Here is a 449844-nt window from a genome sequence, read left to right as displayed (position 1 = left end):
CGCTGCCGCTGGCGGGTGCTGTCGCCCGACATGGCACCGGTGCAGTCCTCGTGCGGCATGCGCATCGAACCTGATGAGCGGTTGGGCGATCCGGCCCGCTTTGACTATATCGTCACCGTGGGCGGGCTTATCGACGGAGGCCCCGGCCTGTCGCCTGAACAGGTCACCTTCCTGCGCCGCGCCGCTGCGGCACGGGTCGCGCTTGGCGGGCTTTGCACAGGCGTCTTTGCCTTGGCCCGCATCGGACTGATGGACGGCTATCGCTGCTGCGTCAGCTGGTTCCATCATCAGGACTTTCTGGCCGAATTCGAAAAAATGCGCCCGGTCTCGGATCAGATCTTTGTCGTGGACCGCGACCGGCTGTCCTGCTCGGGCGGGGTCAGCGCCGCGCATCTGGCGGCCTTTCTGGTCGACCGTCACCTTGGCCGCGCGGCAGCACGCAAGGCACTGTCGATCCTGATGATCGACGAACCGATGGAGGGCGACCGCCCTCAGCCCGGCCTGCCACTGGAGCTGAACGCCCACGACCCCCTTGTTCGCCGTGCTCTGCTGGCGATGCAGCAAAACCTGCATGCCCCACTGCCCATTGCCCGCATTGCCCGCGATCTGGGCGTCGGGCGGCGAAAGCTGGAACGGCATTTCAACGCCGATCTAGGCATCCCGCCCGCCGATGCCTCGATCCGCATCCGGCTCGCACAGGCGCGGATGCTGCTGGCGCGCACCGACCGCACCGTTACCCGGATCGCCGAAGAAACCGGCTTCTGCGACGCGTCGCACCTGATCCGCGTCTTTCGTGAGGCCGAGGGCACGACCCCCGATCTGTGGCGCCAGAACCGCAGCATGACCGCCGAAGAGGGTGCCTGACCGCTCTCTGTCGGGGCGTCAGCAAAACGCATCACCTTGCGCCAAACCGCCCGCGCAAGGGCGTTTTTCTATGGACATCGCGGCCCATGTCGCAACACTTTCCCATCGAAAATAGCGGAGGCCGGTCATGAACCTGACCCTTGACGAAGCTCTGAGCCAGGGCGGCGCGGGCCGTTTTCAACAACGCCTGCTGGGGATTTTTGGGCTGGTCTGGGCAGCTGACGCTATGCAGGTCATCGCCATCGGCTTTACCGTCGCCTCGATCGCGGCAAGCTTTGGCCTGACCGTGCCGCAGGCGCTGCAAACGGGTACGCTGTTCTTTCTGGGCATGTTCGCGGGTGCGACGCTGTTTGGGCGCATCGCGGACCGTATCGGGCGGCGCAACGTGCTTTTGCTGACCGTCGGATGCGACGCGGTCTTTGGCCTCGCCTCGGTCTTTGCCCCCGATTTCTGGTCGCTGATGCTGCTGCGCTTTCTGACCGGCATGGCGGTCGGGGGAACCCTGCCCGTCGATTACGCGATGATGGCCGAGTTCCTGCCGCCCCGGAACCGGGGGCGTTGGCTGGTCTGGCTGGAAGGATTCTGGGCCGTGGGTACCATCATCATCGCGCTGGCGGCATGGGTCGCACATCTGGCGGGCGCAGCCGAACCCTGGCGCTGGATATTTGCCGTCGCTGCCCTGCCGGCGCTGATCGGCATCTGGCTGCGTCTCTGGGTGCCGGAATCACCTATGTATCTGCTGCGCAAAGGTGACGAAATCGCGGCGCGTGATGTCGTAAACCGGGTCCTGAGCGCGAATGGCGCGCGCGCCCTGCCCTCTGACACCCGCCTTGTCGTACCAGCCGCCGCCCCTGTCGAGGCCCGGCTCTTTGGGCCCGAATTGCGCAACCGCAGCCTTGGGATCTTTGCGGCGTGGTTTCTGGTGTCGCTCTCCTATTACGGGGTGTTTGTCTGGCTGCCGGCAGAGCTTGCCAAGGGCGGCTTTGGCTTTGTGCGTGGCTACGGCTTTCTGGTGCTGATGGCGCTGGCGCAGCTGCCGGGTTACGCGCTGGCGGCGCACGGCGTCGAAAGCTGGGGCAGAAAGCCGACCTTGCAGATATTCCTGCTGCTCAGCGCGGCGGGCTGCCTGCTGTTCACCGTTGCGGGGAACCCGTGGCTGGTCGCGGTGTCGCTGCTGCTGATGAGCTTTGCGCTGCTTGGCACATGGGGTGCGCTTTACGCCTATACCCCCGAGCTTTATCCGACCGGCCTGCGCGGCACCGGCATGGGCACTGCCAGCGCGGTGGCCCGGGTGGGCGGGCTCCTGGCGCCGTCGCTCATGAGTTATGTTGCAGTGCGCGACTTTGGCACCGCCATCGGCATCTTTGCTGCGCTGCTGCTGCTTGCGGCCATCGGCACGCTTTTTATCCGGGCCGAGACACGCAACCAGTCCATCGTCTAAGAAAGACTACACTGACTGCCAGGCAGGGTGCGCAGGACCCCTTTCCGAGTCATGCAGGAATCGCTTGCGTACTGGAAATACAGGATTATCCTTGACGAAGGCCGTGGAATAATTTCCCCGGCCAAAGGGCGGCGCAAGCGGTGCCCTTTGTGGGAGGCGCTTTTCTGATCCGTACTGATTGTATGATCAGGGTCATGCCAAAGGGCCTTGACGCAATGTCTGGAGGCTGGCGCATGCGACCCGCGATTCATCAATCACGTCTCAATGAGGATCACCCATGTTGAAACCCGCCATTCTGGCGCTGGGTCTGGCGTTCGGCCTTGCCGGTTGCGCCACCACCTGGGAAACCGCCTATGAACAGCTAGATCCGGCTCAGACCGCGAACTGGCGTGTGGCCTCGGTCGAGGTCGCCGTGCCCGAGACCCTGACCACCAGCGAGCAGAACACCTATGTCCCCGATTTCGATATCGTCTGGCATGGGGAACCGGCCGGAGACCGTCGCGCGCAGGTCGCGGCCATCGTCAAGGAAGGTATCGAAAAGGGTGCGTCAGGCCTGCGCGGCAAGAACCGGGTCCGCATCGTCGCAACGCTAAGCCAGTTCCACGCCATCACTCCGGTGGTGCGCGAGAACCTGCAAAGCTCGGGCGTGCATAACATCCACTACACCGTTCAGGTCTTTGACGCCCGCACCGGGGCCGCTTTGACCGAGCCTCAGCCGATCAAGGCCGAACTGCCCGCGCTTGTCGGACAGGCAGGCGATGCAGCAGACGCCAGGGGCCAGACACAGCGCGTGCAGATCGTGAACCACATCGCATTGGTCACGCAGAACTGGCTGGGCCGCGGTGGACCCGATCCGCGCGGCGCCTTCCAGCGCCGCGGTCGCTGAACCTTAGAAAAATTCACAGGAAATCCGGAACCGGCCCTTGCGGGCCGGTCCTTTCTTTGGCAGGGGGCGGATATGGTAAGCGTATCCGAACTTTACGAGGCCCGCGTTACAGCGGGGCAACTGGAACCGGACTCTGCCCAGCGTGGCGTTCTGCCGATGCTGGACCGCGTCGTGCGTGAACTGGGCCAGTCGCCACAACCCATCACCCACAAGACCGGCTGGTTTGCCCGGTTGCGCAGCGCGCCCCCCGCGCCTGCCCGCCAGGTCAAAGGGGTTTACCTTTGGGGTGGGGTTGGGCGCGGCAAGTCCATGCTGATGGATCTGGTTATGGAAGCCGCGCCCCTGACGGCCAAACGCCGGGTGCACTTTCACGAATTCATGCAAGAGATCCAGGCAGCACTGGAAGAGGTGCGAAAAACCGGACAGCAGGACACCGTTCGCCCGGTAGCCGAGAAAGTCGCGAAAAGCGCGCAGCTGCTTTGTTTTGATGAGATGCAGATCACCGATATCGCGGATGCGATGATCGTCGGGCGGCTGTTTCAGGTGCTTTTTGACAAAGGGGTCACGGTCGTCACAACATCGAACCGGGTGCCCGAGGATCTGTACAAGAACGGGCTGAACCGTCAGCTTTTCCTGCCCTTCATCGGGCTGATCCGCGATCGGCTTGACGTAGTCGAGCTGGCCAGCGCCACCGATCACCGCCAGAACCGTGATGAGGGCGGGCAGGTCTGGTTCATCCCCGCCGATGCCGAAGCCCACGAACAGATGGACGCGCTGTGGCAGGCCGAGATCGGTGGCGCGGCAAGCTCTCCGCTGATCCTTGAAGTCAAGGGACGCAAAGTCGAACTGCCCGAGCATACCGGCCGCATGGCGCGCGCAAGTTTCTGGGATCTTTGCGGCAAGCCGCTGGGTCCGGGCGATTACCTTGCCATCGCCGAGGCGCTGGATCTGCTTTTCATCGACGCGATCCCGCGCCTGTCGCAGTCGAACTATAACGAGGCCAAGCGCTTTGTCACATTGATCGACGCGCTGTACGAAGCCCGGGTGCGGCTGATTGCCAGCGCAGCCGACGAACCCGAACGGCTTTACGCCGAGGGAGAAGGTGCCTTTGAGTTCGAGCGTACTGCAAGCCGCCTGCGCGAGATGCGCGACGCCGATTGGGGGCGGCGCGCCTAGCCGTTCTCGCGCAGCACCTGCCCCGCAAGGTAAAGCGAGCCGCAGATCAGGATACGCGCACCCGGCTGGTCCACCGCCAGCCGCTGTACCGCCGTCAGCGTATCCGCTGCGGTCGCGGCCGAAAGACCGACCGAGGCAGCGGCCACGGCGGTTTCTTCTGCGGACAGCGTGTTCGGCTCACCCGGGATAGTCACGGCGGTCAGGCTTTGCGCCACACCAGCAAGCGGGCGCATATAGCCTGCGACATCCTTGGTGTTCAGCATCCCGCAGATCAGATGCGTCGGCTTGCGCGACATTGCGGCAAGGGTCGCGGCCACGGCCTCTCCGCCCGCCGGGTTATGGCCACCGTCAAGCCAAAGCTCGCACGAGCCCGCCGCCTCGATCAACGGGCCGTACTGCAGGCGCTGCATGCGGGCCGGCCATTCGGCCTCGGTCACGGCGGCGCGGGCTTCGATACGGCCAAAACCAAGCTCGCGCAGCGCAGCAATCGCCGTGCCAGCGTTCACGATCTGATGCGGCCCGGGCAGGTTCGGCAAGGGCAGATCCATCAGCCCATGATCGTCCTGATAGATCAGGCTCGTCCCCTCGCGCCGGCTTTCCCAGTCCTGACGGCCGATGCGCAGGGGGGCGGACAGGCGCTCGGCTTTTTGCTCGATCACCTCGCGGGCAGCCGGGTCCTGCGGCGCAACGATGCAAGGCACGCGGCGCTTGAGAATACCAGCCTTTTCGCCGGTGATATCGGCCAGCGTCTCGCCCAGATACTGGGTGTGGTCGATACTGACCGGAGTAATCACCGTCAGCGCCGGGTTCTCGATCACATTGGTTGCATCCAGCCGACCGCCAAGCCCGACCTCCAGCAGCGAATAATCAGCAGGCACGCGCGAAAAGGCAAGAAAGGCAGCCGCTGTGGTGATTTCGAAAAAGGTGATCGGCTCACCGCCGTTCGCGGCCTCGCATTCCTCAAGCGTCGCGGCCAGATCCGCCTCAGAGATCAGCGAACCGGCAAGGCGGATGCGCTCATGAAACTGCGCCAGATGCGGCGAGGTATAGGCATGTACACGCTTGCCAGCGGACTCCAGCCCGGCGCGGATCATTGCCTGAGTCGAGCCTTTACCATTGGTCCCGGCAATATGGATCGCGGGCGGGATGCGGCGCTCGGGGTTGCCCAAAGCGCCAAGGATGCGGTGCATCCGGTCCAGCGACAGGTCGATGACCTTGGGATGCAGCTGCATAAGCCGCGCGAGGATAGCGTCGGACGAGATCATCGCGATCTGGCCATCGCTTAAGCGGACTGCTCGTCAGCCCCGGCGGGCTGGTCCTGATCAGCCGAAAGATTGCCCGGCGCAGGCAGATCCGCCGCGACAGGAGCGGGCAACCCGCCCAGCATGCGCAGGATCGAGATCAGCTCTTCGCGCAGCTTCTTGCGGTGGGTGACGCGGTCCAGCATCCCGTGCTCAAGCAGATATTCGGCGCGCTGAAAGCCTTCGGGCAACTTTTCGCGGATGGTCTGCTCGATCACGCGCGGGCCGGCAAAACAGATCAGGGCGTTCGGCTCGGCAATCTGGATATCACCCAGCATCGCATAAGATGCAGTGACGCCGCCGGTCGTCGGATGGGTCAGGACGACGATATAGGGCAACCCCGCCTCTTTCAGCATCTGCACTGCAACCGTGGTGCGCGGCATCTGCATCAGGCTAAGAATTCCCTCTTGCATCCGCGCGCCACCAGCGGCCGAGAAAAGAACCAGGGGACGTTTGAGCTTTACCGCGCGCTCGGCCGCCGCAATGATCGCGTTGCCGACATACATGCCCATTGAGCCGCCCATAAAGGAAAAGTCCTGTGCGGCGGCGACAATGGGGGTGCGGCCCATCTCGCCCTCGGCGACCAGCATCGCCTCTTTCTCGCCCGTGCTTTTCTGGGCAGCCTTCATGCGGTCGGGATATTTCTTCTGGTCGCGAAACCCCAGCGGATCGGTGATCGGCTCGGGCACCTTGACCTCATTAAAGACACCGCCGTCAAACAGCGCGGCAAAGCGCCGGCGCGGACTGATCGCCAGGTGGTGATCGCAATTGGTGCAGACATTCAGGTTGTCCGCCAATTCACGGTGGAACAGCATGGTTCCGCATTCCGGGCATTTCGTCCACAAATTCTCGGGCACCTCGCGCCGCGAGAACAGCGAATTGATGCGCGGACGGACATAATTGGTAATCCAGTTCATCGGCGGGCCCCCTGCGCTGCGTTCAAGGCCGTCAGATAGGCAAAGCGGTGCCGAATTGCAATTCCGGCCTGTCCGGGCTTTGATGCAGTCATGTGGACTGAAGCCCTTGTGTTCATGCATTACGTAGCTGCGCTGACCGTCTCGGTCCGCGTGCTGCTGCGACCCCAGCTTGAGCCGACAGTCCGTCTGTCATGGCTTTTGGTGATCGAACTGGTGCCGCTGATCGGCATTCTGGCCTATCTGCTTTTTGGCGAGATTCGCATTCGCGGCGCCGAGGCCGAGACGATGGCGAACGTCCGCTCGCATCTTTCCGGCCTGTGGCAGCCAAGCCCCGAAGAGCTGAAAACCCTGCCCGATTTTGCCGCGCCGGTCATCAAGGCGAATCGGGCCACGACCGGTTTTGCCGCCGTCGCCGGCAACCGCGCCGCCCTTTTGCCCGAGGATGACAGCGCCATCTCGGCCCTTGTCGAGGCGATCGACGGGGCAAACGATCACGTCCACATGCTGTTCTATATCTGGCTTGACGATCCTTCGGGCCGTCAGGTGGCCGAGGCCGCGATCCGTGCCGCCCAGCGTGGCGTCAAGGTACGCGCGATCATCGACGCTTTCGGCTCGCGCGCCTTCAGCCGCTCAGAGGCATGGGCACGAATGAAAGAGGCGGGTGTTGAATGCGTTATCGCCCTGCCGCTGAGGATCCCGGTAATCGGGATGCTGTTTCAGCGCATGGATCTGCGTAATCACCGCAAGATCGTGGTGATCGACCACATCCTTGGCTTTACCGGCAGCCGGAACTGCGCCGACCGCGCCTTTGCCATCAAGCCGCGTTACGCACCCTGGATCGACGTCTTTCTGGCCATCGAAGGTCCAGTGGTGCGCCAGATGCAGGCGGTCTTCTTACAGGACTGGATGAGCTATACGGGCGAGGATCTGGGCGAGATGTTACGCATGACCCGTCCGGTCACCGCCCCGGGCGAGGTGGCGCAGGTCGTCGCCACCGGTCCTGATGAGCGGCGCGGTTCGCTATCGGATTGCATGGTGACGATGATCCATGCCGCGCGTGAACGGCTGGTCATCACCACCCCCTATTATGTGCCCGACAGCTCGCTTGATTCGGCGATCCGCATGGCGGCACGGCGGGGCGTCGACGTGACGGTGATCCTGCCCGAGCGTAATGATTCGCTGGTCGTGCAGGCAACTTCCGAGGGCTTTTACTATGGGCTCGTCTCAGCCGGGGTAAAGCTGCGGTTGTTTCAGGGCGGTCTTTTGCATTCCAAGATCATCACCGCCGATGGTCGCATGGTGATGCTTGGCAGTGCCAATATGGACCGCCGCAGCTTTGAGCTGAATTACGAGATGAACATGCTGTTTCTGGGCGGCGACATCACCGAACGGCTGGACGAGCGTCAGGACGGCTATATTGACCGTTCGCGTCCGCTGGAACTTGACGAGATTCGCAGCTGGTCGGTCTGGAGACGACTGCGCAACAACCTTCTCGCGCTGGCCGCGCCGATCCTGTGACGGAGGCTTTGATGACCGGACTGGACAAGGGCAGGATCGTAGATGGCGCCCCGGCGCTAACCCCCGATGAGCTGGACAAGGCGATAGCCGCCCTGCCCGATTGGCAACTGGCCCAAGACGGCAAGGCCATCCACCGGGAATGGCGCTTCAGGAACTTCAAACAAGCCGCACAGCTCGCCAATCTGGCCGCATGGCAGGCCGAGGCGGCCGGGCACCATCCCGATATCGCCTTTGGCTGGGGCTTTGCCCGGATCACCTATTCGACCCATTCAGCAGGGGGCGTGACCCGGAATGACCTGATCATGGCCGCCCGACTGGACGCTGCGACGCGCTAAACCCTGAAAGGCCCCTTGCCGCAGCGGCTCACCGGCCCTATCCAGAGCCAAGCCTAGGGACAACGCCATTGAAAATCCTCCGCATCAACAAGCCGTTCACGTCGAGCTGTCTTACCCTGGGCAATGCCGCATGTGCAGGTACTGCGCGATGGAAGGATGGCAGAGCACGACGTGATTGCGCAGTCACCGCCCCTAAGGGCATGGCGGCTGAAACCCATGTAAAAATGGATCAGTGACAGGAACCAGTATGGCAATACGTCCAGACAAATGGTTGGAACGCAGGGTCCGCGAGCGGGCACTTCAACAATGGACCCGTCTGGGTAACGGGGTAGGCACGCTCAGCTCAGCCAGTTTGCGGCATCTGCGCGACGATGCGATAGCCTTGCGAAGCCGCCTCGACCGTTTTCTGATCCGGGCTGATGAACGCGCGGCAAGGTCGCGCGCGGCACTTGACGCGCTGCACCTGCCCGGCGGCACCGACTGGCGCTGGCGGCCTGAATTCATGGCTGCCCCGGTTTCGCCCCATGGTGTGGCCGAGCCCGAAAACGGCGCCCAGCTGGGCGAAGGCGTGGCGGTATGGCACGATTGCCCGGAAAAAGCACTGATCATTGAACAGATAGCCAACACCGGTGCCAGCGACCTGTCGCCCTTTGGCGTCCGGCTGGAGGTGTTTGGCTTTGCGGGCAGTTTCCTGTCGATGTCTGTCGACCTGCCGACCGCGGCCTTGCTGGGCCTGACCCGCGGCCATGTCGTGCGGCTTGAAACCAGCATCCGGGTCGAGCGTCCGCTGAACATCTATGCCCGCCTCAACATCGGCCATGGGCCGAACACCGATGACATGACGCTGCATGTTGGCGGTTTGCAGCCCGGTCAGTTCGGTCAGCAGGTGATCGAATTCGACCTTGCCTACACGCCCATGAACGAAAAGCGGCTGGAAAAGATCTGGCTGGATCTGATCTTTGAATCCCCCCGTATGAATGCAGTAGATATCCGTGAATTGTTCCTTTCCCGCCACCTGCGGGCCGAGTTCTGAGTAAAGGCATCTCTATGAGCGACTTTGAATCCCATGAGTTGAAGGGCGGCATCTGGCAAGGCGTGATCCGCCGTGACGAACGGCCGGGACGGCTGGTGCTTGTCCATATGGGCTGCCGGGTGGCAGAGGCGCAGATCAAGCCCGAGGCCAAGGGGCACTGGCATGTCGCGGTCGGCATCCCGACCGGCCGGCTGTCGGACGGGGTGCAAAGTTTTCTGCTGGTCGAGGATCAGGGTGCCGAGGGCGAACCGCCCCGGCCCGACGCCCGGCAGCTTGGCAGCCTGACGCTGGTTGCAGGCGAGCTGCTGCAAAACGACCTGCGCGCCGAACTGAGCCTGCTGCGCAGCGAGCTGGAGCTTGTCAAGAAAGAGCTGCGCCGCCTTGCAGCCGACGGCTGACGGCTGACGGCTGACGGCTGACGGGGTGGGCCCAGGCCCTTCAGTCTTTGCTCCAATAACCGTAGCCACCCAGTTCAGCAAAGCCAAGCCGATCATAGGCCGCCCTCGCGGCCGTATTGGCGCGGCTGACTGCCAGCGCCAGCCGGTGGGCGCCGCCTTCCTGCGCCCATTCCGCCGCAGCACGGATCAACCAGCCTGCCATGCCCTGCCGGCGCAGTGCAGGGACCACCTCGATTGCGTGTATCATCGCAACCGGCCCGTCCAGCGCCACAAAAGCCGCGCCCGCCGCACGGTCCTGCATCCGGCCCAAAAGCGCGGTCTTGGGCAGGTCAACGCGCTGCATCACCTCCTGCCGCGCCGCAGAGATATTGCCCGCACTCCAGATATCGCGTTGCATGGCAAGCGGCGGCCATAGCGGAAAGGCCAGCATCGGCGGAATCGGCTCGGCAAGCAGCGTTGCACAATCGGCGGCAAGGATCGCGGTAGGTGTACCGTGTCGATACCCCTGCCCTGCCAAAACCTCGGCCAAAGCGGTATCGTCATCGGCAACGCGAAACATCGGTCGTTCGCCCCAACCACGCTGCACAGCCTCGGTGCGGGCAATGTCGCCCGCGTCCCAGTCATGTTCGACCGCACGGACAGAGCTGACCCGTCCGCCGCCGCCCTTGCCGCGTCCGACCTCAAAACCGCCAACACGCATATATTCGGCGGCGGGCCATGTCGTCTCAAAGGCGCGGGCGATATCGGGGTCAGCGATCACAGAGCCAGCCTTTCGCGCAGCGCCGTCATGGCATCGGTCACGCGCCGTTCATCTATTCCACGAATGACAAGATTGGTTCCATAACGTTGCCCCCTCTGGAAAGGATAAGAGCCAAGGGACAGATCCGGGAATACCTCGGCCACTTCGCGCAGATCGTCGGCGACATCGGATTCGGGACGCAGAACCTCCAGCGCCTCACTGATCGAGGGGCGCCCGGTCGGCAATCCGGGCACGATCGCCTCGACCATGGCGCGAAAAACCTCGGGTACACCGGCCATGACATAGGTGTTGCCGATATGGAAACCCGGTGCTGCTGACCACGAGTTCGGAATCAGCTCGGCCCCCAGCGGAATGCGCGCCATGCGCAGCCGGTTGCCGGTGACCTCGACGCCGCGCGCTTCCCAGCGCTCGACCATGACGCGGCGCGCTTCTTCGTTGATTTCGATCCCGACGCCAAAGGCCGCAGCCACGGCATCGGCGGTGATGTCGTCATGGGTCGGGCCAATACCGCCGCTGGTGAACAGCATGTCCCAGGCACCGCCCAGCGACTTGTCCAGGGACCTGATCGCCGCGACGATATGATCGTGGTCATCGCCGACGATACGGACTTCGCGCAGGTCGATTCCGATGCTGTTAAGAACCTGCGACAGGTAATGGGCATTGCCCTCACGCGTGCGGCCGGACAGGATTTCATCCCCGATGACGAGGATTGCGGCAGTTGGGTTGTCGGATTGCATCGCTGCGCTTCTCCTCGCGAACGGGTCCTTTCGCAAATGTATAGGTCCGCGCGCGGGGCTGGAACAAGTGCCGCCATGGGACTATCTGTGGGAGCAGACGAATATGAGGACGCCATGAACGACGCACGCCAGACCCGCGAGGGAATCCGTATCCACGACCCGCAGGATTTTGCTGGCATGCATGCAGCCGGCCGGATCGCGGCCCAGATCCTTGATGAGGCCGGCCCGCTGGTCCAGCCCGGCGCCACCACCGGCGCGCTTGATGATTTCATTCGCAACCGGGTCGAGGAACTGGGCGCGACCAGCGCCACCATCGGCTATCGTGGCTATCAGCATGCCAGCTGCATCAGCGTGAACCATGTCGTCTGCCACGGCATTCCTGGCGACAAGGTTCTGGCCGACGGTGATATTCTGAACATCGACGTCACTGTGATCGTGGACGGCTGGTATGGCGACAGTTCGCGGATGTATGTCGCCGGCAGGCCCAGCGTCAAAGCGCGCCGGCTGATCCAGGTCACCCATGATGCGCTGATGAAGGGGATCGAGGCCGTCCGGCCCGGCGCAACCTTTGGCGATATCGGCTGGGCGATCCAGTCCTATGTGGAATCGAACCGCATGTCGGTGGTGCGCGATTTCTGTGGCCACGGCCTTGGCCGTACCTTCCACGCCCCGCCTAATGTGCTGCATTTCGGCCGTCCCGGCAAAGGTCCGGTGCTTGAGGAAGGCATGTTCTTCACCATCGAGCCGATGGTGAACCTTGGCCGCCCCGAGACCAAGATCCTTGCCGATGACTGGACTGCCGTCACCCGCGACAAATCGCTTTCCGCCCAGTTCGAACATTCGATCGGTGTCACCGCGACGGGCTACGAGATATTTACCCTCTCGCCCGGCGGGCTGTTTTTCCCCAAACTTGGTTAAGTTTTCAGGGTAGCCCCGGAAACGAGGCTGCCGTTCCCCACCGGCCCTACGGATTTTCCCGGATCGTATCGCCGTGCAGAATGGTCGGAGCCAGCACGATCTGGCCATTTTCAGGGCGCGGCTCTTTGCCTGCAACGATCCGCGCCGCGCGTCGGCCGACATCAATACGCCGTGCATCGGTGGTGGTCAGCCGTATCGGCAGCCCGTCCAACAGCTCGACACCATTGAACCCGGCGAGCCCCAGCTTGCCGGGAATGTCATAGCCGCGCTCCATGCACCAAAGCAGCCCCCCGGCCCCGATCATGTCGTTCGAGAAATAGAGGAAATCCAGATCCGGCTCGCGGGTCAGGATCCGCTCGGTCAGTTCGCGCCCCTTCAATAGCGACGAACCACCCTGATAGTATTCGCGCGCCGCAAGCTGCACGCCATGCTCGCCCAGCCGCTCTTCAAATCCGGCCAGCCTTTTGCGGGCGCGGTGATCTTCGGGCATATGGGTCCCGATAAAGCCGATGCGACGATAACCGGCAGCAAGGATCTCATCCGCCATCTCGGCCCCGGCGCGGCGGTGCGAGATGCCGACGGCGGTGTCGATCGGATCTCCGTCGACATCCATGATCTCAACCACCGGCAGGCCGGCGTTATCGAGCATTGCCCGCGCCGCCTTGCTATGCTCAAGCCCTGCAAGGATCACCCCCGAAGGGCGCCAGCTCAGCATGTCGTACAGCACTGCATCCTCACGCGAGGGGCTGTAATTCGTCACCCCGACCACCGGCTGCAACCCGGTATCGTCAAGCTCGGCCGAGATCCCGCCAAGCACGTCGGGAAACACCATATTGGAAAGTGAGGGGATGACCACGGCAACCAGGTTGACACGCTGGCTGGCCAACCCCCCGGCAATCTTGTTGGGGACATAGCCCAGTGTACGGGCGGCGGTCAGCACCTTTTCACGCGTGGCAGCCGAGACATCGCCACGGTTGCGCAGCACGCGGCTGACGGTCATTTCCGACACGCCCGAGGCTTCGGACACATCACGCAATGTCAGGGGACGGCGGGGTCTTTTCGTGTTCATCGCAACTACCAGGACGCAATCATGTTACCGTTATCTTCTCCATCCGTTCGCGGCAAGCTTGCCATTTCGCCCCTTGCAAGGCAAAAGGGCGCTTAAGCGGCCCCGTGGCTCAACTGGATAGAGCAGCCCCCTCCTAAGGGGCAGGTTACAGGTTCAAGTCCTGTCGGGGTCACCATTTTATTCATATATAACAGTGATTTACCATGGTTCTCCGGCCGAATCGCGTAGTTTCCTGCGCGATCTTGCGCTGGTTTGCACGGAACTTACCGGGAACGCCGGTACAAATCCCGTACAGTACCCGCTGACGACTCTCATGTGGCGAAGAAAGGAAAACCCCGGCTCGGCGGCAACCGAAACCGGGGTTCAAGCTCATGTGAAAGCACTCAACTTTCCCGGACAGACTACCCCGGACACCGCCTACCGATCAATCGCAAAAAATAATGCGTATAGAAAAGCGGAGGTGCGGGCATGACGCAGCACCTCACGCATGCGGGTTTGCCAGCCGATCTGACCCGCTGGCAGTTGTTGCGCCTGGTCGAAACCGCGCGCCGGCCGCTCGGGCTTAGCAAGGGCGCCGTGGGCTACCTGCGCCATGCTATCGGGCTCACCACGGATGGCGACTTTGCCAAGGGCCGAATCTGCGCCTTCTGGGCTTCGGTCACGGAAATCGCGGCCTCGCTGAGCATGGAGCGCCGGCAGATCACCCGGATCGAAGCCGAGCTGATCGAGCGGGGGCTGATCCACAAATCCAGCACCAATCGCAGCCGCCGCAGCGGTCATCGGCTTCACGGCGTGATCCGGCACGAATTCGGCATCAACCTTGCCCCGCTGATCGAGCGCGCACAGGAAATCCAGGCGCTGGCGCAGAGGGCCATGCGGGAGCAGATCGAGGCCAAGGCACTGCGCAAGCAGATCAACAAGTTGTTCGAGCGCATCCGTGGGCTTGGCTGTGATGCGGCAGAGCTTGCCGCCGATGCCGTCCTGCCCAACCACCGTCCGTCCACGATCCAGAGCTTTCAGCGCCTCAAGCAGGTTGCAGCCGCTCTGGAGGCGGTTCTGGCCGATTTTTCGGCCAACGTCGGTGGGGGTGAAATGTCCCACCAGTGCGACATTTCCACCCTACCCAATACCAATCCTGATCAGATCGATAAAACCTGTAGGGCTGAGAACAGGGCTGCGCGGCGGCCGATCCGCACCACGCCTGCGCAGGTCTGGCTGCTGGCATCGGAGCGTTTCCGGGAATATCTCGCGTTCTACGCTGCTAGCCTCGGGTGCGGCCGTGCCCCTGATGAGCGATGTTTCGTGATGGCGGCGCGCGACCTTGCGATGAATATCGGGATCTCCACGCGGGCATGGCGGCAGAGCTGCGAGATTCTCGGCGAGGCCCGGACGGCGCTCTGCCTGCTGATCGCGGATCGGAATGCCTGCCGCCACGATGATTTCCGGGTCAGGGATGCTGCCGCGGCTTTTGTCGGCATGGTGCGGAAAGAGGCGCGGCAGGGTGCCGTGGTCGATACGCTGGTGGGCGAGCTGACGGCCTTCAGCCGGGGGTGCGGGTATGTCTGAGCGTAGCGGCAAATCGATCTTCGCGCACAAGCAGACCTATTCGCGCAAGGGCAACAGCAAGAGCCGGTCGGTCAGCGACATCGCGGATGAGGCCGAGCGGCTGGACGGGGCCTGCCCGCATGTCGAAAATCCGCAGCCGCCCACCATCCTCGAAGGCATCCGGCCCTCGGAGGTGGTCGCCCTGATCGAACAGCGCATCGCCGAGCAGAACAAGCTGCTGCGTCAGCTGCGCAAGGAGCAGCCGGATCGAAAGGACGCCTTGCGGACCATCCGCTCGGACACGCATGTTATGATCGCCAGCGTCTTCAGCTTTCCCGACCCGGTCGAGGACATGGACCAAGCCGAGTATCTGCGCTGGCGCAGGGACGTGATCGCCTTCGCCAGAGACGATGCCGCGCGTAACGGCGCCGAGGTGCTGAGCATCGTCGAGCATCTCGATGAAGCCCACCCGCATGTGCATGTGCTGGCGGTGCCCATATGTGCAGATGACAATATGCGCATGGATGCCAAGCGCTGCCACGAGGGCCATCGCGAGCAGGACCGGCACAAAGATAGCGGCTGGTCCGGCTCGCCGTCTCGCAGCTACAAGCAGGCGATGCGCGGCTGGCAGGACCGCTATCACGCCGCGGTCGGCGCGAAGCATGGGCAGGCCCGGACGGGGCCGCGCCGCCGCCGTCTGGATCGGGCAGCGTGGAAGGCCGAACAGGAACGGCTGAAGGCGCAGAAGGACGCCGAGATTGCCGTCGAACGTGCCGCAGAAGCCCGTCGCCTTGCCGACGAGGAGGAGCGCCATCGCGACGCGGTCATGCAGGATACGGTCGCCAGACGGCTTCGGGAGGCCGAGGTGGTGCATGCCATCGCGACCGGCGGGCTGATCGCCGCCATCCGACAGGTCGATGCTGATCCGGTGCTGCTGGAACGGCTGGAGACGCCGGGGCAGATGGGCGCCTGGACGCATCACGATGCAGATCGCAACCGCGAAATGCACAACGCGCTGGCGCCGGTTCTCAGCGACGGGCTGGAAGCCCTGCGCCAGCCGCTGACAGGTCGGGGGCTGCTCGGCGGTCTGTCCGGCTTCCTGCGCAGGGTTGCGGGTTGGGTCAATCGCCTCGCCGATGCCAGTCCGCGCTGGCTGAAATGGCCGGAAACCGTGGCCTATGTAGCCCATGGGGCGAAGCAGGCGTTCGGCACGACCTACACAGCCTCGACCCTGGCCGGAGTCATCGAGGCCTCGCCAGTATGGCAATCCTTCACCGGCGAGGCAAAGACGCGGCTGGATCAGGCGCGGGCGGTGCAGGCGCTGACGAATTCGCGCGGCTCTCGACCAGACGCTTCATCGCAGAGGGGCATATGACAGCATGCGCTTATGCCAATATGCACATCAGGCGGAAGAGAGCCGGCAATTGCGGCTGATACGATTTCTTGGTAATATCCGGTATCGACGCACAGGAGGCCCGTATGTCCCGCAACACTTCGGTTTCGCTCGGCGATCACTTCGTCAGCTTCATCGACACGCAGGTGAAGGGGGGCCGCTATGGCTCGGCCAGCGACGTGGTGCGGGCGGGGCTGCGGCTGCTGGAGGAGCACGAGACCAAGGTAAAGGCCCTTCAGGACGCCCTGATCGCCGGAGAGGAATCCGGCCGGGCGGAGGGTTTCGACCTCGACCGGTTCATTGCCCGCAAGATGGCCGGTCGCAACGCATGAAGGCGTTGGCCTTCACCGTCGCGGCAACGGTCGATCTGGAGGCAATCTGGGACTATACGGAGGGCGAATGGGGCCTCGCGCAAGCCCGGCGCTATGTGCAGGAACTGCGCGACACCTGCCACGCGCTGGCATCTGGGCAAGGGCGCGGCAGGCCGGTTGACGTTCGGCCTGGCTATCTGAAATGCCTGAGCGGATCGCATGTCATCTTCTTCCGGGATCTGGGCGACACGCTGGAAATCGTCCGCATCCTGCACGGTGCACAGGACGTCGAGCGGCATTTGTGACCAGCATGGGTCTGTGCGATGGCACGATGCTCGAAGGGTAAAATTGCAATATTGGCATATGCGCCCCTTGGGCGTGGAGAGCTTGGTGATGACTTATCTGCTCAGCGATTATCCGGTCCTGGCGCGGCTCGCGGCCGGCAGAACCAAGGCAACGCGGCTTGACGTCAGCGCCTGCCGCCGGCTCTACGCACTGGCGACGGACGACGATCTGGGCGCGATGGGGCCGGAAGAGCGCGGGTTTTACGACAGCTTGGCCGCGAGCGAACCGGTGCCGGGTTCCGGCGGGCCGATTGCAGCGCTTCAGGCGCAGGTCAGGGCTGCCGGCTTCCGCCGTATGCCTGACGAACAGGCCTTCCTGGACGATCTGTCCGGGGGCATCTGATCGACGCAGAAGCGCACAGCAGGGCGGGTTAATCTGTAGGCTAGGATGGGCTACTTTTGGGGATTTCGCCAAATATTAGTGACCGACTATTATTTTGCGGGGCCCGGTACTTTCGTACCACCCGCAAAATGTCGGACCGGGCGCTGCGCCCCGGTACCCAGCTTCCTCCGCCCAGGAAGAAGATCGATCCCCCAATACTGCCCGCTGGGCGGACGCATCGCTTACGGATGAAGCGCCAGCAGATCCTGCCCGAACTGGTGCAGCGACATCACCTCGATGCCGTTCGGCAGCGGGAAAGCCTCGCCCCCCGGATAGACCACGATCCGCCGCACAGGTTGCAGGTCTTCGCAGGCCGAGTGAAAGCCGCGCTCGACCTTCGGCGCCAGATTGCGCTTGACCTCGACGGCCCAGACCGCGCCGCCGGGCAGGGTCAGTACCAGATCGACCTCGGCCCCCGCCCCGCTGCGGTAGAACTGGGCCTGCGTCCCTTCCGGCATCAGGGCATGGGCAGTCTCGATGATCAGTCCTTCCCAACTGGCGCCCGCGACGGGGTGGCCGAGAACGTCGTCCAGCGTCGTCAGTCCCAGCAGGGCATGCAGGATGCCGGTGTCGCGCACATAGATGCGCGGGGACTTGACCAGCCGCTTGCCGATATTCGCATGCCAGGGCTCCAGGCGGCGCACCAGCATCAGATCGACCAGCAGATCGAGATAGGAGGCGACGGTCTTGGCATCGACCCCAAGCGCGCGGGCAAGTTCGGCGGCGTTCGACAGGCCGGATTGCCGATGCGCCAGCATGGTCCAGAAGCGCCGCAGCGTCTCGGCCGCGATGCGGGGGCCGAGTGCGGGAATGTCGCGCTCCAGATAGGTGCGGATGAAGTCGCGCCGCCAGCGCAGGCTGGCCTGATCGCCCTTGGCGAGGAAGCTGTCGGGAAAGCCGCCGCGCAGCCAGAGCCGGTCCAGATCGGCAGCGGGAACCTCCAGCGCATCGAGGGGGGCGAGTTCGGCATATGCGATCCGGCCCGCCAGCGTCTCGCCGGATTGCCGCAGCAGGTCGATGGAAGCGGAGCCGAGCAGCAGGAACCGGCCCGCCCTCAGCCCCTTGCGCCGCCCCCGGTCGATCAGGCCGCGCAGGTTCTGGAACAGGTCCGGCACCCGCTGGACCTCGTCAAGGATGACCAGCTTATCCTCATGCGCCAAAAGGTAGAGTTCGGGGTCCGAGAGCCTGGCCCGGTCGGCGCTGGATTCGAGATCGAGATAGAGCGAGGGGCGCGCATCCCCCAGCTCCTGGGCCAGCGTGGTCTTGCCTACCTGGCGCGGCCCCAGCAGGGCAACGGCGGGACTGTCGTCCAGAAGGGACTTCACGGTTGCGGTGATACGGCGCTCGATCAACATCCTTGCATTTATGGAGTTTAATTCCCGATTTGCAAGGTTATTTTGAGGGCTGCTATTTCTATCCGCTGCCGAGTTGACTTCAAGGAGCCCAACTGAGGCCCGCTACATACCTCCGGGTTTGTGCATGGCAACCAACAGTGCAGCGCAAGCACGGTCAAAGCGCGATGGAGATGTAGGGTATCTTGACCGGCGACAGCGTTAAGGAGTGCCGCCCGATGGGCGGCCGCAAACCCCATTCCGCCCCAGCCTCGTGGGGGCGGTCGGAATGTGGTTTGCGCGCAGCCTGACCCCGGCCCGCTCGCATCACGACGGGCCGTAGGGACGGGGTCAGGCGAATTCGTTTTCCCAGCAGGCCATCATCCAGCGCTCATCGCTGTCGGGCAGGTCGATGCCGTAGAATTCCAGCACTTGGGTCAGGTCGTGGATGCGCTCTTCCTGTTTCGGCTCGGTCAGCGCGGCCCACCAGTTGCGTGCCTTGACCTCATCCGGCTGGAAGATCGATGCGGGCAGTTCGCCTTTGAACGGTTGCGGGGGCATCACTTGTCTCCTGTCATCTGTCGCTGGGTCGTATCCAGCGCTGCCGCTGATCTGGGCGAGGCTGAGGCTGAGGCGGTGGCTCATGCCGCGCCTGAGCAATTCCTGGGCGGGAACCCCGTTCAGCGCACCAGGTTCCCGCCCTCAGCCCTTGCAACGGGAAGCGCCCGGAGGTTCTGGAAGATATCGCAGGGCCGCCAATGCCATCTCCGCATTCACGCCGGCAGGCAGATCGACGATATCTCCCTCAGCGATACGCATCAGCCGCGCCCGCAGCGTATTCCAGCTGAGGGGGCGGCCGGTCGTCATCTTGGCCATCACGACCCGACCGATGGTGAACGCAACCATGTCCGGGTTGTTCAAATAGTCAGGCCCTTTACGCCGATATCCGTTGGTTGCGTGCATGGTCCCGTGGGAGGTCACCGCTTGCCTCCCGTCATCCACGGCCGGATCGCGTCCAGAGCCGCCGCCGATCCGGCGAGGCTGAAGCGGTGGCGCTTGCCGCCGAAGCCGATCTCGACCCATTCCGCCTGCCGCACGTTGTGGACGAAGAGGTTGGTCGCGCCCATGCCGGCCGTGTCGAAATTGCTCAGCAGGATGTCGCCACCGGCTGCCACGAAATCCAGCTTCTCGCCATTCGAGAACCGGATGCTGACGCGATCACCTGCTTCGGCGCCGCGGCCGTCCAGCGTCACGCTGACGCGGCAGTTGTTGAAGTCGCAGGTGCCGTTGGCGTCGAGTTCGTTCATCTGGTCGGTGCGGGTGATCCAGATTTCGTTGCCGCGCACCCGGCGCGGGCTGACATCGCCGGTCTCGTTGGTGAAGGTCCAGTATTCGGCGCCGCCTTCGACGGAGGCCTCGAAATACCAGCCGGCGGCGAAGGCGGGGCTGGCAAGGGCGATCAGCGCGGCGGTGAACAGGTGTTTCATGCTTCCAGATCCTCTGGGGGAATGTCGATGCCGGCGTCCGCCAGCGCCCGCGCGATCAGCTGGCTCATGGTGATGTCGCGCCGCAGCGCCTCGATTCGCAGGGATTTGTGCGCCTCGGCGCTGAGGCAGATCGAGGTGCGCTTCGGGCCGACGGTCGGTTTCCGCTTCGCGGCTCTCATCGGTACCAGCCCTCCTGCATGCGGGGGATCACGTAGCGCAGGAACAGGCCGACACCGCCGGCGAACAGCATGAAAGGCGACAGGAACAGGAAGGCGATCAAGCCGTCGAATGCCGTCGTTCGGTCATCGACCGATGCAACCCAGGTGCCAAAGACTATGCCGGCAAGAACGAAGAATGCGGCCACGCCGAGCATGAAGGTCGATGCCTGGCGCCAGCTTTCAACCGGGCGGCCCCACACGCCCCGGAAGGCCCCACAGGCGGGGCAGGTGGTGGCATCTGCGTGAATCTCGGTCATGCAATGTGGACATTGTTGGGGCATGGCGGGGGCTCCTGGATGCTTAGAATGCTGGAATGGGCCGAGTCTGATCTCGGTGGATGGAGGACGGGATAACCGGGTGTTCGGACTGACTGGCCGTCATTTGTTCGTGGTCGTGGACCAGAGCAACAGCGCTATATCTGCCATTCCCAGCCGGCGATGGAGCCAGATCTAACAAAAGTTGAACTATGATCGGTTCTTCGAACATGCAGTGCGCCTTGATCATCGAAGTGCTGGAAGAGTGCTAAAGGTTCAAAGGAAACTGACGACCGCCAGAATGATACGATTAGTCCGTGGACGATTAAACCCCTTTCTTGTGCTACAGGGACATGGAGCGCAAGTTTACGGTCGAGGACTTCGGGAGGCGGGTACGGGAGCTGCGCAAGGCGCAGGGCCACTCGCAGGAAGGCTTTGCGCTGACCGTGGAACTTGACCGGACTTACATCGGAGGCATTGAGCGCGGAGAACGCAATCCAGGCCTCAAGACGATCCTCAGGATCGCCGATGCACTCGGGGTGTCAGCTGCGGAACTATTTCAAGAGAAATAAAGCCTTCTTCATTCACGCCGTTCACGCATAGAGCAGGCCGGCGCGCAGCGCTTCCGATGTTACCATACAGGCGCAGTACATGCCGGCAACGGGAGGCGCACAGGGCTGAGGAAGGGTTCCTGTCGATGGTACTTTGCGTGACGATGCTTAGGGTCAGGACCCATTGATTTCAGGTCTGTTGCGTGATTCACGGCTCGAAAACGAGCGGTGAACATGTCTGATCTCTTCTGGCTGACCGACGCGCAGATGGCGCGGTTGGAGCCCTATTTCCCGAAGCCCCACGGCAAGCCTCGTGTCGATGATAGGCGCGTCTTGAGTGGGATTATCTTCATCAATCGCAATGGCTTACGGTGGCGCGATGCGCCGAAAGAGTATGGTCCGCACAAGACGCTTTATAATCGTTGGAAGCGGTGGAGCGACAAGGGCATCTTTGCGCAGATGATGGCTGGCCTGGCCGCTCAGCACGGCGAGAAAAAGACAGTGATGATCGACGCCACCTATCTGAAAGCCCATCGCACCGCGTCCAGCCTGGGCGCGAAAAAAGGGGGCGTGGCCGCCTGATTGGCCGCACCAAGGGCGGCATGAATACCAAGTTACATGCCATCTGCGACAGCAAGGGCCGCCCGATCAACTTCTTTGTCTCTGCCGGTCAGATCAGCGATTACATCGGAGCGCGGGCACTGCTCAGCAGCCTGCCGGATGTCGACTGGCTGCTCGGGGACCGTGGCTACGACGCCGATTGGTTCCGGGAAGCGTTGCAAGACAAGGGCATACGCGCCTGCATCCCCGGCCGGAAACAGCGGAAAACTCCGGCAAAATATGACAAGCGCCGCTACAAACGCCGCAACCGCATCGAGATCATGTTCGGCCGGCTCAAGGATTGGCGACGTGTCGCAACCAGATACGACCGGTGCCCCAAGGCCTTCTTCTCCGCCATCGCTCTCGCCGCCATCGTCATCTTTTGGCTATGAGTCCGGAGCCTAGTCAGCACCGAGCAGCCGGATTGTCCAGCCGGGCGGCAAGTCCTGCCTTTCAGCCCCGAGCTGAGCGCGTCGTCATGGAGCGAAGGGAAGCAGGGGGCTGTGGGCAACCCGGCCCAGGTGGCTTGGAAATCAACGGCCACGCCCCCCGCCAGACCGCCCGCATGGGCGTGGGGCCGATGCCAAGGGGGCAGGTGTTCCGACCCCGTGGTGGGGGTCTGGTCGTGATCTCAAGCCTCTCCGCAAGTTGAGGATCGGCACGATGTCATCCGCAAGACCGAACAGGTCCCGAGCGGCGGTTCCGCCTGGCTGGCGCAGCCGGACGGTGATCGTCGAGGAGGGCCTTCAGGGGCGTCAATGGAACTTGGTGACAGCCCGCCGCGGGGGAGTGTCGTCGGGAAACGCCTGGTCCTTGCCCGGCTGCCCCGGTGCCGAGCCCCTTTTTGCACCACATCGCTTGTCGGTGACAACCGACCCCGCCTGGTTGCGCAAAAGCTCGGCAGTCTTGCGAGCGCCATGGCTGCCGTAGCGGCGGGCCACCAGCCGACCGGCTGTTGCGTGCCAGCGCTGCAGATGCATAGCTGGGCCGCAATTCGTTTGACTTAAAGGAAGGTGCGATGCAGGGATTTCTGCTGGTGCTCGGTGGCTTGGCGGCTGTCTTCTCCGTTTACGTGGTGCTGGCCTATAACGGGCTGGTCAGCGCCCGGCAGCGCGTCGACGAGGGGTGGAGCGGCATCGACGTGCAGTTGAAACGGCGCAGCGACCTCGTGCCCAACCTGGTCGAAACCGTCAAGGCCTATGCCGCCCATGAAAGCGATCTGTTCGACCGGGTCAGCCGCGCGCGGATGCAGGCGGGCAATGCCGACCCGGCCCGGCGCGCCGCAAGCGAACAGGCCCTGGGCCGGGCGCTTGGCGGGCTTCTGGCGCTGTCGGAAAGCTATCCGGACCTCAAGGCCAGCAGAAACTTCCAGGATCTACACAAGGCGCTGGAGGGGATCGAGGCCGACATCCAGCACGCCCGACGCTATTTCAACGGCGCGGTGCGGATCATGAATACCAAGGTGCAGAGTTTTCCCTCGAATCTGGTGGCGCGGCGTTTCGGCTTTGGCCCGGCGCGGTTCTTCGAACTGGATGCCCCGGCCGGGGGCGACCTGCCCAAGGTGCGCTTCTGATGCTGCGGCTGGCGCGCCTGCTGCTGCTGCTCGTCTTCCTGACCCCGGCGGTCGCGCTGGCGGATGAGCGGATTCTGTCCTTCGACAGTGACCTGACCGTCGAGCCGGACGGCGATTTCCTTGTGACCGAGACCATCCGCCTGCGCAGCGAGGGTGATCTGATCCGGCGCGGCATCTTCCGCGATTTCCCGCTGCTGGTCGAAACCGGCGGCGTCAATCGGCGCGTCGGATTCGAGCTCGTCTCGGTGCAGCGCGACGGACGGGACGAACCCTTTGAACTGGTCGAGGGGGCGCGGGCGCTGCGCATCCGGATCGGTGCGCCGGACGATTTTCTGCCGGCGGGCGAACATCAGTATCGCATCCGCTACCGCACCGACCGGCAGCTGCGTTACTTTGCCGATCATGACGAGGTCTACTGGAACGCGACCGGCACCGAATGGCTGTTTCCGATCGACCATGCCACCGCAACCATCCGCCTGCCTGCCGGGGTGGCCGCAGGGGATACGGCCTTCTACACCGGCCCGTTCGGGGCGCGGGGACAGGATGCGCGCCTCGTGCAGAACAGCGACGGCATCATCCGCTTCGAGACGACGGTCCCGCTGGCCCCGCGCGAAGGCATGACGGTGGCGGTCTGGCTGCCCAAGGGCGCGCTGCCGGCACCGAGCGCCGGGCAGGAAAGGCAATGGTTCCTGCGCGATCATGGCCCCGCGCTCAAGGCGCTTGCGGCACTTGCCGTGGTTCTTGCCGCCTATCTGCTGCTATGGCTCTGGCGCGGCCGCGATCCGGCGCGCGGCGTCGTCGTCTATCGCTGGGAGCCGCCCGAGGGGCTGAGCGCGGCGATGACGCAGGCGGCATGGCGGGGCTCGGTGCCCGACCCCTCGCAGGCCCTGGCGCTGGCGCTGGTCGAACTGGCCTCTCTGGGGCTGGTCGACGTGGCGCGCAACGGCCGTTCGACCCGGTTCACCCGCAGCGATGCCGCGCCGCCCGCCGATCTGGCGCCGGATCTGCGGCTGGTTCTGGAGCACCTGGCCAAGGCGGGGGGCGAGCTGCGCCTGCGCAAGGCCGATGGCGCGGCCATCAAGGCCCTGCAGGACGCCCTGAACGACGATCTGCGCCGGCGGCTTCGGCAAGCCAAGCTGCGGCAGGGCAGCGGCTGGTGGATTCTCCTGGCCCTGGCGGTCAATGCCGGGCTGCTGGTTGGCCTGCCTTTCCTGCTGCCCTATCCGCTGCATGCCTCGCTGATCGCGTGGAACGTCGTCGCCATGCTGCTGCTGCTCATCCTGCGCGCTGTCATTGCCGCCTATTTCCGCGGCCGGGGCGCCGGGGCGCTGATCGGCGGGCTGGTCGGCGTGACCGTCCTGGCGGCGCTGGCGATGCTGCTGACCCGGCTGCATCTGGATCAGGGCGGGACGGCGGACATGCTTGCGGCGATGGCCGGCCTGTTGCTGGTGAACACGATCTTTCTGCCCATTCTCGGGCGCGTCACCACCGTCGGCCGGGCGCTGCTGGACCAGATCGAGGGGCTACGCGACTATATCAAGGTGGCCGAGCAGGACCGGCTGAAGATCGCGGGCGCGCCGGAAATGTCGGTTCCGCATTTCGAGCGCATCCTGCCCTATGCCATGGCGCTGGAGATGGAGGAGCATTGGGTCGCGCTGTTCCGGGAATGGCTGGCCCGCACGGGCGATGCCTCGGTTTCGGGAATGCCGGGCCGCGACGATCTCTCGCGTGAACGCGAGCGGCTTGCCGCGTTCTACCGGCGCGAGTCGACCTATTCCCCGCACGGACCGGGCTTGCAACGCCAGCTCGCTTCCGGGCTGACCGCCGCCCTGCCGGTCAGCAGCTCCTCGGCTTCGGGGTTTTCCTCATCGGGCTCGTCCTCTGGCGGCTCGTCGGGCGGTTCGTCCGGTGGTGGCGGTGGCGGCGGCGGCGGTGGTGGCTGGTAAGGTTTCCGCTACGTCAGGAAGCCGATTCCCTGTCCACCGCGGTTGAGGTTCTGCATTCGTTTGTCTATGAACCGGGCAATACTGCCGGTATGGTAGCGATTTTTTGCAAGTGATTTATTTCGGAGGAGACGGATGAACGTGCCCTTCAGGCAGGCGGAGCGGCTTGGCCGCCTGACGACCGAACTCGGGGACGATGTTCTTGTTCTGCTGAGACTGGACGGCTCTGAATTCCTGAACGATCTGTTCGAATACCGGGTCGAGGCGCTGGCGGCGCGCAACGACCTGGATTTCGACGCGCTGATCGGCACCCATGCCACGGTCGAGATCGGCACCCATGCGGGCACGCGCCTGTTCGACGGCATCGTCACCTCGGCCCGCTGGGCGGGCGTGGGCGAAAGCGGCCACCGCTACGACCTGACCCTGCGGCCATGGCTATGGCTGGCGGGGCTGCGCCGCAACCAGCGCATCTTTCACAACCGCACCGTGGTCGAGATCGCCCGCGAGTTGCTGGAGGATTACAGCGGCTTGGGCGATCCGGCGCTGAAGATCGAGCTGTCGCAGGACTATCCGGTCCTGGAATACACCGTGCAATATCGCGAAAGCGACCTGGACTTCCTGCGCCGCCAGCTGGAGCGGCACGGCATCAGCTTTCATTTCCGGCATCAGGCCGGCAGCCACACCCTGGTCCTGACCGACGATGTGCTGGCGCATGAGCTGATCGGCGAACGGCCCTACAAATCCTATTCCGGCCATCACCAGTATGATTACGAGCATCTCTGGGACTGGGCGCCCGAGCGGCACTTGACCACCGGCGCCATCCGCCTGACCGACTACAACTTCAAGGCGCCGCTGCAGGCCATGGAAACCGGCCATGCCGGCGATGCCGGCCATGCGCAGGGGCAGATCGAAAGCTTCGACTATCCGGGCGACTATCCGGACCAGGGCCGGGGGACCGAGCTGGCCCGGCTGCGCACCCGGCAGGAACGCGGCGGCGCCCGCCGCAACCGCGCCGTGGGCGATTGCGCCAGCCTTGCTGCGGGCCTGCGCGTCACGCTGGGCGGCGATGAGGTGCCGGGCCGGGGCGAGACCTATCTGTGCCTTTCGGCCACGCATCGCTTCGTCTCGCAATCTTATGGCTCGGGTGGGTCCGGCAGCGACGAATTCGCCTATAGCGGCAGCTATGTGCTGACGCCCGACACCGCACCCATGGCGCCGCCGCGCCGGAGCCCCGCCGCCGTGATCCTGGGCCCGCAGACCGCCGAGGTGGTCGGCGAGGGCGAGATCGACTGCGACGAGTTCGGCCGCATCCTCGTGCGCTTCCCCTGGGACCTCGAGGCGGCGCATTCGATGCGCTGCCGCGTGTCGCAAAGCTGGGCCGGCAACGGCTGGGGCGGCATGGTGATCCCGCGCGTCGGCATGGAGGTGGTGGTCGAATTCCTCGAGGGTGATCCCGACAAGCCGCTGGTGACCGGCTGCGTCTACAACGGCCGCAACGGCACGCCCATGCCCCTGCCGGCCAACAAGACGCGCTCCAGTTTCAAGACCAATTCCGTCGCGGGGCAGGGCTTCAACGAACTGACCTTCGAGGACAAGGCGGGTGAGGAATTCGTCTATCTGCACGCGCAGAAGAACCTGGATGTGAAGGTGCTGAACTCGGCGCAGCGCCGGGTGGAATTCGACGACACGGTCAGCATCGGCCACAATTCCGCGCTGGTGGTGGCTGCCGACCGGACCGAGACCATCGACGGCCGCATGGACCTGACGGTCAAGGGACCGCTGGCGGAAAAGGCCGAGGGCGACCGCAGCCTGACCGTGGGCGGCGCCTTCGCCACCCGCGCCGGCGGCGACCTGACCCTGAAGGCCGAGGGCGAGATCGTCATCGACGCCGCCAAGATCACTCTGGTCGCGGGCGGCGCGGCGCTGGTGCTGGAAGGCGGCGCGGTCAACGTGGCGCCGGTGCTGAACGTGGGCTCGGCCTCGCCCGGGGCGGTGGCCCTGCCGGCGATCCCGGCGATCCTGCAGGCGGCGGCGGGCGAGGGCTCGCCCTTCGTCAGCCATTGCCCGAAAGCGGGTCAGGCCGCCTGATGACCGATATCGTGACCGTGACGCCGTCGCTTTGGGACGCCGGGCAGCAGCCCGGCTGGCACGAGACGGGATGGGACCGGATCCGCGCCCTGGGCCATGCGGTCTGGGCGGTGGTGGACGGGGTGAACTGGCCCGAGATCTCGCGCGTGCTGGGACAGTCCCAGGCCGAGCATTGCTGCCTTTACGCGACGCTGGACCCCGAAAGCCGCGCCGCCGCGCCCTGGCTTGTCCGGGTCGTGCCGGGCAGCGGCTTCGCCGCCGCGCTTGCCGCCCGTGCGCATGACAGCCACGCTTATGTCCTGCTTCTGAGCGACGCGCCGATGGCGGCGCTGCGCGCGCATTTGCGGCGCTTCACCATGCTGCGGATCCCCGAGGCCGAGGCCCCGGTCTATTTCCGCTTCTACGATCCGCGCGTGATGATCGACGCGGTCGAGGTGATGCCGGAAAGTTTCCTCAACAGTTTCGCGCAGCCGCTGGCGGGCATCGCCGTGCCGCTGTCGCAGCAATGCCTGCTGCCCGACGATTGCCGGCTGGCCGGCCCCGAGATCGACCCCTTCGACGAGGCCGCCGACTGCCAGGGCCGCCTGCTGTGCTGGACCTGTCAGCCCGTAGCAGCCAGCGACCGGCGCGGGCCGGGCCAGTTGTCCCAAACCGAGATGAATGCCATGGCCGCGCGGATGCAGACCCGCTCGATCCGCAAGCTGGCCATGCGGCTGCATCGGGAATTCGGTCAGTTGACCAGCCCCGCGCGCTGTCTGAAAATGGCGCAAAGCGCGCCGGACTATGCGGCGGGGTTCGGGATGACCTCGCAGGCGCAGGTAACGGCCGTGGCACAGGCACAACTGCTGTTTGGCCGCGATTTCGCCGACCGCTACTCCGCCATCGGCCATGTGCTGAACGACGTCGGGATACTGCCCTGGCAAAAGGCCGACCGGCTGGAGGAATGGATCGCCGGGATGTTCGCCGCCCACGGCACCGCACGGCAAGGAGAACCCAAATGACGCCGCTAGCCCGCCTGGGGGACAGGCACCAATGCACGTTGCATGGCGAGAAGGCGATTACATCCGTTGCCGGCGGATCGAGTTGCGATGCCCGCCCCATCGCCACGGTCGGCGACCTGACCGGCTGCGGCGCGGTCATCGTGACCGGCAGCGATTCCTTTATCCTCAATGGCCGGCGTGCAGCGGTGGTGGGCTCGCGCACCAGCCATGGTGGCGTTGTGGTCGCGGGCTCCGCCTCGGCCAAAGCTTGAACGGAATGTTTTCGAAACAGCAGATTTCGCGGAGATCCTTTCGTGTCGTCCTATAATCCGACCGCCAATGATTATGCGCATATCCTGGCCAACAACCCGCGCGCCTTTGCCGATGCCGGCGCGGCGCGCACGGTGCTGACCCAGCTGCGGCAAAACCCGAATGCCTTTGACGACGCGTTTCGGCTGCAAGCCCTGCGCACGAATTACGTTCGGGGTGGAAACCCCCCGCTCACTCGCAGCCCGATTCCGGCCAGCGCCGATGCAGGTTTCGGCAATGTCTGCGTGGTCTGCGCCGCGAATGCGCCCTGTTGCCTGAAATCCGGCGTTCTTGCTGATTTCTCGGACCCGACGCGCAAGCTGGAATGGCCGGTCAGCGGCGATAAGCCCAAGACGCGCATCCTCGTCGTCGCCAAGGAACCCGATCGGGGGCTGATCTACGGCAAGCTGCAACTGGTGGGTGAAGGCAGCGACTGCCGAACTGGCAGGCAGGAGTTTCCGGGTTTCGTCATCGACAGTGCGACCAACGGCCGCGTCAATGTCGCCCGCCGGACCTCGACCGTCAGGGTGGGCTATGCCGCCGTCCCCAACTGGGCCATGGCGCTGAAGGAATTCGTGCCCGAGAAATTCCTGCTGGCGCTGATGATCGCCGATACCGTCTGCACGGGCGCGGCCATGCTTCAGGCGCGCCGCGGCAGCACGATCTCGCCCATGCAATGCGTCAGCGACGGTGCGATGCAGCGTACCCTGCACGCGATCCCGGTCGCCTATTTCGAACTGACGGGCGAAGCAACGGCAACGGTCGGGCTGCATTTCCTGACCACGGGGATCGGTGGCTCGGCCTCGATCGCCGGCAATCTGACCGGGAAATACGGCGCCCTGGACATCGCGGCGGCGGCCAGCGTAACGGCCATCGGTAGCAGCGGCCGGGCGGCTCCGTCGCAGGGCCGGGCGCCGGGCATGGTCGGCAATATCGCTTCGATCATCTCGAATTTCTCGCAATATGTCTCGCAGAGTTCACCTTCACCGCGTGGCCATGTGGACCGGACCGCCTTTGGCTCGGGCGTCCGCTTCGAGCAAAAGATCAAGCTGGCCGGCACCGGGATCAAGCTGGAGGCCAAGAAGGCGACCCCCGATCTGGAAGCCAAGATCGGTGAGCTTGAGAGCGAGCTTTCCATGACCGCGACCGGCACGCTGGATTTTGTCGATCTGGCTGCCAATATCATGTTGTCGCCCGCCGGCGCGCGGCTGGTGCAAGAGGCGCGCGCCGCTATCGCGAACGAGGACAACGCCGTCCGGGGCGAGGTGCGCTGCGAGGTGCGGGTCTCGGCCGAGGGCAAGCTGACGCATAAGGTCGAATCCGGGCTGTCCATCCCGATTCCGGCCGAGGGGACCGTCAGCATGCCCGACGCGGCATTGAACAAGGAATTCGGCGGCCGGCTACGAGTGCGCGGCATGGCCCAGATCCTGATCCATGTCGAGGGCGAGGTCTGGATCGCCTCGGCCGAGGCCGGCGCGGCGGGAACGTTGCACACCGGCTGGAACTGGGAAATGAAGGTCGACAACGAAAAGAAGCGCAAGAAGCGCTACTATTTCGAGGGGTTGATCGCCCGTGCGACCGGCTATGCCCGCGTCGGGGTGAAATCAAGGGTCAGCCGCGGCCCGGCTTCGACCCGCAACGAACATGGCAGTTCGTCGCGCAAGGTGACCGCCACCCAGCAGGGGCCGCAGGTCGCGGCCGGCGATCCGAACTGGCGCGACCCGAACGCCGAACGCTCGCCGCTTGATGATGGAGGCACGAAATATGTTCTTTTGGAACCGACTGTCCCACGCGTTACCGGGACGGCTCCTGCCTGGCAGGACTATTGAGCGGACGCTGGCCGCAACCCTGTCTCTTTGCCTTTTCACGTTCTGGGGAGCACCCGTCTTGGCGCAGCAGAAAACCGATCCTGCGAATTACTACCTCTCGGCTGCCGGCGCGGCAGCGTTCTGGTCGCTGCGCATCAACGACGTGACGGTCTGGCGCGACTTCAACGGGCAGGACACGAATTTTACCCTGCCGGTGAACGCCTATCTGCAAAGCGGCCGGAACGAGATCACCGTCACCTTCGTCTCGGTCGCGGGCGATCCCTACGAGTTCAACGTGGCGACGCCGGATTTCTATTTCCTGACCGAGATCGAGCGCCTGGATCTGAAGACGCGCGACACGCGCCGGGCCACGCTGCTGAACCTGACGCTGGACGAAAAGAACGACATCCAGTCGCCCGCCGAAACCCGCTTCGGCCTGCCTGTGCAGATCGCGACGCAGCCTCCGATGCTGGTCGCCGGCGGCGGCTACGACCGGCAGGAGCTGGCTGACGGCTGGGGCAGCACATGGACCGCGCGCCGCGCCATGGCGGTGTTCGAGCTGGCCGATGAATTGCCCGAGTTGCCCTGGGCCAAGGCCCCCGTCCTGTCTGACACGCCCGAACTGCGGGCCAGCCTGCTGGATGCCTATCGCGAGCTGCATGCCGCGCTGTCCTCGGGCGACCGTGACCGCATCCGTCAGCTCTACGAGCCGGCCTGGCGCCAGATCGCCGCCAGCATGAACTACGCCTCGGTCGATGAATTCATCGAGAAGACCTCGGCGCTGGAGCAGCTCGGCCCGGTCGATCCGCAGGGCATGCGCCTGCAGCCCTTGGACCTGGTGCTGGGCGAGCGGGATTTCGTGATCGAATTCATGGCCGGCAAACGGCTGATCCGCATCGTGCCCGATCCCATCCTTTGGGCGGCGGCGGACGATCCCGACAATGTCCAAAGCAGCAATGTCGCCTTCTTCATGGGCAGCGACAAGCGGCTGCATGTGGGGGCGGTGCTTTACTAGGGTCAGGCTTCATAACCATTAGATGACGGTTGCGGCGCGCGCGATGGCCGGGAGGAAGACCTTGGGGCATCTGTCATAGCGGGTCGCGACGCGTCTCCGGTCCTTCAGCCTGCCGAACATGATCTCGATGCGGTTGCGGCGCTTATACCGGCGCTTATCGTATTTGACCGGGGTCTTGCGCTGCTTCCGACCGGGGATGCAGGCGCGTATCCCTTTGTCTTGCAACGCTTCTCGCATCGCTTCTCGGAACCAATCGGCGTCATGGCCGCGATCCCCGAGCAGCCAATCGACTTTCGGGAGGCTGCTGAGGAACGCCCGTGCGCCGATGTAGCCGCTGACCTGACCGGCGGTGACGAACAGGCCCAGCGGACGCCCCTGGCTGTCCGAATGGCCGCTCCGGCTAACTTGCTGAGGTGGCCATGCTGCACGGCTCTGTTCTCGACAATGAGGGTCAGCATGGATCGCGTTGGCAGGCAGTCATGTCGATTTCCGCGAAGATCGGCTGTGCGCCGCAGACCCTGAACGAGTGGGTCAAGAAGGCCGAGGTCGACAGCGGCAAGCGTGCTGGCATCCCGACCGACATGGCAGAGAAGATGAAGGCGCTGGAGCGGGAGAACCGGGAACTGCGCCAGGCCAACGAGATCCTGCGCAAGGCGAGCGCATATTTTGCGATGGCGGAGCTCGACCGCCGGTCGAAGTGATGGTCGGGTTCATAGACGATCAGCGCGGGAAGCACGGGGTCGAGCCGATCTGCAGAGTTCTGCCGATCGCCCCGTCCACCTACTACGATCACCTGGCGAAGCGGGCCGATCCGGCCCGATTGTCGGATCGCACCCGGCGTGACGCAGCCCTGCGGCCCGAGATCGAGCGTGTCTTCGAAGAGAACTGGCGCGTCTACGGCGTGCGCAAGGTCTGGCGTCAGCTGGATCGGGAAGGCTTCGATGTCGCCCGTTGCACAGTCGCCAGGCTGATGAAGGACATGGGTATTCAAGGCATCATCCGGGGCAAGCCGCACAAGACCACGATCCCCGACAAGAAGGCCTCGTGCCCGCTGGACAAGGTGAACCGGCAGTTCCGCGTGCCTGCGCCGAACATGCTCTGGGTCAGCGATTTCACTTACGTCGCCACTTGGAGGGGGTTCGTCTATGTTGCTTTCGTCATCGACGCCTAGCCTGCCAGGTCGAGAATGAAATCGACGACCTCACGCTTGGTGTAGATTGCGCCGCGCTCCTCGATCCCGCCTTCAGTCGCCAACTTTTCCACAGCTTCGGTCACGGGACAGAAACCAGGGAAGGCAGTTTGGCGGGCGAGCGTTGCGGTCACGGGCGTTTCCTTGTTGAACATTCGGGGAACATAGTGCTTTTATAGCACCAATTGTGCAAGCCATTCTAGGGTGCGCAAGATGTGGCAATGTCGTATCTTCAAGGTATACAGTTGCAGTCCCTGGAGGAGAGGCACTTGGGGCGCAATTCGGCGGCTTCTCCGGCGGCAGCAGGGGGCCTTGATGCAGTCCGTCAGGTGGAAGAAGCATCAGCGTCGTCGTCGTCAAGTGCCGCCCAATAGCGCTTGCCGTACTTGGTGTGCTTACGAGCAGCCTGCACAATGTCGGCCTTCGTGTACTGGATCGTCGGATCGCCGCGCCACCAGCGATCCTGCTCGCGATCCGACAGCACCTCATAGACGACTGTACGCAAGTCCTCGTAGGAGATCTGATCCTCTCCGTTCCGAAAATGGGCAACGATATATGTCTGAAGCTCGAAGATTTCCTCCAGGATCGGACCATAATCGCAATGGCGCATCCGCCCGGTCAGAATGAACTCGGCATCGATATCGCTTATCGCGGCAAGCCTGCGCAGCACCTCGGCGGGCACCTTGGGCACTTCCTGCGACTCGTAGGCGATGTAGGTTCGTTTGGGGATGCCAAGCCGCCGCGCCATCTCCTCCTGTGAGATGCCCTTTTCTTCAATCTTCCGCCGCGCCTGCTTCAGGATCGCACCCACAGGTGCAACCGGGGCACGCTTACTCTCAGGCTCATACGAATCAAAATCGTCCTGCAGCCATGCATCCCAGTCCAGATCGTCGTCATCAAAGCTGATATCGAGGTCCGTTTGGGGCGTTTTCCCGTTCATTTCGCGACGTCTCCATGCAAAAGATGCAAGTTCTTGCACTAAAAATGACGATATTTTTCAATCCATTGACCGATCTGTCCATGCATGTTTTCCAATATATAGGAAAGGAGAACAGACATGTCGAAGATTTTCGATCTGGGGCGCACCCCTGAAGAATGGTCGGCGAAGCTTCGCCCGCGTGGAGTCGAGTTGTCACCGCGTACACTACGCTCCAAGGCCCGCACGCACGGTCAATACTTCGCCATCGGACGGGCGATTTTCATCACCCCCGACCAGATGGATGAGATCTTGCTGCGTGAAGCGGACCTCATTTCGCAGGCTGACCGAGCGCGGCGTCCCTCACAGCGGCCTTCCGCGTAAGTATTTCACGAAGCTTTCAGCGAATGAGCGTTTCCAAGATGACCGTAAATCGCGAACCGACAGGGTCCGAAATTCTTGATACGGGCATGACACCGGCAGAATGGGTCATGCGGCTTTGCGAACGGGGTCTGGAAATCAGCGAACGGAGCCTGAGGGAAAAGGCGAACCGGATTGGAGCCTGCTACCGTCTGGGAAATGCGATGATCATTACGCCTGCTCATCTTGATGAGATTTTAATGGAGGGACAGAAATGCCGCTCGAACCATATCTCCGGGGCCGCATCTGGTGGGTCAGGGGTCGTGTCGAAATCAACGGCCGCGCCATCACAGGTCCATACCGCAAAAGCACGGGCGCGACTGATGAAGCTGGCGCGCATGACTGGATAGCCGAGGAAACGGATATACAGCGTCGCCGCCATTATAGTGGCGCGAAGGAAACCTACTATTTTAGAGATGCGGTATATCTTTATCAGGCAAAGGAGCGAGAGGCGCGAAAACTCTTGCCGATTCTAGATGAAATCGGCGATATGCTTATCTCTGATATTACCGGAAAACTTCTCAAGAACCTTGGGGCTAAGCTTCGGCCGAATGTCTCGACGGACACCTGGTGGCGGGAAATTGTCACGCCCGCTCGCGCCGCTATCAACAACGCGCATGAGTTGGTTGGCACCCCGCTCTTGCGTGTTAAGCCATACGATCAATTCGAGCGGATTGCCCAAGACCGAAAACGCAATCGTCAGAGCCGAATAAAGCGAAAGCCGTCGAATCGGAAATGGATTGACGCCTTCTGCATCGCCGCCGATCCCTATAACGCTGCCCTGGTTCGCTTCATGTTCGAGACCGCAGCGCGGATCGATCAGGCCGTATCAATTCGGCCCAATGACCTGCGACCGGATGAGTGCAAGGTGCGTTTGAAGGCGCAGAAGGGGCACCCGGAAGCCTGGGTCACCGTGTCGCCGGAAATGATGGTGGAAATCGAGGCACTGGAGCCGAAGCGGCCGCGTAACCGCCGCACAGGGGCTCTGCTGGACCCGCGTGTTTTCGGCTATGGTAGCTCGACAGGCTACAACAATCGCTGGCGCACCATCTGCAAGCGTGCCGGAATCCCCTATCTGTCAGCTCATGCCGCGGGTCGTCACGGCTTTTACACCGAACTGGTCGTGCGCCAGCAGGTTGATCCGGTCACTGCGGCCGAGGCAGGGCGATGGGCTGATGCAAATCTGCCGATGCGCATTTATGCTCACGCCGAGGTTGACGAAGGGCAGATTCGTGCGCGGTTTCGTACAAAGCCGGTACATACCACGACTTCTGAATGCGCTAAAGGAATGTAAAGAAAAGGAGAATTCGGATATGGGACTATCCCTCCTAAGGGGCAGGTTACAGGTTCAAGTCCTGTCGGGGTCACCATCCTCCTGATACAGAACATGAGCTGGCCTAGCGATGATGCACGGAGGCACGGCTTTGGCCCCTTTAGGATAAGCGGCGCCGTGGAACCCGCGACGCCCTCTATTCTTTGGCCAAACGGCCGGACGAGACTCTGCCTCAGAGAAAGCCCCGAGGCGAAGGTCACATGCCCTGCCCTTCTTTCAGGCTTTACGGCGCCGCGTAACGACAAAGGTCGCAGCTGCGCCGATCAGGCCAAAGAACACCCACGTATAGGGCAGAATGTCGGCCGTTTCACTGCGGATCGGCAGCACAGCCACCGTTCCTGGCCGGGTTTCGTAACCGGGTTTTCCCTGCGCCTGAGCCTCGGCGATCTGCTGGGGAGAGACGACCCATTCCGCATTTCTTTTCTTGTCCCTGATCATCGCGCCCGCGCTGATGACGATGCCGACAATCAGGGCGATGATCAGGCGTTTCGTAAGGGTCATCCCGTAATCCTTTGAATTATTGCGTTTCGCCTGCGATCCATAAATCAGCGCAGCAGGCGGCAGTCTTACGAGGTGCTGCGTAATCACCCCGGCAAGGGACCGCAATACGATTACGCCCACCGGTATGGAAACGCAGGAGGTGCATTCAGCGACACGCAAGCAAGCCGGGCGATTAAAAAGAGAAAACCCACGCAACCGATTGACGGCGCGTGGGTTTTCTCTGGTTCATGGTGCCGCTGAAGGGACTCGAACCCCCGACCCCATCATTACGAATGACGTGCTCTACCAGCTGAGCTACAGCGGCATCTTGTACGCCGCGCCAGATAGCAGGTTCCCGCGCGGACGAAAAGGGGGGATCAGAGTTTTTTCCCCGTATTCGTCAAGTCATCCTCTTCTGGCGGCTCGACATCAGGACGCACCGGCAGAACGTCGCCCCCGACCGCAGGCACAGGCTTGCGCGCAACTTCGGGGGCGGCGGGGGCTGGCTCGGGCTCCGGGTCCGGATCGGTAACGGTCATCGCGGGCTCAGCCCCGCCAACACCGGAGGAAACGCGGCGATAATCCGATTCGCGCGGCACCATCCCCGGCGAAACATCCGGTATCTCGACTGGCGCGGCAGCCACCTTGGCCACGGCCGGGTCAGAGCCGATCTGCCCCGGCTCTGCCGGGTGCGGTGCAGGATCGAGGGCGGGAACATCGACAGAAACAGGCGCCGCCCCAGCCCCTTCAGGCTTGCTTCCGACCAGCAGCGGCAGCATCTCAACCCCGTTCGGGACAGGTGCGCTCCAGGCCGGTGTCTCGGGCTCGCGCCAGGTCAGCGTATCGAACCCGCCACAGCTGTCGCAAGTCGGAGACCAGTCGGCCATGACGTTGTGGCACTTGTCGCAGACCCATTGCGGCCCACGGCTTGCAACCAGCGCCCGGGCCAGAATGCCACGCACCACCGCATCATCAGAACCCTCGCCCCGTTCGACCGCGGCAAGGATCGACAGCGAACGCACCGTCGGATGCTTCTCGGCCAGATCGCCCAAGGCGCGCCGTGCGCCGGGAAAGTCCTCGACAGCAAGCAGCAGCTCTGCCCGCAGAAGTTTGGTTTCCTCGTGATCGGGGTTCTGGCGCATAAGATCTTCGAAGCGGCGCAGCCGGGCGGCCGGCTTTTCGTCGGGGGCGATCTCGGCATAGGTCGCCGCAACCGAGGGATGAGGCCGGACGCTCCAGGTTTTCTGCAGCACCCGGCTGGCGTTGCGCGCGTCGTTTTGTGCGATATAGCTGCGCGCGGCCAGAACCGCCGCCGGAATCAGGTCCGGGCTGGCGCGGTTAGCCGAAATCGCCGCCTCGCGGGCGCTGATCGAATTGCCCTGAGCCAGCACCTCGGATGCCTCTTTCAGCGCCAGAACCGCATCGCGGCGGATATGAACATCCTTGGGCAACAGGCCCTGCTGGCGCTTGTCCTTCAGAACCGCGCGCGCGCCTTTCCAGTCGCCTTCACGCGTCTGCAGCTGCAACAGCGTATCCTGCAACTCGGGATGCTTCGGTTTCAGCGCGTAGGCTTTTTCGGCCAATTTCAAGGCAGTTGTGGTATCACCTTCATCCAGTTTCTGCCGCATCAGACCACGAATACCGACAAAGCGGGTACGCTGGTCAGACAGCAGACGACGGTAGATCTCGCCCGCCTTGCGGCTATCGCCGGCAACCTCAGCGGCCTGCGCGGCCAACAGGTCGGTGACATGGGGCTTGTCAAGGAACTTGGCCGCTTTGGCTGCCTTGTCCTGCGCAAGCTTGCCCTCGCCCGAGGCGACGGCAAGCATCCCTTCGGACAGAGCCTCATAACCCTTACGCTCACGCGAGCGGGCAAAATAGCGATTGATCGCGGTCTCATCGCCCAAAAGAAAGCGCATGAATGCCAGCAGTATGCCAAGGATGCGCACCAGCGCCCAGCCCAGCAACACCACGATCAGCGCCGCGATGATCAGCTGTACCGGACCCAGGGTGTATTCGGTGCCGCCATAGACCATGCTAAGGCCGCCGCCGGTTTCCGATAGCTGCATAGCCCCCAGCGCCAAGACCAGAACTATGGCAAAAAAGATCAGTATTTTCAATGCCGAAAGCAGCATGGCGCGCCCCTTACATGCTGCCCGCGGCCAAAGCGGCCAGCGCGGCATTAGCTTCGATCCACAGCCCGGCCGAGGCGGTCCAGTCCGCCATCGCCTGCTGCCCCGATTGGGGCAGGCTGGCGATTTCTTCCAGCGCACCCTTGATATCGCCGGCTTTCACAGCAGCATCGGCACGTGACAGGATGGCGTCGGGATCGTTGCCTTCGCGCGGCTCGACCGAACGCGCGCCAGTCTGCACCCGCAAGAAATCACCGATCATCCCCAGCGCGCCATTGCTGCCTTGCACCTCTTGCAGCGCAGCGGCCAGCCCCTCACGCGCGGCGGCGGGAAAGTTTGCGCGCAATTGGTCAAGAGTCGGCACATCCCCGGTCAGCACTGCCGGAGGCTCGACCCCAGCCGCGCGCAGACCGGCAAGCGCCTGATCGCGTTGACCACCAGTCTCGATCGCGACGCGCAATGCAGCGGCAGCCGTAGCGGCCTGAGCGCGACGGTTCGCGGCCTCGGCATTGCTTTGAAGATCGGCGGCCTGGGCCTCAGCCGCAGCGATGCGCCGCTCCGCCTCTTCGGCGGTGGCAGCGATCTGGTTGCGCAGCGCCTCGGCTTGCGCGGCAAAGCTCTGCATCTGCTCGGCGGTCGCGCCGCCGCCAGCCCCGCGTGAGGCAAGCTCATCAATGCGTTGCTGCTGCGCCGTCAGCTTAGCGGTCAGTTCATTCAGAAGCTGCTGCAACTCGTCACTGTTTTCGCCAGACACCACCGGGGCGACAACAGGTCGGGCATTCAGATCAGCCAGCGATTTTTCCAGCACTGCCAGCTTTTGCTCCAGCGCCGACAGGGCCTCGGCATCGCCACCCTGCTGCTGCGGAGCGTCGGCCAAAGCCTGCCGTGCCGCATCCGCGCCCGCATCGGCAGCGCGGGTGGCAAAAGCTTCGGCCTGAGTTTGGATTTCTGCCCGGGCGGCCTCAATACCAGCCTCGCGGGCGGCGGCAATCTGTGCCTCGGTCGGGGCGGATTCGCTTGCGCCGGGCTGCCACGCCGGGGGCAGATGCGGGATCGCCCACCATGCCGCCGCAGCGCCAAGACCGGCAGCGACGACACCGCCGACAAAGGTAGGCACGAAACCGCCCTTGCGCACCTCAACCACGCGGGTTTCGACCTTTGCTGGTCCAGAGGGGGCGGTTGATTTTGCCGGAACTGGCTCAAAGGTGGTGGGCGAAGGCGCTTCGGCAGGCTTGGGGGCGGCCGGTTTCGATTCGGCTGCCGTCTTTCCCGCATCGGGTTTGAGCGCCGCAGCAGCCAAAGAACCGCCTTTACCAACCAGCACTGATTCGACCGGCGGCTTGGATTCAACCGCTGCTGCCGAGGCCCCCTCGCCCGAGCTGACCGGGCGGCTGTCGATAGCCGCGCCCGAAACTGCCTTTTTCTTTCCGTCTTTTCCGGGGCTTGCCTTGTTTTCGCTGGAATTGATCTCTGGCTTTTTCACAACTCTTCCCCGTTCCCTTTCACATCGCGGCCCGCTGCGGGGGGCTATGGTCCCGCCGTCCTGCACCTGCGATCATGCCTGGCTCCGGCAGGCAGTCTAGTCGCCGGGACGTGGGGCCTCAACCCGCCCTCGCGCGGATTGTTCCGTCGCAAGCAGACGCGAGAGGGCATAGCAGATCCCGTCGGCATCGGGGGTCGGGGCAAGTTCGATGCGACTCGCCGGCCCCAGCCACGCACCCCGCGCCGCCGCGCTGATCGGGGCCAGCCACAACGGGGCCTGCGCATCCTCAGCCTGCGGCGATAAAAGCCGCGCCGAACGTGGCGAAAATAGCGGCAAAAGCACCGGCGCTGACCCGGCAAGCACCTCTTTTGCCTCGGCGTTCAGCCGCTCGGGCGCCTGATCATAGACGACCATGCCCGGCACCGGCAATCTGCGGGCGACATGGGTGCCGTGGGGATGCAGCCAGCCGTCATCCAGACCTTTCAGCAGCGGCATCATCCGCTCGGCGTCCCCAGGCCCGACGGTTACTTCATAGCCCGCTGCCTGCGCGGCCTCGGCCGTGGCAGGCCCGACGCAGATCGCGGGCCGCCCGCGTCCCGGCCCTGCCGCGGGGACCGCGTTGACCGAGGTAAAGACCAGTCCCCGCGCAGCACTTAACCGCACCGCATCATGCGCGACCGGTATGATGCGCAGCACGGGTGAGATCACCAACCTGACACCCGGCAGATCAAACTCTGCGGCAAATCGCCGCGAAGCAGGCTCGGGCCGGGTCAAAAGCAGGATAGGCTGGGGGTTGGACGGCATGGCAATCGCTCGGGCAAGATGCTACTTCCCCTCTGCCTAGGCCCTGGGCGGCGCGCAAACAAGGATGAGCATGGGACTGACCTTTCTGGGCATCGAGAGCAGCTGCGACGACACTGCGGCGGCGGTGGTGCGCGAGGATCGCACGATCCTTGCCTCGGTCGTGGCCGGGCAGACATCGCTGCATGCCGATTTCGGCGGCGTGGTGCCGGAAATCGCCGCCCGCGCCCATGCCGAGAAACTGGATATCTGCGTCGAAGAGGCCCTGCGCAAGGCGGGCCTGCGCCTGTCCGACCTGGACGGGATCGCCGTTACCGCCGGGCCCGGGCTGATTGGCGGCGTGCTTTCGGGCGTCATGCTTGCCAAAGGGCTGGCGGCGGGGAGTGGCCTGCCGCTGATCGGGGTCAATCATCTGGCCGGCCACGCGCTGACCCCACGCCTGACCGACGGCATCGGTTATCCTTATCTGATGCTGCTGGTTTCGGGCGGGCATTGCCAGTTCCTCTCGGTCGCGGGGCCAGAACAGTTTACCCGGCTGGGTGGAACCATCGACGACGCCCCCGGCGAGGCCTTTGACAAGGTTGCCAAGCTTTTGGGCCTGCCCCAACCGGGCGGCCCCGCAGTCGAGGCAGCGGCGCGCGCGGGTGATCCGCGCCGCTTTGCCCTGCCGCGACCGCTGCTTGACCGGCCGGGGTGCGATCTTAGCTTTTCGGGGCTAAAGACGGCGGTGCTGCGCCAACGTGACGCGCTGGCAGCGGCGCAAGGCGGGCTGCACGAACAGGACCGCGCCGATCTTTGCGCCAGCTTTGAGGCGGTCGTGGCCGATGTGCTGGCCGAAAAGACCCGTCGCGCCCTGGCCCTGGCACCAGCACCTGCGCTGGCCGTGGCCGGAGGTGTCGCGGCTAACCAAAGCCTGCGCACCGCGCTGCAAACCGTCGCGGCCGAAGCCGGCGCGACCTTTCTTGCGCCGCCCCTGCAGCTTTGCACAGACAATGCCGCAATGATCGCCTGGGCCGGGATCGAGAGCTACCTTGCTGGCCGGCGTGACGGCATGGATCTGGCCGCCCGCCCGCGATGGCCGCTGGACCAGCGCGCCGCCCCGATGCTTGGTGCTGGCAAGCGCGGAGCCAAGGCATGAGCGTCGCAGTCATCGGATCAGGCGCATTCGGCACCGCGCTGGCAGTATCCCTGGCGGCCAAAGGACCCGTTACGCTTTGGGGGCGCGAAACCGGCTGGGCCGCTGCTGGTGAAAACCCGCGCCTGCCGGGCGTGCCCCTTCCCGCCAGCCTGATCGTCACAAAAGAGCTTAAGGATATCACTGCCCCCACCGTCCTGCTTGCCCTGCCCGCGCAATCGCTGGGTGGTTTTCTGACGGACCATGGCGCGCGGCTTGATCGCCGTAATCTGGTCAGCTGCGCCAAGGGGATCGACCTGACTACGCTGACCGGTCCTTCGGCACTGATCGCTTCCGCCTGCCCGCATGCGACCGTAGCGGTGTTGACCGGACCAAGCTTTGCCGCCGATATCGCCCGTGGTTTACCGACCGCGCTGACACTCGCCTGTGCCGATGCTGCCGCCGCCGAGATTTTACAGCGCCAGCTTTCGACCGCCTCGCTGCGGCTTTACCGCACGACCGATGTAACCGGGGCCGAACTGGGCGGGGCGCTGAAAAACGTCATCGCCATCGCCGCAGGGGCTGCGATCGGCGCCGGCTACGGCGACAGCGCAAGGGCAAGCATTGTCACGCGCGGCTTTGCCGAGATGACGCGGCTGGCCGTAACGCTGGGCGCAAGGCCCGAAACGCTGGGCGGGCTTTCAGGGCTTGGCGATCTGGTGCTGACCTGCACCTCGGAGCAGTCGCGCAACTTTCGCTATGGGTTGGCCCTTGGCGCGGGCAGCGAGTTCGCGCCCGGCACCACTGTCGAAGGTGCTGCCACCGCCCGTGCCGTTTCGCGTCTGGCCGAGGGGTTGGGGATCGAGATGCCGATCTCGAATCTGGTCGCCGGTCTTGCCCAGGGCAGTATCGTCATGGAACATGCGCTGGATTTTCTGCTCAAACGCCCCCTGAAGGAGGAATGATGCCCCTTTTCGCCGTGATCTGCCGCGACCATCCCGGCAAGCTGCAAACCCGTCTCGATACCCGCGAAAATCATCTGGCATTCCTGAAGGAACAGCCCGGCCTGCAAATGGCCGGCCCGCTGATCGAAAATGGTGAGATGCGCGGCTCGCTGCTGGTGGTTGAGGCTGACGAGTTGACGCAGGTCAAGGAATGGGCCGCCCGGGATCCCTACAAAGCGGCAGACCTGTTTGCCTCGGTCGAGGTGATCGAGTGGAAGAAGGTGATCGGCTGATGGCATACTGGCTGTTCAAATCCGAGCCGGACGTGTTCAGCTTTGACGACCTGATCGCCCGGGGCGAAAAGGGCGAAGAGTGGGACGGCGTGCGCAACTATCAGGCCCGCAACAACATGCGCACCATGAAAAAGGGCGAACGCGGCTTTTTCTATCACTCGAACGTCGGCAAAGAAATCGTCGGCATCTGCGAGGTGGTGACCGAGGCCCATCCCGACTCGACCGCAGACGATCCGAAATGGGAATGTGTGGATGTCCGCGCCGTCGCCTGGCTTGAGCGGCCCATCTCGCTGGACATGGCCAAGACCGAGCCGAGGCTCAAGGATATGGTGCTGGTCAACAACTCGCGCCTCTCTGTGCAGCCTGTTTCGGACGCGGAATGGCAGGTCATTCTGGAACTCGCGGGCGGCACCCGGACACTCTGAACATCACGCAAGGCACCATCGGGGCGCCCGAGGGGAGAAGACATGGCACGCGGACCCAAACCCATCGCGGACCGTCCGACGACGAAACGCATCAGCGCACTCAGGGCGCTTGGCCCTTTCCTGTGCCCCTATCGCGGGCTGGTCGCGGCCGCCCTTGGCGCGCTGACGCTGACGGCGACGATCAGCCTGATCCTGCCGCTGGCCGTGCGCCGGGTGGTCGATGGGTTTGACGGCGGCGCAGGCATGCTCGACCAGTATTTCGGCGCCGCGATGATCATCGTCGTGCTGCTCGCTATCGGGACGGGGATGCGCTACTTTCTTGTCACCCGGCTGGGTGAACGGGTCGTCGCCGATATCCGCAAGGCAGTTTTTCAGCGCGTCATCGGGCTGAGCCCCGCGTTCTACGAACGGGTCCTGACCGGCGAGATTATCAGCCGCATCACCACCGACACGACGCTGATTCAATCGGTCATCGGCTCATCGGTGCCAATCGCGCTGCGCAACATCCTGCTGCTGATCGGTGGCGTGGCGATGCTGGTCTGGACCTCGGCCAAACTGTCGGGTCTCGTATTGCTGTTGGTGCCGCTGGTGGTCGTGCCCATCGTCGTGCTGGGCCGGCGGCTGCGCAAACTGTCGCGCGAAAATCAGGACTGGATCGCCCAATCATCAGGCGCGGCCTCCGAGGTTCTGCTTTCGGCACAGACCGTGCAGGCCTTTACCCATGAAGGCCCGACCCGCGCACGTTTCAACGAGGTGACCGAGCGCGCCTATGACTCGGCCATGAACCGGGTGCGGACGCGCACGGCGATGACAATGATCGTGATCTTCCTCGCCTTCTCGGGCGTGCTTGGCGTTCTGTGGATCGGCGCCCGCGATGTGCGGCTAGAGGTGATGACCGTTGGCCAACTGGTGCAATTCGTCATCTACGCCGTTCTGGTCGCCGGGGCCGTAGGCGCTCTTTCCGAGATCTGGGGTGAGCTGCAACGTGCTGCCGGCGCGACCGAGCGGCTGAGCGAACTGCTGACCGCCGAAGACACGCTGAGCGATCCTGCCGATCCGGTCACCCTGCCCCAGCCAGTCAAGGGCGCGATCCGGTTCGATGACGTCACCTTCCATTACCCCTCGCGCCCCGACCGCTCGGCTTTGGACGGCGTGACGCTGGACATCCGCCCGGGTGAGACGGTTGCGCTGGTAGGCCCCTCTGGGGCGGGCAAGACCACCGTGATCCAGCTGCTTTTACGGTTCTGGGACCCTGATGCGGGACGGGTGCTGATCGACGGCATTGATCTGCGCGATATGGCCCGTGCCGATTTCCGTCAGTCCATCGCGCTGGTGCCACAAGACCCGGTGATCTTTGCCGCTACCGCCCGCGAGAACATTCGTTTTGGCCGCCCCGATGCCTCGGATGCCGAGGTCGAGGCTGCGGCCCGCGCAGCCCATGCCGACGATTTTCTGCGCGTGCTGCCCGAAGGCTATGACAGCTATGTCGGCGAACGCGGCGTGATGCTGTCAGGCGGGCAAAAGCAGCGCATTGCCATTGCCCGCGCCATCCTGCGCGATGCGCCGATCCTGCTGCTGGATGAGGCGACCTCGGCCCTGGACGCCGAATCAGAACTGCTGGTCCAACATGCGGTCGATGAACTGTCCCGTTCGCGCACCACGATCATCGTGGCCCACCGTCTGGCAACAGTGAAAAAGGCCGACCGTATCGTTGTCTTTGACGGCGGCCGGGTGGTGGCACAGGGCCGACATGATGAACTGGTCGCCGAGGGAGGGTTATACGCCCGACTGGCGCGGCTGCAGTTCACCGCAGGTCCAGCGGACGAAGAGACACCCGCAGAAGCCGAAACAGGGGCCGGTTAAACCCGCCACCCAAAGCAAATCGCAACTGACGCCCGCGACGCCTTCAGGGTATGCGGGCGTCCATCATTGCGACCGGCCAGCGTAGCGCGCTGCTCAACGTGGTGCGCTAAAAACCGCCGCCCAATACACGGTCTTGCCATCCGGCCCGACCGCCCGGCCGATACCGTAATGCCTAACCTGCGGCAGCAGGATATTGGCGAGGTGCCCTGGCGATTGTGACCATGCTGCCAAAACCTGCTCTTGCCCCCAGGGGCCGGCAGCGATGTTTTCGGCGGCAATGCGGGGCCTGTACCCTTCTTTCTTCAACCGCTGCATCGGCCCCGAGGTCGCACTGCCGCGATGCGTCATCTGACCGCGCCGGGCCATGTCGCAGGCGTGGCGGGCGGCAGCGACGGCCAGATCGCGGTTGGGCTGCAGCGAGGACAACCCGCGGGCTTTGCGCAATGCGTTGGTCGCACTGGCAGCTGCCTGATTTTCCTGCACCGACGTTTCATAGCAGGTGACCTGCCCGGCCCTGGCCTCTGCAGGTTTGGCGGGTACGGGCCCAGCCTCCCCCGCAACGGCAGGAGCCGTCATGGCGGGTAGAAAAACAAGCAAAGACATAATCTTACGTGAAATTTTCAACATCTGGCACCCTTTGAACTGCTGCAATTTACGAAACGCAGCCGGGACGTTCAACCTGAGGTTGCCTAAATTTCTCTGGAACCGTGGCTTCGGCAAAACGTTGCCGCTAGAATGCAGTTGGAAAGGAATATCTCATGGCGATCTGGGATTTCGTGAAGGATGCCGGCAAGTCGCTGTTCGGGTCAGAGGCAGAGGCACAAGAGGCCCCCTCGCAGCCCGCGCAAAGCGACACCGACCGCAAAGTGGCGGCGCTCAAGGCTGAGCTTGCCTCACTGGGGCTGACGGCCAAGGACGTGCACCTGACGCTGCGGGGCGATACGGTTGTGATCTCGGGCAAGGCGCGCGATCAAGAGACGCTGGAAAAGCTGATTCTCGCGGTCGGCAACATCAAAGGCATCGCACGTGTCGAGCTTGCCGAAGGCGCGGGTACCGAGACCCCGGCACCACAGGCCGCCAAACCCGTGTTCCACACCGTACAAAAGGGCGAAACCCTGTCGGCCATCGCACAGAAATATCTGGGCAAGGCAAACCGCTATAATGAGATCTTTGAGGCGAACCGCCCCATGCTAAGCCATCCCGACAAGATCTATCCCGGCCAGACGCTGCGTATCCCCCAGAACTAAGGGGTCCCGACACCGCCAGCGCGGTTGCGACGCTGCGTTTCCCCCCGGATTAGCGCTGCGGAATGCTTGCCAGCATACTGATAGTTGGACCATTCTGCCTGTAAGTGGGGCACTGCCCCGGGGGGAAAACTGGGAGGTCTGAGAAATGGTGGTCAGGTTTGCAGGCGTCGCAGACCGCGATGCGGTCGAGACGGAGATGCCCTATGCGCAACGCATCCTGCCGGGCACACTGTATCAGGCGCTGACCGAAACCCGGGACCGTCATCCTGAACGCCCCGCGCTTAGCTTTCAGCTTTTTTCGGACCCGACAGCCCCGGCGCGCACCCTGAGCTGGACTGAACTGCACGAGCGTGTGACCGAAACCGCGAACCTGTTTCGCGAACTAGGGGTCGGGCCCACGGACGTCGTGGCATATCTGCTGCCAAACTGTCTTGAAGCGCCGATCGTGCTTTTGGCCGGTGCAACTGCGGGTATCGTGAACCCGATCAACCCACTGCTGGAGCCCGACCACATCGCCTCAATCCTGCGGGAAACCGGCGCCAAGGTCCTGGTGACGCTGAAAAGCTTTCCCAAATCCGACATTGCGCAAAAAGCAGCCGCGGCCGTTGCGCAAGCGCCCAATGTGCAAACGGTGCTTGAGGTCGATCTGCGCGGCTATCTGACCGGGTTAAAGCGCCTGCTGGTGCCTTTGATGCGTCCCAAGGTCACCACGCGCCACCACGCCAAAGTGCTGGATTTCGAGGCTGCCGCCAGCGCGCGTAAACACAACCGCCTGACCTTTGACGAACCTGCCGGAGACCGGGTCGCCGCCTATTTCCACACCGGCGGGACCACCGGTATGCCCAAGGTCGCGCAGCACAAGCAATCGGGGATGATCTACAACGGCTGGCTGGGCGGCACGCTGCTGTTCACCGAAACCGATGTGCTGATGTGCCCGCTGCCGATGTTCCACGTCTTTGCGGCCTATCCGGTGCTGATGTCCTGTCTGATGTCAGGCGCTCAGCTTGTGATGCCGACACCGGCTGGCTATCGCGGCGAAGGTGTCTTTGACAATTTCTGGAAGCTGATCGAGCGCTGGCAGGCAACCTTCCTGATCACCGTTCCGACTGCCATCGCGGCACTGATGCAGCGCCCGGTAAACGCGGATGTTTCGTCGCTTCGCACCGCGATCTCGGGCTCGGCACCCCTGCCGATCGAGCTGTACAACCGTTTCAAATCCGCCACCGGCGTCGAAATCGCCGAAGGTTACGGCCTGACCGAGGCGACCTGCCTTGTCTCATGCAACCCCATTGACGGGCTCAAGAAGGTCGGCTCGGTCGGCATCCCCCTGCCCTATACCCACATCCGCATCCTGCAGCGTCAGAATGGCGGCTTTCGGGAATGCGGCATCGAAGAGGTCGGCGAAATCTGCATCGCCAACCCGGGCGTTTATGAGGGCTCGACCTATACCGAGGCCGACAAGAACCGCGACCTGTTTGCCGAAGGGCGCTTTCTGCGCACGGGCGATCTGGGGCGGATGGACGCCGACGGCTATCTGTGGATCACTGGCCGGGCCAAGGACCTGATCATTCGCGGCGGCCACAATATCGACCCGGCAGAGATCGAAGATGCGCTGCTCTCTCATCCCAAGGTCGCTGCCGCCGCAGCCATCGGCCAGCCCGACAGCTTTGCTGGCGAACTGCCCTGCGCCTATGTCGAGCTGGTCGCCGGGGCCGAGGTCGCAGAGGACGAGCTGATGCAGCACGCGCGCAGCCACATCCACGAACGTGCTGCGGTGCCCAAACATATCGAGATCCTGCCCGAACTGCCCAAGACTGCGGTCGGCAAGATTTTCAAGCCTGACCTGCGCAAGCTCGCAATCGGGCGCGTCTACAACGAGATGCTGAAAAGCGCGGGCCTTGCCGCCGAAGTGGCCGAGGTGATTGATGACAAAAGACGGGGTCTCGTCGCGCGGATCAAAACGACGGGCGAAGTGGACCGCGATGCTATGGCCAAGCTGCTTGGCCAGATGGCGCTGCCATGGGAATGGGCCTGAAGCTGCGTTGCAATTAAACCCTGTGGCGCGCGGCCTTTCGCCATGCGCCAATTTGGGTTGCACAGCCAGGTATATATTGCCAAACAAGGGCAAAGTCGGGGGAGACCTGTCTCTCACCGACGAATCGATGTGTTATAATTTGAGAGAGTAAACGTGAGCGAGCCTTGTCCTCCGCTGCCTGATCAGGGTTGGTCCAGAGAAACAATCACTCTCGCAGATGCGATTGTGGCCCCTCCCAAGGAATCCCGCCCCCGAACCCCTAGCGGCGTGTGGAAGGACGGTGACATCCCCGAGGCAGCCCAATGGCGCGGAGCCGGGCGCATGTCCCTTGCCCTTGAAGAAGCGCCCGAACCGACCGCAAAGCTTGAGGGGCATTATCTTTTTGCCGGGATGTATTATGGCCATTTCGGCCATTTCATCTCTGAGACGATCAGCAGGCTTTGGGCGGCCAACAACGATTATGACGGGATAATCTTTACCCCAAAACACGCCACCCTGACGCATTTCAAAAAACCCCACCGCGAGCTTTTCGATATTTTCGACATCAAATGTCCGACCCTGGTGGTCGGTGAGCCGACACTTGTCGAAAAGCTGACCATTCCCGGTCAGGGGTTCGGTCTGGGCGACATCGCCTTCGGGACCGAAGAATACCGCAACTTCCTGCGCAATACCGTAGGCAAGGTTGCTCCGAACGGACCGGAAAAAATCTATATCTCGCGTACCAAGTATATCGCGAACGGCGGGCTTTTGGCCGAAGCTGTGCTTGAGGAAAACCTCAGCCGTGCCGGCTATGTTCCGGTTTTCCCCGAACAGTTGTCCTGGAAAGATCAGTTCGCGCTTTACCGCGCGGCGCAAAAGATCATCAGCCTTGACACTTCGGCCCTGCACATGGCCGGCATGGCAGCTGATCCCGGCAAGGAGATCGCCGTCATCCTGCGCAGAAACAACGCTGAACATCACAGCATGCGCCTGCAACTCAGCGGTATGATGGGCAAGGATCCGCTGCTGATCAACAGCCTCGTGGCAGAATATCTCGAACCCGGCAAGAAACCCAACCATAACAGCTGGGGTCATGCGGATTTTGGCGAGATCCGTACCGCTCTGATCGAGCATGGCTTCCTGACTGCTGACGATCCGTGGGATATTCCCACTGATGAGACCATCCAGGCCGACGTCGCCGAGGCCGAACGCCGCGCCGGGAAAAACCTTGTACATTCACCGATTAAAGCACGGTTCGCGGTATGACTAGAAAGATGACGATTGTCGGCATATGCCGATTTTCCATGATTGGCCGGGGCGACTGGAAAGCCTATCGCAACGTCGAGGACAAGGACCTCGAACCGATCTTCAAGGAAAAAGAGAAAGAGCTCTTTAGCGAAGAGCGCATGGCCGCCCGCTTTGAGACCTTTGAGCAGCTGACTCTTGCCTCTCTGGACGCTCAGACCGACCCGGATTTCAAACTCCTGGTGATCTCTTCGGACCGGATGCCCAAGACCTACCGCCAAAAGCTGCAGACCCTTTGCGACGCGCGACCCTATGTCGAACTGCGCTTTGTCCCGCCGATGCATGTTGCGGACGCGCAGATCAAGACACTCGAAGAGATGGGCCTTGAGCTCAAGGATTGCTTGCAGTTCCGTCTGGACGACGACGATTGCGTCTCAAAGGATTATATCCGCAAGCTGCACAAGCACGGCGACACCCTTTGGAAAGCCCATGGTGCCTTTGCCGTCAGCTTCCCCACCGTGATCTATTCGGTCATTGATGGGCCGACGCAGGGGCTTTACCGCTGGTTCAATCCCTTCCTCGGCGTGGGTGTGGCGGTACGCCACCCGCAACGCACCGTCTTTGGTTTTGCCCATTACCGCATTCCGACGGTAATGGTTGCCCTGACCGACCCCTCGGTTCCAAGCATCGTGACCCATTACGGGATGAACGATACCCCGCGCCACGCCAAGGAAATTCTGGCGAAACGTGGCATGAAAAAAGCCTCACGCGAAGAGCTGGACCGCATAATCGAGCGGCACTTCGACTTTCTCCAGGGCCAGGGGGCGAAAACCGCAGGTCTTTGACCCGGTCACAATACCGCAAAAAAGAAAAGGGGGCGTTTCCGCCCCCTTTTTTTCTACCGGGTGAACTTCTTGTACTTCACCCGCTTTGGCTCGACTGAATCCGGGCCAAGGCGGCGGATCTTGTCAGCCTCGTAATCCTCAAAGTTGCCCTCGAACCACTCGACATGGGCATCGCCCTCGAACGCGAGGATATGGGTGCACAACCGGTCAAGGAAGAAGCGGTCGTGCGAGATGATGACGGCGCAACCAGCGAAATCTTCAAGCGCCGCTTCCAGCGCCTGCAACGTCTCGACGTCAAGGTCGTTGGTCGGTTCGTCCAGCAGCAGCACGTTGCCGCCCGATTTCAGCAGCTTGGCCATATGCACGCGGTTGCGTTCGCCGCCCGAGAGCAGGCCAACCTTTTTCTGTTGGTCACCGCCCTTGAAGTTAAAGGCCGAGCAATAGGCGCGGCTGTTCATCGAGGCGTCACCCAGCTCGATATGTTCGGCCCCACCCGAGATTTCTTCCCACACGGTCTTGTTGGGATCAAGCGCGTCGCGCGACTGATCGACATAGCTCAGCTTGACGGTGTCGCCGTAGGTGATCTCACCAGCATCAGGCTGTTCCTGTCCGGTCAGCATCCGGAAAAGGGTGGACTTACCGGCACCGTTCGGGCCGATCACGCCAACAATACCGCCCGGCGGCAGGCTGAAGGACAGGTCCTCGATCAACAGCTTGTCGCCCATGGCTTTGCGCAGCCCGTTGACCTCGATCACCTTGTTGCCCAGCCGTTCGCCGTTCGGAATGATGATCTGGGCGCGGGTCAGTTTTTCACGCTCGGACTGGCTGGCCAGTTCGTTATAGGCGTTGATCCGGGCCTTTTGCTTGGCTTGACGTGCCTTGGCGCCGGCACGGATCCACTCCAACTCGCGCTCAAGGGTCTTGTGACGCGCCTTGTCCTCACGGGCTTCCTGCTCAAGCCGCTTGGCCTTTTGTTCCAGCCAGCTTGAATAATTCCCTTCGTAGGGAATGCCGCGGCCGCGGTCGAGCTCAAGGATCCAGCCGGTGATATCGTCCAGGAAGTACCGGTCGTGAGTCACGATCAGGATGGTGCCGGGATATTCGATCAGGTGCTTTTGCAGCCAGGCAATCGTTTCGGCGTCCAGGTGGTTGGTCGGTTCGTCAAGCAGCAGCATGTCCGGCTGTTCAAGCAGCAGCTTGCACAGCGCCACGCGCCGCCGCTCACCCCCTGAAAGGCTTTCGACATCCGCGTCATCGGGCGGGCAGCGCAGGGCCTCCATCGCCACGTCGATCTGGCTGTCGAGATCCCACAGGTTCTCGGCGTCAATTTCATCCTGCAGGCGCGCCATTTCCTCGGCCGTCTCGTCCGAGTAGTTCATCGCCAGCTCGTTATAGCGGTCCAGTTTGGCCTGCTTGGCCTTGACGCCCTCCATGACGTTGCCACGCACGTTCAGGCTGGGGTCCAGTTGCGGCTCTTGCGGCAGATAGCCGACGGTTGCGCCTTTGGCGGCCCAGGCCTCGCCGGTAAAGTCCTTGTCGATCCCGGCCATGATGCGCAGCAGCGTCGACTTACCGGCACCGTTGACGCCGACAACGCCGATCTTGACGCCGGGCAGAAAGTTCAGGCGGATGTTTTCAAAGGTCTTCTTTCCGCCCGGATAGGTCTTGGACACCCCGTCCATGTGATAGACATACTGGTAGGAGGCCATGATCGTTCCCCGTCTCTGAAATTCGTGAAGTTGGCCGCTATGTAGTCGAGCCGGCAGGAAAGGGAAAGTCTCACCGGAATTGGCTGACGAATTCCGGGCCAAACTGACGTTCAAGGAATTCGAACTGCGGCTCAAGCTTTTCGCGCAGCCGGGCGCGGGCCTTGTCGGGCACCACCAGCGCATGACCCGAGGCAAAGACTTTCTTGCCCATATCGCGATAGTCATGAGGGTTAAGGCCGAAGAAATCTTCGATCTGGCGCAGCACGCCCAAGGGGTCACGGGCAATCCGGCCAAAGGGCAGATAAAGCAACTGGTCGGGACCGAAATGCCCGCTCCAGCGCGGGACATAGCTCAGGTAGTCACCGCGCTGCATCAGGACCGGATCCTCGACCTCTTGCAGCCACTCCTCGACCGTCGCGGGTTTGCGGCCCTTGCGGGTAAGGTTCATCTTAAGCTGCGAAATCGCGCGGTCCACCGGATGGCGGATGATATAGACGAACTTGGCGCGCGGCAGGAACTTGGCCACGAAATCAACGCCCTCCTGCGGAAGGGTCGAATATTCGGGCGTCACATCAATCGCCTTGGTTCCCGCAGGCGCAGGGGCAAAGACCAGCTTGTACCAATGGTTCGTAAACATGGGCTGGCGCGTCACGCGATCCATGTAACTCACCACCTCGGCCGGGACTTCCTGCCCGCGCGAGGTCCAGCGTTTCTCGATGTTCTGACGGCTGCGGCGGAAATGCCAGGGCAACCATTTGCGATGTTCTTCGATAAAGCGGTGGTTAAAGAACTGCGCTTCCTTGAAGGGTGGCGTCCACACACCGGGATGCTGCGACAGCATCTGCGACAACCACGTCGTGCCGGCTTTTTGGGCGCCAATGCACAGGAAATCAGGTTTGCGAGGCTTGCCTTCAGGATCCCAGTTCATCTGTTCCGCCGTACTGCGCCTTTTTCACCCCTGATAAGCCAGCGCGCCCAAAGTCACAACCTGCGCGAGTATTGCTGGCTATATCCTGCCCCAGAGATCGTATTCGCTTGCCTCATCCACGGTGACAGTGACGATATCGCCGGGTGAGAGCTCTGCAAAGCCTTCGTCTATAAAGAGGTTGCCGTCAATCTCGGGCGCATCGGCCTTGGTGCGACAGGTCGCGCCTTCTTCGTCGATGCTGTCGACAATGACATCAAGCCGCTGGCCGACTTTGGCCGCAAGCCGCGCCTGCGAGATCGCCTGCGCCTTTTGCATAAAGCGGTCCCAGCGTTCCTGTTTGACCTCATCTGGCACGTGATCGGGCAGATCGTTCGCCCGCGCACCCCTGACGTTTTCGTATTGGAAACAGCCAACCCGATCTAGCTGTGCCTCGTCGAGCCAATCCAGCAGTGTCTGGAACTCTTCCTCGGTCTCGCCGGGATAGCCAACGATAAAGGTCGAACGCAGGGTGATATCGGGGCAGATGGCGCGCCATGCCGCAATCTCGTCCAGCGTCTTTGCAGCCGCGGCAGGCCGGGCCATGCGGCGCAGCGTCTCGGGGTGGGCGTGCTGGAAGGGAATGTCGAGATAGGGCAGCACCAGCCCCTCGGCCATCAGGGGGATCAGGTCGCGCACATGCGGATAGGGATAAACATAGTGCAGCCGAACCCAGACACCAAGCTGACCCAGATCGCGGGCCAGGTCGGTGATATGGGCGCGATGGCCGCGTTCGGTCGCGAATTTACGGTCCAGCCCATAGGCCGAGGTGTCCTGCGAGATGACCAGTAACTCGCGCACCCCTGCCTCGACCAGCTTTTCGGCCTCGCGGATCACGGCATGGGCCGGGCGACTGACCAGACGGCCGCGCATATCGGGAATGATGCAGAACTTGCAGGCGTGGTTGCAGCCCTCGGATATCTTCAGATAGCTGTAATGGCGCGGCGTCAGCCTGACGCCCGAGGCCGGAAGCAGGTCGATGAAAGGGTCGGGGCTGGGCGGTACCGCCTGATGAACGGCATCCAGCACCTGCTCATATTGCTGCGGTCCGGTCACCGCCAGCACGCTGGGATGTGCGCCAGTGATATATTCCGGTTCGGCGCCAAGGCAGCCGGTGACGATGACCTTGCCATTCTCGGCCAGAGCCTCACCGATCGCTTGCAACGATTCCGCCTTGGCGCTGTCCAGAAACCCGCAGGTATTCACGATCACCGCACCCGCGCCCTTATAGTCGGGGCTGATGGCATAACCCTCGGCGCGCAGGCGGGTCAGGATGCGCTCACTATCCACCAGCGCCTTGGGGCAGCCAAGGCTGACCATGCCAATGGTGGGCTGGCCCTCTCTTCGACTGGTGTCAAAGATGGGCGCAGGGGCTAGATCGGGGCGCAACAGGGGCGGGTTCTGGCTCATGCGCGGCATATAATGCGGGTCGCGGCGCTTGTTAAGCGCCAAGCGTTGCTCGCCGGAACGTCATTTGGTCCTGGGCGTTCGGCAGGGCATAGCAAAGGACATGAAGATGCGCCTTCTTACCAACCGCCTTGCTGCCGCGCTGGCCCTGATGCTGGGGCTTGGCGCCACGATCACCGCCCTGCCCGGGATGTCCGAGGCTCAGGCCCGTGGCCGGGGTCAGCCTATCGTGATCATGAACGACAAGGGCGGCAATGTCGTAAAGACGATCCGCCACCGCAACCGTCTGGTTGCCAGCGGCCGCCCGGTCGAAATCCGGGGCTATTGCCGCTCGGCCTGCACCATCTACATCACCATGCCCAATGCCTGCCTCAGCCCCAGGGCGACGGTCGGCTTTCACGCCCCGCGCCTGCCCGGCACCACCATTATCCCGCCGGTGGTCGATGAGTTGATGGCCCAGTTCTATCGCAACGGCATCCTGCGCAAATGGAACAGCGAGTGGAAATATTCGCTCAAAATGCACAAGATCTCGGCCCGGGAATATGTGCGGCTGGACCCGCAGACCCGCCTGTGCCGCAAATAAAAAAGGGGCGGCCTGCGCGGCTGCCCCGATCGTTAACCCCCTGCCCGCTGGCGGTCATTCCCGCAGGCGCCATCCTGTCAGAAAGATCCAGCGGATGATTGCCATGCAGATCAGGATCATCAGCCCCACTGCGATAAGCGACAGCCCGACCGGCACATCGGCAAGACCGAAAAAACTCCAGCGAAAGCCCGAGATCAGGTAAAGCACCGGGTTCAGCTTAGCGACCCCTTCCCAGAAAGGCGGCAGCATCGAGGCCGAATAGAAAGCGCCGCCAAGGAACACCAGCGGCGTGATGACCATCATCGGCACGATCTGCAGCTGTTCAAAGTTCTTGGCCCAAAGCCCGATGATAAAGCCCAAAAGCGAAAACCCAAGCGCGGTCAGGAACAGAAAGGCCAGCATCCAGAACGGATGCGCAATATGGACGCCGTTGAACCAAAAGCTGGTCAACAGGATCACCAGCGCGATCATCACCGCCTTGGTGGCAGCCGCACCGACAAAGCCCAGCGTCACCTCGATCCAACCGGTCGGAGCAACAAGGATCTCATAGATCGTTCCCGAAAATTTCGGGAAATAGATGCCGAAACTGGCATTGGCCACCGATTGCTGCAGGACGGTCAGCATCATCAGCCCCGGCACGATAAATGCGCCATAGGGCACGCCCTCAATCGCCTGGATCCGGCCACCGATAGCCGCACCGAAGACGACGAAATACAGCACCGTGGACAGCACCGGCGAGGCGAGCGATTGCCAGACCGTGCGGAAAAAGCGCGCCATTTCATGGCCAAAGATAGCGCGGGCGGAACGCCAGTTCATGCGGTTTCCTCCTCGAGCAAGGACATGAAGATTTCTTCGAGGCTGCTTTGCTTGGTCGATACATCGCGCACGGCGATGTCACGTTCAGCCAGATCGGCCAGCAGGCGGGCGATGCCGGTACGCTCGGCGCGGGTGTCATAATCATAGCCCATCTCACGCCCATCCGCCGAAAGCGTCAGACCCCGCGCCGCAAGTTCGGCCGGCAGGGTCGCAAGCGGCACGTCCAGCGCGATGGTCAGATGTTTTTTACCGAATTCTCCCATCAGCTCATCCTTGGGCTTGACCAGCAACAGCTCGCCCCGGTTGATGACGCCGATACGGTCAGCCATATCCTCGGCCTCTTCCAGATAATGCGTGGTCAGGATGATGGTCACGCCGTCGTTGCGCAGTTCCTGCACCACCTGCCACATTTCGCGCCGCAGGGTGACGTCGACCCCGGCAGTGGGTTCATCCAGAAACAGCACCTTGGGCCTGTGTGACAACGCTTTTGCAATCAGCACCCGGCGCTTCATCCCGCCCGACAGTTCGCGTGTGCGGGCATCGCGCTTGTCCCAAAGCGCAAGGCTGCGCAACAGCTTTTCAATATAGGCCTCGTCCGGCGGCGCACCGTAAAGGCCGCGGGTAAAGCGCACGCAGTCGATAACCTTTTCAAAGGGCTCGAGTGCGATTTCCTGCGGCACCAGCCCGATAAGCTTGCGCGCCGCGCGCCAGTCCCTGCGAATGTCATGCCCGCCGACGCGCACCGTGCCACCGCTTGGCACGACAAGCCCGCAGATGATCGAGATCATCGTTGTCTTGCCCGCTCCGTTCGGGCCAAGCAGAGCAAGGATCTCGCCCTCGCTGATCTGCAACGAGACATCGTTCAGCGCCACCGTGCCGCTGTCGTAGCGCTTGGACAAATGATCAATGTCGATGATCGGACGCATTCCGTCCTCCTGTTTCGGCCCAAAGACCCGCGAATCCGCCGGGCAGGTTGGACCGCAACCGCCGGTCGGTGCAATGGTAAAACGTTTTGGCCTGACCCTGCGTCAGCCAGCCGGGCGAACGCCGCCCGCCTCGGCCAGCAGGCGATCGCTGGCGCTTTCAATACTGGCCTCAAGCGCCTCCATCACCTCGTCGGCACGGGGACCAGCAGGCAGCGGGGGCAGGAATTCGATCACCGTGGTACCGCCACGGACCGGAATACCGCGCTTGGGCCAGAACAGGCCACAGTTCACCGCAACCGGATGGACAGGCAGGCCGGTGGCCCGCTGAATCAGCGCCGCGCCATGCTTGTAGGGCAGCTTATGTCCCGGACGGGTCCGGGTGCCCTCGGGATAGATGATCAGCTGACCCAGCCCCTCGGGGCGGGCGCGGGCGATCTCGATCCCAGAGATGATCTGCTTCATCGCCTCTTTGCCGCGGGCGCGGTCGATGGGAATGCAACCGACCTTACGGGCAAACCAGCCCATGATCGGCACGCGCAGCACCTCGCGCTTCATCACGAAAGCGCGGCGGGGACAGGCGCGGGCCAACGCAAGAATGTCGAGAAAGCTTTGATGCTTTGAGGCGACGATACAATCGCCCACCGGAGGCGTGCCGCGATATTCGACCCGCACCCCAAGGATCAGCCGCGCAGCACCCAGCATCTGGCCCAGCCAGACGCTTGCGACACGCTGGGCGCGTTCCGGGCGGACCAGCACCTGCGGCAGGCCCCAAAGGCCCAGCACCAACGTCACCAGCGCCGCGTAAAGGTAGTAGATCACCGTCAGCGGCCAGTCGAGAACCGGGGCTTTCCGCGGGTGATAAAGGCTCATCAGCGCACCTCGCGCAGCATCTTCAGCGCCGCCCAACGCGTGGCGACAAATCCGATCCCGGCAGCGCAAAGCGGGATCAGCAACGGCCAAAGCCAGCCCCAGCCATGAAAGCCAAGCCCGGTCAGGAACCCACCCGCCTGATCGACCGAGGGCAGCGCCCAGATCGCCGCCATGCCCAGCACCATACCTGCGACGGACCCCATGGCGGCGCGACGGGTAAAGCGGCGCACAAAGGCCGTGGCGATGGTGATGTCGCGCGCACCGATCAGCCGCAACACCCGGATCACCTGCCCGTTCGCCGCCAGCGCCGCCTTGGCGGCCAGTGTGATCATCGCCCCCGAAGCCGCCGCGATCAGCAGCAGTGAAAAAAGCCCAAGCACGCGCAACCGCGTCGCGGCCGAGACCAAAGGCTGGCGCCAGCGGGTATGATCGTCCAGCACCGCGCCCGGCGCCTCACCCTGCAGACGCAGGCGCAGCGCCTCGGCGTCAAAGCCGTCGCGGTCCTCGGTCACTTCGATCAGCCGGGGCACGGGCAGCGCCTCGACCGGGACGTCAGGACCAAACCAGGGCTCAAGCAGCTGTTCGACCTCGCTGTCGGGCAAAAGCCGGGCTTCGGCGATACCGGGCGTGGTCTTGAGCACCTCCATCACCGTGGCGGTCTGCTCATCAAGCTGATTTTCGGGGGCTGCGATTCGTACAGTCACGGTCTGCGCAAGTTCGGTCGACCACCGCTCGGCCAGACGTCCTGTCGCCAGCGCCAGCGCCAGCGCAAAGACCGCCAGAAAGGCCATGGCTGCAGCCGAGAACACCGTCAGCTGCGCGGTGAACCCGGTCGGAGGCACGACGCGATCGGTTCCCGCCGGGTCAGGGCGGGTCAGCCCGCGCCACAAGGTCGCCAGATCCAGCGATTTCAGGTCGGGTTTCTTCACAGGTCCGCTCCTGCCAGTTGCAGCCTTTTGCCCGCGATACGCAGCACCCGCGCCTGCACCTGCTGTTTGGCAGCACGGATCAGGTTCAGGTCATGGGTGGCAATCAGCACCGCCTTGCCCGAACGGTTCAGCTCGATCAAGAGCTGCAAGAGCCGCATCGACATATCCCAATCAAGGTTGCCGGTCGGTTCATCCGCCAGAATCAGGTCGGGCGACATGATGACGGCACGGGCAAGCGCCGCGCGCTGCCTCTCACCCCCCGACAGTTCGGGCGGCCGGGCGCGAGCGTGGCCCGAAAGCTGAACCCAGGCAAGCAGATCCCCCAGCGCAGCCATATCGACCTGCTGACCCGAAACGATCAGCGGCAGAGCGATGTTTTCAGCCACCGGCAGGTGGTCCAGAAACTGGGTATCCTGGTGCACCACCCCGACCCGGCGACGCAGCGCCGCAATGCCATCGCGCGACAGGCCGCGCACATCCTGACCAAAGGCGGTCATCCGCCCGGCGGTCGGCAAAAGATCGGCATAACAAAGCCGCAGGAATGTCGTCTTGCCCGCCCCCGACGGGCCGGTCAGGAAATGGAACGAGCCCGGCTGTAGTGTCAGCGACATATCGGCCAACAGCGGATCGTTGCCGCTGTAACCGAAGGACAGGTTCTGCATCTCGATCACTGGTGGTCCCTTTCCGTGCGGGCTGCTTGGCGCGCGGTTCCTGGCTTGATAGAACAGTCCCGCGGCGAATGCGAGACGCCCGCATCATCGAAACAGCCCCGTCCGGAGCCGAAAGACCCGCCCATGCGCCTTACCTGCCCCCGCTGCGCGGCTCAGTACGAGATCGCGGAATCTGCCATTCCCCCTGCGGGACGCGAGGTCGAATGTTCGGCCTGCGGACATGTCTGGCGTCAGGCAAGGGCGGAAAAATCTGTGGTGAACCCTGTCCGCCCGCTGTCGGCCACGGCATCAGCGGGGGGCGATTCCGCCACCTCTGCGGTATTGAGCAGGCCGCTGGACGAATCGGTTCTGTCAATCCTGCGCGAAGAGGCTGAGCGTGAAATGCGTGCCCGCGCCACCGAACAGCGTGCCGCTGCAGCCGATCACAATCCCGCGACAGCCGAGCCTGAACCCCATCAGAAACCGCCCGCGACCGCCCCCGAGATCCCGGAAGCGGTCGAGCCAGCCAGTGACTGGCCCGCAACCACGGTGACCGGAACCGAATCTGCACCACCCGTCGACAAGCCGACGAGCCATCCAGCCGGGCAACCAGATACCCCCGCTCCCACCGAACCCGCGGAAACCATGCAGGCCGGGCCCGAACCCGACTGGCCCGACTCGATAGCCCCGGCTTTGCCCGATGCCGAAGAGCTGGCGGCGACGCTGACCCGTCCGCTTATCCAGCCCTCAGCAGCACCGGACAACGCCGAGGCCAGTTACCCGGCAAAAGATGAGGATGAGGCGCCCGTATCTCTGGGCAGCCCCCTGCTTCGCCCTGCGGCAGAGATTGAGCCAGCGGCTGTAGAATCGGCACCCTCACCGCCGCGTCCTGCGCCTGTACCAGCACTGATCCCGCAGCCGCGCCGCTCTTCGGGCTATGGCGCGGGCTTTGGTCTTGCGGTGCTTCTGGCATTGGGACTTGTTGCGCTTTACGCGCTGACGCCCCGGCTGACGGCGGGCACCGAAGGCGGCATTCTGACCGAATGGCGTGAACAGGTCGATCGCGGCCGACTTTGGCTGCACGACCGCATTCTTGGCGAATAGCCCTTAAAAATTCTCCAGCAGACGGCCCAGATAATCACGCTCATCCCGCGGACGCTCTCGTTCGCCGCTGCGGCGGCGGATCTCGTCCTGCAGCTCGCGCGCCTTGCGTGAGGGGTCCGTCCCCTCGGCCAGAGGATCGCCGGTTGTGATTGAGCCACCATCGCCCGACAACGACCGGCCCAGAGGATCGGTCTGCGGACGGCGGTCATAGGGCTGCGCCAGCCCGCGCTGACCGCGCGGATCGCCCGACGGCCCCTCGGGTCCATCCTGCTGGCCGCCCTGCTGTGGCGCGCCCTCCTGCCCCTGCTGCTGATCACGCGCCATCATGTCGCCAAGCGCGCGCATACCCTCACGCATGGATTGCAGGGCCTGCGCCTGCCCCTCCATCGCACCCCCTGCATCACCGCGACGCAAGGCATCCTCGGCCTCTTCCATCGCGCGCCCGGCCTCGTCGAGCTGACGCCGTGCCTCTTCGCCCTGAGGCGTGCCGCGACCGGGCAAAAGACCGCGCTGCCGGCCCAGGTCCTCGCGCAGCGCACGCTGACGGTCGGCAAGCGACTGGTTTTCCTGATCGCCTTGCTGGCTCTGCTGGTCCTCACCCTGCATCCATTGACCGAACTGGTTCTGCATCTGGCGCATCGCCTCGTCGGCCAGCTTCTGCTGGTCTCGCAGCGTCTCGGCCAACCGGTCCGAGGGCCGCTGACGACCACCCGAGCCGCCCTCGGACTCGGTCACGCGCATGTTCTGCATCATGCGGTTGAACTGTTCGAGCAGCTCTTGCGCCTCGGCCATACGGCCTTCGTTCATCAGGCGCTGGATCTCATCCATCATCTGCTGGATCTGGTCGCCGGTGATGGTCTGATTGTTCTGGGGTGAGCGGTCGAACCGTTCGGAAGGATCCGTGCCCTGCTGCTGCGCCAGCATATCCAGATATTCATCGGTCGCCTGTTTCAGCTCATTCATCAGGCGCTGGACCTCATCGGGGCTGGCGCCATTGCGAATCGCCTCCGATAGCCGCTCTTGCGCCTGCTGCATCCGCTCAAGCGCATCGGCAAGCCCGCCATCCTCAAGCGCCACCGCCGCATCCCACAGGACCTGCGCCAGCTTGTTGCGTGCTTCTTCGGTCAGTTCACCGGATTCGAGCGTACCGATAACGCCGTGCAGACCCTGATAAAGCTCCTGATCCATAAAGCCGTCGGGCTGCCAGCTTGCCGCACGCAGGATCTGTGCACTACGGCGCATATTCTCGCGCGACCACAGCAGATCACGCCGCACTTCGATCAACGCGGCCGCAAGCGGATCAAAAAAGCGCCGCCCGGGCAGGATCATCTGCATCGGGGCCGAGACGCCCTCTTGCGCGATCCCGTCCTCGACCTTCAGCGAGATGATAACAGGCAGGTTCGCCCAAGGGTGGCGCGACAGGTCGCTGACCAGCCGCCCCCGGATCTCATTGCGATTGCCGCTTGCAGGCAGAGGCAGATCAAGCGCCACCGCGTCGCGCGGCTCAGGCTCAACCGCAAGGCCAAAGCGGCGATCAACCGCGGCAAGGTTCAGCGTGATCACAGCCTGCCCCGCCGCTATGCCATTGTCGTCACTGGCAGTAAAATCCTGCACCAGACGCCCGTCAGCGCGCCGTTCGGGTGCCTTGCCGGGCTGCACCTCGGGCGCAGCATCGGGCAGAACGGTCACATCGAAACGGCGGCCCGAAACCTCGATCACGCCGTCACGTTCAGCCATGAATTCTGGTGCGGCAGGGTCGCCATCCGGCACCGCAGCACCAATGTCCTGCGTGATCTCGCCCCCCTCGCCATAAAGCCGGAAGCTCAGCTTTGAACCTTTGGGCAGTTCCAGCAACTGCCCCTCGGGCAATGCGTTCAGGTAAAGCGTCGGGCGGCGGGTATAGGCTGGCGGCTCGGCCCAGCCCTCCCATGAAGGCGCGGATTCAGTCTCTGGTCGTTCGGCAAGCTGGGGGCGAAACGTCGCGCCAAGGGCAGCAAGCCCCTGTCCCAGCTGACCTGCCGGGGCAAAGACCAGCGCCATGACCAGCGCCACCATCCCGGCAAGCCGCAACCCGGCGGGATCGCGCCAGCGCAGCCGCGCATCAGGTGCGACTGGCCGCGCGGCAAGGGCAGTGGCCCGCATCCGCGCAAGATGGGCGCGCCACAGCGCATCCGCCCCCTCATCCCCGGCACCGACTGCAACGCGGTCACGCAGGGCGGACAAGGGACGTCCGGGCAGGGTAAGATCAACGCGCAGCCGCGCTGCCTCGGCCGAAGGGCGGCGAAAGCGCCAGATGCCCCAGCCCGCCGCCGCGACAACAGCCAGTGCGACAAAGCCAATAAGCCACAAAAGCGCGCGTGATGAGAAAAGATCGGTCACGCCAAAGGCCAGCGCCGCAAGCGTCAGCGCAACGATCAGCGCCAACGGCCAGAAGGCGGCGGCCAAAGCCTCCCACCACATGCCGGCGCGGGTCAAAGCGACCGCGCGCGCGATCCGGCGCTGTTCAGCTGGCGTCATTGCCCTGCCCCCTCATTCTTTCGTGGACAAATATCCCACGAAGGCCCGGGAGAGTGGACCCCCTGGCCAGAGCGGCACGGGATTGAGCGATCAGAGCCATTCCGGGATGGTATCGCGTCCCAGCATTTCCTCAAGCGTCGGTCGCGCACGGATGACGGCGAATTGATCGCCATTGACCAACACCTCGGGCACCAGCGGGCGCGAGTTGTACTCCGAGGCCATCACCGCTCCATAGGCCCCGGCCGAGCGCAGCGCCACCAGATCTGCGGGCGCCAGTGTGGGAAGCTGGGTCCCCTTCTGGAAGGTGTCGCCGGTTTCGCAGACCGGACCGACCACGTCGTAGGGCGCAACCTCGGTTCCCGGCGCAGCCTCGCGCACCGGAACGATGTCGTGATGGGCCGAATACATCGCCGGACGGATCAGATCGTTCATGGCGGCATCCAGAATCAGGAAATCCCGCCCCTCACCCTCTTTCAGATAGATGACCGAGGACAAAAGTATACCGGCATTGCCCGCGATATTGCGACCGGGCTCAATCTCGATCTCGCAGCCCAGATCGCCAACCGCATCGCGGATCACCTGTCCGTATTCGATGGGCAGAGGCGGCGCGTTATTGTCGCGGCGATAGGGAATCCCCAGCCCCCCGCCCATATCGAGCCGGGTGATCTGATGTCCGTCGGCGCGCAGCGCGCGGGTCAGGTCGGCCATTTTGGCATAGGCCTGCCGGTAAGGTTCAAGATCGGTCAGCTGGCTGCCGATATGCATGTCGAGGCCGACCACCTTTATCCCGGGCAGACGCGCGGCATTGGCATAGACTTCGCGCGCGCGGGCGATTGGAATGCCGAACTTGTTTTCCGATTTGCCGGTGGCAATCTTTTCATGCGTCCTGGCATCCACGTCGGGGTTGACACGCACGGCGATCGGCACCTCGACCCCCATCGAAACTGCAACGCGGGACAAAACCTCAAGCTCGGGCTCGGATTCGACGTTGAACTGGCGGATGCCGCCTTCCAGCGCCATGCGCATCTCGGCCTCGGTCTTGCCGACGCCTGAAAAGACGATCCGTTCGCCCGGCACGCCCGCCGCCCGCGCCCGGGCGTATTCCCCGGCCGAGACGATATCCATGCCCGCGCCCAGGTCACCCAGAAGCTTGAGCACAGCGATATTCGAGTTCGCCTTGACCGCGAAACAGACCAGATGATCGGTCCAGTTCAGCGCCTGCTGGAACAGCCGGAAATGGCGGGTCAGCGTCGCGGTCGAATAGACATAGACCGGGGTTCCGACCTCGGCCGCGATACGGCTCAGCGACACCTCTTCGGCATGAAGCCAGCCATCGACGTAGTTAAAGTGATCCATCAGGCGATCCTGCGAGAGCGGATGAATAAATAAAGCGGCAGCGCGCAACCAAGTCCCAGCGCCAGCGCCGGCAGCGTCAGAAGCGCGATCCAGTTGCGGCGTTGCATTGTCTCGATCACACACCAGAAGGCCAGCGTAGCATGAGCGACAAGATCCGACCCCCCGGCCCCACGCCACAGCACTTCGCCCCGCCATAACGCCAGGGCCGCGCCAAAAAGCGTAAGCCCCGCCCAGACCAGCCGGACCGGTGTCAGCTCAGAGCTTCGAGACGACACCGATCTGCGCCTCTCCGCTGATATGCAGCCCCGGTTCGGGGGTGGATTCGGGCCGGGTCGGCGGGCCATCCACACCGCAGGCGGCCAGCGTGGCCAAAATCAGCGCGAACAGCGCAAACAGCAGGGGTTGCGTCATGCGATCTCTCCCAGTTTCTGCTTCCAGCGCGCGATCTGGGCGCGAACCTGCGCCGGAGCGGTGCCGCCATAGCTGGTGCGCGAGGCGACGGAATTATGCACGCCAAGCACGCCATAGATATCCGCGGTGATTGCGGGATGGACCGACTGCATCTGCTCAAGCGACAGATCGGGCAGGTCGATCCCCTGTTTCTCGGCCATGGCAACCAATGCACCCGTGACGTGATGGGCATCGCGGAAGGGCAAGCCGGCCTCGCGCACCAGCCAGTCAGCAAGATCGGTCGCGGTCGAGAAACCCGCCCCGGCAGCCGCTTCGAGCCGCTCGCGGTTCGCGGTCAGGTCCGACAGCATCCCTGTCATCGCCGCCAGCGCCAGCATCAGGTTGTCGGCGGCGTCAAAGACCTGTTCCTTATCCTCTTGCATGTCCTTGGAATAGGCCAGGGGCAGGCCCTTCATCACCACGAACAATGCCACCGCTGCGCCAAGAATGCGGCCGATCTTGGCCCGGATCAGCTCGGCCGCGTCGGGGTTCTTTTTCTGCGGCATGATCGACGAGCCAGTCGAGAAACGATCCGACAGCGTGACAAAGCGGAACTGGGCCGAGGACCAGATCACCAGCTCTTCGGCCAGCCGCGACAGATGGACCGCGCAGATCGCCGAGGCCGAAAGGAACTCCAGCCCGAAATCCCGGTCGCTGACCGCATCGAGGCTGTTCGCCATCGGCCGGTCAAAGCCCAGCGCCCGCGCCGTCGCCTCGCGGTCGATGGGAAAGCTCGTCCCGGCAAGCGCCGCCGCACCAAGGGGCGATTCATTCATCCGCCGCCGCGCATCCTCAAAGCGTGACAGGTCGCGGCCGAACATCTCGACATAGGCCATCATGTGATGACCCCAGGTAACGGGCTGGGCGGTCTGCAGGTGGGTAAAGCCCGGCATCACCCAATCCGCGCCCCGCTCGGCCTGCGACAAAGCAGCGCGGATCAGCGCGCCAAGCCCCTCGATTGCCGCATCGCATTGCCCGCGCACCCACAGGCGAAAATCGGTCGCCACCTGATCATTACGCGAACGGGCCGTGTGCAGGCGGCCCGCCGGCTCTCCGATCAGCTCTTTCAGGCGTGATTCCACGTTCATGTGGATATCTTCCAGCGCGGTCGAAAAGGGAAAATCGCCCTTCTCGATCTCTGACAAGACCGTGAGCAGCCCTTCCCCGATCGCCTCGGCATCGCTAGTGCTGATGATGCCTTGCGCGGCAAGCATCGCAGCATGGGCGCGGCTGCCCCGGATGTCCTGGGCATAAAGCCGCTGGTCGAAGCCGATCGAGGCGTTGATTGCCTCCATGATCGCGTCCGGGCCTGCGGCGAAACGTCCGCCCCACATCTGGTTAGCGGTGCTGCTGGGCTGCTCGGTCATGACTTGTCCTTCGGGGGGTGAAATGCGTTGGCTGGTTCTTTATACGGCGCTGCTCTTTGGTGCAAATGCCGCTTTCGCGGGGGAAATCGACTGGCAGGCCGCCAGTGATGGCGGGCTGACCAAGCTGACCCGGACCGAGCCGGTGGCCGTGCCCGAAACCACCTTTACCGACCCCGAGGGCGGCACCCACAGCCTTGCCGACTGGAAAGGCAAAGTGGTGCTGTTGAATTTTTGGGCGACCTGGTGCGCGCCCTGCCGCGAAGAGATGCCTTCGCTGGACGCGTTGCAGGCCGAAATGGGCGGCGAGGATTTCGAGGTCGTCGCCATCGCCGCGGGCCACAACCCACCGCCAGCCGTGCGCAAGTTTCTGGATGAGGAAAACATCACCAACCTGCCCGTGCGCCTGGACCCGCGCCAACAGCTTGCGCGCCAAATGGGTGTGATGGGTATGCCGGTAACGGTACTGATCGACCGCGACGGCAATGAAATAGCGCGACTGATCGGCGGGGCGGACTGGTCGTCCGACACCGCCAAAGAGCTGATCAGGCAGGCGATAGCGCCTTGATCCGGGCGTGGCAGGGACAGCCTGTCATGTGATCGTTGACCAGCCCGCAGGCCTGCATGAAGGCATAGGTGATCACCGGTCCGCAAAAGTTGAAACCACGCTTTTTCAACGCCTTGGACATCGCCTCTGATTCCGCGGTCTTGACGGGCACATCGCTCATGGCGGCGAAATGGTTCTGGATCGGCCGCCCGCCGACAAAGGACCAGATAAAGGGCGAAAACCCCTCGCCTTCCTCAATCTCAAGAAACAGCCGCGCGCTTTTGACCGCCGCCTCGATCTTGCCGCGATGGCGGATGATGCCGGGGTTTTGCAGAGCGCGGGCGATCTCGGCCTCTTCCCAGACGGCGACACGCTCAGGGTCAAATCCCTCGAAAACCTCGCGAAAAGTCTCGCGCTTGCGCAGGATGGTGATCCAGCTCAGCCCGGCCTGAAAACCGTCCAGCACCAGCTTTTCCCACAATGCCCGCGAATCATATTCGGGCACGCCCCATTCGTGGTCGTGATAGGCGACATATAGCGGGTCTGACCCGCACCAGGCACAGCGTTTGATCACATCAGGCAAGGAAACGTTAACCTCGAATTGAGAAAGCAGACAGAGTTTACGCGATGTTAGGACATCATCGCCAGAGTTCCGACAATGACAGGAGCTTGGCATGACCGACAATACCGATTCACTTCAGAAGGCGGACTCTCCGCTGGATTTCATTGTCAATGAACAATCGCGGGTGACGATGGCCTCCGTACGGCGGGCGGTATCGCGCGGGGATGGGGTTCTGGCCTTTCAGCCGGTGGTGCGGGCCGACAGTCCCGACCGCGCTGCCTTTCACGAAGGGCTGATCCGAATCATCGACGAAACCGGTCGGATCGTGCCGCTAAGGGATTTCATGCCACTGGCGGAAACCACTGAACTGGGACGTCAGATCGACTGCCTGTCCCTGTCTTTGGGGCTAAAATCGCTTGCACAGGAACCCTCTTTGCGGCTGTCGATCAACATGTCGGCGCGCTCGATCGGCTATTCTCCATGGCTGCGCATCCTGCAACAGGGCCTTGCCGGTAACGACAGCATCGGTGAACGGCTGATCCTTGAGATCACCGAAAGCTCGGCCATGGGCCTGCCTGAACCGGTCGATCGCTTCATGCACGAACTTCAATCGCACGGTGTCAGTTTTGCCCTGGACGATTTTGGCGCGGGCTATACCTCGTTCCGCTACCTGCGGGATTTCTGTTTCGACATGATCAAGATCGACGGGCAGTTTATCCGCGACATCGCCCAGACACGTGACAATCAGGTGCTGGCACGGGCGCTGCAATCCATCGCGCGCCATTTTGACATGTTCACCGTCGCAGAATCGGTCGAGACAGCCGAGGATGCGGCTTTCCTGATCGAAATGGGGGTCGATTGCCTGCAAGGGTATTATTTCGGCGCGCCAACCATCGTGCCGCCGTGGAAATCCCCCGGCACACAGGCGCATCGCAAATAGGGCAGCGCCAGTCAGTCGAAAGGGCCGCACAATAATCGCGCCCTGCTCTCGTCCGCGTTTCGCCCTGCCAGCACCCCACGCCTTCCCGGTCGCAGCCCGAAACCCGCCCCTGCGTGATCCGCCAAGCAGCGCTGCCCGGTCGGCAAGACACCGAACCATCTGACAATGCGCCGGGCCGTTGCTGCAGCGCGGAGTTCGCTTGACCTTGAGTAACGAAACAGGAAACAGTTTGGCTGTAACCGATTGTCCCGGCCATCAGCGAAGGAGCCTGTCATGACCAAAGCCGTAATTGTTTCCGCAGCCCGCACACCCGTCGGAAGCTTTCTGGGATCCTTTGCGAACATCCCCGCGCATGAGCTGGGTGCCATTGTGCTGAAAGCCGTGGTCGAACGCGCAGGCGTCGATCCGGCCGAAATTTCGGAAACCATTTTCGGCCAGGTGCTGACCGCCGGTCAGGGTCAGAACCCCGCCCGTCAGGCGCATATCAAGGCTGGCTTCCCGCAAGAATCCGCCGCCTGGACGATCAACCAGGTCTGCGGTTCTGGCCTGCGCTCGGTCGCGCTGGCGGCACAGCAGGTGATCCTTGGCGATGCCACCGTCGTTGCAGCAGGCGGGCAAGAGTCGATGTCGCTTGCCCCCCATGCCGCCTTTATCCGCGCCGGGCAGAAAATGGGCGACATGAAAATGCTCGACACGATGATCAAGGATGGGCTCTGGGACGCTTTCCACGATTATCACATGGGCACCACGGCCGAGAATGTGGCTGCGAAATGGGGCATCACGCGCGAAGCGCAGGACGAATTCGCGGTCAATTCGCAAAACAAGGCCGAAGCCGCGCAAAAAGCCGGAAAGTTCGCCGATGAAATCGTGCCGGTGACGATCAAGACCCGGAAAGGCGACACGGTAACTGATGCCGATGAATACATCCGCCACGGCGCAACACTGGATGCGATGCAAAAGCTTCGCCCCGCCTTTAGCAAAGAGGGCACGGTTACCGCAGGCAATGCCTCGGGTCTGAATGACGGCGCGGCCGCTGTGCTGATGATGACCGAGGAAGAGGCCGCGCGCCGTGGTCTGACGCCGCTCGCCCGCATCGCCTCTTATGCGACAGCCGGCGTCGATCCGCAGATCATGGGCACCGGTCCGATCCCCGCCAGCCGCAAGGCTTTGGAAAAGGCCGGCTGGTCGGTTGGCGATCTGGATCTGGTCGAGGCGAACGAAGCCTTTGCCGCTCAGGCACTTGCCGTGAACCGCGACATGGGCTGGGATCCGGCCATCGTCAACGTGAACGGCGGCGCCATCGCCATCGGCCACCCGATCGGTGCTTCGGGCTGCCGCATCCTGAACACGCTGCTTTTCGAAATGAAGCGCCGCGATGCAAAGAAAGGCCTTGCCACGCTGTGCATAGGCGGCGGCATGGGCGTTGCCCTGTGTCTTGAGCGTCCCTGACCGTCAGGAAGTCACGCAAAAGGTGTGCGCAACTATCTTGCGCACACCAGCCTTGTTCGGTAACACAATTTCAAGACCATTTTCAGAGGGGGACGAAAAATGGCAAAAGTGGCCCTTGTTACCGGTGGTTCGCGCGGTATTGGCGCGGCAATTTCAAAGGCGCTGAAGGAGGCGGGCTATATTGTTGCGGCAAACTATGCTGGCAATGACGACGCCGCCCGCACCTTTACTGAAAAAACCGGTATCAAGACCTACAAATGGTCGGTGGCGGATTACGACGCCTGCGCCGCAGGCATCAAACAGGTCGAGGAGGAGCTTGGCCCCATCGCGGTACTGGTCAATAACGCCGGGATCACGCGTGACGCGATGTTTCACAAAATGACCCAGCAGCAGTGGAAAGAGGTAATCGACACCAACTTGACCGGTCTTTTCAACATGACCCATCCGGTCTGGTCCGGGATGCGTGACCGCAAGTTCGGCCGCATCGTCAACATCAGCTCGATCAATGGTCAGAAAGGGCAGGCAGGGCAGGCGAATTATTCCGCCGCCAAAGCGGGCGACATCGGCTTTACCAAGGCACTGGCGCAAGAGGGCGCGCGTGCCGGGATCACCGTAAATGCGATCTGCCCGGGCTATATCGGCACAGAGATGGTCCGCGCCATCGACGAAAAAGTCCTGAATGAGCGCATCATCCCCCAGATCCCGGTCGGTCGTCTGGGCGAACCGGAAGAGATCGCCCGCTGCGTTGTCTTCCTAGCCTCGGATGACGCGGGATTTATCACCGGCGCGACCATCAGCGCCAATGGCGGACAGTATTTCTCCTGATACGCGGCCCTGAAAAGGTTACGGCCCACGAAATCTCGTGGGCCGTTTCTTATTTCGCTGGTTATGCCGGGGGCAGGTTCCCCCGTCCCGTGTCGCTGAATCAATGCGACAGGCGAGAAATCTCTTCCTTGAGGCGAAGTTTTTCCTTCTTCATCCGGGCGATGATGAGGTCATCCATGCCGGGGCTGCGATGCGCGGCCTCGATAGCGTCCGACAGCGACTGATGTTTGCGGCGAAGCTCCTGCACATGGGATTCAACCGACATTTCGTCCTCCTCTTGGATTGATCGAACCAGAGGATTGCAACACAGAATCGTCACATTGTCACCGAAAATTCGGCGCCCCGAGCGAAAGTGCCGCACCCCCGCGTAAAACCGCCTGTGCGGCCTCGGTCAGGTCCTCTTCATCGGCGGAATGTAACGGTTTTGCATGCATGACAAAGGGTGGCAGCAGGCGCAGCGGCGCCCGCGCGCCCTTACGGGCCAGAACAATAACACGCCCCGCCTCGCGCCCCTCACGCGCCGCGACCGGCAGCACAGTGATCGCCCCCGCCGCCGCTCCCAGCGCCGAGAGAATCACCGCCAGCCGATCCGCCCGCTGGATCAGGGTGATCCACCCCCCCGGCTGCAGCCGGCGCAGTCCGGCCGCAATCCACAGCCCAAGCGGCGTTTCTTCGTGCCGGGCGCGGCTGCGGCCCGCATCAGGCGCCAAGGTGCCATCGGTGAAATAGGGCGGGTTGGCGATGACGTGATCAAAACTCTGGCTGCGCAGGGCGGTTGGCATCTGCGCCAGATCGCCCTGATGCACCTCAAGCGCAAAGCCGTTTGCTGTGGCATTCTGCGCTGCAAGCTCGGCATAGGCAGGTTGCAGCTCTAACCCGGCAAGCCGCAAACCTGGCACCCGCGCGCCAAGACACAGGATCGCCGCCCCTGCCCCACAGCCCAGTTCAAGCACCGATTCGCCCGCACGCGCCGGACAGGCAGCGGCCAGCATCACCGCATCCGCCCCGGCGCGATAACCGCGCGTGGGCTGACGGATGCGCAGCCGCCCACCAAGAAAGCCGTCCTCTCGCAGTTCAGTCATGATGGATGCGATTGTCCCGCAGGATCGCCCGAGCCATGAACAGGTCGCGGTCCGCCACCATCAGCCGCCGGGGCAGGATGCCGAGCGATCCTTCAAGCACGCTCATGTGCTGGTCCAGCGGAAAGGACTGGATCCCCTCGGCCGCCAAAAGGTCGGCGGCGCGGGTGATCAGCAGCGGATCGGTGGTGCGCAGAAGCTCTTTCATGACCCCGGAAAGCTACGCCCCTGTTGCGAATGTGTCCATGGCGTGGCAATGGCTTGCGACGAAAGGGGATCGCTGATGGGCATGAACGAAAACGTTTCCAAGCCGCTGGACCGGCTTTCGGCCGAACTCGCCGGGGATATGGAACGGGTCAATGCGTTGATCCGGACGCGCATGGCAAGCCGTCACGCCCCCCGCATCCCCGAGGTCACCGCCCATCTGGTCGAGGCGGGCGGCAAGCGGCTGCGGCCGATGCTGGTGCTCGCAGCTTCACGGCTGTGCGGATACGAGGGTGAGGCGCATGTGCTGCTGGCCGCCGCCGTCGAATTCATCCACACCGCCACGCTTTTGCATGACGATGTGGTCGACGAAAGCGAGCAGCGCCGCGGTCGCCCGACTGCGAACCTTTTGTGGGACAACAAGTCCAGCGTTCTGGTCGGGGATTACCTTTTCGCCCGCAGCTTTCAGTTGATGGCCGAAACCGGCAGCATGGAGGTCATGCATATCCTGTCGAACGCCAGCGCCACCATCGCCGAGGGCGAGGTGTTGCAGCTGACGGCCGCGCAGGACATCACGACCACCGAGGACACCTATATCCAGATCGTGCGCGGCAAGACTGCGGCGCTGTTCTCGGCCGCGACCGAGGCAGGCGCGGTGGTCGCCCACGCCGATAAGACGGTGCAGCAGGCGCTGTTCGGCTATGGCGACGCGCTGGGGATCGCCTTTCAGATCGTCGATGACCTGCTGGACTACAGCGGCTCCTCGACCACCATCGGCAAGAACGTCGGCGACGACTTCCGCGAACGCAAGCTGACCCTGCCGGTGATCAAGGCCATTGCCCGCGCCGATGCGACTGAGCGCGCCTTTTGGGAACGCACGATCGGCAAGGGCCAGCAGGACGAGGCCGATCTGACCACCGCGCTGGAGATCCTGCACCGGCGCGAGGCGCTGGATGCATCGCGCGCCGACGCCATCGCCTGGGCGGAACGGGCCAAAACAGCGCTGCTGGCCACACCGGATCAGCCACTGCGCCAGATCCTTTCCGACCTTGCGGATTTCGTGGTCTCGCGACTGTCCTGAGCGCCCGCCATCCACACATGAAAAAGCCCGGCTTTATGCCGGGCTTTTCCTTTGCCTGATGATGCTGCCTTAGCTGTTGTAGGCGCTTTCGCCGTGGGTGGTGACGTCCAGACCCTGACGTTCGTCGCTGTCCGAGACGCGCAGGCCGATCAGCGCCTTGACGATCATCAGCGCGATGAACGAAGCAACCGCCGACCAGATCACCGCCACGATCACACCCAGCGTCTGGGTGGTAACCTGACCGAACATGTCATAGCTCGCCGCGACCGACTCCGTGGCATAATCGTAGATGCCCGACCCACCCAGCGACGGGGCAGCAAAGACCCCCGTCAGGATCGCGCCGACAATGCCGCCGACCCCGTGGATGCCAAAGACATCAAGGCTTTCGTCGATGCCCAGCCTGGCTTTCAGGCTGATGACGAACCACATGCAGATAAAGCCCGCAGCCAGACCGATGACAATGGCGCCCATGGGGCCGACGAAACCAGCCGCCGGAGTGATGCCAACCAGACCGGCAATCGCCCCCGAAACGCCGCCCAGCAGCGAGGGATGACCGCGGAACAGCCACTCACCAAAGGCCCAGGCCAGCGCAGCGGCGGCGGTCGCGACCGTGGTGTTCAGGATCGCCATGGCAGCGGTGCCGGTGGCCTCCATGTTCGAGCCAGCGTTGAAGCCGAACCAGCCGATCCACAGCAGGCAGCCGCCAAGGAAGGTAAAGGGCAGGTTATGCGGGGCCATCAGCTCGCGGCCATAACCAAGGCGGGGACCGACGACCAGCGCAGCGACCAGACCAGCGACGCCAGCGTTGATGTGGATGACGGTGCCGCCGGCAAAGTCCAGATCGCCATGGCCGAACAGATAGCCGCCGGGCGCGTCATAGGCCGAGGGGCCGCCCCACCACCAGACCATATGGGCCATAGGCAGGTAAGAGATAAAGAACCAGATCACCACAAAGGCCAGCACCGCCTGAAACTTCATCCGCTCGACCGTGGCGCCGACGATCAGCGCCGGGGCGATACAGGCAAAGGCCATCTGGAAGATGATGAAGACATATTCCGGCACATAGACATTGGTGGTGAAGGTCTCGGCCAGCGATGAGGTATCAACCCCGGCAAGGAACGCCTTCGAAAGACCGCCGATAAAGGGGGTCAGCCAGGTCGCCTCTTCGGCCGAGCCTGCACCGGTGAAGGCCAGCGAATAGCCAAAGCAGACCCACAGGATCGACATGATGCAGAAGATCGTAAAGACCTGCATCAGCACCGACAGCATGTTCCGCGCCCGGACCAGACCGCCATAGAACAGCGCCAGCCCCGGAATGGACATGGCCATGACCAGAATGGCCGAAACCATCATCCAGGTCGTGTCACCCTTGTCGACGATGGGCGCGACGGTCTCGACCACGGCTTCTACAGTGCCGGCGGGGGCCGCAGCCTCTTGCGCAAGGGCCGGCACCGCCAGCCCGATAAGCGGGAGGGCAAGCGCCGGGATCATGGGTTTGATCGCGGTAGGTCTCATCATGTTTCCTGCACCTTCTTTCTGCGTTGCAGCAGTTCCATGTCCCGGTCAGAAAACCCGCCCCTGCCCCGCTGGCACAAGGTTTGTGCAGCTTTCGGCCGAGCCCGCGCCTCGACTGCCCGAATTTAGGGCATCAACGCCGGGTTCTGCGCCATGTCGCGGCAGTTCACTGATAGGTCATCGCGGTTCTCAAGGCGCGGGCTTTCATGTATCTTGCGCAGCTACAGGCCGGACTACTCGGCTGGGCAGGAAAGCAGGCATGAAGACACCGACCGGCAGGGGCCGCATTGTCGCGGACAAGCGCAATTTCGACCAAGCCCCTCAGAAAACGCAGAAACAGCCCCCACGTCGTTCCGGAAAGCCGCCCAAAAGGCCGCGCCGGGGCAATGTGGTGACGCGCGGAATCGCCGGATTCGTTTTGCTGATCTGGCGGGTAATCTGGGGCTCGTTCTGGCGGCTTGGCCTGACGGTGGCGCTGATTCTCTTTGCCGCAAGCTTTTACTACTACACGACGCTGCCCGAACCTGCGGCGCTTTTCGACGGTCGTGCCCGCGGCTCGGTCACCATGCAGGACAGCGAAGGCCGGGTGTTCGCCTGGCGTGGTGAAACTTTTGGCATGGTCAGCGCCGACAAGATCGCCCCGGTCCTGAAGGACGCGGTGGTTGCGACCGAGGACAAGCGATTCTACCGCCACCTTGGCGTCGATCCGCGCGGTATTGCCAGCGCAATCAAGATCAACATGTCCGAAGGACGCGGCCCGCTTGAAGGCAACGGCGGCTCGACCATCACGCAGCAGGTCGCCAAGCTTTTGTGCCTTGGCGAGACCTTTGACCCGATCCGCTGGAAATCCGAAGCCGACTTCGAGGCCGAATGCCGCAAATCCTCGATCTGGCGCAAGATCAAGGAAGTGCCCTACGCGCTGGCGATGGAGGCGAAATACTCGAAAGAGGATATCCTCAACATCTATATGAACCGCTCATACCTCGGGGCGGGCGCGCGCGGTTTCGAGGCGGCAGCACAGCGCTATTTCGACAAATCAGCAGCTCAGGTTAACGCCGCCGAGGCAGCAATGCTTGCCGGCCTGCTCAAGGCACCAAGCTATTTCGCGCCGACCTCGAACCTGCAAAGGGCGCAGGACAGGGCAACGGTCATCCTTGGGCTGATGCATGAACAGGGCTATCTGGACGACAAATCCTATGCCGAGGCCAAGGCCAGTCCGGCTGCGCTTTCCAAGGCGGCTGCGGCGCGGGCGGGCGGTTACTTTGCCGACTGGGTGATGGAATCCGGCCCCGGCTTCCTGACCAGCGAAACGACCGAGGATGTCACTATCAAGACCACCTTCGACCAGCGTGTGCAACGCGCGGCCGAACGGGCGCTGAAGCGCATCTTTGACGAAAAGGTGGCACCGGGGTCGAAGGCACAGGCGGCGGTGGTCGTGATGTCGCCCGACGGCGCGGTGCGTGCCATGATCGGCGGGCGCGACAATACCGCGACCGGCACCTTTAACCGGGCAACGCAGGCCAAGCGCCAGACCGGCTCCAGCTTCAAACCCTTTGTCTATGCCGCCGCGCTGGATCAGGGGTATAGCCCGAACGACACCGTTCTGGACGCGCCGCTTACCATCAACGTGCGCGGCTCGGGCCCGTGGTCGCCTCAGAACTATACGCGCCGCTATCTCGGCGAAGTGACGCTGACCCGCGCCCTGTCGCAGTCGCTGAACACCGCGACGATCCGCCTTCAGGAAATCGTCGGCCGTGATGCGGTACGCCGCGTAGCGCAGGACTTTGGCTTCTCGAACGATCTGGCCAGCGGCCCGTCGCTGGGCCTTGGGGTGTCAGAATCGACCCTGCTGGCCATGACCGGCGCCTATGCCGGCATCCGCAATGGAGGTACTGCCGTCAGCCCCTACGGTCTGGTTGAACTGCGCATCAAGGGTGACGATCAGGCGCTGATCGGTCAGGTCGGCGGCATGGGCCAGCGCGTGATCTCACAAAAGGCAGCGCGCGAGCTGATCGGCATGATGCAGCAGGTGATCGAAAACGGCACCGGCGGCAGGGCGCGGCTTGCAGGACGACCGGCTGCAGGCAAGACCGGCACGACCTCAAGCTATCGCGACGCATGGTTCATCGGCTTTACCGGCCAATATGTGACCGGCGTCTGGATGGGTTATGACGACAACACTCCGCTCAAGGGCGTGACGGGTGGCGGGCTGCCGGCCGAGGTCTGGCAGGCCGTCATGAACGAGATCCACGAGGGCTTGCCCGTCGAGCCGCTGGGTAACTTCGCCTTTGACCCGGATAGCGCAGTGCCGCAGGTGGTCAGCACCACGGGCGACGGCGCAGCCGATCCGCTTGCCGCCGCGCTGTCCGAGGCGCTTGGCCAACCCTCGCCGCAAGCTCAGACAGCACCTGTCGAGGGCGGCCAGGCCCTGCCCGACCCTGCGGCGGGTGGTGGTGTGCCGACCTTCCCGGCTCAGACCGTGACTTCGAACCCCGAAGCCGCGCCACCTGCGCCCGCCGATGGCGGCGCAGATGATCCGCTGACCCAGGCGCTGCGAAATATCGAGGGCGTCTATCAGGAGTAACGACAAAGGCCGGCCCCAAGGGACCGGCCTTTAACTTGCGATGGGCCTACCTGCCTTATCCCGCCTGCTGCAGATCGGCGGTCAGCGCCGCGATATCGCCCTTGCGCCGCGCAAGCATCGCCCCGATCTCGGCCCGTTCCGAGGCGAGCATGTTCACCCCCTCGATGATGATGTTGAAATAGCGGCTCTGCCCGGACTTGTCCGAAACGTGCCATTCAACCTCCATCGGGCTGCGTCCCTTAAGATAAGCGACCGAGGTCACGGCATAGAATGACTTTACCGGCCGTGCGCCCGTCACCTCGATCTCTGAGCCGATGAATTCGCGGAAGCGCTTGCCGTATTTACGGCCGATATAACCCTGAAACGCCTGTTTATAGGCGGCAAACCCGGCCGCACCCGCCTGCCGCGCCGCCGGACCCAACGCGGAACGCGCAATGATGTCCACATCGGCATAGCGGGCAAAGATCGCCTCAAACGCCTTGAACATCTGCGCCGGAGGCTGGCCCGAGTTGATGACCGTATAGACCTCGTTCAAAGATTTCTCGATCAGCGCCCGCGCCTCGTCGGTATCCAGCGCCCAAGCCGGCTGAGCGACAAGTGCCAGCCCCGCGCCGATCAGGCCCAGAAAACCGCGCCGGTTATGGCGCCGGAACTCATTCGGCATAAGGGTCAATATTCTCTCCTTCTTCGCCCAGTTCATGGCGGCGATGCTGCAACCAGATCAGCCGCGTCTGGGCATAACTATCCGCGCTTTCATACAGGATGGAATCGACGGAATCGCTAAAACGCCCTCGTTCACCGGCTTTTGAGGCCGCGCGCGCGCCCATCCCGATCAGATACTGGTCCCGGTTCAGCCATCCGCGCATCGGATCAATCACCAGATCGACGACGCGGCCCACCGCATCACGTTCAGTCGAGGGGCCAATCAGTGGCAGTTCAAGATAAGCACCCTCACCCACGCCCCAGGCAGCCAGTGTCTGGCCGAAATCGGTATCCTCTTCCGGCAGGGCGAAATCTTTGCCGGCTGGGTCAAGCAGCCCCGCAAATCCCAACGTCGAGTTCACCAAAAACCGAAAGGTCGTGCGCACCGCTGGCGCAGGCTTGCCCTGTAAAAGATGGTTCACCGCCGTGCCCGGCAATGCAAGGTTCGAGCCGAAATTTCCTGCGGCCTCAACTACATGGCTGCCGATACCCTTGCCATCTTTGCCCGACACGCCAGAACTCAGCGGCTTGACGACGCGCGAGTCGACCGCCCGGTTAAAGGCGTGAACCTTGCGGTTCATCGGCTCGTAAGGATCATGGATGCCGTCGCCGTCCCGATCCGCTGAACAGCCCCCCGCCAGAGCGGCTGCAAAAAAAGCGATCAGATGATACCTGGCAATCAATTGCTAACCTGCTGCTGATAGGTTCTGGTGAACAGTGGCGATTCGAACGGTGATGGTTTAGGGCCATGTATTGCCGTTGCGCTTTGGGATATGCGCTGGAACAATTCCGGGCAAGCCCGGTCAGGTTAACGAGGAAAGGACGAGCATGGCCTTGCCGCCGATGCGACATGATGGCGGGCGCGAGCTAAAGACTGCCCGGGCGATGGCATGGCAGCTTTATGGCGCCGTCGGCCTGTTTTCTTTTGCAGTGAACATGCTGATGCTGACCGGACCGCTCTTCATGATGCAGGTCTATGACCGGGTACTTGCCAGTCGTTCGGTCGAAACGCTGACAGCGCTGTTTCTGCTGGTGACCTTTCTGTTCACCCTTATGGGGGTGCTGGACCTCGCCCGGAACCGGATCATGGCCCGTATCGCTGCCCGTTTTCAGGAACGGATGGAGGGGCGCGTCTTTACCGCCGCCTTGCAGGACGGTCAGGCCGTCGGTTCTGATGTCGTCGTGCGCGGCGGGATGCGTGATCTTGAGGCCGTACAGAAACTGATCGCCTCGCCGGTTCTGATGGCGCTGTTCGACCTGCCTTGGGCCCCGTTCTTTCTGGCGGCGGTATTTCTGTTTCACCCGCTGCTTGGGGCTGTCGCGACTGCGGGTATGGTAATTCTGATCGCATCAACCCTGCTGAACCAATGGCTTAGCCGCGATTCCCTGCAGCAAGCCGCCATCGCCAGCCATTCGGCCGAACGCATGTCTGACCTTTATCGCGATGAGGGTGAGGTCATCAGCTCACTCGGCATGCGCGGCGCGGCTTTCCGGCGCTGGCAGGCCGCACGCGACAAGGCGACCGAGGCGACGATGCGCTCCAGCGACCGCGCTTCGGGCTTTACGGTATTTTCGCGCACCTTCCGGCTGTTTCTGCAAAGTGCCCTTTTGGCGGCCGGCGCATGGCTGGTCCTGCAACAAGAGGTAACACCCGGCGCGATGATCGCCTCATCTATCCTGATGGGCCGGGCGCTGGCCCCGATCGAGCAGGTGGTTGGCAGCTGGTCGATCGTCCAGCGCGCCCAAGATGGATGGAGGCGGCTGAGCGAACTGCTTTCGCGCCGCCCACCGCCTGCGCAACGCACCCCCCTGCCCAAACCAGAGGCGCGGCTTGAGGTTCGCAATCTCACTGTTGTGCCCCCCGGCCAAGGCATGGCGACCCTGCGTGGTGTCAGTTTCGACCTTGGACCCGGTCAGGCACTTGGCGTGATCGGCCCTTCGGGTGCTGGCAAGTCCACACTGGCGCGCGCACTTATCAGCGCATGGCCCATTGCCTCTGGCTCGATCCGGCTGGGTGGCGCGACCCTCGATCAATATGACCCGGATGTGCTGGGGGGGCTGATCGGCTATCTGCCCCAACAGGTGACCTTGTTTGATGGCACGATTGCGGAAAATATCGCCCGCCTTTCGCCCGAGCCTGACCCCGAGCGCATTGTTGCCGCCGCTATGGCCGCTGCCGCGCATCAGATGATCCTTGATTTGCCGCAGGGTTATGACACACGGGTCAGTCAGACCGGCGGGCGCCTGTCCGGAGGACAGATCCAGCGCATCGGGCTGGCGCGCGCGCTCTATGCCGATCCGGTGATCTTTGTGTTGGACGAACCTAACTCCAACCTCGACAACGAAGGCTCAACCGCACTGAACATTGCAATCCGCAATATCAAGGCGCGCGGAGGCTCAGTGATCATCATGGCCCACCGCCCAGCCGCGATCACGGAATGTGAACTGCTGCTGGTAATGGATCAGGGCCTGCGCCGTGGTTTTGGCCCGCGCGATGAGGTCCTGAAATCGCTGGTCAAGAATGCGGAACAAATCGCCCGCGCCCAGGGCCATGGCGGAGGCGTGACATGACGAACCCAGATCAATTGGACCAGGCCCCGGCAGAGCGCCCAGCCGCAACCCCGGCGGCACCACAACCCGAGCCGCTCCAGTCGAAATTCCACGCTCGTCCGACGCCAACACCGTCGCCACAGCCCCTTGCTGCGCGGTCCCGACCGGAATGGTCAGCGCGCGGGCCGGTAGTCCTGGGGTTGGTCGCCATGCTGGTTCTGGTCGGCGGCTTTGGTCTTTGGGCCTGGGGGGCTCGTATAGCCGGCGCCGTCGTCGCCCCCGGACAGGTCGAAGTTGAACAGCGCCGGCAGGTTGTCCAACATCCTGATGGTGGTGTGGTCACGGAAATCCTGATCCATGACGGCGAAAACGTGACTGCCGGCCAACCGCTGATCCGGCTTGACGGCACATTGCTCGACACCGAACTCGCCATCGTCGAAGGTCAGTATTTCGAGATCCTCGCCCGCCGCGGCCGGCTTGAGGCCGAGCGTGCCGACCGCGAGAATATCGAGTTTCCACAGGAACTGATCGAGACAGCTGCGAAACATCCCCAACTGAAAACCATGATGGAGGGGCAGACCAGCCTGTTCCGTGCCCGGCTTGACACTCTTCGGCAGTCCATTGGCCAGTTGGCCAAGCAGGCAGAACAGGTGCAGTCGCAGATCGGCGGCGTCGATGCGCAGATGGAGGCATTGAAGCAGCAGCGAAGCTTTATCGAACAGGAATTGCGCGACCAGCGGTCTCTGCTGGAAAAGGGTCTGGCCCAGGCCCCCCGGGTTCTGGCACTGGAACGCGAGGCGGCCCGTCTGGATGGCATGTTGGGTGAGACGACGGCCGCCCGGGCCCGCGCTGTCACCCAGCTGGCCGAAATCGACCTGTCACGGCTGGAGAAAAGTGCCTCCCGTCGCGAAGAGGCCGAAACCGAGCTGCGCGAACTTGGCTATCGTGAGCTGGAGTTGGCTGAGCGGAGAAGATCGCTGATCGAACGCATCTCGCGACTGGAAATCCGCGCCCCGGTATCGGGGGTGGTGCAGGAACTGCAGGTTACCACACCGCGCTCGGTCATCCGTCCGGCTGATCCGATCTTGTTCATTATCCCTCAGGACCGGCCGTTGGTGGTCGCCGCGCGTATCGCCACCATCAACATCGACGAGGTCCACCCCGGACAAAAGGTGGTGCTGCGCTTTTCGTCCTTTTCGTCGCGCACCACGCCCGAGATTGATGGTACGCTAAGCCGCGTCTCACCCGATACGCTGGTCGATCAGGCAACCCATATCCCCTATTACCGGGCCGAGGTGACTATCCCGGCAAGCGAGGTCGAAAAACTTGGGGAGCTGGCGCTAATCCCCGGCATGCCGGTCGAGGTCTATGTCCAGACCGGCGAGCGCAGCCCGCTGGCCTATCTGATCAAACCACTGTCGGATTATTTCACCCGCGCGTTCCGCGAGAACTGATCTTTCAGAATAACAAACTGTTGCGCGCCCCGATGCCCGGCAAACGCAACAGCAGGCACCGGACATAACAGACCCTGCGTTACGCGGGCTTTGCTTTCTTCGCCTTAAAGTCGCAAACCTGAGAAAGTGCTGGAAATGCACAGCAGACAGAGAGGCTGACGGCGCCTGCAAGCAGGTCGATGACCAGAAGGAACCCGGAGAGGCCAATAAGAAAAAGCGGTTGGCGCTCAGCCACTCACGCAGGCGCTTACGATAAAAAATTAAGCTGGCACGAAGCAACGTGCCGGCGATGTTTTCAAAGCGAAGACGGCTTAGGTCATGTTGACAAGAGGGATTCTCATATCGGGCTGCGCATGATTCAATCTGATATCTGCAGTGGAGGTGAGCTTGGCACGAGACCTGATGTCGGACGAGGAATGGGCGTTTCATGAACGCTTCATCTTGGCGGTCCGCGCGCCGAATGGCCGGAAGTCAGCCAACCATCGTCTTGTTTTGGATGGAATATTCTGGATAGCCCGGACGGGATCGCCGTGGCGGGACCTGCCGGAAGAGTTCGGAAAGTGGTCCAGTGTTTACCGTCAGTTCAGACGTTGGACCCTGGCAGGGCTCTGGGAGCGGATCATGGAGGCCCTGAACGACAACGGGCTGGTTCCAGACGCTCTGCAAATGATCGACAGCACCGTGATCCGTACCCACCATCAGGCAGCGGGCGCAAAAGGGGGACTCCGAGACAAGGTTTTGGCCGTTCGAGAGGTGGTTTCACGACCAAGATCCACCTCCGCGTCAATGGCGCAGGCCTGCCCATAAGGTCGGAAATAACACCGGGGCAGACATCAGACTATCTCGGCTTTGATCTGGTGATAGCGCACAATCTGCCAGAACCTGCTGTCCTGCTTGCGGATCTCGGCTATGACCCTGATAATATTCGCAAAACCATGGAAACGCGAAACGTGGTCCCGGTCATCCCAATGCGAAAGACCCGGAAGGTGCGCCTTGCGGTGGATCGCAGGCTCTACCGGCTACGAAACCTCATCGAGCGCTGCTTCAATAAGCTCAAAAATGCCCGGCGCGTTGCCACCCGTTACGATAAGACCGCCGAAAGCTTCCTGGGCTTCATCGACATCACGTCTATCCGAATCTGGCTACGCCATTTGTCACCATGACCTAGACACCGAGACACCAGCGCATGACGGCTTTTTGTGCGTGCAGGCGGTTCTCGGCCTCATCGAAGATGACCGAGTTCGGCCCGTCCATCACCGCGCTGGTTACCTCATCGTCACGATGGGCAGGCAGGCAATGCATGAACAGAGCACCGGGCTTGGCAAGCCCCATCAGCGCTTCGTTGACCTGATAAGGGCGCAGCTGATTGTGCCGCCGCTCGCGGGCCGATTGCGGATCGTGCATGGACACCCACGTATCTGTCACCACCAGATCGGCCCCCTCGACCGCCTTGGCGGGATCACGTTCGATTGCGACCTGCACACCTTGGGCGCGGGCAAAATCCACGGCCTCACGCTCGGGGTCAAGCGTGGGAGGACCAGTAAAGACAAAATCATAGCCAAACTGTCCGGCGGCATGGATCATCGAGCAGCAGACATTGTTGCCATCGCCCGACCAGACCACCTTGCGGCCCGCGATCGGGCCGCGATGTTCTTCGAAGGTCATCACATCGGCCATGATCTGGCAGGGATGGGTGCGGTTCGTCAGCCCGTTGATGACCGGCACGCTGGCATGTTCGGCCATCTCAAGCAGGGTCGCCTCTTCAAATGTACGGATCATGATCAGATCGACATAACGCGACAGCACACGGGCGGTATCGGCGATGGTCTCGCCATGGCCAAGCTGCATTTCTTTGCCCGACAGCACCATGGTCTGGCCGCCCATCTGGCGCACACCAAGATCAAAGCTGACCCGGGTGCGGGTCGATGGCTTTTCAAAGATCAGCGCGACCATACGGTTTTTGAGCGGCTGTTCGGCATCGGGCGCCCCTTTGGGCAGGCCGTTGCGCGCGTCCTTCATCCGGCGCGCATTGTCGATCATGCCGCGCAACTCTGCCTTATCGGTGGTGTGGATGTCGAGGAAACTATTCATCTGAGTGTCTTTCGGATTGATCCGGCAAGCAAGCCGCTTTGCCAAAGCGAGGTCAAGGGTCAAGGTCCGCTGCCGCTGCGAAAATCCGGCGCGAAACGTAACACCGCCTCATCGGTGCCGGGTCATGACACGGGCAAGCGTACCGTCTGCCCGCGGGCGCAACGTCGGCGCCAGACCGCCCAGCAGGGACCGGCCGTCAGCACCGCCCCCAGCGGCAGGCGCATCAGCGCAAGGTCCGAAAGAAAGAATATGGTTCACCAATGCCCCATATGCCCCGGGATGCGGGGCGGGACAGCGACGGGCCGACAGGCTGGGAATGGGGCGGGCCGGGGCCGCCCGGGATTTATGCACGTCACAAGGGTGCGACCGATCCGCCCACAGGGGCAGATCGGCAAATCTCAGCGGCTGAGGGCCGAGCCTATCCATCAAGCCGCCCGGCAGCACGATCCAGCCGTGCAACCGCCTCGGCGATCTCTTCGTCCGAGATGTTCAGCGGCGGCAAGAGGCGCACGGTATTATCGGCCGCGCCAACGGTCAAAAGATGTTCAGCGTAGCCTGCGTTGACCAGATCAGCGGGGGCAACCTTGCATTTCAGCCCCAGCATCAGACCCTGACCGCGCACAGCCTCAAAAACTCCGGGATGGGCGGCGATCAGCCCTTCGAGCTTTTGCCGCAGCAGCGCGCCCTTGCGGTTTACCCCGGCCAGAAACTCGGGCTGGGCAATGATCTGCATGACGCGCACCCCGACCGCACAGGCCAGCGGGTTGCCGCCATAGGTCGAGCCATGGGTGCCCGCCGCCATACCCGAGGCCGCCTTTTCAGTCGCAACCACCGCGCCCAGCGGAAAGCCACCACCGATACCCTTGGCAACCATCATGATGTCGGGGGTGATGCCCGCCCATTCATGGGCGAACAACCGGCCGGTCCGGCCCATGCCCGACTGGACCTCATCCAGCACCAAAAGTGCACCGGTCTGACCGCAAAGCTCGCGAATCAGGCGCAGATCGGCATCGGGCAGCGGCCGGATGCCACCTTCGCCCTGAACCGGCTCCAGCATGACGGCGGCAGTGCGGTCAGAGATGGCGGCCTTCAGCGCCTCCATGTCCCCCCAGGGCAACTGGCGGAAACCGGGCATCAGCGGACCGAACCCCTTAACCATCTTTTCCGATCCCGCAGCGGCGATGGCACCGGTCGAACGGCCGTGAAAGGCGCCCTCAAAGGTCAGGATCTCATACCGGTCGGGATCGCCTTGCTCGGACCAGTATTTGCGCACCATCTTGATTGCCAGCTCCGCCGCCTCGGTGCCCGAATTGGTGATGAAGGCGGTGTCGGCAAAGGTGTGCTCGACCAGCAGATCGGCCAGCTGTTCCTGCTGGGGAATGTTGTAAAGGTTCGAGACATGCCAGATGCGCCCGGCCTGCTCGGTCAGGGCAGAAACCAGATCAGGGTTGGCATGGCCGAGCGAGTTCACGGCGATGCCCGCGCCAAGATCCAGATATCGGGTCCCGTCCGTCGCAATGGCCCATGTGCCCTCGCCTCTTTCAAAGGCGATTGGCGCGCGGTTATAGGTCGGCAGGACGTGCGAAATCATGGAGTTACCCTCTCTGGGAACGGCCGCGTGGCGGCACCATGGCTGACGAAAATGCAGAAAGGCAGGCGTGATCGTGCGTTGACAGCGTCAACGTCGGGGACGGGCAATATGAGCGGTCCATGCGATCATGCCCGTCGCATAGCGCGGAAGCGCGCGCCGTGCAACGAAGATTTCAAGGCTTCATCCGATAGCCTGTCGCAAGCCAGCGCCATGCGGTGAACAGAACCGCCGCCACGGTCAGCCCACAGATCAGCAGCCCGCGCAGCACCGGCGCATCCGACACACCGGCGATGCCGTAACGCGCCCCGTCGATCAGGTAAAAGATCGGGTTCCAATGGGCCAGCACCCGGAAAGGCTGGGGCAGCACCTGCACCGAATAAAATGTGCCCGACAGAAACGACAGCGGCGTCACGATGAAATTGGTGATCGCAGCCATATGGTCGAACTTCTGCGCGACGATCCCGCCCAGCAGGCCAAGCCCCCCCATGAGCAAGGCGCCAAGGATCACAAAGACCAGCGCCCAAACCGGATGGGCAATCCCCTGCCCGATTACCAGCGCCATGCCTATTGCGATGGCTGTGGCGACGATCAGGGCACGCATCACCGCCCCGATCAGATAACCGGCCAGGATCTCACCCGCCGAGAGGGGCGGCATAAGCGTATCGACGATATTTCCCTGCATCTTGGCCGAGATGATGCTCGACGAAGTGTTGGCGAATGCGTTCTGGATCACCGTCATCATCAGGATCCCGGGTCCCAGAAAGGCAAGATAGGGCAACCCCATCACCTCGCCCCGGTTGCGCCCCAGCGCCAGCGCAAAGACGATCACGAACAGGGCCGATGTCATCAGCGGCGCAAATATGGTCTGCTGCCAGACGCTCATGAAGCGCATGACTTCGCGTCGGCTTAGTGTATAAAGGCCCAGCCAGTTCACCCGGCCAAAGCGCCGCACACCCATCTGGCGAAATTCCGGGGGCGTTCCGGAGGATGTCGGGATCGTTTGCATCGGCGCTCCTTGAATTCGCGGGCTTGTGTGGGTAAATCTGGCTATCCCCGGATTTAAGGCCGGGTCTTGCGGAATTGAAGCCACTAGCACGAAGGGCACCGGAAAGCACCCGGTGCAGGAAAGGCAAGCCATGTCCTGGACCGACGAGCGCGTCGAGACGTTGAAACGCATGTGGGCCGAGGGCCAGTCGGCCAGCCAGATCGCCAAGGAGCTGGGCGGCGTGACCCGTAACGCGGTGATTGGCAAGGTGCACCGCCTTGGCCTGTCGAACCGTAATGAAGAAAGCCCCGAGCCCGCACCCGAAGCTGCGGCCAAGCCTGCCGCCCCCACTGCCGCCGCACCCGAGCCGAAACCGGCGCCTGCACCCGCAGCAGCCCCGGCGCCGAAACCCGCGGCTGCTGCGCCTGCCGCTGAGCCCGCGCCCGCACCTGCGCAGCCGGCAAGCTTTAACCGCCGGCCTATCGTGCCGGCTGGGCAGCCGCTGCCGCCCCAGCCCTCGGCCAATGAAATCAGCCCCGAAACGCTGGCCAGCGTGCGCGAGGTTGAAAAGCGTGCCCGCAAGCTGAGCTTGATGGAGCTGACCGAGCGGACCTGCAAATGGCCGATCGGCGACCCGGCGACCGACAAGTTCTGGTTCTGCGGCCTGCCGACCGTGGCCGGAAAACCCTATTGCGAGGCGCATGTCAGCGTCGCATTCCAGCCGATGAGCGCGCGGCGCGACCGCAGGCGCTAAGTGGCCCATTTCCCCAGACTTGCCGCATTGGCGGTAACGCTGGACGGCGTCGGCGATACGGCGCGGGCGCTGCTGGTTCAGCGGCGTAACCCGCCTGACGCCGGGTTGTGGGGCTTTCCGGGTGGCCATGTCGAGCCGGGCGAAACCGCGCTTGAGGCCGCCGCCCGCGAACTGGCCGAGGAAACAGGGGTGATCGGCCGCCCGCTTTCCTATCTCGAAAATATCGACGTGATCGAGCGTAACGGCGACGGTTCGTTGCGCTTTCACTTTCTGCTGACAGCAGTGCTATGCGACTATATTTCGGGTGAGCCGCTGGCAGCGGATGACGCGGCGGACGCACGCTGGGTGCCGGTTGCCGATATCCTCGCCGCGCAGCTGCCGCTAAGCGCAAGCGTGCCCGAGGTGGTCCGCAAGGCGCTTGCCCTATGGTCGGAAAGAACGCGTTGATCCGGGGATTGCCGAGGCTCTGGCCTTCGCGCCCACTGCTGGATAAAGAAACCCGAGGAACCTAACAGGACCCGATCATGGCGCGGCATCTCATTACTTCGGCGATCCCCTACATCAACGGGATCAAGCACCTCGGCAACCTCGTCGGCTCGCAGCTTCCCGCGGACCTCTATGCCCGTTACCTGCGGGGACGTGGGCATGAGGTGATGTTCATCTGCGCCACGGACGAGCATGGGACGCCTGCCGAACTGGCAGCCGCCAAGGCCGGGAAGCCGATCGCCGAATATTGCGCCGAAATGCACGAGATTCAGGCCGAGATCGCCCGTAACTTTGGCCTGTCTCTTGACCATTTTGGCCGCTCTTCCAGCCAGCGCAACCATGTGCTGACCCAGCATTTCGCCGGCAAGCTGGACGAAAACGGATATATCTCGGAGGTCGAGGAACGTCAGGTCTATTCGATTGACGACGGTCGTTTTCTGCCCGACCGCTATATCGAAGGCACCTGCCCCAACTGCGGCTATGACAAGGCCCGCGGCGACCAGTGCGAGAACTGCACCAAGCAGCTTGACCCGACCGACCTGATCAACCCGCGCTCGGCCATTTCGGGCTCAACCAATCTGGAAGTGCGGGCAACCAAGCATCTTTATCTGCGCCAGCGTTCACTCCGGGATCAGATTTCGGCCTGGATCGACAGCAAGACTGACTGGCCGATTCTGACCACCTCGATTGCCCGGAAATGGCTGAACGACGGCGACGGCTTGCAGGACCGTGGGATCACCCGCGACCTGGACTGGGGCATCCCGGTCAAGAAAGGCGACAAGCCCTGGCCAGGGATGGAGGGTAAGGTCTTCTACGTCTGGTTCGACGCGCCGATCGAATATATCGCCGCGACAGCCGAAGGCACGGATAAGCGGGGCGAACCTGACAGCGCATGGCGCCGCTGGTGGCGTCTGGACGAGGGCGCCGATGACGTGACCTATACCCAGTTCATGGGAAAGGATAACGTGCCCTTCCACACCCTCTCCTTCCCGGCGACGATCATCGGTTCGGGCGAGCCGTGGAAGCTTGTCGATTATATCAAGAGCTTCAACTATCTGACCTATGACGGCGGCCAGTTCTCGACCAGTCAGGGACGCGGCGTGTTCATGGATCAGGCGCTGTCGATCCTGCCCGCCGATTACTGGCGCTGGTGGCTGTTGTCCCATGCGCCCGAATCGGGGGACAGCGAATTCACCTGGGACAATTTCCAGCAGTCGGTGAACAAGGACCTGGCCGATGTGCTGGGCAATTTCGTCAGCCGCATCACCAAGTTCTGTCGCAGCAAATTCGGCGAAGCCATCCCCGAAGGCGGCAGCTACGGCCCCGAGGAAGAGGCGCTGATCGAGGCGCTGACCACCCGGATCCGCGCCTATGAAGGGTTCATGGATCATATCGAGATCCGCAAATCGGCAGCCGAGCTGCGCGCGATCTGGGTCCTTGGCAACGAATATCTGCAATCGGCGGCCCCTTGGTCCACCTTCAAGACCGACCCCGGAAAAGCCGCAATGCAGGTGCGTCTGGGGCTGAACCTGATCCGGCTTTACGCGGTCCTTTCGGCGCCCTTCATTCCCTTCGCCTCGGAGGCGATGCTGGAGGCGATGCACACCGACAACCGCAACTGGCCCGATAACGTCCGTGCCGCGCTTGAGGCCCTGCCCGCAGGCCATGCGTTTACCGTGCCAGAGGTGCTTTTTGCCAAGATCAGCGACGAAAACCGCGATGAATGGCAAGAGCGGTTCAAGGGCATCCGCGACTGATCAAAGAGGCACGCTACGGTGATCGGGACAAGGTTGCGGCAAATAACCTAGTAAATTTGTCGCATTTCTGCCACAGACATTTTGCAGACAGAACTATACCCTTGTCCCGCTTGCCCGGGACTGATTAACCGCCCGTCAGCGACCCAGGCATCGGCGCTCCCTCTCGTCCGGTCGACCAAGGCAGAAATCCATCTTTTCTGTTGTCGAGAGGTGACCATGCCTTCCCCATCCTTGCCCCATCCAGCCCGCACTCGCGGGCACCGCAGCCTGCGCACGGCGCTGCTGTCACTTTCGGCGCTATGCGCCCCGGCGCTTGCGCTGGCCCAGGAACAAAATGCCGATGTCGTCGTTCTGGACAGCATCGTCATCACTGCTGCGGGCTTTGAACAGAACATCAAAGAGGCCCCGGCCAGCATTTCGGTCATCACCTCCGAAGAACTGAAAAAGGGCAGTTTCACCAGCCTGACCGATGCTCTGAAAGAGGTGCAGGGGGTTGTCACCACCGGGGTCGCCAACGAAACCGATATCTATATCCGCGGCCTGCCGGGCCAGTACACCCTGATCCTCGTGGACGGAAAGCGCCAGACCACCCGCGATGCGCGCGTGAACGGCAACTCGGGCTTTGAGCAGAGCTTTATCCCCCCGATCGCAGCCATTGAGCGGATCGAGATCGTGCGCGGCCCGATGTCCTCGCTTTACGGTTCGGACGCCATGGGTGGGGTGATCAACATCATCACCAAGCCGGTCGCCGATACCTGGACCGGCTCGATCACGGCCGAGACCGTCATTCAGGACGAAAAGGGCTTTGAAAACAGCCAGCAAACCTCGTTCTACGCCTCTGGTCCGCTGATCGCGAATACGCTGGGCCTGCAGGTCTGGGGCCGCAAGTTCGATCAGGACGCCTCGTCGATCTCGGGCGGACCCGGCGGCTCGGACGACTATGACCTGGGCGCCCGTCTGACCTGGCATGTGAACGACCAGAACCAGGTCCTGCTTGAAGCCGGGCGGACCCGGATCAGTGCCGAGGATTACGGCGATCTGGGCTATCGCGACCATGATCGGGATCACTGGTCGCTGACCCATAAAGGTGATTACGGGGATCTGAGCACCGAGTTCAGCTTTTCACAGGAGGTGGGTGAACGCACAACTTACAGCCGCGCGACCCCCGACGCCGCATTCACGCGCAACCTGCGGTCCCCCGAGGTGCGCAACACGGTTCTTGACGCCAAGGCGACCCGCAGCCTGTCCTGGAATGGCGAGCATCGGCTGACCTTTGGCGGCCAGTTCCTGCGCACCGATATTACCGACCAGAACCCCGGAGCGACGGCGCCCGGCGCCACGCCACGGGATGAAAAGTTCCGCGGCGATGAATGGTCATTGTATGTCGAGGATGAATGGCGCATGCGCGATGATTTCGCGCTGACGCTGGGCCTGCGTTATACCAATAACGAATTCTACGGCGGTCATATTGCCCCGCGGATCTATGGCGTCTGGAATGCGACCGAAAACCTGACCGTCAAAGGCGGTATCTCGACAGGCTACAAGACGCCTGAACTGCGTTCGATTATTCCGGGCTATGCCTATACCAGTGGTGGCGCGGGCTGTGCCAGCAATACCCCGCCCTCTTGCGCGGTTATCCTTGGCAACCCGGATCTGAAGCCGGAAAAAACACTGAACTTTGAATTGGCTGCCGTTTATGAGGCGGATACATTCACGGTCAGCGCCACGGCCTTCCACACGAAGTTCGAAGACAAGCTGCAACAAAGAAGCCTTGGCCGCGACACCAATGGCGATGGCATCCTTGACGAATACGATTACTGGACGGACGGTCCGCAATATGTCGGCTCGGACGGACAGCTATATTACCGGCGCATTATCCAGAACTTCAACGTCGACGAGGCCGAAATCTCGGGCGTGGAATTGGCTGGCGACTGGAACATCACCCCGGACCTGTCGGCGCGCGCCTCATATACCTATACCAAATCCGAGCAAAAGACCGGCGACTTTGCGGGCTTCCCGCTGGCGCGCACGCCTGAACATATGGCCAGCCTGCGCTTTGACTGGGTAACCCCGGTCGAGGGGCTGGATACCTGGCTGTCGGCCAATTACCACGGCTCGGAAATCGCCTCGGGCCTGCGTATCGGCAGCAATGGCCGCGAGGTGGAAATCAACGGTCAAAAAGGGCGCAAATATTCGCCTTATACCACCGTCGATATTGGCGCGAACTACCAGCTGACCGAGACGGCAGCCCTGAATGCCGCCGTCTATAATGTTTTCAACGAAGAGGTCCGCGAAAGCGACTTCAACACGGTGCTGGAAGGCCGTCGTCTGTGGTTGGGTCTGACCGCGAGCTTCTGATCCATCTTTCCTGACAAGTCTTGTGCCCGGCTGTGGACTTTCCACCGCCGGGCATGTTCTTTTCAGAGGGTACAAGACAGGAGAAGAAGCGCGCATGACCCATTGCATCCTGATCGGCGCCCCGGTGGACGAAGGGCAACGGCGACCCGGCTGCCTGATGGGACCGGCGGCCTATCGCGTGGCCGGTCTGGCCGCGACGCTTGAGGATCTGGGCCATACTGTCGAGGATCGTGGCGACCTGGCACCGGCCCCCGGCCGACACCAGACCTGCACCAACCCCGCCGTCCATCACCTGCCCGAGGTCATCGCCTGGACCGAGGCCCTGCAGGCCGCAGGCGCTGCCGCAATGAACGAGGGGATGCCGATCTTTCTGGGCGGCGACCATGCGCTGGCGCTTGGCACGCTGGCCGGGGTTGCGTCACATGCGCAGGCAAAGGGGCGGCCGCAATTCGTACTATGGCTGGACGCGCATAGCGATTTTCACACGCCCGAGACGACCTCTTCGGGGAACCTTCACGGCACGCCTCTGGCCTATGCCTCGGGACGGGCTGGGTTCGATCCATTTCCACCATTCCCTGTGCCGATTCCCGGTCACAACATCTGCATGTTTGGCATCCGCAGCGTGGACGGCGCCGAATCCGCCGCCTTGCGTGAAACGGATATCATCGTCAACGACATGCGCGTGCTGGACGAGCGTGGCATCATCGCCCCCTTGCGCGAATTCCTTGACCGCGTCCGGGCCGAGAACGGGCTTTTGCATGTCAGCCTGGACGTCGATTTCCTTGACCCGTCGATCGCGCCCGCAGTCGGCACCACGGTTCCCGGCGGCACCACCTTCCGCGAGGCGCATCTGGTGTGTGAGCTATTGCATGAAAGCGGGCTGATGACCTCGCTGGACCTTGTCGAGCTGAATCCGTTTCTGGACGAACGTGGCCGCACCGCCAAGCTGATGGTCGATCTGGTTGGCTCGCTGATGGGGCGCAAGGTTTTCGACCGCCCGACCCGCAGTTATTGAGAGCGCAAGCAGCTACTCTTGCCAATTCCCGCCGCGCCCGGTAGCCAGCGTTCTGGCGCGGGCGTGGCGGAATGGTAGACGCATGGGACTTAAACTCCCTGGGGCGTAGCCCGTGCGGGTTCAAGTCCCGCCGCCCGCACCATCTTCAGTAAAAATCAGCCGAAAACGAACCGCTTGAGGCGCTGTCGCCTGACCCAAGCCCCGTGCCGACAGCGAATCAACCCCTAAGCGGGAGCAAAAGCGCATGCCATCAGCCCCGGCGCTTTATGTTTGCTCAGAATCATTTTCAAAGCCTGTCGGAAAAAGTGATGATGGTCGGGGTGACACGCTTACTCGAAGCCGGCGCCGAACTGAAGGAAATCGCGACCCATATGGGCTGGTCGATCAAACACGTGGCCGAAGTGATTAAGCGCCATGTGGCGCTAGTACCCAGCATGACGGATGGGCTGGCTGAGAAGTTGCAGCGAGCCGAATCCAGAACAAAACTGCAAATCGCAGTGCAAACCAGCCATGGTGAAATATAGCTAAGTGATGGTCGGGGCGAGAGGATTCGAACCTCCGGCCTACGGTACCCAAAACCGTCGCGCTACCAGGCTGCGCTACGCCCCGGACCTCAGCCAGCTGTCTAGCCGCTGACTGCGCCGGGGGAAAGGGGGAAAACGACCGCGAGACCGGCAACCAGCCTAGTCACAGGGCGATAGCGCCGCCTCTTGCGGCAGACGAGGGTGGGACAGCGCCATGCCGGGGCGAATACCCAGCCGGGCCGCGTCCCCGCCCGGTACCTCAAGTACCATCAGCCGTTCTGGCGCGACATCTCCGGGTGCAGCGCCTGGAATCGATGTCTCGTCCAATGGCCGCGCCATCGTGTGGACATGGCGGACCTCTCCACGCGCATCAATAAAGATCATGTCGAGAGGGATAAGGGTATTACGCATCCAGAAACTGACCGGTTGCGGTGTTTCATAGATAAACAGCATACCCTTGCCGCGCTGCAACTCGCGGCGAAACATCAGACCTTGCGCCCGCGTTTCGGGGGTGTCGGCGATTTCAACCGACACCTCGACCACCCCATCCTGACCCTGAAACAGGGCCCGGTCGGGGTTGCATGAGGCCGCGAGGACCGGAGACTGATTTGTAACAAGAAAAGCTAGAACAACCGTTACGGCCCGTAACTTCATACCGCGCTCGCGACCAGCCGCAATTTAGCGAGCGCGGCCGCTCCCCCCGGTTGCGACTGCCGGGCTTCGATTGCTGCTCTTTCCCAGGAAAGGATTTGCGCGGCCATCATCCCCCTACGTCCATCTACAACACGCAGAGCGATTGCCTCACCCACCGCCAGGTCGGAAAAACCCGAATGGCGCAAGACCTCGATGTGCAAAAAGACATCGGCCTTTTCAGCGAAAATATTGGCAAAGCCAAAACCTTTGGCTTTATCGAACCATTTCACCCGTGCAGGCAAAAGCGGTAGGCATGCGATCTCGTCGGGCGTGGCCGAGCACAGATCGGCAATAGCGGGCATTGGTTCGCTGGCAGGCGGCGTGATCTCCAGCACCTCGATTGCCTGCATGCCGCGCGGCGTCTTCTGGACTACGGCCACGACATGAGCACCTTCAGCAACCGAGCTCTGACCGAAGTTCCTCAACACATTGGCATGAAGAAGAATGTCGGAGCCACCTTCAGGGTCGGTCAGAAAACCAAAGCCCTTACTGCCATCAAACCATTTCACGACGCCCGCGATCTTGCGCTGTTGTTCGTCGTTTTCTTCCATGTCGTCCTGTCACCTGTTTGAAAACCAGAAACAACCCGAACTCCGGTCCTGCTTCCTTCGACCAGAACTAGGCGAAGGTGAATCCAGATTGGTCAGGTTTTCCATACCATGGATAAATCCTGCCCGCTCATCAAGGGCTAAGACGGCAAACTTGCCAGAAACTTTGCGTAATATCCTGCCCGGCTGCATTCAATTCCCTGTTTTCGCCGTCAGAATCGCATCTTATCCATCGAAATCGGTCATGCAGACGAAACGCGCCGTCTGCCCAGAATTCGATCTCAACCGGCCTGATACGGTATCCACCCCAATGCGGAGGGCGTGAAGGATTAAGGCCAAGGCTGATTCCCAGCCGTGCGACCTCGGCCATCAAAGTGGCCCGGCTGGCAAGCGGACGGCTTTGATGCGATGCCCAGGCGCCAATCCGCGATTGCAGGGGACGCGAAGCATAATAGGCGTCTGCCACCTCGCCTTCGACCCGGGTGACATGACCACGAACCCGGATCTGGCGGCGCAGGGATTTCCAGTGCAAAACCAGCGCAGCAACGCCCGTCGCCTCGATCTGGCTGCCCTTGGCGCTTTCGTAATTGGTATAAAATACGAAAGAGCCATCCGCCGCCGCACCTTCGATATCTTTTAACAGGACCATGCGCACATCGGGCAAACCCGCGTCATCGACAGTGGCCAAAGCCATGGCATTAGGGTCGTTCGGCTCGGTTTTCCCGGCCTCGGCCAGCCAGCGGCGGGCTATGGCAAAAGGGTCGTCTCCGGCGAAAATTCCATTGCGATCGCTCATGGCTGCCTGCTTACCAACACTTGATGCCTCTCGGTAGTTGTCCTAATCCTGCCCGGAATCGAAGAAGCGCGAGGGACAGCATCATGTCAAGTGACGGCGGTATGGGGCTGATGAAAGGTCGCCGCGGCCTTATCATGGGCTTGGCAAACGACAAATCCATCGCGTGGGGCATAGCCAAGACGCTGGCGGATCACGGGGCCGAGCTGGCCTTTTCATATCAGGGCGAGGCGCTCAGGCGCCGGGTCGAGCCGCTGGCCGCACAGGTCGGGTCCGATTTTCTGGCCGAATGCGATGTGTCGAACGAAGATTCGATTGACGCATTGTTCACCACCCTGCAGCAGCGCTGGGACAGCATCGACTTTATCGTTCATGCCATCGGATTTTCCGACAAGGAACAGCTGCGCGGCCGCTATGCGGATACTACCCGCGACAATTTCCTGATGACGATGGACATTTCGGTCTATTCCTTCACCGCTGTGGCGCGCCGCGCCGCCGCGATGATGCCGAATGGCGGCTCGATGCTGACGCTGACCTATTACGGAGCCGAGCGTGTGATGCCGCATTACAATGTCATGGGCGTCGCCAAGGCCGCGCTTGAGGCATCGGTGCGTTATCTGGCCGAGGATTTCGGCAAGGATGGCATCCGCGTCAACTCGATCTCGGCAGGTCCGATCAAAACCCTCGCCGCCTCGGGTATCGGTGATTTCCGCTATATCCTTAAATGGAATGAGCTGAACTCGCCCCTGCGCCGCAATGTCAGCCAGGAAGAGGTCGGTCGTTCGGCACTTTACCTGCTGTCCGATCTTGGCTCGGGCGTGACCGGCGAAACCCATCACGTCGATGCAGGCTATCACATCGTCGGCATGAAGGCGGTGGACGCGCCCGATATCGCAACGGCGAAAAAGGACTGATTTTCGCTGATGAGCGCCGAACAGTTCCTTGCTCTGATCTCGGCGCTGTCACTGGCGATTCTGACACCCGGCCCGGCGATCATCGCCACCGTGCAGACTGCTTTTGCCCATGGCCGTAGCCGCGCCCTGCCATATGCGCTGGGGCTGGCTACGGGCGCTTCGCTGTGGTGTCTGTTCGCCTTGGCGGGGCTGGCAGTGCTGTTCAGACTGCACCCGGCACTGTTTTCGGCACTCAAGATCTTTGGCGGGCTGTATCTGCTCTGGTTCGCCTGGGGGCTGTGGCGTGCCTCGACCGGGCCGCTGCCCGATGCGGCCGGTGGGGCGACGAAAGGTTTCTGGGGCGGGATCGCGCTTAATCTTTCGAATCCCAAACCAGCACTGTTTTACGCCTCGCTGATTCTGTCGGTCTTTCCCGAGCCGATGCAGATCAGCCGTCAGGCGCTGATTTACCTTGTCTGTCTGGCAACCGAGCTGTTCTGGTACGCGCTGGTTGCGGTTCTGATGTCGACAGGGGGTATGCGGTCGCGCTATTTTGCAGCGAAATTCTGGATCGACCGGACGGCCGGTGTCGCCATGGCGCTGCTGGGTCTGTTATTGATCGTCAATCTTTAAGGAGCTTGCATGACCGATCGCCTGCCCCATGAACGCGGCTTTCACATCAGCTGGGACCAGATCCACCGTGACGCGCGCGCGCTGGCCTGGCGGCTTGAGGACCGGAACTGGCGCGCCATCCTTGCCATCACCCGTGGCGGGCTGGTGCCTGCGATGATCGTCGCGCGGGAACTTGATGTCCGGGTCATCGACACGATCTCGGTCAAGTCCTATCGCGGCAAGGGCGGGCAAGAGCGGGGCGAGGTTCAGGTTCTCAAGGCCCCTGATCCTGCGGTCATGCAGGACGGCGACGGTATTCTGGTCGTGGACGATCTGGTCGATTCCGGCCGCACGCTGGAACATGTGCGCACCATGTATCCCAAGGCGCATTTCGCCACGGTCTATGCCAAGCCCAAAGGCCGGCCGATGGTTCAGACCTATGTGACCGAGGTCAGCCAGGACACCTGGATCTTCTTCCCCTGGGACATGGCGCTGCAATACGTCCAGCCTTATCGCGGCGAAGATTAATCAGACGCTTCGTGGCCGCGCATAGCTTATAGCCTGATGTGCGGCCACAGCGCGGATCAGCACCCCCGCGCTTAACCCGGCATCGTGACGACGATAGCACCCCGGTCGGTTGCGACCACAGTATGTTCGTATTGCACAACCGCTGCGCGGGGCTCGCTGTAAAGCGTCCAGCCATCTTCGCCTTCGGTTGCCCACATCCCTCCCATCGACAGAAACGGCTCGACAGTCAGCACAAGACCCTTGTCGATGTGACGGCGGTCACCACGCGTCGGCCAGGTCGCAATCTCGCCCGGTTCTTCGTGCAGCGCCCGGCCAATGCCGTGACTGGCCAGGTTGCGGATCAGTGTATAGCCCCGGCTTGATGCGAACCGCCCGACCGCCTTGCCGATCCCGGCCAGCGGCTTGCCACTGCCGACTTGCTCAATGCCGATCTCCATCGCGCGCTTGCCATCCCGGCAAAGCCGCTCAAGCGAAGGGGATTTGGGCGCCACCAGAAACGAAGCACCGGTATCGGCGAAATAGCCATCCTTCGAGGCTGAGACATCAATATTGACCAGATCGCCCCGGCTGATTTCGCGGTCCCCGGGGATACCGTGAGCGATTTCCTCGTTCACGCTGATACAGGTCGTTCCGGGAAAGCCGTAGGTCGAGCGAGGGGCGGAAACCGCGCCCTCGGCCTCCAGCAACTGGCGGCCGATCTCATCCAGTTCGCGGGTGGTCATGCCGGGCTCGATCGCCCTGGCCATGGCATGCATGGTATTCGCGACGATCCTGCCGATGGCTTTCAGGCCATCCAGCTCTTCTGCCTTGGTGATCGTCATGCCCGCATACTCCTGTCATGGCACGGGACCCGTGCCCCGCGCGCCCTTAACCGTTGCCGCGCACGAAACGCGCCGCTTCCTCGGCGGCGCGGCGCAGGGCCCGGCTTTTGTTCACGGTCTCCATGAACTCGGCCTCGGGGTCGCTGTCATAGACGACACCGCCACCCGCCTGAATGTAAAGCTGGCCGTCCTTGATCACCCCGGTACGCAGGGCAATACACATGTCCATCTCGCCATTGGCAGCGAAATACCCCACGCCCCCGGCATAGACTCCGCGCTTTTCCGGCTCAAGCTCGTCGATGATCTCCATCGCGCGGACCTTTGGCGCGCCCGAGACGGTGCCTGCCGGCATCCCCGCCAGCAGCGCCGACAACGCATCCTCACCTTCGCGCAATTCACCAACTACATTCGAGACAATATGCATCACATGCGAATAACGCTCGACGATGAACTGTTCCGTCGGGGTGACGGTACCCATCTTGGCCACCCGGCCAACGTCGTTGCGGCCAAGGTCCAGCAGCATCAGATGCTCGGCCAGCTCTTTCTGATCGGCAAGCAGATCAGCCTCAAGCGCGCGATCCTCGTCAGCGGTCGTGCCGCGCGGGCGGGTGCCGGCGATGGGGCGGATCGTGACCTGCCCCTCGCGCAGCCGCACGAGGATCTCGGGCGAGGCGCCGACGATCTGGAACCCGCCAAAGTTCAGATAGAACATAAAGGGCGACGGGTTGGTGCGCCGCAACGCGCGGTACAGCGCAAAGGGCGGCAGCGGGAAATCCATCGCCCAGCGTTGCGAGGGCACGACCTGAAAGATGTCGCCCGCGCGGATATATTCCCTGGCCTTTTCGACCGCTGCCAGATAACCCTCGCGCGTGAAGTTCGAGCGCAGCTCGCCCACCTGCAGGTCCTGTCCCAGCGCGCGAGACTCGTTTGGCTGACGGTCAAGGGCGCGCAGCGCCTCCATCACCCGTTCGGCGGCCTGCGCATAGGCGGCACGGGCGGGTGTCTCGGGGTCATGCCAGGCCGGAGCGCAAAGCAGCACCTCGCCCTTGACCCCATCAAGCACCGCTACGACCGAAGGCCGCATCATCATCGCATCGGGCAGCCCCAGCGGGTCGGGGTTCACATCCGGCAACCGCTCGACCAGCCGGATCATGTCATAGCCGAGATAGCCGAAAAGCCCGGCCGCGCCCGCAGGTACACCCTCGGGCATCTTCATGCGGCTGTCCGCGATCAGGGCCCGCAGACTGTCAAGCGCCGGGCGGTCGTCAGTGACGAATTCATCCGAATAGCGGGCATTGCGGTTGATACGTGCCTTGCCGTCGCGGCATTCCCAGATCAGGTCGGGCTTCATCCCTACAAAGGAATAACGCCCCCGCACCTCGCCGCCGGTGACGCTTTCCAGCATAAAGGAATTGGGCGCCGCCTCGGCCAGCTTCAGCATCAGGCTGACCGGCGTATCCAGATCAGCGGCAAGCCGGATGGTCAGAAGCTGGTTGCGGCCCTCGGCCCAGCCGCGTTCAAACGCCGCGAAATCAGGAGAGATATCCATTACTGGACCTGTGCGTTCACCGCTTCGACGGCGGTCTGGTTCACGGTCGCCCCGCCCTGGGCCTGCAGGGCGCGGGTGAAGTAGTCAAAGACATCCTGGCGCAGCGAATCCGTCAGCCGGGCGTCAATGGTGTCGCGGATCTGGGCCGCCTCGTCACCTTCGGTCGCGGCAGGATGGATCTTGTCAAGCGTGACAAGGAACACCCGGTTTTCGGCATCCGCGACCTCGGTCGATCCTTCTGCAGCGATCTCAAAGGCCTGGGTGACCACCTCTTGCGGCACGCCGCTGATAAAGCCGCCACGGGCAAGGCCGGTCACGGGCGCACCGGGATCGGGCGTGGGTTTTGGCTCGGCGGTCGCGCCATTGCTGGCAACCGCCTCGGTTCCGGTCCCGGCCGCGCCGCCGCCGGTCGCAGCCGCGCCGATGGCCTGTGCGACCGGAGCGGTCGCCGCTGCCGGAGCCGGCTCAATGCCGGGTTCGGCAGCCGCCTCGGCTGCGACACGCTGCTCTTCGGCCAGTGCCAGAAGCTGCCGGTGAATCTCGTTCCGGGTCCAGTCCTCGGCCACCCGCTCACGCACCTCATCAAAGGGGATCAGCGCCGGAGGCTCGATCTTGTCCAGCCGCAGGGCAAAGACGCCGCCATCCTCGGTCTCAAAGAGTTCGGGGAAGTCTTTTTCGGTCAACTCTGCCGCGCGCTGGCGGAACTCGGGATAGGCATCAATGCCGTTTGGATCGGCCTCCGCCCCAGTGCTCCAATCGATCTGGCCAAGCTTCATCGGGGTTTCCTTGGCCATATCCTCAAGCGTGGCCCCGCCCGCCAGAAGGTCCGCGAACTCGCCCGAACGCTCCTCGATCTGACGGCGGGCGCGGTCAATGGCTGCCTCAAGGCGCAGATCGGTCCTGGCCTGTTCAAATGGGATATTCAGCGGCTCAAGAATCGCGTTCATCGAGAACAGCGCCGGCCCCAGATCCGAGCTTGCCGGGCCCGCGACACCAGGCTGATCAAGTGCAAATACCGCAGGGCCAGCCGCGCCCAGCTCAGCCTCGCTGACCTCGCCCAGATCAATATCGCCGAGCGTCAGGCCGCGCTCACCGGCCAGTTGCTCAAAGGTGATCTCGCCCCGGTCAATCCGGGCCTTCGCCTCTTCGGCAGCGGCCATGGTCGGAAAGACCAGACGTTCGACCATGCGGCGTTCGGGCTGCTGGAATTCTTCGATCCGTTCTTGATAGAGGTCGCGCAGCGCCTGTTCATCAACCTCGACCTCGCCTTCCAGCATTTCGGGAACCAGCCAGACATAGGTGATCTTGCGGATCTCGGGCGAGGTGAATTTCTCGGCATTGGCCTGATGCCAGGCTTGCAGCGTCGCATCATCCGGCGTCGCCACAGGCGCTGGCAGATCCTCGGCGGTCAGCTCGCGCCAGTGGATGTCGCGGGTCTCAAGCAGCCAGCCCTGGGTCTGGGCCACGACCGGTTGCGGGGCGCTGACCCCGGCCAAAGCAGCGTCCTGCAGGATCAGCCCGGCCATATCCATGCGCAGATCCTGTTCAAACTCGGCCTCGCGCAGTCCTTCGCTGCGCAGCCGGTCGGCGTAAAGATTGCGATCAAACCGCCCGTTCAGCCCACGAAAGGTCGAGATATTGGCGATCTGATCGGCCACCGCCTTGTCACCGACCGAAACGCCCACCCGGTTTGCCTCGGCCTCAAGCGCAGCGGCGGTGTAAAGCCGGCCAAGTGCCGCGCGATCAAGGCCGATGGCCTTGGCCTCGACCGCCGTGATCTGGCGGCCGGCGCGGGCGGAAAAGTCCTGCATCTCGCTGCGCAGCGCACGGGCATAATCCTGGGCCGAGATCGAGACCTTGCCCACCGCGCCAATATCCGCGGTCCCGCCCGAGAAATTGGTGACGCCAAAGCCACCAAGCCCCAGAACCAGCATACCCATCAGCAACCAGACGATGGTCGATTTGCCCTTGCCACGCATCTTGTCGTCCTGCCTCGCCGATTGCCAATTCAGTCAGCGAAAGTCTTTAGGGTGACAAGGCTGCGGCGGCAAGTGCCGCGACGCCCTGCCCGGCCTCCTGGCGGTCACATTCGGGTCGGAAGGTGATCAGGGGCGAAAGCTCTCAAGCCGCCCGATCAGTGCTGCGATGCCTTCACGGTCAGCATTGGCAAATGCGATGCGGACATGGCGCGCGGCATCAGGATCGCCCTCGGGCATGAACATCGTGCCGGGCAAAAGCAGCACCCCCACCTTGTACAGCAGGCGTTGCGCCAGTTCCGGCGACGACAGGTCGTAGGGATGCTCGGTCCAGGCGAAATAGGCGCCGCAGCCCTTGATGCGCCAGCCTGACAGCTGTGCCATCCCCTCGGCCATGGCGGCGCGCCGGGCAAGAATCTCGGCCCGCTCACCCGCCAGCCAGTCGCGCAGATGGGCCATGCCCCAGGCCGCGCCGATCTGACCAATCTGGCTGGCGCAGATCGCCAGCGTATCCAGCACCTTTTCCACCTCGATCATACGGGTGGCGCTGGCGATCAACGCCCCGATGCGATGACCTGTCAGGCGATATGCTTTGGAAAAGCTGTAAAGGTGGATCAGCGTATCGCCCCAGTCGGGATCAGAGAAAAGATCATGCGGTGCGCCCTCACGCGCATCGAAATCGCGGTAGGTCTCATCCAGGATCAGCGCGAGGCCGCGCGAACGGGCCAGCTCGCAAAAGGCGCGCAAGGTCTCGGCCGGGTATTCGGCACCCGAGGGGTTGTTGGGGCTGACCAGCACAATGGCCCGGCTGCGGTCCGAAATCAGCCGCGCGGCCGCGCTGGCCTCGGGGATCATATCCGGGCCGCAATGCAGCGGCACCGCGCGGATGCCCTGCATGTCCAGCCACATCTTGTGGTTGAAGTACCAGGGCGTGGGCAGAATCACCTCATCCCCCGCGGCGGCCAGCGTCAGGATCGCTGCACAAAACGCCTGATTGCAGCCCTGGGTGATTGCAACCTGACCGGGCTGGATCGTGGCATGATAAGCACGCGACCATTCGCCCGCCACCGCCTCGCGCAGCTCGGCCCGGCCAAGGACGGGACCGTAAAGATGCGCGTCTGGCTGCTCCAGCGCCGCCTGAGCCATCGCCCGGCGCAGGGGCTCGGGCGGGGGTTCGACCGGGGCGGCCTGACTTAGATTGATCAAAGGCAGCCCGGCAGGCAGGCTAAGCCCCTCAAGCCAGCGCCGCGCCTCCATCACGGGCGGACGAAAGGTAGCGGCAAGGGCTGGGTTCAGGGGCAGCATGGGCTTATTCAGTCAGGTGCAGGGCATCGAAATCGGGCGGAAGGGACAGATCGAAACCCGATCCGGGCGCAGGCGCGGCGCGGTGTTGAGGCTCGGGATCTGAAATGGGTGGCTGCGAATCGGGATTGGCAGCAGCCTCAACCGTCGGCGGTTCGTCGGCGGGCTGGCCCGGGGCGGCAGGCGTATCGCTTGCCGGTAACGCATCGGTCGGGGGCGCGGGGGCAAACAATGCCCTTTCGGGCGCACGGTCGAGGCCCGGCACCACAACCTGACCGGGCGGCGGCACGGGAATCGGCGCCTCGCCCGCCGGTTCAGGCAGGTCGATCGGATCGGGCTCGGGCAATGCGATCTCGGGCGCGGCGGGTGCCTCGGCCGGGGTATCGGGGCGCAGGCTGACCGGATCGGCAGCCGCAGGCACGGTCTCGTCCGCCGGACGCCCGACCTGCGGCACGGCGGGCCGTGCAGCCTCGGCGGTCAGGGGCGCCGGGGCCTCGGGTTCCATATCGCTGGCGCGTGAAAATTCCGATCCAGCCGGGACGGACAACGCCTCGACTGCGGGGCCGGGATCGGCGGCTGCCTTGGGGCGCGGAGGTTGCGGCAAGGTCAGGGACAGCGCCGCCAGCCCCGCTGCGCAGACCAGCACGCCATGAACCAGACCTGACGCAAACCCTTTTGCCATGCCCCCGCCCAGTCCTTGCCCTACGCCGCCTTAATGCCAAGCTGCATATGCCCGGCAAGGTTTTTCTTGCCCCGCGGTCTTGACCGGCCGCAAGGCTTTGGACCATCTATAGCCGCAGATTTTCCGGGGTTCACCCCCCAATGCAAGGCGCCCGCCATGATCCTGCTCATCGACAATTACGACAGCTTTACCTGGAACCTTGTCCATTACATGGGCGAGGCCGGGGCCGAGGTCGTCGTCCGCCGCAACGACGTGCTGAGCGTGGACGAGGCGCTGACCATGGGGGCACAGGGAATCGTGATCTCGCCCGGGCCCTGCACCCCGTCGCAAGCAGGGATCATCGTACCGCTGATCCAGGCAGCAGCGGAAAAGGGCGTACCGCTTTTGGGTGTCTGCCTTGGTCATCAGGCCATCGGTGAGGCATTCGGCGGCAAAGTCGTGCGCGCCTGCCGCATCGTTCATGGCAAAACCGACGCCATCACGCATCAGGGCATCGGCGTCTTTGCCGGGCTGCCTTCGCCACTGACCGCGACGCGCTATCACTCGCTCGCGGTCGAACCGGAAAGCCTGCCCGACTGCCTGAGCGTCACCGCCACCGCAGCGGATGGCACCATCATGGGACTGATGCACAAGACCCTGCCGGTCGAGGGCGTGCAGTTCCACCCCGAAAGCATCGCCTCGGAATACGGTCACGACATGATCCGCAATTTCCTGCGCCGCTGCCAGAATGTGGACGCCGCCGCATGAAGGCCGCACGCACCGACATCCGCCCGCTGATCGGCCTTGCCGCCACCCGCCCGCTGACCGGGGCCGAGGCCGAGGCCGCCTTTTCCGCGCTGTTCGAAGGTGCCGCCACCCCCGCCCAGATCGGCGGGCTGCTGATGGCGATGCGCGTGCGCGGCGAAACGGTCGAGGAAATGGCCGCCGCGACCCGCGCCATGCGCGCCCGCATGAACCGCATCGACGCCCCCGAAGGGGCTGTCGACATCGTCGGGACCGGCGGCGACGGTAAGGGCACGCTGAACATCTCGACCGCCACGGCCTTTGTCGTCGCAGGCGCAGGCGTACCGGTTGCCAAGCACGGTAATCGCAACCTGTCCTCAAAATCCGGCTCGGCGGACGCGCTGACCCATCTGGGACTGAATGTGATGTCCACCCCCGAGATTGCCGAGCATGCTTTGGCGACAACGGGGATCTGCTTCATGATGGCCCCGGTGCATCACCCGGCCATGCGCCATGTTGGTCCCGCACGGGCCGAACTGGGGACGCGGACGATCTTTAACCTGCTGGGGCCGATGACGAACCCCGGCCTTGTCAAACGTCAGCTTACCGGGACGTTCGATAAGGTCTGGAACCGTCCGATGGCTGAGACGCTGCGCACGCTTGGCTCGGAATGCGCATGGCTGGTGCATGGCGGCGACGGCACGGATGAAATCTCGATTGCTGCGCCGACCTGGGTTGCGCAGCTCAAGGACGGCGAGATCACCGAATTCGAGATCACGCCCGAGGACGCAGGCCTGCCGATCCACCCCTTTGAGGCGATTCTAGGCGGAGAGCCTGCCGAGAATGCCGCCGCACTGAGGGCGCTGCTTGATGGCGCTGCGGGGGCCTACCGCGATGCGGTATTGCTGAACGCCTCGGCTGCGCTGCTGATCGCGGGCAAGGCCGCCGATCTGCGGGAAGGGGTCGAGATCGCCCGCGACTCGATCGACAGCGGCAAGGCCAAGGCCAAGCTTGCCGCGCTGGCAGCCGAGGTCGGCGCCCCGCCCGAACCGCATGACTGAGGATATCGCCTCCCCCCGCGCATGGGCCGATCTGCCATTCTTTCGACAGGACTGGCCGGGTATCGCCGCCCGGCTGCGCGGCCATGACTGGCTGCCGGGTCCCGCGCGGGTCTTTGCGGCGCTTGAGCTGACGCCGCCTGAAAATGTGCGGGTGGTCATCCTGGGGCAAGACCCCTACCCCACGCCCGGCCATGCGAACGGGCTGGCCTTTTCGGTAACGCCGGAAACCGCGCTGCCACGCTCACTGAAAAACATCTATGCCGAGATGCGCGAGGATATCGGCGCAGCACCTGCAAACGGCGATCTGAGCCATTGGGCAAGAGCCGGGGTGCTGCTGCTCAACACCTCGCTTTCCGTGCCGCCCGGTCAGGCCGGGGCACATGCAAAATGGGGCTGGGACAGGCTGGCGCGTCAGGCCGTCGCCCGCGCGCAACAGGTCCGTCCCTTGGCCTTTATCCTTTGGGGCGGACATGCACAAAAGGCACTGGCCGGGCTGCCGCGCCCACAGGATCTGGTGATCGAAAGCGCCCATCCCTCGCCCCTGTCGGCGCGGCGGGGCTTTTTCGGCTCGCGCCCCTTCAGCCAGGTGAACGACTGGCTGCAAGCCCAAGGCCAGCCCGGCATCGACTGGGCCCTTTCCGAAACCGCCGCTGCGGGGTAAAGCTGAACCATGGATATTCTTGACCGCATCAAGTCCTATAAGCTTGAAGAAATCGCAGCCGCCAAGGCCGCCCGGCCGCTGGCAGGGATTGAGGCCGCCGCCCGCGCCGCCGGCACCCCCCGGGGGTTTGCCCGTGCGCTGAGTGAAAAGGCCGAGACCGGCCATGCGCTGATCGCCGAGATCAAGAAGGCCAGCCCCTCAAAGGGTCTGATCCGACCCGATTTCGACCCGCCAGCCCTGGCCCGCGCCTATCAGCAAGGTGGCGCGGCCTGCCTTTCGGTTCTGACCGACGCCCCCAGCTTTCAGGGCGCGCCGGAGTTTCTGACCGCCGCGCGCGCGGCCTGTGATCTGCCTGTGCTGCGCAAGGATTTCCTGTACGATACCTATCAGGTGGCCGAAGCCCGCGCCTGGGGGGCGGATTGTATCCTGATCATCATGGCCTCGGTCGATGATGCGCTGGCCGCTGAATTGCAGGACGCGGCCTTTCACTGGGGTATGGACGCGCTGATCGAGGTGCATGACCGCGCCGAACTCGACCGCGCGCTAAGGCTGAAATCCCCGCTGATCGGGGTGAACAACCGCAATCTCAAGACCTTTGAGGTCAGCCTGAACACGACGCTGGATCTGGCGCCGCATGTGCCCGCCGACCGTGATTTAGTGTGCGAAAGCGGGCTGTTCACGCCCGCCGACCTTGACCGTATGGCCGAGGCCGGGGTGCGCCGTTTCCTCATCGGCGAAAGCCTGATGCGGCAAGAGGACGTCACCGGCGCCACCCGCAACATCCTGGGCCTCGCGGCATGAGCCTGACCCATTTCGACGCTCAGGGACAGGCCCATATGGTCGATGTCTCGCAAAAGCCCGAAACAACGCGCGAGGCGGTGGCCGAGGGGGTGGTGCTGATGTCAGCCGGAACGCTGGCGCTGGCTCAGGGTGGCGCGGCCAAGGGCGATGTGATGGGCGTTGCGCGGCTTGCCGGGATCATGGGGGCCAAGCGCACCTCGGATCTGATCCCGCTTTGCCATCCGCTGCCGATTACCAAGGTCTCGGTCGATCTTGTGGCCGAACCCGCGCTGCCCGGCATCCGGGTCACCGCCACCGTCCGCACCACCGGCAAGACCGGCGTCGAGATGGAGGCGCTGACCGCTGTCTCGACCGCCTGTCTGACGGTTTATGACATGCTCAAGGCCGCGCAAAAGGACATGCGTATCGAAAGCATCCGCCTGCTCTCGAAAACAGGTGGCAAGTCCGGCGATTTTCGCGCGCCCTGAAAGGGGGAAACCATGATCAGCGTCGAAGAAGCCCGCGCCCGCGTTCTGGCCCTTGCCCGCCCGCCCGAACCTGAGCAGATTGCGCTGGAACATGCGCTTGGCCGCGCCATGATCGCGCCCGCCGTTGCGCGGCTGACGCAGCCCCCTTTTGATGCCGCAGCCATGGATGGATATGCGCTGCGTTCGGCCGACCTTCCCGGCCCGCTATCCGTGATCGGAACCGCCGCCGCTGGTCAGCCTTGGCAGGGTGAACCCGCGCCTGGGACCGCCATTCGCATCTTTACCGGCGCCCCGGTCCCGGCGGGTTATGACCGTGTTGTCATGCAGGAAATCGTTACCCGTGATGAGGACCAGATCACCGTCGCGGATGCCGGCCAGAACCTGAATATCCGCGCACGCGGAAACGACTTTGCCGAAGGTCACGAGTTCCAGCCCGCCCGCCCGCTGCGCCCGGCAGATCTGGCGTTGCTCGCTGCAATGAACGTGCCTCGTCTGACGGTCGCACGCCGCCCCCGCATCGCCGTATTGGCAGGTGGGGATGAGCTTGTGCGCCCCGGTTCTGACCCCGCGCCTGGCCAGATCATCAGTTCGAACGACATCGCCATCGCTGCATTGGCGCGCGAGGCGGGGGCCGAGCCAATCGTCCTGCCTCTTGCCCGCGACACCGAGGAAAGCCTGCGCGATCGCTTTGCCGAGGCCGAGGGCTGCGACCTGATCGTCACCATTGGCGGAGCCTCGGTCGGCGATCACGACCTGATCGCCAAGGTCGCAGCCGATCTTGGCATGGAACGCGCTTTTTATAAGCTTGCCATGCGGCCCGGCAAACCGCTGATGGCCGGGCGGATCGCCAATGCGGCCATGCTGGGTCTGCCCGGAAACCCCATCTCTGCCGTGGTTTGCGCAAAACTCTTCATGCAGCCGCTGATCCGCGCCATGCAGGGCCTGCCACCGGGCCCCGAGCCGCTGCAGGCGGTGCTGGGGCGCGATCTGCCCCCCGAAGGAAATCGTCAACACTACCTGCGGGCGCGGCTGTCGGCGGGCGACGGTATACCCGTGATCGAACCCTTTGCCGACCAGGATTCCGCGCGGCTGTGGGTACTCGCCCAGGCTGATGCGCTGCTGATCCGCCCCGCAGATGATCCCGCACGCAAGGCCGGAGAGCGGGTAAATTACCTGCCGCTCCAGCAGCGTTAACCGGCCATTTACCCGAATCGCCATAAAGATTGACGCAACACAGGACCTGCGCTAGAACATTCAATGAACATGGTGGCGCCGCAGCAGATCGGGGGCAAGGCATGCTGACAAAGAAACAGATCCAGCTTCTTGAGTTCATTCAGGCGCGCATGGCCCGCGACGGGGTTCCACCCTCTTTTGACGAGATGAAGCTGGCGCTGGACCTGCGCTCCAAATCGGGGATCCACAGGCTTGTGACCGCGCTGGAAGAGCGTGGTTTCATCCGCCGCCTGCCCCATCGCGCGCGGGCACTGGAAATCGTCCGCCTGCCTGACAGCCTTAGCAAAGGCACGGGTTTTCAACCCCGTGTGATCGACGGATCGGCCCCCGGTCGGCCCGGCCCCCTGCCGCGCGGCGCGATGGATGTTGCGGCCTCGGCTGTTGAGCTGCCGGTGATGGGCCGCATCGCCGCCGGTGTTCCGATCGAGGCGATCTCGGAAATCTCACATCACATCGCCGTGCCGGGCTCAATGCTCGCAGGTCAGGATCGTCACTATGCGCTTGAAGTGCGCGGCGACTCGATGATCGAGGCCGGGATTAACGATGGCGATGTGGTGGTGATCCGTGAACAGGACATTGCCGATAATGGCGATATCGTGGTGGCGCTGATCGAAAGCCAGGAAGTGACGCTGAAGCGTTTCCGCCGCAAGGGCGGCATGATCGCGCTTGAGGCCGCGAACTCTGCTTATGAAACCCGCGTCCTGCCCGAAGACAAGGTACGCATCCAGGGCCGCCTCGTCGGGTTGATCCGCAGCTACTAGGCTCAGGGCCAAAGGGCTCTGTTTCCTGTTCAATTGCGCGGCACGAATGGCCGGGTGGCGTTGCGGGTTTCGACCGGCTGGGGTAACCATGGCCCAAAGGCGACAGGTCAAGGACAATCCATGCGCGCTCTGACACTTCACATCCTCGCTCTGGTCATGATGCTAGCTCTGCCGGCGCGGGCTTTCGACACCAATGCCCGCGCGGCCTGGGTCTATGATGTGGCGACCGGCACCGTGTTGATGGAAAAGAATGCCGATGAGGCCCTGCCCCCGGCCTCGATGTCCAAGCTGATGACCATCTATATGCTGTTCGAGGCCCTGCATGAGGGTCGGGTACAGCTTGATACCCGCCTGCCCGTCTCGACCAAGGCCCGGCAGATGCAGGGTTCGACCATGTTCCTGAACGAACAGGACCGCCCCACGGTCGAAGAGCTGATCAAGGGCATCATCGTGCTTTCCGGCAATGATGCCTGCGTTGTGGTGGCCGAGGGGCTTGCCGGCACCGAAGAAGCTTTTGCCCGTCAGATGACCGAACGCGGCCGGCAGTTGGGGCTGACCCAATCGACCTTTGCCAATGCCTCGGGCTGGCCCGATCCCCGTCACCGCATGTCCGCACATGATCTGGGTATTCTGGCACAGCACCTGATCAGCGACTTCCCCGAGCTTTACAGGAATTTTGCCATCGAGGAATTCCGCTTTGACAATCGCGCCCCGGCAAACCGCTTTAACCGCAACCCGCTGCTCAAGCTAGGCATCGGCGCGGACGGGCTGAAAACCGGCCATACCCAAGAGGCGGGCTATGGCCTTGTCGGCTCGGCGGTTCAGGGTGACCGCCGCGTGATTTTTGTGATCACGGGCCTTCCCAGCGAAAAGGCCCGCGCCGAAGAGGCCGAGCGTATCGTCAACTGGGCCTATCGCCAGTTCACCATGAAAACCATCGTCCCCAAGGGTGAGATTGTTGCCCAAGCTCCGGTCTGGCTTGGCAGCAAAAGCAGGGTTGGCCTGACCACCGCCGATGGCGTCAAGGTGCTGATCCCGGCCGGCTCGCAATCCGGCGTCACCGCCGAGGCAGTGTTTCGTGGCCCCATCGAGGCACCGATCACCCAGGGTGACCGCTTGGGTGAACTGGTCGTGACCATCCCCGGCGCCGGGCAGTCGCGTTTGCCGCTTTTGGCCGCAAGCGATGTCGCCCGCACCGGGGTCCTGGGTCGGATGCAGGGCGCCGCCATGCGTCTGGGCGAAAAAGCTTATAAAGCCGTGCGGAACTGAGGCCGCTCCCCAAGCATGTTCATCAGTTTCGAGGGCATAGACGGATCAGGGAAATCGACGCAGGCGCGGCGGCTTGCCCAGACTTTGGCGGCGCGCGCCACCGAGGTGGTGTTGACCCGCGAACCCGGCGGCAGTGAGGGCGCCGAGGAAATCCGCCGTCTGCTGGTCGAGGGCCGCGGCGAACGCTGGTCCCCTGAAACCGAGCTTTTGCTCTTTACCGCCGCACGCCGAGACCATGTGGAACGGCTGATCCGCCCGGCGCGCGCCCGCGGCGCTTGGGTTATTACCGACCGCTTTGCCGATTCCACCCGTGTCTATCAGGGACTCGTGCGGGCCGATCTGCGCCAACTTGTCGAAGAGCTGCACCGGCTGACCATCGGCATCGAGCCGGACCTGACTTTTATCATCGACATCGACCCCGAGGTTTCCTTGACACGTGGGCAAGCGCGCGGCGGCCCCGAGGACCGGTTTGAAACCTTTGGCCTGACCTTTCAGAAAAAGCTGCGAGAGGGTTTCCTGACCCTTGCCGCCGAGGCGCCCGAACGTATCCGCGTCATAGATGGCAGCGGCAGCGAGGATGAGGTTGCCACCCGCGTTCTTGCGGCACTGACATGAGCAGACCCGCCGCCAGCGACGAAGCGCTTCCCGAACCGGATCGCGTACCCGGCGCACCCCACCCGCGTGAGGCCACCCGCGTCATTGGGCAGGATGCTGCGATTGCCGACTTCATCGCCGCTGCCCGGGCCCAACGGCTGCATCATGCCTGGCTGATCTCAGGCCCCAGGGGAACGGGCAAAGCCACCCTTGCCTGGAATGTCGCCAAATGGTTGCTGAGCGGCGCTGACACCCCGGACCTGTCCACCCACCCCGAGGACCCGATTATCCGGCGCATCCGCGCCCTGTCCGAGCCGCGCCTGCTTCTTGTCCGCCGCCCGGTTGATGAGAAAACCCAGCGCCTGCGGGCAGAAATCACCGTGGATGAGATCCGCCGTTTGCAGAGCTTTTTCCACCTGAGCGCGGCCGAGGGCGGCCATCGCGTCGCCATCATCGATGCGGCGGATGAGATGAATCAGGCCGCAGCCAATGCGCTGTTAAAGCTGCTGGAAGAGCCGCCGCAGGATTCGACCCTGCTGCTTATCGCGCATCAGCCGGCGCGGCTTTTGCCGACCATCCGCTCACGTTGCCGCGAACTGCGGCTGCATCCGCTCAGCCCCGAGGATATGGGGCAGGTTTTGCAGGATCTGGGCCTTGACCACGACGCGGCACAGCTGTCGGCCCTGTCAGGCGGTTCGATTGGCGAGGCGCTGCGGCTGGCAGGTCAGGATGGGCTAGAGGTCTATCAGCGCATCGTCGGGCTTTTTGCTGATTACCCGCGCATGGACCGCCGCGCTGCCGCAGCGCTTGCCGAACTGGCAGCAGGCCGCGCGGGGGCCGAGGGCGATCCCTTTGATCTGGTGGTCACCCTGCTTGACCGTTTCCTGACCCGGGCGGCACGAGCTGGCCTGCTGGGCGCACCTCTGCCCGAGGCAGCCAAGGGTGAGACCGAGGTCCTGCGCCGCATCTCGCCCGATCCTGTGGCGGCCCGGCTTTGGGCGGGCGCGCAGGCCGAACTCTCTGCCCGCGCCCGGGCCGGCAGGTCGGTCAACCTTGACCCTTCCGCGCTGGTGTTGGATATGCTGATCGGGCTTGCCAACCAGCCCGCCGTCTGACGGAATCTGCCATGTCCGAACCTGACCTTCCCCTCCTGGTGGACAGCCATTGCCACCTGGATTTCCCCGACTTTGACGGCGAACAGGCCGATCTGATTGCACGCGCCCAGGCCGCTGGCGTGATCCGCATGGTCACGATCTGCACCCGGATGTACAAAGAGCCGGCCGTGCGCGCCATCGCCGAGGCCTATCCCGGCGTATTTTACGCAGCCGGCATCCACCCGATGTATGCCGCCGAAGAGCCGCTGGTCACGGTTGATGAACTGGTGGCGCTTTCCGCACATCCGAAATTCGTCGGCATTGGCGAGACTGGACTGGATTATCACTATACCGCCGACAGCGCCGCCGTTCAGGCTGAAAGCCTGCGCATCCACATCGAGGCTGCACGCCGCACCGGCCTGCCACTGATCATCCACTCGCGTGATGCCGATGAAGATATGGCACGCATCCTGACCGAAGAGTACCGTACCGGCGCGTTTACCGGCGTCATGCATTGCTATACCAGCGGGCCGGAACTGGCCCGTGCGGCGCTGGAGATCGGCTTTTACCTGTCCATGTCAGGGATCGCGGCTTTTCCGCGCTCGACCGGGATCCGCGAGATTTTCGCCGCCGCGCCTCAGGACCGTATCCTGGTTGAGACTGACGCGCCTTACCTCGCCCCCCCACCCTATCGCGGCAAGCGCAATGAGCCGGCCTATGTCGTCCACACCGCAAAGGTCGGGGCCGACCTTCTGGGAATGACCGAGGCAGAGTTCGCACGCCTTACCTCACAGAACTTCGAGCGGCTGTTCAGCAAGGCCGTGGCATGATCCGGGCCACGATCCTTGGCTGCGGTTCCTCGGGCGGGGTGCCGCGGCTGGGCAATCGCTGGGGCGAGTGCAACCCGGATAATCCGCGCAACCGGCGGCGCCGCTGCTCGCTGCTGGTCGAGCGTGTTGGCCAGGAAGGCGCCACCCGGCTGTTGATCGACACGGGCCCCGATCTGGTGCCGCAACTGCTTGATGCCGGCGTGGCCGAGCTTGACGCCGTCGCCTATACCCACGCCCATGCCGATCATACCCATGGGATCGACGACCTGCGTCAGATCGTATTCAACATCGGCAGTCGCTTGCCGGTCTGGGCGGATGCACAGACGACCGAGGCTTTGAAAACCCGGTTTGGTTATGCGTTCGAGACGCCTTTGGGATCCTCTTATCCGCCGATCTGCGACCTTTACCCGATCCGCGGCCCCTTTGCCGTCCAAGGCGCTGGCGGCCCGATTGAGGTCACGCCTTTTACGGTCAATCACGGTGATATCGACGCGCTTGGCTTTCGTATCGGCGGCAACGGACAAAGCCTTATCTATCTGCCCGATGTGCTGTCGATCCCCGAAGAGGCCTGGTCGGTCATCAAGGGGTGCGAGGTCTTTATCTGCGATGCGCTGCGCCGCACGCCGCATCCAAGCCATGCCCATCTGGCGCTGACGCTGGAATGGCTGGCCCGTTCGGGCTGTGTGCAAGGTGTGGTGACCAATATGCACATCGACCTGGATTATGACGCCGTGATGGCCGAGACCCCTGATAACGTGGTCCCGGCATATGATGGGATGCAGATCGAACTGACATGACCGCGCTTTTCGACGTCATCCTGCCGGTCTTTCTGGTCGTCGGCTTTGGCTATCTGGTCTGCTGGCGCAAATGGCTGACCGAGGTGGCGGTCGATGGCGTGATGCGCTTTGCCCAGAACTTTGCCCTGCCGGTGCTGCTGTTTTCAGCCATCGCCAGGCTGGATCTGGGGGCGAATTACAACCCGCTGCTGCTTTTGGCTTTTTACTGTGGCGCGATCCTGTCCTTTCTGCTGGGCGTTGCACTGGCGCGCTATTGGCTGAAGCGCCCGATCGAGGACGCCATCGCCATCGGCTTTGTCTGCCTGTTTTCAAACTCGCTGCTGCTTGGCGTGCCGATCACCGAGCGCGCCTATGGGGCCGAGGCGCTGGTGGGCAACTTTACCATCATCTCGATCCATTCGCCGCTGCTTTACACGTTTGGCATCACGGCGATGGAGTTCGCCCGCGCACAGGGCCAGAACCTGCCTCTGGGCCGGGTGGCGCTACGCGCACTGTCGGGGGTTTTGCACACGCCTTTGGTGATCGGCATTCTGTGCGGCTTTGCCATGAACCTGATGGGCCTTGCCGGACTGGTCATGCCCGACGGTTTCTGGGCCGCGGTCACGATGATGTCCAGCGCCGCCCTGCCCGCCGCCCTCTTTGGACTGGGGGGTATTCTTTACCGCTACCGCCCCGAAGGCGAGATGCGGGCGATTGCGCTGTGCTGCTTTGGCTCACTCCTGTTGCACCCGGCAGTGACTTTCGGGCTGGGCAAGCTCTTTGCCCTCAGCATCGCCGAGATGCGTTCGGCCGTCGTTACCGCAGCAATGCCGCCCGGGGTCAACGCCTATCTTTTTGCTGCGCTTTACGGGGTGGCGAAACGCGTGTCAGCCTCGGCGGTGCTGGTAGCGACGGGGTTGTCGATCCTGACTGTGTGGTTCTGGCTGGGCGCCCTGCCCTGATATGAAAACGCCGCCCCTTGGGGCGGCGCTTATCTTTACCGCGGGGTCAGGCCGCGCAGCCGCTCGGACCGGCGTCGCAACAGCTCGACCGTGGTCAATAGCGCAATCGAAAAAATCACCAGCAGCGTTGCTACCGCAAGGATCGCAGGCGAAATCTGTTCGCGAATACCGTTCCACATCTGGCGCGGGATGGTCTGCTGATCCGGACCAGCGATGAACAGGACCGCCACAACCTCGTCAAACGAGGTGACAAAGGCAAATAGTGCCCCCGAGATCACGCCCGGCAGGATAAGCGGCATGGTGATGCGAAAGAACGTCGTACGCGGGTTGGCGCCAAGACTTGCCGCCGCACGGTTCAGCGACTGGTCAAAACCGATCAGCGTCGCGGTCACGGTAATGATGACAAAGGGAATCCCCAGCGTCGCATGGGCCAGGATCACGCCCAGATATGTCCCGGCCAGCCGTCCGCATTCCGGGTTCAGTCCAAGCCAGCTCAGAGGTTCGCAGGGGTTCGAGTAAAAGAAGAACATCCCCGTCGCGGTAATGATGATCGGCACGATCATGGGCGAGATCAGGATCGCCATGATCGCACGCCGCCAGGGCATCTCGGGCCGTGACAGACCCAGCGCGGCCAGCGTCCCCAGGACAGTGGCGATCAGTGTCGAGAATACGCCGATGATGATCGAGCTTTTCGCCGCATTCACCCATTTGGCATTGTGCCAGGCATCCGCCCACCAGCTGAGGTCGCGCGGCGCATCGGGTCGCGCCATGCCAAAGGTCAAGAGGCTGTCATACCAGCGCAGCGAATAGCCGTCGGGGTCAAAGGACAACATCTTGTCAGTAAAGGTGAAATAGGGTTCGGCGTTGAACGATAGTGGGATCACCACCACGATCGGCGCGATCAGAAAGAAAAAGATCGCCGCGCAGATCACCAGATATGCGTAATGCCAGATTTTTTCCAGCGGAGAGGCATAGGTAGGAAGAGCCATGGCGATCACCCAAGCTTCAGATTGTCGATGCCGACAAGACGGTCATAGACCCAGTAAAGCACCAGCACTCCGGCCAGCAGCAGCGCGGCAAGGGCCGCAGCCATCGACCAGTTCAGCGTCTGCGTCATATGCATGGCGATCATGTTCGAGATCAGCTGACCCGACGATCCGCCAACCAGCGCCGGCGTGATGTAATAGCCGACCGCAAGGATAAAGACGAGCAACGCCCCCGCCCCCAGCCCCGGCAGGGTCTGCGGGAAATAGATCCGGCGGAATGCAGTCCAGCTGGTTGCACCAAGGCTGCGGGCCGCGCGGACGTAAGAGGGGTTGATGGTCCGCATCACCGAATAAAGCGGCAGGATCATGAAGGGCAGCAGGATATGCGTCATCGCAATAATGGTGCCCGTCTGGTTAAAGATCATCTGTAGCCGCTGGTTGTTGCCGATCACCCCCAGCCAGACAAGGACATCATTGACCACGCCTTGCTGCTGCAACAGCACCATCCACGCGGTCGTCCGGACCAGCAGCGAGGTCCAGAAGGGCAAAAGCACCAGGATCATCAGCAGGTTTGATCTGCGCATCGGCAGGGTGGCCAGCAGATGCGCGATCGGAAAGCCCAGCAGGAAGGTCATGAAGGTGATGACCAGCGACAGCCAAAAGGTGCGCATGAACAGTTTGACATAGATCTGCTGTTGCGCCGGAGCCGAGACGATATCGCCCTGTTCGTCACGGGTGCGGTCTACCGCCGCCAGATAGAAATTCGAGGTATAGGGCGAGGATGCCTCGCGCATCACTGACCATAGTTTCGGATCGCCCCATTTCTGGTCCATCTCAAGGATGGCCTCTTTGTAGGGCGGCTCGACACCCGAACGGGCCTTGCGCCCTGCCGAGGTGAACAGCGAACGCGTGCCGGGCATATCATAGTTGATACGGGTGCCGACCACGCCGATGGTACGCGCCTTGGCCGCCGCCTGCAGATCCTCGGCCAGCGCCGCCCAAGCCGCATCGTCAGGCTCGGTGCCGCGCGGGTTTTCGTGAAACCACGCGCTGAGACTGGGCATATTGGCCGAAAAGCCGTCATTCTTGACCGAACGTTGCAGCATCTGCCCAATCGGCACCACAAAGGTGATCAGAATGAACAGCAAAAGCGGCAGAACAAGCAGAAAGGCCCGCCGGCGTGCGCGCCGTGAACTGCGCACAAGCGCCTGTTTCAGCGGTCGACCGTCTGCGGTCCTTAAGGTGCCGCCTTCGTCAGGGCCGGCGGCCTCGGTCACGATGGCGGCATGGGGGTCAAGGGCTTTGGCCATCTCAATCCTTCGTCAGGCGTTCCTTGGTCTTGGACTGCGGCCCGGACCAGCCGGGCCGCAGAAAGCGATGCGATCAGTTGGCGGCAAGCCAGCTGTTGAACCTTTCGGTCAGTTCGGCACCATGATCGGCCCAGAACTCCGGGTCATCCATGACGGCGGTCTTCATATGCTCTTCGTTGGTCGGCATATGCGGACCCATCTCGGTCTTGCCATCCTCATACAGACCGACCAGTGCCGCCGAGCTTTTGCGCGACGGCCCATAGGCAATGTATTTCGCCTGATTGGCGAGCTGTTCGGTCGAGGTGGCGAATTTCAGATATTCCAGCGCCGCCTCGGGGTTGGGTGAGCCCTTGGGAATGGCGAACATGTCCATATCCATGTATTGCCCGTCCCAGATGATCTCGAAGGGCTTGCCCTCGCCCACCATGGCGTCAAAGAAGCGGCCGTTATAGCCAGTGGTCATCACCACCTCGCCATCGGCCAAAAGCTGGACCGGCTGGGCGCCTGCCTCCCACCAGACCACGTCTTTTTTGATGGTGTCGAGCTTGGCAAAGGCACGATCCACGCCCTCGGGCGTGCCAAGCGCCTCATATATCTGGTCGGGGGCGACGCCGTCAGCGATCAGCGCCAGATAAAGCGTGCGCTTGGGGTTCTTGGGCAGGCCGCGTTTGCCGGGGAATTTCGCAGTGTCAAAGAAATCCGCTGCCGTCGAGGGCTTTTCACCGCTGAACTTGGTAGTGTCAAAGGCGATAGGCGTGCCCCAAAAGATGTTGGCCACCGCACATTCGCGCAACGCGCCGGGGATAAAGTCCTGTTCGGCCGGGGTGCCATCGGGCGCGGGCGGCAGCGTGGCGGGGTCAATCTCGACCAGCGCGCCTTCGTCGCACAGGCGGATCGCGTCCGAAACCTCGATGTCAAAGACGTCGCCGGTGACATTTCCGGCCTCGACCTGGGCCTTGAGCGGCGTCGCAGGGTTGTCGGCAGCCATCATGTTTACCTTGATGCCGGTCTTTTCGGCAAAGGGCATGTTATAGGCCTGGACCTGCGACTTTTCATAAGCTCCGCCCCAGGACACGACGTTGACTTCCTGGTTCTGAGCCTGAGCCGCAAGACCCAGGCCACAAAGGGCCGTGGTCAGGATCAATCTGGTTCTCATGTTCTACTCCCGTTGGTTTTGCGGCTCTTGTGGCCGTTCTTGCGCCCGTTTCGGGCTTTTGGATGACCACGGCGAGAAACCCGCCGCGGCCGGCGATCAAAGGGGCGTCAGTTCGCCGCAAGCCAGGCGTTGAAACGCTCTTGCAGTTCGGCGTCGTGATCGACCCAGAAATCAAGATTCGAGGCCAGCGCCTCGGTCATGTTGTCAGCAAAGGTCGGCAGGTTCGGCCCCATCGGAACGTCGGTACCTTCGATATTGCCGACCAGCGCAGCGGCCGATTTGCGCGGCGGACCGTAGCTGATGAACTCGGCCGCACGGGCCTGCTGTTCAGGCGCGGTCGAGAAGGCGATGAATTCCTTGGCCGCCTCGATATTCGGGGCGCCTTTCGGCACGACCCAGCCCTCCATCTCATAGATCTGGCCGTTCCAGACGATCTTGAAGGGTTTGCCCTCTTTCTGTGCAGCGTCAAAGATCCGGCCGTTGAAAGCAAAGGCCATCGTCACCTCGCCATCCGCCAAAAGCTGCGGAGGCTGGGCGCCGGCTTCCCACCAGATCACGTCGTTCTTGATGGTTTCCAGCTTGGCAAAGGCACGGTCCACGCCTTCGGGGGTGCCAAGCACCTCATAGACCTGATCGGGGGCGACGCCATCGGCCATCAGCGCAAGCTCAAGGTTGAACTTGGCACCCTTGCGCATGGTGCGCTTGCCGGGGAACTTGGCCGTGTCAAAGAAATCGGCAGGGCCTGCCGGTTTCGCGTCCGAGAACTTGCTGTCGTCATAGGCCAGGATCATCGAATAGACGTCCGTGCCGACGAAACAGTCGGTGATCGCGCCTTCGATAAAGTCATCGGCAGCGGCAGTGCCATCGCCCGCCGCGGTCAGGATCGATGAATCGATCTCTTCCAGCAGGCCCTCGTCGCACAGGCGCACGGCATCGGCATATTCGACCGAGGCGACGTCGATGGTGACGTTACCAGCCTCGACCTGGCCCTTGATGGGCGTGGCAGGGTTGTCCGCGTCCGAAACCGCGACCTTGATGCCGGTCTTGGCCTCGAAGGGCTTCACGTAAGCCTGGACATGGCTGTTGCCATAAGCCCCACCCCAGGACAGCAGGTTCAGCTGCTTGTCCTGCGCCTGAGCAGAGGCAGCGACGGCGATCAGCGCAGAAGTCAGTATCAACGTGCGTTTCATCATAACTCCGTGGTTCCTTGCTGGATGCACACTCAGACCGGATCGAGGGCGCGGGCGTCTTCGGGATGCCAGCCGATCCGGATCGTCTGGCCGGGTGTCAGCTTCACCTGGCCAAGGGTATTGCGGTATTTCATGACGAAATCGTCCTGCCCCGCCACCTTGAGGCGCGCGCGCAGGATGTCGCCCATATAGATCACGTCCACGACATGCGCCTCAAGCGTATGGGCACCGGCGGGCATCAGCTCGGGCTTGAATTCGACCCGTTCCGGGCGGATCGAAACGGTGGTCTCTTGCCCGGTCTCGCGGATGTTGACGGCGGTGGCGTCGATCAGGTCGCCATTGCCCAGCCGCACCAGCGCCTTATCGTCCTGAAGCTGCTCAATCTTGCCGCGCAGCGCATTGTTTTCGCCGATAAAACCGGCGACAAAGCTGTTTTCGGGCTGCTCATAAAGCACGGCGGGCGGGGCAAGCTGCTGGATACGGCCGTCGTTAAAGACCGCGATACGGTCCGACATGGTCAGCGCCTCGCCCTGATCATGGGTGACATAGACCACCGTAATGCCCAGACGGTCATGCAGTGCCTTGATCTCGAACTGCATATGCTCGCGCAGCTGCTTGTCGAGCGCACCGAGCGGTTCGTCCATAAGCACCAGCTTGGGGTCAAAGACCAGCGCCCGCGCCAGGGCGATACGCTGCTGCTGCCCGCCTGAAAGCTGGGCCGGGCGACGGTTCTTGAACTGGCCCATCTGAACCATGTCGAGGGCGCGGGCGATGCGCGATTCGCGCTCGCTCTTGGTCATGCCGCGCACTTCCAGCGGAAAGGACAGATTCTCTCCCACCGTCATGTGGGGGAAAAGCGCGTAGTTCTGAAACACCATGCCGATGCCACGCTTATGCGGGGGCACATCGTTGATATTTTTGCCATCAAGCCGGATTTCGCCATGCGTCGCCGTCTCAAAGCCAGCCAGCATCATCAGACAGGTGGTCTTGCCCGAACCCGAGGGGCCGAGCATCGTCAGGAACTCGCCCTTGCCGATGGTCAGGTTCAGATCCTTTACGACAAGTGTTTGACCATCATAGCTTTTTTGGACGTGGTCAAAAACGACGAATGCGTCGTTGCCGGGCTGCGCAGTCACCATGCGGGCTCCCTGTTCCCTTGCTTGTTCGTTCTGTTTCCTGACACTAATCGGCGGCCCTCGCAGAATGCAACCGACTTGTAGATAAGGGATGGGGGCGGCATACCCCGTCCGGGCCGCGCCCCGCGCCGCTGCCCGTTTGCCTGGCATGTGCCTCTTTTCAGCAAAACCGCAGCTTCGCTATGGCAACCGGCGTGGGCATATCTTGACTGTCCAAGCCGTTACGGGGCGAAGAAAATCCCCCGCCAGCAGCCATCGAAAACAAAAAAGGCGCATCCCCGTCATGCCCTGCCTGGCATGCGCTTGGGATGCGCCGACACTCGTTTATCACTCGGCAGCCACCCGCGGGAATCGGGAAAATGCTGATGGCGCAAGCCGGTACCAACCCGCCTTGCCGCGCGATTTTTCAGACCGCCAGAAAGCCGCCATCCACGGACAGCACCGCGCCCGACACCATGCTGCTGTCCGAGGACAGCAGCAGCGCGATGGCCTGCGCGACCTCTTCGGCCTCGGCAAAGCGGTTCAGCGGGTGACGCACCATCATCGGCTGGCTTTTCGCCGGGTCCGACCAGGCCTCAGCCGCCAGTTCGGTCAGGGTGATGGTCGGCGCAACCGCATTCACGCGGATGCCATGCGGTCCCAGTTCCTTGGCCAGCACACGGGTCGCCCCCTCAAGCCCGGCCTTCGAGGCTGCATAACACAAGTGGTCCTGAAAACCGCGATGACCAGCGATCGAGGTGATATTGACGATTGCGCCACCTCCACCCGCAGCAACCCGGGCGCGGGCGAATTCCTGACAGCAGATCAGCGCCGCGCGCAGGTTGATGCCCAAAACCGCCTCATATCCGGCCTCGGTCATGTCGAGCACGCTTTCCAGCACGTTGATACCGGCGCTGTTGATCAGATAGTCGGCGGTCCCGGCCTCGGCCATCGCGGCACGTGCAGCGGCCGGATCGGCCAGATCGACGCGGATGCCATGCGCACCGAATTCATCGCGCAGGCTGTCGAGATCGGATTGGGTCCGGCTTAACGCCACGACCTTGGCCCCACGCTGGGCCATGAGCTGGGCGCAGGCGCGGCCGATGCCCTTGCCCGCACCGGTGATGATGACGGTCTTGCCCGAGAATTGCATGTTTCCTCACATATTCAGTTGGATGGCAGGGCCGCCATCGACGAGCGGATCTGCCGCGCCACGGATTGCAGCGCCAGAAAGGCGGCATAGCGCGCCTCTTGCCGCGCGCGGGTGGCCGGGTCAGGAACGCAGCGCGTGGCGACACGCGACATGGCAGGCATTGCGGTATGCAGATCGGGGTAGACACCCGCCGCCACCGCCCCAAGCATGGCCGAGCCAAGCAGCACCGGCTCGGCGCATTCGGTCACCTCGACCGGCAGCATGGTCGCATCAGCCAGAAGCTGCCGCGTCAATGGATGCGCACCCGCACCACCGCTGACGCTGATCGTTTCGACCGGCGCGCCATGGGCGGCCTGGGTCTCGATGATCTGGCGCAATCCGTAGCCAAGGCCGCAAATGCCGGCGACGTAAAGCGCGGCCAGCGAATCCGGGCCGGTCTCCATCCCCTGCCCCATAATGACGGCGCGGGCATGGGGGTCAGCAAAGGGCGCACGGTTGCCCAGGAACTCGGGCACAACATGCAGCTCATCGGCAAGGCGCACCGCGTCGGCGGCCGAGCCCGCAAGTTCAAGCGCCCGGTCCGCCAGCCACTGCGGCAAGGACTTGCCCGCCGCCTCGGCCAGCGCAGACGCCTCACCCGTGGCCGGATGCAATTGCACCAGCTGGTCGATGGCGGCACCGGCGGCAGATTGCCCACCTTCGTTCAGCCACATGCCGGGCACCATGGCCGAGTAATAGGGTCCCCAGACCCCCGGCACAAAGGCCGGCTCTCGCGTCGTCGTCATGGTGCAGGATGAGGTACCAAAGACATAGCCAAGGCATGTCGTCGCATCCCCCCTGGCGGCAACCGTGCCGACCCCTCCGGCATGGGCGTCGATAAGCCCTGCCGCCACCGCGGTCCCCGGGCGCAGCCCCATGGCGCTTGCAGCGGCCTTGGTCAGACCGTGACCAAGCGGGGTGCCCGGGTCGACGACACGCGCCCCGATACGGGCAAATCCCTGTTCCGCCAGATCCTCAAGTCCGATCTGGCGGAAATAATCCGCGTCCCAGCGACCCTCGTGGGCAAGATAGGTCCATTTGCAGGTCACCGTGCAGGCCGAGCGCTCAAGCGCGCCGGTCGCTTTCCAGGTCAGAAAATCGGTAAGATCAAAGAAATGCGCCGCAGCGGCATATACCTCGGGGCGGTTCTCGCGCAGCCACAAAAGCTTGGGCGTCTCCATCTCGGGCGAGATGCGGGTGCCGACATATTTCAGCACCTCATGGCCCTGGGCGTTGATACGCTCGGCCTGTTCGACGGCGCGATGGTCCATCCAGACGATAATGTCACGCTCAGGGTGGGCGGGATCGCCGACGGGCAGCGTCGCCTCACCCTCACCCCGCACGACCAGAGAGCAGGTGGCATCGAAACCGATGCCCGTGACCTGCGCCGGGTCGATCCCGGCACGGGTCACGCTTTCCCGGACAGAGTCGCAGACCGCGCGCCAGACCTGCTCGCTGGACTGTTCGGCGATGATACCGCGTTCGCGGTGCATCTCGATCTGGCGGCGGGCTGTGGCGATCAGATTGCCCTTGCGGTCAAACACACCAGCCCGCGCCGATCCTGTGCCGACGTCGATACCGATCAGATACTGGTCCATGATGCCTCCCCTGTTCCGGGTCCTGCGGGTCAGACGCGATCAAAGTTGGTGGGCAGCACCAGCATGTCGCGGATAGTCACGGTGCGTTTGCGGGTCAGCATGTATTCGACCGCATCGGCGACCTCTTCGGGGTCGATCAGACTGCCCGTCTCTTTGGCCTTGCGCAGGTTTTCCTCGGGCCAGTCGGCAAGCAGCGCCGAAACCACCGGCCCGGGCGAGACCTGCATGACCCGCACACCATGCGGGATCATCTGGCGCCGCATGCCCTGCACAAAGCTGGTGATCGCCCATTTCGAGCCGGAATAGACCGGCTCCCACCAGGTCGGGAAATGGCCGGCGATCGAGCAGGTGACGACGATATCGCCGGTCTTGCGCTGGGTCATATGCGGCACCACGGCGTGGACGTTCTTCATCACCGCATTGACGTTGAGGTTCAGCATGCGGTCGATCGCCTCGGGCGTCGTCTCGGTCAGATCGCCGCCGATATAGGTCCCGGCGTTGCAGTAAAGGATGTCGATGTGTCCGACCTTTGCCAGAATCTCGGGGATCATGGCATTGCAGCTTTTCTCATCAATCAGGTTCGTGACCTGAGTGATGACCCGGTCGCCCAGTTTGGAGGCGAGCTCGTTCAGCGCCGCCTCGTTCCAGTCCACCATGACCACGGTGGCGCCCCGGTCCAGCAGGCGCTGAGTGGTGGCAAGGCCGATCCCCGAAGCCGCGCCAGTGATGACGGCAATTTTCCCGTCCAGAGATTCAGACATTCCGTTCTCCTGTCTTATCAATTCGTTGGGCGTGGCTCAGCGCCATTCGCGCCCGATATAGATGGCCAGCAGGATGATCGCGCCCTTGATGACATCCTGCAGATAGGGGTTGATGCCCATAAGGTTCAGACCGTTGTTCAGGATGCCAAGCAGCACCGCCCCGATCAGCGTGCCAAGGATCAGCCCGCGCCCGCCCGCAATCGCGGTGCCGCCCAGAACCACGGCAGCGATGGCGTCCAGTTCGAACCCCACGCCTGCGTTGGGCTGGCCGCTCATCAGACGGCCGGTCAGGATCACCGCGGCCAGCGCCGAAGTCAGGCCCGAGATGCCATAGACCGCCAGCTTGACGCGCTGGGTCTTGACGCCCGAAAGCCGCGCCGCGTTCTCGTTCCCGCCAAGGGCATAGACGTGGCGGCCAAAGGCGGTCCGCTGCAAAAGCACCCAAGCGACGGCATAAATCGCCACCATGATCACGACCGGCACCGGGATGATGCCGATGCGGCCAACGCCGAACCACGAAATCCAGCTGGGGATACCGCTGATCGGATAGCCGCCCGAGTAGATCAGGCCAAGGCCGCGCGCCATGCCCATGGTGGCAAGGGTCACGATGATCGCCGGCATCCGGCCCCATGCGACCAGCACCCCGTTGGCCAGCCCGATGCCAAGGCCGATCAGCAGCCCCAGCGCCAGCGCCGCAGCGGCGGGGACACCCATGTTCACCATCATCCCCGCGCTCAGCGTGCCGACCAGCGCCATGACCGCGCCGACCGACAGGTCGATCCCGCCGGTCAGGATCACAAAGGTCATGCCGACGGCAAGGATGCCGACCACCGACACCTGCCGCAGCACGTTGAGGATGTTGTTGAGGGTAAAGAAGTTGTCGCTGGCCAGCCCCATCAGGATCGAGACGACGATCAGCCCGATCAGCGGCAGCGCCAGAGGCGATTGCAGCAGGCGGCCAAGCGTCAGGCCGCCGGTTTTGCCGGCCGCGCCGGTGCTTGCGTCATGCGACATGTTCAACTCTCCCGGTCGTAGCATGGGTCATGATGGTTTCGGATTCGATCTGGTCGCCCTCGACCGTGGCGACGAGCCCGCCCGAGCGGAACACGCAGACCCGGTCGGACATGCCGATCACTTCGGGCAGTTCGGATGAGATCATGATGATCGAGCCGCCCTTTTGGGTGAATTCGCGCATCAGGGCATAGATCTCGGCCTTGGCGCCGACGTCGATACCGCGCGTCGGCTCGTCAAAGATCAAAACCTGCATGTCGTGGTTCAGCCAGCGGGCAATGACGACCTTTTGCTGGTTCCCGCCCGACAGCGTGTCAACGCGGGCATGCGGACCCTGCGCCTTGACACGCACCTGCGCCATGGCGGTCCTGGTCGCAGCCAGCTCTTTCTTCAGGTCGATGAACCAGTGGTTCTTGCGATATTTGCCGTAATTGTTCAGCGAAACGTTTTGCAGGATGGAAAAGCTGGTGATCAGCCCCTGTTCTTTGCGGCTTTCGGGCAACAGGCCGATGCCAGCTGCCAGCGCCTCATCAGGGCCGCGAAAGCGTTTCTGCGTCCCGTTCAGGCGCAGCCGGCAACGCTGCACTGGCCCGGCGCCCAGCATGGCAAGCACGGTTTCCGTACGACCCGAACCGACCAGCCCGGCAAACCCCAGTATCTCGCCCTTGCGAAGCTGAAAGCGCGAGACGGGCCCGCCTTTTTTCAGTTGCAGCTCCTCAACGTCGATAACCACGGGGGCCGGGGACGGCACCGGCACCTTGGCCGGGAAATTATTCTCGATCCGGCGGCCGACCATCATTTCGACCAGCCGGTCGTTATCGACCTCGGACACTGCACATGAGCCGACGAATTCGCCGTCGCGCAAGACGGTGATACGGTCACAAATCTCGAAGATTTCTTCGAGGTGATGCGAGATAAAGATGATCGCCACGCCCTGTTTGCGCAGTTCGCGCATCACCTTGAAAAGGTGCTCGACCTCAGAGGGTGTCAGGGTCGCGGTCGGCTCGTCCAGCACCAGAATCCGGGCATTGAGCGACAGCGCCTTGGCGATTTCTACAAATTGCTGCTCGGCCACCGACAGGCGATGCACCGGCACATCCAGCGGCACATCAACCGCAAGCTGGCGCATGATCTCGGCCGCGCGCCTGTGCATGGCCTTGCGGTTCAACATGCCAAAGCGGTTGCGGATCTCGCGCGCCAGAAACATGTTTTCGACCGCGTCCAGCCACGGGATCAGACTGAATTCCTGAAACACGATACCGATCCCGGCAGCGATGGCCTGATCGTAATCGGCAAAATGGCGTTCAGCCCCGTTGATGAGAATCTTGCCCTCGCTGGGCTGGATGATGCCGCAAAGGATCTTCATCAGCGTGGACTTGCCCGCGCCGTTCTCGCCCAGAAGGGCATGAACTTCGCCCGCGCGGACATCCAGATCGACGCCGTGAAGGACCTCGATCTTGCCAAAGCTTTTGCGGATTCCCTTCAGTTCCAGCATGATGCCCTCCTGAATGGCTGGGAAAACTCCCGCCCCCGCATGATGCGAGGGCGGGCGCGGGGAGGAACCCTTACCAGCTGAAGTCAGCCGCGTTTTCCTTGTCCACGACCATAACATCAATCGGGACTTCTTTCGGCACGACACGAGCGCCCCATTTCTGGGCCAGTGCCAAGGCCAGGCCGACGCGCACCTGATCGCGCGGGAACTGGGCAGTGGTTTCGATGAACGGGCCGCCTTCGGTGATTGCCTTGATCGCTTCGGGCGCGCCATCGACCGACACCAGCTTGATATCCTTGCCCGAACCCTGGATCGCAGCCAGAGCACCCATCGCGCCGCCGTCGTTCACCGAAAAGATACCGGCCAGGTTCGGATGCGACTGGATCATGTTCTCGACCACACCCAGTGCGACCGAGCGGTCCTGACGGCCGTTCTGCGTATCGACCAGCTTGATTTCCGGGAACTCTTCCAGCGCGGCCTTGCAGCCCTCGACGCGCTGCAGGATCGGCACGACCGGGATACCGTCAAGGATCGCGACCTCACCTTTGCCTTCAAGGGTTTCGCCCAGGTATTTGCAGGACATGTAGCCCGCATCACGGTTTTTCGAGCCGACAAAGGTGTCGACCGGGCCGTTCGCATTCGCATCGACCGCAACGACGGTCACACCGGCAGCCTTGGCGGCATGCACCGCGGCCTCGATCCCGGCGCTGTCCGTGGGATTCAGCAGCAGGATGTCGATATTTTGCTGCAGCATGTCCTCGACATCCGAGATCTGCTTGGCGACGTCATGGCCCGCGTCGGTCACGACCACCTCGGCGCCCAGGCTGGCGGCCGCCTCTTTCAGCGCCTCTTGCATCGAGACGAAGTAGGGGTTGTTCAGCTCCTGGAAGGTCATGCCGATTTTCAGCTTGTCCTGAGCCAGCGCCGGGGCTGCCAGCAGCGCAAGCGCAGCCGAAGCGGTAAGAAGTTTGGATCTCATCAGGGTTCCCTCCCATCTGAATGAAAGCAGGCAAAGCCTGCGCGTCTCCGGACGGCGCCGCGCCGCCCGAATTGGTGAATTCCGCGATATCGGTTTGTGTCAGTCCGCCATGACCATTGCCTTCTGGGCCGCAAAAGTCGCGCGGAACTGCGAGGGCGACATTCCCTTCAGCTTAAGGAAATGCCGGTTAAAGTTCGACAGGTTCGAAAACCCGACCTCATAGCAAATCTCGGCCACCTTGATTTCGGGGACGGTCAGCAGCATCTGGCAAGCCAGATCGATACGCAGCTGATTGCGATAGCGCACCAGCGTCGTGCCGGTATGGCGCTTGAACGCACGGGAAAAGGCGCTCTGGCTTTGGCCGACCATCTCGGCCAGCCCGGCCTCTTCGATCTGCTCGGTCAGATGTTCGCGCAGATAGGACAGCGCCCGATTGATGCCGCCGTCACTGATGCGCGTCAGATCCAGCTCAAAGCTGAGGCTTGCCAGCACCTCATATTCCGGCGCGTTGGCAAGGTGATCAAGGATTTCCCAGAACAGCGCCAGACGGCGCAGCCCCTGTGCCTCGACCAGCCGTTCCATCAGCGGACGGACACGGGCGCTGGTCTCGTCATCAAACAGCAGGCCACGACGCGAGCGATCCAGCAGCGGACGCAGCGCCTCCATCTCGGCCATAGAGGCGCTTGCCCCCTCGATAAAAGCCTCGGGGAACTGGATGACCAGCGAGCGCAGCGGCACAGCCTCGCCCGGCGCGATGTCGCTGATCCAGTTCTGCGGCAGGTTCGGCCCCGTCATGATCAGCTGGCCGGGCTGAAAACTGCCCACATGGTCGCCGATATAAAACGTACCCGACGTGGCGACGACGAGGTGAATTTCATATTCGGGGTGGTAGTGCCAGCGCACCGTGCGGAACGGATAGCCATGCATCCACGCGGCGAAGGATTCGCCTTTGCGGATATGGACCAGTTCCAGATCGGGTTGCATTCACCTTCCCCCCCTTGCGAGCTGCGATTCCCCTGACCGGCAGCCGCGAACGTTCAGCAAACATAGGCTTCACAACCCGCGCATCTCCACATCAGAGGCAAGAAAATACCGATACTTTTTTGCCAGTATCTGCGTAGAAATTGAATAATCCTTCAAGTTCCATCACGTCACGCTGTTCCCACGACGCAAAAGACCCATGCCGCAATGCAGCGACATGGGCCTGCTTTCCTGAAAACTACCCCCGCCCGGTGGTCAGGAAGCGGGCGCGGTCAGATCCCGCAAACACGGCCAAGCAGTATGATACATCTCATACTTTTTCGCATAGGCCTGCGCCAATCCGGCATCGGGTCTGATTTCAGCACGCACAGCAGGTTTGGCAAAGATACGTTCGGAGGTGTCGCCAGTCGCGCATGACGCCGCCAGTTTTGCCGCACCAAAGGCAGCACCAAAATCGCCGTCCTCCGGCTCAAGCAGCGTCAGCCCGGTCGCCGAGGCCATGATCCTCAGCCAGGCCTGCGAACGCGCGCCGCCGCCAACCGCATAGGCCGCCTCGATCGAAGTGCCGGCCTTGCGCAAAGCATGGACGCAATCGGCAAAGGCCATGGCCACGCCCTCCATCGCCGCTTGCGCCAGATCGGCAAGGCCCGTAGCGCGGCGCAGACCAAGGAAGGCGCCGGTCGCGTCGGGATCGTTCAGGGGCGTACGCTCACCCGAAAGGTAAGGCAGGAACGTGACGGGCGACGGCTCTTTCACCTCGGTCACCAGCGCGGCAAGTCCGGGGACAGTCTTGCCCGTGATCTCGGACAGCCAGGTCATGCTGTCGGTCGCGGACAGGATCACCCCCATCTGATGCCAGGTCTGCGGCACGGCGTGACAGAAGGTATGCACGGCGTCGGCAGTGTTCGGCGCATAAGCCTCGGTCGCAGCGAAAAGCACACCCGAGGTTCCCAGCGACAGAAAGCCCGTACCCGGCGTCATCACCCCCATACCGCAGGCCGTGGCCGCGTTGTCGCCACCACCACCCGCCACAGGGACACGCGCGATGCCCCAGCGCTCGGCCAGGTCGGCGCGCAGGTGGCCCGAGACATCGCTGCCCTCGACAAGCGCAGGCATATGCGCGCGCGTAAGCCCGGTGGCCGTCAGCAAAGCATCCGACCAGTCGCGCTTGCCGACATCCAGCCACAGCGTGCCTGCGGCATCCGACATTTCGGCCACATGTTCGCCCGTCAGCCACAGCCGCAGGTAATCCTTGGGCAGCAGAACCTTGGCCGTGCGCTCGAACACCTCGGGTTCATTTTGCGCGACCCACAGCAGTTTCGGCGCAGTAAAGCCCGCCATCACCAGATTGCCGGCGATGCCGTGGAAATCTGCGCGCCCGGTCAGTTCGGCGCATTGTCGGCCCGAGCGGCCATCGTTCCACAGGATACAGGGCCGCAGCACCTGATCCGCAGCATCAAGCAGCACAGCCCCATGCATATGGCCCGACAGGCCAATGGCCTGCAGGCGGGCCATTTCCTGCGGATGATCCCGCAACAGCGTGGCAATCGCCGCCTCTGCCCCGGCGATCCAGTCGGCTGGGGCCTGTTCGGACCAGCCCGCATGGGGACGGCTGACGGTCAGTGCGGCATGGGCGACACCCACAGGGGCAAAGGTCTCATCGACCAGCATCGCCTTGATGCCCGAAGTGCCGAGGTCCAGTCCAAGATACATGGCCTTACTCCGGCATCACGATCTGTAGCTTAACATCGGTCTCGCGCGCCTCAACCGCACGATCAAAGGCGGCAATGCTGTCTTCGAACGGCAGCGTGGCCGAGATCAGCGGCTTGAGATCCACCTTGCCCGAGGCGATCAGCGCAATCGCCCGATCATAGACATTGGCATAGCGGAAAACGGTCTCGATCCGCAGCTCTTTCGCCTGCAGACCGACGATATCTACCGGGACCGGATCGACGGGCATGCCCACCAGCACGATCGCCCCACCCGGCCGCGCCAGCGCAGGCAGGCCAAGGATCGCCGGAGCCGCGCCAGAGCATTCAAAGACGATGTCAGCGCCCCAGCCATCAGTCACCTCGGCCACCGCCTCGACCAGGGGACGATTGCGGATGTTGACGCATTCGATACCGTCATAGGCACCGATAATGTCCAGCTTGGGCTGCGCGAGATCGGCGACAACCACCCGTGCGCACCCCCCAGCCAGCGCCGCCAGCGCCACCATCATCCCGATGGGACCGGCGCCAGTGACCACCGCCACGTCGCCCGGCTGGATGCGCGCCCGCAGGGCCGCCTGCATGCCGATAGCAAAAGGTTCGACCATCGCACCCTCGGCAAAACTGACCGAGTCGGGCAGCTTGTAGGTAAAGGCAGCAGGATGGATCACCTCGGGCGTCAGGCAGCCATGGATCGGCGGCGTCGCCCAGAAGGTCACGGCCGGATCAACGTTATAGATCCCAAGCTTTGATGCCCGCGAGGTCGGATCGGGGATCCCCGGCTCCATGCAGACGCGGTCGCCGGCCTTAAGATGGGTGACCTCGGCCCCGACCCCAATCACCGTGCCCGAGGCTTCATGCCCCAGAACCATGGGCGCATTGACGACGAAATGGCCGATCTTGCCATGGGTATAGTAATGCACGTCCGAGCCGCAGATCCCGACCGTATGCGTCTTGATCCGCACATCCCTGGGCCCGAGCGTACCGGGGATGTCAAAATCCCGCAGCGACAGCTTGCCCTTTTCCTCTAGCACCAATGCTTTCATCGCCCGTCCTCCTGATGGCAGCGCCTCACCGGGCGCTTTCAACTCGCGTCTTTGGCGGCGAGTCGGGGCGCATGTAAACAGAAACCCGCATCCCACACGAGCTTTTGCCCGTTGCGGGAATAATTGTATCAGTTCCGAATCCGGAAAAGCATGTTTTCAGAATCGCAGCGGGCGCAACGCGGCCCCTGACCCGAGAATCAGGGGCGGGTTGTCACTTCATCAGCCGGTCTTTGATCATCGGGCCGACAGCGCCAAAATCCATCTGCCCGGCATAGCGGCTGCGCAGCTCAGCCATGACACGGCCCATGTCACGGATCGACTCGGCCCCCAAATCGGCAATGGCTTTTTCGATGGCGGCGCGGGTCTCTTCCTCGTCAAGCTGGCGCGGCAGATAGGATTGGATCACGCGGATCTCTTCCAGTTCGCGCTCGGCCAGCTCCAGCCGGCCGCCCTCTTCATAGGCTTTGGCTGATTCCTGGCGCTGCTTGACCATCTTGGACAGGATGGCGGTCAGATCGGCCTCGCTCAGTCCCGCCTCGTCCCCGCCCCCGGTCCGGGCGGCAATCTCACGATCCTTGATCGCGGCCGAGATCAGCCGCAGCGTCGACAGCCGCGCCGAGTCCTTGGCCTTCATCGCTTCTTTGGTGTCAGCCAGAATACGCTCGCGCAATCCCATATGGTCCTCGCTGGATGAATTCCGCCGGGTGGTGCCCGGCTTCGTCCTTGCCGTCAAGCCATGCCTCAACCCCGACCACACGTCAAAGTTCCGTATCAAGGTGCCAGTCCTGCCTTGACGCCCGTCCGCCCTTTACCTAGGTTCCCGCCGATTTACCCGGAGATCGACGATGCCCCAGAAACCGACCGCATGTCTTGCGCTTGCCGACGGCACCGTGTTCCACGGCCAGGGCTTCGGCGCGGTCGGGGAGGTGGTGGCCGAACTGGTCTTCAACACCGCGATGACCGGCTATCAGGAGATCATGACTGATCCCTCTTATGCCAGCCAGATCGTGACCTTTACCTTCCCCCATATCGGCAACACCGGTGTGACCGAGCAGGATGATGAGGCGCCCGAGCCTGTCGCCTCGGGGATCGTGGTGAAATGGGACCCGACCGAACCGTCGAACTGGCGGGCTTCCTCGGATCTCGTCCAGTGGATGGAGCGGCGTGGCCGTATCGGGATCGGCGGCATCGACACCCGCCGCCTGACCCGCGCGATCCGCCAGCAGGGCTCGCCCCACGTGGTGCTGGCCCATGACCCGCAGGGTAACTTCGACATCGCCGCTATGGTCGCCAAGGCGCGCGAATGGAAAGGTCTCGTCGGGCTGGATCTCGCCAAAGAGGTCAGCTGCCGGCAAAGCTATCGCTGGGACGAAGGGCTGTGGTCCTGGCCCGACACCTTCGGCAAAACCAACGAGAGCAGACCCTTCCGCGTGGTTGCCGTCGATTATGGCGCGAAACGCAACATCCTGCGCTCGCTGGCACAAAGCGGGGCCGATGTGACGGTCCTGCCTGCCACCGCCACGGCCGAGGAAGTGCTGGCCCATGATCCCGAGGGCATTTTTCTGTCAAACGGCCCGGGTGACCCGGCAGCGACCGGCGAATATGCCGTGCCGATGATTCAGGAACTGTTGCGCAGGGATATGCCGATCTTTGGCATCTGCCTTGGCCATCAGATGCTGGCGCTGGCGCTTGGCGCCAGGACCATCAAGATGAACCACGGCCACCACGGTGCGAACCACCCCGTCAAGGATGTCGAGACCGGCAAGGTCGAAATCACCTCGATGAACCACGGTTTCGCCGTCGATGCCCAAACCCTGCCCAAAGGCGTGATCGAGACCCATGTCAGCCTGTTCGACGGGTCGAACTGCGGGCTGCGCGTGGCCGACAAGCCCGTGTTCTCGGTACAGTATCACCCCGAGGCCAGCCCCGGCCCGCAGGACAGTGCCTATCTGTTCGAGCGTTTTACCGAGGCGATGCGGGCCCGTCGCGGCTGATTTTCGGACCGGGCGGGGCTGACCCGGCCCGGTTAACCTCATCTTAACCTTCTCCGTGGCAGAGAGGGGCCATCGTGACCCAGCAAGGGAATACGCATTGGCCCGCATTGCTCCATTCAGGCCCGACCGGGACATTCTGCCCGCTGCTGTCCCAGCTCAGGGGGCGCTTGTTTCTGCCCGCGACCTGCGGCCACTGGGCCAGATCCTGATCGAGGATGGCGCAGTCGAGCCGGCAAATCTGCTCAAGGCGCTGATGATACGCCAGCGGCAGCAGGCGCGGCTGGGGGAAATTCTGCTTGCCCATGGCTGGGTCAAGGAAGAGGCGCTGATCCGCGCCCTCTCGCGGCAATGGCGCACGAATGTGCTGGATCTCAAGGCGCTGCCGCCCGATCCGAGGTTGATCGACACAATGGGCGCGCAGCTTTGCCTTACCGCAGGCGTGGTGCCATGGCGGCGGATCGGCGGTGTGACCTTCATCGCCACCGCCCGGCCCGAAGAGTTCGAGGCACTGCAAACCCGCCTGCCACCCGGTTTTGGCACCGTGCGCATGCTGCTGTGTTCGGAAAATGCGGCACGTGAGGCGATTCTGGCCCTGCGCCGCACATCGCTTGTGCGTAAGGCCGAAACCTGTGTGCCACCCCGGGAAAGCTGCCGCACCCGTAACGAAGGCCGAACCGCCTGGATCGCTGGCTTGCTGATTCTCGCCGCAGTTCTTGGCCTCACGCTGGCTCCGATCGGCTTCATTGCGGTGCTGACCGGTTGGGCGGTTCTGGCGCTGATCGCCTCGACTGCGCTGAAGATTTGCTCCTTTGCCGCGATTCTGCGCCAAACCCGCAAGATGCGGCGTGAGGCGCGCGCCATGGCCCAAGGCGCGACCAGCCCGCCCGAAATGAAAGCGCCTTTGCCAGTGATTTCGGTCATGGTGCCCCTGTTTGCCGAGGCCGATATCGCCGACAAGCTGATCGGGCGGCTGTCGAGGCTGAACTATCCGCGTGAGCTGATGGATATCCTGATCGTGGTCGAAGAAAGCGATCGCATCACCTGCGAGGCGCTTGACGACAGCCGGCTGCCGCATTGGCTGCGCGTGGTGAAAGTGCCTGATGGTCCGGTCCGCACCAAACCACGGGCGCTGAATTATGCGCTGAACTTTTGCCGTGGCTCGATCATTGGCGTCTGGGATGCCGAGGACCGCCCCGAGCCTGAACAGCTTCATAAGGTCGCGCGCGGTTTTCACTTTGCCCCGCCCGAGGTCGCCTGCCTGCAAGGCGTTCTCGACTATTACAACCCGCGCACCAACTGGCTCGCGCGCGCATTTACCATCGAATATGCCTCATGGTTTCGCGGCACGCTGGCCGGGGCGGCAGCGCTTGACCTGGTGGTGCCGCTTGGCGGGACGACACTGTTTTTCCGCCGCGACGCACTTGAGGCGGTCGGCGCGTGGGACGCCTGGAACGTCACCGAGGACGCCGATCTGGGCGTGCGGCTGACCCGGCGCGGCTACCGCACCCAAATGCTCGACACCGTCACGCATGAAGAGGCGAACTGCCGCCTTATCCCCTGGGTCAAGCAGCGCTCGCGCTGGCTCAAGGGCTTTGCCATGACTTGGGGCGTGCATATGCGCGACCCGGTTGGTCTGTGGCGCGATCTTGGGTCACGGCGCTTTATCGGGTTGCAGGCACAGCTTTTCGCTGCAGTCTCTCAATATCTGTTCGCGCCAGTACTGTGGAGCTTTTGGCTGCTCAGCCTTGGCCTGCCCCATCCGATGCGCAATGTGCTGGCAGGGCTGTGGGGCGGCAATGCCATCCCTGTGCTTTTCAGCCTGTTCGTCGCATCCGAGCTTTTGAACGTCGCCATTGGCCTGTGGGCGGTCCGGGGACGTGAGCACCGCCACCTGACCCCTTGGGTACCGACGATGCACCTGTACTTTCCCCTTGGCTGTCTGGCAGCGTGGAAGGCGGTTTATGAACTGGTGGCCAAGCCCTTTTACTGGGACAAGACCCAGCACGGCATCTTTGACGCCAACCACGACGAAGCGGCTGAAACAGTAATCTCTCGCGAACCTATTCCCCTTAGCAGCTCTGCCAATGCGAATGGTCAGGTGGCGGCTGGACAGCAGACCACGGGCCGGGTGCGGGCACTGCACGCTATCAGCAGGGTCGGATAAGGTGCGGCTATTGCGTCTGAACCTTGGCCTCGGCCAGCACATCATCAATGATCGCGCCCGCCGTTTCGACCGTTTCAGCCAGCCGCGCGGCCAGATCCTCAAGCGAGGCGGTGCCGGTCTCGCGCAGCAGAAATGCCTGCCCGCCCTTGCCAAGATTATCCATGTCGATTGGCCGGTCAGTCAGCAACCGCCCCGAACATTGCAGCCCCCAAAGAAAACGCCGGGCCGAAGCCAGTTTTTCCGCCTGATCACGCCCGATCAGCCCGGTTCGCGGCCCGATACGCAACTGTCCCTGTGCCGCCCGTACCGGAGAGCCGGCCTGCAATGCAAAACATTGCGCAAGCAATTCAATGTCCTGCAATCGACCGCGACCAATCTTGGCCTCCCACGCGCCATCGGGGGCTTTGGCGGCAAAGATCCGGGCTCGCATCTCGGCCAGGTCGGGCATCACGCGGGGGTCGGTGCCGCGGCTGCGCAAAACCTCGACCCGCAATGCTTCTACCTCATCGGCCAGTTCGTCAGCCTCTGCCCCGCAGCCGCCGATCACCCGGGCGCGGGTCAGGGCCAGATGTTCCCATGTCCATGCCTCGGTCATCTGGTAGTCGCGGAAGCTCTGCACCGAGGTCGCAACCGGTCCCTGCCGTCCCGAGGGACGCAGGCGCATATCGACCTCGAACAGCCGCCCGGCAGAGGTTGGCGCAGAAAGCGCCGTGATGACCGCCTGTGTAAGCCGGGCGTAATAGGCGCGCGCTGCCAAAGGCTTCGACCCATCGGAGGCATCCTGCCCGGCGGCATCATAGATAACGATCAGGTCAAGGTCGGACGAGGCGTTAAGCTGCCGCGCCCCAAGCGAGCCCATGCCCAGAACCACCGCCCCCCGACCCGGAGGGGGACCATGGCGGCGCGCGAACTCGGCCGCGACCACCGGGAACAACGCCGCGACCGCAGCATCGGCGATATCTGCATATTGCCCACCCGCCTCTTCGGCGCCGATCAGGCTGCGCAGATGGTGGACACCGATGCGGAACTGCCATTCATGCGCCCAGCGACGCGCTGCGTCGAGCGCCTGTTCATAGCCGCCACCCGGCGCGCCAAGCGCACTTGCCAGCATCTGCTCAAGCTGGCTGCGCAGCCCCACAACACCCGGCCATGCAACAAAAAAGCTGCCGCCAAGCACGGCGTCCAGAACCTCGGGATGCTGGGCAAGGTAATGCGCAAGCCCGGGCGAGGTCGCGCAAATATCGACGATAAGGTCGATCAGCTGGGGATTGGCCTGAAACAACGAAAATATCTGCACGCCCGCCGGCAACCGCGCCAGAAAGGCATCAAACCGCGCCAGGGCCTCTTCGGCATGGGCAGCGGCGGTCAGCCGGGTCAGGAGCTCGGGTTCGATCCGGGCAAATATCTCGCGTCCCCGAACCGAGCGCAGGGCAGGATAGCTGCGCCAGCGGCCAACCATCGCCTCGGCCTCGGGCGAAAGCTCGGGTCGGGCTCGCTGTTCGCCGGGGGCAAAGAAATCACCGGTCAGCGCCTCGACCCGCTTCAGCCGGTCGGCGAGGCGGGTGCTCCAGGCCGAAGTGTCCCCGGCCCCCATCATCCGGGCGATGATGTCCAGCCCTTCGGCGGAATTCGGCAGTGAATGCGTCTGAGCGTCGTTCACCATCTGGATACGATGCTCGATCTCGCGGTGCTCGCGGTAATGGGCGGTCAGCTCTTTGGCCACTTCAGACGGGACCCAGCCTTTTTCGGCAAGCCGCGCCAGCCCCTCGACCGTGCCGCGCACCCGCAGGTCGGGATCGCGCCCACCGGCGATAAGCTGGCGGGTCTGGGTAAAGAATTCGATCTCGCGGATGCCGCCCTGCCCCAGCTTCATATTATGGCCGGGCACCTCGATGCGGCCATGCAGGCCCTTGTGATCGCGGATGCGCAGCCGCATGTCATGCGCGTCCTGAATGGTGGCAAAGTCGAGATGGCGCCGCCAGACAAAGGGACGCAGCTCACGCAGGAAACGTTCACCCGCGGCCAGATCCCCGGCGCAGGGCCGCGCCTTGATATAGGCGCTGCGTTCCCACGTCCGGCCCTCGGCCTCGTAATAGGCAAGCGCCGCAGAAACCGAGATGCAGACCGGGGTAACCGCCGCATCGGGCCGCAGTCGCAGATCGGTGCGAAAGACATAACCCTGATCGGTGTTGTCCGAAATCGTCGCCCCGGCCTTGCGGGTCGCGCGGATCAGGCTGGCGCGCGCCTCGTGCTGATCATCGGGGGAATAGACACTGTCATCATAAAGAACGATCAGGTCGATATCCGAGGAGTAATTCAGCTCTCCCGCGCCCATTTTGCCCATGGCAAGTGCCACGATCCCGCCCGCATCGGCATCGGTCGGGGGCAGTTTGCCGCGTGCCTGTTCGGCTGCGACATGGGCGCGCAACGCCAGATCAACAGCGCGGTCGGCCAGATCGGTCAGCGCGCCCGTCACCTGCTCCAGCCGCCAGACGCCGCCCAGATCGGCCAGCGCAGTCCACAGCGCCACCCTGCGCTTGGCGCGGCGCAGCGCCGGGCCAAGGGCGTCGGCGGTCAGCTCTTCGAACCCCGCCGTTTCGCGGGCAACGACATCCTCATGCGAAAGCGCATCGGCGAGCCAGTCCGCCTCGCGTTCGATCAGCCCGGCCAGATAGGGGCTGCAACCGGCGGCACCCTGGATCAGGTCGCCAAGCTGGGGATCGGCGATCCCGGTCGCCTGCAATGCGGACTGACCGCGAGCAGGATCGGCGGGAATGGGCAGGCGGGTGATGCGGGCAGCGAAATCCATATTCCGAACCTATCCGCCGCCCGCGCCGCGTCAATGCCGCCGGGTCACACTGGCCTGTTCAGTTCTTGAAGTTTTCCCTGCTTGGCGTGCCCGGCAACTGTTGTTAGGCTCAGTCGAGGAGCAACCGACAGCAGAGTTCATGCCGCAGCCGATGCGCGCCGACCCGAAATTGACCCTTTCGCATGTGTCCGCAGGCGTGCCGTGCCCGGAGCGGCGGGGACGCGTCTGATGCGGCATAGTCTTCCACATGCGCCACAATTCTATGTGACGGCTCCGCAGCCCTGCCCCTATCTGCACGGCCGGGCCGAACGCAAGCTGTTCACGGCGCTGGCAGGCGATTCGGCCAATGAACTGAACAATGCCCTGTCGCGTCAGGGCTTTCGCCGTTCGCAGAACGTGCTGTACCGGCCCAGCTGCGAAAGCTGCGTAGCCTGCATGTCGGCCCGCATCCGGGTCGCGGATTTCGAACCTTCGCGCACCCAGCGTCGGGTGGCGCGCAAAAATGCCCATCTGCGCAGGCTGGCAACCAGTGCCTGGGCGACAGAGGAACAGTATGATCTGTTCCGCTCATATCTTGATGCGCGTCATGCCGATGGCGGCATGGCCGATATGGATATCTTTGAATTCGCTGCAATGATCGAGGAAACGCCGGTGCGCACCCGCGTCATCGAATATCGCGGCAATCAGGGCGACAAGGCCGGGGACGCTCCTTCTCAGGACACAGACCGGTTGGTGGCCGTCTGCCTGACCGACGTCCTGGATGACGGGCTGAGCCTCGTCTACAGCTTCTATGATCCGACGCTGGAAAACCTCAGCCTGGGCACGCATATCATCCTTGATCATATCGAACTGGCGCGCAGCTCGGGCCTCCCCTTTGTCTATCTGGGCTATTGGGTGCCGGGCAGCCGCAAGATGGATTACAAGGCCAAATTCGCGGCGCTTGAGATTTACAAGGGCGGCGTCTGGCAGCCCATCGGCGACCCGGCGCAGCACAGTTCGGACATTCACCCCCTGTCCATCGACCCGATAGTCGAACAGGTGGCCCGCATCAGCCTGCCCCCCAGCCGGCGGTGATTGCCGAAACTGCGGCTTATTCGCAAGAATATTTCAATATTCCGCATCCAGGGGTCATTTTCTTGGATAATCGCCATTGACCCTGTCGCGCTGCGCCCATAGTTTCCCGCGACGCGGCGGGGGAAAATCCCTGTCGTGCTGTAATTCAGAAATGGAGAATGGGCATGTCCCGACAGATGACGGGTGCGAGGATGGTTATCGAAGCTCTGCGCGATCAGGGCGTCGATACGGTATTCGGCTATCCGGGCGGGGCAGTACTACCCATTTATGACGAGCTTTTCCAACAGAACGACATCAAGCACATTCTGGTCCGCCACGAACAGGGCGCGGTTCATATGGCCGAAGGCTATGCCCGCTCGACCGGCAAGCCGGGGGTTGTTCTGGTCACCTCAGGTCCCGGGGCGACAAATGCTGTCACCGGCCTGACCGATGCGCTGATGGATTCGATCCCGATCGTCGTTCTGTCCGGGCAGGTTCCGACCTTTCTGATCGGCACCGACGGCTTTCAAGAGGCCGATACCATCGGCATCACCCGCCCCTGCACCAAGCATAACTGGCTGGTGAAAGAGACGGACGAGCTGTCGGCGACGATTCACAAGGCTTTCCATATCGCGACTTCGGGACGTCCGGGGCCGGTTCTGGTCGATATCCCCAAGGACGTGCAATTCGCCACCGGCGAATATGTCGGGCCAAAGCAGATCGAGACGCCCAGCTATCAGCCGGCGAAAAAAGGTGATCTCGCCACCATCACCCGGCTGGTTGAGCTGATGGAAACAGCCGAGCGCCCGATTTTTTACACTGGCGGCGGCGTCATCAACTCGGGCACCGGGGCCAGCCAACTGCTGCGCGAACTGGTGGATGCGACGGGCTTTCCGATTACGTCGACGCTGATGGGACTCGGCGCCTATCCGGCCTCGGGCAAGGGCTGGATCGGCATGTTGGGGATGCACGGTCTTTATGAGGCCAACATGGCCATGCATGACTGCGACCTGATGATCGCGGTGGGGGCGCGTTTCGACGACCGCATCACTGGTCGGGTCGCTGATTTCAGCCCCGGCTCGGTCAAGGCGCAGATAGATATCGACCCCAGTTCGATCAACAAGGTCATCCATGTCGACCTGCCCATCGTCGGCGATGTCGGCCATGTGCTCGAAGATCTGCTGAAGGTCTGGAAGGCACGCGGGCGCAAGTCGAACGCCCCGGGCCTGCAAGCCTGGTGGGCGCAGATCGAGCAGTGGAAGGCACGCGACTGCCTTGCCTATCGCAACTCGGACCAGGTCATCAAACCGCAATACGCGTTGCAAAGGCTGCAGGCGCTGACGGCGAGCCGCAACCCCTATATCACGACCGAGGTCGGCCAGCATCAGATGTGGGCCGCGCAGTTCCTGCATTTCGAAGATCCGAATCACTGGATGACCTCGGGCGGGCTGGGGACCATGGGCTATGGGTTGCCCGCCTCGATCGGGGTGCAGGTCGCCCATCCGGATGCGCTGGTGATCAACGTCGCCGGCGAGGCAAGCTGGCTGATGAACATGCAGGAAATGGCGACGGCAGTGCAGTTCCGCGCCCCGGTCAAGCAGTTCATCCTGAACAACGAACGTCTGGGCATGGTCCGCCAATGGCAGCAACTGCTGCATGGCGAGCGCTATAGCCAAAGCTGGTCGGAAAGCCTGCCCGATTTCGTCAAGCTGGCCGAGGCCTTTGGCTGTGCAGGCCGCACGGTTTCGGACCCGGCCGAGCTGGACGCAGCCATTCAGGAAATGCTCGATTACGATGGCCCCTTCATCCTGGATGTGCTGGTTGAAAAACACGAGAACTGCTTCCCGATGATCCCTTCGGGCAAGCCGCATAACGAAATGCTCTTGGGCGAAGCTTCAACCGAAGGCGCCATCACCGGCGCCGGCGCGGCGCTGGTCTGAGGTTTGGGAGAAGAAAATGGCGGCACTAAACATCCAGAAGGGCGCATCGAGCCATTCGGCCTATGACCTGCGCGACCCGAACACTCAGGTGATCGAAAGCCACACCCTTGCCGTGTTGGTCGAGAACGAACCGGGCGTCCTGGCACGTGTTATCGGCCTGTTCTCGGGCCGTGGCTACAACATCGACAGCCTGACCGTGGCCGAGGTTGATCACCTTGGCCACCGCTCGCGCATCACCATTGTAACGCGCGGCACCCCGGCAGTGATCGAACAGATCAAGGCGCAACTGGGCCGCATCGTCCCTGTCCACGAAGTCCACGACCTGACCGTCGAAGGCCCCAGCGTCGAACGTGAGCTGGGCCTTTTCAAGGTCACGAGCAAGGGCGACAAGCGCGTCGAGGCGCTGCGCATCGCCGAAATCTTTCGCGCCAGCGTCGTTGATTCGACGCTGGAGAGCTTTGTTTTCGAGATCACCGGCACGCCTGAAAAGCTGGATGCCTTTGCCGAGTTGATGCGCCCTCTGGGCCTGTCAGATCAGGCCCGCACCGGGGTGGCCGCGCTTGCGCGCGGCGCCTGATCCCCGATCCTGTCAGTGAGCGGCTGCAACCTTTAGCGGCCGCTCTTTCAGCCCTTCTCCATCTGTCCCGGCAATCACCCGCAGAACAGGACGGGCAGGAACCGTCTTTTCGCTCATCTCACGCAAAAGAGCAGGCAACTCGCAGCGGCGATTGCCAGCGACCAGGCTGACCGCACGGGCGTGGCGCAGATCGGCCACCTCATCAACCTCAAGCTCGACCAGATCGCCTGCTTCGGGCCATTCGGCCGGAATGACCAGATTCTCTTTGCCCTGCAAATAGGCCAAGGCACCGTGGTCCTCGCACCAGATCACGGCCTTTTCTCTCGTCGGGCTGCTCCACAGAATAACACCAATCATGAAAACTCCTCAACGAACCCTGCCCGACAGAAAGGAGGGGACTCAACTGCGCAGGAGCCTATGGGCAATTTCTCGCTCACGAAAGCAAATTCTCGCAGAACCACCAGTTTAGGGGCTCTTTTGCCAAGGGCTTGTGTCTTTTCAGCAGATCACCTGCGCAATAATGACGACAGCCCTTCATATCTCTGAGCAAATCGTCAATTTTCCAATACAAAATTACATGAGATCATAGTTGCGGCGCCGGCCGGTCAACGCACCCGGCCAGCGCGATGATCGGCCACGGCCCGGGCAACTTGCGACATTCGGGCCGCGCGCGACGGGTGGGTGCCTAAAATCTTGTCCCCCGGATCGGGAATGCGGGCAAAGAACTGGGCACCATGTTCAGGGTCAAAGCCTGCATTCAGTGCGATGATCGCACCAAGGTAGTCAGCCTCTAATTCCCATTCCTTGGAATAGTAGCGGGCGCCGAATTGCGCGCCGAAATCCTGCGCCGTGCGGATAACGTTGTCATCGCCACCATAGGCGCTGGCAAGCCCACCAAGAATTACCGCCCCCACCGTCGCCGCACTGGTCTTGCGGTTGATATGACCAAGGATGTGGTGGCTGGCCTCATGTCCGATGACAAAGGCCAGTTCATCCGCGTTCCGCGCCTCACCGATCAGCGACAGGGTAAAGCCTATGATCGGCCGTCCGGTCGAATCGACGGTCTGGAAGGCGTTCGGCTCTAGCCCCGAACGGTCATCGACGACAAACTGAAAATCGCAGTTGATCGGCTGGGTGCGGCGCTGGACGCATTCACGTTCGACCGCAGGCTCCATACGGCTGATGACCGAAACAAAGGCGCGGGCCGAGGCCGAGGCATTGGGTGCCGTCGCTGGCGCGGGCGTGATCGCGGGCTGTGATCCCGAAGCGCCCGGCGCACCGGGCGGCACCACAGGTGCGGCGACGCAACCAGCCAGCACCAGTACGATTGCCGCGACCCCCTGCCACGCCTTTATCATCCGTCTGCCCTGCCTCATAATCACATTTCGCACCACTCTAGCCGTGCCAATCGCCGGTAGCCAAGCCCCGGGGTTGCCTGGGCATAAATATCACGCGATTGTTGAGAAACGCTGAACGAGAAGGGTACCCTATGTTCACCATCGAACATGATTTCGACGCCACCGTCATCACCCTGATCGACGAGCTGCCAGAGGAAGAGGCAGGCTCTCGCCCCCTTAACGAAGATGTGGTCATCCAGAGTTTCGAAGACCGGGTGGTGATCGAGCAGTTCGACCCCGACACCGGAGAGCTTGCCCAGATCGTCATGACCATCGAGCAGCTTGAGGAATTGCGCGCCGCGCTGAACCTGCCCGAGGGGAATTACCGGCTGCAGCGCGGCTAATCGAGGCGAAATATCTTGTCGCGGCCGGTTGCCCCACGCACCAGCACCAGCCGCGATTTAGCCACGCCCAACGCCTTGGCCAGCAGCTTGACCACAGCGGCATTGGCCTTGCCGTCCTCGGGCACGGTGGTGACGGTGATGCGGATCGCCTCTCCGTCCAGGATCACCGCATTGCGCGAGGCACGCGGCGTGACGCGCACCGCGATTTGGGTCCCCGGTTGGGCAAGGTGGCTCAGATCGGTCATGGTCCCGTTGAACCCGCAGACGAGGAAAAAGGCAATGCCGTCTGGCATCGGCCCATCGCTGTGGCTATCTCAGGATCTGACCCGCGCGAAACAGACGAGAGCCCGATGCAATATTCTGACCCTGCCACCCTCGCCTTCCTGCGCAGCCGCCGCTCGCATCCGCCCAAGCTGCTGACCGGCCCTGCGCCCGCGCGTGATGAGCTGTTGGCGCTGTTGGAGATCGCAGCACGCGTGCCCGACCATGGCAAGCTTGAGCCCTGGCGCTTTATCGTCCTTGGGCGCGAGACGCTGGATCGCCTGGCCCCTCTGGTGGCCGAGCATGTGCTGGCCAAAGGCGGCGATGAGGCTGCGGCGGAAAAGGCGCGCTCGGCCTTTGGCTCTCCGCTGATCGTGGCGGTGGTTTCGGCCCCGGTCGAAAGCCCAAAAATCCCGGAATGGGAGCAGTTTCTTTCAGCCGGGGCGGTCTGCCTGCAACTGCTGAACGCAAGCCTTGCGGCGGGCTATGGCGCTGCATGGCTGACCGGGCCGGCGACTGATCCCGACTTTGCCCGCGAGCATCTGGGCCTTGCCGAGAATGAGCGTGTGGCCGGCCTGATCCACATCGGCCGGCGCGGGTCCGCCCCGCCTGACCGCCCGCGCCCGGATGTGGCTGCCAGGACGAGCTTTCTTTGATGGTGCTGCGCGCACTTTTCCTCGCCTGGAGCGACCTGATGCGGCCGCGCATCTTTGGCGTTGTGCTGCTGGGGGTTGGATTGACGCTTGCGCTGTTTGTGGCGCTGCAGGCCGGAACCTTTTGGGCGATCCGCATCTTTGCGCCCGAACAGATCAGCCTGCCCTGGATCGGGGCGGTACCGCTGGCTCCTGCCTTGTCATGGAGCTCCCTGCTGCTTTTCCCGATCATGAGCATATTCCTGATGGCCCCGGTGGCAGCAGGCTTTTCGGGCCTTTTCGCTGAGCGGGTCTCAGAAGCGGTCGAGGAAACCCATTACCCTGCCGCCCGCGGTCTGCCGGTCGATTTCTGGGACGGGCTGTTGGAATCGCTTGCGGTTATGGGGGCGGTGATCCTCGTCACGCTTGTGACGCTGGTGCTCACGCCATTCCTCGGGCCACTGGCTTCGGTGCTGTATTATGGCGGCAACGGCTGGCTTCTGGGCCGTGAGTTCTTTCAGATGGCGGCGCGCCGTCATCTGCACGAGCCGCAGGCAACGGCACTGCGTCGCAGACTGACCCCGCAGGCAACGGCGCTGGGGGTACTGATTGCGGCGCTGTTAACCGTGCCACTGCTGAATATCGTTGTTCCAGTGCTGGCGGCGGCGGGTTTTACCCACCTCTATCATCTCAGCGCGTCCAGGCGTCCAGATCTGCGCGGGTGATCACCCCGGCGATGATGACATAAGCGATCGCAGCCCAGATCAGCGTCGCGATTATCGTCGCCCACAGCGCCTTTTTCTTCAGCTTGGGTTCATGGGGGGCGCCGGCGGGGGTGCCGGGCGTTACCTGCCCGACATCAGCCTGACTCTGCTGGCCAAAGGGCAAGAGCACGAACAGCACCAAAAACCACAATACGGCATAAAGAACGATGCCCCCGGTCAGACTCATCAGACTTGCTCCAGTTCGATCAGGCAGCCGTTGAAATCCTTGGGATGCAGGAACAGCACCGGCTTGCCATGGGCGCCGGTCTTGGGCTCTCCGTCACCCAGAACGCGCGCGCCTTCGGCCCTGAGCCGATCACGCGCGGCAAGGATATCCTCGACCTCAAAGCACATATGATGGATGCCGCCCGAAGGGTTCTTTTCCAAAAACCCCCTGATCGGACTGTTCCCGCCCAAAGGGTAAAGCAGCTCGATCTTGGTATTCGGCAATTCGATGAAAACGACGGTCACGCCATGATCCGGCTCGTCCTGCGGTGCGCCGACCTTGGCACCCAGAGTGTTGGCGTATTGCGCGGCTGCGGCCTGCAGGTCAGGCACGGCGATGGCGACATGGTTCAGGCGTCCGATCATCACTTCCTCCGTCATTTGCGCCCTTCTAGGCCCATGAGGCGGCGGGGGAAAGGAAAACAAGGCGTCGTTAACTGCATCTTAAGCGAATCGGCCCATCTTCGGACCAGAAGGAGCTTTCCAGTCAGGATTTTTGCGATGATCGAACAGGAACTGATTGGCGTGCACGAAATCTCTCCCTGGCGCGCCGCCACGCCCAACCGACCGTTGAACGGTCTCACCGTACTGGTGGTCGAGGATTCGCGTGTCGCCTGCGAAGCGATGCGCTTGCTCTGCCTGCGCTCCGGCGCTCGTATTCGTCGGGCCGACAGCATCCGTTCGGCCCTGCGACATCTGCAAACCTATCGCCCCGATGTAGTCATCATTGACATGGGTCTGCCCGATGGTGACGGCGCAGACATGATCGCCACCATCAGCCACAGCACACAAAAGGTACCAGTGGTCCTCGGCATTTCGGGCGACCCTCAGAACCGCGAAGCTGCGCTCCGCGCCGGTGCCGACGGCTTTCTGGCGAAGCCGATCGAGAATCTCGCGGTGTTCCAGCAGGCGATTCTTGCTGCCCTGCCGCCCGAGGCACAGCCGCAGGAGCTGCGCTCACTCCCAAACGAAGTGATTGCAGCCGATGCACAGGCGCTGCGCGAGGATCTGACCCATGTCGCCGATGTGCTGGCCCGCGCCGGTGACACCGCCGCCATCGACTATATCGCACGGTTTCTGGCGGGGGTGGCGCGTTCCGCCCATGACCGGATGCTCGAGGATGCGGCGACCGCACTCGCGCGCGGCCACGCGCAGGGACAGGCACTCGCCACCGATCTGGCACGTATCAGCGGCCTTGTGCAGGACCGGCTGGCCGAGGCGCGGATATCCTGACCGTCTACGGCCCGGTCAGCACGGCAAGGCTTTGACGCTGCCTGCCTTGGGCGTCAAAATTCCCGGGGTGCAGCCATGCCTGATGCGCGCGGGCCAATCGTGGCCAGTCATGATTGATAATGGCGAACCAGGCGGTGTCACGATTGCGGCCTTTGGTAACCATATGCTGGCGAAAGACCCCTTCATAGGTAAAGCCATAGCGCAGAGCCGCGCGGCGGGAAGGAGCATTCAGCGCATCACATTTCCACTCAACCCGACGATAGCCGGCGTCAAAGGCCCATCCAATCATCAACGAGATCGCCTCGGTCACCGCGGGGGTGCGCTGCATCGCAGGAGAGATCTGGATATGGCCGATTTCGATCACGCCATTGGCCCTGTCGATACGCAGAAACGCGGCAAGGCCGCCGATACCGTTCCCCGACCGCTCACGCAGGGCATATAGGAACGGGTCCTGCCTGACAGCCATTTCGGCCTGCCAGCCGCGATAGGCGTCAAGATCGGCAAACGGGCCATAGCCCATATAGTCCCATACCCAGTCATGCCCCTGGTTGGCAGCAAACAACCCGTCAGCGTGGCGGTCGGGATCAAGACGCTCAAGCTGGACATAGCGCCCCTCGATCATTGCGGGTCCGGGTGCAGGCGGCGGGGTAAAGTCGGGAACGGCTGGTCCGACCGGGCGCGGTGCCTGACGCTGGCCGGCTTTGGTGCCGGGATCAGCAACAACCGCCGCATGAGAGCCGGGCGGTGCCAAAGAGGCGGAAACGTCAGACCGTCCATCGACCGGCTGGCGCGGATTGCTCGGGGAATCATCAGGCATGGGCTAAGCTCCCTCACAGGCTCAGGCCAGCATCCCCGGATCGCTGCCCAGTTCAAGCCCGGGAAAGATGGTGCGTTCCAGCTTGTCACGCTCGATCCCGAAAAGCCCGTGCATTGCCCAAGCGGCATAGGCGCGAATGTCCCGGGTCGGCATGAGGTCACGCCCGGCGTAAAGCTGACCCTCGCCCAGCCCCGGCCAGTCGCCAAAGGCGTGACCGCCCCGGATGGCTCCACCGGCCATCAGCAGCGCGCCGCCCGTGCCATGATCGGTGCCACCCGACCCGTTCTCGCGCGCGGTGCGGCCAAACTCGGTCATAGCCAGAACGGCGGTGCTCTGCCAGTTCGGCCCCAGCCCCTCGCGCAGTTTCAGGATCGCAGCCGCCAGCCGGTCAAGTGCCCGGCCCAGAACAGCGGACTGGCTGGCGTGACTGTCCCAGCCCGGGATCGAAAAAGCGGCGATCCGGCTTTCAGCGTTCAGCCGGCTGGCGGTAAAGGCGGCCAGCGCCTGAGCATCCGCCGTCGGGCCGCGCATCTTGCCGATATCCGAAACCTCGCCGCTGATCTGCATCGCCCCCTGGGCCGCATCCCGGAACAGCGGATCATCGTGATAGACATGCTCAAGCAGCATCTGCGCCTGCGGCGAAAGCGTCAGCGATGCTTGAGGTGCCCAGCTAAGATGTGCGGCCTTGCCGGTCAGGATCTTCATCTGCTCGACACCCACGGAATAGGCCGTCTCGGCACTGGTTCCGGGCATCACCTGCAGCATCCGGTTCAGCCATCCGCCCACCTGACGATCCACCGGCAGGTCATTGCCGGTCCCGGCCTCCAGCACGTCCTGACCGTCAAAATGGCTGCGTTTGTCGCGATAGGGGGTCGAAACCGCATGAGCAAAGGCAAGCTCCCCTTTTTGCCAAAGAGGCAGCAGCGGTTCTAGCCGCGGGTGCAGCGCATAGAACCCGTCCAGGTCCAGCGCGCCATTATCTGGGCCAACCGAAAGATTGCGGCGCAGCTTGCGCAGCATCGGATCACCATAAGGCTGGATCGCATCCAGCCCGTCCATGGCGCCGCGCAGGATAATAACCACCAGCCGGTTATCGCCGGGCAGCGCCGCGAAGGTGATCGAGTTCATCAGCGGATGCGCCGCAGCCGAGCAGCCAAGCAGCGCCGTTCCCTTCAGAAACAGGCGTCGATCCATTTTCAGCATCCGCCCCCTCCTATCGCCGGTTGAAATCGCCCGAGGCGAGGATCAGCGCCACACCCTCGGCTGCGGATTCGGCCTTGGGCACCGCCCAGGCAAGCTCTGCCGACTGGGTCCCGCCAAAGGCCGAAACCAGCATTTCGCGCGGATCCGGCAGCTCTTTCAGCAGCATGCGCGGAACCTGCAACGACCAGTTGATGCGGGCGGCCAGCGTCTGCGGCGCGATCCATGCCTCGACCTCTTCAGGCCAGCCGTCCGGCCCTTTGGCCTGCCACCATGGTTGCCCCATGGAACGGATCGGCTCCCAGACTGCGCGGTTGAAGACCTTTCGATCAAGGGCGGCCAGATCTTTGCCCCGCACCCCAAGCGCCCGCAGCCCTGCCACGCAATAGTCAAAAGGCTGACGCACCTTCTTGCGCAGATTCGAGGCCAGATCCGGGTGGGTGACGAGCACGCGATAGACCTGCGGCAGATCGCCCCCGGTCGCGCGCCAGGTTGCCGCCATCGCCTCGACCAGATCTTCGGAGGGGTCGTCCGAAACGAAATGCACCGCCAGCTTGCGCGACAGATATTGCGCGGTCTCAGGCCGGCGGGCGATATCGCGAAAGGCGGCGCGGATATCGTCCAGCCCGCCGCGCCGGCCGCCGCCATAGCTTTTGCCCAGCACCGTTTCGGCCCCAGGCTCGACCCAGGCCTGCTGAAAAGCAAAGCCGCCTTTGTGCGAAAAGCTAAGCCCGGTCAACAGCTCGGCCAGTTCACGCACGTCCTTTTGCTCATAGCCGGCGCTGACCCCCATCGAGTGCAGCTCAAGCGCCTCGCGTGCAAGGTTCTCGTTCAGGCCAAGGTGACGCTCGGGCCGGCGCTTGGCCAGAACCGAGTTCGGCCCCCGGCTGGAGATCTGATCCAGATAGACCAGCATCATCGGATGGGTGTCGGCGGCAAAGAACATGTCCTCGAACCGGCCGTTCACATAAGGACGGATCGCCTCGTCCTGAAAGGTCATGGAAAGACCGTAATGCACCCGATTGATGGCGCGTACAGTAAAATGGTCACTCCAGAACTGTACCAGCCTTTCGCCAAAGCCGACCGGATCATCGACCGCGCGGACCACCCGCCGCCGCAAATCCTCGATCGGCATGGAGGCAAGTTGCTGTTCAGCTTCCTTAGAACCGGGCGGTTCAGGCTTGCCGCTGCGCCGGGCGACAACACCGGCGCGAAAGCTCAGCGCGATCTGGCTTGCTTCGGCAGTAGTCATCGCCGCGGGGTCGGGACCGGAGCGCGCAACGCTGGCCAGCACCGTCTCGGCGTCAGCGGGCGGAGGGGTCAGCGGCGACAGACCAAAGCCCAGACGGATCGCCGCCAGCTCGGGAAAACCAAAGCTCATGCACACATCCTTGCCAGGGAAACACCCCCTGCGCGGATGTATCGCATGATCGCGGGCTAAGGTCAGTTCACGCTTTCTTCAGCATGCGGCATCGCGGCAAAGGCCCGCCGATGCCGCATGGCAAGGGATCATTCGCGAGGCAGGACACGCAGGCGCAGTTCGCGCAATTGCTCGTTCGCAGGCTCGCTTGGTGCGCCCATCATCAGGTCTTCGGCCCGCTGGTTCATCGGGAACATGATGACCTCACGGATGTTCACCTCATCCGCCAGCAGCATCACGATCCGGTCGATGCCCGCCGCGCAGCCACCGTGCGGAGGAGCGCCATAACGGAACGCCTTGACCATGCCGCCAAAGCGCCGCTCGACCTCATCCCGGCCATAGCCGGCCAGCTCAAAGGCGCGGAACATGATTTCAGGACGATGGTTACGGATCGCGCCCGAGATCAGCTCATAGCCGTTGCAGGCAAGGTCATATTGATAACCCTTGACCTCCAGCGGATCGCCATCAAGCGCATCAAGCCCGCCCTGCGGCATCGAGAAGGGGTTGTGGCTGAAGTCGATCTTGCCGTCCTCGCCCTTCTCATACATCGGAAAGTCGACGATCCAGGCGAATTTGAACTGGTTCTCATCAATCAGGCCCAGTTCGCGGCCAATCTCGTTGCGGGCGCGGCCTGCGACAGCTTCAAAGGTCTCGGGTCGGCCGCCCAGGAAAAAGACGGCATCGCCTTCGCCCAGCCCCAGCTGCTCGCGGATCGCCTCGGTCCGCTCATGACCCAGCGCCTTGGCGATGGGGCCAGCCGCCTCGGTCGAGCCGTCATCGGCCTTGCGCCAGAAAATGTAACCCATGCCGGGCAGGCCCTGCTGCTGGGCATAGGCGTTCATGCGGTCGGCAAATTTACGCGACCCGCCGCCGGGTGCGGGAATGGCGCGGACCTCGGTGCCGTCCTGTTCAAGCAGTTTGGCAAAGATACCAAAGCCCGAGCCGCGGAAATGTTCGCTGACCACCTGCATCTCGATGGGGTTGCGCAGGTCAGGCTTGTCGGAGCCATATTTCAGCATCGCCTCGGCATAAGGAATGCGCGGCCAGTCAGAATCGACACGACGACCGCCGCCAAAGGTCTCGAACAGCCCCTGAATGACCGGCTGAACGGCGTTAAAGACGTCCTCCTGCTCGACAAAGGACATCTCGACGTCCAGCTGATAGAAATCGGTGGGCGAGCGGTCAGCACGCGGGTCTTCGTCGCGGAAGCAGGGCGCGATCTGGAAGTATCTGTCAAAGCCTGCGACCATAATCAGCTGTTTGAACTGCTGCGGGGCCTGCGGCAGGGCGTAGAACTTGCCCGGATGCAGACGCGAGGGCACGAGGAAGTCGCGCGCGCCCTCGGGCGACGATGCGGTGATGATCGGCGTCTGGAACTCGGTGAACCCTGCATCCCACATCGCATCGCGCAGCCATTTGATGACGCGCGAACGCAGCATGATGTTATTGTGCAGGCTGTCGCGGCGCAGATCGAGAAAGCGATACGCCAGGCGCGTTTCCTCGGGGTATTCCTGATCGCCGAACACCGGCAGCGGCAGATCCTCGGCCGGGCCCAGAACCTCCATCGCGGTGGCATAGACCTCGACCTCGCCGGTGGGAAGCCTGGGGTTGACGAGCGAGGGATCGCGCAGCTTGACCTTGCCGTCGATGCGGATGACCGTCTCGGCCCGCAGCCGCTCAAGCGCCGCAAAAGCGGGCGAGTCGCTGTCGGCAATCACCTGGGTGATGCCGTAATGGTCGCGCAGGTCGATGAACAGGACGCCCCCGTGGTCGCGGACCCGGTGGACCCAACCGGACAAACGAACCTCGTTTCCGGCGGCAGCGGCGGTCAGCTCGCCGCAGGTATGGCTGCGATAGACGCTCATCATTCTTCCCCTTGCGTGTCGGCGATGCATCAACCGCGCCACGCGGGGGAAGTCAAGCAATCAGAATGGCCGCACCACGTTGCCAGAGTAGAAATATACCCCCATTCCGACCGCAAAGAGCACATTCCCGGCCACCGCATGCAGCACCCAGGCCGCCGGAAAGCCGCGTCGGACATAGGCATAGGCAAAGACCCAGCCCCCCAGAAAGGTCAGGATCGCCACCACCCACGACCAGTACATCAGATGGGCAAAGGAAAAGACCGCCGCGTTCAGAATGATCGCCGCCTGCCCCGACGGCAAAAGCGCGCCGTAGCGGTGAAAGAACAGCGGGCGAAAGATCAGCTCTTGCGGCAAAGCCGACACCAGCGGGTAAAGGCACCAGATCATCAGCAGAACATGGGGACGCAACCATATGAGGCGAAAGATCGACTCGGGGCTGGTCACCCACAATATCGCCACGCTGACGATCAGCGTGACCAGCGCAACAAGGCCGATCCCGCCCCATGGCAGGCTGCCCCATCCATGGACAAGGCCGCGCCAGTGAAAGCCGCCGGTCCGCCACAGCAGCAAAAGCCCCGCAATGCTGAACACCGCGAGCGCCTGAAACAGCAGGCGCCCGGGCATGAACAACGCGATAACCAGCGGCGCCCCGAAATAGAGCGCCAGAAACTCGGCCCAAAGCAGGCCTCGGTTTACTGCAGCCGCAGGTTCAGCCATTTCCGCCACTGCGCGGGCGAACCCGCAAAGACGTTCAGATCGACATTCCCGCGAATGCCCGGCACAACCCCGGTCCCGGTATATTGCCAGAAGGTGTAGCGCTGGCCGGGATAGACCAGACGCGGATGTCCCGCGACCGAGCGCAGCCAGAACTCTTCGGACCATGAGGCCAGGTTGTTGTCACGATAGAAATCGACCGTCGTGTAGATGATCGGCCGCTGGCCGTAATGGCGGTGCAGGATATCCTTGAAAATCCGGGCCTCGCGCAGAACCTCATCGCTTGGCGGGCGGCGCGGGCAGGTTTTCGAGGGGGTCCACTCCAGATCCACCACCGGCGGCATGGCGCCACGCTCTCTCGGCACGTTGGCGATGAACCACGCCGCCTGTTCCGCACCCGAGCGGCAGAAGTAGAAGTAGTGGTAGGCGCCGCGCGGAATCCGGGCCTGCGCGGCCTCATACCAATAGCGGCGGAAATTCGGGTCGGCATGATCGCCGCCTTCGGTCGCCTTGATAAAGGCAAAGCTGACGCCCGAGCCACGGACGCGGCCCCAGTCGATATCGCCCTGATAGCGGGAAATATCGATGCCATGCACCAGATGGTCATAGGGATGCCCACCCACCCAGGGATGCGGTGCGGTATCACCGAATTGCGGTCCGCGCCCCTGTCCTGCCATCACGGCCGGGCCGCTGGACGGACCACGTCCACAGGACGCCAGCGCCACCAGCATCAGAACCGTCAACAACTTGCTCAAAAGCTTCATTTCTGCCCTCGCGCCCCGCGCGCTGTCGCGCGCCATGTCTTTGCGCCTGTGACCGGCGCTTCCCTGCCCTTATCGCAAAGGCGCGAGGCTCTGTCACGATGGCGTGACGGTCACGAGTTTGTCAGGCACATTGTGGCCGATCTGCATCGCTGCACGCACACAAGCCCCGCGCATCAAAAGATCCTCGGCCGGGCCCCTTCGGGGTCATCAACATGCCAGAACCCTGCCGCACCCGGCGGCAACTGGTCCAGAGCCCGCTGAAAATCGGCCGCATTCACATAACGGCGCAGGGTCCATGCCACCGCCTCGATGGCGCTATCGGGCGTCAGGTTGTGATGCGGCCGGACCTGCTGCGCCTCGCGCGTCATCGTCGCACGGTCGGCAAAGGGGAGCGGTTCCGCCTCTGGCCGCCAGCCCGCGACAAAGATCGCGCGGGGAATCGCTGGCAGGACCGAGGCAAAATCCAGACCCTGCTGCGCAGTGAGTCGCCGACGAAAGACCTGCAGGACCCCATCCAGCGCCGTATAGGCGCTGTTATCCGAGACGAGGTCCATCCGATCCTTCAGATCGTCCAGAATCGCCCGCCACTCTTTCGAGGCATGGCGATAGGTCCATGGCATGGGCATCAGCGCCTCCCTTGCAGCTGGCTTGGGGCAGCGCCCTTAACCCATCTGCGGAACCAGCTTGCCGGGGTTCAGCACGCCCTCGGGGTCAAGCGCCTGCTTGATTGCCGCCATGACAGCGATGGCCGGGCCGTGCTGGGCGGGCATCAGGGGCTTTTTGCCGATACCGACACCATGCTCGCCGGTGATGGTCCCACCGACCCCGATCGCGCGCTCGGCCATGCGGGTAGCAACGCGTTTCGCGGCCGCCAGTTCGGCCTCATCACCCGGCATCACAAGGATCTGGGCGTGGAAATTGCCGTCGCCGACATGGCCGACGATGGGACCAAGCAGACCCTCGGCGCGGATATCCTCGGCCGCCGCAGCCACGGCAGCAGGCAGATGCGACATTGGCACGCAAACGTCGGTCACAACCGCAGTTGCCCCCGGACGCAAGGCAAGACAGGAACGATAGGTGTTATGCCGCATCTTCCACAGCGCGGCGCGTGCCTCGGGCGTGGTTGCCCAGTCAAAGCCGGTACCGCCGAATTCGGCCGCCAGCGCGCCAAAAGCCTCGGCATCGCCCTTGACCGAGGCCGGAGAGCCGTGAAACTCGACCATCAAATGCGGCCCTTCGTGCATCTGCGCGCCGGAAACATTGTTGAAGGCACGTACGACATCGGCATCAACGAACTCGATCCGCGCCATCGGGATGCCGGACTGGATCGTTGCAGTGACGCATTCCACCGCCTGTTCCAGCGTCGGGAAACCACAGACCGCCGCGGCGACCTCTTCGGGCTGGCCATGCAGGCGCAGCGTCAGTTCAGTGATGATCCCCAACGTACCTTCCGAGCCGACAAACAGCGCCGTCAGATCATAACCCGCGCTGGATTTCGCCGCCCGGGTGCCGGTGCGGATCACCTGCCCGTCGGCCAGCACCACCTCAAGCCCCAGCACGTTGTCGCGCATGGTGCCATAGCGCACCGCCGTGGTGCCCGAGGCCCGCGTCGCGGCCATCCCGCCCAGCGAGGCGTTGGCGCCGGGATCGACCGGAAAGAACAGCCCCGTCGCGCGCAGTTCGGTGTTCAGCGCCTCACGCGTGCAGCCGGGCTGAACCGAAACCTGCATGTCCTCGGCCCGGATTTCCAGCACCCGATCCATCTTGGACAGGTCGATCACCAGTCCCCCTTGCGGAGCCAGCGCCTGCCCCTCAAGCGAGGTTCCGGTGCCCCAGCCGATCATCGGCACGTGATGGGCACGGCAGATCGCAGCGATGCGCGAGACCTCGCCGGTCGACAGCGGCCATGCTACGGCATCAGGGGGCGGCGCGCGGTGAAAAGTCTCGGACTGGGCATGCAGATCGCGGTCGGCACCGCTGGTGGACAGACGCGCGCCCAAAAGCGCGGAAAGCGCCTCAAGCGCCGGGGCGGGAATCGGCATGGCAGTCCTCCTGAATTGGCATTGCACGGAAATAGACCCGTGACCCAGACAAGAGCAAGCCAGAGAGGTCAGGCGCCAAGCGCGCGCCTGACCGCCTCGATCACCGGGGTAACGAGGTAATGCGCGACGGGAATAAGGATCAGCCCCAGAATGACGCCGAAGACGCCATCGAAAAAGGCCGTGGTGACCCAGCCGACAAGGCCCGGCGCGGCTGGGGCGGCATGGGCAGCGGCCTCGGCCATGCGATGGATCCATTCATAGGGCTGGTGCTGGCCCAGCTCATGCAGCCCGTGAATGACGATCTGGCCGCCGACCCAGATCATCGCGGCAGTGCCGACGATGGTCAGAGCCTTCATGAAACCCGGCATGACATGGACGATGCCGCGCCCCAGCGCACCCAAGGCACCACCCCGCTCATTCAGGTGCAGGCCGAAATCATCCGCCTTAACGATCAGCGCGACGAAACCATAGACAGCCAGCGTGATGCCCACGGCAACCATGGCAAGAATCAGCGCCTTCATCCAGATCGGGTCTCCGTTCGGGATGGCGGCAAGGGCAATGGTCATGATCTCGGCCGACAGGATGAAATCAGTCTTGATCGCGCCGCGCACCCGCTCTTCTTCCAGACCGGCGCCGCCGCCCTCGGTGACGGCAAGATGCGCGTCCCCGGCCCCGTGACGGCCAAGGGCGTGAACGATCTTTTCAGCCCCCTCAAAGCACAGATACGCGCCGCCGATCATCAGCAGGGGCGAGATTGCCCATGGCGCAAAGGCCGACAACAACAGCGCAATCGGCAGCAGGATCACCAGCTTGTTGAACAGTGATCCGCGCGCAATCTTCATCACGATCGGCACTTCGCGCGCGGCGGAAAAGCCGTGCACGTATTTCGGTGTCACCGCCGCGTCGTCGATCACCGCTCCGGCGGCCTTGCTGCCCGCCTTGACCGCCTGACCGGCCACATCGTCGATCGAGGCAGCGGCGATCTTGGCGATCCCCGCGACGTCATCCAGCAGCGCCAGCAATCCGCTCATGCAACCCGTCCTGTTCCAGCTTTCCGGAGGGACAGCTTACGGGGCGCCGCACTTGTGCGCAATTCACCCTTAAGCCCTTGTCCGGCTTGCACCTGCGCGGGGAATCATTCATCAAGCACAGAAGAATCGAAAGGGCCGCCCAATGCTTGATCAGAACGCGAAACCGACCGAGGACATCGACCTGCGCGAGGTCTTCGGCCTAGACAGCGACATGAAGATCAAGGGCTTTGCCGAACGATCCGACCGCGTGCCCGATGTCGACCCGACCTACAAGTTCGACCCCGACACGACCCTGGCGATCCTGGCCGGCTTTGCCTACAACCGCCGGGTCATGATCCAAGGCTATCACGGCACCGGCAAATCGACCCATATCGAGCAGGTGGCGGCACGGCTGAACTGGCCTTGCGTGCGCGTGAACCTTGACAGCCACGTCAGCCGGATCGACCTGATCGGCAAGGACGCGATCAAGCTGGTCGATGGCAAGCAGGTCACCGTTTTTCACGAAGGCATTCTGCCCTGGGCGCTGCGCAACCCGACCGCCATCGTCTTTGACGAATACGACGCAGGCCGCGCCGATGTGATGTTCGTTATCCAGCGCGTGCTGGAGGCGGATGGCAAGCTGACGCTGCTTGACCAGAACGAGGTCATCACACCGAACCCCTATTTCCGCCTGTTTGCCACGGCAAACACGGTGGGTCTGGGCGACACGACCGGCCTTTATCACGGCACCCAGCAGATCAACCAGGGCCAGATGGACCGCTGGAACCTCGTGACGACGCTGAACTATCTCAGCCACGACGCCGAGGCCGCGATCGTTCTGGCCAAGAACCCGACATACAACACCGAAAAGGGCCGCAAGCAGATCAGCCAGATGGTCGCGCTGGCCGACCTGACGCGGACGGCCTTCATGCAGGGCGACCTGTCGACGGTGATGAGCCCGCGCACGGTGATTTCCTGGGCGCAGAACGCGCGCATCTTTGGCGACAATGTGGGCTATGCTTTCCGGCTGACCTTCCTCAACAAATGCGACGAACTCGAGCGCCAGACGGTGGCCGAGTTCTACCAGCGCCTGTTCGACGAGGAACTGCCGGAAAGCGCGGCAGTCAAGGCCGGGTGATGCGGCGGGCGACAGGCTTTTCCGCCACGGCCCTGCTCCGGGAAACGCCGGGCAGGAACGTAGCGGGAATGTCCGGCCATCCTGCCCGAACCCAAACGGCCCCTTTGCAACCCCCCGCCCAAGGACCGCTTGCGGACCACAGGACCAGTGCCGCACGGGCCCCTGGGCCCTGCGGCCAAGGGCCTGCGTGAAATGAAAGCTGTCCCTTCCCGCCTTTCATTGCTGGCGGCAGGGGATATGCTGTGATGGCGGCCAAAGCAGGTTTCTGGAACATCCGATGAAAAAATCCGACAACCCCGCCGATCCGTTCAAGAAGGCCCTGACCGAGGCCACCCGCGCCCTTGCCGAAGAGCGCGAGCTGAACGTGACCTTCACCGCCGATCCTGCGGGGGTGGCAGGCGACACGATGCGCCTGCCTCAGGTCAGCCGCCGCATGACCCGGGACGAGGTATTGCTGGCGCGTGGTACCGCCGATGCACTGGCGATGAAACTGCGTCACCACGATCCCGCAACCCACGCGAAATACGCCCCCGCCGGACCGATGGCGCGCGACCTCTATGAGGCGATGGAAACGGTGCGCTGCGAGGCATTGGGCGCGCGCGACATGCCGGGCGCGCTGTCCAATATCGACGCCAAGCTGGGGCAAGAGGCCGAGCGCAAGGGCTATGGCCAGATCAAGGCCCCGGCCGATGCGCCTTTGGCCGTCGCGGCGGGCTATATCCTGCGCCAGATCGCAACCGGTCGCCCCCTGCCCCCGGCCGCGCAGCATGTCGCGGACCTGTGGCGCCCCTTTATCGAGGAACAGGCCGGCAGCGAATTGGGGCACGTCGGCGAGGTACTGCCCGATCAGGCCGCCTTTGCGCGTCTTTCCCGCAAGCTCATCGCCGACTTGGGCTATGGCGACCAGCTGGGTGAGGACCCTGACGAACCGGAAGAGGATGAGGCCGACGAGAACGCCGAACAGGACGAGGAAGCAGGCAACGACCAGTCCCGCGACCAGAACCAGGACGACGAGGCCGAAGCCAGCCCCGAGCGCACCCAGGACCAGACGCAGGATGAGCGTCAGGCTCAGGTCAGTATGGACGACCAGTCCGATGAAGAGCTGGTAGACGACGCCGAAATCTCGGAATCCGAAACCCCGCCCGACCTGCCGCCTCAGGTCAGCGAGGCCAGCCCGGATTACAAAGTCTATACTCAGGAATACGACGAAGAGATCCGCGCCGAGGATCTGGCCGACCCGGCCGAGCTTGAGCGGCTGCGCGCCTATCTCGACAAACAGCTTGAACCCTTGCGCGGCGCGGTCTCGCGGCTGGCCAACAAGTTGCAGCGCCGCCTGCAGGCGCAGCAGAACCGCAGCTGGGAGTTTGATAAGGAAGAGGGCGTGCTTGACGCCGGACGCCTTGCCCGGGTGGTGGCGAACCCGACGACGCCCCTGTCCTTTAAGATCGAAAAGGACACCGAATTCCGCGACACCGTTGTGACGCTGCTTTTGGACAACTCGGGCTCGATGCGGGGCCGGCCGATCAGCATTGCCGCGATCTGCGCCGACGTCCTTGCCCGCACGCTTGAGCGCACTCAGGTCAAGGTCGAGATCCTTGGCTTTACCACCCGTGCATGGAAAGGTGGGCAAAGCCGTGAAAAATGGCTGGCAGCCGGTCGCCCCGCCCAACCCGGACGGCTGAACGACCTGCGCCACATCATCTACAAGGGCGCCGATGCGCCATGGCGGCGCGTGCGTCCGAACCTTGGTCTGATGATGAAAGAGGGACTGCTGAAGGAAAACATCGACGGCGAGGCGCTGGAGTGGGCGCATCGTCGCCTGTCCCGCCGGTCCGAGGCACGCAAGATCCTGATGGTGATTTCGGATGGTGCGCCGGTCGATGACTCGACCCTGTCGGTCAACCCGGCGAACTTTCTTGAAAAGCACCTGCGCGACGTGATCTCGATGATCGAACGCAAGAAGCTGGTTGAGCTTTTGGCCATCGGTATCGGCCACGACGTGACCCGTTATTACGAACGCGCGGTCACGATCACCGATGCCGAACAACTGGCCGGGGCAATGACCGAACAGCTTGCCGCTCTGTTCGAATCCGATCCCAGAAAGCGCGCGCGCGCGATGAACCTGCGCCGGGTGGGGTAATCCTGTCCTTTCCGGCTGCTTGATCTGCCCCGGTCTCCCATGCGACCAGTTCGGTCAGGCCGGGGCCGCTTTCGCCTCGCAGGCCAAGAGGCTTCGACGTGTTGAAGATCGGATTTTTCATACCCGAGTTCCCGGGCCAGACCCATATCTTTCTGTGGCGCGAACGGCAGGCGCTGGCAGCGCTGGGGGTCGAGGCCGACCTTGTCTCGACCCGACCGCCGCCGCGCGCCGTCGCCTCGCACAGCTGGGCGGCCGAAGCGCAGGCGCGTACCCGCTATCTGATGCCGCTTGGGGCCGAAGGTCTTGGCATGATCGCGGAATTCCTGCGCTCGGGCCCCTCGGGCTGGGCACGTGGCCTTGGCGCGGCCTTTACGGCCGAGGCGCACGGCCTGAAGGCACGGCTGCGGATGCTCGCACTGCTTGGCATGGGGGCGCGGCTCAAGCGCATTGCCCGCGAACAGGGCTGGAGCCATATCCATGTCCATAGCTGCGCCGACAGCGCCAATATCGCCATGTTCGCCGAACGGCTGGGGGGGCCGGGTTACAGCCTGACCCTGCACGGCCCGACGCTAGAGGGCTACGGCCCGAACCAGCGCCAGAAATGGCGGCATGCACGGTTCGTCACCATCATTTCACAACTGCTCGCCCGCGTGGCCGAACACGATATCGGGGCGGACCGTCCCTCGACCATCCTGATTGCGCCGATGGGGGTCAATCTGGACCAGATCAAGCGCCGCAGACCATGGCAGCCCCCTGCTCCGGGTGGGCCAGTGCGCATCTTCAGCTGCGGACGACTTAACGCAATCAAGGGGCATGACCACCTGATCGAGACGGTCGCCCTGCTACGCGCCCGCGGTATCGACGCCCGGCTTGAAATCGCGGGCGAGGACGAACAGGGTGGTTCGGGCTATCACCGCCAGCTTGATGCGCTGATCGCCGCCAAGGGGTTGGGCGATGCAGTCACCCTGCTGGGCGCGGTCAGTGAGGATCGCGTGCGCGAAGGGCTTGAGAACGCCCATATCTTTGCGCTGGCCAGCCTGAACGAAGGGATTTCCGTAGCGATCATGGAGGCGATGGCAATGGAAATGCCGGTCGTCGTCACCGATGTCGGCGGCAATCATGAGCTGATCACATCGGGCCGCGACGCTATCCTTGTCCCACCCGAGCACCCCGAGGCCATGGCTGACGAGATCGCGCGGCTCTGCGCGGATCCTGCCAGGGCCTTGCGGTTGACACAGGCTTCGCGCGCGCGGGTCGCCACCGATTTTCACCATCGCCGCAGTGCCGAGGCGGTGGCCGACGGGTTGGCCCGCACCCTGCCCGGCGCGAAAGAGGCGCTGACCCGCGCCTGATATCCCAAGCACAAGAAAGCCAGAGGCGAGCATGTTCCAGACCTATGACAGCTATTCCAACCCCGCCGCGCATCCGCCCCGGCTGGCAGCCTTGCGCCGCGAACTTGCGGCGCGTGACCTCGACGGCTTTCTGGTGCCGCGTGCGGATGCGCATCAGGGGGAATATGTCGCAGCCCGCGATGCGCGGCTGGCCTGGCTGACCGGCTTTACCGGTAGTGCCGGCTTTTGCATCGTCACCCCCGACCGGGCGGGCGTGTTCATCGACGGCCGCTATCGGGTGCAGGTCAAGGCCGAGGTGGATCCCGCACATTTCACCCCGGTCCCCTGGCCGGAAACCCGCCCCTCGGATTGGCTGCATCAGGCCCTGCCCGAAGGCGGCCGCATCGGCTATGACCCCTGGCTGCACACCCGGCGCGAGATCCGCGAGATGGAAAAGGGTCTTGTCGGGACCGGCATTGCCCTGATCGCGCTGGAAACGAACCCGGTCGATGCGATCTGGACTGACCAGCCCGAACCTCCGGTCGGGGTGGTGCGCCTATGGCCCGACGCGGTCGCAGGCGAAACCGCGGCGGAAAAGCGCGCCCGCATCGCCGACGCCCTGCGCAAGGCCGGGCAGCAGGCGGCAGTGCTGACCCTGCCCGACTCGGTCTCGTGGTTGCTTAATATCCGCGGCGCGGACGTGCCCAAGAACCCGGTGGTACAGTGCTTTGCCATCATCGAGGAAAACGGCCATGTTGCCGTCTTTACCGACCCCGCCAAATTCGGCCCCGAGGTGCGGGCCGCCCTTGGCAATGAGGTCTCGGTCCTGCCTCTGGTCGCGCTGACGCCGGCGCTGACCAACCTTGCCGGGCCGGTGCGGGTCGATCCCGCCAGCGCGCCCGACCGGGTGTTTGCGCTGATCGAAAGCATGAAGACCCCGATCGTCGAGGCACCCGATCCGGTGATCCTGCCAAAGGCCTGCAAAAACCCGGCCGAAGTTGCCGGCATGCGCGCCGCCCATCTGCAGGACGGTGCAGCAATAACCGAACTGCTATGCTGGCTTGACAGCCGTGCTCCGCTGCTTGGGGCCGAGCCGCTGACCGAAATCGACGTCGCGCAAAAGCTTGAGGCACTGCGCACCGCGCGCGGCATCCTCGACATCAGCTTTGACACCATCTCGGCGACCGGCCCCCATGCTGCGATCCCGCATTACCACGTCAGTCAGGACAGCAACCTGCGGATCGAGCCTGGCCATGTACTGCTGGTCGATTCCGGCGGACAATATGAAAACGGCACCACCGACATCACCCGCACCCTGCCGATGGGCCCGGTCGATCCGGCAGTGCGGCGCCCCTATACACGGGTGCTGCAAGGCATGATCGCCGTTTCGCAGGTCCAGTTCCCGAAAGGCGTCGCCGGATGCCACATCGACGCGCTCGCCCGCGCGCCCCTATGGTCCGAGGGCATGGATTACGACCACGGCACCGGCCATGGCGTCGGCGCGGGCCTGTCGGTGCATGAGGGGCCGGTGCGGATCTCGCGCATCTCGGACATTCCGCTGCAACCCGGCATGATCCTGTCGAACGAGCCGGGCTATTACCGCGAAGGGGCCTTTGGCATCCGCATCGAAAACCTGATCGTGATCGAGAACCGCCAAAGCCCCGATGGGCGTGAGATGCTAGGGTTCGAAACGCTGACCTTTGCCCCGATCGACCGCCGCCTGATTGAACCGGGGCTGCTGTCACCTGCCGAGGTGGCCTGGCTTGACGCCTATCATGCCGAGGTCTGGGACAAGATCTCGCCCCTGGTCGAAGGCGGGGTCCGCGATTGGCTCTTTCTGGCGACCCGCCCCCTTGGGGGCAGCGTCTGAGTCATGCGCGAAAGGGGGCCGGGCCACAAAGGCCCACCCCATTTGCCGCCGCCCGGTCAGTCTTGCGGGTGACGGCGGCGCCAGGCAACCGAGCTTAGAAAAGCCATGCCGATGAAGCCTGCACCCAAAAGCCCGGTGACCACCTCGGGGATGGGGCGCAACGTCTGAACGAACATCAGCACCGACAGGACAAGGATCGACCAGAACGCCCCGTGTTCAAGGTAACGAAAGGCGGATAGCGTACCGCGCTCGACCATCATGACCGTCATGGCCCGGACGTAAAAGGCCCCGATGCCCAGCCCGATAGCGATAAGAAACAGGTTCTGGGTCAGCGCAAAGGCCCCGATCACACCGTCAAAGCTGAACGAGGCGTCCAGCACCTCAAGGTAAAGGAACGCGCCAAAGCCACCACGCGCCATATCGGCATGGCTGCGCGATGCCCCCCAACTGTCAAGCACATGGCCCAGCATATCGACCAGCAGATAGGTAATTATCCCCCAGATCGCGGCGATGATAAAGGTATGCTCACTTTCCGCCGGCATCTGGCTGACGATCACCAACATGCAGATCAGCACGAAACCGACCTCCATGCCGCGGATCTCGCCCAGTTTGCGCAAGGCGGCCTCGACCCCTTTGATCCAGTCCACATCCTTGGCCTGATCAAAGAAATAGTTCAGCGCCACCAACATCAGGAAAGCCCCGCCAAAGGCTGCGATGGGCAAATGCGCCTCATGGATGATGCGCGAATATTCCTGCGGCTGGGTGGCGGCAAGGCGCAGCGCCTCCCACGGGGCAAGGCGGGCGGCGATGACCACCACCAACAGCGGAAAGATCACCCGCATACCAAACACCGCGATGACAATGCCCCAGGTCAGAAACCGGTGCTGCCACTTCGGCGTCATCTCGCGCAGCTTGTTGGCGTTGACGATGGCATTGTCGAAAGACAGCGAGATTTCCAGCACCGCCAGGATCCCTGCGATCAGCAGAAAGGCCAGCGCGCCTGCGCCTGTGCCGTGATACTCCCATCCCAGAAATGCGGCGAGGGCTAGTCCGACCCCTGTCAGGATGAAGGGCCAGGTCATGTAGCTGAGCGTCGATCTCATCCGCGGTTCCCCTTCATTTGGCCTATGCCCCGGTCTTAGGCGCAGGTGCGAAGGCAGGCAAGGCAACCCTGCCGGGCATCGCCAATCTGCCTCAAAGCCAGTTGCGCCATTTCAGCACCAGAAAGGTAATGACAGCCGAGGCAACCATCATCCCCAGCGCCATCGGAAAGCCCCATTCCAGTTCAAGCTGTGACATATGGGTAAAGTTCATCCCATACACACTGGCGATCAGCGTCGGAGGCAGAAACAGCGCCGTCACCACCGACAGGATGCGTACCCGGTCGTTTTGCATCAGCCCGATCATGCCCATGGCCGCGTCCATCACCATGCCGATGCGCGAACCCAGGAAATCGGCATGAACCTCGAGCGCCTGAATGTCGCGCTGAATGGCGCTATGCAGGGGGCGCATGCGGGTGCTGTCGGGCCGATGGGCGGTGTTGCTGGCGTGATAGACCAGAATGCGGTCCATCGACAAAAGACCCATGCGCACCCGGCTCATCAGTTCAGCCTGTTGGCCAAGCGTGACCAGCGCGGCCTGCAACCGCCCGGCCGCCTTGGCAGAGTTCATCGTCAGCACCTGCGATGTCGTTTTGTCGAGCACTTTCGTCACCCCTTCCGAGATATCGGCCAGCCTGCCGACGATCTCTTCTATCAGGCCCAACAGGACGCGCTCGGCGCTGGCACAGCCGCTGCTGGAACGCTCGGCCCGGGCCGGAAAGGTCTCAAAGGGGCGCGGCGCGTGGTGACGCACGGTGACAAGACGCTGATCGTCCACGATAAAGGTGACCGGCATCGCGACGGGGGTTGCATCAGGCAACTGCCCCGGCAGTACCCCGGTCATGTAAAGCCGCCCGCCCTCGATATACAGCCGGTTCGAGATCTCGATCTCTTCCATATCGGCAAGTGTCGGGATCTCGTACCCCAGGTCAGAAACCGCCCGGACCTGTGCATCCAGCGGGCGGTAAAGATCAATCCAGATCGCGTCCGCGAGCGGGCGCCCCTCGGGCAGCGGCAAAAGGCCGGTCCCGTGACTGATATAGCTGTAAAGCATGCGGTTCCGCCTTGGCCTGTGGCGTCAGCCTGAGCAGGGCCCGCGCGCCGGGTCAAGCCCCCGCTGCGCGCACCAGCGCCGCCAGATCCGCGACATTGGTGCCCGTCGCGCCGGTTGTCACCAACGCATCGCCTGCCGCCAAGGCCGGGGTAGAATCGTTGCGCGCCAAGGCCGCAACCGGATCGATGCCGCCCGCCCGGATCGCCCGCGGCGTGCCGGGGACGACCAGACCTCCGGCCGCCTCGCCCGGGCCGTCGCGCCCGTCGCTGCCGACCGAGGCAAAGGCCCAGTCAAAAGGCACAGGCCGCGCCTCGGCCAGAAGAGCAACACGCAGGGCCAGTTCCTGATTGCGCCCGCCCATGCCGTCGCCGATCAGCCGCACCGTCGTCTCGCCGCCAAAGGCCAGCGCCTGACCGGGGCACAGATCCGCCGCCAGCGCCCAGATCGCCTCGGCGCAGTCCTGCACATCGCCTTTCAGCGGGATGGGCGCGGGATCGGCCCCCGCCCCGACCATAGCCGCGACCGACAGCGCGTTTGAGCCGACAAGGATGTTACGCGCCTGCGGCAGGGCGCGCCTGTCCTCGGGTCGCCGCAGCGCATCTTGCGCCGCTTTGGGCATCTGATCCCAAATGCCCAGGTCCTGCGCCAGCGTGACCGCCTGTCCACGGCTGCCGACCGGGGCGACCGTCGGCCCCGAGGCAATGACCCGCAGATCATCCCCCGGCACGTCCGAAAGGATCAGCGCCGTCACCGGCGCACGCGACAGCCGCAGCCAGCCACCGCCCTTAAGCCGCGAAAGCCCCTGCCGGATCAGGTTGACCTGTGAGATATCCGCGCCCGAGGCAAGCAGCAGCCGGTTCACCGCCTGTTTATCAGCAAGGCTCATCCCTTCGGCCGGCGCGGGCAACATCGCCGAGCCACCGCCCGAGATCAGCGCCAGCACCCGGTCCTGTGACCCGGCATCAGACAGCCTGCGGATCACCTCATCCGCCGCGGCCGCCCCCCCGGCATCAGGCTGGGGGTGACCGGCCCGCAGCACCACCGCCCCGTCCAGCGGCGCGTCATTGCCTGCATTGGTCACGACCAGAGCCGTGGCATCCGGCAGCGCCTGCAAAGCGGCCGCTGCCATGGCACGGGCAGCCTTGCCAACCGCGATCACCTGCCAGCGCCCACCCTGCCCCGGCGGATCGGCCAGAACCTCGGCCATGGCGCGGGCCACAGCCGCACCCGGCTCTGCTGCGGCGATCCCCTCGCGGATCAGTGCCATGGCCCGGTCCGATGGCGTCATCAGTTCACCCGGTCGGGCAGCGCATTACCCTCATCAAAGGCGACAAGGTTGTTCATGGCGCGCATCGCCATTGCTGTGCGCACCTCTTCGGCAGCGGTGCCAAGATGGGGCAGCAATGTCACGTTCTCCATCCCGATCAGTTCGGGGGCGACCTTCGGCTCGAACTCATAGACGTCCAGCCCCGCACCGGCGATGCGGCCCCGGCTAAGCGCGTCGATAAGCGCCGCCTCTTCGACAACGTCACCACGGGCGATGTTGATCAGGAATGAACGCGGGCCAAGCCGCTCAAGCTCGGGCGTGGTGATCAGGTGGCGGGTCTCTGCCCCGCCGGGCACGGCAACGACGGCGAAATCTGCCTGAGTCAGCAATTCATCCAGAGAGTCGACCTGCCGGGCCGGAAAGTCCAGAGATGAGACCACCGAGCGGTTGTAGAACAGCACCTCCATGCCAAAACCGAAATGGCAGCGCCGGGCGATGGCCTTGCCGATACGGCCCATGCCGATGATGCCAACGGTACAGCCGGTGACATGACGGCCAAGCAGCTGTGTCGGTTCCCACCCGCCCCATTCACCACGGCGCAATAGCCGCTCACCTTCGCCCGCGCGGCGCGCAGTCATCAGGATCAGGGTCAGGGCGATATCTGCGGTCGCCTCGGTTACGGCATCGGGGGTGTTCGTGACCGCCACGCCCGCGTCGGCCGCTGCCTTAACATCAATATGATTGTAGCCCGCGCCGAAATTCGCCAGCAGCCGACAGCGCGGCTGACCCTGAAAAGCCTCGGCCGTAAAGCGGTCGCCCAGCGTCGGCATGATCGCGTCATAATCGGCAAGGGCCTGCGCAGCCTCCTGAACGCTCAGCCCGTCCTTGCGGTCAAGGATCTTGGTCTCGAACCGGGCCGAAAGCGCGCGTTCCGCCGCCTGCGTCATGCGACGCGTCACCAGAAGCCTCATCAATACATCCTCCCCCCGACCGGCACTTCCTGATCCGGGCCGATCAGCACGACTTCGCCCGCATCATCGGGCAGCCCCAGAACCAGAACTTCGGACATAAAGGGGCCGATCTGGCGCGGCGGGAAGTTCACGACCGCCAGAACCTGCCGCCCGATCAGCGCCTCGGGCGTGTAATGCCGGGTAATCTGGGCCGAGCTTTTGCGGGTTCCGATCTCGGGGCCGAAATCGACCCATAGCTTGATCGCCGGACGCCGCGCCTCGGGGAACGGCTCGGCGCGGGTGATGCGACCGACGCGGATATCAACGGCAGCGAAATCATCCCAGCTGATCTGTGCGGTTCCGGTCATTTGCCCAGCTCCCGCCCGCGTTCGGCAGCCGCCGCGATGGTGCGGCGCATCAGGGGTGGCAGACCGGTTTCAGGGTCCATAAGCTCTTTCAGCCCCGCCGCCGTGGTCCCGCCGGGCGAGGTCACGGCCTCGCGCAGCCGCGCCGGGTCCTCATCCTCATGAACGGCCAGTGCGCCTGCGCCGGCCACGGTTGCCCGCGCCAGCTCCAGCGCCAGCGCCGGGGGCAGCCCCTCTGCCTCGCCCGCCGCGGCCATCGCCTCGATCATATGAAAGACATAGGCAGGACCAGAACCCGACAGCGCAGTGACCGCATCCATCTGCCCCTCGGATTCCAGGCGCACGACGCGGCCAACGGCACTCATCAGTGCCTCTGCCAGCTCAAGCTCGGCCGCACCGGCCTTGGCATTGCCGATGATGGCGCTGACGCCCTGACCGATGGCGGCCGGAGTGTTCGGCATGGCGCGCACGATCGGCGCAGCAGGAAAGGCGCGCTCATAAGCCGCAAGTGTCACCCCCGCCGCGACCGAGACCACCAGCGTCGATTCCCCGACTGCCAGCCGGGGCAGGACGTCGGCCATCATCTGCGGCTTGACGGCGATCACGAGAACAGCCGGATCAGCCGGCAGCGCGCCGTTGACGGAAATGCCCAACGCCGACAGTTCGGGCCGGGGGTTGGGGTCAATCACATGCACCGCCGAGGCTGCAAGCCCCTGTTTCAGCCAGCCTTGCAGCAGCGCGCTGCCCATCCGGCCGCAGCCGACCAGCACCAGACCGCGCCCGTTCAACGCCGATAGTTCCGTCATTGCCTATGCCTGCCCTCTTACATGTCCTTGCATCAGCGCGCCGGGATCTCCGACGCCGATGCCCTCGCACCCTTGCACACAGATTTACCCACGGAAAGGCGGAAGCGAAAGGCCGCGATCTTTGCCGCGCAAGGAAGGTCGGGCCAGAGGCAGGCAGCCCGACCGATCAGATCCCATGGGGATCAGGCGTGGCCGTAAGCCTCGGAAATGGCGATGCCCATTGCAGCTTCGGGCGAGGCGTCGCCCCAGCAGGCAAGCTGGAAGCAGGGATAGAATCGCTCGCAGGCCAGAATGGCATTGCCGATCATCTGGTCGATCTGCGAGGGGGCGGCAATCGCCTCTCCTGACAGGACCAGACCATAACGCCAGACCATCAGTTTTTGCTGCGCCCAAAAGGTAAAGCCGCCATCCCAAACCTGATCATTGGCGAGGTTCAGCACCTCGTAAAGCGCCGGCAGCTTGCCCGCCGGAGGGTCCATGTCAAAGGTGCAGATCAGCCGCAGCACCTCTTCGCGCGGCGACCATGCCAGTGTGATCGAGTAGGTACGCCATTGCCCCTCGACCGCCATGGCGATCTGATCCTCGGCCAGACGGTCAAAATCCCACTCATGATGCGCCGCAACGGTTTCCACGATGTCGATGGGATGGATGTCATCGCTATGGATGAAGTCCAGCTGTGCCATATCCTGTCCCCCTGCCTGTCTGAGATCGGGGCAAGGTCAAACCCCAACCCTTGGTGGCCCAGACTACACCCGGCATAATCGCCGCAGTGTGCCTACAACATATCGTGTGATGGTTCCATGAGGCTGTAAAGCGAAAATTCCGTTACTGGTTGACGACAGTTGCCCTGCCCGCGCTTGACCAGCCGCCTTTGCCCGGCTTCAAGGACGCTGACAGGAGGATTTGCCCAATGCGCGATCACGGCGGCGATATCGACAAGGCGGCATACCATTCCGGACGGGCGGATCTGATCGACCTGTCCACAGGAATCAACCGCCGCCCATGGCAGCCCGCGCCGCTGTCCCCGCATGCCCTGACAGCACTGCCGACACGCGCCGATAACGCCCGGCTGACCCGGGTCGCAGCGCAGCGATTCGGCTGCGATCCGGGTCAGGTTCTGCCACTGGCCGGGGCCTCGGCCGCGATCCAGCTATTGCCGCATGTGCTGACTGGGCGGCGGGCCTCAGTGCTGTCCCCGACCTATAACGAACATGCCGCAAGCCTGCGCGCCGCAGGCTGGGAGGTCACCGAGCCCAATGACCCCGCCGCCCTGACCGGGGCCGATCTGGCGGTGATCGTGAACCCAAACAACCCCGATGGCCGCGAGTTCACCCCCGCCCGGATCGCCGACATCGCCGCAACGGTTGGTCATCTGGTCGTCGATGAAAGCTTTGCCGATCCGCGCCCTGATCTGTCGGTGGCGGGACAGCGGCCCGAAAACGTCACCGTGCTGCGCAGTTTTGGCAAGTTCTGGGGGCTGGCCGGTCTGCGCCTTGGCTTTGCGCTGGCCACGCCCGATCTGCTTGCCAGGCTGGCCGAGCGGGCCGGTCCATGGTCAGTCGGCGGTCCGGCGATCGAGATCGGCACCCAGGCACTCGCAGATGTGGCATGGGCCGATGATACGGTAGTCTGGCTGGCCGAGGCCGCGCTGTATCTTGACCGGATCGTCACGCCGCACTGGTCTCTGGCCGGCGGCACGCATCTTTTCCGGCTATATGAAACGCCCGATGCAGAAACGGCACGCGACCTTCTGGCCCGCGCCGGGATCTGGAGCCGCATCTTTCCCTGGCATCCGCACTGGCTGCGTCTGGGCGTACCCGGTAACCGGCAGGAATTCGACCGCCTGGCCGAAGCCCTTAAATCAGCCGGTTGACATGACCCATCTTGCGGCCGGGGCGAGCCTCGCCCTTGCCGTAAAGATGGACCTGCGTGCGCGGCTGTTTCAACAGTTCGGGGATACGCAGGACATCGTCGCCGATCAGGTTCTCCATCTCGACATCCGCATAACGCTGACCATCGCCCAAAGGCAGGCCAGCAACAGCGCGGATGTGCTGTTCGAACTGATCGACGGCGCAACCAGCCTGGGTCCAGTGGCCCGAGTTATGGACGCGCGGCGCAATCTCGTTCACGATCAGTCCGGTCCTGGTGACGAACAGCTCGACCCCCATGACGCCGATATAGTCCAGCGCATTGACGATACGACCGGCGATCAGCACCGCGTCGGTCAAAAGACCGGCTGGTAAACCGCAAGGCACGGTGGTCGTGCGCAGGATGCCTTCACGATGCACGTTCAGCCCCGGATCATAGGCCGACACCTGGCCATCCGCGCCCCGCGCCACGATGACGCTGATCTCGGCCGAAAAATCGACAAAACCTTCAAGCACCGAGGGCGCGCCGGTCCAGTCCCGCTGTCCGGCATCCGAAAAGCGGATCTGCCCCTTGCCGTCATAACCCAGCCGCCGGGTCTTGAGGATCGAGGGCGCGCCAAGGGCGGCAAGCGCCTCGGGCAGATCGGCCTCGGTCTCGACATTGCGATAGGGCGCGGTGCGCAGGCCGATGCCGGTCAGAAAGTCTTTTTCGCCAAGCCGGTCCTGCGAGATGGCAAGCGCGCGGCGATTGGGCCGGATCGGGCGCAAGGCCTCAAGCAGATCCAGCGCCGCTGTCGGCACATTCTCAAACTCATAGGTGATCACGTCGACCGATTCGGCAAAGGCGCGCAGGGCCTCGTGATCCTCGTAAGGGGCGGTCGTCAGCTGATGGGCGACATCCCCGGCCGGAGCGGCGCCCGGCTCATAGACATGGCAGCGGTAACCAAGACGACTTGCCGCGACCGACAGCATGCGGCCCAACTGCCCGCCGCCAAGAATACCGATGGTGGCGCCGGGTTTCAGTTCACTCATCCTTGGGCTCCTCGGGGATGGAATCGGACAGGGCCTGCCGCCATGCGTCGAGCCGCGCCGCCAGATCGGGGTCAGAGATCGCCAGAATCCCCGCCGCCATCAGCCCGGCATTAGCTGCGCCCGCCGCGCCGATAGCCATAGTGGCGACCGGATAGCCCTTGGGCATCTGCAGGATCGAATAAAGCGAATCGACACCCGACAGCGCCCGGGTCTGGACCGGCACGCCGATCACCGGCACCCGCGTCTTGCTGGCCATCATGCCCGGCAAATGCGCAGCACCGCCCGCCCCGGCGATGATGACCTTAAGCCCGCGCGCAACGGCGGTCTTACCATAGTCCCACAGCCGGTCCGGCGTGCGATGGGCGCTGACGATGCGCGTCTCGTAACTGATGCCCAGTTCGTCCAGAATCGTGGCGGCCTCGCGCATGGTCGGCCAGTCGGACTGGCTGCCCATGATGATCCCGACCGGTTTTGCGGCGGCTTTATCCATGGCTCGATCCCCTTTTGCGCCCCGCCCTAACGCGACGGGCTGCATCATGCAATCAGGCGATAATGTCAGGGGTCAGTTCGTCCTCAAGCCGGGCAATGCGGTCCTTGAGCGCGAGCTTTTGCTTTTTCAGCCGCTGCAGGGTCAGCGAATGGGTCAGGCTCTGGCTGGCCAGCGCCGCGATCGCCTCGTCCAGATCCCGATGTTCGCGCCGCAGCACTTCCAGCCTGGCGCGGGTGATCTCTTCGGGGGACATCTCGTATTGGGCGTTCATGTCGTGCCTCGGGCTGGACTGATGCGGTTATAACCCAGTGCGAACGCAGTGTTAATGGGCCTTGCCGTTCCAGCGCAACACGCCACCTGCATCTTGCGCAGCGTCGCGCGCGTTCACATATTGATCTTGTCGGATCGCCACTTCCGGGGTCCGGCCGACAGTCGCTTTGATGCAAAGGGCTTGGGGATGACCAAGATCAGTCTGGCCGCTCATCCGTTCCTGCTGGGGTTTGACCAGCTGGAGCGTCTGGCGGAAAGGGCAGCCAAGGGCGCCGAGGGCTATCCGCCCTACAATATTGAACATCAGGGGCCGAACGGCTTCCGTATCACGCTGGCCGTGGCGGGCTTTTCCGATGACGATCTGTCGATCACGCTGGAGGACCGCCAGCTGGTGATTCGCGGCCGTCAGGCAGAGACCGAAGAGGGCCGCGTGTTCCTGCACCGGGGCATTGCCGCCCGCGCCTTCCAGCGCAGCTTTGTGCTGGCCGATGGGGTCGAGGTGGTCTCGGCGGGGTTGGAAAACGGGCTTCTGAACATCGACCTGCGCCGCTCTGTCCCGGACAGCATCGTGCAGACGATACCGATCAGCCGCAAATGAAAGGGGATCGCAAATGAACGAGAAATTCGATTTCGGCTCAGAGAACGCGGGCAACATCGTCTATATCCGCCGTGTCGCCATGGACACGCTGCCGGATGAGGTTCGCCGTCAGGTGCCCGGCGCCGATGCGCTTTACGCCGTACATGGCGCGGACGGAGAACGGCTGGCACTGGTCAAGGATCGCAGCCTCGCCTTTCTTCTGGCCCGCCAGAATGAACTGACCCCGGTCAGCGTGCACTGACCCCGGGCCATCAGAACCGGCGCCGTCGCATTGCTTCGGGCGGCGGCGCCGGGCGAAAGCCAGCCCACAGCCAGCCAGACCCGCGCCATTCAAGCCGCATGGCCCGATCCGGGCAGGAAATTCAGCCAGGAAAGCCGTAATGCTCGACAAGGGCGCGGACGGCACGATCATTGCCGTCCCCCGTCAGATTGCCCTGCCGCAGGTTCTGCTGCTGCGTGCCGGGCCATTCCGTGATGCGAAAACGCCCGCCGATCTTTTCCGGTCTGCTGCCTGCCAGCCGATGCATCCAGTACAGCCAGACATCATCGGCCGAGGGGGCCAGTTCCTGAAACAACGCCGCGTCGGTGACATCCGGGTGAAACACGCCCGGCGCATAAAGGACGCCCCCCACCCCGGTCGGAAAGACAAGCGGCCCGGTCTCGGGCACCGAGATATTGCGTTGCCAGTCGCCGTAAGGCAGCGGATCGCCTGCGGCCAGCACAACCCGGTGGGCGCGGTGGCAAACCACGCGGCTTTCGGCACGGCGCACCAGCGCCTCGAGCCAGTCAGGACCGTAATACACATCGTCATCCGCCGTCACGACATAAGCGTCAGGCGTTTCCAGCAGCACCGGAACGATCTTTTTATAGCTGCGCCAGTTCGGGCAAATGCGTGTTTCGACACCCAGCGCGCGGACCTCAGCGGGCAGCCTGTCCTGATCCCCCTCATCCAGCCACAGGATCACCCGGTCAGCCCGCACCGTCTGCTGTAAAACTGAGCGCAGCACCAGATGCAGGCTGGCAAAGCGCGCGGGATAGCTGGTCAGGCTGACGATCAGCGGCGCGCGCAAGCCATGCGGCGCGGGCGATAGCTGCCGGGCCAATATCTCGGCCTCGGCGCGGGCAATCCGGCGCGCCTGTTTCAGACGCCGCAGCACATCCCCGATCATCCCTGCCAGGCCGCCCGCAGCCAGTCGATATTGCCGATACGGCGATACCATTTATGTCCGCGCCCGGCGAAGACATCTTCCATCTTTGGGGCACCTGCAAAAAGAACGATCCTGGCGCCGGCTGGCAGGCTCGGGTCGCGAAGATAGCTGCGCAGACCGCGCGGGACGCAATCATTTTTAAAACTGACGCACCAGCCTTTGGGCCAGTATTGCAGATGGCCATGGGCGGCAAGCTGGGCGCTTTGGAACTGCTGGCTGATCTCATAGCCCGCAGTCGCGGCGCCCGGATCGGCCAGATAGGCGTCAAGGATATAGGAATGCGCCCCGACCTCGTAACGAAAGACCGACGAGTTGCCGACCGAATGCAGAAACCGATCGCGCGCAGGGTTGATCTTGCGCAGCGGCTTGGCGCGGAACAGATCGTCGTCGCGGATGATCAGGAACTTGCCCGGCAGGTCAAAGAACGGCGACAGATCGTTCACGACCACCAGATCGAGATCCAGAAACAGCGCCGTCATCCCGGTGAACCCGCCCAGATCGCGCCGGAACAGCGCAAGCTTGCGCCAGCGCGTGTCGCCATGACCGGGCGGCAGGCCAAGTTCGGGCAGCGGCAACGCCTCGACGTCGGGGTCGATACCCCTGGCATCATCGGTAAAGCAGATAAAGCGATGGGGCCGGGACAGGTGGCGGGCGACCTGGCGGTAAAGCCTGTTCACATCCTCGGCCCCGTAAACGGTGCCCCATTTCATGGTCAGGATCAGGACCGGTTCGGTCATCCGCTTTCCTTTGCTGCTTTGCGCTGGTTTCCGCGATAGGCGAAGGCACCTGTCCGGTCAACGTTGCCAGTTTTCAGCCGGAAAGCACGTCGGCGGAGTCGCGCCGTGCAAGCGTCACGCCAATCTCGTCCTGATGGGCGCGCAGCAGATCTTGCGCGGCCTCATCCGCAGGCAGCAGCAGATCCGTCGCCCCATAATTGCGCGCAAGAATTGCAAGGCGCAGCGCCTCGCGCGGACCATAGTGGCGTGGGGCAGGCAGCGTCAGCAGCGTAGCGTCCAGCGCCTGCGCAACCGGCCGGGCCAATGCCTCATCGCCAGGGTCACAGGCAAGCACCCGCGCCCGTCCCTGCTCGCGCCAGTCAGAGCGCATCGCATTCGGCCCGCCCGCGACAGCATCCGGCACCGGCAACCCCTTGACCGGCCCGCCCAGACAGACCCGCCCGGCAAGCGCCGCCATCCGCACCACCCCGGGATGAGAGGGGTCACAGCCTCCAAACAGCTCTTCAGCCTCGGCCCGCCAGTCAGGGGCCCACTTGTCGGTGATGGACATGATGGCAAGGATCGTGCCATCCGGCGCACGCAAGGCAATATCTTCGCCCGCATCAATCTCAGCGGCGAACTCCGCGCTGATATCCAGAGGCACCGGCACGGGCCACAGCGCGCCCGAGGCCAGCCGCATCTGCTCCAGCACCGCCTGATGGTCCGCCTGGGGCAGAAACCCCCGCAGCGGCGCATAGCCGCCGTTTACCAACAGTCGCAGATCGGCAAGCTGGTCCCCGGTCAGATCCCAGATCGCAAGGCGTGCTGTCTCATCCAGCAGTTTGCGCCCTGCCTCGGCGCTGACCAAAAGCTCGCGGATCGGTTGATGATGCGGCAGGGTCACGGTCAGGCTCCGAAGCGAAGAATAGGGGGCGATCAGGCCGGGATCTCTGCCGCCTCGGGGACGGGCTCGCCAGCCATGTCATGTTCGGCCAGCCACCGCTCTGCATCAAGTGCGGCCATGCAGCCCATGCCCGCACTGGTCACGGCCTGACGATAGACATGGTCGGTCAGGTCACCTGCTGCAAAAACGCCGGGGATCGAGGTCCGGGTCGAACCCGGTTCGACCTTTACATAGCCGCCCTTGTGCAGCTCCAACTGGTCCTTGACCAGCTCTGAGGCCGGGGCATGGCCGATAGCGATGAAAACCCCGTCCGCTGGTACCACCTGTTCGGCCCCTTCCCGGACGTGGCGCACGCGAACGCCGGTCACGCCCAGAGGACCGTCGGTTCCGGCGACCTCGACCAGTTCATGATCCCACAGGACCGAGACCTTGGGATTGCGGAACAGCCGCTCTTGCAGGATTTTTTCGGCGCGCAGGCTGTCCCGGCGATGGATCAGCGTCACCTTGCTGGCAAAATTGGTCAAAAACAGCGCCTCTTCGACAGCAGTATTGCCGCCGCCGACCACCACGACCTCGCGGCCCCGATAGAAGAAGCCGTCGCAGGTGGCGCAGGCCGAAACGCCAAAGCCCTTGAATTTCTCTTCGCTCGGCAGCCCCAGCCAACGCGCCTGCGCGCCGGTGGCAAGGATCACCGCATCCGCCGTGATACGCGCACCCGAATCAAGCTCGGCGACAAAAGGCCGCTGCTGAAGGTCAAGCCGGGTCACGGTATCGACAAAAATGCGCGCGCCCATGGCCCGGGCATGGGCCTCCATCCTGACCATCAGGTCGGGGCCCTGAATCTCGGTCTCGCCCGGCCAGTTCTCGACCTCGGTCGTAATGGTCAGCTGACCGCCCGGCTGCATCCCCTGAATCAGCACCGGCTTCAGCATCGCCCGCGCGGCATAGACGGCAGCGGTATAACCCGCCGGCCCCGAACCCACGATCAGCACACGGGTATGGGCAGGCAGGCTGGTGTCGGCAGCAATCTCGGCAGGGACTTGGGACATGGAACGGACCTCTTGCTTGGCGCTGCATTAGCTAATCACCGCCGAGCCTCCATGCAATCCATAAGGCCCTTTTCCACAATGTTGGAAAGAATGTTGCGCAACCCGGCCTTGCAAGATAGTTTCCGGCATGTTTTTTGCCCGCAAGGCAAATCAGGGGACCAGATGACCGCCGCCAGACTTGACGAAATCGACCGCAAAATTCTGGCAGAACTGCAAGCCGATGGCCGGATGACCAACGTCGAGCTGGCCCGGCGCGTGGGCATTTCCGCGCCGCCCTGCCTGCGCCGCGTCCGCGCGCTGGAAGAGATGGGCTATATCCGCGGTTATCACGCCGATATTGATGCCCGTGAACTGGGCTTTGAGGTGCAGGTCTTTGCCATGGTCCGTCTGGTCAGCCAGTCCGAGCGCGACCTGTCCGCATTTGAGGCGCTGGCCTGCGAATGGCCGCTTGTGCGCGAATGCCACATGCTGAACGGCGAGATCGACTTTATCCTGAAATGCGTCTCGCCCGATCTGACCAGCTTCCAGCGCTTTTTGACCGAGCAGCTGACTGCCGCGCCAAACGTCGCTTCGGTCAAGACCTCGCTGGTGATCCGCTGTGCCAAGGATGAGCCCGGCGTTCCCTTCAGCGTGGTCGAGGAACGCGCAGCGGCAGCACTGGGGTAAGAGCGTGCTGTCACCCGGCCATAAACCGGGTAACAGGATTGTCAAGCGACGCTCAGGACCGCTGCGAAAGGCGTTCGATCGCCTCGGCCGTGCGCTTGGTATTGTTGTAGATGCCCAGGCCCAGGTAGACCATGCCACCGATCAGAATCAGGTAGATAGTGCCGGCGATCCAGACCATCAGGCCTGGAAGAAGCCCCCCCTGAGGCGCGGTCATCACGCCCAGCCCGCCGAGCAGGACCGCGACAGCCCCAAGAACCATGACCACACTGATGATCCGTTCCATCCACACAATAAAGAAGTCCCGCAAAACACCATCTCCTGTCAAAATCAATGTCCGGGATACTGGCATATGGCAGCAGATGAGACAACCGATATGACCAGAAAATACCCGCGTTACAGTGCGATGGCCGAGATCAGCCGGCCGTAATCGGCCTCATTCCGATGGGTGCTGCGGCGGTAGGAATAGAACCGCTCGGGATCGGAATAGGTGCAATGGCCCGTCCATTCAGCCTCAACCCCGGCCTCGCGCAGTCGCATCAGACCAAAGGACGGCAGATCAAACATCGGCCGTCCGTTTGCCCCCCCAGCGAAAAAGCGGTGGTATCCCGGATCTTCGGCAAGGAATTCATCCATGAAATCCTCACCCACCTCATAGGCGCGCTGACTGATCGATGGACCGACCACCGCGCGGATATGGCGCGCGCCAAGGTCGTTCATTGCCCCCACTGTCGATTCGATCACCCCTGACAGCGCCCCGCGCCAGCCGGCGTGCACCGCGCCGATCACCCCGGCCTCGGGATCCGCCAGCAGGATCGGCTGGCAATCGGCGGTCAGCACCGCCAGCGCCACGCCGGGCTGGTTGGTCACGATACCGTCGGCTCGGATCTTGGCGATCTCTGCCGGATCGTCGCCGTCACGCAGCACCACGACATCGGGGGAATGGACCTGATGCACGGTCGCCAGCCTGCCCGCAGGGACACCCATCGCCTCGGCAACCCGGCCGCGGTTGATGGTCACGATCTCGGCCTGATCGCCCGAGCCGTAACCACAGTTCAGCCCCGAAAACACCCCCGAAGAGGCGCCGCCGCGCCGGGTGAAAAAGCCGTGCCGCGCCGAAGTCAGCAGCGGATGGGTCAGTATTTCAAGCGTCGTGTGCATCTTTGTCCAGGGGCTCGAATCCAGGAGGCACGGGCGCATGGCGAGCCCAGATGGCCAGCACCTTGAACAGGTGACCCATTTCGCCGGGCGCGGTCAAGCGATGAAGCGCGGCCATCGCGCCTGCGTCCCCGGCCTGGGCCAGACGCTGCGCGCGCGCCTCGATCCCCAGATGCCGCAGCCACGCACCCTGTGCCCCCATGCGAGAGACCCGTGCCCCCGCACCATGCGCAGCGGCAGCAAGGGGTGCGAAATCGACATGCGCGGTCAGATCGGCATCGCCGGGACTGGCCAGCGGGTCCTCGGGCTGATGGCGGCGCAAAGCCTGCAGGGTGTCGCCCTGCCCCCGCCAGTTGCCGTAGTCGATAAAAATCGCGCAGCCACCATGCCCGGCGATACGTCCGGCGATCTGCGCAGCAATCGGCGCGGCCTCGGGGCAACGCTCGATCACCGTGCCCTCGGGAACCAGAGGCAGCGTCGCAGCAATAGCCTCATCCGCCGGGGCAAGGGCGAAATGCAGATCGCCCTCGGGCGTCAAGGCAACCATACGTTCAGCCCAATCCTGCGCGCGACGCTGAAACTGGCGGATCGGCAGGGCGTCGAAAAACTCGTTGGCGATCAGAAACAGCGGCCCCTCGGGCAGTTGCGCGACCTGATCAAGATGCGTGGCCTCGCCCAGACGTTCGCGCTGGACCCGCCGCAGATGGGGAGACGCCTCAACCAGCGTGACCCGCGCCGCCTCGGCCATGCCGGGTACGATGCGGATGGCGCGCAGGATATCGGCCATCAGCGTACCCCGGCCCGGCCCGATCTCGGCCAGCGTAAATGGCGCAGGACTGCCCTGATCAAGCCAGGTTTGCGCCAGCGCAAGGCCGATCATCTCGCCAAACATCTGGCTGATCTCGGGTGCGGTGATGAAATCGCCCGCGCTGCCAAAGGGATCGCGGGTGGCGTAATAGCCATGTTCAGGATGCAGCAGGCAAAGCTGCATATATTCGTCCAGCCGCATTGGCCCCGACAGCCGGATGCGCCCAGCGATCAGGCGGGCCAACGCCGTCATGCGACGGTCTGGGCCACAGGCGGTCTCATGCGCGCCCGGATCAGGAAAGCAAGGCCGATCAGCACCATCGGCAACGACAGAAGCTGGCCCATGGTCACGCCCCAGACCGGCCCGCCCAGCACATGGCCCAACGGATTGTCCGGGGTGATGAAATGGGCATCAGCCTGACGAAAGAACTCGACCACGAAACGCGACAGGCCATAGCCGGCCAGAAACAGTCCCAGCGCCTGCCCCGGCCGGCGCAGCCCACCGGCACGGACAAGCAAAAACAGCGCGATAGCCAAAAGCACGCCCTCAAGACCCGCCTCATACAGCTGGCTGGGGTGACGGGCACAGGGGCCGGTGATGCCGGGGCAGGTCTGCGCCTCGACCCCGGGGAAAATCACCCCCCACGGCGCGTCGGTCGGACGCCCCCAAAGCTCGGCGTTGATGAAGTTCGCCACCCGCCCAAGGCCCAGCCCAATGGGCGTCGCAACCGACAACGCATCCGCAAGCCGCATCGGCGCTATGCCGTGGCGGCGGCAGAACCACCACGCCGCGATAACCACACCCAGAAAACCGCCGTGAAAGGACATACCGCCCTGCCAGATCACCGGAATCTGCGAAGGATTGGCCAGGTAATAGGCCGGCTGGTAGAACAGCACAAAGCCCAGCCGCCCGCCCAGGACCACGCCGACGATCACCCATGTCAGCAACTCTTCGACCTGTTCGGGGCGCATGGGCGCACCACCGCCCCAAAGACGCGGGCGGCGCATCAGTGCAACGATAATGCGCCAGCCGATCAGCAGCCCGACCAGATAGGCCAGCGCATACCAGCGCAACGAGAGCTCCCACCCGAAAATGTCGACGGTAAAGATCTCGGGCGAAATGCGGGGAAAGGGGATCATGGGCTCCTCATCTGGCGCGGGCGCAGGCTACGCGGGGGGACCGCGGTGTCAACCGGCCATCTGGAACTCGCCGGCGCAGGAAGGGGCGCGGGCAATTGAACAGGCCGGCAAGCGGGGCCATATAGAAGGTCTCGCTGAACCGAAAGGCCCGCCATGACTGCAAACAACCGCTTTCTCGACGATCTCTCGAAATTGATGACCAACGCCATGGGCGTGGCCCAGGGCGCCAAGGACGAGGCCCAGACTGCCTTTAACGGCTGGATTGATCGCTGGCTGGCCGATCGCGATTTCGTCACCCGCGAAGAATTCGAAGCGGTGCGCGAAATGGCGATCAAGGCCCGGACCGAGAATGCCGAACTGCGTGCCCGCCTTGACGCGCTGGAGGGCAAGGGTGTGACCTCGGTCAATCCGGCCGGCCCGCTGAACACGGGCAGCGATCAGGGCTGAACCTGTCCGCGCAGCCTGCCCTGCTTGTCATAAAGCAGCACCTCGCCCGCTTGGGTCACCACCACCAGCCAATCGCGGGCAAAGGTGACAGCGGCGGGTTGCGCGCCTGCAGGCAGGGTAATCTGTTCGGGCAGTTCAGGCAGCAGCGGTTGCGACAGACGCAGCCACAGCAGCGCGGCGATCACCAGCACGCCCACCCCCATCACCACCGCCAGCGCAGTCACCAGAAGGCGCAGCCAGCGCAGCATCGGCAACGCTTCCTCTGGCCCCGCATCCGGCCTATCATCCCGTGTCATGGCAGAAATCCTCATCACCATTCCCGAAGGGCTGTCCGAACGCCTTGATAAGGCGCTTGCGCTGGCCGCACCAGAGCAGGCGGCTCTGTCGCGCTCGCGCCTGGCAAAGCTGATCGCCGATGGCGCAGTCACCGGACCATCTGGCCCGGTGGCGGATGGCAAGGCGCGGGCGGAAACCGGGGATTATCTTATCCGCATCAACGAGCCCGAGCCGCTGGACGCCCAGCCCGAGGCGATCCCCCTGTCCGTCGCCCATGAGGATGAGGACCTGATCGTCGTCGACAAACCCGCCGGCATGGTGGTCCACCCCGCGCCCGGTGCGCCTTCGGGCACGCTGGTCAATGCGCTGCTTGCCCATTGCGCAGGCAGCCTGTCGGGTATCGGAGGGACCGCCCGTCCAGGCATCGTGCACCGCATCGACAAAGAGACCTCGGGCCTTCTGGTCGTGGCAAAAACCGACCGCGCGCATCAGGGGCTTGCCCGGCAATTTGCCGATCACACCGCACGGCGACGTTATATCGCCATCGCCCATGGCATGATCGACCCGGCCGATCCGCGACTCCGTGGCCTGCCTAGCGTCAGCTTTGAAGCGGGCGGCGTGCTGCGGATTGCGACCATGATCGGCCGCCACCCGACCGACCGGCAGCGTCAGGCCGTCAGCTTTCACAGCGGCCGTCATGCTGTGACCCGCGCAAAGGTGCTTGAAACATTCGGCACGCCCCCCACCGCCATGCTGGTCGAATGCTGGCTGGAAACGGGCCGGACCCATCAAATCCGCGTGCATATGGCCCATGCGGGATTGGGCCTTGTCGGCGACCCGGTCTATGGTGGGAACAGGCGGGCCTCGGCCCGGGCTCTGGGAACAGATGCCGCAGCGGCGGTCGCCGCCTTTTCCCGCCAGGCGCTGCACGCCGCCGAGCTGGGCTTTGAACATCCGGTCAGCGGCGAGACGCTGACCTTTACCAGCCCGCTGCCGCCCGACATGGCCGGATTGCTGGCAAAACTGCGCGAAGCGTCCGGATAATGGAACCCGGCCCGCGCTGATAGCGTTCACAATTACCCGCCGGTGGGCGGGACAGGGAATTCTCAGATGGCGAACTATCAGAACCTTCCGGCACCCAGCCCTGAACAGGGCCTGAACCGCTACTTGCAGGAGATCCGCAAGTTTCCGCTTCTGCATCCGGACGAAGAATACATGCTCGCCAAGGCATGGGTCGATCATCAGGACGCCGAGGCGGCGCAAAAGCTGGTGACCAGCCACCTGCGCCTCGCCGCCAAGATCGCCATGGGCTATCGCGGTTATGGCCTGCCGCAGGCCGAGGTCATATCCGAGGCGAACGTCGGGCTGATGCAGGCGGTCAAGCGGTTCGACCCTGAAAAGGGTTTCCGTCTGGCAACCTATGCGATGTGGTGGATCCGCGCCTCGATTCAGGAATACATCCTGCGCTCGTGGTCGCTGGTCAAAATGGGCACCACCTCGGCGCAAAAGAAGCTGTTTTTCAACCTGCGCAAAGCCAAATCCCGGCTTGGCGCGTTGGAAGAGGGCGATCTGCGCCCCGAAAACGTCGCCCAGATCGCGCATGATCTGAACGTGACCGAGCAGGACGTCATCGACATGAACCGCCGCATGTCGGGCAGCGATGCGTCGCTGAACGCTACGGTCGGGTCGGGTGACGGCGATTCTACTGCTCAGTGGCAGGACTGGCTTGAAGATGAGGATGCAGATCAGGCCGAAGCCTTCGCCGAGGCGGATGAGCTTTCGGCGCGTCGCGAGATCCTTGTCGCGGCCATGGACGTGCTGAACGACCGCGAAAAAGACATCCTTATCGAGCGGCGCCTGCGCGACGATCCGATGACGCTTGAGGATCTGTCCACTCGCTACGATGTCTCGCGCGAGCGTATCCGCCAGATCGAGGTCCGAGCCTTTGAAAAGCTGCAAAAGCGCATCCGCGAACTGGCACGCGAACGTGGCATGACGGTGCCCGAAACGGTCTGATCCGGGATTGCCGCCCCTGTTCGCCCGCACCCTGCTGCAGCAGGGCCGATATGGGACCATTTTTCCCTTGCCAAGCAATCCCTTGCCGCTGAGGTGGGCTTCGCGCGGCAAGGGCTCTTGCGAGCGGATGCCGGGTCGTGCGAACAGGGGCGCAATATTGCGGTTATCCCTGCCGCGCCGGCCGTCTTCCAGCGCCCCGGCAGCGCGAAATATCGTGATGGCGGGCAGAGTTGACCGGCACCCGGCTTGGCTTATGGTCGGGACAGGACAGCAGGAGCCGATGGCGCGGAAATGACGGCGCTGAACCAATATCAGCGGCTGGAAGCCGCAGGACTCTGGCGTGAGACGCCCCGCTCGCAGGCGCGGGATGTGATCGTGTCTTTCGGCGACGCCACGCTGATCCTGTCCGATCCGCGCTCTGAAATGCCGCTTGCGCATTGGTCGCTGCCTGCCGTCACCCGGCTTAACCCCGGCAAGCTGCCCGCGTGTTATGGGCCGGGCGGGGCCGAACCCTATGAAGAGCTTGAGATCGACGACGAGCTGATGATCTCGGCTATCTCCAAGGTCCATCATGTGATCGAGGCAAACAAGCCCCACCCCGGCCGTCTGCGTGGCGGGCTGATGCTGGGGGCGGCTGCGATCATGGCGCTGCTCGCGGCCTTTTGGGTGCCGCCGGCGCTGGTGCGCCACGCCGCGGACATCGCCCCGCCTGCGCAGCGGGCCGAGATCGGACGTATGGTGCTGGCCGAGATCGCCAAGACCACCGGCAGCGCCTGTTCGCGCCCGGCGGGCGATATGGTGCGCCAAAAACTGGCCATGCGGCTGATCGGGCCGGATGCGCAGATCGTCGTACTGCCGACGACCCTGAAGGGCGTGATCCGTCTGCCCGGAGAGATCATCGTCATCGGCGAAGATCTGATCGAAGATCAGGTTACCCCCGAGGTCGCGGCCGGTCATATTCTTGCGGCCCAGGCGATGGCGGTGCAGAACGACCCGATGCTGGCAGCCCTGCGCTATGCCGGGCCCCGCGCAACCTTTCATCTGCTGACTGCTGGCAATCTGTCGGCAAAATCCCTGGCGGGCTATGGTGAAAAGCTGTTGGCCGACCCCGTTCCGCGCCCCGAAGATGAGCCACTGCTGGCCTATTTCACCCGTGCCGGAATTTCGAGCGAACCCTATGCCCGCTCGTTGGATCCAACCGGCGAAGCAGTTCTCGGCCTGATCGAGGCCGACCCCTTCCGCACCGCCGAGCCCCGCCCGGTTCTGAGCGACCGGGAATGGATCGCACTGCAGGAAATCTGCGATCAGTAGCCGTTGCGCAACAGGAAACAGGCTGGTGACACTGCGAACCTGATGGTGGCCCAGGCCACGCCTTGATTGCGTGATGGTATTTCGCCTACCCACCACCCTATCAGCGCGGGAAGGCATCGCGGAACCCTGCCTTGCGAATCCGGTCAAGCGCACGGACGATACCTTCGCGATCAGGAAAAGGACCAGCGATCAGGTATTCGACCTCGCGCCTGCCCATTTGATCCCTGCCGCGCAGGACCGGATAACCCATTCCGGCAACACGTCTGATCGCACGTTCGGCATTTTCGGGCCGGGCAAAGGTACCGACCTGCACATAACGCGCACCTGCGGGGATCAGACCAACCTTGGGCGACATCGGCGGCGGGGTCGCTTGAATCCTGGACGGCCGCACGGGTGTCTTGGCCGCAGGCAACGGGCTTCTGGCGGTTGGCCTCGCCCCGGAAACCTTGGGGCCGTGCCCGACCCGCGCAACCTGCGGAGGCGAGGCGTCGGATTTGGGGCTGCTGGCGGCAGAAGCCGTTTGCGCACCGCTGCCAATTGGGCGGGTCAAGCTGAGCCGCGACAGCTCCACTTCGGACAGGCCGGGGCAATAGCCACGGGTAGGGTCGTCAAGCTGCGCCTCGCCCGGTTTGCCATCATAGCCCAGCAACTCGCACAGTCTGAGGTTCGGGCGCAGAGCGCCGGCCATGCTTTGACGCACACCCGGAGCCGCCACCAACGCAGCACGCAGTGCATCGACCGGGACAGATGAGGCAGGCTCAGGTCCACGGTCGGGCAACGGCTCAAGCGGCCTTGGGTCGCCGGCCAGCTCACCGGGTTGCAGATTGGGAATGACCTGCCGGGTCAGCGCCTCTGCCACCAGCTCCGCGCGGCTGCGGCCGGCATTCGGATCAAGCGCCCGCAACCTGGGCGCGCCGTCCAGCCCCCGGGCAGAAAGCGTCGGGGGATAGCCGCAGATCGGCGAGCCGTCGCGCGCAAGACGCGCCTGCCATCCGCCTGTTTCGGCGTGGACAAAGACGCAGCCCCGGCTGTCGATATATTGCTGGGCCGGGAAGCCCGGCGGCGGCTCTTCCGCCGGATAAAGGGCCCGTGCCCACGCCAGCCCCGGCAACAGCACCAGCAAGAGCCACAGGATCACCCGCATCATCCCATCCCCGAATCGTTCATCCGATCCGGGAATAGGCCAGAACCCCTGAAGAACCCGTTAATCCGGATTTATTTCGTGCCGAACATCCGGTCTCCGGCATCCCCCAGACCCGGGACGATATAACCGTGATCATCCAGCCGCTCATCAAGGGCTGCCGTCACAATCGGCACGTCGGGATGGGCCTCGCGCATCCGTGCGACCCCTTCGGGAGAGGCAAGCAGGCACAGAAAGCGCAGGTTACGCGCACCCGCCGCCTTAAGCAGATCAATAGCCGCAACCGATGAGTTGCCGGTGGCCAGCATCGGATCGACCACGATGGTCATACGTGCGTCCAGTTCATTCGGGATTTTCGAATAGTATTGCACCGGTTGCAGCGTCTCGGGATCGCGGTAAAGCCCGATGAAACCGACGCGGGCGGCCGGGATCAGCTCAAGGATACCGTCAAGCAGCCCGTTCCCGGCCCGCAGGATCGAAATCAGCGCCAGCTTTTTGCCCTCAAGCGTCGGGGCCTCCATCTCGCACAGCGGGGTCTGGATGCGCACCGTGGTCATCTCAAGCTCACGCGTGATCTCATAGGCGAGCAACAGGCTGATTTCGCGCAGAAGACGGCGGAAACCGGCTGTCGAGGTGCCTTTGTCCCGCATAAGCGTCAGCTTGTGCTGCACCAGCGGGTGATCGACGATGGTCAGATGCGCTTGGGTCATGTGAGGTCCTTTCGCAGGCGGGTTCGGGTGGTCTCGTCACAGAAGGCCGCCTCGACGGCCCAAAGGTTCATCTGGCCAAACTCGGCCTCGGCCCAACCGAAAGCATCGGCAAGCCGCTGATATTCCTGCGACAATGTGGTATGGAAAAAGGGCGGATCGTCGGTCGAGACGGTGACGCGCACGCCAGCATCGGCCAGCCGCGCGATAGGATGGGCGGGCCAGCCGGGCACTATCCCCAGCGCAATATTCGAGCCGGGGCAGACCTCCAGCGTCACACCGCGCGCGGCAATATCGCTAAGCAGCGCGGCATCCTCAATGGCGCGGATACCATGGCCAATGCGGGTGACACCAAGGGCAAGCGCGTCGCGGACGGACCCGGGTCCCCGCCATTCGCCAGCATGTGCGGTCAGGCCCAGCCCCGCCTCGCGCGCGCAATCGAAGGCCCAGGCGAAGTCGCTTAGCTCACCCGCGCTCTCGGCCCCGCCGATGCCAAATCCTGTGACCCAGCTACCCGAAGTCTCGGCCGCGCAGATCGCGGTTTTCCTGGCGCGCTCGGGGCCGAAATGGCGGATGCAGGTCAGGATGGCGCGACTGGTGATGCCGCTGCGCTCCGCCTCGGCGGCTGCCTCTTCCATGGCGGCGAGGTAGTCGCGCCATGCCGTCAGATCCGCCCCACCGCAGAACTCGGGCGAGACGAAAACTTCGGCATAGATCGCGCCCTCTTCGGCGCAATTGCCAAGCACTTCGGTCACGAGCCGGGCATAGTCGCGCGGCGCAGTCAAAACCGAGGTCGCAGCCTCATATACACGAAGAAACTCATTGAATCCGTTATAGGAATAGGCACCCCGCTCATCAAAGATGTGACCGATATCCTGATGTTTTTCAGCGGCTAGCGCGCGGATAAAGGCTGGAGGTGCCGCGCCTTCCAGATGCAGATGCAGTTCGACCTTTTTCAGCGATTTCATAGAAACGATCTCCCCGGACCGGCGGGCGGCAGGCCGAGATGGGCGGCAACCGAGGCGGCAATATCGGCAAAACCCACCTGCCCGATCGCGCGCGCACCATAGCCCCAGCCCAAGACCGGCACACGCTCGCGGGTGTGGTCGGTGCCGTGCCAGGTCGGGTCATTGCCGTGGTCGGCAGTAAAAATCGCCAGATCCCCCGGACGCAGCCGGGCCATCAGCGCCCCGGCAACGCCATCAAACCATTCCAGCGCCTCTGCATAGCCCTCGACATCGCGACGGTGGCCATAAAGGCTGTCAAACTCGACGAAATTGGCAAAGATCAGGCTGCCCGGCGCGGCCTCATCAGCAAGCCGCAGCAGATGATCGGCAAGGTCGGCGTCCGAGCGCCCCTTGTGCAGATGCGAGATGCCGCGATGCGAGAAGATATCGCCGATCTTGCCGATGGCATGGGTAATGCGACCGGCCTCGTGCGCGAGGTCAAGCAGTGTCGGCGCCGGCGGAGCGATGGCATAATCGCGGCGGTTCGGAGTGCGGGTAAAACTGCCCTCAGCCCCAAGAAACGGCCGGGCGATGACCCGCCCGACGCGCATCGGATGGACCATGGCCGCCACCGCTTCGCAGAGCCGATAAAGTCGGTCGAGGCCAAAGTGCTCTTCATGCGCAGCGATCTGCAACACACTATCGGCCGAGGTATAGCAGATTGGCCGGCCTGTGCGCAGATGCTCGGCGCCAAGGCGGGCGATGATCTCGGTCCCCGAGGCGTGTTCGTTGCCAAGAATGCCATCGGTGCCGGCGGCACGGGCGATATTCGCGGTCAGATCGGCTGGAAAGGACGGGTGGGTATCCGGGAAATAGTGCCAGTCCCAAGGCACGGGAACGCCCGCAATCTCCCAATGACCCGAGGGGGTGTCCTTGCCGCGCGAAACCTCGGTTGCGGCCCCCCAAAGCCCCTGCGGGACCGCGTCAAGACCGGGGGCCTCGGCCCCGCTTGCCAGGCGGATCGCGGCACCAAGCCCCAGCGCGTCCAGATGAGGCAGATGCAGCGGCCGCGTCTGGGCGATATGGGCCAGCGTATTCGCGCCGGTATCGGGCAGCCCGTCATTGAAATAGGCAGCCGCATCCGGGGCACCGCCGATGCCCACCGAATCCATCACGATCAGGACAGCGCGTCTGTCGGTCATGTCACCTCGCTGCGGATCAGGGGACCCGGTTCCGGCCCATCGCCCAGCAGATAGGCAGCCGCGACTGAGGCAACCGCCGCCTCGGCCGCCGCCTCTGTTGCGGCATGGACCAGCGCCAGCGGGCGCCCCTCATCCGCCATCTCGCCGATGCGGAGCAGTTCTGCAAGCCCTACCCGCGGGTCAATCCGGTCACCGGCACGCAGCCGCCCGCCGCCCAAAGCGACAACGGCATGGCCAAGCGCCTCGGTATCTATGGCGGCAACCCGACCGCGACCGGGCACGGCACGCACCACCGGCGCAGGTGGCAGATAGCGGTCGGGATGTTCCAGCAGGTCGGTCGGGCCACCCTGCGCGGCAACCATGCGGGCGAAACGTTCAGCCGCAGCGCCACTTTCCAGCGCCTGCAATGTGCCATCGGATAGCCCTGCCAGATCAAGGCAGGCCGAGGACAGCGCCAGCGACAGATCCCGCAACGCACCTTGCCCACCGGTCAGGGCTACGATCGCCTCGCGCAGTTCCAACGCATTGCCGGCGGCGCGGGCCAGCGGCTGATCCATGTCGGTGACATAGGCGCGGGCGCGGCAACCTGCGCCCTTGGCCGTATCGACCAGCGCACGCGCCAGGTCCTGCGCCGCCTCGGGGTTGCGCAGAAAGGCACCACTGCCCTGTTTGACATCCAAGATCAGCGCATCAAGCCCCGCCGCCAGTTTCTTTGACAGGATCGACGCGGTGATCAGATCCACCGAACCGACCGTCGCGCTTTCATCGCGGATCGCGTAAAGCCGCGCATCGGCGGGGGCAAGTTCAGGCCCCGCGGCAACAATTGCGCAGCCGGCCCCGGCGGTGACGCGGCGAAACTCTTTCTCAGACAGCGCGGTGCGGAAACCCGGTATGGCCTCAAGCTTATCCAGCGTGCCGCCGGTATGGCCAAGCCCGCGCCCCGAGATCATCGGCACATAGCCCCCGCAGCTGGCAACCAAAGGGGCAAGGATCAGGCTGACCGTATCGCCAATCCCTCCGGTCGAATGCTTGTCCACCACCGGCCCCGGCAGATCCCATCGCATGACATGACCGGAATCACGCATCGCCCGGGTCAGCGCCACGCGACCGCCCTTATCCAGCCCGCGCAGCAGCACCGCCATGGCAAACGCGGCCGCCTGGGCGTCACTGACCGAGCCATCGGCCAGCCCGCGCGCGATCAGCCCCGCACCCGCCGCATCCAGCCCATGCCCATCGCGGACGGCAGCAATCACCGGACGCGGATCATGGCGCGAGGCCTCGGGGGTCATTCCGTACCCGACATATGACTGATACCAAAGCGACCGGGCAGCAGCTCGCCGATCGTGGTGGCAAGCTCGGTCCCTCGGATGGTCGCCAGCAGCACCGGGGTTTCGGGACGCCCGAATTCGGCAAGCTTCTGTCGGCAGCCGCCACAAGGCGGCACCGGCCCCTGCGAGTCGGCGATAACCGCAACCTCGACAATCTCGGTCTCGCCCGCTGCGATCATCGCAGCGATAGCCCCGGCCTCGGCGCAGGTGCCCTCGGGGTAAGCGACATTCTCAACATTACAGCCGGCATAGACCCTGCCCGAGGCACCGCGAACCGCCGCGCCGACCTTGAAATTGGAATAGGGCGCATAGGCCCTTTCGCGCACATCACGAGCCGCATCCAAAAGCGCCATGGTCCACCTTTCCCTGCCCTTTTCCCGGATAATGAGTTTGCGCGCCCGCCCCCCACGATGCAAGAGCGGCGCAGTCCCGCCCCCGGCTCGCAATGCCCCCTGTTCCCCGGCGAAGAAATAGTTTAACGCTGAACCATCTTGAGAGGAGAGGGTCTGGCCATGGAAGAACGCAGGCAGGACAACGCCAGGCAGGCGGCATTGGATTATCACGAATTTCCGCGCCCAGGTAAGCTGGAGGTGCGCGCAACCAAGCCCCTTGCCAACGGCCGCGACCTTAGCCGCGCCTATTCGCCCGGCGTGGCGGAAGCCTGCCTAGAAATCAAGGCCGATCCTGCCACCGCTGCCCGCTATACCTCGCGCGGCAATCTGGTCGCCGTTGTCTCGAACGGTACGGCCGTGCTGGGGCTGGGCAATATCGGTGCGCTGGCCTCAAAACCCGTGATGGAGGGTAAGGCGGTCCTGTTCAAGAAATTCGCCAATATCGACTGTTTCGATATCGAGGTGAACGAATCGGACCCCGAAAAGCTGGCCGATATCGTCTGCGCGCTTGAACCGACCTTCGGCGCCATCAACCTTGAGGATATCAAGGCCCCCGACTGTTTTATCGTCGAGAAACTGTGCCGCGAGCGGATGAACATCCCGGTCTTTCACGACGACCAGCACGGCACCGCCATCGTGGTCGGCGCGGCGGCGACCAATGCGCTGCATATCGCCGGCAAGCGGTTTCAGGATATCAAGGTCGTCTCGACCGGCGGTGGCGCAGCAGGCATTGCCTGCCTGAACATGCTGCTGAAACTGGGCGTCAAGCGCGAGAACGTCTGGCTCTGCGATATCGCCGGCCTCGTCTATGAGGGCCGGACCGAGGAAATGACGCCGCAAAAGGCCGAATATGCGCAGAAATCCGATCTGCGCACGCTCGATCAGGTGATCGATGGCGCGGACCTGTTCCTTGGCCTTTCCGGTCCCGGTGTCCTGAAACCTGAAATGGTCGCCAAAATGGCCAAGCGTCCAATCATCTTTGCGCTGGCGAACCCGACACCCGAGATCCTGCCCGAGGATGCCCGCGCCGTCGCCCCGGATGCGATCATCGCCACGGGCCGCAGCGATTATCCCAACCAGGTCAACAACGTTCTGTGCTTTCCCTTTATCTTTCGGGGTGCGCTGGACGTCGGCGCGACCACGATCAACGACGAGATGCAGCTTGCCTGTATCGAAGGGATCGCCGCGCTTGCCCGCGCCACCACCAGTGCCGAAGCAGCCATGGCCTATCGGGGCGAAACGCTGACCTTTGGTGCGGATTATCTGATCCCGAAACCCTTTGACCCACGTCTGATCGGCGTGGTCTCATCCGCTGTCGCCAAGGCGGCGATGGAGACCGGCGTCGCCACCCGTCCGCTTGACAATATCGCCGTCTACAAACGCAAGCTTGACGGCTCGGTCTTCCGCTCGGCGATGATCATGCGCCCGGTCTTTGAGGCCGCTGCAACCGCCAAGCGCCGCATCGTCTTTGCCGAGGGCGAGGATGAACGGGTGCTGCGCGCCGCCAATGCGATGCTGGAGGAAACCACCGACGCCCCGATCCTGATCGGCCGTCCCGAGGTGATCGCCATGCGCGCCGAACGCGCCGGCCTGCCGATCCGCCCCGGCCGCGACTTTGAGATCGTGAACCCCGAGAACGACCCCCGTTATCGCGACTATTGGGGCACCTATCACGATCTGATGGCCCGGCGCGGTGTCACCCCCGACATCGCCCGCGCGATCATGCGCACCAATACCACCGCCATCGGCGCGGTCATGGTGCACCGGGGCGAGGCTGACAGCCTGATCTGCGGCACTTTCGGCCAATATAGCTGGCACCTGAATTACGTCAGCCAGGTGCTCGCCCGGGACGGGCTGTGCCCGCATGGCGCGCTGTCGCTGATGATCCTTGAGGACGGGCCGCTCTTTATCGCCGACACTCAGGTCCATCATAACCCCACGCCCGAACAGGTGGCCGAGGCCGCTATCGGTGCCGCCCGCCACGTGCGCCGCTTTGGCGTCACGCCCAAGGTCGCGCTGTGCAGCCATTCGCAATTCGGCAACCTCGACAACGAAACCGGCGTCAAGATGCGCGCCGCGATGGAGATCCTGCACTCGCGCGGCGTGGACTTCATCTTTGACGGTGAAATGCACGTCGACTCGGCGCTGGATCCATCAATCCGCGAGCGGCTGTTGCCGCGCTCGATCCTGGAAGGGGCGGCAAATACGCTGGTCTTTTCGGGCACCGATGCGGCATCGGGCGTGCGCAACGCGCTGAAGCTCAAGGCCAACGGGCTTGAGGTCGGGCCGATCCTGATGGGTATGGGCAACCGCGCCCATATCGTCACGCCCTCGATCACCACCCGCGGCCTTTTGAATATGAGCGCGATCGCCGGCACGCCGGTCGATCACTATCGCTAAGCCATGGGGCTGCGGTGATTCTACCGCAGCCCACCCCTTGCCCTGCTTCATTTTGCAAAAGGCGGCAGAGTTTGCATCACACTGCAAACTCATTTTTCTTTGCAAAATTATTTTCCCCGCTTTGGCGACAGATCGCACAAGTTTCTGTCGCATAGCGGGCTGTGGGCGTTAACATCCTTGCGCCCCTCCCCACCTCACGCGTAACTCCACCCATCCATTCGGGGAGGAGAGTTGTTTTCATGGGATACCGCGAGATATATTCCGCGTGGCAGGCCGATCCTGAGGGGTTCTGGATGCAGGCCGCCGAGGCCATCGACTGGAAGCAAAAACCCTCAAAGGCGCTTTTTGACGACAAGGCCCCGATCTACGAATGGTTCTCGGACGGGCTGGTGAACACCTGCTGGAATGCGGTGGACCGCCATGTCCTGGCGGGGCGCGGCGACCAGATCGCCATCTGGCATGAAAGCCCGATCACCCTGACCACCAAGGGGATCACCTACCGTCAGTTACGCGACCGCGTTGCCTCACTGGCCGGCGCGCTGCGTATGCGTGGCGTCGAAAAGGGCGATCGCGTCATCATCTATATGCCGATGATCCCCGAAGCGATCGAGGCGATGCTGGCCTGCGCCCGCCTGGGTGCCGTCCACTCGGTGGTCTTTGGCGGCTTTGCGGCCAATGAATTGGCGGTACGCATCGACGATTGTCAGCCCAAGGCGATCATAGCGGCCTCTTGCGGGCTCGAACCAAACCGGGTCGTTCACTACAAGCCACTGCTTGACGCCGCCATCGACATGTCCAGCCACAAGCCCGAGTTCTGCGTGATCTTCCAGCGCGAACAAGAGGTTGCCAGGCTGGTCGAAGGCCGCGACTTTTCCTGGCACGGCTTTCAATATGGCGTGAAACCCGCCGACTGTGTCCCGGTCGAGGGTAACCACCCCGCCTATATCCTTTACACCTCGGGCACGACTGGCCAGCCCAAGGGCGTCGTGCGCCACACCGCCGGCCATCTGGTCGCGCTGCAATGGTCGATGACAAATATCTATAACATCGAGGCCGGAGACCGTTTCTGGGCCGCCTCGGATGTCGGCTGGGTAGTTGGCCACAGCTATATCTGCTACGGCCCGCTGATCGCGGGTGCCACCACCGTCGTATTCGAGGGCAAGCCGGTCGGCACCCCGCATCCCGGCGTCTTCTGGCGCACCATCCAGAACCTTCGCATTAAAAGCTTTTTCACCGCGCCGACCGCGCTGCGCGCCATCCGCCGCGAGGACCCGAACGGCGACTGGATCCGTCGCTATAAGCTGCACGATCTGCAGGCGTTGTTCCTTGCCGGTGAACGCGCCGATCCCGATACGGTGCAATGGGCGCAGGAGCATCTGGGCGTACCGGTGATCGACCACTGGTGGCAGACCGAAACCGGCTGGGCCATCGCCGCGAACCCGATGGGGATCGAGACCTTGCCGATCAAACCGGGCAGCCCTTCGGTGCCGATGCCCGGTTATGACGTGCAGGTGCTGGATGAGGCAGGCCACCCGGTACCCGCAGGCACGCTTGGAGCCATTGCGATCAAGCTGCCCCTGCCTCCCGGCACGCTGCCGACGCTGTGGAACGCCGAAGAGCGGTTCCGCAAATCCTACCTCGACCACTTTCCCGGCTATTATGAAACTGGGGACGCGGGCTATATAGATGAGGACGGCTATCTTTACATCATGGCCCGCACCGATGACGTGATCAACGTCGCCGGCCACCGCCTGTCCACCGGCGCAATGGAAGAGGTTCTGGCCAGCCACTCCGCCGTTGCGGAATGTGCGGTAATCGGGGTCGCGGACAGCCTCAAGGGCCAGTCTCCGGTCGGATTCCTCTGCCTCAAGGCCGGGATAACGACCTCGCATGACCAGGTGGTGCGCGAAGTGGTCCAGTTGGTACGCGACCGGATCGGTCCTGTGGCGGCGTTCAAATCGGCCTGCGTCGTGGATCGACTGCCCAAGACCCGCTCGGGCAAGATCCTGCGCGCCACCATGGCCAAGATCGCCGATGGAGAAGAGTTCAAGACCCCGGCCACCATCGACGATCCCGCCGTTCTGGACGAAATCCGCAAGGCGCTGGGGCAGATCGGCTACCCCGAGGCCGCCAAAGCCGACTAATGCGCTTTGCAGGCCTATCGGGCCGCATCCTTGTTGCGGCCCGTCCCACATGACACAGCCAGTGATCAAAGAGCCGCTGCCACAGCAGCGGCTCTGTCGTCTGTCGGATGCTTTCGATTTTCTGTCAGATCCTGCCCTGCTGCGAGGTCAGGCCATCCGTACGAAGAGCCCTTAGCAGTCATTCATCGGCGGGCCATCCGGTGGTCGCATTTCCCGCCAGTTCTTCGCTGTCACAGACCAGAACAAGCTGATTATGATGGTCGGAATACTGAACCAGTATATTCACGCCTGCCTCGGCCAATGCGCGCGAGATCGCGCCCAACTGGCCGGGAGTGCCCTGTTTCAGCTTACGGATGATCGGTGTGCGGATCGCCGCGACCGCGATCCCGGCGTCTTTCGCGGCACTGGCTGCAGCCTCGCCATCGCGAAACAGGAAGTGTGCGATCGACGTCCTGCCATGGCTGAATACCCCACCACCCTCGAAAGAAACTCCGGCGCGCCCCATCGCCTCGCCAAGCTCTGCCAGCGCACCGGGACGGTTTTCCAGATGGAACTCAAGGTCAAACATGATCGGAGGTCTCCTTGTGGATCGCGCGGCTGTCGGCCGGAGCCTCGGCGCGGGCTGTCATGCTGTAGTCCCGCGTCACTGCGGCGATACGCAGATGGTAATCGGCAAAGACATGATCGCGGCCTGCAATCTGCACGCGCCGGTGCTCCGGCAGGTTACGCCAGGCCGCGACCGCAGCTTCGTCGCGCCAGAAGGACAGCGACAGGACCTTGCCGGGATTGGTCAGGCTCTGGAACCGCTCGATGGAGATAAAGCCATCCAGATCCGCCAGCAGCGGGCGCAGTCCGGTCGCCAGATCAAGATATTCGGCCCGGGCCGCACCGGGAACCCAGGCTTCGAAAATGACGGCAATCATGTGCGACCCCCATGTGGAGCTGAAGCGAGTTTGACGAAAAGGCGGTTCTCGCTGCGAATAAAGCCCTCACGTTTGGCGAATTCGTAGTTCTCCCGACCCAGTGGATCTGCCGCCAACCGCGACCGATAGGCTTCATATTCGGCAAGGGATGGCAGCGAATAAATGCCATAGGCGGTCGAGGCCGAACCCTCATGCGGGGCGAAATAGCCGATCAGATCAGCACCGCAGCGCGGGCTGCATTCGCCACAGTTACGGGCATATTGATCGAACAGCTCACGCCGGTTCGGATCGATGTCATAGGTGATGACGCAGGTTATCATGGGTCTGGCCTTTCTTGCTGACCCCATACCTACCCGATTGGCGGCAGCAGATGGTTCGGTTAGGATCGAACCATGAGAGAAGGCCCCGATATCGCCCGCATCGCCGCCCTTGTCGCCGATCCTGCCCGCAGTACGATGCTGATTGCGCTGATGGATGGGCGCGCCCTGACCGCGACCGAATTGGCCGGCCTTGGCGGGATCACCAAACAAACCGCCAGTTCTCACCTTGCCAAACTGGTGGATGGCGAGGTGCTGATGGTCGAAGCGCAGGGCCGGCACCGCTACTTCCGTCTGGCGGGCCCCAATGTTGCCAGCCTGCTTGAAGCACTGATGGTGTTTTCCAGCGATGCTGCGCCTTCGTTGCGCACCGGCCCGCGCGGATCCGGCGCTGCGCAAGGCCCGCATCTGCTACGATCATCTGGCTGGAGAGGTGGGCGTCCGGCTTTATAAGCAAATGCTGGCGGATGAGTGGTTGGCGAATGATCTGACCGTGACCAGCTACGGCAGGGAAAAACTGGCCGAAATTGATCTGGATATTGATAGCCTTCCGCCAGGCAATCGGCCCCTGTGCCGTGCCTGCCTCGACTGGAGCGAGCGGCGACAGCATCTGGCCGGGCGTCTGGGGAAGGCCATACTAGATCATCTGATCGCCAGATCATGGGCGCGTCGGGTGCCTGCGTCGCGCATCATCAATTTCACTTCGGAAGGTGAGCGGATCTTGCATGGCTGGCTGCCCTGACCAGCGGCTTTGTTTCGCATAGCTGACATTTCCGTATGTCAGTAACTTTATTCTCCAGCAAATACAGTAGCCGGCAGTTGCACAAGGCTGAGGATTTTTCGCCCCCCACCAGTCTCGTGCATATATGCGCGAAATCGTCCGCATGACTGCTGCTCAGTGATGACACGATGTCAGCCTGCCAATGGTCGGGACAGCCGCGCCTGACAGACACGGCAGCCCCCGCGCGGCAGGTTTAGCCGATCTGCGCACCCAGCCCCTTCATCAAGGGCAGGAAGTCAGGGAACGAAGTCGCAATCGGACTGCCATCATCGACGCTGATCGGCTGTTCCGAGGCAAGCCCCGCGACAAGGAAGGACATGGCGATGCGGTGATCTAGATGGGTCGCGCAAATCGCGCCGCCCTTAAGTCCGCCCTTGCCATGCACGGTCATGGTATCATCCGTCGCCCCGACCTCGGCACCATTGGCGACAAGGCCGACGGCCATGGCCTCGATCCTGTCGCTTTCCTTGACGCGCAGCTCATGGACCCCCTGCATGACGGTCGTGCCTTCGGCGAAACAGGCGATCACGGACAGGATCGGGAATTCGTCGATCATGCTTGCCGCGCGTTCGGGCGGAACGGTCACACCCTTAAGCGGGCCGTGGCGGACGACCAGATCGGCCACCGGCTCGCCCCCCTCTTCACGCGGATTTTCAAAGCGGATGTCAGCCCCCATTTCAAGCAGGGTGACATACAGCCCATCCCGCGTCGGGTTGCGGCTGACGCCGGGCACACGAATCTCGGAGCCCGGAACGATCAGCGCCGCAGCCACCGGGAAAGCCGCACTTGAAGGGTCGCGCGGAACAACAACCGGCTGCGGCCGCAGTTCGGGCCGGCCTCGCAGGGTGATAACCTGCCCTTCATCCGTCACCTCGGTCGAGATCGTGGCGCCAAAGCCCGCAAGCATACGCTCGGTATGGTCGCGGGTCGGCTCGGATTCGATCACCACGGTTTCACCCGGGGCATTCAGCGCAGCAAGCAGCACCGCCGATTTGATCTGGGCCGAGGCAACCGGCGTCTTGTAACGCACGGGCACCGGATCCGCCGCGCCCTTGATCGTGACAGGCAGCCGCTTGCCCTCGCGCGCTGTTACCTCGCAGCCAAACAGCTCCAGCGGGTCAGTCACGCGCCCCATCGGGCGCCGCGACAGGCTGGCGTCGCCGGTGAAGGTCGCGGTGACCGGGGTCGTCGCCATCGCACCCATGATCAGCCGGACACCGGTACCCGAGTTGCCGCAGTCAATCACGCCCTCAGGCTCGGAAAAGCCGCCGACGCCGACGCCGTTCACCAACCACTCACCCTCTCCCAGACGTTCGACACGCGCGCCAAAGGCCTGCATGGCTTTGGCTGTGTCCAGAACGTCCTGACCTTCCAGAAGGCCGGTGATATGGGTCTCTCCCACAGCCAGGGCACCAAGGATCAGCGCGCGGTGGCTGATCGACTTGTCGCCCGGCACCTTGGCCTCACCCTTCAGGGGGCCCGAGCGGCGGGCAATCATCGGAAGCGGTTCGGCGGAATGTGACATGAAGGCCCCCTTGTACGTGTCGCGCAAGGTGATAGCGGTCACGGCTGGCCTATGCAATCGGCCCCGAAGCTTTCAGCCCCTGCGGCGAAAGGTGACGTAATGCGGCACCCGTCCTTCGCGCAGGGCCTTTTGCTCATAGCGCGTGGACAGCCAGTCGTCCCAGGCGTCTTTCCCTTCCGAGATCAACTCGAAACCGGCCTGCGGAACTTCTTCCAGCGTCTGGCGGACATAATCAGGAATGTCGGTCGCTACGCGGAATTCGGCCCCCGGCTTCATCACCCGGTAAAGTGGGATCAGATGTTCGGGCGTGACGAAACGGCGGCGGTGGTGGCGCGCCTTGGGCCAAGGGTCGGGATAGTTCAGGAACGCCTTGCTGATCGAGCCTTCGGGCAGGACATCCATCAGATCGCGGGCATCGCCCGGATGGACGCTGACATTCGACACCCCCGCCGCGCGGATCTTGCCCAGCAGCATCGCGACGCCGTTGATAAAGGGCTCACAGCCAATGATCCCGATCTGGGGATAGCGGGCGGCCATGTGAACCATATGTTCACCCCCGCCAAAGCCGACCTCCAGCCAGACCGGGCGGTCATCGCCAAAGATCTGGGTCGGGTCGATCGGCCTGCGTTCGGGGTTTTCATCAAGGGTAATGCCGCGCGGGCGCAGGTTGCCCAGATCCTCGGACAGATAGCCCTTTTGGCTCTGGCGCAAAGTCTTGCCATGACGGCGGCCGTAAAAGTTACGGCGCGGAGGTTTCGGGTCGAATTCGCTCATGCTCTTTCTCGGGTGGGCCGGCCGGGACCGGCCCATGCTCTCAGATCATTCGGCAGCCAGACGCGAGATGACCACCGTCACCTCGGGCTTCTTGCCGATCTCTTCCATCGAGACCTGACGGGTAAGGCGGCGGATGCCCTCTTCCAGCCGCTCGTCATCCATGACGGTCCGATCATCGGCACGCTCAAGGAAATCGGCCAGCGCAGCCTCGATATTCTCGGCCAGCGGTGCACCGCCACGGCCCCGTTCAGGCAGACCGGACAGTTCAACCCAGGCGTCGGGCAAGGGCGTGTCATCCTCATCAACGATGACCGAGACCATGGCATGACCGTTCAGCGCCATGCGGATGCGGTCGCGCACCACGCCATCCATGGCACCGATCAGCACCGAACCATCCAGATACAGCCTGCCGGTGTCGATCTGATCGACCACCCGCGGCGCGGTCCCGGACAGGTCCAGCATGGTACCGTTCGTCGCCACTGCCGCCGGAATGCCGCGCGCCTCGGCCAGCTTGGCATGCTCGCGCAGATGCATGTGTTCGCCATGCATCGGAATAACCATCTGCGGCTTCAACAGATCATGCACCGCCTCGATATCGGGGCGGTTGGCGTGGCCCGAAACGTGGTAAACCCCGTCATCGGCATCAAACAGGTCCACGCCCTTTTCCGACAGCGCATTCATGATGCGAATGACGCCGCGCTCATTCCCCGGAATGGTGCGTGAGCTGAAAAGGAAACTGTCGCCCTCTTTCAGGTCAATGCCCAGATAGCGGCCACGCGACAACTGGGCACTCGCAGCGCGCCGTTCGCCCTGACTGCCGGTGACGATCAGCATCACCTTGTCGCGCGGCAGTTCCGAGGCCTCTTCCGGTCCGATCACCGGGGGAAAGTTGGTCAACACGCCGGTTTCGATTGCAACGGTGATCATACGGCGCATGGCGCGGCCCAAAAGGCAGATCTTGCGCCCCGCGGCAACGCCTGCCTCGGCCAGCGTCTTGAGCCGGGCAATGTTGCTGGCAAAGGTCGTGGCCACCACCATCTGGCGCTGCGCGATGACGAAATCCAGCAGCGGATTGGCCAAAAGCGCCTCGGACCGGCCGGGATGGGGGGAAAACACGTTGGTCGAATCGCAGGTCAGGACCTTGACCCCCTGCCCTTCGTTGGCAATCTCGTGCCAGACCATCGGGTCAAAGGGCTCACCCACCACTGGCGTTCCGTCCAGCTTAAAGTCACCCGTATGGACGATCCGACCTGCCGGCGTGTCGATGATCAGGGCCGAACTTTCGGGAATAGAATGGCTGACCGGCACGAATTGCACACGGAAGGGACCTGCCGTCACCACGTCAGGCCGCGGAGCGTGAATATGTATCTGGTCGGTCGGCTGGCCCACCTCTTCCAGCTTCAGCCGCGCCAAGGCACCGGTAAAGCGGCGGCAATGCACAGGCTTTTGCAGCTTTGGCCACAAAAGGCCAAGTGCGCCAACGTGATCCTCATGCCCGTGGGTGATAAAGATTGCGTCGATCCGGTCGCAGTTCGCCTCAAGCCATGACACATCGGCCATGATCAGGTCGATACCCGGGGCGGATTCCATATCGCCAAAGGTAACGCCCAGATCGACGACGATCAGCCGCTCTCGTCCCGGCTCGCCATAGCCATAGACATAGGCGTTCATGCCGATTTCGCCCGCGCCGCCCAGCGGCAGATAGATCAGGCGCTCAGCCATTGCCCATCTCCTTGTTATAATCGTGAATGAGGCGTAGCCCATGCATGGTCAGGTCGTCCTCGATCGCGTCGAACAGATCAAAGCCCTGGTCGAACAGCGGCGCAAGCCCCCCGGTCGCGACGACCTTCATCTGGCGGCCTCGCTCTTCGCGGATCTTGTCCACCACGCCCTGCACAAGGCCGATATAACCCCAGTAAATGCCCGACTGGATACAAGCCACCGTATTTGTACCAATTACCTTGGGCGGCATAGTCACATCGACATGAGGCAGGCTGGCCGCCCCCATATGCAGCGCCTCAAGCGACAGGTTCACCCCCGGCGCAATGACACCTCCGACATAGGCGCCATCCGTGTCGACCACATCAAAAGTCGTCGCAGTGCCAAAATCGACCACGATCAGATCGGGACCGTGGCGGTCGAATGCGCCCCAGGTGTTCACCAGCCGGTCGGGACCGACCACCGTGCCAAAATCAACCCGGGGGGCCACCGGCAACAGGCAGTCAGGCTTGCCCACAACCAGCGGGCGGGTGTCAAAATAGCGGTTGCACAGCACGCGCAGGTTGAACACCACCCGCGGCGCGGTTGAACTGATGATGCAGCTGTCGATGTTCAGCTCAAGCTTTTGCAATGAGATCAGTGTGGACAGCCAGACGAAATATTCATCCGCGGTACGCCGGTGGTCGGTCGAAATACGCCACATGCCGACGAATTGTTCGCCGTCCCAGACTGAAAAGACCGTGTTCGTGTTGCCGGTGTCGATGCAAAGCAGCATGGGCTAGCCTCTGAAATACACATCGGCGGCGGGAATAACCTGCCGCCCGTCAGAGCCGCGCAGGATCAGCGCGCCACTTTCGTCAATGCCTTCGAAGATACCGTGACTTTCGTTGGTGCCAGCACGAGCGATGATCGGCTCACCCAGCCGGGCGGCGCGCGAAAGCCAGGCGTTGCGGATCGGCCCAAAGCCGTAGGTTTCAAGCTGATCCTGCCAGCGCGCGAAAGCAGGGGCGAGCAGGTCCAGAAAATCCTCGGGCGCGACGGTATGGCCGGTCTCACCTTTGACCGAAACAGGCGGAACTGCCCCCGGCCCGACCAGATCCGCATCCGGAGCAGCCGCCAGATTGACGCCGATCCCGACCGCAACAGCCTGAATGCCGGGACCGGATCCCGCGCTTTCCAAAAGAATGCCGGCGACCTTGCCACCGTTCAGCAACACGTCATTTGGCCATTTGATCGCCAGCCGCACCGAGGGGCCGCAGGCGTCACCAAGCGCATCATAAAGCGCCAGCGCCGCAACAAAGGACAGTTGTGCCGCGACCAGCGCCCCACCCCTGGGCCGGGTTACCAAGGTCGCGGCGAAATTCCCGGCGGGCATCACCCAGTCCCGGCCGCGACGACCACGGCCCGCGAATTGCTCGCGGGCCATCACCCAGGCTGGACCTGAGAGGCCGGGCGCCAGCCTCAGCGCCTCGGCATTGGTACTGTCGACGCGGGCCAGCACATGGCGGGCCACGCCTTCGGGCCAGGTATCACTCACCTTGCGCAGACTCGGCCGGCTGCTCGGCAGCGGCCACCGGACCTACCAGAGTCTCGGCGGCGCGACCGGCAGCAGCATCGACACCGAACATGCTGACCGCGCCGACCAGCATCGCCAGCGCCGGCACCATCAATGCCAGATACTGCACCGCGCCCATGCGGCTGGTGATGCCTTCACTCTCGGCACCAAAATACATGTAGTAGACGATGCGCAGATAGTAGAAGGCACCGATAACCGAGGCGATGACACCGGCGATGGCAAGCCAACCCATGCCCGCGTCGACCGCTGCGGTCAGCACGCCCAGCTTGGCAAAAAAGCCAAGGGTCGGCGGCACACCGGCAAGGCTGAACATCAGGACCAGCATCGCCAGCCCCTTGACCGGGTCGGTCCAGGCAAAACGGTTCAGCGCGGCAAGATCGGTCACCGGAACCCCGTCACGTTCCATCGACAGGATGAAAGCGAAAGTGCCGATGTTCATCACCGAATAGATGGTCATATAGAGCAGCATGCTCTGCACCCCGATCACGGTGCCGGACGCGAGCCCGACCAGCGCAAAGCCCATATGGGTGATCGAAGAATAGGCCATCAGCCGTTTGATATTGGTCTGGCCGATCCCGGCGATCGAGCCAAGGAACATCGACATCACCGCCAGCGCCGCGATGATCTGGCTCCAGTCCGAGATGACATGACCGAAGGCGTCAAAGACCAGCCGGGCGATCAGCGCCATAGCGGCGACCTTGGGTGCGGTCGCAAAGAAGGCGGTCACCGGGGTCGGCGAGCCCTCATAGACATCCGGCGTCCACATGTGGAACGGCACGGCCGAAACCTTGAAGGCCAGACCGACCAGCATGAACACCAGCCCGAACAGCACGCCAAGCGACAGATGTCCGGCCGAGATGGTCGCAATGATGCCCTGGAACCCGGTGGTGCCGACAAAGCCGTAGATCAGCGAGGTGCCATAGAGCAGCAAGCCCGACGAAAGCGAGCCCAGAACAAAGTATTTCAGCCCCGCCTCGGACGAGCGAACCGAGTCGCGGCGCATGGCGGCAACGACGTAAAGCGCAAGCGATTGCAGCTCCAGCCCCATATAGAGCGTCAGCAGGTCACCGGCCGAGACCATGAACATCATCCCCAGCACCGCCAGAGCGACAATGATCGGGAACTCAAAGCGCAGCATATTACGGCGCTGCATGTAATCGGCACTCATCGCCAGCACGCAGGCAGCAGCAACCAGCGTCACCACCTTGGCAAAGCGCGAAAAGCCATCGTCGATGAACATGCCATGGAAGGCGGTGCCATCGGTGCGATTGCCAAGACCAACCATGGCCGCGACGATCAGAAAGGCCGCGACAGTCAGCCACAGCAGCGTCCGCGCCAGCCTGTCCTTGCCGAGATAGGCCCCGGCCATCAGGGCGGCAAGCGCGTAAACCGCCAGAACCACCTCGGGCAGAATGGTCGAGAAGTCGAGCGAGGTCATGTCTGCCCCCTAGTGGCTGGCCTGAACCGCGGCAACGGGTGCCGCTGGCTGGCTCTGGTTGTAGTCTTGAAGAAGCGCGGAGACGGCCGGACCGGTCACATCGGTAACGAGCCGCGGATAGACACCGAGGATCAGCGTCATCGCAATCAGCGGCACAAAGATCCAACGCTCGCGCGGGGTCATGTCGGTGATCGACTTCAGGCTTTCCTTGATCAGCTGGCCCAGCGTCACGCGGCGATAAAGCCACAGCGCATAAGCGGCCGAGAAGATCACGCCCGTGGTCGCGACCAGCGCCACCCAGGTATTGACGCGGAAAGTACCCATCAACGTCAGGAATTCACCCACGAAACCCGAGGTGCCGGGCAGGCCCACGTTCGCCATGGTAAAGAACATGAACACCGCCGCATAGGCCGGCATCCGGTTCACGAGGCCGCCGTAGGCGTCGATCTCACGCGTGTGCATGCGGTCGTAGATGACCCCGACGCAAAGGAACAGCGCGCCCGAGACAAAGCCGTGCGACAGCATCTGGAAGATCGCGCCGTCGACACCAACCTGATTGGCGGCAAATATCCCCAGGGTCACGTAACCCATATGCGCGACCGAGGAATAGGCGATGACCTTCTTCATGTCCGACTGCGCCAGCGCCACCAGCGACGTGTAGACGATGGCAATGGCGGACAGCCAGAACACATAGGGCTGGGCAACAGCACTGGCGACCGGGAACATGGGCAGGCTGAAGCGCAGAAAGCCGTAACCGCCCATCTTCAGCAGCACCGCGGCCAGCAGGACCGAACCGGCGGTCGGTGCCTGAACGTGCGCGTCAGGCAGCCAGGTATGAACCGGCCACATCGGCATCTTGACCGCAAAGCTGGCAAAGAATGCCAGGAACAGCAGCATTTGCGTGCCGCCGATTACGGTCATGCCAAGCAGGCGGAAATTCTCGGACGGGAATTCATACTGCAGCAGCGCGACGATATCGGTCGTGCCCGAGATGCGATACATCGCGATCATCGCCACCAGCATCAGCACCGAGCCAAGGAAGGTGTAGAGGAAGAACTTGAAGCTGGCGTAGATGCGATCCTTGCCGCCCCAGATCCCGATGATCAGGAACATCGGGATCAGACCCGCCTCGAAGAACAGGTAGAAGAGGATGAGGTCCAGCGCGGTAAATACGCCGATCATCAGCCCTTCAAGCACGAGGAAGGCGATCATGTATTCCTTGACCTTATCTCCGACGTTCCAGGTCGAAAGAATGGTCAGCGGCATCATAAAGGTGGTCAGCAGCACGAACAGCACCGAAATGCCGTCCACGCCCATCTTGTAGCGCAGCCCCATGATCCAGGGGTGATCCTCGACAAACTGGAAGCCCGTATTCGCAGGATCAAACCGGAACAGCACAAAGAGCGAGATCACAAAGGTCGCCGTCGTGGTCAGCAACGCCAGCCATTTGGCATTGCGCGCAGCAGCTTCGTCCTGACCCCGCAGGAACAGCGCCATGATGATGGCGGCAACAATCGGCAGGAAGGTGATGATAGAAAGAAGGTTCGTCATGTCAGTGCGCGCCCCGCATCATCACCCAGATCAGCAAGCCCACGATGCCCAGAACCATCGCGAAGGCGTAGTGGAACAGATAGCCCGATTGCACCCGGACCGCCGCACGGGTCAGCCGCGGGATCAAACCCAGGGCCAGGCCGTTGATCGTGCCGTCAATTACGGCGCCATCGCCACCCTTCCACAGCAGTCGGCCAAGCCATTTCGTCGGCCGGACAAAGATGAAGTCGTAGATCTCGTCGAAGTACCACTTGTTCAGCAGGAACTGATACAGCGCCGGTTGCTGGGCCGCCAGCCGCCGGGGCAGCGACGGATTGACGATGTAGAACATCCAGGCCGTGAACAGTCCGATCACCATGGCGATAAAGGGCGAAACCTTGACCCAGGCCGGGGCATTGTGCGCCTCATCCATGGTGTGGTTGTCAGGATGCATATAGATCGCACCACCAACCGGAGCTTCGATCGCAGCATGAGCGGTCTCGGCCGCAGCCTCACCCTCGGCAGCATCGGCGACAGCAGGCTCAGCCGGCGCTTCGGCGGTCGCGTGTTCCCCACCCACGCCTTCGGCCGTTTCATGCGAGCCGGCGATGTGGAAATACTCCGTCACCTTGTGATGGTCGCCAAAGAACGGACCATACCAGACCATACCGGCAAAGATCGCACCAATCGCCAGAACGCCCAGCGGAATGGTCATCACAGGCGGGCTTTCATGCGCATGGTCATGGGCATGATGATCGCCGCGCGGCTTGCCGTAGAAGGTCAGGAAGATCAGCCGCCAGCTGTAGAAGCTGGTGAAGCAGGCCGCGATGACCAGCATCCAGAAGGCATAGCTGCTGCCCGCCCAGGCGCTTTCGATGATCGCGTCCTTCGACAGGAAACCAGCAAAGCCGATATGGGTCAGCGGAATCCCGACGCCGGTGATGGCAAAGGTACCGATCATCATCGCCCAGAAGGTCAGCGGAATCTTTTTCCGCAGCCCGCCATAATTCCGCATATCCTGTTCATGGTGCATGGCGTGGATCACCGAACCGGCGCCAAGGAACAGCATCGCTTTGAAGAAGGCGTGGGTCAGCAGGTGGAACATCGCCGCCGAATAGACGCCGACACCGGCTGCCACGAACATATAACCCAGCTGCGAACAGGTCGAATAGGCGATGACGCGCTTGATGTCGTTCTGGACCAGACCGACGGTCGCAGCAAAGAAAGCCGTGGTCGCACCGATGATGACGATGAAGTTCTTCGCATCAGGCGCAAATTCGTAAAGCGGCGACATACGGCTGACAAGGAACACCCCGGCGGTCACCATGGTCGCAGCGTGGATCAGGGCCGAAACCGGGGTCGGACCTTCCATCGCGTCGGGCAGCCAGGTGTGCAGCAGCAGCTGTGCCGATTTCCCCATTGCGCCGATAAAGAGCAGGAAGCCCAGCAGGTTCGCCGCGTTCCAGTCACGCCACAGGAAATGCAGGCTGGTCTGCGCAAGTTCGGGCACCCGGGCAAAGATCGCATCGAACTGAACCGAGTCGGTCAGCCAATAGATGCCAAAGATCCCAAGCAGGAAGCCAAAGTCGCCGACACGGTTGACGATGAAAGCCTTCATCGCCGCCGCATTCGCGCTGGCCTTTTTATAGTAAAAGCCGATGAGCAGGTAGGAGGCGACGCCAACTCCCTCCCAGCCAAAGAACATCTGCAACAGGTTGTCGGCCGTCACCAGCATCAGCATGGCGAAGGTAAAGAAGGACAGATAGGCGAAGAAACGCGCCTTGTAATGCTCGTCATGCGTCCAGTTGTCGTCATGGGCCATATAGCCCAGCGAGTAGGTATGGACGAGCGCCGAAACCGTGGTCACCACGATCAGCATGATCGCGGTCAGCCGGTCGAGGCGGATGGCCCATTCGGCGTGGAAATCGCCGGTCACCACCCAGTCGAGCACCGGGATATGGCGTACCACCCCGTCAAACGACAGGAACAGGTACCAGCTGGCAAAGCAGACAAGGAACAGCAGCCCTGTGGTCAGGTATTGCGCGGCCTTTTCGCCGATCGCGCGCCAGCCAAGACCGGCGATCAGCGACCCGACGAGGGGCGCGAAGAGGACAAACTTTTCCATGACCGCTTATCCCTTCATCACGTTAACATCTTCCACCGCGATGGTGCCGCGGTTGCGGAAGAAGACGACCAGGATCGCCAGACCGATGGCAGCCTCGGCAGCGGCCACGGTCAGCACGAACATCGTAAAGACCTGACCGGCCAGGTCGCCCAGATGGGTCGAAAATGCGACAAAATTGATGTTCACCGCCAGAAGCATCAGCTCGATCGACATCAGGATGACGATGACGTTCTTTCGGTTCACAAAGATCCCGAAAATGCCGGTGACGAAAAGTATCGCCCCCACAACAAGATAATGAGTCAATCCGATCATCGTCCTGGTCCCTCCGGGTCGTTCACCCGTTGAATATCCGTTCGCTGTATGGGCCGCGCAGGCGGCCCGAATTGGCTAGGTGGCCCTAAGGGCGCTTCAGAGGCCCTGCCCCGGCTTCACATCCTTCAGCTCCAGTGTCTTGGCCGGGTCGCGCCACATCTGCTCAAGCACGTTCTGACGCTTGACGTCCTTGCGGTGACGCATGGTCAGCACGATCGCCCCGATCATCGCGACCAGCAGCACCAGACCGGCAAGCTGGAACATCAGCACATAGCGGTCATAGATCACGAGGCCCAGCCCATAGGTGTTCTGAACCGTCGGGTCCACAGGCGCAGCGCGCAGCGCCTCGGCACCTTCCGAAGGCACCCAGCCCGAAAAGGCAATGCCCAACTGCGCCAAAAGCACGACGCCGATCACCAGTGCAAGCGGCAGATAACGCGCCAGCTCGCCCTTGAGCGCGGCAAAGTCGATATCGAGCATCATCACCACGAACAGGAACAGCACCGCCACCGCGCCGACATAGACGACGACCAGCAGCATGGCCACGAATTCCGCGCCTTGCAGCACAAAGAGGCCCGCCGAAGCAAGGAAAGCAAGGATAAGCCACAACACCGAATGCACCGGGTTACGGCCGATCACCACCATGAAGCCCGCAACGCAGACACTGATGGCGAACAGGTAGAAAGCGAAGGTCATCATTCCTCGTCCTCCTCGGCATAGACGCTCTGGGCAACTTCAAGCGCCTTCTGCATCGCAGGCAGCCCGCCGAACATGCTCATCTGAAAGATCGTCTCGGCGATCTCGCGTTTCGTGGCACCGGCCGCAAGCGCCTGACGGATGGTCATGCGCAGCTGCGGCTCGGCCAGCGCACCCTGAACGGTGATCGCGCCTATGGTGAGAAGCAGGCGCGTCTTGGCGTCCAGCCCCTCGCGGTTGAAAGTCTTGCCGAACCACATTTCCAGCATGTCGGCAGGAATCGTCGGCACCAGCTTTTCAAGGCTGCGCATGTCGAAATGTTCAAGCGCAGGATTGATGGCGCGCGCCATCTCCTGGCCCGAAGCCATCATCTGCGCGAAAAGCCGGGCGAAAGCGTCGGTCATCTGTAGGGCGCATCCAGTTGCAGGTTGCGGGCGATTTCGGCCTCCCAGCGTTCACCGTTCGCAAGCAGCTTTTGCTTGTCGTAGAACAGCTCTTCGCGGGTCTCGGTCGCGTATTCGAAGTTCGGCCCCTCGACGATGGCATCAACCGGGCAAGCCTCCTGGCAAAAGCCGCAGTAGATGCATTTGGTCATGTCGATGTCATAGCGCGTGGTGCGGCGCGAACCATCTTCACGCGGCTCGGCATCAATGGTGATGGCCTGCGCCGGGCAGATCGCTTCGCACAGTTTGCAGGCGATGCAGCGCTCTTCACCGTTCGGGTAGCGACGCAGCGCGTGCTCGCCCCGGAAACGCGGTGACAGCGGGCCCTTTTCGTGGGGATAGTTCAGCGTCGGCTTGGGCGAAACAAAGTAACGCATCCCAAGGCCAAAGCCTTTGATGAAATCCCACATGAGGAAATATTTGGTGGCACGGGCGAAATCAAAGGCCATCAGAACTGCTCCCCTTCCCTGGGAGCCGCGAAACGGTCGAACGCGGCGACATATTCCCGGACACGGGCACTGCTTTTCGCCTGCTCTGCACTGTCCAGATTGTTGGCGAGGAAATGTGCCAGTTCCACCTTGTCGGTCTCACTGGCTTTGGCGAATGCCTCGGCTAGCTTGTTGGCATACATGGCCTACCCTCCGACCGTGAAGCGGGCCCAGAAACCGCCCAGAACTTCATAGCGCGACAGGATCGCCACCAGCACCACCCAGCCCAGCGACAGGGGCAGGAACACCTTCCAGCCGATCCGCATCAGCTGGTCATAGCGGTACCGGGGCACGATCGCCTTGACCATGGCGAACATATAGAACCAGAACCACATCTTGATGACCATCCACCACCAGCCGTCGGCGATAAAGGGCACCGGCGACAGCCAGCCGCCAAAGAACAACAGCGAAAGCAGCGCACACATCAGATACATGGCGATGTATTCACCGGCCATGAACAGCAGATAGGGCGTCGACGAATATTCAGTCATGAAGCCCGCGACCAGCTCCGATTCCGCCTCGACGAGGTCGAAGGGCGGGCGGTTGCATTCGGCAAGCGCACTGACAAAGAACAGCACGACCATCGGCAGGTGCGGCAACCAGTACCAGTTCAGCAGGCCGTAATCGCCGCGCTGCGCCTCAACGATGGCGGTCAGGTTCATCGAGCCGGTCGAAATGATGACGCCGATGATGATCAGACCCAGCGACACCTCATACGAGATCATCTGTGCCGCAGACCGCAGCGAAGCAAGGAACGGGTATTTCGAGTTCGAGGCCCAGCCGCCCATGATAACGCCATAAACCTCAAGCGAGGAGGCGGCAAAGATGAACAGGATGCCGACGTTGATATTCGCCATCACCCAGCCATCATCGAACGGGATGACGACAAAGGCAAACAGCGCCAGCATCATCGACAGAAAGGGCGCCAGGAAATAGACGAACTTGTCGGCACCGGCCGGGACGACGATTTCCTTGAAGACATATTTCATCGCGTCGGCAAAGGTCTGCAACAGACCCCAGGGGCCAACGACGTTCGGGCCGCGGCGCATCTGAACAGCCGCCCAGATCTTGCGGTCGCCATAGACCATGAAGATCAGCGAACCCATGACAAAGGCGATGACCGCCAGACCCTGCAAGAGCAGGCTGAGTGCGAAACCGTAGGGCGAGGCCCAGAATTCAGCCATGATCTTTCGTCCCTCTCATCACGCCGCGGGAATGCCGCGTGCCTTGCATTCCTGCAAGGTCTCTTTCGTTGTCATCACCGTCAGGCCCATCGGTTTTTTCTCGGAAAGGGTGAACACCGAGCCGACGACCATCTTGCCGTTGCGCTTGTCCCGGAGCGTGCGAATGTGGCGGGCATAGAGCGTCCCTTTCGCCTCGGCCCAGCTGGCCAGCGCGCATGTGGCATAGGCGAAGGCGGTGCCGCCGTCCACCCCGGGGCGAAGGTTTGCGGTCACTTCGACCAGACTGTCTTCACCCTTGCGCCCGTTTCCAAGCGTTGCGACCTGCGCACCCTGATAATCCTTGGGATCAGCCTCGAATGTCGCAGGCAGATTCAGCCGCAGCGGACGGGTCCGCGCAGCAAAATCGGCCAGTGCCTTTTCCTGCGCCGTCGGTTCGCGCGGCTTGACCGGCCCCATATCCGGCAGACCAGACAGGTCCAGCTCCAGGTTTGCATTCAGCGCCAGAAGATCGGCCTCGCTCACAGCAAAGGCGTTACGCCCCTCGGGGCTGTCCAGCGCCATTTCGGTCACTGACCCGTCAGGTTCGAGAATCAGGATCTCTCCCGATTTGGTCGAGATCCGGCCCCGGGTCAGGACCTTTTTGTTGGGCGATCCCGCATCGCTTTGCAGCACAGCCACGCCCAGTTCGGGCGGCTTGGGCTGCGGACGCGCGGCACCCTTATCCTCGCTGCAGGCCGCCAGCAGGCCAAGCGCGCCGATACCGATGAGCAGCAATGCAAGGCGGGGTCGCATCGCGTTACTCCGCCGCCAGAGCCGGAGCCCTGCGGGCCGCGGCCATTGCCGAAAGCTCGCCCATCAACGGCGACGAACGCGCGATCGGGTTGGTCAGATAAAAGTCCTTGATCGCATAGCGGAAGCTTGCCTGCCCCAGATCAAAGCGATCAAGCGGCTGCCATTCGTTCTGCGGCACCTGATCGATCTGGGCAAGATGCGGCACGGCCTCGATCAGCTTGCGACGCAGGCCGGCAAGACTGTCCCAAGGCTGGGTCTTGCCCAGTTCAGCCGAAAGTGCCCGCAGGATCGCCCAGTTCTCTTTGCCCTCACCCGGCGCAAAATTGGCGCGCATCGCGAGTTGCGGCCGGCCTTCGGTGTTTACGAACAGGCCGTTTTCCTCGGTATAGCAGGCGCCGGGCAGAATGATATCGGCGCGATGCGCGCCACGATCACCATGACTGCCCTGATAGATCACGAAAGGACCGGGGGCGATATCGACCTCATCCGCACCGAGGTTATAGATCACCTCGGCCCCCTCAATGGCGGCGATCAGCCCGCCCTCGGTCACCGCACCGACATCCATGGCGCCAACGCGGCTTGCCGCCGTATGCAGCACCAGAAGCCTGCAGTCGCCTTGCTCGCAGATGCGCATGGCATGGGCCAGCACAGCCTCTCCATCGGCTTCGCGCAGGGCACCCTGCCCGACGATGACGATACCCGGGGTGCCATCCTTGTTCGACAGATCCTCGTCCTGCAGCTTGGCCAGCGCGGCGCGATCATTGCCAAAGTGATGGTATTCATAGGTCAGATCGACCGGCTCGCCGATCAGCGCGATCTGAGCGCCCTGCGTCCACGCCTTGCGGATGCGGGCGTTCAGGACCGGAGCCTCTTCGCGCGGGTTGGTGCCGATCAGCAGAATGCGCTTGGCGCTGTCGATATCCCCGATCCGCGCCGTGCCGACATAGGCTGAACGATTGCCGATCGGCAGGCGCGCGCCGTCAGTGCGGCATTCCACCTGACCGCCCAGCCCCTCGACCAGTTGCTTAAGGCTGAAGGCCGCCTCGACCGGGACCAGATCGCCGATCAGGCCCGTCACCTTACGGCCCTGCATGGCACGCGCAGCTGCCTCAAGCGCCTCGGGCCAGCTTGCCGGACGCAGCCGGCCGTTTTCGCGGATATAGGGCTTGTCGAGACGCTGGCGGCGCAGACCGTCCCAGACGAAACGGGTCTTGTCGCTGATCCACTCCTCGTTCACGCCATCATGGTTGCGTGGCAGGATGCGCATCACTTCGCGGCCCTTGGTATCTACGCGGATGTTTGACCCCAGCGCATCCATGACGTCGATCGATTCAGTCTTGGTCAGTTCCCACGGACGGGCAGTAAAGGCATAGGGCTTGCTTACCAGCGCACCGACAGGGCAAAGGTCGATGATATTGCCCTGCATGTTCGATTCCAGCGTCTGGTTCAGATAGCTGGTGATCTCGGAATCCTCACCACGGCCGGTCTGACCCATCTGGGTGATGCCCGCGACCTCGGTGGTAAAGCGCACGCAGCGGGTGCAGCTGATACAGCGTGTCATATGGGTTTCAACCAGCGGACCAAGGTTCAGGTCCTCGCTGGCGCGTTTTGGCTCGCGATAGCGGCTGAAGTCGATCCCATAGGCCATCGCCTGATCCTGCAGGTCGCATTCGCCACCCTGGTCGCAGATCGGACAGTCAAGCGGGTGGTTGATGAGCAGGAACTCCATCACCCCCTCGCGCGCCTTCTTGACCATGGGCGAGTTGGTGCGGATCTCGGACGGCGCGCCGTCGGGACCGGGACGCAGGTCCTTGACCTGCATCGCGCAAGAGGCGGCGGGCTTGGGCGGGCCGCCCACGACCTCGACAAGGCACATGCGGCAGTTGCCGGCGATCGACAACCGCTCATGATAGCAGAAACGCGGCACCTCGACTCCGGCCAGTTCACAGGCCTGGATCAGGGTCATGTTGGGATCGACCTCGATAATCTTGTCGTCGATCTTGATCTTGCGAAGATCCGCCATCTTGTCTTCCCTTATCCCTCGCGACGGGAAACCATGCCGGACCGATCTCCGTCAGGTTCCATGCGATGCAATTGCTGGCCGAAGGCTGGCCTAGTTGTCCTGAGCGCCGTCATTCCCGCACCTTTACGAAGGCCCCGGAATAGATCGTCGGCACCAATCTGTCCTGTTCGCCATCACGCTCGACCATGACGCTTGCAGCATCGCCCCCGGTCTGCAGCATCACCGTCGCCCATACGGCGCCAGCGGCGTTATAGCTTACCTTGCGGTTAACATCGGTCGTATAGCGGCTGCCATCCGGGCGCCAGCACTGGATCTGTGCATCCGAGGCATTGCCGGTGATGCGCAAAAGCGGCGCGCCCGTGACGCTGCGGCTGACCTTGGTCCGCACACCCGGTCCGGTCGCATCGCATCTGATATCGGCCGGCGCAAAAACCGAAAACTTCAGATAGAACTTCTCGGCCGTCGGGGCGAAAGGCTGCGACGGCTCGCCTGCAAAGGCATCAGCCGCGATCATCGCCGCCGCTGCCGCCGCCATCAGGGTCAGACCTATGCGGTTCATCCAGCTCATCATTTCGCCACCAAAAGGCTGCCAATAATGGTATTACGCGCGATCTCTTGCCGACCGATGCGGCAATAGGTTTCAGGCTCGCTCTTCTTTGCGCCATTCCGGGTCAGATAGTCATCGGCAATGGCGTAGATGCGCCTCTTATCCTCTTTGCTGTCCAGAAAGGCGTCGATCTGAGCGCGTGAGTAACCCTTTTTCTCGGCATAGCGCTTAAGCTTGCGCGCCTCGCCATAGGCATAAAGGATGCGACCGTCGATGCTGGGACAGGTCCGGCGGATACGGTCGGCAATCCGTGCCGCAATTAGGCGGTCGTTGATGTATTTTTCCTGGCTCAGCGGTTCAAGCGCCACGGCAGGGCTCGACAGCATCGCGGCAATCAATGCAACGGGCAGGATTTTTTTCATGGCAGCAGCCTCCTCGTTATGACCTACAGCCATAACATGGGACCGGCGGAAAGATTTGCCAGTTTGGGTTGAAACCCGCGTGATCGCATGGGCCAGCAACCCGCACATGCGCCGCCGTTCCCCCAGGGGGGCCGGCTTTGTCATGAGGTGCGGAGCCCGAAACATGCGCTTACTCTGCCGCCATCGCGCCCATGCGGCCGGTACGCCTGGCCTTGATACGATCCTCGATCTCTTCGCGGAAGTTGCGGATAAGACCCTGGATCGGCCAGGCGGCAGCGTCGCCAAGCGCGCAGATGGTGTGGCCTTCGACCTGTTTGGTCACGTCGAAAAGCATGTCGATCTCTTCGATCTCTGCCTCGCCGCGAACCAGACGCTCCATCACCCGCATCATCCACCCGGTGCCTTCGCGGCAGGGGGTGCACTGGCCGCAGCTTTCGTGCTTGAAGAACTTGGACAGACGCCAGATCGCCTTAACCACATCGGTGGACTGATCCATGACGATCATGCAGGCCGTGCCAAAGGACGAGCGCAGCTCACGCATGCCATCATAGTCCATGATCGCGTTTTCGCATTGCTCGGCGGTCAGCACCGGGCAAGAAGCGCCGCCGGGGATCACCGCCTTGAGGTTTTTCCACCCGCCACGCACGCCGCCGCCATGCTTTTCGATCAGCTCACGCATCGGGATCGACATGGCCTCTTCGACCACGCAGGGCGCGTTGATATGGCCGGTCAGACCGAACAGCTTGACCCCGGCGTTGTTCGGACGGCCAAAGCCCGCAAACCACTCGGGCCCGCGACGCAGGATGGTCGGCACCACCGCGATGGATTCGACGTTGTTCACCGTGGTCGGGCAACCGTAAAGCCCCGCCCCTGCAGGGAACGGCGGCTTCATGCGCGGCATGCCCTTTTTGCCTTCCAGCGATTCAAGCAGCGCGGTTTCCTCACCACAGATATAGGCACCGGCGCCGTGATGCAGGAACAGGTCGAAATCCCAGCCCGAACCAGCGGCGTTACGGCCCAGCAGACCCGCATCATAGCATTCGTCGATCGCAGCCTGCAGCGCCTCGCGTTCGCGGATGAACTCGCCCCGGATGTAGATATAGGCGGTATTCGCACCCATGGCGAAGCTCGCGATCAGCGCACCCTCGATCAGCGTGTGCGGATCGTGGCGCATGATTTCGCGGTCCTTACAGGTCGCCGGTTCGGATTCATCGGCGTTGATGACCAGATAAGAGGGACGGCCGTCCGACTCTTTGGGCATAAAGGACCATTTCATCCCGGTCGGGAAGCCCGCGCCGCCGCGACCGCGCAGACCCGAGGCCTTGACCTCATCAATGATCTTGTCACGCCCGCGGGCGATGATGGCGGCGGTGCCGTCCCAGCAGCCGCGCTTTTTCGCGCCGGCAAGGCTGCGGTCGCCCATGCCATAGATATTCGTAAAGATCCGGTCCTGATCGTTCAGCATCGTCTCATCCTTGTCCCTGCGAGGACGCATTGCGCCGCCGCCAGATCCGCCAGGTCACCAAAAGCGACCAGATCAAGGCCCCAATCGCCACAAGATCGGCGAGAAAGGCGTATTTCGCGGGCCAGTCCCTCTGACCGCCCAACCATTGCACCCCCAGCCACAGCACCATGGTCACGGCGATCACCACCGCGACCAGACGCATCTGCCGGGCATCCGCCGCAGCGGCACCGGGCCCCTGCGACGTCTGATGTCCTGTTTGGCGCGCCATCAGCTGGCCTCGCCCTTATCGACGCGGCGAGAGTGTTCGGTCTCACCCCCCGCCGCCAAAAGTCGCGCCTGACCAACCCAGTCGTCAGCCTCGATCCGCCCGCCCATACGGCCCAGCCGCTCGGCATATTCGGCAATCCGGGCCTTGTCCCAACCGGCGATCTGCTCATAGCGGGTCACGCCATTGGCGTTCAGCCAGTCCGAAAGTTTGGGCCCGATACCCTTGATCCGACGCAGATCATCGCGGCGCTCGTCACCCGGGATCACCGTTGCTGTCGATTCATTGACAGGGCCAAGCACCTGCTCCGAAATCCCCTGCCCCGGCAAGGCACCGGCGACGATTGGTATCTGCGCGCCGGTATCATCGCACTCTGGGCCAAGTGAGCCACTGACGACCAGCCTTTCAGGCTGACTGTCTGCGGCGGCGCGCTGCCAATCGGTGCCGGTCATTCCCTGGCGGCCATCCTCAAACAGTTCGGGCCGGTCGTGACAAACCAGCCAGACCATCAGCGCACCGAACAGAGCAAAGGTCACGAGACCAAGGAACAGACCGGCGAACCAGTGCAGCTCACCAAGGCCCGAGGTGAACAACAGCACCACGACCCCGGCGATTGCCGCCGAGATCCAGCAGTTCCTGTTGCACTCTGCCCGTTCCATCGTGACCCGACTGCTCCTCTTTCCTTTCAGGCGTCGTTGCGCGCGGCAAGCCAAGGCGTCGAGAGCGGAACCTCGGTCCCGTCGATGCGCCTGATTGTTTCGCCCAGCTGGACCGCACGCGCCACGCTGCCGTTATAAGCCTCGCCGCCCTTCAGATCGGCAAGCGCCACCGGACCGCCCAGAGGTTCGGCCGAGAAGCGGCCGTTCTGCGGCCCCGGTACCGGCACCTCGCCAGCCGCGATACGGTCGATCAGTTCGGCCAGTTTCTCTGCCGTCAGATCCTCGTAGAAATCCTTGCCGATCTGAGCCATGGGCGCGTTTGTGCAGGCGCCAAGGCATTCGACCTCTTCCCATGAGAAACGGCCATCGGCGGAAAGCGTGTGCGGCTCGGCCGCAATCTTTTCCTTGCAGACCCGGATCAGCTCCTCGGCCCCGCAGATCATGCAGGTGGTGGTGCCGCAAACCTGAATATGGGCAACCGAACCAACCGGTTGCAGCTGAAACATAAAGTAGAAGGTCGCGACCTCAAGCGCCCGGATATAGGGCATGCCCAGCAGGTCGGCGCAATATTCGATGGCCGGACGGCTTAGCCAACCTTCTTGCTCTTGCGCGCGCCACAGGACCGGGATGATCGCCGATTGCTGGCGACCTTCCGGGTATTTGGTCATCTGGGCACGGGCCCATTCGAGGTTCGCAGGCGTGAACTCGAACGAGTCAGGCTGGATGGGGGACAGACGGCGCAGCATCAGCGGTCAACCTCTCCGAAAACGATGTCGAGCGTGGCGATGATCGCCGGAACGTCGGCCAGCATATGGCCGCGCGCCATCCAGTCGATCGACTGCAGATGCGCGAAACCGGGCGCGCGCAGTTTGGCTCGCCACGGCTTGTTGGTGCCGTCGGCCACCAGATAGACGCCGAATTCACCCTTGGGCGCCTCGACCGAGGCGTAGACCTCGCCCGCCGGGACGCGGAAGCCCTCGGTGTAAAGCTTAAAGTGGTGGATCAGAGCTTCCATGTCGCGTTTCATGTCGGCGCGTTTCGGTGGGGTCAGCTTGCCACGGGCAAGAACGTCCCCAACCGGCTCAGCACGCAGCTTTTGCACTGCCTGCTTCATGATTTTGCACGATTCGCGCATCTCGGCCATGCGGCACAGATAGCGATCATAGCAGTCGCCGTTCTTACCAACCGGGATCTGGAAGTCGAACTCGTCGTAGCATTCATAGGGCTGCGCGCGCCGCAGGTCCCATGCAAGGCCCGAGCCGCGCACCATGACACCGGTGTAGCCCCAGTTCAGCGCGTCCTCTTCGGTCACGATGCCGATATCGACAAGGCGCTGTTTGAAAATCCGGTTTTCGGTCAGCAGGGTGTCGAGGTCATCGACCAGCTTCGGGAAACGCTCGCACCATTCTTCGATATCATCGAGCAGATCGGGCGGCAGATCCTGATGCACTCCGCCCGGCCGGAAATAGGCCGCGTGCAGGCGTGCACCGCAGGCGCGTTCGTAAAAGACCATCAGCTCTTCACGCGCCTCGAACCCCCACAGCGGAGGGGTCAGCGCGCCGACGTCCATTGCGCCGGTGGTGATGCCCATCAGGTGGTTCAGAATCCGACCGATTTCCGAGTAAAGCACCCGGATCAGGCTTGCACGGCGCGGAATCGCCGTGCCGGTCAGCCGCTCGATCGCCAGACACCAGGCATGCTCCTGATTCATCGGAGCAACATAGTCTAGCCGGTCCAGATAGGGCAGGTTCTGCAGATAGGTGCGGCTCTCCATCAGCTTTTCGGTGCCGCGATGCAGCAAGCCGATATGCGGGTCGGCACGCTCGACGACCTCGCCGTCCAGCTCCAGCACCATACGCAGCACGCCGTGGGCGGCCGGGTGCTGCGGACCGAAGTTGATGTTGAAGTTGCGAATGCTCTGTTCGCCGGTCAGGGCGTCCACCGAGCCGTCGTCATAGCTGTTCTTGCGGATGTCGCCGTCCATGGTCAGCCCTCAAATCCGATGCGGAGCGCGCAGCCCCTGCTGCGCGACTGCGGTCACTTCTTTGCCTCCGGCGCCTTCTCGTCACCCGGAAGCACGTATTTCGCGCCTTCCCACGGAGACAGGAAGTCGAACTGGCGGTATTCCTGAACCAGATTCACCGGCTCATAGACCACGCGCTTTTCAAGATCGTTCCAGCGCACCTCGACATAGCCGGTGGTGGGGAAGTCCTTGCGCAGCGGATAGCCACGAAAGCCGTAGTCGGTCACGATCCGGCGCAGGTCGGGATGGCCCGAGAACAGGATGCCGAACAGGTCAAAGACCTCGCGCTCATACCAGCCGGCGCCGGGGAAAACCCCGGTCAGGCTCGGGACCAGCTCATCCTCGCGCACCTGAACTTTCACCCGAATGCGCTGGTTCTGATACATCGACAGCAGGTGGTAGACCACGTCGAAACGCGCCGGACGTGCCGGGTTGTCGACTGCAGTAATGTCGATCAGCGTTGAAAAGCGGCAGTTCGGATCGTTGCGCAGAAATTCGATCAGCCCGAGCACGCCCGACAGCGTCGCATTCACTGTCAGTTCGCCAAACGCAATCTCAGTCGAGATCACGTCGCTTTCGCGGCGCAGCGAGATATGCTCGGCCAGTTCCTGCAGCGTTTCGTCAGAGATGGTTTGAGACATGGCTCACCTCACCAGCGTGCCGGTACGCCGGATGCGGCGCTGAAGTTGCAGGATGCCGTAAAGCAGCGCTTCGGCGGTCGGAGGGCAGCCCGGAACATAGATGTCCACCGGCACGATACGGTCGCAGCCGCGCACCACCGAATAGGAATAATGGTAATAGCCACCGCCATTGGCACAGCTGCCCATCGAAATGACATAGCGCGGCTCGGGCATCTGGTCATAAACCTTGCGCAGAGCCGGGGCCATCTTGTTGGTCAGGGTACCCGCGACGATCATCAGGTCCGACTGGCGCGGCGAAGCCCGCGGCGCGGTCCCGAACCGTTCAAGGTCATAGCGCGGCATCGAGGTCTGCATCATTTCGACTGCACAGCAGGCCAGACCAAAAGTCATCCAGTGCAGCGAGCCGTTGCGGGCCCAGTTGATGATATCCTCGGTCGTGGTCAGCAGGAAGCCCTTGTCCTGCAGCTCGCGGTTCAGCTCGGCCGTGGCGAATTCACGATCGACGCCGGCCGTATTGGCTCCGGTCATCACGCCCATTCCAGCGCCCCTTTCTTCCATTCATAGGCAAAGCCCACGGTCAGAACGCCCAGGAAAAGCATCATACCCCAGAAGGCCACATCCGACAGGCTGGCAAAGCTGACCGCCCACGGGAACAGGAAGGCCACTTCGAGGTCAAAGATGATGAACAGGATCGACACCAGATAAAAGCGGACGTCGAACTTCATCCGCGCGTCGTCAAAGGCGTTGAAACCGCATTCATAGGCGCTGACCTTTTCCGGGTCCGGATTGCGCACGGCGATGATCGCGGCGGCCAGAATCAGGACAATGGCAAGAGCCGAGGCCATTCCCAGAAAAACCAGGATGGGCAGATATTCTTGCAGCAGATATTCCACTGGATTGGGCTCCCTTTCACTCGCAGGAACCCGACTGGCGCCCCGCGATGGGTTTGGCTAGGGTCCGTTTATCCCCGGTCGCGGATATGGTCAACGGTAGGACCCCGCTTCACACCGGCTTTACGGCCCGCGCATGGCAGCAAAAACGCGAAATGCGTCAAAAGATACTATAAGGTGTTTTACTCAACTTTTCGGCCGATCTGGCCGAGATGAGTGTTGCGAAAGCCTAAAGGCTCTTTCAGCCCATACCCCAGCGCCCGATCCAGTCCGATATGGGCAAGCCACAGACCGCCCCCCGCAATCAGCCCTGTCGATCCCAGCGCCACGCCCAGAACCATCATAAGAAAGGCCAGGGCATATAGGTGACCCAGGTTGTACAGCACGGCCCCGGCCCGCGGCCCGGCCAGATAGCCCACCATGCTGAGATCAGGCGCAAACAGCACCGCCAGCCAGATCAGCCAGCCCCAACCCGGAGCGGCCTGAGCCGCGATCAGCAACCCGGCAAGAGCCAACCCCGCGCCTTCGACACGCTGCCAGAGGATGGCGCTCATTCCGCAGCGCGGCTGCGCGCCGCCTCAAGCATCGGGGCCAGATAGCGGCCAGTGTGGCTTTCAGGAACCTCTGCCACCTCTTCCGGAGTCCCGGTGGCGACAATGCGTCCGCCGCCATCGCCACCCTCGGGCCCGATATCAATGATCCAGTCGGCGGTCTTGATCACATCAAGGTTATGTTCGATCACCACCACCGTATTTCCCTGATCAACCAAGGAGTGCAGCACTTCCAGCAGCTTGCGCACGTCCTCGAAATGCAGGCCCGTCGTCGGCTCGTCGAGGATATAAAGCGTCTTTCCGGTGGCACGCCGCGACAGCTCTTTGGACAGTTTGACCCGCTGCGCTTCGCCGCCCGACAGGGTCGTCGCCTGCTGGCCGACTTTGATATAGCCCAGCCCCACCTCGACCAGCGCATCCATCTTTTCGCGAATCGAGGGAACGGCCTTGAAAAACTCCTGCGCGTCCTCAACAGTCATGTCGAGCACATCGGCGATGGATTTGCCCTTGAAGGTCACCTCCAGTGTCTCGCGATTGTAGCGCTTGCCTTTGCAGGTTTCGCAGGTGACATAGACGTCGGGCAAAAAGTGCATCTCGATCTTGATAACCCCATCGCCCTGGCAGGCCTCACAGCGACCACCCTTGACGTTAAAGCTGAACCGGCCGGGCTTGTAGCCACGCGCCTTGGCCTCGGGCAGACCGGCGAACCAGTCGCGGATCGGGGTAAAGGCGCCCGTATAGGTCGCGGGATTCGAACGCGGCGTGCGTCCGATCGGGCGCTGGTCGATGTCGATCACCTTGTCCAGCTGCTCCAGCCCCTTGATCGTCTCGCAGGGAGCGGGGGTCTGGCGTGCGCCATTCAGTCGCAGGCTCGCAGTTTTGAACAGCGTCTCGATAGTCAGGGTTGATTTGCCGCCACCCGAAACGCCGGTCACGCAGACAAACTTTCCAAGCGGGAACTCGGCAGTCACATTCTTGAGATTGTTGCCGCTGGCACCGACCACGGTAATCGCCTTGCCATTGCCCTTGCGGCGCTCAGCCGGGACCTCGATCCGGCGGGCACCGGACAGATATTGCCCGGTCAGGCTTGAGGGATCGGATGCAATCTCGGCCGGAGTGCCCTTGGCGACAACCTGTCCGCCATGCACCCCTGCCCCCGGGCCAATGTCAAAGACATAATCGGCATGGCGAATCGCATCCTCGTCATGTTCGACCACCAGCACCGAGTTGCCCTGATCGCGCAGCCCCTTCAGCGTCGCGAGCAACCGGTCATTGTCACGCTGGTGCAGGCCGATTGACGGCTCATCAAGCACGTAAAGCACGCCCGTCAGCCCTGAGCCGATCTGACTGGCCAACCGGATGCGCTGGCTTTCGCCACCCGACAACGTCCCAGCAGCGCGCGAGAGCGTCAGGTAATCAAGCCCGACATTGACCAGAAAACCCAAACGCTCACGAATTTCCTTGAGAATGGCTGCAGCAATCTCGTTTTTCTGCCTGGTAAGGTGGTTGGGGGCTTCTTCCACCCAGGCCAGCGCCTCTTTGATCGACAGCTCGGTGACTTTGCCGATGTGGCTGTCGGCGATCTTGACGGCCAGCGCCTCGGGCTTCAGCCGATAGCCGTTACAGGAACCGCAGGGACGGTTGTTCTGATATTTCTCGAACTCTTCGCGCACCCAGGACGAGTCGCTTTCGCGCAGCCGACGCTCCATATTCGGGATTACGCCCTCAAACCGGCGCGTTACTTCATAAACACGGCCGGAATCGTCAAAACGGAAGGGGATCTCATCCGTGCCAGAGCCGTACAGGAACATCCGCCGCACATCCTCGGGCAGATCCTTCCAGGCAGTTTTCTTGTCGAACCCGTAAAATTTGGCCAGCGCATTGATAGTCTGGGTCAGATAGGCCGATTTCGACTTGGCCCAAGGTGCAACTGCCCCCTGCGCAACCGAAAGCGCCGAATCGGGAACAATCAGACGCTCGTCAAAAAACAGCTCTACCCCCAGCCCATCACAGACCGGGCACGCCCCGAAAGGCGCGTTGAACGAGAAAAGCCGCGGCTCAATTTCAGGGATGGTAAAGCCGCTGACCGGGCAGGCGAAGTTCTCGCTGAAGGTAATCCGTTCCGGCTCCCCCTCCGCCGGGGCTGTTTCAAGCACGGCAATGCCGTCCGCAAGATCCAGCGCGGTACGAAAACTGTCGGCGAGCCGCGTCTCCATCCCCTCGCGCACGACGACGCGGTCAACCACCACATCAATATTATGGCGAAATTTCTTGTCCAGCACCGGCGGCTCGTCCAGCTCGTAAAACTGGCCGTTCACCTTTACGCGCTGAAAGCCCTGTTTGCGCAGCTCAAGAAACTCTTTCTTATACTCACCCTTACGATCTCGGACGATGGGCGCCAACAGATAGGCACGCATACCCTCGGGCATCTCCATCACCCGGTCCACCATATCCTGAACCTGCTGCGCCTCGATCGGCAGGCCGGTCGCGGGACTGTAAGGCGTGCCAGCGCGGGCAAAGAGCAGCCGCAGATAGTCATAGATCTCGGTCACCGTGCCGACGGTCGAGCGCGGGTTTTTCGAGGTGGTCTTTTGCTCGATCGAAATCGCCGGAGACAGGCCCGAAATATGGTCCACGTCCGGCTTGCCCATCATGTCGAGGAATTGCCGAGCATAGGCAGACAGGCTTTCGACATAACGCCTCTGCCCCTCGGCATAGATGGTATCAAAGGCGAGCGACGATTTACCCGAACCCGACAACCCGGTGATCACCACCAGCCTGTCGCGCGGAATGTCCATATCCACGTTCTTCAGATTATGTTCGCGCGCGCCGCGAACCTCGATGAACTTTTGTTCCATCGCGCCAGTCCTGATTCCGCCAAGTGCATCAGATAGGCATCCGGGCCGAAATGGCAACCACAAATGGAACAAACCGTGAATATTTTCCACTTGCGTCCCAAGGCAACCATGCCTCATCCTTGGTCATGAGTCGAAAGCGGAGGCGACCATGACCCGTCAGCATTACACGGGAGGATGCCAGTGCGGTGCGATTAGCTATAAGGTCGATGCCGATCTGGAACGGACCTTCACATGCAATTGCTCACGCTGCAAACGGATGGGGTTTGTCCTGACCTTTGTTTCCAGGGAGGACTTTCATCTGGTCAACGACGGGCCGGTGACAGAGTATCTGTTCAATCGCCAGCAGATCCACCACCGCTTCTGCCCAACCTGCGGAGTCGAGGCCTATGCCTTTGGCAAGGGGCCCGATGGAAGCGATGTGGTGGCGGTAAATGTGAATTGCCTCGATGGAATCAACCCGCGCGCGCTGGCCAGCCAGGCGGTGGACGGAGCCAGCTACTAACCGCCCGTATGGCTCATATAGCGGCTGACCCGGCCCGACACATGTCGCCGGGAATAGTCGAAATCATGACCTTTAGGCTTGCGCGCAATCGCTTCGCGAATGGCGGTGCGCAACGCATCGTCCTCTGCGCTGGCGCGCAGGGGTGCACGCAGATCCGCCCGGTCTTCTTGTCCAAGACACATGAACAGCTCGCCCGTGCAGGTGACCCGGACACGGTTGCAGCTTTCGCAGAAATTATGGGTCAGCGGCGTGATGAAACCGACCTTTTGCCCGCTCTCTTCAAGGCGGACATAGCGCGCCGGCCCCCCGGTGCGTTCGGCCAGAGGCGTCAGCGTAAAACGCGTGGCCAGCCGGTCACGCAGCTCCGACAACGCCCAATACTGGTCCAGCCGCTGCGCATCACCCATCTCACCCATCGGCATGACCTCAATGAAGGTCAGGTCGTGGTCATGTTCGGCACACCAATCTATCAGCGGGAAAAGCTCATCTTCATTAAAGCCTTTTAGCGCCACCGTGTTGATCTTGACGCGAAGGCCCGCCGCTTTCGCGGCCTCGATCCCCTCCAGCACCTGCGGCAATCTGCCCCAGCGGGTGATCTGTGAAAAGCGGTCCTTGTCCAGCGTATCAAGCGAAACGTTGACCCGCCGGACCCCGCATTCGGCCAGTTCGTCGGCGAAACGCGCCAACTGGCTGCCGTTGGTGGTCAGTGTCATCTCATCAAGCCCCGCCCCCAAATGGCGCGACATGGCACGAAAGAATTCCATGATATTGCGCCGCACCAGCGGCTCACCACCCGTAACCCGCAGCTTGCGCACACCAAGCCCGACAAAGGCGGAACAGAGGCGATCCAGCTCTTCAAGCGTCAGCAGATCGCGCTTGGGCAGGAACTGCATATGCTCGGCCATGCAATAAGTGCAGCGAAAATCGCAACGATCCGTCACCGACACCCGAAGATAGGTGATCGGCCTGGCAAAAGGGTCTGTCAGCGGGGCCTGAGCGTCCATTGCTTAAAGATAAGGCTGGGCTTGCATCGGCACAAGCCAGCCGATCCGTTAATATTGTCATAACCACGAGTTGAAGCTCGGGTGGACATGCAGGGTCGCGCGGGGCTAGCCTTCTCTTCGGACAATGAGGACGAGGAACTGCCGATGACCAGGCCGATCATGCTGTTTTCGGGCGCGCTGGCGCTGCTGGTGCTGACTGCCTGCACCCAGCCATCGCAAACACAAAACGCGCCTAAGGCCGAGGTGATCGACCCCGCGACCGGCCAGCCGGTAATTGCGGGCCCCGATCTGACCGGAACGGCGCCGCGCACGCCGGGCAAGACCATCACTACAGCTGCCCGCCCCTCGCCCGCAGCGCGCACCGCGGCAGAGTTCGACACCACGACACGTGAGCAAAAGGCAGCCGCCGCAGCCCCGCCCGCAGCGGCCGAGCGTCGGCTGGGTGCCACGGTCGCCTCGCTTGGCGACCCGTCGCAGCCGGGCTTCTGGATCAAGACACCGCTGGCGAAATCCGAAGCTGATGGCCGTATCGTAAACCCCGAAAACGGCAAATCCGCGAAAGTGCGGCTGATCCCGCTTGGTGGTCCGGCCAGTGGCGGCAGTCAGGTTTCGCTGCCCGCGCTACAACTGATCGGCGTCAGCCTGACCGATCTGCCCACCATCGAGGTTTACGGGAACTGACGCCTAAGGGTGGCTGTTGCGATTTTCGGGCAGCCAGCGCCCCGCCTCACGCCGAGCAAAGGGTTTCAGCCGCCCCCCATTGGCCGCGAGCCAGTCGCGGACGCACTGCGGATCGTGTTTCGAATGATCGCGCAGCCACCAGCCGATAGCTTTCTGAATGAACCACTCCCGGTCATCAGCAAGCTTTTCCAGCCAGGTCAGCACCCTATCACGACGGGCCAGATCGTCCGCTTTGGGATTCCGGATCGACGTCCAGGGCAAAGTCCCGACAAGCGCTGCGCGCCGGACCCAGAAACCGGGGGCTTCGAGCCATGTCTCGACCTCATCCAGGCGCGCCGGATCAGAGATCAGCCGGCGGGAACCCGCTTTCATAGCGTGATCGGCGATGGCCCAGGCGTCGAACTGCGGCACCCAGCTGGCAATCAGCCGCCAGACCTCGTCATCGGGGCGAATACGGGCCTGGGTCAGCAGCTTTGCCGCTGCGATCCGTGCCTCATGCACATTGCTGTCCCAAAGGTGACGGGCGAGTTCTATCCGACCAGGCAGATCCAGCCCTGCACGCCACCCCCGCGCCAGTTCGTCGATCACAGGGACGGCGACGCCCAGATAGGGACGGGGCGCCTTGTGATAGGCGGCCATCCCGGCCGCCTTTCCGGGGTCGCCCAATGCCTTCAGCTCGTCCAGTTCCCGCATCTTTCCCTGCGCTAAAATGGTCCCTGCTGCCCTTTACTCGACCGTCACCGATTTTGCGAGATTGCGCGGCTGGTCCACATCGGTCCCCTTGGCGACCGCCGTGTGATAGGCAAGATACTGCATCGGGACCGCATATAGGATCGGCTGAAACAGCCCGCCGCCCTCGGGCATGGCAAGGCTCGCGCGCACGCCGTGGCCGGCGGCGGAAATCCCCTCTGCGTCCGAGATCAGCAGCACCTGACCATGACGCGCCATTACCTCTTGCATGTTCGAGACAGTCTTATCGAAAAGCCCGTCACGCGGTGCCAGCACCACCACCGGCACGTTACGGTCGATCAGCGCGATCGGCCCATGCTTGAGCTCACCCGAGGCGTAACCTTCGGCATGGATATAGCTGAGCTCCTTGAGCTTCAGCGCCCCTTCGAGCGCCACGGGATAAAGCGGGCCGCGGCCGAGATACAGCACGTCCTGTGCCTCAGAGAGCCAGCCAGCAAGGCGGCGGCATTCGTCACTGATTCCAAGCGCCTGCTGCAACAGCCCCGGCAAAGCCCGCAGGTCAGCGAGATGGCCAGCCAGCTCAGCCTCGGTCATCCGCCCGCGATCCACTGCCGCCTTGAGCGCCAGGATCGCCAAGACCGCAAGCTGGCAGGTAAAAGCCTTGGAAGAGGCTACGCCGACCTCAATCCCCGCCAGCGTCGGCAAGGCAATATCGGCGTCGCGCGCGATAGCCGAGGTACCGACGTTCACCACACCCACGGTCTGCGCAACCTTGCCGCGCGCATAATGCAGTGCGGCCAGCGTATCGGCGGTTTCACCCGACTGGCTGACAAAGATCGCCCAGCTTTCCGGCGAAAGCGGCGGTTCGCGATAGCGGAATTCGGACGCTACATCCAGATCGCAAGGCAGACCGGCGAGGCTTTCAAACCAATAGCGCGCTACATGCGCGGCATAAGAGGCCGTGCCACAGGCGACGAGCGTCAGGCGGTCAACGGCACTGAAATCCAGTGCCTCGGGCAACATGATCCGGTCGCCCTTGATATAGTGGTTCAAAGCATCGGCCAGCACGACAGGCTGTTCGGCGACCTCTTTGGCCATGAAATGGCGGTAGCCGCCTTTGTCGATCTGGGTCGCGCCGACGTCGATCTGCTGGATTTCGCGATTGGCAGGCCGACCCTCGGCATCAAAGATCTCGGCCCCCGAGCGGCGGATGATGACGTGATCGCCATCCTCAAGATAGGTGATCCGGTCGGTAAAGGGCGCAAGCGCGATGGCGTCCGAGCCAAGAAACATCTCACCCTTGCCATGGCCGACGGCAAGCGGGCTACCCTTGCGCGCCCCGATCATCAGATCGGTCTCGCCCTCAAACAGAAAGGCCAGAGCAAAAGCACCGTGCAGCCGTGCGAGGGTGGCGCGCGCGGCCTCGATCGGGTCAAGGCCCTGCCCCAGATGCCAGGCAGTCAGCAGCACCACGGTTTCGGTGTCAGTTTCGGATTCCGGCTGAAGCCCAAGCCGCGTCACCTCATCGCGCAGTTCACGAAAATTCTCAATGATGCCGTTATGAACCACCGCAACCGGGCCGCTAAGATGGGGGTGCGCGTTTGCCTCGGTCGCGGCGCCATGGGTGGCCCAGCGCGTGTGGCCAATGCCGGCATGACCGGGCAGCGGCAGATGAACCAGGCGGTCCGACAGGTTCACCAGCTTGCCGACCGCGCGCCGCCGATCCAGCCGACCGTCGTCATCCACGGTGGCGACGCCGGCACTATCATAGCCGCGATACTCCAGCCTCTTCAGTGCCTCGACCAGTTGGGGCGAGACCTGATGGTTGCCCAGAATTCCGATAATGCCACACATGGATCAATTTCCCTTCTTTTGCCGCAGGGCCTGCATCAGTCGCGCGGCAAGACCCGGTTTCATCACTTGCCGGGCGCGGCCCAGCGCCAGAGCGTCATCCGGCACATCCTGCGTAATGACCGAACCCGAGCCGGTCATCGCCCGAGCCCCTACCCGCACCGGTGCGACCAGCATCGTATCCGAGCCGATGAAGGCATTGGCCCCGATTTCAGTCCGATGCTTGGAAACGCCGTCATAATTGCAGGTCACGGTGCCGGCACCGATATTCGTACCTTCGCCGACATGGGCATCGCCCAGATAGGTCAGATGACCGACCTTGACCCCTTCGTCGAGCATCGAGTTCTTGATCTCGACGAAGTTGCCAACGTGCACATCGCCACCCAGCTCCGCGCCGGGCCTCAGCCGCGCAAAGGGGCCAACCGTGGCACCTGCGCTGACATGGCAACCTTCGAGGTGGCAAAATGGCAGGATCTCGGCCCCGCTTTCGATCGTCACGCCGGGGCCAAAAACAACGTTCTGACCGATGATGGCATCGCGGCCGACGTACGTATCAAGTGCGAACCAGACCGTGTCGGGATCAATCAGGGTCACGCCGCTCTCCATCGCCTGCGCGCGCGCGCGGGTCTGAAACACCGCCTCGGCCCGGGCCAGTTCGGCGCGGGTGTTGATGCCCAAAGTCTCTGCCTCATCACAGGTGACCACCTCGACCCGATGGCTGGCGGCGCGGGCCAGTTCCGGAATGTCGGTCAGGTAATATTCACCGGCTGCGTTCTGATTGCCGATACGGGGCAGGAATTCACGCAATAGCGCCGCATCCGCCGCCAGAACGCCCGAGTTGACCAGCCGGATCGCCCGCGTAGCTTCATCGGCGTCCTTGTATTCGACGATACGCTCCAGCCCCTCAGGACCGGTAACCAGGCGGCCATAGCGCCCGGGATCTGCAGCTTCGAACCCCAGCACCACCACATCGGCGGGATGCGAGGCCAGTCGCGACAATGTTTCCTCTCCGATGAAGGGCGTGTCGCCGTAAAGGACGATCACCCTGCCATCGAACCCGTCAAGCAGCGGCATGGCCTGGCTGACGGCATGAGCCGTGCCGAGTTGTTCTTCTTGCAGCGCGATACTTGCCTCGGGCTCAAGACGCGTAACCGCCTTGCGAACAGCTTCGGCACCGTGACCGGCAACAACGACCACCGCCTGGGGTTCAAGCGTCCGGCCAGCGGCCAGCGCATGACCGACCAGCGGTACACCTCCCAACCGGTGCAGAACCTTGGGCAGATCCGATTGCATCCGGCTGCCCTGCCCGGCAGCAAGGACGATCAGGGCTACGGGTTTATCGGTCATCTCTGCCTCTTGCCTGTTCCTTATCCCTCCGCAGCGTTCTACCTAGAGGACGTGAGGCGCGAAAGGCCCTGACAGATCACACATTTTGACGGAAGGTTACAGCATGGCAGGAACGGTGGTCTTTGATCTGGACGGAACGCTGGCCGATACCTCGGGCGATCTGATCGCCGCGGCCAATGCCTGTTTTCAGGCGCGCGGCCTTGGGGCACTGCTGGACCCGGTCCGCGATGCGCTGATCGCCTTCCACGGCGGGCGCGCGATGCTGCGCGCCGGTTACGCAAGGCTGCCTGCCGATATGCTGTTGCCGCCCGGCGCCGAGGATGAGGATTATCCTCGCCTGCTGACCCATTACGGCGATGCGATCGCGGTCCATACCCGGCTTTATCCGGGAACCGAGGCTGCTCTGGACCGTCTGGCAGCCGCTGGGCGCCAGCTCGCGGTCTGCACCAACAAACCCGTCGCGCTGGCCGAAACCCTGCTGCGCGAACTTGGTATCCGTGATCGTTTCGCCGCTCTGATCGGCGCCGATACGCTGCCTGTGCGCAAGCCCGACCCACGCCCTTATGCCGCAGCGGTCGAGGCCTCGGGCGGCGAGGTGGCGCGCTCCTTCCTGGTTGGCGATACCGAAACCGACCGCAAGACCGCCGCTGCGGCTGGCGTCCGGGTGGCGCTGGTCGCCTTTGGCCCCGAGGGCGAGGGACTGCGCCGCCTTGCCCCCGAGGCGCTGCTTGCGCATTTCGACGACCTGCCGCCGCTTGCCGCCGAGTGGCTGGACTAGTCCCGCAAACGGAAAAAGGGGCCATATTGGCCCCCTGATCCACAGATTTTCCGTGAGATTACACTGACGCTTATTCCGCCTCGCTGGCGGGCTTGGCGTTGAGCTGACCGTAATTCTGTGCCCCGATCTCTTCGTAAAGACCAAGTTGGGTTTCCAGAAAATCGATATGCCCTTCTTCGTCCGCCAGCAGCTCGTCGAAAAGGCTTCTGCTGACGTAGTCACCGACTTTGTCGCAATACTGCCGCGCCTCGATATAAAGAGTGCGGGCGTCATGTTCGGCAGCCAGATCGGATTCCAGCGTTTCCTTGAGGTTCTGACCAATCCGAAGCGGATCAAGCTTTTGCAGATTCGGATGGCCTTCAAGAAAGATGATTCGCTGAATCAGGCGATCAGCGTGATGCATTTCCTCAATGGATTCCGCGCGGGACTTGTCGGCGATCTTACCATAGCCCCAGTCCTCTTGCAGACGATAATGCAGCCAGTACTGGCTGACGGCGGTAAGTTCAGACCGCAGCGCTGCGTTGAGATACTCGATGACCTTTGCGTCGCCCTTCATGGCTTACCCCTGTGCGATTAACCTTCAGCCCCCTCAGGATAGGAGGCACGGCCAGATTATCGCATCCGCGCATGGTGTCCAGAAACAAAGGCATACAACCGCCGCAATCAGCGCGCTTGCCAAGGGCGTGGTAGATCTTGCCGGGGGTGATGATAGTCTGCGGGTCAGCCGCACGCATCCAGTCGATAGCGGCTTTGATATCGTGGTCCGAAATCTGGGTGCAGTGACAGACGATCATTTACTCACCTCGGGTCTTCGAAAACTTACCTATTTCCTCAGATAAGTAAAGCCTGAGTTTTTCTCTTTGTGATAGTGCCCCGGCTTGACGCCCCCCGATACCCCGGACACAAGCTAAGCCCATGAAGCTGGACGATTTCGACTTTCACCTGCCCGAGACCCTGATCGCGACGCGCCCGGCAAGGCCGCGCACTTCGGCACGCCTGCTGCTGGCGCAGGGTGATTCGATTCGTGATCTGCATGTGCGCGATCTGACCGACCTTTTGCAGCCGGGCGACTTGCTTGTGCTGAACGACACCAAAGTCATTCCGGCGCGCTTGACCGGCCAGCGCACGCGCCAGACCCCGCAAGGCGAGGCGATTGCCAAAATCGAGGTCACGCTGCTGGAACCTGGGGCAAAGGGATGGAAGGCGCTTGCCAAGCCCCTGCGCAAGCTGAAGCAAGGCGAGGTGATCCGCTTTGGCGAGACCCTGTCCGCCGAGGTCGCCGGGATCGAGGGCGGAGAGCTGACCCTGCGCTTTGACGCCTCGGGCGAGGCGTTTGACGAGGCACTCGCACAAGTCGGCGCGATGCCGCTGCCACCCTATATCGCCTCGCTGCGCGCCCCGGACGAAGCGGACCGCGAGGATTACCAGACCGTCTGGGCCCGTCATTCAGGCGCGGTTGCCGCCCCGACCGCCAGCCTGCATTTCGACCGTGAGCTGCTTGAAAAACTGCAGGCCAAAGGTGTGCGCTTTGCCCATGTCACGCTGCATGTCGGCGCGGGAACCTTCCTGCCCGTCAAGGTCGAAGACGTCACCACCCACAAGATGCACGGCGAATGGGGCGAGGTCACGGCCCAGGCCGCCGCCGCGATCAACGACACCCACAATGCCGGCGGACGGGTGATCCCGGTCGGCACCACGGCGCTGCGCCTGATCGAGACCGCCGCCGATGAAACAGGCCACGTCCAGCCGTTTCAGGGCGTTACCGAAATCTTCATCTATCCGGGTTATCGCTTCCGTGTGACGGATGCGCTGATGACCAATTTTCACCTGCCGAAATCGACCCTCCTGATGCTTGTCAGTGCCCTGATGGGGCAGGACCGCATACGGGGGATCTATCGCCATGCCGTGGAATCGGGCTATCGCTTCTTTAGCTACGGCGATGCCTCGTTACTGATACCAAAGGATCCGTGATGCTGACCGTCCTGCGCACCACCTGGCCGTTGCTTCTGGGCATCCTGCTGCTGATGGTCGGGAATGGTATGCAGGGCACCCTTCTCGGTATTCGCGGCAATATCGAGGGGATATCAACCACTGAAATGTCAGTTGTGATGTCGGCCTATTTCGGCGGCTTCCTGCTTGGCTCACGCGTGGTGCCCGAACTGATCCGCAATGTCGGCCATGTGCGGGTCTTTGCCGCGCTTGGCTCAATGATCTCTTCGGTGCTGATCCTTTATGCCGCAGCGCCGCATTGGATCGCATGGGCACTGATGCGTCTGTTGATCGGATTCTGCTTCTCGGGGGTGTATATCACCGCGGAAAGCTGGCTGAACGCCGGGACCACCAACGAGAACCGCGGCCAGGCCATGTCGGCCTATATGATCATGCAGATGCTGGGAATCATCTCGGCCCAGCTTCTGATGAATGCTGCCGACCCGGCGGGATACCTGCTGTTCGTAATCCCCTCGGTTCTGGTCAGCGTCTCGTTCCTGCCGATCCTGCTGTCCACCCAACCCGCGCCGCAATTTTCGACGCTGAAACGGATGAGCTTTGGCAGCCTGTTTCGCGTCTCTCCGCTGGGCTGCATCGGTATCTTTCTTATGGGCGGGGTATTCTCGGCGCTGTTCGGAATGGCCTCGGTCTGGGGCTCGACCAAGGGCCTGACGGTACGCGAAATCTCGGCCTTCGTTGCCGCCATCTATATCGGCGGGCTGCTGCTGCAATATCCCATCGGCTGGCTTTCTGACCATGGCGACCGGCGCTTTATCGTGCTTGGCCTCTCGGCCCTTGGCGCGGCGGTCAGTATTGCTACCGTGGCGCTGCAACCGGGAATCTGGGGCCTGCTGATCGCGGCAGCGTTGATCGGGGGCGTCGCCAATCCGGTCTATTCGTTGCTTCTTGCCTATACGAACGATTTTCTGGACAACAGCGATATGGCAGCGGCCTCGGCCGGGCTTCTTTTTATCAACGGCATCGGCGCAATGGCCGGACCGCTGATTACCGGCTGGCTGATGGCAATGCTGGGACCGGACGGGTTCTGGGTCTATATCGGCCTGCTCCTTGCCGCCCTGACCTTCTATGCGGGCTGGCGCCGCACCCGCCGCCCGACCCCGATGCAGGATCAAAGCTTTGCCATCATCGCACCCTCGGCCACCCCCGTCGCGGTCGAGGCAGCGCTTGAGACCGCAAGTTCTGACGACAGCGACAAAGCTGACTGACGGGGTTGCGGCCAGCGCCCGGCTTTGCAACCATCCCTGAAAACCGGAGAGCAAGGCCATGACCAACACCGCGACCCCTCAAGAGATCAACCGCTTCTGGATTGACGAGGTGGGCGATAAAGGCTGGTACGCCCGCTCGGATGCCCTGGACGATACCATCCGCACGCGCTTTCTTTCGCTATGGGAAACGGCCGCCGATCTGGTCCCGGACTGGACCACGACGCCCGAGGGTGCCTTGGCTGCCCTGATCCTGACCGACCAGTTCCCGCGCAACATGTTTCGCGAGGACCCGCGCGCATTTGCAACCGACGCCCTGGCGCTCAAGACAGCGGATGCGGCCATCGCCCAAGGCTTCGACCTGCAGATCCAGCCGCCGGCACGACAGTTCTTCTACCTGCCATTTGAGCACTCCGAGGAATTGATCAATCAGCACCGCGCGGTTGAGCTGTTCCGCGAATTCATGCCCGGCGAGAACCTGCGCCACGCCGAACTGCATCGCGATACGATCGCAAAGTTCGGCCGCTTTCCATGGCGAAACGCCGCGCTCGGACGAACCCCGACAGAGGCGGAAATCCGCGTGATGGAGGCGGGCGGCTACGGCGCGCTTGTCTCGGGCAAGCTGTCGCTTGCTGACGTTTAAAAAATGGTTTAACGCTGAACTATCTTTTCTGATAGGGGGACATCCATGGCGCAGAGCTTCGACATGGTGGTGATCGGTTCCGGCCCTGGCGGCTATGTCTGCGCCATTCGCGGCGCGCAGCTGGGGCTGAAAGTGGCCTGCATCGAGCGCGAGCATCTGGGCGGCATCTGCCTGAACTGGGGCTGTATCCCGACCAAGGCGCTTCTGCGTTCGGCCGAGGTCTTTCACCTCATGCATCGCGCCAAGGAATTCGGGCTCTCGGCGGACAGGATCGGCTATGATCTCAGCGCGGTGGTGCAGCGTTCGCGCGGCGTGGCCAAACAGCTTGCCGGCGGTGTCGGCCACCTGCTGAAAAAGAACAAGGTCACTGTGATCATGGGCGAGGCCTCACTGACCGCCCCCGGCAAGATCAGCGTCAAGACCGACAAGGGGACCGAAGAAGTTATCGCAAAATCCATCGTTCTGGCGACCGGCGCCCGCGCCCGCGAGCTGCCGGGACTCGAACCCGACGGCGATCTGGTCTGGAACTACAAACACGCACTGCAACCGCCGCGCATGCCGAAAAAGCTTCTGGTCATCGGCTCAGGCGCAATCGGCATTGAATTTGCCAGCTTCTTCAACACGCTAGGCGCAGACACCACGGTGGTCGAGGTAATGGACCGCGTTCTGCCGGTCGAGGATGCCGAAATCTCGGCGCTCGCCAAAAAGCAGTTCATCAAGCAAGGCATGAAGATCATGGAAAAGGCGACGGTCAAGAAACTCGACCGCGCCAAAGGCAAGGTCACCGCCCATATCGAGACCGGCGGCAAGACCGAGACGCAGGAGTTCGATACGGTCATCTCGGCAGTCGGCATCGTGGGCAATGTCGAAAACCTGGGGCTGGAAAAGCTGGGGGGCAAAATCGACCGGACCCATGTCGTCACCGACGAATATTGCCGCACCGGTGTCGAGGGGCTTTACGCCATCGGCGACGTGGCGGGCGCGCCGTGGCTTGCACATAAAGCCAGCCACGAGGGCGTGATGGTGGCCGAGCTTATCGCGGGCGGCCACCCCCACCCGATCAAGCCGAACTCAATCCCCGGCTGCACCTATTGCAACCCGCAGATCGCCAGTGTGGGCCTGACCGAGGAAAAGGCCAAGGCCGCAGGCTACGAAGTCAAGGTCGGCCGCTTCCCCTTCATCGGCAACGGCAAGGCTATCGCCCTTGGCGAACCCGAGGGCCTCATCAAGACAGTTTTCGACGCCAGGACCGGCGAGCTTCTGGGCGCCCATATGGTTGGCGCCGAGGTGACCGAGCTGATCCAGGGCTACGTCGTCGGCCGCACGCTCGAAACGACCGAGGCTGAGCTGATGGAGACGGTTTTCCCGCACCCGACGCTCTCGGAGATGATGCACGAGGCCACACTATCGGCCTATGGCCGCGCCATCCACTTCTGAACGGCAAAGGGGGTCCAAAGGCCCCCTTCTTCTTTCGTGATCAAATATCCTCGGGGGTCCGGGGGCAGACGGCCCCCGGCACGACAGTTACCCTTGAATCGGCATCCGCGCCTCGGCCATGCCGGCATACCAGCTTGACCCGGCCGGGATGGCATTGTCGTCAAAATCATAGGCGGGGTGATGGACCATGGCAGTGTCCCCATTGCCCAGAAAGATATAGGCCCCCGGGCGTTCGTTCAGCATATAGCTGAAATCTTCGCCTGCCATCAGCGGCAGCATGTCCATATTCACATCGCCCGCGATCTGCCGCGCAACTTCGGCTGCATGGCCTGTAGCCTCGGGGTGGTTCATGGTAATCGGATAGCCGCGCTCATACTCCACCTCGGCACGTGCGCCAAAGGCGGCGGCGGTGTGGGCAGCAACCTCCCGCACCCGCTCCTCGATCTGGTCGCGCACCTCGGGATCAAGGGTACGGGCCGTGCCTTTCAGCATGACCACCTGCGGGATAACGTTATGCGCCATCGAGTCGGTCTGGACGACACAAACCGAGACCACGCCACTTTTCAGCGGATCGACATTGCGCGACACGATGGATTGCAAAGCCACGATGATGTGCGCCGCGACCAGAGTCGTATCAATCGCCTCATGCGGCTTGGCTGCGTGGCCACCCTTGCCGGTAACCGTGATCTCGAACTGATCGGCGGCAGCCATCATCGCACCTTCACGAATGGCAAAAGCGCCGACCGGATAGCCGGGCATATTGTGCATGCCATAAAATTCCTGAATGCCCCAGCGATCAACCAGACCATCCTGAACCATGGCAAGACCGCCAGCACCACCCTCTTCGGCGGGCTGGAAGATAACCACGGCGGTACCGTCGAAATTGCGCGTCTCGGCCAGGTATTTCGCGGCACCCAGCAGCATGGCGGTATGGCCGTCATGCCCGCAGGCATGCATGACACCAGGCGTTTTTGAGGCATATTCCGCCCCGGTTTTTTCATGAATCGGCAGCGCATCCATATCCGCGCGCAGGCCGATCACACGACCGCTCGTGTTGCTGCGCCCCTTGATGACGCCGACGACGCCGGTACGGCCGATCCCTTCGACCACCTCGTCCAGACCAAAGCTGCGCAGCAGTTCCGCGACCCGGCCCGCGGTGCGATGCACAGCGTAATCCAACTCGGGGTTCTCATGGAAATCGCGGCGCCACGCGGTGATTTCCGGCAAGAGTTCTGCAAAGCGGTTCTTGACTGGCATGATATCTCTCCTTCACCTGCGAGGTTGGCGCTTTTGCCAAGGGTGTGCAAGGCTTGGTCCGGCGCCAGCAGCCTGTTAAAGCGCGGTCGTAAGTATTTGCAGGCACTCGCGCGGCAGAATAAGTAACATCTGCCCCTCGCAGGTAAGCTCGACAGCTCCGTCAGCCTGGTTCGAGGTCCCGACCCGGGTGCCGGGCGCGAACTCCACCCCCCCGATCGGCCACCTGAGCCCGCGTGAAGTTCCCCGCGCCGGGCCCATCGGGAAAAGCGACACCCGCGTCGCGGGCGGCAGATCCAGCCTCAGTCGTGAGGGCAGGCGCACAATCACATCCTCGCCCGCGATCAGCAGGCACGGCGGGCCGATACCGCGGGCGATCACGCTCAGCGCCGCAAGGAAATGATCCTGACGCGCACCTGAAAACCCGACCGCGACCACAAAGGGCGCATCCAGGCGCTGCAGGCATTTTTCGAAATCGGTGCTGTCTTGCTCGGCGACGGGATGCTGGTTCTCGGCAGGGATTTCGGCACGGGCACGGGCCGAAATGCTGTCGAAATCACCCCAGACCGCCGCCGGGATCAGCCCATGGCTCAGCGCGGTATCAGCACCGCTGTCAGCGGCAGCGACCACCGGGGCAACCGCCAGTGCCTGATCCAGATCAGCACGGCTGACCGGCGCGCCGCCGATCAGCGTGACCGGACAGGCGCTCGACAGCCTGTTCATTCGTCCTTGCCGATGCCGGTAAAGACCTTGCGAAAGGGCAAGGCCCAGAGGATCCCCAGACCCACATAGACCGCCAGCTCGATCAGGATCGGCTGGCGCCCCCAGGTCCGGTCCATCCAGTTCACCAGCGTCACCGCCACGACGATATACAGCGGCAGCCCGACCAGCAAGATGACCAGAGACCAGAGTTTGCGCGTCCTCAGATCCATCTTTTCAATCGGCGAAGGGATCGGTCACAAGGATGGTATCGTCCCGCTCGGGCGAGGTCGAAAGCAGCGCCACCGGGCACTGGATCAGCTCTTCGATGCGGCGAACGTATTTGATCGCATTCGCGGGCAGATCAGCCCAGCTGCGCGCACCTTGGGTCGATTCCTCCCAGCCCTCCATCTCTTCGTATATCGGCTTGGCGCGGGCCTGCAGGGCGGCAGCGGTGGGCAGATGGTCGTAATGCTGGCCATCGACGTCATAGCCGGTGCAGATCTTCAGCGTTTCGAAACCGTCCAGCACATCCAGCTTGGTCAGCGCAATGCCGTTCACGCCCGAGATGGCGCAGGTCTGGCGCACCAGAACCGCATCAAACCAGCCGCAGCGGCGTTTGCGGCCGGTGACGGTGCCGAATTCATGGCCTCTCTCGCCCAGACGCTGACCGTCGGCATCCTCCAGCTCGGTCGGAAAGGGACCTTCGCCGACGCGCGTCGTATAGGCCTTGACGATCCCCAGCACAAAGCCGATCGCCGAGGGGCCAAGCCCGGTGCCGCTGGCCGCCATGCCCGACATGGTGGTCGAACTGGTGACATAGGGATAGGTGCCGAAGTCGATGTCGAGAAGGCTGCCCTGAGCACCCTCGAACAGGATGCGTTTGCCCGATTTGCGGGCATCGTTCATCACCTTCCAGACCGGCTGCGCGTATTGCAAAAGCTTTGGCGCGATTTCAAGCAGCCTGGCGCGCAGCTCGGCCCGGTCGATGGGGGCCGCGCCCAGGCCCTGACGCAGCGCGTCATGATGGGCCAGCAGGCGGTCAAGGCGGGAATCCAGCGTCTCCTCATCGCCCAGATCGGCGACACGGATGCTGCGACGGCCAACCTTGTCCTCATAGGCCGGGCCGATGCCGCGACCGGTAGTGCCGATCTTCGAGGCACCAGCGGCCTCTTCGCGCAGCTTGTCAAGGTCCTGATGCAGCGGCAGGATCAGCGGAGTGTTCTCGGCGATCATCAGGTTCTCGGGGCTGATCTCGACGCCTTGACCGGCAAGCTTGTCGATCTCGGCGAACAGGGACCAGGGATCCAGCACCACGCCGTTACCGATCACTGCCGTCTTGCCCTTGCGCACGATGCCCGAAGGCAGCAGCGACAGTTTGAAAACCTGATTGCCAATGACCAGCGTGTGGCCGGCATTGTGGCCGCCCTGAAAGCGCGCGATCACATCGGCGCGCTCCGACAGCCAGTCAACGATCTTGCCCTTGCCTTCGTCGCCCCACTGCGCGCCGACGACCACCACATTGGCCATTGTGCTATCCCCTTGCGGTCATTGAATGCCGCAAACCGTATAATGGCCGAAGCCACGCGGGGAAAGCGCATTCCGCCTTGCCTGCAAATTCGCCAGATTGCCCGCATTTCGCGCAGAAACGGGATCATGCTGGCAAAACTGGTCCGTTTTCTTGCACTCATCACCCGCCTTTGCCGATGCTTCAGGCAAAGAGGCCCCGATGTTGCATCAGACGATCTCCTGCCAGTTGCCCCGCGCACAAGGCCAGATTCGCGCAGACTTCGCCCTTGGCGGCGGCGCGACCCGGCTTGCGCGGCTGCATCAGTCAGGCAGCGCCCGGGCCATGTTGCCCCCGGCAGCAGGTTGCGAGCTGGTGCTGCTGAACACCTCGGGGGGGCTGACCGGCGGCGACCGGATCGAGATCTCCGTCACTCAGGGGCCCGGCACACATCTGGTCGTAACGACTCAGACGGCAGAGCGCGCCTATCGCTCGGTCACCGGTCGGGCGCGGGTCAGCGCGCACTATACGGTTGCTGATGGGGCTCATCTGGACCTGTTGCCGCAAGAGACGATCCTTTTCGATGGTGCCGCGCTTGTCCGTGAACAAGAGGTGACGTTGACCGGCTCGGCAACCTGCCTTTGGGCCGAGGTGCTGATCCTTGGCCGCGCCGCCATGGGCGAAACCGTGACCCGTCTGGATCTTAGCGACCGCCGCCGCATCAGCCGTGACGGACGTCCGGTCTTTGTCGAAAACCTGCGCCTGACCGACCGGGCACTGGCCGCAACCGGCCCGGCGATGCTGGGGGGCTGCCGCGCCTTTGCCACGCTGGTTCTGGTCGCCCCCGATGCCGCTGACCGGCTGGAACGCGCGCGCCTGGCAATGGGTCCAGAGGGCGCCGCCAGCGCCTTTGACGGCAAACTTGTGGCACGGCTGATGGCCCCCGACGGGTGGGAGCTGCGTCAGGCGCTGATGCGTCTGATCCGGGCGATCCGGCCCGGCCCCCTGCCCCGCGTCTGGCAAAGCTGAAGGAACCCCCAGGATGAACCTGAGCCCCCGCGAAAAGGAAAAGCTGCTGATCTCGGTCGCCGCCATGGTGGCGCGCGCCAGGTTGACCCGCGGCGTCAAACTGAACCACCCCGAGGCAATCGCGCTGATCTCGGATTTCGTGGTCGAGGGCGCGCGCGACGGCCGTTCGGTCGCCGATCTGATGGAGGCCGGAGCCCATGTCATCACCCGCGATCAATGCATGGAGGGCATCGCCGAGATGATCCACGCCGTGCAGGTTGAGGCCACATTCCCGGACGGCACCAAGCTTGTCACCGTCCATAACCCCATCCGCTGAGAGGCTGCCATGAAACGTGTTCTTCCCCTGCTGCTGATGCCGACCGCGGCGCTGGCCCATCCCGGTCATGCCGGCCATGTCTCGCCCTTTGCGGCTGGCTGGGCGCATCCCCTGGGCGGAACCGATCACGTGCTGGCTATGGTGGCGGTTGGGCTTTGGGCTGCAACCGCACGCGATCCGCGCGGTATCTGGGCGCTGCCTCTTGCCTTTGTCGGGGCGATGGTCGCGGGCGGCGCGCTGGGGGCGGCGGGGATCGCCCTGCCCGCGGTCGAGCCGATGATCCTGGCCTCGTCAATCATCCTGGGGCTGGCCGTGGCGCTGGCCCTGCGCCCGTCGCTGACCTTTGCCCTGCCAGCGGTGGCACTGTTCGGGTTGATGCACGGCCATGCCCATGGTGCCGAGGGACCGGCGTCGGGTCTTGTCGCCTATGCAGCAGGCTTTGTGCTGGCAACAACGGCGCTGCATCTGGCCGGCATCGGCCTTGGCCGGCTGGGGGCAAGCCGGTTTCTTGGCGCGGCCACGGCGGCGGCGGGCGTCGCGCTGGCGGTGATGCCATGATCCCGGGCGAGATCTTTCCGGCCGGGGGCGAGATCACGCTGAACGCCGACCGTCAGGCGATCACGCTGATGGTCGCCAATACCGGCGACCGCCCGGTACAGGTCGGCAGTCACTTCCATTTCGCCGAAACCAATCCCGGCCTCGACTTTGATCGCACGGCGGCACGGGGCATGCGTCTGGATATCGCTTCGGGGACTGCTGTCAGGTTCGAACCCGGCCAGCGCCGCGAGGTGCGGCTGATCCCGCTTGCCGGCCGGCGCGAGGTCCATGGCTTCAACAGCGCGGTCATGGGCCCGCTGGATTAGAGAGGATATCATGGCGCTTACCATTTCCCGCCGCGATTATGCGCAGATGTACGGCCCGACTACCGGCGACCGTCTGCGTCTGGGCGACACCGATATCATCATCGAGGTCGAGCGCGACCTGACCATCTATGGCGAAGAGGTCAAATTCGGCGGCGGCAAGGTGATCCGCGACGGCATGGGGCAAAGCCAGGCCAGCCGCGCCGATGGCGCCATGGACACCGTCATCACAAATGCGCTGATTCTTGACCATTCGGGCATCTACAAGGCCGATATCGGGCTGCGCGACGGTCGCATTCACGGCATCGGCAAGGCCGGCAACCCCGACACCCAGCCCGGGGTGACCCTTGTGATCGGACCGGGCACCGAGATCATCGCGGCCGAAGGGCGCATCGTCACTGCTGGCGGCATGGACGCCCACGTCCACCTGATCTGTCCCCAGCAGGTCGAGGACGCGATCGCCTCGGGCATCACCACCATGCTGGGCGGGGGAACGGGGCCCGCACACGGCACCCTTGCCACCACCTGCACCCCGGGTCCTTGGCATATCCGGCACATGCTGATGGCGATGGATTCGGTGCCGGTAAACATGCTGATCTCGGGCAAGGGGAACGCCTCACGCCCAGAGGCGCTTGAGGAAATGGTCCGCGCCGGTGCGGCGACGCTGAAACTGCACGAAGATTGGGGCACCACCCCCGCCGCCATCGACTGCTGCCTGACCGTCGCCGATGCCATGGATGTGCAGGTCACGATCCATACCGATACGCTGAACGAATCAGGCTTTGTCGAACATACGCTGGCGGCGATCAAAGGCCGCACCATCCACGCGTTCCATACCGAGGGCGCGGGGGGCGGCCATGCGCCAGATATCATCCGATTGGTCGGCGCGCCGAATGTCATTCCCAGCTCGACCAACCCGACCCGGCCCTTTACCGCCAATACGGTCGAAGAGCATCTCGACATGCTGATGGTCTGCCATCACCTCGACAAGCGCGTGCCCGAGGATGTGGCCTTTGCCGAAAGCCGCATCCGCCGCGAAACCATCGCGGCCGAGGATATCCTGCACGATATGGGCGCCTTCTCGGTGATCTCGTCCGATAGCCAGGCCATGGGCCGGGTGGGCGAGGTGGTCAGCCGGACCTGGCAGACCGCGCATAAGATGAAGCTGCAACGCGGCCGTCTTGACGAGGAAACCAGCCAGAACGACAACCTTCGCGCCCGGCGCTATGTGGCCAAATACACCATCAATCCCGCCATCGCCCATGGCATCGCACATGAAATTGGCAGTATCGAGTCAGGCAAGCGCGCCGATCTGGTGCTTTGGGATCCCGCCATGTTTGGCGCCAAACCCGAGATGGTGCTGATCGGAGGCATGATCGCATGGGCGCAGATGGGCGACCCGAACGGCTCGATCCCTGTGCAACCCATGTATATGCGGCCCATGTGGGGGGCGATGGGCCGGGCACGCCATGCCTCGGGCGTCACCTTCGTCAGTCAGGCCGGGCTTGATGCCGGTTGCGCCAAAGACATGCAAAAATCCGTCGTCGCCATTCGCCACACGCGCGGCATCGGCAAGGCCGACATGCGGCTGAACGACGCGACCCCTGAAATCGAGGTCGATCCCGAAACCTATGAGGTGCGCGCCAATGGCGAATTGCTGGTCTGCCAGCCTGTCACAGAGCTGCCACTGGCGCAGAGATATTTCCTTTTCTGAGAACCCTTTACGTCGCCGCTGCAATGCAGCATTGCAAAAGACGCCATGGCCATGAACGCAAAAATCAGCTATGTTCGCAGTCAGGGGAGGAAGCCATTCGCCAATAACGAAAGGGTTTCCCATGACGACAACCACAACCAACCTTTCTTCGCCCCGCCTTCCGGCCAAGCTCGATGCATTCCTGAAATGGCTTTCGCGCGGGACCGAAGCATATATCGAGAAACATTCGCGCCGCGCCGAGATCGAGGCGCTGGAGGCGAAATCCGACGCAGAACTGGCCCGCATGGGTCTGACCCGCGACCGGATCGTTCATCACGTTTTCAGCGACCGCATCTGGTTCTGACAAACCGGGGGGCGCAGCAATGATCGCGCCCCAAACCCTGCGCGCCGTCGCGGTGGTCCGCAACGCTGACTGTGCCGACGATACTGTGGCCCTTGATTATGAGGGCCGCTTTCTACGCCGCAAGCGCATGACTTCGCGTAGCGGGCTGTCCTTTCTTGCCGATCTGCCCGAAACAGTCAGCCTTGACCCCGGTGACGCGCTGCAGCTTGAGGACGGGCGGCTTATCGGCGTCGCCGCCGCGCTGGAGCCCTGTCTGCGTGTCGAGGGACCGTTGCCCCGTCTCGCCTGGCATATCGGCAACCGCCACACCCCCTGCCAGATCAACGCCGATCACCTGCTGATCCGGGCCGATCATGTGCTTGAAGCCATGCTGCGCGGTCTTGGCGCACGGGTGACACCAACGATGACTGCCTTTGCCCCCGAAGGTGGCGCCTATGGTCACGGTCGCACCATGGGCCACGACCACGCGCATTGATATGACCATGCCAGACCGCCTGTCGCTGATCCAATGGCTGTCCCCGGCTTTTCCGACCGGCGGCTTTGCCTATTCACATGGGTTGGAGCAGGCGATGGCCGAGGGGCTGCGCAACGCTGACGGGGTGGCCTCGTGGGTTGCGGATGTACTGCGCCACGGTGGGGGATGGATCGACGCGGTCCTTTTGGCGCTGGTCCTGCGCGGTGAGGACGCGGATCAGCTTACCGATCTGGCCCGCGCGCTGGCCAGCTCTGCCGAGCGGCTGGCCGAGACAATGGATCAGGGTCGTGCCTTTGCCACCACTGTCGCAGCACTGACAGGCCGGTCACAGCCTGAACGGCCGCTGCCCGTCGCAATCGGCGAGGCAGCCCGACACCTTGCCCTGCCCGCAGCAGAAATCATCGCCCATTACCTGCACGCCTTTGCTGCCAACCTGATCGCTGGCGCGACGCGCTTTCTGCCACTGGGTCAGGTTCAGGCACAGGCGGCGCTGGCCCGTCTGCATCCGCTTATCGCCACTCTGGCGCGCCAAGCCGCGACCGCCGGACGCGACCGGCTGGAAGGCTGCTGCTTTAGCGCCGATCTGGCGGCGATGCGCCATGAAACCCTTGATGTGAGGATTTTTCGCACATGACCAACGGCCCTTTGCGCGTCGGCATCGGCGGTCCCGTCGGTGCTGGCAAAACCACCCTGACCGAGCAGCTGGCCCGCGCCCTCGCGCCGCGCCTGTCGATGGCGGTCATCACCAATGACATCTACACCCGCGAGGATGCCGAGGCATTGATGCGCGCCCAGGTTCTGCCGGCCGAGCGTATCCGCGGGGTCGAAACCGGAGGCTGCCCGCATACCGCGATCCGCGAGGATGCGAGCATCAACCTAGCGGCTGTCGCCGACTTGCGCGCCGCCTTCCCGGATCTGGAGCTGATCTTGATCGAGTCGGGGGGCGATAACCTAGCCGCGACCTTTTCGCCCGAACTTGCCGATCTGACCATCTATGTCATCGATACTGCCGCCGGACAGGACATCCCGCGCAAGCGGGGCCCGGGGCTCGCGCGTTCAGATCTGCTGGTGGTGAACAAGACCGACCTTGCCCCGCATGTCGGCGTCGATCTGGCGCTGCTGGAAAGCGATGCGCGCAAAGCCCGGGGCGAGCGTCCCTTTGTCATGGCCGAGCTGCGCCATGGCCGGGGCGTACAGGAAATCGCCCGCTTTCTCGCCCATGAGGGCGGGCTTGCGTTCAGCTGATCAGTCTCGCTCAGGCAGCGGCGCGCAGCGGTCCGGGACGAAAGGGCGTAATCTCGACCTCGGCCCCCTCAAAGGTACAAAAGCTTTGCGCGGGGACCTCAAGCCAATCGGTTTCGTCGCTTTCCAACGGTTCTGAAACCACTGCTCGGCCACCACGGGTGCCTGACCAGCGATGATACAGTGTCGGCGCGTGCTCGTCGCTCGCGTAGCGCAGCGCATATAGCCGCTGCCCATCGGCAAAAGCGGCAGTCAGCCGCACATGCGGCGTCGTGCCCCTTGCACGCGCCAAGGCTTCGAATTTCGCGGTTGCGCGCGCCATGGCCCCGGCGGGGTCGTCGTCCAACCCCTCGCCCAAAGCCATCAGGAACAGCGCCTCGCTGTCGGTTGCGCCCTTGCGGTGGTGGTACAGCTCATCCGGAATCAACACCTCGGCATGGCGGCGATAGCTGTCATAGCCGCCGAACTGGCCGTTATGCATAAAGCTCCACCTGCCGACGACAAAAGGGTGACAGTTGTTACGGCTGGTCGCCGTCCCGGTCGAGGCCCGGACATGGGCAAGAAACAGATGTGATTTCACCGTCGCAGTCAGGCTGCGCAGGTTGCTGTCCGACCAGGCCGGCATGATGTCGCGATACAAGCCCGGCTCGGCCCGCTCTCCATACCACGCGATACCGAAACCGTCAGCATTCACCGGGGTATGACAGCGCGTCGCCCCGTGACTTTGCCGGACCAGCGAATGACCGGGCCGACAGATGACATCCTCAAGATAGATCGGACTGCCGAGATAGGCTGCCCACCTGCACATTCCCTGCCCCTTTCAACGTCTTTTTTCAAGCGTTAGCACGAAAGGGGCGGGAAATCATCCAAAAGTCTCAGGCCGGGTTCTCTTCTACGATCACAAGGTCGCGCTCTGCTGCGCCTTTGGCGTGCTCCAACGCGGCCTGATACTCGGGGGAATTGTAACAAGCCACGGCCGCCTCAAGGCTGGGAAAGCGCGCCACGACGTTGCGGGCACGCTCTTTGCCCTCAAGCTGCATATAGCGCGAGCCACGCGCCAGAAACGCCCCGCCATGCGCAGCGATCGCCGGCCCGGCAAGTTGGGCATAGCGGCCATAAGCCTCAGTGTCGGTGACATTCACATGGGCGATCCACAGCGCAGTCATGCCTTTTCTCCGATCAGGGTCTCGATAGCGTTGATGGCGGCATCTGCCGCCGCAAGGCTGGGCGCACCGCCTTGGGCGCGGTCAGGGCGACCACCGCCGCCCTTGCCGCCAAGTGCAGCAGTCGCGGCCTGCACGAGTTCGACGGCGCTGATCCGGTCAGTCAGATCACCAGTCACACCCGCTGCAACGGTCGCCTTGCCTTCAGCCTCGGCCAGCACAACCACTGCACCCGAGCCCAGCCGGGATTTCAGCTCATCAACCAGCGGCCCCAGCTCCTTGCCGGAGACACCTTCGACCCGACGGGCGATCAGCTTGATACCGTTGATTTCCTTCGGCGCCTCAGCTTCACTGCCACCCATGGCCAGTTGACGCTTAAGCTGTGCAACCTCGTTTGCCAAAGCCTTGCGTTCATCAGCCAGCGCCCGGACCTTGCTCACCACATCACCGGCCTGCGCCTTAACGATACCGGCAATCTCGCCCAGCTCGCCATCGACGCGGCGCAACTCGTCCATCGCGGCCTGACCGGTCAACGCCTCGATCCGGCGCACACCGGCGGCCGAGGCCGTCTCGCTGGTCAGGACGAACATCCCGATATCGCCCGTGCGCGCGACATGAGTGCCGCCGCAAAGCTCCAGCGAATAGGTTCGGCCATTCGCGCCCTTGCCCGAGCCCTCAAGCTCACCCATGGCAACGACACGCACTTCATCGCCATATTTTTCACCAAACAGCGCCTGGGCGCCCAACTCGCGCGCCTCATCCGGGGTCATAATCCTGGTTTCAACCGGCGTATTCTGGCGGATGTATTCGTTCACCTCGCGTTCAACACGAATGATCTCTTCAGGGGCCAGAGCCTTGGCGTGGCTAAAGTCGAAACGCAGTCGGTCAGGCGCATTCAAGCTGCCACGCTGCGCGACATGTTCACCCAACGCGCGACGCAGCGCCTCATGCAGCAGGTGGGTGGCCGAGTGATTGGCGCGAATAGCACTGCGCCGATCATGGTCAACCGAAAGCTGCGCGCCCTGACCACACTGGATCGAACCCAGTGTAACCTCGGCAATATGGATGAAAACACCGCCCGATTTCTTGGTGTCGGTCACGCGAGCCGCGCCGGTCTCGGTCTTGATCAGACCGGTATCGCCAACCTGACCACCGGACTCGCCATAGAAGGGCGTCTGATTGACGACGATCTGCACCTGCTGACCCTCTGCGGCGCTGTCAACGGCCGTCCCTTCCTGAACAAGGGAAAGGATCTGTCCCTCGCTGATTTCGGTGTCATAGCCCAAGAATTCGGTCGCGCCATGTTCTTCGGCAATGTCGAACCAGATCGCGGCATCTTTCGTTTCACCCGAACCGCTCCAGGCAGCGCGGGCCTTAGCCTTCTGCTCGGCCATAGCAGCGTCGAAACCGGCCGTATCCACGGTCCGACCCTTTTCACGCAGCGCGTCCTGCGTCAGATCCAACGGGAAGCCATAGGTGTCGTAAAGCTTGAACGCAGCTTCGCCCGGCAGTTCGCTCCCCTCGGGCAGCTTCGAAAGCTCCTCATCCAGCAGCCGCAATCCGCGGTCGAGCGTCTGTTTGAAACGGGTCTCTTCCAGCTTCAATGTCTCCTCGATCAGCGATTGTGCGCGACCGAGCTCGGGATAGGCTGCGCCCATCTCGCGCACCAGCGCAGGGACCAGACGGTGCATCACCGGATCCTTGGTACCCAACATGTGGGCGTGGCGCATCGCGCGGCGCATGATCCGGCGCAGGACATAGCCCCGCCCTTCGTTCGAGGGCATCACGCCATCCGCGATCAGGAAACTGGTCGAGCGCAGGTGATCGGCAATGACGCGGTGATGAACCTTACCGGGCCCATCAGGATCGTTCGAGGTTGCATGTGCGCTAGCCTCGATCAGACTACGCATCAGGTCCGTGTCATAGTTGTCGTGCTTCCCCTGCAGCAGCGCGCCGATCCGCTCCAGCCCCATGCCGGTGTCGATCGACTGCATCTCCAGCGCGCGCATCGAGCCGTCCTCGAACTGCTCGTTCTGCATGAAAACGAGGTTCCAGATCTCGATAAACCGGTCACCGTCCTCGTCAGCCGAACCGGGCGGGCCACCCCAGATCTGATCACCGTGATCATAAAAGATCTCGGTGCAGGGGCCGCAGGGGCCAGTCGGACCCATCTGCCAGAAGTTGTCCGAGGTCGGAATGCGGATAATCCGGTCATCCGACAGGCCAGCAACCTTTTTCCAGATATTCGCGGCCTCGTCGTCGGTATGATAGACAGTGACCAGCAAGCGATCCTTGGGGATGCCGAAATCCCTAGTCAAAAGCTCCCAAGCGAAAGGAATGGCGCCTTCCTTGAAATAGTCGCCGAAGCTGAAGTTCCCCAGCATCTCAAAGAAGGTATGGTGCCGGGCAGTATAGCCTACGTTATCGAGGTCATTGTGTTTGCCGCCCGCCCGGACACATTTCTGTGCCGTGGTAGCACGCTTATAGTCCCGCGTTTCGACACCCGTGAACAGGTTCTTGAACTGCACCATGCCCGAGTTGGTAAACATCAACGTCGGGTCGTTGCGCGGCACAAGCGGGCTCGACTCGACAACGCGATGACCGTTGCGTTCGAAGAAGTTCAGAAAGGTCGAGCGGATATCGTTCAAGCTGGGCATGTGGGGCCTTCATCGCAAAGCGGTTCACCGGGGCAGAGCCGGTTTGGCGCACGGTCTATCCCCAGCCATGGCGGCTGTCCAGCAATCCTGCGCGGCTCGAAAGACATCTGCCCCCACGAAATCCACGAGGAAGAGAGTGCCGTAAAGTGGGCGCGTGACGAATGACAAATAGCGAAATGGCAATCGGTTGTCAGTCATCACGCCCTCATCGGAAGCATCAGGCTCCCGATCACTCGTCAGCCATCACCTCGTCACCATCTTCCGCGACCCCGAAATCCAAGCCATGGCTCGCGCGAATCTTGTCTTCGATGGCATAGGCAACATCAGGATGATCGCGCAGATATTGCTTGGCATTCTCACGACCTTGGCCGATGCGCTCATCGCCATAGGAATACCAAGAGCCTGATTTCTCGACAACACCTGCCTTGATCCCCAGGTCAATCAGCTCACCGACTTTGGAAATACCTTCGCCATACATGATGTCGAATTCGACCTGACGGAAGGGCGGTGCCACCTTGTTCTTGACCACCTTGACGCGGGTGGTGTTGCCGATCACCTCGTCACGATCCTTGATCGCACCGGTGCGGCGGATATCCAATCGCACCGAAGCATAGAATTTCAACGCATTGCCGCCCGTGGTGGTCTCGGGGTTCCCAAACATAACACCGATCTTCATCCGGATCTGGTTGATAAAGATCACCATGCAGTTGCTGCGTCCGATGCTTGCAGTCAGCTTGCGCATGGCCTGGCTCATAAGCCGGGCCTGACTGCCCATCTGCATATCACCCATATCGCCTTCGATCTCGGACTTGGGCGTCAGCGCTGCCACCGAATCGACCACGACAAGGCTGACCGCACCCGAACGCACCAGCGTATCGACAATTTCCAACGCCTGTTCGCCGGTATCGGGCTGGCTGATCAGCAGATCATCCAGATTCACGCCCAGCTTCTTGGCGTACTGAGGATCGAGCGCATGCTCAGCGTCGACAAAGGCACAAACGCCGCCTTTTTTCTGCTCTTCAGCCACGACATGCAGCGTCAGTGTGGTCTTGCCCGAACTTTCGGGCCCAAAGACCTCGATTATCCGCCCCTTGGGCAACCCTCCGATCCCCAGAGCGATATCGAGCCCCAGGGAGCCGGTCGAGGTCGCCTCGATCTCAGCCACCGGACTATCGGCACCCAGCCTCATGATCGAGCCCTTGCCGAATTGCCGTTCGATCTGGGCCAGGGCGCTATCCAGCGCCTTTTGCTTGTCTGCGGATCGCTTGTCGTTCATGTCAAAAAGTGTTGCCCCTGCCATGCGGTCCTCTTGCTTATTTCACACCCCGCCATCCGGGGCAATCTGCGCCTACCGCCATTTTGTTCACGGCTTGTTCTTATTTGCCCCTCATCGCTGCAAAAGGCAAGCCTTCGTTTGCGAATCAAGCATCACCAATGATCTGCATAGTTAGGGGAAAAGGATTAAGAGGCCGTTTACAGCCGAATGGCAAATGTCTATCGCAGCCCTCATGTCAAGTGGTCAGGAGTGTTAAGAAATGTTGATATTCTGGGAAAAACGCCTGGTTTTCCTGGCCACACCCAAGGCTGGCTCGACAGCCATCGAAGCCGCTTTGGAGGGGTTGGCTAACCTGGCGGTTCAACGCCCTGCAGAGCTGAAACACACCAACCTACGCACCTATCGGCACCATATCGAGCCTTGGTTGCATTCGATCACCGGCGAAAAATTTACCACCATCGCCCTCATGCGCGAACCGATCAGCTGGCTGCAAAGCTGGTATCGTTTTCGCCTGCGCGATGATGGGGATGACCCTGATCATACCATGATCGGGATGAGCTTTGCAGACTTCGCCGCTGCTTATGCTGATCCTGCGGGATCAGCAATTGCGCAGGTCGGAACTCAGAGCGACTTCCTGACAACCACAATTGACCGGGTTGATCGCATCTTTCGCTATGAGGAAATCGAAAGCTTTACCCATTTTCTTGAAGATCGGCTGGACTGCGGGATCAGCCTGCCGCGTGTCAACGTACCTCCCGCCGTGGATGTCAGCCTTAGCCCCGGGCAAGCAGAGCAGTTGCGGCGGGTGATGGCAGATGACTTTGCCCTCTATGCCTCATTGTGATGCCCACTCATTCATCCCGACGCTGGTCTCCCAATTGCCGTGTGACCAACGCAGTCAGGTCTGACAGAGAGAATGGCTTGGCAAGGAAGGCTGCATCCGGTACGGGCGGGCGTCCTTCAGAAAAGATATCTTCGGTATAGCCCGACATGAAGATCACCTTGGTGTCAGGCCTGTCGCGTAAAGCAGTGCGCACCCAGGCGGGACCGTCCATTCCCGGCATAACTACATCAGTGACGAAGACGTCAACGATCAACCGCTCATCTGCCAACAGGGACAATGCATCCTCGGCACAGGCTGCCTCAAGCACCTTGAACCCTTGTAGTTTCAATGCGCGGCTTGCGAAAGAACGGACCGGCGCTTCGTCTTCGACAAGCAGAACAGTCGCTTCAAGCTCGCGCAAAGGTCGAATGGGGACCACAACAGGAGGCGACGTCTTTTCAAGCTCATGTCGATCATGCGCGGGAAAAAACAGCGAAAAGCTGCTGCCCTCTCCAAGCATGCTATCACAGAAAATATAGCCTCCTGTCTGTTTTACGATCCCATATGCGGTCGAAAGGCCCAGACCAGTGCTTTCACCGACGCGCTTGGTGGTGAAAAACGGCTCGAAAATCTTTACCAAATCATCCGGAGCAATCCCGCAACCCTGATCGCGTACCTGAACGCGTACATAATCACCGGCTGGAAGAATGGCGCGCCCGAACTCGGCCTTGGTTTCAAGTCGGACATTGTCGGTAGAAATATTGATGTCGCCGCCGTCCGGCATGGCATCCCGGGCATTTACCACCAGGTTCATAATAACCTGCTCCAGCTGGCGGCGATCTGCGCGGATCATCCGCAGGGCAGGATCATGGTCAAAGGTCAGCACCACCCGTTCGCCCACCAGCCGATTTAGCAGATGCGTCAGATCCGAAAGCGTATCCCGCAGGTCCATGATCTGCGGCTTGAGCGTCTGCTTGCGGGAAAATGCCAGCAACTGGCGCACCAGCGCCGCAGCACGATTGGCGTTCTGGCTTATCTGGTCGAGGTCGGCATAATCCGGATCAGCCTTGTCATGACGCAGCATCAGCAGGTCGCAATGCCCTGTGATCGCAGTCAACAGGTTATTGAAATCATGGGCAATACCTCCGGCAAGCTGACCGATCGCCTGCATCTTCTGGCTTTGAACAAACTGGGCCTCAAGCGTCTTTAGCGCACTTGCATCAGACAGAACGGCCGTGACGTAGTCACCCCGCGCCCGCGTCAATGTGAGCTGCACGAAACGATCCGGCCCGTCAGCTTTGACATGCAGGACCTCAGAGCCGCCAACCGTTCTGCCCGCACAAACGTCAGAAACCCAGTCGCCGATCTCACGTCCCAGACCATCGAGCAGAATGGAAAGTTTCTGGCCCAGAAGCTGCCCACCCAGCAGATTGCGGGCCGCGGCATTGGCGCGGATGATATTTCCTGTCGGATCCAGAACAATAAGGGCGACAGGCAGTGAGTCGAAATCGTCGTGATCGCTGCCCAGGACTGCAGGCGGGGGGGTAACCGAACGTTCGCAGGCAACAGCCTGCCACAGCCGGATTTCGGATCTGGTCCTGCGGGTCACCGTGTATTCGCAACCATTGCCCAGATCTGCCCGTATTCTGCCGCGGCGAGACAGCCTGATGGTAAGATCGCTCCACATCCTTTCCGGATCAGCGTGGCTACGCCCCAACACCTCATGAATTCGGCACCCCACCAGATCGCCGAACCTGTCCAGCGCTTCTTGATTCTGAGCCAGGATCAAACCCGCCGCATCGGTAGCCATGGCGGGCTGTTCATGCTGGTGGATGGCTGGCAATACATCGTCCAGATCACGCTTTGCGACCAGAGCACGGCCGATATGGCGCGCCGAAAGAATACCGGCAAGAAGATACCAGGCCATGATCACGGCACCCGCGCTGATCAGGACCAAGCCGCCCTCCCGCCAATGCGGGTATATTGCCAGCCACAAGGCGCCGATCACCATGGGCAGTGTCAGAAAGGGCAGCACGATACGTGCCGAACGCAAGCTTTCCGTACGTTCCGAACTCATTACTCTTCTCGCGACTTATCCGGTGACGGATACGGCACACGAGTTAAGGAAGGATTAACGGCAGCGCATCAGCGCAAGATAAAACCCGTCCGAAGCATCAAGTGGTGAATAGCGGCGCTCCAGAACCATCTGGAACCCTTGGTTTTTTGCAAGAAAAACTCCAACCTGTCGCTCATTCTCTTCGGCCAGGACCGAGCAGGTCATATAGGCCAACACCCCGCCCGGCGCGACAAAGCCGGCTGCCTGATCCAGAATACGGCTTTGCGTAGCTAGAACACGGCGTAAATCATCGGGAGTCAGACGCCATTTCGCATCGGGGGTGCGCCGCCATGTTCCGCTGCCGGAACAGGGTACATCGGCGAGCACCGTGTCGAATTGCCCCTTTACCTTGCCTGGCTGAGCGAGATGGATCCGGACACCTGCGCGCTCGGCCCGCGCCGGCAGGTCGGCCATGCGATCCGCATTGATGTCATGGGCTGTGATCGGCCCCGCACCCTGTGCGGCCATAGCCAGCGCCTTGCCCCCGCCGCCCGCACATAGGTCAAGAAGACTGCCCCGTGCCGGCAGCAATGCACAGGCCATTTGCGGAGAGAGGTCCTGCAATTCGACCATCCCCTGCCGATAAGCATCAGACCCCGCTACACGCCGCGCGCCTTTTGTCACACAAATTGCCGAGGGCAGAACGGGGTGCGACCGGACGGCAATTCCTTCCTTTGCCAGCGCCTCAATTGCCTCCTCAGGATTGGTTCGAAGCGTATTGACCCGCAGCCAGACCGGAGCACGTTCCCGCATTGCAACGGCTGCGGCTTCAGCGTCAGGACCCAGCGATTCACGCCACAGGGGGATAAGCCAGTCGGGCAGATCCAGCACCTCGTCAGATGAGGGCTGGCGACCCGCCTGCAGCTCTGTCTCAACCAGCAGAGAAGGCGCGAACTTTTCGCCGGTGAAGAGCGACGCAGGATCAATTCCCTCCTCCTGGCAAAGACCCAGCATCAGCCCACGACCTGACATCGCACCACCCATGGCCGCACGCGAACGCAAACGGCGCAGGTTGTCAAAGACAAGATCGCGGACCGCAGCGCGATCACCAGATCCGGCAAAGCGGCTGGCGCGTGCCCAGCGGATCAGCGCCGCCTCGGCGGGCTGTCCTTCAAGGATCTGATCGAGAATGGCAATGGCTGCAGCAGCTCTGGCGGCGGGCGTCATGTCAGGCTGCGTCCCTTACGCGGCGAATGCGGATTACGGAGCGCAGAAACGAGCTTGGCGGCTCTTTGTCAATCCCGTTACCGGACCGCCTCGGGAGCCGTGTCGGATGGCCAGAGCGAAGCCCGCCTTTCCCCCTCTTCGCCGAGCCGGACGGTGACCAGCGGCCCGGCCCTTGCCCCAAGCGGCGAGCGGCCAGGTGCCAGCACCGCCAGCGAACCCGGCTGACCGGTAGCTGGACTGCCCAAAGGCGCGCCGAGCAGCATCACCCTTTCCCGCACCCTTCGGCGCTGGCCCGAACCGATGCCGGCAAAGCGGTTATAGGTTTCGGGAGAGTCGCTCAGACCCTGAAAGCCGCGGTCACGCAGCATCTGGTGCAGGGTATCGAACCGCGCCAGATACCGCTGGGCATTGGCCGGCGTGCGCGAGTGAAAGGCGCCTGCCGCCTGACGCCAGTCACCCGTCTCGGTATAAAGCTGAAAAACAAAGCGGGCAGCGTAACGGGCGTTTTCCAGCGGATCGAACATCTCGGCGACCGAGGAGAAATTCTCGCCATGCCAGCGATAGTTCAGCTGAAAACAACCAATGTCGATATTGGTGCGCCCCTGCGCGACCCGATCTTCGGCATAGGCGATGGCACTGGCGGGATCATCAAACCATGTCCCCTCGCCCTCGGCATTCGCACTCCACGCCCAGGGGCGGACGATGCCATCCAGCCTGCGACCGGTTTCGGTCAGGGTCAAGGCGCCAAGTACATCAACCGGCACGCCACTTTCCCGTGCGGCCTGCTGCGCCGCCCATTCGCAGATCTCGGCCGCAGGCATGGCCGGTATGCGAGAGGGCATGCAGACAAGTGCCAGAAGGCCAAGCAAAAGGACGAGACAGCGCATGTAACGGTCCGGGGAACATGTATCCGGACCATCTCTAGCCGAGAACCGTTAAGATCCGGTAAGCGGCCCCCAAACCTCAGCCTCGGGGGCCGCACACGGGCGCGATCTCACGAAAAGCGCAGCACCGACTTGATCGAGCGGCCTTTTTCGCTGTCCTCGATGGCTTCGTTGATCTGCTTGAAATCATAGAAGGTCACGAGCTTGTCGAAGGGGAAACGCCCCTGCCTGTACAGCTCGACAAGGCTCGGGATGAACAGATCGGGCACCGCATCGCCTTCGCAGATCCCGCGCACCTTGCGGCCAAGCAGTAATCCCCACGTATCAAGCGGGATCTCGGACCCGAAGGCCGGGGCGCCGATCATGCCGCATTCCCCAAGAATGCGGACCGAGTCCACCGCCTGCCTGAGAGCCTTGAGATTGCCCGAGGTCTCGAGCGAGAATTTTGCGCCAAGCCCTCCGGTCAGGCCGCGTACGGTTTCCACCGGATCGGCCCTGGTTGGGTTGATGGTATGGGTCGCGCCCAGCTCTTTTGCCAGCGCAAGCCGCTGATCGTTCAGATCGACGCTGATGATGGTGGCACAACCCGTCACCACCGCCCCTAGCACCGCCGACAGGCCGACTGCGCCCGCCCCGTAGATCACGATGGAATCGCCGGCTGAGGGATGGAGTGAGTTGATCACCGCCCCTGCCCCGGTCTGCACCCCGCAGCCCAGTGGGCCAAGCAGCTCAAGCGGCACGTCATTCGCGACCTTCACCACCGAACGTTCATTGCCAAGGGCATGTGTCGCAAAGGAGGACTGGCCGAAGAATCCGCCATGGATCACCTCGTCCCCCTTGCGCATCGTCGGCGAGCCATCCATGCGCGCAAAGCCGAAATTCGCCTTGGAGAAATCGCGGCAATACATCGGCTGACCGGTCTTGCAGGTGTCGCATGCCCCGCAATAGTGACAGCTCATGACCACATGATCGCCGGGCTTGAGCTTGGTGACCTTTGCGCCGACCTTCTCGACGATGCCCGCGCCTTCATGGCCGTACACGGCCGGGAAAGGGGCGGGAACGACCTGATCGCGAGGCAGCGTGTCAGTGTGGCAGATGCCCGTCGCGACCAGACGCACCAGAACCTCGTCCTCGCGCGGGTCGTCAAGCTCGATCTCTTCGAGCGAGAATTTCCCGCCCTTCTCTCGCATTACTGCCGCTGTGATCTTCATGGTCTTTCCTCTTTTACTGTATAGCTGCGAACCAGGCGGGCTTGACCCGGGTCTGGACGGTCACCGCCTTGAGATGCGTGTACATGTTCAGCGTCTCGTGACAGAATTCACTGCCGATCCCGCTTTCCTTGAAGCCGCCGAAGGGTGAGCCGGGCGCGAGATTGAAGTAGTTGTTGATCCAGACGTTTCCGGCCTGCAGCCGGTCCGCCGTGTCCCAGGCAGAGGCGAGGTCGTTGGTATAGATCCCCGCCGCCAGCCCATAACGGATGTCGTTCGCGTCATGGATGAGCCGGTCGTAGTCGCTCCACCGGATGACCGAGAGAACGGGGCCAAAGATCTCTTCCTGCGCGATGCGGGTATCGTTCGTGGTCTCGAAAACCGTCGGCTCGAAGAACCAGCCGGCATCGCATCCGGGAACCTCGGCCCGGCCTCCGCCCGTGGCCAGGCTGGCCTGTTCTTTGCCGATGTCGATATAGGACTGGACCCGACGCCCCTGCTTTTCCGAGACGAGGCAGCCCAGCAGAGGATAACTGTTGGTCGGATCGGCCACCCTGATCCGCCGCATCGAGGCGATGAGGCGCTGCATGAAATCGTCGTAAATGTCCCGATGCAGGAACAGGCGGGTCCCAGCCAGACATGACTGGCCGTTGCAATACATCGAGGCGAATGTGACGTTATCAACGATCGCGTCCATATCGGCGGCCGCGATATCCGGGAAAACGATGTTAGGGCTTTTGCCGCCGAGCTCCAGCGAGACGGGGACGAGGCGCTGCGCACCGGCGGCCGAGATCAGCCTCCCCACCTCGGAACTGCCGGTGAAGGCAAGTTTTGCGACATCGGGATGGCTGGTCAGGGCCGCACCGGCCTCTTCCCCGAAGCCGGGAACGATATTGATCACACCGGGCGGAAAGATTTCCGCAATCAGCTTGCCCAGCTCAAGCGTCGAAAGCGAGGCATGCTCGTCGGGCTTCAACACGACCGTGTTCCCGGCGGCGATAGCAGGCGCGATCTTGAACGCCGCCATGATCGCCGGCACGTTCCATGGAATGATCTGGCCGCAAACGCCGTAGGGCTCGCGTTTGGCGACAAGATATCCGTCGGCGATCGGCCGCCCCCAGCCCTCATGCGTAAGGATCGCCGCAGCAAAGTAACGATACTGCTGGACGGCGATCGCGTGGTCCAGCCCCGTCTCCCAAAGGCCGCGTCCGATATCCAGCGTATCAATCGCCATCAGCCGGCCGGCTTCGCGCTCGATGGCATCGGCAAGCCTGCTCAGGCAGGCCGCGCGTTCCTCGGGCGTCTTCGCCCGCCAGATCGGGAAAGCGGTTTTGGCAGAGGCAACCGCCGCGTCAATCTGATCCTTGCCGCAGCGGGCGATATCGGCCAGATGCTCGCCCGTCGCGGCTGCCGTGGCCGCAAAGACCGGGCCTTTGACCGGCTGGAAACTGTTGTTGATAAAGGCGCCATAGCTTCGGGACAGACTGGCCCGGGCGGCAGACACATCGGTCATCCGTTCTCTCCTGTCGTTTTTTCTCGGTTGTCGGGCCCGCGCGAGTCATGGCTCGCCACCCACAAAGGCTAGGCCCGGCCCCTGGGCGCCGTCTATCCGCTGCTGGCGAAAATCGGGGAAATACTATCCGTTTCTTGCGGATTTGCGGGTCTGGCTGGGCAATTCACCAAAACGCTCGCGGTAATAGGCCGAAAACCGGCCAAGATGGAAAAATCCGTGCGTCATGGCCAGATCGGCAAGGTCAGCCCCCGGATCCGCAATCAGCGCCACCCGCACCGCATCAAGACGAAGCTCGCGCAGCCAGACCATCGGCGACCGTCCCAGTTCGGCATGGCAAAGCGCGTTCAGCTGCCGCTCGGACAGCGCCGCGACACGAGCCAGATCGGCCAGAGCGATCGGCTGGCCAAGACGGGCGGTGGCATAGGCATGCAGCCGGTCGATGCGCCGCCTGCGCTGACGACCTTGCGGCAGGCCGCGGGGATCGGCGTCATCCACCACCCCACTGCCATTAAGCAGCAGGAACATCGCCAGCCCCTGCTCCATATGCGCAAGCCAGGGTGCCAAATCCGCGCTTTTGTGCCGTACCCCCTCGACGGCCACGAAAGCCTCCAGTTGCGCCCGCCAGTGCAGCGCGGCGGTCGGAGCGAGCATCCGCCCCGGATCGGCGCAGACAGCGGCAAGCAGATCCGGCCGGCCCAGCGTATGGGCAGCCTCGGCCATAAGGCTGTGCGGCAGGCGCAGGATCAGCTGCTCGCTGCCCTCGGACCAGCGCAGCCGGATGTTGCGGCGCGGCGAGCTGATCACCGCGCTGCCCTGAGGCACCAGCCGGCGCACGCCATCCGCCTGAACCTCGATCGGGCCAGTCAACGAAAAATGCACCAGCGAAAAGTGATCATAGACGACGGGACAGATACCCACCTCGGGGCCATATCGCAGCGAATAAAGCGACAGCCGGGGGGTGTCGAATTTGTAAAGCCGGGTATCGACCCGCCCCGCCTCCCAATGCAGATGATGGTCGGACAGCTCGGCTGCCACCAGACCATGCGTCTCCATTTGTTCACGGGAACGGAAAATGCATTGCTGATAGAGGGCAGCCAGCCCGGACATGGCGCATACCCTCTGCCACCCCGCCGTCCGAGCCTTTACACACGCATGACGGTTGTCAAGCCGGATGAGCGGGCGCGGCGGCTTCCCCGGGCCGTGGCTGGCCCGGAGGCGCTATCTGACAGGGCCCGATCAGCCCAGACGATAGTTCGGGCTTTCGCGGGTGATCTGCACGTCGTGGACGTGGCTTTCCTTAAGCCCCGCACCGGTGATGCGCACGAACTGGCAATTGCGCTGCATCTCGGCCACGGTCGCGTTGCCGGTATAGCCCATGGCAGCGCGCAGACCGCCGACCAGTTGATGGATCACCGCAGCAGCCGAGCCCTTGTAAGGCACCTGCCCCTCGATCCCCTCGGGGACCAGCTTGTCCGAGGCGGCGTCCTTCTGGAAGTAGCGGTCGGCAGAGCCGCGCGCCATGGCGCCAAGGCTGCCCATGCCGCGATAGGATTTGAAGCTGCGGCCCTGATACAGGATCACCTCGCCCGGGCTTTCATCGGTGCCCGCGATGGCCGAGCCGACCATGGCGCAAGCCGCACCCGCCGCGATGGCCTTGGCGAAATCGCCCGAGAACTTGATGCCACCATCAGCAATCACCGGCACATCGCCCGCGCCGCGCACAGCGTCCATGATCGCGGTCAATTGCGGCACGCCAACACCGGCGACGATCCGCGTCGTGCAGATCGAGCCCGGACCAATGCCGACCTTGACCGCATCAGCGCCGGCATCGACCAGCGCGCGAGCCGCATCGGCGGTGGCGACGTTGCCGGCCACAACCTGAACCTCGTTCGAATACGCCTTGATACGGCTGACAGCACGGGCCACGCCCTCTGAGTGGCCATGGGCAGTGTCGATCACCACCAGATCAACCCCGGCCTCGATCAGGGCAATGCTGCGCTCATACCCTTCATCGCCCACGGTCGAAGCAGCCGCAACCCGAAGCCGGCCCAGCTCATCCTTGCAGGCCAAGGGGTTCAGCACCGATTTCTCGGTATCCTTCAGGGTCAGAAGGCCGGTCAGCTTGCCAGCAGCATTGGTAACCAGCAGCTTTTCGATACGGCGTGCCTTCATCAGGTCGATGGCTTCGGCCCGATCGGCCGGCTCGCGCAGGATGGCAAGGTTGTCCGAGGTCATCACCGCCCGCACTGGCATCTCATCGCTGTTGGCAAAGCGCATGTCGCGGTTGGTGATGATGCCAACCACCCGGCCCGAGGCGTCAACCACCGGAAAGCCGGTGACGTTATAGCGGGCCTGCAGGGCCTTGGCATCGGCAATGGTCTGTTCGGGGGTCAGGGTGATCGGGTCATAGACGATGCCCGACTCAAAGCGCTTGACGCGGCGGACCTCATCGGCCTGCTGCTCGGTGGTCAGGTTGCGATGGATCACGCCGATGCCGCCTGCCTGAGCCATGGCAATCGCCATGCGGCTTTCAGTGACGGTGTCCATGGCGCTGGAAAGCAGTGGGATATTCATCCGGATCTGCTTGGTGACACAGGTCGTCACGTCGGCGGTCGAGGGCATCACCGAGGACGCCGCAGGAACGAGAAGAACATCGTCGAAGGTCAAAGCCTCACGAATCTGCATGGGAGCATCCTTGTCAGGGGTTCGTTTGGCAGTTTCCCATTTCACGGGCCGCGTGGAATGTCCAGCCTTCCGCCGTGCGATCTGCTAGAATTGGAAACAGTTTTTCGCGGACACGGCGCAAAAATCGTCGTAGTCCCGTCCTCTGGCCCCCGCATCGGGGAACGTTGCTGCAATGACACGGAACATAACATGGTACCAGACTGGACGCCGCGTCAGAATATGCGGGTGATTGACGCAGCCGCGACCCCTGCCGCAGGCTGGAAGCAGAGGTTCGGAATGAGCCTGTTTCTGGGAGGAAATCATGAATAGGATCATCACCGGCATTGGCGCCCTGCTGACCACCGCAGCGCCGGTTCTGGCCGGCGGGATCGAACGCGCGCCGCAGTCGATCGCGCCACTGTTCGAGCAGGGGAATTATCTGGAGCTGAGCTTTGGCGGCGTCACGCCGGAGGTCTCGGGCAGGGACATGCCTGTCTTCGGCGGAAGGGATACCGGGGACGTCGCACAGGGCTATGGCTTTGTCGGCTTCTCTTACAAGCATCAGTTCACCGACAACCTGTCGGGCGTCTTTATCGTCGAGCAGCCGTTTGGTGCGGACATCCTTTATGAGCCCGGCAAATCCATCGCCCTTGGCGGCACCCTGGCCGAGGTGAACTCGACCACCTATACTGCCCTTTTGCGCTATAAATTCGACAATAACTTCTCGGTCCATGGTGGTCTGCGCGGCTCACGCGCTGATGGGCATGTCAGGCTGAGCGGCGCTGCCTATGGCCCGCTCTCGGGTTACGACGTCGATCTGGACGGCGCCTGGGGCATGGGCTGGGTCGCGGGCGTCGCCTATGAGGTGCCCGAGATCGCGGCACGCGTCTCGCTGACCTACAACTCGCCCGTCGAACACGAATTCGACACGGTTGAAACCCATCCCCTCACCGGGCCGGTCAGCAGCAAGACCAAGGTCAAGACCCCGCGGTCCTGGACGCTGGAGGGCCAGACCGGGATCGCCGAAGATACGCTGCTGTTCGGCTCGATCCGTTGGGTGAACTGGTCCGAGTTCCGGGTCGAGCCGCAGGTGCTGGTCAGTGCTCCCCCGCTGGGCTTCGGCGTTGAGGGCGGGCTGGTCGAACTTGAAGACACCACCACCTATACCATTGGCGTGGGCCGCAAGTTCACCGAAAACTGGTCGGGTTCGCTGTCCTTCATGTATGAGCCTGAGAACAGCGATCTGGTCTCGCCCCTGTCCCCGACCAACGGTCGCAAGGGCGTCTCGGTGGCCGCGATCTATACCCGCGACAACCTTAAGGTCACGACCGGCGTCAGCTATATCAAGCTGGGCGATGCCTATGCCGAAACCGGCACTCCGGATCAAGAGCGGGCCAAGATGTCGGGCAACCACGCATGGGGCGCGGGGATCCGGATCGGCTATTCCTTCTGATCTCTCGACAAAAGCGAAAGGCCCCGGAACCTCCGGGGCCTTTTCTCATGCACAGGACAGGCGGGCGATCAGGGTTGCAGCGCCTGTACCAAAGCGGTGAAATGCTCGCCGCGTTTCTCAAAATTCGGATATTGGTCAAAACTCGCGGCGGCGGGGGCAAGCAACACAGTCTCGCCCGGTTGTGCCTCAGCGGCGGCGCGGGCGACGGCCTGATCCATGGTTTCAACAACCTCATAAGCGGTCTGGCCGATCTGCAGCGCAAAATCGCGGCCTGAATGGCCGATCAGATAGGCTTTCACCACTTCGCCCAGATAAGGCTGAAGGTCGGCGATGCCACCTTCCTTACCCAGCCCCCCGGCAATCCAGCGAATGCGCTTGAAGGCGGCAAGCGCCTTGGCGGCCGCATCGACATTGGTCGCCTTGCTGTCGTTGACCCAGCGCACGCCGCCGATCTCGGCCACGGTCTGACTGCGGTGGGGCAGGCCCTGAAAACTGTGAAAGGCGCTTTCGATCTCGCGCGGGGCGAGGCCGATGGCCCGGGTCGCGGCATAGGCGGCACAGGCGTTCTGGTGGTTATGCGCTCCAGGCAGACCCGTCACCTCGCGCAGATCAATCGAGGCGATCTGCCGGCCCTTGCGATACTCTGACAGAAAACCCTTGCGGGCAAAAACTGACCAGCCAAACCGCTCAAGCTTTTGTCCCGAGGACACCCGGATCACCCTATCATCGCCAGGCCCCATGCCAAGCTGATCAGCCAGATAGCGGCCCTCGACCTCATCCACACCGATCACGGCGCGATCCGGCCCACCTTCAGCGAACAGGCGGCGCTTGGCGGCGAAATAGCCGCCATAGCCGCCGTGACGGTCCAGATGATCCGGCGACATATTGGTCAGGACCGCCACGTCGGGGGTTAAAGCACGAGCAAGGTCGGTCTGGTAGCTCGACAGTTCAAGCACCACCACCTCGCCATCATGGGCGGGTTCCAGCGACAGGACACCCGTGCCGATATTCCCGCCGATCTGGGTCGGGCGGCCCGCCTCTTTCAGGATGTGATGGATAAGTGCTGTGGTGGTGGATTTACCGTTTGAGCCGGTGACGGCGATCACCCGGGGGGTGCTGTCAAACCGCTCCCATTCCGGGGTCGCAAAACTGCGAAAGAACAGGCCGATGTCATTATCGACCGGCACACCCATCGCATAGGCGCAGGCAATGACCGGATGCGGCGCGGGGTAAAGATGCGGGATGCCGGGGCTGGTGATCAGCGCCGAGATACCGTCCCAGTTCTGCTCGCGCGTAAGGTCAAGGACATGCAACCCGTCCGCGGCTGCCTGCTCGCGGATATCGGCACCGTCGTCCCAGACGACGACGCGGGCCCCGCCCGCAGCAAGGGCAGCCGCCGTAGCGCGGCCGGAGCGGCCGAGCCCGAGTACGGCGATGGTTTGGTTCTGGACGCCCTGGACCGGAATCATGACGCTTCCTTGATTGTGGCAGGCGGGGGAAGCTTCGCCTTGCCCCGCGCCCGGAGGGGGACGAATAACGGCTAGCGCAGCTTAAGCGTCGCCAGCCCGATCAGCGCGAGGATCAACGCGATGATCCAGAAACGGATGACGATCTGCGCCTCTCCCCAGCCCTTCTTTTCAAAGTGGTGGTGGATCGGGGCCATCAGGAACACCCGCTTGCCAGTACGCTTGAAGTAAAGCACCTGAATGATGACCGACAGTGCTTCGACGACAAAAAGGCCGCCGACGATGGCCAGCACGATCTCGTGCTTGGTCACGACGGCAATGGCACCCAGTGCACCACCAAGGGCAAGGCTGCCAGTGTCGCCCATAAAGACCGCAGCCGGAGGGGCGTTATACCACAAAAAGCCAAGGCCCCCGCCGATCAGCGCGGCGACAAAGACTGCAAGCTCACCCGTACCGGGCACCAGATGCACGCCCAGATAATTGGCGAAATTCGCGTGGCCGACCATATAGGCGATGACCGCGAAACTGGCCGCAGCGATCATCACCGGCATGATTGCCAGCCCGTCCAGCCCGTCGGTCAGGTTCACTGCATTGGCCGCGCCAAGGATCACCAGCACGGTAAAAGGCACGTAAAGGATGCCAAGGTTGATCAGCGCATCCTTAAAGAAGGGCAGGGCCAGCTCTCCGCTCAGTGCGGCGGGATGCAGCCAGGTGGCGGCAAGACCTGCGCCGGCAGCAATGCACAGACCAATCGCCAGCCGCACCTTGCCTGACAGTCCGGCGTGATGCTGTTTGGTCACCTTGGCATAGTCGTCAGCAAAGCCGATGGCGGCAAAGCCCAGCGTCACCAGCAGCACGATCCAGACATAGCCATTGTCGAGCCGCGCCCAGAGCAGCGTCCCGACCACCAGCGCAGCAAGGATCAGCAGACCGCCCATGGTCGGCGTTCCGGCCTTGGAAAAATGGTTCTGCGGCCCGTCATCACGGATTGGCTGACCCTTCTTTTGCTTGCGCCGCAGCAGGTCGATCAGCGGTCGGCCAAAGAAAAACCCAAAGAGCAGCGCAGTGAAAAAGGCGCCGCCCGCCCGGAAGGTGATATACCGGAACAGGTTGAAGAAATCCCCGCCGTCGGAGAGGTTCGTGAGCCAATAAAGCATTACGCTGTCCTTTCGCCAGGGAGCGTGCTTTGGCGCGTCCGCCGCAGCGCGTCAACCACCGTCGAGACCTTCGAGGACTTCGACCCCTTCACGAGCACGATATCGCCGGTGGCGACCAGCTCTCCCACCCTTTCGGCCAGTTCCGCAGCAGTCGCGGCATGCAGACCGCGCCGGGTTTCGGGCAGAGCCTCATGCAGGGCGCGCATACGCGGCCCGGCGGTATGAACCAGATCCACCGCCGCCATCGAAGGATCATCGGCCATGCCGCGATGCAGTGCGATTTCATCCGGTCCAAGCTCAAGCATATCGCCCAGAATAGCGATGCGGCGCCCCCCGGTCAGACGGGCCAGCGTCGCAAGCCCGGCGGCCAGCGAGGTCGGGTTGGAGTTATAGGCGTCGTCGATCAGCCGGATGCCGCCCAGATCCTCGACCGCGCCACGGCCCAGGGGCGGGTGCCAATCGGAAAGATGCCGCGCCGCCTCGGCCAGATCCGCCCCAGCCGCCGAAAGTGCGGCCAGAACACCGACCGCGTTCATCACGAAATGCGAACCGGCCGTAGCAAGGGTGAAATCCACCGTCTCACCCAGAACGCGGGCGCAGACGCGGGTCACCCCGTCCCCGGTTTCGGCCTTGATGGGTCTGGCCATGCCATGTTCGCCAAAACCGATCACGATTGCCCCGGCCTCATCCGCGTAGTCGCGCAAAAGCGGCGTCACGCCCAGATCCTCGGGCAGGACCGCGGTACCGGGCTGTAGCAGGCCACGAAAGATCGCGCCTTTTTCCCGCGCAATCCCTTCGATCGCGCCAAACGCCTCAAGATGCGCGGCAGCGACCGTTGTGATCATGGCAACATGCGGACGGGCCAGACGGGCCAAAGGCTCAATCTCTCCCGGATGATTCATACCGATCTCGATGATGGCGAAATCGGTGTCGGCGGGCATGCGCGCCAGCGTCAGCGGCACGCCCCAGTGGTTGTTATAGCTGGCCTCTGCGGCATGAATCCTGCCCTGACCGGCAAGGGCGATGCGTGCCATCTCTTTGGTCGAGGTCTTGCCGACCGATCCGGTGATGGCGATGACCTTGCCTTGCATCCGCGCTCGCCCCGCCCTGCCCAGAGCCTCTAGCGCGGGCAGAACATCGGGCACGATCAGCAGCGGCGCGTCGGGCGCGACACCTTCGGGGATGCGGCTGACCAGCGCCGCCGCCGCGCCCTTTTCCAGCGCCTGGGCGACGAAATCATGCCCGTCACGCGCGGCTTGCAGGGCGACAAACAGATCGCCGGGCTGAATGGTGCGGGTGTCGATCGAGATACCGGTGATCGCAAAGTCACGGGTGGCACGGCCGCCGGTTGCAGCAGCGGCATCCTGCGAGGTCCACAAGCTCATATCTTGCCATCCAGCGCCGCGACGGCCACCGAGGCCTGTTCGGCATCGTCGAATGGATAAACGTCACTGCCGATGATCTGGCCGGTCTCATGCCCTTTGCCCGCGATCAGCAGCGCATCACCCGGCTGAAGCGTATCGACCGCGCGCAGGATCGCCTCGGCCCGGTCTCCGATCTCGATTGCCTCGGGTCCAGCCCCGGCCATCACCTCGGCGCGGATCGCGGCCGGGTCCTCGGATCGGGGGTTGTCGTCGGTGACATAAACGACATCCGCGAATTGCCGCGCCGCCTCGCCCATCAGCGGGCGCTTGAGCCGGTCGCGGTCACCACCGGCGCCAAAGACCACGACGATACGGCCCATGACATGCGGTCGCAGCGATTGCAGGGCCGAGGCCAGAGCGCCGGGCTTGTGGCTGTAATCGACAAAGACCGCCGCGCCATTCTCGCGCACCGCCGCAAGCTCCATCCGGCCGCGCACCGTGGTGAGGCTCGACAAGGTGTCAAGCACGCGCGCCGGCTCATCCCCGGCAGCGATGACAAGGCCCGCTGCAGCCAGGACGTTCTCGGCCTGAAAACCGCCGATCAGCGCCAGACGCACCAGATGCGCCTGACCATACAGGCTGAAACGCAGATCCTGCCCGGTTGCATCATAGCGCTGGTTCAGGATGCGCAGGTCAGCACGTTCGGCACGGCCAACGGTCGTCAGCTTCAGGCCCCGGTCGCGGGCGATCTGTTCCATCTGCCGGCCGCGCGCATCGTCGATATTGATGACCGCGCCCGCACCTTCGTCCAGCAGCCGGTCAAAGAGCAGCGCCTTGGCGGCGAAATATTCATCAAAGTCCTTGTGGTAGTCGAGGTGGTCCTGACTGAAATTCGTGAAGGCCCCGGCCTTCAGCCGCACCCCGTCCAGCCGATGCTGGTCCAGACCATGAGAGCTGGCCTCCATCGCCGCATGGGTGACGCCCTCGGCGGCCGCCTCGGCCAGAACGCGGTGCAGGGTGATCGGCTCGGGCGTGGTATGGGCCAGCTTGGCCTGATAGTCGCCCTGCACGCCCATGGTGCCCAGGCTGATCGCCTTATGGCCAAGCGCCTGCCAGATCTGGCGGGTAAAGGTCGCAACCGAGGTCTTGCCCGAGGTGCCGGTGACAGCAACCATCGTCTCGGGTTGGGCGGCAAACCACAGCGCGGCGGCACCGGCAAGCGCGGCGCGCGGATCCTCGGCCACGACCAGCGCCGCATCTGCGCCTGCCAATTCGGCAGCAGCAACCTCGGCGCCCTTGCGGTCGGTCAGGACCGCCCCTGCGCCCTGGCGCAACGCGTATTGGATGAACTCGGCCCCATGCACCGCCGAACCCGGCAGCGCCGCGAACAGGCAGCCCGGCCTGACTTGCCGCGAATCGACAGCCAGGCCCGTAATCTCGGGGTCGCGCCCCTTGTCCCCTCTAAGCCCCAGAAGGGACAGTCGCATCGCCCGGTCCGTCACGGAACCTCCGTTCATCAGTTCGAGACGAGCTTTAGCCGATCCGGCAAAGGCCGTTCAACCATCGGCAACTTGGTTTCCGTGGTCGGACGCAGGCCCAGAAGCGGCGCGACGCGACGTATCACCTCGGCCGCCACCGGTGCCGAGGTCGCACCCGCCGTCCGGCTTTCGCCGCCCGGCCCCTTGGTCGAGGGCTCGTCCAGCGACAGGACCAGAACATATTGCGGATCGCTGGCCGGAAAGACCGAAGCAAAAGTCGAGACCACCTTGTTGCCGTAATAGCCGCCCGAGGGACGCGGTTTGTCGGCGGTGCCGGTCTTGCCCGCGACCTCATAGCCTTCGACATTGGCGCTGCGACCGCTGCCCCGGACCACCACCTGACGCAGCATCTGGACGGCGATGTGCGCCGCCTCGGGCGAAAGCACCTGCTCACCCCCGCGCTGGTTGCGACCGTGGATCAGTGTCGGCACCACGCGCTTGCCCCCGTTGGCGACAGTTGCATAGGCCGAGGCCAGATGCAGCGGGCTCGCGGCAAGACCATGGCCAAAGGCGACCGTCGCCGAGGTCACGGCGGGCCAGCGTTTCGGCACCAGCGGCTTGCCGGTCGGGGCCTCGCTCATCTCGATCGGGGTCGGCTCAAAGAAGCCCAGTTTCTCAAGGAAATCCCGCTGCCGCTCGGCCCCGAGCAGCTGCGCCACCCGGACGGTGCCGACGTTCGAGGATTTCACGATGATATCCGTCACCGAAAGCGTGCCGTAATTGTGGCCGCGGAATTCGTTGATCAGATATTTGCCGATCTTCATCGGCGCTTTGGCATTGATCATCGTGGTCGGGCTGACCAGCTTGAGGTCAATCGCCTGCGCCACCGGGAAGATCTTGAAGGTCGAGCCCAGCTCGTACTGCCCCTGAACCGCGCGGTTGAACAGCGGGCTGTCCGAGGGATCACCCTTCAGCAGTGGGCGCGGCCGGTCATTGGGATCGAAATCGGGCAGGCTTGCCATCGCGACGATCTCGCCGGTCTTGACCTCCATCAGGATGCCGGTCGCACCCTTGGCGTTCATGACCTTCATGCCGTTGCTCAGCACTTCTTCCATCGCGGCCTGCACGGTCAGGTCCAGCGACAGGGTCAGAGGCGCGCCATCATTGGCCGGATCGCGCAGCCAGTGGTCAAAAGCTTTCTCGACCCCGGCTACGCCGACGACCTCGGCGCTGGCAACGCCTTCTTTACCAAAGGTCGCGCCGCCAAGGATATGGGCGGCAATATTGCCGTTCGGGTAAAGCCGCATCTCGCGCGGGCCGAACAGCAGCCCTGGCTCACCAATATCATGGACGGCCTGCATCTGTTCGGGGCTGATCTTTTTCTTGATCCAGACAAAGCTGCGCTTGCCGGTGAAATCCTTGCGCAGCCGTTCGATATCCAGGTCGGGAAAGACACGGACCAGCTCGCTTGCCGCGCGATCGGGGTCAACCATCTGCTGGGGATGGGCGTAAAGCGATTGGGTCAAAAGGTTCGTCGCCAGCACCCGCCCCTGACGGTCGGTGATATCGGCACGTTGTGAGATGATCTGCGCGCCGGTCGTCTGGACGCGCGGCTCGCTGGGCTGGCTTGAGGCCAGCACGCCCATCTTGAACCCCACCGTGCAGAAGGCCAGCGCAAAGGCGCAGGACATGAAAAACAGACGTGAGCGGGCGCTGTCCCGCGCCTTTTCCTGAATCACGGCATGTCTTTGCGCGCGGTTTTCCGCCTCGATGGCGTCAGGGTTTTCCCCGGCTTCGCGGGCGCGAAGGATGCGGGCCAGCGGGCGCAGCGGTGTGCGGATCATGGCGTGCTCTCCTGTGGTCTGCGGGGCGGATAACCGGCAGGGCGTTCGACGGGCGGGTTCTCGCCCGGTGCTGACGTCTGCGGTGTCGCTGTCGGAAAGGCGATCTGGCCCACATCGACGAACTGGTCCGAGCCAAAGGGGACCAGCTTCAGCCGGTCAAAGTTCAGATCGACAAGCTGGCGCAGCCGCTCGGGCCGGTTAAGAAAGGCCCATTCGGCACGCAGGACGCCCAGATCTTCGCGCAGGCGACCGATCTGGCGCTGGATGCTGCTCATCTCTTCGATGGCGGCCTGGGTACGGTAATTCTCGCGATAGGCCCAGAAGGCCAGGCCCATGACAGCAAGGGTGGTCAAAAGATACAGAATCGACCGCATCACGCCCCCTTTCCTGACAACATCGGCAGGCCGAGGGCCGAGGGATCGACCCGGCCCGCAACGGCATCTGTACGAATACCGACCCGCAGCAGCGCCGAACGCGCGCGGGGGTTCGCGGCAAGCTCTGCCTCATCGGGGCCGATGGCGCGACGGAAGGGCAGCGTAAAGGCCGCCGCTTCGCGCATCGCCTCGGGCGCATAGCGGCTGCCGCCTCCGGCGCTGTTCGAACGCGCCTGCATAAAGCGCTTAACGATCCGGTCTTCAAGCGAATGAAAACTGACCACCGCCAGCTTGCCACCCGGACGCAAGGCACGTTCGGCCGCAGCAAGACCGGCAACGAGCTGGCCGAATTCGTCATTCACCCAGATGCGGATAGCCTGAAAGGTGCGGGTCGACGGATGGCTTTGCCCCGGCTTGGGACGCGGCAGGCAGGCCGCGACGATATCCGACAGCTGCCCGGTGCGCGTCAGTGGCCGCGCCGCGACGATAGCGCGGGCAATGCGGCGGGCGGCGCGCTCTTCTCCGTAAAGGTACAGCACATCGGCGATCACCGCCTCGGGCGCAGCGTTCAGCAGATCGGCCGCGCCTGGTCCGTCCCCGCCCATGCGCATATCAAGCGGCCCGTCGCGCAGAAAGGAAAAGCCGCGTTCGGGCTGGTCCAGCTGCATCGAGCTGACGCCAAGATCCAGCACCACGCCATCGACAGGGCCGCCTGCCAGCTCATCCAGATCAGAAAACGTGCCTTCGACCAGACGCAGCCGGTCGCCATATTCCCCGGCCCAAGCCTTGGCCATGCCGAAAACGGTCGGGTCGCGGTCAATGCCGATAACCTGATCGGCACCTTGCGCCAGCAGGCCGCGCGCATAACCGCCCGCGCCAAAGGTGCCATCGACCCAGACACCCTTCACAGGCGCAACGGCCCGCAACAGCGGGCCAAGCAGGACAGGCACATGCGGAGCTTGCGCCATCCCTACCCCTCCTCCTGCGGACCCGAGGTCAAAAGCGACAGCGGATCGGCGCCGGGCTCAAAGTCCGGCACCAGCTCTTCCAGCCGGCGCTCTTCCTCTTCGTAGTTGTCGGGTGCCCAGACCTTGAGGCTGTCGCCGGCCGAAATAAAGAAGGCGCTGTCGGTCAGGCCGATTTTCTCGCGCAGCTTCTGGGGCAGGACCAAGCGGCCATCGCCGTCGATCTCAGTCTCTTCGGCATGGCCGTGATAGATGTTTTCCAGAAGGTTACGTTCGGCGCTGCCGCGTTTCATGGCCGAGATGCCACGATCAATCTCGTCCATGGCCTCCATGGTGAAAAGCTGCAGATATTTCCAGTCGCGGGTGCCAAAGACGATGACCAGCTGGGGGCGCTTGCCGGGTTCCCAATCGGGATCGCAGGACTCAAAGACGCGTCGGAACTTGGCCGGGATGGAAACGCGGCCTTTCGCGTCCACCTTGACCTCTTCCGAACCTCTGAACCTGCGTGCCAAGGGCCCGCACTCCTTCCACTGTCCCGTCCTTTCCGGTCCACCCGAAAAGGAAAGGCGGATCGGGCTGCTGCCACTGCCCGATCCGCCGCCCTCGTTCCCATCTCTGGGCCCCGTAGTTTCGGGGATCGCGCCCTGCGTTTTGCGCCACCTGGGGGAGGTGCTGCTCGCGCGCCGCAGAGGCATGTTCGGAAGCGGGTTGCCTGTATGAAAGCTGCTTGTCGCCTTTTGGGGTCTTGGTGCCCCTTTTGTGCCCGTTCCGTGAGTCAGGGATGCCATGGGATTTCATGGGACGCAATGGATTTGTTTGGGTGAAATTTGGTCGCAGGCGGGCAATCGCCTGCGAACAGTATGTGAACAGGCTCACGCAAACGCGATGACAGGGGAAGGTTTCGGATGTTGAGAGAGGTAAACCACAATATGTGGTGTCCAGAGACGATGTGGCAAATAAATCCCACCAATTCCCGGAATCGTCCCGATCAAGGCCGAAATCGCCATTTCATCGCTGGAACAGGGGGTGAGATTCGCCGATTCGTGCAGCGATTCACGGATTATCACGCCGCAGTGATTCGGAGCTGTGCCGTCATTCCCGTAAATTCCCGGACCCGTTCCCGTGTTTTCCCGAACGGGTCCAGAGGTGTCGTTCCTAGGCCAGACCGTCCGCGATCAGACGCGCCGCCAGACGGGCAAAGGATTGAGCCACCGGCCCGTCACCAGATGCGATGGGCGCACCTTCATCACCGGCAAGCCGGACATCAAGGCTAAGAGGGATCTCACCCAGAAACGGCAGGCCCAGCATTTGCGCCTCGGCAGCGACGCCGCCATGGCCGAACAGATGCGCCTCATGCCCGCAGTTGGGGCAGACATAGGTGGACATGTTTTCGACCAGTCCCAGAACCGGGGTCTTGAGCTTGTCAAACATGTCGATAGCGCGGCGCGCATCGATCAGCGCCACATCCTGCGGAGTCGAGACGATGATCGCGCCGGTCACCTGCGCCTTTTGGCACAGCGACAGCTGCACATCGCCCGTGCCCGGTGGCAGGTCGACCAGCAGCACGTCCAGCTCACCCCACTTCACCTGATTGAGCATCTGCTGCAGCGCGCCCATCAGCATCGGACCGCGCCAGACGACCGCCTCACCCTCTTTCATCATCAGGCCCAGCGACATGACCGTGACGCCATGAGCGTGCAGCGGTTCAATCATCTGGCCGTCGCTGGTCGGACGCTGCCCGGTCAGGCCCAGCATCCGCGGCTGCGAAGGACCATATATATCTGCGTCAAGCAGCCCGACGCGACGGCCCTGACGCGCCAGCGCCACGGCAAGGTTCGAGGTCAGCGTCGATTTCCCGACGCCCCCTTTTCCCGAGCCGATGGCCACGATCCGCGCCACGCCCCCGACCGGGGCCGGCCCGGCCTGCGGCGTGGGGTGACGGCCGATCTTAAGGCTGGGCGGGTCGCTGGCGCCGCCCGAACGGGCCACAACCTGCGGCGGTGCGCCACGCGGAGCAGCGGGGGCGGTGGTGACGATCTGCACCTTTTCGACTCCGGGCAAAGCCGACAGCCGGCGCTGTGCCTCGGCTTCGACCGGGGCAAGCGCGCGGGCAGTCGCTGCATCGCCCGCCTCAATGACGAATCGCACCAGGCCCGATTCGACGCTGAGAGCGCGTACGAGGTCCTGAGAAACCAGGTTTCCGCCCCCCGGAACCGCGATTTCCGCAAGTTCCTGAAGCACACGTTCGCGTGATATCGTCATCGCTACCCCCGGTTAGATCGACCCGCAACATGGCAATTCGGACATGGCTCGGCAACCCGGGTCCGAATAGTGATACCGCTAACGTATTGTGACCCCACGTAAAATACGACCCGGTCACTAGATATACGCGAATGAGTTTGTAAAGAATTTGAAAAATTCGCGGTTTATTAACGCATTGTGACGGCGTTCCAGAGACAGCCATGTCGTTTCTGCATAGCAGCATCTCGCCTGTGGGCGTTGTGCATATGCAGAAAACGGGCCATGTTCATTCCAACAGCGCGGGACAAGATTAAGTGACCGCGCCAACCGCAAGACGAAAGAGTGTATGAAATGGCTGTTCTCGATCTGATCCATGGCGGTATGCACCGCAACGCCGCACGCGGCAACGGGGCGATCGCGAAATTCGTGGCCGGCCTGCGTGAAAACATGGCCCGTCGTGCCGTCTATCGTCAGACCCTGCGCGAGCTGGGCGAACTGTCCGACCGCGAACTGGCTGACCTTGGCCTGAACCGCAGCAACCTCCGTGGCGTGGCGTACGAAGCCGCATGGGGGGCGAAGTAAGAATTTCGATACCCGACCCACTCCTCCTCCCTTGGGTCCGGGTTCAGGCGGCATCCTCCCTCCTCCTCCCTGAGGATGCCGCCGCTCAGATAAGGTGAAGCCCGCTCTCCTCCCTCGGGTTTCACGTTAAGGCGGCCCCTTACTCCTCCCTTGAGGGCGCCGCCAACCAATACGGCGAGACCTCTCCTCCTCCCGGGTCTCGCGGTTCCGGCGGCAGCCTCTCTCCTCCTCCCGGAGGCGCCGCCAAACCGATACGGAGAAGCCCCTCCTCCTCCCTGGGCTTTCCGTTATGCGCGGCGCCCTCCCCTCCTCCTCCCTGGAGGGCGCCGCCAAAATCCCCGCCGCAAGGCGGACACAGTTTGCGACGGTCCTTCTCCTCCTCCCTGGGATCGTCAGCACGCGGTAATGGCCTCCTCCTCCCTGCCATTGCCGCACCCTATGCGCGGCCCCTCCTCCTCCCTGGGCCAGCGTTACGCGGCGGTGCCCCCTCCTCCTCCCCGGGCGCCGCCGCTTTTCATTTTCAGGCCATCGGGTTAATCGCGGGACATGTTGTCCTATCAGCACGCCTATCACGCCGGGAATCTGGCCGATCTGCACAAGCACGCGTTGCTTGCTGCCATGCTTTCGTATCTGACCGTCAAACCCAAGCCGCTGTCCTATCTGGAAACCCATGCCGGACGTGGTCTTTACGATCTGACCTCGCCTGAGGCGGAAAAGACCGGCGAGGCGGCCGCAGGCATCACCCGCGCGTTGGCAGAGGACTGGCTGCCTGCAGATCACCCATTGCGCCAGGCCCTGGATGCAGTCCGCGCACGCCATGGTGCCACGGCCTATCCCGGCTCTCCGCTGATCGCACGACACTTCCTGCGCCCGGACGACATCGCCCATCTGGCCGAGTTGCACCCCACCGAGCATGAGGCACTGGCCGAGGTTGCGGGTTTTGCACGCCTGCACCAACAGGACGGGTTTCAGATGGCACAGGCAGTCTGTCCGCCTATGCCGCGCCGGGGGATGCTGCTCATTGACCCAAGCTATGAGGTCAAGGCCGATTACGACGCCATACCGCGCCATATCTCGCGACTGGTGCGCAAGTGGAACGTAGGCGTGATTGCGCTGTGGTATCCGATCCTGACCGGTCAGCGCCATGTGCCGATGATCGAGGCACTGCGGGGCGGCCATGCGGATGCGCTGATCTCGGAAGTGAACTTCCCACCGGCCCGATCAGGCCATGGCATGATCGGTTCGGGCATGGCGGTGGTGAACCCGCCTTATGGGCTGGATGAAGAAGCAGCGCGGATCGAGTCGCTGTTCAGTCAGCGCTTTCCGGGCAAGGCTTGGCGCTAGCTCGACAGTTTTTGGATATTTGAACACGAAAGAAGCCGGCCAGAGGCAAGCAAGCCGGCAAGCCTGCGGTCAGTTTCATCCTCGGGCCCATCCGCCCATGGACGGAAACGCAGGCGGAATGCGGCAAGCCGCGCGGGGGATTCTGGGTAACCAATGCGCGTCAGGCTATCGGGCAGGGGCAGATCGGCCCCCTCTCCCTCAGGCCAGATTGCGAGTCCTTGCAGGGCCAGCCGTCGCCAGTCAAAGCGCGGGCCCGGGTCGATCTTGCGTCCCGGGGCCAGATCCGAATGTGCGATAACGTCCCGAGGGCTAATGGACCAGCGCGCCATGATTTCAGCCAGCAAGGTCTCCAGCGCTGCCATCTGCGGCTCGGGGAAAGGACGGTCGCCGGGGTTAGCAAGCTCGATGCCGATGCTGCGGGAGTTGACATCCTCGCGCCCCAGCCACGAGCCCGCGCCCGCGTGCCAGGCGCGGCGATCCTCGGGGACCAGTGCCTCGGTCGTGCCGTCTTCATGGATCAGCCAATGCGCGCTGACCTCGGCCTCGGGGTCGCAAAGCCGCGCGCGGGCCGAAGGGCCATCGGCCATGCCGGTATAGTGGATGACGATCAGTTGAGGCTGTTCCCCGCGCCGATCGCCATGATTGGGGGATAGGCTCAAAGTCTGGACTGGCGGAAGGGGCGCGGATCCCAGCCGCAGACAAAGCCGTCACCGTCAGGGTCCATGCCATGTGGATCTATCACCGGTCCGCCTGCCGCGATAAAGGCAGCTTGCGCCGCATCCACGCTGGCATAGGTCCGGCACACCCGCGCCGCTGCCGAATCAGAGCTTCCGCTACGCTGATAGGTGCGTGTGCCCGGAGCCTGCGTCTCTTGATGAGCATAGCGCACCAGCACCGGCGTCACCCCCTGCCCGACGCGGACCGGGGTGCCTTGGGTGCGTGGCGCAGCCTGTTTCGGGGCTGTGGCAGCCTGCCGTTTCACGGGTGTGCCCGCAATATCGTCCGGGGTCGGCGCCTGAGCTGGCAGCTGGATCGGGATCGCCTTCGGCGCCTGACCCTTGCCATGCAGGGCAACCTCACGCTCTTGCAGGTATTTGGCATAGGCCGAGCCATTGTGCATGGCGCTGTAATTCGGGTTCCAGCCCGTATTTTCACCGCAGCCGGCCAGCGCAAGCACAGAGCCAAATACCGCGAGGGTCGCCAGGTTCCGCATCGGTCTCTCCCGTTTGTAGCCGGTTACCACCAGCGCGAGGGTTTCGCCGTGAAGCCTGCCGCAGATTCGAGGCTTTGCGCAAGGTTCAACAGGTTGCCCTCATCCCAGGGGCGGCCGATCAGCTGCATGCCAAGCGGCAGGCCCTGACGGTCAAGCCCCACCGGAACCGAAATCCCGGGCAGGCCAGCAAGGTTCACCGTCACTGTAAAGACGTCGTTGAGATACATCTCGACCGGGTCCTTGCCCGACATCTCGCCCAGACCAAAGGCGGCGCTGGGGGTGGCCGGGGTCAGGATTGCGTCGATACCATCGGCAAAGACCTGATCAAAGTCGCGCTTGATCAGCGCGCGTACCTTGCGGGCACGGTTGTAATAGGCGTCGTAAAAGCCCGCGGACAGCACATAAGTGCCGATCATCACCCGGCGCTGCACCTCGGGGCCAAAGCCCTCGGCGCGGCTGCGCTCATACATCTCGACCACGCCGTCACCAGCTTCGAGCCGGGCGCGGTGGCCATAGCGCACGCCGTCGTACCGGGCGAGGTTCGATGAAGCCTCGGCCGGCGCAATGACGTAATAGGCCGGAAGAGCATATTTCGTATGCGGCAGGCTGACATCAACCACCTCGGCCCCCGCATCGCGCAGCATCTCGGCCGCCTTGTTCCACAGGGCGTCAATCTCATCCGACATGCCGTCCATGCGATATTCGCGCGGAATGCCGATGCGACGGCCGCGGATGTCACCGGTCAATGCAGCCTCATAATCCGGGATCGGACGCTCGGCGCTGGTCGAATCCTTGGGGTCGACCGAGGCCATTGCGCCCAGCATGATTGCCGCGTCGCGCACCGTTTTGGTCATGGGGCCCGCCTGATCAAGCGAGCTGGCAAAGGCAATGACGCCCCAGCGGCTGACCCGGCCATAGGTCGGTTTCAACCCTACTGTACCGGTAAAGGCCGCGGGCTGGCGGATCGAGCCGCCGGTATCGGTGCCCGTCGCGGCAAGGCACAGATCTGCAGCCACGGCCGCCGCCGAACCACCCGAAGAGCCGCCCGGCGTCAGTTGCCGGTCATCGACTTTCCAAGGGTTCACCACCGGTCCGTAGCAGGCGCTCTCGTTCGAGGAGCCCATGGCGAATTCGTCCATGCTGAGTTTACCCAGCATGACCGCGCCCGCGTCCCACAGATTCTGGGTCACGGTCGATTCATAGGGCGGCAAAAAGCCCTCCAAGATCCGGCTTGCAGCCTGCGAAGGCACGTCGCGGGTACAGAAAAGATCCTTGATCCCCAACGGGATGCCACACATGGCCGGTGCATCGCCCGCAGCAATGCGGCTGTCGGCAGCGGCAGCCATCTCGCGCGCCTTTTCGGGCGTCTTGTGGCAGTAAGCGTTCAACACTCCGGCCTGCTCGATCGCGTCAAGGCAGGCTTCGGTCAGCTCGGCGCTGGTAAAATCGCCCTTGCGCAGCCCGTCGCGGGCCCCGGCGATGGTCAGTCGGTTCAGATCGGTCATTCCACCACCTTCGGCACGGCAAAGAAGCCCTCACGCGCATCGGGCGCGTTTTTCAGGATCAGGTCCTGCATCTCGCCGTCGGTGACGACATCCTGACGGCGCTTAAGACGCATCGGCTCGACCCCGGTCATCGGCTCGACGCCCTCGACATCGACTTCATTCAGCTGTTCCATGAAATGCAGGATGCCGTTCAGCTCCTGCGCCAGCGCGGGCAGGTCGGCGTCCTTGACCGCAATCCGCGCCAGATGCGCAACCTTGCGGGCTTCGTCCTCGGTGATCGCCATGGGGGCTCCTTTCGCTTGGGCCGGGTTTTACCGGGGCGGCCGGGGCGGGGCAAGCACCCGTGCAGGCGGAACTTTACGCCCGCGACCCGGCTTGGCAGGATGCGGGCCAAGCAACAAGCAAGGAGCCCTTCCATGAAACTGACCTGGCTTGGCCATTCGGGTTTCCGGCTGGAGATCGAAAAGGCCGTGATCCTGATCGACCCCTGGCTGTCCGGCAACCCGATGTTTCCTGCCGACAGGCGTGACGAGGCGATTACCGGCGCAACCCATGTCCTGCTGACCCACGGTCATGGCGACCACACCGGGGATACACTGTCCATCGCACGCGAACTGAAAATCCCGGTCGCCGGCATCTATGACCTGATCAACACCTGGCAGACCCATCAGGGCATTGAAGGTATCGGCTTTAACAAAGGCGGCACGGTCGATCTGGGCGGAGCCCGCGTCACCATGGTCAATGCCGCACATTCCTCGTCCTTCGATGGGAACGAGGGACCGGTCTATGCCGGACATGAGTCGGGCTATATGATCGCGGGCGAGGGCCATGTGATCTATGTTTCAGGCGACACCGACATCATGGCCGACATGGGGTGGATGGGCGAATATCACCAGCCCGACATCGGCATCCTGTCGGCCGGCGGGCATTTCACCATGGATATGGAGCGCGCAGCCTGGGCAGCGCGGAAGTATTTCAACTTCAGGACCGTGATACCCTGCCACTATCGGACCTTCCCGCTGCTGGCACAGGATGCCGAGCCGCTGAAAGCGGGCCTGCCCGGCGTTCAGGTGATCGAGCCTGAGGTCATGCAGCCGATCACCCTTTAAGGCCAGCTGTAACTGCTGGAGCGGGGCTGTTCGCGTACCGTCGGACCAAGCGGCGCAAAGATCTCGACCAGCAGGGGATAGCATGCGGCAGCGTCACTGGAGTGCTCGCTGCCGCAATCGCCGCCCGGACAGGCCGAAAGCCCGCCGATCAGGTCGATTTCGGCATAGAATTCAAGATAGTCTCCGGGACGCACCGGGCTGGTTTTCATGAAATACTGGCCAGTATCGCGGGTAAAACCGGTGCACATGAAAACGTTCAGCACGTCATGCACCAGCGGTTCGGCCTCGTCTCGCGACAGGTTCAGATCGGCCATCAACGCATTGACCAGATTCGAATGGCAGCAATGGTGATAATCCTGCCCGCTAAGCAGCCGGTGCGTATAGGGATCGCAACGTGTACCGATCACGTCATGGACCGAGCCGCCGAATTCATCAATGCCATACCACTCCAGCGTATCCTCGGTCACCGTCGCCATGGGGCGCAGATGCGGAAAGCTGGACCACATCCGGTCCCCGCGCGTCAGATGCGTGCCATGCAGCGCCCGGGTCTTGCCCGAGTAAAAACGCTCACGCGGGTCGGCCGCAGACCACAAATTCAGATCGCCGACCTGCGGCCCTTCGACGCTGGTGATGCGAAAAAAATGGCCGGCAGGGACGTGAAAGCAGCGCGCCTCGCGCGGCGGTACCAGACATTCGCCCGATTTGCGTGCCGTCAGCCGCAGCGTCTGCAGTCCCGGCAGATCCGGGTCAGGCAGCGTCTCGTTGGGATAACAGATCACCGGGCGAACGGCCCGACGGTCGGCGGCATCTTCGGGAATATTGCGGGTCATGCGGCGATGCTAGGAGCGACACCACGATATCGCAACCCTGTTTTGCCACGTATCTTAACAGAAATTTCGTGGCAAAAAGGCGGCATAGAAACGCGCTAGCGGGCGCAATCGCAAGAACTGCACCCAAAGCTGCCGACGGTCCCGGGATCAGGCAGCCTGACGCAGATCAGCTTCCAGCGGCATCGGCGCAAAGCTGAAATAGCCGAACATCTGCTCCAGAACGGCCAGCGCCTCGCGATCCTGGACCTTTTGCGGCTTGCGCGGGGTCAGGGGGGTAACGTTTTCTTGCGTAACGGCAGAGGAGGTCATCTCGGAATCTCCGGATCGTGCTTTGTCCTCCCTGCCAAACAGATAACGCCGCATCGCAGAAAAATCCAGCTCTGCGACGCGGCGTAAATCCGCCATGGCCGTCATGGCAGCCATGATGTCAGGGCAAATCAGACGATCCGATCCACCATCATATGCTTGATCGAGGCAATCGCCTTGGCCGGGTTCAGCCCTTTCGGGCAGGTGTTGGTGCAGTTCATGATCGTGTGACAACGATACAGCTTGAACGGGTCTTCAAGCGCATCCAGCCGCTCGCCCGTGGCTTCATCGCGCGAATCGATGATCCAGCGATAGGCATGCAGCAGCGCCGCCGGGCCAAGATAGCGGTCGCCGTTCCACCAGTAGCTGGGGCACGAGGTCGAGCACGAGGCGCAGAGGATGCACTCATAAAGACCATCAAGCTTTTTGCGGTCTTCGATCGACTGACGCCATTCCTTGTCGGGATTGGGCGTCTCGGTGATCAGATAGGGCTGGACCGAGGCGTGCTGGGCATAGAAATGCGTCAGGTCCGGCACCAGGTCCTTGACCACCGGCATATGCGGCAGCGGGTAGATGTTCACATCGCCCTTGACCTCATCAATGCCGTAGATGCAGGCCAGATGGTTGCCGCCGTCAATGTTCATCGCGCAGGATCCACAGATCCCCTCGCGGCACGAGCGGCGGAAGGTCAGCGTCGGATCAATCTCGTTCTTGATCTTGATCAGCGCATCCAGAATCATCGGGCCGCATTTGTCCAGATCGACGAAATAGGTGTCGATGCGTGGGTTTTCACCGCTGTCCGGATCCCAGCGATAGATGTTGAAGCGGCGGACATTGGTTGCGCCTTCGGGCTTCGGCCAGGTCTTTCCGACCCGCATCCGGCTGTTCTTGGGAAGGGTAAGTTGGACCATTGGGTACTCCTATGAGAGATTTCCTTGCGGCCGAAAATCAGCGTTGAACAAGGGTTGGCAGCGGGTGACGAGCCTTGCGATCTTGGCCCGGGCATGGGGGTTAAGCGGCGCCGCATTGACTTGGCGCATGAATTCCAGCGCCCCGGCGTTGAGCCGCGCCATGACCGGCTGGTCCAGCGGCTCAAGTGCGGCGATTTCTTCGTCCGGCAGGCCAGCGTGGCGCAAAAGACGGCAACCGGGCTTCAGCCGGTGCTCTTCTTCCTCGACCGCGAGGCAAAGCAGGCGATCCGCGCCGATGGCATCCGCAAGGCGCGCAGTCAGATCGTTCCAGCCAGCAATGCCCGCTGTTTCTTGCAGGAACTGGGCATAGGTCCCGGTATAGCCGTCGGTCCTGATCGCCTGGGCCCAGACGCTTTCCAGCCACTGTTCCTGCCGGCGGGTGTAGCAGACAAAGCTCAGATCAAAGCCCTGCGCCTCTTTGACCAGCAACCTCGCGATCCGGGGCAGCATCGGGAACAGCTGCGTCTCGCCCCCATTGCCGGGCATGGCACCTGCCAGGTTCTCATGCGTCAGCAGGACCGGCTGGTCACCCGCGGGCAGAGCGGCCAGAATCCCGGCAAAGGTGCGACGCAGGGCAGCTTCGGTCCCGGCATCGGGGTTAAGGCTAAAGGCAATCGCAGCCCGCCCCAGCGCGCGCGTCTGAATATTGATCAGCTCATTTGCAACGACCAGATGGCGCAGGATCCGGGCAGAATTCAGCTTGATGAAATGATGGAACGCAGTCGAGCCGGTCTTTTGAACCCCGACATGAACGGTCAGCCGGCGCGCGGCGCGCGGCGCCTGGCGACCATCGCCCGCACACATCAGCGCGCCCCCCAACCCGGCTGATCGTAAAGCGGCCGTGTGGGCATCTGGCCCGACCGGCGCAGGACGCATTGGTTAAAGATCTCGGACGGGTCGCGACCCATGATATAGTCCGAGGACATGCCCACCTTGACATAACCGCCGCGCACCCCGTGCGAACCAACGCCGAAGCCAACTTCGGTGCGGGGCGCGCGGGCATCAAGCGCCGCGCTAAGGCAGGCACGCTCGGCCTGTTCGACAGGAATCGGCGCGGTCGCACAGGCGGCCAGCCCCAGCAGTGCCGGGACAAGACCAGGACCCATGCGCAGACCGCGCCGGCTCATCACGCAGTGCCTTTTGCCGCTGCGGCGGCGCTGGCGATACATTGCGACGTCGCGGGCCGGCCGACGATGGCGGCGACCGAATCCCCTGCCCCGGCCGCTCCGGCGGCGGCGATGCTGGCCAGTTCCGCGCTGGTGGCGTTCTGGATCACGCAGTCGGTATAGGGCGCGACATTGGCACCCGGCAGGCGCTTGGCCATCTCGCGGTTGATGACGACGCGCGCAGAAGAGCTGGCCGCCGCATCAGGCGCCGGAGTGGTAACCGGAGGCAGCGGAGCCGGCACCGGCGCCATGCCGGGATTCTGGACCACGCAGCCCGACAGGGCCAACGCGGCAACAGTCAGGATCAGAGGAAGACGCATCAGTAAACCCTCGCTTTGGGTGCGATCTTTTTCAGGTCGATCCCGCCTTCCGCTTGCCTGGTCAAAGGTTCGAGGTGAACGGGCCGATAGGCCAGTTTAACATCGTTGCCTTCGACCCAGGCAAGCGAGTGCTTGCGCCAGTTGGCATCATCCCGCTCGGGGTAGTCCTCATGCGCATGGGCGCCGCGGCTTTCCTTGCGCGCCTCGGCTGCGACGATGGTCGCAAGCGCGTTGGGCATAAGGTTCGTCAGCTCCAGCGTTTCCATCAGGTCGCTGTTCCAGATCAGGCTGCGATCCGTGACCTTCAGGTCGTTCAGCTTGCCCGCGATCACCTGCATCTTGTCGACCCCTTCTGCCAAGGTCTTGTCGGTGCGGAACACGGCTGCATCGGCCTGCATGGTGCGCTGCATCTCAAGCCGCAGCTCGGCGGTTGGCACCGTGCCATTGGCGTGACGGATGCGGTCGAAACGGTCCAGCGCCCGGTCCACGCCCTCTTTGTTCGTGGTCGGGATGGCCGATTTGCGGTCGATCACCTGACCCGCGCGGATCGCGGCAGCCCGGCCAAAGACCACAAGGTCGATGAGCGAGTTCGAGCCCAGCCGGTTCGCGCCATGAACCGAGGCGCAGCCTGCCTCACCCACCGCCATCAGGCCCGGGAAGACCTGATCGGGATTTTCGGCGGTCGGGTTCAGCACCTCGCCCCAATAGTTGGTCGGAATGCCACCCATATTATAGTGAACCGTCGGCAAGATCGGGATCGGCTCACGCGTGACATCGACACCGGCAAAGATCTTGGCCGATTCGCTGATGCCCGGCAGACGCTCGGCCAGGCTTTCCGGCGGCAGGTGCATCAGGTTCAGATACATATGATCCTTATGCGGACCAACGCCGCGGCCTTCGCGGATCTCGATGGTGATGCAGCGCGAAACCACGTCGCGGCTGGCAAGGTCCTTATAGGTCGGAGCGTAACGCTCCATGAACCGCTCACCCTCGCTGTTGGTCAGATAGCCGCCCTCACCGCGTGCACCCTCGGTGATCAGGCAGCCCGAACCATAGATGCCGGTCGGGTGGAACTGCACGAATTCCATATCCTGCAGCGGCAGACCCGCGCGGGCCACCATGCCGCCACCGTCGCCGGTGCAGGTGTGGGCCGAGGTAGCGCTGAAATAGGCGCGGCCATAGCCACCGGTCGCCAGCACGACCATCTTGGCGTTAAAGACGTGAATGGTCCCGTCATCAAGCTTCCAGCACACGACGCCAGTGCAGGCGCCATCGGTGATGATCAGGTCCAGCGCGAAATATTCGATAAAGAATTCCGCCTTTTCCTTCAGCGACTGGCCGTAAAGCGTGTGCAGGATGGCGTGGCCGGTGCGGTCGGCCGCGGCACAGGTGCGCTGCACGGGCGGACCTTCGCCGAACTCAGTGGTGTGACCGCCAAAGGGGCGCTGATAGATCTTGCCCTCTTCGGTGCGGCTGAAGGGAACACCATAGTGTTCCAGCTCATAAACGGCCTTGGGAGCCTCGCGCGCGAGGTACTCCATCGCGTCAGTGTCGCCCAGCCAGTCCGAGCCCTTGACGGTGTCATACATGTGCCACTGCCAATGGTCGGGACCCATGTTCGACAGGCTGGCAGCGATGCCGCCCTGCGCGGCGACCGTATGCGAGCGGGTCGGAAAGACCTTGGTCACGCAGGCGGTGCGCAGACCCTGTTCAGCCATGCCCAGCGTCGCGCGCAGGCCCGCGCCGCCGGCGCCCACGACCACCACGTCATATTCGTGCGTTTCGTATTTGTAAGCAGCCATTGCGGAACCTCAGACGACGACGATCGCGCCCAGACCCATCCGGGCCAGCGCATAAACGGCGGCAGCGATGACCGCCCAGCCGAAAATGATTGAAATGATGATGGCAGCCTTGCGCGCGCCACCCCGGAAATAGTCGTCGATCATGATCCGGGTGCCTTTGATAAAGTGGATCATGCCCACGACAACAAAGAGCGCGGTGATGACGGCGGGGAAGGGCCGGCCGAAATAGGCCAGAAGCTGATCTTGCGACAGGCCGATGGCGCGGGCCACCACGATCATGAACAGCGGGGTCAGCACGGCCAGCGCCACGGCCGAAACCGTCATGGCCCAGTGGTGCTGGGTGCCCTCGTGCGCCGAGCCAAGACCCTCGGCGGTTTTGCGGGGAGTAAGATAACGCATGATCCCTGCCCTTTCCTCAGAACGCGAAAAAGACGATCAGCGTCAGCACGGCCAGCACGACCGAACCGGCGATCAGCGCCTGACTGGATTTCTTGGCCTGCTCGATCTCAAGACCGTAGCCGGCGTCGTAGAACAGGTGACGCAACCCGGCGAGCAGGTGATACCACAATGCCCACATCGAGCCGGTCAGGATGATAAAGCCAAGCCAGGACCGCACCACCCAGTCTGCGCAGGCAAAGGCGCCGGGCGAGGTGACGGCGGCGACCAGCCACCAGACGATCAGCACGATCCCCGCGACCAGCGCATGGCCGGTGATGCGGGTCATGATCGAGGTGATTGCGGCGAGGGGCAGGCGATAGACCTGCAAATGTGGTGACAATGGCCGGTTGCCCCGGTTGACGTCAGCCATGATGCGCTCTCCTGCGTTCAGGCCCCGCACGCAACGGCTGGCGGCGAGGGCTGGCCGAAATTGGGTTTGCTTTTAGCCGCCTTGTCGCATCTGTCACGGGTGGATGCCATACATAAGACGGATATCGGACAGATTTTCCGCTTTTGTGATCACGCACATGCCAGCCGTGATCACAGACCCGTCATATTCGCCGGCATGATTGCGGTATCAGTACGGACTCGTTCGATTTCCCCGGATAACCGAGGATTTTGGTCATGCTCAGGCCGGTCCGACAACGATTCGCGCACCGGCCTGCAAGGCGCTCATTTGGGCATCAGCGCCCAGTAATCGAGGTCCAGAAGCACCTGAGGCGCGTATTTTCCATCCGCGCCGCGCAAAGCGTGATCACCAGCCTCGCTCTTATGCGCGACAAGCCGCAATCGGATCGCGCCAACGCCGGGGGCCGGGGTATCGGCCTTGTCCAGAACCTCGGACCAGGCGCGGATCGTGTCCCCCGCGAAACAGGGGTTGGCATGGGCACCGCCGTTCAGCGCCACGATCATCTGAGCATTGGCCAGCCCGTTGAAGCTGAGCGCACGCGCCATGCTGATGACATGGCCGCCATAGATCAGCCGCCGCCCGTCATCGCGGAAAGTGGCGTCGAAATGCACCTTGGCGGTGTTCTGCCACAGCCGGGTGGCAAGCATATGCTCGGCCTCTTCGATGGTGACACCATCGACATGGTCGATAATTTCGCCGGTCTGATAGTCGCCCCAGCGATGCGGCTCACCCGCAAGCTCGAAATCATAGTTCTGGAAATCCAGCCCCTCGGGCACGACCAGATCATCAGGCGCGACGGATTTCGCCAGATCGGGCACCACCGCATCTGGTGCCGCGGCCCCGGTATCGCCTTTGCGCACCATGACCCAGCGCACATATTCCAGCACCACCTCGTCATGCTGGTTCAGGCCACGGGTGCGGACCCAGACCACACCAGATTTGCCGTTCGAGTTCTCCTTGAGCCCGATCACCTCGGATTCCGAACGCAGCGTGTCGCCCGGCCGCACCGGCCGGAGGAAGCGCCCCTCGGCATAGCCGAGATTCGCCACCGCATTCAGGCTGATATCAGGCACCGTTTTGCCAAAGACGATGTGAAACGTAATCAGATCGTCCAGCGGGCTTGCCCCCAATCCGCAAGCCGCCGCAAACTCATCCGAGGAATATAGTGCATGCCGCGCGGGATAAAGCGCGTGATACAGCGCCCGCTCGCCCGCCGTGACCGTGCGCGGCACGGCATGGCGGATCACCTGCCCGACGCGGTAATCCTCGAAGAAGCGACCCGGATTGGTCTTGCTCATGTTGGCTCCCTATTGCTGGCCCAGCTTCATCTGGGGGTGATACTCGGTCTCGATCTCCTTGGTGACTGCCTGGGCGCAACGCATCACGCCGCGCGAGGCGTCAAAGGCATAGGAGGGATCGCCATACAGCTCCCACCCTTTGGACAGGGCCTCGCTGACCTTGTGGCAAAAGGCCGAGGTGTCATCTTCGGTCAGCAGGCGATAGATTTTCGGCATGTCAGCCCCCAAAGCTCAGTTTCCGAACGGGTTGTAGCCCAGCCAGCTGTGGATCAGCCCCACGACCAGCATGACGACGATGGCGCCCACGACCGCCATGATCTCTTTGCGCGGAGGAAAGGGGCCAGCGGGCGGGATCCAGCCCGGCTCATCCCGGTTGATGACCACGATCTGGACCAGCGCCCAGATGAAAAGCCCGCCAAACAGGACAAAGCTGGGCAGATCGCCGTTCGGCAGCAGATGCGCAAAAGCCCATAGCGCAAAGCCGGTCAATTGCGGGTGACGGATGTGGCGGGTGATGCGCGTCTTCATCCCCGATGCGGCGAAAAGGTAGAATGCCGCCAGCACGAGCAGGTTGTTGATGCCCTTGAGAGGTGCACTTGCCCCCCACCAATAAGGGCCGTCAGCAAGGCGGTAGCCAAGCACCATCAGCACCACCGACAACAGCAGTGCCCCCGCCACCGCGCCACGGCCAAGCCGTTCGCGCAGGGGCGGAGCGAGCCGCTTAAGAAGATGCGCCACCCACCAAAGCGCCACGCCAAGTATCAGGATAAACATCTGGCTTGTTCCTCTGCTGGATGTAATGGCGCTACCCTGCCATCACCCCGCGAGTTCGGCAATCGCAGCCGCCTTGGCCAAAGTGGCGCGGGCGGTCTCGACATGCAGATTCTCGACGATCCGGCCATCGACCACCGCGACGCCCTTGCCCTGCGCCTTGGCCTCTTCAAACGCGTCAATCTGACGGCGCGCCAGCTCTACCTCGGCCTCTGAGGGGGCAAAGACTTCATTGGCAATGGCAAGCTGCGCCGGGTGAATCAGGGTCTTGCCGTCGAAACCCATGTCGCGGCCCTGCGCGCATTCCGCGCGCAGCCCCTCTTCGTCCTTGAAGGCGTTAAAGACGCCATCCACGATCACCCGGCCATGCGCCCGCGCAGCCAGAAGACACAGGCCCAGCCCGGCCATCATGGGCAGGCGGTCGGCGCGGAAACGGCTGTTCAGTTCCTTGGCCAGATCGTTGGTCCCCATGACCATGCCTTGCAGGCGCGGATGGGCGGCGATCCGGGCGGCATTAAGCATGCCCTCGGCCGTCTCCATCATCGCCCACAGCGGGGTTTCGGGCACCAGTGCCGCCACCCGATCCAGATCGGCGCTGCGGCTGACCTTGGGCACCAGCACCGCGTCGGCGCCCAAGGCAAAGGCGCGGGCGTCATCCTCGCCCCATTCGGTATCAAGCCCGTTGATGCGTACGATTCGCGCCCGACCGCCGTAATCAGCCTGCAGGGCCTGTGACAGCAGCCCACGCGCACCAACCTTTTCTGCGGGCGCCACTGCGTCCTCAAGGTCAAAGATGATCGCATCGGCGGCCAGCGTCTGGGCCTTTTCCATCGCCCGAACATTGGCGGCGGGAATGTACAGCACGGAACGATAAGGACGGGTCATCTGGGCCTCGCGTAATAATCTTGCGCGAACCTGCCCGGAAAGGAAGCGAATCGCAAGCCTCGATTTGCCGCAGTGCAGCGTCAGATGCCGTCCCAGATCAGCCTGGCCGAAACCAGCATCAGCGCCCAGGTGATAAAGCTGTAGAAAACGCGCGGCGACATGCGCCGCACCAGCCATAGCCCGATCAGGACACCGATGATTCCCGGCACCATCAGCACGGCGGCGATCGACAGGTTATGCGCCGAAAGCTGTCCAAGCAGCGCATAAGGAATCAGCTTAACCGCGTTGCAGATGGCGAAAAAGATCGTCGTCGTGCCGGCATAGGTCATCGGCGTCATACGCAGCGGTTGGGCATAGACCTGATAGGGTGCGGCCCCGGAATGCGACACAAAGCTGGTATAGCCCGAGACCATGCCCCAAAGGGTACCTGCCCCCCAGCGCGGCGGCCGCGCACTGCCATCGACCGGGCTGCGCAACAGCGCGTTCAGTGCGAATGTCAGGCCGATAAGCCCGACGATCAGGCCGACCTGCGCGTCATTGACGTGATGCGCCGTGGCCCAGCCCAGCCCGATGCCGGTGATCGCCCCCGGCACCAGCGTCCACAACACCCTCGCATCGAAATTGCGGCGAAAGGCAATCAGCCCGCCGATATCCGAGATGACATAGACCGGCAGCAGAATCCCCGCTGCCTGCACCGGCGACATGACCAGCGACAGCAGCGGGACTGAAATCGTACCGACCATCGACAATCCGCCCTTGGCCATTCCGATAGACAAGGCAGCAATGACCGCCAGCACCCAGCCCAAGATTTCCATCGACGCGCTCCGTTGTCGCTTAACGCCGGGTTAATCCAGCGCCGCGCGGTCGGCAATGCGGGGCAAGCATTTCATGTTAGCGATTGACAGCGGACGATTCTGCATTCTGTCCACAGGCAAGGCTTGCGATTCTCATCCCGAGGGACTACGCCACCGCCCGAACCATCATGGAAATCGGAGGTTATCATGGCCCGACCCAAGATCGCACTTATCGGTGCGGGACAGATCGGCGGCACGCTCGCACATCTGGCCGCGATGAAGGAACTGGGCGATGTCGTCCTGTTTGACATCGCCGAGGGCACTCCTCAGGGCAAGGCGCTGGACATCGCGGAATCGGGTCCGTCCGAGGGCTTTGACGCCGTGCTCAAGGGCACCAATGATTACGCCGACATCGCCGGCGCTGATGTCTGCATCGTGACCGCCGGCGTGCCGCGCAAGCCCGGCATGAGCCGCGACGACCTGCTGGGCATCAACCTCAAGGTCATGAAATCGGTGGGCGAAGGCATCAAGCAGCACGCCCCGAACGCCTTTGTCATCTGCATCACCAACCCGCTCGACGCCATGGTCTGGGCGCTGCGCCAGTTTAGCGGCCTGCCCCACGAGAAAGTCGTCGGCATGGCCGGTGTGCTTGATTCGGCGCGCTTCCGCCACTTCCTGTCGCTGGAATTCGGCGTCTCGATGCGCGACGTGACCGCATTCGTGCTGGGTGGCCATGGCGATACCATGGTGCCGCTGGCCCGCTATTCGACCGTCGCCGGTATCCCGCTGCCCGATCTGGTCAAGATGGGCTGGACCACGCAGGAAAAACTGGATGCCATCATCCAGCGCACCCGTGACGGCGGCGCCGAAATCGTCGGCCTGCTGAAGACCGGCTCGGCCTTCTACGCCCCCGCCACCTCGGCCATCGAGATGGCAGAGGCCTATCTGAAGGACCAAAAGCGCGTCCTGCCCTGCGCAGCCTATGTGAAAGATGCCTACGGTCTTGACGGTCTCTATGTCGGCGTGCCGACCGTGATCGGTGCCAAGGGGATCGAACGCGTCATCGACATCACCCTGAACAAAGACGAGCAAGCGATGTTCGACAAGTCGGTTGATGCGGTGAAAGGCCTCGTGACCGCCTGCAAGGGCATCGACCCCACGCTGGCCTGATCAGGCCAATCGCACATAGCGGCCATTCCGGCCGCACGGAAAAACCCCGCGGACGCGTCCCGCGGGGTTTCTTGTTTATCAGACGAACACGAAGTCCGAAGCGTCCAGCAGACCGCTGTTGATCCCGGTCAGCGTGACCGTGGTGCCGCCAAAGCTGACCACGGTATTGGAACCAGACTGGGTGATGGTCAGGTCATCAAAGCTGTCGTAACGCTCACCATCATAGGTGCCCGCAACGATCCGGATCACGTCAGAGCCATTCTGCCAGTCGCTGATCCGGTCAGCATTGTCACGAACCGAGAAGACAAAGACATCCGCGCCGGAACCGCCGGACAGAACGTCATTGCCGGCCCCGCCCGTCAGCGTGTCGTTGCCGGTACCGCCAAGCAGCCGATCGTTGCCGGTGCCGCCGATCAGCTGGTCGTTGCCAGCACCGCCGCTGACCGTGTCATTGCCTGCACCTGCGTTCAGGACGTTATTCGCCCCGCTGCCGGTCAGGCTGTCACTGTAACGAGAGCCGCGGATGTTCTCGATGCTGCTCAGTACATCGGTACCATAGCCGCCGCCGATGGCCTGCGCGCTGGTCGAACCGAGGTTAACCTTGATGCCGGACGTGGCGCCGTCATACAGCGCGGTATCGATCCCGGTTCCGCCATCCAGCGTATCGTTGCCAGTGCCGCCGTTAAGATAGTCATTGCCCGAGCCGCCAATCAGCCGGTCATTGCCGGCACCGCCGCTGAGCGTATCATTGCCCGCACCGGCGTTCAGGACGTTATTCCCCCCGCTGCCGGTCAGGCTGTCGCTGTAGCGCGAACCGCGGACATTCTCGATGCTGCTCAGCACATCGGTACCATAGCCGCCGCCGATAGCCTGCGCCTTGGTCGAGCCCAGGTTGACGGTAACAGCACTGGTAGCCCCATCGTAAAGCACCGTATCCGTGCCGGTTCCACCTTCCAGAGTATCATTGCCGGTACCACCGTTAAGGTAGTCATTGCCCGAGCCACCGATCAGCCGGTCATTGCCGGCACCGCCGCTGAGCGTATCATTGCCCGCACCGGCGTTCAGGACGTTATTCCCCCCGCTGCCGGTCAGGCTGTCGCTGTAGCGCGAACCGCGGACATTCTCGATGCTGCTCAGCACATCGGTCCCGTAGCCACCGCCAATCGCCTGCGCCTTGGTCGAGCCGAGGTTGACTGTGACAGCACTCGTCGCGCCATCATAGAGCACGGTGTCCGAGCCGGTGCTACCATCCAGCGTATCGTTGCCGGTACCGCCGTTAAGGTAGTCATTACCAGCGCCGCCAATCAGCCGGTCATTGCCGGCACCACCGCTGAGCGTGTCATTGCCCGCACCGGCGTTCAGGATGTTATTCCCTCCGCTGCCGGTCAGGCTGTCGTTGTAGCGTGAGCCACGAACATTCTCGATGCCGGTCAGCACGTCTGTGCCCTGACCGCCACCGATCGCCTGCGCACTGGCAGAACCCAAGTTGACCTTCACTCCGCCGGTCGCGCTGTCATAAAGCGCGGTATCCGTGCCAGCGCCGCCTTCCAGCGTATCGTTGCCAGTGCCACCCTTAAGGTAGTCATTGCCGTCGCCACCGATCAACCGGTCATTGCCGGCACCACCGCTGAGCGTGTCATTGCCCGCACCGGCGTTCAGGACGTTGCTGGCCCCGCTGCCGGTCAGGCTGTCGCTGTAGCGCGAGCCGCGGACATGCTCGATGCTGGTCAGCACGTCGGTGCCCTGACCGCCGCCAATGGCTTGTGCGCTGGTTGAGCCCAGATTGACCCTTACTCCACTTGTGGCCCCATCATAAAGAGCGGTGTCGGAGCCGGTACCGCCATCCAGAGTATCGTTACCAGTGCCGCCGATCAGCACATCATTGCCACTGCCGCCAATCAGCTGGTCGTTGCCGGCCTCGCCCCGCAGCGTATCGTTGCCAGCACCGCCATCGACTGCGTCATTGCCGGAATAGCCGATGAAACTGTCGTTGCCATCGTGCATGTAAAAGCGGTCGTAGCTGCTGGTATAGGTGATGCCGCTGATATTGAACGTATCGTTCGCGCCAGTGCCCTGAATGCTGTAGATCGAGAAATCCAGCGTCTCGGTGCTGATCACATTGGCGCTGGTCAACTGCAGGTTCGAGACAGTCACATTGCTGGTCAGGCGGATCCGGTCATCGCCGTCTCCGCCATTATAGATATCGTAGCCAATATCCGTGCCGCCGATCTGGAACGTGTCGTTGCCGCTGCCGCCGATCAGATGGTCGTTGCCGCCACCTCCGGTCAGGACGTCATTGCCGGCACCACCGTTGAGCGTATCGTTGCCAGCACCGCCATCGACCGAGTCGTTGCCGGAATAGCCGACGAAACTGTCGTTGCCGTCATACAGGTAGAACCAGTCGTAGCTGCTGGTATAGGTGATGCCGCTGATGTTGAACGTATCGTTCGCGCCAGTGCCCTGAATGCTGTAGATCGAGAAATCCAGCGTCTCAGTGCTGATCACATTGGCGCTGGTCAACTGGAGGTTCGAGACAGTCACATTGCTGGTCAGACGGATCCGGTCATCGCCGTCTCCGCCATTATAGATATCGTAGCCAATATCCGTGCCGCCGATCTGGAACGTGTCGTTGCCGCTGCCGCCGATCAGATGGTCGTTGCCGCCACCTCCGGTCAGGACGTCATTGCCGGCACCACCGTTGAGCGTATCGTTGCCAGCACCGCCATCGACCGAGTCGTTGCCGGAATAGCCGACGAAACTGTCGTTGCCGTCATACAGGTAGAACCAGTCGTAGCTGCTGGTATAGGTGATGCCGCTGATGTTGAACGTATCGTTCGCGCCAGTGCCCTGAATGCTGTAGATCGAGAAATCCAGCGTCTCGGTGCTGATCACATTGGCGCTGGTCAACTGGAGGTTCGAGACGGTCAAATTGCCGTTCAGGCGGATCCGGTCAGCACCGTCGCCGCCGTCAAAAATGTCTGTCCCCGGGCTGGTACCACCGATCAGGAATGTGTCGTCGCCAGAGCCGCCGCGCAGCGTATCGTTACCACTGCCGCCGGTGATGACATCATTGCCAGCAAGTCCGTTAATCACGTCGGCGTCTGGAGTACCCGTCAGGGTATCCGCACCATCGGTGCCGTTAATGGTCGCCATGGTAATATCTCTCAGTATAGATCATCAAATGACGTCTGACCAAAAACCACCGGCCAAGAGATGTCAAAAGAAATCAATTTTGCCGATTTTGTCTGACTCTCACCCCGAACGCATCCCCGCGCGACCTGGAAGCGAAACGGTGCGCGGCCGCACCACGATGACGCGACGGCAGGGGCTGGCTGCCAGCAGTTTTGTGATCGCAGCCTCAAGAGGTGTGATCACAAAAGGCGGAAAGCAGCTCATTTTATGCAACTCGGCCTGTATAGGGCTTTGGCGCCGACGCGGAATGTGGCACAAGCCCGGCCAACCGACAACTGCGGGGAAGCACGATGAACATCCATGAATACCAGGCCAAGGCGCTGCTGCGCCAGTACGGCGCGCCGGTTTCCGACGGGCGGGTGGTGATGAAGGCCGACGAGGCCAAGGCGGCGGCGGGGGAACTCGACGGCCCGCTCTGGGTCGTGAAGGCGCAGATTCATGCCGGCGGCCGTGGCAAGGGTCACTTCAAGGAAAAAGAGGCCGGTGAAAAGGGCGGCGTCCGTCTGGCGAAATCGGTCGAGGAGGCCGAAGAGCTGACCCGTCAGATGCTGGGCCGCACCCTCGTCACCCATCAGACGGGTGAGGCCGGCAAGCAGGTCAACCGCATCTATATCGAGGACGGCAGCGACATCGAGCGCGAGCTGTATCTCGCGCTTCTGGTTGATCGCGGCAGCTCGCGCATCAGCTTCGTCGCCTCGACCGAAGGCGGCATGGATATCGAAGAGGTCGCGGCCTCGACCCCCGAAAAGATCGTCAGCTTCAGCGTCGATCCGGCGACTGGCCTTTCGGATTTCCACGGCCGCCGCGTGGCCTTTGCCCTTGGCCTCAAGGGTGCGCAGGTCAAGCAATGCGTCCAGCTGGTCAAGAACCTGTATCGCCTGTTCCTTGAAAAGGACATGGAGATGCTGGAGATCAACCCGCTGATCGTGATGAAAGACGGCAATCTCAAGTGCCTCGACGCCAAGATGGGCTTTGACAACAACGCCCTCTACCGCCAGCCCGACGTCCTCGCGCTGCGCGACGAGACCGAAGAGGATCCCAAGGAACTCGCTGCATCCAAGTTCGACCTGAACTACATCGCGCTGGATGGCGAAATCGGCTGCATGGTGAATGGCGCCGGTCTGGCCATGGCCACCATGGACATCATCAAGCTGTTCGGCGCCGAGCCCGCGAACTTCCTCGACGTTGGTGGCGGCGCCACCAAAGAGAAAGTGACCGAGGCATTCAAGATCATCACCTCGGACCCGAACGTCAAAGGCATTCTGGTCAACATCTTTGGCGGCATCATGCGTTGCGACATCATCGCCGAAGGCATCATCGCCGCGGTGAAGGAAGTCGGGCTGCAAGTGCCTCTGGTCGTGCGGCTTGAAGGCACCAACGTCGAGCTGGGCAAGCAAATCATCCGCGACTCGGGCCTGAATGTGATCCCGGCCGACGACCTGTCGGATGCGGCTCAGAAGATCGTGAAAGCGGTGAAAGGATAAGAAGATGGCCGTTCTCGTCAACAAAGCCACCAAAGTCATCTGCCAGGGGATCACCGGTTCTCAGGGCACCTTCCACACCGAACAGGCGATCGCCTATGGCACGCAGATGGTCGGCGGCGTGACCCCGGGCAAGGGCGGCACCGAGCATCTGGGCCTGCCGGTCTTTGACTCGGTCCACGAAGCCGTGGCCAAAACCGGCGCCGATGCCACGGTGATTTATGTCCCGCCGCCCTTCGCGGCCGACTCGATCCTTGAAGCGATCGACGCAGAAATCCCGCTGATCGTCTGCATCACCGAGGGTATCCCGGTCCTCGACATGATGAAGGTCAAGCGCGCGCTGAGCGACAGCAAATCGCGCCTGATCGGCCCGAACTGCCCCGGCATCCTGACCCCCGGCGAATGCAAGATCGGCATTATGCCCGGCTCGATCTTCTCGCGCGGTTCGGTCGGCGTCGTGTCGCGCTCGGGCACGCTGACCTATGAGGCGGTCAAGCAGACCTCGGATGTCGGCCTTGGCCAGTCCACCGCTGTCGGCATCGGCGGCGACCCGATCAAGGGCCTGGACCATATCGACGTGCTGCAGATGTTCCTCGACGACCCTGAGACCGAGTCGATCATCATGATCGGTGAGATCGGTGGTTCGGCCGAAGAAGAGGCCGCCGAGTTCCTGGCCGAGCAAAAGCGCAAAGGCAAATGGAAGCCGACCGCTGGCTTTATTGCTGGCCGCACCGCTCCGAAGGGCCGCCGCATGGGTCATGCCGGCGCCATCGTCTCGGGCGGCAAGGGTGACGCGGAATCGAAGATCGAGGCCATGAAATCGGCCGGGATCATCGTTGCTGACAGCCCCGCCGGTCTGGGCGACGCCGTTCTGAAAGCGATCGGCCGCTGACCTGACCGCAAGGGCTTTTGACTTGGGCGTGGCCCCTGCCTACCTTTACTGGGGGCCGCGCCAGATCTTTTAACAGGTGCCAGATTGGACCGCCGTCGTTGCCAGATCGTCGCCAGAACCGCCGAAGCATCCCGCCTCGGTTACGGTCCCGCCGCCCTGCGCGTCGCCTGGCCCGGCACCTGCACCTTTGCCTGGGGTAAGACGCCATGACCGTCGAACCCCTTCAGGACCGTGCGCCCCTGCCCTCCCGCGCCAATGATTGGGCGCTTTGTGTTTCGACCTATAATCGCGGCAGCATCCTGTGCGATTGCGTCCGCGCGGCGCTGGCTTCGGATGAGCGCCCGGCCGAAATTATCATCGTCGATGCCAGTGCGGACTGGGCACAGAACCGCGACAATGTCGCGGCAGTGATCGCTGAAATGGGCGGCTGTCCGCTAAGTTATGAGCCCGCACAGCGCAAATCCCTGACCGTCCAGCGCAATCAGGCCGTTGCTCTGGCGCGGGCCGACATCCTGTTCATGATCGACGACGACGCGCTTTTGCATCCTGCCTGCGCAAGCCGGATCATGGCCCATTACCGCGCCGACACCCAGGGGCGGATCGCCGCCATTTCGGCCTGCAACACTTTCTGGGCGCATCAAGCAGCCAAAGCGGGCGAGCTTAAGCAGACCGGCCGCGTAAACCGGATGCTTTCCAGCCAAAGCGGACTGGCACGGCATGTGATCGACTTTGCCCTGCGCCATCTTCTGATGATCCCCGCAGACCAGCGATTCCTGCCCTATGACCCGCCCGAGCGGCGCTGGCAGGGCGATACCAGCCTGCCACAAGGGCTGGTCCGGCTGGATTTCATCGTCGGCTTTGCCCTGACCCTGCGCCGGGCCGTGGCGCTGCGCGAACCTTTTGACGAAGGGCTTGTCGGCAGTGCCATCGCCGAGGATCTGGATGCAAGCTATCGCCTTGGTCGCCACGGCATCCTTGCCATGGCCCCGGACGCGCCGATCCACCATCTTGAGGCTGCGGCAGGTCGGGACCGGCGGCGGGTGAATGCCGCGCTCGCCCTGCTCAACATCGCTTATTTCGTCCGCCGCAATTCGGCCCAGCCCGGGCGCGATCTGGCCCGCTATGCACTGTGGTATCTGCGCATGACGCTGGCCGAGCTGCCAAAAGACCTCGCCGGAGGTCGCTGGAACCTGCCGCAGACGCGCGGGGCCCTTTTGGCCGGACGTAACCTGCCCGCCCTGTGGCGCCAGCCGCGTGAAAGGCTGCAGGCATGGTATCAGGATCTTCAGACACGGCTGATGACCGGGACTTTGCCCGGCCATGGCCAGAACAATGCGACCGCCCCCGACCCGGGCGTGAACGGATAAGGATTTCCCGGAGGCAAGCCAATGAACGATCAATCTCCCAATTCGGCCTTCCACGATTCAAGCTTCCTGCAAGGTCACAACGCGACCTATGTCGAGCAGCTTTATGGCCAGTGGGCCAAGAACCCCGAGGCGGTGGATCAGGCGTGGGACGCCTTCTTCCGCAGCCTTGGCGATGACGAGGCGACCGTCACGCGCGAGGCCAGGGGCGCAAGCTGGCAGCGTCCGGACTGGCCGCCGGTTCCGGCCGACGACACCACCGCCGCGCTGACCGGCGAATGGCCCATGCTGCCCAAGGCCGAGGCCAAGGCGGCGCTGGACAAGATCGCGACCAAGGCCGCCGAAAAGGGTGTCAGCCTGTCGGACGAGCAGCTTAAGCGTGCGGTTCTGGACAGCATTCGCGCGATCATGCTGATCCGCGCCTTCCGCATCCGGGGCCATCTGCACGCCGATCTGGATCCGCTTGGCATGCGCGAGATCCCCGATCACGGCGAGCTTGATCCCAAGACTTACGGGTTCACCGACGCCGATCTGGACAGGCCCATCTTTATCGACAACGTGCTGGGACTGCAGATCGCCACGATCCGTCAGATCGTTGACCTGATGAAGCGCACCTATTGCGGTACCTTCGCGCTGCAATACATGCATATCTCGGACCCCGAGCAGGCGGCATGGCTGAAAGAGCGTATCGAGGGTTATGGCAAAGAGATCGCCTTTACCCGCGAAGGCCGCCGCGCCATCCTCAACAAACTGGTCGAGGCCGAGGGCTTTGAAAAGTTCCTGCATGTCAAATACATGGGGACCAAGCGTTTCGGCCTTGACGGTGGTGAGGCGCTGATCCCGGCGATGGAGCAGATCATCAAGCGCGGGGGGGCGCTTGGCGTCAAGGACATCGTCATCGGCATGCCCCACCGCGGTCGCCTGTCGGTTCTGGCCAATGTGATGGGCAAACCCTATCGCGCCATCTTCCACGAATTCCAGGGCGGCAGCTACAAGCCCGATGACGTGGACGGCTCGGGCGACGTGAAATATCACCTCGGCGCCTCGTCGGACCGGACCTTCGACAGCAATACCGTGCACCTGTCGCTGACCGCCAACCCCTCGCACCTTGAGGCGGTGAACCCGGTCGTGCTGGGCAAGGCCCGCGCCAAGCAGGACCAACTGTCGGACCAGACCTATCGCACCGCCGTCCTGCCGATCCTGCTGCATGGCGACGCGGCATTTGCCGGACAGGGCATCGTGGCCGAATGCTTCCAGCTTTCGGGTATTCGCGGCCACCGCACTGGCGGCACCATCCATATCGTGGTGAACAACCAGATCGGCTTTACCACGGCGCCGCATTTCAGCCGTACCTCGCCCTATTGCACCGACATCGCACTGATGGTCGAGGCGCCGATCTTCCACGTGAACGGCGACGACCCCGAAGCGGTTGTTCATGCCGCCAAGGTCGCGACCGAGTTCCGTCAGAAATTCCACAAGGACGTGGTCATCGACATCTTCTGCTATCGCCGCTTCGGTCACAACGAAGGCGATGAGCCGATGTTCACCAACCCGGTGATGTACAAGAAGATCAAGGGCCACAAGACGACTCTGCAGCTTTACACCGAGCGTCTGGTCGCTGACGGTCTGGTCCCCGAGGGCGAGATCGAAGAGATGAAGGCCGCCTTCCAGTCCCATCTGAACGAAGAGTTCGAGATCGGTAAGAACTACAAGCCGAACAAGGCCGACTGGCTGGACGGCAAGTGGTCGGGGATCGAGGCCGAACATGCCGAAGACAACCTTGGCCAGACCGGTATCGCCCCCGAAACCATGGCCGAGATCGGCGCAGCCCTGACCCGCGTGCCGGAAGGGTTTGATCTGCACAAGACCGTGGGTCGCCTGCTGGAAGCCAAGAAACAGATGTTCGAGACCGGCACCGGTTTCGACTGGGCGACGGGCGAGGCCCTGGCCTTTGGCTCGCTGCTGACCGAGGGGCATCCGGTGCGTCTGGCAGGTCAGGACTCGACCCGCGGCACCTTCTCGCAGCGCCATTCGGCCTTTATCAACCAGACCACCGAGGAACGCTATTACCCGCTGAACCACATCCGCGGCGGGCAGGCGCGTTACGAGGTGATCGACTCGATGCTGTCGGAATACGCGGTGCTTGGCTTTGAATACGGCTATTCGCTGGCCGAGCCGAACAGCCTTGTCATGTGGGAAGCGCAGTTCGGCGACTTTGCCAACGGCGCGCAGATCATGTTCGACCAGTTCATCACCTCGGGTGAAAAGAAATGGCTGCGCATGTCAGGCCTCGTGATGCTGATGCCGCATGGCTACGAAGGTCAGGGCCCCGAGCACAGCTCGGCCCGGCTTGAGCGCTGGTTGCAGCTTTGCGCCGAGGACAACTGGATCGTCGCGAACTGCACCACACCGGCCAACTACTTCCACATCCTGCGCCGGCAGCTGAAGCGGCCCTTCCGCAAGCCGCTGGTGCTGATGACGCCGAAATCGCTGCTGCGTCACCCGCTGGCGGTCTCGTCGGCCGATGAGTTCATGACCGGCTCGACCTTCAACCGGGTGCTGCTGGACGACGCCGATCGCGGCAAGTCGGAATTCAAGCTGGCAGCCGATGACAAGATCCGCCGCGTGGTGATCTGTTCGGGCAAGGTCTATTACGATCTGGCTCAGGCGCGCGACGCCGCTGGTGCGGACGATGTCTATATCCTGCGGCTTGAGCAGTTCTATCCGTTCCCGGCCCAGACCATGTCCAAAGAGCTTGAGCGCTTTAAAAACGCCGAGATCGTCTGGTGTCAGGAAGAACCCAAGAACCAGGGTGGCTGGAGCTTTGTCGAACCCAATATCGAATGGGTTCTGTCGCGCATCGGCGCCAGGCACGCACGCGCGCGCTATGTCGGCCGTAACGCGGCCGCTTCTCCGGCAACCGGTCTGGCCTCGCGCCACAAGGCCGAGCAAGAGGCGCTGGTTCAAGAAGCCATCACCGTCGGGGCCTGATAATGGCAGTGGAACTACGCGTCCCCACCCTAGGGGAATCGGTATCCGAGGCGACCGTGGCCACCTGGTTCAAGAAACCGGGTGACCGCGTCGCGGTGGATGAAATGCTGTGTGAGCTGGAAACGGACAAGGTGACGGTCGAGGTTCCCTCGCCCGTGGCAGGCAAGCTGGCCGAGATCGTCGCGCCCGAAGGCGCGGTAGTCGCACCCAACGCCCTGCTCGCGCAGATCATGGAAGAGGGCGATGCGGGCCCCGAAGAAATGTTGCCCAAGGCTGATGCGGGCACCAAGGCTCAGGAAGGACAAAAGAAGATGAGCGGAAAATCCGTCGATGTGATGGTGCCCACCCTGGGCGAAAGCGTGACAGAAGCCACGGTTGCGACCTGGTTCAAAAAGGTCGGCGATGCCGTCGCGCAGGATGAGATGCTGTGCGAGCTCGAAACCGACAAGGTCTCGGTCGAGGTCCCGGCCCCCGCCGCTGGCGTTCTGGCTGAAATCCTTGCCCCCGAAGGGGCGACGGTTGATGCCAGCGCCCGTCTGGCGATCATCACCGAAGGTGCCGCCGGTGCCGCGACCGAAGCCAGCGCCCCTGCTGCTGCAGCCGCTGCAGCTCCGGCCCCCAGTACCCCCAGCGCTGAGACCCCGGCCGCCCGCAAGGATGTCGAGGACGCACCGTCGGCCAAAAAAGCCATGGCCGAAGCCGGTATCAACCGCGACGCCGTGACCGGCACCGGCCGCGATGGCCGCGTGATGAAAGAGGATGTGGCCCGCGCCGCTGCCGCGCCTGCTGCCTCGGCCGCTCCTGCCCCTGCGGCAGCTCCGCGTGCGCCCAGCTCGGCCGAGGACGCCGCCCGCGAAGAGCGCGTCAAGATGACCCGCCTGCGCGCCACCATCGCCCGTCGTCTGAAAGACGCGCAGAACACCGCCGCGATGCTGACCACCTATAACGAGGTGGACATGAAAGGCATCATGGACCTGCGCAGCACCTACAAGGACCAGTTCGAGAAAAAGCACAAAGTCAAGCTGGGCTTCATGTCCTTCTTTGTGAAGGCCTGCTGCCACGCGCTGAAAGAAGTGCCCGAGGTCAACGCCGAAATCGACGGCGGCGACATCGTCTACAAGAACTTTGTCCATATGGGTGTTGCCGTCGGCACGCCGTCCGGCCTGGTTGTGCCGGTGGTACGTGACGCCGATCACAAGAGCTTTGCCCAGATCGAGAAGGAAATCGCCGAGCTTGGCACCCGCGCCCGCGACGGCAAGCTGACCATGGCCGAGATGCAGGGCGGCACCTTCACCATCTCGAACGGTGGCGTCTATGGCTCGCTCATGTCCTCGCCGATCCTGAACCCGCCGCAGTCGGGTATCCTCGGCATGCACAAGATCCAGGATCGCCCGGTGGTGGTCGATGGTCAGATCGTCATCCGTCCGATGATGTATCTGGCGCTGAGCTATGACCACCGCATCGTGGACGGCAAGGGCGCCGTGACCTTCCTCGTGCGCGTAAAAGAGGCGCTCGAAGATCCGCGCCGCCTGCTGATGGATCTCTGATCTCTGACGGGTCGGGGGCGGCGCGACTGCCCCCGGCCCGATCACCGCGCAACTCTTTCCGGCCTGTCCCGTTGACCTGTTGCAAGGCGCCGCGCCCCGGAAACCCGCAGGGCAGATGCGCCAAAAACAGAGGAGAGTCCCATGGCCCAGATGATCGCCCATTACCGCGTTGCCGAATACGCCCGTTTCCGCACCGCCTTTGACGCGGATGCCGAAGATCGGGGCGGTAACGGCCTGTCGCTGCTGCAGCTGTGGCGGGAAAACGATCAAAGCGCATGGGCGCTGTTTCAGGTCAGCGACGCCGGGAAAGCCAAAGCGTATCTTGAAGGGGCGGCCGGCGTCTTTAACAGCCAGGCCGGCGTTTCGGCCACCGAATTCCACTTTGTCGAGACCGCGTGATGGCAGCCGAAACCACCGCCCTTGCCCTCGCGGCGCTGCTGCAAGCTGTGCAGATCGGTCTGGCCGCGGCCTCGATGAACCGCGACGTGGGCGTGTCATGGAACGCCAGCCCGCGCGACACACAACCCGAATTCTCGGCCCTGACCGGACGGTTGCGCCGCGCGGTGAACAATCATTTCGAAGGGCTGATCCTGTTTACCATCGCCGTGGTGGTGGTGGTCCTGTCGGATGCCAGCTCACCCCTGACCGTGCTTTGCTCGTGGACCTATCTGCTGGCGCGGCTGCTTTACATTCCCGCCTATGCCTTTGGCTGGTCGCCGTGGCGATCGGTCATCTGGGCGGCTGGGTTCATCGCCACCCTGGTGATGATCGTAATCACCTTATTTACCTGAACCGAACAAGCGGCGCCGCACGCGGCCCGTGAACTGCAAGGAGAGCCCGAATGCCCACCTATGATCTGATCGTGATCGGCGCCGGTCCCGGCGGCTATGTCTGCGCGATCCGCGCCGCCCAGCTGGGGCTGAAGGTCGCCTGCGTCGAGAGGCGCGAAACCCTGGGCGGGACCTGCCTGAACGTGGGCTGCATTCCCTCAAAGGCGCTTCTCCATGCCAGCCACCTGCTGCATGAAACCCATGAGAATTTTGAGAAAATGGGCCTGATGGGTGCCAAGCCCAAGGTCGATTGGGAAAAGATGCAGGGCTATAAGGCCGAGACGGTCGGCGGGAACACCAAGGGCATCGAGTTCCTGTTCAAAAAGAACAAGATCGACTGGCTCAAGGGTTGGGCCAGCATCGAGGCCCCCGGCAAGGTCAAGGTCGGCGACACCGTTCACGAAACCAAGAACATCGTTATCGCCTCGGGCTCGGAACCGGCGAGCCTGAAAGGGGTCGAGGTCGATAACGCGGCTGGCATCGTCGTCGATTCCACCGGCGCGCTGTCCCTGCCCAAGATCCCGAAATCAATGGTGGTGATCGGTGCCGGCGTGATCGGCCTTGAGCTTGGTTCGGTCTATGCCCGTCTGGGCGCCGAGGTGACTGTTGTCGAATATCTCGACGCTATCACCCCCGGTATGGATGGCGAGGTGCAAAAGCAGTTCCAGCGCATCCTGGCCAAGCAGGGTCTGAAATTCGTTCTTGGCGCCGCCGTGCAAGAGGTCGAGGTCGAAAAGGGCAAGGCCGAGGTCAAATACAAGCTGCGCAAGGACGACAGCGAGCATGAGATCAAGGCCGAATGCGTGCTGGTCGCCACCGGCCGCCGCCCCTATGTCACCGGCCTTGGCCTCGACAAGGTCGGGGTCGCGCTGACCGATCGCGGCTTTGTTCAGATCGACAAGCATTGGCAGACCAGCGTGCCGGGCATTTATGCCATCGGCGACGCGGTGCCCGGTCCGATGCTGGCCCACAAAGCCGAGGACGAAGGTATGGCAGTTGCCGAGGTCATCGCCGGCAAACATGGCCATGTGAATTACGACATCATCCCCGGCGTGATCTATACCACGCCTGAGGTCGCCTCGGTCGGCCTGACCGAAGAGGCCGCCAAGGCCAACGACCGCAAGATCAAGGTCGGCAAGTTCCCCTTTATGGGCAACGCACGCGCCAAGGCGCTGTTCCAGGCCGAAGGCTTCGTCAAGATGATCGCCGATGCCGACACCGACCGGGTGCTTGGCTGCCATATCATCGGCCCGAACGCTGGCGAGATGATTCACGAGGTCAGCGTTGCGATGGAATTCGGTGCCTCTGCTCAGGACATCGCGCTGACCTGTCACGCCCACCCGACCTGCTCGGAGGCGGTGCGTGAGGCGGCTCTGGCCTGCGGTGACGGTGCTATTCACGCCTGATCGGCGAAACTTCACCTAAACCCGCCGCAGCGTGTGGCGGGTTTCCGCCGATGGACCGCCCGCACCGCGGGCGGTCCATTCTTTTGATTACCATCCCGGACCCGGACCCGGCTAATCCCTTGGACAATCACCAAGACAAGGGGCAGTCATGAAATCCATGATCGGACTGTTGGTGCTGGGCAGCGTTCTGGCTCTCGGCGCCTGCGGCGACAACCGGGTGGATCCCGACCGCCGGTATCTGGTCGAACCGCGCGCCTCGGCCGCCGAGGTTGCGAACCTGCATCCCAACGAGACACCCGAGCTGCGTCGGCTGATCAACAAATACGCTGCGGAATACGACGTGCCGGTTGATCTGGTGCATCGCGTCATCATCCGCGAATCGCGCCACCGGCCCGGCGCCCGCAACGGTCCCTATTATGGGCTGATGCAAATCCTGCCCGCCACCGCGCGGGGCATGGGGTATCGCGGCTCTGCCGCTGGCCTGCTGGATGCCGAAACGAACCTGAAATACGGCGTCAAATATCTGCGCGGGGCCTATCTGGTCTCGGGCGGGAACAAGGATGCCGCGGTGAAATGGTATGCCCGCGGGTATTACTACGAAGCCAAGCGCAAGGGCCTGTTGAAAGAAACCGGCCTGCGCTAAGGCGAGGGACAGCAGATCTGGAAAGGGCGGTCTTACGGGACCGCCCTTTTCGTTTGGTCAAAGCTTGCGGTTGTAGCGGATAAAGGGCGATTTCGCCGCCACCCGATCATATAGCATCCGGGCCGGATAATTGTCCTCGGCCGTCAGCCAATAGACCGCAGGCACGCCGGCAGCATCCGCCGCCTCATAAACGGCCTCGATCAGCGCGCGGGCAACACCCCTGCCCCGTGCCTCGGACGAGGTGAACAGGTCCTGCAAATAGCAGACCCCCTCATCGCGCCACAGGTTGGGGTGAAAGACGTAATGGGTCAGCCCGACCAGCCGGCCATCGACCTCGGCCACCAGCCCGTGAAAGTCGCGCGCCTCACCCGAGGACAGTCTGGCAAAGGCGCGGTCATAGAATTCAGCCGGGCGGTCAGCAAAACCATAAAAGGCCTGATAGCCCTCGTAGAGACGCTGCCAACCCCTGCGATCCTGAGGGCGAAGGGGACGGATCACCTCTGTCTCCGCGCCATAAAGGCCAGCCGTTCGAACAGCGCCACATCCTGTTCGTTCTTAAGCAGCGCACCATGCAGCCGGGGCAGCATCTCTCCGGCCGGGCGGCGCAGGTCCTCGGGGGCAAGGTCTTCGGCAAGGATCAGCTTGAGCCAGTCCAAAAGCTCGCTGGTCGAGGGTTTTTTCTTAAGCCCCTGCACCTCGCGCAGTTCAAGGAACTGGCTCAGCGCCTCGTCAAGAATGCGGCGCTTGAGCCCGGGGTAATGCACCTCGACGATACGCTTCAGCGTCTCTGCATCAGGGAACCGGATGTAGTGGAAAAAACAGCGGCGCAGAAACGCGTCGGGCAGTTCCTTTTCATTGTTCGAGGTGATGATGACCACGGGCCGGTGGCGGGCGCGCACGGTCTCTCCGGTCTCGTAGACATGGAACTCCATGCGGTCGAGTTCCTGCAAGAGGTCATTGGGAAATTCGATATCGGCCTTATCGACCTCGTCGATCAGCAGCACGACCTTGCTTTCCGCATCGAAGGCCTGCCACAGCTTGCCCTTGCGGATATAGTTGGCGATGTCATGCACGCGCGGATCACCAAGCTGGCTGTCCCGCAGCCGCGACACGGCATCATATTCGTAAAGCCCCTGCTGGGCGCGCGTGGTCGATTTCACATGCCATTCAACGATGGGCAGATTCAGGCTTGCGGCAACCTGCCGCGCCAGCTCGGTCTTGCCCGTGCCCGGCTCGCCCTTGACCAGCAAGGGCCGCTCAAGCGTGATCGCCGCATTCACGGCCATGGCGAGATCGGGGGGTGCCACATAGGTTTCGGTCGAGGAAAACTGCATCCGCCTGTCCTTTGCGCAATCTGCGCGACCCTAGCCAGCAGAGACCCGCTCTGCAAGCTGGCGGGGCAAGGCGGAACGGAAAGGGCTAGTGACAATTCCCCTGCCATACTTTAAGGGGGCCGCAAGGTCCGGGCATACAAGCCGCCCGGATGCCGGAGGAACGATGAAAGCCCAGATCTTTCTGCCTGAAGATTATCGCCCCGCCGAAGACGAACCTTTCATGAACGAGCGGCAACTTGAATATTTCCGCCGCAAACTGATTGCATGGAAGCAGGAACTTCTGGATCAATCTGCCGAGACACTCGAAGGTCTGCAGGACAGCGCGCGCAATGTGCCCGATCTCGCCGACCGTGCGTCCGAAGAAACCGACCGCTCGCTTGAGCTGCGTACCCGCGACCGTCAGCGCAAGCTGGTCGCCAAGATCGACGCAGCACTGCGGAGAATCGAGACCGGCGAATACGGCTATTGCGAAATGACGGGTGAGCCGATCAGCCTTAAGCGGCTGGATGCGCGCCCGATCGCGACCATGACGCTGGAGGCGCAAGAGCGGCACGAGCGTCGCGAGCGTGTGCACCGCGACGACTAGGCCCTGGGACGCCCCGAACCGGGGAGAATGACATGCCGGACAAGTCCATGAAACCCGTGATGATCCTGTTGCTCGACAGGTTCGCCGATTGGGAGACAGCGCAGATCTCTGGTATCGGCGCAAGTTTCTACGGGCTCGACGTCCGCTATGTCACGCCCGGCGGCGGCAACCTGCGCTCGATGGGCGGGTTACCGGTGACCGGGCTTGCCGACGCCACACCGCACGGGGATGAGGTGATCGTCCTTTGCGGCGGCGACAGCTGGCTGCGCGACGATGCCCCCGATCTGGGTGAAATGCTGCGTGCCGCCCATGACCGCGGTCAGACCATCGCTGGCATCTGCGGTGCCACGCTGGCACTTGGGCGCGCCGGACTGCTGGACGGGCGGGCACATACCTCGAACGGGCTGGAGTTTCTGCAAGGCCATCTGTCCGGCTATGCAGCCCAGGCGCATTACCGCGATGTCCCCCATGCTGTGGCCGATGGCGGCATCATCACCGCGCCCGGTTCCGCACCCGTGACCTTTGCCGCCGAGGTAATGCGTGCTGCCGGCTTGCCTGCCGATCAGGTCGAAGGCTTTGTCGCCCTCGCCAGCGCCGAGGTGATGCGCTGAACCCCCGTTCCGTCACCATCATCGGGGCCGGAATCGCCGGTCTGACCGCTGCCTGTGCCTTGGCGCAACGCGGCTATCAGGTGACGGTGCTGGAACGTGCTGCCGCGTTGCGAGAGGTCGGCGCAGGATTGCAGATCTCACCCAATGCGGTGAGGGTGATCGAGGCGCTTGGGCTTTGGCAGCGATTCGAGAAAATTTCCGTACCTTCGCGTCGGGTCGAACTGCATGATTCCGTCGGGCGAACGGTCGCAGTACTTGATCTGGCCCGCCACCGCCCAGCCGACCACTTTCGCCTTGTCCACCGCGCCAAGCTGCTTGCAATACTCGAAACAGCCGCGCGCGAGGCGGGTGTACAGATCAAGACCGGGCATCAGGTCACCGACATACCCGATGTGCCGCTGCTCATCGGTGCGGACGGGGTGAAAAGCCGACTTCGGTCCGAACTTAACGGCATCGAAACCCCCTTCTTTACCGGCCAGACCGCATGGCGGACTCTGATCCCGGCAGAACCTGATGCAGCGCCGGTGGCACAGGTCTTCATGGGTCCGGGTCGGCATCTGGTCAGCTATCCGCTTGGTGCGGGTCTGCGCAATATCGTCGCCGTCGTCGAACGCCCGGACTGGAGGGAAGAAGGCTGGTCGATTGCCGGCGATCCGGCCGAACTGCGCGCCGCCTTCGCCCGTTTTGGCGGTCCTGTACCAGAATGGCTGGCCCGCGTCGATGAGGCCAGCATCTGGGGGCTGTTCCGCCACACCGTCGCCGCCCATTGGCAGGATGGTCGCCGCGCATTGATCGGAGACGCCGCGCATCCGACCCTGCCCTTTATGGCCCAAGGCGCGGTGATGGCGATTGAGGATGCCTGGGTACTGGCCGCCTGCCTTGCCGCCGATTCTGACCAACAGTCGGCACTGGCGCGGTTCCAGGCCCTGCGCCAGCCGCGCTGCCAGCGCATCGTCGAGGCCGCCAATGCCAATGCCCGCAATTACCATCTGCGCGGCCCGACCCGTGCCGTCGCCCATGCCGGGTTGCGCGCAGTTTCGCGGCTTGCGCCGGGCAGCATGATCCGGCGTTTTGCCTGGCTTTACGATTACGACCCGACCACCGTGGTCTGAGAGGGTCGGCAAGACGACCCCCTCAGCCCTATTCCGGCACCTGCGGACAGGTCAGGCGAATTGCTCGACCGCTGCGACGATGTTTTCCACGACTTCGCGCAGGACGGTTTCGTCCTCGGCCTCGGCCATGACCCGGATCAGCGGCTCCGTCCCGGATTTTCGGATCAGCACCCGTCCCTGACCGTTCAGCCGCTCTTCGGCCCGGGCGATTTCGGCCCGGACGCTGTCCTGCGACAACGGATCGGCCCCTGCGGCATAGCGCACGTTCTTTAGCAATTGCGGCACCGGCTCAAACTGCGCCACCAGTTCCGAGGCGCGTTTACCACTGTCAGCCAGCGCGGCAAGGAATTGCAGGCTGGCGATCAGCCCGTCGCCCGTGGTTGCATAATCGGTCATCACGATATGGCCCGACTGCTCACCCCCCAGGTTAAAGCCCGCGCCGCGCATCCGCTCGACCACATAGCGGTCACCGACGGCGGTACGCTCAAGCCGCAGCCCACGCCCTTGCAGGAACCGTTCAAGCCCCAGGTTCGACATCACCGTCGCCACCAGAGCGCCGCCGCGCAGCCGGCCCTGTGTGGCCCAGCGATCGGCAAGCAGCGCCATGATCTGGTCGCCGTCAGCCACCTTACCCTTTTCATCAACGATCATCACCCGGTCGGCGTCGCCGTCCAGAGTGATCCCCAGATCAGCCCCATGTTCGACAACGGCGCGGGCGCAGGCTTCGGGGTGGGTCGAACCAACTTCGTCGTTGATGTTATAGCCGTTCGGGCTGACGCCCAGCGGGATCACTTCGGCGCCCAGTTCCCACAGCACATCGGGTGCGGCGCGATAGGCGGCGCCATTGGCGCAGTCGATCACGACCTTCAGCCCCTCCAGCCGCTGACCGGCCGGAAAGGTGGTCTTGGCGTATTCGACATAGCGCCCACGCCCATCGTCGATGCGCTTGGCGCGGCCGATGTTCTGGGGCTGGGCGGGTTCGATTTCGCCTGCGACAATCGACTCGATTTCGGCCTCGGCCTCGTCAGACAGTTTGAAACCGTCAGGACCAAAGAACTTGATGCCGTTGTCATGGGCCGGGTTGTGGCTGGCCGAGATCATGATGCCCACATCCGCCCGCATCGAGCGGGTCAGATAGCCCACCGCAGGCGTCGGCACCGGGCCGAGCAGCAGGACATTCATCCCGGTCGAGGTCAGCCCTGCCGTCAGGGCGTTTTCCAGCATATAACCCGACAGGCGGGTGTCCTTGCCAATGACGACGCGGTGGTGATCTTCGCCCTTGCGGCGGAAATAGCGCCCGGCGGCGGCACCAAGCCGCAGCGCCATCTCGGCCGTCATGGGATGAGTATTTGCCCTGCCCCGGACACCATCGGTACCAAAAAGTTTCCTGCCCATCTTTACCTGCTCATCCTGTCTCTGTCGTCGCGGCCCGCCATAGGGCGATGCCCTGCCTTGTCTCCGCCACGTCATGGACGCGGTGGATCTGGATACCCTGCGCAATCCCGGCAAGCGTCAGCGCCAGTGTACCGGCCACCCGGTCGGCCGGACGTTCGACCCCACCGATACTGCCGATGAACCGCTTGCGCGACACACCCAAAAGCACCGCGCAGCCCAGCCCATGGTAAAGCGAGATCCGGCGCAGGATAGCCAGATTATGCTCTTGCGTCTTGCCGAAACCAATGCCCGGATCGATCACGATCCTGTCGCGGGCGATACCCGCCGCTTCGGCCCGGGCGATGCGTTCGGCCAGCGCGTCATAGACGTCAAGCAGCACATCGCCATAGGTCGGGTTGTCCTGCATCATTTCGGGGATGCCCTGGGCGTGCATCAGACAGACCGGCACACCCGAAGCGGCCACCATCCCCGCCATATCGGGGTCGAAGTCAAAGCCCGACACATCATTGACCATATGTGCCCCGGCATCGACGGCTGCACGGGCCACCTCGGCCTTGCGCGTATCGACCGAGATCACGGCGAGCCCCCGCGCCGCCTCGATAGCGGGGGTGACGCGGTCAATCTCTTCCGCGACAGGCACCTCGCGGGCGCCGGGTCGGGTCGATTCGCCGCCGATGTCCAGAATCTCGGCCCCCTGCCCGGCCAACAGCCGCACCTGCCCGGCCCCGTCATAGGTACCGCCATCCGAAAAGCTGTCGGGCGTCGTATTGACGATGCCCATGATGCGCGGCTGCTGCATCGAAAGGCCCAAAAGCGAGGCACGCGGCGCGGTCAGCGCCTCAAGCACCGCATCCGGGGCGCTGTCCACGACACGCGGAGCCTCACCCCTGCGCAAAAGTTCGAATTGCGAAAAACGTACCCAGCCGCCGGCAAGCTGCCACCGGCCCGTCTCGCATGGAATAGGGCGGAAATAATCGGTCATATTTCCAAGTCTTTACGCCCCGTAGCGGGCGATTCAAGCCCGGCGATCAAAGATGGCCCGTCGGAATGGGGAAATCCGCCGGCACCTCGGGCGCGGGCACACCCTGAGCCAACGCCCAGTCAAGCCGGCTTGCACCCAGCCGCTGCGCCAGCCACAGCGCCAGCGCCGTTGGCGTGGCAGGCAGGTCAGCCACGTCGCGGACCATGCGCGCAGGGGCCCAGACCACGGCGCGGCCCTCGGTCGCAGCCCAGTCCAGCTCGGTCCTGCTGTTGGCAACGGTCAGGCCCAGACGCCCCGCCAAGGCCCATGCAGCCTGATCCAGTGCCAAAAGCTCGATCTCGCGCAGGTTTCCACCCTGCGGCAGCGGCAGGCCCGGCGCGTCGGGTACCAGCGCCACCGCCCCTTCGGGCAGGGTCAGGTCGCGGCCGTGCAGGATCACACGGATCGGCGCCTCGATCGGATCGGCAACGACACGGCCCTGACGGCGCACCAGCGTCACCCCCAGGGCACCAGGAATACGGTCCAGCTTTTCGATAGTGACCGAGACCTGTGCCGCGCGCGGATGGGCAAGGATCTGCGCCGCGATCTTTTCCGCCAGCGTCTCAAGCAGGTCATAGCGGCGGTCCGCCAGCCCCGCGGCGACAGCGCCGGTCAGAATGTCATAACTCAGGATCCGGTCCACCTCGTCATTGACGCCGACGACATGGGTGGCCAGTTCGACATCAATGTTAAAGCGCAGCCGCTGCTGTTGGCCCCGTTCGGTCTGGAACGCGCCAATCTCGGTCGAAAGGATATAGTCGCGCAGGTGGATACGATCAGGCTGGTCCATGCCGCCTGTGTTTTCAGGAAAACGGCCCCGCCGCAAGGGACAGGGCCGCTGCTTTGATGGCAAATTTGCGTCGCGGGCTCAGTTGGATGCCAGACGACGATCCGAGCGATAGAAGGTATGGCTGCCGATACGGATCGTGCGTTCGAACCGCTTGGTCCACGAGGGCTTGACGCCGCGAGCATGGAAATAGGTCGCGCCGTTGGTCAGCGTGCGTGGTGCGCCGGAAAGCGCGGCGACTGCGACCTTTTGCACGCGGGCAAAGGTGCCCTTTTCACGGATACGGGCGCCTTTGTTATAGGTGAACTGGCCGCGCTGGTTCACGACACCGCAAACGGTTTTTGGAAAGCGTGGATGGTCGACGCGGTTCAGGATTACTTCGGCCACGGCCTGCTGGCCGCGCAGACCTTCGCCGCGGGCCTCGAAATACAAGGCCTCCGACAGGCATTGCAGGTCATTGGGATCAATCTGGACGACCTGACGGCCACGCCCGGTCTTGATCTCGTACGCGACTTGGTGCTTTCCGTCAGCAAGCGCCGGAGTGGTGGCGACGGGCGAAAAAGCGACAACCATACACACAGAAACGCACGCCAGCCATGACTTGTATATCGACATGTTGGTCCTGTTTTCGGTCCGGGTCCGACCCGGTCGGTTTGAAACTGGGGTCCGCTACCTCAGCGGATATTCGGCGCTAGAGGCATGAAACAGGGCCATCCGATCCACCCCACATAGGCGTGAGCGGAGCGATTCAGTTGAATTTTAACGATTTTGGCGGAAACTCGCCGACGACAAATTAGGTTACGGGCAGATTCTGGCCAATATCGGCCAGGCCGGGAACTAAGCCCCGACCGCCGAATCGGCCTCTTCGCGAGCCATGAGAATCGATTCTTGCGCCGCCGCCAGACGCGCCACCGGCACCCGGAAGGGCGAGCACGAGACGTAATTCACCCCCGCCCTGAGGCAGAAGGCAATGGATTCAGGGTTGCCACCATGTTCGCCGCAGACCGAGATGGTGATATCGGGCTTGGTGGCACGGGCGCGCTCGGCCCCGATGGCGACCAGTTCGCCAACACCGTCGCGGTCAAGAATGTGGAACGGGTCCTCGGAATAGACCCCCTGGCTGACATAAATGCCCATAAAACGGCCCGCGTCGTCGCGTGACAGCCCATAGGTCATTTGCGTCAGGTCATTGGTACCAAATGATAAGAATGCCGAATGTTCGGAAATTTCACCGGCACGCAGTGCTGCGCGCGGAGTTTCGACCATCACGCCAAGACGGTAGGTAAAGTCCTTGCGCGTCTCATTACGGACGGCGGCCGCGACAGCGTCGATCCGGGTCTTGACCAGCTCGACCTCACGCCTTGCGCTGACCAGCGGAATCATGATCTCGGGCACGACCGGATCGCCGTTATGGCTGGCCTCGATGGTCGCCTCAAAGATTGCGCGGGCCTGCATGTCATAAATTTCGGGCACGGTGATCCCCAGCCGCACCCCGCGCATCCCCAGCATCGGGTTGAATTCGCTAAGCGCCTCGACCCGGCGGGTCACGTCCGACAGGGGCAGGTCCAGTGATTCGGCCAGCTCGCGCATGCCTTCGCGGTCATGGGGCAGGAATTCGTGCAGCGGCGGGTCAAACAGGCGGATCGTAACCGGCAGGCCCGCCATGATTTCGAACAGCTTGGCGAAATCGCTGCGCTGCATGGGCAAAAGACGCTCAAGCGACAGGCGACGATCTTCAGGCCGTCCGGCAAAGATCATCTCACGCATTGCGGGCAGGCGCTCGTCATCAAAAAACATATGCTCGGTGCGGCACAGGCCGATGCCCTGAGCGTTGAACATGCGGGCGGTGCGGGCGTCTTCGGGCGTGTCGGCATTGGCGCGTACCCTGATGCGGCAATGCGCATCGGCCCATTCCAGCAGCTGGGCAAAGCTATCGTCCAGCGCCGGCTCAAGCATCTCGGCCGCACCGGCCAACACCTCACCCGAGGTCCCGTCTATGGTGATTTCTTCACCCTCATGGAACAGCCGGCCGCCAACCATCATCGTGCGTGCACGCGCGTCGATCGAGATACCGCTGGCGCCGACGATGCAGGGCAGACCGATGCCGCGCGCGATCACCGCGGCGTGGCTGGTCATGCCGCCACGCTCCGTCAGAACAGCGACGGCGGCATGCATGCCGCGGATATCCTCGGGCACAGTCTCGCGGCGGACGAGGACGCAACGCTCACCCCGCGCCTCGGCAGCCTGAGCAGCGGCGGCGGTAAAGACGATGCGCCCGGTAGCCGCGCCCGGGCTGGCGTTGATGCCCCTGGTGATGACATCGCGGGGCGCGCGCGGGTCGACCTGATGGTGCAGCAGATCAGAGAGGGCGCGCGGCTCGACCCGCATCACCGCCTCTTCGGGCGTGATGATGCCATCGCGGGCCAGTGCCACGGCGATGCGGACGCTCGCGCGTGAGCTGCGGCCGACCCGTACCGCATCAATGATCGACAGCTTGCCATCCGAGACGACGAATTCGATCTGCATCTCTTCGCGCAGGCGTTCACGCGCGGCGACGCCAAAGCGGACAAGATCGGCGAACACCTGCGGTGCCGCCTCTTCCAGCGAGGGGCCGCGCGGGTCGCGCACGAGATAGAGCGTCTCGGCCCCCTCGCCTTTGGCACGGCCCTGGGTCTGACCCCGGAACCGGCCGGTGATACGCGGCATGCCGGTAACGCTGTCTATGAACTGGATGGTGCCAGAGCCGGTTACGCCCGGCCCGATCGCCAGTGCCATGTGCTGCACCACCAACCCAAGCGGCGCATTGGCCGGCGCACCCTTGGCCTGACGCAAAAGCCGGGCGGTCGGCCCGTCCCAGGCCCGCGCCATACTGCGCAGCACTTCGGCCAGCTGGCGGGCAGGGTCCTGGGGGAATTCTTCGTCCGTTTCGTCCTCATAGGCGCGCAGGGCAGCGGCAAGCCCGCCCTCGCTGTCCGAGAACATGTCGGGGTCCAGCCGCGCAACGTGGATGGCATAGGACTGCACAAAGCCCAGGTAGATCGCATCTGCCGCTGCCTTGCCCCGGCTTTGCACCAGAAGGGCGTGGCGTTCGTGGTTGATGCCGACATTCAGCACCGTTCCCGGTCCGCCCCACGCCGGATCTACTGCCGAGGGGCGCACGCTGACCAGCCCATCCGCACGATCAATGATCGCGGCAAGCCGGGCACGGTCGGGCATCTGCCCGGCAGCAATGGCGCGTACTGCTTCGGCCGAGATGGCGAAGCTTGCCGGAACCGGCAGCTCCATCCGGATCAGACGCTGCAGGCATTTTGCCCGCCAGCCATGACGCGCGGTCTGAACCCCCGCCGAGGGGGTGATTTCGACGATGGCTCCTGGATCAGTCAGCGCGGTCATGATGCCGTCACATTAGGCATGGCAAGCGCATTGCTGCAAGTGCGAAGCGCAGGTCGGCAGCGCGGGGAGCGGGGGCTCTGCCCCCACGCTCCTGCGGCCCCTCAATGGGGCCCCAGGAGTGTTCCCCCGGGGATATTTGGGCACGAAAGAAAGGCTGGGATCAGCCCTCGATCCGGCCGAAATCAGCGATCAGCCGGCCTGCCTCGCGGATGCGGGAGAGCAGGTTCAGGCGGTTGCGGCGCACGATCTGATTGTCGGTATTGATCTGTACCGCCTCGAAAAAGGCGTCGATCGGCGCCCGCAGAGCGGCGATCGCCTGCATCGCAGCAGGGAAATCCTCGCCCGTGACAGCATTGCGGATCGCAGGTTCGGCCTGATCAAGTGCGGCGAACAGGGCGCGTTCCTCATCAGTTTCTGCGAATTTCGGATCAGCGCCGAAGCTGTATTCAACCCCGTCCTTATCCTCGGCCTGGGCGAGGATGTTGCCGGCGCGTTTCAGCCCTTGCAGCAGGTTGGTGCCGTCATCGGTCCGCAGCACGTCGTTCAGCGCCGTGGCACGGTTCACCAGCAGCACGAGATCGTCGCTGCCCGGCATGTTCAGCACGGCGTCGATGATGTCATGACGGATGCCCTGATCGCGCAAATGGACCTTGAGCCGGTCGTGGAAGAAAGCGAGGAGGTCGTTTTGCAGCGTCGCAATCTGCTGATCGCCCTGCCCAGGCGTGAGCGCGGCCAGATGCGCCTCGCCAAAGAGGCGGAAGAGTTCGGACAGGCCAAGGCGCGCACCGTTCACCAGCACCAGCCGGATCACGCCAAGTGCGGCGCGACGCAACGCGAAGGGATCCTTCGACCCGGTCGGCTTTTCGTCGATGGCCCAGAAGCCGGTCAGCGTATCCAGCTTGTCAGCCAGCGCCACCGCGACCGACACCGGCGCGGAAGGCACCGCATCCGAGGGACCGAGCGGCGAATAATGATCTCGCGCAGCATCGGCCACCGCGGCAGGCAGCCCGGCCTCAAGCGCGTAATAACGACCCATGATGCCTTGCAGTTCCGGGAATTCGCCGACCATGGCCGAGCGCAGGTCAAGCTTGGCCACCCTGGCCGCTTGCTCGGCCTGATCGGCATCGGCGCCGACCAGTGGGGCGATCTGACGCGCAAGGGCAGCGATGCGGGTAATGCGGTCGGCCTGAGAGCCAAGCCTGCTCTGGAAGGTCACCGCCTTGAGACCCTCGGCCCAGTCGGTCATGCCTGACCTGGCCTCGCGCAGATCGTTTTCCCAGAAGAAGGCCGCGTCCGAAAGGCGGGCGGCCAGGACGCGCTGGTTGCCCTTGAGGATCGTTTCGCCCTGATCCGAAGTCTCGATATTGGCGACGGTGACAAAGCCCTCGATCCGGCCCGACTTGGGGTTACGGGCCGAAAAGAACTTCTGATGCTCTTTCATCGAGGTTTGCAGCACTTCGGGCGGCAGCGACAGAAAGCGATCCTCGATCGCACCCATCAGCGGCACCGGCCATTCGACCAGACCGGCGACCTCGGTCAGCAGCCCTTCGTCCGGGACAATTTCCCAGCCGCGGGCAAAGGCCAGATTAGCGGCCTCTTGCCGGATCGCCGCCTCACGTTCGGCTGAATCCAGCATCACGCGCGCACGGCGCAGTTTCGCGGCATAATCGTCAAAGCCGGAAACGGTGAATTCCTCGGGTGCCATGAAGCGATGGCCGCGGGTGGTGTTGCTAGCGCGAATGCCTTCGATCTCAAGTGGCACCACACTTGCACCCGATTCGTCCGTGAGCAGGCACAGGATCGAGTGCAGAGGCCGCACCCAGCGCAGATGGCCCGCGCCCCAGCGCATCGATTTGGGCCAGGGAAAGTTACGGATCGCGGCCTCAAGCACCTCGGCCACAATATCGGCCGCCGGACGACCGGGGCGGGTGATGGTGGCGAACCAGACCTGCCCTTTCTTGTCATCGCGGGCCTCTAGCTGGTCACGGGTCAGGCCGGTTGAGCGCAAAAACCCCTCCAGCGCGGCCTCGGGCGCGTCGGTCCGCGGGCCCTTGCGCTCTTCACGGGTGGTGGGGCTATGGGCGCTGAGCCCTTCGATCGCCAGCGTCAACCGGCGCGGGGTGCTGAAAGCACCGGCGGAACGGTAAGTCAGGCCGGCCTCGACCAACCCGTCGGTGACGAGTTTCTTGAGGTCCTCGCGCGCGCGGGCCTGCATCCGCGCCGGAATTTCCTCGGAGAACAGCTCGATCAGAAGGTCGGCCATCAGTCCATCACTCCGCGTTCGGGGGTCTTGTCATTGAATTGGTGCCAGCCAAAGGCGCGGCCGTCGGGATAGACCGCAATCACGCGGTCCACATCGGGGCGGACCTCGGCCTGGGAAAGATAGGCCCGGGCGGCCCCGGATTCGATATCAGCGCCAATCTGCCCGGCCTGAAAACAGGAAAACCAGCCCGGGCCGTTCAGCGGCTGCGCCTCGGGGAAGGGTTCGGCCCCTGCGGGCAAAGGCTCGGTCAGGCGAAAACAGGCCCGCCAACGGATCGGAGAGCTGCTGGCGTCGATGACCTGCACCTCGCTGGCCGGCACAGGCACGCTTTCACCGTTCACAGTCGCGGTCAGCGTGACCGAAGCCGGGTCCAGCCGGTCGTAAAAAGCATATTGCTGCGCGTACCAGACCCCTGCCCCCGCAACGGCGGCAGTAACGATCAGCACAAGGGCGGGAAAACGGCCGTCCATCCTAGGCCCCAGCCGGGAAGGCGGGCAGCGGCTCGCCCGTGGCGGCCGAGGTGGTCACAAACAGATCCGCACAACGTTTGGCCAGCGCCCGCACCCTGCCGATATAGGCCTGCCGCTCGGTGACCGAGATCACCCCGCGCGCATCAAGCAGGTTGAACAGGTGGCTGGCCTTGATCGCCTGATCATAGGCAGGATGCGCCATCGGGATCTGCCGCCCGGCGGCATCGGTCTCGGCCGTGGTCAGGATGCGCTCGCATTCGGCCTCGGCATCCTCAAAGTGGCGCAGCAGCATTTCCGTATCGGCCTGCTCAAAGTTCCAGCGCGAATATTCACGCTCGGCCTGACGGAAGATGTCGCCATAGGTCAGCGGGATCGGGCTGTCGGGATGGTTAAACGGCATGTCCATCACATGCTCGACCCCAAGGACATACATCGCCAGCCGCTCAAGCCCATAGGTCAGCTCGCCCGAGACCGGGCGGCAGTCATGCCCGCCGACCTGCTGGAAATAGGTGAACTGGCTGACCTCCATCCCGTCACACCAGACTTCCCAACCCAGGCCCCATGCGCCCAGGGTCGGGCTTTCCCAGTCATCCTCGACAAAGCGGACATCGTGGATCATCGGATCAAGGCCGATGGCGGCAAGGCTGCCCAGATACAGCTCTTGCAGGTTCGGCGGCGAGGGTTTGATGATAACCTGATATTGATAATAGTGCTGCAGGCGGTTCGGGTTCTCGCCATAGCGCCCATCGGTCGGGCGGCGCGAGGGCTGGACATAGGCCGCAGCCCAAGGCCGGGCACCCAGACTGCGCAGCGTGGTCGCCGGGTGGAAGGTGCCGGCACCGACCTCCATGTCATAGGGTTGCAGCACCGCGCAGCCCTGTGCGGCCCAATAGGATTGCAGGCGCAGGATCACGTCCTGAAAGCAGACGGGTTTGGCCGTCTGGTTGTCCTTTGGGCTGGTCATCGGGGCTTCCTTCGGCATAACTGGCAGGAAATGTCTGCCGCCTTCTAGGCAGAGGGCGGCGCAGGGTCAATGAGAGGGACATGCCCATGGGGCGCTTTGCATTCGTCTTTGGTGCGGCTTTGCCGCTGGCTCTCGGCTCGGCCGCGCTGGCCGAGGATGTGGTGATCCGCATCGAGGCCAAGCGCGGGGCCGAGGCCGCTCAGGCCAGCGCCGAGGCATGGGGTGCACAGTTTCCCGATGTCGTAACCTTTCCGTTAAGCGAAGGCTGGGTCGGAATCGCCCTTGGCCCCATGCCGCGCGAAGATGCCGCAGCGCGGCTGGACGAGCTGAAACAACAGCGCAAAGTTCCGGGCGACAGCTTCATTGCCACCGCCGAGGGGCGCAGCTTTACCCCGCTGAACGTGACCGCCGCCGCCGAACCCGCAAACTCTGCCGGCAATGCCTCGACCTTCCCGCAGGACACGGCCGCAGCTGTGACCGGGGATCCGGCATCCCCGGCAGTCGCACCCGAACCGGTCGCCGAACCCGAGCCGGCGAAATTCTTCCTGCGCCTCGAATCAAGCCCCAATCGCGCCAAGGCCGAAGAGATGCTTGAAAAATGGCGCCAGACCCTGCCCGAATCCGGGCTCTGGACCCTGCCAAATGGCCGCTCGGCCATCGCCTTTGGCCCGATGGACGAGGCGACAGGCACCGCCTGGCTCAAGGCGTTCAAAAATGCAGGCGCGGTACCCAAGGACGCCTTCCTCTCACCCGCCGAGGACATGGGTGAGGTCGCCATTGCCGGCAAGACGCCCGAGCTTGGCGCCCCCCCGGCACCCGAGGCCGAGCCGGTTTCCATGCCTCCGCTTGAAGATATCCAGCGTGCCCTGCGTTGGGCCGGCCATTACGAAGGGTCCATCGACGGCAAGGACGGCCCGATGACCCGCGCCGCGATCGCGGCCGAGATCGTGCGCCTGCGGGCCTCTCCCGACACCGCCACCGCCATGGCCGAGCTCATCGCCCGCCGCGCTGCATGGCGGGCCGAAATGGGGCTGGCCGAGCTGCAGGACAGCCACACCGGCCTTACGCTGCCTGCCCCCATGGACAAGCTGCAATTCGAACGGGCAGAGCGTGCACTGTCGATCTATGGGCCCAAGGACGGCTCGGGTGCGGCGCTGATCCTCTTTTCACAGCCCGGCGGCCAACAGGAAATGCTGGACCTGGCAGGTCTTGTCACCGCCCTTGGCTGGGTACCGTCGCCTGAACGCAAGGTGACGCGTGGCGCAGTCACGCTTGATGGTCAGAACCAGACCCATATCGGCCATGCCGAAGCCAGGGTGATCGACGGCCGGGTACAGGGTTTTGTCCTGATCTGGCCGGTCTCGGACCCTGAAAACCAGCACCGCCTCGCGGCTGAAATTTCGGACAACCTGACCCGCTTTGCCCCCGGCGCAGGCGAAGCCCAGCCCGAGGTGCCGGCCATCGCCCCGGCAGCCCCCCCCGAGACGCCCGCGCCGGAACCGGCCACCCCCGCGAACTAGCTGCGCCAGAACCGCGGCAGGAACAGGACAAGCACCGAGATCAGCTCAAGCCTGCCAAGGTACATGCCAAAGATCATCAGCCATTTCGACGCGGTGGGGAAATTCGTTACCCCACCGTTATCGGTCATCTCAGGCCCCCAGACAGTTCCAACGTTGGCAATCGCGGTCCAGGCCGCAGTCAGTGCGGTGCGCGGATGCAGCCCGGTCAGTGCCAACCCGATGATCAGCAGCCCAAAGGACAGGATGAACAGGGTAAAGAAGGACATGACCGAATCGATCACGTCCTCGTCCAGTGGGCGGCCATCGTAAAGCAGCGGGAACACCCGATGCGGCGACTGCATACGCCGCAGCTGCGCCTTGACCGCCTGAAACAGCACCAGATAGCGGAACACCTTGACTGAACATGAGGTCGAGCCGGTGCAACCTCCGATCAGCCCGACGACCAGCAGGATGACAAAGGGGAAATGCCCCCATTGCGTCACATCCGTTGTGGATAGCCCCGTCCCGGAAAAGGCCGAAACCACGTTGAAAGTAGTTTCCCGGATAACATCCAGAGGGTTTTTTGCCTCCAGCCACAGCAGCCGGTAAAGGACGATCACCGCCACCGCATAAAAGGTCCAGCGCAGATAGGCCCGGACCTGAATGTCGCGCCATAAGGGCTCTGCCGAGCCCCGGATCAGCTGCACCATGCGGATAAAGGGAATCGAGGCCATGATCATAAAGAACGCGGCCGCATATTCCGGCGCACCGATATAGGGGCCGAAACTCGAGTTATAATTGGAAAACCCGCCGGTCGAACAGGTGGACAGCGCAAACACCAGCGCGTCAAACCCCTTCATCCCCAAAAGGATATAGACCACCATGCTACAGGCGGTCATGGCAATATAAACCCCGGTCATCTCGCGCGCGATGTCAAAGGCGCGGGGCAGGATCTTACCCAGAGTGTCAAAACCCTCCGAGCGAAAGAACTGCATCCCCCCGACCTTCATCACCGGCAGAAAGATCATGGCGACAACGATGATCCCAAGCCCGCCTGCCCAGTTCAGAAACGCCCGCCACAGATTCGTGCCCTTGGGCAAACTGTCCAGATCGGGAAAGACCGTGGTCCCTGTTGTGGTCATCCCCGACATGGCCTCGAAATAGGCGTCGGTGAAACTGGCCTGCGGCTCGCCCAGCATAAAGGGCAGCGCCCCGGCAACCGGCACGACAAGCCACAGCATCGCGGTCAGCAGGAACACCTGCTGAATCGCAAGCGACTTGTCGGACTGCCGGGTGGACAAGGCGACAAGGCCACCCGCAAGCATGGTCAGAAAGCTGCTTTCCAGAAAGCTCATCCAATGAGCATCGCCATGCCACCAGTCCACCAGCATGGGCAGCGTCATCGCCGCCCCCAGCGTGACCACAACCTTGCCTACGATATTGGCGACGGGACGGATATCGATCATGCCGCCTGCTTGCCCCGCCGCCATGCAACCGTCAAGCGCGTGACGCTTGCGCAAGAACACGTCTGCCCCTATAGAAAAGCCCGATGCGGGTGTAGCTCAATGGTAGAGCAGCAGCCTTCCAAGCTGAATACGTGGGTTCGATTCCCATCACCCGCTCCATCCCCCACCTTCTTTCGTGCTGAAATATCCCGGGGGAGCGCCGCAGGCGCGGGGGCAGAGCCCCCATCCAGCCAGCCAGTCACACCGCACAAGCCTTCGCCCTTCCGTTCGGCCCGGGGGCGCCCTATATCCTTCGGGCAACCCGCGAAAATGCGCCGAAAGGAAGCCGATGTCCCAGAAAGCCATGCAGCGCCTGTCCTTCTTTCTGTTGATGGGTCTGACGCTCTATGCTTCCTTTGTAGGCGCTGGCTAAGGGGGCAATGATGGCAAAGCGTTTCGGCGGCCGCTTTTCGCCGCAGCCCCGGCTGGACGGAACCGACCTGCGCGCCCCCGCGCGGCCAGCACCGGGCGAGTTCCGCCACCCGCTCGAATCGCGCACCCGCTGGGTGACGATCATGGCGATCCCCTTTCTCATCAGCGCCTTCTGGCAGGACCCGAACGGACTCGCGCTGCACCTGATCGCCTTTGGCGCCGTTGCCTCGGGCATGTGGATGACCCGCGAGGGACTGCAGGCCGAGGCTGCATATGACGCACGCCGCGTCGCACGCCGACCGGCGATCCCGCGCAAGCTCTTTGGGGGCATCCTGACTGGCCTTGGCCTTGCCATCGGCTCTTATGTGCCGGGGGCAGAGGCAGGCGCAGGCGTGATCGGCTTTGCCGGGGCCATGCTGCACTGGCTGGCATTCGGCACCGACCCGATGCGTGACAAGGGGATGGAGGGCATCGACGGTTACCAACAGGACCGCGCCCAACGCATCGTGGCCGAGGGCGAAGCCCATCTGAAGGCGATGCAGGACGCGATTCTGCGGACCGGCGATCGCCGGCTTGAGGCCCGTGTCGGCATGTTCGCTGCCACCGCCCGCGAACTTTTCAGCCATGTCGAGGAAAACCCCGACACCATCTCCGCCGTGCGCCGCTATCTCAGCGTCTATCTGCAAGGGGCGCGCGATGCGACAGTGAAATTCGCCGATCTCTATGTCCAGACCCGCGACCAGCGCGCCCGGCAGGATTATGAAACGCTGCTTACCGATCTGGAAACCGAATTCGCCGCCCGCAGCGCCCGCTTGCTCGAAGGGGGGCGCACCGATCTCGACATTGAAATCAGCGTGCTGCGCGACCGGCTGGTTCGCGAAGGGGTCCGCCCCGCGCCCACCCCACCGGCCGAGCCGGCAGAGCTGCAGCGCCCGATGACACTGGACGATCTGCTGATTCCCCGCGAATCGGAAAAGTCACGCCGTTAGACCATGCCTCGTTTCGCGCTGCTGATCGAATATGACGGCGGTCCCTTCGCCGGCTGGCAGGCGCAGGCCGACCGCCCCAGCGTGCAAGGCGCTGTCGAGGCCGCATTGGCCCGTCTTGACCCTGGCTTTGCCCAGGGCGCCCGCATCGCTGCCGCCGGTCGCACCGATGCCGGTGTACATGCGACTGGTCAGGTCGCCCATGCCGATCTGATTCGTGACTGGGACCCGTTCCGCCTCTCTGAGGCATTGAACTGGCACCTGAAGCCTGCGCCCGTCGCCATCCTTGCCGTGGCAAGGGTCGATGATGAGTTTCATGCCCGCTTCTCAGCCTTTGAGCGGCGCTACCTGTTCCGCCTGATTTCGCGCCGCGCGCCGCTGACGCATGATCGTGGCCGCGCCTGGCAGGTCTCACACCCGCTGGATCTGGCCGCCATGCGCGAGGGCGCAGCGCATCTGCTGGGGCGGCACGACTTTACCACCTTCCGTTCGACCATGTGTCAGGCGAAAAGCCCGGTGAAAACGCTGGATGAGTTGACGATCACCGAGGCCGAGATCCCGCAAGGGCGCGAATACCGCTTTACCCTGCGCGCACGCTCATTTCTGCATAATCAGGTGCGCTCGATCGTCGGAACGCTTGAGCGGGTTGGCGCGGGCTCATGGCCCCCCGACCGCGTCGCCGAGGCATTGGAGGCGCGCGACCGCGCCGCCTGTGGCCCGGTTTGCCCGCCGCAGGGGCTGTACCTGACAGGGGTCAGCTATCCGCAAGACCCCTTCGCCACAAGCTAGCAGCAGCCGATCATTCGGCCGGAACACCGGGCCGGGTCTGAGAGGGTTGGATCTGGGAAAGCGCCGGCGTCGAAGCCCGCGCGGATTGCAGGCGCGGCCCGCCAGAGACAGCGACTTTCTGCGCTGTGTTCTCGGAGACGGGTTTGCCTGCCTCCAGCTTTTGTCCGCTGGGCACCCGGCGGGCGCGGCGGCCCTGCCAGTTCGGGATCAGCACGGTCATCACCGTATGCCAGATGATCCACAGATCCATGCGCAAGCTGCGGCGGCGCTGATAGATCAGGTCCAGACGCAATTTGGTCGGCAGGCAGCGACGGTAATAGGCGGCCTCGGTCGCCTCTGCCGTCTGGCAGCGCGCCATGATCCGGTCCTCATGCGCATGATAGATCATCGTCGCAAGCCCGGTGACACCTGGCCGGTTCCTCAGCACCTGTGAATAAAGCGCAGGGAAACGTTCGACATATTCGCGCAGCGGCGGACGCGGGCCGACAAAGCTCATATCGCCGCGCAGGATGTTGAAAAGCTGCGGCAGCTCGTCGATGCGGGTACGGCGCAGGATGCGGCCGACACGGGTGATGCGCCAATGCTTATGCCCGCCGGTCGCACCGAAATCCCCTTCGTCCCGCAGCATGGTGCGGAACTTCAGCAGGTTGAACGGCTCACCCGGCGCGCGCATGCGGGGCGCGACGTACAGCAGGGGCCGCCCTTGAGTGACCAGCAAAACCACCGCAACCACGGCCATGACGACCGACAGGGGGACAAGCAGAACAAGTGCCAGGAAAATGTCAAAAAGGCGCTTGCCCAAGGTCATGCCGACCCGGGTCTGCGCCTCTTCACGTGCGATCCAGCCCAGATCGACATTTGTTATCGAGGCCAGATCGCGACGGTCGGCTTTGTCCCAATCGTGGTGAATCGTCACAATACCGTCCCGCGTTTGGCACCTTGGAGAACTTTTCCCGCCTAACATAGCGACTTGCAATTTGAAACTCCTGCAAGCGCGAAACAGAGCGAGACTTGCAGAACCGTGTCCTTTCGGCCAGTCTTTGCTTATTCTGGGCAGCCAAGGCAGGGTACATGCGGAAATTTCTGGTGGTTCTGGATGACACGCGAGAATGTCTGAATGCTATCCGCTACGCCGCTCTACGCGCAGCCAAGACTGGCGGCGGTGTCCAGGTTCTCGGGGTGATTCCGGCCACAGCTATCCAGCATGGCATGGGCGTCGCCGAGGTTATGCGCGCCGAGGCATATGAGCGGATCGAGGCGCATTACGAAGTCTTTGCCAAATGGATGCGCGACCGCCCCGGCATCGAGCCCGAACTGGTGGTCCGCGAAGGAGAGCCCGCGACCGAGCTATTGGCCCAGATCCATACCGATCCCGAAATCGGCGTGGTGGTGCTGGCGGCCGCGACCGAAAACGCCGGTCCCGGACCTCTGGTCACAAGACTGATGCGAGAGGTCGCCAGCCTGCCCTGCACCATCACCATCGTGCCCGGCGACATCTCGCGCGAGCGGCTGGAACAGATCACCTGATGAACCGTGGGCTGGCCTTGGCCACGCTTGCGGCGATTCCAGTGCTTGCATGGATATTTCATCAACTTGGCCACCTTGAGGGGCTGCGCCCGCTGACGGCCATTGCAATCGGGCTTGGGCTTTACTGGACACTTATCGTCGGCGCGCTCTGGCATTGCGACGGATGGTCGCTACGCCCTTACCTGCCCCCGGGCCTGACGCTGCTGGCCCTGACAGCATTCGTCGCTGCCTGCGCCCTTTGGGCCGGAACCGCACCGCTGCAACTGTCGGCACATGTGTCTGGCGCGGTCGCTTTGGCCGCGCTGATCAACGGCACCCTGGAAGAGGCTTTCTGGCGTGGCGCACTGATTCCCCGCCCCGGCCCAAGCGCGCAGGCTGTGGCCACAGGGCTATTCATCCTGTGGCATCTGGCCCCTGCCCTTGCCATGGCACGGCTTGATGCGCCGGGCGGCGGGGTTGGCACCATCCTTGGGGCAACAGTGATTGCGCCGTTTCTGATGGCGGCACGGCTGTCCTCGGGGACGGCGGGGGCCGGGGCGATTGCGCATGTGCTCATCAATTTCCTTGTCTTTGCAAGGCTCGCCGCGGCGAATGGAATACCGGTCTGACTTGACTTGTTCCCCCTTCGATCCCCATATCCGAGGGCAAAGGAGCCCGCGCCATGTTCATCCAGACCGAAACCACCCCCAACCCCGCGACGCTGAAGTTTCTGCCGGGTGAAACCGTGCTCGGCGACGGCACCGCTGATTTCCCCGCGCCCGAGGCTGCGGCCACCAGCCCGCTGGCCCGCCGCATCTTTGCCGTTCCGGGCGTGACCGGGGTGTTTCTCGGTTCGGATTTCGTGACGGTGACCAAGGCCGATGATGCGGTCTGGGACCATCTGAAACCCTCGGTCCTTGGCGCGATCATGGAGCATTACCAGTCCGGCGCTCCGGCCATCGAAGGCGCGACCGGCAGCGCCCATAACGATCAGACCGGCCCCGATGCCGAAATCGTCAACCAGATCAAGGAACTGCTGGACACCCGCGTCCGCCCCGCCGTGGCGCAGGACGGCGGCGACATCACCTTCCACGGCTTTGATCGCGGCGTCGTCTATCTGCATATGCAGGGCGCTTGCGCCGGCTGCCCTTCGTCCACGCTGACCCTGAAAATGGGCATCGAGAACCTGCTGCGCCATTACATCCCGGAAGTGACCGAGGTGCGGCCCGTTGGCTGAGACGTTTTCGCTGGGTTTCGACACATCGGCCGCGCATTGCGCGGCCGCTTTGCTGCAAGGCGACAAGCTGCTGGCCCACCGCCACGAGGAAATGGCCCGCGGCCAGGCCGAGCGTCTGTTTCCTCTGCTTGAAGAGGTGCTGACCGGGGCTGGCGTCGTCTGGAGCCAGCTTTCGGTTCTTGGCTGCGGTATCGGGCCGGGAAATTTTACCGGTATCCGCATCTCGGTTGCGGCGGCGCGGGGGCTCGCCTTGTCGCTTGGCATCCCCGCAGTAGGCGTCGGCGTAACCGAGGCTGCCGCGCATGGCCTGCCTCGCCCCTGTCGTGTCGCTGTCCCCGCCCGTAATGGCGAGGTGATCTGGCAGGATTTCGGCCCCGGCCTTACCTCGATGCCCGAACAGGGAACGTTGCACGATCTGCCTGCGGGGCCACCGTTATTGTCCCCCGTGATGCCACTGGCCGAGGCAATTGCCCGCATTGCGGCCGAACGGCGTGACCATCCGGATCTGCCGCGCCCGGCCCCGATCTATCTGCGCCCGGCCGATGCAGCCCCGGCGCGTGACCATGCGCCGCCCATCCTGCCCTGACGCCGCCATGCCCCCCCAAACGCTGGCCGCACTGCATCGCAGCGCCTTTACCACCCATCCCCGCCCATGGTCCGAGCCTGAGTTTAAGGGCCTGTTGACCAGCCCGGCGAATTTCCTGCTGACCCGCCCACCCCACGGCTTTCTGCTGGGTCGTTGCATCGTGGATGAGGCCGAGTTGCTGACGCTGGCCATCGCACCCGAGGCAAGGCGTCAGGGTCTGGCCTCTGCCCTGCTTGACGAATTCGCCGCCACGTCACGCCAGCGGGGCGCGGTCCGGGCATTTCTTGAGGTCGCCTCGGACAATGTTCCGGCCTTGGCACTTTACGCAGGTGCTGGCTGGGAAACCGTTGGAAAGCGACGTGATTATTACGCCTCTGGCGTCGATGCAGTACTGATGCAGCGAACGCTTTGATCCCGGATAAGCCTGTTGACGGATTCGGGCCCATGCGCCCTAATTCGTAAATCCTGGGCTGACTCGCCCGTAACCCGTTTTGAGGCTCGATATGTCCCTGATGAAATCTCTGCTTGCCGGTGCCTGCCTGACTTTCATGCCGCTGGCGGCTCTGGCCGATCCGGCACTGATCTTCGATCTGGGCGGGAAGTTCGACAAATCCTTCAACGAAGCCGCCTATGAAGGCGCCGAGCGCTGGAAGGCCGAGACCGGGGGCAGCTACAAAGAGCTGGAAATGCAGTCCGAGGCGATGCGCGAACAGGCGCTGCGTCGGCTGGCGCAATCGGGGGCCAATCCCATCGTGATGACCGGCTTTGCCTTTGGCGAGGTGCTGAACAAAATTGCCCCGGACTATCCCGACACGAAATTCGTCATCATTGACACGACCGTCGAACAGCCGAACGTACAATCCGTGGTCTTTACCGAGGAACAGGGCTCGTATCTCGCCGGGATCGCGGCAGCCAAGGCCTCGAAATCCGGCACGGTCGGCTTTATCGGCGGCATGGATATCCCGCTGATCCACAAGTTCGAATGCGGCTATGCCCAAGGGTTCAAGGCCGCCCGCCCCGATGGCAAGGTCATCATCAACTATACCGGCACCACCCCCGCAGCATGGAACGACCCGGTGAAGGGGGGCGAGCTGCTCAAGGCGCAAGTCTCGCAACAGGCAGACGTGGTCTATGCGGCGGCTGGCGGTACCGGCATTGGCGTGCTGCAGGCGGCGGCAGATGCCGGAGTGCTGTCGATTGGTGTCGACAGCAACCAGAACCACCTGCATCCGGGCAAGGTGCTGACTTCGGTCGTCAAGGGCGTCGACGTCTCGGTTTATGAGGCGTTCAAGGCCGGGGCCGAGGTCCAGCCGGGCATCAAGGTCATGGATCTTGCCTCGGGTGGGGTATCGCTGGCGATGGACGACAATAACAAGCCGCTCATTACCGACGAGATTACGGCCGCCGTCGATGCCGCCGCCAAGGCGATCACCGCAGGCGAAATCAAGGTGCATGACTACATGACCGACAACACCTGCCCGGTTCAGTAACATGGCGCTTGCTGGCGCGACAGGCACGGCCCCCGCAATCGAATTGCGGGGGATTTCCAAGGCCTTCGGGCCGGTGCAGGCAAACCGGAACATCGACCTGGTCGTGCCCCGCGGCACGATCCACGGCATCATCGGCGAAAATGGGGCCGGGAAATCGACGCTGATGTCGATCCTCTACGGCTTTTACCGTCCCGATGCCGGCGAGATCCTGATCGGCGGCCAGCCGGTCACGATCAGCGACAGCCAGGCGGCGATCCGCGCCGGCATCGGCATGGTGTTCCAGCATTTCAAGCTGGTGCCGAATTTCACCGTGCTGGAAAACATTATCCTTGGGGCCGAGGACCGAGGGCTTCTGCGCCATTCGCTGTCCCGCGCGCGAGGCGAGTTAAAGCGCCTGGCCGAGGAATATGGGCTGCAGGTCGACCCCGACGCGGCAGTCGAGGAATTGTCTGTCGGCCATCAGCAACGGGTCGAGATCCTCAAGGCGCTTTATCGTCAGGCCGATATCCTGATTCTGGACGAACCGACCGGCGTTCTGACCCCGGCCGAGGCAGACCACCTGTTCCGCATCCTGCGTGGCCTCAAGGATGAGGGCAAAACCATCATCCTGATCACCCACAAGCTGCGCGAGATCATGGAGATCACGGACAACGTCTCGGTCATGCGGCGAGGTGAGATGGTGGCCTCGGTCCGCACCGCCGGGACGAACCCGACAGAGCTGGCCGAACTGATGGTGGGACGCAAGGTTCTGCTGCGGGTCGAAAAGACCCCCGCCCAGCCCGGCGCACCGGTGCTTGAGGTTCGGGGCCTTGGCATGGTCGATGCGGACGGGGTCGAGCGGCTGCGCGGCATCGACCTTGAAGTCCGCGCGGGCGAAATCGTCGGCATCGCAGGCGTGGCAGGAAACGGCCAGACGCAACTTCTTGAAATTCTGGGTGGTTTTCCCGAACCCGGTGCAAGGTTGCAGGGCGAAATCCGGCTGAACGGCACGCCCCTGCCCCTTAGCGGCACTGGCGCAGACGGCCGCGCCCGGCGCGCAGCGGGAATAGGCCATGTCCCCGAGGACCGGCAGGTCGAGGGGCTGATCATGGATTTCTCGGCCTGGGAAAACAGCGCCTTTGGCTATCATGACGCGCCGCAATTCCAGAACGGGCTGCTGATGGACAATGCCGCGATCCGCGCCGACGCGGCCGACAAGATGCAGCGTTTCGACGTCCGCCCCCCGAACCCCGACCTTGCGGCCAAGAATTTCTCCGGCGGCAATCAGCAGAAAATCGTGGTCGCGCGCGAGATCGAGCGTAACCCCGATCTGCTGCTGATCGGCCAGCCAACACGCGGGGTGGATATTGGCGCGATCGAGTTCATTCACAAACGCATCGTAGCCCTGCGCGATGCGGGCAAAGCGGTGTTGCTTGTCTCGGTCGAACTCGATGAAATCATGGCGCTATCTGACCGCATCGCGGTGATGTTTGACGGCCGGATCATGGGTGAGCGTCTGCCGGCCAGCACCACGGCCGGAGAGCTGGGCTGCCTGATGGCCGGGCTCGAACCCGCCGCGGCACCGGCGACCAGCGGAGGCACCGAATGACGCGCTGCATGTCCCGGCCCAGAGGGCCCCAGAATATGAATATGCCGGGAGGGGCAGGTTAATGGAGCGAATGCCGAAATGGGCGGATGTGATCGTGACGCCGCTGATCTCGCTGGCTCTGGCCTTTGCCATCTCGGCGCTGGTGATCCTGGCCATCGGGGAAAGCCCGGTCGAGGCGCTGAAGGTCATGGTTGAAGGGGCGCTCGGCTCTAGCTACGGCTGGGGATTCACCCTCTATTACACGACGAATTTCGTCTTTACCGGCCTTGCCGTCATGGTCGCCTATCACGCTGGCCTCTTCAACATCGGGGGCGAGGGGCAGGCCGCGATGGGTGGGCTGGGCGTGACACTGGTGGTGCTGGCTCTGCCCTGGCCGCATTGGGCGCTGGCGCTGCCCGCCGCCGTGGTGGGCGCTGCGCTGTTTGGCGCGCTCTGGGCGCTGATCCCGGCCTGGCTGCAGGCCAAGCGTGGCAGCCATGTCGTCATCACCACGATCATGTTCAACTTTATCGCCGCGGCGCTGCTGAACTATGTGCTTGTGAACCTGCTGCGCCCGGTGGGCAGCATGGACCCTGCCTCGGCGAATTTTCCGCCGGCGACCCATCTGCCCAAACTTTCCGATATGGCGCTGGCATTCGGGATCGACTGGGGCAGGAACACCCCGGCCAATATCGCCTTTTTCATCGCCATCATCGCCTGCCTGCTGGTCTGGTTGCTGATCTGGCGCACGCGGCTGGGTTATGAGATCCGCGCTTTCGGCAAGTCCGAGCCAGCCGCGCTTTACGCCGGTATCTCTCCGGTAAGGATCACCGTGGTCGCCATGCTGATATCCGGCGCGCTGGCAGGTCTGATGGCGGTCAACAACGTCATGGGCGAGGCCGAGAGGCTGGTCCTGAATGCCGTCGAGGGCGCGGGCTTCATCGGCATCGCCGTCGCGCTGATGGGACGCAACCATCCGCTTGGCGTATTCCTTGCCGCGCTGCTTTTTGGTTTTCTTTATCAGGGCGGAGGAGAGCTTGCCCTCTGGACCTCGATTCCGCGCGAACTGATCGTCATCATTCAGGCATTGGTGATCCTGTTCACCGGGGCGCTCGACAACATGGTGCGCATGCCGCTTGAGCGGCTGTTCCTGACCCTGAACCGCAAGAGAGGCTGAGATGGATTTCGCAACCATCCTGCAAATCCTTGATTCCGCCATGCGGCTGATGACGCCCCTGCTGCTCGCCTGCCTCGCCGGGCTTTACTCGGAACGTGCCGGCGTCTTTGACATAGGACTTGAGGGCAAGATGCTGATGGCGGCCTTTGCCTCGGCCTCGGTCGCCTATGCGACAGGCAGCGCCTGGGCCGGGCTTCTGGCAGGGATCACAGGCGCAGTGGCGCTGGCGCTGCTGCACGGGCTTGCCTCGATCACCTTCCGGGGCAATCAGCTTATCTCGGGCGTGGCGATCAACTTTCTCGCTTCGGGGCTGACCGTTCTGCTAGGGCAAAAGATCTTTGAGCTCGGCGGCCGAACCCCCTCGCTATCCGGCGCGGCGCGGTTTGACGCGATCACCCTGCCCTTTGCCGACAGCCTGCGCCCGGTGCCGGTGATCGGCCCGATCTATGCCGAGCTGATCTCGGGCCACACGATCCTTGTCTATGTCGCCTTCGCCATCGTACCGCTGACCTGGTGGGTGCTTTACCGCACCCGCTTTGGCCTGCGGCTGCGCGCGGTGGGCGAGAACCCGGCCTCGGTCGATACCGCCGGGGTCTCGGTCACGCGGCTGCGTTATGCCGCAGTGCTGATCTGTGGCCTGCTTTGCGGGCTTGCCGGAGCCTATCTCGCCACTGGCATTTCCGCTGGTTTCGTCAAAGAAATGACCGCCGGACGCGGCTTTATCGCACTGGCGGCACTCATCTTCGCCAAATGGCGACCATGGAGCGCATTGGGCGCAACCTTCCTCTTTGGTCTGCTCGAGGCAGTGGCGAACCGCTTTCCCAATCTGGACCTCGGCTTTGTCACCGTGCCGTCGATGTTCATGAACGCGCTGCCTTATATCCTGACCGTCATCATCCTGGCCGGCTTTGTCGGCCGCGCCATACCGCCCCGCGCGGGAGGAGAGCCCTATGTCAAAGAGCGCTGAGCTTGCCCGCCTGATCCAGGGCCGTGCCGGAAACGCCGCACCCGAATACGGGCTGATCCTCGGCTCTGGCCTCGGGCATCTCGCCAGCGCGGTAGAAGGCACCGCAATCCCCTATTCCGACCTGCCCGGCTTTCCCCATGCCGGGGTTTCGGGCCATGTGCCGCAGCTCGTGATCGGCCAGCTCGAAGGCCGCCGCGTCGCGGTCTTCGGCGGCAGGGCGCATTATTACGAAGCGGGCCGCGCGGATGTGATGCGCCTGCCGCTTGAGGTGCTCAAGGCGCTTGGCTGCGAACGGCTCTTGCTGACAAATGCCGCCGGCAGCCTGCGCCCCGAGATGCCGCCCGGCTCACTCATGCTGCTTTCGGACCATATCGCTTTCGCGGGCACCAACCCGCTGATCGGCGAACCTTCCGAGGCCCGCTTCGTACCCATGACCAAAGCCCATGACCCGCAAATCCGCGCCGCCCTGAAAGCCGCTGCCAAGGCCGAGGACATCCCCCTGCCCGAAGGCGTCTATTGCTGGTTTTCAGGTCCCTCGTTCGAAACCCCAGCCGAAATCCGCGCCGCCCGCACCCTCGGCGCTGACGCGGTCGGTATGTCCACCGTGCCCGAGGTGATCCTCGCACGCTTTCTCGGCCTCAAATGTGCAGCCGTCTCGGTCATCACCAATATGGGCGCGGGGCTTTCGGATGAATCGATCAGCCACGAACATACCAAGGCGATGGCCCCGCTCGGTGCCGCCAAGCTGGAACGCATCCTGCGCCGCTTTCTGACCCAGAGCAGCTGACAGCGTTTCTTTCGTGTTCAAATATCCCCGCCGGAGGCACGCAACCTGACCACCGGCGCTACCCCGCCAGATTCATCCCGGCCAGCACCGCCTCGACCCGTTCAGCTGCGCCCTCGGGGTCCTCAAGGCTTTCCAGCGCCACTACGGGCCCCCGCCCGTCATCATGGCGTGCCCGGTGCTTGTCATAGCGCGGGTCGTAATGGTGACGCATCAGACCCTCGGCAAGCCCAGCCCAATCGGCGACGTCAATCAGGCGCAACCAATCCTCTATCCGCTCGGCCGGATGCAGCGGTCGCAGCAACTCCACGATGCGCGCCACAGCTGCGGGGTCGGCGCTGGTGTCGGCATAGACCCGGGCAGTATAGGCGGCGCGAGCTTCGACCGGAACGGCCAGCCGGATACGCGGCGCGGCAATGATCGCCTGCCAGATACCGCGTGGCAGGTTCACGTCACCGATGCGCGAACTCTCGGCCTCGACAAGCAGCGGCCGGCTTGAATCCAAAGCCTCCAGCGCCACGGCAAGTCGACCCTCGAAACATTTCTGGCTGGGCTGACCACCGGGCATCGCGCCAAACAGGCTGCCACGATGATTTGCAAGCCCCTCAAGGTCGATGACCTGATGACCACGTGCGGCAAGGCGCTGCAGGATCTCGGTCTTGGCACTGCCGGTATTGCCGTCCAGCACCACGACAGGTGCGGTGACCAACTGCTGCACCCGCTCAACCACCAGCGCACGCCATGCCTTGTAACCTCCCCCGACGCGCCCGACGCGCCAGCCGATCTGGGCAAGAATGGTCGCAAAGGCACCCGACCTCTGACCGCCCCGCCAGCAATAGACCAAGGGCCGCCAGCCGCCGCCATGCCCGGCCAGCGACCCGGCAATGTGGCGCGCGGCATTGGCGGCGACCATGGCACCACCCAGCTTGCGGGCATCAAAGGGGGAAACCTGTTTGTAGATCGTGCCGACCTGGGCACGTTCCTCGTCCGACAGCACCGGCAGGTTGACCGCGCCAGGCAGATGATCCTCGGCATATTCCGACGGAGATCGGACGTCGATAATGGTGTCGAATCCGGCAAGCGCCGGATCCGACAGCGATTTCAGGCGGATATCCACTTAGTAGACGTAGACCGGAGTCCCGATCGGAACCTGCTCATACAGGTCCATCACTGCCTCGTTACGCATACGGATACAGCCGTTCGAGACAGCCCGGCCGATCGAATTCGGCTCGGTCGTGCCGTGAATGCGGATCGCGGTGTCGTTGCCCTTGGCGTCATAGAGATACAGCGCGCGCGCACCCAGCGGGTTGGTCGGACCACCCGGCATGCCATCAGCCCATTTGGCATATTGTGCGGGCTTGCGCTTGATCATCGCAGGGGTCGGCGTCCAGCTTGGCCATTCGGTCTTGCGACCGACCGTAGCGCGACCTTTCCAGACCAGCTCATCCTTGCCCACGGCAACGCCATAGCGGATCGCCCGGCCCGGAGCGATGACGTGGTACAGGAAAAAGTCCTTGGAAACCACGACGATGCTGCCGACCTCGAAATCGCTGCGGATTGCAACCTCGGTCGGGGCATAGGGGTCGCGCTTGGGCTCGGCACGTTTCGTCTGCGCCGCTGGCTGAGCCCGCTCCTGGGTCAGAGCCAGCGTAGGCACGGCCACCAAAGGCAACGCGGCCATCAGCATCTGTCTGCGATTCATCTGTTTGTCCCAAATTCTTCGATGTTCCTTGATCCAGCGCCTAACCTCTTGAACCGCCCGGATCAACTCAAAGCGCCGTGACGCGGTTGAAACGCGCAAGGAACGTGCCCAGGTTACATCAGGAAAGGACCGTCTGCCATGATCCGTGCAACCTGCGCCCCGACTGAACGCCTGCCGCGCCGCGCGGCCACACCTGTCCCGCATCTGTGCCAGGATCGGAGTGGGCGTGGTTGTCGCTGTCATGTCTCTGCCCGGCTGCGGCAGGCCCGACCGGCACTTGCCGGCAATGGCCACGCGCTGCGCTGGCGCCCCGACCCCGGTAAAGGGATGCCGCGCCATCAGGTCCTGCATCACCAGCCCCAGCGCCAGCAGGCTCCGCCGTTTCCTGTCTGAATAGCGCCCTTCCCGCATTCTGACAGGGTAAGCCAATGAAAAATCATCATAACGATGCCGAGCTGACCATCGCCGGCATGAGCTGTGCCTCTTGTGTAGGCCGCGTCGAAAAGGCGCTGGCCGCTGTACCGGGGATCGAAAACCCGCAGGTCAACCTTGCGACCGGACGCGCACGCTTTGTCGTGAACTCTGCCGATGCCCTGCCCCGCGCAATCGAGGCGCTGGCCGGTGCCGGTTATCCGGCCGAACCGCTGGAGACCCGGCTGAACATCGACGGGATGACCTGCGCCTCTTGCGTCGGTCGCGTCGAAAAGGCGCTCTCGGCCATGCCGGGCGTGACTTCTGCGCAGGTCAATCTGGCCACCGGCAGCGCCACAGTCCACCATTCCCCCGCCGTAACGCCCCAGACGCTGGCCGAGACGGTCACCGCCAAGGGTTATCCCGCGCAGGTGCAGGCCGAGGCAGGCCACCACATGCACGACCACTCGGCCGATGCCGCCACGCTTCGGCGCAATTTCCTGATCGCGCTGGTTCTTACCCTGCCGATCTTTGTGGCCGAAATGGGTGGCCATATCTTTCCGGCCTTCCATCACTGGATTTCCATGGCGCTGGACCAGCGCCTGCTGTGGATTGGCGAATTCGTGCTGACGACGGCGGTGCTGGCGGGACCGGGGCGGATGTTCTTTCGCATCGGCTTTCCCGCCCTGATGCGCCGCGCACCCGAGATGAACAGCCTGGTCGCGCTTGGTGCCTCGGCGGCGTGGCTCTATTCGACCGTGGCAACCTTTGCGCCGGGCCTGCTGCCGTCTGAATCAGTCCATGTCTATTACGAGGCCGCCGCCGTCATCGTCACGCTGATTCTGCTGGGCCGCTGGCTTGAGGCGCGGGCCAAAGGACAGGCGGGCGACGCCATCCGCCGCCTGATCGAGCTTACCCCAGACACCACCCGGGTCGAACGGAACGGCAGCATCCGCGACATTCCGGTGGCCGAACTGCGCACCGGTGACATCGTCCACCTGCGCCCGGGCGAGCGGGTGGCCGTCGACGGTGTGCTGACCGAGGGCAGCGGCGCCATCGACGAATCCATGCTGACGGGCGAGCCGGCTCCGGTCAGCAAAACGACCGGAGACCCCGTGACCGGCGGCACGGTCAACGGCACCTCGGCCCTTGCCTATCGCGTCACCGCCACGGGTGGCGACACGGTTCTTGCGCGCATCATCCGCATGGTCGAGGATGCACAGGCAACCAAACTTCCGGTTCAGGCACTGGTGGACCGCATCACCGCGGTCTTTGTTCCGGTCGTGATCGGGCTTGCGATCCTGTCCTTTGCGCTGTGGCTGATCTTTACCGGCTCGCTCGGGCAAGCGATGGTTGCGGCGATATCGGTCCTGATCATCGCCTGCCCCTGTGCAATGGGGCTGGCGGTGCCGGTCTCGATCATGGTCGGCACCGGGCGGGGTGCCGAACTGGGCGTGCTGTTCCGGCGCGGCGATGCGCTGCAACGGCTGGCCGATGCCCGCATCGTCGCCTTTGACAAGACCGGAACGCTGACCCAGGGCGCGCCCGCCCTGACCGCGATCAAGGCCGAGGGCATGACGCCCGAAGATGCGCTGCGCCTTGCCGCGTCTGCCGAGGCACGTTCCGAGCATCCTCTTGCCGCCGCCATCACTGCTGCCGCCCGTGACAAAGGGCTGGAGCTGCCCCCGGCCGAGGACGTCCAGGCCACGGTGGGACGCGGCCTGTCAGCCCGGGTCGAGGGACGCGCACTGCTGATCGGCAATGCCGCCGCGCTGACCGAAAGCGGGATCACCACCTCGCCCACGCTGATCGCGGCTGCCCGGGGATGGGCTGCGAATGGCGCAACCCCCGTGCATCTGGCCGTCGACGGCCAGCATGTAGCAGCCATGGCGCTGGCCGACCCGATCCGCCCCGAGGCTGCAGAAACGGTGACAAAGCTGCACGAACTGGACCTGCAGACTGCGATGATCTCGGGTGATGTGCAGGCCACGGCCGAGGCGGTTGGCCGCCAGCTTGGCATCGACCGCGTGACCGCCGGCGTCCTGCCCGAGGGCAAGCTGGCCGCGATCCGCGATATGGGCGCAGGCACGGTCTTTGTCGGTGACGGGATCAACGACGCCCCGGCGCTTGCCGCGGCCGAGACCGGCATCGCCATCGGCACCGGCACCGATGTCGCCATCGAATCGGCCGAGGTGGTTCTGATCGGCGGCGACCCGTTGGGCGTGGTGCGTGCCATCCGCCTGTCGCGCAGCGTCATGCGCAACATCCGGCAGAACCTGTTCTGGGCCTTTGGCTATAATGCCGCGCTGATTCCGGTGGCCATGGGGGCGCTGGTGCCCTTTGGCGGGCCACAGCTTTCGCCCATGCTGGGGGCGGGTGCGATGGCACTGTCATCGGTCTTTGTGGTCAGCAACGCATTGCGCCTGAAACGAGCCGGATAATGCTGAGAATCCTTGTCCTGATCATGACCCTGGCCGCCGCACAGATGGCGGCGGCCGCCCCGCTGCGCATTCTCGCCTTTGGCGACAGCCTGACCGAAGGTTATGGTCTGCCGCGCCGTCACGGGCTGGTGCCGCAGCTGCAGAGCTGGCTAAAGGCGCGTGGCCATGACGTGGTTGTGCTGAACGGAGGCCTTTCGGGCGACACCACCGCCGGCGGGCGGGTACGGATCGGCTATTCGCTGGCCCGCCATAAACCCGATGCGGTGATCGTCGAGCTGGGCGGCAACGACCTGCTGATGGGTTTCGGTCCGGCCATGGTCGAGGACAATCTGGATTCGATTCTGAAACAGGCCGGCAAGGGCGGAAAGCCGCTCTTGCTGGTCGGCATCGCCTTGCCGGACGAGAACGATCCGCTGCGCGAGGACTGGGCCACGATCTGGCCCCGCCTGGCCCAAAAACACGGCACCTTGCTGATGGAAAACCTCTACCAGCCGCTTTTTGACCTGCCGGGCGAAGATTACAAAACCATGCTGCAATCCGACAAGCTGCATGCCTCGGCTGAGGGGGTCAGACTGATCATCGAATCGCTGGGCCCCAAGGTCGAGGAACTGATCGCCGCTGCCAGCATCCCGCGCTGATCACCAAAGGTAGGCGGTTAGCGCCCGTTCCGAACCGGTAAGCGCGCCCCGACCTTGCCGCAGGTTCCGAAATCCAGCACCAGATCGACCTCCTCCCCCTCGGCCAGCGGGTGGTTCAGCCCCATCAGCATCAGATGTTCGCCCCCGCGGACGAGTTCGTGGCGCCCCCCGGCAGGGATTGCGACCGGGTCCATCTTGACCATGCGCATCATCCCGCCCTCTTCGCGGTTGCCGTGCAGCTCAACCCGCTGAGCGGCCTCAGAGGCAGCGGCAGAAAGTGTACAGGCCACCTGCCCCTGATTCTCGATCACCATGAAAGCCGCGCCGGACCGGGGATTGGTCGAGCGGACATAGCCATCGCGCAGCACCAGATCCTGTCCCAGCACGGCGCAGGGCAGCAAGGTCAGACAGAAAGCGGCAGAAAGGAATTTCATGGCAGGCCTCATTCCGGTCGCAGCGGGTTAAGCCAAGGATGCCAGAGAGCATTCACGCGAAAAAGCCCCGCCGGGAACGGCAGGGCGCACGCATCCTCAACGGGGCCAAATCGGAACCCCTGTCGGGAAATCGCGAATCAGGCTTTCGCCAGATCGCGCTTGATTTTCAGGGCACGCTCGGACAGCTCAGAGTCCTTGGCCTTGGCCAGGAAAGCGTCCAGACCGCCACGGTGGTCAACCGAACGCAGCGCCGCGGCCGAGATGCGCAGCTGGAAGCTGCGGCCCAGTTTCTCCGACAGCAGCGAAACTTCGTTCAGGTTCGGCAGAAACCGGCGGCGGGTCTTGTTGTTGGCGTGGGACACGTTGTTGCCGCTCATCGGGCCCTTGCCGGTCAGTTCGCAAACGCGCGACATGATCTTGTTCCTTCGCTTCGATCCTGCACGGGCGTCTGCCCGCAATATGAAAGGGCGCCGCGTGGCAGCGCCCGGAAATCCGTTTGCGGGGGATAAAGGCAGACGGCCAGCGCGTCAAGCCTTTTCGCCGGGTTTTCGCGGCCCGTCGCCCCGGATTACGGCGGAATATGCCCGGTTTTCATGATCGAGCAAAGCCCGTTTGCGCCACAGCCCGCCACCATAGCCGGTCAGCTGCCCGTCCAAACCGGTTACGCGATGGCAGGGAATCACTATGGCAAGCTGGTTGGCGCCATTTGCCCCTGCTGCAGCCCGCACTGCCAAAGGCCGCCCGACGCGCCGCGCAAGCTCGCTGTAACTGATGGTGATGCCCGGAGGGATCTGCTGCAGCGCCTGCCAGACCTCTTGCTGAAAAGGCGTGCCATACAGCGCCAGAGGCAGGTCGAACCCGGCAAGCGTTCCGGCAAAATAGCCGGCGATCTGGCCCTCGGTCCGGTCGATGACGGCATTCCGTCCGGCGCTGATGCCTCCCCCGGCAATCCGGTGCAGGCGCATCAGCTCGGCGGGCAGTTCCTTGCGCTCAACAAACTCCAGCAGATGCAGCCGGGCGTCATCTGCAACCGCGATCATCCCGCCAAGGGGGGTGCTGAACCCCGCCGCCACAAGAGCCATCTGCCCGCCCGAAACCGGCGCAAGCAGCTCTGCAAGCGCCGGGCCGGGATCAGGCCGCAGGTCAGGCCCTGCGCTCATGCGCCTGCAGCCCGGCGTCAGAAGCGTCCAGCCAATCGAGCATCTGCGCCGCCGCCGAATCAGGGTCGCCTTCCCCCCGCGCCACGGCATCCCCAACCTCGCGCAGTCGGGCGCGCACCTCGGGCCGCTCAAGCCGTGCCAGCAGACCCGCGCGCAGCTCGGACAGGAACCAATGGCGCGCCTGCTCAGCCCGCCGGGCCACAAAATGACCGTGATCGCGCCGCCAATCGGCAAGCCAGGTCATATTATCCCAAGCCTTTTCCAGCCCCTCGCCGGTATAGGCAGAGACCGGCAGCGCCTTGGGGAACCCCTCGGGGTCATAGGGGCGCTTGCGCAAAAGCCGCAGCGCACCCGCGTAATCGGCAACCGTGCGCAGGGCAGTTTCACGCAGATCGCCGTCTGCCTTGTTCACCAGGATCAGGTCCGCGATCTCCATGATGCCGCGCTTGACCCCCTGCAGCTCATCGCCGCCAGCAGGGGCCAGCAGCAGGATAAAGAGGTCCGACATCTCGGCAACCAGCGTTTCGGACTGACCAACACCCACCGTCTCGATCAGGACGACGTCAAAGCCCGCCGCCTCGCACAACCGCACCGTTTCGCGGGTACGGCGCGCCACCCCGCCCAGCTCGGCCCGCGAGGGTGAGGGGCGGATAAAGGCGTTCGGATCGCGGCTGAGCTCTTCCATCCGGGTCTTGTCGCCCAGAATCGAGCCGCCCGAACGTGCCGAGCTGGGATCAACCGCCAGCACAGCGACCTTAAGCCCCTGCGCAGTCAGCATCTTGCCAAAAGCCTCGATAAAGGTCGATTTGCCGACGCCCGGCGTGCCCGACAGGCCGATGCGCAGCGCCTGCCGCCGGGGCAGCTCGGCCATCAGCGCCACGGCACGGGCGCGATGGTCAGGACGGGTGCTTTCGATCAGCGTAATCGCGCGGGACAGCGCGCGGCGGTTGCCCTGCGTCAGGGGTTCGGTCAGTTCATCCATGGCCACTCCCGGCGGCGTCCTAGCAAGGCGGGGGTCGACTGCCCCGCCCCTTGTGGATATTTCCACCGAGGGGACATGTAAACGCCGGGCGGTTGTGACGGATCGGCGCGGGGTGATGTCCGGACGCAGAAAACGGGGCGGATCATGCCGACACGGCGGGCAATATTGGCGGCAATGGCAGCGGCTCTGGCTGGACCTGCCATGGCCGCGCCGCGCCTGCAGCTGATGATGGTGCGGCGTCGGGGCTGCGTCTATTGCGCACAATGGGACCGCGAGATTGCCCCCGTCTATGCCAGCCACCCCGAGGGCCGCGCTGCGCCCTTGCTGACGGTCGATCTGGACGGTCCCTATCCCGACGGGCTGGCGCTGGCGCGGCGACCATGGCTGACCCCGACATTCATCCTGCTGCAGGACGGGGTCGAGATGGCCCGCTTTGAAGGCTACCCCGGCCGCGACCGTTTCTTTGACGTTCTGCGCGATATGCTGGCCCAGGCGGCGGGCTGAGGCTTTCACCCCGGTCCGCTTTGGTTTATCCCATCGCAAGTAAGTACTTACCTAGACACGGGTCAGCCATGCACGACATCCGCGCAATCCGCGAGAATCCCGCCGCTTTCGACGCCGCACTTGGCTTGCGCAACCTGCCGCCGGCTTCTCCCGAAATTCTGTCGCTGGATGCCGACCGCCGTTCCCGCATCGCCGCGGCCGAGGCCGCGCAGGCCGAACAGAACAAGGCCAGCAAAGAGGCCGGCGCCGCCAGGGGTCGCGGCGACGAGGCGGAGTTCCAGCGCCTGCGCAACCTCGTCACCGCCAAGAAGGACGAAACCGCCCGCCTGCAAGCCGAGGCCTCGGCGCTGGATGCCAAGCTGCGCGAGCTGCTGCTGACCATCCCCAACCTGCCACTCGACAGCGTGCCGCCCGGCAAGGATGAGGATGACAACGTCGAGATCCGCCGCTGGGGCGAGCCGCGCACCCTGGATTTCACCCCCCGCGAACATTTCGAGATCGAAGGCGTCAAGCCCGGCATGGATTTTGAAACTGCTGCGAAACTGGCAGGCTCACGCTTTGTCGTGCTGTCGGGCGGCGTCGCCCGCATCCATCGCGCGCTTGCCCAGTTCATGCTTGACCTGCACGGCAACGAGCACGGGCTGACCGAGACCTGGACCCCGGTGCTGGTCCTGTCCGAAATGATGGAGGGTACGGGCCAGTTGCCGAAATTCGGCGAGGACAGCTATCAGACCCGCGAAGGCTGGTGGCTGATCCCGACCGCCGAGGTGACGCTGACCAATATCGTCAATAACGAGGTCATCGACCACTCCAGCCTGCCGCGCCGCTATGTGGCGCACAGCCAGTGCTTCCGCTCTGAGGCAGGCAGCGCCGGGCGCGACACCGCAGGTATGCTGCGTCAGCACCAGTTCGAAAAGGTCGAGATGGTGTCGATCACCGATGCCGGATCGGGACCGGCCGAGCACGCCCGCATGACCCGCTGTGCCGAGGCGGTGCTGGAGCGGCTGGGTCTGCCCTATCGCACCATCGTACTTTGCGGTGGCGATATGGGCTTTGGCGCGCGCATCACCCATGACCTCGAAGTCTGGCTGCCCGGGCAGAACCGTTACCGCGAGATTTCCTCGGTCAGCTATTGCGGCGATTTTCAGGCGCGGCGCATGAATGCGCGCTATCGCCCGGCGAATGGCGGCAAGCCCGAGTTCGTCCATACCCTGAACGGCTCGGGTCTGGCGGTCGGCCGGACGCTGATCGCGGTGCTGGAAAACGGCCAGCAAGCCGACGGTTCGGTCGTCCTGCCCGAGGTGCTGCATCCCTATCTGGGCGGAAAGACGCGGCTAGGGGCTGACGGCCAGCTGATCTGAGTCAAGAAAAGGCGGTCCGGCGCGCAACTTCATGCGCGTTGGCGGCGTTTCCTGCTCATGTCGCGCGTGGGTACCTTGTTGCTGGTTCTGGCTGCGCTGGTCTTTATGGCCAGCACGGTCTTTCACGCCATGACGCCCGCGCAAGAAGGCGTGACACTGGCCGAGCGGGGCATTGCGCTGGCGGGCCTTCAGCGCCTCACCGAGCAGCCACAGCAAATGGATCTGCCGGGGCTGTTCCTGCAACCCGGGGGCCCTGGCATGGCCGGGCTGATGGTCGTGACCATGGTGGCGCTGGTCTATCACCTTGCCCGCTGTTTCGTTCTGCCGGGCCCGTGGCGGCAGGCCAGACGCAACGATGGCGGGGCCGTGCAGGGGCCACTGATCCTTGGGCTGGTCCTGGGGGCGATCTGGCCCTGGCTTTTGCCCGGACAGCCGGTGGTGGCGCTGGTACTGGCTGCCGCAATGCTGACGGCATTTCTTGCCGCGGCCATGCGCGGCGTCCGCAGCGGGGATGAGGTGCTGCACAGCTCGACCCTTGGCTTTATCGCGGGCTGGGGGATGCTGATCAGCTTTGCCGTTCTGGCGGGACTTTTGCGAGACGAGCTTGGCATCCCGCAAGAGATTGCCGCCGTAATCACCATGCTCATCGGCTCGGTCGCGGCGGTCAGCGTGCAACTGCGGCTGGGGCGCAGGACGGGTTTCAGCCTGGCGCTGCTCTGGGGGCTGATCTGCCTTGCCGGGGCGACGGTCACCACCGACGCGGTGATCGCCACCATGGCGGTGATCTCGATCGCCATCATCGCCGTGGCTATGGTGCGGGTGCTGACCTAAGCGCCCTTGGGCTTTTGCCGGTGCTTGTGTTTGGAAAGCGCGCCGGACTGATTGATCTTGTTCGCCTTGTCCTTGTAGGGGTTCTTGGACCCCTGATCGCGGAAGGTCAGCCGGATCGGTGTACCCGGCATGTCGAAATCCTGCCGCAGCCCGTTGACCAGATAGCGCGCGTAACTGTCGGGCAGTTTGTCGGTATGGGTCGCCATGATGACAAAGGCTGGCGGACGCGTCTTGACCTGAGTGATATAGCGCAGCCGAATGCGCCGCCCCCCCGGAGCAGGGGTCGGATGCGCCTCGGTCATCGCCGACAGCCACTGGTTCAGACGCGCGGTCGACACACGCCGGTTCCAGACCTCATGCGCGCGCAGGATCGCTGCATGCAGCCGGTCCAGCCCCTTGCCCGTGCGGGCCGAGACGGTGACCAAAGGCGCGCCCTTGAGCTGCGGCAGCAGCCGCTCGAACGCCTCGCGCAGCTCTTTGAGCTTTTCGGGCTTGTCCTCTTCGAGGTCCCATTTATTCGCGGCGACGACCACGGCGCGGCCCTCGCTTTCAGCGAAATCGGCAATGCGCAGGTCCTGCTGCTCGAACGGGATACCCACGTCCAGCAGAACGACCACCACCTCGGCAAAGCGCACGGCGCGCAGGCCATCGGCGACCGACAGCTTTTCGACCTTGTCGGTGACGCGCGCCTTTTTGCGCATCCCCGCCGTGTCAAAGATGCGGACCGGCGTCCCCATGAACGTGGTACCGACGCTGATCGAATCGCGGGTGATCCCGGCCTCGGGCCCGGTCAGCAGGCGATCTTCGCCCAGAATACGGTTGATAAGCGTCGATTTCCCCGCGTTCGGCCGACCGATCACAGCGATCTGCAAAGGCTTGCGCTCTGAGGGACGCCAATCCTCGGCCTCTTCGTCACCATCCTCGACAGCGACATCGGTTTCGGGCGCCTGCTGGACGTTCTGGGCCTCAAACCCCTCGGCCAGCGGGACAAGGGCGCGGTATAGATCGTCCATCCCCTCGCCATGCTCGGCCGAGATGCGCAGGGGTTCGCCCAGACCAAGAGCATAGGCCTCGATCGCGCCCGCCTCTCCGGCACGGCCCTCGGCCTTGTTCGCGGCCAGAATGACGTGTTTGGCGCGCTTGCGCAGGATATCGGCGAAATACTCATCCGCCGCAGTCACCCCGACACGGGCGTCGATGATGAACAGGCAGACGTCCGCCTCATCGACCGCGCGTTCGGTCAGGCGGCGCATGCGGCCTTGCAGGCTGTCATCTTCGGCCATTTCAAGTCCGGCCGAATCAACGACGATAAAGCGCAGATCGCCCAGACGCCCCTGCCCCTCGCGCAGGTCGCGGGTCACGCCGGGCTGGTCGTCAACCAGCGCCAGCCGCTTGCCGACAAGGCGGTTGAACAGCGTGGACTTGCCGACATTGGGACGCCCGACAATGGCGAGGGTAAAGGTCATCTGTATGCAATCAACTGGCCGCCATGGGTGACGACATAAAGGGTCTGGCCCGCCACAGCCGGCGCCGCCGCGGCCCCGCCCGGGATCTGGGCCGTGCCGATCAGCGCGCCCGAAGCGGGATCGAAGACGCGCAGATAACCGTCAGATGAGGCAAGGTAAAGCCTGGATCCTGCCAGCACCGGACCATAGTGGTTCCAGATCTTGTCCTGCTTGCGAACGATCTGTTCGGTAAAATAGGGCAGTTTCTGCGCCCAGACCCGGCCACCATTGGCCGCGTCCAGCCGGATCAGCTGCGCCTGATCGTTGACGAGAAAGACCGAATTGCCCGCTGCCAGAACAGGGCTCGCCGCGCCTTCGCGGGCGTGCCATTTCATCATGCCGGTGCCAAGGTCAAAGGCCCCGACCCCGCCCGCGCTGGTGCCAGCGTAGACAGTATTGCCGACGATGACCGGATCGCCCGTCATGTCGCGGAAATACGAGACCGCACGGCCAAGCCGGGTTCCCCCGACGTTCGAGACCCAGCGCTGGCTGCCATTGCCGGTGTCGACGCCGATCAGGCCGCCGGTATTCGACGGGAACACCGCCGTATCACCCGCAACCGCCGGGGCCGATGCCCCCATGACGCCCGCCATGTCCTTGTTGTCAAAGCTGCGCCACAGCACCTTGCCGTCGCTGGCGCGCACCGCCCAGCCGGTCTGGTCGCGGCCGACGACATAAACGACGCCATTCGCCACAGTGGGCGCGCCGCTGATCGGCGCATCGACCCGCTGGCGCCACGCGACGCCGCCATTGCGGGTGTCCAGCGCAACCAGCTCACCATAGCCGGTGGTCGCAAAGACCCGGCTGCCCTCGACGGCAAGACCGCCGCCCGAGACGCTGCGGTCGCTTTCGCCAGCAGGGCGCAGATCGACGCTCCACACCCGGCCCCCGCCGGTGGTTGTTGCAGTGACGGTGGACTGGCTGTCCAGCGTAAAGATCAGGCCGCCCCCCACAACCGGATCGGCGGTGATGCGGTGGCGCTTGCCCGACGGAGAGCCGATGGCGGCCGCCCAGACCCGTTGCGTCCCCGCCCCCAGCGCGACGTTGCCCGGCGCATGCGCAGCATTGCCAGCACGCTGGGTCCAGTCAGAGTTACCGCGCACCGGCGGCAGAGACAGGGCGGCTGTGGCCGGCGCCTGGGCTCCGTCAGCCACCGGTCCTTCGGGCGACAGCACCGCGCGCGGGTCCAGCCGTTCTCCGGGCAGGATGACCTCACGCTGCTGGCAGGCCGAAAGGACGGTCAGTCCGGCCAGGGCGGCGATCAGGGGCAGCCTCGTCATCGCGTTCTCCTTTATCCTGGCCGGGTGTCGAATCAGACCCGGCCGCGGGCACGGTGTTTCAGTTCGCCGGCAGGACCGGTCATTAATTTGCGGCGGGGGCCGGCACGGTTTGCGGCCCGGGACCCGCGTCGCGCTTGGGCTCGACGCCCAGGGTGATCATCATCTCGGACAGGCGGCGACGCAAGGGCTCGGACAGGCCATCCTTTTGCTGGATCTGGCCGATCAGGGTGATTGCGTCCTCTTTGCGGTCCGCGCCCATCAGCGCCACGACCTTTTGCTCAAGCGCCAGAAGCTCAAAGGGCGCGCCGGGCTTGGACAGATCGGCCAGCAGCCGGTCACGTTCGGCCGCGTCCATCGAGGGACCGGCGACCATCACGGCCTTGAGCAGCGCCAGATCATGCAGCACGGGATCGCCTGCCAGATCAGCCGCAACGGCCTTGAGACGCTCGGCAGCTTTTTGCGGCAGCCCGGCCTCGGCCTCGGCTCCGGCGGCCAGCATCTCGGACAGGGCCTTGCGGCCGGCCGAGCCTGCGGGATCAATGGCGGAAAGCGCCGTGATCGGGTCCTCGCCCTGACGGGCGGCAAGAACGGCATCGCCCCAGGCCTGAGCCCTGGTTTCGGCCTGACGGCTGGAATATTCGTGCCAGGCTGCACCGCCGACGATCCCCAGAATCACCACCAGCGCAACCCAGCCATAGCGGCGGAAAAATGCGAACAGCCGGTCTCGGCGCAGGTCCTCGGTGACTTCGTCGATGAAGCTGTCGTTCTGATTGGCCATGTCGTCCCCGGATATATCCTGCGCGCTGTTCTATACGCGGTTTCACCCGTTTGCCAATGGCGGGACGCGACGCGACTGACGGAAGGCTGACAGGCTGTAGATCGCCAGCGCCACCCAGATGATCGCGAACGCAACCATGTGCCAGCGGGTGAACGGCTCACCAAACAGCAGCACCGCACACAGAAACTGCAACGTCGGGTTCAGATAGAACATCAACCCCAGCGTCGCCATCCCGACCCGCCGTGCGGCATAGCTGAACAGGATCAGCGGCACGGCCGTCACCGCACCCGAGCTGATCAGCAGCAATGAGGTCCACAGATCGGCCCCGAATGCCAGCGGCTGCGCCAGCGCCTCCGGCATCAGCCCGAACCCCTGTCCCAGCAGCCACAAAAGCGCAAGCGGCGTCAGCAGCGCCACTTCGGCTGCGACCGACAGCACCGGACCCAGCGGCAGAGCCTTCTTGATCGCGCCATAGGCGACAAAAGTCAGCGCCAGCCCAAGGCTGATCCACGGCGCAACCCCCAGTCCCCAGGTCAGCAGCACCACCGCCGTCACCGCAAGCAGCACCGCCACCGCCTGCGCCGCACTGAGCTTTTCGCCGAAAAGCAGCATCCCGACCACCACCGCCATCAGCGGAAAGATGTAATAGCCAAGCGAGCTTTGAACGACATGACCGGCCTGGATCGCCCAGATGAACAGGCCCCAGTTCGTGGAAACCATCAGCGCCGCCAGCGTGATGCGCCCAACCCAGCGCCCGGTCAGCGCCTCGCGCAGCGCGCCCAGCCTTCCCTGAACGGCAAGCACGATCAGAAACAGGACCAAAGACCAAAGGGTGCGATGCGCCAGCACCTCAACAGTCGGCACTCCCGAGAGCGCACGATAATAGATCGGCGACAGACCCCAGGTCACACAGACCGCGATCATCGCCCAAAAGCCCTTGGTCCAATCACTCATGCAGGAATCCTTTCGGTCGCCAAGCCATGCCGCCGATTCGCAACCGGGGCAAGGGGCCGCCGGATAACGTGTGGCAAGACGGCCAGGAAAATCCGGTTCGTGACCTGGCCAAACCAGATGCGTTGTACATGGCGGCCGGTTCAGGACGCCCTTACAATCCGGGTCTGAAAGCAATTGTTGCGCGCGGATCGGACATCAACAAAGCTGATGTCATCGCAGGCAAGCAGCTCTGCGGCACAGGAACTGATTTCGTCTTTGGCGACGATTTTTCCGGTCCCGTATCGGATCCGCTGATCGGCCGTATATCCTTTCAGCAGATAGTCCGGGCTTTCCAGCATCGGCGGCAGGCCGTCGCCAGCCCACGGCTGACACTCATCAGCGCATAGAAAGATCGGGCCTGTTTCGGCATGGGGCTGTAGTTCATCAAATGGTCGACAGGCCAAGATCAGCATCCCGGCGCCCTTGGGAATAAGCCCCGGACAATGTCGGCATGGATTGCCCTTACCGTCAGAGATCGTCCGCTCGGGCAGGCAACCATATGCATCGCGTCCCCCTGACCTCAGGGCCTTCACGTGATCGCTTGGCAAAGGAAGAAACGTTACCTTTTTCATTACAGCCTCCTGGAAGCAGACGTTAATCTTGCCCTTCAGCAGGCGTAAGGCACCCGGTTTCCTGCTTTTGAATGCTGACACCGACCGCATCGCGGTCAGCCAGAACATCAGAAATTTGCAACCGTGCTGCGCGATGGAAAAAGGCCCGCCAGATGGCGGGCCCTGATCCAATGTGGCGAAGGGATCAGAGGCGCGAGGCCACGTTTTCCCAGTTCACCAGCTTGTCGAGGAAGTTCTCGAGATACTTCGGCCGGGCGTTGCGGAAGTCGATGTAGTAGCTGTGCTCCCACACGTCGCAACCCAAAAGCGCGGTCTGACCAAAGCACAGCGGGTTCACGCCGTTTTCGGTTTTGGTGATCTTCAGGCTGCCGTCGGCGTCTTTGACCAGCCAGGCCCAGCCCGAACCGAACTGGCCGACGCCGGCTTCGGTGAATTTCTTCTTGAAGTCCGCAACCGAGCCAAAGGATTCGGTCAGGGCTTTTTCAAGCTCGCCGGGGATCGCGCCGGGGTTCGGGCCCATCATTTCCCAGAACTGGCTGTGGTTCCAGTGCTGGCTGGCGTTGTTGAAAATGCCGTTCTGCGCCACAGCGCCCGACTGGTAGGTGCCCTTGACGATGTCCTCAAGGCTTTTGCCTTCCCACTCGGTACCCGCGATCAGCTCGTTGAGCTTGTCAACATAGGCCTTGTGGTGCTTGTCGTGGTGAAACTCGAGCGTTTCCTTGGACATACCGCCCGCGGCCAGCGCGTCGTGAGCATAAGGAAGGTCGGGAAGCGTAAAGGCCATTTCTGTATCCTTTCCAACGGGTTTGGAGTGATGTTCTGGCACGGATGGGAAACGGGGAAAAGCCCTTGCTGCCAGCTTAACGCCTGGCAGGCAGGCAAGTTCCTGCCTCATTCCGCGCCGGGAAAACCGCAAAATCCGGTTCCGGTCATGACGTTATCATAGCCCAGGGCCGTCGCCGTCACCATAGCCGTACCATCCGCCTTGCGAAGGTTCAACCTATAGTCCAGCCGCTCGGTCCGCTGACCCGAGGCGTTGCGCACCCCGGCAAGCGCCCAGCCATAGGTGCGGCTCTGCCGGTCGTCGCCGGTAATGCGTGCCTCGGTCGGACGGCCGACAAGACGCTTAAGGATCGGGTCAAAGACCTCGATCCGGCCCTCTTTCGGGCCAGAGGTCTGGCGGGTCAGCATGATGAACTCGGGCACCCAGCCGGTGCCGCTTTGATCGACGATCTGGCACATCATCACGATAGGTGCCTCTTGCGCGCGGTCCTGCGCGCTGGAGGCAGAGACCGGCATCATCAGACCGGCAAAAGCAAGGGCAGGCAGGAACGGGACGGAACGCATGGAATCAACCGGATGGCATCAGCCCACCATCCATACGCCGCCCCGCCGCGACCACAAGCCCTAGCGAGGGTCCAGCTGCGTGCCCGGCGCCGCCGCAGTCGTCAGAAGGTTGCGCAGATAATCGGCAACCGAGCGGAAGCCGATCAGCACATAGCCCTCGGGCTCACGCCAGATGCCGCAGGCGACCTGCGCGGCACGGGTACGGCGCAGCCCGTCCTCGGGCATCGAGGACAGATCCGTCGGGCACAGTTTCATCAGCACCTGACGGGCCCTGGCGCCATGGATGCGGAACACCGCGCGCATATCGCTGACGTCCAGAACCAGCGCGTGTTCGGTCGACAGCGCATCCCGCAGGGCGGTCAGCGTCCCGGCCATCTCTGAAAGCGGCAGGACCAGCAGCAGCTCATCCGGGGACATCCAGCCCAGCTTGCGGCTGCCGTCCGAGGTGACGCGGCCGCGTCCGGGCACGGTGAGCCCGGCTGCGCCGGCAATCGCATCGCCCGCGCGCTCCAGATCGGCGCGGATCTGGATCATGCCCCAGTCCTGGACCTGCGAAATCCTTGCCAATGCCTCAGCCATTCGCCCGGCTCCCTTCCTTGTCGTAGAACACCGGATCGACGATCCGCGCCTTGTAGCTTTCCTGACCCGCAACGGGGAATTCCAGCACCTCACCCATGCGGTCAGGTCCATGCCTGACCAGACCCATGGCAATCGGCCGGTTCAGCGTCGGAGACATATAGGTCGAGGTCACCCTGCCCTGCGTCTTGCGCTGACCATTCGCATTCACGCCCTCATCGACAGCATAGACGCCGTCGGGCAGCACCCGCCCGTCAACGCTTTCCAGGCCGACGAGCTTCCAGCGTTCGGGATCGGTCATGTGGCTGCGCTCTTGTGCACGCTTGCCGATGAAATCGGCCTTTTTCTTGCTGACCGCCCAGCCAAGGCCCAGATCCTGCGGGATCACCGTGCCGTCGGTTTCGTCGCCGATCATGATAAAGCCTTTTTCGGCCCGCATGATATGCATGGCCTCGGTACCATAGGGCGTAACGCTCAGGTCCTTGCCGGCCTCATGCAGCTTTTCCCAAAGCTCAAGCCCGCGGTTGGCAGGAACGGCCACCTCAAAGGACAGCTCACCCGAGAAGCTGATGCGATAGACGCGGGCCGGAATACCAGCAATCTCGCCCTCGGCCCAGCCCATAAAGGGCAGCGCCTCGGCAGACAGATCCATGCCGCCCAGCCGCTCAAGCAGAACGCGCGCCTTGGGGCCGACCACAGCGATCTGCGCCCATTGCTCGGTCACGTTGGCAGTCCAGACCTTCCAGTCCCACCATTCGCATTGCAGCCAGTCCTCCATGTGACCATGGATGCGCTCGGCCCCGCCAGTGGTGGTGTGGACCAGCCAGGTGTCCTCGCTAAGCCGCGCGGCGACGCCGTCGTCGATCAGAAAGCCGTTCTCGTTACAGATCAGGCCATAGCGGCATTTGCCGACCGGCAGTGTGGACATCATGCCGGTGTAGATCATGTCGAGGAACTTGCCCGCATCGGGACCCTTGACGATGATCTTGCCCAGCGTCGAGGCGTCCAGGGTCCCGACGCTGGCCCGCACCGCCCGCACCTCACGCGCCACCGCATCGGCATGGCTTTCGCCCGCCTTGGGATAGCAATAGGGGCGGCGCCAGTGACCGACCGGCTCAAAGAAGGCGCTGCGCGCCTCGTGCCAGCCATGCATCGGAGTTTTGCGCAGGGGCTGGAACAGCTCACCCCGCGCCTCAGCAGCGATGGTGCCAAGCGTCAGGGGCGTATAGGGCGGGCGGAAAGTCGTGGTGCCGGTCGCCGGGATCGGCTGGTTCAGCGCGTTCGACAGAACAGCAAGGCCGTTGATATTGCTGACCTTGCCCTGATCGGTCGCCATGCCAAGCGTGGTGTACCGCTTGGTATGTTCGACGCTGTGATAGCCCTCTTGCGCAGCAAGTTCGACATCCGAGACCTTCACGTCGTTCTGAAAGTCGAGCCACATCTTGAACTTCATCTTGCGCGTGGCCTGCTGCGGCATGACCCAGACCGGCATGATCGCCGCCTCGGCCTGCGCACCGGTCAGCCCGGCGACCAGCAGATCGCCCGCAGCGGCACCGGCACAGCTTGCCATTGCCTTGCCGTCTGCCCCGGTCGGGGGACGGTTCGGGTCGGGGGCGAACATCGCCTGCGCGTCATCCCAGTTCAGCTTGCCGCCGCAATGGCTCCAAAGGTGAACCACCGGGGACCAGCCGCCGGACATTGCCACGCAATCGGCGTCCACCGTCTCGGTCACATCGCCCGAGCCGGAATGGGCGCAGATCTTGACCGCCTCGACCGAATGGCCACCCTTGATCCCGGCGATGGCGCTGCCGGTCAGGACGCGCACGCCCCGGGCACGCACCGCCGCGGGCAAAGCACCCTCGACCGAGTTGCGCGCGTCGATCACCGCCGGCACCTCAAGCCCGGCCTCAAGGGCCACCAGCGCGGTGCGATAAGCGTCGTCATTATTGGCAACGACAACGATCCTGCGCCCCGGCGCGACGCCATAATCGTTGATGTAATCGCGCACGGCCGAGGCCAGCATCACACCCGGCACATCGTTGCCGGCAAAGCTTAGCGGCCGTTCAAGCGCGCCGGTCGCGACGATCACATGACCTGCACGGATGCGCCACAGGCGCTGGCGGGGGATGCCTGCGTTCGGGTCGTGATCGGCCAGCGATTCGCGCGCCAGCAGATAGCCATGGTCGTAAAGCCCGGTCGCCTGGGTCGAGCGGCGCAGGGTTACGTTCTGCATCCCCTGCAGCTCGGCTACCAGAGCGTCGACGTGGGACTGACCATCAGCGTGGTCGGTGGGGGTGCGGCCGCCGAAATGGGGCGTCTGCTCGACCAGCCAGACCGATTTGCCCTCGCGCGCCGCGTCGCGGGCAGCGGCCAGACCAGCAATGCCGCCACCGACAACAACGACATCCACATGGGCATAGGCCTGTTCGTATTTGTCGGGGTCGGCTTCGGTCGGGGCCTTGCCCAGACCGGCCGACCGGCGGATCACCGGCTCAAACACATGTTTCCAGAACGCGCGGGGATGGATGAAGGTCTTGTAATAGAACCCCGCCGGGAAAAAGCGATACAGCCAGTTGTTTACCGCGCCGATATCAGCGTTCAGGCTGGGCCAGCAGTTCTGGCTGGTCGTGACCATGCCGCCGATCAGCGGCGTGGTGGTCGCACGCTGGTTCGGCTCGAACCGGCCCGCCTGACCAAGGCCCAAAAGCGCGTTCGGCTCTTCCACGCCCGAGGCGATCGGGCCGCGCGGGCGGTGATACTTGAAGCTGCGGCCCATCATCAGCTGGCCATTCGCCAACAGGGCCGAGGCAATGGTGTCGCCCGCAACCCCACGCATCTGGCGCCCGTCAAAGCGGAAGGGCAACGGATATGCGCGATCAATCAGGCGGCCGCCGCGCGGCAGTCGGAAGGGTCCGGTCTCGGTCATGCTTTCGGGCTTTCGGCAGAGGTTTCGCCAGAGATGGCGGCAGGGTTGGAAGCAGAGCTTGCGGCAGCCGGTGCGCTATCCCAGTCGGGTTGCCAATCAGGGCGATGCACCCGGATGGCGGCAACGATTTCGTCCGTCGGATGCGGGGTCTGGGCACTGTAGGTGCCAAAGACCTGCAACGTTGCGGTGTCGCGGGCGGCAAGGAACCACTTGCCGCAGCCATAGGCGTGACGCCAACGCTCAAAATGCACGCCCTTGGGGTTCTTGCGGGCGAACAGATAGCTTTCAAATTCGGTGTCCGAGGACCCGGGGCCGACGCGCTTCAGATGCGCTTCGCCGCCCGGCTGCAACTCGGTTTCCTCGGCCGAAATGCCGCAATAGGGACAGGTCAGGATCAGCATGGGTCACTCCTTGGGCGGCAGGTCGCGCAGACAGGCCCGCGTCCCGGCAAAGGGCCGGACGCGGATCATCTGTGTAATGGGCTGGGGGTTGCTGAAGCTTCCGCAGCCGACTGCGGGCGCGTGGCGCACCGGCAGGGCTTGCAGAAGGAAAGCAGGTTTGGTCAGCGCGGGCCCGGCGGCAAGGGTCGCAGCAGGACCCGGCCAGAACGCGCAGCAGGAAACCGAGGGACGAACCGCCCCCCGGCCAATGCAGGAAAAGGCGCCCCCTGGCGCCGGATCAGGCGCCTTAGTTCGTAGAAGGCGTCGCGGGTTCAGCCGGAGCCGCAGGCTCAGCCGGAGGTTCGACCGAAACAGCGCCGTCATCTGCGGGCGCGCTTTCGGACGAGGCTGCCGGTGCGGCAGGCGGTTCAGTCGCGGCCGGTTCGGTTCCCGAGGACACGAACCAGTAAATGACGACCAGCACGACGACGACAACGCCGCCGATGAGCCAGAGGTTGCTCTTGTTCTGTTCGGCCATGAAGAAAACTCCTTGGTCATGGTGACGTACTGAGACAATTCACCAGACAACGAAGAGTTTCCCAAGGCTTGGACGAAATTTTCTGCGCCGGCGCGGAATTTGGCAAGAATTGGCCCAAATTCCGCGGACCCCGGCAGGATCGCGCCCGGCATGAGCATTAGTGCGCCACCCCCGCGGCGACGCTTTCGTCGATGAAGCGGCCTTCGGCAAAGCGGTTCAGGCCAAAATCAGCAGCCAAAGGACCAGGCTGGCCCTTGGCGACCAGTTCGGCCATGGCCCAGCCCGAGCCGGGGATGGCCTTGAAACCACCCGTACCCCAGCCGCAGTTTACGAAAATATTGCCCACCGGCGTCGTCGACAGGATCGGAGAGCGATCGCCGGTCATATCGACGATCCCTCCCCATTGCCGCAGCATCTTGAGCCGCGAGAGCATGGGGAAGGTCTCGATCAGCGCGCGCACGGTTTCTTCGACATGATGCCACGAGCCGCGCTGGGTGTAGTTGTTGAACCCGTCTGTCCCGCCCCCGATCACCATTTCACCCTTGTCGGATTGCGACAGATAGCCGTGAACGGTGTTGGCCATGATGACCAGATCACAGCAGGGCTTGATCGGCTCGGACACCAGCGCCTGAAGGGCAAGCGATTCGATGGGCAGGCGGAAGCCCGCCATCTCTGCCAGAACCGAACTGTGGCCCGCCGCGATCAGCGCCAGCTTGTCGCATTCGATCCGGCCTTTGCCGGTGTTCACCGCGACAACCTTGCCGCCGGCGGTCTCAACACCGGTCACCTCGCAGTTCTGGATGATATGCATGCCCATGGCCGAACAGGCGCGGGCATAGCCCCAGGCGACGGCATCGTGCCGGGCGGTACCGCCGCGTTCCTGATACAGACCACCCAGAACCGGATAGCGCGGCCCGTCGATATTGATGATCGGCAGCATCTCTTTGATGCGCTTGGGGGTGATCCACTCGGTCGCCACGCCTTGCAACTGGTTGGCATAGGCGGTGCGCTTGTAGCCGCGCACCTCGTGTTCGGTCTGCGCCAGCATCAGCAGGCCGCGCGGGCTGAACATGATGTTGTAGTTCAGATCCTGCGACAGATTTTCGTAAAGCTTCAGCGCCTTGTCATAGATCGCCGCAGAGGGGTCCTGCAGATAGTTCGACCGGATGATCGTGGTGTTGCGACCGGTGTTGCCGCCGCCCAGCCAGCCTTTTTCCAGAACTGCAACATCGGTGATGCCAAAATTCTTGCCAAGGTAATAGGCGGTGGCAAGGCCGTGGCCGCCAGCACCCACGATGATGACCTGATATTTCTTGCGCGGCTCGGGGCTGGCCCAGGCGCGCTTCCAGCCGGTGTGAAGCCGCATCGCCTCTCGCGCGATGGCAAAGACCGAATAGCGGCCGGTGCTGGAACTTGCGGGGGCAGCAGGCATGACAGAACCTCTTTCGACTCAATGACAGCAGAGTGAAACGGCAGCCGTTTTCGGGCAAGCCGGGTTGCGACGCGGCGGTTGTCAAAATGCGTCAGGGCGGGGCGCAGATCTCCCGTCGGGGCGCTGTATTTTTGTCGCAGTGCTTTGACTTTTTCCGCCCGGCGAAAACGGCTATCACCGGAACCAGCCACAAGGGGAAGCCGATGTTCTGGATTATCTGTGCCGCGCTGGCAGGGATGGTGACCGTCGCCATCGCAGCACCGCTTCTGCGACGGCAGGGCGACGAGGCCGAGCCCGCCGCCGCCTATGACCTGCGGGTCTATCGTGACCAGCTGCGCGAGGTCGGCAGGGATCTGGAACGCGGGGTGATAGATCAGACCGATGCCGAGCGTTTGCGTGTCGAAATCGGCCGCAAGGTTCTGGCCGCCGACCGTGCGCTGCAACGTGCCGTCAGCGGCCAACGCTCGCCTGGGGGGTGGGTGGCGCTGGTCGCACTGGCACTGCTGCTTGTCGGGGCGTTCTTTCTTTATCAGCGGCTGGGTCAGCCTGATCGCCCCGATGCCCCTATCGCGCAGCGCATCGCCGATGCACAGGCCCTTTACGACAGCCGCCCCACTCAGACCGAGGCCGAGGCCAGGGGCCCCCAACCCGAACGGCCCGAGCCCGATGCCGAATATACCGCGCTGATCGACCAGCTGCGCGAAGTGGTTCAAAAGAATCCCAACGATCCGCGCGGGCTGGAACTGCTGGCCGAGCATGAAGAGCGGCTGGGCAATCTGGTCGCGGCCAAGGATGCTCAGCGCCGTCTGGTCGCGCTACGCGGCGATCAGGCCAGCGCCGAGGATCTGGCGCGTCTTGCCGGGCTGACAATCGAGGCGGCAGGCGGGCTTATCACCAGCGATGGTGAAAAAGCGGTTGCCGAGGCGCTGGCGCGCGACCCGCGCAACCCGCAGGCGCGTTTCATGGTCGGGCTGCTGCACTTGCAGAACGGCCGTCCCGACCGCGCCTTTCCGATCTGGGCGGGCCTTTTGGCCGAAGGGCCGGAAAGCGCGCCGTGGATTGCCCCCATCCGCGCCGCGATCAGCGATCTGGCGTGGCTTGCCGGGCAGCCGGACTATACCCCGCCCGAGCCCTCGACCCTGCCCGGCCCCGACGCGGATGCGATAGCAGCCGCGCAGGACCTGCCGCCCGAAGAGCGCCAGAAGATGATCGAAGGGATGGTCAAGGGGCTGGAATCCCGGCTGGCAACCCAGGGCGGTACCCCCGAGGAATGGGCGCGGCTGATCTCTTCGCTGCCTGTGATCGGGCAGCAGGACCATGCGAAAGCCGTGCTTGGCGAGGCGCGGCAGCGGTTTTCAGGCAATCAACCGGCGCTGGATCTGATCGAGGCGGCCGCAAAGCAGGCGGGGCTGGAATGATCTGCGAGACCGTCGAGGCTTTTGCCGAAGCTCTGCCCCGCAGCGGCGCAATCGTCGGGCTGGATCTTGGCACCAAAACCATCGGCGTTGCGGTCAGCGACGGGCTGCGCGGTGTCGCATCCCCGCTTACCGTGATCCGGCGGACGAAATTCACGCTGGATGCACAGGCGCTGTTGAAGATCGTCGATGAGCGTGCGCTGGTCGGGCTGGTGCTGGGCCTGCCTCGCAATATGGACGGCAGCGAGGGGCCGCGCGCCCAGTCGACCCGCGCCTTTGCCCGCAATCTTGAACGGCTGACGCCGCTGCCGATCACCTTTTGGGATGAGCGACTGTCCACCGTCGCGGCCGAGCGGGCGCTGCTTGAGGGCGATACCTCGCGCAAACGCCGGGCAGAGGTAATAGATCAGGTTGCGGCAGGCTATATCCTGCAAGGGGCGCTCGACCGGCTGCGCTTTATCGGATGAAACCGTCCAGCCCCTGCATCCAGATCTGCCAGATCTATGCAGACAGCGGCCTTTGCCGCGGCTGCCTGCGCAGTCTTGATGAGATCGCACGTTGGGCCAGCATGACCGAGGCCGAGCGGCTGGCAATCATGGCCCAGCTGCCTGACCGCCAGCTGACAGGGCGAAGGGCGGATTAACGCGTCACCACACGCACTTCGCGGATCGCCGTCTTGAGCCGCAGCCGGGTTTCAGCCGGCTCACGCGCCACGGCATCCAGAATCGCCCGCATGTCGCCACGCAGTCCGTGAAGCTGGTCTATCAGCGACAGAACCAGCGCCAGAGCCTCATCATCCAGATGATAGCCTTCGGCCAGGTCAACCACGAGATTCAGCCGCGCAAGGTCGATTTCACGAAACAACGGCCCCTGCTCGGACTGAACCGGCACGACGACACCGGAACTGACGTAACGCTCCAGCTGCTCGGCCGTCAGGTCGCTGACGGCCTCCAACGTTTCGGACAGGGTGTAATGCCGCTGGGTCATCTTCTCCCCCTTGGATCATAGGCATGGTCGCGGCGCCATTGTTCCATGAAATGTTCCAGTTCTGCGTCGATGCGCGACGGCATGACGATTTTCAGGATCACATGCTGATCGCCGCGCCGGCCGCCCTCGCCCCGCAGGCCGCGGCCTTTCAGCCGCAGCTTTTGACCGGAACTTGCGCCGCGAGGGATGGTCAGCATGACAGGGCCGTCGATGGTCTCGGCCTCGACCTTGCCACCTAGCACGGCCTCATCAATGGTGATGGGCAAAATGGTTTCGACATCGTCGCCGTCGCGCCTCCAATCCGGGTCCTCGGCAACGATCAGGGTCAGCAGCGCGTCGCCCGGGGGGCCGTCGCCCATGCCCGCCCCGCCCCTGCCGCGCAGGCGCACCACCTGACCGTCGTGCGCGCCTTCGGGGATTTTCACATCCAGCACGCTGCCATCAGGCATGGTGATCCGGGTCGATCCGCCCCGCGCGGCGGTCATAAAGTCGATTTCCAGCGTAAAGCGCTGATCGGGACCGCGCATATCAAAGCTTTTCGCACCGCCGCGCCAGCTGCCCCCTCCGCCCCCGCCGCCACGGCCAAAAAGATCCGAGAACACATCCGACAGATCGTCAAAGCCCTGATGTTGCCGATAGGGATTGTCGTCCGATTCGGCATATTCGCGGTAGTAATGCCGCTGCTGACGTTCTTGCCCCGAGGCGTCGATTTCACCCCGGTCAAAGCGCGCGCGCTGTTCGGGGTCCCTGAGCAGTTCATAAGCGGCGGCGGCCGCCTTGAAGCGATCATGCGCGACGGGATCAGAGTTCAGGTCCGGATGGTCAGTCTTGGCGATCCGTCGATAGGCCCGCTTGATGTCGTCCTGACTGGCGTTCTTGTTCAGCCCCAGCGCCTTGTATGGATCGTCGGCCATGGCCGGGTCATCCTTTCTTCACCTGTCATCGGGGGAACGCAAAGGCGCCCCCTGGGTTTCCTGCCCGATCCGGCCCGGACGGGGGGCAGAGAAGGTGCCGCCCGGCATGAACCCCGCCCCCAGCGGCAAAGCAGCAGCGCCCAATGCACGGGCACTGCGGCCTAGGGTTCCGGCGCGTACCTCGGGCAAGGTCACGCCGTGGTGACGCATCCGGGCCAGACTGGCGGAGGTCGCCTCGACCAGCGCAGCGCGCAATTTGTCCGGCATTGCACCGTCGATCACCACCAGCGGAAAGTCCAGAGCGGCCACCGCTCCTAAGGCTGCATGGGACAGCACCTGTGCCGATTTGTCCAGCCATTCACACAGGATATCAGGCGGCAGGTCCCATGCCGCGTCATCCAGCGGCAGGTCATGGCCCAGCGCCGCCTCAAGCACCGAAACCGAGGCCACATCCAGCACCTGGCGCCCGCCCGGTACCGGAAATGAACCCATTGCCCCTGCATTGCGCGACGGCCCAAGCCGCAAGCGCCCGTCCAGCACGACGCCGCCCCCGGCAAAATGGGCAATGTAGAAATACAGGAAATTTTCGGGCAGCTCGGCCGTCCCGAACATCATCTCGGCCCCGCAGGCACAGGAGCCGTCGTTTTCCAGCCAGACCGGCATGTCCAGCACTTCGGCCAGCTCGGCGCGCAGGTCGCGGCCGCGCCAGGGCTCCATCTCTCTCGCCCAATCCCACAGATAAAAGGGGCTTGCGATGCCCATGCCCGACAGACGCGCACGCTGCGCCTCGGTTAGCCCGGCAAGAATCTCGCCCGCGCTGGCGATGGCAAAGTCGCGGATCGCGTCAGGATGGGGAAAGGCATGAGGCAGCACCCGCATCTGTCTGATCTGCCCTGCAAAATCGACCAGCACCAGCTCGGCCAGCCTGCGCCCGACCTTGAGACCCAGAAACAGCGCCCCCTCGGGCGCAAGTGCCAGCGGCAACAGCGGCTGACCGACCTTGCCGCGCCGCCGCTCGCCCCCTGCGTCCAAGAGACCCGCAGCGATCAACTCACGCGTGATGTTTGAGACGGCCTGTGCCGACAGGCCCATTGCCTGCGCAAGCGCGGCGCGCGGCATCGGGCCATTGCGGCGGATCAACCACAGAATCAGGCGCTCATTCTGGCCCCGCACCCCTTGGGGGGTCGATCCGGCTGGCATGGTCGTGGGCATGGCTTTTCTCCTCTCACCCTATAAATCAACGAAATTGATTTATTGACAAGCCACCTTTTGTTCGGCAGCCTTCCGCAGGCAATGGCGGCCCCTATGGCCGAGAGGAGGAAAACCACATGACCAAGACTGGATTGCTGCGTGCAGCGCTGGCGGGCACGGCACTGACCCTGCTGGCGGGTATGGCGCAGGCGGAAAGCGCCTGCCTGATCACCAAGACCGACACCAACCCCTTCTTCGTCAAAATGAAAGAGGGTGCCCAAGCCAAGGCGGCCGAACTTGGGATCGAGCTGAAATCCTATGCCGGACGCATTGACGGCGACCACGAAAGCCAGGTCGCGGCGGTCGAAGCCTGTATCGCCGACGGCGCCAGGGGCATCCTGATCACCGCTTCGGACACCAAGGCAATCGTCGATTCCGTCAAGGCGGCGCGGGATGCGGGCCTGTTGGTCATCGCACTGGACACACCGCTCGACCCGATCGACGCGGCGGATGCGACCTTTGCCACCGACAACTTCAAGGCGGGTGAGCTGATCGGCCAGTGGGCAAAGGCAACGCTGGGCGACAAGGCCGCCGAGGCCAGGATCGCCATGCTGGATCTGGGCATCTCGCAGCCCTCGGTCGATGTGCTGCGCGATCAGGGCTTCCTGCAAGGTTTTGGCATTGAACTGGGCGACCCGAACAAATGGGGCGATGAGACCGATCCGCGCATCGTCGGTCATGAGGTCACCTCGGGCAACGAAGAAGGCGGGCTGAAGGCAATGGAGACCTTGCTGGCCAAGGATCCCGACATCAATCTGGTCTATACCATCAACGAACCGGCCGCCGCCGGGGCCTATGAGGCGCTGAAGGCCATTGGTCGCGAAAAGGATGTGCTGATCGTATCTGTCGATGGCGGCTGCCCCGGCGTGCAGAACGTCAAAGACGGGGTAATCGGCGCCACGTCGCAGCAATATCCGCTGGATATGGCGTCGAAAGGGATCGAGGCAATTGCCGCCTTTGCGAAAGATGGCACCCGCCCCGCACCGACCGAAGGCAAGGATTTCGTCGATACCGGCGTGCAGCTTGTCACCGACAAGCCGGCCGAGGGCATCGAATCCATCGACAGCACCAAGGGCACCGAGCTTTGCTGGGGCTGATGCCCGGCTGAACCGCGGGGCGGGGCGCGAAGGCGCGCCCTGCCCGATCACAGGCAGCGGGCGCCGCGGGGGGTGGCGTCCTTCAAGGGAGAAGACCGTCCATGTCATCCGACACCAAGACGGCCGCCAGCTACGAGGAGGGCCTGCGCGGCGCCTCGGACAAGGTTGCCGAATTTCACGAACCAAAATCCGCCCTGAAGCGCCTGCAGCACTGGCTGCATATGACACCCTCGGCTGTGCCGATGATCGTGCTGATCGCGGCGATCATCATCTTTGGCCTGAAGGAGGAAAACTTCTTCAGGGCCGTCACACTGTCCACGATCCTGCAGCAACTTGTCATCGTCGGTATTCTGGGCTGCGCCCAGTCACTGGTGGTACTGACTGCCGGGATTGACCTGTCGGTCGGGGCGATCGCCGTCTTTTCATCGGTGCTGATGGGACAGTTCACCTTTCGCTATGGCATCCCGGCGCCACTTTCGATCGCACTGGGGCTTGCAGCGGGGACGGCGATGGGCTTTGCCAACGGCTGGCTGGTCGCACGGGTCAAACTGCCGCCCTTTATCGTGACACTCGGCACCTGGCAGATCATTCTGGCGGCGAACTATATCTATTCCGCCAATGAGACGATCCGTTCATCGGAAATCGCGGCCGAGGCACCGGCCCTGCAATTCTGGGGCTATTCGATCCAACCCGGCGGGGTGAAGATCCTCTACGCCGTCTTTCTGATGATCGCGCTGGTCGCGCTACTTGCCTATGTGCTGCGCCACACAGCCTGGGGCCGACATGTCTATGCCGTGGGAGATGATCCCGAAGCGGCCGAGCTGGCCGGCGTACGAACCCGTCGCGTGCTTATTCAGGTCTATGCGCTGGCCGGGCTGTTCTGCGCCATCGCCGGCTGGGTAATGATCGGCCGGTTCGGCTCGGTCTCACCCTCGGCCTCGACCGGGCAGTTAGGCAATATCCAGTCGATTACTGCCGTGGTGATCGGCGGGATCAGCCTCTTTGGCGGGCGCGGTTCGATCGTCGGCATGTTCTTTGGCGCGCTGATCGTCGGCGTCTTTGAGATGGGGCTGAAGATGGTCGGCACTGACCCGCAATGGACCTTTTTCCTTATCGGCATGCTCATCATCATCGCCGTGGCGGTGGATCAATGGATCAGAAAGGCATCGGCATGACCCGGGAACCGCTTTTGAAGGCGCGCGGCCTCGTCAAGCGCTATGGCAAGGTCACTGCGCTGGACCACTGCGACTTTGACCTGATGCCGGGCGAGATTCTGGCTGTCATCGGCGATAACGGCGCGGGCAAATCCTCACTCATCAAGGCCCTGTCAGGGGCGATCCAGCCCGATGAAGGCGAGATCATGCTGGAGGGACGGCAGGTCCGGTTCGCAAGCCCGCTGGATGCGCGGGCGTCAGGGATCGAATGCGTCTATCAGACGTTGGCCATGTCCCCTGCCCTGTCCATCGCAGACAACATGTTCATGGGGCGTGAACTGCGCAAACCCGGCATCATGGGCAAGTGGTTTCGCAAGCTTGACCGTCCGGCCATGGAAAAATTCGCCCGCGAAAAGTTGAATGAACTGGGGTTGATGACCATCCAGAACATCAATCAGGCGGTCGAGACGTTGTCGGGGGGCCAGCGTCAGGGCGTCGCGGTGGCCCGGGCCGCGGCGTTTGGTTCGAAAGTGGTGATCCTTGACGAACCGACAGCAGCGCTGGGGGTCAAGGAAAGCCGCCGCGTGCTGGAGCTGATCCGCGACGTGCGCGCGCGCGGCATCCCGATCATCCTGATCAGCCACAATATGCCGCATGTCTTTGAGGTCGCGGACCGCATCCACATTCACCGGCTGGGCCGACGGCTGTGCGTGATCCGGCCGCAGGATTATTCGATGTCGGATGCAGTTGCCTTTATGACCGGCGCCAAGGTACCGGACGAGGCGGCAACGGCAGCCTGAGTTGCGTGGTCGCGGGGGGCTCTGCCCCCCGTCCTTTGGACTCCCCCCGGGATATTTTTGCATGGAAGAAATACTGGATCGGATTGCACAGTTGGGCCCCGGTCGGCGGGTGGTCGCGATTGCAGGCGCGCCGGGTTCGGGGAAGTCGACACTGGCCGCGCAGCTGGTTGCGAGACTATCCGGCGCGGTTCTGGTTCCGATGGACGGGTTTCACCTGGACAATCGGCTGTTGGACCGGGATGGCTTACGCAGCTGCAAGGGCGCGCCCGAGACATTTGACGCCGCCGGTTTCGTCAAGCTGATCGAGCGCCTGAAAACCGGGGGCGAGGTGATCTACCCGCTTTTCGACCGCGAGCGGGATCTGGCCATTGCCGGTGCCGGGCGGGTCGAAGCGGAAACCCGGCTGATCGTGGTCGAGGGCAATTACCTGCTGCTTGATCGCGTGCCATGGCGACAGCTGGCCGGACTTTGGGATCTGTCGGTGATGCTGGATGTGCCCCAGGACGAGTTGCGCCGCCGCCTGACCGCGCGCTGGCAGGGGCTGAGTCGTTCGCCGGCCGAAGTGACGGCGCATCTGGAAAACGACCTGGGCAATGCCGAGGTGGTGCTGCGCGAATCTATGACGGCCGATCTGGTTGTGCAGCCAGAGTCTATTTCTTTGGCCGAAACGCCTTGATGTACGCCGGGTCGGTTTCGATCCAGGCAGCGCCGATCAGGTCAAGGCAATAGGGCACTGCTGCGAAAACCGCATCGAGGCAGGTGGCGATGGCTGAGGGTTTGCCCGGTAGCGTTATAAGCAACGAAGCCCCCCGGATGCCGGCAGTCTGGCGCGACAGGATGGCGGTCGGAACCTCGCGCAGGCTGGCGCGGCGCATCTCTTCGCCAAAACCCGGCAGCTCCTTTTCAATCACATCTGCGACAGCCTCGGGCGTCTGGTCGCGCGGGGCGGGGCCGGTGCCGCCGGTGATCAGAATGAGATCGGCGCCCTGATGATCGGCAAGGTCACGCAAACAGTCGGCGACCGTTTCGCGCCCGTCGGGGATGATGCGGCGGCTGACGATCATGGGCGAGGTGATGGTCGCGCGCAGCCAATCCTCGGCCCCAGGCCCGCCTTTGTCCTCATATTCCCCGCGAGAGGCGCGGTCCGAGACGGTGACAATGGCAATATGGGCGGGGCGGATGGCGGAACTTTGGGTCATGGCGATATCTTGGCCCAGCCCGCGTCCGAAGAAAAGCGGATCTCAGCTGCGCCGCGCCGCCTCGATGCCCGCGACGTCGATGCGGGTCATCTGCATCATCGCCTCGAATGCGCGCTTCGCCTCATCCCCTCCGACGGCAAGTGCCTCGGTCAGCACTCGGGGAGTAATCTGCCACGAGATGCCCCATTTGTCCTTGCACCAGCCACAGGCGCTTTCCTGGCCGCCGTTGCCGACGATCGCGTCCCAGTAACGGTCGGTTTCCGCCTGATCCTCGGTCGCGATCTGGAACGAGAATGCCTCACTATGCTGAAAGACCGGACCGCCATTCAGCCCGATACAGGGAATGCCCGCGACGGTGAATTCCACTACCAGCACATCGCCTGCCTTGCCTGAGGGGTAGTCACTTGGCGCCCGTCGAATTGCGGTGACAGCGCTGTCGGGAAAGGTTTCGGCGTAAAAGCGGGCGGCCTCTTCTGCGTCCTTGTCATACCAGATGCAGACGGTGTTCTTGGGTACGGTCATCGCAAGCTCCTCCCTGAACCGTTGGCTGGGGGCAAACGTTTCAGGAGTGGCGAGGTTCCAGCATATGAAAGGCCGCGGGTTTGTCCGCGGCCTTTGAGGTAAGGATCTGGCTGCGGTTACTTGAACCGCGCGTTCCGGTTCGCGACCAGCTTGAGCCGCAGCGCGTTCAACCGGATAAAGCCCGCCGCATCTTTCTGATCGTATGCGCCGGCGTCATCCTCGAAGGTGACGTGACGTTCGCTATAAAGCGAGTGATCCGACCAGCGGCCAACCGTATGAACGCTGCCCTTATAGAGTTTGAGCCGCACGGTGCCGGTCACATGTTCCTGACTTTTGTCGATCAGCGCCTGCAGCATCTCACGCTCGGGGCTGAACCAGAAACCGTTATAGATCAGCTCGGCATAGCGCGGCATGATCGAGTCCTTGAGGTGGCCCGCGCCGCTGTCCAGCGTGATCTGTTCGATACCGCGATGGGCCTCTAGCAGGATCGTGCCGCCGGGGGTTTCGTAAATGCCACGCGACTTCATCCCGACAAAGCGGTTCTCGACAAAGTCGAGCCGGCCGATACCATGCGTGCGGCCGTATTCGTTCAGCCGGGTCAGCAGGGTGGCGGGCGACAGTGCCTCGCCATTGATCGACACGGCATCGCCACGCTCAAAGCCGATCTCGATATATTCGGGCTGGTCGGGTGCGTCCTCGGGGCTGACCGTGCGCTGATAGACGTAATCGGGCGCCTCCTCGGCCGGGTTTTCAAGCGCTTTGCCCTCGCTGCTGGTGTGCAGCAGGTTGGCATCGACGCTGAACGGGGCCTCGCCGCGTTTGTCCTTGGCAATCGGGATCTGGTTCGCCTCGGCGAATTCGATCAGCTTGGTACGCGAGGTCAGGTCCCATTCCCGCCACGGCGCGATCACCTTGATCGAGGGGTCAAGCGCATAGGCGGACAGTTCGAACCGCACCTGGTCGTTGCCTTTACCTGTCGCGCCATGGGCGACGGCATCTGCACCGTGACGGTGCGCGATATCGACCAGATGTTTCGAAATCAGCGGGCGCGCAATCGAGGTGCCCAGCAGATACAGCCCCTCGTAGACCGCGTTGGCGCGGAACATCGGGAAAACAAAGTCGCGCACGAATTCTTCGCGCACATCGACAATATGGATGTTTTCCGGCTTGATGCCCAGCAACTCGGCCTTTTGGCGCGCCGGCTCCAGCTCTTCGCCCTGGCCAAGGTCGGCGGTAAAAGTGATGACCTCGCAGCCGTATTCGGTCTGCAGCCATTTCAGGATGATCGAGGTGTCGAGCCCACCCGAATAGGCAAGGACGACTTTCTTCGGCGCGTCGGACATGCAGATAACCCCCAATGGAATTTCGGCAGGGAATAGGATCATTCGCGGTGTGTCACAAGAGGAGCACGACAAAACGCCCTTTACCCGTGCCATCGTACCCGTTTTGATAGGGCTATCAGCCCCTGTTCTCTCTTGCCAATCGGGAAAAAACGGGTCATTCGCGAATTCATGGAAAACTTTGCCGCCTCTGTCCGCCAGGCAGAGATCGCGCTGCGCGACCTCTTCGAGCCGACGCCCCTGCAAAAGAACGACCACCTTTCGGCCAAATACGGGGCCGAAATCTGGCTGAAGCGTGAAGACCTGACACCCGTGCGCAGCTACAAACTGCGCGGCGCCTTCAACGCCATGCGCAAGATCAGCGGCGGGGCAAAGGGGCATTTCGTCTGTGCCAGCGCCGGCAACCATGCCCAGGGCATGGCCTATGCCTGCCGCCATTTCGGCACCAAGGGCACGATTTTCATGCCGGTCACCACGCCGAAGCAAAAGATCGACAAGACCCGCATCTTTGGCGGCGATGCGATCGAGATCGTGCTTGCAGGCGACTATTTCGACCAGACGCTGGCCGCTGCGCAGGACTTTGCCCGCGCCCAACGCGCGACCTTTCTTTCGCCCTTTGACGATGCAGACATCATCGAGGGCCAGGCCACAGTCGGGTTGGAGCTTCTGGACCAGCTTGGCGGGGCGCCGGATCTGATCATCCTGCCGGTCGGCGGCGGCGGGCTTGCCGCAGGCGTCACCCGGCTGTTTGGCGAGCTGGCCCCCCGGACCCGCGCCGAATTCGCCGAGCCAGAAGGGGGCGCGAGCCTGCGCGAGGCCTTGCAATCGGGCGCGCCCGTCACCCTGCCCTCGGTCGATAATTTCGTCGATGGCGCCGCCGTGGCGCGAATCGGTGATTTGCCCTTCCGCGCCCTGTCGCACTTTGCGGCGAACGATGTCCATACCGCGCCCGAAGACCGCATCTGCGCCACTATGCTGGAAATGCTGAACATCGAAGGGATCGTCCTGGAACCTGCTGGGGCGCTTGCCATCGACGTGCTGCGCGACATGCCCGATCTGGCAGGCAAACGCGTGGTCTGCCTGTGCTCGGGCGGGAATTTCGATTTCGAGCGCCTGCCCGAGGTCAAAGAGCGCGCCCAGAGATTTTCGGGACTCAAGCAGTATTTCATTCTGCGTATGCCCCAGCGCCCCGGCGCGCTGCGTGATTTCCTGCAGTTGCTCGGCCCCGAGGACGATATCGCCCGTTTTGAATATCTTAAGAAATCGGCCCGCAACTTTGGCTCGGTCCTGATCGGTATCGAGACTACGGCCCCCGAAAACCTCGACCGGCTGCGCGAGCGGCTGGAGGCTGCGGGGATCGGCTATCGCGACATCACCCGTGATCCGGTACTGGCGGAATTCCTGATCTAATCGCATCTCAGACACGGCCGCCTTGCTGACAGGTCCGCCGTGTCCCGCCAAACCGGCCCATCAGCGCCTGTTTTGATTCCGAGTAACAGGCAAGCAAGGCCTCAACATCGACCTTTTCCGGGTGCCCTTCGGCCGCCTGACGCTCACCCGCGTCACAAAGACAGCCGAAAACCGCAAAGCCCAGGCTCCAGGCGCAGCCTTTGAGGAAATGCAGATCGGTTTCCAGGCGCAGCGCATCCAGAGGCGACAAGCGCATAATGACCCCTTCGACCTCGTCCAGAAACAGCTCCAGAATCAACTGAAACTCGTCATCACCGACTTCGTCACGCAGTTCGTTGATACGGTTCCAGTCCAGCACGGACACCCTCCGACAGAATCACGCGACCTTCGTAACAGCGAATCCGTCTACATCCGGTTAATACTGAAAATGGTATAAATTAACCGAACATTCAGCCCGGTGGAGCTAAACCCGTCAGCATGATGATCGCTGATGGCCATGCACCGAATCCTGCGCCCCAGACCCAAAGGCTGGTGCTGATTGTCGATGACAGCCGGGCACAGCGGCGGACACTGGCGGTCCAGATGACCCGCGCAGGCTATCAGGTGGCAGAGGCCGCAAACAGCCGTGAAGCGATGCGCCTCTGCCTTGAGCGACGGCCGGACATCGTGATTTCGGACTGGATGATCCCCGGGCATAGCGGGCTTGAATTCTGCCGCCGTTTCCGTGCCATGCAATCGGACCGGTACGGCTATTTCATCCTGCTGACCTCGCGCAACGACAAGAAGGACATTGCCGAAGGTCTGCGCGCCGGTGCCGACGAATTCCTGACCAAGCCGGTCTCGGGGGCCGAGCTGCTGGCGCGGCTTGCAGCCAGCGAGCGCATCCTGCGCATGGAGGAAAAGCTGCGCAGCGCCAACACCCGCCTTACCGCTGCACTGACCAAGCTGCGTGAGACCCAGACGGCAATCGAACGCGACCTGCGTGAGGCACAACGCCTGCAACAGGGGCTGGTTCGCGAATGCCACGGCAGTTTTGGGGATTTCGACCTGTCGCTGCTGATGCGGCCCGCCGGCCATGTTGGTGGCGATCTTGTCGGCTTTTTTCCAATCAACGCGGGACGGGTCGGGCTGTTTGCACTGGACGTGGCGGGACACGGGGTCGCCTCGGCCCTGCTTTGCGCCCGTCTGGCGGCGCTGCTTTCGGGGACAAACCATCAGAACGTCGCAATACGCGCCTCTGACAGCGGGGGCTGCGATCCCAAGCCCCCGGTCGAGGTCATGCGCCTGCTGAACTCGCTGATGCTCGATGAACTGCGCATCGAATCGTATTTCACCATGATCTATGCCGATCTGAACCTGTGGACCGGGCATTTGCGGCTGGTGCAGGCGGGCCATCCCCATCCGATGGTGCAGCGCGCTGACGGGCGGATCGAATCCATCGGGCAAGGGGGCCTGCCCATCGGGGTCTTTTCGCAGGCCGATTATGAGGAATTGCAAGTCACACTCGCCCCTGGGGACAGGCTGTTCATCTATTCGGACGGGCTGACCGAATGCGAAAACGCCCGCGGCGACCCCTTGGGAGAAGAAGGTTTGCACGCCATCCTGCGCACCAATGCGACGCTGCATGGCGACGCGTTGTTGGAATCAATCTGTTGGTCAGCAGCACATTACAGCAGTGGCCAGCGAAGTGACGACATCTCGGCCGTGCTGGTCGAACGGCGAAGCGAGGGCGCGTCTTGCAGCTAGCCCGCGACCCCGAACCTGCGCAATGCCGCCCGAACCATGGCCCGCGACCCAGGGTCGGGCAACAGGCCTGTGACTTGGGCCAAGGGCACCCAATGCGCCTCATGGCCCGGCTCCGAAGGTGTGCCGAGCCGGGCAACGGGACGGGCCAGCCAGATGCTGCACAGCTTTTCGGCCCAGAAACCGTAATCCGGCATGTAACAAAAACGCCGATAGGCCCCAAAGCGGCGCGGATACCCGATACGCCAGCCGGTCTCTTCCCGCACCTCACGGTGCAGCGCAGCCAATGCCGACTCGCCGGGGTCTATGCCGCCGCCCGGCAGCTGAAACTCCGGCTCGGGTGCGTGCTGAAAGGTCAGCAAGGCCGCGCCATCCCGGATCAGCAGAGCATAGGCGCCCGGACGCAGGCGATAGGCGCGGCGACCGGGCGGCGTTCCATAACGCGGTATCATCGGGCGTTCTTCCCCATTCTTCTCGGCGTAACGCATCGCAGTCGCAGCAACGCACCTTTTTCGGATCCAAGGCGAAGGCACGCTAAGCGTGGGCCGCGCATGGGCACAAGAGGTATGGCAGTCTGGCCTGAAACGCAAAAGCCGCGCAAACCCAAAGGCTTGCGCGGCTTTTGTTATGGTGCCCAGGAGAGGACTCGAACCTCCACGCCTTGCGGCACACGGACCTGAACCGTGCGCGTCTACCAATTCCGCCACCTGGGCAGGTCGCGTGAGCCGGGTGATTAAGGCCAGCCGCGGGAGGTGTCAACGGGGGTGACGAAGAATCTTCGCACTGCCATCATCTTTTTTCGCCCCGCCCGTGATGCGGATGCTGCGCAGGTCATGCTGCAGCTGCGAAATCGCGCAGGGACAGCCGGAAATCCTGTCCATTCGGCCAGCTTGCTGAGGCAAATCGCACGAGGCTACAAAACCTCGACCAAGGGGCATGGCCCGCGATCTCCGCCGCCTGATGGAACTTTCATGGACGAACTGACGCGCCAAGAATGGGATGTCATCGTGATCGGCACGGGAATCGGCGGAGGCACCGCAGGCCGCCATCTGGCAGAAGCGGGCTTGTCGGTGCTGTTCGTCGAAAAGGGCCCCGATCTGGGCGATGCCCCCCTGCCAGCACTTGGCATCGACACTCATGATCCCGAAAAACGTCTGGCAAACGGAGCGTGGCCGCGGTTGCTTGAGGCGCAGCTTGACGGCAACTGGTGCGAACTTGACGGCATGATCGGCGCCGGGGTCGGCGGCACCTCGGCCTATTACGCCGCGACGCTGGAACGCCCCGAGCGGCACGATCTCGATTCCTCCCAGACGCTGCCCCACCCAACCGGTGGCTGGCCCGTCAGTTATGACGAGATGCTGCCCTGGTTCGCTCTGGCCGAAAAATATTTTCACGTCAGCGGCGAAAGCGATCCCCTTGCGCAAGAGAAATCCGACCTGCTGCCACCGGGCCTGCCGCTGCCACCGTCGGACGCGGCGCTGATCGAGGCGCTGCATCGCGCCGGAATGCACCCCTATCGCACCCATATGGCAGCGCGCTTTCTGCCGGGATGTGAAAGCTGCTTTGGCCGCCGTTGTCCGCGTCGCTGCAAGATGGATGGCCGTACCGCAGGGGTTCTGCCGGCGATCGAGACTGGTCGCGCCACGCTGATCGACCGTTGCACCGTCATGCGGATCAAGGCCGGTCACCACAACGTCCAAGGGCTGGTTTGCCGCCGGGACGGACAGGAATTCACCCTGCGGGCGCGAACCTATGTGTTAGCAGCGGGGGGGCTTGGCTCACCGTCACTTCTGCTGCGCTCGGGCAGCGAGATTTGGCCGCAAGGGCTTGGCAATGGTAACGGCATGGTCGGCTGTAACCTGATGTTTCACCTTAGCGAGATCATCGCCATCTGGGCCGCTCTTGGCCGCGACGAAAACGGAGAGGCTCGCTCGGTCAGCATACGCGACCTCTATTTCATGGATGGTCAGCGCTTTGGCACGGTGCAATCCATGGGCCTTACTGCCGGATATGGCGAGATTTTACATGCGCTGAACAGACGTTTCGACCAGTCGGCGCTGCGCCGGTTGCGCGCGTTGCGCCACGGGTTGCGCCTGCCCGCGATGATCGCAGCGCGGATTCTGGGACGCGCCAAGCTGTTTGTCGGCGTCCTTGAGGACCTGCCCTATGCGCATAACCGCGTGCTGCCTGATCCGCAGGACCCCGACCGCCTGCGCTTTCGCTATGACATCTCGGACGAGCTGCGGGCGCGACGGGCCGCATTCCGCAAGGCGATGCGGGCCGCATTTCGCCCACATCGCGCGATGTTCATGGGCACGACGCCCCAGCTTAACTTTGCCCATCCCTGCGGGACACTGCGATTTGGCGACAATCCGGCGACCAGCGTGCTGGACCGTGATTGCCGCGTGCACGGGATAGACAACCTTTATGTCAGCGATTCGTCATTCATGCCGACCTCGAACGGGGTCAATCCCAGCCTGACCATCGCGGCAAATGCGCTGCGGGTCGCGGACGCTATCGTCGCAGGGCTGCGGCCACGGCTTGCCGCTGGCGACAGGCTTGGCTATTGAACGGGCAAGCACGCCACGAAGGGAGCGACGCATGTCCACAGCCAAGCTTGTCACCATCTATGGCGGCTCTGGATTCCTGGGCCGGCAGATCGCCCGGATCATGGCCGCCGAGGGCTGGCGCATCCGTGTCGCCGTCCGCCGCCCCTATGAAGCCGGAGTCGTCCGCACCTATGGTGCCCCCGGTCAGGTCGAACCCGTACCCTGCAACGTCCGCGACGACATGTCCGTCGCCGCCTGCATGGCGGATGCGGATGCGGTGATCAACTGCGTCGGCATTATGGTCCGCGAGGGCAAGAACACGTTCGACGCCATTCACGAAGAGGCGGCGGGCCGTGTCGCCCGCATCGCTGCCGAGACCGGGGTGAAACATTTCGTCCATGTCTCGGCCCTGGGCGCCGATCCCGACGCCGCCAGCAATTACGCAGCCTCGAAAGGCCGGGGTGAAGCCAAGGTGCTGACCCATCGCCCCGATGCGGTGATCCTGCGCCCCTCGATCATCTTTGGGACCGATGACCGCTTTTATAACCGCATTGCCTCGCTGACCCGTCTGGGGCCGTTTCTGTTCGTGCCGGGCGCGGGGACCGAGGTACAGCCGGTCCATGTTCTGGACGTGGCCCGCGCCGCCGTCATGGCCGCCTCGGGCGAGGCCGGATCGGGCATCTATGAACTTGGCGGCCCCGATGTTCTGACCATGCGAGATGTCGCCCGGCAGGTGCTGACCGCCACTGCACGCCGCCGCGCAATCATCGGCGTGCCGCATTGGCTGGCCGGACTGATGGGCTTTGCGCTGGACACCGTGCAGGTCGTCAGCGGCGGGTTGCTGACAAACCGGGTGCTGACCCGCGATCAGGCGCGGCAGCTGCGTCAGCCGAACCGTGTCTCGGGCAAGGTCAGGACTTTTGCCGATCTGGGCATCGAACCGACCGCCGCGCCCCCGATCATCGAGGGCTATCTTTGGCGCTTCCGCCCGACCGGCCAATATGAGGCGATCACGGCCTCGGCGAAAAACCTGCGCAACAGCTGATGGATCATAACACTCTTGTCGCTGCCGCACTCGGTCTGCTGGAAGGGCTGACCGAGTTCATTCCCGTGTCCTCGACTGGTCATGTCCTGCTTGCCGGGCATTTTCTGGGCTTTGATTCGCCCGGCCGCGCATTCGAAGTGCTGATCCAGCTGGGCGCGATTCTTGCCATCCTTGGCGTCTATGCCGGGCGGTTGTGGCGGATTTTCTCTGCCGCCCCGCATGACCCGCAGGCACGCCGCTTTATCCTTGCGGTGCTGCTGGCGTTCCTGCCCGCCGCGGTGATCGGGGTCCTGACCCACAAGATCATCAAGGAGATCCTGTTCGAGACCCCAGCCCTTATCGCCACGATGCTGATCGTCGGGGGCGTGGTGCTGTTGTTCGTGGACCGGCTGGCCTCGCGCCCGCGCTATTTCGCAGCCGAAGATTTTCCGCTGCCAATGGCGCTAAAGATCGGCTTTATCCAGTGCCTGGCGATGATCCCCGGCGTCTCACGTTCGGGCGCGACCATCGTCGGGGCGCTGCTCCTGGGGGCGGACAAACGCTCTGCGGCCGAGTTCAGCTTTTTCCTGTCCATGCCGACGATGCTGGGCGCCTTTGTCTTTGACCTCTACAAAAACCGCGATGTTCTGGACGCCGCTGCGACCGGAAACATCGTCATCGGCTTTGTTTGCGCCTTTCTGGCCGCCATCGTCGTGGTCCGCGGGCTGCTGAATTATGTCTCGGCCCATGGCTATGGCTTCTTTGCCTGGTGGCGAATCGTGGTCGGAGTCGTGGTTTTACTGGCTTTACAGGCTGGATGGTAAGCAATGTTGACCTATTTTCCTGCCGCTCAGCGATAAAAAATCGCGCTCAGACCGGAAAATCGTTAAATGAGTCAGTATTGCTGACTTTTATTTGACTGCAGGCTGCCGTATCAGGCGGGGAATTCCCTCGCCATCCAAGGACGCGCAGCCATGGCCACGCAGAAGATGCTTAAATTCGTCACCATTGGGCGCGAGATGCCCGAAAAACGTGACGCGGCATCCCGCTCGGGAGATTTCCACGAAATCTATCGCGAATTCGCCGATGCCAAGGCCAAGGAGCAGTCCAGCCGGTGCAGCCAATGCGGCGTGCCTTATTGCCAAAGCCACTGCCCGCTGCACAACAACATCCCGGACTGGCTGCGCCTGACCGCCGAGGGGCGCACCCGGGAAGCGTACCTGCGCAGCCAGGAGACGAACACCTTCCCCGAAATCTGCGGCCGCATCTGCCCGCAGGACCGGCTGTGCGAAGGCAATTGCGTCATCGAACAATCGGGCCATGGCACCGTCACCATCGGCGCGATCGAGAAATACATCACCGACACCGCATGGGAAGAGGGCTGGGTCGCACCGATCACCCCGGCTCAGGAGCGTTCGGAGTCGATCGGCATCATTGGCGCCGGCCCGGGTGGCCTTGCCGCAGCGGACCGCCTGCGCCGCATGGGCTTTCAGGTCACGGTCTATGACCGCCACGACCGCGCCGGCGGGCTGCTGATCTATGGCATCCCCGGCTTTAAGCTGGAAAAGCACGTGGTCGAGCGTCGCACCCGGCAACTGGCCGAAGGCGGGGTCGAATTCGTTCTGAACGTCGATGTGGGCACCGATATCAGCTTTGACGCGATCCGCGGCAAACATGACGCGGTGCTGATCGCGACCGGCGTTTACAAGACCCGCGATCTGGACATCGACAATGCCGCCGCGCGGGGCGTGGTGCGGGCGCTGGACTATCTGACCGCCTCGAACCGGGTCGATCTGGGTGACGAGATCCCCGATTACGAGGACGGAGAGCTGAACGCCAAGGGCAAGCGCGTCATCGTTATCGGCGGCGGCGACACCGCCATGGATTGCGTGCGCACCGCCATCCGTCAGGGCGCGCAATCGGTGAAATGCCTCTATCGCCGCGACCGGGCCAATATGCCCGGCAGCCAGCGCGAAGTGCAGAACGCCGAAGAGGAAGGCGTCGAATTCGTCTGGCTTTCGGCCCCCGGCGCCTTCTCCGGCCATGTCACGGGCGAGGCGATGGTTGCGCAGGAACGCGATGTTGACGACACGGGCGAGGTTCCGACCATCAGCGCCGTTCGCGTGCAGCGGATGCGGCTGGGCGCGCCCGATGTCTCGGGCCGGCAAAGTCCCGAACTGATCGAGGGTGCCGATTACGACGAACCCGCCGAACTGGTCATCAAGGCCCTGGGCTTTGAGCCCGAGGAGCTGCCGCGTCTTTGGGGCGTGGACGGGCTTGAGGTGACGCGCTGGGGCACGATCAAGGCCGATTACCAGACCCATCAGACCAGCTTGCCCGGCGTCTTTGCCGTGGGCGATATCGTACGCGGCGCCTCACTGGTCGTCTGGGCAATCCGCGACGGGCGCGAGGCCGCCGACAGCATCGTCAGCTATCTCTCGGGCGCTGCCCGGGTCGCTGCGGAATAAGGGGGCGGACCATGCGGATATATTCCTTCAGGACACAGGCGCAGCACTCCTGCCCCATCCGGCCGGCCGGCGCCATGGCGCTGGCGGCAGGTATGGCGATCTGGCTGTTGCTGCCCGCAGGACCGGCGGCGGCGGCGAATTTCACCCCGCCTTCGGGCTGCAAGCTTGAGGTCACGGTGCAAAACCGCGGCTGTACCGTCTCGCAGCATTATCGTTGCGACTCGGACGCGCCAGGCGACCAGCGCGTGACCTATTTCACCCAGGAAGGGGCGACCTTTCAGTCGCGCATCGACCGCGAGACGCGCTGGATGGAAAGCACCGACCTGCGTACCGGCCTGACCGATGTGCTTGAGGACGAGGCCGAGGATCATGCCTCGTTCAGCACGCTTTTGCGCAGCGGCCAGGACGATTTCGACTTCTGGACCCGCTCAAACAGCGGCGAGCGGCTGCACCACGTCGGTCAGGACGAACTGACGGGCGAAAAGGTGCAGATCGACGGCATGGCGCTGGATGTCACCCGGTTCGAGCTGACCACCTACAGCGAATCCGGGCAGGTGCTGATCCGGCGCCGTGGCCAGCAATTCATCAGCCGCACGCAAGGGCGGTTCTACGGGGGCGTTGAGACCTCGGAGGACTGGACCGGCGCAGTGCAGCAGACCAACGACAGTCCGGTAACCTTCGCGTTCCCGGGACACCCCGGCTTTGGTTCGACCACACCGGAATATGATTGCGACCTGCAGATGGTGGGCGGCGAGGGGGCCGACATCCTGAGGCAGCTTTTGAAGGAGGCACGGACGTGAAGGACTGTGACATGACGAGCTGGGAACAGCAGGAACAGGCCCGCCGCGACTGGATGGCGGAACACTCCCTCTACCGTGCCGAGGATGAACATTCGTCCTGCGGCGTCGGGCTGGTGGTCAGCATCGACGGCAAGGCCAGCCGCAAGGTCGTCGAAAGCGGCATCAATGCGCTGAAGGCAATCTGGCATCGCGGCGCGGTGGACGCGGATGGCAAGACCGGCGATGGCGCGGGCATCCATGTGCAGATCCCGGTGCCCTTCTTTTACGATCAGGTGCGCCGCACGGGGCATGAGCCCGACAATGACAAGCTGATCGCCGTCGGCCAGGTCTTTCTGCCACGCACCGATTTCGCCGCACAAGAACGCTGCCGGACCATCGTGGAATCCGAAGTGCTGCGCATGGGCCATTACATCTATGGCTGGCGGCATGTGCCGGTGAACACCTCGGTTCTGGGGGAAAAGGCCAACGCCACCCGCCCCGAGATCGAACAGATCCTGATCCGCTGCGAAAAGGACATCGACGACGAGCAGTTCGAGCGCGAACTGTACATCATCCGCCGCCGGATCGAGAAAGCGGCGGTGGCGGCTCAGATCGCGGGCATGTATATCTGCACGCTGTCGTGCCGCAGCATCATCTACAAAGGCATGATGCTGGCCGAGCAGGTGGCCGAGTTCTATCCCGACCTCAAGGATGAGCGGTTCGAAAGCGCCTTTGCGATCTATCACCAGCGGTATTCGACCAACACCTTCCCGCAATGGTGGCTGGCCCAGCCCTTCCGCATGTTGGCCCATAACGGCGAAATCAACACGCTGAAAGGCAACGTCAACTGGATGCGCAGCCATGAAATCCGCATGGCCAGCCGCACCTTTGGCGACATGGCCGAGGATATCAAGCCGATCATCCCCGGCGGCTCTTCGGACTCGGCGGCGCTTGATGCGGTGTTCGAGGTGCTGGTCCGTTCGGGCCGCAATGCGCCGATGACCAAGACCATCCTTGTCCCCGAGGCCTGGTCCAAAGCGACGACCGACATGCCCAAGGCATGGGCGGATATGTACGCCTATTGCAACTCGATCATGGAGCCATGGGACGGTCCCGCGGCGCTGGCCATGACCGACGGGCGCTGGGTCTGCGGCGGTCTGGACCGTAACGGGCTGCGGCCGCTGCGCTATGTCGTGACCGCCGATAACCTGCTGATCGCGGGGTCAGAGGCTGGCATGGTCCCGGTCAATGAAACCACTGTGCGCGAAAAGGGCGCGCTTGGTCCGGGTCAGATGATCGCCGTCGATATGGCCGAGGGCAAGCTTTACCACGACCGCGAGATCAAGGACCATCTGGCCGCCAGCCAGCCCTTTGGCGACTGGGTGGAAAAAGTCGTCCAGCCGTCCGAGCTGATGGCGACACTGCCCGAAACCGCCCTGCACGAAGATGAAGACCTGCGCCGTCGCCAGATCGCCGTTGGCTACAACATCGAGCTGATCGAACAGGTGCTGGTGCCGATGGCCGAGGACGCCAAAGAGGCGCTTGCCTCGATGGGTGACGACACGCCACCTGCGGTGCTGTCGCGCCAGTTCCGGCCGCTGTCGCACTATTTCCGCCAGAACTTCAGCCAGGTGACCAACCCGCCGATCGACTCGCTGCGGGAAAGCCGGGTGATGAGCCTGCGCACGCGGTTCGGCAACCTCAAGAACGTGCTTGAGGAAAGCTCGACCCATGCCGAGATCACCATGCTGGAAAGCCCCTTCCTCGCCAATGGCGAGTTCGAAGAGCTGACCCGCATGTTCCAGGATCAGGCAACGCAGATCGACTGTACCTTCCCGGTCAATGGCGGGCAGGACGCGCTGGCCGATGCGCTGGCCCGCATCCGCGCCGAGGCCGAGGATGCCGTCCGCTCGGGTCACGGTCACATCATCCTGACCGACGAAGGTATCTCGGCCAGCCGCGTCGGCGTACCGACGATCCTTGCGACCAGCGCCGTGCATAGCTGGCTGACCAGCAAGGGGCTGCGGACCTTCTGTTCGCTGAACGTCCGGTCCTCGGAATGCGTGGACCCGCATGACTTTGCGGTGCTGATCGGCTGCGGCGCGACCACAGTGAACCCCTATCTGGCCCAGGACACGCTGGCTGACCGGATCGGGCGCGGCCTGCTGGAAGGCAACCTGATCGACGTCATGACCCGCTACCGCGAGGCGATCAACGCCGGCCTGCTGAAGATCATGGCCAAGATGGGGATTTCGGTCCTCAGCTCTTATCGCGGCGGCCTGAACTTTGAGGCCGTGGGGCTGAGCCGTGCGATGGTCGCGGAATATTTCCCCGGCATGCAGTCGCGCATCTCGGGGATCGGTCTGCACGGGCTTCAGGCCAAGCTGGAAGAGGCTCATGCCAAGGGCTTTGGCGCGCCGCTTGTCGATCTGCTGCCGGTGGGCGGCTTTTACAAGGCGCGTCGTTCGGGCGAAAAGCACGCTTGGGAAGCCAACACCATGCGGCTGTTGCAGCTTGCCTGCGAGAAAGCGTCCTATGATATCTGGAAGCAGTTCACCGCCACCATGCGGGCGAACCCGCCGATCCATATCCGTGACCTTCTGGATATCAAACCGCTGGGTAAGCCGGTGCCGATCGAAGAGGTTGAATCGATCACCTCGATCCGCAAGCGCTTTGTGACCCCGGGCATGTCTTTGGGCGCCCTGTCGCCCGAGGCGCATATGACCCTGAACATCGCCATGAACCGCATCGGCGCCAAGTCCGACTCGGGCGAGGGCGGCGAGGATCCGGCCCACAGCCATCCGCTGCCGAACGGCGACAACCCCTGTGCCAAGATCAAGCAGGTCGCCTCGGGCCGTTTCGGCGTCACCGCCGAATACCTGAACGCCTGTGAAGAGCTTGAGATCAAGGTCGCACAGGGCGCCAAGCCCGGCGAAGGCGGCCAGCTGCCCGGCATGAAGGTGACCGAGCTGATCGCCCGGCTGCGCCACTCGACCAAAGGCGTGACGCTGATCAGCCCACCGCCGCATCACGACATCTACTCGATCGAGGATCTGGCGCAGCTGATCTATGACCTCAAGCAGATCAACCCACGTGCCAAGATCACGGTAAAGCTGGTCGCCTCGTCCGGTGTCGGCACCATCGCGGCGGGCGTTGCCAAGGCCAAGGCCGATATCATCCTGATTTCGGGCCATAACGGCGGCACGGGCGCCAGCCCCGCGACCTCGATCAAATTCGCGGGCCTGCCGTGGGAGATGGGTCTGACCGAGGCGCATCAGGTGCTGGCGATGAACCGCCTGCGCGACCGGGTGACGCTGCGCACCGACGGTGGCCTGCGTACCGGGCGCGACATCGTCATGGCAGCGATGATGGGGGCCGAGGAATACGGGATCGGCACCGCCGCCCTGATCGCCATGGGCTGCATCATGGTCCGTCAGTGTCAGTCGAACACCTGTCCGGTGGGCGTCTGCACGCAGGACGAAAAGCTGCGGGCCATGTTCAACGGCTCGGCCGACAAGGTGGTGAACCTGATCACCTTCTACGCCACCGAGGTGCGCGAGATCCTCGCCAGCATCGGTGCCCGCTCACTGGACGAGGTCATCGGCCGCGCCGATCTGCTGACCCAGGTCAGCCGGGGTGACAAATCGCTGGACGACCTTGACCTTAACCCGCTGCTGATCACCGTCGATGGCTCGGAAAAGATCGTCTATGACCGCTCCAAGCCGCGCAACGCCGTGCCCGACACGCTGGATGCCGAGATCATCCGCGATGCTGGCCGCTTCTTCTCGGATGGTGAGAAGATGCAGCTGAGCTATGCGATCCGGAACACCCAGCGGACGGTCGGGACCCGGACCTCGTCGATGATCGTGCAGACCTTTGGTATGCGCAACAAGCTGCAGCCCGACCACCTGACGGTCCGGCTGACCGGCAGCGCGGGCCAGTCCCTGGGCGCCTTTGCCGCGCCGGGGCTGAAGATCGAGGTCTCGGGCGATGCCAACGACTACGTCGGCAAGGGGCTCTCGGGCGGCATCATCGTCGTACGTCCGCCCATGGGCAGCCCGCTGGTCGCCCATGAAAACACGATCATCGGCAACACCGTGCTTTATGGCGCGACCGCCGGCTATCTTTTCGCGGCTGGCCGGGCGGGCGAACGCTTTGGCGTCCGCAACTCGGGCGCCACGGTGGTGATCGAGGGCTGCGGCTCGAACGGTTGCGAATACATGACCGGGGGCGTTGCAGTGATTCTTGGCCGCATCGGCGCGAACTTTGGCGCCGGCATGACCGGGGGCATGGCCTATCTCTATGACCCCGAGGGCATCGCACGCGACTACATCAACCCCGAAACGCTGGTGCTCTGCCCGGTTACCCAGCCCCATTGGGAAGCCGAGCTCAAGGGCCTGATCGAGATGCACGTGAAAGAGACGGGCTCGCGCCGTGCCGACGAGATCCTGCAAAACTGGGAAGAAGAGCGGCGGAATTTCCTGCAGGTCTGCCCCAAAGAGATGCTGCCCCATCTGAAGCATCCCATTGCCCCGGTCGAGGATCTGTCAGCGATCCCGGCGGAATGAAACGAATACGGGGGCCTGCGGGGCCCCCGTTTCACATCCCCCGTAACGTGGGGCTACTGTGTCAGACCGAACTGGATCTCGATCTTTTGCCGCTCGGCCCCGGGTCCGGTCCAGTCGTGATAGATCTCGCGGCTTTCGCCGGTAAGCGCGCGCCCCGCAGCAGAGATCTTGGCCAAAAGCGGCGCATAGCCGTCAGAAAACAGCGCCGCCAGCGGCCCTTCGTGCAGGGCAGAGGCGACAGGTACGGGCGGCAGGTGGTGCAGCCCGGCAACGGCGCTGCCCGATGCGGCGACCGGACGGCAGATGCGCCAGTCAAATTCGGTCTCGCCATCCTTGGGCAAGTTCTGCGCAATGAATATCCACGGCCCCGCAACCTCAAGGCCGGCGTCTTTGATCTGCTGCCCGATCTCGGGGGCAAGCTCGGCGGCGGCATTGGCGATCTCGGGGATGCGCAGCCGCCGCTCGCGCTGCACCACCCACATTTCGGGCGTTGTGCTGATCTGCATGGGATGTCCCTCATCTGAACGTGGTGGTTTTACAGCAAGACCGCGACGGTTCTGCAAGCCAGCCATACATCCCCTTTCGGGCCGGTTGCGGTTGGCCTCACCTGCAATCAGGGGTAAAAGCCGCCGGGCGACGGAATCGGAAAAGGAAGCGCGCCCATGTCCGCGACCGAAAAAATCGCCCTTGGCAGCATCCTGACCGGCATCGTGGTGCTGGCGCTGAAGGCGCTGGCCTGGTGGATGACCGGTTCGGTCGCGCTGCTGTCGGACGCGCTGGAAAGCACGGTGAACGTGGCGACTGCCGTCGCGGCACTGATCGCGATCCGGATCGCGGCCAAGCCCGCCGACCGCGGCCACCCCTATGGCCACCACAAGGCCGAGTTCTTCAGCGCCGTGCTGGAGGGGGTGATGATCATCGTCGCCGCATTGCTGATCCTGCGCGAGGCATGGCACGGCTTTCAGAACCCGCGCATGCTGGACGCCCCGCTGGAAGGGTTGCTGGTGAACGGCGCGGCCAGCATCCTGAACGGGCTGTGGTGCTGGGTGCTGATCAGCCGGGGCCGAAAGCTGAAATCCCCGGCACTGGTCGCCGACGGTCACCACCTTCTGTCCGATGTGATCTCATCAATCGGGGTCATCGCCGGGGTTGGGCTGGCCGTTATAACCGGCTGGGCGGTACTTGACCCGGCGCTTGCCGCATTGGTTGCGCTGAATATCCTGTGGTCGGGCTGGAAGGTAATGGCTTCGTCGCTGTCGGGCCTGATGGACGAAGCCGTGTCCGAGGATACTTTGGCCGATATCCGCGCCACCATCTCGGACACCGCCACCGGCGCGATCGAGGCACATGACCTGCGCACCCGCCACGCCGGGCCGCGCACCTTTATCGATTTTCATCTGGTGGTCGAAGGGGGCACCACTGTCGATGCCGCCCATGACATCTGTGACCGGATCGAACAGGCGCTGAAGCAAAAACTGCCCGGTGCGCTTATCACGATCCATGTCGAACCCGAACACAAGGCCAAGCACTCGGGCGTTGTGGTCATCTAGCGCAGGCGCTTGCCTTCTGCGTCAAAGTGGAAGGCACGGTTCGGATCAAAGCTTAGCCCCACCTCTTCATCCACGGCATAATCCTGTTCGCCGAACTGGCGCACGGTCAGCAAGCCATGATCTTCGGTGGCGACATAGACCAGCGTCTCGCCGCCCAGCTTCTCGACATGGCTGACGCGGCCGCTGATCTGGCCGCTGCCCGGCTCAAGATGTTCGGGGCGGATGCCCAGCGTGTCCGAGCGCAGCCCCAGCTTGCCAGCCTTGAGAAAGTTCATCTGCGGGCTGCCGATGAACCCGGCGACGAAGGTGTTGTCGGGATCGTTGTAAAGATCCATCGGACGGCCCACCTGCTCGACCACGCCACCGCGCAGAACGACGATCTTGTCGGCCAGCGTCATCGCCTCGACCTGGTCATGGGTGACATAGATCATCGTCGCGCCCAGTTCGCGATGCAGGCGCGCAATCTCGATCCGGGTCTGCACGCGCAGCGCCGCATCAAGGTTCGACAGCGGCTCGTCAAAGAGAAACAGCTTGGGCCGCCGCACGATGGCGCGGCCGATGGCGACGCGCTGGCGCTGACCGCCAGAAAGCTCGGCCGGGCGGCGCTCAAGCAGATGCGAAAGGTCCAGCATCTCGGCCGCTTTCTCGGTCGCCTGTTCGATCTGGACCCGCGGGGTACCGGCCTGTTTCAGCGCCAGCCCCATGTTGTCGCGCACGGTCAGATGCGGGTAAAGCGCATAGCTTTGGAACACCATCGCGATTTCGCGCCTGGCCGGGGCCAGATCGTTGACGCGCGCGCCATGGATGGTGACATCGCCCGAGGTCACATCCTCAAGCCCCGCGATCATGCGCAAGAGCGTGGACTTGCCGCAGCCCGAGGGACCGACAAAGACGCAGAACTCGCCATTCTCGACATTGAGGTCCACGCCCCTGATGACCTGGGTGGCGCCGAAGGACTTGGTAACTTGGCTAAGGGTCAGGGCTCCCATCAGGGTCTCCTTACTGCGGGACGGATCATTTGACGGCGCCGGCGGTGATGCCGCGGATCAGCTGGCGCGAGAAGATGAGGTAAAGCACCAGCACCGGCAGGATCGCGAGGCTTAGCGCCGCCAGCACCGCATTCCAGTTTGTGACGAACTGGCCGATAAAGACCTGGCTGCCCAGCGTGATGGTCTTGGTCGCCTCGCTTGGGGCAAGGATCAGCGGGAACCACAGGTCATTCCAGATCGGGATCATGGTAAAGACGGCGACGGTCGCCATGGCGGGCCGGACCAGCGGCAGGACCAGCCGGAAAAAGATCGTGTATTCCGACAGACCGTCGATACGTCCGGCGTTCTTGAGATCATCCGAAACGCCGCGCATGAATTCGGACAGGATGAATACGGCTAGGGGCAGCCCTTGCGCGGTATAGACCAGCACCAGGGCAGTCAGCGTATTGACCAGCCCGGATGCCACCATCATTTGCAGGATGGCGACCGTTCCCAGCCGGATCGGGATCATGATCCCAAGCGCAAGGTAAAGTCCCGTCAGCGTATTGCCGCGAAAACGGTATTCCGACAGCGCAAAGGCTGCCATGGCGCCGAACAGCAGGACAAAGAACAGGCTTGCCACCGTCACGATCAGCGAGTTCTGGAAGTAGAGAAAGAAATCCCCCTGCGCCAGCACCGTACGATAACCGATCAGGTCGAATGTGTCGGCTGTCGGCACCGCCAGCGGATCGGCAAAGATCGCGCGCCGGTTCTTGAAACTGTTCACGACCACGACAAAGACCGGGAACAGCGCGATCGCCGTATAGAGGATCAGCACCGCATGTGCGGCAAGGCTGCGGGCAGTTGAGTTGCGGGCCTGGCTCATGCTTTCCCCTCAGAACTGATAGCGGCGCAGCCGACGGTGGACGGTGAAGAGATACAGGCTGACGCCCAGCAGGATGATCCCGAACATGGCGGTGGCGATTGTCGCGCCCATATGCGGGTCGCCGATTTGGAGCTGGAAGCCAAAGAACGTCCGATAAAGGAAGGTTCCAAGGATATCGGTCGAGAAATTCGGCCCCGCCAGTGCGCCCTGCGTCACATAGATCAGGTCAAAAGCGTTGAAGTTGCCGACAAAGGTCAGGATCGAAATGATACCGATCGAGGGCAGGATCAGCGGCAGCTTGATTTTCCAGAACTGCGACCAGCCGGTGACGCCGTCCATCTCGGCCGCCTCGATCACCTCGTCGGGGATCGACAGCAGCGCCGCATAGATCAGCATCATGGGAATGCCGACGAACTGCCAGACCGAGATCAGCGCCAGCGTCGTCAGCGCCGAGCCTTCGCGGCCAAGCCAGGGCGCAAACAGCCCCTTCAGCCCGACGGCATCCAGCATGCCGGGGGCGATGCCCCAGATCGGCGACAGGATCAGTTTCCACACAAAGCCGACGATGACGAACGACAGAATGGTCGGAATAAAGATCGCGGTGCGGTAAAAGGCGGCCCCGCGCAACCGGGGTGAGGACAGCAGCGCCGCCAGCGCCACCCCGACCGGGTTCTGGACCAGCATATGGACAAGAAAGAACCAGGCGTTGTTGCCAAGGGCGTTCCAAAAGCGTTCAGACCAGCGCGGATCGCCAAACAGCGTCGCAAAGTTCTTCAGGCCGACAAAGACGCGCCCCTCTTCTGTCGTGTTGAACAGCGACAGGTTCAGCGTCCCGAACAGCGGAACGATCATGATCGCGGTATAGACCAGCACCGCAGGTGCAAGAAACACCATGATATGCCAGCGAAACGCTTTCCGCTGCGCCATGACGCCCTCCTTCTCGGTTGAAACTACCCTTGGGGGTGCAGGGGGTTTCGCCCCCCCGCCTTGTGCCGGGCCAGACAGCCCGGCCGATTATCGCGTCGGTCCCCCGGACCCGGCAGACGGTTACTTCTGCTGCGGTTCATACCACGAGGCGAGGCCCTTTTGCAGCCGCTCGGCAGCAGCCTCGGGCGTCTCGGCACCGGTGATGACATTGGCCGAGGCGGTCCAGGTCTCATTTTCCAGGTTCGGCGTGCCGCGCGACAGGATCTGATAGGTCGAGCGGATCGTCGGTTCGCAATTCTGACGCCAGGACACGAATTCCTTGGCCAGCGGGTCCTGCATCTCGACCGGCGTCGAGTTCAGCGAGAAAAAGCCCGGCAGCGCGTTGGCATAAAGCTCTGCGAACTCCGGCGAGCCGACCCATTCCAGGAATTTCCTGGCCTCTTCGGGATGCTTGGTCGCAGCATTCAGGCCCAGACCGATATCAGTGTGGTCGCTGATATAGCACTTGTCCCCCTCGGCCGGGACCGGAGGCGGGAAAGCGCCCATCTCGAACGCACCGCCGATCTGCGGGCCGAAGACCCCGATCTCCCACGAGCCGGCGGGATAGATCGCGGCACGGCCCAGCGTGAACAGGTTCTGGCTGTCGGGATAGGTCTGGGCCTCGAAACCATCGCCCAGATAATCTTTCCATTTCGCAAGTTGACGGAAGGGGGCGACCCAGGCCTCATCGGTCAGCTTTTGCGTCCCGGCAAGCAGCGCCTTGCGGCCTTCTTCGCCCTTCCAGTAGTTCGGGCCGATATTCTGATAGCCCATGGTCGCGGCTTCCCACTGGTCGGTGGTGCCCATCGCCATCGGAATATAGGTCCCGTCCTCTTTGATCTTGTCGAGCAGGGCAAAGAACTCTGCCTCGGTTTTCGGCGGCTCAAGCCCCAGCTCGGCAAAGGCGTTCTTGTTATAGATAAAGCCGTGGATCACCGAGGCCATGGGCACACAGAAGGTCTGCTTGCCATCGTCGGTCTGCCAGGCAGATTTCGCCACATCCGAGAAATTGGCCATCGCCGCCAGATCGGTCAGATCCGCCAGCTTGCCCTTTTTAAAGAGCTCGAGCGAGGCGTCGAAGGGCCGGCAGGTGATCAGGTCGCCCGCCGAACCAGCATCCAGTTTGGAGTTCAGCACCGCGTTATATTCCGGCGGGGCCGAGGGGGCGAAATTGATCTTGATGCCGGGGTTCGCCGCTTCGAAAGCCGGGATGATCTTGTCCTTCCAGATGGCAAGGTCATCGTTGCGCCAGCTTTCGACGGTCAGCGTCACGTCCTCGGCCCAGGCGGCGGTGCCCAGCATCGTGCTGGCCAGCAGCGCCAGGCGGATGGTCTTGGTCATGGTCTTCTCCCTTCGGCATCGGGTCTCTCACGGACCCTCTGGTTGAAATCAGATCAGAGGGGCCAGCAGGCCCCCATTTTCGGTCAGCTGCGCCTCAGCCTCTTCGGGCGTTGCGCCGCGCGCGACCAGAATCGCGGGTTTGACCACGCCACCCGTCCGCGACAAAGCCTCTTCGGCCACGTCGCGCCCGACCCCCGCCACTGCGGCGACGATGCGGGCTGCGCGATCGACCAGCTTGATGTTGTCGGCAACCACATTGACCATATAGCCGTCATGAACATGGCCCAGCCGGATCGCCACCAGGACCGACAGCATGTTCAGCGCCACCTTTTGCGCTGTTGCCGCCCCCATCCGGGTCGAGCCCGAGACAACCTCTGCCCCGGTCTCGATCAGGACCGGAATATCTGCGATCCTGAGCAGCGCCGAATCCGCCACATTGGTCAGGCCGACGACGGTCACGCCGCGTTCCTGTGCCGCCGTGCAGATCGCCAGCGCATAGGGTGTGCGCCCCGAGGCCGAAAGGCACAGCAGCACGTCCCCCCTGCCCAGCCCTGAACGGTCCAGATCGGCAAGCGCCAGTTCCGGATCATCCTCGACACTGCCGGTCAGATGCAAAAGCGCCCCGGCGCCCCCGGCAAACATCATCGGCGTCCGTTCGGGCGCGATGCCGAAAGTGCCGGCAAGCTCAAGACAATCGGCCAGTGCCATCAGCCCCGAGGAACCCGCCCCGGCATAGCCAAGCTTGCCGCCCTGGCGCAGCGCCCCGGCAGCAGCGTCGGCCGCGCGTTCGATGGCCGGCAACGCAGGCCGCAGCGCACCAAGCGCCGCCACCTGCGCGTCAAGCAGGATGCGCAGCACCTCGTCGCCCGTACGGGCGTGAAGCCCTGCGGATGCCGGATGCCTTGCCTCGGTGCCAGATGCGGTCATGTGATTCCCCCTGTTTCACCGATAATGCCAAAACAATACCACTTGTAAAGACTCATCTGCATAAGATATCAGAAATTGACGTTTCCCAGTGGTTTTGAAATTTACCCTTCCCTTTTGGTATTGCTTTGGTATCATCCGTTCAAAGGGAGTCGCCATGTCATATTTTCTGGGCATTGACGGGGGAGGAACCGGCTGCCGCGCCGCTATTGCAGACGGCTCGGGCCGGATTATCGGCGAGGGCGCATCGGGGCCTGCCAATATCTCGACCGATGTAAAGACAGCCTGCGCCAATATCCTCGCCGCCGCCCGCGCGGCGCTGGAACAGGCCGGGCGCGGCCATGTGGATGAGCTGACTGCGGTGCTGGGCCTTGCAGGCGCGAATGTCACCGCCGCCGCGCTCAGCCTGCAATCCATGCTGCCCTTTCGCCGCACGCGCATCGTTACCGACGCCGTCACCGCAGCGACCGGCGCGCTGGGTGCCGATGACGGGATCGTCGCCGCCATGGGCACCGGCTCGGTCTTTGCTGTCCAGACCGGTGGCGAGATGCGGCAATACGGCGGACGCGGCTTTCTTTTGGGCGATGAGGGCAGCGGCGCGGTTCTGGGCCGGGCACTGTTATCCGAGGCCCTGCGCGCCGAAGACGGTTTCGTGCCCATGAGCCCGCTTTTGCAGGCGGTGCTGGACGAGCTGGGCGGAATCGAGGGCGTGATTTCATTTGGCCTCAGGGCACGACCGGCCGAGTTCGCGATCTTCGCGCCGCGCATCGTCGCCGGGGGTGATCCGGCGGCCGAGCGTCTTTTTGGCAGCGCCGTGGCCGAGATCCGCGCCATGATCGACACCCTTCAGGCGGGCCGCGACCTGCCGGTGGTATTTCTGGGCGGCCTTGGCGCGCATTACGCCCACCGGCTGCAGGGGCTGTGGCCAATCCGCGCGCCCAAGGGCTCGGGCCTTGACGGGGCACTGCATCTTGCCCGGCAGGAGGTGTGATGGGAGAGCTTTTCACCGCCGAGGCCTTTGAGGAAACCGGCGGCGGGCCGCTGTATCTGCAACTGCACCGGTTGATCGCCGATGCCATCGCCTCGGGGCGGCTGCAACCGGGCGACAGCCTGCCGTCCGAGCGAGAGCTGGCAACGATGACCGGCCTGTCGCGCGTCACCGTGCGCAAAGGGGTGGCCGAGCTGGTCGCCTCGGGGCAGGTGATTCAAAAGCGCGGCTCGGGCACCTTTGTTGCGCCCAAGGTCGAAAAGCTGGAACAGGCGCTGTCGCTTTTGACCTCGTTCACCGAGGACATGGCCCGGCGCGGCCGCAATGTCGAAAGCCGCTGGATCGCGCGCGGATTGTTCACCCCCGCCCCCGAAGAGGTGATGGCGCTGGGGCTGGGCGTCGGCGCGCATGTGGCCCGGCTGGAACGGGTACGCAGCTCGGACGGGGTGCCGCTTGCCATTGAGCGCGCCTCGCTGCCCCAGGATATCCTGCCCGATCCCGATTGCGTCACCGATTCACTATACGCGGTGCTGCAATCGCGCGGGTTGCGGCCGGTGCGGGCGGTGCAGCGGATCTCGGCCGCCAATCTGAACGCCAAGGACGCCGATCTGCTGGGCGTCAGCCCCGGTGTGGCCGGGCTAAGGATCGAACGTATCTCGTACCTGCCCTCGGGCAAGGTGGTCGAGTTTACCCGCTCGCTCTATCGCGGCGATGCCTATGACTTTGCCGTGGAACTGAAACTTGCCCCTGAAGGCGAAAGGAACCCGTGATGAGCCAGACACATATGGCGCGCGAAGTGGCCGAGATCCCCGAGGCCACCGCCCGTTTCCTTGATCGTTCGCGCGATGCGGTCATGGACGCTGCCAATGCCCTGCGCCGCAAGGACCCCGACCTGCTGGTCACCGTGGCACGCGGCTCGTCGGACCATGCCGCGACCTATCTGAAATACGCCATCGAGCTTGAGGCCGGGGTGCCGGTCGCCTCGGTCGGCCCGTCCATCGCGTCGATCTATCGCCGGCCCCTGCGGCTGGGCAAAGCGGCCTGTATCGGCATCTCACAATCCGGTCGCAGCCCGGACGGGGTCGAAATGATGCGCGCCTCGGGTCAGGGCGGCGCACTGTCGATCGCCATCACCAACGTCGAAGACAGCCCGATGGCGCAGGTCTCGGCCCATTGCCTGCCCCTGCAGGCGGGTGAGGAAAAAAGCGTCGCCGCCACCAAGACCTTTGTCTGCTCAGTGCTCGCGGGCCTGTCGCTGCTGGCCGAATGGCGCGAAGACAGCGCACTCAAGGACGCCGTCGCCGCCTTGCCCGAGGCCTTTGGCAAGGCCATCACGCTGGACTGGTCGCCGCTTTCGGCACGTCTTGCGCGGGCGAACTCGGCCTTTGTGCTGGGGCGTGGCCCCAGCTTTGCCATCGCCTGCGAGGCAGCACTGAAATTCAAGGAAACCTCGGGCATCCACGCCGAGGCCTATTCCGCCGCAGAGGTGCTGCACGGCCCCGCCGCCATCGTCCGATCCGGCTTTCCGGTGCTGGCGCTGGGGGTCGAGGACGCCGCGCTGCCCCAGCTCAGGGCCACCGCCGAGCGTCTGGCGGCACAGGGCGCAGATGTGTTTGTCACGGGAACCGAGGCCGACAACGCTGTCACCCTGCCCTCGGTACCCGACCTGCACCCGCTGGTCGCGCCCCTGGTCACCATCGCCGGTTTCTATGCCTTTATCGAGGGGCTGGCCCGGCGACGCGGCTTTGACCCTGACACGCCCCCGCATCTGCGCAAGGTGACGGAGACGGTGTGATGACGCGCGAGGTTCTGACGGGCGCGCGCATCTTTGACGGTACGCGCTTTCTTGACGGTCATGCGCTGGTGATCGAGGACGGCCAGATCGCCGCCATCCTGCCCGAGGCCGAGGCCCCGGCGGGGGATCGCCGTACCGTAACAGGCATCCTTGCCCCGGCCTTTCTTGATTTGCAGGTGAATGGCGGCGGCGGGCTGATGCTGGACGGCTCAACCGATGCCGATGGGCTGCGCCGCATCTGCGCCGCCCATCGCTCACTTGGGACAGCGGGGGTGCTGCCGACGCTGATCACCGACACGCCCGAGGCGACTGCCCATGTCATCGCGCTTGGCATTGCTGCGGCCGAAAACGAGGTGCCGGGTTTTCTGGGCCTGCATCTCGAAGGGCCGCATCTCGACCCTCGCCGCAAGGGCGCGCATGACCCGGCGCTGATCCGGCCGATGACGGATGAGGACCTGGCGCGGCTGTGCGACGCCGCCCGCCGCCTGCCCGCACTGATGGTGACGCTTGCGCCCGCGGCAGCAAGCCCCCAGCAGATCGCCGCCCTTGCCGGGGCGGGCGCGGTGGTCAGCCTTGGCCACAGCGAATGCACCTATGAAGAGGCACAGGCCGGTTTTGCTGCGGGCGCCCGCTGCACCACGCATCTGTTCAACGCCATGAGCCAGATCGGCCACCGCGCGCCGGGACTGGCGGGGGCGGTGCTGACCTCGGATGTGGCGGCGGGGCTGATCGCGGATGGCATCCATGTCCATCCTGCGGTCATGCGACTGGCGCTGGCGGCACGGCCCGACGGCATCTTTCTGGTCACCGACTGCATGGCCTTTGCCGGCACCAACCTGACCGAGATGGAACTGGGCGGCCGCAAGGTGCTGCGCCGTGACGGGCGGCTGACGCTGGCGGATGGCACCCTGGCCGGGGCCGATCTGACGCTGCCGCAGGCAATCGCGCTGCTGGTCAGTCAGGTCGGTATCGCACCCGAGCGCGCACTGCGCATGGCTTCGGCCATCCCGGCGGCACTGCTTGGGCTTGAGGACCGTTATGGCAGGCTTGCTCCGGGTCGCGCGGCGGATCTGGTGCTGCTTGGCCCCGACTTCAGCCTGCGCGAACACTGGCTGTCATTGTGACGCATCGGCAAGGCCACGTGTCCGCGTGGTCTTTCCCTTGGCGCGCGGTCGTGCGAAACTTGTAAACTCGCCGAACCGTGAAAGAGGTCACGATGAGCGCCCCCCCGCCCGAAGCAGTGAAAAAGTCCGTTCTGCTGAACGGGCTGACGCCCGAGATGCGCGACAAGCTGCTAAAGGACGCCCTGCGATGCAGCTATAGCGAGGGCGAGACGATTTTTCTGCAGGGCGATCCGGCGCGTTCGGTGTTCATCGTCCTGAATGGTTTCGTCAAACTGTCCCGGCTGACGCCCAGCGGGGCCGAGGCGGTGGTTGCGATTCTGGGCCGCAACCGCAGCTTTGCCGAGGCGATGGTGCTGCGCGGCGAACCCTATCCGGTCTCGGCCGAGGCGATCTCGGACTGCACGCTGCTGCAGATCGACGGCGCGCGGTTGCGTCAGTTCCTGCTGGAAAATCAGGAATTTGCCATCGGCCTTTTGGCATCGACCTTTGTGCATCTGCAGGGGCTGGTGGACCAGATCGAGCGGCTTAAGGCCCATACCGGCGTCCAGCGCGTGGCGCAGTTCCTGGCCGATCTGTCCGATGCCGAAAGCGGCGGCGCCGAGGTTCGCCTGCCCTATAACAAACGTCTCATCGCCGGGCACCTGGGTATGCAGCCCGAAAGCCTGTCGCGGGCCTTTGCCCGGCTGCGTCAGCATGGGGTCGAGGTCGAGGCCAACCGCGCTATCATCGCCGATATCGCCGGGTTGCGCGCGCTGGCGATGGATTAGCGCCGCGCAGGATCATAAGGCGTAAAGCCCCCAGATCAACACCAGCCAAAGCGCAAGAGGCAGGGTAAAGGCCGTCCTCCACTCCGGTGCGCGGTCAAGGTGCAGAAAACCCGACATGATCGCGCGGGCCTTAAGGAAAGCCAGCGCCACCAGTCCTGCTGCCACCACAGCGCCCGAGCCAAAAGACAGGGCCGTGGTCGCCGCCGTCAGCGCCAGAAGGGTCAGCCAGATGCGATGCAGATCCATCCCCTACCCCAGCAGATAAACCGGCGGCAGGATCAGCACCCAGACAAGATCGACCATATGCCAAAAGGCCGCGCCGGCCTGCACCTCTTCGGCACGCAGGCGGATTGCGACCAGCGCCAGAACCCCGATCCCAAAGAGCACATGCGCGGCGTGAAAACCGGTGATGAGATAGTAAAAGGTAAAGAACGGGTGGGTTTCAAGGCCAAGGCCTGCGCGCAGGTCGGCGGCATATTCGGCGATCTTGACCGCAAGAAAGCCCACCCCGCCCAAGGCCGCCAGCGCCAGCGTCATACGCGCCCGCCTGCGGTCGCCACGCCGGCAGGCACGCTCGGCCAGGGCTGCGCAAAAGCCCGAGGTGACAAGGATCGCCGTATTGAGCGCCGCCATCCATCCATGCAGCTGCGACTGCGCGGCGGCAAAGCCCGCGGGATCGGTCAGCCGCACCGCCGCCATCGCGGTAGCAGCCGCAGCAAAGACCAGCAGTTCCGAGGCGATCAGCACCCAGATCACCGGCTCTCCGGGAAGGTCCTGTATCCGCATCAGCGCACCAATTGCCGGTAGATCACCGGCAGCGCCGCCAGCAGCCGGTCTGGATGCGGGACAAGGGAAAAGCCCCCGGGCCCAAAGATACGTGGAAACCAGCTTTTCGCGTCGCGGTCGACGGTTATGCCATGAACCGCGTGTCCGGCGCGGCGGGCCTCACGCACGGCCATGGCGCTGTCCTCGATGCCGTGGCGGCCCTCATAGTGGTCAAGGTCGTTGGGCTTGCCGTCGGTGATGACCAGCAACAGCCTGCGACTACCCGACTGCCGTGCAAGCCCGGCCGAGGCATGGCGAATGCCCGCGCCCAACCGGGTGTAAAAGCGTGGACGCAGCCCGGCGATGCGCTGCTCGACTGCGACGCCCATTGGTTCATCGAAATCCTTGCAGGTGCTCAGAAATACCCGGTCGCGTTTCAGCGACGAAAAGGCGTTGATCGCGAAACGGTCGCCGCAGGCGTCCAGCCCCCAGGCCAGCGCCGCCAGTGCCTCTCGCTCAACCTCGATCACGGCGCGCCCGGTCACCGCGCTTTCCGTCGAGCGCGAAACATCAAGCAGGATCGACACCGCCAGATTGCGAGCAAGCGGCCGGGACTGGCGCCAGATGCGGTCGCTGCCCTGTCCGGTGGCACGCAGATCGGCGGCGGCGCGGACGGTCAGCTCGGCATCCAGATCATCCCCATCGCGGTGGCCGGTGGTGGTAAGGCGTCCCGGGCGCAAAGCCTCGAACTGGCGGCGCACGGCGCGGATGCGCGACTGCGCACGGGGGTCAGGCTGCGGTGCCTCGTCCTGTTCGGGCGCGCGGTTTTCCAGCACCCGCACATGGCTGGCCAGATAGCGCCCGCGCCGGGCGTCCCATTCGGGATAGGTATGAATGCCAGCGACTGCCTCAAGATCCGCATCCTCGGGCGCAAGATCGAGATGCAGCCGCAAACGCGTCGCCGGTGCCTTTGACACCTGGCCAAGGCCCAGTTCTTCCTGATCCTCGGCCGCCTTCTTCGCATCATCCTGGTCATCATCATCGACATGCCGGTTGAGATTCATCAGGTCGGCCCAGCTCAGCAGAGCCTCAAACTTATGCAGGATCAGGCTGTCGCGGCGCTGGGGCTGATCGCTTTGCCGTCGGCGGGCGCGAAAGATGCGCCCGTTGGCCGGATCGGCGGTGATACCGTCAGGCGCATCGCCGGGGGCGGCGGCCTCGGCCGTCTCGGGCGGCGCCAGATCGGGCCAAAGCGCCACGGGACGCATCGGACGATAGCCACGTGGGACCCGCTGCGCCGTGGGATCGTCTAACACCGCCAGCCAGTCACGGGCCAGACCCGGCAAAGGCGCGGGGTCGCCAAGCAAATGACGTATCAAAGCCTCGACTGCGGCCTCGGCGGGCGGCAGGGGGGCGACGGGGCGCAGGGTCAGGACCAGCCGGGACAGATCAGCGTAAAGTCCGGCCAGACCCGGCGCGTCCCTTAGCGTGGCATCGACCGCGCGTCGGGCCGCACCAAGCCGCGCAAGATCGCGGCACAGCGGATCGTCATACGCAGGCGTCAGGTCAGCATGGGCCGCGCAGGCCGCAAGCCACAGATACAGCGCCCCGTTCGCCTGCCGCGACGGCAAGGCCGACAGGCGTTCGGGCAGGCGCAGGATTTCGCCGTCAAAACTTGCGTGCGGGACTGTTTCGGCCACTGTGCCAAGCCGCCGCAGCCAGCCGATACGATGCGCAGATGAACGGGCAGCGGCGGGCCGGATCTCAACCGAGGCGCCGCCGCCCAAAGCGCGAAACAGCACCGCAAGCCTGCCCGAAACCTCGGCCAGCGCCACCGCCTGATCATCGAACTCTTGCGGGGCGCCAAAGCCGCTGGCCCAGACGTGCCAAAGCTTGCCGACAGTTTCCTCGGGCTCCCATGGTTCAAGGTGCAGACCCATGCCGCGACCCCTTAGCCAAAGATGGCCGCGACCAGATCGCGCAGCCCGCGCCTGACCTCGGCCTCGTCGGTCAGGGGCTCGATCATCGCCGCCTCGATGGCGCGGTCCAGCGCCATGCCACCGGCGATCAGACTGGCGGCATAGACCACCAGCCGGGTCGAGACGCCTTCTTCGAGGTCCTGGCCCTTTAGCCCGCGGATTTTGCCCGCCAGCCGCACCAACCCCAGCGTGCGGTCAGGATCAAGGCCGCTTTCGCGGGTGACGATCTCGGCCTCGCGGGTGGGTTCGGGAAAGTCGAACTCCATCGCCACGAAACGTTGCCGGGTCGAGGGTTTCAGGGTCTTGAGGATATTCTGGTAGCCCGGGTTATATGACGCGACCAGCATGAAACCGGGCGCGGCCTCGATCTCTTCTCCGGTGCGGTCGATGGGCAGGATGCGACGGTCATCGGTCAGCGGATGCAGGACGACAGTGACATCCTTGCGCGCCTCGACCACCTCGTCGAGATAGCAGATCGCACCCTCGCGCACAGCGCGGGTCAGGGGACCGTCGGTCCAGACCGTCTCGCCACCTTTCAGCAGATAGCGCCCGATCAGATCGGCCGCCGACAGGTCGTCATGACAGGCGACCGTATAAAGCGGCCGCCCCAGCCTCGCCGCCATATGGGCGACGAAACGCGTCTTGCCACAGCCGGTCGGCCCTTTCAGCAACACCGGCAGATCACGGGCGGCGGCGGCCTCGAACACCGCGACCTCGTCGCCCTGCGGCAGGTAGAAGGGGACATCCGCCCCCTTCCCTTCTGCGGGTTTCACATGCGCATTCATGGCTTACCCGGCCGTTTCCATATGGCCGTCCCTGTGCGTCTGCACCGGACCGGCGATCACAACCTCGCGCCGCGGGAAAAGCACAGCGTAGATAAAGAGCAGCGCCCCCAAGACCACTGCGACACCCGAGCCAAAGCGCATCCAGTAAAACAGCGCCAGCCCGTCCTGCACGTCCATGTAAAGGCCGCCCTCGACCCGCTGCAGATGGGTCTGCACCGTGCCTGCAAAGGTCAGCGTCACGGTCATGAACACCATCCCCGCCGACATCAGCCAGAACGAGGCCATGTTCAGCACCTGGTTATAGGGATCGCGCCCTTTCAGCACCGGCATGGTGTAGCTGACCAGCGCGAGCACAAGGCAGACATAGGCGCCGTAAAAGGCCAGGTGACCATGCGCTGCGGTGATCTGCGTGCCATGGGTATAATAGTTCACCCCATGCAGCGTATGCAGAAAGCCCCAGACCCCGGCACCGAAAAACGCCAGCACGGTGCAACCAAGGCTCCAAAGCAGGGCTGCCTTGTTTGGGTGGTCCCGCCGGCCTTTCCAGACCATGACGAAGGCAAAGGACATCATGGCAAAGAAGGGCACGATCTCGAAGCTGGAAAAGATCGAGCCGATCCATTGCCAATAGGCTGGCAGGCCGATCCAGTAGTAATGGTGCCCGGTACCAAGAATGCCCGAAAACAGCGCCGTGGCGACGATGACATAAAGCCATTTTTCGACCACCTCGCGGTCAACGCCGGTCAGCTTGAGCATCAGAAAGGCAAGGATGGCGGCCATGATCAGCTCCCACACGCCCTCGACCCACAGGTGAATGACCCACCACCAGTACTGCTTGTCGAGCACGAGGTTCGCCGGGTTGTAAAAGGCAAACAGCCACAGAAGCACCAGCCCCCACAGCCCCATCAGCAGGACGTTGGTCACCGCCGTCCGCCGCCCCTTCAGCGCGGTGACGCTGACGTTATACATAAAGATCACCGCCGCGACGGCGATGCCCAGCTTGACCCATTTGGGCTGTTCAAGAAATTCGCGCCCCTCTTTGCCAAGCAGCCAGTGCCCGTGAAAGAGGTCGAAAAGATAGGTCACGACCACGCCCAGCGTGCCCAGGACAAGGATGCCCAGCTGGATCCAGGCAAGCAGGGGCGAATGCAGCTCGCGCTCTGCCTCTTCGGGCAAGATGTAATAGGTCGCCCCGAAAAACCCGAGCAGCAGCCAGACGACAAGGCTGTTGGTGTGCAGCATCCGCGCGATGTTAAAGGGCAAAAGCTCGGACAGGAAATTCGGGCTGACATAGATCCAGCCCATGATCAGGCCAATCGTGACCTGCACGGCAAACAGCGCCATGGCCACCAGAAAATACGCATAGGCGATGCGTTGCGATTGATATCTCATCGTTGTTCCCCCTCAGCCAGCGTCGTTCGGCGGCCAGTTCTGGGTGTTGATCGTGCCGGTCCACAGCAGGAAATCGGTCAGCGCCCGGTATTCCTCATCCGTCAGCTCGAACCGGGGCATCTGGCGGCGCCCCTCGATCCCCGAGGGCATGGATTCCATCCAGCCGCGCAGGGTCTCGACAGCGGCTTCGGGATCGTCCTGCACGCCCCAGCGCCGCATGACATTGCCAAGCTCGGGCGCGAAATAGGCACCTTCGCCCAGCAAAGTATGGCAGTCGATACAGGCGTTACGTTCCCACACGTGCTTGCCGAGAACGACCGAAGGCGTAAGCTGGGCCTCATCCACGGCCTTGGTGCGGGCGTAGATGTGGCTGTGTATGGTCAATGCGCCAAAGACCAGAAAAAAGAATATGGACCCGCCGTAGAAGACGTTCCGGGCCATGTTCTTGGTCATGATGTCGCTCATGACGCGGGTCCCCATCAGTTATTGTCAGATATTTCCTGACTGGACCCGGGGGACGAGTCGTTCATTGATGAAAGTCAAGCGTGGCAGGTGGCCGGCATTTTCCCCGAAAATTCCGCGCCCTGCGCTGGGACGGCAAGCTCGATCCGGCAGCCGGGCAGACGCCTCAGCGCCCCACAGGCAGCATCGGGCTGCATCAGGCACAGCGCGGTGGACAGCCCGTCCGCCATTGCCGCAGTCGCCGCGCTGACCGAGATCGTGTCCCACAACACCCCACCCCCGCCCGGCGCAAGGATATGAGGCAACCCGCGCGGCCCGATCAGCGTGCCCGCAGGCGAAGAAGTCGCCACCGCCCGGTCGCACAGGCGAATGCGGCGATAGGCAGCCCCCGCCGTATCGGCCAAAGTCACCGGCCAGCGGCGCGTGCCAAGCGCCCGGATTTCGCCCGTGTCGATCAGCAGATCGGTCAGGTCGTGACGCACCGCCGCCCCGGCCAGCCGGTCGGCAGCCCACCCCTGCGCCAACCCGTTAAAAGTCAGGGCCATGCCGGGGCGGGTCAGCCGCACCTCGGTCCGCGACCATCTGACCGCGTCCCATCCAACCAGCGTGCGGGCAGTCGTCTCATCCTCGCCCCGCGCCCGCACCACCCACAGGGGCTGCACAGTCGGGTCAAAAGCGCCCCCCGTCGCCTCATGCAGCCGCCCGGAAAGCGTCAGCAGTTCGATCATCCCCGGCGCGGGAAAGCGCAACCGCCCGTCCCGGTTCAGCCGGGTCAGATCCGAATCGCGATGCAGCGAGAACAGGCTTTCGACATGGGCAAGAACCCGCGCCGCCTCGCCAAAAAAACTGCGCGTCTGCGTGGGGCTGGCACCCCGGAGCCGCAGCGTGACATCGGCCCCCATGGCGCGACCCCGCCATTCCTGGGGCGCAGCCCATGCCCGGGCGGGCAAGGCGGCGCAGGCGGTGACAAGCAGAAAGCGGCGGCGGTTCATGGCGCATCTCCGGGACTTGCAGCCGTTCGGGCGCGGCGTTTCAGCACAGGACAGGTGCCGGGGTCGTTCATCACCACCTGACAACGCAGGCACAGCACGCATTCATTGGGATTGATCCGCCCCAGCGGGTCGATGGCGCCGACGGTGCATTTCACCTCGCACAGCCGACATTCGCGCCCGCATTGCGGACGGCGGCGCAGCCAGTCAAAGATCTTGAGCTTGGCGGGAATCGCCAGTCCCGCCCCAAGCGGGCACAGATAGCGACAGTAAAAACGCTCGATGAACAGCCCGCCCGCCAGCACCGCCAACGCGAACAGCACAAAGGGCCATGCGCGCAGGAAACGCATCGAGATCACCGTCTTGAACGGTTCGGCCTCGGCAAGGATCAGCGCCTGCTCCATGCTGTAAAAACTCAGCGCGACGATGGCGACAAACAGCGTGTATTTGATCACCCACAGCCGTTCGTGCAGGGCCTGAGGCAAAGCAATCTGGCGCACCCCCAGCCTTTGCGCGACAGCATTCGTCAGCTCCTGCAGCGCACCAAAAGGGCACAGCCAGCCGCAGAACACACCGCGGCCCCAGAAAAGCAACCCCAGCGCCACGGCGGACCAGATCAGAAAAATGATCGGCTCGATCAGAAACGTCTCCCACCGGAACCCGGACAGAAGCGCATTCAGAAAGGCCACCACCTGCACGACTGAAAGCTGGCCGTTCAGCCCCCAGCCAAGCACCAATAGCGTCACCGTCAGATAGCCCAGCCGCACCCGGCGCCACAAAAGGGGCCTGCGCACCAGCGCCTCTTGCCCGAAAAGGATCAGCGCCAGCACCAGCAGCATTGCGCCGACGATGGCGATGCCGGGCACCTTGTCCCGCCAGAACTCCTGCCACAGCGGCACGGCAGGTGGATCGGTCAGGATATAAGCCTCTGACAGGCGAATCGTGGCGCGGACCGGTAGCACCGCCTCACCCCCCGCCGCCAAGGGCCGGGTTGCTGTCACGACCAGATCAAAGGGCTGACGCGGATCGATGCCCCCGGCAACGGGGTCGATGTTCAGCCGGAACAGGCTCATTTCCCTGAACTCGGGCGCGTCCGGCAAGGCCAGCTTTTCAATCATGGTGAAATCGCCGTCGCCGGGCCCGATACGCAGCGCGCCCTGTTCAAAGGCGATACGCTCAAACCGGCCCGAGCGGTGCCATTCAGTCCCACGTGGACTGTAAAGCCCGCGCGACAGCACCGCGACCAGCGCCTGACCGGGTTGCAGCGCGCCTGCGGCGGCGGTGAATTCGCGCGCACCCAGCAGGTTGCGACCCACGGTCGGCGGGTCGATCAGCCCGGCATAAAGATCCAGATAGGGCGCGTCCGACGGCTGGACCGGTACTTTGGCCCCGGCAAAGGCGCGCGCTGCATCGGCCATCGAGACAACGGCATGAGCCAACGCCCCCTCAGCCATCAGATCGGCCCATGTGGCGGGGCGGTAGGTAACGCGGTCGATCCCGCCCCCGCCGACCCCCTGAGCCTGCGCCAGTACCCGGGCGCTGCGCAAAATGCCGTCGCGGATCACCCCGGTCGAGACGGTGGCGCGCGAGATCACCTCGGGCAGCGCACTGTCCCAGCCCGGGGGCTGCGACAGGTCGACGCCCCGGAAGCCGTCCACATAGGCGGCGATATGCGCGTCCGAGATGCCAAGACTCAGCACAGGCTCGGTCTGGCGAACCAGCAGCGCACCGGCGATAATACCCTGTGGTGTGACCGCGACCAGCACATCCAGCGGCTTGCCGGAATAGCCAGTGGTTGCCGCGATTTCCCAGGTCGAGCCTATCATGCCCAGCGCCCGGCCCTCACGGCTGACACCCCAGCCGGGCACCGGCGTTTCGCGGCGGTCCAGCACCACTGGCACATCCGCCCCGAAAAGTGCCTGCGCCTGCACCGCATCGGGGGCGGCAGGCGGCGCGGCCCACATGGGCAGGCTCAGCAAGATCAGTGCGATCAGTGCCAAAAGCAGGCGGCAAGGTGCGAAAGGATGGTGTCCGGGCATAAAGGTCCGCGTCCCAGGTCTTTGCCCGCTGATCGCCGAAATGCCGCACCCCGGCCTTAACATAGATCAAAGCCGCTGGCGCGAAATCCGCTCAGGAACAGCGTGAACGCGCGCCAGCAAATAGGAAAGCCAGATGAGACAAAGGACTTTCTTCGCCAGACCCGGCCTGATGGCCTCGGCAGCCCTGGCCCTTGTCCTTGGGCCGCTTGCGGTCTCTGCGCAAGAGCAGGCCCCGCCGGCCAAAGACCCTGCCGCCGCACTTGAGGATCACAAGACCAAGACAGACAACCGCTACGAGCCCTCGCTCGACAATCTCGCACAGCAAGAGGTAGCCGCCCCCGGCGCGCCCGAGGGCATCCCGGCGTTGAGCGAGGCGCAGTATAACGAGGCCAACAAGATCTATTTCGAACGCTGCGCCGGCTGCCACGGCGTGCTGCGCAAGGGCGCGACCGGCAAGGCGCTGACCCCCGACCTGACGCGTGAGCTGGGCTTTGACTATCTGCAAAGCTTTATCACCTATGGCTCCCCGGCGGGGATGCCGAACTGGGGCACCTCGGGCCAGCTTTCGCCCGAACAGGTCGACCTGATGGCGAATTACCTGCTGCTGGACCCCGCTGCTCCGCCGGAATTCGGCATGAAAGAGATGCGCGAAACCTGGAAGGTCCACGTTCCCCCGGAACAGCGCCCGGCCAAGCAGGAAAACGACTGGGATCTTGAGAACCTCTTTAGCGTCACACTGCGGGACGCAGGCCAGATCGCGCTGATCGACGGCGCAAGCTATGAGATCAAGTCGATACTCGACACCGGCTATGCGGTCCATATCAGCCGCATGTCCGCCTCGGGCCGTTATCTGTTCGTCATCGGCCGCGACGGCAAGGTCAACATGATCGACCTGTGGATGAAAGAACCGACCACCGTGGCCGAGATCAAGATCGGGTCGGAAGCGCGCTCGATCGAGACCTCGAAGATGGAGGGCTGGGAGGACAAATACGCCATCGCCGGGGCCTACTGGCCACCGCAATATGTCATCATGGACGGCGAAACGCTGGAACCGATGAAGATCCAGTCCACGCGCGGCATGATCTATGACGAGCAGGAATACCACCCCGAGCCGCGCGTTGCCGCGATCCTGGCCAGCCATTACCGGCCCGAGTTCATCGTTAACGTCAAGGAAACGGGCAAGATCCTGCTGGTCGATTACACCGACCTCAGGAACCTCAAGACCACCGAGATCGAGGCCGAACGTTTCCTGCATGACGGTGGGTTGGACGGCTCGCACCGTTACTTCATCACCGCCGCCAATGCCCGCAACAAGCTGGTGGTGATCGACACCAAGGAAGGCAAGCTCGTCTCGATCGAGGATACCGGCGGCCAGACCCCGCACCCGGGGCGGGGCGCGAACTTTGTCCACCCGACCTTTGGCCCGGTCTGGGCGACCTCGCATATGGGCGACGATTCGGTGGCGCTGATCGGCACCGATCCCGAGGGCCATCCCGACAACGCGTGGAAGATCCTCGACAGCTTCCCGGCGTTGGGGGGCGGGTCACTGTTCATCAAGACGCATCCGAAATCGCAGCACCTTTATGTAGACGCGCCGCTGAACCCCGAGGCCGAAATCTCGGGCTCGGTCGCGGTGTTTGACACCAAGGCGCTGACGGGCGACGGCTCGGACCCCGAATTCACGACGCTGCCCATCGCCGAATGGGCGGGCATCACCGAGGGCCAGCCTCGCGTCGTTCAGGGTGAGTTCAACAAGGACGGTACCGAAATCTGGTTCAGCGTCTGGAACAGCAAGGACCAGGAATCGGCGCTTGTCGTCGTGGACGACCAGACGCTGGAGCTTAAGCACGTCATCAAGGACAAGCGGCTGATAACCCCGACCGGCAAGTTCAACGTCTATAACACCATGACCGACACCTATTGATCAGCACGGTTGCAACCACAGGCAGGGGCGTTCGCGCCCCTGCCCCGGCAGCATTTCAATGGGGGTTCGGACATGGCCGGCAAGACGGTGACGAATGGGGCCGCGCGTTGCGGCCTGAACGGCGCGGCGCTGGACAGGCCGCAACAGGGCAAGACGGGCATGGGCCGCGTCGATCTGATCGGTGCGGGCCCGGGCGATCCCGAGCTGCTGACACTGCGGGCACTGCGGCTTTTGCAGCAGGCGGACGTGGTGGTCCATGACCGGCTGGTCTCGGCCGAGGTGATGGCCTGCGTTCCGGCCCATGTCCGCCGCATCCCCGTGGGCAAGGCGGCAGGGTTTCACCCTGTTCCGCAAGAACAGATCAACGCCCTGCTTGTCGAGCTGGCACGCTCGGGCCTGACCGTGGCGCGGCTCAAGGGCGGAGATCCGACGATCTTTGGCCGTGGTGGCGAAGAGTTTGAGGCCGTGACCCGCGCGGGCATCCCCTGCGACTATATACCCGGCATCACCGCGGCACAGGGTGCGGCGGCCTCGGCCCGGTTTCCGCTGACACATCGCGGACTTGCGACCGGGCTGCGCCATGTCACCGGCCACCGGGCACGGGATGCGGCGCTGGATCTGGACTGGGCGTCTCTTGCCGATCCGCAGACCACGCTTGCCGTCTATATGGGCGCGGCGAACTTGGCCGAGATAGCGCGGGAACTGATCCGCCACGGCATGCCCTCCGACCTGCCGGTGCTTGCCGTTTCGCAAGCCAGCACCCCGCAGGAAAAGCGGCTGCTTGCGACATTGCAGGATATCGCTGCGGCGCTGGCACGCAAGCCGCTGCCCACCCCGGTCCTGTTCATCATCGGCCATGTCGCAGCCATGGCCGATGACTGCGACCTGCCCCATGAATCCTACCGTCCGGAATGGCGGCTGGTGGCGCATGGCTAGGCTGGCGCTCATGCCCATGCTTCTGGCCGGGGCGGCAATGGCAGCCCCGCCCGATGCCACGCGGCAGGATGAATTGCGCCATCTGGTGCGGCAGGATTGCGGCTCGTGCCACGGGCTGCGCCGTACCGGCGGCCTTGGCCGCCCTATCACACCCGAGGCACTGGCAGAGCGCGAACCCGGAGATCTGGCCGAGGTCATCCTGGACGGCCTGCCCGGCACAGCGATGCCCGGCTGGCGCCCCCTGCTGACCGAGGATGAGGCGCGCTGGATCGCCGATTACCTGATGAAGACGGAGACGGAATGATGCTCAAGGCTGTTCTTGCCGCCCTCATGCTTACCATCACCCCGGCCCAGGCCGATGAGCTACGCGGCACTGGCGATCTGGGGCTGATCGTCGAGCGTGAAACAGGCTCGCTGCTGGTGGTGGACCGCAGCGAACGCGCCGCACTTGGCCGGATCGAGGGGCTTGGCGATCTGTCCCATGCCAGCCTCGTCTATTCCCCGGACGAACGTTTCGCCTATGTCTTTGGCCGCGACGGCGGGTTGACCAAGGTCGATATCCTGACCCGTCAGGTGGTCCGGCGCGTGGTGCAGGCCGGCAATTCGATCGGGGGCGCCATCTCGGACGATGGGCAGCTGATCGCTGTGGCGAATTACGAACCGGGGGGCGTGCGGGTCTTTGACGCCGAAACGCTGGAACTGGTTGCCGATGTGCCGATGGGGTCGAAAACCGTGGGCATCGCGGACGCACCCGGTTCGCGCTTTATCGTTGCCACCTGGGACACGGGCGAAGTCTGGATCATCGACCACTCGCACAGCCCGGCACAGCCCGGAATCACCCGGCTCAAGGGTATCGGCGCCAACCCCTATGACGCGCTGCTGACCAGCGACGGGCGGCGCTATATCGTCGGGCTTTTCGGCGAAAAGGGGCTGACGCAGATCGACCTGTGGCAGGATCCGCCCGAGGTTACACGCTTTCTGCCCGATTACGGCCGCGACCAGCCCGATATGCCGGTCTACAAGATGCCGCATCTTCAGGGCTGGACGCTGGCCGATGGCGTCTTTGCCCTGCCCGCCGTCGGGCTGCACCAGCTGCTATGGGTTGATGCCGACAGCCTGACCGAGATTGCCCGCACCGAACTTGCCGGTCAGCCGGTCTTTGCACTTGCCCGCCCCGACAGGCGCGAGGTCTGGGTGAATTTCGCCCCGCCGGACAATGACAAGCTGCAGGTCGTCAACACCCTGACCCATGAGGTTCTGGATACCCTGACCCCCGGCAAGGGTGTGCTGCACATGGAGTTCGCCCCGCGCGGGCGTGAGGTCTGGCTGTCGGTCCGCGACGAGAACCGGGTCGAAATCCGCGACACCCGCAGCCGCGAGGTTCTGGGCGAAATCGAGGCTCGTGCGCCTTCGGGGATCTTCTTTACCGACCGCGCACACAGGACGGGGCTTTGACATGGAAGATCTGGATCTGCGCATGCTCGACGGCTTTCAGCGCGACCTGCCGCTGGTGCCCCGTCCCTTTGCCGCCATGGCCCGCCGGCTCGACACAAGCGAGGCCGGGGTGATCGCCCGCCTCACCCGCCTGCAGGCCGAAGGTATCGTCTCGCGCGTAGGCGCCACCTGCCGGCCGAACACCGCCGCCGCCTCGACGCTGGCCGCGCTGCAAGTACCCGCGCGGCGGATTGAAGAGGTCGCGGCAATGGTCGGGACAGAGCCCGGCGTCAACCATTCATACCTTCGCGAGGACGACTGGAACCTGTGGTTCGTCGCCACCGCCCCGGATGCCGAGGCGCTGGCGGCAAGCCTTGCGCGGATCGAGACCGCGACCGGCCTTTCCGTCCTGTCCCTGCCGCTGGTGCGCGCCTTCAACATCGACCTTGGCTTCCCCCTGACCGGCGCGCGCCGGGCGATGGCGCTGGACCGGCCTGCCGATCTGGAGGCGCTGCGCCCACGCGACAAGCCGCTGATGCAGGCGCTGTCCTCGGGTCTGGCGCTGATACCGCGCCCCTTCGTCGCGCTGGGGCAGGCCCTGCATCGCAGCGAGGCCGAGATCATCTCGCGCATCCGCGCCCTGGCCGAAGCGCGCCTGCTGACCCGGGTCGGCGTGATCGTCAAGCACCGCGCCCTTGGCTGGACGCAGAATGCCATGGTCGTCTGGCGCCTGCCCGACACCGCGGTCGAGGCCGCAGGCACCGCTTTGGCGGGGGTGCCGGGCGTTACGCTGTGCTATCAGCGGCAATCGGTGCCGGGACGCTGGAGCTGGCCGCTCTTTTGCATGATACACGCGCGTTCCCGTGCCGAGGCGATGGAGGTGCTGGCCCAAGCCCGCGCCCTGCCCGCACTGATGAATGTCCCGCATCGCATCCTGTTCTCGACCCGTTGCTTTCGCCAGCGCGGGGCCACCATCACCGGGATCGCCGCATGAAGAACCTTCGACGCCACAGCCTGCCACCCGAGGCATTGGACACGGCTGACCGCGCCATTCTCAACACGCTGCAAGAGGGTTTTCCCCTGACGCCCCGCCCCTTTGACGACGCAGGCGCGACGCTGGGGCTGACCGGCGCCCAGCTGATTACACGGCTGCAACGGCTGCGCGAGATCGGTGCGATTACCCGCTTTGGCCCGTTTTTCGATGCAGAGGCGATGGGCGGGGCATTCTGCCTTTGTGCGCTTTCGGTGCCGGAGCCGGATTTCGACCGCATCGCCGCGCTGGTGAACGCCCACGCCGAGGTCGCCCATAATTACGCCCGCGACCATGCACTGAACATGTGGTTCGTGCTTGCCACCCCTACACCCGAAGGCATCGCCAGGACCGCCCACAGGATCGAGGCCGAGACCGGGTTGACCGTATGGCAGTTCCCAAAGCTGCGCGAATTTTTCATCGGCTTTCGGGTGACGGCATGACAAGGCTGGACGATACCGACCGCCGGCTGATCGCGGCTACTCAGGCCGGGCTGCCTCTGGTTCAGGCTCCCTATGCCTGCATAGCCGCCGATCTGGGCTTGACCGAGGCGCAGGTCATCGACCGGCTTTCCCAACTGCAAGCGCGCGGGGTGATCCGCCGCATCGCCCTGGCCCCCAATCATTACGCGCTGGGGATGACCGCGAACGGCATGAGCGTCTGGGACGTCGAGGATAAAGTGGCCGGGACCTTAGGCGAAATGATCGGCGCACTTGATTTCGTCAGCCATTGCTATCTGCGCCCGCGTGCACCGGTCTGGCGCTACAACCTTTTTGCCATGCTGCACGGGAAAAGCCGCACCGAGGTCGAGAACAAGCGCACCCGGATCCGCGCCCTGCTCGGCCCCGCCTGTCTGGCCGACGACATCCTTTACTCCACCCGCATTCTGAAGAAAACCGGCCTGCGTCTTCGGGACGGCCAAGAAAGGTAAACCATGTTCCGCCTGACCGAATATATGCGCGAGCTTGTGTCCCCCTCACCCCCGCGTCGCCGGACACGGCCGGGCACGGTCCGTCCGGTGGTGATCTGGAACCTGACGCGCAGCTGCAACCTCAAATGCCGCCATTGCTATACAGTTTCGGCCGACCGGCCCTTTCCCGGCGAGCTGACGCATGACGAGGCGATCTTGGTCCTGCGCGATCTGTCGGATTTTCGTGTCCCGGCCCTGATCCTGTCCGGGGGCGAGCCGATGGCGCGCTTTGACTTTTGGGAACTGGCCAAAGAGGCGCGGCGGCTGGACTTTCGCCACCTTGCTCTTTCGACCAATGGCACAAGGATCGACGCCGGAAATGTCGCGCGGCTGGCCGATCTGCGCTTTGACTATGTCGGTATCTCGCTTGACGGAATCGGGACCGTGAACGACTGGTTCCGCGGCGTCGAGGGCGCTTTTGATCAGGCGCTTGCCGGGGTGCGGGCCTGTAAGGCGCAGGGGATCAAGGTCGGCCTGCGTTTTACCATCACCGAGAGCAACGCCCATCACCTGCCCGCCATGCTGGACCTGTGCCGGGATGAGGGCGTGGACAAATTCTACCTGTCGCATCTGGTCTATGCCGGACGCGGAGACAAGCACCGGGGCGAGGACACCGCCCATACCCGCACCCGCCACGCGATGGACCTGCTGATCGACCGCGCATGGAAGGCGGTCGAGAAGGGCGAGCCGCTGGAGATCGTAACCGGCAATAACGACACCGACGCCGTCTATTTCCTGCGTTGGGCCGAGACCCGCTTTCCGGCCCAGACCATCGCCCACCTGCGCAAGCATCTTGAGGCATGGGGGGGCAATTCCTCGGGTCTTGGCGTCGGCAATATCGACCCGCAGGGCAAGGTCCACCCTGATACCTATTGGTCGGATTACACGCTGGGTTCGGTCAAAGAGCGGCCCTTTTCAGAAATCTGGACCGGCGACGATCCCATGCTGGCAACACTGCGAACCCGTCCGCGCCCGTTAAAGGGCCGCTGCGGCGCCTGCGCCTATCAGGCGGTCTGTGGCGGCAACACCCGCATCCGCGCGCTGCAACTGACCGGCGATCCATGGGCCGAGGATCCGGCCTGTTATCTTTCCGCAGCCGAGATTGGCGCAGAGAGTGCCGATCTTGACCGTCTTGCCGTGACACCTTTCCGGGGAAAAAGCCATGATCCGGCCCATCGTTTTTTCTAGTCTGCTGGCTGCCCTGCCACTGACCATGCTTGCATCTGCGGCAGCACAGGCCGATGCCGCCGCAGACTATGCCGAACATTGCGCCGCCTGCCATGGCGAGGACCGGCTGGGCGGCACCGGCCCCGCGCTGATCCCCGAAACGCTGGGTCGGGTGCGGGGCATTGATCAGGTGATCGCTCAGGGTCGCGTTTCGACCCAGATGGAGGGCTTTTCCGACCGTCTCTCGCCCCAGGCGATCGCGGCGCTGGTCGAATATGTGACCGCCCCACTTGGCCATCGCCCGGACTGGGACGCTGCCCGGATCGCCGACAGCCGCGAGATGAACCCCGATTACCAGCCCGCCGACAGTCCGGTTTTCGCCGCCGATCCGCTGAATATCACGCTGGTCGTCGAAACCGGGGACCATCATGTCAGCGTGCTTGATGGCGACAGTTTCGAGGTGCTGGACCGTTTTGCCACCCCTTTTGCCGTCCATGGCGGGCCAAAGTTCAGCCCTGACGGGCGCTTTGTGTACATCATGTCGCGCGATGGCTGGGTGCAGAAATACGATATCTGGTCGCTGTCCGAGGTCGGCCGCATCCGCGCCGCCCTGAACAGCCGCAACATTGCGATCAGTCCGGACGGTCAGCGTATTGCGGTGGCGAACTATCTGCCGGAAAGCCTGACCATCCTTGATGCGGACCTGAACCCCGTCGGCCTGATTGAAACGCGGGTCAAGGACAGGCCCAGCCGGGTCAGCGCCGTTTATCAGGCCCCGCAGCGCCACAGCTTTGTTCTGGCGCTGAAGGATGCGCCCGAAATCTGGGAGGTCGGGACCACCGACCTGGCAATCCGCCGCATCCCGATCAATGAGCCGCTGGACGACTTCTTCTTTTCGCCGGACTACCGCCAGCTGATCGGCGCCAACCGCGACGGCGACAAGGGCGTGGTGATCGACCTCGACGACGGGCACAAGGTTGCGGAACTGCCTCTGCCGGGCATGCCGCATCTTGGCTCGGGCATCACATGGCAGCGCGACGGCCGCCGGGTCATGGCGACCCCTCATCTGGGCGAGGGCGTCATCTCGGTCATCGACATGCAGGACTGGAGCCTTGTCGGGCAGATAAAGACCGCGGGTCCGGGCTTTTTCCTGCGCGGTCATGCCTCCAGCCCCTATGTCTGGGCGGATGTGTTCTTTGGCCCGCACAAGGATCAGATGCATGTCATCGACAAAGAAACGCTGGAAATCGTCAGGACACTGGCCCCCTTTCCCGGCCGGACCTTCGCCCATAGCGAATTCACCCGCGACGGCAGCCATGTGCTGGTCTCGCTGTGGGAGGATGAGGGCGCGGTCGTCGTCTATGACGCGAAAACGCTGCAAGAGGTGAAACGGCTGCCGATGCGCAAGCCTTCGGGGAAATACAATGTCTGGAACAAGATCACATTCGAGGACGGTACCAGTCACTGACGGCTGGCCGGCATGGAAACTGGCGCTGCTGTTTTACCCATTCGCGGCGGCGGCGGTCTGGATCAACCTTTTCATGCTGTCGTTGCTGGCAAGCTGGACTGGCCTGCCTGTACTGCCGCCCGCCCGCGCAATGGCAGCGGCGGCGGTGCTGGGTATGCCCGTCGCCTATGCCGCAGGGCGCTGGATCCGCGGTCTGATGGACAAGGCGCAGGGCCCTGAATCCCGCCCGGATGATAATCATTGATTATCTTGAATATCAAAATTAATAAATTTCAATAATTCAACTCTCCCGCTATACAAGTCTCAGCAGACTGTTAAGAGTTATCGGAGCCATCCGTTGCGGTCCCCTGAATGGGCGCAATCCGCATCCGGTCACGCTGCCTCGCCCAGCGACGCAGCCCAGCAAAAGGAGAGCCAACATGGACGGGAACAATATCGCCAGTTCGGGAAAATGCCCGGTGATGCACGGCGCGAATACCGCGCTCGGCACTTCGGTCATGGACTGGTGGCCGAACGCGCTGAACCTGGACATCCTGCATCAGCACGACAGCAAGACCAACCCGCTCAGGGGGTTCAACTACCGCGAAGCGGTCAAGACGCTGGACGTCGAGGCGCTGAAGGCTGATCTGCGTGCACTGATCAATACCAGCCAGGACTGGTGGCCGGCCGACTGGGGCAGCTATGTCGGCATGTTCGTCCGTACCGCCTGGCACGCCGCCGGATCCTATCGCGTCGGCGACGGCCGGGGCGGCGCCAATACCGGCAACCAGCGTTTCGCGCCGCTGAACTCGTGGCCTGACAACGTCAACACCGACAAGGGCCGCCGCCTGCTGTGGCCGATTAAAAAGAAATACGGCAACAAGATTTCCTGGGCCGACCTGATCGTGCTTGCCGGCACCGTCGCCTATGAGGCCGCCGGCCTTAGGACCTATGGCTTTGCCTTTGGGCGTGAGGACATCTGGCACCCCGAAAAGGACACCTATTGGGGTGACGAAAAGGAATGGCTTGCCCCCAGCGACGGCCGCTATGACGATGTGAGCAAGGCCGAGACGCTGTCGAACCCGCTGGCCGCTGTGCAGATGGGCCTGATTTACGTCAACCCCGAAGGGGTGAACGGCAAATCGGACCCGCAGGCGACCGCGAACCAGATGCGCGAAACCTTTGCCCGCATGGGCATGAACGACGAGGAAACCGTGGCGCTGACTGCGGGCGGCCACACCGTCGGCAAATGCCACGGCAATGGCAGCGCCGCTGATCTGAGCGCCGACCCCGAGGCCGCATCGCCCGAGTTTCAGGGCCTTGGCTGGATCAACACCAAAGGCCGCGGCGTGGGGCGCAATACCGTTGTTTCCGGCCTTGAAGGTGCGTGGACGACCAAGCCGACCGAATGGGACAACGGCTTCTTCCGGATGCTGTTCAACCATGAATGGACACTGACGCACAGCCCTGCGGGTGCCTCGCAATGGGTGCCGATCTCGATCGCCGAAGAGGACAAGCCCGTGGACGTCGAGGACCCCTCGATCCGGGTAATGCCGATGATGACCGACGCCGATATGGCGCTGAAGGTCGATCCGATCTATCGCGAAATCTCGTTGCGCTTCATGAACGACTTTGAGGCGTTCAGCGATGCTTTTGCCCGCGCATGGTTCAAGCTGACCCACCGCGACATGGGCCCGCGCAGCCGCTATATCGGCCCCGATGTGCCGTCCGAGGATCTGATCTGGCAAGACCCGATCCCCGCCGGGACCAGCAACTACGACGTCGCCGGTCTCAAGGCACGCATCGCCGCCAGCGGGCTGAGCGTGGCAGAACTGGTCTCGACCGCATGGGACAGCGCCCGGACCTATCGTGGCTCGGACATGCGCGGCGGGGCCAACGGTGCCCGTATCCGCCTTGCCCCGCAAAAGGACTGGATCGGCAACGAGCCCGGGCGCCTGCAAAAGGTCCTGTCGGTGCTTGAGCCTCTGGCAGCCGAGTTCGGCGCCAGTGTCGCCGACACCATCGTCCTGGCCGGCAATGTCGGGATCGAACAGGCCGCCAAGGCCGCCGGTTTCGATATCGAGGTCCCCTTTGCCCCCGGCCGTGGCGACGCCACGCAAGAGATGACGGATGTCGAATCCTTTGCGGTGCTTGAGCCGATCCACGACGGCTATCGCAACTGGCTCAAGGCCGACTATTCGGTCAGCCCCGAAGAGCTGATGCTGGACCGCACCCAGCTTTTGGGTCTGACCGCGCCCGAGATGGTGGTGCTGGTCGGCGGTATGCGGGTTCTGGGCACTAACCACGGCGGCACCAGGCACGGCGTGTTCACCAGCCGCGAAGGGGCGTTGACGAATGACTTCTTCGCCAACCTCACCGATATGGCGAACACCTGGGTACCGGCCGATAACGGGACCTATGAGATCCGCGACCGCAAGACCGGCGCGGTGAAATGGACCGCAACGCGGCTTGACCTGGTCTTTGGCTCGAACTCGATCCTGCGTTCCTACGCCGAGGTCTATGCCCAGGACGACAACGCCGAGAAGTTCGTAAACGACTTCGTCGCCGCCTGGGTCAAGGTGATGAACGCCGACCGTTTCGACCTGCGGGCCTGATCATAGCCGGGACCGTGGGTCCCGGATCGCCAGAACAAGAACCGCCCGGAGGCCTGTCACCTCCGGGCGGTTTCGTATCTGGCTCAAGGCGCAGGGCGCAACGCTCCGAACGCACAAATTTGCCGAACCAATCATCCCGCCTTGGCTCAGTAACGAGCCGGAACAAGACGGACAACAGCATCTGGCGCCAGGAAAAGCGGCATCCGGCGCATGGCGTCACAACACGGATTGCCGGACGGTGGCGTTGATGGTATTCAGCGCAACGCAACTGGTTCTGAGAGGTTCTGCCCAGCCAGTATTGAATATTCGGGGTTCTTGCCGCGCACACGTAGCTTGCGCACAGGGTCGCATAAAACTGATGCTGATACGTTACATAGTTCTTTGCGACAGACAAGCCGGAAAAAGAGCTTTGAACAGCAGAAATACGGCCAGATCGGCATCATGATCAGCATGGATAGTATCGTTCCCCGGAAAAGCGATTGTACAGATATCCGCTATCAGACCGATCGCAGAACCCTAAGAAAACAGCCGCCAGAAACCCTAAACGCCATCATCGCCAGTAAGCATCCAACCCACCAGGAAACCAATGCTCAGGTTTTCGTTAGCGCCATCATTTGCAAGAACCACAATGGCCACGCCCGGCAATCAAATCATGAAGATGATGGCATAGCATACCGCCCCCCTGAACTGGCCGAGACAGATCGGAAAGTAACGAGCCGGAAATCTCTGATACGCTACGTGGAATCGCCCCCATTCCGCTCAGACGCTGGTGAGATTTTGAAACAGCACAACACTTTCAACGCTGAATCTTAAGCCAAGAACGAAAACACGGACTGCGCCAAGGTGTGCGCGATATCCGGCCACGAGAATGAGGACGTACTGAAATGGACAATCAGGCCAACGAAAAATACGACGTAGCTATTATCGGGGTCGGCGTCGGAGCTAACTACGGCTCGGTTCTAACCTATTACAGCCTTTATCAAACGGTTCAGTCGTTTGGAAACAAGGTCCTTATGGTGTCAAAGATCGGCGCCAGCGCGGATGACCCAGAGATTCAGAATACACATGCGATCAAGTTCGCAAGAAAGCATTACAATCTCAGCAAAATTTACAGTCAGACGACCGTTCATGAACTTAACCGGATCGCCAATACTTTTGTAATCGGTTCGGATCAGGTCTGGAACTACGGGATCTCGCAGCATTTCGGCAAAGCCTTTTATCTGGACTTTACCGAGGATTCCAAACGCCGGATCTCTTATGCGGCGTCCTTTGGCCACTCAAAAGATTTCTCGCCGCCTGATGAAGTACCCGTCATCTCCGAGTTGATGCGCCGCTTCCACGCGATCTCGGTCCGCGAAGATTCCGGCGTAAAAATCGCACGCGACATCTATCAGGTGCCGGCCAAGCAGGTGGCCGAGCCGATCTTCCTGCTTGACACCCAGCGCTATCTTGATCTGGCGGCCCAATCGACACGAGATGTGTCAGGGCCCTATCTGCTGGCTTATATTCTGGACCCGACGCCTCAGAAAAAGGCGGCGATCGAGCATGTTGCAAAAGAAAAGAACCTGAAAATCAGGATCATTCTTGACGCATGGCCGCACCTGTTTGAAAAAAACAAGCAGAGCATGGGTATCGAGGGCGCGGTCGAGGAGGGCATCGACACCTACGATTTCCTCAAACTTTATGCCAACAGCTCGTATGTTCTGACCGACTCGTTCCACGGCACGGCCTTCGCACTGAAGTTTGGTAAACCCTTTGCCTCGATTGGCAACAAGCGTCGCGGTGTGGCTCGTTTCCATTCACTGTTTGGAATTGTGGGCCATAAGGAACGTTTCACGCTGGATGCAAACGACATCCTGACCAGAAGCGCCGATTTCCTGGCTCCGCTCGACTATACCTCCATTCACGCAGCTCTTGACGCACATGTCAAAGAATCGAAGCTGTGGCTGAAATCGGCACTTAAGACGCCGATCCGGAACACGATTGCCGCAGTGGAGAAAAAGAAACTTTCTCCGTCCCTGGGTGCACGCCTGCGCAATGGCAAGCTGGAGCGGGCGCTGAGAAAATCTGCCGAACTTATCAAGTTCCAGATGAGCAAGCAGAAGTTCAGCCTGAGGGCGCCGCAATTCACCGCCAATAGCGACGCATGGACAGTTACCCACACCGGTCAGGCCACGCAGTTGAAGGCTGTATCTCCAGTCCGGGGCAATCTGGTATGGACCGACCTGCCCGAGCCGCTGAAGGAAGATTCCGCATATGAACTGACGATTGACTGGACAGTGCGCACAGCATCCGACCTCGTCAATGTTCACATCCGCAACCCGCAAACCGGAAAGTTCCGCGTTATTGGTGCCGTAGCACCAAAAAAGAAAACGAACGTGCCGCGCACCGACAAACTGAGCTTCGTCGTGCCTACCTCAGGCTTTTCTCAGATCATGTTCGGGGCAGTTCATTTCATCGGCGTAAATGCCGGAGCCGATATTACCGGGATATCTCTGCGCTCGATCCCCAAAGAGGCTGTTGTGCCGAATGCGGCGCCTGCCGCACCGTCCAAACGCAAGAAGGACGCGGCAACGGTCGTGCGAGAGCTGGGCGAACACGATATCAACCGCTTTATCAACTTCTATGCACAGCACCGCATCTCCCGCAATGTCGAGAATGCGCGTTCCCTGCTGATGTTCTATAGCCACGGTTTTGAAAAGGGGCTGAGCCGGTCCGAAAGCTTCCGCCCCGGCTTTGGCAAGGACTACATGCTGCCGCTGGCCGAAGAGATGAATAAGTGGATCAAAGCGGGCCGTGATCCAAAAGATTCCTTCTTCCAGATCGCTGCATCGGTCATGCACAACTATTTCGAGCGGCATCGTGAGATCGGCTTTGACGTATCTCACTTCTGGAAGCTGTTCCACGCGCCTGTCCAGGAGGCGATTCAGAAAGCGGACAAAGGTACCGGCGGGGTCCAGGCCGCCCATCTGACCCGAGAAGCCGAGGTCGACAGGTTCCAGAATCGCAGTTTTGTAGATGTCGTCTTTTCGCGGCGCAGCGTCCGTGAATTCACATCGGATCCTGTCCGCAACGAGGATATCGAGCGCGCCATTCGGATTGCGCAGCAAGCGCCATCAGTCTGTAACCGCCAACCGGTCCGGGTCCATCAGTTCACCAACCCCGATGCCATCAAGGCCGCGCTTGAGCTGCAAGGCGGCTTCCGGGGCTACAAAACCCCGCCAAAGCTGCTGCTTATCACAAGCGATCTGTCAGCCTTTGTCGGCGCGGTTGAAAGGAACCAGGCCTTTATCGATGGCGGCCTCTTTATGATGCTGCTGTTGCTTGGGCTCGAACAGATGGGTCTGGGGGGCTGCAGCCTTAACACCGCCATGAACGCCGAGCGGGAAAAAGCGATCCGGAACATTCTGAACATCCCTGAGAACGAAGTCTTTATCTCCTTCGTCGCCGTTGGGCATTACGACCCGGCAGTCCTGACGCCGCGTTCGAAGCGCATACCGGTCCAGGAAGTACTGGCATCGCACGAAAAGGCCTGACTGTGGGCCCCGGAGAGCAACTGTGGAAAGAGCTTCGCCAATGAACAGCATGCCGAAAGAGGCGTTGGGACGTCCCAGCCTGAGCAAAGGACAGTATCCGATTCAGTCCGCAATCTGGCCTGAGCATGGAATATCTACGGAAGTGCCTACCTATGTGCACCTGTCCGGTCCTGCAGGTATTTCGCTGAAACAGGGTGGCATCCACTTTGCTCCCGGAGGAAGGGCGTCCACCGACTGCTATTACAACCTCTTCAACCTTGGCAAATGGCGTGCTCTGTGCGGAGATCTACCCATCTCGCTATGGCTGCTGGGCAAAGGTCAATTCCAGCTGACCGTCTGGCTGGCGGCGCAGGACAAGTCGTGGAATCAGCTCTACAGCGAGGCAGTTTCCATCAACGGCAGCCTGTCACTGCCGCTTGACCTGACGGGGTTTGATGATCCTTGCATCGTTCTGTTTTTCGAACTGGTTGCGCTTGGTGATGGGGAATTGCAGGATTTTGCCTGGACCACCTCGGCCCCGCCGCGCCAGTATCCCGAGCTGATGCTCTCTGTTACCACCTTCCGGCGCGAAGAGGCGGTAACCTCGACCATCGAACGCTTTGCCCGTTTCCGCGAAGCCTCGGAGCTGCGCGACCATATCCGGATGAATATCGTCGATAACGGCCGCTCGATCCCGGAAAGCTCGGTTGCGGGCATTACGGTCATCCCGAACGAGAATCTGGGCGGCGCCGGTGGGTTTGCCCGCGGCTTGCTTGAGGCTCGCAAGGCAGGTGCCACCCACTGCTTGTTCATGGACGATGATGCCTCGATCCATATGGAGGCAATCACCCGGACCTGGTGGTTCCTCGCCTATAGTACCGACCCACGGACCGCAGTTGCGGGCGCAATGATCAATGCCGATCACCGCTGGCAGATATGGGAAAACGGCGCGATCTTTGATCGGGGCTGCAAACCGCAATATTTTGGTCTTGATGCCAGATCTACAGGCGACGTTTTCAAGATGGAGTTTGAAACCACGTTTCCTGCTCCACGCGGGTTCTACGCGGGCTGGTGGTTCTTTGCCTTCCCCGTCGATCAGGCGACGCACATGCCATTCCCCTTCTTCGTACGGGGGGATGACGTCAGCTTTGCGCTTGCCAATGATTTTAGGATCGTCACCCTGCCGGGTGTCGCTTCCATTCAGGAAGGCTTTACCGACAAGGCATCACCGATGACCTGGTATCTCGACATGCGCAGTCATCTGGCCCACCACCTGAGCCTGCCTTCAAAGCATGTCAGCTGGTTCAAATTGCAGCGCATGTTTTTCAGCTTTTACCTGCGTACAATCGTGCGGTTCCATTATGAAAGCCTGGCTGCCGTCAATCTTGCGATCGAGGACGTGCTGAAGGGGCCGCAGTTCTTTTCGGATAACGCGGACATGACCCAACGCCGAAAAGTGTTGCAGGAGATGACTAAATCCGAAGCGTGGAAATCTGTCGAGATCCCCCCGCAACCACGGAACGGCCGCTGCTCGCGCCCACTTCGTGCATTGCTGTTGCTGACACTCAACGGACACCTGCTGCCTTTTGCCAATACGCTGGGCAGCCGTTTGGTCATGTCAGCCGCAAATCGTGACAACTTCCGCGAGATGTATGGCGCAAAGGAAATCACTTTTCTGAACACGCAGAGGACGAAAAACTATACCGTGCAGCGCGATAGAAAGGCTTTTTGGCGTGAAAGCGTACGAATGATCCGCAACAGCCTGAAGGTGCGGTCAAGCTATGCAAAGCTCCGCGCTGATTGGCAGGGAAAATACGACACCTATACCTCTGAAGATTTTTGGCAGGAAAAGCTGATCAAGGATTCCTGACTGTCCTGCCTGTTGAACGGCACGCAACGTTGCTTGCAACGGGCGGGCCCTCACAGCCTTTTCGTTTTTGTTTTGTATCCCATAAGGGCACGGCGTCCGGTTCTGATTGCTTGGACCAGTGATTCCATCACAAAAAGCTTTGCGGGTCGATATCCACCGACAGCCGCAGGTTTGTCGGCGCCTTTGGTGCGCTGTTCAGCCACTGCGCAATAGCGCCCTGCACCGGCGCCTGACGCGGGGCACGGATCAGCATGCGCACCCGGTAGCGCCCGCGCACCCGCGCGATCGGCGCAGGCGCGGGACCAAAAAGCTCAGCACCGACCGCGCGCAGGGGCTCTGTCCGGCGGGCCAGCTCGCGGGCGTAATCCTCGACCACGGGCTGATCGGGATGGGACAGGATAATCCCCGCCAACCGGCCAAAGGGCGGCATACCCGCCCCCTGCCGCGCCGCTGCCTCGGCGTCCCAGAATGTCTCATCCTCGCCCGACAGGATCGCGCGAATGACAGGGTGGTCAGGCTGATAGGTCTGTAACAGCGCCAGCCCGCGCGCATCGCCGCCCTCACGCCCCGCCCTGCCAGCAACCTGACGCATCAGCTGGAACGACCGCTCGGCCGCGCGCAGATCCGCACCTTGCAGTCCAAGATCCGCGTCGATCACGCCCACCAGCGTCAGCCGGGGAAAGTTGTGGCCCTTGGCGACAATCTGGGTGCCGATAATGATATCCGTGCCGCCTGAGCCGATATCGGCAATCGCCTCTTTCAGCGCCCGGGCCGAGTGGAACAGGTCCGAGGACAGGACTGTCGCCCGCGCCTCGGGAAAACGCTCGGCCACCTCTTCGGCCAGCCGTTCGACGCCCGGGCCGATTGCGGTCATCTTGCCCTCGACCCCGCAACTGGGACAGGCGGTCGGAATGGGTTTGGTGGCTCCGCATTGGTGACAGACAAGCCGGTTCTGAAAGCGATGCTCGACCATGCGCGCATCGCAATGGTCGCAGCCAATCTGCTGGCCGCAGGCACGGCAGGCGGTGATAGGGGCGTAACCGCGCCGGTTCAGAAACAGCAGCGATTGCTCACCCCGTTCGTGCCGGGCGCGGATCTCGGCCGCAAGGCGCGGGCTGATCCAGCGGCCCTTGTCCATCTCCTGCTGGCGCAGGTCGATTGCGGCCATCTCGGGCAGTTCGGCGCTGCCGTAGCGGGCGCGCAGATCAAGGCGGCGGTATTTCCCCAGCCCCGCGTTCACCCAGCTTTCGACCGAGGGCGTGGCCGAGGCCAGCACCACCTGCGCCGCCTCGATGCTGGCGCGCAGCACGGCCATGTCGCGGGCGCTGTAATAGACCGTATCCTCTTGCTTATAGCTCGGGTCGTGCTCTTCATCGACGACGATCAGGCCCAGATCGGCAAAGGGCAGGAACAGGGCCGAGCGGGCGCCGACCACCAGCCCGACATGATGCGTCGCGGCCATGGTCCATAGCCGACGCCGTTCACCCCGGGTGATGCCGGAATGCCATTCCCCGGGCCGGGCACCGAAACGTGCCTCGACACGGTCAAGAAATTCGGCCGAAAGCGCGATCTCGGGCAGCAGCACCAGCGCCTGCCGGCCCTGACGCAGACATTCGGCCACCGCCTCAAGATAGACCTCGGTTTTGCCCGAACCGGTAACGCCGCGCAAAAGCGTTGTGCCATAGCCGCGCGCCTTCAGCGTCGCGCGCAGGCTTTCGGCAGCCTCGGCCTGATCGGGGGCCAGAGGCTTGCCCGGCAAATCAGGGTCAAGTCGGGGATAGGGGGTGTCGCGCGGGGCCAGCACCTCGGCCAGCGTCCCGGCTTTGACCAGCCCCTGGACGACCGAAGAGCTGACCCCGGCAAGCTGCGCCAGCTCAGAGGGGGCAAAGCCTGCCCCGCCGTGATCCTCGATCACCCGCAGGACGGCGGCGCGGGCGTCTGTCATACGCTCAGGCTCGGGTCCGGCACGATGGATGATGCGCCGCGCCGACGGCGGCTGATCCAGATCGGGCGCCCGCGTCGCCATCCGCAGCGCAAGGGGCAACGGCGTCAGCGTGTATTCCGCCATGCGCGTCAGGAACTCGATCATCCCCGGCCCCAGCGGCGGGGCGTCGATCAGCCGCGCGACAGGTCGCAGCCGTGCTGCGTCGAAATCGCCGACACCCGGCCCCCAGACGGCGCCCATCACCCGGCGCGGCCCCAACGGCACGATGACCAGCTGTCCCAGCCGCACGCCCCCCTCGGGCGCAAGATAGTCGAGCACGCCGACCACCTCTTGCGTCAGCACCGCGATCCGCGCGCCATGAGGGTAGAAAAGCGGCTGAGACATCACACCGAGATCGACGGTCAGACAAACATCAGAAGAACCGGCCAGTTCGCCAGCAGCAGCGGCCCGGCGGGCAGGAACGGCAACAGATCGGCAAGATTGGGCTGAAAGACTTCCACGGGTGTTCTCCTGCAGCGATGGCGGACGGAATCTGACCCAGACCATGCGGCCGGATGCGCGTCACTAGTGACACGGCAGCGCCCCGGCCCGCAAGTCGCGCGCCGGACTTCACGCGCGGACTGTTATGCGCTAAACCCACGGTAAAACCGCAAGAAGGGCTCCTCCACATGAAATTCTTTGTCGATACCGCCGATGTCGCCGCCATCCGCGAACTGAACGATCTGGGCATGGTGGATGGCGTCACCACCAACCCGTCGCTGATCCTGAAGTCGGGCCGCAACATCCTGGAAGTCACCAAGGAGATCTGCGACATCGTCGAAGGCCCCGTCAGCGCCGAAGTCGTCGCCCAAAAAGCCGAAGACATGATCCGCGAGGGCGAGCATCTGGCCAAGATCGCGCCGAATATCACCGTCAAGGTGCCGCTGACCTGGGACGGGCTCAAGGCTTGCAAGGCGCTGTCCTCGGCCGGTCACAAGGTCAACGTGACGCTGTGCTTCTCGCCCGCGCAGGCGATTCTGGCCGCCAAGGCCGGCGCGACCTTCATCAGCCCCTTCATCGGCCGTCTGGACGACAACAACTTTGACGGCCTGGACCTGATCGCCCAGATCCGCGAGATCTATGACAATTACGACTTCCAGACCGAGATCCTTGCCGCGTCGATCCGCACTGTGAACCACATCACCGATGCCGCCCGTATCGGCGCCGACGTGATCACCGCCCCGCCCGCCGTCATCAAGGCGATGGCGAATCACATCCTGACCGACAAGGGGCTGGAACAGTTCAACGCTGACTGGGCCAAGACCGGACAAAAGATCGTCTGATGACCATCGGGGCCTCTGCGACCGGACTGACCGAAGAGACACGCGCCCGGCTGCTTGCCCAGCCCGAGCTGATCCTGTCCGATCGTGACCTGATGCGCGCGCTGATCGGCGCGCGCGAGGCCGAGCTGGGCGATAATGTCGTCGACATCAGGGGCCGGGCCATGCAGGCGCTTGAGTCGCGGCTGGACCGGCTGGAGGCGGCGCATGAATCGGTGATCTCTGCCGCCTATGACAACCAGTCGGGGATGAACACCGTTCACCGCGCTGTGCTGTCATTGCTTGAGCCGACGGATTTTCAGGAGTTTCTGGAAAATCTCGACATGGCGGTCGCACCGATCCTGCGGGTCGAGACGCTGCGCCTGATCATGGAATCGGGCGGTACCATTCCCGAACCCGAGGGCAGCGGCCCCCTGTTGATCGCCCCTGCGGGCACGGTGGCGCAGCTGATCTCGGGCGGGCGGCGGATGCCACGCGGGGATGATATCGTGCTGCGCAGCGTCGCTGATGCGACCCTGCCCTTTCACGGCCCTGCCCGCGCGCCGATCCGGTCCGAGGCGCTGTTGCCGATCGACCTTGGTATCGGGCGGTTCCCGGCGCTTTTGCTGATGGGCTCGGCCGAGGCGGGACGGTTCACGCCTGCTCAGGGCACCGATCTGCTGCGCTTTTTCGGGCAGGTATTCCGGCTGGTCCTGATTTCGTGGTTGAGGAAATGAACGGCGCGCCGGAGCCCCTTGCTCTGGCCCCGGTCATGGCCGATGCGCTTGCGCGCTGGCTGGATAGCGAGCGCGCGACCCGGGGCCGCTCGGACCACACGATCCGCGCCTATCAGGGCGACCTTTTGGCGTTCCTGGCCTTTCTGGGCAGCTATCACGGCGCGCCCGCCTTGCCCGCAACCCTGGCGGGGCTGACCCAGACCGATATGCGCGCCTTTGCCGCCGCCGAACGTGGGCGCGGGCTTTCGGCGCGGTCGCTGGCCCGGCGGCTGTCGGCGACGCGCAGCTTTATCCGCTGGATGTCGGACCGCCACGGTTTCGATGCGTCAAAGGCGCTGGCGTCACGCGGACCAAAGTACACTCGGTCCCTGCCCCGCCCCCTTGCCCCCGAACAGGCCGAGGCGCTGTTGGACATCACCGCCGACACCCACCCCGAGGCATGGATCTCGGCCCGCGACGTCGCGGTGCTGACGCTGCTGTGGGGCTGCGGGCTGCGGATATCCGAGGCGCTGGGGCTGAACGGCAACGATTGGCCGCTGCGCGAAGCCCTGACCATACGCGGCAAGGGCGGCAAAGAGCGGCAGGTGCCGGTCCTGCCCACCGCACGCGACGCGATTGCCGATTATCTGCGCCTCTGCCCCTACCCGCTGGAGGCCGACGGCCCGCTGTTTCGCGGTGCGCGCGGCGGACGGCTTAGCCAGACACTGGTCGCCGGAGTGATGCGTCAGGCGCGTCAGGTGCTTGGCCTGCCGCCGACGGCCACACCCCATGCGCTGCGCCATTCATTCGCCACACATCTGCTGGCAGCCGGCGGCGATCTGCGCACGATCCAAGAGCTTTTGGGCCATGCAAGCCTGTCCACCACGCAGGTTTATACCGGTGTGGATGATGCCCATATGCTGGCCGTCTATCGCGCCGCCCATCCCCGCGCCTGAGCCCTGCCGTCCCTGATCGCGCCCGCTTTACATTTCCCGCGGTTAAGCCCAAAGCGGCGGAATGCTGCTGGACCTTTCCCTTGATCTCGTTCTGCTTTTGGCCGGAGCCGCCTTTGCGGCTGGTTTCGTCGATGCCATCGCTGGCGGGGGCGGGCTGATCACCGTGCCTGCGCTGCTGCTTGCGGGCCTGCCTCCTGCGCAGGCGCTGGCCACGAACAAGGTGCAGGGCGTGTTCGGGGCGGCAACGGCGGCGATCTCTTATGCGCGGCGTGGACTTGTCGATCTGCGCCATCAGATCAGAGCGGCGGCGGTCGCCTTTCTGGGCGGTCTGATCGGCGCGCTTTTGGTGACCTGGATTCCGACGCAGGCGCTGCGCTATGGCCTTCCGGTGGTGCTGATCGGCATTGCTGCCTTTTTCGCGCTAAAGCCGGGGCTGGATGATACAGATCGCGTTCGCCGCATCTCTCCGGCGCTGTTCACGGCAACGGTGGTGCCGGTCATCGCCTTTTATGACGGGCTGCTTGGACCGGGGACCGGATCGTTCTTCATGCTCGGCTTTGTCATGCTGGCGGGTTACGGCATCCTCAAAGCAACGGCACATACCAAACTGTTGAACTTTGCCTCGAACCTTGGCGGGCTGATCGCCTTTGCCGTGGTGGGCAAACCACTGTGGCTGCTTGGCGCCATCATGGCTGTGGCGCAGATCGCCGGCGCGATGCTTGGCGCGCGGCTGGCCATGCGAATCGGCGCCAAGGTCATCAAGCCGCTGCTGGTCGTCACCTCGACCTTGCTGGCACTGCGGCTGATCTGGCAGTTGCTCTAGGGCCGGTCAGACCGGAAAACCCCGTGCCCGGCGCAGCTCGCCCGTCGCAAGGCCACGCCAGTTGCGGTGGGGGCCGCTCAGGTATTTCTGCACCACCGGGTCCCCTTCTTCGAGCAGGCCCAGATGCACAAGCAGCGCGGTTATCGCCGCCTCGGCCGCGCGGGTGCCTCCGTCCAGTATCTTGATCGCGATGCCAAGACCCCGTTCGGGAATAATGCCGGTGAACACCGCCTCGGCCCCGGTCTTGACGACGGCACGGCCTTTGGTCGCACGCATCAGCTCAGTGCAGGCGCGCCCCTCGCCCGCGACCAGTTCGGGATGCAAACGCATCGCCTCAACCAGCCGCGTCTGAGCCTGCCCGCGTGCACCACCCTTGGGACGCGCAAACCCGGCCATGGCATGGGCAAGCCCCTCGATCGTGCAGGCAAAGTTCGGGGCAGAACAGCCGTCGATCCCCCAGCGCGCCACGGTCTCGCCCGTCACTTCTTCAAAGGCGCGGCGGACAGCACGCTGCACGGGGTGATCAATCTCGACATATTCCGGGCCGGCGTTCACGTGCCGGGACAGCGTCAGAAAGCCCGCATGTTTGCCCGAGCAGTTGTTATGGATCTGGCAGGGGCTGTCATCGGCACAGATCAGCCGCTTACGCTCATCCGGGTCGCGGGGCAAATGCGCGCCACAGCGCAGATCGCTGTCCTCAAGCCCCAGCGCGGCAAGCCAGCTTTCGACCCGCTCGACATGCTGACGCGCGCCATTATGACTGGCGCAGGCCAGCGCAAGTTGTTCAGAGTTCAGCCGTGCCGCATCGGCTGCACCGCTTTCGACAAGGGGCAGCGCCTGGATCATTTTGCAGGAAGAACGGGGGTAGATCACGGTGCCGGGGTTGCCCCAAGCTTCGACGATACCATCGCCATCAGCGATCACCACATGGCCCATATGGCTGCTTTCGCACATGCCGCCTCGCCACAATTCGATCAGTCTGGCTGCGGTCATGGGTGCATTTTCCTCTGACAATCGCGCGATTTTCCGCAAACGGGGGTTTTTCACGGCTTCCTTTTCGCATTATCTTGCCCCCAGATGGTTGAAAACGCCACCATCATCGGCAACAAGCCGGATTGAACCGGACCATGGCAGGAGGCCAGAGCATGTTGAAATTCGCGCCGCGCGCCGCAGCGGCAGCCGCCGCACTCGCAATCGCCGCGTCTTCGCCGGTCCTGGCCCAGGACTCGACGAATGTGATCGGGACCGAGGGCGACTGGACCGTCTTTTCGGCGAGCAGCCCCAAGGAATGCTGGGCCGTGTCGGCACCGAAATCGACCCAGAACCTCGACTCAAGCGGCAATCCCAAAGAGGTGACACGCGGCGATATCCGCCTTTACGTCGCCTATCGTCCCGGCCAGTCGGGCGAAGTGTCCTTTTCGGGCGGCTATCCCTTCGCCCCGGATTCGGCGGTCGAGCTGAATATCGGTGGTCAGGTCTTCAAGCTGTTCACCGAAGGGGAAAGCGCGTGGACCGGCTCTCCCGCTGACGACAGCAAACTGATCAGCGCCCTGCGCGCCGGTTCTTCGGCGGTCGTGACCGGACGTTCCTCGCGCGGGACGGTCACCAAGGACACGTTCAGCCTGTCGGGCATCACCGCTGCGACGAACAAGGCGCAGGCCGCCTGCAAGTAAGCAGCGGCCACAGTAGCGGACAAAGACAAGACAGGGGCCCGGGCCCCTGTTTTCTTTTGGGCCGCCTTGCACTATATAGGCCTATCGCCTTTCCCCGCCCGGACACCCCAGCCTATGAACGCCCCGACTGCCGCCCCGATCACTCAGGACCTGCTGACCATCCCGCGCAAGCTGCCCGAGACAGGTCGTGTCAATATCGTCGGGCTGACCCGCGACCAGCTGCACGATGCCCTGATCGAGGCTGGCACGCCCGAGCGTCAGGCCCGCATGCGCGTTGGCCAGATCTGGCAATGGGTCTATCACTGGGGCGTGCGTGACTTTGCCTTGATGACCAATCTGGCCAAGGATTATCGCGCCCTGCTTGCCGGGAAATTCGAAATCGCGGTGCCCGAGATCGTCACCCGCCAGGTCAGCGCTGATGGCACGCGCAAATACCTGCTGCGCATCGCTGGCGGGCATGAGGTCGAAACGGTCTATATCCCCGAGGAAGGGCGCGGCACGCTGTGCATCTCAAGCCAGGTAGGCTGCACGCTGACATGTTCTTTCTGCCACACCGGCACGCAGAAACTGGTGCGCAACCTGACGGCGGGCGAAATCGTCGGTCAGGTCATGGTCGCCCGCGACGATCTGGACGAATGGCCCCAGCCCGGCGCCCCCAAGGATGAAACGCGGCTGGTGTCGAACGTCGTGCTGATGGGCATGGGCGAGCCGCTGTATAACTTTGAAAACGTGCGCGACGCGATGAAGGTGGTGATGGACGGCGAAGGCATCAGCCTGTCGCGCCGCCGCATCACCCTGTCGACCAGCGGCATCGTGCCCGAGATTGCCCGCACCGCAGAAGAGATCGGCTGCCTTCTGGCCGTCAGTTTCCACGCCACCACGGACGATGTGCGCAACCGGCTGGTCCCGGTGAACCGCAAGTGGAACATCGAGGTGCTGTTGAACGCGTTGCGCGAATACCCCCGCCTGTCGAATTCGGAACGCATCACCTTTGAATATGTGATGCTGGACGGCGTGAACGACAGCGACGACGACGCACGCCGGCTGGTCAAGCTGATCCGCGGCATCCCGGCCAAGGTGAACCTGATCCCGTTCAACGAATGGCCCGGTTCGCCCTATCGTCGTTCCAGCTGGGACCGGATCGAGGCGTTTGCCGATATTGTGCACAAGGCAGGCTATGCCTCGCCCATCCGCACGCCCAGAGGCGAGGATATCATGGCCGCCTGCGGCCAGCTGAAATCCGCAACTGAACGGGGCCGGAAATCTGCCGCCCAGATCGCTGCCGAAGCCGGGGCCGGTGCCTGAAACTGTCCGGTCCGTGCCTTTTCATCCCGCAGAACCGTTGCGGCAATGACTCGCACCGGGCTTGGCTCTCATCACGATTCCGCCACGACCCAGCCCAAGCTTGCCCCCCGCCGCCTGCGGTCGTAGAAGCGTGACGACCCGCGTAAGAGGTGCCGCATGACCCAGCCGAACCGTCCGAAACCCGTCGTCCTGTGCATCCTCGATGGCTGGGGCATTTCCGACCGGCCCGAGCAGAGCGCACCCGATCAGGCGAGGACGCCAAATTTCGACCGGCTGATGCACGACTGCCCGCATGCGCGGCTGGTGACCTTTGGCCCGGATGTCGGTCTGCCGAAAGGCCAGATGGGTAACTCTGAGGTCGGGCATACCAATATCGGCGCGGGCCGGGTCGTAGCCATGGATCTGGGTCAGATCGACCTCGCAATCGAGGATGGCAGCTTTTACGAAAACCCGGCGATTGGCGAGTTCATCCGCAAGCTCAAGGCCTCGGGTGGCACTGCCCATCTGATGGGTGTCATCTCGGACGGCGGGGTGCATGGCCATCTTGAGCATGTGCTTGCCGCAGCGCGGGCCATCGCTGACAAAGGGGTGCCGGTCGTCATCCACGCGGTGACAGATGGCCGCGACGTGGCGCCTGAATCGGCCTCGGGCTTTATGGCTGACCTGCTGGGCCGGATGCCCCAGGCAGCGCGTATCGGCACTGTCATCGGTCGTTATTACGCCATGGACCGCGATAATCGGTGGGAACGCGTCTCGCGCGCCTATGCCGCCATGATCCGCGGCGAGGGGCTGCACGCCGCAAATGCGGCCGACGCCGTGGCCGAGGCTTATGCCCGCGGCGAAACCGACGAATTCATCGAACCGACCGTGATCGGGGATTACGCCGGGGCGCGGGACAATGACGGGTTCTTCTGCCTCAACTTCCGCGCTGACCGCGCGCGAGAAATCCTTGCCGCCATCGGCCAGCCGGATTTCTCGGCCTTTGACACCGGACGGCGGCCAGAATGGGCGGCGTTGCTTGGCATGGTCGATTATTCGGCCAGACATGACGAATATATGACTGCCGCCTATCCCAAGCGGCCGGTTGTGAACACGCTGGGCGCCTGGGTGGCGCAAAAGGGTCTGCGGCAGTTCCGTCTGGCCGAGACCGAGAAATACCCCCATGTCACCTTCTTTCTGAACGGCGGCAAGGAAACGCCCGAACCGGGCGAGGACCGCTTTATGCCGAACAGCCCCAAGGTCGCGACCTATGATCTTGCCCCCGAGATGGCCGCACCCGAGGTCAGCGCCAAACTGGTCGAGGCGATTGGCGCGGGCTATGATCTGATCGTCGTGAACTATGCCAACCCTGACATGGTCGGCCATACCGGCAGCCTGCCCGCCGCAATCCGCGCCTGCGAGGCGGTGGACCAGGGGCTGGGCATGATGCTGGCGGCGTTGGAGAAAGCTGGCGGCGCGGCGGTGGTCATCGCCGATCACGGCAATTGCGAAACGATGATCGACCCCGAAACCGGCGGCCCGCACACCGCCCATACCACCAACCCGGTACCGGTGATCGTCTTTGGCGGCCCAAAGGGGGCAAGGCTGCGCAATGGCCGGCTGGCCGAAGTCGCGCCCACGGTGCTTGACCTGATGGGTCTGGACCTGCCGCCCGAAATGACCGGCACATCACTGATCGAGCGCGCATGAAACCATGGCTGTTCCTGCCGGTGCTGATGGCTTTGGCCATCGGCTCGATCGCCCCGGCTCAGCCGGCGACTCCGGGACAGGGCGATTCGCAACTGAATGATGCGGCAGAGCAGGCCGCCGAGGCAGCCAACATGCTGCGCGAGGCGGTCAGCCAGCTGGACGAGGCCCTGACCGAGGACGATCAGGTTGCCTCTTTGACCCGCATGATCCGCGCCTATGAGCAGGGCCTCTCGGCGCTGCGCGAGGGGCTGCGTCGTGCCGGTATCCGCGAACAAGAGATCCGCACCGAATTCGATTCGCGCCGCGAACGGCTGGGCCGGGTGCTGGGCGTGATGACGTCGATGCAGAAATCACCCGAAACCATGCTGCTTTTGCATCCCGCCGGACCGGAATCCTCGGCCCGGGCGGGAATGATCCTGTCCTCGGTTGCACCGGGACTTGAGGCCGAGGCCCGCAGCATGCAGCAAAAGCTTGAGGAAATCCGCACCGTGCGCGCCATCCAGCTTAGCGCCGCGAACACGCTGGCGCAGGGGCTTGGGCAGGTGCAAGAGGCGCGGCGGCTGCTTGCCTCGGCGGTTACCGACCGTTCAAACCTGCCGGTGCGCTTTGGCGAGGACCCAAAGGAGCTGACGGCACTGGTGCAATCGGCCGACACGCTGGAGGCCTTTGCCTCGGGCATCGTCGGCATGGAACAGGACGTCGGCGCGCCCATGGCCGATTTCGAGGGTGCACAGGGCAGCCTGCCCCTGCCGGTGCTGGGCAGGGTACTGCATCGCTATGATGAACCCGATGCCGCCGGTGTACGCAGGCCGGGACTGGTCATCGCGACCGCCCCCGCCGCGCTTGTCACGACCCCCTGGCCCGCCACCATCCGCTATCGCGGACCTTTGCTTGATTACGGCAATGTGATGATCGTTGAGCCCGCGCGCGGGTATCTGATGATATTTGCCGGTCTGGCGCAGGTCTTTGGCGAGACGGGCGACGTGCTGGCGGCGGGCGAACCGGTTGGTCTGATGGGCGGACAGGAACCCCCCGCGCAAGAGTTCGGCGCCGAGTTTGTCGCCAATGCCGCAGCCGGAGGTGGCGCTGGACAGAGCGAGACACTCTATGTTGAACTTCGCAACGGCAAGGAAACACTGGACCCGGCCGAGTGGTTCATGATGAATCCAATCGTCGGAGAAGCCACGAACGGCATGGACCGCAGCAACGCAACCGGGCAGGACGGAACCGAATGAGACATTATCTTCTGGCAGGGGCGATCGGCACGCTTGCGGGCATCACCGTCGCCACCCAATTCGCGGGTCCCCTGGTCGCGCAGGAATCCGGCAAGAACGCCTCGGTCTATGAACAGCTTGACCTGTTCGGCAATGTGTTCGAGCGCGTCCGTGCCGATTACGTCGAACAGGTGGACGACAAGAAGCTGATCGAGGCAGCGATCAACGGTATGCTGACCTCGCTTGATCCGCACAGCTCGTTCCTGTCGGCCAAGGATTACGACGACATGCAGACCCAGACCCGTGGCAGCTTTGGCGGCCTTGGGATCGAGGTCGGGCAAGAGGACGGGCTGGTCAAGGTCATCTCGCCCATCGACGACACCCCGGCAGCCGAGGCCGGCGTCAAGGCCGGTGATTACATCACCCATGTGAACGGCGAATCGCTGATGGGCCTGAACCTGGACGAGGCGGTCGAAAAGATGCGCGGCCCGGTTGGTTCGGAAATCAAGATCACCATTCTGCGCGAGGGCGAAAAAGAGCCCTTTGATCTGACCATCACCCGCGACGTCATCAAGCTGACGGTGGTCAAAACCCGCATCGAGGGCCATGCCGTCGTCCTGCGCGTCACCACCTTCAACGACGAAACCTTCTCGACGCTCAAGACTGAGATGGCAAAGGCTATCGAGGATGCGGGCGGCATCGAGAAGGTCACGGGCTTTGTGCTGGACCTGCGCAACAACCCCGGCGGTCTGCTGAACCAGGCGATCGAGGTTTCGGACGCATTCCTTGACCGCGGCGAGATCGTCTCGACCCGCGGCCGCAAAACCGAGGACAGCGAGCGATGGAATGCCAAGACCGGCGACCTGGCGCAGGGCAAACCGATGGTCGTGCTGATCAACGGCGGCTCGGCCTCGGCCTCGGAAATTGTCACCGGCGCGCTGCAGGATCACCGCCGTGCCATCGTCGTGGGCACCAAGAGCTTTGGCAAAGGCTCGGTCCAGACGGTGATGCCGGTCACTTCGGACAGCGCCATCCGGCTGACGACGGCACGCTATTATACGCCCTCGGGCCGCTCGATTCAGGCCCTTGGCATCCAGCCCGATATCATCGTCGAGCAGCCGGCACCCAAGCCCAAGGACGAGGATGAGGCCAACAAGCCGCTGACCGAGTCGAAATTCCTCAGCTCCGAAGCCGATCTGCGCGGGGCGCTGAACAACGATTCGATCAGCGACGAAGAGCGCAAGCAGATCGAGGAAGAGGCCAAGCAGGTCGCCGCCACCGCAAAACTGCGGGAAGAGGACTACCAGCTGGCCTATGCCGTCGACATCCTCAAGGGGCTCGCTGCCGTGGATTACCACGCCCAGGCCGTGCCCGAGGCCGCGAAACCCGCCAATACCGGCGAGGATTCGGGTCAGGAGGGGGCGAAGGCCGAATGAGCACAGAGCTGCTCGGCCCGTCGGGCCTGCCCTATCGTCCCTGTGCGGGGGTGGTGCTGATCAACCCCGCCGGGCTGATTTTTGCCGGGCAGCGCATCGACAATCCCGGCCCCGCCTGGCAGATGCCTCAGGGCGGCATCGACAAGGGCGAAACCCCGCGCGAGGCCGCGTTGCGCGAGCTGGTCGAGGAAACCGGCGTCACCCCCGATCTGGTCGAGGTGGTGTCCGAAACCCCGGACTGGGTGACCTATGACCTGCCGCCCGAGCTTTTGGGCAAGGTCTGGAAGGGCAAATACGGCGGGCAAAAGCAGAAATGGTTTGCCATGCGCTTTCACGGTGCCGACGACGCCATCCGTATTGAGACCGAACACCCGGAGTTCGACCGGTGGCAGTGGATGCGGGCCTCGGACCTGATCGAGAGCATCGTACCTTTCAAGCGCGAGGTCTATGCCCGCGTCCTCGCCGATTTCCGCGAAATTCTGGCTTGAAGGCAGTCCGTCCGGGGCCGGGCGGGCTTGCTTTGGGTCGGATCGGGAAGGGTTTCCCCGCCTGCGCGGGGATGGACAGGTCACAACCTTCAGGCCCGCATCAAGAAAGCGCGTCCCCGATGTGCGGGGATAATCCGCCAGCCCGGGACCGGCCTGCCCGTTTTCATAGTGTTCCCGGCATACGCCGGGATAAGCGGGCCGGTTCGGGATCGTCGGCGAAGTGATCGCCGTATTCCCTGTGTCAATGGGGATAAGCCGCGTTCGCTGCGATAGCGCACACACCGGATATGCCGTGTATATACATGACCTTGCCGTCATCCCGGCGCCATCATGTCAGGCCAGGGTCACAGGCGCCCGATTCTTTCGGATGTTCTGGCATGGAGAAACGCCACCTGCGGATTGCATAGCCCCTGCTTCGCCAAGGGGCGGTCCTGCCGCCCCCGCACCAAGGCCACACCGCAGGTAATGACCGCTGGTTCCGCGCTCTCAGCCTCGCAGCATCGCCAGCAAGCGGGTATCGGCATAGCCGTCAGGCGTCACACCGCGCGAGCGTTGGAAGGCCTTGATGGCCTCGGTCGACTGGCTCCCCAGTTTGCCGTCCACCCCGCCGGTGTCAAAGCCCTTGGCCATCAGCAGGCGCTGGATCTCGGCCTTTTCGGTGTTTGACAGGGTGCGGTCTCCGCGCGGCCAGTTGCCCTGAATGCCGGGACGGCCGGCGATGGCCTCACCCAGATAGGCAACGGCCAGCGCATAGCTGTCCGAGGCATTGTATTTCAGGATGGCGCGGAAATTCCCGGTGATCAGGAAGGCCGGACCGCGCGCACCCGCCGGGGCCAGGATCGAACCCGAAGGCACCGGCGCGCCGCTGACCGTGCGCACACCCATAGACGCCCATTGGCTGCCGGAATGCTGCACCGATTTACCGGTCTGGTTGAAGTCAAAGCCCGGAGGCAGGATCACCTCAGCGCCCCAGCTTTGACCCGAACGCCAGCCGTTCTGGCGCAGATAGCTTGCGGTCGAGGCCAGCGCGTCGGTCGGATCGTTCGACCAGATGTCGCGGCGGCCGTCCCCGTTAAAGTCTACCGCATGGGCAAGGAAGGATGACGGCATGAACTGCGTATGGCCCATGGCCCCCGCCCAGCTGCCGACCATATGGGCGCTGTCGACATCGCCGGACTGGATGATGCGCAGCGCGGCGACCAGCTCACCCGCAAAGAACTCACCCCGGCGGCCGTCATAGGCCAGCGTTGCCAGTGCCGGCACGATGCGGGTATTGCCACGATTGACGCCAAAGTTCGATTCCATCCCCCAGACCGCCAGCACGATTTCACGTGGGACGCCATAGCGGGATTCAATTGCCGACAGTGTGCTTGCATATTGCGCGGCCTTGCTGCGACCGGTCGCGCCGCGCGTCCCGATGGCACCGTCGAGATATTCCCAGATCGGCTTGGTAAATTCGCTCTGCTTGCGATCAAGAGCGACAAGGCTGGGCTGATAATGGGCATCCGCCATGGCGCTGTCAAAGACCGTGGGCGAGATCCCGGCAGCCAGCGCGCGCGGACGGAAGCTTTGCACCCAGTTCCGGAAACCTGCCTCAGAACCCTGCCCTCCCGCAGTGGGCAACCCGCTGAAATTGCCGCCAACCGCGCCGGGGGTCCTGTTCAGCGAAACGCCACAACCGGCCAGCGTGCCGATCAGCAGGGCGGCGGTCGCAATGCGCATGATGCGTCTGGTCATTCTGCCTGTCCGTTCCGTGCTTTTGTTCTGGTTTCGGTCAGTCTAACCCAGCATGGGCCGGCTGGATAGGGGCGGATCAGTCCTCGTGGTCATAGAGCGTCTCCATCTGCGCGACGATGACGGCATTCTCTTGGCGGGCACGCTCCATCAGGGCGCGTTCTTCGTCGGAGATCTCATGCCCCTCGGCCAGACGCTCTTCGATCGTGCCGTGGCCGGTGACCTCCAGCGGTGCAAGGCCGGCCTGTTTCAGGATGGCGACGGTCTCGCGCACCGCCTCATCTTCGTCCTTGCCCGATGCGTAGCAGACCAGCGCCGCGCCGGTCGCACCTTCGGGCAGCCCGTCCTCTGCAGCGCGCCCGACCTCGACCAGAAGCGTATAAACCTGTTGCATGGCTTTTCCTTTGCGCCAACTTGCGGTCATATCGCCCGAAACAGATGGAGGAGGCAATGAGCAAGAGCTTGCGGCGGGTGCGCACCGCACTGCAAGAGGCGGACCTGACCGCCGAGATCCGCGAGACCGACGACAGCGCCCGCACCGCCGAAGGCGCGGCTGCAGCAATCGGCTGCGAGGTCGATCAGATTGCCAAATCCATCATTTTCCGGGGCGAGGACAGCGGCCATGTCGTGCTGTTCCTGACTGCAGGCGGCAACCGGGTCGATCCGGCCAAGGCAACTGCGGTCGCGGGACAGAAGCTGGGCAAGGCCGATGCCGAGCTGATCCGCGCCGAGACCGGCTTTGCCATCGGCGGTGTGGCGCCGGTCGGGCATCTGCGCCCGCTTGAGGCATGGATAGACCCGCGCCTGCTGGAGTTTTCGACCGTATGGGCGGCGGCTGGCACACCACGCCATGTGTTCTCCATTACGCCACAGGACCTGATCCGCGTGACCGGCGCACAGACGGCGGATTTCACCGCCTGACCCCAAAGAAAAGGGGGCGGAAAATCCACCCCCCTTTCCTGTTTTCGTGCGGGCGCCCTAACCCGCGACCGCGCGATAAAGCCAGATCAGCAGCACCGCGCCGACCAGTCCCGCCACGCCCTGGGCAAGCCAGCTGCCCGCCTGCGCATTCAGCCCGACAAGGCCCAGAAGCGCATTGCCGACCACCGCGCCGACGATGCCAAGAATGACGTTGAGGATGATCCCCGTATCGGCCTTCATGATGCTGCTGGCGATCCAGCCCGCCAGACCACCGACGATGATCGCCGCCAGCCAACCCAAACCCTGCATGTGATACCTCCGCTTTCAAGATGTCATGCGGACAGAACGCACAAACCCGGCTTCGGTTCACGGCCGCCTCGCAACTTGGTGTATGCGACGCGGCCGGATTGGCGGATCAATCGCGCAAAAGCTCGTTGATCGAGGTTTTTGAACGGGTCTGCGCATCGACGCGCTTGACGATCACCGCGCAATACAGGTTCACGCCATTCCTGGACGGCAGCGAACCCGAGACGACGACTGAACCCGCCGGAACCTCGCCATAGGTGACCTCGCCGGTTTCGCGGTCCACGATCTTGGTCGATTTGCCGATAAACACGCCCATCCCGAGGACAGAGCCTTCGCGCACGATCACGCCTTCGACCACCTCAGAGCGGGCGCCGATAAAGCAGTTGTCCTCGATGATGGTCGGACCGGCCTGCATGGGCTCCAGCACGCCGCCAATGCCGACGCCGCCCGACAGGTGCACGTTCTTGCCGATCTGCGCGCAAGAGCCGACGGTGACCCAGGTATCAACCATGGTACCTTCATCGACATAGGCGCCCAGGTTCACAAAGCTGGGCATCAGCACCGCGCCCCTGGCAATATAGGCCGAGCGGCGGACGACACAGTTCGGCACGGCGCGAAAGCCCGCCTCTTTCCACTGGGCTTCGCCCCAGCTGGCGAATTTGCTGTCTACCTTGTCCCACCAGGTACCGCCCTGCGGGCCGCCGCTGTGGATCTCCATATCCTTCAGGCGAAAGCCCAGCAGCACCGCCTTTTTCGCCCATTGATTGACATGCCAGTCGTTATTGTCACGTTTTTCGGCGACGCGCAGCACGCCCTTGTCCAGTGCCTCCAGCGTCGCCTCGATGGCGTCGCGGACCTCGCCCCTGGTGGCCGGGGTGATCTGGTCACGGTTCTCCCAGGCGGCTTCGATGGCGGCTTCAAGGGCGTCATTCGACATGGTCTGGCCTCTCAACGGTGGAAACTCCTGACCAAGGGCTATAAGCCGAGGGCTGCGGCCGCGCAATGTGCGGCAGTCCGTGCCAGAGGTTTGGATGACAGAGTTTGAAGAGCGCAGCAATCCGTTCCGTGACAGCCATCAGGATGTCCAGGTAACCAGGACCACCCCCGATACGCCGCAGACGCGCGCACCGGCTTATCGGCTGGCCTTTACTGATACCGAGTTCCTGCTGCGCGAAGAGCTGCGTCCGGTCCGGCTGCAGCTTGAGCTGCTGAAACCGCAGATGATCATGGATGCGCGCGGCATCCGCTCGACCGTGGTGATGTTCGGCGGTGCCCGGATCCCGGCACCCGATCAGCGCGAGACGGCCCGCACGCCGACGCTGGCCGCCCTGTCGCATTACTATGACGAGGCGCGGCGCTTTGCCCGGCTGATGACCGAGCGCAGCCTGAAAAGCTATGGCGCCGAGAATGTGATCTGCACCGGTGGCGGTCCTGGGGTGATGGAGGCCGGCAACCTTGGCGCACATGAGGCCGGCGGCACCTCGATCGGCCTGTCAATCGTGCTGCCGCATGAGCAGGCTCCGAACGCTTATGTGACGCCGGATCTGTGCTTCAACTTCCATTATTTCGCGATCCGCAAGATGCACTTTCTGATGCGGGCCAAGGCGGTGACGATCTTCCCCGGCGGCTTTGGCACCATGGACGAGATGTTCGAGGCGCTGACCCTGATCCAGACCGGGCGCATGAAACGCGTGCCCTTCATCCTGTTCGGGTCCGAGTTCTGGAACGAGGTCATCAACTGGGAGGCGCTGGCCAAGGCGGGTACCATCAGCCCCGAGGATCTGGAGTTGATCAGCTTTGTCGAAAGCGCCGACGAGGCGGTCGAGATCATCGACAACTGGGTCGAGCCCTGCTCCTGACGGGGCGGGCGGTTGTCCCCATCAGGTGGGGGGACAGATCATTCCCGGTGATAGGGGCTGCCTGCAAGGATGGTGGTGGCGCGATAGATCTGTTCGGTCAGCATCACCCGGACCAGCATATGCGGCCAGACCATCCGGCCAAAGCTGATCGCCAGATCAGCACGGTCGCGCAACATGGGGTCGATGCCATCTGCCCCGCCGATCACAAAGGCCACATCCCGCGCCTGATCGCGCCAGCCGGCGATTCGGCTGGCTAACTCAGGAGAGCTGAGCATCTGCCCGCGCTCATCCAGCACCACCAGCGCGGCACCTTCGGGGATGACTTTGGAAAGCAGCGCCGCCTCGGCGGCCATGCCGCCGCCGCGCTTGTCCTCGACCTCGGCCAGGGTGACGGGCGGCAAACCCAAGGCGCGGCCCGCCTTGGCGTGACGTTCAAGATAATCGGCGACAAGCTTCGCCTCGGGGCCCTGCCGCAGCCGCCCGACCGCGGCAATGACCATGCGCATATGTCAGTTCTCGGGCTTGCCTGCCTGTCCGGCGGCGTGTTCGGCACGCATCCGGTCCAGCGTGGCCGAACGCAGCGCATCAGCCGGCATCCACATCTTTTCCAGCTGATAGAATTCCCGGACCTCGGGGCGGAATACGTGCACGATCACGTCATCGGTGTCGATCAGCACCCAATCGCCGGTCTCTTTCCCCTCGATTCGGGCAGAGCGGCCGGATTGCTGCTTTAGCCGATCGACCAGCTTTTCAGCGATCGAGGCTACCTGGCGCGCGTTCCGGCCCGAAGCGATCACCATGTGATCAGCCATGGCCGAGCGACCGCGCAGGTCGATGGTCACGACATCCTCGGCCTTGTCGTCGTCAAGCGAAGCAAGAATGCGGCTTAGTAGCTGATCGCTCGTCAGCTGGGAATCCGCGGTGGTCGCAGCCGGCGTGGTAGCCGGCGAGACGGTATTGGACAGGGGTTCATCCTCCGGTCATCACGCCGATCTCCCCCGGCGCCGGGGTTTTATTAATTTAGCACGGAATTCCGTCCGCTCAATGAGGGGACGTCGGTTTTCTGGGCCTCAATGCCGCCGGGACAGGCAGAAACTGGCAGATTGCCCCAGGGATCGGCGCAGCGCACCTGCCCCGCCGCCCAGGTCAGCGGCCTGTTTGCCAGATGTGCCATTTCCCGCGCACGTTCCGCCGGTGTGTGGGTGACATGCACCGCCAGCGCGAAAATCGCCACGCAGATCAGCGGGATCGCCCGCAGGACAAAGCGAATCAGCATGACCGGTCCCTTCCCGACTCATTTGCCGTGGAAGATAGGGCCAAACTGCTGAGATGGAATTAACAGCCCCGTGTAGAGCGGTTGAACATGATTGAACACACGGGCAAATGAACCTATTACTGGGCGCATGCGAGGATTCGTCTATTTCGACATCCATGACCGTGCCCGCCTGCCGGGTCGGTTCTACGGGGAAACCCTGTCCGTCACCGCCCGACTTTGACGGGCGCGGGCGCCTGCGCGCGCCCTGCCGCCTGCTGCGGCCCGAATTTCGCCTTTTCCCAGCTAGTCTTCCAGAAAAGAGACAGCCATGACCGGCAACACCAACGCGGGCGCGCCCCGCACCCTGTACGACAAAATCTTTGACGCCCATGTGGTCGAGCGTTCTGATGACGGGACCTGCATCCTCTATATCGACCGCCACCTCGTGCATGAGGTGACCTCGCCCCAGGCATTCGAGGGCCTGCGCATGGCCGGGCGCAAGGTGCGCCGCCCCGACCAGACCATCGCCGTGCCGGACCACAACGTCCCGACCACCGCCGACCGCGTGAACGGCATCGAAAACCCCGAGGGTCGTATCCAGGTCGCTGAACTGGACAAGAACGCCCGCGAATTCGGGCTGAACTACTACCCGATGAACGACATCCGTCAGGGCATCGTTCACATCGTCGGCCCCGAACAGGGCTGGACCCTGCCCGGCATGACCGTGGTTTGCGGCGACAGCCATACCGCGACCCATGGCGCTTTTGGTGCGCTTGCCCACGGCATCGGGACCTCTGAGGTCGAGCATGTTCTGGCCACCCAGACGCTGATCCAGAAAAAGTCCAGGAACATGAAGGTCGAGATCACCGGCAAGCTGCGCCCCGGTGTGACCGCCAAGGACATTACGCTGTCGATCATCGGCCACACCGGCACGGCTGGTGGCACCGGCTATGTCATCGAATATTGCGGCGAAGCGATCCGCGACCTGTCGATGGAAGGCCGGATGACCGTCTGCAACATGGCGATCGAAGGTGGCGCCCGCGCCGGCCTGATCGCCCCTGACGAAAAGACCTTTGAATACGTCAAGGGCCGCCCGCACGCGCCGAAAGGCGCCGCGTGGGAGGCCGCGCTGGCCTGGTGGAAAACCCTGTATTCCGACGAAGGCGCGCATTGGGACAAAGTCATCACCATCCGCGCCGAGGACATCGCCCCGGTCGTGACCTGGGGCACCTCGCCCGAGGACGTTCTGCCGATCTCCGCCAACGTCCCCGCGCCCGAGGATTTCGAAGGCGGCAAGGTCGAGGCCGTGCGCCGCAGCCTTGACTACATGGGTCTGAAACCGGGCACCCCGCTGAACGAAATCAAGATCGACGCGGTCTTTATCGGGTCCTGCACCAATGGCCGGATCGAGGATCTGCGCGCCGCGGCCTCGATCCTCAGGGGACAGAAACTGGCGCCGGGTGTGCGCGGCATGGTCGTGCCCGGCTCGGGTCTGGTGCGGATGCAGGCTGAGGAAGAGGGGCTGGACAAGATTTTTATCGACGCCGGCTTTGAATGGCGTCTGGCCGGCTGTTCGATGTGTCTGGGCATGAACCCCGACCAGCTTGCCCCCGGCGAACGCTGCGCCGCGACCTCGAACCGCAACTTTGAGGGCCGCATGGGCCGTGGTGGCCGCACCCACCTGATGTCGCCGGTCATGGCGGCAGCGGCGGGCATTCGCGGTCATCTGACCGATGTGCGCGAGTTTCTGACCGAGACGGTCTGATCGCTTGGGCGGGGTCCTTAGCGGCCCCGCCGCAACAGCATCAGCGCGTTAAGGGCAATCAGCACAAGCCCCGCGTTTTCGAGCCAGAAATTGAACTTGATGTCCGCAAAATCGGCACTGATCAGCCTGTCCACATGATGAAAGCCAGCCGCGCGCACCAGCACAAAGCAGCACAGCACCGCCAGACCCAGCAGGGCCAGGCGGTTGTGGCTCATGTGTCCGCGCAAGGCTTTCGTCGCCCAGATCAGCGCCAGAACGGCCCCCAGAACCAGCCCGGCGATAAAGGCCAGCTGCACGATATAGCGGCTGTCATACCAGCCCTGCGCCCGCGCCACGCACCGCCCCGCAGCGGTCAGCGCAGTTTGCAGATCCAGCTGTTTGTTCAGGGCCAGAAAGGCCATCAACCCGGCAATGACCAGCCACAATTTGCGTGCGGCACCCGCCGGACGACGGCGCAGTACCAGCACCGCCAGCCACAGGCAGACAAGATAGGACAGAACCGTCAGCCAACCGGTGAACCCGGGGTCCCCGATCTTTGGGGTCCAGTCGCGGGCAATGCAGGCACGCAGGTCGTGAAAGCTCGAAAATCCAAAAAACATCTGAAGGACCCGTTTCGTCGTGGTGCTATGCGCCCAGTCGGCCTGGGTTAACGGGGACGCACTCCCCCAGTCAATTCGCGAGGATCAACACATGGACAAGTTCACCACCCTGACCGGCATCGCGGCCCCCATGCCGCTGGTCAATATCGACACCGACATGATCATCCCCAAACAGTTCCTCAAGACGATCCATCGTTCGGGTCTGGGCAAGAACCTGTTTGACGAGATGCGCTACAATCCCGACGGCACCGAGATCGCCGATTTCGTGCTGAACCAGCCCGCCTATCGCAGCGCGGAAATCATCGTCGCCGGGGATAACTTTGGCTGCGGCTCGTCGCGCGAGCATGCGCCCTGGGCACTGCTGGACTTTGGCATCCGCGCGGTCATCTCGACCAGCTTTGCCGACATCTTTTACAATAACTGCTTCAAGAACGGCATCCTGCCCATCGTCATGCCGCAAGAGGCGGTGGACGTGCTGATGGAGGACGCCCGCAAAGGCGCCAACGCCCGCATGACCATCGACCTTGAAAACCAGACCGTCACCACTTCGGACGGGCAAAGCTTTGGCTTCGACATCGACCCCTTCCGCAAACATTGCCTGCTGAACGGGCTGGACGATATCGGCCTGACCATGGAAAAGTCCGCGTCGATCGACACGTTCGAGGCGCAGATGCAACAGAGCCGGCCTTGGGTCTGAATGCTTTCGCCGGGCTGGCGCTGATCCTCGCGCTGGCCCAGGGCACGCTGGCAGAGCCTTTGCGGATCGCCACCTATAGCCCCGGCCTGTCACGCGACGGGCCGGGGTTATTGCTGCGCGATCTGACCCGCAAGGACAGCCAGATTGACGCCGTAATCCGCGTCATCGCCGGGACACGGCCCGATATCCTTTTGCTGACCGATTTCGACTGGGACTACGACAGCAAGGCGTTGGATGCATTTGCCGCAAGGCTGGCCAAGGCGGGGCTGGATTATCCCCACCGTTTTGCAGCACGCCCAAATTCCGGCATGGCGACCGGGCTGGATCTGAACGCCGACGGACGGCTTGGCACAGCAGATGATGCGCAGGGGTTTGGCAATTTCACCGGTCAGGGCGGTATGGCGATCCTGTCGCGCCACCCGATAGGCTCAGTCCGGGATTACAGTGGTTTCCTGTGGCGCGATCTGCCCGGCAACCTGATGCCGCCCCTGCCGCCCGAGGTCGCGGCGGCGCGGCGCCTGTCCTCGACCGCGCATTGGGATGCTGAAATCACCATTGCGGGTCAGCCGCTGCACCTGCTGGCTATGTCAGCAACCCCTCCGGTCTTTGACGGCCCCGAAGATTTGAACGGGCGGCGCAATCACGACGAACTGGCCTTCTGGCTGCACCATCTGCCCAAAGGTCCCTTCGTGCTTGCCGGAAATCTGAACCTTGATCCGATGGACGGCGACGGCCGACCCGAGGCTTTGGCCCGGATCATGGCCCATGTCACCGACCCCCTGCCCCGCAGCACCGGAGGGACGGCGGCCAGGGGGGGCGTGAACGACAACCATAAGGGCGACCCCGCGCTGGATACCGGCGACTGGCGCGACGACCGTCCGCCGGGCAACCTGCGCGTCGATTACGTCCTGCCCGCCAAGGGGTTAGAGGTGCTGGGCTCTGGCGTCTTCTGGCCTGCCGAGGGGCCACTGGCCGAGGCCGCGCTGAAAGCCTCGGCGCATCGGCTGGTCTGGGTCGATGTGGATTGGCCACCCGCGCCCTGACCGGCCTGCGACGAGACGGCACCCGATTCCGCTTGCCGCCGGCGCGATCTCGCAGCTAACATGCCCACGTATCGGTGCCCCTTGATCGGGGCCCAAAAGGGAATGCGGTGCGGCCCGGAACATCCGGTGCCAAATCCGCAGCCGCCCCCGCGACTGTGAGCGGAGAGCGGACGCCCATCACGCCACTGGCCCGTCATGGCCGGGAAGGCGGGCGTCAGCTGTGACCCGCAAGCCAGGAGACCTGCCGGTGCATGAAACCGTAACGTCGTCGGGTTGGACGACTACAGGAAAGGGTCAAGAATGACCGCAAAGACCATGACGACCAGCAGCGCCGCAGGCGCGCGCTCGGTCCTGCTTCCTGCCATTGCAGCGTTTGCCATCGGCTTTGGGCTGATCTTTGTGTCGGGGCTGGTGCAGGCCGAGACCCTGCATGATGCCGCGCATGACACGCGTCACGCCGTCGGCTTCCCCTGCCACTGAGATGTTTTCGCGCATAGTGACCAGCGGATTGATCGCTGGCGCTGCAGCAGGGCTGATTGCCGCCCTGTTGCAGCTTTGGTTCGTGCAGCCGGTGCTGCTGCATGCCGAACTGTATGAATCGGGCCAACTGACCCATTTCGGGGCCGAGACCGTCAGCGCCCATCAGAACCTTGGTCCGTTTGAATGGAGCCGCAACATGCTGTCGGTTCTGTTCACCATGATGGTCTATGCAGGCTACGGGCTGATGCTGGTGGCACTGATGGCGGTGACCGAGGTGCAGGGAAATACGGTATCAGCCCGGCAGGGGCTGCTGTGGGGGCTTGCAGGTTTTGTCACCATGCAGCTTGCCCCGGCCTTTGGCCTTGCACCCGAGGTGCCGGGCGTTGCCGCCGCTGATGTGCAGCTTCGCGCAATCTGGTGGCTTGGCACGGCGGTTGCGACCGGGCTTGCCCTGTGGCTGATCGTCTTTGGCAAAGGCTGGGCGGCATGGGGCGCGGCAATCATCCTGATCATCGCGCCGCATCTGATCGGAGCACCGCAGCCCGACAGTTACGCCGGCCCCGTCCCGCCGGAACTGGCAGCCGAATTCGCCGGCCGCTCGCTAGGCGTAGGCGCCATGGCATGGACCCTGCTTGGGCTGCTTTCGGGCTGGCTCTGGCAGCGCGAGGCGCAGGGCGCCCCAGTGCCGCAGGCGGCCTGATCGGGAATGAAGCATTCGCAGCCGGGCGGCCATCGTCCGGCTGTTCCTATGAACAAGGATAGTGACATGGATCGCTCGATCCCGATGCTGCTGATCGGTCTGATCTTCGGCGGCGGCATGGGCTTTGTCATCGCCGCCGCGAATGGCGTCACGCTGGACGGCCACGACCACGGTGCCAATGGCCATGGCGCACAGACCGGGACGCATCACCACGGCACGGCCATCGACCTGCCCGCTGGCAGCGCAACTGCCTCGGCGCGGCTTGAACCCGACAGCGTCACCGGCTGGAACCTGTTCGTGCAGGCGCAGGGCTTTTGCTTTGCGCCCGAACATGCAGGTCTGGCCCACCGCGCGGGTGAAGGTCACGCCCATCTTTACCTGAACGGCACCAAGATCGCCCGTCTTTATGGCCCCGCCCATCACCTTGGGTCGCTGGCGCCCGGCGATCAGCTGCGGGTCGAACTGAATGCCAACGATCACAGCCCCCTGACCGTCGGCGGCCAGCCGCTTGCTATCGAACTGACAGTCCCCGAACGCCCGGTCGCCATCCGCGCCGGGGCCGAGGGCCTGCCCGACAACGCAATCTGCGCTACACCGTGATGGAGTTCGGCCCCGAAGATCGCGCCACGCTGGACCGCATCCTGCGCTGGCGCCGCGATATACGCCATTTCCGCCCCGATCCTGTGCCCGAACCCCTGCTGGATGAGCTGCGTGCCGCGATGGAGCTTGCGCCATCCGTCGGCAACTCTCGTCCCTGGCGGGTGGTTCGCGTCGAAACCCCGGCTCTGCGCGACCGGATCCGGGCCGAGTTCCAACGCTGCAATACCGAGGCCGCCAGCCACTATCGGGGCCAGCAGCGACAGGAATATGATGCATTGAAACTGGCAGGTCTTGATCGCGCACCGGTGTGGCTGGCCGTCTTTACCCGTCTCGACCCCTCTGAGGGGCACGGCCTTGGCCGGGCAACCATGCCGCAAACGCTGCAACAATCGACCGCCATGGCAATCATGGCGCTATGGCTGGCGGCACGGGCGCGCAATCTGGGGATGGGGATGGTCTCGATCATCGACCCCCAGCGGATCACCGCGCTTTTGCAGGTGTCGCCTGAATGGGAGTTCTCGGCCCTTCTCTGCCTCGGCTGGCCTGAGTTTGAGGATGACACGCCATTGCTGCATCGCAGGGGCTGGCAGGAAAATACCGCCCCCGAATGGCAGCGGCGCTAGGGCCTTACATCTTCAGCCCCGGCAGATGGCTGGCCTGCAGCACCCAATCGGCGAATTGCTTTTCGTCGAACGGGCCTTCGGGAATATGGACATAGCGCACGTCGGGCTGTTTCGAGGCGACAGGCGGCAGCGGATCCAGCTCTGCGCCGCGAAAAAAGCCGACTTTGATATATTTAGTCATGCAGTGAAAGCTGAGGAACCAGACCCCTTCCTCGACCCCGTAAAAAGGCGAATTCCACTTTACCGCCTTTTTCACACCCGGCACGGTGCGGGTGATGATCTGATCCAGCTTTTCGCCAACCTGATGCTTCCATCCCGGCAGCGCGTCGATATAGGCGCGAACGGGGGCTTCGCCATATCCCTTTGGGATCTGCGGATTGCCGCCCGAAAGCAGTTTTGGCTTGTTCTGCGGTTCGGTCATCGTCCTAGAACTCTACCCCCGGCTGGGCCTTGATACCGTCGCGGAACGGATGCTTGACCTGTTCCATCTCTGTTACAAGATCGGCAAGCTCGATCAGTTCCGGCCTGGCGTTGCGCCCGGTCAGCACGACATGGGTCATCGGCTGCTTTTCGCTGCGCAGAAAGACCAGCACCTCGTCCAGATCCAGATAATCATAGCGCAGGGCGATGTTGATCTCATCAAGCAGTACCATACGGATGCGGGGATCGCGGATCAGCTCTTTGGCCTTTTCCCAGCCGGCGCGGGCGGCGGCGATGTCACGCTCACGGTCCTGCGTTTCCCAGGTAAACCCCTCGCCCATGGCATAAAACTGGCACAGATCGCCGAAATGTCCGGTCAAAAGCCGACGCTCGCCCGTGTCCCATGAGCCCTTGATGAACTGCACCACGGCGCAGGGCATCTCATGGGCGATGCAGCGCAGGATCATGCCAAACCCGGACGAGGACTTGCCCTTGCCCTTGCCGGTATGGACGATGATCAGTCCCTTTTCGCCCTGCTTTCCAGCCATCATCCGGTCACGCGCAGCCTTGATCCTGGCCATCTTCTCGGCATGGCGAAGGTTGTCTTCGGTCGGCATCGGGCACTCCTTTGCTTGACAAGTCGGGACCGGGCGCGCACAGACAAGGGGCGCTGGTTCCTGTCCTACGACAGGCTAAGAGGGAATGCGACAGGCAACCGCCTGGAAGCAGCCGCCCCCGCGACCGTGACCGGAAAGGTCGCCCATAAGCCACTGGCCAAAAGCCGGGAAGGCGGGACGACCGTGGGCCCCACAGGCCCGAATCCGCAAGCCGGGAGACCTGCCCGCGCAAAGGATTGACCGGCGGACGGGGTGTTCCTGCTGGGGCTTGGGGCATATGTCGCGCCCCCGCGCCCTGCCGCCATAACGGATGAAGGGCGCATGACAGTCACCTTGCACGTCTGCATCACCTGCCGCGCCGGCCTGCCCGTCCCCGACGGCGAGCCCGTGCCCGGCCTGCGTCTGCTGCAGGCGCTGACCGCCGAGACCCTGCCCCAAGGCGTGCGTATCGTTCCCGTCGAATGCCTGTCGGCCTGCGCCAATGGCGCGGCGATCGCGCTGTCGGGCCCGGGCCGGTGGACCTATGTCTATGGCAGCATGTCGGCTGATGACGCCCCCGAGATCATGCAGGGCGCCGCCGCCTATGCCGACGCATCTGACGGCATCGTCCCCTGGCGCGAACGCGTCACGATTTTCCGCAAGCGCAGCCTCGCGCGCATTCCTCCGATTGGGTAGCACATGACCGACCTGACCAAGACCCCAGTGACTGTCATCACCGGCTTTCTGGGCGCCGGCAAGACCACGCTGATCCGCCACCTGATGCAGAACCCGCAGGGCAAGCGGCTGGCAGTTCTGGTCAACGAATTCGGCACAATGGGCGTGGACGGAGAGATCCTGAAATCCTGCGCAGACGAAAACTGCCCGGCCGAAAACATCATGGAGCTGTCGAACGGCTGCATCTGTTGCACCGTCGCCGATGACTTCATCCCGACGCTTGAACGGCTGATGGCAATGCCGGTCAGGCCCGACCACATCCTGATCGAGACCTCGGGCCTTGCCCTGCCGAAACCGCTGCTTAAGGCGTTCGACTGGCCGGCGATCCGTTCGCGCATCACCGTGGACGGGGTGATTGCACTGGCCGATGCCGAGGCGGTTGCGGCAGGCCGTTTTGCCCCCGACGTGGCGGCAGTCGAGGCCCAGCGCGCCGCTGATGACAGCCTTGACCACGAAACGCCGCTTTCCGAGGTGTTCGAGGACCAGATCGCCTGTGCCGATATCGTCCTGCTCTCCAAGGCTGATCTGGCGGGCGAACAGGGGCTGGCCGCCGCCCGCGCGGTCATCGAGGCCGAGGCCCCGCGCAAGCTGCCGATCCTGCCGCTGGTTGACGGGGTGATCGACCCGCGCGTCATCCTGGGCCTCAATGCCGCGGCCGAGGATGACCTTGCCGCCCGCCCCAGCCATCATGACGGGGCCGAGGATCATGAGCATGACGATTTCGACTCGGTGGTGATCGAACTGGCCGAGATCGCGGACCCGGCTGATCTGGCCACCCGCATCGAACGGCTGGCGCGGGAACAGAACATCCTGCGGGTCAAAGGCCATGTCGCCGTCCTGGGCAAGCCCATGCGGTTGCTGGTGCAGGCGGTGGGTGAACGGGTGCGCCACCAATACGACCGGCCCTGGGGCGATGCCCCCCGCAACTCGCGCCTCGTCGTCATTGCCGAGCATGACGATATCGACGAGGCCGCGATCAGGGCGGTTCTGGCCGCATAAGCGCCGAATAAGCCATGCATGTCGTCTTTCGCGAAAGCCGTGGGCTGGAAGAAACCGAGGTTCCGACCGACCCCGGCCAAAGCCCCGCCGAGCTGATCGCACTGTCCTATTCGGACAGCGATCTCGGCGCTTTCGCGGCAGGCTGGCACCGTGCGTCAGGGGGGCTGCCCTCGCTGCGGCTGTGCAATCTTTCGGCGCTGCGGCACCCGGTTTCGGTCGATCAGTACTGCGAGACGACGCTTGCCGGGGCGCGGGCGATTCTGGTGCGGCTGATCGGGGGTGAACCCTATTGGTCCTATGGAGTCGCCAGCCTTCAGGATCTGGCGCGCAGACGGGGTATCGCGCTGGCCTTTCTGCCCGCCGACGGGCGGCCTGACCCGACGCTTGACCGTTATTCGACGCTGCCGTTGCCGGTGCTGCGCCGGCTGACCACGCTATGCGATCAGGGCGGCGCGGTCGCCGCGCAGATGGCCTTGGCAGAGCTGGCGCATGCTGCGGGCCTGCACACCGCGCCGGTTCAGGGCGAGGCTGCGATCCCCGAGTTCGGATTTTACGACCCCGATCACGGCGTTATTCAGCGGCCAAAGCCCGGGCTGCTCGTCAGCTTTTACCGCAGCTATCTGACCTCTGCCGATCTGGCGCCAGTCGATGCGATGATCCGCGCCCTGCACGCCGCGGGACTGGACGCAACCGGAGTATTCGCGCCCTCGCTCAAGGCACCGGGCTTTGCAGAATGGCTGGCGCCACATCTGCCGGGGGTTGCGGCGGTGGTAAACCTGACCGCCTTTTCTGCCCGTGACGATGCTGGCGCGACGCCCTTTGACGGGGCCGACGGCCCGGTCTTTCAGGTGGCGCTTTCCACTGCCCCGCGCGAGCTATGGGCCGCAGAAGAACGCGGCCTTTCCGCCGCAGATCTGGCGATGCACGTGGTCCTGCCCGAGGTTGATGGCCGCATTTTTCTGGGCGCGATCAGCTTCAAACAGGCGCAAGAGCGCGACCCGGATCTGCAATTTTCTCGCATGATCCACGTCCCGGATGATCAGCGCATCAATGCGGCGGCGGCACGGGTGCGGGCTTGGCTGAACCTGCCCGCAAAACGCCGCGCAGTGGTGCTGTCGACCTATCCCGGCAAGACCTATCAGCTGGCCCATGCGGTTGGGCTTGACGCCCTTGCATCAGCCGGGGCGATGCTTGGCATTCCACATGACGATCTGGGCCGCAGGCTTAAGGCCGGGCGTCTGCACTGGCCGCAGGCGGATTACCTTGCCACGCTGGCCCGCCTGCCGGCGCGTCTGCGTGACGACCTTGCCGCCGCATGGGGCGCGCCTCCCGCTGGTGGCTTTCACTTTGCCGCCCTGCGCCATGGCGCCGACCTGATCGCGCTGCAACCCGAACGCGGAGAGGTCGCGACAAGGGCCGAGGATTATCACGACCTGACCCGCACCCCATGCCACGAATATGTTGCCTTTTACCTGTGGCTCAGGACACAGGCGGACGCGCTGATCCACATGGGCGCACATGGCACGCTTGAGTGGCTGCCGGGCAAATCGGTGGCACTGTCAGATGAATGCTGGCCCGAGGCACTGCTTGGCGATCTGCCCGTCGTCTATCCCTTCATCGCCAACGATCCGGGCGAGGCGGCGCAGGCGAAACGGCGGCTTTCAGCCGTAACGCTGGGCCATCTGCCGCCGCCCCTTGTCGATGCCGCCCTGCCGGAGCGCCTGACGCATCTTGAGCGGCTGCTTGACGAATATTCCACCGCCGACGGGCTGGACCCACGCCGCCGCGACCGGCTGATCCTTGCCATCCGAGACGAGGCACGTGCCGCCGGGGTCGAGGCGGATCTGGGCCTGCCCCCCGACGCCGCCCCGGCCGAGGCGATCCCGCTGATCGACCGTTTCCTTTGCGATCTCAAGGACAGCCGCTTTGGCGACGGGCTGCATGTCTATGGCTCTGGCGCCTGTGGCAAGGCCGAGCGTGAGGGGCTGACCCGCGCCCTTTCGGGGCAAAGGGTCGCGCCCGGCCCCTCGGGCTCTCCGGCGCGCGGGCGGCAGGATGTGCTGCCGACGGGGCGCAATCTTTTTACCGTCGATCCCCGCGCCGTGCCTTCGCGCAATGCCTATGCACAGGGGGTAAGGCTGGCCGAAGAGCTGCTGCGCCGCCATCTTCAGGATCATGGCGACTGGCCGCGTGGGCTGGTCGTGGACCTGTGGGGCAGCGCAACCATGCGCACGGCAGGCGAGGAATTTGCCATGGCGCTGCATCTGGCCGGGCTGCGCCCGCGCTGGGACGCCGCCTCGGGCCGGGTATCGGGGGTCGATATCCTTACGCTGGCCGAACTGGGCCGGCCGCGAATTGACGTGACGCTGCGGGTCTCGGGGTTGTTTAGGGACGTTTTCCCCGGTCTGGCGCAATTGTTCGAGACCGGGGCCGCAGCGCTGGCGACTCGTGGCGAAAGCCCGGATGACAACCCCTATCGTCACCGCATCCCGCGCGTCTTTGGCCCCAAGCCCGGGCTTTACGGCCTCGGCCTTGCCGATCTTGCCGAAACGTTCAGCGATGAGGCGCGGCACGCGGCGGGCGAGGCATGGCTTGCCGCGTCCTCTCATGCCATCGGGGCGGATGGGCGCATCAGCCATCAGCCACAGGCGATCCGTGAGCGGCTTTCGGGGGCTGACGCCTTTGTCCATGCGCAGGACCTGCCGGAATCCGATCTGCTGCTGGCCAGCGATTACGCCGCACATGAGGCGGGCTTTGCCGCCGCCATGGCGCGGATCGGGGCTGCGCATCCGGCGCTTTACCACCTTGACGCCACGCGCCCGGACCAGCCGCGCGCCCGCACCCTGACCGAGGAAATCGCCCGCGTCACCCGTGCCCGCGCTGCCAATCCCGCCTGGGCGGACGGCATGATGCGGCACGGCTTTCGCGGCGCGGCCGAGATTGCGGCAACGCTGGATCACATGGCCGCCTTTGCCAATCTGGCCGGCGTGGTGCCGGGCCATCTGTTCGACCTTTATCACGAGGCGACGCTGGGTCGACCCGAGGTGGTGGATTTCATGCAGCGCGAAAACCCCGCCGCTCTGGCCGCAATGCGGGCGCTGTTTGCACGGCTGATCGCCTCGGGTCTGTGGGTCACGCGGCGCAACTCTGTCCTTGCCGGGGTGGCACCATGAGCGGTTTTGAGATCAAGGGCTGGTGTCCCGGCGCGCTGCGCCCGATGGAATCGGGCGACGGGCTGGTGCTGCGTATCCGGGCGCGAAATGGACGGCTGACACCCGACGAGGCGCGGCTGATCGCCGGTCTTTCTTCGCGCCACGGCAACGGGCTGATCGACCTGACCAGTCGCGCAAACCTGCAATTGCGCGGGCTGACCCCCTTGGGCCATGCGGCGACCATCGCGGCGCTTCAGCCTTTCGGCCTGACCGACCGCGATGCCGGGACCGAGGCGCGGCGCAATGTCATCCTGTCGCCATTTGCCCCGGTCGGCGGACCGGCGTGGCAGGTGGCCGAGGCGATCGCCCGCGCAATGACAGCACCGGATGCGCCAAAAGTTCCCGCCAAGTTCGGATTTGCAGTCGATGCAGGAACTGCGGTGCTGACCGATGTGCCCGCGGATATCCGGCTGCGCCCACATGGCACGGGCTGGTTGATCCTGCCTGATGGTGCGGATTGGGCACTTGAGGCCGCAAACCCCGCCGAGGCTGCCCGCCGCGCCGTCGCACTGGCACATTGGTTCGTGCAGACGGGCGGCGTGACCGAGGGTC

General features: G+C 63.3%; 449 protein-coding genes, 6 tRNA genes, 4 pseudogenes, 2 riboswitches and 1 other annotated feature (2 of these 462 only partly in view). Of the genes and pseudogenes, 207 read left to right on the top strand and 252 right to left on the bottom strand.

Going from position 1 to position 449844, the window contains the following annotated elements:
* From F8A10_RS03650 to zapE, 4 genes are all read left to right on the top strand, one after another.
* Positions 1-864, top strand: partial view of a GlxA family transcriptional regulator gene (locus tag F8A10_RS03650; protein WP_152366707.1) — the 3' portion only. It extends 150 nt beyond the left edge of the window; only the last 864 of its 1014 coding nucleotides appear in the window; its start codon lies off the left edge, out of view; its stop codon occupies positions 862-864.
* A gap of 127 nt (positions 865-991) precedes the next feature.
* Positions 992-2305, top strand: a complete 1314-nt coding sequence (locus tag F8A10_RS03645) for an MFS transporter (protein ID WP_152366706.1) — start codon at positions 992-994, stop codon at positions 2303-2305.
* A 277-nt stretch (positions 2306-2582) separates the two neighbouring features.
* Positions 2583-3191, top strand: a complete 609-nt coding sequence (locus F8A10_RS03640; protein ID WP_010398150.1) for a DUF6778 family protein — start codon at positions 2583-2585, stop codon at positions 3189-3191.
* A gap of 72 nt (positions 3192-3263) precedes the next feature.
* Entirely contained in the window at positions 3264-4367 is a 1104-nt protein-coding gene (zapE, locus tag F8A10_RS03635) for a cell division protein ZapE (protein WP_085501185.1), read from the top strand.
* Here the strand turns inward: zapE and F8A10_RS03630 are convergent.
* Both F8A10_RS03630 and accD read right to left on the bottom strand, forming a co-directional pair.
* On the bottom strand, positions 4364-5632 hold the full coding sequence (locus F8A10_RS03630) for a bifunctional folylpolyglutamate synthase/dihydrofolate synthase (RefSeq protein ID WP_152366705.1): 1269 nt from the start codon (positions 5630-5632) through the stop codon (positions 4364-4366). The genes zapE and F8A10_RS03630 overlap by 4 nt on opposite strands.
* A 17-nt stretch (positions 5633-5649) precedes the next feature.
* Positions 5650-6585, bottom strand: a complete 936-nt coding sequence (gene accD, locus F8A10_RS03625; protein ID WP_010398143.1) for an acetyl-CoA carboxylase, carboxyltransferase subunit beta — start codon at positions 6583-6585, stop codon at positions 5650-5652.
* A 114-nt stretch (positions 6586-6699) separates the two neighbouring features.
* Between accD and cls the strand changes: the two genes are divergently transcribed.
* The 4 genes from cls to F8A10_RS03605 all read left to right on the top strand — a co-directional run bounded on the left by cls (position 6700) and on the right by F8A10_RS03605 (position 9869).
* A complete protein-coding gene (cls, locus tag F8A10_RS03620; protein WP_240547510.1) occupies positions 6700-8103 on the top strand; it encodes a cardiolipin synthase in 1404 nt (467 codons plus the stop codon).
* Positions 8104-8114: 11 nt separating this feature from the next.
* The gene (locus F8A10_RS03615; protein WP_010398137.1) at positions 8115-8438 is read left to right on the top strand and encodes a 4a-hydroxytetrahydrobiopterin dehydratase; all 324 of its coding nucleotides are present in this window, start codon (positions 8115-8117) and stop codon (positions 8436-8438) included.
* Between the two features lie 247 nt (positions 8439-8685).
* Positions 8686-9471, top strand: coding sequence for a DUF6478 family protein (locus tag F8A10_RS03610; protein WP_010398136.1), 786 nt, complete (start codon positions 8686-8688; stop codon positions 9469-9471).
* 14 nt (positions 9472-9485) lie between these two features.
* Positions 9486-9869 carry a hypothetical protein gene (locus F8A10_RS03605; RefSeq protein WP_010398134.1) on the top strand — a complete coding sequence of 128 codons (384 nt, stop codon included), beginning with the start codon at positions 9486-9488 and terminating at the stop codon, positions 9867-9869.
* A gap of 40 nt (positions 9870-9909) precedes the next feature.
* Here F8A10_RS03605 and F8A10_RS03600 read toward each other — a convergent pair whose 3' ends face one another.
* Complete coding sequence (locus F8A10_RS03600; RefSeq protein WP_010398131.1) at positions 9910-10629, bottom strand: GNAT family N-acetyltransferase; 720 nt, start codon at positions 10627-10629, stop codon at positions 9910-9912.
* Positions 10626-11366, bottom strand: a complete 741-nt coding sequence (locus F8A10_RS03595) for a competence/damage-inducible protein A (protein WP_152366704.1) — start codon at positions 11364-11366, stop codon at positions 10626-10628. Before F8A10_RS03595 ends, F8A10_RS03600 begins: the two co-directional genes overlap by 4 nt.
* 114 nt (positions 11367-11480) lie before the next feature.
* Between F8A10_RS03595 and map (F8A10_RS03590) the strand changes: the two genes are divergently transcribed.
* Positions 11481-12284, top strand: coding sequence for a type I methionyl aminopeptidase (gene map, locus F8A10_RS03590; protein WP_152366703.1), 804 nt, complete (start codon positions 11481-11483; stop codon positions 12282-12284).
* A gap of 46 nt (positions 12285-12330) precedes the next feature.
* Here map (F8A10_RS03590) and F8A10_RS03585 read toward each other — a convergent pair whose 3' ends face one another.
* Entirely contained in the window at positions 12331-13353 is a 1023-nt protein-coding gene (locus tag F8A10_RS03585; RefSeq protein WP_010398125.1) for a LacI family DNA-binding transcriptional regulator, read from the bottom strand.
* Positions 13354-13451: 98 nt separating this feature from the next.
* Here F8A10_RS03585 and F8A10_RS03580 point away from each other — a divergent pair.
* The 6 genes from F8A10_RS03580 to F8A10_RS03555 all read left to right on the top strand — a co-directional run bounded on the left by F8A10_RS03580 (position 13452) and on the right by F8A10_RS03555 (position 17289).
* Positions 13452-13528, top strand: a tRNA-Arg gene (locus F8A10_RS03580).
* Between the two features lie 293 nt (positions 13529-13821).
* Positions 13822-14919, top strand: coding sequence for a helix-turn-helix domain-containing protein (locus tag F8A10_RS03575; RefSeq protein WP_152366702.1), 1098 nt, complete (start codon positions 13822-13824; stop codon positions 14917-14919).
* Complete coding sequence (locus F8A10_RS03570) at positions 14912-16273, top strand: plasmid recombination protein (protein WP_152366701.1); 1362 nt, start codon at positions 14912-14914, stop codon at positions 16271-16273. The genes F8A10_RS03575 and F8A10_RS03570 overlap by 8 nt, the downstream gene beginning before the upstream one ends.
* 104 nt (positions 16274-16377) lie before the next feature.
* Positions 16378-16623, top strand: a complete 246-nt coding sequence (locus F8A10_RS03565; RefSeq protein ID WP_152366700.1) for a type II toxin-antitoxin system ParD family antitoxin — start codon at positions 16378-16380, stop codon at positions 16621-16623.
* A complete protein-coding gene (locus tag F8A10_RS03560) occupies positions 16620-16907 on the top strand; it encodes a type II toxin-antitoxin system RelE/ParE family toxin (protein ID WP_152366699.1) in 288 nt (95 codons plus the stop codon). Before F8A10_RS03565 ends, F8A10_RS03560 begins: the two co-directional genes overlap by 4 nt.
* Before the next feature lie 88 nt (positions 16908-16995).
* Positions 16996-17289 (top strand): hypothetical protein, encoded by a 294-nt coding sequence (locus F8A10_RS03555; protein WP_152366698.1) that lies wholly within the window; start codon positions 16996-16998, stop codon positions 17287-17289.
* A 221-nt stretch (positions 17290-17510) separates the two neighbouring features.
* On the opposite strand, the gene F8A10_RS03550 is transcribed toward F8A10_RS03555, so the two are convergent.
* The 6 genes from F8A10_RS03550 to F8A10_RS03525 form a co-directional block, all read right to left on the bottom strand.
* Entirely contained in the window at positions 17511-18683 is a 1173-nt protein-coding gene (locus F8A10_RS03550; protein WP_152366697.1) for an ATP-binding protein, read from the bottom strand.
* Between the two features lie 327 nt (positions 18684-19010).
* The gene (locus F8A10_RS03545; protein ID WP_152366696.1) at positions 19011-19220 is read right to left on the bottom strand and encodes a hypothetical protein; all 210 of its coding nucleotides are present in this window, start codon (positions 19218-19220) and stop codon (positions 19011-19013) included.
* Positions 19221-19361: 141 nt separating this feature from the next.
* The gene (locus F8A10_RS03540; protein WP_227493407.1) at positions 19362-19580 is read right to left on the bottom strand and encodes a hypothetical protein; all 219 of its coding nucleotides are present in this window, start codon (positions 19578-19580) and stop codon (positions 19362-19364) included.
* A 56-nt stretch (positions 19581-19636) separates the two neighbouring features.
* The gene (locus F8A10_RS03535) at positions 19637-20146 is read right to left on the bottom strand and encodes a DUF1176 domain-containing protein (protein WP_152366694.1); all 510 of its coding nucleotides are present in this window, start codon (positions 20144-20146) and stop codon (positions 19637-19639) included.
* The gene (locus F8A10_RS03530; RefSeq protein ID WP_028717528.1) at positions 20143-20325 is read right to left on the bottom strand and encodes a hypothetical protein; all 183 of its coding nucleotides are present in this window, start codon (positions 20323-20325) and stop codon (positions 20143-20145) included. The genes F8A10_RS03535 and F8A10_RS03530 overlap by 4 nt, the downstream gene beginning before the upstream one ends.
* Positions 20322-20621 carry a zinc ribbon domain-containing protein gene (locus tag F8A10_RS03525; RefSeq protein WP_227493406.1) on the bottom strand — a complete coding sequence of 100 codons (300 nt, stop codon included), beginning with the start codon at positions 20619-20621 and terminating at the stop codon, positions 20322-20324. Before F8A10_RS03525 ends, F8A10_RS03530 begins: the two co-directional genes overlap by 4 nt.
* A gap of 350 nt (positions 20622-20971) precedes the next feature.
* Here F8A10_RS03525 and F8A10_RS03520 point away from each other — a divergent pair, with 350 nt between their 5' ends.
* From F8A10_RS03520 to F8A10_RS03480, 9 genes are all read left to right on the top strand, one after another.
* Positions 20972-21190: a helix-turn-helix domain-containing protein gene (locus F8A10_RS03520; RefSeq protein ID WP_072461783.1), complete on the top strand. Its 219-nt coding sequence runs from the start codon at positions 20972-20974 to the stop codon at positions 21188-21190.
* A gap of 213 nt (positions 21191-21403) precedes the next feature.
* Positions 21404-22161 (top strand): IS5 family transposase gene (locus F8A10_RS03515; RefSeq protein WP_152366692.1). Its coding sequence is split into 2 segments (ribosomal slippage): positions 21404-21740 and positions 21740-22161, totalling 759 coding nucleotides; the frame shifts between segments, so codons are not numbered across the junction.
* 626 nt (positions 22162-22787) lie between these two features.
* Entirely contained in the window at positions 22788-23342 is a 555-nt protein-coding gene (locus F8A10_RS03510; protein ID WP_152366691.1) for a LemA family protein, read from the top strand.
* On the top strand, positions 23342-25288 hold the full coding sequence (locus F8A10_RS03505; RefSeq protein ID WP_152366690.1) for a DUF2207 domain-containing protein: 1947 nt from the start codon (positions 23342-23344) through the stop codon (positions 25286-25288). The genes F8A10_RS03510 and F8A10_RS03505 overlap by 1 nt, the downstream gene beginning before the upstream one ends.
* A 132-nt stretch (positions 25289-25420) precedes the next feature.
* Positions 25421-27373 (top strand): type VI secretion system Vgr family protein, encoded by a 1953-nt coding sequence (locus tag F8A10_RS03500; protein WP_152366689.1) that lies wholly within the window; start codon positions 25421-25423, stop codon positions 27371-27373.
* Positions 27373-28374: a DUF4123 domain-containing protein gene (locus F8A10_RS03495; RefSeq protein ID WP_152366688.1), complete on the top strand. Its 1002-nt coding sequence runs from the start codon at positions 27373-27375 to the stop codon at positions 28372-28374. Before F8A10_RS03500 ends, F8A10_RS03495 begins: the two co-directional genes overlap by 1 nt.
* The gene (locus tag F8A10_RS21035; RefSeq protein WP_193668145.1) at positions 28371-28625 is read left to right on the top strand and encodes a PAAR domain-containing protein; all 255 of its coding nucleotides are present in this window, start codon (positions 28371-28373) and stop codon (positions 28623-28625) included. Before F8A10_RS03495 ends, F8A10_RS21035 begins: the two co-directional genes overlap by 4 nt.
* Positions 28626-28667: 42 nt before the next feature.
* Positions 28668-30491, top strand: coding sequence for a hypothetical protein (locus tag F8A10_RS03485; RefSeq protein WP_152366687.1), 1824 nt, complete (start codon positions 28668-28670; stop codon positions 30489-30491).
* Between the two features lie 58 nt (positions 30492-30549).
* The gene (locus F8A10_RS03480; protein WP_152366686.1) at positions 30550-31485 is read left to right on the top strand and encodes a hypothetical protein; all 936 of its coding nucleotides are present in this window, start codon (positions 30550-30552) and stop codon (positions 31483-31485) included.
* 18 nt (positions 31486-31503) lie between these two features.
* On the opposite strand, the pseudogene F8A10_RS03475 reads toward F8A10_RS03480, so the two are convergent.
* A pseudogene (locus tag F8A10_RS03475) lies at positions 31504-31872 on the bottom strand (transposase); the annotation flags it as partial.
* 92 nt (positions 31873-31964) lie between these two features.
* On the opposite strand from F8A10_RS03475, the pseudogene F8A10_RS03470 reads away from it, so the two are divergent.
* Positions 31965-32650 (top strand): annotated as a pseudogene (locus tag F8A10_RS03470) (IS3 family transposase); the annotation flags it as partial.
* Positions 32144-32260: a sequence feature (AL1L pseudoknot), on the top strand. It overlaps the preceding pseudogene by 117 nt.
* A gap of 2 nt (positions 32651-32652) precedes the next feature.
* Here the strand turns inward: F8A10_RS03470 and F8A10_RS21030 are convergent.
* Positions 32653-32808, bottom strand: coding sequence for a hypothetical protein (locus F8A10_RS21030; RefSeq protein WP_193668209.1), 156 nt, complete (start codon positions 32806-32808; stop codon positions 32653-32655).
* Between the two features lie 191 nt (positions 32809-32999).
* Positions 33000-33614 (bottom strand): helix-turn-helix domain-containing protein, encoded by a 615-nt coding sequence (locus F8A10_RS03465; protein WP_152366685.1) that lies wholly within the window; start codon positions 33612-33614, stop codon positions 33000-33002.
* Between the two features lie 117 nt (positions 33615-33731).
* On the opposite strand from F8A10_RS03465, the gene F8A10_RS03460 reads away from it, so the two are divergent.
* Positions 33732-33974 (top strand): hypothetical protein, encoded by a 243-nt coding sequence (locus F8A10_RS03460; protein WP_152366684.1) that lies wholly within the window; start codon positions 33732-33734, stop codon positions 33972-33974.
* 250 nt (positions 33975-34224) lie between these two features.
* Positions 34225-35304 (top strand): tyrosine-type recombinase/integrase, encoded by a 1080-nt coding sequence (locus F8A10_RS03455; protein ID WP_152366683.1) that lies wholly within the window; start codon positions 34225-34227, stop codon positions 35302-35304.
* Between the two features lie 255 nt (positions 35305-35559).
* Here the strand turns inward: F8A10_RS03455 and F8A10_RS03450 are convergent, their stop codons facing one another.
* The 5 genes from F8A10_RS03450 to F8A10_RS03430 all read right to left on the bottom strand — a co-directional run bounded on the left by F8A10_RS03450 (position 35560) and on the right by F8A10_RS03430 (position 40242).
* Positions 35560-35844 (bottom strand): hypothetical protein, encoded by a 285-nt coding sequence (locus tag F8A10_RS03450; RefSeq protein WP_010398122.1) that lies wholly within the window; start codon positions 35842-35844, stop codon positions 35560-35562.
* A 228-nt stretch (positions 35845-36072) separates the two neighbouring features.
* Positions 36073-36148 (bottom strand) — tRNA-Thr (locus tag F8A10_RS03445).
* 52 nt (positions 36149-36200) lie between these two features.
* Positions 36201-37958: a heme biosynthesis protein HemY gene (locus F8A10_RS03440; RefSeq protein WP_152366682.1), complete on the bottom strand. Its 1758-nt coding sequence runs from the start codon at positions 37956-37958 to the stop codon at positions 36201-36203.
* A gap of 10 nt (positions 37959-37968) precedes the next feature.
* Positions 37969-39438 carry a COG4223 family protein gene (locus tag F8A10_RS03435; protein WP_152366681.1) on the bottom strand — a complete coding sequence of 490 codons (1470 nt, stop codon included), beginning with the start codon at positions 39436-39438 and terminating at the stop codon, positions 37969-37971.
* Positions 39439-39534: 96 nt separating this feature from the next.
* The gene (locus tag F8A10_RS03430; RefSeq protein WP_010398114.1) at positions 39535-40242 is read right to left on the bottom strand and encodes a uroporphyrinogen-III synthase; all 708 of its coding nucleotides are present in this window, start codon (positions 40240-40242) and stop codon (positions 39535-39537) included.
* Between the two features lie 64 nt (positions 40243-40306).
* On the opposite strand from F8A10_RS03430, the gene tsaD reads away from it, so the two are divergent.
* The 5 genes from tsaD to F8A10_RS03405 are packed head-to-tail and all read left to right on the top strand — an operon-like array spanning position 40307 to position 44878.
* On the top strand, positions 40307-41377 hold the full coding sequence (gene tsaD, locus F8A10_RS03425; RefSeq protein ID WP_152366680.1) for a tRNA (adenosine(37)-N6)-threonylcarbamoyltransferase complex transferase subunit TsaD: 1071 nt from the start codon (positions 40307-40309) through the stop codon (positions 41375-41377).
* Positions 41374-42318 carry an NAD(P)H-dependent glycerol-3-phosphate dehydrogenase gene (locus F8A10_RS03420; RefSeq protein ID WP_010398110.1) on the top strand — a complete coding sequence of 315 codons (945 nt, stop codon included), beginning with the start codon at positions 41374-41376 and terminating at the stop codon, positions 42316-42318. Before tsaD ends, F8A10_RS03420 begins: the two co-directional genes overlap by 4 nt.
* Complete coding sequence (locus tag F8A10_RS03415) at positions 42318-42590, top strand: YciI family protein (protein WP_040602183.1); 273 nt, start codon at positions 42318-42320, stop codon at positions 42588-42590. Before F8A10_RS03420 ends, F8A10_RS03415 begins: the two co-directional genes overlap by 1 nt.
* The gene (locus tag F8A10_RS03410) at positions 42590-43015 is read left to right on the top strand and encodes an EVE domain-containing protein (RefSeq protein WP_085501194.1); all 426 of its coding nucleotides are present in this window, start codon (positions 42590-42592) and stop codon (positions 43013-43015) included. The genes F8A10_RS03415 and F8A10_RS03410 overlap by 1 nt, the downstream gene beginning before the upstream one ends.
* A 42-nt stretch (positions 43016-43057) precedes the next feature.
* The gene (locus tag F8A10_RS03405) at positions 43058-44878 is read left to right on the top strand and encodes an ABC transporter transmembrane domain-containing protein (RefSeq protein WP_010398104.1); all 1821 of its coding nucleotides are present in this window, start codon (positions 43058-43060) and stop codon (positions 44876-44878) included.
* Between the two features lie 93 nt (positions 44879-44971).
* On the opposite strand, the gene F8A10_RS03400 is transcribed toward F8A10_RS03405, so the two are convergent.
* On the bottom strand, positions 44972-45556 hold the full coding sequence (locus tag F8A10_RS03400) for a CAP domain-containing protein (protein WP_227493405.1): 585 nt from the start codon (positions 45554-45556) through the stop codon (positions 44972-44974).
* A gap of 80 nt (positions 45557-45636) precedes the next feature.
* On the opposite strand from F8A10_RS03400, the gene lysM reads away from it, so the two are divergent.
* From lysM to F8A10_RS03380, 4 genes are all read left to right on the top strand, one after another.
* Positions 45637-46125, top strand: a complete 489-nt coding sequence (lysM, locus tag F8A10_RS03395) for a peptidoglycan-binding protein LysM (protein ID WP_152366679.1) — start codon at positions 45637-45639, stop codon at positions 46123-46125.
* Between the two features lie 148 nt (positions 46126-46273).
* The gene (locus F8A10_RS03390; RefSeq protein WP_193668182.1) at positions 46274-48160 is read left to right on the top strand and encodes an acyl-CoA synthetase; all 1887 of its coding nucleotides are present in this window, start codon (positions 46274-46276) and stop codon (positions 48158-48160) included.
* Positions 48161-48481: 321 nt separating this feature from the next.
* Positions 48482-49405 carry a glycosyltransferase family 61 protein gene (locus F8A10_RS03385; RefSeq protein WP_010398200.1) on the top strand — a complete coding sequence of 308 codons (924 nt, stop codon included), beginning with the start codon at positions 48482-48484 and terminating at the stop codon, positions 49403-49405.
* Complete coding sequence (locus F8A10_RS03380) at positions 49402-50229, top strand: glycosyltransferase (RefSeq protein WP_227493404.1); 828 nt, start codon at positions 49402-49404, stop codon at positions 50227-50229. The genes F8A10_RS03385 and F8A10_RS03380 overlap by 4 nt, the downstream gene beginning before the upstream one ends.
* Positions 50230-50282: 53 nt before the next feature.
* Here F8A10_RS03380 and ettA read toward each other — a convergent pair whose 3' ends face one another.
* The 3 genes from ettA to rimO all read right to left on the bottom strand — a co-directional run bounded on the left by ettA (position 50283) and on the right by rimO (position 54312).
* Positions 50283-51938, bottom strand: coding sequence for an energy-dependent translational throttle protein EttA (ettA, locus tag F8A10_RS03375; protein WP_010398205.1), 1656 nt, complete (start codon positions 51936-51938; stop codon positions 50283-50285).
* A 70-nt stretch (positions 51939-52008) separates the two neighbouring features.
* Positions 52009-52866, bottom strand: a complete 858-nt coding sequence (locus F8A10_RS03370; RefSeq protein WP_152366676.1) for a sulfotransferase family protein — start codon at positions 52864-52866, stop codon at positions 52009-52011.
* A 78-nt stretch (positions 52867-52944) separates the two neighbouring features.
* A complete protein-coding gene (rimO, locus tag F8A10_RS03365; protein WP_193668180.1) occupies positions 52945-54312 on the bottom strand; it encodes a 30S ribosomal protein S12 methylthiotransferase RimO in 1368 nt (455 codons plus the stop codon).
* A 106-nt stretch (positions 54313-54418) separates the two neighbouring features.
* On the opposite strand from rimO, the gene F8A10_RS03360 reads away from it, so the two are divergent.
* Positions 54419-54892: a hypothetical protein gene (locus tag F8A10_RS03360; protein ID WP_227493403.1), complete on the top strand. Its 474-nt coding sequence runs from the start codon at positions 54419-54421 to the stop codon at positions 54890-54892.
* Positions 54893-54946: 54 nt separating this feature from the next.
* Here F8A10_RS03360 and F8A10_RS03355 read toward each other — a convergent pair whose 3' ends face one another.
* The 5 genes from F8A10_RS03355 to F8A10_RS03335 form a co-directional block, all read right to left on the bottom strand.
* The gene (locus tag F8A10_RS03355; protein WP_010398213.1) at positions 54947-55708 is read right to left on the bottom strand and encodes an ABC transporter permease; all 762 of its coding nucleotides are present in this window, start codon (positions 55706-55708) and stop codon (positions 54947-54949) included.
* Positions 55705-56634, bottom strand: a complete 930-nt coding sequence (locus F8A10_RS03350) for an ABC transporter ATP-binding protein (protein WP_085501197.1) — start codon at positions 56632-56634, stop codon at positions 55705-55707. Before F8A10_RS03350 ends, F8A10_RS03355 begins: the two co-directional genes overlap by 4 nt.
* A gap of 102 nt (positions 56635-56736) precedes the next feature.
* Positions 56737-57504, bottom strand: coding sequence for a lysophospholipid acyltransferase family protein (locus tag F8A10_RS03345; RefSeq protein WP_152366675.1), 768 nt, complete (start codon positions 57502-57504; stop codon positions 56737-56739).
* Positions 57504-58433 carry a cell division protein FtsX gene (locus F8A10_RS03340; RefSeq protein WP_010398219.1) on the bottom strand — a complete coding sequence of 310 codons (930 nt, stop codon included), beginning with the start codon at positions 58431-58433 and terminating at the stop codon, positions 57504-57506. Before F8A10_RS03340 ends, F8A10_RS03345 begins: the two co-directional genes overlap by 1 nt.
* A complete protein-coding gene (locus F8A10_RS03335) occupies positions 58430-59104 on the bottom strand; it encodes a cell division ATP-binding protein FtsE (protein ID WP_010398222.1) in 675 nt (224 codons plus the stop codon). Before F8A10_RS03335 ends, F8A10_RS03340 begins: the two co-directional genes overlap by 4 nt.
* Positions 59105-59227: 123 nt before the next feature.
* Here F8A10_RS03335 and F8A10_RS03330 point away from each other — a divergent pair, with 123 nt between their 5' ends.
* Positions 59228-60187 (top strand): zinc-ribbon domain-containing protein, encoded by a 960-nt coding sequence (locus tag F8A10_RS03330; RefSeq protein ID WP_152366674.1) that lies wholly within the window; start codon positions 59228-59230, stop codon positions 60185-60187.
* Between the two features lie 3 nt (positions 60188-60190).
* Here the strand turns inward: F8A10_RS03330 and F8A10_RS03325 are convergent, their stop codons facing one another.
* The 5 genes from F8A10_RS03325 to argH all read right to left on the bottom strand — a co-directional run bounded on the left by F8A10_RS03325 (position 60191) and on the right by argH (position 65877).
* Positions 60191-62704 (bottom strand): DUF4175 domain-containing protein, encoded by a 2514-nt coding sequence (locus tag F8A10_RS03325; RefSeq protein WP_152366673.1) that lies wholly within the window; start codon positions 62702-62704, stop codon positions 60191-60193.
* A 90-nt stretch (positions 62705-62794) separates the two neighbouring features.
* The gene (gene lysA / locus F8A10_RS03320; protein WP_010398227.1) at positions 62795-64060 is read right to left on the bottom strand and encodes a diaminopimelate decarboxylase; all 1266 of its coding nucleotides are present in this window, start codon (positions 64058-64060) and stop codon (positions 62795-62797) included.
* On the bottom strand, positions 64060-64335 hold the full coding sequence (locus F8A10_RS03315; protein ID WP_010398229.1) for a DUF2834 domain-containing protein: 276 nt from the start codon (positions 64333-64335) through the stop codon (positions 64060-64062). Before F8A10_RS03315 ends, lysA begins: the two co-directional genes overlap by 1 nt.
* The gene (locus tag F8A10_RS21025; protein ID WP_176224497.1) at positions 64316-64471 is read right to left on the bottom strand and encodes a hypothetical protein; all 156 of its coding nucleotides are present in this window, start codon (positions 64469-64471) and stop codon (positions 64316-64318) included. The genes F8A10_RS03315 and F8A10_RS21025 overlap by 20 nt, the downstream gene beginning before the upstream one ends.
* Positions 64468-65877, bottom strand: coding sequence for an argininosuccinate lyase (argH, locus tag F8A10_RS03310; protein ID WP_152366672.1), 1410 nt, complete (start codon positions 65875-65877; stop codon positions 64468-64470). Before argH ends, F8A10_RS21025 begins: the two co-directional genes overlap by 4 nt.
* A 22-nt stretch (positions 65878-65899) precedes the next feature.
* Here argH and F8A10_RS03305 point away from each other — a divergent pair, with 22 nt between their 5' ends.
* Positions 65900-66442, top strand: a complete 543-nt coding sequence (locus tag F8A10_RS03305) for a TlpA family protein disulfide reductase (RefSeq protein WP_085501205.1) — start codon at positions 65900-65902, stop codon at positions 66440-66442.
* On the opposite strand, the gene F8A10_RS03300 is transcribed toward F8A10_RS03305, so the two are convergent.
* Positions 66420-67004 carry a DNA-3-methyladenine glycosylase I gene (locus F8A10_RS03300; RefSeq protein ID WP_085501206.1) on the bottom strand — a complete coding sequence of 195 codons (585 nt, stop codon included), beginning with the start codon at positions 67002-67004 and terminating at the stop codon, positions 66420-66422. The genes F8A10_RS03305 and F8A10_RS03300 overlap by 23 nt on opposite strands.
* A gap of 91 nt (positions 67005-67095) precedes the next feature.
* On the opposite strand from F8A10_RS03300, the gene F8A10_RS03295 reads away from it, so the two are divergent.
* From F8A10_RS03295 to phbB, 3 genes are all read left to right on the top strand, one after another.
* Complete coding sequence (locus F8A10_RS03295; protein WP_010398239.1) at positions 67096-67923, top strand: EAL domain-containing protein; 828 nt, start codon at positions 67096-67098, stop codon at positions 67921-67923.
* Between the two features lie 273 nt (positions 67924-68196).
* Complete coding sequence (locus F8A10_RS03290; protein WP_152366671.1) at positions 68197-69372, top strand: acetyl-CoA C-acetyltransferase; 1176 nt, start codon at positions 68197-68199, stop codon at positions 69370-69372.
* A gap of 99 nt (positions 69373-69471) precedes the next feature.
* Entirely contained in the window at positions 69472-70197 is a 726-nt protein-coding gene (gene phbB / locus F8A10_RS03285; RefSeq protein ID WP_152366670.1) for a beta-ketoacyl-ACP reductase, read from the top strand.
* Positions 70198-70297: 100 nt separating this feature from the next.
* On the opposite strand, the gene F8A10_RS03280 is transcribed toward phbB, so the two are convergent.
* From F8A10_RS03280 to F8A10_RS03270, 3 genes are read right to left on the bottom strand one after another with little or no spacing between them, the layout of a single operon-like run.
* Entirely contained in the window at positions 70298-70462 is a 165-nt protein-coding gene (locus F8A10_RS03280) for a YdcH family protein (RefSeq protein ID WP_010398248.1), read from the bottom strand.
* Between the two features lie 58 nt (positions 70463-70520).
* Positions 70521-71279: a tRNA1(Val) (adenine(37)-N6)-methyltransferase gene (locus F8A10_RS03275; RefSeq protein ID WP_152366669.1), complete on the bottom strand. Its 759-nt coding sequence runs from the start codon at positions 71277-71279 to the stop codon at positions 70521-70523.
* A complete protein-coding gene (locus F8A10_RS03270; RefSeq protein ID WP_010398258.1) occupies positions 71272-71484 on the bottom strand; it encodes a putative signal transducing protein in 213 nt (70 codons plus the stop codon). The genes F8A10_RS03275 and F8A10_RS03270 overlap by 8 nt, the downstream gene beginning before the upstream one ends.
* A gap of 75 nt (positions 71485-71559) precedes the next feature.
* Here F8A10_RS03270 and F8A10_RS03265 point away from each other — a divergent pair, with 75 nt between their 5' ends.
* Entirely contained in the window at positions 71560-72561 is a 1002-nt protein-coding gene (locus tag F8A10_RS03265) for a polyprenyl synthetase family protein (protein WP_152366668.1), read from the top strand.
* Positions 72562-72630: 69 nt separating this feature from the next.
* Here the strand turns inward: F8A10_RS03265 and F8A10_RS03260 are convergent, their stop codons facing one another.
* Entirely contained in the window at positions 72631-74076 is a 1446-nt protein-coding gene (locus F8A10_RS03260; protein WP_217809567.1) for an ammonium transporter, read from the bottom strand.
* A gap of 259 nt (positions 74077-74335) precedes the next feature.
* On the opposite strand from F8A10_RS03260, the gene F8A10_RS03255 reads away from it, so the two are divergent.
* Positions 74336-76660 carry a transglycosylase domain-containing protein gene (locus F8A10_RS03255; protein ID WP_010398266.1) on the top strand — a complete coding sequence of 775 codons (2325 nt, stop codon included), beginning with the start codon at positions 74336-74338 and terminating at the stop codon, positions 76658-76660.
* Positions 76661-76715: 55 nt separating this feature from the next.
* Here F8A10_RS03255 and F8A10_RS03250 read toward each other — a convergent pair whose 3' ends face one another.
* Together F8A10_RS03250 and F8A10_RS03245 are read right to left on the bottom strand one after the other, a co-directional pair.
* Positions 76716-77324 (bottom strand): MlaC/ttg2D family ABC transporter substrate-binding protein, encoded by a 609-nt coding sequence (locus F8A10_RS03250; protein WP_152367319.1) that lies wholly within the window; start codon positions 77322-77324, stop codon positions 76716-76718.
* The gene (locus F8A10_RS03245) at positions 77314-78045 is read right to left on the bottom strand and encodes an MlaA family lipoprotein (RefSeq protein ID WP_085501210.1); all 732 of its coding nucleotides are present in this window, start codon (positions 78043-78045) and stop codon (positions 77314-77316) included. The genes F8A10_RS03250 and F8A10_RS03245 overlap by 11 nt, the downstream gene beginning before the upstream one ends.
* Positions 78046-78190: 145 nt before the next feature.
* Between F8A10_RS03245 and F8A10_RS03240 the strand changes: the two genes are divergently transcribed.
* The 3 genes from F8A10_RS03240 to F8A10_RS03230 all read left to right on the top strand — a co-directional run bounded on the left by F8A10_RS03240 (position 78191) and on the right by F8A10_RS03230 (position 82529).
* A complete protein-coding gene (locus tag F8A10_RS03240) occupies positions 78191-79933 on the top strand; it encodes a type I secretion system permease/ATPase (protein WP_152366667.1) in 1743 nt (580 codons plus the stop codon).
* A 188-nt stretch (positions 79934-80121) separates the two neighbouring features.
* Entirely contained in the window at positions 80122-81366 is a 1245-nt protein-coding gene (locus F8A10_RS03235) for an HlyD family type I secretion periplasmic adaptor subunit (protein ID WP_010398277.1), read from the top strand.
* Positions 81367-81747: 381 nt separating this feature from the next.
* A protein-coding gene (locus F8A10_RS03230; protein ID WP_193668143.1) for an IS5 family transposase occupies positions 81748-82529 on the top strand; the annotation gives its coding sequence in 2 pieces (ribosomal slippage) (positions 81748-82078 and positions 82078-82529; 783 coding nt in all).
* Position 82530: 1 nt separating this feature from the next.
* Here F8A10_RS03230 and argF read toward each other — a convergent pair.
* The 3 genes from argF to F8A10_RS03215 all read right to left on the bottom strand — a co-directional run bounded on the left by argF (position 82531) and on the right by F8A10_RS03215 (position 86054).
* The gene (gene argF / locus F8A10_RS03225; protein ID WP_010398279.1) at positions 82531-83457 is read right to left on the bottom strand and encodes an ornithine carbamoyltransferase; all 927 of its coding nucleotides are present in this window, start codon (positions 83455-83457) and stop codon (positions 82531-82533) included.
* 418 nt (positions 83458-83875) lie between these two features.
* Positions 83876-85048 carry an aspartate aminotransferase family protein gene (locus tag F8A10_RS03220; protein WP_152366665.1) on the bottom strand — a complete coding sequence of 391 codons (1173 nt, stop codon included), beginning with the start codon at positions 85046-85048 and terminating at the stop codon, positions 83876-83878.
* A 172-nt stretch (positions 85049-85220) separates the two neighbouring features.
* Positions 85221-86054 (bottom strand): ABC transporter permease, encoded by an 834-nt coding sequence (locus F8A10_RS03215; RefSeq protein WP_050804202.1) that lies wholly within the window; start codon positions 86052-86054, stop codon positions 85221-85223.
* A 130-nt stretch (positions 86055-86184) separates the two neighbouring features.
* Here F8A10_RS03215 and F8A10_RS03210 point away from each other — a divergent pair, with 130 nt between their 5' ends.
* From F8A10_RS03210 to F8A10_RS03180, 7 genes are all read left to right on the top strand, one after another.
* Positions 86185-86787, top strand: a complete 603-nt coding sequence (locus tag F8A10_RS03210; RefSeq protein WP_085501213.1) for a GcrA family cell cycle regulator — start codon at positions 86185-86187, stop codon at positions 86785-86787.
* Entirely contained in the window at positions 86788-87234 is a 447-nt protein-coding gene (locus F8A10_RS03205; protein ID WP_085501214.1) for an NUDIX hydrolase, read from the top strand. It begins immediately after the preceding gene.
* 77 nt (positions 87235-87311) lie between these two features.
* Positions 87312-89030 (top strand): methionine--tRNA ligase, encoded by a 1719-nt coding sequence (gene metG / locus F8A10_RS03200; protein ID WP_152366664.1) that lies wholly within the window; start codon positions 87312-87314, stop codon positions 89028-89030.
* 216 nt (positions 89031-89246) lie between these two features.
* The gene (locus F8A10_RS03195; protein ID WP_152366663.1) at positions 89247-91388 is read left to right on the top strand and encodes a TonB-dependent receptor domain-containing protein; all 2142 of its coding nucleotides are present in this window, start codon (positions 89247-89249) and stop codon (positions 91386-91388) included.
* Between the two features lie 94 nt (positions 91389-91482).
* Positions 91483-92403 carry an arginase gene (gene rocF / locus F8A10_RS03190; protein WP_010398297.1) on the top strand — a complete coding sequence of 307 codons (921 nt, stop codon included), beginning with the start codon at positions 91483-91485 and terminating at the stop codon, positions 92401-92403.
* Between the two features lie 57 nt (positions 92404-92460).
* A tRNA-Leu gene (locus F8A10_RS03185) sits at positions 92461-92545 on the top strand.
* A gap of 124 nt (positions 92546-92669) precedes the next feature.
* Positions 92670-92927 (top strand): hypothetical protein, encoded by a 258-nt coding sequence (locus F8A10_RS03180; RefSeq protein ID WP_193668141.1) that lies wholly within the window; start codon positions 92670-92672, stop codon positions 92925-92927.
* Between the two features lie 8 nt (positions 92928-92935).
* Here the strand turns inward: F8A10_RS03180 and F8A10_RS03175 are convergent.
* The 4 genes from F8A10_RS03175 to pdxH all read right to left on the bottom strand — a co-directional run bounded on the left by F8A10_RS03175 (position 92936) and on the right by pdxH (position 94964).
* Positions 92936-93012: transfer RNA gene (locus tag F8A10_RS03175), tRNA-Pro, on the bottom strand.
* 74 nt (positions 93013-93086) lie between these two features.
* Complete coding sequence (locus tag F8A10_RS03170; RefSeq protein WP_085501219.1) at positions 93087-93470, bottom strand: DUF192 domain-containing protein; 384 nt, start codon at positions 93468-93470, stop codon at positions 93087-93089.
* Between the two features lie 107 nt (positions 93471-93577).
* Positions 93578-94171: a cold-shock protein gene (locus F8A10_RS03165; RefSeq protein ID WP_010392683.1), complete on the bottom strand. Its 594-nt coding sequence runs from the start codon at positions 94169-94171 to the stop codon at positions 93578-93580.
* 130 nt (positions 94172-94301) lie between these two features.
* Entirely contained in the window at positions 94302-94964 is a 663-nt protein-coding gene (pdxH, locus tag F8A10_RS03160) for a pyridoxamine 5'-phosphate oxidase (protein WP_010392684.1), read from the bottom strand.
* An 83-nt stretch (positions 94965-95047) separates the two neighbouring features.
* Here pdxH and fabI point away from each other — a divergent pair, with 83 nt between their 5' ends.
* The 3 genes from fabI to gpt are packed head-to-tail and all read left to right on the top strand — an operon-like array spanning position 95048 to position 96994.
* On the top strand, positions 95048-95875 hold the full coding sequence (gene fabI / locus F8A10_RS03155; RefSeq protein WP_029371364.1) for an enoyl-ACP reductase FabI: 828 nt from the start codon (positions 95048-95050) through the stop codon (positions 95873-95875).
* A 9-nt stretch (positions 95876-95884) separates the two neighbouring features.
* Entirely contained in the window at positions 95885-96487 is a 603-nt protein-coding gene (locus tag F8A10_RS03150) for a LysE family translocator (RefSeq protein WP_010392688.1), read from the top strand.
* Positions 96488-96496: 9 nt separating this feature from the next.
* Positions 96497-96994: a xanthine phosphoribosyltransferase gene (gene gpt / locus F8A10_RS03145; RefSeq protein ID WP_010392691.1), complete on the top strand. Its 498-nt coding sequence runs from the start codon at positions 96497-96499 to the stop codon at positions 96992-96994.
* A gap of 71 nt (positions 96995-97065) precedes the next feature.
* On the opposite strand, the gene map (F8A10_RS03140) is transcribed toward gpt, so the two are convergent.
* The 5 genes from map (F8A10_RS03140) to F8A10_RS03120 all read right to left on the bottom strand — a co-directional run bounded on the left by map (F8A10_RS03140) (position 97066) and on the right by F8A10_RS03120 (position 103324).
* Positions 97066-97815 carry a type I methionyl aminopeptidase gene (gene map, locus F8A10_RS03140; protein WP_010392693.1) on the bottom strand — a complete coding sequence of 250 codons (750 nt, stop codon included), beginning with the start codon at positions 97813-97815 and terminating at the stop codon, positions 97066-97068.
* Positions 97816-97861: 46 nt separating this feature from the next.
* Positions 97862-99364, bottom strand: a complete 1503-nt coding sequence (gene trpE, locus F8A10_RS03135) for an anthranilate synthase component I (RefSeq protein WP_010392695.1) — start codon at positions 99362-99364, stop codon at positions 97862-97864.
* Positions 99364-101343 carry a peptidylprolyl isomerase gene (locus F8A10_RS03130; RefSeq protein WP_010392696.1) on the bottom strand — a complete coding sequence of 660 codons (1980 nt, stop codon included), beginning with the start codon at positions 101341-101343 and terminating at the stop codon, positions 99364-99366. The genes trpE and F8A10_RS03130 overlap by 1 nt, the downstream gene beginning before the upstream one ends.
* A gap of 126 nt (positions 101344-101469) precedes the next feature.
* Positions 101470-102645, bottom strand: a complete 1176-nt coding sequence (locus F8A10_RS03125; RefSeq protein WP_152366661.1) for an aminotransferase — start codon at positions 102643-102645, stop codon at positions 101470-101472.
* 4 nt (positions 102646-102649) lie between these two features.
* Positions 102650-103324 (bottom strand): hypothetical protein, encoded by a 675-nt coding sequence (locus F8A10_RS03120; protein WP_152366660.1) that lies wholly within the window; start codon positions 103322-103324, stop codon positions 102650-102652.
* A gap of 156 nt (positions 103325-103480) precedes the next feature.
* Here F8A10_RS03120 and F8A10_RS03115 point away from each other — a divergent pair, with 156 nt between their 5' ends.
* The 13 genes from F8A10_RS03115 to F8A10_RS03055 all read left to right on the top strand — a co-directional run bounded on the left by F8A10_RS03115 (position 103481) and on the right by F8A10_RS03055 (position 114556).
* The gene (locus tag F8A10_RS03115; protein ID WP_152366659.1) at positions 103481-104071 is read left to right on the top strand and encodes an anthranilate synthase component II; all 591 of its coding nucleotides are present in this window, start codon (positions 103481-103483) and stop codon (positions 104069-104071) included.
* Positions 104068-105108: an anthranilate phosphoribosyltransferase gene (gene trpD / locus F8A10_RS03110; protein WP_010392702.1), complete on the top strand. Its 1041-nt coding sequence runs from the start codon at positions 104068-104070 to the stop codon at positions 105106-105108. The genes F8A10_RS03115 and trpD overlap by 4 nt, the downstream gene beginning before the upstream one ends.
* Positions 105101-105769: a uracil-DNA glycosylase gene (locus F8A10_RS03105; protein WP_152366658.1), complete on the top strand. Its 669-nt coding sequence runs from the start codon at positions 105101-105103 to the stop codon at positions 105767-105769. Before trpD ends, F8A10_RS03105 begins: the two co-directional genes overlap by 8 nt.
* 9 nt (positions 105770-105778) lie before the next feature.
* Positions 105779-106570: an indole-3-glycerol phosphate synthase TrpC gene (gene trpC / locus F8A10_RS03100; protein WP_152366657.1), complete on the top strand. Its 792-nt coding sequence runs from the start codon at positions 105779-105781 to the stop codon at positions 106568-106570.
* Positions 106567-107037 carry a cyclic pyranopterin monophosphate synthase MoaC gene (gene moaC / locus F8A10_RS03095; protein WP_010392706.1) on the top strand — a complete coding sequence of 157 codons (471 nt, stop codon included), beginning with the start codon at positions 106567-106569 and terminating at the stop codon, positions 107035-107037. The genes trpC and moaC overlap by 4 nt, the downstream gene beginning before the upstream one ends.
* A 12-nt stretch (positions 107038-107049) precedes the next feature.
* Positions 107050-108231 carry a molybdopterin molybdotransferase MoeA gene (locus tag F8A10_RS03090; RefSeq protein WP_152366656.1) on the top strand — a complete coding sequence of 394 codons (1182 nt, stop codon included), beginning with the start codon at positions 107050-107052 and terminating at the stop codon, positions 108229-108231.
* Between the two features lie 101 nt (positions 108232-108332).
* A complete protein-coding gene (lexA, locus tag F8A10_RS03085; RefSeq protein WP_010392711.1) occupies positions 108333-109031 on the top strand; it encodes a transcriptional repressor LexA in 699 nt (232 codons plus the stop codon).
* A 120-nt stretch (positions 109032-109151) separates the two neighbouring features.
* A complete protein-coding gene (locus tag F8A10_RS03080; protein ID WP_010392714.1) occupies positions 109152-110300 on the top strand; it encodes a D-alanyl-D-alanine carboxypeptidase family protein in 1149 nt (382 codons plus the stop codon).
* A gap of 15 nt (positions 110301-110315) precedes the next feature.
* Positions 110316-110915, top strand: coding sequence for a dTMP kinase (gene tmk, locus F8A10_RS03075; protein WP_010392716.1), 600 nt, complete (start codon positions 110316-110318; stop codon positions 110913-110915).
* The gene (locus F8A10_RS03070) at positions 110912-112009 is read left to right on the top strand and encodes a DNA polymerase III subunit delta' (protein ID WP_152366655.1); all 1098 of its coding nucleotides are present in this window, start codon (positions 110912-110914) and stop codon (positions 112007-112009) included. The genes tmk and F8A10_RS03070 overlap by 4 nt, the downstream gene beginning before the upstream one ends.
* 11 nt (positions 112010-112020) lie before the next feature.
* The gene (locus tag F8A10_RS03065; protein WP_010392721.1) at positions 112021-112818 is read left to right on the top strand and encodes a TatD family hydrolase; all 798 of its coding nucleotides are present in this window, start codon (positions 112021-112023) and stop codon (positions 112816-112818) included.
* The gene (locus tag F8A10_RS03060; RefSeq protein WP_152366654.1) at positions 112815-113615 is read left to right on the top strand and encodes an MBL fold metallo-hydrolase; all 801 of its coding nucleotides are present in this window, start codon (positions 112815-112817) and stop codon (positions 113613-113615) included. The genes F8A10_RS03065 and F8A10_RS03060 overlap by 4 nt, the downstream gene beginning before the upstream one ends.
* Positions 113612-114556 (top strand): AEC family transporter, encoded by a 945-nt coding sequence (locus F8A10_RS03055; RefSeq protein ID WP_152366653.1) that lies wholly within the window; start codon positions 113612-113614, stop codon positions 114554-114556. The genes F8A10_RS03060 and F8A10_RS03055 overlap by 4 nt, the downstream gene beginning before the upstream one ends.
* A gap of 35 nt (positions 114557-114591) precedes the next feature.
* On the opposite strand, the gene F8A10_RS03050 is transcribed toward F8A10_RS03055, so the two are convergent.
* From F8A10_RS03050 to F8A10_RS02980, 15 genes are all read right to left on the bottom strand, one after another.
* On the bottom strand, positions 114592-115545 hold the full coding sequence (locus F8A10_RS03050) for an ABC transporter permease (RefSeq protein WP_029371373.1): 954 nt from the start codon (positions 115543-115545) through the stop codon (positions 114592-114594).
* A gap of 5 nt (positions 115546-115550) precedes the next feature.
* On the bottom strand, positions 115551-116852 hold the full coding sequence (locus tag F8A10_RS03045) for an ABC transporter permease (protein WP_152366652.1): 1302 nt from the start codon (positions 116850-116852) through the stop codon (positions 115551-115553).
* Positions 116853-116925: 73 nt separating this feature from the next.
* On the bottom strand, positions 116926-118008 hold the full coding sequence (locus F8A10_RS03040) for an ABC transporter substrate-binding protein (RefSeq protein WP_029371376.1): 1083 nt from the start codon (positions 118006-118008) through the stop codon (positions 116926-116928).
* Positions 118009-118115: 107 nt separating this feature from the next.
* Entirely contained in the window at positions 118116-119198 is a 1083-nt protein-coding gene (locus F8A10_RS03035; RefSeq protein ID WP_029371378.1) for an ABC transporter substrate-binding protein, read from the bottom strand.
* Positions 119199-119230: 32 nt separating this feature from the next.
* Positions 119231-120337: an ABC transporter ATP-binding protein gene (locus F8A10_RS03030; RefSeq protein ID WP_040601657.1), complete on the bottom strand. Its 1107-nt coding sequence runs from the start codon at positions 120335-120337 to the stop codon at positions 119231-119233.
* Positions 120338-120740: 403 nt separating this feature from the next.
* Positions 120741-121466 carry an SDR family oxidoreductase gene (locus F8A10_RS03025; RefSeq protein ID WP_152366651.1) on the bottom strand — a complete coding sequence of 242 codons (726 nt, stop codon included), beginning with the start codon at positions 121464-121466 and terminating at the stop codon, positions 120741-120743.
* A 14-nt stretch (positions 121467-121480) separates the two neighbouring features.
* A complete protein-coding gene (locus F8A10_RS03020; protein WP_152366650.1) occupies positions 121481-123103 on the bottom strand; it encodes an FGGY-family carbohydrate kinase in 1623 nt (540 codons plus the stop codon).
* A gap of 29 nt (positions 123104-123132) precedes the next feature.
* Positions 123133-123864: an SDR family oxidoreductase gene (locus F8A10_RS03015; RefSeq protein WP_010392741.1), complete on the bottom strand. Its 732-nt coding sequence runs from the start codon at positions 123862-123864 to the stop codon at positions 123133-123135.
* Between the two features lie 36 nt (positions 123865-123900).
* Positions 123901-124878, bottom strand: coding sequence for an ABC transporter permease (locus F8A10_RS03010; RefSeq protein ID WP_010392743.1), 978 nt, complete (start codon positions 124876-124878; stop codon positions 123901-123903).
* A complete protein-coding gene (locus F8A10_RS03005; protein ID WP_152366649.1) occupies positions 124868-126370 on the bottom strand; it encodes a sugar ABC transporter ATP-binding protein in 1503 nt (500 codons plus the stop codon). Before F8A10_RS03005 ends, F8A10_RS03010 begins: the two co-directional genes overlap by 11 nt.
* Before the next feature lie 70 nt (positions 126371-126440).
* A complete protein-coding gene (locus F8A10_RS03000) occupies positions 126441-127346 on the bottom strand; it encodes an ABC transporter substrate-binding protein (protein WP_010392747.1) in 906 nt (301 codons plus the stop codon).
* Between the two features lie 99 nt (positions 127347-127445).
* Positions 127446-128330 carry an AraC family transcriptional regulator gene (locus F8A10_RS02995; RefSeq protein ID WP_010392749.1) on the bottom strand — a complete coding sequence of 295 codons (885 nt, stop codon included), beginning with the start codon at positions 128328-128330 and terminating at the stop codon, positions 127446-127448.
* Positions 128331-128582: 252 nt separating this feature from the next.
* Positions 128583-130040, bottom strand: a complete 1458-nt coding sequence (gene xylB / locus F8A10_RS02990) for a xylulokinase (protein ID WP_010392752.1) — start codon at positions 130038-130040, stop codon at positions 128583-128585.
* A 4-nt stretch (positions 130041-130044) separates the two neighbouring features.
* On the bottom strand, positions 130045-131082 hold the full coding sequence (locus tag F8A10_RS02985) for an NAD(P)-dependent alcohol dehydrogenase (protein ID WP_010392755.1): 1038 nt from the start codon (positions 131080-131082) through the stop codon (positions 130045-130047).
* 211 nt (positions 131083-131293) lie between these two features.
* Positions 131294-131758, bottom strand: a complete 465-nt coding sequence (locus tag F8A10_RS02980; protein WP_010392757.1) for a GatB/YqeY domain-containing protein — start codon at positions 131756-131758, stop codon at positions 131294-131296.
* A 169-nt stretch (positions 131759-131927) separates the two neighbouring features.
* Here F8A10_RS02980 and carA point away from each other — a divergent pair, with 169 nt between their 5' ends.
* On the top strand, positions 131928-133076 hold the full coding sequence (gene carA, locus F8A10_RS02975) for a glutamine-hydrolyzing carbamoyl-phosphate synthase small subunit (RefSeq protein WP_152366648.1): 1149 nt from the start codon (positions 131928-131930) through the stop codon (positions 133074-133076).
* Between the two features lie 97 nt (positions 133077-133173).
* A complete protein-coding gene (locus F8A10_RS02970; RefSeq protein ID WP_152366647.1) occupies positions 133174-135240 on the top strand; it encodes a glycosyltransferase family 2 protein in 2067 nt (688 codons plus the stop codon).
* Between the two features lie 7 nt (positions 135241-135247).
* On the opposite strand, the gene F8A10_RS02965 is transcribed toward F8A10_RS02970, so the two are convergent.
* Positions 135248-138049, bottom strand: a complete 2802-nt coding sequence (locus tag F8A10_RS02965) for a [protein-PII] uridylyltransferase family protein (RefSeq protein ID WP_152366646.1) — start codon at positions 138047-138049, stop codon at positions 135248-135250.
* Between the two features lie 228 nt (positions 138050-138277).
* On the opposite strand from F8A10_RS02965, the gene F8A10_RS02960 reads away from it, so the two are divergent.
* The 3 genes from F8A10_RS02960 (at position 138278) to ilvN (ending at position 141619) form a co-directional block, all read left to right on the top strand.
* Positions 138278-139123: an arginyltransferase gene (locus F8A10_RS02960; protein WP_010392764.1), complete on the top strand. Its 846-nt coding sequence runs from the start codon at positions 138278-138280 to the stop codon at positions 139121-139123.
* Between the two features lie 164 nt (positions 139124-139287).
* Positions 139288-141042: an acetolactate synthase 3 large subunit gene (locus F8A10_RS02955; RefSeq protein WP_010392765.1), complete on the top strand. Its 1755-nt coding sequence runs from the start codon at positions 139288-139290 to the stop codon at positions 141040-141042.
* A gap of 16 nt (positions 141043-141058) precedes the next feature.
* Entirely contained in the window at positions 141059-141619 is a 561-nt protein-coding gene (gene ilvN / locus F8A10_RS02950; protein ID WP_010392768.1) for an acetolactate synthase small subunit, read from the top strand.
* A gap of 12 nt (positions 141620-141631) precedes the next feature.
* On the opposite strand, the gene F8A10_RS02945 is transcribed toward ilvN, so the two are convergent.
* Positions 141632-141976: a hypothetical protein gene (locus tag F8A10_RS02945; protein WP_010392771.1), complete on the bottom strand. Its 345-nt coding sequence runs from the start codon at positions 141974-141976 to the stop codon at positions 141632-141634.
* Positions 141977-142224: 248 nt separating this feature from the next.
* On the bottom strand, positions 142225-142977 hold the full coding sequence (locus F8A10_RS02940) for a M48 family metalloprotease (RefSeq protein WP_152366645.1): 753 nt from the start codon (positions 142975-142977) through the stop codon (positions 142225-142227).
* Positions 142978-143108: 131 nt separating this feature from the next.
* Between F8A10_RS02940 and F8A10_RS02935 the strand changes: the two genes are divergently transcribed.
* A complete protein-coding gene (locus F8A10_RS02935) occupies positions 143109-143360 on the top strand; it encodes a hypothetical protein (protein WP_010392774.1) in 252 nt (83 codons plus the stop codon).
* Here F8A10_RS02935 and F8A10_RS02930 read toward each other — a convergent pair.
* On the bottom strand, positions 143357-143605 hold the full coding sequence (locus tag F8A10_RS02930) for a DUF167 domain-containing protein (protein ID WP_152367318.1): 249 nt from the start codon (positions 143603-143605) through the stop codon (positions 143357-143359). The genes F8A10_RS02935 and F8A10_RS02930 overlap by 4 nt on opposite strands.
* A 105-nt stretch (positions 143606-143710) precedes the next feature.
* Between F8A10_RS02930 and F8A10_RS02925 the strand changes: the two genes are divergently transcribed.
* Positions 143711-144277 (top strand): nitroreductase family protein, encoded by a 567-nt coding sequence (locus F8A10_RS02925; RefSeq protein ID WP_152366644.1) that lies wholly within the window; start codon positions 143711-143713, stop codon positions 144275-144277.
* Positions 144277-144978, top strand: coding sequence for an EI24 domain-containing protein (locus tag F8A10_RS02920; protein ID WP_010392778.1), 702 nt, complete (start codon positions 144277-144279; stop codon positions 144976-144978). The genes F8A10_RS02925 and F8A10_RS02920 overlap by 1 nt, the downstream gene beginning before the upstream one ends.
* Here the strand turns inward: F8A10_RS02920 and F8A10_RS02915 are convergent.
* Together F8A10_RS02915 and mce are read right to left on the bottom strand one after the other, a co-directional pair.
* Positions 144944-145204 carry a DUF1467 family protein gene (locus F8A10_RS02915; protein ID WP_010392779.1) on the bottom strand — a complete coding sequence of 87 codons (261 nt, stop codon included), beginning with the start codon at positions 145202-145204 and terminating at the stop codon, positions 144944-144946. The genes F8A10_RS02920 and F8A10_RS02915 overlap by 35 nt on opposite strands.
* A complete protein-coding gene (gene mce, locus F8A10_RS02910) occupies positions 145204-145608 on the bottom strand; it encodes a methylmalonyl-CoA epimerase (RefSeq protein WP_010392780.1) in 405 nt (134 codons plus the stop codon). Before mce ends, F8A10_RS02915 begins: the two co-directional genes overlap by 1 nt.
* Positions 145609-145743: 135 nt before the next feature.
* Between mce and F8A10_RS02905 the strand changes: the two genes are divergently transcribed.
* Positions 145744-146475, top strand: coding sequence for a response regulator (locus F8A10_RS02905; protein WP_193668139.1), 732 nt, complete (start codon positions 145744-145746; stop codon positions 146473-146475).
* A gap of 4 nt (positions 146476-146479) precedes the next feature.
* On the opposite strand, the gene F8A10_RS02900 is transcribed toward F8A10_RS02905, so the two are convergent.
* From F8A10_RS02900 to F8A10_RS02860, 9 genes are all read right to left on the bottom strand, one after another.
* Entirely contained in the window at positions 146480-147292 is an 813-nt protein-coding gene (locus F8A10_RS02900) for a GNAT family N-acetyltransferase (protein WP_152366643.1), read from the bottom strand.
* 21 nt (positions 147293-147313) lie between these two features.
* Positions 147314-148495: a DUF1501 domain-containing protein gene (locus tag F8A10_RS02895; protein ID WP_152366642.1), complete on the bottom strand. Its 1182-nt coding sequence runs from the start codon at positions 148493-148495 to the stop codon at positions 147314-147316.
* A gap of 10 nt (positions 148496-148505) precedes the next feature.
* Entirely contained in the window at positions 148506-149873 is a 1368-nt protein-coding gene (locus F8A10_RS02890) for a DUF1800 domain-containing protein (protein ID WP_152366641.1), read from the bottom strand.
* A gap of 128 nt (positions 149874-150001) precedes the next feature.
* Positions 150002-151777: an aspartate--tRNA ligase gene (gene aspS, locus F8A10_RS02885; RefSeq protein WP_085501248.1), complete on the bottom strand. Its 1776-nt coding sequence runs from the start codon at positions 151775-151777 to the stop codon at positions 150002-150004.
* Between the two features lie 60 nt (positions 151778-151837).
* Positions 151838-152494 carry a CPBP family glutamic-type intramembrane protease gene (locus F8A10_RS02880; protein ID WP_010392789.1) on the bottom strand — a complete coding sequence of 219 codons (657 nt, stop codon included), beginning with the start codon at positions 152492-152494 and terminating at the stop codon, positions 151838-151840.
* Positions 152470-153291: a glycoside hydrolase family 25 protein gene (locus tag F8A10_RS02875; RefSeq protein WP_010392792.1), complete on the bottom strand. Its 822-nt coding sequence runs from the start codon at positions 153289-153291 to the stop codon at positions 152470-152472. The genes F8A10_RS02880 and F8A10_RS02875 overlap by 25 nt, the downstream gene beginning before the upstream one ends.
* A 137-nt stretch (positions 153292-153428) precedes the next feature.
* Positions 153429-153881, bottom strand: coding sequence for a DUF2267 domain-containing protein (locus tag F8A10_RS02870; RefSeq protein WP_085501249.1), 453 nt, complete (start codon positions 153879-153881; stop codon positions 153429-153431).
* 36 nt (positions 153882-153917) lie between these two features.
* Positions 153918-155297 (bottom strand): FAD-binding oxidoreductase, encoded by a 1380-nt coding sequence (locus tag F8A10_RS02865; RefSeq protein ID WP_010392796.1) that lies wholly within the window; start codon positions 155295-155297, stop codon positions 153918-153920.
* A 68-nt stretch (positions 155298-155365) separates the two neighbouring features.
* On the bottom strand, positions 155366-156328 hold the full coding sequence (locus F8A10_RS02860) for a DUF808 domain-containing protein (RefSeq protein WP_152366640.1): 963 nt from the start codon (positions 156326-156328) through the stop codon (positions 155366-155368).
* Positions 156329-156470: 142 nt separating this feature from the next.
* Between F8A10_RS02860 and cobS the strand changes: the two genes are divergently transcribed.
* From cobS to F8A10_RS02840, 4 genes are all read left to right on the top strand, one after another.
* Entirely contained in the window at positions 156471-157445 is a 975-nt protein-coding gene (gene cobS / locus F8A10_RS02855) for a cobaltochelatase subunit CobS (protein WP_010392801.1), read from the top strand.
* A gap of 277 nt (positions 157446-157722) precedes the next feature.
* Entirely contained in the window at positions 157723-159585 is a 1863-nt protein-coding gene (gene cobT, locus F8A10_RS02850) for a cobaltochelatase subunit CobT (RefSeq protein WP_010392802.1), read from the top strand.
* A 98-nt stretch (positions 159586-159683) separates the two neighbouring features.
* The gene (gene epsE / locus F8A10_RS02845; protein WP_152366639.1) at positions 159684-160937 is read left to right on the top strand and encodes an exopolysaccharide biosynthesis GT4 family glycosyltransferase EpsE; all 1254 of its coding nucleotides are present in this window, start codon (positions 159684-159686) and stop codon (positions 160935-160937) included.
* A gap of 31 nt (positions 160938-160968) precedes the next feature.
* Positions 160969-162786: an aminopeptidase P family protein gene (locus tag F8A10_RS02840; protein ID WP_152366638.1), complete on the top strand. Its 1818-nt coding sequence runs from the start codon at positions 160969-160971 to the stop codon at positions 162784-162786.
* 56 nt (positions 162787-162842) lie between these two features.
* On the opposite strand, the gene F8A10_RS02835 is transcribed toward F8A10_RS02840, so the two are convergent.
* From F8A10_RS02835 to F8A10_RS02805, 7 genes are all read right to left on the bottom strand, one after another.
* Positions 162843-163889: a DUF475 domain-containing protein gene (locus F8A10_RS02835; protein WP_029371390.1), complete on the bottom strand. Its 1047-nt coding sequence runs from the start codon at positions 163887-163889 to the stop codon at positions 162843-162845.
* Positions 163890-163980: 91 nt separating this feature from the next.
* The gene (locus F8A10_RS02830; RefSeq protein WP_010392814.1) at positions 163981-164940 is read right to left on the bottom strand and encodes a magnesium transporter CorA family protein; all 960 of its coding nucleotides are present in this window, start codon (positions 164938-164940) and stop codon (positions 163981-163983) included.
* Between the two features lie 52 nt (positions 164941-164992).
* On the bottom strand, positions 164993-166228 hold the full coding sequence (locus F8A10_RS02825) for a glycerate kinase type-2 family protein (protein ID WP_152366637.1): 1236 nt from the start codon (positions 166226-166228) through the stop codon (positions 164993-164995).
* The gene (locus tag F8A10_RS02820; protein ID WP_152366636.1) at positions 166228-167178 is read right to left on the bottom strand and encodes a 2-hydroxyacid dehydrogenase; all 951 of its coding nucleotides are present in this window, start codon (positions 167176-167178) and stop codon (positions 166228-166230) included. Before F8A10_RS02820 ends, F8A10_RS02825 begins: the two co-directional genes overlap by 1 nt.
* Positions 167178-167525: a tRNA-binding protein gene (locus F8A10_RS02815; protein WP_010392819.1), complete on the bottom strand. Its 348-nt coding sequence runs from the start codon at positions 167523-167525 to the stop codon at positions 167178-167180. The genes F8A10_RS02820 and F8A10_RS02815 overlap by 1 nt, the downstream gene beginning before the upstream one ends.
* Positions 167522-168328: a pyrroline-5-carboxylate reductase gene (gene proC / locus F8A10_RS02810; RefSeq protein WP_010392821.1), complete on the bottom strand. Its 807-nt coding sequence runs from the start codon at positions 168326-168328 to the stop codon at positions 167522-167524. Before proC ends, F8A10_RS02815 begins: the two co-directional genes overlap by 4 nt.
* A gap of 182 nt (positions 168329-168510) precedes the next feature.
* Positions 168511-169011 (bottom strand): type III secretion system chaperone family protein, encoded by a 501-nt coding sequence (locus tag F8A10_RS02805; RefSeq protein ID WP_010392823.1) that lies wholly within the window; start codon positions 169009-169011, stop codon positions 168511-168513.
* Positions 169012-169238: 227 nt separating this feature from the next.
* Between F8A10_RS02805 and cobD the strand changes: the two genes are divergently transcribed.
* Entirely contained in the window at positions 169239-170201 is a 963-nt protein-coding gene (gene cobD, locus F8A10_RS02800; protein WP_152366635.1) for a threonine-phosphate decarboxylase CobD, read from the top strand.
* Here cobD and F8A10_RS02795 read toward each other — a convergent pair.
* From F8A10_RS02795 to F8A10_RS02785, 3 genes are read right to left on the bottom strand one after another with little or no spacing between them, the layout of a single operon-like run.
* Positions 170185-171228 (bottom strand): 5-(carboxyamino)imidazole ribonucleotide synthase, encoded by a 1044-nt coding sequence (locus F8A10_RS02795; RefSeq protein ID WP_010392827.1) that lies wholly within the window; start codon positions 171226-171228, stop codon positions 170185-170187. The two genes, cobD and F8A10_RS02795, sit on opposite strands and share 17 nt — an antisense overlap.
* The gene (gene purE / locus F8A10_RS02790) at positions 171221-171718 is read right to left on the bottom strand and encodes a 5-(carboxyamino)imidazole ribonucleotide mutase (RefSeq protein ID WP_010392829.1); all 498 of its coding nucleotides are present in this window, start codon (positions 171716-171718) and stop codon (positions 171221-171223) included. Before purE ends, F8A10_RS02795 begins: the two co-directional genes overlap by 8 nt.
* A 52-nt stretch (positions 171719-171770) precedes the next feature.
* Positions 171771-171989, bottom strand: coding sequence for a YdcH family protein (locus tag F8A10_RS02785; RefSeq protein ID WP_010392831.1), 219 nt, complete (start codon positions 171987-171989; stop codon positions 171771-171773).
* Positions 171990-172175: 186 nt separating this feature from the next.
* On the opposite strand from F8A10_RS02785, the gene F8A10_RS02780 reads away from it, so the two are divergent.
* Both F8A10_RS02780 and F8A10_RS02775 read left to right on the top strand, forming a co-directional pair.
* Positions 172176-172586, top strand: a complete 411-nt coding sequence (locus tag F8A10_RS02780; RefSeq protein WP_010392833.1) for an Hsp20 family protein — start codon at positions 172176-172178, stop codon at positions 172584-172586.
* Positions 172587-172599: 13 nt separating this feature from the next.
* Positions 172600-172827, top strand: a complete 228-nt coding sequence (locus F8A10_RS02775; RefSeq protein WP_010392836.1) for a DUF1150 family protein — start codon at positions 172600-172602, stop codon at positions 172825-172827.
* A gap of 121 nt (positions 172828-172948) precedes the next feature.
* Here F8A10_RS02775 and F8A10_RS02770 read toward each other — a convergent pair whose 3' ends face one another.
* The 4 genes from F8A10_RS02770 to trxB all read right to left on the bottom strand — a co-directional run bounded on the left by F8A10_RS02770 (position 172949) and on the right by trxB (position 176463).
* Complete coding sequence (locus F8A10_RS02770; protein WP_227493402.1) at positions 172949-173806, bottom strand: glycosyltransferase family 2 protein; 858 nt, start codon at positions 173804-173806, stop codon at positions 172949-172951.
* Positions 173752-174531 (bottom strand): hypothetical protein, encoded by a 780-nt coding sequence (locus tag F8A10_RS02765; RefSeq protein WP_152366634.1) that lies wholly within the window; start codon positions 174529-174531, stop codon positions 173752-173754. The genes F8A10_RS02770 and F8A10_RS02765 overlap by 55 nt, the downstream gene beginning before the upstream one ends.
* A 73-nt stretch (positions 174532-174604) precedes the next feature.
* Positions 174605-175414 (bottom strand): bifunctional sulfate adenylyltransferase/adenylylsulfate kinase, encoded by an 810-nt coding sequence (locus tag F8A10_RS02760; protein ID WP_152366633.1) that lies wholly within the window; start codon positions 175412-175414, stop codon positions 174605-174607.
* Positions 175415-175446: 32 nt separating this feature from the next.
* Entirely contained in the window at positions 175447-176463 is a 1017-nt protein-coding gene (gene trxB, locus F8A10_RS02755) for a thioredoxin-disulfide reductase (protein ID WP_152366632.1), read from the bottom strand.
* A 162-nt stretch (positions 176464-176625) separates the two neighbouring features.
* Between trxB and F8A10_RS02750 the strand changes: the two genes are divergently transcribed.
* Complete coding sequence (locus F8A10_RS02750) at positions 176626-177129, top strand: Lrp/AsnC family transcriptional regulator (protein WP_029371393.1); 504 nt, start codon at positions 176626-176628, stop codon at positions 177127-177129.
* 52 nt (positions 177130-177181) lie between these two features.
* Here F8A10_RS02750 and F8A10_RS02745 read toward each other — a convergent pair whose 3' ends face one another.
* The 4 genes from F8A10_RS02745 to lgt form a co-directional block, all read right to left on the bottom strand.
* Positions 177182-177412 (bottom strand): hypothetical protein, encoded by a 231-nt coding sequence (locus F8A10_RS02745; RefSeq protein ID WP_227493401.1) that lies wholly within the window; start codon positions 177410-177412, stop codon positions 177182-177184.
* A 110-nt stretch (positions 177413-177522) separates the two neighbouring features.
* Positions 177523-178287: a peptidoglycan editing factor PgeF gene (gene pgeF, locus F8A10_RS02740; protein ID WP_010392850.1), complete on the bottom strand. Its 765-nt coding sequence runs from the start codon at positions 178285-178287 to the stop codon at positions 177523-177525.
* Positions 178271-179344, bottom strand: a complete 1074-nt coding sequence (locus tag F8A10_RS02735; RefSeq protein ID WP_085501260.1) for a class I SAM-dependent methyltransferase — start codon at positions 179342-179344, stop codon at positions 178271-178273. The genes pgeF and F8A10_RS02735 overlap by 17 nt, the downstream gene beginning before the upstream one ends.
* Positions 179341-180231 (bottom strand): prolipoprotein diacylglyceryl transferase, encoded by an 891-nt coding sequence (gene lgt / locus F8A10_RS02730; protein WP_010392857.1) that lies wholly within the window; start codon positions 180229-180231, stop codon positions 179341-179343. Before lgt ends, F8A10_RS02735 begins: the two co-directional genes overlap by 4 nt.
* 153 nt (positions 180232-180384) lie before the next feature.
* Between lgt and F8A10_RS02725 the strand changes: the two genes are divergently transcribed.
* Positions 180385-180678: an accessory factor UbiK family protein gene (locus F8A10_RS02725; RefSeq protein WP_010392859.1), complete on the top strand. Its 294-nt coding sequence runs from the start codon at positions 180385-180387 to the stop codon at positions 180676-180678.
* Here F8A10_RS02725 and F8A10_RS02720 read toward each other — a convergent pair.
* The gene (locus F8A10_RS02720; protein WP_040601659.1) at positions 180669-180974 is read right to left on the bottom strand and encodes a DUF6476 family protein; all 306 of its coding nucleotides are present in this window, start codon (positions 180972-180974) and stop codon (positions 180669-180671) included. The two genes, F8A10_RS02725 and F8A10_RS02720, sit on opposite strands and share 10 nt — an antisense overlap.
* Here F8A10_RS02720 and F8A10_RS02715 point away from each other — a divergent pair.
* The 3 genes from F8A10_RS02715 to F8A10_RS02705 all read left to right on the top strand — a co-directional run bounded on the left by F8A10_RS02715 (position 180973) and on the right by F8A10_RS02705 (position 184281).
* The gene (locus F8A10_RS02715; RefSeq protein WP_152366631.1) at positions 180973-181998 is read left to right on the top strand and encodes an RluA family pseudouridine synthase; all 1026 of its coding nucleotides are present in this window, start codon (positions 180973-180975) and stop codon (positions 181996-181998) included. The two genes, F8A10_RS02720 and F8A10_RS02715, sit on opposite strands and share 2 nt — an antisense overlap.
* A 66-nt stretch (positions 181999-182064) precedes the next feature.
* A complete protein-coding gene (rpoH, locus tag F8A10_RS02710) occupies positions 182065-182970 on the top strand; it encodes an RNA polymerase sigma factor RpoH (protein ID WP_010392865.1) in 906 nt (301 codons plus the stop codon).
* Between the two features lie 291 nt (positions 182971-183261).
* Entirely contained in the window at positions 183262-184281 is a 1020-nt protein-coding gene (locus tag F8A10_RS02705) for a hypothetical protein (protein ID WP_152366630.1), read from the top strand.
* Between the two features lie 100 nt (positions 184282-184381).
* On the opposite strand, the gene F8A10_RS02700 is transcribed toward F8A10_RS02705, so the two are convergent.
* From F8A10_RS02700 to F8A10_RS02675, 6 genes are all read right to left on the bottom strand, one after another.
* Entirely contained in the window at positions 184382-185428 is a 1047-nt protein-coding gene (locus F8A10_RS02700; protein WP_152366629.1) for an SPOR domain-containing protein, read from the bottom strand.
* A gap of 68 nt (positions 185429-185496) precedes the next feature.
* A complete protein-coding gene (gene upp, locus F8A10_RS02695) occupies positions 185497-186132 on the bottom strand; it encodes a uracil phosphoribosyltransferase (protein ID WP_010392872.1) in 636 nt (211 codons plus the stop codon).
* Entirely contained in the window at positions 186129-187097 is a 969-nt protein-coding gene (locus F8A10_RS02690; RefSeq protein WP_010392874.1) for an adenosine deaminase, read from the bottom strand. Before F8A10_RS02690 ends, upp begins: the two co-directional genes overlap by 4 nt.
* The gene (locus tag F8A10_RS02685; protein WP_085501266.1) at positions 187094-188278 is read right to left on the bottom strand and encodes a phosphopentomutase; all 1185 of its coding nucleotides are present in this window, start codon (positions 188276-188278) and stop codon (positions 187094-187096) included. The genes F8A10_RS02690 and F8A10_RS02685 overlap by 4 nt, the downstream gene beginning before the upstream one ends.
* Positions 188275-189567 (bottom strand): thymidine phosphorylase, encoded by a 1293-nt coding sequence (locus F8A10_RS02680; RefSeq protein WP_152366628.1) that lies wholly within the window; start codon positions 189565-189567, stop codon positions 188275-188277. Before F8A10_RS02680 ends, F8A10_RS02685 begins: the two co-directional genes overlap by 4 nt.
* Complete coding sequence (locus F8A10_RS02675) at positions 189564-189959, bottom strand: cytidine deaminase (RefSeq protein WP_085501268.1); 396 nt, start codon at positions 189957-189959, stop codon at positions 189564-189566. Before F8A10_RS02675 ends, F8A10_RS02680 begins: the two co-directional genes overlap by 4 nt.
* A gap of 159 nt (positions 189960-190118) precedes the next feature.
* Between F8A10_RS02675 and F8A10_RS02670 the strand changes: the two genes are divergently transcribed.
* Positions 190119-192398: an NADP-dependent malic enzyme gene (locus F8A10_RS02670; protein ID WP_010392880.1), complete on the top strand. Its 2280-nt coding sequence runs from the start codon at positions 190119-190121 to the stop codon at positions 192396-192398.
* Between the two features lie 239 nt (positions 192399-192637).
* Positions 192638-194542, top strand: a complete 1905-nt coding sequence (locus F8A10_RS02665; protein ID WP_152366627.1) for a propionyl-CoA synthetase — start codon at positions 192638-192640, stop codon at positions 194540-194542.
* Between the two features lie 178 nt (positions 194543-194720).
* On the opposite strand, the gene F8A10_RS02660 is transcribed toward F8A10_RS02665, so the two are convergent.
* From F8A10_RS02660 to F8A10_RS02650, 3 genes are read right to left on the bottom strand one after another with little or no spacing between them, the layout of a single operon-like run.
* On the bottom strand, positions 194721-195110 hold the full coding sequence (locus tag F8A10_RS02660; protein ID WP_152366626.1) for an amino acid-binding ACT domain-containing protein: 390 nt from the start codon (positions 195108-195110) through the stop codon (positions 194721-194723).
* The gene (locus F8A10_RS02655; protein ID WP_010392885.1) at positions 195103-195465 is read right to left on the bottom strand and encodes an antibiotic biosynthesis monooxygenase family protein; all 363 of its coding nucleotides are present in this window, start codon (positions 195463-195465) and stop codon (positions 195103-195105) included. The genes F8A10_RS02660 and F8A10_RS02655 overlap by 8 nt, the downstream gene beginning before the upstream one ends.
* Positions 195462-195785 carry an NIPSNAP family protein gene (locus F8A10_RS02650; RefSeq protein ID WP_152366625.1) on the bottom strand — a complete coding sequence of 108 codons (324 nt, stop codon included), beginning with the start codon at positions 195783-195785 and terminating at the stop codon, positions 195462-195464. Before F8A10_RS02650 ends, F8A10_RS02655 begins: the two co-directional genes overlap by 4 nt.
* Before the next feature lie 72 nt (positions 195786-195857).
* On the opposite strand from F8A10_RS02650, the gene F8A10_RS21310 reads away from it, so the two are divergent.
* Both F8A10_RS21310 and F8A10_RS21305 read left to right on the top strand, forming a co-directional pair.
* Complete coding sequence (locus F8A10_RS21310) at positions 195858-196235, top strand: ArsR/SmtB family transcription factor (protein ID WP_227493400.1); 378 nt, start codon at positions 195858-195860, stop codon at positions 196233-196235.
* 22 nt (positions 196236-196257) lie between these two features.
* Positions 196258-196524 carry a hypothetical protein gene (locus F8A10_RS21305; RefSeq protein ID WP_227493399.1) on the top strand — a complete coding sequence of 89 codons (267 nt, stop codon included), beginning with the start codon at positions 196258-196260 and terminating at the stop codon, positions 196522-196524.
* A 232-nt stretch (positions 196525-196756) separates the two neighbouring features.
* Here F8A10_RS21305 and aroA read toward each other — a convergent pair whose 3' ends face one another.
* The 28 genes and pseudogenes from aroA to uvrA all read right to left on the bottom strand — a co-directional run bounded on the left by aroA (position 196757) and on the right by uvrA (position 223509).
* Positions 196757-198088, bottom strand: a complete 1332-nt coding sequence (gene aroA / locus F8A10_RS02640) for a 3-phosphoshikimate 1-carboxyvinyltransferase (RefSeq protein ID WP_010392892.1) — start codon at positions 198086-198088, stop codon at positions 196757-196759.
* A gap of 72 nt (positions 198089-198160) precedes the next feature.
* Positions 198161-198862 carry a tRNA (guanosine(46)-N7)-methyltransferase TrmB gene (gene trmB / locus F8A10_RS02635; RefSeq protein ID WP_152366624.1) on the bottom strand — a complete coding sequence of 234 codons (702 nt, stop codon included), beginning with the start codon at positions 198860-198862 and terminating at the stop codon, positions 198161-198163.
* Positions 198863-198907: 45 nt separating this feature from the next.
* A complete protein-coding gene (locus tag F8A10_RS02630) occupies positions 198908-200584 on the bottom strand; it encodes a ribonuclease J (RefSeq protein WP_152366623.1) in 1677 nt (558 codons plus the stop codon).
* Entirely contained in the window at positions 200577-201356 is a 780-nt protein-coding gene (locus F8A10_RS02625) for a type III pantothenate kinase (RefSeq protein WP_010392895.1), read from the bottom strand. The genes F8A10_RS02630 and F8A10_RS02625 overlap by 8 nt, the downstream gene beginning before the upstream one ends.
* A gap of 3 nt (positions 201357-201359) precedes the next feature.
* Positions 201360-202118, bottom strand: coding sequence for a biotin--[acetyl-CoA-carboxylase] ligase (locus F8A10_RS02620; protein WP_193668137.1), 759 nt, complete (start codon positions 202116-202118; stop codon positions 201360-201362).
* Positions 202111-203595: an NADH-quinone oxidoreductase subunit NuoN gene (gene nuoN, locus F8A10_RS02615; RefSeq protein WP_152366621.1), complete on the bottom strand. Its 1485-nt coding sequence runs from the start codon at positions 203593-203595 to the stop codon at positions 202111-202113. Before nuoN ends, F8A10_RS02620 begins: the two co-directional genes overlap by 8 nt.
* A 9-nt stretch (positions 203596-203604) precedes the next feature.
* Complete coding sequence (locus tag F8A10_RS02610) at positions 203605-205146, bottom strand: NADH-quinone oxidoreductase subunit M (RefSeq protein WP_010392899.1); 1542 nt, start codon at positions 205144-205146, stop codon at positions 203605-203607.
* A gap of 1 nt (position 205147) precedes the next feature.
* Positions 205148-207250 (bottom strand): NADH-quinone oxidoreductase subunit L, encoded by a 2103-nt coding sequence (nuoL, locus tag F8A10_RS02605; protein WP_152366620.1) that lies wholly within the window; start codon positions 207248-207250, stop codon positions 205148-205150.
* Positions 207251-207256: 6 nt separating this feature from the next.
* Positions 207257-207562, bottom strand: coding sequence for an NADH-quinone oxidoreductase subunit NuoK (nuoK, locus tag F8A10_RS02600; protein ID WP_010392916.1), 306 nt, complete (start codon positions 207560-207562; stop codon positions 207257-207259).
* Positions 207563-207658: 96 nt separating this feature from the next.
* A complete protein-coding gene (locus tag F8A10_RS02595) occupies positions 207659-208261 on the bottom strand; it encodes an NADH-quinone oxidoreductase subunit J (RefSeq protein ID WP_152366619.1) in 603 nt (200 codons plus the stop codon).
* The gene (locus F8A10_RS02590; RefSeq protein WP_152366618.1) at positions 208258-208662 is read right to left on the bottom strand and encodes a carboxymuconolactone decarboxylase family protein; all 405 of its coding nucleotides are present in this window, start codon (positions 208660-208662) and stop codon (positions 208258-208260) included. Before F8A10_RS02590 ends, F8A10_RS02595 begins: the two co-directional genes overlap by 4 nt.
* Positions 208659-209150, bottom strand: a complete 492-nt coding sequence (gene nuoI, locus F8A10_RS02585) for an NADH-quinone oxidoreductase subunit NuoI (protein ID WP_010392924.1) — start codon at positions 209148-209150, stop codon at positions 208659-208661. Before nuoI ends, F8A10_RS02590 begins: the two co-directional genes overlap by 4 nt.
* The gene (locus F8A10_RS02580) at positions 209150-209332 is read right to left on the bottom strand and encodes a hypothetical protein (protein WP_010392926.1); all 183 of its coding nucleotides are present in this window, start codon (positions 209330-209332) and stop codon (positions 209150-209152) included. Before F8A10_RS02580 ends, nuoI begins: the two co-directional genes overlap by 1 nt.
* Positions 209333-209335: 3 nt before the next feature.
* Positions 209336-210373 carry an NADH-quinone oxidoreductase subunit NuoH gene (nuoH, locus tag F8A10_RS02575; protein WP_010392929.1) on the bottom strand — a complete coding sequence of 346 codons (1038 nt, stop codon included), beginning with the start codon at positions 210371-210373 and terminating at the stop codon, positions 209336-209338.
* Between the two features lie 18 nt (positions 210374-210391).
* A complete protein-coding gene (locus F8A10_RS02570) occupies positions 210392-211165 on the bottom strand; it encodes a hypothetical protein (protein WP_010392930.1) in 774 nt (257 codons plus the stop codon).
* A 4-nt stretch (positions 211166-211169) separates the two neighbouring features.
* On the bottom strand, positions 211170-213188 hold the full coding sequence (nuoG, locus tag F8A10_RS02565; RefSeq protein ID WP_152366617.1) for an NADH-quinone oxidoreductase subunit NuoG: 2019 nt from the start codon (positions 213186-213188) through the stop codon (positions 211170-211172).
* Between the two features lie 109 nt (positions 213189-213297).
* Complete coding sequence (locus F8A10_RS02560; RefSeq protein WP_010392935.1) at positions 213298-213747, bottom strand: hypothetical protein; 450 nt, start codon at positions 213745-213747, stop codon at positions 213298-213300.
* Between the two features lie 8 nt (positions 213748-213755).
* A complete protein-coding gene (locus F8A10_RS02555; protein ID WP_010392937.1) occupies positions 213756-214157 on the bottom strand; it encodes a DUF5333 domain-containing protein in 402 nt (133 codons plus the stop codon).
* 169 nt (positions 214158-214326) lie between these two features.
* Positions 214327-215622: an NADH-quinone oxidoreductase subunit NuoF gene (gene nuoF / locus F8A10_RS02550; RefSeq protein ID WP_010392940.1), complete on the bottom strand. Its 1296-nt coding sequence runs from the start codon at positions 215620-215622 to the stop codon at positions 214327-214329.
* Between the two features lie 4 nt (positions 215623-215626).
* On the bottom strand, positions 215627-215890 hold the full coding sequence (locus F8A10_RS02545; protein ID WP_085501278.1) for a DUF5337 domain-containing protein: 264 nt from the start codon (positions 215888-215890) through the stop codon (positions 215627-215629).
* Positions 215890-216546, bottom strand: coding sequence for a hypothetical protein (locus F8A10_RS02540; protein ID WP_010392944.1), 657 nt, complete (start codon positions 216544-216546; stop codon positions 215890-215892). The genes F8A10_RS02545 and F8A10_RS02540 overlap by 1 nt, the downstream gene beginning before the upstream one ends.
* 38 nt (positions 216547-216584) lie before the next feature.
* Positions 216585-217292, bottom strand: a pseudogene (gene nuoE, locus F8A10_RS02535) (NADH-quinone oxidoreductase subunit NuoE); the annotation flags it as partial.
* Positions 217292-218530, bottom strand: coding sequence for an NADH-quinone oxidoreductase subunit D (locus tag F8A10_RS02530; protein WP_010392947.1), 1239 nt, complete (start codon positions 218528-218530; stop codon positions 217292-217294). The gene F8A10_RS02530 and the pseudogene nuoE, both read right to left, overlap by 1 nt.
* Before the next feature lie 53 nt (positions 218531-218583).
* Positions 218584-219210, bottom strand: a complete 627-nt coding sequence (locus F8A10_RS02525; RefSeq protein ID WP_010392949.1) for an NADH-quinone oxidoreductase subunit C — start codon at positions 219208-219210, stop codon at positions 218584-218586.
* Positions 219211-219213: 3 nt separating this feature from the next.
* Entirely contained in the window at positions 219214-219747 is a 534-nt protein-coding gene (locus F8A10_RS02520; protein ID WP_010392952.1) for a NuoB/complex I 20 kDa subunit family protein, read from the bottom strand.
* The gene (locus F8A10_RS02515) at positions 219738-220103 is read right to left on the bottom strand and encodes an NADH-quinone oxidoreductase subunit A (RefSeq protein WP_010392956.1); all 366 of its coding nucleotides are present in this window, start codon (positions 220101-220103) and stop codon (positions 219738-219740) included. Before F8A10_RS02515 ends, F8A10_RS02520 begins: the two co-directional genes overlap by 10 nt.
* 179 nt (positions 220104-220282) lie before the next feature.
* Positions 220283-220654 (bottom strand): DUF4260 domain-containing protein, encoded by a 372-nt coding sequence (locus tag F8A10_RS02510; protein ID WP_010392959.1) that lies wholly within the window; start codon positions 220652-220654, stop codon positions 220283-220285.
* Positions 220651-223509 (bottom strand): excinuclease ABC subunit UvrA, encoded by a 2859-nt coding sequence (gene uvrA, locus F8A10_RS02505; protein ID WP_152366615.1) that lies wholly within the window; start codon positions 223507-223509, stop codon positions 220651-220653. The genes F8A10_RS02510 and uvrA overlap by 4 nt, the downstream gene beginning before the upstream one ends.
* Before the next feature lie 148 nt (positions 223510-223657).
* Between uvrA and F8A10_RS02500 the strand changes: the two genes are divergently transcribed.
* The gene (locus F8A10_RS02500; protein WP_085501281.1) at positions 223658-224011 is read left to right on the top strand and encodes a GFA family protein; all 354 of its coding nucleotides are present in this window, start codon (positions 223658-223660) and stop codon (positions 224009-224011) included.
* On the opposite strand, the gene moaA is transcribed toward F8A10_RS02500, so the two are convergent.
* On the bottom strand, positions 224008-225015 hold the full coding sequence (gene moaA, locus F8A10_RS02495) for a GTP 3',8-cyclase MoaA (protein WP_152366614.1): 1008 nt from the start codon (positions 225013-225015) through the stop codon (positions 224008-224010). The two genes, F8A10_RS02500 and moaA, sit on opposite strands and share 4 nt — an antisense overlap.
* A 144-nt stretch (positions 225016-225159) precedes the next feature.
* Between moaA and F8A10_RS02490 the strand changes: the two genes are divergently transcribed.
* The gene (locus tag F8A10_RS02490; RefSeq protein ID WP_040601670.1) at positions 225160-225696 is read left to right on the top strand and encodes a hypothetical protein; all 537 of its coding nucleotides are present in this window, start codon (positions 225160-225162) and stop codon (positions 225694-225696) included.
* Between the two features lie 3 nt (positions 225697-225699).
* On the opposite strand, the gene F8A10_RS02485 is transcribed toward F8A10_RS02490, so the two are convergent.
* Genes F8A10_RS02485 through glmU form a run of 3 tightly spaced genes read right to left on the bottom strand, consistent with a single transcriptional unit; the run spans position 225700 to position 229584 of the window.
* Positions 225700-226389: a DNA alkylation repair protein gene (locus F8A10_RS02485; protein ID WP_010392966.1), complete on the bottom strand. Its 690-nt coding sequence runs from the start codon at positions 226387-226389 to the stop codon at positions 225700-225702.
* A gap of 33 nt (positions 226390-226422) precedes the next feature.
* The gene (gene glmS, locus F8A10_RS02480; RefSeq protein WP_010392968.1) at positions 226423-228240 is read right to left on the bottom strand and encodes a glutamine--fructose-6-phosphate transaminase (isomerizing); all 1818 of its coding nucleotides are present in this window, start codon (positions 228238-228240) and stop codon (positions 226423-226425) included.
* A gap of 3 nt (positions 228241-228243) precedes the next feature.
* Entirely contained in the window at positions 228244-229584 is a 1341-nt protein-coding gene (gene glmU / locus F8A10_RS02475) for a bifunctional UDP-N-acetylglucosamine diphosphorylase/glucosamine-1-phosphate N-acetyltransferase GlmU (protein ID WP_152366613.1), read from the bottom strand.
* Positions 229585-229687: 103 nt separating this feature from the next.
* Here glmU and F8A10_RS02470 point away from each other — a divergent pair, with 103 nt between their 5' ends.
* Positions 229688-230362 (top strand): HAD-IA family hydrolase, encoded by a 675-nt coding sequence (locus F8A10_RS02470; protein WP_152366612.1) that lies wholly within the window; start codon positions 229688-229690, stop codon positions 230360-230362.
* Positions 230363-230432: 70 nt separating this feature from the next.
* Here F8A10_RS02470 and bfr read toward each other — a convergent pair whose 3' ends face one another.
* Together bfr and F8A10_RS02460 are read right to left on the bottom strand one after the other, a co-directional pair.
* Positions 230433-230918, bottom strand: a complete 486-nt coding sequence (bfr, locus tag F8A10_RS02465; RefSeq protein ID WP_010392976.1) for a bacterioferritin — start codon at positions 230916-230918, stop codon at positions 230433-230435.
* A complete protein-coding gene (locus F8A10_RS02460; protein ID WP_010392978.1) occupies positions 230866-231156 on the bottom strand; it encodes a (2Fe-2S)-binding protein in 291 nt (96 codons plus the stop codon). Before F8A10_RS02460 ends, bfr begins: the two co-directional genes overlap by 53 nt.
* Before the next feature lie 121 nt (positions 231157-231277).
* Here F8A10_RS02460 and queA point away from each other — a divergent pair, with 121 nt between their 5' ends.
* From queA to lpdA (F8A10_RS02440), 4 genes are read left to right on the top strand one after another with little or no spacing between them, the layout of a single operon-like run.
* Complete coding sequence (gene queA / locus F8A10_RS02455; protein WP_010392980.1) at positions 231278-232333, top strand: tRNA preQ1(34) S-adenosylmethionine ribosyltransferase-isomerase QueA; 1056 nt, start codon at positions 231278-231280, stop codon at positions 232331-232333.
* A complete protein-coding gene (locus F8A10_RS02450; RefSeq protein ID WP_010392981.1) occupies positions 232333-233577 on the top strand; it encodes an MFS transporter in 1245 nt (414 codons plus the stop codon). Before queA ends, F8A10_RS02450 begins: the two co-directional genes overlap by 1 nt.
* A 58-nt stretch (positions 233578-233635) precedes the next feature.
* Positions 233636-234217, top strand: coding sequence for a DUF924 family protein (locus F8A10_RS02445; RefSeq protein WP_010392982.1), 582 nt, complete (start codon positions 233636-233638; stop codon positions 234215-234217).
* A 45-nt stretch (positions 234218-234262) separates the two neighbouring features.
* Complete coding sequence (lpdA, locus tag F8A10_RS02440; protein ID WP_152366611.1) at positions 234263-235654, top strand: dihydrolipoyl dehydrogenase; 1392 nt, start codon at positions 234263-234265, stop codon at positions 235652-235654.
* A gap of 87 nt (positions 235655-235741) precedes the next feature.
* Here lpdA (F8A10_RS02440) and F8A10_RS02435 read toward each other — a convergent pair whose 3' ends face one another.
* The 4 genes from F8A10_RS02435 to F8A10_RS02420 form a co-directional block, all read right to left on the bottom strand.
* Positions 235742-236911, bottom strand: coding sequence for a M20 aminoacylase family protein (locus F8A10_RS02435; protein ID WP_152366610.1), 1170 nt, complete (start codon positions 236909-236911; stop codon positions 235742-235744).
* A gap of 75 nt (positions 236912-236986) precedes the next feature.
* Positions 236987-237631 carry a thiamine diphosphokinase gene (locus F8A10_RS02430; protein ID WP_010392986.1) on the bottom strand — a complete coding sequence of 215 codons (645 nt, stop codon included), beginning with the start codon at positions 237629-237631 and terminating at the stop codon, positions 236987-236989.
* Positions 237628-237840: a DUF2842 domain-containing protein gene (locus tag F8A10_RS02425; protein WP_010392987.1), complete on the bottom strand. Its 213-nt coding sequence runs from the start codon at positions 237838-237840 to the stop codon at positions 237628-237630. The genes F8A10_RS02430 and F8A10_RS02425 overlap by 4 nt, the downstream gene beginning before the upstream one ends.
* Before the next feature lie 4 nt (positions 237841-237844).
* Positions 237845-239137: an adenylosuccinate synthase gene (locus F8A10_RS02420; RefSeq protein ID WP_010392988.1), complete on the bottom strand. Its 1293-nt coding sequence runs from the start codon at positions 239135-239137 to the stop codon at positions 237845-237847.
* A 199-nt stretch (positions 239138-239336) separates the two neighbouring features.
* Between F8A10_RS02420 and F8A10_RS02415 the strand changes: the two genes are divergently transcribed.
* The 9 genes from F8A10_RS02415 (at position 239337) to ureG (ending at position 245096) form a co-directional block, all read left to right on the top strand.
* Positions 239337-240143, top strand: coding sequence for an urease accessory protein UreD (locus F8A10_RS02415; protein WP_152366609.1), 807 nt, complete (start codon positions 239337-239339; stop codon positions 240141-240143).
* A gap of 13 nt (positions 240144-240156) precedes the next feature.
* Positions 240157-240459 carry an urease subunit gamma gene (locus F8A10_RS02410; RefSeq protein WP_085501288.1) on the top strand — a complete coding sequence of 101 codons (303 nt, stop codon included), beginning with the start codon at positions 240157-240159 and terminating at the stop codon, positions 240457-240459.
* Positions 240460-240468: 9 nt separating this feature from the next.
* Entirely contained in the window at positions 240469-241017 is a 549-nt protein-coding gene (locus F8A10_RS02405; protein ID WP_152366608.1) for a HupE/UreJ family protein, read from the top strand.
* Positions 241014-241322 (top strand): urease subunit beta, encoded by a 309-nt coding sequence (locus F8A10_RS02400; RefSeq protein ID WP_010392995.1) that lies wholly within the window; start codon positions 241014-241016, stop codon positions 241320-241322. Before F8A10_RS02405 ends, F8A10_RS02400 begins: the two co-directional genes overlap by 4 nt.
* Before the next feature lie 10 nt (positions 241323-241332).
* Complete coding sequence (gene ureC, locus F8A10_RS02395) at positions 241333-243033, top strand: urease subunit alpha (RefSeq protein ID WP_010392998.1); 1701 nt, start codon at positions 241333-241335, stop codon at positions 243031-243033.
* Between the two features lie 121 nt (positions 243034-243154).
* Complete coding sequence (locus F8A10_RS02390; RefSeq protein ID WP_010393001.1) at positions 243155-243376, top strand: hypothetical protein; 222 nt, start codon at positions 243155-243157, stop codon at positions 243374-243376.
* A 19-nt stretch (positions 243377-243395) separates the two neighbouring features.
* Complete coding sequence (locus F8A10_RS02385) at positions 243396-243851, top strand: urease accessory protein UreE (RefSeq protein WP_152366607.1); 456 nt, start codon at positions 243396-243398, stop codon at positions 243849-243851.
* The gene (locus F8A10_RS02380) at positions 243811-244485 is read left to right on the top strand and encodes an urease accessory protein UreF (protein WP_152366606.1); all 675 of its coding nucleotides are present in this window, start codon (positions 243811-243813) and stop codon (positions 244483-244485) included. The genes F8A10_RS02385 and F8A10_RS02380 overlap by 41 nt, the downstream gene beginning before the upstream one ends.
* Complete coding sequence (gene ureG / locus F8A10_RS02375; RefSeq protein ID WP_085501291.1) at positions 244482-245096, top strand: urease accessory protein UreG; 615 nt, start codon at positions 244482-244484, stop codon at positions 245094-245096. Before F8A10_RS02380 ends, ureG begins: the two co-directional genes overlap by 4 nt.
* A 10-nt stretch (positions 245097-245106) precedes the next feature.
* Here the strand turns inward: ureG and F8A10_RS02370 are convergent, their stop codons facing one another.
* The 4 genes from F8A10_RS02370 to recA form a co-directional block, all read right to left on the bottom strand.
* Positions 245107-245901: a class II glutamine amidotransferase gene (locus tag F8A10_RS02370; protein ID WP_010393007.1), complete on the bottom strand. Its 795-nt coding sequence runs from the start codon at positions 245899-245901 to the stop codon at positions 245107-245109.
* Between the two features lie 67 nt (positions 245902-245968).
* Positions 245969-246259 (bottom strand): DUF1330 domain-containing protein, encoded by a 291-nt coding sequence (locus tag F8A10_RS02365; protein WP_152366605.1) that lies wholly within the window; start codon positions 246257-246259, stop codon positions 245969-245971.
* Complete coding sequence (gene alaS, locus F8A10_RS02360; protein WP_152366604.1) at positions 246256-248913, bottom strand: alanine--tRNA ligase; 2658 nt, start codon at positions 248911-248913, stop codon at positions 246256-246258. The genes F8A10_RS02365 and alaS overlap by 4 nt, the downstream gene beginning before the upstream one ends.
* 229 nt (positions 248914-249142) lie before the next feature.
* On the bottom strand, positions 249143-250213 hold the full coding sequence (recA, locus tag F8A10_RS02355) for a recombinase RecA (RefSeq protein ID WP_010393014.1): 1071 nt from the start codon (positions 250211-250213) through the stop codon (positions 249143-249145).
* A gap of 235 nt (positions 250214-250448) precedes the next feature.
* Here recA and F8A10_RS02350 point away from each other — a divergent pair, with 235 nt between their 5' ends.
* Entirely contained in the window at positions 250449-251033 is a 585-nt protein-coding gene (locus F8A10_RS02350) for a sulfotransferase family protein (protein WP_010393016.1), read from the top strand.
* Between the two features lie 7 nt (positions 251034-251040).
* On the opposite strand, the gene F8A10_RS02345 is transcribed toward F8A10_RS02350, so the two are convergent.
* The 7 genes from F8A10_RS02345 to guaB form a co-directional block, all read right to left on the bottom strand.
* On the bottom strand, positions 251041-253089 hold the full coding sequence (locus F8A10_RS02345) for an ATP-binding protein (RefSeq protein WP_152366603.1): 2049 nt from the start codon (positions 253087-253089) through the stop codon (positions 251041-251043).
* Positions 253090-253143: 54 nt separating this feature from the next.
* Entirely contained in the window at positions 253144-254295 is a 1152-nt protein-coding gene (locus F8A10_RS02340) for an RsmB/NOP family class I SAM-dependent RNA methyltransferase (protein WP_152366602.1), read from the bottom strand.
* 77 nt (positions 254296-254372) lie between these two features.
* Positions 254373-255182, bottom strand: coding sequence for a lysozyme family protein (locus F8A10_RS02335; protein WP_152366601.1), 810 nt, complete (start codon positions 255180-255182; stop codon positions 254373-254375).
* 107 nt (positions 255183-255289) lie between these two features.
* Entirely contained in the window at positions 255290-256390 is a 1101-nt protein-coding gene (locus tag F8A10_RS02330) for an NAD(P)-dependent alcohol dehydrogenase (RefSeq protein ID WP_010393025.1), read from the bottom strand.
* 13 nt (positions 256391-256403) lie between these two features.
* Positions 256404-257900 carry an aldehyde dehydrogenase family protein gene (locus F8A10_RS02325; protein WP_152366600.1) on the bottom strand — a complete coding sequence of 499 codons (1497 nt, stop codon included), beginning with the start codon at positions 257898-257900 and terminating at the stop codon, positions 256404-256406.
* 123 nt (positions 257901-258023) lie between these two features.
* On the bottom strand, positions 258024-259007 hold the full coding sequence (locus tag F8A10_RS02320) for an AraC family transcriptional regulator (protein ID WP_152366599.1): 984 nt from the start codon (positions 259005-259007) through the stop codon (positions 258024-258026).
* Between the two features lie 129 nt (positions 259008-259136).
* Positions 259137-260585, bottom strand: a complete 1449-nt coding sequence (gene guaB, locus F8A10_RS02315) for an IMP dehydrogenase (RefSeq protein ID WP_010393033.1) — start codon at positions 260583-260585, stop codon at positions 259137-259139.
* Positions 260586-260886: 301 nt separating this feature from the next.
* Between guaB and F8A10_RS02310 the strand changes: the two genes are divergently transcribed.
* Entirely contained in the window at positions 260887-262017 is a 1131-nt protein-coding gene (locus tag F8A10_RS02310; protein ID WP_010393035.1) for an OmpP1/FadL family transporter, read from the top strand.
* 68 nt (positions 262018-262085) lie between these two features.
* Here the strand turns inward: F8A10_RS02310 and murD are convergent, their stop codons facing one another.
* The 9 genes from murD to F8A10_RS02265 form a co-directional block, all read right to left on the bottom strand.
* Positions 262086-263486, bottom strand: a complete 1401-nt coding sequence (murD, locus tag F8A10_RS02305; RefSeq protein WP_152366598.1) for a UDP-N-acetylmuramoyl-L-alanine--D-glutamate ligase — start codon at positions 263484-263486, stop codon at positions 262086-262088.
* Positions 263487-263557: 71 nt separating this feature from the next.
* Positions 263558-264640, bottom strand: a complete 1083-nt coding sequence (gene mraY / locus F8A10_RS02300; protein WP_010393038.1) for a phospho-N-acetylmuramoyl-pentapeptide-transferase — start codon at positions 264638-264640, stop codon at positions 263558-263560.
* Positions 264640-266025 carry a UDP-N-acetylmuramoyl-tripeptide--D-alanyl-D-alanine ligase gene (locus F8A10_RS02295; RefSeq protein WP_152366597.1) on the bottom strand — a complete coding sequence of 462 codons (1386 nt, stop codon included), beginning with the start codon at positions 266023-266025 and terminating at the stop codon, positions 264640-264642. Before F8A10_RS02295 ends, mraY begins: the two co-directional genes overlap by 1 nt.
* Positions 266022-267491, bottom strand: coding sequence for a UDP-N-acetylmuramoyl-L-alanyl-D-glutamate--2,6-diaminopimelate ligase (locus F8A10_RS02290; protein WP_152366596.1), 1470 nt, complete (start codon positions 267489-267491; stop codon positions 266022-266024). The genes F8A10_RS02295 and F8A10_RS02290 overlap by 4 nt, the downstream gene beginning before the upstream one ends.
* 29 nt (positions 267492-267520) lie before the next feature.
* On the bottom strand, positions 267521-269326 hold the full coding sequence (locus F8A10_RS02285; protein ID WP_010393044.1) for a peptidoglycan D,D-transpeptidase FtsI family protein: 1806 nt from the start codon (positions 269324-269326) through the stop codon (positions 267521-267523).
* Complete coding sequence (ftsL, locus tag F8A10_RS02280) at positions 269323-269700, bottom strand: cell division protein FtsL (protein ID WP_010393047.1); 378 nt, start codon at positions 269698-269700, stop codon at positions 269323-269325. The genes F8A10_RS02285 and ftsL overlap by 4 nt, the downstream gene beginning before the upstream one ends.
* Entirely contained in the window at positions 269700-270668 is a 969-nt protein-coding gene (rsmH, locus tag F8A10_RS02275; RefSeq protein ID WP_152366595.1) for a 16S rRNA (cytosine(1402)-N(4))-methyltransferase RsmH, read from the bottom strand. The genes ftsL and rsmH overlap by 1 nt, the downstream gene beginning before the upstream one ends.
* A gap of 2 nt (positions 270669-270670) precedes the next feature.
* Positions 270671-271177 carry a division/cell wall cluster transcriptional repressor MraZ gene (mraZ, locus tag F8A10_RS02270; protein WP_010393051.1) on the bottom strand — a complete coding sequence of 169 codons (507 nt, stop codon included), beginning with the start codon at positions 271175-271177 and terminating at the stop codon, positions 270671-270673.
* Positions 271178-271820: 643 nt separating this feature from the next.
* Entirely contained in the window at positions 271821-272927 is a 1107-nt protein-coding gene (locus F8A10_RS02265; protein WP_152366594.1) for an Mrp/NBP35 family ATP-binding protein, read from the bottom strand.
* Between the two features lie 330 nt (positions 272928-273257).
* Between F8A10_RS02265 and F8A10_RS02260 the strand changes: the two genes are divergently transcribed.
* Both F8A10_RS02260 and F8A10_RS02255 read left to right on the top strand, forming a co-directional pair.
* Positions 273258-273488: a DUF1127 domain-containing protein gene (locus tag F8A10_RS02260; RefSeq protein WP_152366593.1), complete on the top strand. Its 231-nt coding sequence runs from the start codon at positions 273258-273260 to the stop codon at positions 273486-273488.
* 546 nt (positions 273489-274034) lie between these two features.
* Positions 274035-274832, top strand: a complete 798-nt coding sequence (locus F8A10_RS02255) for a 23S rRNA (adenine(2030)-N(6))-methyltransferase RlmJ (protein ID WP_152366592.1) — start codon at positions 274035-274037, stop codon at positions 274830-274832.
* Here F8A10_RS02255 and F8A10_RS02250 read toward each other — a convergent pair.
* The 4 genes from F8A10_RS02250 to gatC are packed head-to-tail and all read right to left on the bottom strand — an operon-like array spanning position 274829 to position 277834.
* A complete protein-coding gene (locus tag F8A10_RS02250) occupies positions 274829-275491 on the bottom strand; it encodes an N-acetylmuramoyl-L-alanine amidase (RefSeq protein WP_083825811.1) in 663 nt (220 codons plus the stop codon). The two genes, F8A10_RS02255 and F8A10_RS02250, sit on opposite strands and share 4 nt — an antisense overlap.
* On the bottom strand, positions 275488-276045 hold the full coding sequence (locus F8A10_RS02245; protein ID WP_152366591.1) for a hypothetical protein: 558 nt from the start codon (positions 276043-276045) through the stop codon (positions 275488-275490). The genes F8A10_RS02250 and F8A10_RS02245 overlap by 4 nt, the downstream gene beginning before the upstream one ends.
* A gap of 23 nt (positions 276046-276068) precedes the next feature.
* Positions 276069-277550, bottom strand: a complete 1482-nt coding sequence (gatA, locus tag F8A10_RS02240; RefSeq protein WP_010393060.1) for an Asp-tRNA(Asn)/Glu-tRNA(Gln) amidotransferase subunit GatA — start codon at positions 277548-277550, stop codon at positions 276069-276071.
* Positions 277547-277834, bottom strand: a complete 288-nt coding sequence (gene gatC / locus F8A10_RS02235) for an Asp-tRNA(Asn)/Glu-tRNA(Gln) amidotransferase subunit GatC (protein WP_010393062.1) — start codon at positions 277832-277834, stop codon at positions 277547-277549. The genes gatA and gatC overlap by 4 nt, the downstream gene beginning before the upstream one ends.
* Before the next feature lie 132 nt (positions 277835-277966).
* Between gatC and F8A10_RS02230 the strand changes: the two genes are divergently transcribed.
* Complete coding sequence (locus F8A10_RS02230) at positions 277967-278659, top strand: metal-dependent hydrolase (RefSeq protein ID WP_010393063.1); 693 nt, start codon at positions 277967-277969, stop codon at positions 278657-278659.
* Here F8A10_RS02230 and F8A10_RS02225 read toward each other — a convergent pair.
* The 14 genes from F8A10_RS02225 to F8A10_RS02160 all read right to left on the bottom strand — a co-directional run bounded on the left by F8A10_RS02225 (position 278656) and on the right by F8A10_RS02160 (position 288670).
* Positions 278656-279489 (bottom strand): urea carboxylase-associated family protein, encoded by an 834-nt coding sequence (locus F8A10_RS02225; RefSeq protein WP_152366590.1) that lies wholly within the window; start codon positions 279487-279489, stop codon positions 278656-278658. The genes F8A10_RS02230 and F8A10_RS02225 overlap by 4 nt on opposite strands.
* 147 nt (positions 279490-279636) lie before the next feature.
* Positions 279637-279912: a hypothetical protein gene (locus F8A10_RS02220; protein WP_152366589.1), complete on the bottom strand. Its 276-nt coding sequence runs from the start codon at positions 279910-279912 to the stop codon at positions 279637-279639.
* Positions 279913-279926: 14 nt separating this feature from the next.
* Positions 279927-280706 carry a succinate dehydrogenase iron-sulfur subunit gene (locus F8A10_RS02215; RefSeq protein ID WP_010393066.1) on the bottom strand — a complete coding sequence of 260 codons (780 nt, stop codon included), beginning with the start codon at positions 280704-280706 and terminating at the stop codon, positions 279927-279929.
* Between the two features lie 9 nt (positions 280707-280715).
* Positions 280716-281570 carry a hypothetical protein gene (locus F8A10_RS02210; protein ID WP_139824523.1) on the bottom strand — a complete coding sequence of 285 codons (855 nt, stop codon included), beginning with the start codon at positions 281568-281570 and terminating at the stop codon, positions 280716-280718.
* Positions 281570-281893, bottom strand: a complete 324-nt coding sequence (locus F8A10_RS02205) for a hypothetical protein (RefSeq protein ID WP_010393069.1) — start codon at positions 281891-281893, stop codon at positions 281570-281572. The genes F8A10_RS02210 and F8A10_RS02205 overlap by 1 nt, the downstream gene beginning before the upstream one ends.
* Positions 281893-282252, bottom strand: a complete 360-nt coding sequence (locus tag F8A10_RS02200; RefSeq protein ID WP_010393070.1) for a hypothetical protein — start codon at positions 282250-282252, stop codon at positions 281893-281895. The genes F8A10_RS02205 and F8A10_RS02200 overlap by 1 nt, the downstream gene beginning before the upstream one ends.
* The gene (sdhA, locus tag F8A10_RS02195) at positions 282252-284054 is read right to left on the bottom strand and encodes a succinate dehydrogenase flavoprotein subunit (RefSeq protein ID WP_010393071.1); all 1803 of its coding nucleotides are present in this window, start codon (positions 284052-284054) and stop codon (positions 282252-282254) included. The genes F8A10_RS02200 and sdhA overlap by 1 nt, the downstream gene beginning before the upstream one ends.
* A gap of 9 nt (positions 284055-284063) precedes the next feature.
* Positions 284064-284453: a succinate dehydrogenase, hydrophobic membrane anchor protein gene (sdhD, locus tag F8A10_RS02190; RefSeq protein WP_085501316.1), complete on the bottom strand. Its 390-nt coding sequence runs from the start codon at positions 284451-284453 to the stop codon at positions 284064-284066.
* Positions 284454-284469: 16 nt separating this feature from the next.
* A complete protein-coding gene (gene sdhC, locus F8A10_RS02185) occupies positions 284470-284862 on the bottom strand; it encodes a succinate dehydrogenase, cytochrome b556 subunit (protein WP_010393073.1) in 393 nt (130 codons plus the stop codon).
* A 302-nt stretch (positions 284863-285164) separates the two neighbouring features.
* Positions 285165-286199, bottom strand: a complete 1035-nt coding sequence (locus tag F8A10_RS02180; protein ID WP_085501317.1) for a MaoC family dehydratase — start codon at positions 286197-286199, stop codon at positions 285165-285167.
* A 9-nt stretch (positions 286200-286208) separates the two neighbouring features.
* Positions 286209-286415, bottom strand: coding sequence for a DUF1737 domain-containing protein (locus tag F8A10_RS02175; RefSeq protein WP_010393075.1), 207 nt, complete (start codon positions 286413-286415; stop codon positions 286209-286211).
* A gap of 15 nt (positions 286416-286430) precedes the next feature.
* The gene (locus tag F8A10_RS02170; RefSeq protein ID WP_010393076.1) at positions 286431-286973 is read right to left on the bottom strand and encodes an NnrU family protein; all 543 of its coding nucleotides are present in this window, start codon (positions 286971-286973) and stop codon (positions 286431-286433) included.
* Positions 286974-287015: 42 nt separating this feature from the next.
* Entirely contained in the window at positions 287016-287855 is an 840-nt protein-coding gene (locus tag F8A10_RS02165; protein ID WP_010393077.1) for an HpcH/HpaI aldolase/citrate lyase family protein, read from the bottom strand.
* 80 nt (positions 287856-287935) lie between these two features.
* Positions 287936-288670 carry a sulfite exporter TauE/SafE family protein gene (locus F8A10_RS02160; protein ID WP_152366588.1) on the bottom strand — a complete coding sequence of 245 codons (735 nt, stop codon included), beginning with the start codon at positions 288668-288670 and terminating at the stop codon, positions 287936-287938.
* A gap of 186 nt (positions 288671-288856) precedes the next feature.
* Here F8A10_RS02160 and mdh point away from each other — a divergent pair, with 186 nt between their 5' ends.
* Positions 288857-289819 (top strand): malate dehydrogenase, encoded by a 963-nt coding sequence (mdh, locus tag F8A10_RS02155; RefSeq protein WP_010393082.1) that lies wholly within the window; start codon positions 288857-288859, stop codon positions 289817-289819.
* Between the two features lie 78 nt (positions 289820-289897).
* Here mdh and F8A10_RS02150 read toward each other — a convergent pair whose 3' ends face one another.
* Complete coding sequence (locus F8A10_RS02150; RefSeq protein WP_152366587.1) at positions 289898-292972, bottom strand: beta strand repeat-containing protein; 3075 nt, start codon at positions 292970-292972, stop codon at positions 289898-289900.
* A gap of 329 nt (positions 292973-293301) precedes the next feature.
* Here F8A10_RS02150 and sucC point away from each other — a divergent pair, with 329 nt between their 5' ends.
* From sucC to F8A10_RS02105, 9 genes are all read left to right on the top strand, one after another.
* Positions 293302-294495, top strand: coding sequence for an ADP-forming succinate--CoA ligase subunit beta (sucC, locus tag F8A10_RS02145; protein WP_010393090.1), 1194 nt, complete (start codon positions 293302-293304; stop codon positions 294493-294495).
* A 4-nt stretch (positions 294496-294499) separates the two neighbouring features.
* Positions 294500-295384 (top strand): succinate--CoA ligase subunit alpha, encoded by an 885-nt coding sequence (gene sucD / locus F8A10_RS02140; RefSeq protein ID WP_085501320.1) that lies wholly within the window; start codon positions 294500-294502, stop codon positions 295382-295384.
* 206 nt (positions 295385-295590) lie between these two features.
* A complete protein-coding gene (locus F8A10_RS02135) occupies positions 295591-296751 on the top strand; it encodes a glycosyltransferase family 2 protein (RefSeq protein WP_010393092.1) in 1161 nt (386 codons plus the stop codon).
* Between the two features lie 21 nt (positions 296752-296772).
* Positions 296773-299739, top strand: a complete 2967-nt coding sequence (locus tag F8A10_RS02130; RefSeq protein ID WP_010393093.1) for a 2-oxoglutarate dehydrogenase E1 component — start codon at positions 296773-296775, stop codon at positions 299737-299739.
* Between the two features lie 2 nt (positions 299740-299741).
* Positions 299742-301286, top strand: coding sequence for a 2-oxoglutarate dehydrogenase complex dihydrolipoyllysine-residue succinyltransferase (gene odhB / locus F8A10_RS02125; RefSeq protein WP_152366586.1), 1545 nt, complete (start codon positions 299742-299744; stop codon positions 301284-301286).
* Positions 301287-301427: 141 nt separating this feature from the next.
* On the top strand, positions 301428-301685 hold the full coding sequence (locus F8A10_RS02120) for a hypothetical protein (protein WP_152366585.1): 258 nt from the start codon (positions 301428-301430) through the stop codon (positions 301683-301685).
* On the top strand, positions 301685-302077 hold the full coding sequence (locus F8A10_RS02115; RefSeq protein WP_085501324.1) for an MAPEG family protein: 393 nt from the start codon (positions 301685-301687) through the stop codon (positions 302075-302077). Before F8A10_RS02120 ends, F8A10_RS02115 begins: the two co-directional genes overlap by 1 nt.
* Before the next feature lie 50 nt (positions 302078-302127).
* Positions 302128-303522: a dihydrolipoyl dehydrogenase gene (gene lpdA, locus F8A10_RS02110; RefSeq protein ID WP_152366584.1), complete on the top strand. Its 1395-nt coding sequence runs from the start codon at positions 302128-302130 to the stop codon at positions 303520-303522.
* A gap of 148 nt (positions 303523-303670) precedes the next feature.
* The gene (locus F8A10_RS02105; RefSeq protein ID WP_029371430.1) at positions 303671-304165 is read left to right on the top strand and encodes a lytic transglycosylase domain-containing protein; all 495 of its coding nucleotides are present in this window, start codon (positions 303671-303673) and stop codon (positions 304163-304165) included.
* 57 nt (positions 304166-304222) lie between these two features.
* Here F8A10_RS02105 and F8A10_RS02100 read toward each other — a convergent pair whose 3' ends face one another.
* Together F8A10_RS02100 and F8A10_RS02095 are read right to left on the bottom strand one after the other, a co-directional pair.
* Positions 304223-304663, bottom strand: coding sequence for a GNAT family N-acetyltransferase (locus F8A10_RS02100; RefSeq protein WP_085501325.1), 441 nt, complete (start codon positions 304661-304663; stop codon positions 304223-304225).
* Positions 304660-305499 (bottom strand): AAA family ATPase, encoded by an 840-nt coding sequence (locus tag F8A10_RS02095; RefSeq protein WP_010393105.1) that lies wholly within the window; start codon positions 305497-305499, stop codon positions 304660-304662. The genes F8A10_RS02100 and F8A10_RS02095 overlap by 4 nt, the downstream gene beginning before the upstream one ends.
* A 163-nt stretch (positions 305500-305662) precedes the next feature.
* On the opposite strand from F8A10_RS02095, the gene dksA reads away from it, so the two are divergent.
* The 3 genes from dksA to F8A10_RS02080 are packed head-to-tail and all read left to right on the top strand — an operon-like array spanning position 305663 to position 307808.
* Complete coding sequence (gene dksA, locus F8A10_RS02090) at positions 305663-306085, top strand: RNA polymerase-binding protein DksA (RefSeq protein WP_010393107.1); 423 nt, start codon at positions 305663-305665, stop codon at positions 306083-306085.
* A gap of 32 nt (positions 306086-306117) precedes the next feature.
* Entirely contained in the window at positions 306118-306696 is a 579-nt protein-coding gene (locus tag F8A10_RS02085) for a DJ-1/PfpI family protein (RefSeq protein ID WP_152366583.1), read from the top strand.
* A 17-nt stretch (positions 306697-306713) separates the two neighbouring features.
* Positions 306714-307808, top strand: coding sequence for an FAD-dependent oxidoreductase (locus F8A10_RS02080; protein WP_152366582.1), 1095 nt, complete (start codon positions 306714-306716; stop codon positions 307806-307808).
* A gap of 51 nt (positions 307809-307859) precedes the next feature.
* Here the strand turns inward: F8A10_RS02080 and glmM are convergent, their stop codons facing one another.
* The 8 genes from glmM to F8A10_RS02040 all read right to left on the bottom strand — a co-directional run bounded on the left by glmM (position 307860) and on the right by F8A10_RS02040 (position 318101).
* Positions 307860-309203 carry a phosphoglucosamine mutase gene (glmM, locus tag F8A10_RS02075; RefSeq protein WP_010393115.1) on the bottom strand — a complete coding sequence of 448 codons (1344 nt, stop codon included), beginning with the start codon at positions 309201-309203 and terminating at the stop codon, positions 307860-307862.
* A gap of 10 nt (positions 309204-309213) precedes the next feature.
* Positions 309214-310185 carry a dihydropteroate synthase gene (gene folP, locus F8A10_RS02070; RefSeq protein WP_152366581.1) on the bottom strand — a complete coding sequence of 324 codons (972 nt, stop codon included), beginning with the start codon at positions 310183-310185 and terminating at the stop codon, positions 309214-309216.
* A 46-nt stretch (positions 310186-310231) separates the two neighbouring features.
* Positions 310232-311014: a dihydroneopterin aldolase gene (locus tag F8A10_RS02065; protein ID WP_010393119.1), complete on the bottom strand. Its 783-nt coding sequence runs from the start codon at positions 311012-311014 to the stop codon at positions 310232-310234.
* Between the two features lie 78 nt (positions 311015-311092).
* Positions 311093-311626: a cell wall hydrolase gene (locus tag F8A10_RS02060; protein ID WP_029371437.1), complete on the bottom strand. Its 534-nt coding sequence runs from the start codon at positions 311624-311626 to the stop codon at positions 311093-311095.
* Positions 311627-311848: 222 nt separating this feature from the next.
* Positions 311849-314404 carry a putative PEP-binding protein gene (locus F8A10_RS02055; protein WP_152366580.1) on the bottom strand — a complete coding sequence of 852 codons (2556 nt, stop codon included), beginning with the start codon at positions 314402-314404 and terminating at the stop codon, positions 311849-311851.
* A 160-nt stretch (positions 314405-314564) separates the two neighbouring features.
* Positions 314565-316667: a glycine--tRNA ligase subunit beta gene (gene glyS / locus F8A10_RS02050; protein ID WP_152366579.1), complete on the bottom strand. Its 2103-nt coding sequence runs from the start codon at positions 316665-316667 to the stop codon at positions 314565-314567.
* Positions 316667-317137: a DUF6446 family protein gene (locus tag F8A10_RS02045; RefSeq protein ID WP_010393126.1), complete on the bottom strand. Its 471-nt coding sequence runs from the start codon at positions 317135-317137 to the stop codon at positions 316667-316669. Before F8A10_RS02045 ends, glyS begins: the two co-directional genes overlap by 1 nt.
* Position 317138: 1 nt before the next feature.
* On the bottom strand, positions 317139-318101 hold the full coding sequence (locus F8A10_RS02040; RefSeq protein ID WP_152366578.1) for a glycine--tRNA ligase subunit alpha: 963 nt from the start codon (positions 318099-318101) through the stop codon (positions 317139-317141).
* A gap of 80 nt (positions 318102-318181) precedes the next feature.
* On the opposite strand from F8A10_RS02040, the gene F8A10_RS02035 reads away from it, so the two are divergent.
* Positions 318182-319621, top strand: coding sequence for a peptidoglycan-binding domain-containing protein (locus tag F8A10_RS02035; RefSeq protein WP_152366577.1), 1440 nt, complete (start codon positions 318182-318184; stop codon positions 319619-319621).
* On the opposite strand, the gene F8A10_RS02030 is transcribed toward F8A10_RS02035, so the two are convergent.
* Positions 319618-321066, bottom strand: coding sequence for a TrkH family potassium uptake protein (locus F8A10_RS02030; RefSeq protein ID WP_085501405.1), 1449 nt, complete (start codon positions 321064-321066; stop codon positions 319618-319620). The genes F8A10_RS02035 and F8A10_RS02030 overlap by 4 nt on opposite strands.
* A gap of 85 nt (positions 321067-321151) precedes the next feature.
* On the opposite strand from F8A10_RS02030, the gene F8A10_RS02025 reads away from it, so the two are divergent.
* The 3 genes from F8A10_RS02025 to truA all read left to right on the top strand — a co-directional run bounded on the left by F8A10_RS02025 (position 321152) and on the right by truA (position 323252).
* Positions 321152-321225 (top strand) — tRNA-Gly (locus F8A10_RS02025).
* A 263-nt stretch (positions 321226-321488) separates the two neighbouring features.
* On the top strand, positions 321489-322466 hold the full coding sequence (locus tag F8A10_RS02020; RefSeq protein WP_085501406.1) for a 5-bromo-4-chloroindolyl phosphate hydrolysis family protein: 978 nt from the start codon (positions 321489-321491) through the stop codon (positions 322464-322466).
* Between the two features lie 3 nt (positions 322467-322469).
* The gene (truA, locus tag F8A10_RS02015) at positions 322470-323252 is read left to right on the top strand and encodes a tRNA pseudouridine(38-40) synthase TruA (protein ID WP_010393131.1); all 783 of its coding nucleotides are present in this window, start codon (positions 322470-322472) and stop codon (positions 323250-323252) included.
* Between the two features lie 10 nt (positions 323253-323262).
* On the opposite strand, the gene F8A10_RS02010 is transcribed toward truA, so the two are convergent.
* A complete protein-coding gene (locus F8A10_RS02010; RefSeq protein ID WP_152366576.1) occupies positions 323263-324168 on the bottom strand; it encodes a sugar transferase in 906 nt (301 codons plus the stop codon).
* A 155-nt stretch (positions 324169-324323) separates the two neighbouring features.
* On the opposite strand from F8A10_RS02010, the gene F8A10_RS02005 reads away from it, so the two are divergent.
* The 10 genes from F8A10_RS02005 (at position 324324) to F8A10_RS01960 (ending at position 332569) form a co-directional block, all read left to right on the top strand.
* Entirely contained in the window at positions 324324-324779 is a 456-nt protein-coding gene (locus F8A10_RS02005; protein ID WP_010393136.1) for a universal stress protein, read from the top strand.
* Positions 324779-325387: a CPBP family glutamic-type intramembrane protease gene (locus F8A10_RS02000; RefSeq protein WP_152366575.1), complete on the top strand. Its 609-nt coding sequence runs from the start codon at positions 324779-324781 to the stop codon at positions 325385-325387. Before F8A10_RS02005 ends, F8A10_RS02000 begins: the two co-directional genes overlap by 1 nt.
* Positions 325388-325440: 53 nt before the next feature.
* Positions 325441-325995, top strand: a complete 555-nt coding sequence (locus tag F8A10_RS01995; RefSeq protein WP_010393139.1) for a NifU family protein — start codon at positions 325441-325443, stop codon at positions 325993-325995.
* Positions 325988-326581, top strand: a complete 594-nt coding sequence (gene tsaB, locus F8A10_RS01990) for a tRNA (adenosine(37)-N6)-threonylcarbamoyltransferase complex dimerization subunit type 1 TsaB (protein WP_010393141.1) — start codon at positions 325988-325990, stop codon at positions 326579-326581. The genes F8A10_RS01995 and tsaB overlap by 8 nt, the downstream gene beginning before the upstream one ends.
* A gap of 7 nt (positions 326582-326588) precedes the next feature.
* Positions 326589-326993 carry a GNAT family N-acetyltransferase gene (locus F8A10_RS01985; protein ID WP_193668135.1) on the top strand — a complete coding sequence of 135 codons (405 nt, stop codon included), beginning with the start codon at positions 326589-326591 and terminating at the stop codon, positions 326991-326993.
* 91 nt (positions 326994-327084) lie between these two features.
* On the top strand, positions 327085-328071 hold the full coding sequence (locus F8A10_RS01980; RefSeq protein WP_010393147.1) for a BMP family lipoprotein: 987 nt from the start codon (positions 327085-327087) through the stop codon (positions 328069-328071).
* 1 nt (position 328072) lies between these two features.
* Positions 328073-329659 (top strand): ABC transporter ATP-binding protein, encoded by a 1587-nt coding sequence (locus tag F8A10_RS01975; protein ID WP_152366573.1) that lies wholly within the window; start codon positions 328073-328075, stop codon positions 329657-329659.
* 61 nt (positions 329660-329720) lie between these two features.
* Positions 329721-330815, top strand: a complete 1095-nt coding sequence (locus F8A10_RS01970; protein ID WP_029371447.1) for an ABC transporter permease — start codon at positions 329721-329723, stop codon at positions 330813-330815.
* 1 nt (position 330816) lies between these two features.
* Positions 330817-331782 (top strand): ABC transporter permease, encoded by a 966-nt coding sequence (locus F8A10_RS01965; RefSeq protein WP_085501336.1) that lies wholly within the window; start codon positions 330817-330819, stop codon positions 331780-331782.
* Positions 331766-332569, top strand: coding sequence for a purine-nucleoside phosphorylase (locus F8A10_RS01960; protein WP_152366572.1), 804 nt, complete (start codon positions 331766-331768; stop codon positions 332567-332569). Before F8A10_RS01965 ends, F8A10_RS01960 begins: the two co-directional genes overlap by 17 nt.
* 58 nt (positions 332570-332627) lie before the next feature.
* Here the strand turns inward: F8A10_RS01960 and mnmH are convergent, their stop codons facing one another.
* Positions 332628-333683, bottom strand: a complete 1056-nt coding sequence (gene mnmH, locus F8A10_RS01955; RefSeq protein ID WP_152366571.1) for a tRNA 2-selenouridine(34) synthase MnmH — start codon at positions 333681-333683, stop codon at positions 332628-332630.
* On the bottom strand, positions 333684-334268 hold the full coding sequence (locus tag F8A10_RS01950) for a L,D-transpeptidase (protein ID WP_029371451.1): 585 nt from the start codon (positions 334266-334268) through the stop codon (positions 333684-333686).
* A 138-nt stretch (positions 334269-334406) separates the two neighbouring features.
* On the opposite strand from F8A10_RS01950, the gene F8A10_RS01945 reads away from it, so the two are divergent.
* The 3 genes from F8A10_RS01945 to F8A10_RS01935 are packed head-to-tail and all read left to right on the top strand — an operon-like array spanning position 334407 to position 337758.
* Entirely contained in the window at positions 334407-334661 is a 255-nt protein-coding gene (locus F8A10_RS01945) for a hypothetical protein (RefSeq protein ID WP_152366570.1), read from the top strand.
* A gap of 35 nt (positions 334662-334696) precedes the next feature.
* Positions 334697-337120, top strand: a complete 2424-nt coding sequence (locus F8A10_RS01940) for a heavy metal translocating P-type ATPase (RefSeq protein WP_152366569.1) — start codon at positions 334697-334699, stop codon at positions 337118-337120.
* The gene (locus F8A10_RS01935; protein WP_152366568.1) at positions 337120-337758 is read left to right on the top strand and encodes an arylesterase; all 639 of its coding nucleotides are present in this window, start codon (positions 337120-337122) and stop codon (positions 337756-337758) included. The genes F8A10_RS01940 and F8A10_RS01935 overlap by 1 nt, the downstream gene beginning before the upstream one ends.
* A 17-nt stretch (positions 337759-337775) precedes the next feature.
* Here F8A10_RS01935 and F8A10_RS01930 read toward each other — a convergent pair whose 3' ends face one another.
* From F8A10_RS01930 to meaB, 4 genes are all read right to left on the bottom strand, one after another.
* The gene (locus F8A10_RS01930) at positions 337776-338192 is read right to left on the bottom strand and encodes a copper chaperone PCu(A)C (protein ID WP_152366567.1); all 417 of its coding nucleotides are present in this window, start codon (positions 338190-338192) and stop codon (positions 337776-337778) included.
* A gap of 137 nt (positions 338193-338329) precedes the next feature.
* Positions 338330-338605, bottom strand: a complete 276-nt coding sequence (gene rpmB, locus F8A10_RS01925; protein WP_010393169.1) for a 50S ribosomal protein L28 — start codon at positions 338603-338605, stop codon at positions 338330-338332.
* A 114-nt stretch (positions 338606-338719) separates the two neighbouring features.
* The gene (locus tag F8A10_RS01920; protein ID WP_152366566.1) at positions 338720-339352 is read right to left on the bottom strand and encodes a methylated-DNA--[protein]-cysteine S-methyltransferase; all 633 of its coding nucleotides are present in this window, start codon (positions 339350-339352) and stop codon (positions 338720-338722) included.
* Entirely contained in the window at positions 339336-340334 is a 999-nt protein-coding gene (gene meaB, locus F8A10_RS01915; RefSeq protein WP_085501342.1) for a methylmalonyl Co-A mutase-associated GTPase MeaB, read from the bottom strand. The genes F8A10_RS01920 and meaB overlap by 17 nt, the downstream gene beginning before the upstream one ends.
* Before the next feature lie 201 nt (positions 340335-340535).
* Here meaB and F8A10_RS01910 point away from each other — a divergent pair, with 201 nt between their 5' ends.
* From F8A10_RS01910 to F8A10_RS01900, 3 genes are all read left to right on the top strand, one after another.
* A complete protein-coding gene (locus F8A10_RS01910) occupies positions 340536-340838 on the top strand; it encodes a thioredoxin domain-containing protein (RefSeq protein WP_227493398.1) in 303 nt (100 codons plus the stop codon).
* 68 nt (positions 340839-340906) lie between these two features.
* Positions 340907-342199, top strand: a complete 1293-nt coding sequence (gene serS / locus F8A10_RS01905; protein ID WP_010393176.1) for a serine--tRNA ligase — start codon at positions 340907-340909, stop codon at positions 342197-342199.
* 57 nt (positions 342200-342256) lie between these two features.
* On the top strand, positions 342257-343030 hold the full coding sequence (locus tag F8A10_RS01900) for a hypothetical protein (protein WP_152366564.1): 774 nt from the start codon (positions 342257-342259) through the stop codon (positions 343028-343030).
* On the opposite strand, the gene der is transcribed toward F8A10_RS01900, so the two are convergent.
* From der to F8A10_RS01840, 12 genes and pseudogenes are all read right to left on the bottom strand, one after another.
* Positions 343027-344496: a ribosome biogenesis GTPase Der gene (gene der, locus F8A10_RS01895; RefSeq protein WP_010393181.1), complete on the bottom strand. Its 1470-nt coding sequence runs from the start codon at positions 344494-344496 to the stop codon at positions 343027-343029. The two genes, F8A10_RS01900 and der, sit on opposite strands and share 4 nt — an antisense overlap.
* A complete protein-coding gene (locus tag F8A10_RS01890; protein WP_085501345.1) occupies positions 344493-345815 on the bottom strand; it encodes a PQQ-like beta-propeller repeat protein in 1323 nt (440 codons plus the stop codon). The genes der and F8A10_RS01890 overlap by 4 nt, the downstream gene beginning before the upstream one ends.
* An 82-nt stretch (positions 345816-345897) precedes the next feature.
* Positions 345898-346593, bottom strand: a complete 696-nt coding sequence (locus tag F8A10_RS01885; protein WP_010393185.1) for a tetratricopeptide repeat protein — start codon at positions 346591-346593, stop codon at positions 345898-345900.
* 42 nt (positions 346594-346635) lie between these two features.
* Positions 346636-347547, bottom strand: a complete 912-nt coding sequence (rarD, locus tag F8A10_RS01880) for an EamA family transporter RarD (protein ID WP_010393187.1) — start codon at positions 347545-347547, stop codon at positions 346636-346638.
* A gap of 140 nt (positions 347548-347687) precedes the next feature.
* Positions 347688-348266, bottom strand: a complete 579-nt coding sequence (locus F8A10_RS01875) for a DUF1203 domain-containing protein (RefSeq protein ID WP_152366563.1) — start codon at positions 348264-348266, stop codon at positions 347688-347690.
* A gap of 76 nt (positions 348267-348342) precedes the next feature.
* Complete coding sequence (locus F8A10_RS01870; RefSeq protein WP_085501347.1) at positions 348343-348942, bottom strand: superoxide dismutase; 600 nt, start codon at positions 348940-348942, stop codon at positions 348343-348345.
* 107 nt (positions 348943-349049) lie between these two features.
* Positions 349050-349505 (bottom strand): hypothetical protein, encoded by a 456-nt coding sequence (locus F8A10_RS01865; RefSeq protein WP_010393194.1) that lies wholly within the window; start codon positions 349503-349505, stop codon positions 349050-349052.
* Positions 349506-349565: 60 nt separating this feature from the next.
* Positions 349566-350084, bottom strand: a complete 519-nt coding sequence (locus F8A10_RS01860; protein ID WP_152366562.1) for a sarcosine oxidase subunit gamma — start codon at positions 350082-350084, stop codon at positions 349566-349568.
* A complete protein-coding gene (locus F8A10_RS01855; protein ID WP_152366561.1) occupies positions 350077-353007 on the bottom strand; it encodes a sarcosine oxidase subunit alpha family protein in 2931 nt (976 codons plus the stop codon). Before F8A10_RS01855 ends, F8A10_RS01860 begins: the two co-directional genes overlap by 8 nt.
* A gap of 89 nt (positions 353008-353096) precedes the next feature.
* Positions 353097-353408: pseudogene (locus F8A10_RS01850) on the bottom strand (sarcosine oxidase subunit delta); the annotation flags it as partial.
* Between the two features lie 286 nt (positions 353409-353694).
* Positions 353695-353925, bottom strand: a complete 231-nt coding sequence (locus F8A10_RS01845) for a hypothetical protein (protein ID WP_010393202.1) — start codon at positions 353923-353925, stop codon at positions 353695-353697.
* A 157-nt stretch (positions 353926-354082) separates the two neighbouring features.
* Positions 354083-355357: a sarcosine oxidase subunit beta family protein gene (locus F8A10_RS01840; protein WP_010393204.1), complete on the bottom strand. Its 1275-nt coding sequence runs from the start codon at positions 355355-355357 to the stop codon at positions 354083-354085.
* 203 nt (positions 355358-355560) lie between these two features.
* Here F8A10_RS01840 and ccmI point away from each other — a divergent pair, with 203 nt between their 5' ends.
* Genes ccmI through F8A10_RS01825 form a run of 3 tightly spaced genes read left to right on the top strand, consistent with a single transcriptional unit; the run spans position 355561 to position 357415 of the window.
* Positions 355561-356775, top strand: coding sequence for a c-type cytochrome biogenesis protein CcmI (gene ccmI / locus F8A10_RS01835; RefSeq protein WP_193668133.1), 1215 nt, complete (start codon positions 355561-355563; stop codon positions 356773-356775).
* Positions 356772-357239, top strand: a complete 468-nt coding sequence (gene ruvX / locus F8A10_RS01830; RefSeq protein ID WP_010393209.1) for a Holliday junction resolvase RuvX — start codon at positions 356772-356774, stop codon at positions 357237-357239. The genes ccmI and ruvX overlap by 4 nt, the downstream gene beginning before the upstream one ends.
* Positions 357236-357415, top strand: a complete 180-nt coding sequence (locus tag F8A10_RS01825) for a DUF1289 domain-containing protein (RefSeq protein WP_010393211.1) — start codon at positions 357236-357238, stop codon at positions 357413-357415. Before ruvX ends, F8A10_RS01825 begins: the two co-directional genes overlap by 4 nt.
* Here F8A10_RS01825 and F8A10_RS01820 read toward each other — a convergent pair.
* Genes F8A10_RS01820 through F8A10_RS01810 form a run of 3 tightly spaced genes read right to left on the bottom strand, consistent with a single transcriptional unit; the run spans position 357412 to position 359885 of the window.
* A complete protein-coding gene (locus F8A10_RS01820; protein ID WP_010393213.1) occupies positions 357412-357759 on the bottom strand; it encodes a hypothetical protein in 348 nt (115 codons plus the stop codon). The two genes, F8A10_RS01825 and F8A10_RS01820, sit on opposite strands and share 4 nt — an antisense overlap.
* Entirely contained in the window at positions 357756-358673 is a 918-nt protein-coding gene (locus F8A10_RS01815) for a DnaJ C-terminal domain-containing protein (RefSeq protein ID WP_010393215.1), read from the bottom strand. The genes F8A10_RS01820 and F8A10_RS01815 overlap by 4 nt, the downstream gene beginning before the upstream one ends.
* 18 nt (positions 358674-358691) lie before the next feature.
* Complete coding sequence (locus F8A10_RS01810; RefSeq protein WP_152366559.1) at positions 358692-359885, bottom strand: ROK family transcriptional regulator; 1194 nt, start codon at positions 359883-359885, stop codon at positions 358692-358694.
* Between the two features lie 116 nt (positions 359886-360001).
* Between F8A10_RS01810 and F8A10_RS01805 the strand changes: the two genes are divergently transcribed.
* The 4 genes from F8A10_RS01805 (at position 360002) to F8A10_RS01790 (ending at position 363651) form a co-directional block, all read left to right on the top strand.
* Positions 360002-361021, top strand: a complete 1020-nt coding sequence (locus F8A10_RS01805) for a sugar ABC transporter substrate-binding protein (RefSeq protein WP_010393219.1) — start codon at positions 360002-360004, stop codon at positions 361019-361021.
* A gap of 101 nt (positions 361022-361122) precedes the next feature.
* Positions 361123-362196: an ABC transporter permease gene (locus F8A10_RS01800; RefSeq protein ID WP_085501351.1), complete on the top strand. Its 1074-nt coding sequence runs from the start codon at positions 361123-361125 to the stop codon at positions 362194-362196.
* Positions 362193-362975: an ATP-binding cassette domain-containing protein gene (locus F8A10_RS01795; protein WP_010393223.1), complete on the top strand. Its 783-nt coding sequence runs from the start codon at positions 362193-362195 to the stop codon at positions 362973-362975. Before F8A10_RS01800 ends, F8A10_RS01795 begins: the two co-directional genes overlap by 4 nt.
* 61 nt (positions 362976-363036) lie before the next feature.
* Positions 363037-363651, top strand: a complete 615-nt coding sequence (locus tag F8A10_RS01790) for an AAA family ATPase (RefSeq protein ID WP_152366558.1) — start codon at positions 363037-363039, stop codon at positions 363649-363651.
* On the opposite strand, the gene mog is transcribed toward F8A10_RS01790, so the two are convergent.
* The 3 genes from mog to F8A10_RS01775 form a co-directional block, all read right to left on the bottom strand.
* Positions 363626-364174 (bottom strand): molybdopterin adenylyltransferase, encoded by a 549-nt coding sequence (gene mog / locus F8A10_RS01785; RefSeq protein WP_010393228.1) that lies wholly within the window; start codon positions 364172-364174, stop codon positions 363626-363628. The two genes, F8A10_RS01790 and mog, sit on opposite strands and share 26 nt — an antisense overlap.
* A gap of 42 nt (positions 364175-364216) precedes the next feature.
* Positions 364217-364696, bottom strand: a complete 480-nt coding sequence (locus tag F8A10_RS01780; RefSeq protein ID WP_152366557.1) for a VOC family protein — start codon at positions 364694-364696, stop codon at positions 364217-364219.
* Between the two features lie 116 nt (positions 364697-364812).
* A complete protein-coding gene (locus tag F8A10_RS01775) occupies positions 364813-366039 on the bottom strand; it encodes an argininosuccinate synthase (protein WP_010393233.1) in 1227 nt (408 codons plus the stop codon).
* A gap of 168 nt (positions 366040-366207) precedes the next feature.
* Here F8A10_RS01775 and ilvA point away from each other — a divergent pair, with 168 nt between their 5' ends.
* On the top strand, positions 366208-367446 hold the full coding sequence (gene ilvA, locus F8A10_RS01770; protein WP_152366556.1) for a threonine ammonia-lyase IlvA: 1239 nt from the start codon (positions 366208-366210) through the stop codon (positions 367444-367446).
* A 7-nt stretch (positions 367447-367453) separates the two neighbouring features.
* On the opposite strand, the gene F8A10_RS01765 is transcribed toward ilvA, so the two are convergent.
* Positions 367454-367804, bottom strand: coding sequence for a hypothetical protein (locus F8A10_RS01765; RefSeq protein ID WP_010393237.1), 351 nt, complete (start codon positions 367802-367804; stop codon positions 367454-367456).
* Positions 367805-367923: 119 nt separating this feature from the next.
* Here F8A10_RS01765 and F8A10_RS01760 point away from each other — a divergent pair, with 119 nt between their 5' ends.
* Positions 367924-369192, top strand: a complete 1269-nt coding sequence (locus F8A10_RS01760; RefSeq protein WP_010393239.1) for a PP2C family protein-serine/threonine phosphatase — start codon at positions 367924-367926, stop codon at positions 369190-369192.
* Here the strand turns inward: F8A10_RS01760 and F8A10_RS01755 are convergent.
* Entirely contained in the window at positions 369189-369641 is a 453-nt protein-coding gene (locus tag F8A10_RS01755) for an NUDIX domain-containing protein (RefSeq protein WP_152366555.1), read from the bottom strand. The genes F8A10_RS01760 and F8A10_RS01755 overlap by 4 nt on opposite strands.
* 176 nt (positions 369642-369817) lie before the next feature.
* A tRNA-Leu gene (locus F8A10_RS01750) sits at positions 369818-369902 on the bottom strand.
* 258 nt (positions 369903-370160) lie between these two features.
* Here F8A10_RS01750 and F8A10_RS01745 point away from each other — a divergent pair.
* The 6 genes from F8A10_RS01745 (at position 370161) to gltB (ending at position 380577) form a co-directional block, all read left to right on the top strand.
* Positions 370161-371759, top strand: a complete 1599-nt coding sequence (locus F8A10_RS01745) for a GMC oxidoreductase (RefSeq protein ID WP_152366554.1) — start codon at positions 370161-370163, stop codon at positions 371757-371759.
* 31 nt (positions 371760-371790) lie between these two features.
* Positions 371791-372783: a complex I NDUFA9 subunit family protein gene (locus F8A10_RS01740; protein WP_152366553.1), complete on the top strand. Its 993-nt coding sequence runs from the start codon at positions 371791-371793 to the stop codon at positions 372781-372783.
* Positions 372780-373586: an undecaprenyl-diphosphate phosphatase gene (locus F8A10_RS01735; protein ID WP_029371466.1), complete on the top strand. Its 807-nt coding sequence runs from the start codon at positions 372780-372782 to the stop codon at positions 373584-373586. The genes F8A10_RS01740 and F8A10_RS01735 overlap by 4 nt, the downstream gene beginning before the upstream one ends.
* Before the next feature lie 150 nt (positions 373587-373736).
* On the top strand, positions 373737-375230 hold the full coding sequence (locus tag F8A10_RS01730) for an NAD(P)-dependent oxidoreductase (RefSeq protein WP_010393251.1): 1494 nt from the start codon (positions 373737-373739) through the stop codon (positions 375228-375230).
* Between the two features lie 11 nt (positions 375231-375241).
* Positions 375242-376030 carry a hypothetical protein gene (locus F8A10_RS01725; RefSeq protein WP_010393252.1) on the top strand — a complete coding sequence of 263 codons (789 nt, stop codon included), beginning with the start codon at positions 375242-375244 and terminating at the stop codon, positions 376028-376030.
* A gap of 11 nt (positions 376031-376041) precedes the next feature.
* On the top strand, positions 376042-380577 hold the full coding sequence (gene gltB, locus F8A10_RS01720) for a glutamate synthase large subunit (protein ID WP_085501361.1): 4536 nt from the start codon (positions 376042-376044) through the stop codon (positions 380575-380577).
* 53 nt (positions 380578-380630) lie between these two features.
* On the opposite strand, the gene F8A10_RS01715 is transcribed toward gltB, so the two are convergent.
* Positions 380631-381083, bottom strand: coding sequence for a hypothetical protein (locus F8A10_RS01715; RefSeq protein WP_152366552.1), 453 nt, complete (start codon positions 381081-381083; stop codon positions 380631-380633).
* Between the two features lie 156 nt (positions 381084-381239).
* Between F8A10_RS01715 and F8A10_RS01710 the strand changes: the two genes are divergently transcribed.
* Entirely contained in the window at positions 381240-382127 is an 888-nt protein-coding gene (locus F8A10_RS01710; RefSeq protein WP_152366551.1) for a cation diffusion facilitator family transporter, read from the top strand.
* Here F8A10_RS01710 and F8A10_RS01705 read toward each other — a convergent pair.
* The 5 genes from F8A10_RS01705 to F8A10_RS01685 form a co-directional block, all read right to left on the bottom strand.
* Positions 382124-383116, bottom strand: coding sequence for an ABC transporter ATP-binding protein (locus F8A10_RS01705; RefSeq protein WP_010393260.1), 993 nt, complete (start codon positions 383114-383116; stop codon positions 382124-382126). The two genes, F8A10_RS01710 and F8A10_RS01705, sit on opposite strands and share 4 nt — an antisense overlap.
* 25 nt (positions 383117-383141) lie before the next feature.
* On the bottom strand, positions 383142-383981 hold the full coding sequence (locus F8A10_RS01700; RefSeq protein WP_010393263.1) for a carbohydrate ABC transporter permease: 840 nt from the start codon (positions 383979-383981) through the stop codon (positions 383142-383144).
* A gap of 9 nt (positions 383982-383990) precedes the next feature.
* Positions 383991-384908, bottom strand: a complete 918-nt coding sequence (locus F8A10_RS01695; RefSeq protein ID WP_010393266.1) for a carbohydrate ABC transporter permease — start codon at positions 384906-384908, stop codon at positions 383991-383993.
* A 120-nt stretch (positions 384909-385028) separates the two neighbouring features.
* Positions 385029-386288 (bottom strand): ABC transporter substrate-binding protein, encoded by a 1260-nt coding sequence (locus F8A10_RS01690; protein ID WP_152366550.1) that lies wholly within the window; start codon positions 386286-386288, stop codon positions 385029-385031.
* 48 nt (positions 386289-386336) lie between these two features.
* Positions 386337-387215, bottom strand: a complete 879-nt coding sequence (locus F8A10_RS01685) for an N-acetylmuramic acid 6-phosphate etherase (RefSeq protein ID WP_085501364.1) — start codon at positions 387213-387215, stop codon at positions 386337-386339.
* Between the two features lie 154 nt (positions 387216-387369).
* Here F8A10_RS01685 and F8A10_RS01680 point away from each other — a divergent pair, with 154 nt between their 5' ends.
* The 5 genes from F8A10_RS01680 (at position 387370) to F8A10_RS01660 (ending at position 391886) form a co-directional block, all read left to right on the top strand.
* On the top strand, positions 387370-388203 hold the full coding sequence (locus tag F8A10_RS01680; protein ID WP_152366549.1) for a BadF/BadG/BcrA/BcrD ATPase family protein: 834 nt from the start codon (positions 387370-387372) through the stop codon (positions 388201-388203).
* The gene (locus F8A10_RS01675; RefSeq protein WP_010393273.1) at positions 388203-388970 is read left to right on the top strand and encodes a GntR family transcriptional regulator; all 768 of its coding nucleotides are present in this window, start codon (positions 388203-388205) and stop codon (positions 388968-388970) included. The genes F8A10_RS01680 and F8A10_RS01675 overlap by 1 nt, the downstream gene beginning before the upstream one ends.
* Positions 388970-389995 carry an SIS domain-containing protein gene (locus F8A10_RS01670; protein ID WP_010393274.1) on the top strand — a complete coding sequence of 342 codons (1026 nt, stop codon included), beginning with the start codon at positions 388970-388972 and terminating at the stop codon, positions 389993-389995. Before F8A10_RS01675 ends, F8A10_RS01670 begins: the two co-directional genes overlap by 1 nt.
* Positions 389995-391119, top strand: coding sequence for an N-acetylglucosamine-6-phosphate deacetylase (gene nagA, locus F8A10_RS01665; RefSeq protein WP_010393276.1), 1125 nt, complete (start codon positions 389995-389997; stop codon positions 391117-391119). The genes F8A10_RS01670 and nagA overlap by 1 nt, the downstream gene beginning before the upstream one ends.
* A 92-nt stretch (positions 391120-391211) precedes the next feature.
* On the top strand, positions 391212-391886 hold the full coding sequence (locus tag F8A10_RS01660) for a Crp/Fnr family transcriptional regulator (RefSeq protein ID WP_010393279.1): 675 nt from the start codon (positions 391212-391214) through the stop codon (positions 391884-391886).
* Positions 391887-391898: 12 nt separating this feature from the next.
* Here F8A10_RS01660 and F8A10_RS01655 read toward each other — a convergent pair whose 3' ends face one another.
* From F8A10_RS01655 to F8A10_RS01620, 8 genes are all read right to left on the bottom strand, one after another.
* Complete coding sequence (locus F8A10_RS01655) at positions 391899-392132, bottom strand: cytochrome C oxidase subunit IV family protein (RefSeq protein ID WP_010393283.1); 234 nt, start codon at positions 392130-392132, stop codon at positions 391899-391901.
* Positions 392133-392135: 3 nt separating this feature from the next.
* Entirely contained in the window at positions 392136-392672 is a 537-nt protein-coding gene (locus tag F8A10_RS01650; RefSeq protein ID WP_010393287.1) for a cytochrome c oxidase subunit 3, read from the bottom strand.
* A complete protein-coding gene (locus F8A10_RS01645; protein ID WP_152366548.1) occupies positions 392672-394591 on the bottom strand; it encodes a nitric oxide reductase activation protein NorD in 1920 nt (639 codons plus the stop codon). The genes F8A10_RS01650 and F8A10_RS01645 overlap by 1 nt, the downstream gene beginning before the upstream one ends.
* Before the next feature lie 11 nt (positions 394592-394602).
* Positions 394603-395415, bottom strand: a complete 813-nt coding sequence (locus F8A10_RS01640; protein WP_010393291.1) for a CbbQ/NirQ/NorQ/GpvN family protein — start codon at positions 395413-395415, stop codon at positions 394603-394605.
* 3 nt (positions 395416-395418) lie between these two features.
* Positions 395419-396807, bottom strand: coding sequence for a cbb3-type cytochrome c oxidase subunit I (locus tag F8A10_RS01635; RefSeq protein WP_152366547.1), 1389 nt, complete (start codon positions 396805-396807; stop codon positions 395419-395421).
* 12 nt (positions 396808-396819) lie between these two features.
* Positions 396820-397272 (bottom strand): c-type cytochrome, encoded by a 453-nt coding sequence (locus F8A10_RS01630; protein WP_010393297.1) that lies wholly within the window; start codon positions 397270-397272, stop codon positions 396820-396822.
* Between the two features lie 74 nt (positions 397273-397346).
* Positions 397347-398261 (bottom strand): FAD:protein FMN transferase, encoded by a 915-nt coding sequence (locus tag F8A10_RS01625; protein WP_152366546.1) that lies wholly within the window; start codon positions 398259-398261, stop codon positions 397347-397349.
* Positions 398258-400297, bottom strand: coding sequence for a NosR/NirI family protein (locus F8A10_RS01620; RefSeq protein WP_152366545.1), 2040 nt, complete (start codon positions 400295-400297; stop codon positions 398258-398260). The genes F8A10_RS01625 and F8A10_RS01620 overlap by 4 nt, the downstream gene beginning before the upstream one ends.
* Positions 400298-400430: 133 nt before the next feature.
* Between F8A10_RS01620 and F8A10_RS01615 the strand changes: the two genes are divergently transcribed.
* From F8A10_RS01615 to F8A10_RS01550, 14 genes are all read left to right on the top strand, one after another.
* A complete protein-coding gene (locus F8A10_RS01615; protein ID WP_010393302.1) occupies positions 400431-402221 on the top strand; it encodes a nitrite reductase in 1791 nt (596 codons plus the stop codon).
* A 72-nt stretch (positions 402222-402293) separates the two neighbouring features.
* Positions 402294-403157 (top strand): uroporphyrinogen-III C-methyltransferase, encoded by an 864-nt coding sequence (cobA, locus tag F8A10_RS01610; RefSeq protein ID WP_152366544.1) that lies wholly within the window; start codon positions 402294-402296, stop codon positions 403155-403157.
* On the top strand, positions 403150-403461 hold the full coding sequence (locus F8A10_RS01605) for a c-type cytochrome (RefSeq protein ID WP_085501371.1): 312 nt from the start codon (positions 403150-403152) through the stop codon (positions 403459-403461). The genes cobA and F8A10_RS01605 overlap by 8 nt, the downstream gene beginning before the upstream one ends.
* On the top strand, positions 403458-404612 hold the full coding sequence (locus F8A10_RS01600; protein ID WP_152366543.1) for a cytochrome D1 domain-containing protein: 1155 nt from the start codon (positions 403458-403460) through the stop codon (positions 404610-404612). The genes F8A10_RS01605 and F8A10_RS01600 overlap by 4 nt, the downstream gene beginning before the upstream one ends.
* A 1-nt stretch (position 404613) precedes the next feature.
* Positions 404614-405585, top strand: coding sequence for a siroheme decarboxylase subunit beta (ahbB, locus tag F8A10_RS01595; protein WP_152366542.1), 972 nt, complete (start codon positions 404614-404616; stop codon positions 405583-405585).
* Positions 405582-406064 carry an Lrp/AsnC family transcriptional regulator gene (locus F8A10_RS01590; protein ID WP_085501374.1) on the top strand — a complete coding sequence of 161 codons (483 nt, stop codon included), beginning with the start codon at positions 405582-405584 and terminating at the stop codon, positions 406062-406064. Before ahbB (F8A10_RS01595) ends, F8A10_RS01590 begins: the two co-directional genes overlap by 4 nt.
* Positions 406061-406552: a siroheme decarboxylase subunit beta gene (ahbB, locus tag F8A10_RS01585; protein ID WP_152366541.1), complete on the top strand. Its 492-nt coding sequence runs from the start codon at positions 406061-406063 to the stop codon at positions 406550-406552. Before F8A10_RS01590 ends, ahbB (F8A10_RS01585) begins: the two co-directional genes overlap by 4 nt.
* A 3-nt stretch (positions 406553-406555) precedes the next feature.
* Positions 406556-407779: a heme d1 biosynthesis radical SAM protein NirJ gene (gene nirJ, locus F8A10_RS01580; protein ID WP_152366540.1), complete on the top strand. Its 1224-nt coding sequence runs from the start codon at positions 406556-406558 to the stop codon at positions 407777-407779.
* Positions 407754-409226, top strand: coding sequence for a nitrite reductase (locus tag F8A10_RS01575; protein ID WP_085501377.1), 1473 nt, complete (start codon positions 407754-407756; stop codon positions 409224-409226). The genes nirJ and F8A10_RS01575 overlap by 26 nt, the downstream gene beginning before the upstream one ends.
* Positions 409183-409470: a hypothetical protein gene (locus F8A10_RS01570; RefSeq protein WP_029371474.1), complete on the top strand. Its 288-nt coding sequence runs from the start codon at positions 409183-409185 to the stop codon at positions 409468-409470. Before F8A10_RS01575 ends, F8A10_RS01570 begins: the two co-directional genes overlap by 44 nt.
* A 175-nt stretch (positions 409471-409645) precedes the next feature.
* On the top strand, positions 409646-411820 hold the full coding sequence (gene katG, locus F8A10_RS01565) for a catalase/peroxidase HPI (protein WP_010393319.1): 2175 nt from the start codon (positions 409646-409648) through the stop codon (positions 411818-411820).
* A 210-nt stretch (positions 411821-412030) separates the two neighbouring features.
* A complete protein-coding gene (locus F8A10_RS01560) occupies positions 412031-412633 on the top strand; it encodes a hypothetical protein (RefSeq protein ID WP_138918279.1) in 603 nt (200 codons plus the stop codon).
* 71 nt (positions 412634-412704) lie between these two features.
* Complete coding sequence (locus tag F8A10_RS01555) at positions 412705-415356, top strand: polysaccharide pyruvyl transferase family protein (protein ID WP_152366539.1); 2652 nt, start codon at positions 412705-412707, stop codon at positions 415354-415356.
* A gap of 142 nt (positions 415357-415498) precedes the next feature.
* A complete protein-coding gene (locus tag F8A10_RS01550; RefSeq protein ID WP_227493397.1) occupies positions 415499-417205 on the top strand; it encodes a glycosyltransferase family 2 protein in 1707 nt (568 codons plus the stop codon).
* A gap of 127 nt (positions 417206-417332) precedes the next feature.
* Here the strand turns inward: F8A10_RS01550 and F8A10_RS01545 are convergent, their stop codons facing one another.
* Positions 417333-419534 (bottom strand): primosomal protein N', encoded by a 2202-nt coding sequence (locus F8A10_RS01545; protein WP_010393326.1) that lies wholly within the window; start codon positions 419532-419534, stop codon positions 417333-417335.
* Positions 419535-419818: 284 nt separating this feature from the next.
* On the opposite strand from F8A10_RS01545, the gene fsa reads away from it, so the two are divergent.
* The 4 genes from fsa to F8A10_RS01525 all read left to right on the top strand — a co-directional run bounded on the left by fsa (position 419819) and on the right by F8A10_RS01525 (position 422943).
* Complete coding sequence (gene fsa, locus F8A10_RS01540) at positions 419819-420472, top strand: fructose-6-phosphate aldolase (protein WP_010393331.1); 654 nt, start codon at positions 419819-419821, stop codon at positions 420470-420472.
* On the top strand, positions 420472-421185 hold the full coding sequence (locus F8A10_RS01535; protein WP_010393333.1) for a DUF484 family protein: 714 nt from the start codon (positions 420472-420474) through the stop codon (positions 421183-421185). Before fsa ends, F8A10_RS01535 begins: the two co-directional genes overlap by 1 nt.
* On the top strand, positions 421182-422120 hold the full coding sequence (locus F8A10_RS01530) for a tyrosine recombinase XerC (protein ID WP_010393335.1): 939 nt from the start codon (positions 421182-421184) through the stop codon (positions 422118-422120). Before F8A10_RS01535 ends, F8A10_RS01530 begins: the two co-directional genes overlap by 4 nt.
* A 64-nt stretch (positions 422121-422184) precedes the next feature.
* A complete protein-coding gene (locus tag F8A10_RS01525) occupies positions 422185-422943 on the top strand; it encodes a TSUP family transporter (protein ID WP_085501409.1) in 759 nt (252 codons plus the stop codon).
* A 6-nt stretch (positions 422944-422949) separates the two neighbouring features.
* Here F8A10_RS01525 and F8A10_RS01520 read toward each other — a convergent pair whose 3' ends face one another.
* Positions 422950-423936 (bottom strand): asparaginase, encoded by a 987-nt coding sequence (locus F8A10_RS01520; RefSeq protein ID WP_010393344.1) that lies wholly within the window; start codon positions 423934-423936, stop codon positions 422950-422952.
* 152 nt (positions 423937-424088) lie between these two features.
* Between F8A10_RS01520 and F8A10_RS01515 the strand changes: the two genes are divergently transcribed.
* From F8A10_RS01515 to F8A10_RS01490, 6 genes are all read left to right on the top strand, one after another.
* The gene (locus F8A10_RS01515; protein WP_010393345.1) at positions 424089-424616 is read left to right on the top strand and encodes an invasion associated locus B family protein; all 528 of its coding nucleotides are present in this window, start codon (positions 424089-424091) and stop codon (positions 424614-424616) included.
* Positions 424617-424730: 114 nt separating this feature from the next.
* Positions 424731-425921 carry a 23S rRNA (adenine(2503)-C(2))-methyltransferase RlmN gene (gene rlmN / locus F8A10_RS01510; protein WP_085501380.1) on the top strand — a complete coding sequence of 397 codons (1191 nt, stop codon included), beginning with the start codon at positions 424731-424733 and terminating at the stop codon, positions 425919-425921.
* 156 nt (positions 425922-426077) lie between these two features.
* Complete coding sequence (gene gpmI / locus F8A10_RS01505; RefSeq protein WP_010393351.1) at positions 426078-427610, top strand: 2,3-bisphosphoglycerate-independent phosphoglycerate mutase; 1533 nt, start codon at positions 426078-426080, stop codon at positions 427608-427610.
* Entirely contained in the window at positions 427607-428845 is a 1239-nt protein-coding gene (locus tag F8A10_RS01500) for a murein hydrolase activator EnvC family protein (RefSeq protein ID WP_085501381.1), read from the top strand. Before gpmI ends, F8A10_RS01500 begins: the two co-directional genes overlap by 4 nt.
* Complete coding sequence (locus F8A10_RS01495) at positions 428842-430260, top strand: S41 family peptidase (protein ID WP_085501382.1); 1419 nt, start codon at positions 428842-428844, stop codon at positions 430258-430260. Before F8A10_RS01500 ends, F8A10_RS01495 begins: the two co-directional genes overlap by 4 nt.
* Complete coding sequence (locus tag F8A10_RS01490) at positions 430257-430748, top strand: RNA pyrophosphohydrolase (protein WP_010393357.1); 492 nt, start codon at positions 430257-430259, stop codon at positions 430746-430748. Before F8A10_RS01495 ends, F8A10_RS01490 begins: the two co-directional genes overlap by 4 nt.
* 486 nt (positions 430749-431234) lie before the next feature.
* Here the strand turns inward: F8A10_RS01490 and F8A10_RS01485 are convergent, their stop codons facing one another.
* On the bottom strand, positions 431235-432485 hold the full coding sequence (locus tag F8A10_RS01485) for a lytic murein transglycosylase (RefSeq protein ID WP_085501384.1): 1251 nt from the start codon (positions 432483-432485) through the stop codon (positions 431235-431237).
* A 76-nt stretch (positions 432486-432561) separates the two neighbouring features.
* Positions 432562-432876, bottom strand: a complete 315-nt coding sequence (locus F8A10_RS01480; RefSeq protein ID WP_010393367.1) for a hypothetical protein — start codon at positions 432874-432876, stop codon at positions 432562-432564.
* Between the two features lie 56 nt (positions 432877-432932).
* On the opposite strand from F8A10_RS01480, the gene F8A10_RS01475 reads away from it, so the two are divergent.
* Positions 432933-433403: a YbaK/EbsC family protein gene (locus F8A10_RS01475; protein WP_152366538.1), complete on the top strand. Its 471-nt coding sequence runs from the start codon at positions 432933-432935 to the stop codon at positions 433401-433403.
* A 57-nt stretch (positions 433404-433460) separates the two neighbouring features.
* Here F8A10_RS01475 and F8A10_RS01470 read toward each other — a convergent pair whose 3' ends face one another.
* Positions 433461-433712: a GlsB/YeaQ/YmgE family stress response membrane protein gene (locus F8A10_RS01470; RefSeq protein ID WP_010393376.1), complete on the bottom strand. Its 252-nt coding sequence runs from the start codon at positions 433710-433712 to the stop codon at positions 433461-433463.
* 106 nt (positions 433713-433818) lie between these two features.
* A complete protein-coding gene (dapD, locus tag F8A10_RS01465) occupies positions 433819-434646 on the bottom strand; it encodes a 2,3,4,5-tetrahydropyridine-2,6-dicarboxylate N-succinyltransferase (protein ID WP_152366537.1) in 828 nt (275 codons plus the stop codon).
* A gap of 94 nt (positions 434647-434740) precedes the next feature.
* Here dapD and F8A10_RS01460 point away from each other — a divergent pair, with 94 nt between their 5' ends.
* Entirely contained in the window at positions 434741-435568 is an 828-nt protein-coding gene (locus F8A10_RS01460; RefSeq protein WP_010393382.1) for an LOG family protein, read from the top strand.
* Between the two features lie 38 nt (positions 435569-435606).
* On the opposite strand, the gene rlmH is transcribed toward F8A10_RS01460, so the two are convergent.
* The 3 genes from rlmH to F8A10_RS01445 are packed head-to-tail and all read right to left on the bottom strand — an operon-like array spanning position 435607 to position 436844.
* The gene (gene rlmH, locus F8A10_RS01455) at positions 435607-436074 is read right to left on the bottom strand and encodes a 23S rRNA (pseudouridine(1915)-N(3))-methyltransferase RlmH (RefSeq protein ID WP_010393384.1); all 468 of its coding nucleotides are present in this window, start codon (positions 436072-436074) and stop codon (positions 435607-435609) included.
* A gap of 3 nt (positions 436075-436077) precedes the next feature.
* The gene (gene rsfS, locus F8A10_RS01450) at positions 436078-436533 is read right to left on the bottom strand and encodes a ribosome silencing factor (protein ID WP_083825813.1); all 456 of its coding nucleotides are present in this window, start codon (positions 436531-436533) and stop codon (positions 436078-436080) included.
* Between the two features lie 50 nt (positions 436534-436583).
* Complete coding sequence (locus F8A10_RS01445) at positions 436584-436844, bottom strand: hypothetical protein (protein ID WP_010393386.1); 261 nt, start codon at positions 436842-436844, stop codon at positions 436584-436586.
* 307 nt (positions 436845-437151) lie between these two features.
* Here F8A10_RS01445 and leuC point away from each other — a divergent pair, with 307 nt between their 5' ends.
* A complete protein-coding gene (gene leuC / locus F8A10_RS01440; protein WP_010393387.1) occupies positions 437152-438588 on the top strand; it encodes a 3-isopropylmalate dehydratase large subunit in 1437 nt (478 codons plus the stop codon).
* A gap of 17 nt (positions 438589-438605) precedes the next feature.
* On the opposite strand, the gene F8A10_RS01435 is transcribed toward leuC, so the two are convergent.
* Positions 438606-439187 carry a hypothetical protein gene (locus F8A10_RS01435; protein WP_085501387.1) on the bottom strand — a complete coding sequence of 194 codons (582 nt, stop codon included), beginning with the start codon at positions 439185-439187 and terminating at the stop codon, positions 438606-438608.
* Positions 439188-439278: 91 nt separating this feature from the next.
* Between F8A10_RS01435 and leuD the strand changes: the two genes are divergently transcribed.
* From leuD to bluB, 6 genes are all read left to right on the top strand, one after another.
* Entirely contained in the window at positions 439279-439884 is a 606-nt protein-coding gene (gene leuD, locus F8A10_RS01430) for a 3-isopropylmalate dehydratase small subunit (RefSeq protein ID WP_010393389.1), read from the top strand.
* A complete protein-coding gene (locus F8A10_RS01425) occupies positions 439875-440927 on the top strand; it encodes an endonuclease/exonuclease/phosphatase family protein (RefSeq protein ID WP_152366536.1) in 1053 nt (350 codons plus the stop codon). Before leuD ends, F8A10_RS01425 begins: the two co-directional genes overlap by 10 nt.
* Before the next feature lie 55 nt (positions 440928-440982).
* A riboswitch (cobalamin riboswitch) is annotated at positions 440983-441190 on the top strand.
* A 37-nt stretch (positions 441191-441227) separates the two neighbouring features.
* Complete coding sequence (locus F8A10_RS01420; RefSeq protein WP_010393405.1) at positions 441228-441407, top strand: CbtB domain-containing protein; 180 nt, start codon at positions 441228-441230, stop codon at positions 441405-441407.
* A 1-nt stretch (position 441408) separates the two neighbouring features.
* Positions 441409-442107 carry a CbtA family protein gene (locus F8A10_RS01415; RefSeq protein WP_152366535.1) on the top strand — a complete coding sequence of 233 codons (699 nt, stop codon included), beginning with the start codon at positions 441409-441411 and terminating at the stop codon, positions 442105-442107.
* A gap of 66 nt (positions 442108-442173) precedes the next feature.
* Positions 442174-442707 (top strand): hypothetical protein, encoded by a 534-nt coding sequence (locus tag F8A10_RS01410; protein WP_085501390.1) that lies wholly within the window; start codon positions 442174-442176, stop codon positions 442705-442707.
* Positions 442707-443330, top strand: a complete 624-nt coding sequence (gene bluB, locus F8A10_RS01405; protein ID WP_085501391.1) for a 5,6-dimethylbenzimidazole synthase — start codon at positions 442707-442709, stop codon at positions 443328-443330. The genes F8A10_RS01410 and bluB overlap by 1 nt, the downstream gene beginning before the upstream one ends.
* Before the next feature lie 4 nt (positions 443331-443334).
* Here bluB and F8A10_RS01400 read toward each other — a convergent pair whose 3' ends face one another.
* Complete coding sequence (locus F8A10_RS01400) at positions 443335-443751, bottom strand: DUF1801 domain-containing protein (RefSeq protein WP_152366534.1); 417 nt, start codon at positions 443749-443751, stop codon at positions 443335-443337.
* A gap of 4 nt (positions 443752-443755) precedes the next feature.
* Positions 443756-444367, bottom strand: coding sequence for a cob(I)yrinic acid a,c-diamide adenosyltransferase (gene cobO, locus F8A10_RS01395; protein ID WP_152366533.1), 612 nt, complete (start codon positions 444365-444367; stop codon positions 443756-443758).
* Between the two features lie 37 nt (positions 444368-444404).
* Positions 444405-444609, top strand: a riboswitch (cobalamin riboswitch).
* A 79-nt stretch (positions 444610-444688) separates the two neighbouring features.
* On the opposite strand from cobO, the gene F8A10_RS01390 reads away from it, so the two are divergent.
* The 4 genes in view from F8A10_RS01390 to cobG are tightly spaced (at most 14 nt apart) and all read left to right on the top strand, a layout consistent with a single transcriptional unit that may run on beyond the window.
* Entirely contained in the window at positions 444689-445042 is a 354-nt protein-coding gene (locus tag F8A10_RS01390) for a DUF1636 family protein (protein WP_029371486.1), read from the top strand.
* Between the two features lie 3 nt (positions 445043-445045).
* Positions 445046-446080, top strand: coding sequence for a cobalamin biosynthesis protein CobW (gene cobW / locus F8A10_RS01385; RefSeq protein ID WP_010393415.1), 1035 nt, complete (start codon positions 445046-445048; stop codon positions 446078-446080).
* 14 nt (positions 446081-446094) lie between these two features.
* Positions 446095-449253: a cobaltochelatase subunit CobN gene (gene cobN, locus F8A10_RS01380; protein ID WP_152366532.1), complete on the top strand. Its 3159-nt coding sequence runs from the start codon at positions 446095-446097 to the stop codon at positions 449251-449253.
* Positions 449250-449844, top strand: partial view of a precorrin-3B synthase gene (gene cobG / locus F8A10_RS01375; protein WP_152366531.1) — the 5' portion only. 563 nt of this gene lie beyond the right edge of the window; only the first 595 of its 1158 coding nucleotides appear in the window; its start codon is at positions 449250-449252; its stop codon lies beyond the right edge, outside the window. Before cobN ends, cobG begins: the two co-directional genes overlap by 4 nt.

The organism is Paracoccus kondratievae, assembly GCF_009301415.1.
Lineage (GTDB): Bacteria > Pseudomonadota > Alphaproteobacteria > Rhodobacterales > Rhodobacteraceae > Paracoccus > Paracoccus kondratievae.
This window is presented reverse-complemented; position numbering and strand designations above follow the sequence as displayed.

Coding starts and splice junctions, on each gene's coding strand:
- F8A10_RS03645 (WP_152366706.1), top strand. CDS start 992: ATGAACCTGACCCTTGACGAAGCTCTGAGCCAGGGCGGCGCGGGCCGT.
- F8A10_RS03640 (WP_010398150.1), top strand. CDS start 2,583: ATGTTGAAACCCGCCATTCTGGCGCTGGGTCTGGCGTTCGGCCTTGCC.
- zapE (WP_085501185.1), top strand. CDS start 3,264: ATGGTAAGCGTATCCGAACTTTACGAGGCCCGCGTTACAGCGGGGCAA.
- F8A10_RS03630 (WP_152366705.1), bottom strand. CDS start 5,632: ATGATCTCGTCCGACGCTATCCTCGCGCGGCTTATGCAGCTGCATCCC.
- accD (WP_010398143.1), bottom strand. CDS start 6,585: ATGAACTGGATTACCAATTATGTCCGTCCGCGCATCAATTCGCTGTTC.
- cls (WP_240547510.1), top strand. CDS start 6,700: ATGCATTACGTAGCTGCGCTGACCGTCTCGGTCCGCGTGCTGCTGCGA.
- F8A10_RS03615 (WP_010398137.1), top strand. CDS start 8,115: ATGACCGGACTGGACAAGGGCAGGATCGTAGATGGCGCCCCGGCGCTA.
- F8A10_RS03610 (WP_010398136.1), top strand. CDS start 8,686: ATGGCAATACGTCCAGACAAATGGTTGGAACGCAGGGTCCGCGAGCGG.
- F8A10_RS03605 (WP_010398134.1), top strand. CDS start 9,486: ATGAGCGACTTTGAATCCCATGAGTTGAAGGGCGGCATCTGGCAAGGC.
- F8A10_RS03595 (WP_152366704.1), bottom strand. CDS start 11,366: ATGCAATCCGACAACCCAACTGCCGCAATCCTCGTCATCGGGGATGAA.
- map (WP_152366703.1), top strand. CDS start 11,481: ATGAACGACGCACGCCAGACCCGCGAGGGAATCCGTATCCACGACCCG.
- F8A10_RS03585 (WP_010398125.1), bottom strand. CDS start 13,353: ATGAACACGAAAAGACCCCGCCGTCCCCTGACATTGCGTGATGTGTCC.
- F8A10_RS03575 (WP_152366702.1), top strand. CDS start 13,822: ATGACGCAGCACCTCACGCATGCGGGTTTGCCAGCCGATCTGACCCGC.
- F8A10_RS03570 (WP_152366701.1), top strand. CDS start 14,912: ATGTCTGAGCGTAGCGGCAAATCGATCTTCGCGCACAAGCAGACCTAT.
- F8A10_RS03565 (WP_152366700.1), top strand. CDS start 16,378: ATGTCCCGCAACACTTCGGTTTCGCTCGGCGATCACTTCGTCAGCTTC.
- F8A10_RS03560 (WP_152366699.1), top strand. CDS start 16,620: ATGAAGGCGTTGGCCTTCACCGTCGCGGCAACGGTCGATCTGGAGGCA.
- F8A10_RS03555 (WP_152366698.1), top strand. CDS start 16,996: ATGACTTATCTGCTCAGCGATTATCCGGTCCTGGCGCGGCTCGCGGCC.
- F8A10_RS03550 (WP_152366697.1), bottom strand. CDS start 18,683: ATGTTGATCGAGCGCCGTATCACCGCAACCGTGAAGTCCCTTCTGGAC.
- F8A10_RS03545 (WP_152366696.1), bottom strand. CDS start 19,220: ATGCCCCCGCAACCGTTCAAAGGCGAACTGCCCGCATCGATCTTCCAG.
- F8A10_RS03535 (WP_152366694.1), bottom strand. CDS start 20,146: ATGAAACACCTGTTCACCGCCGCGCTGATCGCCCTTGCCAGCCCCGCC.
- F8A10_RS03530 (WP_028717528.1), bottom strand. CDS start 20,325: ATGAGAGCCGCGAAGCGGAAACCGACCGTCGGCCCGAAGCGCACCTCG.
- F8A10_RS03525 (WP_227493406.1), bottom strand. CDS start 20,621: ATGACCGAGATTCACGCAGATGCCACCACCTGCCCCGCCTGTGGGGCC.
- F8A10_RS03520 (WP_072461783.1), top strand. CDS start 20,972: ATGGAGCGCAAGTTTACGGTCGAGGACTTCGGGAGGCGGGTACGGGAG.
- F8A10_RS03510 (WP_152366691.1), top strand. CDS start 22,788: ATGCAGGGATTTCTGCTGGTGCTCGGTGGCTTGGCGGCTGTCTTCTCC.
- F8A10_RS03505 (WP_152366690.1), top strand. CDS start 23,342: ATGCTGCGGCTGGCGCGCCTGCTGCTGCTGCTCGTCTTCCTGACCCCG.
- F8A10_RS03500 (WP_152366689.1), top strand. CDS start 25,421: ATGAACGTGCCCTTCAGGCAGGCGGAGCGGCTTGGCCGCCTGACGACC.
- F8A10_RS03495 (WP_152366688.1), top strand. CDS start 27,373: ATGACCGATATCGTGACCGTGACGCCGTCGCTTTGGGACGCCGGGCAG.
- F8A10_RS21035 (WP_193668145.1), top strand. CDS start 28,371: ATGACGCCGCTAGCCCGCCTGGGGGACAGGCACCAATGCACGTTGCAT.
- F8A10_RS03465 (WP_152366685.1), bottom strand. CDS start 33,614: ATGAACGGGAAAACGCCCCAAACGGACCTCGATATCAGCTTTGATGAC.
- F8A10_RS03460 (WP_152366684.1), top strand. CDS start 33,732: ATGTCGAAGATTTTCGATCTGGGGCGCACCCCTGAAGAATGGTCGGCG.
- F8A10_RS03455 (WP_152366683.1), top strand. CDS start 34,225: ATGCCGCTCGAACCATATCTCCGGGGCCGCATCTGGTGGGTCAGGGGT.
- F8A10_RS03450 (WP_010398122.1), bottom strand. CDS start 35,844: ATGACCCTTACGAAACGCCTGATCATCGCCCTGATTGTCGGCATCGTC.
- F8A10_RS03440 (WP_152366682.1), bottom strand. CDS start 37,958: ATGCTGCTTTCGGCATTGAAAATACTGATCTTTTTTGCCATAGTTCTG.
- F8A10_RS03430 (WP_010398114.1), bottom strand. CDS start 40,242: ATGCCGTCCAACCCCCAGCCTATCCTGCTTTTGACCCGGCCCGAGCCT.
- tsaD (WP_152366680.1), top strand. CDS start 40,307: ATGAGCATGGGACTGACCTTTCTGGGCATCGAGAGCAGCTGCGACGAC.
- F8A10_RS03420 (WP_010398110.1), top strand. CDS start 41,374: ATGAGCGTCGCAGTCATCGGATCAGGCGCATTCGGCACCGCGCTGGCA.
- F8A10_RS03415 (WP_040602183.1), top strand. CDS start 42,318: ATGCCCCTTTTCGCCGTGATCTGCCGCGACCATCCCGGCAAGCTGCAA.
- F8A10_RS03410 (WP_085501194.1), top strand. CDS start 42,590: ATGGCATACTGGCTGTTCAAATCCGAGCCGGACGTGTTCAGCTTTGAC.
- F8A10_RS03405 (WP_010398104.1), top strand. CDS start 43,058: ATGGCACGCGGACCCAAACCCATCGCGGACCGTCCGACGACGAAACGC.
- lysM (WP_152366679.1), top strand. CDS start 45,637: ATGGCGATCTGGGATTTCGTGAAGGATGCCGGCAAGTCGCTGTTCGGG.
- F8A10_RS03385 (WP_010398200.1), top strand. CDS start 48,482: ATGTCCCTTGCCCTTGAAGAAGCGCCCGAACCGACCGCAAAGCTTGAG.
- F8A10_RS03380 (WP_227493404.1), top strand. CDS start 49,402: ATGACTAGAAAGATGACGATTGTCGGCATATGCCGATTTTCCATGATT.
- ettA (WP_010398205.1), bottom strand. CDS start 51,938: ATGGCCTCCTACCAGTATGTCTATCACATGGACGGGGTGTCCAAGACC.
- F8A10_RS03370 (WP_152366676.1), bottom strand. CDS start 52,866: ATGAACTGGGATCCTGAAGGCAAGCCTCGCAAACCTGATTTCCTGTGC.
- rimO (WP_193668180.1), bottom strand. CDS start 54,312: ATGAGCCAGAACCCGCCCCTGTTGCGCCCCGATCTAGCCCCTGCGCCC.
- F8A10_RS03360 (WP_227493403.1), top strand. CDS start 54,419: ATGCGCCTTCTTACCAACCGCCTTGCTGCCGCGCTGGCCCTGATGCTG.
- F8A10_RS03355 (WP_010398213.1), bottom strand. CDS start 55,708: ATGAACTGGCGTTCCGCCCGCGCTATCTTTGGCCATGAAATGGCGCGC.
- F8A10_RS03350 (WP_085501197.1), bottom strand. CDS start 56,634: ATGCGTCCGATCATCGACATTGATCATTTGTCCAAGCGCTACGACAGC.
- F8A10_RS03345 (WP_152366675.1), bottom strand. CDS start 57,504: ATGAGCCTTTATCACCCGCGGAAAGCCCCGGTTCTCGACTGGCCGCTG.
- F8A10_RS03330 (WP_152366674.1), top strand. CDS start 59,228: ATGCGCCTTACCTGCCCCCGCTGCGCGGCTCAGTACGAGATCGCGGAA.
- F8A10_RS03325 (WP_152366673.1), bottom strand. CDS start 62,704: ATGACGCCAGCTGAACAGCGCCGGATCGCGCGCGCGGTCGCTTTGACC.
- lysA (WP_010398227.1), bottom strand. CDS start 64,060: ATGGATCACTTTAACTACGTCGATGGCTGGCTTCATGCCGAAGAGGTG.
- F8A10_RS21025 (WP_176224497.1), bottom strand. CDS start 64,471: ATGACGCAACCCCTGCTGTTTGCGCTGTTCGCGCTGATTTTGGCCACG.
- argH (WP_152366672.1), bottom strand. CDS start 65,877: ATGACCGAGCAGCCCAGCAGCACCGCTAACCAGATGTGGGGCGGACGT.
- F8A10_RS03305 (WP_085501205.1), top strand. CDS start 65,900: ATGCGTTGGCTGGTTCTTTATACGGCGCTGCTCTTTGGTGCAAATGCC.
- F8A10_RS03295 (WP_010398239.1), top strand. CDS start 67,096: ATGACCGACAATACCGATTCACTTCAGAAGGCGGACTCTCCGCTGGAT.
- F8A10_RS03290 (WP_152366671.1), top strand. CDS start 68,197: ATGACCAAAGCCGTAATTGTTTCCGCAGCCCGCACACCCGTCGGAAGC.
- phbB (WP_152366670.1), top strand. CDS start 69,472: ATGGCAAAAGTGGCCCTTGTTACCGGTGGTTCGCGCGGTATTGGCGCG.
- F8A10_RS03280 (WP_010398248.1), bottom strand. CDS start 70,462: ATGTCGGTTGAATCCCATGTGCAGGAGCTTCGCCGCAAACATCAGTCG.
- F8A10_RS03275 (WP_152366669.1), bottom strand. CDS start 71,279: ATGACTGAACTGCGAGAGGACGGCTTTCTTGGTGGGCGGCTGCGCATC.
- F8A10_RS03270 (WP_010398258.1), bottom strand. CDS start 71,484: ATGAAAGAGCTTCTGCGCACCACCGATCCGCTGCTGATCACCCGCGCC.
- F8A10_RS03265 (WP_152366668.1), top strand. CDS start 71,560: ATGGGCATGAACGAAAACGTTTCCAAGCCGCTGGACCGGCTTTCGGCC.
- F8A10_RS03260 (WP_217809567.1), bottom strand. CDS start 74,076: ATGAGACCTACCGCGATCAAACCCATGATCCCGGCGCTTGCCCTCCCG.
- F8A10_RS03255 (WP_010398266.1), top strand. CDS start 74,336: ATGAAGACACCGACCGGCAGGGGCCGCATTGTCGCGGACAAGCGCAAT.
- F8A10_RS03250 (WP_152367319.1), bottom strand. CDS start 77,324: ATGCCGAATGAGTTCCGGCGCCATAACCGGCGCGGTTTTCTGGGCCTG.
- F8A10_RS03240 (WP_152366667.1), top strand. CDS start 78,191: ATGGCCTTGCCGCCGATGCGACATGATGGCGGGCGCGAGCTAAAGACT.
- F8A10_RS03235 (WP_010398277.1), top strand. CDS start 80,122: ATGCTGGTTCTGGTCGGCGGCTTTGGTCTTTGGGCCTGGGGGGCTCGT.
- argF (WP_010398279.1), bottom strand. CDS start 83,457: ATGAATAGTTTCCTCGACATCCACACCACCGATAAGGCAGAGTTGCGC.
- F8A10_RS03220 (WP_152366665.1), bottom strand. CDS start 85,048: ATGATTTCGCACGTCCTGCCGACCTATAACCGCGCGCCAATCGCCTTT.
- F8A10_RS03215 (WP_050804202.1), bottom strand. CDS start 86,054: ATGCAAACGATCCCGACATCCTCCGGAACGCCCCCGGAATTTCGCCAG.
- F8A10_RS03210 (WP_085501213.1), top strand. CDS start 86,185: ATGTCCTGGACCGACGAGCGCGTCGAGACGTTGAAACGCATGTGGGCC.
- metG (WP_152366664.1), top strand. CDS start 87,312: ATGGCGCGGCATCTCATTACTTCGGCGATCCCCTACATCAACGGGATC.
- F8A10_RS03195 (WP_152366663.1), top strand. CDS start 89,247: ATGCCTTCCCCATCCTTGCCCCATCCAGCCCGCACTCGCGGGCACCGC.
- rocF (WP_010398297.1), top strand. CDS start 91,483: ATGACCCATTGCATCCTGATCGGCGCCCCGGTGGACGAAGGGCAACGG.
- F8A10_RS03180 (WP_193668141.1), top strand. CDS start 92,670: ATGTTTGCTCAGAATCATTTTCAAAGCCTGTCGGAAAAAGTGATGATG.
- F8A10_RS03165 (WP_010392683.1), bottom strand. CDS start 94,171: ATGGAAGAAAACGACGAACAACAGCGCAAGATCGCGGGCGTCGTGAAA.
- pdxH (WP_010392684.1), bottom strand. CDS start 94,964: ATGAGCGATCGCAATGGAATTTTCGCCGGAGACGACCCTTTTGCCATA.
- fabI (WP_029371364.1), top strand. CDS start 95,048: ATGTCAAGTGACGGCGGTATGGGGCTGATGAAAGGTCGCCGCGGCCTT.
- F8A10_RS03150 (WP_010392688.1), top strand. CDS start 95,885: ATGAGCGCCGAACAGTTCCTTGCTCTGATCTCGGCGCTGTCACTGGCG.
- gpt (WP_010392691.1), top strand. CDS start 96,497: ATGACCGATCGCCTGCCCCATGAACGCGGCTTTCACATCAGCTGGGAC.
- map (WP_010392693.1), bottom strand. CDS start 97,815: ATGACGATCACCAAGGCAGAAGAGCTGGATGGCCTGAAAGCCATCGGC.
- trpE (WP_010392695.1), bottom strand. CDS start 99,364: ATGGATATCTCTCCTGATTTCGCGGCGTTTGAACGCGGCTGGGCCGAG.
- F8A10_RS03130 (WP_010392696.1), bottom strand. CDS start 101,343: ATGCGTGGCAAGGGCAAATCGACCATCGTCTGGTTGCTGATGGGTATG.
- F8A10_RS03125 (WP_152366661.1), bottom strand. CDS start 102,645: ATGCTGCCCCTGAACCCAGCCCTTGCCGCTACCTTTCGTCCGCCCGTG.
- F8A10_RS03120 (WP_152366660.1), bottom strand. CDS start 103,324: ATGGCAAAAGGGTTTGCGTCAGGTCTGGTTCATGGCGTGCTGGTCTGC.
- F8A10_RS03115 (WP_152366659.1), top strand. CDS start 103,481: ATGATCCTGCTCATCGACAATTACGACAGCTTTACCTGGAACCTTGTC.
- trpD (WP_010392702.1), top strand. CDS start 104,068: ATGAAGGCCGCACGCACCGACATCCGCCCGCTGATCGGCCTTGCCGCC.
- F8A10_RS03105 (WP_152366658.1), top strand. CDS start 105,101: ATGACTGAGGATATCGCCTCCCCCCGCGCATGGGCCGATCTGCCATTC.
- trpC (WP_152366657.1), top strand. CDS start 105,779: ATGGATATTCTTGACCGCATCAAGTCCTATAAGCTTGAAGAAATCGCA.
- moaC (WP_010392706.1), top strand. CDS start 106,567: ATGAGCCTGACCCATTTCGACGCTCAGGGACAGGCCCATATGGTCGAT.
- F8A10_RS03090 (WP_152366656.1), top strand. CDS start 107,050: ATGATCAGCGTCGAAGAAGCCCGCGCCCGCGTTCTGGCCCTTGCCCGC.
- lexA (WP_010392711.1), top strand. CDS start 108,333: ATGCTGACAAAGAAACAGATCCAGCTTCTTGAGTTCATTCAGGCGCGC.
- F8A10_RS03080 (WP_010392714.1), top strand. CDS start 109,152: ATGCGCGCTCTGACACTTCACATCCTCGCTCTGGTCATGATGCTAGCT.
- tmk (WP_010392716.1), top strand. CDS start 110,316: ATGTTCATCAGTTTCGAGGGCATAGACGGATCAGGGAAATCGACGCAG.
- F8A10_RS03070 (WP_152366655.1), top strand. CDS start 110,912: ATGAGCAGACCCGCCGCCAGCGACGAAGCGCTTCCCGAACCGGATCGC.
- F8A10_RS03065 (WP_010392721.1), top strand. CDS start 112,021: ATGTCCGAACCTGACCTTCCCCTCCTGGTGGACAGCCATTGCCACCTG.
- F8A10_RS03060 (WP_152366654.1), top strand. CDS start 112,815: ATGATCCGGGCCACGATCCTTGGCTGCGGTTCCTCGGGCGGGGTGCCG.
- F8A10_RS03055 (WP_152366653.1), top strand. CDS start 113,612: ATGACCGCGCTTTTCGACGTCATCCTGCCGGTCTTTCTGGTCGTCGGC.
- F8A10_RS03050 (WP_029371373.1), bottom strand. CDS start 115,545: ATGGCTCTTCCTACCTATGCCTCTCCGCTGGAAAAAATCTGGCATTAC.
- F8A10_RS03045 (WP_152366652.1), bottom strand. CDS start 116,852: ATGGCCAAAGCCCTTGACCCCCATGCCGCCATCGTGACCGAGGCCGCC.
- F8A10_RS03040 (WP_029371376.1), bottom strand. CDS start 118,008: ATGAGAACCAGATTGATCCTGACCACGGCCCTTTGTGGCCTGGGTCTT.
- F8A10_RS03035 (WP_029371378.1), bottom strand. CDS start 119,198: ATGAAACGCACGTTGATACTGACTTCTGCGCTGATCGCCGTCGCTGCC.
- F8A10_RS03030 (WP_040601657.1), bottom strand. CDS start 120,337: ATGGTGACTGCGCAGCCCGGCAACGACGCATTCGTCGTTTTTGACCAC.
- F8A10_RS03025 (WP_152366651.1), bottom strand. CDS start 121,466: ATGCAATTCTCGGGCAAGACCGTCATCATCACCGGTGCGGGCAAGGGC.
- F8A10_RS03020 (WP_152366650.1), bottom strand. CDS start 123,103: ATGGACCAGTATCTGATCGGTATCGACGTCGGCACAGGATCGGCGCGG.
- F8A10_RS03015 (WP_010392741.1), bottom strand. CDS start 123,864: ATGTCTGAATCTCTGGACGGGAAAATTGCCGTCATCACTGGCGCGGCT.
- F8A10_RS03010 (WP_010392743.1), bottom strand. CDS start 124,878: ATGTCGCATGACGCAAGCACCGGCGCGGCCGGCAAAACCGGCGGCCTG.
- F8A10_RS03005 (WP_152366649.1), bottom strand. CDS start 126,370: ATGCTGGAACTGAAGGGAATCCGCAAAAGCTTTGGCAAGATCGAGGTC.
- F8A10_RS03000 (WP_010392747.1), bottom strand. CDS start 127,346: ATGAGATCCAAACTTCTTACCGCTTCGGCTGCGCTTGCGCTGCTGGCA.
- F8A10_RS02995 (WP_010392749.1), bottom strand. CDS start 128,330: ATGCAACCCGATCTGGAACTGGTCCATATCCGCAAAGGCGAATCCTTC.
- xylB (WP_010392752.1), bottom strand. CDS start 130,040: ATGTATCTTGGACTGGACCTCGGCACTTCGGGCATCAAGGCGATGCTG.
- F8A10_RS02985 (WP_010392755.1), bottom strand. CDS start 131,082: ATGAAAGCATTGGTGCTAGAGGAAAAGGGCAAGCTGTCGCTGCGGGAT.
- F8A10_RS02980 (WP_010392757.1), bottom strand. CDS start 131,758: ATGGGATTGCGCGAGCGTATTCTGGCTGACACCAAAGAAGCGATGAAG.
- carA (WP_152366648.1), top strand. CDS start 131,928: ATGCCCCAGAAACCGACCGCATGTCTTGCGCTTGCCGACGGCACCGTG.
- F8A10_RS02965 (WP_152366646.1), bottom strand. CDS start 138,049: ATGGATTTCGCTGCCCGCATCACCCGCCTGCCCATTCCCGCCGATCCT.
- F8A10_RS02960 (WP_010392764.1), top strand. CDS start 138,278: ATGCGGCATAGTCTTCCACATGCGCCACAATTCTATGTGACGGCTCCG.
- F8A10_RS02955 (WP_010392765.1), top strand. CDS start 139,288: ATGTCCCGACAGATGACGGGTGCGAGGATGGTTATCGAAGCTCTGCGC.
- ilvN (WP_010392768.1), top strand. CDS start 141,059: ATGGCGGCACTAAACATCCAGAAGGGCGCATCGAGCCATTCGGCCTAT.
- F8A10_RS02945 (WP_010392771.1), bottom strand. CDS start 141,976: ATGATTGGTGTTATTCTGTGGAGCAGCCCGACGAGAGAAAAGGCCGTG.
- F8A10_RS02940 (WP_152366645.1), bottom strand. CDS start 142,977: ATGATAAAGGCGTGGCAGGGGGTCGCGGCAATCGTACTGGTGCTGGCT.
- F8A10_RS02935 (WP_010392774.1), top strand. CDS start 143,109: ATGTTCACCATCGAACATGATTTCGACGCCACCGTCATCACCCTGATC.
- F8A10_RS02930 (WP_152367318.1), bottom strand. CDS start 143,605: ATGACCGATCTGAGCCACCTTGCCCAACCGGGGACCCAAATCGCGGTG.
- F8A10_RS02925 (WP_152366644.1), top strand. CDS start 143,711: ATGCAATATTCTGACCCTGCCACCCTCGCCTTCCTGCGCAGCCGCCGC.
- F8A10_RS02920 (WP_010392778.1), top strand. CDS start 144,277: ATGGTGCTGCGCGCACTTTTCCTCGCCTGGAGCGACCTGATGCGGCCG.
- F8A10_RS02915 (WP_010392779.1), bottom strand. CDS start 145,204: ATGAGTCTGACCGGGGGCATCGTTCTTTATGCCGTATTGTGGTTTTTG.
- mce (WP_010392780.1), bottom strand. CDS start 145,608: ATGATCGGACGCCTGAACCATGTCGCCATCGCCGTGCCTGACCTGCAG.
- F8A10_RS02905 (WP_193668139.1), top strand. CDS start 145,744: ATGATCGAACAGGAACTGATTGGCGTGCACGAAATCTCTCCCTGGCGC.
- F8A10_RS02900 (WP_152366643.1), bottom strand. CDS start 147,292: ATGCCTGATGATTCCCCGAGCAATCCGCGCCAGCCGGTCGATGGACGG.
- F8A10_RS02895 (WP_152366642.1), bottom strand. CDS start 148,495: ATGCTGAAAATGGATCGACGCCTGTTTCTGAAGGGAACGGCGCTGCTT.
- F8A10_RS02890 (WP_152366641.1), bottom strand. CDS start 149,873: ATGAGCTTTGGTTTTCCCGAGCTGGCGGCGATCCGTCTGGGCTTTGGT.
- aspS (WP_085501248.1), bottom strand. CDS start 151,777: ATGAGCGTCTATCGCAGCCATACCTGCGGCGAGCTGACCGCCGCTGCC.
- F8A10_RS02880 (WP_010392789.1), bottom strand. CDS start 152,494: ATGGCTGAACCTGCGGCTGCAGTAAACCGAGGCCTGCTTTGGGCCGAG.
- F8A10_RS02875 (WP_010392792.1), bottom strand. CDS start 153,291: ATGGCGCGCGACAGCGCGCGGGGCGCGAGGGCAGAAATGAAGCTTTTG.
- F8A10_RS02870 (WP_085501249.1), bottom strand. CDS start 153,881: ATGCCCATGCCATGGACCTATCGCCATGCCTCGAAAGAGTGGCGGGCG.
- F8A10_RS02865 (WP_010392796.1), bottom strand. CDS start 155,297: ATGCCGATTCCCGCCCCGGCGCTTGAGGCGCTTTCCGCGCTTTTGGGC.
- F8A10_RS02860 (WP_152366640.1), bottom strand. CDS start 156,328: ATGAGCGGATTGCTGGCGCTGCTGGATGACGTCGCGGGGATCGCCAAG.
- cobS (WP_010392801.1), top strand. CDS start 156,471: ATGCTTGATCAGAACGCGAAACCGACCGAGGACATCGACCTGCGCGAG.
- cobT (WP_010392802.1), top strand. CDS start 157,723: ATGAAAAAATCCGACAACCCCGCCGATCCGTTCAAGAAGGCCCTGACC.
- F8A10_RS02840 (WP_152366638.1), top strand. CDS start 160,969: ATGTTCCAGACCTATGACAGCTATTCCAACCCCGCCGCGCATCCGCCC.
- F8A10_RS02835 (WP_029371390.1), bottom strand. CDS start 163,889: ATGAGATCGACGCTCAGCTACATGACCTGGCCCTTCATCCTGACAGGG.
- F8A10_RS02830 (WP_010392814.1), bottom strand. CDS start 164,940: ATGCTTTACAGCTATATCAGTCACGGGACCGGCCTTTTGCCGCTGCCC.
- F8A10_RS02825 (WP_152366637.1), bottom strand. CDS start 166,228: ATGACGCCATCGGACCGGGCCATGGCACTGATCCGCGAGGGGATCGCC.
- F8A10_RS02820 (WP_152366636.1), bottom strand. CDS start 167,178: ATGAGGCTTCTGGTGACGCGTCGCATGACGCAGGCGGCGGAACGCGCG.
- F8A10_RS02815 (WP_010392819.1), bottom strand. CDS start 167,525: ATGACCGGAACCGCACAGATCAGCTGGGATGATTTCGCTGCCGTTGAT.
- proC (WP_010392821.1), bottom strand. CDS start 168,328: ATGACGGAACTATCGGCGTTGAACGGGCGCGGTCTGGTGCTGGTCGGC.
- F8A10_RS02805 (WP_010392823.1), bottom strand. CDS start 169,011: ATGGCACAGCTGGACTTCATCCATAGCGATGACATCCATCCCATCGAC.
- cobD (WP_152366635.1), top strand. CDS start 169,239: ATGCGCGATCACGGCGGCGATATCGACAAGGCGGCATACCATTCCGGA.
- F8A10_RS02795 (WP_010392827.1), bottom strand. CDS start 171,228: ATGAGTGAACTGAAACCCGGCGCCACCATCGGTATTCTTGGCGGCGGG.
- purE (WP_010392829.1), bottom strand. CDS start 171,718: ATGGATAAAGCCGCCGCAAAACCGGTCGGGATCATCATGGGCAGCCAG.
- F8A10_RS02785 (WP_010392831.1), bottom strand. CDS start 171,989: ATGAACGCCCAATACGAGATGTCCCCCGAAGAGATCACCCGCGCCAGG.
- F8A10_RS02780 (WP_010392833.1), top strand. CDS start 172,176: ATGACCAAGATCAGTCTGGCCGCTCATCCGTTCCTGCTGGGGTTTGAC.
- F8A10_RS02775 (WP_010392836.1), top strand. CDS start 172,600: ATGAACGAGAAATTCGATTTCGGCTCAGAGAACGCGGGCAACATCGTC.
- F8A10_RS02770 (WP_227493402.1), bottom strand. CDS start 173,806: ATGGTATCGCCGTATCGGCAATATCGACTGGCTGCGGGCGGCCTGGCA.
- F8A10_RS02765 (WP_152366634.1), bottom strand. CDS start 174,531: ATGACCGAACCGGTCCTGATCCTGACCATGAAATGGGGCACCGTTTAC.
- trxB (WP_152366632.1), bottom strand. CDS start 176,463: ATGTCCCAAGTCCCTGCCGAGATTGCTGCCGACACCAGCCTGCCTGCC.
- F8A10_RS02750 (WP_029371393.1), top strand. CDS start 176,626: ATGACCGCCGCCAGACTTGACGAAATCGACCGCAAAATTCTGGCAGAA.
- F8A10_RS02745 (WP_227493401.1), bottom strand. CDS start 177,412: ATGGAACGGATCATCAGTGTGGTCATGGTTCTTGGGGCTGTCGCGGTC.
- pgeF (WP_010392850.1), bottom strand. CDS start 178,287: ATGCACACGACGCTTGAAATACTGACCCATCCGCTGCTGACTTCGGCG.
- F8A10_RS02735 (WP_085501260.1), bottom strand. CDS start 179,344: ATGACGGCGTTGGCCCGCCTGATCGCTGGGCGCATCCGGCTGTCGGGG.
- lgt (WP_010392857.1), bottom strand. CDS start 180,231: ATGATCCCCTTTCCCCGCATTTCGCCCGAGATCTTTACCGTCGACATT.
- F8A10_RS02725 (WP_010392859.1), top strand. CDS start 180,385: ATGACTGCAAACAACCGCTTTCTCGACGATCTCTCGAAATTGATGACC.
- F8A10_RS02715 (WP_152366631.1), top strand. CDS start 180,973: ATGGCAGAAATCCTCATCACCATTCCCGAAGGGCTGTCCGAACGCCTT.
- F8A10_RS02720 (WP_040601659.1), bottom strand. CDS start 180,974: ATGACACGGGATGATAGGCCGGATGCGGGGCCAGAGGAAGCGTTGCCG.
- rpoH (WP_010392865.1), top strand. CDS start 182,065: ATGGCGAACTATCAGAACCTTCCGGCACCCAGCCCTGAACAGGGCCTG.
- F8A10_RS02705 (WP_152366630.1), top strand. CDS start 183,262: ATGACGGCGCTGAACCAATATCAGCGGCTGGAAGCCGCAGGACTCTGG.
- F8A10_RS02700 (WP_152366629.1), bottom strand. CDS start 185,428: ATGATGCGGGTGATCCTGTGGCTCTTGCTGGTGCTGTTGCCGGGGCTG.
- upp (WP_010392872.1), bottom strand. CDS start 186,132: ATGACCCAAGCGCATCTGACCATCGTCGATCACCCGCTGGTGCAGCAC.
- F8A10_RS02690 (WP_010392874.1), bottom strand. CDS start 187,097: ATGAAATCGCTGAAAAAGGTCGAACTGCATCTGCATCTGGAAGGCGCG.
- F8A10_RS02685 (WP_085501266.1), bottom strand. CDS start 188,278: ATGACCGACAGACGCGCTGTCCTGATCGTGATGGATTCGGTGGGCATC.
- F8A10_RS02680 (WP_152366628.1), bottom strand. CDS start 189,567: ATGACCCCCGAGGCCTCGCGCCATGATCCGCGTCCGGTGATTGCTGCC.
- F8A10_RS02675 (WP_085501268.1), bottom strand. CDS start 189,959: ATGGCGCTTTTGGATGCGGCTCGTGATGTGCGCGAAAGGGCCTATGCG.
- F8A10_RS02670 (WP_010392880.1), top strand. CDS start 190,119: ATGGAAGAACGCAGGCAGGACAACGCCAGGCAGGCGGCATTGGATTAT.
- F8A10_RS02665 (WP_152366627.1), top strand. CDS start 192,638: ATGGGATACCGCGAGATATATTCCGCGTGGCAGGCCGATCCTGAGGGG.
- F8A10_RS02660 (WP_152366626.1), bottom strand. CDS start 195,110: ATGTTTGACCTTGAGTTCCATCTGGAAAACCGTCCCGGTGCGCTGGCA.
- F8A10_RS02655 (WP_010392885.1), bottom strand. CDS start 195,465: ATGATTGCCGTCATTTTCGAAGCCTGGGTTCCCGGTGCGGCCCGGGCC.
- F8A10_RS02650 (WP_152366625.1), bottom strand. CDS start 195,785: ATGATAACCTGCGTCATCACCTATGACATCGATCCGAACCGGCGTGAG.
- F8A10_RS21310 (WP_227493400.1), top strand. CDS start 195,858: ATGAGAGAAGGCCCCGATATCGCCCGCATCGCCGCCCTTGTCGCCGAT.
- aroA (WP_010392892.1), bottom strand. CDS start 198,088: ATGTCACATTCCGCCGAACCGCTTCCGATGATTGCCCGCCGCTCGGGC.
- trmB (WP_152366624.1), bottom strand. CDS start 198,862: ATGAGCGAATTCGACCCGAAACCTCCGCGCCGTAACTTTTACGGCCGC.
- F8A10_RS02630 (WP_152366623.1), bottom strand. CDS start 200,584: ATGGCTGAGCGCCTGATCTATCTGCCGCTGGGCGGCGCGGGCGAAATC.
- F8A10_RS02625 (WP_010392895.1), bottom strand. CDS start 201,356: ATGCTGCTTTGCATCGACACCGGCAACACGAACACGGTCTTTTCAGTC.
- nuoN (WP_152366621.1), bottom strand. CDS start 203,595: ATGACCTCGCTCGACTTCTCGACCATTCTGCCCGAGGTGGTTCTGGCG.
- F8A10_RS02610 (WP_010392899.1), bottom strand. CDS start 205,146: ATGACGAACCTTCTTTCTATCATCACCTTCCTGCCGATTGTTGCCGCC.
- nuoL (WP_152366620.1), bottom strand. CDS start 207,250: ATGGAAAAGTTTGTCCTCTTCGCGCCCCTCGTCGGGTCGCTGATCGCC.
- nuoK (WP_010392916.1), bottom strand. CDS start 207,562: ATGATCGGATTGACTCATTATCTTGTTGTGGGGGCGATACTTTTCGTC.
- F8A10_RS02595 (WP_152366619.1), bottom strand. CDS start 208,261: ATGATGACCTTCGCTTTCTACCTGTTCGCCATCAGTGTCTGCGTTGCG.
- F8A10_RS02590 (WP_152366618.1), bottom strand. CDS start 208,662: ATGACCGACGCTTTCGCCCGGCTTTTCGCGCAGATGATGGCTTCGGGC.
- nuoI (WP_010392924.1), bottom strand. CDS start 209,150: ATGGCCTTTGATTTCGCCCGTGCCACCAAATATTTCCTCATGTGGGAT.
- F8A10_RS02580 (WP_010392926.1), bottom strand. CDS start 209,332: ATGTATGCCAACAAGCTAGCCGAGGCATTCGCCAAAGCCAGTGAGACC.
- nuoH (WP_010392929.1), bottom strand. CDS start 210,373: ATGGCTGAATTCTGGGCCTCGCCCTACGGTTTCGCACTCAGCCTGCTC.
- F8A10_RS02570 (WP_010392930.1), bottom strand. CDS start 211,165: ATGCGACCCCGCCTTGCATTGCTGCTCATCGGTATCGGCGCGCTTGGC.
- nuoG (WP_152366617.1), bottom strand. CDS start 213,188: ATGGCGGATCTTCGCAAGATCAAGATCGACGACAAGATTATCGAGGTC.
- F8A10_RS02560 (WP_010392935.1), bottom strand. CDS start 213,747: ATGAACCGCATAGGTCTGACCCTGATGGCGGCGGCAGCGGCGGCGATG.
- F8A10_RS02555 (WP_010392937.1), bottom strand. CDS start 214,157: ATGAAAAAAATCCTGCCCGTTGCATTGATTGCCGCGATGCTGTCGAGC.
- nuoF (WP_010392940.1), bottom strand. CDS start 215,622: ATGCTGAACGATCAGGACCGGATCTTTACGAATATCTATGGCATGGGC.
- F8A10_RS02545 (WP_085501278.1), bottom strand. CDS start 215,890: ATGGCGCGCCAAACAGGACATCAGACGTCGCAGGGGCCCGGTGCCGCT.
- F8A10_RS02540 (WP_010392944.1), bottom strand. CDS start 216,546: ATGGAACGGGCAGAGTGCAACAGGAACTGCTGGATCTCGGCGGCAATC.
- F8A10_RS02530 (WP_010392947.1), bottom strand. CDS start 218,530: ATGGACGGCGACATCCGCAAGAACAGCTATGACGACGGCTCGGTGGAC.
- F8A10_RS02525 (WP_010392949.1), bottom strand. CDS start 219,210: ATGTCTCAAACCATCTCTGACGAAACGCTGCAGGAACTGGCCGAGCAT.
- F8A10_RS02520 (WP_010392952.1), bottom strand. CDS start 219,747: ATGGGCGTGATGACCGGAGCCAATACGGCCGGCGTCGATCGTGAATTC.
- F8A10_RS02510 (WP_010392959.1), bottom strand. CDS start 220,654: ATGAGCGCCATCCTCTGGCAGCGTGTCGAAGGCGCGGGGTTGGCTCTT.
- uvrA (WP_152366615.1), bottom strand. CDS start 223,509: ATGGAACAAAAGTTCATCGAGGTTCGCGGCGCGCGCGAACATAATCTG.
- F8A10_RS02500 (WP_085501281.1), top strand. CDS start 223,658: ATGACCCGTCAGCATTACACGGGAGGATGCCAGTGCGGTGCGATTAGC.
- moaA (WP_152366614.1), bottom strand. CDS start 225,015: ATGGACGCTCAGGCCCCGCTGACAGACCCTTTTGCCAGGCCGATCACC.
- F8A10_RS02490 (WP_040601670.1), top strand. CDS start 225,160: ATGACCAGGCCGATCATGCTGTTTTCGGGCGCGCTGGCGCTGCTGGTG.
- F8A10_RS02485 (WP_010392966.1), bottom strand. CDS start 226,389: ATGCGGGAACTGGACGAGCTGAAGGCATTGGGCGACCCCGGAAAGGCG.
- glmS (WP_010392968.1), bottom strand. CDS start 228,240: ATGTGTGGCATTATCGGAATTCTGGGCAACCATCAGGTCTCGCCCCAA.
- glmU (WP_152366613.1), bottom strand. CDS start 229,584: ATGACCGATAAACCCGTAGCCCTGATCGTCCTTGCTGCCGGGCAGGGC.
- F8A10_RS02470 (WP_152366612.1), top strand. CDS start 229,688: ATGGCAGGAACGGTGGTCTTTGATCTGGACGGAACGCTGGCCGATACC.
- bfr (WP_010392976.1), bottom strand. CDS start 230,918: ATGAAGGGCGACGCAAAGGTCATCGAGTATCTCAACGCAGCGCTGCGG.
- F8A10_RS02460 (WP_010392978.1), bottom strand. CDS start 231,156: ATGATCGTCTGTCACTGCACCCAGATTTCGGACCACGATATCAAAGCC.
- queA (WP_010392980.1), top strand. CDS start 231,278: ATGAAGCTGGACGATTTCGACTTTCACCTGCCCGAGACCCTGATCGCG.
- F8A10_RS02450 (WP_010392981.1), top strand. CDS start 232,333: ATGCTGACCGTCCTGCGCACCACCTGGCCGTTGCTTCTGGGCATCCTG.
- F8A10_RS02445 (WP_010392982.1), top strand. CDS start 233,636: ATGACCAACACCGCGACCCCTCAAGAGATCAACCGCTTCTGGATTGAC.
- lpdA (WP_152366611.1), top strand. CDS start 234,263: ATGGCGCAGAGCTTCGACATGGTGGTGATCGGTTCCGGCCCTGGCGGC.
- F8A10_RS02435 (WP_152366610.1), bottom strand. CDS start 236,911: ATGCCAGTCAAGAACCGCTTTGCAGAACTCTTGCCGGAAATCACCGCG.
- F8A10_RS02430 (WP_010392986.1), bottom strand. CDS start 237,631: ATGAACAGGCTGTCGAGCGCCTGTCCGGTCACGCTGATCGGCGGCGCG.
- F8A10_RS02425 (WP_010392987.1), bottom strand. CDS start 237,840: ATGGATCTGAGGACGCGCAAACTCTGGTCTCTGGTCATCTTGCTGGTC.
- F8A10_RS02420 (WP_010392988.1), bottom strand. CDS start 239,137: ATGGCCAATGTGGTGGTCGTCGGCGCGCAGTGGGGCGACGAAGGCAAG.
- F8A10_RS02415 (WP_152366609.1), top strand. CDS start 239,337: ATGTTGCATCAGACGATCTCCTGCCAGTTGCCCCGCGCACAAGGCCAG.
- F8A10_RS02410 (WP_085501288.1), top strand. CDS start 240,157: ATGAACCTGAGCCCCCGCGAAAAGGAAAAGCTGCTGATCTCGGTCGCC.
- F8A10_RS02405 (WP_152366608.1), top strand. CDS start 240,469: ATGAAACGTGTTCTTCCCCTGCTGCTGATGCCGACCGCGGCGCTGGCC.
- F8A10_RS02400 (WP_010392995.1), top strand. CDS start 241,014: ATGATCCCGGGCGAGATCTTTCCGGCCGGGGGCGAGATCACGCTGAAC.
- ureC (WP_010392998.1), top strand. CDS start 241,333: ATGGCGCTTACCATTTCCCGCCGCGATTATGCGCAGATGTACGGCCCG.
- F8A10_RS02390 (WP_010393001.1), top strand. CDS start 243,155: ATGACGACAACCACAACCAACCTTTCTTCGCCCCGCCTTCCGGCCAAG.
- F8A10_RS02385 (WP_152366607.1), top strand. CDS start 243,396: ATGATCGCGCCCCAAACCCTGCGCGCCGTCGCGGTGGTCCGCAACGCT.
- F8A10_RS02380 (WP_152366606.1), top strand. CDS start 243,811: ATGGTCACGGTCGCACCATGGGCCACGACCACGCGCATTGATATGACC.
- ureG (WP_085501291.1), top strand. CDS start 244,482: ATGACCAACGGCCCTTTGCGCGTCGGCATCGGCGGTCCCGTCGGTGCT.
- F8A10_RS02370 (WP_010393007.1), bottom strand. CDS start 245,901: ATGTGCAGGTGGGCAGCCTATCTCGGCAGTCCGATCTATCTTGAGGAT.
- F8A10_RS02365 (WP_152366605.1), bottom strand. CDS start 246,259: ATGACTGCGCTGTGGATCGCCCATGTGAATGTCACCGACACTGAGGCT.
- alaS (WP_152366604.1), bottom strand. CDS start 248,913: ATGCCCAGCTTGAACGATATCCGCTCGACCTTTCTGAACTTCTTCGAA.
- recA (WP_010393014.1), bottom strand. CDS start 250,213: ATGGCAGGGGCAACACTTTTTGACATGAACGACAAGCGATCCGCAGAC.
- F8A10_RS02350 (WP_010393016.1), top strand. CDS start 250,449: ATGTTGATATTCTGGGAAAAACGCCTGGTTTTCCTGGCCACACCCAAG.
- F8A10_RS02345 (WP_152366603.1), bottom strand. CDS start 253,089: ATGAGTTCGGAACGTACGGAAAGCTTGCGTTCGGCACGTATCGTGCTG.
- F8A10_RS02340 (WP_152366602.1), bottom strand. CDS start 254,295: ATGACGCCCGCCGCCAGAGCTGCTGCAGCCATTGCCATTCTCGATCAG.
- F8A10_RS02335 (WP_152366601.1), bottom strand. CDS start 255,182: ATGCGCTGTCTCGTCCTTTTGCTTGGCCTTCTGGCACTTGTCTGCATG.
- F8A10_RS02330 (WP_010393025.1), bottom strand. CDS start 256,390: ATGAAGATCACAGCGGCAGTAATGCGAGAGAAGGGCGGGAAATTCTCG.
- F8A10_RS02325 (WP_152366600.1), bottom strand. CDS start 257,900: ATGACCGATGTGTCTGCCGCCCGGGCCAGTCTGTCCCGAAGCTATGGC.
- F8A10_RS02320 (WP_152366599.1), bottom strand. CDS start 259,007: ATGTCCGGGCTGGCTGCCCTCTATCAGCAATGCATTTTCCGTTCCCGT.
- guaB (WP_010393033.1), bottom strand. CDS start 260,585: ATGCAGATTCGTGAGGCTTTGACCTTCGACGATGTTCTTCTCGTTCCT.
- F8A10_RS02310 (WP_010393035.1), top strand. CDS start 260,887: ATGAATAGGATCATCACCGGCATTGGCGCCCTGCTGACCACCGCAGCG.
- murD (WP_152366598.1), bottom strand. CDS start 263,486: ATGATTCCGGTCCAGGGCGTCCAGAACCAAACCATCGCCGTACTCGGG.
- mraY (WP_010393038.1), bottom strand. CDS start 264,640: ATGCTTTATTGGCTCACGAACCTCTCCGACGGCGGGGATTTCTTCAAC.
- F8A10_RS02295 (WP_152366597.1), bottom strand. CDS start 266,025: ATGAGCTTGTGGACCTCGCAGGATGCCGCTGCTGCAACCGGCGGCCGT.
- F8A10_RS02290 (WP_152366596.1), bottom strand. CDS start 267,491: ATGCGACTGTCCCTTCTGGGGCTTAGAGGGGACAAGGGGCGCGACCCC.
- F8A10_RS02285 (WP_010393044.1), bottom strand. CDS start 269,326: ATGATCCGCACACCGCTGCGCCCGCTGGCCCGCATCCTTCGCGCCCGC.
- ftsL (WP_010393047.1), bottom strand. CDS start 269,700: ATGCGGTCGATTCTGTATCTTTTGACCACCCTTGCTGTCATGGGCCTG.
- rsmH (WP_152366595.1), bottom strand. CDS start 270,668: ATGGCGCAAGCTCCGCATGTGCCTGTCCTGCTTGGCCCGCTGTTGCGG.
- F8A10_RS02265 (WP_152366594.1), bottom strand. CDS start 272,927: ATGACGATATCACGCGAACGTGTGCTTCAGGAACTTGCGGAAATCGCG.
- F8A10_RS02260 (WP_152366593.1), top strand. CDS start 273,258: ATGGCTGTTCTCGATCTGATCCATGGCGGTATGCACCGCAACGCCGCA.
- F8A10_RS02255 (WP_152366592.1), top strand. CDS start 274,035: ATGTTGTCCTATCAGCACGCCTATCACGCCGGGAATCTGGCCGATCTG.
- F8A10_RS02245 (WP_152366591.1), bottom strand. CDS start 276,045: ATGCGGAACCTGGCGACCCTCGCGGTATTTGGCTCTGTGCTTGCGCTG.
- gatA (WP_010393060.1), bottom strand. CDS start 277,550: ATGACCGATCTGAACCGACTGACCATCGCCGGGGCCCGCGACGGGCTG.
- gatC (WP_010393062.1), bottom strand. CDS start 277,834: ATGGCGATCACCGAGGACGAAGCCCGCAAGGTTGCGCATCTGGCGCGG.
- F8A10_RS02230 (WP_010393063.1), top strand. CDS start 277,967: ATGAAACTGACCTGGCTTGGCCATTCGGGTTTCCGGCTGGAGATCGAA.
- F8A10_RS02225 (WP_152366590.1), bottom strand. CDS start 279,489: ATGACCCGCAATATTCCCGAAGATGCCGCCGACCGTCGGGCCGTTCGC.
- F8A10_RS02220 (WP_152366589.1), bottom strand. CDS start 279,912: ATGGCTGCCATGACGGCCATGGCGGATTTACGCCGCGTCGCAGAGCTG.
- F8A10_RS02215 (WP_010393066.1), bottom strand. CDS start 280,706: ATGGTCCAACTTACCCTTCCCAAGAACAGCCGGATGCGGGTCGGAAAG.
- F8A10_RS02210 (WP_139824523.1), bottom strand. CDS start 281,570: ATGTGTGCGGGCGATGGTCGCCAGGCGCCGCGCGCCGCGCGCCGGCTG.
- F8A10_RS02205 (WP_010393069.1), bottom strand. CDS start 281,893: ATGAGCCGGCGCGGTCTGCGCATGGGTCCTGGTCTTGTCCCGGCACTG.
- F8A10_RS02200 (WP_010393070.1), bottom strand. CDS start 282,252: ATGCGTCTTCCTCTGATCCTGACTGTTGCCGCGTTGGCCCTGTCGGGC.
- sdhA (WP_010393071.1), bottom strand. CDS start 284,054: ATGGCTGCTTACAAATACGAAACGCACGAATATGACGTGGTGGTCGTG.
- sdhD (WP_085501316.1), bottom strand. CDS start 284,453: ATGCGTTATCTTACTCCCCGCAAAACCGCCGAGGGTCTTGGCTCGGCG.
- sdhC (WP_010393073.1), bottom strand. CDS start 284,862: ATGGCTGACGTCAACCGGGGCAACCGGCCATTGTCACCACATTTGCAG.
- F8A10_RS02180 (WP_085501317.1), bottom strand. CDS start 286,199: ATGAGCAAGACCAATCCGGGTCGCTTCTTCGAGGATTACCGCGTCGGG.
- F8A10_RS02175 (WP_010393075.1), bottom strand. CDS start 286,415: ATGCCGAAAATCTATCGCCTGCTGACCGAAGATGACACCTCGGCCTTT.
- F8A10_RS02170 (WP_010393076.1), bottom strand. CDS start 286,973: ATGTTTATCCTGATACTTGGCGTGGCGCTTTGGTGGGTGGCGCATCTT.
- F8A10_RS02165 (WP_010393077.1), bottom strand. CDS start 287,855: ATGACCCGTCCTTATCGTTCCGTGCTGTACATTCCCGCCGCCAATGTT.
- F8A10_RS02160 (WP_152366588.1), bottom strand. CDS start 288,670: ATGGAAATCTTGGGCTGGGTGCTGGCGGTCATTGCTGCCTTGTCTATC.
- mdh (WP_010393082.1), top strand. CDS start 288,857: ATGGCCCGACCCAAGATCGCACTTATCGGTGCGGGACAGATCGGCGGC.
- F8A10_RS02150 (WP_152366587.1), bottom strand. CDS start 292,972: ATGGCGACCATTAACGGCACCGATGGTGCGGATACCCTGACGGGTACT.
- sucC (WP_010393090.1), top strand. CDS start 293,302: ATGAACATCCATGAATACCAGGCCAAGGCGCTGCTGCGCCAGTACGGC.
- sucD (WP_085501320.1), top strand. CDS start 294,500: ATGGCCGTTCTCGTCAACAAAGCCACCAAAGTCATCTGCCAGGGGATC.
- F8A10_RS02135 (WP_010393092.1), top strand. CDS start 295,591: ATGACCGTCGAACCCCTTCAGGACCGTGCGCCCCTGCCCTCCCGCGCC.
- F8A10_RS02130 (WP_010393093.1), top strand. CDS start 296,773: ATGAACGATCAATCTCCCAATTCGGCCTTCCACGATTCAAGCTTCCTG.
- odhB (WP_152366586.1), top strand. CDS start 299,742: ATGGCAGTGGAACTACGCGTCCCCACCCTAGGGGAATCGGTATCCGAG.
- F8A10_RS02120 (WP_152366585.1), top strand. CDS start 301,428: ATGGCCCAGATGATCGCCCATTACCGCGTTGCCGAATACGCCCGTTTC.
- F8A10_RS02115 (WP_085501324.1), top strand. CDS start 301,685: ATGGCAGCCGAAACCACCGCCCTTGCCCTCGCGGCGCTGCTGCAAGCT.
- lpdA (WP_152366584.1), top strand. CDS start 302,128: ATGCCCACCTATGATCTGATCGTGATCGGCGCCGGTCCCGGCGGCTAT.
- F8A10_RS02105 (WP_029371430.1), top strand. CDS start 303,671: ATGAAATCCATGATCGGACTGTTGGTGCTGGGCAGCGTTCTGGCTCTC.
- F8A10_RS02095 (WP_010393105.1), bottom strand. CDS start 305,499: ATGCAGTTTTCCTCGACCGAAACCTATGTGGCACCCCCCGATCTCGCC.
- dksA (WP_010393107.1), top strand. CDS start 305,663: ATGAAAGCCCAGATCTTTCTGCCTGAAGATTATCGCCCCGCCGAAGAC.
- F8A10_RS02085 (WP_152366583.1), top strand. CDS start 306,118: ATGCCGGACAAGTCCATGAAACCCGTGATGATCCTGTTGCTCGACAGG.
- glmM (WP_010393115.1), bottom strand. CDS start 309,203: ATGGGCAGGAAACTTTTTGGTACCGATGGTGTCCGGGGCAGGGCAAAT.
- folP (WP_152366581.1), bottom strand. CDS start 310,185: ATGACCGATTATTTCCGCCCTATTCCATGCGAGACGGGCCGGTGGCAG.
- F8A10_RS02065 (WP_010393119.1), bottom strand. CDS start 311,014: ATGGACCAGCCTGATCGTATCCACCTGCGCGACTATATCCTTTCGACC.
- F8A10_RS02060 (WP_029371437.1), bottom strand. CDS start 311,626: ATGTCGATATACAAGTCATGGCTGGCGTGCGTTTCTGTGTGTATGGTT.
- F8A10_RS02055 (WP_152366580.1), bottom strand. CDS start 314,404: ATGACCGCGCTGACTGATCCAGGAGCCATCGTCGAAATCACCCCCTCG.
- glyS (WP_152366579.1), bottom strand. CDS start 316,667: ATGGCCGACCTTCTGATCGAGCTGTTCTCCGAGGAAATTCCGGCGCGG.
- F8A10_RS02045 (WP_010393126.1), bottom strand. CDS start 317,137: ATGGACGGCCGTTTTCCCGCCCTTGTGCTGATCGTTACTGCCGCCGTT.
- F8A10_RS02040 (WP_152366578.1), bottom strand. CDS start 318,101: ATGACCAGCCCAAAGGACAACCAGACGGCCAAACCCGTCTGCTTTCAG.
- F8A10_RS02035 (WP_152366577.1), top strand. CDS start 318,182: ATGCCCATGGGGCGCTTTGCATTCGTCTTTGGTGCGGCTTTGCCGCTG.
- F8A10_RS02030 (WP_085501405.1), bottom strand. CDS start 321,066: ATGATCGATATCCGTCCCGTCGCCAATATCGTAGGCAAGGTTGTGGTC.
- F8A10_RS02020 (WP_085501406.1), top strand. CDS start 321,489: ATGGCAAAGCGTTTCGGCGGCCGCTTTTCGCCGCAGCCCCGGCTGGAC.
- truA (WP_010393131.1), top strand. CDS start 322,470: ATGCCTCGTTTCGCGCTGCTGATCGAATATGACGGCGGTCCCTTCGCC.
- F8A10_RS02005 (WP_010393136.1), top strand. CDS start 324,324: ATGCGGAAATTTCTGGTGGTTCTGGATGACACGCGAGAATGTCTGAAT.
- F8A10_RS02000 (WP_152366575.1), top strand. CDS start 324,779: ATGAACCGTGGGCTGGCCTTGGCCACGCTTGCGGCGATTCCAGTGCTT.
- F8A10_RS01995 (WP_010393139.1), top strand. CDS start 325,441: ATGTTCATCCAGACCGAAACCACCCCCAACCCCGCGACGCTGAAGTTT.
- F8A10_RS01985 (WP_193668135.1), top strand. CDS start 326,589: ATGCCCCCCCAAACGCTGGCCGCACTGCATCGCAGCGCCTTTACCACC.
- F8A10_RS01980 (WP_010393147.1), top strand. CDS start 327,085: ATGTCCCTGATGAAATCTCTGCTTGCCGGTGCCTGCCTGACTTTCATG.
- F8A10_RS01975 (WP_152366573.1), top strand. CDS start 328,073: ATGGCGCTTGCTGGCGCGACAGGCACGGCCCCCGCAATCGAATTGCGG.
- F8A10_RS01970 (WP_029371447.1), top strand. CDS start 329,721: ATGGAGCGAATGCCGAAATGGGCGGATGTGATCGTGACGCCGCTGATC.
- F8A10_RS01965 (WP_085501336.1), top strand. CDS start 330,817: ATGGATTTCGCAACCATCCTGCAAATCCTTGATTCCGCCATGCGGCTG.
- F8A10_RS01960 (WP_152366572.1), top strand. CDS start 331,766: ATGTCAAAGAGCGCTGAGCTTGCCCGCCTGATCCAGGGCCGTGCCGGA.
- F8A10_RS01950 (WP_029371451.1), bottom strand. CDS start 334,268: ATGAATCGCAGACAGATGCTGATGGCCGCGTTGCCTTTGGTGGCCGTG.
- F8A10_RS01945 (WP_152366570.1), top strand. CDS start 334,407: ATGATCCGTGCAACCTGCGCCCCGACTGAACGCCTGCCGCGCCGCGCG.
- F8A10_RS01940 (WP_152366569.1), top strand. CDS start 334,697: ATGAAAAATCATCATAACGATGCCGAGCTGACCATCGCCGGCATGAGC.
- F8A10_RS01935 (WP_152366568.1), top strand. CDS start 337,120: ATGCTGAGAATCCTTGTCCTGATCATGACCCTGGCCGCCGCACAGATG.
- F8A10_RS01930 (WP_152366567.1), bottom strand. CDS start 338,192: ATGAAATTCCTTTCTGCCGCTTTCTGTCTGACCTTGCTGCCCTGCGCC.
- rpmB (WP_010393169.1), bottom strand. CDS start 338,605: ATGTCGCGCGTTTGCGAACTGACCGGCAAGGGCCCGATGAGCGGCAAC.
- F8A10_RS01920 (WP_152366566.1), bottom strand. CDS start 339,352: ATGAGCGCAGGGCCTGACCTGCGGCCTGATCCCGGCCCGGCGCTTGCA.
- meaB (WP_085501342.1), bottom strand. CDS start 340,334: ATGGATGAACTGACCGAACCCCTGACGCAGGGCAACCGCCGCGCGCTG.
- F8A10_RS01910 (WP_227493398.1), top strand. CDS start 340,536: ATGGCCGCGCCGCGCCTGCAGCTGATGATGGTGCGGCGTCGGGGCTGC.
- serS (WP_010393176.1), top strand. CDS start 340,907: ATGCACGACATCCGCGCAATCCGCGAGAATCCCGCCGCTTTCGACGCC.
- F8A10_RS01900 (WP_152366564.1), top strand. CDS start 342,257: ATGTCGCGCGTGGGTACCTTGTTGCTGGTTCTGGCTGCGCTGGTCTTT.
- der (WP_010393181.1), bottom strand. CDS start 344,496: ATGACCTTTACCCTCGCCATTGTCGGGCGTCCCAATGTCGGCAAGTCC.
- F8A10_RS01890 (WP_085501345.1), bottom strand. CDS start 345,815: ATGACGAGGCTGCCCCTGATCGCCGCCCTGGCCGGACTGACCGTCCTT.
- F8A10_RS01885 (WP_010393185.1), bottom strand. CDS start 346,593: ATGGCCAATCAGAACGACAGCTTCATCGACGAAGTCACCGAGGACCTG.
- rarD (WP_010393187.1), bottom strand. CDS start 347,547: ATGAGTGATTGGACCAAGGGCTTTTGGGCGATGATCGCGGTCTGTGTG.
- F8A10_RS01875 (WP_152366563.1), bottom strand. CDS start 348,266: ATGTTCTGGCTGACCGCGATGCGGTCGGTGTCAGCATTCAAAAGCAGG.
- F8A10_RS01870 (WP_085501347.1), bottom strand. CDS start 348,942: ATGGCCTTTACGCTTCCCGACCTTCCTTATGCTCACGACGCGCTGGCC.
- F8A10_RS01865 (WP_010393194.1), bottom strand. CDS start 349,505: ATGCGTTCCGTCCCGTTCCTGCCTGCCCTTGCTTTTGCCGGTCTGATG.
- F8A10_RS01860 (WP_152366562.1), bottom strand. CDS start 350,084: ATGGCTGAGGCATTGGCAAGGATTTCGCAGGTCCAGGACTGGGGCATG.
- F8A10_RS01855 (WP_152366561.1), bottom strand. CDS start 353,007: ATGACCGAGACCGGACCCTTCCGACTGCCGCGCGGCGGCCGCCTGATT.
- F8A10_RS01845 (WP_010393202.1), bottom strand. CDS start 353,925: ATGGCCGAACAGAACAAGAGCAACCTCTGGCTCATCGGCGGCGTTGTC.
- F8A10_RS01840 (WP_010393204.1), bottom strand. CDS start 355,357: ATGCCTGCTGCCCCCGCAAGTTCCAGCACCGGCCGCTATTCGGTCTTT.
- ccmI (WP_193668133.1), top strand. CDS start 355,561: ATGTTCTGGATTATCTGTGCCGCGCTGGCAGGGATGGTGACCGTCGCC.
- ruvX (WP_010393209.1), top strand. CDS start 356,772: ATGATCTGCGAGACCGTCGAGGCTTTTGCCGAAGCTCTGCCCCGCAGC.
- F8A10_RS01825 (WP_010393211.1), top strand. CDS start 357,236: ATGAAACCGTCCAGCCCCTGCATCCAGATCTGCCAGATCTATGCAGAC.
- F8A10_RS01820 (WP_010393213.1), bottom strand. CDS start 357,759: ATGACCCAGCGGCATTACACCCTGTCCGAAACGTTGGAGGCCGTCAGC.
- F8A10_RS01815 (WP_010393215.1), bottom strand. CDS start 358,673: ATGGCCGACGATCCATACAAGGCGCTGGGGCTGAACAAGAACGCCAGT.
- F8A10_RS01810 (WP_152366559.1), bottom strand. CDS start 359,885: ATGCCCACGACCATGCCAGCCGGATCGACCCCCCAAGGGGTGCGGGGC.
- F8A10_RS01805 (WP_010393219.1), top strand. CDS start 360,002: ATGACCAAGACTGGATTGCTGCGTGCAGCGCTGGCGGGCACGGCACTG.
- F8A10_RS01800 (WP_085501351.1), top strand. CDS start 361,123: ATGTCATCCGACACCAAGACGGCCGCCAGCTACGAGGAGGGCCTGCGC.
- F8A10_RS01795 (WP_010393223.1), top strand. CDS start 362,193: ATGACCCGGGAACCGCTTTTGAAGGCGCGCGGCCTCGTCAAGCGCTAT.
- F8A10_RS01790 (WP_152366558.1), top strand. CDS start 363,037: ATGGAAGAAATACTGGATCGGATTGCACAGTTGGGCCCCGGTCGGCGG.
- mog (WP_010393228.1), bottom strand. CDS start 364,174: ATGACCCAAAGTTCCGCCATCCGCCCCGCCCATATTGCCATTGTCACC.
- F8A10_RS01780 (WP_152366557.1), bottom strand. CDS start 364,696: ATGACCGTACCCAAGAACACCGTCTGCATCTGGTATGACAAGGACGCA.
- F8A10_RS01775 (WP_010393233.1), bottom strand. CDS start 366,039: ATGTCCGACGCGCCGAAGAAAGTCGTCCTTGCCTATTCGGGTGGGCTC.
- ilvA (WP_152366556.1), top strand. CDS start 366,208: ATGGAAAACTTTGCCGCCTCTGTCCGCCAGGCAGAGATCGCGCTGCGC.
- F8A10_RS01760 (WP_010393239.1), top strand. CDS start 367,924: ATGATGATCGCTGATGGCCATGCACCGAATCCTGCGCCCCAGACCCAA.
- F8A10_RS01755 (WP_152366555.1), bottom strand. CDS start 369,641: ATGATACCGCGTTATGGAACGCCGCCCGGTCGCCGCGCCTATCGCCTG.
- F8A10_RS01745 (WP_152366554.1), top strand. CDS start 370,161: ATGGACGAACTGACGCGCCAAGAATGGGATGTCATCGTGATCGGCACG.
- F8A10_RS01740 (WP_152366553.1), top strand. CDS start 371,791: ATGTCCACAGCCAAGCTTGTCACCATCTATGGCGGCTCTGGATTCCTG.
- F8A10_RS01730 (WP_010393251.1), top strand. CDS start 373,737: ATGGCCACGCAGAAGATGCTTAAATTCGTCACCATTGGGCGCGAGATG.
- F8A10_RS01725 (WP_010393252.1), top strand. CDS start 375,242: ATGCGGATATATTCCTTCAGGACACAGGCGCAGCACTCCTGCCCCATC.
- gltB (WP_085501361.1), top strand. CDS start 376,042: ATGACGAGCTGGGAACAGCAGGAACAGGCCCGCCGCGACTGGATGGCG.
- F8A10_RS01715 (WP_152366552.1), bottom strand. CDS start 381,083: ATGCAGATCAGCACAACGCCCGAAATGTGGGTGGTGCAGCGCGAGCGG.
- F8A10_RS01710 (WP_152366551.1), top strand. CDS start 381,240: ATGTCCGCGACCGAAAAAATCGCCCTTGGCAGCATCCTGACCGGCATC.
- F8A10_RS01705 (WP_010393260.1), bottom strand. CDS start 383,116: ATGGGAGCCCTGACCCTTAGCCAAGTTACCAAGTCCTTCGGCGCCACC.
- F8A10_RS01700 (WP_010393263.1), bottom strand. CDS start 383,981: ATGAGCCAGGCCCGCAACTCAACTGCCCGCAGCCTTGCCGCACATGCG.
- F8A10_RS01695 (WP_010393266.1), bottom strand. CDS start 384,908: ATGGCGCAGCGGAAAGCGTTTCGCTGGCATATCATGGTGTTTCTTGCA.
- F8A10_RS01690 (WP_152366550.1), bottom strand. CDS start 386,288: ATGACCAAGACCATCCGCCTGGCGCTGCTGGCCAGCACGATGCTGGGC.
- F8A10_RS01685 (WP_085501364.1), bottom strand. CDS start 387,215: ATGACCGCATCTGGCACCGAGGCAAGGCATCCGGCATCCGCAGGGCTT.
- F8A10_RS01680 (WP_152366549.1), top strand. CDS start 387,370: ATGTCATATTTTCTGGGCATTGACGGGGGAGGAACCGGCTGCCGCGCC.
- F8A10_RS01675 (WP_010393273.1), top strand. CDS start 388,203: ATGGGAGAGCTTTTCACCGCCGAGGCCTTTGAGGAAACCGGCGGCGGG.
- F8A10_RS01670 (WP_010393274.1), top strand. CDS start 388,970: ATGAGCCAGACACATATGGCGCGCGAAGTGGCCGAGATCCCCGAGGCC.
- nagA (WP_010393276.1), top strand. CDS start 389,995: ATGACGCGCGAGGTTCTGACGGGCGCGCGCATCTTTGACGGTACGCGC.
- F8A10_RS01660 (WP_010393279.1), top strand. CDS start 391,212: ATGAGCGCCCCCCCGCCCGAAGCAGTGAAAAAGTCCGTTCTGCTGAAC.
- F8A10_RS01655 (WP_010393283.1), bottom strand. CDS start 392,132: ATGGATCTGCATCGCATCTGGCTGACCCTTCTGGCGCTGACGGCGGCG.
- F8A10_RS01650 (WP_010393287.1), bottom strand. CDS start 392,672: ATGCGGATACAGGACCTTCCCGGAGAGCCGGTGATCTGGGTGCTGATC.
- F8A10_RS01645 (WP_152366548.1), bottom strand. CDS start 394,591: ATGGGTCTGCACCTTGAACCATGGGAGCCCGAGGAAACTGTCGGCAAG.
- F8A10_RS01640 (WP_010393291.1), bottom strand. CDS start 395,415: ATGAATGCGCATGTGAAACCCGCAGAAGGGAAGGGGGCGGATGTCCCC.
- F8A10_RS01635 (WP_152366547.1), bottom strand. CDS start 396,807: ATGAGATATCAATCGCAACGCATCGCCTATGCGTATTTTCTGGTGGCC.
- F8A10_RS01630 (WP_010393297.1), bottom strand. CDS start 397,272: ATGAGCGACATCATGACCAAGAACATGGCCCGGAACGTCTTCTACGGC.
- F8A10_RS01625 (WP_152366546.1), bottom strand. CDS start 398,261: ATGAACCGCCGCCGCTTTCTGCTTGTCACCGCCTGCGCCGCCTTGCCC.
- F8A10_RS01620 (WP_152366545.1), bottom strand. CDS start 400,297: ATGCCCGGACACCATCCTTTCGCACCTTGCCGCCTGCTTTTGGCACTG.
- F8A10_RS01615 (WP_010393302.1), top strand. CDS start 400,431: ATGAGACAAAGGACTTTCTTCGCCAGACCCGGCCTGATGGCCTCGGCA.
- cobA (WP_152366544.1), top strand. CDS start 402,294: ATGGCCGGCAAGACGGTGACGAATGGGGCCGCGCGTTGCGGCCTGAAC.
- F8A10_RS01605 (WP_085501371.1), top strand. CDS start 403,150: ATGGCTAGGCTGGCGCTCATGCCCATGCTTCTGGCCGGGGCGGCAATG.
- F8A10_RS01600 (WP_152366543.1), top strand. CDS start 403,458: ATGATGCTCAAGGCTGTTCTTGCCGCCCTCATGCTTACCATCACCCCG.
- ahbB (WP_152366542.1), top strand. CDS start 404,614: ATGGAAGATCTGGATCTGCGCATGCTCGACGGCTTTCAGCGCGACCTG.
- F8A10_RS01590 (WP_085501374.1), top strand. CDS start 405,582: ATGAAGAACCTTCGACGCCACAGCCTGCCACCCGAGGCATTGGACACG.
- ahbB (WP_152366541.1), top strand. CDS start 406,061: ATGACAAGGCTGGACGATACCGACCGCCGGCTGATCGCGGCTACTCAG.
- nirJ (WP_152366540.1), top strand. CDS start 406,556: ATGTTCCGCCTGACCGAATATATGCGCGAGCTTGTGTCCCCCTCACCC.
- F8A10_RS01575 (WP_085501377.1), top strand. CDS start 407,754: ATGATCCGGCCCATCGTTTTTTCTAGTCTGCTGGCTGCCCTGCCACTG.
- F8A10_RS01570 (WP_029371474.1), top strand. CDS start 409,183: ATGTCTGGAACAAGATCACATTCGAGGACGGTACCAGTCACTGACGGC.
- katG (WP_010393319.1), top strand. CDS start 409,646: ATGGACGGGAACAATATCGCCAGTTCGGGAAAATGCCCGGTGATGCAC.
- F8A10_RS01560 (WP_138918279.1), top strand. CDS start 412,031: ATGGCGTCACAACACGGATTGCCGGACGGTGGCGTTGATGGTATTCAG.
- F8A10_RS01555 (WP_152366539.1), top strand. CDS start 412,705: ATGGACAATCAGGCCAACGAAAAATACGACGTAGCTATTATCGGGGTC.
- F8A10_RS01545 (WP_010393326.1), bottom strand. CDS start 419,534: ATGTCTCAGCCGCTTTTCTACCCTCATGGCGCGCGGATCGCGGTGCTG.
- fsa (WP_010393331.1), top strand. CDS start 419,819: ATGAAATTCTTTGTCGATACCGCCGATGTCGCCGCCATCCGCGAACTG.
- F8A10_RS01535 (WP_010393333.1), top strand. CDS start 420,472: ATGACCATCGGGGCCTCTGCGACCGGACTGACCGAAGAGACACGCGCC.
- F8A10_RS01530 (WP_010393335.1), top strand. CDS start 421,182: ATGAACGGCGCGCCGGAGCCCCTTGCTCTGGCCCCGGTCATGGCCGAT.
- F8A10_RS01520 (WP_010393344.1), bottom strand. CDS start 423,936: ATGACCGCAGCCAGACTGATCGAATTGTGGCGAGGCGGCATGTGCGAA.
- F8A10_RS01515 (WP_010393345.1), top strand. CDS start 424,089: ATGTTGAAATTCGCGCCGCGCGCCGCAGCGGCAGCCGCCGCACTCGCA.
- rlmN (WP_085501380.1), top strand. CDS start 424,731: ATGAACGCCCCGACTGCCGCCCCGATCACTCAGGACCTGCTGACCATC.
- gpmI (WP_010393351.1), top strand. CDS start 426,078: ATGACCCAGCCGAACCGTCCGAAACCCGTCGTCCTGTGCATCCTCGAT.
- F8A10_RS01500 (WP_085501381.1), top strand. CDS start 427,607: ATGAAACCATGGCTGTTCCTGCCGGTGCTGATGGCTTTGGCCATCGGC.
- F8A10_RS01495 (WP_085501382.1), top strand. CDS start 428,842: ATGAGACATTATCTTCTGGCAGGGGCGATCGGCACGCTTGCGGGCATC.
- F8A10_RS01490 (WP_010393357.1), top strand. CDS start 430,257: ATGAGCACAGAGCTGCTCGGCCCGTCGGGCCTGCCCTATCGTCCCTGT.
- F8A10_RS01485 (WP_085501384.1), bottom strand. CDS start 432,485: ATGACCAGACGCATCATGCGCATTGCGACCGCCGCCCTGCTGATCGGC.
- F8A10_RS01480 (WP_010393367.1), bottom strand. CDS start 432,876: ATGCAACAGGTTTATACGCTTCTGGTCGAGGTCGGGCGCGCTGCAGAG.
- F8A10_RS01475 (WP_152366538.1), top strand. CDS start 432,933: ATGAGCAAGAGCTTGCGGCGGGTGCGCACCGCACTGCAAGAGGCGGAC.
- F8A10_RS01470 (WP_010393376.1), bottom strand. CDS start 433,712: ATGCAGGGTTTGGGTTGGCTGGCGGCGATCATCGTCGGTGGTCTGGCG.
- dapD (WP_152366537.1), bottom strand. CDS start 434,646: ATGTCGAATGACGCCCTTGAAGCCGCCATCGAAGCCGCCTGGGAGAAC.
- F8A10_RS01460 (WP_010393382.1), top strand. CDS start 434,741: ATGACAGAGTTTGAAGAGCGCAGCAATCCGTTCCGTGACAGCCATCAG.
- rlmH (WP_010393384.1), bottom strand. CDS start 436,074: ATGCGCATGGTCATTGCCGCGGTCGGGCGGCTGCGGCAGGGCCCCGAG.
- F8A10_RS01445 (WP_010393386.1), bottom strand. CDS start 436,844: ATGCTGATTCGCTTTGTCCTGCGGGCGATCCCGCTGATCTGCGTGGCG.
- leuC (WP_010393387.1), top strand. CDS start 437,152: ATGACCGGCAACACCAACGCGGGCGCGCCCCGCACCCTGTACGACAAA.
- F8A10_RS01435 (WP_085501387.1), bottom strand. CDS start 439,187: ATGTTTTTTGGATTTTCGAGCTTTCACGACCTGCGTGCCTGCATTGCC.
- leuD (WP_010393389.1), top strand. CDS start 439,279: ATGGACAAGTTCACCACCCTGACCGGCATCGCGGCCCCCATGCCGCTG.
- F8A10_RS01420 (WP_010393405.1), top strand. CDS start 441,228: ATGACCGCAAAGACCATGACGACCAGCAGCGCCGCAGGCGCGCGCTCG.
- F8A10_RS01415 (WP_152366535.1), top strand. CDS start 441,409: ATGTTTTCGCGCATAGTGACCAGCGGATTGATCGCTGGCGCTGCAGCA.
- F8A10_RS01410 (WP_085501390.1), top strand. CDS start 442,174: ATGGATCGCTCGATCCCGATGCTGCTGATCGGTCTGATCTTCGGCGGC.
- bluB (WP_085501391.1), top strand. CDS start 442,707: ATGGAGTTCGGCCCCGAAGATCGCGCCACGCTGGACCGCATCCTGCGC.
- F8A10_RS01400 (WP_152366534.1), bottom strand. CDS start 443,751: ATGACCGAACCGCAGAACAAGCCAAAACTGCTTTCGGGCGGCAATCCG.
- cobO (WP_152366533.1), bottom strand. CDS start 444,367: ATGCCGACCGAAGACAACCTTCGCCATGCCGAGAAGATGGCCAGGATC.
- F8A10_RS01390 (WP_029371486.1), top strand. CDS start 444,689: ATGACAGTCACCTTGCACGTCTGCATCACCTGCCGCGCCGGCCTGCCC.
- cobW (WP_010393415.1), top strand. CDS start 445,046: ATGACCGACCTGACCAAGACCCCAGTGACTGTCATCACCGGCTTTCTG.
- cobN (WP_152366532.1), top strand. CDS start 446,095: ATGCATGTCGTCTTTCGCGAAAGCCGTGGGCTGGAAGAAACCGAGGTT.